The organism is Amycolatopsis sp. WAC 04169, assembly GCF_003947535.1.
GTDB lineage: Bacteria > Actinomycetota > Actinomycetes > Mycobacteriales > Pseudonocardiaceae > Amycolatopsis > Amycolatopsis keratiniphila.
Map to the genome: position 1 here is coordinate 167737 of NZ_QHJI01000001.1, position 458273 is coordinate 626009.

429 protein-coding genes and 5 tRNA genes (1 of these 434 running past the window's edge) are annotated in these 458273 nt (G+C 68.6%); 251 read left to right on the plus strand and 183 right to left on the minus strand.

Annotation, left to right across the window (positions count from 1 at the left end; translation table 11 throughout):
• From clpB to DMC61_RS00845, 3 genes are all read right to left on the minus strand, one after another.
• A protein-coding gene (gene clpB / locus DMC61_RS00835; protein WP_016338138.1) for an ATP-dependent chaperone ClpB crosses the window boundary here: on the minus strand, positions 1-820 show its beginning. The gene continues 1778 nt to the left of window position 1, outside the view; the window shows 820 of its 2598 coding nt (coding positions 1-820); it begins with the start codon at positions 818-820; the stop codon falls past the left edge of the window.
• An 87-nt stretch (positions 821-907) separates the two neighbouring features.
• On the minus strand, positions 908-2092 hold the full coding sequence (locus DMC61_RS00840; RefSeq protein WP_125686050.1) for an MFS transporter: 1185 nt from the start codon (positions 2090-2092) through the stop codon (positions 908-910).
• A gap of 75 nt (positions 2093-2167) precedes the next feature.
• Complete coding sequence (locus DMC61_RS00845; RefSeq protein ID WP_016338140.1) at positions 2168-2632, minus strand: MarR family winged helix-turn-helix transcriptional regulator; 465 nt, start codon at positions 2630-2632, stop codon at positions 2168-2170.
• A gap of 271 nt (positions 2633-2903) precedes the next feature.
• Between DMC61_RS00845 and DMC61_RS00850 the strand changes: the two genes are divergently transcribed.
• From DMC61_RS00850 to DMC61_RS00865, 4 genes are all read left to right on the plus strand, one after another.
• Positions 2904-4109 carry a globin domain-containing protein gene (locus tag DMC61_RS00850; RefSeq protein ID WP_016338141.1) on the plus strand — a complete coding sequence of 402 codons (1206 nt, stop codon included), beginning with the start codon at positions 2904-2906 and terminating at the stop codon, positions 4107-4109.
• 231 nt (positions 4110-4340) lie between these two features.
• Complete coding sequence (locus DMC61_RS00855) at positions 4341-5549, plus strand: globin domain-containing protein (RefSeq protein WP_370456380.1); 1209 nt, start codon at positions 4341-4343, stop codon at positions 5547-5549.
• Positions 5550-5708: 159 nt separating this feature from the next.
• Positions 5709-6461 (plus strand): lytic polysaccharide monooxygenase, encoded by a 753-nt coding sequence (locus DMC61_RS00860; RefSeq protein WP_125686052.1) that lies wholly within the window; start codon positions 5709-5711, stop codon positions 6459-6461.
• A complete protein-coding gene (locus tag DMC61_RS00865) occupies positions 6458-7054 on the plus strand; it encodes a DUF305 domain-containing protein (protein WP_125686054.1) in 597 nt (198 codons plus the stop codon). The genes DMC61_RS00860 and DMC61_RS00865 overlap by 4 nt, the downstream gene beginning before the upstream one ends.
• 49 nt (positions 7055-7103) lie before the next feature.
• Here DMC61_RS00865 and DMC61_RS00870 read toward each other — a convergent pair whose 3' ends face one another.
• From DMC61_RS00870 to DMC61_RS00900, 7 genes are all read right to left on the minus strand, one after another.
• Positions 7104-7532, minus strand: coding sequence for a heat shock protein transcriptional repressor HspR (locus DMC61_RS00870; protein WP_125687058.1), 429 nt, complete (start codon positions 7530-7532; stop codon positions 7104-7106).
• Positions 7533-7537: 5 nt separating this feature from the next.
• Positions 7538-8710: a molecular chaperone DnaJ gene (gene dnaJ, locus DMC61_RS00875; RefSeq protein ID WP_016338146.1), complete on the minus strand. Its 1173-nt coding sequence runs from the start codon at positions 8708-8710 to the stop codon at positions 7538-7540.
• Positions 8711-8743: 33 nt separating this feature from the next.
• Complete coding sequence (gene grpE / locus DMC61_RS00880) at positions 8744-9481, minus strand: nucleotide exchange factor GrpE (protein ID WP_016338147.1); 738 nt, start codon at positions 9479-9481, stop codon at positions 8744-8746.
• Entirely contained in the window at positions 9478-11349 is a 1872-nt protein-coding gene (gene dnaK / locus DMC61_RS00885) for a molecular chaperone DnaK (RefSeq protein ID WP_016338148.1), read from the minus strand. Before dnaK ends, grpE (DMC61_RS00880) begins: the two co-directional genes overlap by 4 nt.
• A gap of 166 nt (positions 11350-11515) precedes the next feature.
• Positions 11516-12922: an alpha/beta hydrolase gene (locus DMC61_RS00890; RefSeq protein ID WP_125686056.1), complete on the minus strand. Its 1407-nt coding sequence runs from the start codon at positions 12920-12922 to the stop codon at positions 11516-11518.
• Positions 12919-13590: a DUF4097 family beta strand repeat-containing protein gene (locus DMC61_RS00895; RefSeq protein WP_125686058.1), complete on the minus strand. Its 672-nt coding sequence runs from the start codon at positions 13588-13590 to the stop codon at positions 12919-12921. The genes DMC61_RS00890 and DMC61_RS00895 overlap by 4 nt, the downstream gene beginning before the upstream one ends.
• 27 nt (positions 13591-13617) lie before the next feature.
• The gene (locus DMC61_RS00900) at positions 13618-14385 is read right to left on the minus strand and encodes a DUF4097 family beta strand repeat-containing protein (RefSeq protein ID WP_125686060.1); all 768 of its coding nucleotides are present in this window, start codon (positions 14383-14385) and stop codon (positions 13618-13620) included.
• Between the two features lie 161 nt (positions 14386-14546).
• Here DMC61_RS00900 and DMC61_RS00905 point away from each other — a divergent pair, with 161 nt between their 5' ends.
• Positions 14547-15086 (plus strand): YbhB/YbcL family Raf kinase inhibitor-like protein, encoded by a 540-nt coding sequence (locus DMC61_RS00905; RefSeq protein WP_125686062.1) that lies wholly within the window; start codon positions 14547-14549, stop codon positions 15084-15086.
• Between the two features lie 539 nt (positions 15087-15625).
• Here the strand turns inward: DMC61_RS00905 and DMC61_RS00910 are convergent.
• From DMC61_RS00910 to DMC61_RS00920, 3 genes are read right to left on the minus strand one after another with little or no spacing between them, the layout of a single operon-like run.
• Positions 15626-16060 (minus strand): GNAT family N-acetyltransferase, encoded by a 435-nt coding sequence (locus DMC61_RS00910; protein WP_125686064.1) that lies wholly within the window; start codon positions 16058-16060, stop codon positions 15626-15628.
• 22 nt (positions 16061-16082) lie between these two features.
• Entirely contained in the window at positions 16083-16643 is a 561-nt protein-coding gene (locus DMC61_RS00915) for a TetR/AcrR family transcriptional regulator (protein ID WP_016338154.1), read from the minus strand.
• A complete protein-coding gene (locus DMC61_RS00920) occupies positions 16644-16970 on the minus strand; it encodes a multidrug efflux SMR transporter (RefSeq protein WP_125686066.1) in 327 nt (108 codons plus the stop codon).
• A gap of 153 nt (positions 16971-17123) precedes the next feature.
• Between DMC61_RS00920 and DMC61_RS00925 the strand changes: the two genes are divergently transcribed.
• The 3 genes from DMC61_RS00925 to DMC61_RS00935 all read left to right on the plus strand — a co-directional run bounded on the left by DMC61_RS00925 (position 17124) and on the right by DMC61_RS00935 (position 21100).
• Positions 17124-19418 carry a (Fe-S)-binding protein gene (locus DMC61_RS00925; RefSeq protein ID WP_125686068.1) on the plus strand — a complete coding sequence of 765 codons (2295 nt, stop codon included), beginning with the start codon at positions 17124-17126 and terminating at the stop codon, positions 19416-19418.
• A 266-nt stretch (positions 19419-19684) separates the two neighbouring features.
• On the plus strand, positions 19685-20086 hold the full coding sequence (locus tag DMC61_RS00930) for a DUF742 domain-containing protein (protein ID WP_228688270.1): 402 nt from the start codon (positions 19685-19687) through the stop codon (positions 20084-20086).
• 30 nt (positions 20087-20116) lie between these two features.
• Positions 20117-21100, plus strand: a complete 984-nt coding sequence (locus tag DMC61_RS00935; RefSeq protein ID WP_125686072.1) for a cation diffusion facilitator family transporter — start codon at positions 20117-20119, stop codon at positions 21098-21100.
• On the opposite strand, the gene DMC61_RS00940 is transcribed toward DMC61_RS00935, so the two are convergent.
• A complete protein-coding gene (locus DMC61_RS00940) occupies positions 21094-21786 on the minus strand; it encodes a CAP domain-containing protein (RefSeq protein ID WP_125687060.1) in 693 nt (230 codons plus the stop codon). The two genes, DMC61_RS00935 and DMC61_RS00940, sit on opposite strands and share 7 nt — an antisense overlap.
• A gap of 121 nt (positions 21787-21907) precedes the next feature.
• Entirely contained in the window at positions 21908-22366 is a 459-nt protein-coding gene (locus DMC61_RS00945) for a MarR family winged helix-turn-helix transcriptional regulator (RefSeq protein ID WP_125686074.1), read from the minus strand.
• 73 nt (positions 22367-22439) lie between these two features.
• Here DMC61_RS00945 and DMC61_RS00950 point away from each other — a divergent pair, with 73 nt between their 5' ends.
• Positions 22440-23627 (plus strand): NAD(P)/FAD-dependent oxidoreductase, encoded by a 1188-nt coding sequence (locus DMC61_RS00950; RefSeq protein WP_125686076.1) that lies wholly within the window; start codon positions 22440-22442, stop codon positions 23625-23627.
• On the opposite strand, the gene dcd is transcribed toward DMC61_RS00950, so the two are convergent.
• Both dcd and DMC61_RS00960 read right to left on the minus strand, forming a co-directional pair.
• Positions 23624-24205: a dCTP deaminase gene (gene dcd / locus DMC61_RS00955; RefSeq protein WP_016338162.1), complete on the minus strand. Its 582-nt coding sequence runs from the start codon at positions 24203-24205 to the stop codon at positions 23624-23626. The genes DMC61_RS00950 and dcd overlap by 4 nt on opposite strands.
• Positions 24206-24218: 13 nt before the next feature.
• Positions 24219-25421 (minus strand): oxygenase MpaB family protein, encoded by a 1203-nt coding sequence (locus DMC61_RS00960; RefSeq protein ID WP_125686078.1) that lies wholly within the window; start codon positions 25419-25421, stop codon positions 24219-24221.
• Positions 25422-25531: 110 nt separating this feature from the next.
• Between DMC61_RS00960 and DMC61_RS00965 the strand changes: the two genes are divergently transcribed.
• The 5 genes from DMC61_RS00965 (at position 25532) to DMC61_RS00985 (ending at position 27794) form a co-directional block, all read left to right on the plus strand.
• A tRNA-Gly gene (locus tag DMC61_RS00965) sits at positions 25532-25602 on the plus strand.
• Between the two features lie 65 nt (positions 25603-25667).
• Positions 25668-26327, plus strand: a complete 660-nt coding sequence (locus tag DMC61_RS00970) for a YdcF family protein (RefSeq protein WP_125686080.1) — start codon at positions 25668-25670, stop codon at positions 26325-26327.
• A 65-nt stretch (positions 26328-26392) separates the two neighbouring features.
• On the plus strand, positions 26393-26908 hold the full coding sequence (locus tag DMC61_RS00975) for a hypothetical protein (protein ID WP_233594670.1): 516 nt from the start codon (positions 26393-26395) through the stop codon (positions 26906-26908).
• Positions 26909-26935: 27 nt separating this feature from the next.
• Positions 26936-27424 carry a GNAT family N-acetyltransferase gene (locus DMC61_RS00980; RefSeq protein WP_125686082.1) on the plus strand — a complete coding sequence of 163 codons (489 nt, stop codon included), beginning with the start codon at positions 26936-26938 and terminating at the stop codon, positions 27422-27424.
• Positions 27425-27428: 4 nt separating this feature from the next.
• The gene (locus DMC61_RS00985) at positions 27429-27794 is read left to right on the plus strand and encodes a hypothetical protein (RefSeq protein WP_125686084.1); all 366 of its coding nucleotides are present in this window, start codon (positions 27429-27431) and stop codon (positions 27792-27794) included.
• On the opposite strand, the gene DMC61_RS00990 is transcribed toward DMC61_RS00985, so the two are convergent.
• Entirely contained in the window at positions 27791-28444 is a 654-nt protein-coding gene (locus DMC61_RS00990; RefSeq protein ID WP_016338168.1) for a hypothetical protein, read from the minus strand. The genes DMC61_RS00985 and DMC61_RS00990 overlap by 4 nt on opposite strands.
• A gap of 85 nt (positions 28445-28529) precedes the next feature.
• The gene (locus DMC61_RS00995; RefSeq protein WP_016338169.1) at positions 28530-28931 is read right to left on the minus strand and encodes a DUF4279 domain-containing protein; all 402 of its coding nucleotides are present in this window, start codon (positions 28929-28931) and stop codon (positions 28530-28532) included.
• Positions 28932-28967: 36 nt separating this feature from the next.
• Here DMC61_RS00995 and DMC61_RS01000 point away from each other — a divergent pair, with 36 nt between their 5' ends.
• Both DMC61_RS01000 and DMC61_RS01005 read left to right on the plus strand, forming a co-directional pair.
• The gene (locus tag DMC61_RS01000; RefSeq protein WP_125686086.1) at positions 28968-29360 is read left to right on the plus strand and encodes a pyridoxamine 5'-phosphate oxidase family protein; all 393 of its coding nucleotides are present in this window, start codon (positions 28968-28970) and stop codon (positions 29358-29360) included.
• A gap of 34 nt (positions 29361-29394) precedes the next feature.
• A complete protein-coding gene (locus DMC61_RS01005; protein ID WP_125686088.1) occupies positions 29395-29922 on the plus strand; it encodes a GNAT family N-acetyltransferase in 528 nt (175 codons plus the stop codon).
• Here DMC61_RS01005 and DMC61_RS01010 read toward each other — a convergent pair.
• The 4 genes from DMC61_RS01010 to DMC61_RS01025 all read right to left on the minus strand — a co-directional run bounded on the left by DMC61_RS01010 (position 29919) and on the right by DMC61_RS01025 (position 33421).
• Complete coding sequence (locus DMC61_RS01010) at positions 29919-30257, minus strand: MmcQ/YjbR family DNA-binding protein (RefSeq protein ID WP_043849259.1); 339 nt, start codon at positions 30255-30257, stop codon at positions 29919-29921. The genes DMC61_RS01005 and DMC61_RS01010 overlap by 4 nt on opposite strands.
• A gap of 109 nt (positions 30258-30366) precedes the next feature.
• On the minus strand, positions 30367-32052 hold the full coding sequence (locus DMC61_RS01015; protein WP_125687064.1) for a bifunctional UDP-sugar hydrolase/5'-nucleotidase: 1686 nt from the start codon (positions 32050-32052) through the stop codon (positions 30367-30369).
• Between the two features lie 77 nt (positions 32053-32129).
• Positions 32130-32918: an alpha/beta fold hydrolase gene (locus tag DMC61_RS01020; protein WP_125686090.1), complete on the minus strand. Its 789-nt coding sequence runs from the start codon at positions 32916-32918 to the stop codon at positions 32130-32132.
• Positions 32919-32932: 14 nt separating this feature from the next.
• Entirely contained in the window at positions 32933-33421 is a 489-nt protein-coding gene (locus DMC61_RS01025; RefSeq protein ID WP_125686092.1) for a GNAT family N-acetyltransferase, read from the minus strand.
• Between the two features lie 150 nt (positions 33422-33571).
• Between DMC61_RS01025 and DMC61_RS01030 the strand changes: the two genes are divergently transcribed.
• Positions 33572-34219: a VanZ family protein gene (locus tag DMC61_RS01030; RefSeq protein ID WP_125686094.1), complete on the plus strand. Its 648-nt coding sequence runs from the start codon at positions 33572-33574 to the stop codon at positions 34217-34219.
• Here DMC61_RS01030 and DMC61_RS41320 read toward each other — a convergent pair.
• Positions 34160-34336, minus strand: a complete 177-nt coding sequence (locus DMC61_RS41320) for a hypothetical protein (protein ID WP_167337785.1) — start codon at positions 34334-34336, stop codon at positions 34160-34162. The genes DMC61_RS01030 and DMC61_RS41320 overlap by 60 nt on opposite strands.
• Before the next feature lie 97 nt (positions 34337-34433).
• On the minus strand, positions 34434-35087 hold the full coding sequence (locus tag DMC61_RS01035; RefSeq protein WP_125686095.1) for a bifunctional 2-polyprenyl-6-hydroxyphenol methylase/3-demethylubiquinol 3-O-methyltransferase UbiG: 654 nt from the start codon (positions 35085-35087) through the stop codon (positions 34434-34436).
• A gap of 28 nt (positions 35088-35115) precedes the next feature.
• On the opposite strand from DMC61_RS01035, the gene mug reads away from it, so the two are divergent.
• From mug to DMC61_RS01065, 6 genes are all read left to right on the plus strand, one after another.
• Positions 35116-35667: a G/U mismatch-specific DNA glycosylase gene (gene mug / locus DMC61_RS01040; RefSeq protein WP_125686097.1), complete on the plus strand. Its 552-nt coding sequence runs from the start codon at positions 35116-35118 to the stop codon at positions 35665-35667.
• Positions 35668-35949: 282 nt separating this feature from the next.
• Positions 35950-36750 carry a response regulator transcription factor gene (locus tag DMC61_RS01045; RefSeq protein ID WP_125686099.1) on the plus strand — a complete coding sequence of 267 codons (801 nt, stop codon included), beginning with the start codon at positions 35950-35952 and terminating at the stop codon, positions 36748-36750.
• A 148-nt stretch (positions 36751-36898) separates the two neighbouring features.
• On the plus strand, positions 36899-38743 hold the full coding sequence (locus tag DMC61_RS01050; protein ID WP_125686101.1) for an acyl-CoA dehydrogenase: 1845 nt from the start codon (positions 36899-36901) through the stop codon (positions 38741-38743).
• Between the two features lie 124 nt (positions 38744-38867).
• Positions 38868-39143, plus strand: a complete 276-nt coding sequence (locus tag DMC61_RS01055) for a GlsB/YeaQ/YmgE family stress response membrane protein (protein WP_016338181.1) — start codon at positions 38868-38870, stop codon at positions 39141-39143.
• Positions 39144-39216: 73 nt separating this feature from the next.
• Positions 39217-39510, plus strand: a complete 294-nt coding sequence (locus DMC61_RS01060; RefSeq protein ID WP_016338182.1) for a GlsB/YeaQ/YmgE family stress response membrane protein — start codon at positions 39217-39219, stop codon at positions 39508-39510.
• Positions 39511-39532: 22 nt separating this feature from the next.
• Positions 39533-40108: a leucine-rich repeat domain-containing protein gene (locus DMC61_RS01065; RefSeq protein ID WP_125686103.1), complete on the plus strand. Its 576-nt coding sequence runs from the start codon at positions 39533-39535 to the stop codon at positions 40106-40108.
• A gap of 178 nt (positions 40109-40286) precedes the next feature.
• On the opposite strand, the gene DMC61_RS01070 is transcribed toward DMC61_RS01065, so the two are convergent.
• The 3 genes from DMC61_RS01070 to DMC61_RS01080 are packed head-to-tail and all read right to left on the minus strand — an operon-like array spanning position 40287 to position 44304.
• A complete protein-coding gene (locus DMC61_RS01070) occupies positions 40287-42134 on the minus strand; it encodes a VanW family protein (protein WP_125686105.1) in 1848 nt (615 codons plus the stop codon).
• Between the two features lie 27 nt (positions 42135-42161).
• Positions 42162-42455 carry a co-chaperone GroES gene (locus DMC61_RS01075; RefSeq protein WP_007032412.1) on the minus strand — a complete coding sequence of 98 codons (294 nt, stop codon included), beginning with the start codon at positions 42453-42455 and terminating at the stop codon, positions 42162-42164.
• A gap of 40 nt (positions 42456-42495) precedes the next feature.
• Positions 42496-44304, minus strand: a complete 1809-nt coding sequence (locus tag DMC61_RS01080) for an NHL domain-containing thioredoxin family protein (RefSeq protein WP_125687066.1) — start codon at positions 44302-44304, stop codon at positions 42496-42498.
• Between the two features lie 179 nt (positions 44305-44483).
• On the opposite strand from DMC61_RS01080, the gene DMC61_RS01085 reads away from it, so the two are divergent.
• Positions 44484-45053, plus strand: a complete 570-nt coding sequence (locus tag DMC61_RS01085) for a hypothetical protein (RefSeq protein WP_125686107.1) — start codon at positions 44484-44486, stop codon at positions 45051-45053.
• 141 nt (positions 45054-45194) lie between these two features.
• Here DMC61_RS01085 and DMC61_RS01090 read toward each other — a convergent pair whose 3' ends face one another.
• Both DMC61_RS01090 and DMC61_RS01095 read right to left on the minus strand, forming a co-directional pair.
• Positions 45195-45656, minus strand: coding sequence for an SRPBCC family protein (locus tag DMC61_RS01090; protein ID WP_125686109.1), 462 nt, complete (start codon positions 45654-45656; stop codon positions 45195-45197).
• A 35-nt stretch (positions 45657-45691) separates the two neighbouring features.
• A complete protein-coding gene (locus tag DMC61_RS01095; protein ID WP_125686110.1) occupies positions 45692-48037 on the minus strand; it encodes an oxidoreductase in 2346 nt (781 codons plus the stop codon).
• Between the two features lie 276 nt (positions 48038-48313).
• On the opposite strand from DMC61_RS01095, the gene DMC61_RS01100 reads away from it, so the two are divergent.
• From DMC61_RS01100 to DMC61_RS01120, 5 genes are all read left to right on the plus strand, one after another.
• On the plus strand, positions 48314-48985 hold the full coding sequence (locus DMC61_RS01100; protein ID WP_233594671.1) for a DUF3558 domain-containing protein: 672 nt from the start codon (positions 48314-48316) through the stop codon (positions 48983-48985).
• 367 nt (positions 48986-49352) lie between these two features.
• On the plus strand, positions 49353-49856 hold the full coding sequence (locus DMC61_RS01105) for a hypothetical protein (RefSeq protein ID WP_125686112.1): 504 nt from the start codon (positions 49353-49355) through the stop codon (positions 49854-49856).
• Between the two features lie 15 nt (positions 49857-49871).
• Entirely contained in the window at positions 49872-50471 is a 600-nt protein-coding gene (locus DMC61_RS01110; RefSeq protein ID WP_125686115.1) for a DUF3558 domain-containing protein, read from the plus strand.
• The gene (locus tag DMC61_RS01115) at positions 50468-51679 is read left to right on the plus strand and encodes a hypothetical protein (RefSeq protein ID WP_125686117.1); all 1212 of its coding nucleotides are present in this window, start codon (positions 50468-50470) and stop codon (positions 51677-51679) included. Before DMC61_RS01110 ends, DMC61_RS01115 begins: the two co-directional genes overlap by 4 nt.
• Before the next feature lies 1 nt (position 51680).
• On the plus strand, positions 51681-52424 hold the full coding sequence (locus DMC61_RS01120; RefSeq protein WP_016338196.1) for an ESX secretion-associated protein EspG: 744 nt from the start codon (positions 51681-51683) through the stop codon (positions 52422-52424).
• Here DMC61_RS01120 and DMC61_RS01125 read toward each other — a convergent pair.
• The 4 genes from DMC61_RS01125 to DMC61_RS01140 all read right to left on the minus strand — a co-directional run bounded on the left by DMC61_RS01125 (position 52421) and on the right by DMC61_RS01140 (position 55351).
• On the minus strand, positions 52421-53176 hold the full coding sequence (locus DMC61_RS01125; protein ID WP_125686119.1) for an amino acid ABC transporter ATP-binding protein: 756 nt from the start codon (positions 53174-53176) through the stop codon (positions 52421-52423). The genes DMC61_RS01120 and DMC61_RS01125 overlap by 4 nt on opposite strands.
• On the minus strand, positions 53173-53976 hold the full coding sequence (locus DMC61_RS01130) for an amino acid ABC transporter permease (RefSeq protein ID WP_016338198.1): 804 nt from the start codon (positions 53974-53976) through the stop codon (positions 53173-53175). Before DMC61_RS01130 ends, DMC61_RS01125 begins: the two co-directional genes overlap by 4 nt.
• Before the next feature lie 70 nt (positions 53977-54046).
• Complete coding sequence (locus DMC61_RS01135; RefSeq protein WP_125686122.1) at positions 54047-54859, minus strand: basic amino acid ABC transporter substrate-binding protein; 813 nt, start codon at positions 54857-54859, stop codon at positions 54047-54049.
• A gap of 216 nt (positions 54860-55075) precedes the next feature.
• The gene (locus DMC61_RS01140) at positions 55076-55351 is read right to left on the minus strand and encodes a hypothetical protein (protein WP_125686124.1); all 276 of its coding nucleotides are present in this window, start codon (positions 55349-55351) and stop codon (positions 55076-55078) included.
• A 231-nt stretch (positions 55352-55582) separates the two neighbouring features.
• On the opposite strand from DMC61_RS01140, the gene DMC61_RS01145 reads away from it, so the two are divergent.
• Genes DMC61_RS01145 through DMC61_RS01155 form a run of 3 tightly spaced genes read left to right on the plus strand, consistent with a single transcriptional unit; the run spans position 55583 to position 59033 of the window.
• Complete coding sequence (locus tag DMC61_RS01145; RefSeq protein WP_016338201.1) at positions 55583-57235, plus strand: circularly permuted type 2 ATP-grasp protein; 1653 nt, start codon at positions 55583-55585, stop codon at positions 57233-57235.
• 11 nt (positions 57236-57246) lie between these two features.
• Positions 57247-58194 carry an alpha-E domain-containing protein gene (locus DMC61_RS01150; protein WP_016338202.1) on the plus strand — a complete coding sequence of 316 codons (948 nt, stop codon included), beginning with the start codon at positions 57247-57249 and terminating at the stop codon, positions 58192-58194.
• Positions 58191-59033, plus strand: a complete 843-nt coding sequence (locus DMC61_RS01155; RefSeq protein ID WP_125686126.1) for a transglutaminase family protein — start codon at positions 58191-58193, stop codon at positions 59031-59033. The genes DMC61_RS01150 and DMC61_RS01155 overlap by 4 nt, the downstream gene beginning before the upstream one ends.
• Here DMC61_RS01155 and DMC61_RS01160 read toward each other — a convergent pair.
• Together DMC61_RS01160 and DMC61_RS01165 are read right to left on the minus strand one after the other, a co-directional pair.
• On the minus strand, positions 59030-60034 hold the full coding sequence (locus tag DMC61_RS01160) for an iron chelate uptake ABC transporter family permease subunit (RefSeq protein ID WP_125686128.1): 1005 nt from the start codon (positions 60032-60034) through the stop codon (positions 59030-59032). The genes DMC61_RS01155 and DMC61_RS01160 overlap by 4 nt on opposite strands.
• On the minus strand, positions 60031-61014 hold the full coding sequence (locus tag DMC61_RS01165) for an iron ABC transporter permease (RefSeq protein ID WP_125686130.1): 984 nt from the start codon (positions 61012-61014) through the stop codon (positions 60031-60033). The genes DMC61_RS01160 and DMC61_RS01165 overlap by 4 nt, the downstream gene beginning before the upstream one ends.
• Positions 61015-61128: 114 nt before the next feature.
• On the opposite strand from DMC61_RS01165, the gene DMC61_RS01170 reads away from it, so the two are divergent.
• Positions 61129-62127, plus strand: a complete 999-nt coding sequence (locus DMC61_RS01170) for an ABC transporter substrate-binding protein (RefSeq protein WP_125686132.1) — start codon at positions 61129-61131, stop codon at positions 62125-62127.
• On the opposite strand, the gene DMC61_RS01175 is transcribed toward DMC61_RS01170, so the two are convergent.
• Together DMC61_RS01175 and DMC61_RS01180 are read right to left on the minus strand one after the other, a co-directional pair.
• On the minus strand, positions 62124-62981 hold the full coding sequence (locus DMC61_RS01175) for an alpha/beta fold hydrolase (protein WP_125686134.1): 858 nt from the start codon (positions 62979-62981) through the stop codon (positions 62124-62126). The two genes, DMC61_RS01170 and DMC61_RS01175, sit on opposite strands and share 4 nt — an antisense overlap.
• 84 nt (positions 62982-63065) lie before the next feature.
• Entirely contained in the window at positions 63066-64478 is a 1413-nt protein-coding gene (locus DMC61_RS01180; protein WP_199749864.1) for a M20/M25/M40 family metallo-hydrolase, read from the minus strand.
• Positions 64479-64851: 373 nt separating this feature from the next.
• Here DMC61_RS01180 and pdhA point away from each other — a divergent pair, with 373 nt between their 5' ends.
• The 10 genes from pdhA to DMC61_RS01230 all read left to right on the plus strand — a co-directional run bounded on the left by pdhA (position 64852) and on the right by DMC61_RS01230 (position 75962).
• Entirely contained in the window at positions 64852-66057 is a 1206-nt protein-coding gene (pdhA, locus tag DMC61_RS01185; RefSeq protein ID WP_016338209.1) for a pyruvate dehydrogenase (acetyl-transferring) E1 component subunit alpha, read from the plus strand.
• Between the two features lies 1 nt (position 66058).
• A complete protein-coding gene (locus tag DMC61_RS01190; protein WP_125687070.1) occupies positions 66059-67051 on the plus strand; it encodes an alpha-ketoacid dehydrogenase subunit beta in 993 nt (330 codons plus the stop codon).
• Positions 67052-67067: 16 nt separating this feature from the next.
• Positions 67068-68396 (plus strand): dihydrolipoamide acetyltransferase family protein, encoded by a 1329-nt coding sequence (locus DMC61_RS01195; RefSeq protein ID WP_125686138.1) that lies wholly within the window; start codon positions 67068-67070, stop codon positions 68394-68396.
• A gap of 183 nt (positions 68397-68579) precedes the next feature.
• Positions 68580-70124: a hypothetical protein gene (locus DMC61_RS01200; protein WP_125686140.1), complete on the plus strand. Its 1545-nt coding sequence runs from the start codon at positions 68580-68582 to the stop codon at positions 70122-70124.
• A 21-nt stretch (positions 70125-70145) separates the two neighbouring features.
• A complete protein-coding gene (locus DMC61_RS01205; RefSeq protein WP_125686142.1) occupies positions 70146-70421 on the plus strand; it encodes a hypothetical protein in 276 nt (91 codons plus the stop codon).
• Positions 70422-70573: 152 nt separating this feature from the next.
• Entirely contained in the window at positions 70574-71143 is a 570-nt protein-coding gene (locus DMC61_RS01210) for a TetR/AcrR family transcriptional regulator (RefSeq protein WP_063274058.1), read from the plus strand.
• Positions 71144-71169: 26 nt separating this feature from the next.
• Positions 71170-73113, plus strand: a complete 1944-nt coding sequence (locus tag DMC61_RS01215; RefSeq protein WP_125687072.1) for an ABC transporter ATP-binding protein — start codon at positions 71170-71172, stop codon at positions 73111-73113.
• A 2-nt stretch (positions 73114-73115) separates the two neighbouring features.
• On the plus strand, positions 73116-73616 hold the full coding sequence (locus DMC61_RS01220; RefSeq protein ID WP_125686144.1) for a DNA topology modulation protein FlaR: 501 nt from the start codon (positions 73116-73118) through the stop codon (positions 73614-73616).
• A gap of 44 nt (positions 73617-73660) precedes the next feature.
• The gene (locus tag DMC61_RS01225; protein WP_125686146.1) at positions 73661-74143 is read left to right on the plus strand and encodes an FxsA family protein; all 483 of its coding nucleotides are present in this window, start codon (positions 73661-73663) and stop codon (positions 74141-74143) included.
• A 76-nt stretch (positions 74144-74219) separates the two neighbouring features.
• The gene (locus DMC61_RS01230; protein WP_125686147.1) at positions 74220-75962 is read left to right on the plus strand and encodes an ATP-binding protein; all 1743 of its coding nucleotides are present in this window, start codon (positions 74220-74222) and stop codon (positions 75960-75962) included.
• Here DMC61_RS01230 and DMC61_RS01235 read toward each other — a convergent pair.
• Positions 75959-76549, minus strand: coding sequence for an SCP2 sterol-binding domain-containing protein (locus DMC61_RS01235; RefSeq protein WP_072029446.1), 591 nt, complete (start codon positions 76547-76549; stop codon positions 75959-75961). The genes DMC61_RS01230 and DMC61_RS01235 overlap by 4 nt on opposite strands.
• Before the next feature lie 86 nt (positions 76550-76635).
• Positions 76636-77271 carry an SCP2 sterol-binding domain-containing protein gene (locus tag DMC61_RS01240; RefSeq protein WP_125686149.1) on the minus strand — a complete coding sequence of 212 codons (636 nt, stop codon included), beginning with the start codon at positions 77269-77271 and terminating at the stop codon, positions 76636-76638.
• 128 nt (positions 77272-77399) lie between these two features.
• Here DMC61_RS01240 and DMC61_RS01245 point away from each other — a divergent pair, with 128 nt between their 5' ends.
• Positions 77400-78065 carry a TetR/AcrR family transcriptional regulator gene (locus tag DMC61_RS01245; protein WP_016338219.1) on the plus strand — a complete coding sequence of 222 codons (666 nt, stop codon included), beginning with the start codon at positions 77400-77402 and terminating at the stop codon, positions 78063-78065.
• Here DMC61_RS01245 and DMC61_RS01250 read toward each other — a convergent pair.
• Together DMC61_RS01250 and DMC61_RS01255 are read right to left on the minus strand one after the other, a co-directional pair.
• Positions 78048-78893: a MaoC/PaaZ C-terminal domain-containing protein gene (locus DMC61_RS01250; RefSeq protein ID WP_125686151.1), complete on the minus strand. Its 846-nt coding sequence runs from the start codon at positions 78891-78893 to the stop codon at positions 78048-78050. The genes DMC61_RS01245 and DMC61_RS01250 overlap by 18 nt on opposite strands.
• 2 nt (positions 78894-78895) lie before the next feature.
• A complete protein-coding gene (locus DMC61_RS01255; RefSeq protein ID WP_125686153.1) occupies positions 78896-80230 on the minus strand; it encodes a 3-oxoacyl-ACP reductase in 1335 nt (444 codons plus the stop codon).
• Positions 80231-80322: 92 nt separating this feature from the next.
• Here DMC61_RS01255 and DMC61_RS01260 point away from each other — a divergent pair, with 92 nt between their 5' ends.
• The 4 genes from DMC61_RS01260 (at position 80323) to DMC61_RS01275 (ending at position 83906) form a co-directional block, all read left to right on the plus strand.
• Positions 80323-81612, plus strand: a complete 1290-nt coding sequence (locus tag DMC61_RS01260; RefSeq protein WP_125686154.1) for an acetyl-CoA C-acetyltransferase — start codon at positions 80323-80325, stop codon at positions 81610-81612.
• A gap of 70 nt (positions 81613-81682) precedes the next feature.
• Complete coding sequence (locus tag DMC61_RS01265; protein WP_016338223.1) at positions 81683-82636, plus strand: daunorubicin resistance protein DrrA family ABC transporter ATP-binding protein; 954 nt, start codon at positions 81683-81685, stop codon at positions 82634-82636.
• Positions 82633-83436 carry an ABC transporter permease gene (locus DMC61_RS01270; protein ID WP_125686155.1) on the plus strand — a complete coding sequence of 268 codons (804 nt, stop codon included), beginning with the start codon at positions 82633-82635 and terminating at the stop codon, positions 83434-83436. The genes DMC61_RS01265 and DMC61_RS01270 overlap by 4 nt, the downstream gene beginning before the upstream one ends.
• Before the next feature lie 98 nt (positions 83437-83534).
• On the plus strand, positions 83535-83906 hold the full coding sequence (locus DMC61_RS01275; protein WP_125686156.1) for a YciI family protein: 372 nt from the start codon (positions 83535-83537) through the stop codon (positions 83904-83906).
• A 57-nt stretch (positions 83907-83963) separates the two neighbouring features.
• Here the strand turns inward: DMC61_RS01275 and DMC61_RS01280 are convergent, their stop codons facing one another.
• Together DMC61_RS01280 and DMC61_RS01285 are read right to left on the minus strand one after the other, a co-directional pair.
• Positions 83964-84470 carry a DoxX family membrane protein gene (locus tag DMC61_RS01280; protein ID WP_125686158.1) on the minus strand — a complete coding sequence of 169 codons (507 nt, stop codon included), beginning with the start codon at positions 84468-84470 and terminating at the stop codon, positions 83964-83966.
• Between the two features lie 129 nt (positions 84471-84599).
• Entirely contained in the window at positions 84600-85631 is a 1032-nt protein-coding gene (locus tag DMC61_RS01285; protein ID WP_125686161.1) for a glycerophosphodiester phosphodiesterase family protein, read from the minus strand.
• Positions 85632-85702: 71 nt separating this feature from the next.
• On the opposite strand from DMC61_RS01285, the gene DMC61_RS01290 reads away from it, so the two are divergent.
• The 8 genes from DMC61_RS01290 to DMC61_RS01320 all read left to right on the plus strand — a co-directional run bounded on the left by DMC61_RS01290 (position 85703) and on the right by DMC61_RS01320 (position 92167).
• A complete protein-coding gene (locus tag DMC61_RS01290) occupies positions 85703-86464 on the plus strand; it encodes a MerR family transcriptional regulator (RefSeq protein WP_125686163.1) in 762 nt (253 codons plus the stop codon).
• A gap of 112 nt (positions 86465-86576) precedes the next feature.
• On the plus strand, positions 86577-87767 hold the full coding sequence (locus DMC61_RS01295; protein WP_007032375.1) for an ATP-binding protein: 1191 nt from the start codon (positions 86577-86579) through the stop codon (positions 87765-87767).
• Positions 87768-88022: 255 nt separating this feature from the next.
• Positions 88023-88172 carry a hypothetical protein gene (locus DMC61_RS41325; protein WP_007032374.1) on the plus strand — a complete coding sequence of 50 codons (150 nt, stop codon included), beginning with the start codon at positions 88023-88025 and terminating at the stop codon, positions 88170-88172.
• A gap of 234 nt (positions 88173-88406) precedes the next feature.
• Complete coding sequence (locus tag DMC61_RS01300) at positions 88407-89330, plus strand: helix-turn-helix domain-containing GNAT family N-acetyltransferase (RefSeq protein ID WP_125686165.1); 924 nt, start codon at positions 88407-88409, stop codon at positions 89328-89330.
• Between the two features lies 1 nt (position 89331).
• Entirely contained in the window at positions 89332-89607 is a 276-nt protein-coding gene (locus DMC61_RS01305; RefSeq protein WP_125686167.1) for a hypothetical protein, read from the plus strand.
• Positions 89608-89665: 58 nt separating this feature from the next.
• Positions 89666-90022, plus strand: coding sequence for a YciI family protein (locus DMC61_RS01310; protein WP_016338231.1), 357 nt, complete (start codon positions 89666-89668; stop codon positions 90020-90022).
• Positions 90023-90029: 7 nt separating this feature from the next.
• Entirely contained in the window at positions 90030-91244 is a 1215-nt protein-coding gene (locus tag DMC61_RS01315) for an RNA polymerase sigma factor (RefSeq protein ID WP_125686169.1), read from the plus strand.
• 296 nt (positions 91245-91540) lie between these two features.
• Complete coding sequence (locus tag DMC61_RS01320; RefSeq protein WP_072029439.1) at positions 91541-92167, plus strand: hypothetical protein; 627 nt, start codon at positions 91541-91543, stop codon at positions 92165-92167.
• Here DMC61_RS01320 and mctP read toward each other — a convergent pair.
• On the minus strand, positions 92164-93807 hold the full coding sequence (mctP, locus tag DMC61_RS01325) for a monocarboxylate uptake permease MctP (RefSeq protein ID WP_125686171.1): 1644 nt from the start codon (positions 93805-93807) through the stop codon (positions 92164-92166). The two genes, DMC61_RS01320 and mctP, sit on opposite strands and share 4 nt — an antisense overlap.
• Entirely contained in the window at positions 93804-94082 is a 279-nt protein-coding gene (locus tag DMC61_RS01330) for a DUF3311 domain-containing protein (RefSeq protein WP_037334291.1), read from the minus strand. The genes mctP and DMC61_RS01330 overlap by 4 nt, the downstream gene beginning before the upstream one ends.
• Before the next feature lie 204 nt (positions 94083-94286).
• On the opposite strand from DMC61_RS01330, the gene DMC61_RS01335 reads away from it, so the two are divergent.
• Both DMC61_RS01335 and DMC61_RS01340 read left to right on the plus strand, forming a co-directional pair.
• On the plus strand, positions 94287-95903 hold the full coding sequence (locus DMC61_RS01335) for an alpha/beta hydrolase (RefSeq protein WP_125686173.1): 1617 nt from the start codon (positions 94287-94289) through the stop codon (positions 95901-95903).
• Between the two features lie 301 nt (positions 95904-96204).
• Entirely contained in the window at positions 96205-96480 is a 276-nt protein-coding gene (locus tag DMC61_RS01340; RefSeq protein WP_016338237.1) for a helix-turn-helix domain-containing protein, read from the plus strand.
• On the opposite strand, the gene DMC61_RS01345 is transcribed toward DMC61_RS01340, so the two are convergent.
• The 11 genes from DMC61_RS01345 to DMC61_RS01395 form a co-directional block, all read right to left on the minus strand.
• The gene (locus DMC61_RS01345) at positions 96477-97052 is read right to left on the minus strand and encodes an EndoU domain-containing protein (protein ID WP_125686175.1); all 576 of its coding nucleotides are present in this window, start codon (positions 97050-97052) and stop codon (positions 96477-96479) included. The two genes, DMC61_RS01340 and DMC61_RS01345, sit on opposite strands and share 4 nt — an antisense overlap.
• Before the next feature lie 75 nt (positions 97053-97127).
• Positions 97128-98375 carry a DUF6297 family protein gene (locus tag DMC61_RS01350; protein WP_125686178.1) on the minus strand — a complete coding sequence of 416 codons (1248 nt, stop codon included), beginning with the start codon at positions 98373-98375 and terminating at the stop codon, positions 97128-97130.
• Positions 98369-98974, minus strand: coding sequence for an ABC transporter ATP-binding protein (locus DMC61_RS01355; protein ID WP_016338240.1), 606 nt, complete (start codon positions 98972-98974; stop codon positions 98369-98371). The genes DMC61_RS01350 and DMC61_RS01355 overlap by 7 nt, the downstream gene beginning before the upstream one ends.
• The gene (locus DMC61_RS01360; protein WP_125686180.1) at positions 98971-99843 is read right to left on the minus strand and encodes an LLM class F420-dependent oxidoreductase; all 873 of its coding nucleotides are present in this window, start codon (positions 99841-99843) and stop codon (positions 98971-98973) included. The genes DMC61_RS01355 and DMC61_RS01360 overlap by 4 nt, the downstream gene beginning before the upstream one ends.
• 85 nt (positions 99844-99928) lie before the next feature.
• Positions 99929-101752: a phosphoenolpyruvate carboxykinase (GTP) gene (locus DMC61_RS01365; protein ID WP_125686182.1), complete on the minus strand. Its 1824-nt coding sequence runs from the start codon at positions 101750-101752 to the stop codon at positions 99929-99931.
• Positions 101753-102146: 394 nt separating this feature from the next.
• Positions 102147-102878 (minus strand): hypothetical protein, encoded by a 732-nt coding sequence (locus DMC61_RS01370; protein ID WP_125686184.1) that lies wholly within the window; start codon positions 102876-102878, stop codon positions 102147-102149.
• A gap of 91 nt (positions 102879-102969) precedes the next feature.
• A complete protein-coding gene (locus DMC61_RS01375) occupies positions 102970-104805 on the minus strand; it encodes a dynamin family protein (protein ID WP_125686186.1) in 1836 nt (611 codons plus the stop codon).
• A complete protein-coding gene (gene grpE / locus DMC61_RS01380) occupies positions 104802-105287 on the minus strand; it encodes a nucleotide exchange factor GrpE (RefSeq protein WP_016338245.1) in 486 nt (161 codons plus the stop codon). Before grpE (DMC61_RS01380) ends, DMC61_RS01375 begins: the two co-directional genes overlap by 4 nt.
• A 38-nt stretch (positions 105288-105325) precedes the next feature.
• Entirely contained in the window at positions 105326-105982 is a 657-nt protein-coding gene (locus DMC61_RS01385) for a TetR/AcrR family transcriptional regulator (RefSeq protein WP_125686188.1), read from the minus strand.
• A complete protein-coding gene (locus DMC61_RS01390; RefSeq protein WP_063274085.1) occupies positions 105979-106458 on the minus strand; it encodes a hypothetical protein in 480 nt (159 codons plus the stop codon). The genes DMC61_RS01385 and DMC61_RS01390 overlap by 4 nt, the downstream gene beginning before the upstream one ends.
• Before the next feature lie 111 nt (positions 106459-106569).
• Positions 106570-108093 (minus strand): dynamin family protein, encoded by a 1524-nt coding sequence (locus DMC61_RS01395; RefSeq protein WP_123799217.1) that lies wholly within the window; start codon positions 108091-108093, stop codon positions 106570-106572.
• Positions 108094-108302: 209 nt separating this feature from the next.
• On the opposite strand from DMC61_RS01395, the gene DMC61_RS01400 reads away from it, so the two are divergent.
• The 3 genes from DMC61_RS01400 (at position 108303) to DMC61_RS01410 (ending at position 111050) form a co-directional block, all read left to right on the plus strand.
• The gene (locus DMC61_RS01400; protein ID WP_125687074.1) at positions 108303-109490 is read left to right on the plus strand and encodes a sensor histidine kinase; all 1188 of its coding nucleotides are present in this window, start codon (positions 108303-108305) and stop codon (positions 109488-109490) included.
• Entirely contained in the window at positions 109487-110143 is a 657-nt protein-coding gene (locus tag DMC61_RS01405; protein ID WP_005167029.1) for a response regulator transcription factor, read from the plus strand. The genes DMC61_RS01400 and DMC61_RS01405 overlap by 4 nt, the downstream gene beginning before the upstream one ends.
• Positions 110144-110636: 493 nt before the next feature.
• On the plus strand, positions 110637-111050 hold the full coding sequence (locus tag DMC61_RS01410; protein WP_125686190.1) for a VOC family protein: 414 nt from the start codon (positions 110637-110639) through the stop codon (positions 111048-111050).
• Positions 111051-111068: 18 nt separating this feature from the next.
• On the opposite strand, the gene DMC61_RS01415 is transcribed toward DMC61_RS01410, so the two are convergent.
• Positions 111069-111980, minus strand: coding sequence for an SDR family NAD(P)-dependent oxidoreductase (locus DMC61_RS01415; RefSeq protein ID WP_125686192.1), 912 nt, complete (start codon positions 111978-111980; stop codon positions 111069-111071).
• Positions 111981-112559: a TetR/AcrR family transcriptional regulator gene (locus DMC61_RS01420; RefSeq protein ID WP_125686194.1), complete on the minus strand. Its 579-nt coding sequence runs from the start codon at positions 112557-112559 to the stop codon at positions 111981-111983. It abuts the gene before it with no gap.
• A gap of 190 nt (positions 112560-112749) precedes the next feature.
• Between DMC61_RS01420 and DMC61_RS01425 the strand changes: the two genes are divergently transcribed.
• The 6 genes from DMC61_RS01425 to trmB all read left to right on the plus strand — a co-directional run bounded on the left by DMC61_RS01425 (position 112750) and on the right by trmB (position 117706).
• Positions 112750-113688 carry an ABC transporter ATP-binding protein gene (locus tag DMC61_RS01425; protein WP_125686197.1) on the plus strand — a complete coding sequence of 313 codons (939 nt, stop codon included), beginning with the start codon at positions 112750-112752 and terminating at the stop codon, positions 113686-113688.
• Positions 113689-113716: 28 nt separating this feature from the next.
• Positions 113717-114445 (plus strand): ABC transporter permease, encoded by a 729-nt coding sequence (locus DMC61_RS01430; protein WP_125686200.1) that lies wholly within the window; start codon positions 113717-113719, stop codon positions 114443-114445.
• A gap of 151 nt (positions 114446-114596) precedes the next feature.
• On the plus strand, positions 114597-115517 hold the full coding sequence (locus tag DMC61_RS01435; RefSeq protein WP_016338256.1) for an ABC transporter ATP-binding protein: 921 nt from the start codon (positions 114597-114599) through the stop codon (positions 115515-115517).
• On the plus strand, positions 115514-116266 hold the full coding sequence (locus tag DMC61_RS01440) for an ABC transporter permease (RefSeq protein WP_016338257.1): 753 nt from the start codon (positions 115514-115516) through the stop codon (positions 116264-116266). Before DMC61_RS01435 ends, DMC61_RS01440 begins: the two co-directional genes overlap by 4 nt.
• A gap of 160 nt (positions 116267-116426) precedes the next feature.
• A complete protein-coding gene (locus DMC61_RS01445; RefSeq protein ID WP_016338258.1) occupies positions 116427-116978 on the plus strand; it encodes a hypothetical protein in 552 nt (183 codons plus the stop codon).
• A 44-nt stretch (positions 116979-117022) separates the two neighbouring features.
• Positions 117023-117706, plus strand: a complete 684-nt coding sequence (gene trmB, locus DMC61_RS01450) for a tRNA (guanosine(46)-N7)-methyltransferase TrmB (protein ID WP_233594693.1) — start codon at positions 117023-117025, stop codon at positions 117704-117706.
• 222 nt (positions 117707-117928) lie between these two features.
• On the opposite strand, the gene DMC61_RS01455 is transcribed toward trmB, so the two are convergent.
• Positions 117929-120178, minus strand: coding sequence for an FtsX-like permease family protein (locus tag DMC61_RS01455; RefSeq protein WP_125686204.1), 2250 nt, complete (start codon positions 120176-120178; stop codon positions 117929-117931).
• A complete protein-coding gene (locus DMC61_RS01460; protein WP_016338261.1) occupies positions 120178-120873 on the minus strand; it encodes an ABC transporter ATP-binding protein in 696 nt (231 codons plus the stop codon). The genes DMC61_RS01455 and DMC61_RS01460 overlap by 1 nt, the downstream gene beginning before the upstream one ends.
• Positions 120874-121054: 181 nt before the next feature.
• Between DMC61_RS01460 and DMC61_RS01465 the strand changes: the two genes are divergently transcribed.
• The 3 genes from DMC61_RS01465 (at position 121055) to DMC61_RS01475 (ending at position 124945) form a co-directional block, all read left to right on the plus strand.
• On the plus strand, positions 121055-122830 hold the full coding sequence (locus DMC61_RS01465; protein WP_125686206.1) for a sensor histidine kinase: 1776 nt from the start codon (positions 121055-121057) through the stop codon (positions 122828-122830).
• Positions 122827-123477: a response regulator transcription factor gene (locus DMC61_RS01470; RefSeq protein WP_007032342.1), complete on the plus strand. Its 651-nt coding sequence runs from the start codon at positions 122827-122829 to the stop codon at positions 123475-123477. The genes DMC61_RS01465 and DMC61_RS01470 overlap by 4 nt, the downstream gene beginning before the upstream one ends.
• Before the next feature lie 160 nt (positions 123478-123637).
• Positions 123638-124945: an amidohydrolase family protein gene (locus DMC61_RS01475; protein WP_125686208.1), complete on the plus strand. Its 1308-nt coding sequence runs from the start codon at positions 123638-123640 to the stop codon at positions 124943-124945.
• 409 nt (positions 124946-125354) lie between these two features.
• Here DMC61_RS01475 and DMC61_RS01480 read toward each other — a convergent pair whose 3' ends face one another.
• From DMC61_RS01480 to DMC61_RS01515, 8 genes are all read right to left on the minus strand, one after another.
• A complete protein-coding gene (locus DMC61_RS01480) occupies positions 125355-126041 on the minus strand; it encodes an SDR family oxidoreductase (protein WP_125686210.1) in 687 nt (228 codons plus the stop codon).
• A gap of 95 nt (positions 126042-126136) precedes the next feature.
• Positions 126137-127864: a hypothetical protein gene (locus DMC61_RS01485; RefSeq protein WP_125686212.1), complete on the minus strand. Its 1728-nt coding sequence runs from the start codon at positions 127862-127864 to the stop codon at positions 126137-126139.
• 53 nt (positions 127865-127917) lie between these two features.
• Positions 127918-128535, minus strand: coding sequence for a class I SAM-dependent methyltransferase (locus DMC61_RS01490; RefSeq protein ID WP_125686214.1), 618 nt, complete (start codon positions 128533-128535; stop codon positions 127918-127920).
• A 32-nt stretch (positions 128536-128567) separates the two neighbouring features.
• Complete coding sequence (locus tag DMC61_RS01495; protein ID WP_125687076.1) at positions 128568-130163, minus strand: SdrD B-like domain-containing protein; 1596 nt, start codon at positions 130161-130163, stop codon at positions 128568-128570.
• Between the two features lie 127 nt (positions 130164-130290).
• Positions 130291-132402, minus strand: coding sequence for a PhoX family phosphatase (locus DMC61_RS01500; protein ID WP_125686216.1), 2112 nt, complete (start codon positions 132400-132402; stop codon positions 130291-130293).
• Positions 132403-132581: 179 nt separating this feature from the next.
• Complete coding sequence (locus DMC61_RS01505) at positions 132582-134624, minus strand: PhoX family phosphatase (RefSeq protein ID WP_125686218.1); 2043 nt, start codon at positions 134622-134624, stop codon at positions 132582-132584.
• A 98-nt stretch (positions 134625-134722) separates the two neighbouring features.
• Entirely contained in the window at positions 134723-135940 is a 1218-nt protein-coding gene (locus DMC61_RS01510) for an MFS transporter (RefSeq protein WP_125686220.1), read from the minus strand.
• Positions 135930-136388, minus strand: coding sequence for a MarR family winged helix-turn-helix transcriptional regulator (locus DMC61_RS01515; protein ID WP_125686222.1), 459 nt, complete (start codon positions 136386-136388; stop codon positions 135930-135932). The genes DMC61_RS01510 and DMC61_RS01515 overlap by 11 nt, the downstream gene beginning before the upstream one ends.
• A 77-nt stretch (positions 136389-136465) precedes the next feature.
• On the opposite strand from DMC61_RS01515, the gene DMC61_RS01520 reads away from it, so the two are divergent.
• The gene (locus DMC61_RS01520) at positions 136466-137101 is read left to right on the plus strand and encodes an HAD family phosphatase (protein WP_125686224.1); all 636 of its coding nucleotides are present in this window, start codon (positions 136466-136468) and stop codon (positions 137099-137101) included.
• Between the two features lie 91 nt (positions 137102-137192).
• Here DMC61_RS01520 and DMC61_RS01525 read toward each other — a convergent pair whose 3' ends face one another.
• Together DMC61_RS01525 and DMC61_RS01530 are read right to left on the minus strand one after the other, a co-directional pair.
• Positions 137193-138275 (minus strand): inositol-3-phosphate synthase, encoded by a 1083-nt coding sequence (locus DMC61_RS01525; RefSeq protein WP_016338274.1) that lies wholly within the window; start codon positions 138273-138275, stop codon positions 137193-137195.
• Positions 138276-138338: 63 nt separating this feature from the next.
• Positions 138339-138884 (minus strand): PadR family transcriptional regulator, encoded by a 546-nt coding sequence (locus DMC61_RS01530; RefSeq protein ID WP_005168208.1) that lies wholly within the window; start codon positions 138882-138884, stop codon positions 138339-138341.
• 247 nt (positions 138885-139131) lie between these two features.
• On the opposite strand from DMC61_RS01530, the gene DMC61_RS01535 reads away from it, so the two are divergent.
• The 3 genes from DMC61_RS01535 (at position 139132) to DMC61_RS01545 (ending at position 145083) form a co-directional block, all read left to right on the plus strand.
• Positions 139132-139545 carry a DUF5318 domain-containing protein gene (locus DMC61_RS01535; RefSeq protein ID WP_043848473.1) on the plus strand — a complete coding sequence of 138 codons (414 nt, stop codon included), beginning with the start codon at positions 139132-139134 and terminating at the stop codon, positions 139543-139545.
• 487 nt (positions 139546-140032) lie between these two features.
• On the plus strand, positions 140033-142411 hold the full coding sequence (locus DMC61_RS01540) for a transglycosylase domain-containing protein (protein WP_125687078.1): 2379 nt from the start codon (positions 140033-140035) through the stop codon (positions 142409-142411).
• 161 nt (positions 142412-142572) lie between these two features.
• Positions 142573-145083, plus strand: a complete 2511-nt coding sequence (locus DMC61_RS01545) for a transglycosylase domain-containing protein (protein ID WP_016338277.1) — start codon at positions 142573-142575, stop codon at positions 145081-145083.
• On the opposite strand, the gene DMC61_RS01550 is transcribed toward DMC61_RS01545, so the two are convergent.
• A complete protein-coding gene (locus DMC61_RS01550) occupies positions 145084-146133 on the minus strand; it encodes a Gfo/Idh/MocA family oxidoreductase (protein ID WP_125686226.1) in 1050 nt (349 codons plus the stop codon).
• Between the two features lie 55 nt (positions 146134-146188).
• Between DMC61_RS01550 and DMC61_RS01555 the strand changes: the two genes are divergently transcribed.
• Both DMC61_RS01555 and DMC61_RS01560 read left to right on the plus strand, forming a co-directional pair.
• A complete protein-coding gene (locus DMC61_RS01555; RefSeq protein ID WP_125686228.1) occupies positions 146189-147271 on the plus strand; it encodes an ROK family transcriptional regulator in 1083 nt (360 codons plus the stop codon).
• Between the two features lie 17 nt (positions 147272-147288).
• Positions 147289-148836: a glycosyltransferase family 87 protein gene (locus tag DMC61_RS01560; protein WP_125686229.1), complete on the plus strand. Its 1548-nt coding sequence runs from the start codon at positions 147289-147291 to the stop codon at positions 148834-148836.
• On the opposite strand, the gene DMC61_RS01565 is transcribed toward DMC61_RS01560, so the two are convergent.
• The 3 genes from DMC61_RS01565 to DMC61_RS01575 form a co-directional block, all read right to left on the minus strand.
• On the minus strand, positions 148793-149128 hold the full coding sequence (locus DMC61_RS01565; RefSeq protein WP_125686231.1) for a hypothetical protein: 336 nt from the start codon (positions 149126-149128) through the stop codon (positions 148793-148795). The two genes, DMC61_RS01560 and DMC61_RS01565, sit on opposite strands and share 44 nt — an antisense overlap.
• 44 nt (positions 149129-149172) lie before the next feature.
• Entirely contained in the window at positions 149173-149682 is a 510-nt protein-coding gene (locus tag DMC61_RS01570) for a hypothetical protein (protein ID WP_016338283.1), read from the minus strand.
• Positions 149683-149788: 106 nt separating this feature from the next.
• On the minus strand, positions 149789-150568 hold the full coding sequence (locus DMC61_RS01575; protein ID WP_016338284.1) for a deoxyribonuclease IV: 780 nt from the start codon (positions 150566-150568) through the stop codon (positions 149789-149791).
• Between the two features lie 119 nt (positions 150569-150687).
• On the opposite strand from DMC61_RS01575, the gene DMC61_RS01580 reads away from it, so the two are divergent.
• The 20 genes from DMC61_RS01580 (at position 150688) to DMC61_RS01675 (ending at position 172083) form a co-directional block, all read left to right on the plus strand.
• The gene (locus DMC61_RS01580; protein ID WP_125686233.1) at positions 150688-151491 is read left to right on the plus strand and encodes a hypothetical protein; all 804 of its coding nucleotides are present in this window, start codon (positions 150688-150690) and stop codon (positions 151489-151491) included.
• Between the two features lie 123 nt (positions 151492-151614).
• Positions 151615-152505 (plus strand): hypothetical protein, encoded by an 891-nt coding sequence (locus tag DMC61_RS01585; RefSeq protein WP_125686235.1) that lies wholly within the window; start codon positions 151615-151617, stop codon positions 152503-152505.
• 101 nt (positions 152506-152606) lie between these two features.
• Positions 152607-153491 carry a hypothetical protein gene (locus DMC61_RS01590; RefSeq protein ID WP_125686237.1) on the plus strand — a complete coding sequence of 295 codons (885 nt, stop codon included), beginning with the start codon at positions 152607-152609 and terminating at the stop codon, positions 153489-153491.
• Positions 153492-153569: 78 nt separating this feature from the next.
• Positions 153570-153890, plus strand: a complete 321-nt coding sequence (rpsF, locus tag DMC61_RS01595; protein ID WP_016338288.1) for a 30S ribosomal protein S6 — start codon at positions 153570-153572, stop codon at positions 153888-153890.
• A gap of 17 nt (positions 153891-153907) precedes the next feature.
• On the plus strand, positions 153908-154408 hold the full coding sequence (locus DMC61_RS01600) for a single-stranded DNA-binding protein (RefSeq protein WP_125686239.1): 501 nt from the start codon (positions 153908-153910) through the stop codon (positions 154406-154408).
• A gap of 77 nt (positions 154409-154485) precedes the next feature.
• Positions 154486-154734 (plus strand): 30S ribosomal protein S18, encoded by a 249-nt coding sequence (rpsR, locus tag DMC61_RS01605; protein WP_005168122.1) that lies wholly within the window; start codon positions 154486-154488, stop codon positions 154732-154734.
• A 12-nt stretch (positions 154735-154746) separates the two neighbouring features.
• Complete coding sequence (gene rplI / locus DMC61_RS01610; protein WP_005168124.1) at positions 154747-155202, plus strand: 50S ribosomal protein L9; 456 nt, start codon at positions 154747-154749, stop codon at positions 155200-155202.
• A gap of 155 nt (positions 155203-155357) precedes the next feature.
• On the plus strand, positions 155358-155762 hold the full coding sequence (locus tag DMC61_RS01615) for a hypothetical protein (protein ID WP_063274122.1): 405 nt from the start codon (positions 155358-155360) through the stop codon (positions 155760-155762).
• Positions 155762-156361, plus strand: coding sequence for a DUF3558 domain-containing protein (locus DMC61_RS01620; protein ID WP_016338291.1), 600 nt, complete (start codon positions 155762-155764; stop codon positions 156359-156361). Before DMC61_RS01615 ends, DMC61_RS01620 begins: the two co-directional genes overlap by 1 nt.
• Before the next feature lie 3 nt (positions 156362-156364).
• Positions 156365-157708, plus strand: a complete 1344-nt coding sequence (locus DMC61_RS01625; RefSeq protein ID WP_125686241.1) for a PPE domain-containing protein — start codon at positions 156365-156367, stop codon at positions 157706-157708.
• Positions 157709-157978: 270 nt separating this feature from the next.
• Positions 157979-158776, plus strand: coding sequence for an ESX secretion-associated protein EspG (locus tag DMC61_RS01630; protein ID WP_125686243.1), 798 nt, complete (start codon positions 157979-157981; stop codon positions 158774-158776).
• Between the two features lie 475 nt (positions 158777-159251).
• On the plus strand, positions 159252-161867 hold the full coding sequence (dnaB, locus tag DMC61_RS01635) for a replicative DNA helicase (RefSeq protein ID WP_199749890.1): 2616 nt from the start codon (positions 159252-159254) through the stop codon (positions 161865-161867).
• Positions 161868-162090: 223 nt separating this feature from the next.
• Complete coding sequence (locus DMC61_RS01640; RefSeq protein ID WP_125686245.1) at positions 162091-162669, plus strand: SLATT domain-containing protein; 579 nt, start codon at positions 162091-162093, stop codon at positions 162667-162669.
• Positions 162666-163958 (plus strand): nucleotidyltransferase, encoded by a 1293-nt coding sequence (locus DMC61_RS01645; RefSeq protein ID WP_125686247.1) that lies wholly within the window; start codon positions 162666-162668, stop codon positions 163956-163958. The genes DMC61_RS01640 and DMC61_RS01645 overlap by 4 nt, the downstream gene beginning before the upstream one ends.
• A gap of 274 nt (positions 163959-164232) precedes the next feature.
• Positions 164233-164991 (plus strand): TnsA-like heteromeric transposase endonuclease subunit, encoded by a 759-nt coding sequence (locus tag DMC61_RS01650; protein ID WP_199749865.1) that lies wholly within the window; start codon positions 164233-164235, stop codon positions 164989-164991.
• Positions 164988-167138: a Mu transposase C-terminal domain-containing protein gene (locus DMC61_RS01655; RefSeq protein ID WP_125686249.1), complete on the plus strand. Its 2151-nt coding sequence runs from the start codon at positions 164988-164990 to the stop codon at positions 167136-167138. Before DMC61_RS01650 ends, DMC61_RS01655 begins: the two co-directional genes overlap by 4 nt.
• Positions 167138-168295: an AAA family ATPase gene (locus DMC61_RS01660; protein ID WP_125686251.1), complete on the plus strand. Its 1158-nt coding sequence runs from the start codon at positions 167138-167140 to the stop codon at positions 168293-168295. The genes DMC61_RS01655 and DMC61_RS01660 overlap by 1 nt, the downstream gene beginning before the upstream one ends.
• On the plus strand, positions 168292-170673 hold the full coding sequence (locus DMC61_RS01665; RefSeq protein WP_125686252.1) for a TniQ family protein: 2382 nt from the start codon (positions 168292-168294) through the stop codon (positions 170671-170673). Before DMC61_RS01660 ends, DMC61_RS01665 begins: the two co-directional genes overlap by 4 nt.
• A gap of 132 nt (positions 170674-170805) precedes the next feature.
• Positions 170806-171396: a hypothetical protein gene (locus tag DMC61_RS01670; protein ID WP_125686254.1), complete on the plus strand. Its 591-nt coding sequence runs from the start codon at positions 170806-170808 to the stop codon at positions 171394-171396.
• A 225-nt stretch (positions 171397-171621) separates the two neighbouring features.
• Complete coding sequence (locus tag DMC61_RS01675) at positions 171622-172083, plus strand: NUDIX domain-containing protein (protein WP_199749866.1); 462 nt, start codon at positions 171622-171624, stop codon at positions 172081-172083.
• Here DMC61_RS01675 and DMC61_RS01680 read toward each other — a convergent pair.
• A complete protein-coding gene (locus DMC61_RS01680) occupies positions 172080-172859 on the minus strand; it encodes an alpha/beta fold hydrolase (protein WP_125686258.1) in 780 nt (259 codons plus the stop codon). The two genes, DMC61_RS01675 and DMC61_RS01680, sit on opposite strands and share 4 nt — an antisense overlap.
• A 183-nt stretch (positions 172860-173042) precedes the next feature.
• Entirely contained in the window at positions 173043-174185 is a 1143-nt protein-coding gene (locus DMC61_RS01685) for an NAD(P)/FAD-dependent oxidoreductase (RefSeq protein WP_125686260.1), read from the minus strand.
• Positions 174186-174255: 70 nt separating this feature from the next.
• Between DMC61_RS01685 and DMC61_RS01690 the strand changes: the two genes are divergently transcribed.
• Positions 174256-174936, plus strand: coding sequence for a TetR/AcrR family transcriptional regulator (locus DMC61_RS01690; RefSeq protein ID WP_125686262.1), 681 nt, complete (start codon positions 174256-174258; stop codon positions 174934-174936).
• Here the strand turns inward: DMC61_RS01690 and DMC61_RS01695 are convergent.
• Entirely contained in the window at positions 174928-175809 is an 882-nt protein-coding gene (locus DMC61_RS01695; RefSeq protein ID WP_125686264.1) for an aminoglycoside phosphotransferase family protein, read from the minus strand. The genes DMC61_RS01690 and DMC61_RS01695 overlap by 9 nt on opposite strands.
• Positions 175810-175874: 65 nt before the next feature.
• On the opposite strand from DMC61_RS01695, the gene DMC61_RS01700 reads away from it, so the two are divergent.
• Positions 175875-177050 (plus strand): serine hydrolase, encoded by a 1176-nt coding sequence (locus DMC61_RS01700; RefSeq protein WP_125686266.1) that lies wholly within the window; start codon positions 175875-175877, stop codon positions 177048-177050.
• A 4-nt stretch (positions 177051-177054) separates the two neighbouring features.
• Here the strand turns inward: DMC61_RS01700 and DMC61_RS01705 are convergent, their stop codons facing one another.
• The gene (locus tag DMC61_RS01705; RefSeq protein WP_125686268.1) at positions 177055-178008 is read right to left on the minus strand and encodes a YafY family protein; all 954 of its coding nucleotides are present in this window, start codon (positions 178006-178008) and stop codon (positions 177055-177057) included.
• Positions 178009-178094: 86 nt separating this feature from the next.
• Here DMC61_RS01705 and DMC61_RS01710 point away from each other — a divergent pair, with 86 nt between their 5' ends.
• Positions 178095-178466 carry a VOC family protein gene (locus DMC61_RS01710; protein ID WP_125686270.1) on the plus strand — a complete coding sequence of 124 codons (372 nt, stop codon included), beginning with the start codon at positions 178095-178097 and terminating at the stop codon, positions 178464-178466.
• Here the strand turns inward: DMC61_RS01710 and DMC61_RS01715 are convergent.
• On the minus strand, positions 178442-178903 hold the full coding sequence (locus tag DMC61_RS01715; protein ID WP_125686272.1) for a MarR family winged helix-turn-helix transcriptional regulator: 462 nt from the start codon (positions 178901-178903) through the stop codon (positions 178442-178444). The two genes, DMC61_RS01710 and DMC61_RS01715, sit on opposite strands and share 25 nt — an antisense overlap.
• Before the next feature lie 62 nt (positions 178904-178965).
• Between DMC61_RS01715 and DMC61_RS01720 the strand changes: the two genes are divergently transcribed.
• Complete coding sequence (locus DMC61_RS01720) at positions 178966-179130, plus strand: hypothetical protein (protein ID WP_370456381.1); 165 nt, start codon at positions 178966-178968, stop codon at positions 179128-179130.
• A gap of 60 nt (positions 179131-179190) precedes the next feature.
• Positions 179191-179961 carry a dioxygenase gene (locus DMC61_RS01725; protein WP_125686274.1) on the plus strand — a complete coding sequence of 257 codons (771 nt, stop codon included), beginning with the start codon at positions 179191-179193 and terminating at the stop codon, positions 179959-179961.
• Here the strand turns inward: DMC61_RS01725 and DMC61_RS01730 are convergent.
• Entirely contained in the window at positions 179958-181124 is a 1167-nt protein-coding gene (locus tag DMC61_RS01730) for an MFS transporter (protein WP_125686276.1), read from the minus strand. The genes DMC61_RS01725 and DMC61_RS01730 overlap by 4 nt on opposite strands.
• Positions 181125-181214: 90 nt before the next feature.
• Here DMC61_RS01730 and DMC61_RS01735 point away from each other — a divergent pair, with 90 nt between their 5' ends.
• Positions 181215-182405 (plus strand): ROK family transcriptional regulator, encoded by a 1191-nt coding sequence (locus DMC61_RS01735; RefSeq protein WP_125686278.1) that lies wholly within the window; start codon positions 181215-181217, stop codon positions 182403-182405.
• 74 nt (positions 182406-182479) lie between these two features.
• Here DMC61_RS01735 and DMC61_RS01740 read toward each other — a convergent pair whose 3' ends face one another.
• Positions 182480-185695, minus strand: coding sequence for a PE-PGRS family protein (locus tag DMC61_RS01740; protein ID WP_125686280.1), 3216 nt, complete (start codon positions 185693-185695; stop codon positions 182480-182482).
• 194 nt (positions 185696-185889) lie between these two features.
• Positions 185890-186897, minus strand: coding sequence for a hypothetical protein (locus DMC61_RS01745; protein ID WP_125686281.1), 1008 nt, complete (start codon positions 186895-186897; stop codon positions 185890-185892).
• Positions 186898-187168: 271 nt separating this feature from the next.
• Here DMC61_RS01745 and DMC61_RS01750 point away from each other — a divergent pair, with 271 nt between their 5' ends.
• The 3 genes from DMC61_RS01750 to DMC61_RS01760 are packed head-to-tail and all read left to right on the plus strand — an operon-like array spanning position 187169 to position 190184.
• Positions 187169-188365, plus strand: coding sequence for an AI-2E family transporter (locus tag DMC61_RS01750; RefSeq protein WP_016338309.1), 1197 nt, complete (start codon positions 187169-187171; stop codon positions 188363-188365).
• Positions 188362-189528: a MacS family sensor histidine kinase gene (gene macS, locus DMC61_RS01755; protein ID WP_125686283.1), complete on the plus strand. Its 1167-nt coding sequence runs from the start codon at positions 188362-188364 to the stop codon at positions 189526-189528. Before DMC61_RS01750 ends, macS begins: the two co-directional genes overlap by 4 nt.
• Complete coding sequence (locus DMC61_RS01760) at positions 189525-190184, plus strand: response regulator transcription factor (RefSeq protein ID WP_016338311.1); 660 nt, start codon at positions 189525-189527, stop codon at positions 190182-190184. The genes macS and DMC61_RS01760 overlap by 4 nt, the downstream gene beginning before the upstream one ends.
• Before the next feature lies 1 nt (position 190185).
• Here the strand turns inward: DMC61_RS01760 and DMC61_RS01765 are convergent, their stop codons facing one another.
• The gene (locus tag DMC61_RS01765) at positions 190186-191217 is read right to left on the minus strand and encodes a hypothetical protein (protein ID WP_233594674.1); all 1032 of its coding nucleotides are present in this window, start codon (positions 191215-191217) and stop codon (positions 190186-190188) included.
• A gap of 84 nt (positions 191218-191301) precedes the next feature.
• Between DMC61_RS01765 and DMC61_RS01770 the strand changes: the two genes are divergently transcribed.
• Entirely contained in the window at positions 191302-191961 is a 660-nt protein-coding gene (locus tag DMC61_RS01770) for a DUF1707 domain-containing protein (RefSeq protein ID WP_016338313.1), read from the plus strand.
• Here DMC61_RS01770 and DMC61_RS01775 read toward each other — a convergent pair.
• The 8 genes from DMC61_RS01775 to DMC61_RS01810 all read right to left on the minus strand — a co-directional run bounded on the left by DMC61_RS01775 (position 191958) and on the right by DMC61_RS01810 (position 201249).
• Positions 191958-193376: an MFS transporter gene (locus DMC61_RS01775; RefSeq protein WP_125686285.1), complete on the minus strand. Its 1419-nt coding sequence runs from the start codon at positions 193374-193376 to the stop codon at positions 191958-191960. The two genes, DMC61_RS01770 and DMC61_RS01775, sit on opposite strands and share 4 nt — an antisense overlap.
• A gap of 104 nt (positions 193377-193480) precedes the next feature.
• Positions 193481-195115, minus strand: coding sequence for a phosphoenolpyruvate--protein phosphotransferase (ptsP, locus tag DMC61_RS01780; protein ID WP_125686287.1), 1635 nt, complete (start codon positions 195113-195115; stop codon positions 193481-193483).
• Positions 195116-195183: 68 nt separating this feature from the next.
• Positions 195184-196044, minus strand: coding sequence for a ribokinase (locus DMC61_RS01785; protein ID WP_125686289.1), 861 nt, complete (start codon positions 196042-196044; stop codon positions 195184-195186).
• Positions 196045-196366: 322 nt separating this feature from the next.
• Entirely contained in the window at positions 196367-197647 is a 1281-nt protein-coding gene (locus tag DMC61_RS01790; protein WP_125686291.1) for a DUF6346 domain-containing protein, read from the minus strand.
• Positions 197598-199196: a DUF6346 domain-containing protein gene (locus DMC61_RS01795; RefSeq protein WP_125686293.1), complete on the minus strand. Its 1599-nt coding sequence runs from the start codon at positions 199194-199196 to the stop codon at positions 197598-197600. Before DMC61_RS01795 ends, DMC61_RS01790 begins: the two co-directional genes overlap by 50 nt.
• Positions 199197-199225: 29 nt before the next feature.
• Entirely contained in the window at positions 199226-200356 is a 1131-nt protein-coding gene (locus tag DMC61_RS01800) for a WXG100 family type VII secretion target (protein ID WP_125686295.1), read from the minus strand.
• 8 nt (positions 200357-200364) lie between these two features.
• Entirely contained in the window at positions 200365-200673 is a 309-nt protein-coding gene (locus DMC61_RS01805; RefSeq protein ID WP_072029390.1) for a type VII secretion target, read from the minus strand.
• Positions 200674-200700: 27 nt separating this feature from the next.
• A complete protein-coding gene (locus DMC61_RS01810) occupies positions 200701-201249 on the minus strand; it encodes a YbaB/EbfC family nucleoid-associated protein (protein ID WP_125686297.1) in 549 nt (182 codons plus the stop codon).
• 191 nt (positions 201250-201440) lie between these two features.
• On the opposite strand from DMC61_RS01810, the gene DMC61_RS01815 reads away from it, so the two are divergent.
• Both DMC61_RS01815 and DMC61_RS01820 read left to right on the plus strand, forming a co-directional pair.
• Positions 201441-201836, plus strand: coding sequence for a hypothetical protein (locus tag DMC61_RS01815; RefSeq protein ID WP_125686298.1), 396 nt, complete (start codon positions 201441-201443; stop codon positions 201834-201836).
• 17 nt (positions 201837-201853) lie between these two features.
• Positions 201854-202573 (plus strand): TetR/AcrR family transcriptional regulator, encoded by a 720-nt coding sequence (locus tag DMC61_RS01820; protein ID WP_016338322.1) that lies wholly within the window; start codon positions 201854-201856, stop codon positions 202571-202573.
• Here DMC61_RS01820 and DMC61_RS01825 read toward each other — a convergent pair whose 3' ends face one another.
• From DMC61_RS01825 to DMC61_RS01835, 3 genes are all read right to left on the minus strand, one after another.
• Complete coding sequence (locus DMC61_RS01825) at positions 202574-203311, minus strand: SDR family oxidoreductase (protein ID WP_125686300.1); 738 nt, start codon at positions 203309-203311, stop codon at positions 202574-202576.
• A gap of 89 nt (positions 203312-203400) precedes the next feature.
• On the minus strand, positions 203401-206247 hold the full coding sequence (leuS, locus tag DMC61_RS01830) for a leucine--tRNA ligase (RefSeq protein WP_125686302.1): 2847 nt from the start codon (positions 206245-206247) through the stop codon (positions 203401-203403).
• A 170-nt stretch (positions 206248-206417) separates the two neighbouring features.
• Entirely contained in the window at positions 206418-207569 is a 1152-nt protein-coding gene (locus DMC61_RS01835; protein ID WP_125686304.1) for an esterase-like activity of phytase family protein, read from the minus strand.
• Between the two features lie 65 nt (positions 207570-207634).
• On the opposite strand from DMC61_RS01835, the gene DMC61_RS01840 reads away from it, so the two are divergent.
• Both DMC61_RS01840 and DMC61_RS01845 read left to right on the plus strand, forming a co-directional pair.
• On the plus strand, positions 207635-208057 hold the full coding sequence (locus DMC61_RS01840) for an SdpI family protein (protein ID WP_016338326.1): 423 nt from the start codon (positions 207635-207637) through the stop codon (positions 208055-208057).
• A 69-nt stretch (positions 208058-208126) separates the two neighbouring features.
• A complete protein-coding gene (locus DMC61_RS01845) occupies positions 208127-208558 on the plus strand; it encodes a hypothetical protein (protein WP_125686306.1) in 432 nt (143 codons plus the stop codon).
• 16 nt (positions 208559-208574) lie between these two features.
• Here DMC61_RS01845 and DMC61_RS01850 read toward each other — a convergent pair whose 3' ends face one another.
• On the minus strand, positions 208575-209156 hold the full coding sequence (locus DMC61_RS01850) for a YqgE/AlgH family protein (protein ID WP_199749868.1): 582 nt from the start codon (positions 209154-209156) through the stop codon (positions 208575-208577).
• Between the two features lie 209 nt (positions 209157-209365).
• Between DMC61_RS01850 and DMC61_RS01855 the strand changes: the two genes are divergently transcribed.
• The 10 genes from DMC61_RS01855 (at position 209366) to DMC61_RS01900 (ending at position 228100) form a co-directional block, all read left to right on the plus strand.
• The gene (locus tag DMC61_RS01855) at positions 209366-210628 is read left to right on the plus strand and encodes an MFS transporter (RefSeq protein ID WP_125686308.1); all 1263 of its coding nucleotides are present in this window, start codon (positions 209366-209368) and stop codon (positions 210626-210628) included.
• A gap of 83 nt (positions 210629-210711) precedes the next feature.
• Positions 210712-211317 carry a YbaB/EbfC family nucleoid-associated protein gene (locus tag DMC61_RS01860; protein ID WP_063274157.1) on the plus strand — a complete coding sequence of 202 codons (606 nt, stop codon included), beginning with the start codon at positions 210712-210714 and terminating at the stop codon, positions 211315-211317.
• The gene (locus tag DMC61_RS01865) at positions 211317-211646 is read left to right on the plus strand and encodes a WXG100 family type VII secretion target (protein WP_016338330.1); all 330 of its coding nucleotides are present in this window, start codon (positions 211317-211319) and stop codon (positions 211644-211646) included. Before DMC61_RS01860 ends, DMC61_RS01865 begins: the two co-directional genes overlap by 1 nt.
• Before the next feature lie 10 nt (positions 211647-211656).
• Positions 211657-218844: a toxin glutamine deamidase domain-containing protein gene (locus DMC61_RS01870; RefSeq protein ID WP_125687088.1), complete on the plus strand. Its 7188-nt coding sequence runs from the start codon at positions 211657-211659 to the stop codon at positions 218842-218844.
• Entirely contained in the window at positions 218841-219287 is a 447-nt protein-coding gene (locus DMC61_RS01875) for a hypothetical protein (RefSeq protein ID WP_125686310.1), read from the plus strand. Before DMC61_RS01870 ends, DMC61_RS01875 begins: the two co-directional genes overlap by 4 nt.
• Positions 219288-219292: 5 nt before the next feature.
• The gene (locus DMC61_RS01880; RefSeq protein WP_125686312.1) at positions 219293-220762 is read left to right on the plus strand and encodes a TNT domain-containing protein; all 1470 of its coding nucleotides are present in this window, start codon (positions 219293-219295) and stop codon (positions 220760-220762) included.
• Positions 220763-223009, plus strand: a complete 2247-nt coding sequence (locus DMC61_RS01885; protein ID WP_125686314.1) for an ADP-ribosylglycohydrolase family protein — start codon at positions 220763-220765, stop codon at positions 223007-223009. It abuts the gene before it with no gap.
• 16 nt (positions 223010-223025) lie between these two features.
• Positions 223026-225041 (plus strand): YrhB domain-containing protein, encoded by a 2016-nt coding sequence (locus tag DMC61_RS01890; protein ID WP_125686316.1) that lies wholly within the window; start codon positions 223026-223028, stop codon positions 225039-225041.
• Positions 225042-225045: 4 nt separating this feature from the next.
• Positions 225046-226134: an ADP-ribosylglycohydrolase family protein gene (locus tag DMC61_RS01895; protein ID WP_125686318.1), complete on the plus strand. Its 1089-nt coding sequence runs from the start codon at positions 225046-225048 to the stop codon at positions 226132-226134.
• Positions 226135-226174: 40 nt separating this feature from the next.
• On the plus strand, positions 226175-228100 hold the full coding sequence (locus DMC61_RS01900) for a TNT domain-containing protein (protein WP_125686320.1): 1926 nt from the start codon (positions 226175-226177) through the stop codon (positions 228098-228100).
• 60 nt (positions 228101-228160) lie between these two features.
• Here the strand turns inward: DMC61_RS01900 and DMC61_RS01905 are convergent, their stop codons facing one another.
• The 4 genes from DMC61_RS01905 to DMC61_RS01920 form a co-directional block, all read right to left on the minus strand.
• Positions 228161-229147, minus strand: a complete 987-nt coding sequence (locus tag DMC61_RS01905) for an LLM class flavin-dependent oxidoreductase (RefSeq protein WP_125686322.1) — start codon at positions 229145-229147, stop codon at positions 228161-228163.
• Positions 229148-229166: 19 nt separating this feature from the next.
• On the minus strand, positions 229167-230018 hold the full coding sequence (locus tag DMC61_RS01910) for a class I SAM-dependent methyltransferase (RefSeq protein WP_125686324.1): 852 nt from the start codon (positions 230016-230018) through the stop codon (positions 229167-229169).
• Positions 230019-230034: 16 nt separating this feature from the next.
• The gene (locus DMC61_RS01915) at positions 230035-231342 is read right to left on the minus strand and encodes a sensor histidine kinase (protein WP_125686327.1); all 1308 of its coding nucleotides are present in this window, start codon (positions 231340-231342) and stop codon (positions 230035-230037) included.
• A 79-nt stretch (positions 231343-231421) separates the two neighbouring features.
• Positions 231422-232840, minus strand: coding sequence for a CCA tRNA nucleotidyltransferase (locus DMC61_RS01920; protein ID WP_125686329.1), 1419 nt, complete (start codon positions 232838-232840; stop codon positions 231422-231424).
• Positions 232841-232987: 147 nt separating this feature from the next.
• On the opposite strand from DMC61_RS01920, the gene DMC61_RS01925 reads away from it, so the two are divergent.
• The 10 genes from DMC61_RS01925 (at position 232988) to DMC61_RS01970 (ending at position 244133) form a co-directional block, all read left to right on the plus strand.
• Positions 232988-233512 (plus strand): NUDIX hydrolase, encoded by a 525-nt coding sequence (locus DMC61_RS01925; RefSeq protein ID WP_016338342.1) that lies wholly within the window; start codon positions 232988-232990, stop codon positions 233510-233512.
• The gene (locus tag DMC61_RS01930; protein WP_125686331.1) at positions 233509-235650 is read left to right on the plus strand and encodes a DUF6049 family protein; all 2142 of its coding nucleotides are present in this window, start codon (positions 233509-233511) and stop codon (positions 235648-235650) included. Before DMC61_RS01925 ends, DMC61_RS01930 begins: the two co-directional genes overlap by 4 nt.
• Positions 235651-235749: 99 nt before the next feature.
• Positions 235750-235983: a hypothetical protein gene (locus DMC61_RS01935; protein ID WP_125686333.1), complete on the plus strand. Its 234-nt coding sequence runs from the start codon at positions 235750-235752 to the stop codon at positions 235981-235983.
• Between the two features lie 83 nt (positions 235984-236066).
• On the plus strand, positions 236067-238007 hold the full coding sequence (gene murJ, locus DMC61_RS01940; RefSeq protein ID WP_016338344.1) for a murein biosynthesis integral membrane protein MurJ: 1941 nt from the start codon (positions 236067-236069) through the stop codon (positions 238005-238007).
• 120 nt (positions 238008-238127) lie between these two features.
• Positions 238128-239684, plus strand: a complete 1557-nt coding sequence (locus tag DMC61_RS01945; protein WP_199749892.1) for a protein kinase family protein — start codon at positions 238128-238130, stop codon at positions 239682-239684.
• 31 nt (positions 239685-239715) lie between these two features.
• Positions 239716-240375 carry an RNA polymerase sigma factor SigM gene (sigM, locus tag DMC61_RS01950; RefSeq protein WP_037333997.1) on the plus strand — a complete coding sequence of 220 codons (660 nt, stop codon included), beginning with the start codon at positions 239716-239718 and terminating at the stop codon, positions 240373-240375.
• Positions 240372-241160, plus strand: a complete 789-nt coding sequence (locus DMC61_RS01955; RefSeq protein ID WP_016338347.1) for a hypothetical protein — start codon at positions 240372-240374, stop codon at positions 241158-241160. The genes sigM and DMC61_RS01955 overlap by 4 nt, the downstream gene beginning before the upstream one ends.
• 215 nt (positions 241161-241375) lie before the next feature.
• Complete coding sequence (trxB, locus tag DMC61_RS01960; protein ID WP_063274173.1) at positions 241376-242371, plus strand: thioredoxin-disulfide reductase; 996 nt, start codon at positions 241376-241378, stop codon at positions 242369-242371.
• 38 nt (positions 242372-242409) lie between these two features.
• The gene (gene trxA / locus DMC61_RS01965; RefSeq protein ID WP_007032253.1) at positions 242410-242733 is read left to right on the plus strand and encodes a thioredoxin; all 324 of its coding nucleotides are present in this window, start codon (positions 242410-242412) and stop codon (positions 242731-242733) included.
• 251 nt (positions 242734-242984) lie between these two features.
• On the plus strand, positions 242985-244133 hold the full coding sequence (locus DMC61_RS01970) for an N-acetylmuramoyl-L-alanine amidase (RefSeq protein ID WP_125686337.1): 1149 nt from the start codon (positions 242985-242987) through the stop codon (positions 244131-244133).
• A gap of 287 nt (positions 244134-244420) precedes the next feature.
• Here the strand turns inward: DMC61_RS01970 and DMC61_RS01975 are convergent, their stop codons facing one another.
• Positions 244421-245065 carry an N-acetyltransferase gene (locus DMC61_RS01975; RefSeq protein WP_093937688.1) on the minus strand — a complete coding sequence of 215 codons (645 nt, stop codon included), beginning with the start codon at positions 245063-245065 and terminating at the stop codon, positions 244421-244423.
• Positions 245066-245259: 194 nt separating this feature from the next.
• On the opposite strand from DMC61_RS01975, the gene DMC61_RS01980 reads away from it, so the two are divergent.
• Both DMC61_RS01980 and DMC61_RS01985 read left to right on the plus strand, forming a co-directional pair.
• On the plus strand, positions 245260-246579 hold the full coding sequence (locus tag DMC61_RS01980; RefSeq protein ID WP_043849273.1) for a PLP-dependent aminotransferase family protein: 1320 nt from the start codon (positions 245260-245262) through the stop codon (positions 246577-246579).
• 35 nt (positions 246580-246614) lie between these two features.
• Positions 246615-247565: a D-alanine--D-alanine ligase gene (locus DMC61_RS01985; protein WP_125686339.1), complete on the plus strand. Its 951-nt coding sequence runs from the start codon at positions 246615-246617 to the stop codon at positions 247563-247565.
• Positions 247566-247703: 138 nt separating this feature from the next.
• On the opposite strand, the gene DMC61_RS01990 is transcribed toward DMC61_RS01985, so the two are convergent.
• From DMC61_RS01990 to rpmH, 9 genes are all read right to left on the minus strand, one after another.
• Positions 247704-248375, minus strand: a complete 672-nt coding sequence (locus tag DMC61_RS01990) for an HAD family phosphatase (protein WP_125686341.1) — start codon at positions 248373-248375, stop codon at positions 247704-247706.
• Between the two features lie 85 nt (positions 248376-248460).
• A complete protein-coding gene (locus DMC61_RS01995; protein ID WP_125686343.1) occupies positions 248461-249477 on the minus strand; it encodes a ParB/RepB/Spo0J family partition protein in 1017 nt (338 codons plus the stop codon).
• The gene (locus tag DMC61_RS02000; RefSeq protein ID WP_016338354.1) at positions 249474-250403 is read right to left on the minus strand and encodes a ParA family protein; all 930 of its coding nucleotides are present in this window, start codon (positions 250401-250403) and stop codon (positions 249474-249476) included. The genes DMC61_RS01995 and DMC61_RS02000 overlap by 4 nt, the downstream gene beginning before the upstream one ends.
• A gap of 64 nt (positions 250404-250467) precedes the next feature.
• Entirely contained in the window at positions 250468-251145 is a 678-nt protein-coding gene (gene rsmG, locus DMC61_RS02005) for a 16S rRNA (guanine(527)-N(7))-methyltransferase RsmG (protein WP_125686346.1), read from the minus strand.
• Between the two features lie 210 nt (positions 251146-251355).
• On the minus strand, positions 251356-251913 hold the full coding sequence (locus tag DMC61_RS02010; protein ID WP_125686348.1) for a R3H domain-containing nucleic acid-binding protein: 558 nt from the start codon (positions 251911-251913) through the stop codon (positions 251356-251358).
• Between the two features lie 29 nt (positions 251914-251942).
• A complete protein-coding gene (yidC, locus tag DMC61_RS02015; RefSeq protein WP_125686350.1) occupies positions 251943-253046 on the minus strand; it encodes a membrane protein insertase YidC in 1104 nt (367 codons plus the stop codon).
• Positions 253047-253050: 4 nt separating this feature from the next.
• Positions 253051-253356, minus strand: coding sequence for a membrane protein insertion efficiency factor YidD (gene yidD, locus DMC61_RS02020; protein ID WP_016338357.1), 306 nt, complete (start codon positions 253354-253356; stop codon positions 253051-253053).
• 4 nt (positions 253357-253360) lie between these two features.
• Positions 253361-253744 (minus strand): ribonuclease P protein component, encoded by a 384-nt coding sequence (gene rnpA, locus DMC61_RS02025; protein ID WP_037333978.1) that lies wholly within the window; start codon positions 253742-253744, stop codon positions 253361-253363.
• Between the two features lie 23 nt (positions 253745-253767).
• Complete coding sequence (gene rpmH, locus DMC61_RS02030; protein WP_005154511.1) at positions 253768-253911, minus strand: 50S ribosomal protein L34; 144 nt, start codon at positions 253909-253911, stop codon at positions 253768-253770.
• Between the two features lie 602 nt (positions 253912-254513).
• Between rpmH and dnaA the strand changes: the two genes are divergently transcribed.
• The 13 genes from dnaA to DMC61_RS02095 all read left to right on the plus strand — a co-directional run bounded on the left by dnaA (position 254514) and on the right by DMC61_RS02095 (position 269192).
• Entirely contained in the window at positions 254514-256148 is a 1635-nt protein-coding gene (dnaA, locus tag DMC61_RS02035; RefSeq protein WP_038507005.1) for a chromosomal replication initiator protein DnaA, read from the plus strand.
• A 900-nt stretch (positions 256149-257048) separates the two neighbouring features.
• Positions 257049-258182, plus strand: coding sequence for a DNA polymerase III subunit beta (gene dnaN / locus DMC61_RS02040; protein WP_016330460.1), 1134 nt, complete (start codon positions 257049-257051; stop codon positions 258180-258182).
• Positions 258183-258219: 37 nt separating this feature from the next.
• A complete protein-coding gene (gnd, locus tag DMC61_RS02045) occupies positions 258220-259110 on the plus strand; it encodes a phosphogluconate dehydrogenase (NAD(+)-dependent, decarboxylating) (RefSeq protein WP_016330461.1) in 891 nt (296 codons plus the stop codon).
• A gap of 9 nt (positions 259111-259119) precedes the next feature.
• Positions 259120-260274 (plus strand): DNA replication/repair protein RecF, encoded by a 1155-nt coding sequence (gene recF / locus DMC61_RS02050; protein ID WP_016330462.1) that lies wholly within the window; start codon positions 259120-259122, stop codon positions 260272-260274.
• A 274-nt stretch (positions 260275-260548) separates the two neighbouring features.
• Positions 260549-261040, plus strand: coding sequence for a DciA family protein (locus DMC61_RS02055; protein ID WP_043848481.1), 492 nt, complete (start codon positions 260549-260551; stop codon positions 261038-261040).
• Positions 261041-261246: 206 nt separating this feature from the next.
• On the plus strand, positions 261247-263214 hold the full coding sequence (gene gyrB / locus DMC61_RS02060; RefSeq protein WP_125686353.1) for a DNA topoisomerase (ATP-hydrolyzing) subunit B: 1968 nt from the start codon (positions 261247-261249) through the stop codon (positions 263212-263214).
• Between the two features lie 52 nt (positions 263215-263266).
• Positions 263267-265792, plus strand: coding sequence for a DNA gyrase subunit A (gene gyrA / locus DMC61_RS02065; RefSeq protein ID WP_016330465.1), 2526 nt, complete (start codon positions 263267-263269; stop codon positions 265790-265792).
• A 36-nt stretch (positions 265793-265828) separates the two neighbouring features.
• Positions 265829-266515 carry a DUF3566 domain-containing protein gene (locus tag DMC61_RS02070; protein ID WP_125686355.1) on the plus strand — a complete coding sequence of 229 codons (687 nt, stop codon included), beginning with the start codon at positions 265829-265831 and terminating at the stop codon, positions 266513-266515.
• Positions 266516-266562: 47 nt separating this feature from the next.
• A tRNA-Ile gene (locus DMC61_RS02075) sits at positions 266563-266636 on the plus strand.
• A 254-nt stretch (positions 266637-266890) separates the two neighbouring features.
• Entirely contained in the window at positions 266891-267079 is a 189-nt protein-coding gene (locus DMC61_RS02080) for a DLW-39 family protein (RefSeq protein ID WP_034321928.1), read from the plus strand.
• Positions 267080-267116: 37 nt separating this feature from the next.
• Positions 267117-267189 (plus strand) — tRNA-Ala (locus DMC61_RS02085).
• 65 nt (positions 267190-267254) lie between these two features.
• Entirely contained in the window at positions 267255-267485 is a 231-nt protein-coding gene (locus DMC61_RS02090; RefSeq protein WP_125686357.1) for a hypothetical protein, read from the plus strand.
• A 240-nt stretch (positions 267486-267725) separates the two neighbouring features.
• Positions 267726-269192 carry a DHA2 family efflux MFS transporter permease subunit gene (locus DMC61_RS02095; protein WP_125686359.1) on the plus strand — a complete coding sequence of 489 codons (1467 nt, stop codon included), beginning with the start codon at positions 267726-267728 and terminating at the stop codon, positions 269190-269192.
• Here DMC61_RS02095 and DMC61_RS02100 read toward each other — a convergent pair.
• From DMC61_RS02100 to DMC61_RS02125, 6 genes are all read right to left on the minus strand, one after another.
• On the minus strand, positions 269107-269505 hold the full coding sequence (locus DMC61_RS02100; RefSeq protein WP_063276701.1) for a MerR family transcriptional regulator: 399 nt from the start codon (positions 269503-269505) through the stop codon (positions 269107-269109). The genes DMC61_RS02095 and DMC61_RS02100 overlap by 86 nt on opposite strands.
• A 19-nt stretch (positions 269506-269524) precedes the next feature.
• Positions 269525-270457: an alpha/beta hydrolase gene (locus DMC61_RS02105; protein ID WP_125686360.1), complete on the minus strand. Its 933-nt coding sequence runs from the start codon at positions 270455-270457 to the stop codon at positions 269525-269527.
• A gap of 64 nt (positions 270458-270521) precedes the next feature.
• Positions 270522-271181 carry a response regulator transcription factor gene (locus tag DMC61_RS02110; protein WP_125686362.1) on the minus strand — a complete coding sequence of 220 codons (660 nt, stop codon included), beginning with the start codon at positions 271179-271181 and terminating at the stop codon, positions 270522-270524.
• The gene (locus tag DMC61_RS02115; RefSeq protein WP_125686364.1) at positions 271172-272236 is read right to left on the minus strand and encodes a sensor histidine kinase; all 1065 of its coding nucleotides are present in this window, start codon (positions 272234-272236) and stop codon (positions 271172-271174) included. Before DMC61_RS02115 ends, DMC61_RS02110 begins: the two co-directional genes overlap by 10 nt.
• Positions 272237-272296: 60 nt before the next feature.
• Positions 272297-273148 carry an ADP-ribosylglycohydrolase family protein gene (locus DMC61_RS02120; RefSeq protein ID WP_125686365.1) on the minus strand — a complete coding sequence of 284 codons (852 nt, stop codon included), beginning with the start codon at positions 273146-273148 and terminating at the stop codon, positions 272297-272299.
• A gap of 10 nt (positions 273149-273158) precedes the next feature.
• Positions 273159-274157: an AraC family transcriptional regulator gene (locus DMC61_RS02125; RefSeq protein ID WP_125686367.1), complete on the minus strand. Its 999-nt coding sequence runs from the start codon at positions 274155-274157 to the stop codon at positions 273159-273161.
• A gap of 53 nt (positions 274158-274210) precedes the next feature.
• On the opposite strand from DMC61_RS02125, the gene DMC61_RS02130 reads away from it, so the two are divergent.
• Complete coding sequence (locus DMC61_RS02130) at positions 274211-275404, plus strand: DNA glycosylase AlkZ-like family protein (RefSeq protein WP_125686369.1); 1194 nt, start codon at positions 274211-274213, stop codon at positions 275402-275404.
• On the opposite strand, the gene DMC61_RS02135 is transcribed toward DMC61_RS02130, so the two are convergent.
• The 3 genes from DMC61_RS02135 to DMC61_RS02145 all read right to left on the minus strand — a co-directional run bounded on the left by DMC61_RS02135 (position 275385) and on the right by DMC61_RS02145 (position 278117).
• The gene (locus DMC61_RS02135) at positions 275385-276662 is read right to left on the minus strand and encodes a M14 family metallopeptidase (RefSeq protein WP_125686371.1); all 1278 of its coding nucleotides are present in this window, start codon (positions 276660-276662) and stop codon (positions 275385-275387) included. The two genes, DMC61_RS02130 and DMC61_RS02135, sit on opposite strands and share 20 nt — an antisense overlap.
• 94 nt (positions 276663-276756) lie before the next feature.
• Positions 276757-277398, minus strand: a complete 642-nt coding sequence (locus tag DMC61_RS02140; protein WP_125686373.1) for a pyridoxal 5'-phosphate synthase — start codon at positions 277396-277398, stop codon at positions 276757-276759.
• The gene (locus tag DMC61_RS02145; RefSeq protein WP_016330478.1) at positions 277398-278117 is read right to left on the minus strand and encodes a hypothetical protein; all 720 of its coding nucleotides are present in this window, start codon (positions 278115-278117) and stop codon (positions 277398-277400) included. The genes DMC61_RS02140 and DMC61_RS02145 overlap by 1 nt, the downstream gene beginning before the upstream one ends.
• Before the next feature lie 73 nt (positions 278118-278190).
• Here DMC61_RS02145 and DMC61_RS02150 point away from each other — a divergent pair, with 73 nt between their 5' ends.
• Complete coding sequence (locus tag DMC61_RS02150; protein WP_016330479.1) at positions 278191-278715, plus strand: DUF2020 domain-containing protein; 525 nt, start codon at positions 278191-278193, stop codon at positions 278713-278715.
• Between the two features lie 167 nt (positions 278716-278882).
• Positions 278883-279335, plus strand: coding sequence for a hypothetical protein (locus tag DMC61_RS02155; RefSeq protein WP_016330480.1), 453 nt, complete (start codon positions 278883-278885; stop codon positions 279333-279335).
• Positions 279336-279417: 82 nt separating this feature from the next.
• On the opposite strand, the gene DMC61_RS02160 is transcribed toward DMC61_RS02155, so the two are convergent.
• On the minus strand, positions 279418-280005 hold the full coding sequence (locus tag DMC61_RS02160) for a TetR/AcrR family transcriptional regulator (protein WP_125686375.1): 588 nt from the start codon (positions 280003-280005) through the stop codon (positions 279418-279420).
• Between the two features lie 79 nt (positions 280006-280084).
• Here DMC61_RS02160 and DMC61_RS02165 point away from each other — a divergent pair, with 79 nt between their 5' ends.
• On the plus strand, positions 280085-280480 hold the full coding sequence (locus DMC61_RS02165; protein WP_016330482.1) for a nuclear transport factor 2 family protein: 396 nt from the start codon (positions 280085-280087) through the stop codon (positions 280478-280480).
• Positions 280481-280547: 67 nt separating this feature from the next.
• Here the strand turns inward: DMC61_RS02165 and DMC61_RS02170 are convergent, their stop codons facing one another.
• Positions 280548-281258 (minus strand): hypothetical protein, encoded by a 711-nt coding sequence (locus DMC61_RS02170; RefSeq protein ID WP_199749869.1) that lies wholly within the window; start codon positions 281256-281258, stop codon positions 280548-280550.
• Positions 281259-281347: 89 nt separating this feature from the next.
• Between DMC61_RS02170 and DMC61_RS02175 the strand changes: the two genes are divergently transcribed.
• From DMC61_RS02175 to DMC61_RS02185, 3 genes are all read left to right on the plus strand, one after another.
• Positions 281348-281902: a peptidylprolyl isomerase gene (locus DMC61_RS02175; RefSeq protein WP_199749870.1), complete on the plus strand. Its 555-nt coding sequence runs from the start codon at positions 281348-281350 to the stop codon at positions 281900-281902.
• A 43-nt stretch (positions 281903-281945) separates the two neighbouring features.
• Positions 281946-282908, plus strand: coding sequence for a rhomboid family intramembrane serine protease (locus tag DMC61_RS02180; RefSeq protein ID WP_125686377.1), 963 nt, complete (start codon positions 281946-281948; stop codon positions 282906-282908).
• A 100-nt stretch (positions 282909-283008) separates the two neighbouring features.
• Positions 283009-283497, plus strand: coding sequence for a hypothetical protein (locus tag DMC61_RS02185; protein ID WP_125686379.1), 489 nt, complete (start codon positions 283009-283011; stop codon positions 283495-283497).
• Here the strand turns inward: DMC61_RS02185 and DMC61_RS02190 are convergent.
• Together DMC61_RS02190 and crgA are read right to left on the minus strand one after the other, a co-directional pair.
• Positions 283482-283859 carry a PH domain-containing protein gene (locus DMC61_RS02190; RefSeq protein WP_016330487.1) on the minus strand — a complete coding sequence of 126 codons (378 nt, stop codon included), beginning with the start codon at positions 283857-283859 and terminating at the stop codon, positions 283482-283484. The genes DMC61_RS02185 and DMC61_RS02190 overlap by 16 nt on opposite strands.
• 118 nt (positions 283860-283977) lie before the next feature.
• Positions 283978-284244 (minus strand): cell division protein CrgA, encoded by a 267-nt coding sequence (gene crgA / locus DMC61_RS02195; protein ID WP_034322048.1) that lies wholly within the window; start codon positions 284242-284244, stop codon positions 283978-283980.
• 415 nt (positions 284245-284659) lie between these two features.
• On the opposite strand from crgA, the gene DMC61_RS02200 reads away from it, so the two are divergent.
• From DMC61_RS02200 to DMC61_RS02210, 3 genes are read left to right on the plus strand one after another with little or no spacing between them, the layout of a single operon-like run.
• Positions 284660-285556, plus strand: coding sequence for a class E sortase (locus DMC61_RS02200; protein ID WP_016330489.1), 897 nt, complete (start codon positions 284660-284662; stop codon positions 285554-285556).
• A complete protein-coding gene (locus tag DMC61_RS02205) occupies positions 285556-285711 on the plus strand; it encodes a hypothetical protein (protein WP_005161850.1) in 156 nt (51 codons plus the stop codon). Before DMC61_RS02200 ends, DMC61_RS02205 begins: the two co-directional genes overlap by 1 nt.
• Complete coding sequence (locus DMC61_RS02210) at positions 285684-286685, plus strand: LLM class flavin-dependent oxidoreductase (protein ID WP_125686380.1); 1002 nt, start codon at positions 285684-285686, stop codon at positions 286683-286685. The genes DMC61_RS02205 and DMC61_RS02210 overlap by 28 nt, the downstream gene beginning before the upstream one ends.
• Before the next feature lie 3 nt (positions 286686-286688).
• Here the strand turns inward: DMC61_RS02210 and DMC61_RS02215 are convergent, their stop codons facing one another.
• The 3 genes from DMC61_RS02215 to DMC61_RS02225 all read right to left on the minus strand — a co-directional run bounded on the left by DMC61_RS02215 (position 286689) and on the right by DMC61_RS02225 (position 288652).
• Entirely contained in the window at positions 286689-287081 is a 393-nt protein-coding gene (locus DMC61_RS02215; RefSeq protein WP_005161845.1) for an SCO5389 family protein, read from the minus strand.
• 110 nt (positions 287082-287191) lie between these two features.
• Positions 287192-287926, minus strand: coding sequence for an ABC transporter permease (locus tag DMC61_RS02220; protein WP_125686382.1), 735 nt, complete (start codon positions 287924-287926; stop codon positions 287192-287194).
• 15 nt (positions 287927-287941) lie between these two features.
• On the minus strand, positions 287942-288652 hold the full coding sequence (locus tag DMC61_RS02225) for an ABC transporter ATP-binding protein (RefSeq protein ID WP_125686384.1): 711 nt from the start codon (positions 288650-288652) through the stop codon (positions 287942-287944).
• Positions 288653-288785: 133 nt separating this feature from the next.
• Here DMC61_RS02225 and DMC61_RS02230 point away from each other — a divergent pair, with 133 nt between their 5' ends.
• Both DMC61_RS02230 and DMC61_RS02235 read left to right on the plus strand, forming a co-directional pair.
• Entirely contained in the window at positions 288786-290561 is a 1776-nt protein-coding gene (locus DMC61_RS02230; protein WP_125686385.1) for a sensor histidine kinase, read from the plus strand.
• Positions 290501-291157, plus strand: a complete 657-nt coding sequence (locus tag DMC61_RS02235) for a response regulator transcription factor (protein ID WP_125686387.1) — start codon at positions 290501-290503, stop codon at positions 291155-291157. Before DMC61_RS02230 ends, DMC61_RS02235 begins: the two co-directional genes overlap by 61 nt.
• A 54-nt stretch (positions 291158-291211) precedes the next feature.
• On the opposite strand, the gene DMC61_RS02240 is transcribed toward DMC61_RS02235, so the two are convergent.
• Entirely contained in the window at positions 291212-292531 is a 1320-nt protein-coding gene (locus tag DMC61_RS02240) for an FAD-dependent oxidoreductase (RefSeq protein ID WP_125687095.1), read from the minus strand.
• A gap of 111 nt (positions 292532-292642) precedes the next feature.
• Between DMC61_RS02240 and DMC61_RS02245 the strand changes: the two genes are divergently transcribed.
• Genes DMC61_RS02245 through DMC61_RS02260 form a run of 4 tightly spaced genes read left to right on the plus strand, consistent with a single transcriptional unit; the run spans position 292643 to position 295264 of the window.
• Positions 292643-293287 (plus strand): aminodeoxychorismate/anthranilate synthase component II, encoded by a 645-nt coding sequence (locus DMC61_RS02245; RefSeq protein ID WP_125686389.1) that lies wholly within the window; start codon positions 292643-292645, stop codon positions 293285-293287.
• The gene (locus tag DMC61_RS02250) at positions 293284-294090 is read left to right on the plus strand and encodes an ATP-binding cassette domain-containing protein (protein ID WP_125686391.1); all 807 of its coding nucleotides are present in this window, start codon (positions 293284-293286) and stop codon (positions 294088-294090) included. Before DMC61_RS02245 ends, DMC61_RS02250 begins: the two co-directional genes overlap by 4 nt.
• Positions 294078-294722 carry a hypothetical protein gene (locus DMC61_RS02255; protein ID WP_125686393.1) on the plus strand — a complete coding sequence of 215 codons (645 nt, stop codon included), beginning with the start codon at positions 294078-294080 and terminating at the stop codon, positions 294720-294722. The genes DMC61_RS02250 and DMC61_RS02255 overlap by 13 nt, the downstream gene beginning before the upstream one ends.
• Positions 294722-295264 carry an AAA family ATPase gene (locus tag DMC61_RS02260; RefSeq protein WP_125686395.1) on the plus strand — a complete coding sequence of 181 codons (543 nt, stop codon included), beginning with the start codon at positions 294722-294724 and terminating at the stop codon, positions 295262-295264. Before DMC61_RS02255 ends, DMC61_RS02260 begins: the two co-directional genes overlap by 1 nt.
• A 533-nt stretch (positions 295265-295797) precedes the next feature.
• Here DMC61_RS02260 and pknB read toward each other — a convergent pair.
• From pknB to DMC61_RS02295, 7 genes are all read right to left on the minus strand, one after another.
• Positions 295798-297756 (minus strand): Stk1 family PASTA domain-containing Ser/Thr kinase, encoded by a 1959-nt coding sequence (gene pknB / locus DMC61_RS02265; protein ID WP_125686397.1) that lies wholly within the window; start codon positions 297754-297756, stop codon positions 295798-295800.
• Positions 297753-299060, minus strand: coding sequence for a protein kinase (locus DMC61_RS02270; protein WP_125686399.1), 1308 nt, complete (start codon positions 299058-299060; stop codon positions 297753-297755). Before DMC61_RS02270 ends, pknB begins: the two co-directional genes overlap by 4 nt.
• 3 nt (positions 299061-299063) lie before the next feature.
• Positions 299064-300527, minus strand: coding sequence for a penicillin-binding protein 2 (locus tag DMC61_RS02275; protein ID WP_016330502.1), 1464 nt, complete (start codon positions 300525-300527; stop codon positions 299064-299066).
• Positions 300524-302002, minus strand: a complete 1479-nt coding sequence (locus tag DMC61_RS02280) for an FtsW/RodA/SpoVE family cell cycle protein (protein ID WP_016330503.1) — start codon at positions 302000-302002, stop codon at positions 300524-300526. Before DMC61_RS02280 ends, DMC61_RS02275 begins: the two co-directional genes overlap by 4 nt.
• Positions 302002-303399, minus strand: a complete 1398-nt coding sequence (locus tag DMC61_RS02285) for a PP2C family serine/threonine-protein phosphatase (protein ID WP_016330504.1) — start codon at positions 303397-303399, stop codon at positions 302002-302004. Before DMC61_RS02285 ends, DMC61_RS02280 begins: the two co-directional genes overlap by 1 nt.
• Positions 303396-303863 carry an FHA domain-containing protein gene (locus DMC61_RS02290; protein ID WP_007030429.1) on the minus strand — a complete coding sequence of 156 codons (468 nt, stop codon included), beginning with the start codon at positions 303861-303863 and terminating at the stop codon, positions 303396-303398. The genes DMC61_RS02285 and DMC61_RS02290 overlap by 4 nt, the downstream gene beginning before the upstream one ends.
• Before the next feature lie 160 nt (positions 303864-304023).
• Positions 304024-305280, minus strand: coding sequence for a DUF3662 and FHA domain-containing protein (locus tag DMC61_RS02295; RefSeq protein ID WP_125686401.1), 1257 nt, complete (start codon positions 305278-305280; stop codon positions 304024-304026).
• Positions 305281-305410: 130 nt separating this feature from the next.
• Between DMC61_RS02295 and DMC61_RS02300 the strand changes: the two genes are divergently transcribed.
• Positions 305411-305493, plus strand: a tRNA-Leu gene (locus DMC61_RS02300).
• A gap of 142 nt (positions 305494-305635) precedes the next feature.
• Here DMC61_RS02300 and DMC61_RS02305 read toward each other — a convergent pair.
• Positions 305636-306076 carry an SRPBCC family protein gene (locus tag DMC61_RS02305; protein WP_125686403.1) on the minus strand — a complete coding sequence of 147 codons (441 nt, stop codon included), beginning with the start codon at positions 306074-306076 and terminating at the stop codon, positions 305636-305638.
• A gap of 57 nt (positions 306077-306133) precedes the next feature.
• Entirely contained in the window at positions 306134-306508 is a 375-nt protein-coding gene (locus tag DMC61_RS02310) for an FKBP-type peptidyl-prolyl cis-trans isomerase (RefSeq protein WP_125686405.1), read from the minus strand.
• A 141-nt stretch (positions 306509-306649) separates the two neighbouring features.
• Here DMC61_RS02310 and DMC61_RS02315 point away from each other — a divergent pair, with 141 nt between their 5' ends.
• The 5 genes from DMC61_RS02315 to DMC61_RS02335 all read left to right on the plus strand — a co-directional run bounded on the left by DMC61_RS02315 (position 306650) and on the right by DMC61_RS02335 (position 313014).
• The gene (locus tag DMC61_RS02315; RefSeq protein WP_233594675.1) at positions 306650-309886 is read left to right on the plus strand and encodes a penicillin acylase family protein; all 3237 of its coding nucleotides are present in this window, start codon (positions 306650-306652) and stop codon (positions 309884-309886) included.
• Between the two features lie 25 nt (positions 309887-309911).
• Positions 309912-310952, plus strand: a complete 1041-nt coding sequence (locus tag DMC61_RS02320) for a PLP-dependent aspartate aminotransferase family protein (RefSeq protein WP_125686407.1) — start codon at positions 309912-309914, stop codon at positions 310950-310952.
• Between the two features lie 9 nt (positions 310953-310961).
• Positions 310962-311294 (plus strand): hypothetical protein, encoded by a 333-nt coding sequence (locus DMC61_RS02325; protein ID WP_125686409.1) that lies wholly within the window; start codon positions 310962-310964, stop codon positions 311292-311294.
• Between the two features lie 448 nt (positions 311295-311742).
• Positions 311743-312408, plus strand: coding sequence for a hypothetical protein (locus DMC61_RS02330; protein ID WP_125686411.1), 666 nt, complete (start codon positions 311743-311745; stop codon positions 312406-312408).
• A 3-nt stretch (positions 312409-312411) separates the two neighbouring features.
• Positions 312412-313014 carry a class F sortase gene (locus DMC61_RS02335; protein ID WP_125686413.1) on the plus strand — a complete coding sequence of 201 codons (603 nt, stop codon included), beginning with the start codon at positions 312412-312414 and terminating at the stop codon, positions 313012-313014.
• A 72-nt stretch (positions 313015-313086) separates the two neighbouring features.
• On the opposite strand, the gene DMC61_RS02340 is transcribed toward DMC61_RS02335, so the two are convergent.
• Together DMC61_RS02340 and DMC61_RS02345 are read right to left on the minus strand one after the other, a co-directional pair.
• Positions 313087-314142 (minus strand): patatin-like phospholipase family protein, encoded by a 1056-nt coding sequence (locus DMC61_RS02340; RefSeq protein WP_125686415.1) that lies wholly within the window; start codon positions 314140-314142, stop codon positions 313087-313089.
• A gap of 21 nt (positions 314143-314163) precedes the next feature.
• Positions 314164-314907, minus strand: coding sequence for a FadR/GntR family transcriptional regulator (locus tag DMC61_RS02345; RefSeq protein ID WP_125686417.1), 744 nt, complete (start codon positions 314905-314907; stop codon positions 314164-314166).
• A 60-nt stretch (positions 314908-314967) separates the two neighbouring features.
• On the opposite strand from DMC61_RS02345, the gene DMC61_RS02350 reads away from it, so the two are divergent.
• From DMC61_RS02350 to DMC61_RS02385, 8 genes are read left to right on the plus strand one after another with little or no spacing between them, the layout of a single operon-like run.
• Positions 314968-316458, plus strand: coding sequence for an ABC transporter substrate-binding protein (locus DMC61_RS02350; RefSeq protein WP_125686419.1), 1491 nt, complete (start codon positions 314968-314970; stop codon positions 316456-316458).
• Entirely contained in the window at positions 316455-317399 is a 945-nt protein-coding gene (locus tag DMC61_RS02355) for an ABC transporter permease (RefSeq protein ID WP_125686421.1), read from the plus strand. The genes DMC61_RS02350 and DMC61_RS02355 overlap by 4 nt, the downstream gene beginning before the upstream one ends.
• The gene (locus DMC61_RS02360; RefSeq protein ID WP_199749871.1) at positions 317399-318211 is read left to right on the plus strand and encodes an ABC transporter permease; all 813 of its coding nucleotides are present in this window, start codon (positions 317399-317401) and stop codon (positions 318209-318211) included. Before DMC61_RS02355 ends, DMC61_RS02360 begins: the two co-directional genes overlap by 1 nt.
• A 5-nt stretch (positions 318212-318216) precedes the next feature.
• Positions 318217-318954 (plus strand): ABC transporter ATP-binding protein, encoded by a 738-nt coding sequence (locus tag DMC61_RS02365; RefSeq protein WP_125686423.1) that lies wholly within the window; start codon positions 318217-318219, stop codon positions 318952-318954.
• Complete coding sequence (locus DMC61_RS02370) at positions 318951-319721, plus strand: ABC transporter ATP-binding protein (protein WP_199749872.1); 771 nt, start codon at positions 318951-318953, stop codon at positions 319719-319721. The genes DMC61_RS02365 and DMC61_RS02370 overlap by 4 nt, the downstream gene beginning before the upstream one ends.
• Complete coding sequence (locus DMC61_RS02375) at positions 319714-321135, plus strand: aldehyde dehydrogenase family protein (RefSeq protein ID WP_125686425.1); 1422 nt, start codon at positions 319714-319716, stop codon at positions 321133-321135. Before DMC61_RS02370 ends, DMC61_RS02375 begins: the two co-directional genes overlap by 8 nt.
• Positions 321132-321890 carry an SDR family NAD(P)-dependent oxidoreductase gene (locus DMC61_RS02380; RefSeq protein WP_125686427.1) on the plus strand — a complete coding sequence of 253 codons (759 nt, stop codon included), beginning with the start codon at positions 321132-321134 and terminating at the stop codon, positions 321888-321890. Before DMC61_RS02375 ends, DMC61_RS02380 begins: the two co-directional genes overlap by 4 nt.
• A 12-nt stretch (positions 321891-321902) precedes the next feature.
• Positions 321903-323282 carry an amidase gene (locus tag DMC61_RS02385; RefSeq protein ID WP_125686429.1) on the plus strand — a complete coding sequence of 460 codons (1380 nt, stop codon included), beginning with the start codon at positions 321903-321905 and terminating at the stop codon, positions 323280-323282.
• A gap of 229 nt (positions 323283-323511) precedes the next feature.
• On the opposite strand, the gene DMC61_RS02390 is transcribed toward DMC61_RS02385, so the two are convergent.
• Together DMC61_RS02390 and DMC61_RS02395 are read right to left on the minus strand one after the other, a co-directional pair.
• On the minus strand, positions 323512-324366 hold the full coding sequence (locus DMC61_RS02390; RefSeq protein ID WP_125686431.1) for a CoA ester lyase: 855 nt from the start codon (positions 324364-324366) through the stop codon (positions 323512-323514).
• The gene (locus tag DMC61_RS02395; RefSeq protein ID WP_016330523.1) at positions 324366-325433 is read right to left on the minus strand and encodes a CoA ester lyase; all 1068 of its coding nucleotides are present in this window, start codon (positions 325431-325433) and stop codon (positions 324366-324368) included. Before DMC61_RS02395 ends, DMC61_RS02390 begins: the two co-directional genes overlap by 1 nt.
• A 118-nt stretch (positions 325434-325551) precedes the next feature.
• Here DMC61_RS02395 and DMC61_RS02400 point away from each other — a divergent pair, with 118 nt between their 5' ends.
• The 5 genes from DMC61_RS02400 to DMC61_RS02420 all read left to right on the plus strand — a co-directional run bounded on the left by DMC61_RS02400 (position 325552) and on the right by DMC61_RS02420 (position 332658).
• A complete protein-coding gene (locus tag DMC61_RS02400) occupies positions 325552-327762 on the plus strand; it encodes a protein kinase (RefSeq protein WP_125686433.1) in 2211 nt (736 codons plus the stop codon).
• Positions 327753-330020, plus strand: coding sequence for a serine/threonine-protein kinase (locus tag DMC61_RS02405; RefSeq protein WP_125686435.1), 2268 nt, complete (start codon positions 327753-327755; stop codon positions 330018-330020). The genes DMC61_RS02400 and DMC61_RS02405 overlap by 10 nt, the downstream gene beginning before the upstream one ends.
• Before the next feature lie 319 nt (positions 330021-330339).
• Positions 330340-330990, plus strand: a complete 651-nt coding sequence (locus DMC61_RS02410) for a hypothetical protein (RefSeq protein WP_016330526.1) — start codon at positions 330340-330342, stop codon at positions 330988-330990.
• 19 nt (positions 330991-331009) lie between these two features.
• Positions 331010-331660: an SDR family oxidoreductase gene (locus DMC61_RS02415; protein WP_125686437.1), complete on the plus strand. Its 651-nt coding sequence runs from the start codon at positions 331010-331012 to the stop codon at positions 331658-331660.
• A gap of 50 nt (positions 331661-331710) precedes the next feature.
• Positions 331711-332658, plus strand: coding sequence for a ribose-phosphate pyrophosphokinase (locus DMC61_RS02420; RefSeq protein WP_016330528.1), 948 nt, complete (start codon positions 331711-331713; stop codon positions 332656-332658).
• Here the strand turns inward: DMC61_RS02420 and DMC61_RS02425 are convergent.
• On the minus strand, positions 332655-333959 hold the full coding sequence (locus tag DMC61_RS02425; protein ID WP_125686439.1) for a D-arabinono-1,4-lactone oxidase: 1305 nt from the start codon (positions 333957-333959) through the stop codon (positions 332655-332657). The genes DMC61_RS02420 and DMC61_RS02425 overlap by 4 nt on opposite strands.
• Positions 333960-334048: 89 nt before the next feature.
• Between DMC61_RS02425 and DMC61_RS02430 the strand changes: the two genes are divergently transcribed.
• A complete protein-coding gene (locus DMC61_RS02430) occupies positions 334049-335233 on the plus strand; it encodes an amino acid deaminase/aldolase (protein ID WP_125686441.1) in 1185 nt (394 codons plus the stop codon).
• Between the two features lie 391 nt (positions 335234-335624).
• On the opposite strand, the gene DMC61_RS02435 is transcribed toward DMC61_RS02430, so the two are convergent.
• Entirely contained in the window at positions 335625-336269 is a 645-nt protein-coding gene (locus DMC61_RS02435; RefSeq protein ID WP_016330531.1) for a TetR/AcrR family transcriptional regulator, read from the minus strand.
• A 126-nt stretch (positions 336270-336395) separates the two neighbouring features.
• Here DMC61_RS02435 and DMC61_RS02440 point away from each other — a divergent pair, with 126 nt between their 5' ends.
• A complete protein-coding gene (locus DMC61_RS02440; protein WP_125686443.1) occupies positions 336396-337718 on the plus strand; it encodes a GH1 family beta-glucosidase in 1323 nt (440 codons plus the stop codon).
• Positions 337711-338967, plus strand: a complete 1257-nt coding sequence (locus DMC61_RS02445; protein WP_125686445.1) for an MFS transporter — start codon at positions 337711-337713, stop codon at positions 338965-338967. The genes DMC61_RS02440 and DMC61_RS02445 overlap by 8 nt, the downstream gene beginning before the upstream one ends.
• A 312-nt stretch (positions 338968-339279) precedes the next feature.
• Here the strand turns inward: DMC61_RS02445 and DMC61_RS02450 are convergent, their stop codons facing one another.
• Together DMC61_RS02450 and DMC61_RS02455 are read right to left on the minus strand one after the other, a co-directional pair.
• Positions 339280-339693: a hypothetical protein gene (locus DMC61_RS02450; RefSeq protein ID WP_125686447.1), complete on the minus strand. Its 414-nt coding sequence runs from the start codon at positions 339691-339693 to the stop codon at positions 339280-339282.
• Between the two features lie 13 nt (positions 339694-339706).
• On the minus strand, positions 339707-340081 hold the full coding sequence (locus tag DMC61_RS02455) for a hypothetical protein (protein WP_016330535.1): 375 nt from the start codon (positions 340079-340081) through the stop codon (positions 339707-339709).
• A gap of 423 nt (positions 340082-340504) precedes the next feature.
• Between DMC61_RS02455 and DMC61_RS02460 the strand changes: the two genes are divergently transcribed.
• Together DMC61_RS02460 and DMC61_RS02465 are read left to right on the plus strand one after the other, a co-directional pair.
• Positions 340505-341812: a helix-turn-helix transcriptional regulator gene (locus tag DMC61_RS02460; RefSeq protein WP_228708403.1), complete on the plus strand. Its 1308-nt coding sequence runs from the start codon at positions 340505-340507 to the stop codon at positions 341810-341812.
• Positions 341772-342710, plus strand: coding sequence for a phosphotransferase family protein (locus tag DMC61_RS02465; protein ID WP_016330537.1), 939 nt, complete (start codon positions 341772-341774; stop codon positions 342708-342710). The genes DMC61_RS02460 and DMC61_RS02465 overlap by 41 nt, the downstream gene beginning before the upstream one ends.
• A gap of 212 nt (positions 342711-342922) precedes the next feature.
• Here DMC61_RS02465 and DMC61_RS02470 read toward each other — a convergent pair whose 3' ends face one another.
• The 5 genes from DMC61_RS02470 to DMC61_RS02490 all read right to left on the minus strand — a co-directional run bounded on the left by DMC61_RS02470 (position 342923) and on the right by DMC61_RS02490 (position 348068).
• On the minus strand, positions 342923-344914 hold the full coding sequence (locus tag DMC61_RS02470; protein WP_233594676.1) for a tetratricopeptide repeat protein: 1992 nt from the start codon (positions 344912-344914) through the stop codon (positions 342923-342925).
• 230 nt (positions 344915-345144) lie between these two features.
• Positions 345145-346176 (minus strand): copper resistance D family protein, encoded by a 1032-nt coding sequence (locus tag DMC61_RS02475; protein WP_125686453.1) that lies wholly within the window; start codon positions 346174-346176, stop codon positions 345145-345147.
• Positions 346173-346736 carry a copper resistance CopC family protein gene (locus DMC61_RS02480; protein ID WP_063276757.1) on the minus strand — a complete coding sequence of 188 codons (564 nt, stop codon included), beginning with the start codon at positions 346734-346736 and terminating at the stop codon, positions 346173-346175. Before DMC61_RS02480 ends, DMC61_RS02475 begins: the two co-directional genes overlap by 4 nt.
• Positions 346737-347507, minus strand: a complete 771-nt coding sequence (locus DMC61_RS02485) for a YcnI family protein (protein ID WP_125686455.1) — start codon at positions 347505-347507, stop codon at positions 346737-346739.
• Between the two features lie 69 nt (positions 347508-347576).
• On the minus strand, positions 347577-348068 hold the full coding sequence (locus DMC61_RS02490) for a hypothetical protein (RefSeq protein ID WP_125686457.1): 492 nt from the start codon (positions 348066-348068) through the stop codon (positions 347577-347579).
• Positions 348069-348359: 291 nt separating this feature from the next.
• Between DMC61_RS02490 and DMC61_RS02495 the strand changes: the two genes are divergently transcribed.
• The 4 genes from DMC61_RS02495 to DMC61_RS02510 are packed head-to-tail and all read left to right on the plus strand — an operon-like array spanning position 348360 to position 351912.
• A complete protein-coding gene (locus DMC61_RS02495) occupies positions 348360-349007 on the plus strand; it encodes an ABC transporter permease (protein ID WP_125687103.1) in 648 nt (215 codons plus the stop codon).
• On the plus strand, positions 348994-350178 hold the full coding sequence (locus tag DMC61_RS02500; RefSeq protein ID WP_370456382.1) for an ABC transporter ATP-binding protein: 1185 nt from the start codon (positions 348994-348996) through the stop codon (positions 350176-350178). The genes DMC61_RS02495 and DMC61_RS02500 overlap by 14 nt, the downstream gene beginning before the upstream one ends.
• Entirely contained in the window at positions 350175-350951 is a 777-nt protein-coding gene (locus DMC61_RS02505; RefSeq protein WP_125686461.1) for an ABC transporter permease, read from the plus strand. The genes DMC61_RS02500 and DMC61_RS02505 overlap by 4 nt, the downstream gene beginning before the upstream one ends.
• A gap of 1 nt (position 350952) precedes the next feature.
• Positions 350953-351912, plus strand: coding sequence for a glycine betaine ABC transporter substrate-binding protein (locus tag DMC61_RS02510; protein WP_125686463.1), 960 nt, complete (start codon positions 350953-350955; stop codon positions 351910-351912).
• Between the two features lie 75 nt (positions 351913-351987).
• On the opposite strand, the gene DMC61_RS02515 is transcribed toward DMC61_RS02510, so the two are convergent.
• Entirely contained in the window at positions 351988-352452 is a 465-nt protein-coding gene (locus tag DMC61_RS02515) for a DUF6474 family protein (protein WP_016330546.1), read from the minus strand.
• A 54-nt stretch (positions 352453-352506) separates the two neighbouring features.
• Here DMC61_RS02515 and DMC61_RS02520 point away from each other — a divergent pair, with 54 nt between their 5' ends.
• From DMC61_RS02520 to DMC61_RS02530, 3 genes are all read left to right on the plus strand, one after another.
• A complete protein-coding gene (locus DMC61_RS02520; protein ID WP_370456385.1) occupies positions 352507-354189 on the plus strand; it encodes a TM0106 family RecB-like putative nuclease in 1683 nt (560 codons plus the stop codon).
• A 79-nt stretch (positions 354190-354268) separates the two neighbouring features.
• Positions 354269-354877, plus strand: coding sequence for a PadR family transcriptional regulator (locus DMC61_RS02525; protein WP_125686466.1), 609 nt, complete (start codon positions 354269-354271; stop codon positions 354875-354877).
• A 117-nt stretch (positions 354878-354994) separates the two neighbouring features.
• Positions 354995-355669 carry a class I SAM-dependent methyltransferase gene (locus DMC61_RS02530; RefSeq protein ID WP_125686468.1) on the plus strand — a complete coding sequence of 225 codons (675 nt, stop codon included), beginning with the start codon at positions 354995-354997 and terminating at the stop codon, positions 355667-355669.
• A gap of 70 nt (positions 355670-355739) precedes the next feature.
• Here the strand turns inward: DMC61_RS02530 and DMC61_RS02535 are convergent, their stop codons facing one another.
• Positions 355740-356498: an SDR family NAD(P)-dependent oxidoreductase gene (locus tag DMC61_RS02535; RefSeq protein ID WP_016330550.1), complete on the minus strand. Its 759-nt coding sequence runs from the start codon at positions 356496-356498 to the stop codon at positions 355740-355742.
• A gap of 158 nt (positions 356499-356656) precedes the next feature.
• Between DMC61_RS02535 and DMC61_RS02540 the strand changes: the two genes are divergently transcribed.
• Complete coding sequence (locus tag DMC61_RS02540) at positions 356657-357967, plus strand: UDP-glucose/GDP-mannose dehydrogenase family protein (protein ID WP_081809617.1); 1311 nt, start codon at positions 356657-356659, stop codon at positions 357965-357967.
• A gap of 66 nt (positions 357968-358033) precedes the next feature.
• Here DMC61_RS02540 and DMC61_RS02545 read toward each other — a convergent pair whose 3' ends face one another.
• Complete coding sequence (locus DMC61_RS02545) at positions 358034-358612, minus strand: TetR/AcrR family transcriptional regulator (RefSeq protein WP_125686470.1); 579 nt, start codon at positions 358610-358612, stop codon at positions 358034-358036.
• 113 nt (positions 358613-358725) lie between these two features.
• Here DMC61_RS02545 and DMC61_RS02550 point away from each other — a divergent pair, with 113 nt between their 5' ends.
• Genes DMC61_RS02550 through DMC61_RS02560 form a run of 3 tightly spaced genes read left to right on the plus strand, consistent with a single transcriptional unit; the run spans position 358726 to position 362135 of the window.
• Complete coding sequence (locus DMC61_RS02550; protein WP_125686472.1) at positions 358726-359919, plus strand: FAD-dependent monooxygenase; 1194 nt, start codon at positions 358726-358728, stop codon at positions 359917-359919.
• Positions 359920-359931: 12 nt separating this feature from the next.
• Positions 359932-360339, plus strand: a complete 408-nt coding sequence (locus DMC61_RS02555) for a hypothetical protein (protein ID WP_233594696.1) — start codon at positions 359932-359934, stop codon at positions 360337-360339.
• Positions 360340-360371: 32 nt separating this feature from the next.
• A complete protein-coding gene (locus DMC61_RS02560) occupies positions 360372-362135 on the plus strand; it encodes a gamma-glutamyltransferase family protein (RefSeq protein WP_125686476.1) in 1764 nt (587 codons plus the stop codon).
• A 185-nt stretch (positions 362136-362320) separates the two neighbouring features.
• Here DMC61_RS02560 and DMC61_RS02565 read toward each other — a convergent pair whose 3' ends face one another.
• The 3 genes from DMC61_RS02565 to DMC61_RS02575 are packed head-to-tail and all read right to left on the minus strand — an operon-like array spanning position 362321 to position 365188.
• Entirely contained in the window at positions 362321-363193 is an 873-nt protein-coding gene (locus tag DMC61_RS02565) for a VOC family protein (protein ID WP_125686478.1), read from the minus strand.
• Complete coding sequence (locus tag DMC61_RS02570) at positions 363186-363704, minus strand: RNA polymerase sigma factor (protein WP_125686480.1); 519 nt, start codon at positions 363702-363704, stop codon at positions 363186-363188. Before DMC61_RS02570 ends, DMC61_RS02565 begins: the two co-directional genes overlap by 8 nt.
• 53 nt (positions 363705-363757) lie before the next feature.
• Positions 363758-365188, minus strand: a complete 1431-nt coding sequence (locus DMC61_RS02575) for an MFS transporter (protein WP_125686482.1) — start codon at positions 365186-365188, stop codon at positions 363758-363760.
• Positions 365189-365296: 108 nt separating this feature from the next.
• Between DMC61_RS02575 and DMC61_RS02580 the strand changes: the two genes are divergently transcribed.
• Entirely contained in the window at positions 365297-366130 is an 834-nt protein-coding gene (locus DMC61_RS02580; RefSeq protein WP_125686484.1) for a helix-turn-helix transcriptional regulator, read from the plus strand.
• A gap of 63 nt (positions 366131-366193) precedes the next feature.
• Positions 366194-367051, plus strand: a complete 858-nt coding sequence (locus tag DMC61_RS02585; protein WP_233594677.1) for a hypothetical protein — start codon at positions 366194-366196, stop codon at positions 367049-367051.
• Here DMC61_RS02585 and DMC61_RS02590 read toward each other — a convergent pair.
• Positions 367025-367582, minus strand: a complete 558-nt coding sequence (locus DMC61_RS02590) for a PIN domain-containing protein (RefSeq protein ID WP_125686486.1) — start codon at positions 367580-367582, stop codon at positions 367025-367027. The genes DMC61_RS02585 and DMC61_RS02590 overlap by 27 nt on opposite strands.
• Positions 367583-367584: 2 nt before the next feature.
• Positions 367585-368070: a helix-turn-helix domain-containing protein gene (locus DMC61_RS02595; RefSeq protein WP_125686488.1), complete on the minus strand. Its 486-nt coding sequence runs from the start codon at positions 368068-368070 to the stop codon at positions 367585-367587.
• Between the two features lie 139 nt (positions 368071-368209).
• Between DMC61_RS02595 and DMC61_RS02600 the strand changes: the two genes are divergently transcribed.
• From DMC61_RS02600 to DMC61_RS02610, 3 genes are all read left to right on the plus strand, one after another.
• Entirely contained in the window at positions 368210-369334 is a 1125-nt protein-coding gene (locus DMC61_RS02600; RefSeq protein WP_125686490.1) for a sensor histidine kinase, read from the plus strand.
• Entirely contained in the window at positions 369331-369999 is a 669-nt protein-coding gene (locus tag DMC61_RS02605; protein WP_125686492.1) for a response regulator transcription factor, read from the plus strand. Before DMC61_RS02600 ends, DMC61_RS02605 begins: the two co-directional genes overlap by 4 nt.
• A gap of 544 nt (positions 370000-370543) precedes the next feature.
• Positions 370544-371266, plus strand: coding sequence for a Crp/Fnr family transcriptional regulator (locus DMC61_RS02610; RefSeq protein WP_125686494.1), 723 nt, complete (start codon positions 370544-370546; stop codon positions 371264-371266).
• Between the two features lie 348 nt (positions 371267-371614).
• Here DMC61_RS02610 and DMC61_RS02615 read toward each other — a convergent pair whose 3' ends face one another.
• The 6 genes from DMC61_RS02615 to DMC61_RS02640 all read right to left on the minus strand — a co-directional run bounded on the left by DMC61_RS02615 (position 371615) and on the right by DMC61_RS02640 (position 379752).
• Entirely contained in the window at positions 371615-373384 is a 1770-nt protein-coding gene (locus tag DMC61_RS02615) for a glycosyltransferase (protein ID WP_125686496.1), read from the minus strand.
• Positions 373381-373920, minus strand: coding sequence for a hypothetical protein (locus tag DMC61_RS02620; protein WP_233594678.1), 540 nt, complete (start codon positions 373918-373920; stop codon positions 373381-373383). Before DMC61_RS02620 ends, DMC61_RS02615 begins: the two co-directional genes overlap by 4 nt.
• The gene (locus DMC61_RS02625; RefSeq protein WP_125686500.1) at positions 373913-375814 is read right to left on the minus strand and encodes a glycosyltransferase family 4 protein; all 1902 of its coding nucleotides are present in this window, start codon (positions 375812-375814) and stop codon (positions 373913-373915) included. The genes DMC61_RS02620 and DMC61_RS02625 overlap by 8 nt, the downstream gene beginning before the upstream one ends.
• The gene (locus DMC61_RS02630) at positions 375811-377154 is read right to left on the minus strand and encodes a methyltransferase (RefSeq protein ID WP_125686502.1); all 1344 of its coding nucleotides are present in this window, start codon (positions 377152-377154) and stop codon (positions 375811-375813) included. The genes DMC61_RS02625 and DMC61_RS02630 overlap by 4 nt, the downstream gene beginning before the upstream one ends.
• Positions 377155-377157: 3 nt before the next feature.
• Positions 377158-378483, minus strand: coding sequence for a flagellar basal body-associated protein FliL (locus tag DMC61_RS02635; RefSeq protein ID WP_125686504.1), 1326 nt, complete (start codon positions 378481-378483; stop codon positions 377158-377160).
• A 144-nt stretch (positions 378484-378627) separates the two neighbouring features.
• Entirely contained in the window at positions 378628-379752 is a 1125-nt protein-coding gene (locus DMC61_RS02640; protein ID WP_125686506.1) for a hypothetical protein, read from the minus strand.
• A gap of 192 nt (positions 379753-379944) precedes the next feature.
• Here DMC61_RS02640 and DMC61_RS02645 point away from each other — a divergent pair, with 192 nt between their 5' ends.
• The 10 genes from DMC61_RS02645 to DMC61_RS02695 all read left to right on the plus strand — a co-directional run bounded on the left by DMC61_RS02645 (position 379945) and on the right by DMC61_RS02695 (position 396715).
• Positions 379945-380286: a type II toxin-antitoxin system RelE/ParE family toxin gene (locus tag DMC61_RS02645; RefSeq protein WP_125686508.1), complete on the plus strand. Its 342-nt coding sequence runs from the start codon at positions 379945-379947 to the stop codon at positions 380284-380286.
• 17 nt (positions 380287-380303) lie between these two features.
• Complete coding sequence (locus DMC61_RS02650) at positions 380304-380603, plus strand: helix-turn-helix transcriptional regulator (RefSeq protein ID WP_125686510.1); 300 nt, start codon at positions 380304-380306, stop codon at positions 380601-380603.
• 69 nt (positions 380604-380672) lie between these two features.
• Entirely contained in the window at positions 380673-381179 is a 507-nt protein-coding gene (locus DMC61_RS02655; RefSeq protein WP_125686512.1) for a hypothetical protein, read from the plus strand.
• Between the two features lie 75 nt (positions 381180-381254).
• Positions 381255-381863: a hypothetical protein gene (locus tag DMC61_RS02660; RefSeq protein ID WP_007030508.1), complete on the plus strand. Its 609-nt coding sequence runs from the start codon at positions 381255-381257 to the stop codon at positions 381861-381863.
• Between the two features lie 187 nt (positions 381864-382050).
• Entirely contained in the window at positions 382051-382590 is a 540-nt protein-coding gene (locus tag DMC61_RS02665) for a DUF2716 domain-containing protein (RefSeq protein WP_037333725.1), read from the plus strand.
• Positions 382591-382628: 38 nt separating this feature from the next.
• Complete coding sequence (locus DMC61_RS02670) at positions 382629-383030, plus strand: immunity 7 family protein (protein ID WP_125686514.1); 402 nt, start codon at positions 382629-382631, stop codon at positions 383028-383030.
• Positions 383031-383210: 180 nt separating this feature from the next.
• Positions 383211-387341 carry a LamG domain-containing protein gene (locus tag DMC61_RS02675; RefSeq protein WP_125686516.1) on the plus strand — a complete coding sequence of 1377 codons (4131 nt, stop codon included), beginning with the start codon at positions 383211-383213 and terminating at the stop codon, positions 387339-387341.
• A 51-nt stretch (positions 387342-387392) separates the two neighbouring features.
• On the plus strand, positions 387393-394265 hold the full coding sequence (locus DMC61_RS02680; RefSeq protein WP_125686518.1) for an RHS repeat-associated core domain-containing protein: 6873 nt from the start codon (positions 387393-387395) through the stop codon (positions 394263-394265).
• A 24-nt stretch (positions 394266-394289) separates the two neighbouring features.
• The gene (locus tag DMC61_RS42085) at positions 394290-394739 is read left to right on the plus strand and encodes an Imm26 family immunity protein (RefSeq protein ID WP_125686520.1); all 450 of its coding nucleotides are present in this window, start codon (positions 394290-394292) and stop codon (positions 394737-394739) included.
• A gap of 233 nt (positions 394740-394972) precedes the next feature.
• Positions 394973-396715 (plus strand): glycosyltransferase family 39 protein, encoded by a 1743-nt coding sequence (locus DMC61_RS02695; RefSeq protein ID WP_233594679.1) that lies wholly within the window; start codon positions 394973-394975, stop codon positions 396713-396715.
• Positions 396716-396964: 249 nt separating this feature from the next.
• Here the strand turns inward: DMC61_RS02695 and DMC61_RS02700 are convergent.
• Positions 396965-397037: transfer RNA gene (locus DMC61_RS02700), tRNA-Gly, on the minus strand.
• A 197-nt stretch (positions 397038-397234) separates the two neighbouring features.
• On the opposite strand from DMC61_RS02700, the gene DMC61_RS02705 reads away from it, so the two are divergent.
• The 3 genes from DMC61_RS02705 (at position 397235) to DMC61_RS02715 (ending at position 400218) form a co-directional block, all read left to right on the plus strand.
• A complete protein-coding gene (locus tag DMC61_RS02705) occupies positions 397235-398776 on the plus strand; it encodes a sigma-70 family RNA polymerase sigma factor (RefSeq protein ID WP_125686523.1) in 1542 nt (513 codons plus the stop codon).
• 105 nt (positions 398777-398881) lie between these two features.
• Positions 398882-399322: a DUF983 domain-containing protein gene (locus DMC61_RS02710; RefSeq protein WP_125686525.1), complete on the plus strand. Its 441-nt coding sequence runs from the start codon at positions 398882-398884 to the stop codon at positions 399320-399322.
• Positions 399323-399354: 32 nt separating this feature from the next.
• Complete coding sequence (locus tag DMC61_RS02715) at positions 399355-400218, plus strand: Fpg/Nei family DNA glycosylase (RefSeq protein WP_016330579.1); 864 nt, start codon at positions 399355-399357, stop codon at positions 400216-400218.
• Here DMC61_RS02715 and DMC61_RS02720 read toward each other — a convergent pair whose 3' ends face one another.
• Complete coding sequence (locus tag DMC61_RS02720) at positions 400219-401334, minus strand: serine hydrolase (protein WP_125686527.1); 1116 nt, start codon at positions 401332-401334, stop codon at positions 400219-400221. It lies immediately after the preceding gene.
• A gap of 169 nt (positions 401335-401503) precedes the next feature.
• Here DMC61_RS02720 and DMC61_RS02725 point away from each other — a divergent pair, with 169 nt between their 5' ends.
• The 13 genes from DMC61_RS02725 to DMC61_RS02785 all read left to right on the plus strand — a co-directional run bounded on the left by DMC61_RS02725 (position 401504) and on the right by DMC61_RS02785 (position 413387).
• Entirely contained in the window at positions 401504-402799 is a 1296-nt protein-coding gene (locus DMC61_RS02725; protein ID WP_016330581.1) for a histidine kinase, read from the plus strand.
• Between the two features lie 19 nt (positions 402800-402818).
• Positions 402819-403664, plus strand: a complete 846-nt coding sequence (locus tag DMC61_RS02730) for a S49 family peptidase (RefSeq protein ID WP_125686529.1) — start codon at positions 402819-402821, stop codon at positions 403662-403664.
• A 186-nt stretch (positions 403665-403850) separates the two neighbouring features.
• Positions 403851-405209 (plus strand): carbohydrate-binding protein, encoded by a 1359-nt coding sequence (locus DMC61_RS02735; RefSeq protein ID WP_125686531.1) that lies wholly within the window; start codon positions 403851-403853, stop codon positions 405207-405209.
• 144 nt (positions 405210-405353) lie between these two features.
• Complete coding sequence (locus DMC61_RS02740; protein ID WP_043848496.1) at positions 405354-406190, plus strand: LytTR family DNA-binding domain-containing protein; 837 nt, start codon at positions 405354-405356, stop codon at positions 406188-406190.
• Positions 406187-406711, plus strand: coding sequence for a hypothetical protein (locus tag DMC61_RS02745; RefSeq protein WP_125686532.1), 525 nt, complete (start codon positions 406187-406189; stop codon positions 406709-406711). Before DMC61_RS02740 ends, DMC61_RS02745 begins: the two co-directional genes overlap by 4 nt.
• 159 nt (positions 406712-406870) lie before the next feature.
• Positions 406871-408661 (plus strand): cation acetate symporter, encoded by a 1791-nt coding sequence (locus DMC61_RS02750; RefSeq protein WP_016330586.1) that lies wholly within the window; start codon positions 406871-406873, stop codon positions 408659-408661.
• Positions 408662-408803: 142 nt separating this feature from the next.
• Positions 408804-409148 (plus strand): DUF485 domain-containing protein, encoded by a 345-nt coding sequence (locus DMC61_RS02755; protein ID WP_043848497.1) that lies wholly within the window; start codon positions 408804-408806, stop codon positions 409146-409148.
• Positions 409145-410776: a cation acetate symporter gene (locus DMC61_RS02760; RefSeq protein WP_125686534.1), complete on the plus strand. Its 1632-nt coding sequence runs from the start codon at positions 409145-409147 to the stop codon at positions 410774-410776. The genes DMC61_RS02755 and DMC61_RS02760 overlap by 4 nt, the downstream gene beginning before the upstream one ends.
• Positions 410777-410823: 47 nt before the next feature.
• Complete coding sequence (locus DMC61_RS02765) at positions 410824-411174, plus strand: rhodanese-like domain-containing protein (protein WP_007030524.1); 351 nt, start codon at positions 410824-410826, stop codon at positions 411172-411174.
• A gap of 35 nt (positions 411175-411209) precedes the next feature.
• The gene (locus tag DMC61_RS02770) at positions 411210-412136 is read left to right on the plus strand and encodes a DUF4328 domain-containing protein (RefSeq protein WP_125686536.1); all 927 of its coding nucleotides are present in this window, start codon (positions 411210-411212) and stop codon (positions 412134-412136) included.
• Between the two features lie 75 nt (positions 412137-412211).
• The gene (locus DMC61_RS02775; RefSeq protein ID WP_125686538.1) at positions 412212-412511 is read left to right on the plus strand and encodes a hypothetical protein; all 300 of its coding nucleotides are present in this window, start codon (positions 412212-412214) and stop codon (positions 412509-412511) included.
• Between the two features lie 27 nt (positions 412512-412538).
• Positions 412539-412964 (plus strand): type II toxin-antitoxin system VapC family toxin, encoded by a 426-nt coding sequence (locus tag DMC61_RS02780; protein WP_072029300.1) that lies wholly within the window; start codon positions 412539-412541, stop codon positions 412962-412964.
• A gap of 114 nt (positions 412965-413078) precedes the next feature.
• Complete coding sequence (locus DMC61_RS02785; RefSeq protein ID WP_125686542.1) at positions 413079-413387, plus strand: antibiotic biosynthesis monooxygenase; 309 nt, start codon at positions 413079-413081, stop codon at positions 413385-413387.
• Here the strand turns inward: DMC61_RS02785 and DMC61_RS02790 are convergent.
• Both DMC61_RS02790 and DMC61_RS02795 read right to left on the minus strand, forming a co-directional pair.
• Positions 413384-414553: a cytochrome P450 gene (locus DMC61_RS02790; protein WP_125686544.1), complete on the minus strand. Its 1170-nt coding sequence runs from the start codon at positions 414551-414553 to the stop codon at positions 413384-413386. The two genes, DMC61_RS02785 and DMC61_RS02790, sit on opposite strands and share 4 nt — an antisense overlap.
• Positions 414554-414602: 49 nt before the next feature.
• Positions 414603-414815: a hypothetical protein gene (locus DMC61_RS02795; protein WP_125686546.1), complete on the minus strand. Its 213-nt coding sequence runs from the start codon at positions 414813-414815 to the stop codon at positions 414603-414605.
• 289 nt (positions 414816-415104) lie between these two features.
• Here DMC61_RS02795 and DMC61_RS02800 point away from each other — a divergent pair, with 289 nt between their 5' ends.
• From DMC61_RS02800 to DMC61_RS02815, 4 genes are all read left to right on the plus strand, one after another.
• Positions 415105-415986, plus strand: a complete 882-nt coding sequence (locus tag DMC61_RS02800; RefSeq protein WP_016330593.1) for a DUF5926 family protein — start codon at positions 415105-415107, stop codon at positions 415984-415986.
• A gap of 73 nt (positions 415987-416059) precedes the next feature.
• A complete protein-coding gene (locus DMC61_RS02805) occupies positions 416060-416413 on the plus strand; it encodes a DUF952 domain-containing protein (RefSeq protein WP_125686548.1) in 354 nt (117 codons plus the stop codon).
• Positions 416414-416597: 184 nt separating this feature from the next.
• Positions 416598-417110, plus strand: coding sequence for a SigE family RNA polymerase sigma factor (locus tag DMC61_RS02810; protein WP_125687109.1), 513 nt, complete (start codon positions 416598-416600; stop codon positions 417108-417110).
• The gene (locus DMC61_RS02815) at positions 417107-417952 is read left to right on the plus strand and encodes a hypothetical protein (RefSeq protein WP_125686549.1); all 846 of its coding nucleotides are present in this window, start codon (positions 417107-417109) and stop codon (positions 417950-417952) included. Before DMC61_RS02810 ends, DMC61_RS02815 begins: the two co-directional genes overlap by 4 nt.
• Before the next feature lie 67 nt (positions 417953-418019).
• Here DMC61_RS02815 and DMC61_RS02820 read toward each other — a convergent pair whose 3' ends face one another.
• The 3 genes from DMC61_RS02820 to DMC61_RS02830 all read right to left on the minus strand — a co-directional run bounded on the left by DMC61_RS02820 (position 418020) and on the right by DMC61_RS02830 (position 420808).
• A complete protein-coding gene (locus DMC61_RS02820) occupies positions 418020-418574 on the minus strand; it encodes a ferritin (protein WP_125686551.1) in 555 nt (184 codons plus the stop codon).
• A 157-nt stretch (positions 418575-418731) separates the two neighbouring features.
• Entirely contained in the window at positions 418732-419943 is a 1212-nt protein-coding gene (locus tag DMC61_RS02825) for an arginine deiminase (RefSeq protein WP_125686553.1), read from the minus strand.
• Between the two features lie 67 nt (positions 419944-420010).
• Positions 420011-420808 carry a CPBP family intramembrane glutamic endopeptidase gene (locus DMC61_RS02830; RefSeq protein WP_063275958.1) on the minus strand — a complete coding sequence of 266 codons (798 nt, stop codon included), beginning with the start codon at positions 420806-420808 and terminating at the stop codon, positions 420011-420013.
• Between the two features lie 23 nt (positions 420809-420831).
• Between DMC61_RS02830 and DMC61_RS02835 the strand changes: the two genes are divergently transcribed.
• The gene (locus DMC61_RS02835; RefSeq protein WP_072029294.1) at positions 420832-421293 is read left to right on the plus strand and encodes a PPOX class F420-dependent oxidoreductase; all 462 of its coding nucleotides are present in this window, start codon (positions 420832-420834) and stop codon (positions 421291-421293) included.
• Here the strand turns inward: DMC61_RS02835 and DMC61_RS02840 are convergent.
• Positions 421290-422081 (minus strand): DUF2470 domain-containing protein, encoded by a 792-nt coding sequence (locus DMC61_RS02840; RefSeq protein ID WP_063275960.1) that lies wholly within the window; start codon positions 422079-422081, stop codon positions 421290-421292. The genes DMC61_RS02835 and DMC61_RS02840 overlap by 4 nt on opposite strands.
• Positions 422082-422175: 94 nt before the next feature.
• On the opposite strand from DMC61_RS02840, the gene DMC61_RS02845 reads away from it, so the two are divergent.
• Positions 422176-423183: a hypothetical protein gene (locus DMC61_RS02845; protein WP_125686555.1), complete on the plus strand. Its 1008-nt coding sequence runs from the start codon at positions 422176-422178 to the stop codon at positions 423181-423183.
• 78 nt (positions 423184-423261) lie between these two features.
• Entirely contained in the window at positions 423262-424293 is a 1032-nt protein-coding gene (locus tag DMC61_RS02850) for a hypothetical protein (protein WP_125686557.1), read from the plus strand.
• Here DMC61_RS02850 and DMC61_RS02855 read toward each other — a convergent pair.
• The 3 genes from DMC61_RS02855 to DMC61_RS02865 form a co-directional block, all read right to left on the minus strand.
• Positions 424286-425026, minus strand: coding sequence for a hypothetical protein (locus DMC61_RS02855; RefSeq protein WP_125686559.1), 741 nt, complete (start codon positions 425024-425026; stop codon positions 424286-424288). The two genes, DMC61_RS02850 and DMC61_RS02855, sit on opposite strands and share 8 nt — an antisense overlap.
• 11 nt (positions 425027-425037) lie before the next feature.
• Positions 425038-426855: a substrate-binding and VWA domain-containing protein gene (locus tag DMC61_RS02860; RefSeq protein ID WP_125686561.1), complete on the minus strand. Its 1818-nt coding sequence runs from the start codon at positions 426853-426855 to the stop codon at positions 425038-425040.
• Between the two features lie 160 nt (positions 426856-427015).
• Positions 427016-428191, minus strand: a complete 1176-nt coding sequence (locus DMC61_RS02865; protein WP_037333634.1) for a homogentisate 1,2-dioxygenase — start codon at positions 428189-428191, stop codon at positions 427016-427018.
• 85 nt (positions 428192-428276) lie between these two features.
• On the opposite strand from DMC61_RS02865, the gene DMC61_RS02870 reads away from it, so the two are divergent.
• Positions 428277-429131, plus strand: a complete 855-nt coding sequence (locus DMC61_RS02870; protein ID WP_007030543.1) for a hypothetical protein — start codon at positions 428277-428279, stop codon at positions 429129-429131.
• Entirely contained in the window at positions 429128-429769 is a 642-nt protein-coding gene (locus tag DMC61_RS02875) for an IclR family transcriptional regulator (RefSeq protein WP_125686563.1), read from the plus strand. Before DMC61_RS02870 ends, DMC61_RS02875 begins: the two co-directional genes overlap by 4 nt.
• A gap of 4 nt (positions 429770-429773) precedes the next feature.
• Here DMC61_RS02875 and DMC61_RS02880 read toward each other — a convergent pair whose 3' ends face one another.
• Together DMC61_RS02880 and DMC61_RS02885 are read right to left on the minus strand one after the other, a co-directional pair.
• Entirely contained in the window at positions 429774-430436 is a 663-nt protein-coding gene (locus tag DMC61_RS02880; RefSeq protein WP_016330608.1) for a DUF998 domain-containing protein, read from the minus strand.
• A gap of 88 nt (positions 430437-430524) precedes the next feature.
• Complete coding sequence (locus DMC61_RS02885) at positions 430525-431112, minus strand: TMEM165/GDT1 family protein (protein ID WP_125687111.1); 588 nt, start codon at positions 431110-431112, stop codon at positions 430525-430527.
• Between the two features lie 188 nt (positions 431113-431300).
• Here DMC61_RS02885 and DMC61_RS02890 point away from each other — a divergent pair, with 188 nt between their 5' ends.
• From DMC61_RS02890 to DMC61_RS02935, 10 genes are all read left to right on the plus strand, one after another.
• Positions 431301-432254: a S41 family peptidase gene (locus tag DMC61_RS02890; protein WP_125686565.1), complete on the plus strand. Its 954-nt coding sequence runs from the start codon at positions 431301-431303 to the stop codon at positions 432252-432254.
• Between the two features lie 81 nt (positions 432255-432335).
• The gene (locus DMC61_RS02895; protein WP_125686567.1) at positions 432336-433847 is read left to right on the plus strand and encodes a cytochrome ubiquinol oxidase subunit I; all 1512 of its coding nucleotides are present in this window, start codon (positions 432336-432338) and stop codon (positions 433845-433847) included.
• Positions 433848-434174: 327 nt separating this feature from the next.
• The gene (cydB, locus tag DMC61_RS02900; protein ID WP_125686569.1) at positions 434175-435182 is read left to right on the plus strand and encodes a cytochrome d ubiquinol oxidase subunit II; all 1008 of its coding nucleotides are present in this window, start codon (positions 434175-434177) and stop codon (positions 435180-435182) included.
• A complete protein-coding gene (cydC, locus tag DMC61_RS02905; RefSeq protein WP_125686571.1) occupies positions 435179-438430 on the plus strand; it encodes a thiol reductant ABC exporter subunit CydC in 3252 nt (1083 codons plus the stop codon). Before cydB ends, cydC begins: the two co-directional genes overlap by 4 nt.
• A gap of 14 nt (positions 438431-438444) precedes the next feature.
• Entirely contained in the window at positions 438445-439581 is a 1137-nt protein-coding gene (locus tag DMC61_RS02910) for a GAF domain-containing sensor histidine kinase (RefSeq protein WP_043847838.1), read from the plus strand.
• An 83-nt stretch (positions 439582-439664) separates the two neighbouring features.
• Entirely contained in the window at positions 439665-440282 is a 618-nt protein-coding gene (locus DMC61_RS02915) for an excalibur calcium-binding domain-containing protein (RefSeq protein ID WP_125686573.1), read from the plus strand.
• A complete protein-coding gene (locus tag DMC61_RS02920) occupies positions 440279-440899 on the plus strand; it encodes a class F sortase (protein WP_125686575.1) in 621 nt (206 codons plus the stop codon). The genes DMC61_RS02915 and DMC61_RS02920 overlap by 4 nt, the downstream gene beginning before the upstream one ends.
• Positions 440900-440908: 9 nt before the next feature.
• Entirely contained in the window at positions 440909-441517 is a 609-nt protein-coding gene (locus DMC61_RS02925) for a histidine phosphatase family protein (RefSeq protein ID WP_125686577.1), read from the plus strand.
• Between the two features lie 42 nt (positions 441518-441559).
• Positions 441560-442810 carry an HAD family hydrolase gene (locus tag DMC61_RS02930; protein WP_125686579.1) on the plus strand — a complete coding sequence of 417 codons (1251 nt, stop codon included), beginning with the start codon at positions 441560-441562 and terminating at the stop codon, positions 442808-442810.
• A gap of 73 nt (positions 442811-442883) precedes the next feature.
• Positions 442884-445103: a hypothetical protein gene (locus tag DMC61_RS02935; protein WP_125686581.1), complete on the plus strand. Its 2220-nt coding sequence runs from the start codon at positions 442884-442886 to the stop codon at positions 445101-445103.
• On the opposite strand, the gene DMC61_RS02940 is transcribed toward DMC61_RS02935, so the two are convergent.
• The 4 genes from DMC61_RS02940 to DMC61_RS02955 form a co-directional block, all read right to left on the minus strand.
• Positions 445093-446676 (minus strand): hypothetical protein, encoded by a 1584-nt coding sequence (locus DMC61_RS02940; RefSeq protein ID WP_125686583.1) that lies wholly within the window; start codon positions 446674-446676, stop codon positions 445093-445095. The two genes, DMC61_RS02935 and DMC61_RS02940, sit on opposite strands and share 11 nt — an antisense overlap.
• Before the next feature lie 68 nt (positions 446677-446744).
• Positions 446745-447371, minus strand: coding sequence for a response regulator transcription factor (locus tag DMC61_RS02945; RefSeq protein ID WP_016330621.1), 627 nt, complete (start codon positions 447369-447371; stop codon positions 446745-446747).
• Between the two features lie 9 nt (positions 447372-447380).
• Positions 447381-449903: a M14 family zinc carboxypeptidase gene (locus DMC61_RS02950; protein WP_125686585.1), complete on the minus strand. Its 2523-nt coding sequence runs from the start codon at positions 449901-449903 to the stop codon at positions 447381-447383.
• 68 nt (positions 449904-449971) lie between these two features.
• Positions 449972-450289: a nucleotide pyrophosphohydrolase gene (locus tag DMC61_RS02955; protein ID WP_125686587.1), complete on the minus strand. Its 318-nt coding sequence runs from the start codon at positions 450287-450289 to the stop codon at positions 449972-449974.
• Positions 450290-450439: 150 nt separating this feature from the next.
• Here DMC61_RS02955 and DMC61_RS02960 point away from each other — a divergent pair, with 150 nt between their 5' ends.
• From DMC61_RS02960 to DMC61_RS02970, 3 genes are all read left to right on the plus strand, one after another.
• Entirely contained in the window at positions 450440-451333 is an 894-nt protein-coding gene (locus DMC61_RS02960; protein ID WP_125686589.1) for a nitrate- and nitrite sensing domain-containing protein, read from the plus strand.
• On the plus strand, positions 451330-452637 hold the full coding sequence (locus DMC61_RS02965) for a hypothetical protein (protein ID WP_125686591.1): 1308 nt from the start codon (positions 451330-451332) through the stop codon (positions 452635-452637). The genes DMC61_RS02960 and DMC61_RS02965 overlap by 4 nt, the downstream gene beginning before the upstream one ends.
• Positions 452638-452813: 176 nt before the next feature.
• Positions 452814-454367 (plus strand): DUF1841 family protein, encoded by a 1554-nt coding sequence (locus DMC61_RS02970; RefSeq protein ID WP_125686593.1) that lies wholly within the window; start codon positions 452814-452816, stop codon positions 454365-454367.
• 11 nt (positions 454368-454378) lie between these two features.
• Here the strand turns inward: DMC61_RS02970 and DMC61_RS41330 are convergent, their stop codons facing one another.
• From DMC61_RS41330 to DMC61_RS02980, 3 genes are all read right to left on the minus strand, one after another.
• Entirely contained in the window at positions 454379-454549 is a 171-nt protein-coding gene (locus DMC61_RS41330) for a hypothetical protein (protein ID WP_167337755.1), read from the minus strand.
• Between the two features lie 255 nt (positions 454550-454804).
• Positions 454805-455737 (minus strand): type I pantothenate kinase, encoded by a 933-nt coding sequence (gene coaA, locus DMC61_RS02975; RefSeq protein ID WP_016330627.1) that lies wholly within the window; start codon positions 455735-455737, stop codon positions 454805-454807.
• A gap of 158 nt (positions 455738-455895) precedes the next feature.
• Positions 455896-456537: a macro domain-containing protein gene (locus DMC61_RS02980; protein WP_063275911.1), complete on the minus strand. Its 642-nt coding sequence runs from the start codon at positions 456535-456537 to the stop codon at positions 455896-455898.
• Positions 456538-456634: 97 nt separating this feature from the next.
• Here DMC61_RS02980 and pheA point away from each other — a divergent pair, with 97 nt between their 5' ends.
• Both pheA and DMC61_RS02990 read left to right on the plus strand, forming a co-directional pair.
• Positions 456635-457543, plus strand: coding sequence for a prephenate dehydratase (pheA, locus tag DMC61_RS02985; RefSeq protein WP_125686595.1), 909 nt, complete (start codon positions 456635-456637; stop codon positions 457541-457543).
• Positions 457540-458160, plus strand: coding sequence for a histidine phosphatase family protein (locus DMC61_RS02990; protein ID WP_125686596.1), 621 nt, complete (start codon positions 457540-457542; stop codon positions 458158-458160). The genes pheA and DMC61_RS02990 overlap by 4 nt, the downstream gene beginning before the upstream one ends.
• Positions 458161-458273 lie beyond the last annotated feature (113 nt).

Consider the following 458273-nt stretch of genomic DNA (forward strand, 5'->3'; position numbering starts at 1 on the left):
CCTCGCCCGCGGAGTCGGTGATCTCCTTGAGCACGGCCTTCAGCCGCTCTTCGAACTCGCCGCGGAACTTGGCGCCCGCGACCATCGAGCCGAGGTCCAGCGCCACCACGCGCTTGCCGCGCAGCGACTCCGGCACGTCACCGGCGACGATGCGCTGGGCGAGCCCTTCGACGATGGCCGTCTTGCCGACGCCCGGCTCGCCGATCAGCACCGGGTTGTTCTTGGTGCGGCGCGAGAGCACCTGCACCACGCGGCGGATCTCGGTGTCGCGGCCGATCACCGGGTCCAGCTCGCCGGCACGGGCGCGCTCGGTCAGGTCGACGCCGTACTTCTCCAGCGCTTTGAACGTGCTTTCGGGATCCGCGCTGGTGATCCGCGCGGAGCCGCGCACCTTGGCGAACGCGTCGCGCAGCGCGTCCGGGGTGGCGCCGTGCCGTTTGAGCAGCTCGGCCACCGGCCCGCCTTCGGTGGCGAGGCCGACGAGGAGGTGCTCCGTCGAGACGTACTCGTCGCCGAGCTCGGTCGCGAGCTTCTGCGCGTGCGTCAGCGCCTTGACGGCGTTCGTGTCGAACTGCGGGCTCGACACGGTGGCGCCGGTCGCCGACGGCAACGCCGCGATCAGCGGCTCCAGCTCCTTGTGCACCTGCGCCGGATCGGCCCCGACCGCGGTCAGCAGCGGTGCGGTGAGCCCCTCACCCTGCGCCAGCAGGGCGCCGAGCAGGTGCGCGGCCGCCACGTGCGGGTTCCCCGCCATCGTGGCCGCCTGCGCCGCCGACGAGATCGCCTGCTGGGTCTTCGTGGTCGGGTTGAAAGCGTCCATCCCTCACCTCGTACTAGGTCCTGCCAAATCCTGTCGACAGGTACAACGTCAGAAAAGTTGAGTCTGTTCCGCTCAACTTGAGAAAGTTCAGCGCCCGGTCGGCGAGACGGCCTCCGCGGGCAGGCGCGGACCCACCCGGCCGAGGCCGACGACGGCCGTGCAGGCGCACGCGGCCACGAGCACCCACGGGATCCAGACTGCCACGGAGAACAGCGCGACGACGGCCGGAGCGATCACCGCGGCGAGCGTGAACGCGTATTGGAAGGCCGCCAGATACCGGCCTCGCGCCTCCGGTGGCGCCGCCGCTTCGGCGAGCGCCCCGGAGCGCGGACCGAAGGCGAGATCGCCCGCGGCCAGCACGAGGGTCGCGCCGAGCAGGTAAACCGGCTGGAACACCTTCGGCACGAAGACCACCATCAGGCAAGCCAGGCACCACACCGCGAACAACGCCGAACCCACGCGCATCGCGGCGATCCGGGTCAGCTTCCTGGTCAGCCGCAGCCCGACGACTCCACCCAGACTGGTGACGACGGTGAGCAGCGCGATGATCGCCCCGGGAAGCCATCGAGGCCCATGCAATGCGTTGAAGATGTACACCGGCATCCCGATGAGGAAGAAGTCCATCGTGAGCGCGAAGAGGCCGCTGAACACGATGAGCGCCAGGTACGGGCGGTTCCGCCAGACCCGCGCGGACGCCGAGCACCGCGGCAGGTGCCGGGGGACCGGCGTGACGAGTGTCGCGAGGATCGCCGCGGCGATGACGAAGGTCGCGACGTCCAGCATCACGACGACATAGAGGCCTTCGCGCCCCACCCACACGAGCAGCCCCGCCGCCGCGAGCCCGCCCAGCCCGAAGCCCGCGGAGCGGACCATCGCGGCTTCGGCGAACGGCCGGTCCTTCGGTCCTTCTCCGGCGACGTCGGCGATGAGCGAGAACTGCGAGCTGTAGAACAGCTGCTGCCCGGCCGCGAGCATGACGGACGCCCCGACGACCCCGGCGAATCCTTCGGCCAGCAGGAAAGCGCTCACGCCGGCGGCTTGCAGGACGTGGGAGCAGATCATCACCGTCCGCGGGCCGATCAGGTCGACGAGCCGTCCGGCGAACGCCGGGACGAGCAGGCCCGCCAGTGCACCGAGAGTGACCGCACTCCCCGCCTGAGCGAGGGGAAGACCCACCACACGGATGACGAAGACCAGCCCGAGCGGGAGGAACAGTCCCGAGCCGAAGTTGTCGATTCCCAAGGCGACCAGCAATGCGACCCGGTTACGCACTGATACGACGCTACCGGCGTCACGGCGCTACGAAAGGTCCGTTCAGTCAAGACCGGCGGGTAGCAACGGCCCCGGTCAGACGTCACAGGTCCGCACGGACAGGGCGGCGCGGACATCGGCGTTCATCTCCGCCAGGCGCGTGGTCAGTTCGAGCACCTTTTCGTCGTCCCAGTCACCGAGCGCGCGCTCCATGAACTCCAGATAACCGGCCCGCCGACGCCCCAGCTCCGCACGCCCGCGCTCGGAGATGCTGATGATCGACGCGCGGCCGTCTTCGGGGGCGGGACGGCGGTCGACCATGCCCGCCGCGGACAGCTGGGAGATTTGACGACTTACGACCGAAAGGTCCACAAAGCGTCGTTTGGCCAATTCGGACGGCCGCGCCTCACCGTGCTTCGCGAGATCCGACAGCAGCATCGCAGCCGCCGGATGCAGCCCGGGGTCGTCCTGCCACGCCTGCATTATCCAGGCGTGCTGCAGCTGGGAGGCGGCCTTCAGCTCACGCATCAGCTCGACCCTGGCGTCGTCCGCGGAGCTCATCGGTCCCTCCTGGCTACTTGTACAGTACAACTTTATTCGGCGACACTTGCGTAAGACAACTATTTACCTCGTGAGATCGCCCACTGCCGACCGGTTTCGAGTACACCCGTCCGGAGCAACGATGCGGGCAAAAGGTCTCTCGGCGGCTAGTCTCGCGAACGAGCCGGAATTCAGCCGACCGGCCCGACAGCCACTGACCGGAGAGGTGAATGATCCGTGAATTCTTCTCCAGTGGACCCTCGTTCGTGAACCTGGGGAACTGTCTTCCGGTATGCGCTTCCCGATCAGCGACTCCCAGCCCGTGACGGCCGACGCGGTCAGCCCGGTCCCGCGGTCTTCGGCGCCGCGCGAAGCCCCGCCCGCGGTCACCGCGATGGTGCGGCTCATCCGGGACACCTGGGCGAAGTCCGAACCCTTCATCCCGGAGATCTCCCAGTTCTTCTACGGGATGCTGTTCACCCTCGCGCCCGCCACCCGCGACTTCTTCCCGATCAACATGGAGGTCCAGCGCGGCAGGCTGGTCCGCGCGCTGGTCCACATCGTGCAGATGGTCGACCGGCCGGACGACCTCGTCCCGTTCCTGACCCAGCTCGGCCGCGACCACCGCAAGTTCGGCGTCATCCCGCGGCACTACGAGGCCGTCGGCACCGCACTGCTCGCCTCGCTCAAGAACCACCTCGGTCCGGACTGGACACCCGAGGTCGAACGGGCCTGGGCGGAGGCCTTCACCATCGTCGCCCGCGCGATGCAGGAGGCCGCCGCGGCCGACGTCAACCCGGCGTCGTGGTCGGCGACCGTCCTCGAACACCGGCGGCTCACCTGGGATCTCGCCCTGGTCCGCGTCCAGCCCGAATTCCCGGTGCCGTACCAGCCCGGTCAGTACATGAGCGTCGAAGTACCGCAGCGGCCGAGGCTCTGGCGCTACCTTTCGCCGGCGAACGCGCCGCGCGAGGACGGCGGCATCGAGTTCCACGTGCGCGCGGTCGACGGCGGATGGGTGTCGCGCGCCATCGTGAGCCACACGCAGCCCGGCGACGTCTGGCGGCTCGGGCCGCCGCTCGGCAGGCTTTCGGTCGACCGCACCGACGGCCGCGGTGTCCTGATGATCGCGGGCGGCACCGGCATCGCGCCGCTGCGCGCCATTCTGGACGACCTCGCGCAGTGGGGCGAGAACCCGAAGGTCCAGTTGTTCTACGGCGGACCGTCGCGTGAGGACCTCTACGACCTCGACGAGTTGCGTGCCCTCGCGGCCACGAACCCGTGGCTCACCGTGACCCCGGTGGTCGAGCGCGGCGAAGAAGCCCCCGGCTGCGTCCAGGGCACGCTCGCGGAAGCCGTTACGCAGCAAGGGTCCTGGCCGGGGCACCGGATCCTCGTCGCCGGTTCGCCCGCGATGATCCGGGCGACAGTGTCCCGGATGCTGGTCGCGGGCAGCGCGCTCGACCAGATCGCGTACGACCCCTTCACCATCGACTAGCGAATTCGATTCCCGGAAAGCCACCCGATCGGCCGATCACGCTTTCCTTTACTTAGTGCCAGACGGGGTTGACGGCGCGTATATCGTTTGCTCCGATCGAGCGGGAAACAAACATTATCGGGCCCTTTCGCGACTTTCGGGCATACAGTCGGGAACCCTCGGGGGAACACGAGCACGATGACATCGGGTCTGGAGAATATGCCCGATCCAACTGGAGAAAATCGTTCACCCATGACTGCCGAAACAGTGAAATACGAGCATCCACCCGGTTCGTCCAGATCTTCACCGATCGCCGTCCCGCCTTTGATCGAGACGCCGACGGCGGACAAGTCCGTGCAGCTGGCCAAGCTCATCAGGGAGAGTTTCGCCGCCGTCGAAACGAAGTCCGAGGAGTTGTCCCAATACTTCTACGGGGCGCTCTTCGCCGTTTCGCCCGACGCCAGGGCGCTGTTCCCGATCAACATGGCGACGCAGCGAAATCGTTTGCTGCGCGCCCTCGTCTACGTCGTGCAGATGGTGGACCGGCCCGACGAACTGGCCACGTTCCTCGGCCAGCTCGGCCGGGACCACCGGAAGTTCGACGTCCTCGGCCGCCATTACGACGCCGTCGGCGTCGCGCTGATCGCCGCGTTGAAGAGATTCTTGAAGGACGACTGGACTCCCGAGGTGGAGGACGCCTGGGTCACCGCGTACGGCGTCATTTCGAAGAGCATGCGCGAGGCCGCCGGCAAGGAGACCGGGCCGGCGTGGTGGAAGGCGACCGTCATCGAACACCGCGTCGTGTCCCGCGACGTCGCCATCGTCAAGGTGCGCACCGATCAGCCGCTCCCGTACCGGGCCGGTGGCTACGTCAGCGTCGAGGTTCCGCAACGGCCGCGGATGTGGCGGTACTTCTCACCCGCCACCGCCCCGCACGACGACGGGACGATGGAGTTCCACGTGCACGCCGTGCGCGGCGGCTGGGTCTCGCGCGCGATCGTCCACCACACCCGGTTCGGCGACGTCTGGCGCCTCGGCCCGTCGCTCGGCGCGCTTTCGGTGAACCACACGGAGAGCCGTCCCCTGCTGATGATCGGCGGTGGCACCGGCGTCGCGCCGCTGCTCGCCCTGCTCGACGACATGTCGCGCTGGAAGAACAACCCGCCGGTGCACCTGTTCTTCGGCGGCCGCCGTCCGGAAGACCTCTACGCCCTCGACCAGCTCCGCGGGCTCGCCGTCACCTGCCCTTGGCTGACGGTGACACCGGTGACCGAGGAAGGCGCCATCACCGGCGGCGACCGCGGCACGCTGGCCACGGCGGTCACCCAGCGCGGGGCGTGGAAGGAGCGCGACGTGTACGTCGCCGGGTCACCGTCGATGATCCGGGCGACGATCGCGAAACTGCTCGCCGCGGGCACGGACCTGGGGCGGATCAAATACGACCCCTTCACCCTGGACTGAGCCGATGCTTCGTTCGTATTAGGCCGATCGGCTGTTCCACCTGGGCTCGACGCAGCAGTAGGTCAGTGAATCATTGACCACGGTCACCGGCGGATTTATGGTCTAGACCACATTGCTCCCCGTCGCGGGAACACCGTCGTTCCATCCCCAGGAGCCGGCATGACCGTCAAACGCAAGCTCGTGGCAGCCGCCGCCGGTGCGATCCTCGCCCCGATCGCCATCGTCGCCATCCCGCAGGTGGCCAGCGCCCACGGCTATGTGCTGTCCCCGCCCAGCCGCCAGGCGAACTGCGCCCAAGGCAAGGTTTCCGGCTGCGGTGCCATCGTCTACGAACCGCAGAGCGTCGAAGGCCCCAAGGGGCTCCGCAGCTGCAACGGCGGTCTTCCCGGATTCGCCGAGCTCAACGACGAGTCGAAGCCGTGGCCCGCCGCGTCGGTCGGCAACAGCGTGACCTTCAACTGGAAGTTCACCGCCTACCACCGGACCACGAACTACGAGTACTACATCGGCGGCACCAAGATCGCCGACATCAGCGGGAACAACTCCGCGCCGAAGGACCCGACGTCGCACACGGTGAGCCTGAACGGCTTCAGCGGCCGCCAGAAGGTGCTCGCCATCTGGAACATCGCGGACACGCCGATGGCCTTCTACAGCTGCATCGACCTGCAGATCGGCGGCGGCAACCCGCCCACCACCAGCAATCCGCCGACCACGAGCAACCCGCCCACGACGTCGAACCCGCCGACCAGCACCAGCAACCCGCCCACCGGCGGCACCTGGGCGGCCGGAACGTCCTACGCGGTCGGCAGCACGGTGACCTACGGCGGCGTGACCTACCGGTGCCAGATGGCGCATACCGCGATCCAAGGCTGGGAACCGCCGAACACGCCCGCCCTTTGGACGCGGCAGTGAAGCTGGCCCTCGTTCTCGTCGCCGGTCTCGTGGCCCTCGCGGGCTGCGGGGCCGGCGACGGCTCACCCACCAGCGCCGGTGCCCCGATCTCCCCCGTCCCCCAGTCGGCCGGGGCGTCCGCGGAGTACAACGACGCCGACGTGATGTTCCTGCAGATGATGATCGCCCACAACAACCAGGGCGTGGAGATCGTCAAGCTGGTCAAGGCCAAGCAGGGGCAGAAGCAGGAGCTGACGAATCTCGCCGCCGCCATCGAGGCGACGCAGCAGACCGAGACCACCGACATGCGGAACTGGCTGAAGGCCTGGGGCAAACCCGAGACGGGCTCGGCGGATCCGCACGCGCATCACCACCACGGTGGCGACGGGCTCACCGACAAGGGACTCCTCGAAGCACTGTCCAAAAAGGATGGTGCGGAGTTCAGCCTGGACTTCGCGGACATCTTCGTGGCGCACCAGCACAACGGGGTGGCGCTGGCGAGGACCGAGCTGAAGGACGGGAAGAACCCCGAAGCGAAGGCGCTGGCCCAGCGGATCCAGGACTCGCGCACCGGCGAGGTCCAGCAGATCCGGTCCCTGGTGCCCGGCCAGTGACGCAGTTAGTCCTCTAAATGCCGGGCTGACGCCCGGAGCATTTAGAGGACTAAGTGCGTTTTTTGGGCTTCCAGACCACGAGTGCCGTCTGCTGCCGCAGGGGAACGAGATCCTTGCGGTAGGAGGCGTGCACGGCCGCGGCCGTCTGTTCGGCGGCGAGGTACGCCGCGGTGAGCTCCTCGGTCAGTTCGGCGATACGCGAGCGAAGCGCGTCGACCTGGTTCTCCAGCTCGATGATCCGCTTGATGCCGGCGAGATTGACACCGTCCTCTTGGGACAGTCGCTGCACTTCGCGCAGCAACGCGATGTCCCGCATCGAGTAACGGCGTCCACCGCCGGACGTTCGGCCCGGCGACACGAGACCCTGGCGGTCGTAGGACCGCAGGGTCTGCGCGTGCAGGCCGGAAAGCTGCGCCGCCACCGAAATGACGAACACCGGGGTGTCCTCGTCCGCACCGTGCGGCAGCCCGCCGAACATCGTGCTCACCTGCCTTCGAGAAGTTCGGTGATCTCCGGTCGCGGATCGTGGTCGGCCATGGCCTCCGCGTAGGCCTCCAGCGCCTCACGGGCCTTGTCGTCCAATTTGGCCGGGATGGCCGCCTGCAGGGTGACCAGCAGATCGCCCTGCGAGCCGTCACGTTTCGCGATTCCCTTGCCGCGCACACGAAGCACGCGACCGCTCGCCGTACCCTGCGGCACCTTCAGCGAGACCTTGCCCTCGAGCGTCGGCACGGTGATCGTGCCGCCGAGGGCCAGTTCCGCGAAGGACACCGGCACGGTGATAGTCAGGTCGAGGTCCTTGCGCCCGAACAACGCGTGCGGAGCGACGTGCACCCGGACGTACAGATCGCCAGGCTGCGCGCCGCCACGGCCCGGTTCGCCCTGGCCCGCCAGCCGGATCCGCTGGTCGTCGGCGACGCCCGGCGGGATCCGCACGGTGAGGGTGCGGGTGCGGGTGCTGATGCCCTCGCCCGCGCATTCCGGGCACGGGTCGTCGATGATCTTGCCGCGGCCGCGGCAGTCGCGGCACGGCTCGGAGAACGCGAACGCGCCCTGGCTGCGGCTGACCAGCCCGCTGCCCTGGCAAGTCGCACACGTCCTCGGAGAGGTCCCCGGCTTCGCGCCGTTGCCACCGCAGGTGGAACAGGTCGCCGGGCTCGACAGCCGCAGCGGCAGGGTCGCGCCCTTGACCGCCTCGGCGAAGTCGATCCGGACGTCGGTCTCCACGTCGGCACCGCGTTGCGGCCGGTTCGCCGTGGCACCGGCCGCGGCGCCGCGGCGGCCGAAGAGGCCACCGAGGATGTCGCCGAGACCGCCGAAACCGCCCTGCTGCTGACCCGCCTGGCCGAAGATGTCGCCGACGTCGAACCCGCCGCCGGCACCCCCGCCCGGGAAGCCGAAGCCACCGGGACCGCCGGAGCCGAAGAGGCGGCGAGCCTCGTCGTACTCTTTGCGCTTGGACGTGTCGGACAGCACGCCGTACGCCTCGGAGACCGCCTTGAACTTCTTCTCGGCCTCCGCGTTGCCCGCGTTGGCGTCGGGGTGGTTCTCCTTGGCCAGCTTGCGGTAGGCCTTCTTGATCTCGTCCGCGGTGGCGTCGGAGGAGACGCCCAGTTCACGGTAGAAGTCCTTACCGATCCATTCCCGTGCACTCACCGAACGTCTCCTCCTTTCACGCCGTATCGCCGATCAGCGGTTGTTCTCATCGAAAAGTTCGCCCTCGAGCGGCAGTTCGCCGCCCACCGGCGGGTCCACCGGGGCGCCACCCGGCTCGTGGTCGGTGACCCCGACCATCGCCGGACGCAGCACGCGCTCGCCGAAGCGGTAACCGCGGCGCATGACCATGGTGACCGTCGGTCCGGTGACGTCCGGAGACGTGCTGTGCTGCACGGCCTCGTGCACGCTCGGGTCGAAGGGCTCGCCCTCGGCGCCGAACGCTTCGAGGCCCGACCGCTGCAGGCTCCCGACCAGCTTCTCGCCGACCGCCTTGAAGGCACCGGTCAGATCGCCGTGCTGCTCCGCGCGCTCGAGGTCGTCGAGCAGCGGAAGCAGGTCGCCGACGACCGACGCCTTCGCGCCGACGACGACCTGCTCGCGGTCGCGGTCCACGCGCTTGCGGTAGTTGGCGTACTCCGCCTGGAGGCGCTGGAGGTCTGCGGTGCGTTCCGCCAGCTCCTTCTCCAGACCGGTGGCCACCGACACGGAGTCGTCCACAATGGACTCCCCGAGGCCGGGGCCCGCGTGTGCCGCGGGCTCCGGTTCGACGGTGTCTTCGGCCGGAGCGGCGTGCTTCGGACCATCCTGGGTTTCGGCGGCCGGGGCGGCCGAGCGGACCTCACCGGTCAGCGGGTCGATCCGCCTACGGTCCCGCACGACCACCGGTTCCTCCGGGCCCCGGCCCTCGGTTTCGTCGTAGCGTCCCGTCACTTCTTGTCCTTCTCGTCCTCTTCGACGATCTCGGCGTCGACGACGTCGTCTGCCTTGGCCTGCGAACCGGTGCCCGCGCCCGCCGCACCGGCGGCGCCTTCACCGGCGGCACCTTCGGCGCCCGGGGTGGCGTTGGCGTAGAGCGCGGTGCCCAGCTCCTGCGAAGCGGTGTTCAGCTTCTCGATGGACTCGCGGATCTTCGCCGAGTCGGTGCCCTTGAGCGCCTCGTTGGCCTCGTCGATCGCGGACTTCACCTTGCCCTTGAGCTCGTCGGGCAGCTTGTCCTCGTTGTCCTTGACGAACTTCTCGGTCTGGTAGACCAGCGTCTCCGCCTGGTTGCGGGTCTCCGCCTCCTCGCGGCGCTGCTTGTCCTCCTCGGCGTGCGCCTCGGCGTCCTTGACCATGCGCTCGATGTCGTCCTTCGGCAGCGCGGAGCCACCGGTGATCGTCATCGACTGCTCCTTGTTCGTGCCCAGGTCCTTCGCGAGGACGTGCACGATGCCGTTGGCGTCGATGTCGAAGGTGACCTCGATCTGCGGCACGCCACGCGGGGCGGGCGGGAGACCGGTCAGCTCGAACATGCCGAGCTTCTTGTTGTGCGCGGCGATCTCGCGCTCACCCTGGAACACCTGGATCTGCACCGACGGCTGGTTGTCGTCCGCGGTGGAGAAGATCTCCGAACGCTTGGTCGGGATCGTGGTGTTGCGCTCGATGAGCTTGGTGAACACGCCGCCCTTGGTCTCGATGCCCAGCGAAAGCGGGGTCACGTCGAGCAGCAGGACGTCCTTGACCTCGCCCTTGAGCACACCGGCCTGCAGCGCCGCGCCGACCGCGACGACCTCATCCGGGTTCACGCCCTTGTTCGGCTCGCGGCCGCCGGTCAGCTCCTTGACCAGCTCGGACACGGCCGGCATGCGGGTGGAACCACCCACGAGCACGACGTGGTCGATGTCGCCGACGGCGACACCCGCGTCACGGATGACGTTGTTGAACGGCTTGCGGGTGCGCTCGAGCAGGTCCGAGGTGATCTTCTGGAACTCGGCGCGGGAGAGCTGCTCGTCGAGGAACAGCGGGTTCTTGTCCGCGTCCACGGTGATGTACGGCAGGTTGATGCTGGCCGAGTTCGAGCTGGACAGCTCGATCTTCGCCTTCTCGGCGGCCTCACGGATGCGCTGGAGCGCCATCTTGTCCTTGGTGAGGTCGATGCCGTTGGACGACTTGAACTTGTCGACCAGCCAGGTGACGATCCGCTCGTCCCAGTCGTCACCGCCGAGGTGGTTGTCACCGGAGGTGGCGCGGACCTCGACGACACCCTCGCCGATCTCCAGCAGCGAGACGTCGAACGTACCGCCACCGAGGTCGAAGACCAGGATGGTCTGTTCCTTCTCGCCCTTGTCGAGGCCGTACGCCAGCGCCGCCGCGGTGGGCTCGTTGACGATGCGGAGCACGTTCAGGCCGGCGATCTGCCCGGCTTCCTTCGTGGCCTGCCGCTGCGCGTCCTCGAAGTACGCGGGGACGGTGATGACCGCGTCGGTGATGGTCTCGCCCAGGTACGCCTCGGCGTCGCGCTTGAGCTTCATCAGCACGCGGGCGCTGATCTCCTGCGAGGTGTAGGCCTTGCCGTCGATCTCGGTCTTCCAGTCGGTACCGATGTGCCGCTTGACCGACCGGATGGTCCGGTCGACGTTCGTCACGGCCTGGTTCTTCGCCGGCTGACCGGTCAGCACTTCGCCGTTCTTGGCGAAGGCGACGATGGACGGGGTGGTGCGTGAACCTTCCGAGTTGGCGATGACCGTCGGCTCGCCGCCCTCAAGGACAGCGACGACCGAGTTGGTCGTGCCGAGGTCGATGCCGACCGCTCGCGCCATGGTGTGATCCTCCTGCTAGTTCGTGACCTGCACGTTCTCGCCCACCTTGAGCGGGCTCAACGCAAGTTGTATCGGGATGGTGGGGCTTCCGTCAAGCCGGACTTGAGTCACCCTCACTCAACCTTGTACCCGGCTCAACGTGCGGCGCGGTCGTCTTGTTCCCGGGCTACCGGCAGACCGTGCCCGGAGCGGGTGTGGCGCCGCTCACCAGGTACTTCGTCTCTTCCGTGCGCACGCAGGCCGAGTTCAGCAGGCCCGTGTGCCCGTACCCGGCGTCGACGAGCAACGTCGAATTCTCGATGTTCCTCGCGAGCCCCTTCGCCCAAACGAGCGGCGTCGCCGGATCGCGTTCACCGCCGACCACGAGGATCGGCGCGGCGCCGGTCACCTTCTGCGGTCGCGGCAGATAGGCGGACGGCACTGGCCAGCCCGCGCAGCCGCTCGCCATGTCCCAGAACTCCGAGTACCGCCAGCCGTGCGGCGAGAGCGCCTTCACCAGCCCCTGCATCGCCCTCATGTCGGCGTAGGAGGTGAACGGCGAGCCGAAGTCGTGACAGCCGATCGAGCGATACGCGCCGTAGGACGGGTCGAGCTGGGAGTACGGCAGCAACCCGTCCGCGTTACCCGCCGTCGCGGCGTCGATCGCCTTCGCCAGGCCGGGCCAGAACGCGGGCAGGATGAGGTTGCCGTAGACCCCGGCCGCCATCTCCTCGGCGGTCACGTTCCGCCCGAGCTGCTTCGACGGCACGCCACCGGGCGTCCGCATCAAGGCGTCGTAGGTGGCGAGGACGTCCTTGCCGCGAAGCACACAGTCGGCCGACGTCGTGCACCACTTCGCGAAGTCCTTGAGCGCGCCTTCGGTCGCGACGGCTTCTTCGAGGACCGCCTGCCTGGTCGGCCGCGAGTGGTCGATGGCGCCGTCGAGCACCATCGTCCGGATGCGGTCCGGGTACTTCTCCGCGTACACGGCGCCGAGTTCGGAACCGTAGGAGACGCCGAGCCAGTTCACCTTCGGCTCGCCGAGAGCGGCCCGGATCGCCTCGATGTCGTCCGCGGCGTGCCAAGTGTCCACAGAGGACAATGTGCGCCCGGTACGCTTCAGGCATTCCTCGCCCGACGCGCGGTTGTGCGCGAGGAGCCTGTCGTAATCGGCGCGGCTCCGCGGGAACCGGCTGACCGCCGGATCGTGCAGATCCGGCCCGCAGGTGATCGCGGGCGTGCTTTCGCCGACACCGCGCGGATCGAATCCGATGACGTCGAACCGCTGCCGCACTTCGGCCATTTCCGGCTTGTCCAGCGCGAAACCGCGGCCGCCGTACTTGAGCACGGTGACCCCGGCGCCACCGGGACCGCCCGGATTCGTCAGCAGCGAACCGATGCGGCGGGCGGGATCGGTCGCGGGCAGTTTCGCCAGCGCGATCGAAAATCCACCGCTCACGCGGAGGTTCGCGCATTCCAGCGTCGGCGCGTACTCGGTCGCGCACGGCTTCCAGTCGATCCCGGACGCGGCGGACGCCGCCGGCGCGGTGAGCGGAAGCAGGGTCAGCGCGGCGACGGCGGCGACGGTCTTCATGCGGGCTTCACCGTGATCGAGCCGGTGCCTGCCTGGAGGTCCAGGAGGTTCGCCGAAGCCTGGTCCTGCCGGACGCCGCCGGTCTCGACCTTGCCGACCTCCGCCTTCGCGCGGACCTGGTACGCGCCGTCGGGAACGGTGACGACGACCTTGCCGACCTCCGCGTTCGCGGTGACCGCGCCCGGCTTCGCGAGCCCGATTTCGATGTCGCCGGTGCCGGTACGCAGGTTGACCGGCCCGGAACTGCTCAGCACCTTCAAATCGCCGACGTCGCCCTTGAGGTCGACCGAGGCGGCGCGGGCGAGCGTGATCTTGCCGGTGCCGATGGACCCGGAAATCGCCAGTTCGCGCGGCACCACGACGTCGTAATCCACGCCGCACTGCTGGCAGCCGCCGAGGACCAGCGTGCCGTTCTCGACGCTGTGCGTCTTTCCGGGATTCTTGCCGGTGTATGTCACTTCGCGGCGAAGTGAGACGGGCGCGCCGTCCTCGACCCGGAGCGTGACCCCGCCGACCGGGACGTCCACCCGGATCGAGGTGATCTGCTCGGTGACGGGCGCGCCGTCACTCAGTTTCTGCTGGAATTCCCCTGTGCAGCCGACGATCCCGAAGGCGGTCAGCGCGCCGAGAGCGAGCGCGCCGAGGACGCGCTTCTCCTTGTTCCCCATGAGAAAGTATTCCCCCGATGAATTCGGTCAGGCCGCTTGGACCTTGACGCTTCCGCTGTCGGTGTTGAGATCGAGCTTGTGCTGTGCCGAACCGGACTGGTTCACGTCGATGTCGCGGTTCCCGCTGCCGGAGCCGCCGGTGACGTTGTACTCACCGGGCGGGACGGTGACTTCGACCGAACCGCTGTCGGTCTGCGCGGTGACGTCCGCGCCCTTGAGCAGTTCGAGTTCGATGCGGCCGCTGTCGGTGCGGGCCTCGACGTTGCCGCCGAGCCGTTCCCCCTTGATGGCACCGGAAGCCGCCTGCACGGTGACGGCCTGGCCGATGTTCGCCAATTCGACGCGGCCGGCGTCGGACCGCACCTTGACGGTGCCCGGCACGTCGGCGACGGACACGGCCCCGGAATCGACCATGACGTCCACAGTGGACACTCCGGCGACGTCGAGCGCTCCCGAGTTCAGCTTGCCCGAGACGGGGACACCGGCCGGGACCACCACGTCGTAGCCGACCTCGCAGGCGGTGCCGCACCCGGCCAGGATCAGCGTGTCGCCTTCCACGCGGAACGCGTCGCCCGGCTTGTTCCAGCGGTACTGGAACTCCTGGTGGATCCGGACCGGCCCTTCGCCGGCGCGGATCTTGACCCGGCCCTCGTCGTTGTCGATCCGCACGCTGCGGATCGGCTGGGTCACCTCCGAGGTGGCCTCCGCGCCGGACGGCCACCACCAGCCGAGGCCGGTGAGGACACCGACGCCGATCAACGCGATGCCTCCGATCGCGAGGAGTGGGCGCGCCATGGTCTTGAGTCCCTCCAGAGCAGGTTTTCGTGTAGCTCGACGCTAAGGGCAACGCGACGGGTTGGACATAGGGGTAACCCCCGGATTCGTCCCTGAACCCGCGCCGGGGTCCTCGGGGTCATAACCTGACTTCGTCATCTGTTCAACGACCAGGAGGACGCATGCCGCAGGCACCCGATCCGTACGACTTCCTGCCCGATCTGCCTGCCTTCACCCTGAGCAGCACCGACATCGAGGAGGGCGGCTTCCTGCCGACGCCGCAGCTCTCCGGGATCTTCGGCGCGGGCGGCGAGGACCGTTCCCCGCAGCTGTCCTGGGAGGGTTTCCCCGCGGAGACCAAGAGTTTCGCGGTCACCTGCTACGACCCCGACGCCCCGACGGCGAGCGGGTTCTGGCACTGGGCGGTGTTCGACATCCCCGCGTCGGTGACCGCACTGGCCGCGAACGCCGGCGACGAGGCGGGCTCCGGTCTGCCGGAGGGCGCTGTCACCCTGAAGGGGGACGGTGGCGTGAAGCAGTTCCTCGGCGCCGCCCCGCCGCCCGGACACGGGCCGCACCGGTACATCTTCACGGTGCACGCCGTCGACGTCGAAAAACTGGACGTCGGCGAGGACGCTACGCCGGCTTTCCTCGGCTTCAACCTCTTCGGTCACGCGATCGCCCGGGCGTCGCTGACGGCCCTGCACGAGAACAAGGGCTGACCGGTACAGGTGGTCGTGAGTGGCGTTTCGGGTTAGAACCCGAAACGCCACTCACGACCACTGGCTTGGGCACCCCAGTACATGAAGGCCCCTTTCCTTGCGCCTGGCGCGAGGAAAGGGGCCTTCATGTACTGGGGGAAGGAGTTTCCTCGGCTGAGCCGAGTGATGCGGGCCTTCACGCGCCGCCGTGGTGATTGCTGTGGTTGCCGGTGCAGGTGAGCTGCAGGTGGTGATCTCTGAGGGTACTGAAGGCCTCCTTCACTACCCTCAGGGTAGGCAAGGAGGCCTTCACGGACCCGGCCCGTGATCAGCGGCGGAACTCGCGTGGCCGAAGGCGGAACTCGCGTGATCAGAGGCAGAACACCCCGAGTGCGGCCTCCAATCACGCGAGTCACGTCTCTGATCACGCCGCGCCTGTGTGCCCAGTCCGTGAAGGCCTCCTTGAGGGACCCTGGGTCCCTCAAGGAGGCCTTCACGGACTTCGGACCAGTAGGTACATAGGACAGGTGGGTGCTGGCCGAAACGCCACTCACGACCCGCTACGCCTGCCCGTTCGCCCGGCCCCGCTCCATGTACTGCCCCTCGGGCGGGTCGCCGAAGCCGAACTGCCGGTACAGCCCGTGCGCGTCGGCGGTGTGCAGCATCCACCGGAACTCCGCGCCCGGCCCGTTGTCGATCATCTCCCGGACGAGTTCCTTGCCGAGCCCCGCGCCGCGTGCCTCGTCGACGACGAAGACGTCCGCGAGATACGCGCTGCCGATGGTGTCCGAGAACGCCCTCGCGAAGCCGACCAGACGACCGCTCGAAGCCTCGTACGCGCCCACGACGCGCCAAGCGTTCCTGAAGACCTTCTCGACCTGCTCGCGGTCTCGCCACTTGCCCCAGTAGACGCCGGTGGACAGGTGCTTCCACACCACGTCGAGGTCCACCCGTGCCGAGTCGTCATCCAGTTCGTACTCGCCGACGATCCTCATGAGCCGAACGCTACCCAGCAGGTCAACGAGGTTTCAGCAGATAGTCCACCACCGGCCGCAGCTCCTCCGCGGACGGCGGCTCGTCGTCGATCAGGCCCTGGATCAGCAGGCCGTCGATCCCGGCGAGGAACACCCGGAACGCGACCTCGTCGTCGTGCCGGACCATCGAGGTGAGCACGTCCAGCCAGCGCCGGGCGGCGGGCCGCAGCTCGGGTTTGCGCGCGGCCAGCAGGTACAGCTCGTACTCCGCCATCGTCCGCCCGCGGCGCGGGCCCAGCGCCTCCGCGAGCAGCCCGGCGACCTCTTCCGCGCCGCGGCTGCCGCGCGAGCGGGCGCGGTCGATCATCCAGTAGACCTCGGTCGCCATATCCCGCGCGCACGAGATGAGGGTGGCGATCAGCAGATCGTCGAGGCTCGAGAAGTGATAGGTCGTCGAAGCCGTCGGCACGCCCGCCTCGGCGGCGACCGTCCGATGGGTGACGCCCGCGACGCCGTCCCGTTCGATCACCCGCAACGCGGCCGCGATGATCTCCTCGCGCCGCTTCTCACCCCTGGCCTTGCGGCCGTCGACCTGGATCTTCACTTAGTGCGCGCTCCCTGCCTCGATCAACACGACGCCGCCGACCACCAGTACCAGACCGGCGATCACGGAGAGGTTGACCGGCTCCTTGAAGAACACCATCCCGACGGCCGCCACCAGCGCGACCCCGGCCGCGGCCCAGATCGCGTACGCGACGCTCACCGGCACACCCGCCTTCAGTACATACGCGAGCGCGACGAACGCGACGGCGTATCCGACGACCACGACGATCGACGGCCCCACCTTGCTGAGGCCCTCGGAAAGTTTCAACGACACGGTCGCGGATACCTCAGCGGCGATGGCCAAAGCCAGAAGGAGATACGCACCCATGTCACAAAAACTACCTGGACGATCGTCTTAAAACAAAGAGAGGCGTACACCACATCGGTGGGACTTGGGCGCGGTCAGTGGGTTACCCATCAGTAAGAAGCATTAGTCTGCCCCCACCACCACACGCTTCACTCGGACGAAAGGCACCCGAAGATGGGCGCTGTACAGCTGACGCTCGGCGGGATCTCGGTCCTGCTCGGCGTCGTCGCCTGGGGAATGTTCTTCGCGACCATCGCCCGCTTCGTGCGGGTGATCCGGCTCGGTCAGCCGGACTCGACCCGCAACGGCCCGTTCGTGCCGCGTATGAAGACCCTGATCAAGGAATTCGCCGCGCACACCCGGATGAACAAGATCCGCAGCGTCGGCGCCGCGCACTGGCTCGTCATGTGGGGCTTCCTGCTCGGGTCGCTCGCCCTGTTCGAGGCATACGGCGAAGTCTTCGTCCCCACCTGGGGCTGGCCCATCCTCGACGACTGGTCGCTGTTCCAGCTGCTCATGGAGGTGCTCGGGGTCGGCACCATCGTCGGCGCCCTGGTGCTGATCGGGATCCGCCAGAAGAACCACCCGCGCCGCGCCGACCGCCAGTCCCGCTTCCAGGGCTCCAACTTCAAGTGGGCGTACTTCATCGAGGCCGTCGTGCTCATCGAGGGCATCGGCATCATCGGCGTCCGCGCCGCGAAGTCCGCGATGAACGTCCACGAAACCCCGATCTGGGCGGCGTTCGTCTCGCACCCGATCGGTGAGCTGCTGCCGGCCAGCCCGAACCTGGTCTCGGTGTTCGCCTTCGTCAAGCTGATGAGTGCCACGATCTGGCTGTTCGTCATCGCCCGCACGATGACCATGGGCATCGCCTGGCACCGCTTCAGCGCGTTCTTCAACATCTACTTCAAGCGCGAGGACGACGGCGGCGTCGCGCTGGGCGCGCTCAAGCCGATGATGAGCAACGGCAAGGTGCTCGACCTCGAAGAGGCGGACCCGGACGAGGACACCTTCGGCGTCGGCAAGATCGAGGACTTCAGCTGGAAGGGCTGGCTGGACTTCTCCACCTGCACCGAATGCGGCCGCTGCCAGTCGCAGTGCCCCGCGTGGAACACCGGTAAGCCGCTTTCGCCGAAGCTCGTCATCACGCAGCTTCGCGACCACGCGTACGCGAAGGCGCCGTACCTGCTCGCGGGCGGCAAGCGCGACATGGCCGGCGACGAGATCGGCCTGTCCGGCGACAACATGTACGCGGGTATCGACGTCCTCGCGATCGCGGAGTCGCAGAAGGCGCTCGTCGGCGACGACGGCGGCGTCATCGACCCCGAGGTGCTGTGGTCCTGCACCTCCTGCGGCGCTTGCGTCGAACAGTGCCCGGTGGACATCGAGCACGTCGACCACATCGTCGACATGCGCCGTTACCAGGTGATGATCGAGTCCGCGTTCCCCAGCGAGCTCAACGGGATGTTCAAGAACCTGGAGAACAAGGGCAACCCGTGGGGCCAGAACGCCAAGGACCGGCTCGCCTGGACCGAGGACCTGGACTTCGAGGTGCCGGTGTTCGACGGCGACCTCGGCGACACCGAGTACCTCTTCTGGGTCGGCTGCGCCGGCGCGTTCGAGGACCGCGCGAAGAAGACCACGCGGGCCGTCGCGGAGCTGCTGCACATCGCGGGCGTCAAGTACACCGTGCTCGGCTCGGAGGAGTCCTGCACCGGTGACCCGGCCCGCCGCGCGGGCAACGAGTTCCTGTTCCAGATGCTGGCGCAGCAGAACGTCGAGATCCTGAACTCGGTGTTCGAGGGCCGCGAACGCAAGGCGCGCAAGGTGGTCGTCACCTGTGCCCACTGCTTCAACACCCTCGCGAACGAGTACCCGGAGCTGGGCGGCCAGTTCGACGTCGTGCACCACACGCAGCTGCTCAACCGCCTGGTGCGGGAGAAGCACCTGACCCCGGTGGCCCCGGTCGCCGAGGACGTCACCTACCACGACCCGTGCTACCTGGGCCGTCACAACAAGGTCTACGACGCTCCCCGTGAGCTCGTCGGCGCTTCGGGCGCGCAGCTGCGCGAGATGCCGCGGCACGGCGACCGCTCGATGTGCTGTGGCGCCGGTGGCGCGCGGATGTGGATGGAAGAGAAGATCGGCAAGCGGATCAACGTCGAGCGCGTCGACGAAGCGCTCGGCACCGCCCCCTCGAAGATCGCGACCGGTTGCCCGTTCTGCCGCGTGATGCTCACCGACGGCGTCACCGCGCGCCAGAGCGACGGGCAGGCGAGCGAGAAGGTCGAGGTCGTCGACGTCGCCCAGCTGCTGCTGACCGCCGTCAAGCGGAAGCCGGAGCCGCAACTGGTGCCGGCGGGAGCGCCCTCTTTGGACACGGTCTCGGACGCCGAACTCGACGGAAAGGCCGACGTGCCGACCGACGAAACGGCCACCGGAACCCCGCTGCCCGAGGAAGACAAGTAGAACGTCACACCCGGAGGGGACATTCTCTCGCACATAATGCGAGAGAATGTTCCCTCTTGTTTTATCCGGACGCGGCCATTTCGTTCCATTACCCGTTCGGCGGTACACCGTGGCGATAGGCTGCAGCGGATCCGGAAAAAAGGGGCGAGGAATCAATGGGCAACCGTCACGAACTCCGCTCGGCAAGGGAGCACCGGCTCGCCACACCGGGATCGCCGGCCGTTCGCCCGCCCGCCAGGATCCCCTCGTCCGCGGCCTTCGCCAGGATGGCTCAGGAAGCGACCATCCCCAGCATCCCGGCCGCCCGGCGGCCGCCGCGACAGGAGCGGAAACGCACGCGCGTCCGCCCGTACGTCCGCACGGGCGGGCGCACCCAGTCCAAGCGGAACTTCGCGATCGAAGCGATGATTTCCGTCCGGAACGACGCACCGTGGACCGCGCCGGGATTCAGCGTCGAATTCCATTCCGTGAGAGCACTGTGCCGCCGTCCCACTTCTGTCGCCGAAGTGGCCGCTTCCTTATGTGTTCCACTCGGCGTTGCAAAGGTCCTTTTGGGTGATATGGCCGAACTCGGTTTGGTCACCGTTCATGAAACACAGGCTGAATTCGACGGCCATCCGGCACTCGCCTTGATGGAACGTGTCCTGCAGGGATTGCGTCGCCTGTGAGATCGGCTCACCCGCACTACGCTACGCGAGGTGAGTGAAGAATCCGGTGGCGAAAGCACCCTGACCGTGGTGCTGGCGGGTGGGGTCAACCTCGCCATCGCCGTGCTGAAACTGATCGCCGGGATCGTCACCGGCTCCGGCGCGATGCTGTCGGAAGCCGCGCATTCGGTGGCCGACACGATCACCGAGGTGCTCCTGCTGACCGCGCTGAAACGGTCGGACCGCCCCGCCGACCGCGTCCATCCCTTCGGCTACGGCAAGGAGCGGTACTTCTGGTCGCTGCTCGCGGCGGTGTCGATCTTCGCCTCCGGCGCGATGTTCGCGCTCTACGAAGGCTTCTCGACGGTTTTCGGCGAGGAGACCGAGCAGACCGATCCGATCGTCGGCTACATCGTCCTCGCGATCGCGTTCGCCCTCGAATCCGTCTCGTGGTTCCAGGCCGTGCGGCAGGTGCGCCGCGACGCCGCCGCCTCCGGCCAGAAGGTCTCGGTCTACCTGCGGATGATCGACGACCCGGCGCCGAAGACCGTGCTGTTCGAAGACTCGGCCGCACTGATCGGCCTGCTGCTCGCGTTCGCCGGGATCGGGCTGCACCAGCTCACCGGCTCGCATGTCTGGGACGGCGCGGCGTCGATCGCGATCGGGGTCCTGCTGGCGCTGGTCGCCTACGTGCTGGGGCGGACCAACCGCGGCCTGCTGATCGGCAGGCAGGCGGATCCCAAGCTGGTGCGCGAGGTGCGGGACCACCTGCGGAACGCGCCGGAGATCGAGGCCGTCGTCGACCTGCAGACCATGTTGATGGGCACCGATCAGGTGCTCGTGTGCACCCGCGTCGACTTCGACGATTCACTCGGCGCGGCGGAGGTCGAACGCGCCTGCGTCCGGCTGGCGACCGAGCTGACCGGGTCCTTCGGCGACGTCACCGAGGTGTTCATCGAACCGGTCCCCCGCACGGACGCCGAGCTGCGCGCGGCCGTGCTGGCCCGCTACGGCGATTGGGGCAAGGGTCAGTAGCCGAAGTTCTGCGTCCAGTACATACCCTTGGTGTTGACGCCGACACCGATCTTCTTCAGCTTGCAGTTCAGGATGTTCGCGCGGTGGCCCTCGGAGTTCATCCAGGCGTCCATCACCTTGGCGGCGCTCGACTGGCCCTTGGCGATGTTCTCGGCGCCGGGCTTGTCGTAGCCGGCGGCCCGGATGCGCTGGTCGAACGTGACGCCTTCCGGCGTGGTGTGCGAGAAGTAATTCCGCGCGGACATGTCGTCGCTGTGGCCCTGCGCGGCGGCGGCGAGACGCGACTCGTTGCTCACCGGCGAGCAGCCCGCGTCGGCGCGCTCGGCGTTGACGAGGTCGATGACCTGCCCGGCGAGCGAGCTGTCCTGCGATCGGGGCGGTTCCGGCGCCTTGCTCGGTGTGGGCTTGGGCGCCTCGGAAGACTGGGCGGGCGGCTCGGCCGGGGCGGAGGACGAGCTGGGCGGAGCGGAGGACGACGTGGGAGCCGCCGAGGACGACGTCGGAGCGGTTGAGCCGGGCGCGGAGCCCTCCGGCGCCGGAGCGGACGTCTGACCGAAGTAGGCGGGCGGCTTCGCGAGGGCGTCGCCGGGTCTGCCCTTGGTGTCGGGGACGCTGAGCGAGAGATTGCTCAGCGCGGTGCCTTGGAACCGATCGGTCACCATCAGGTAGCTCGCACTGGCGATCACCCCGCCCAGCAAGACACTGAGCGTGACAAGCAGTAACCGGCTTCGTGTTCTATTGGGGGACACGGGGCCGAAAACTATCACGAACTGGTTACGGCAATACCCCCGAAAGTAGTAATACCGGTCAGCGGCCGAGGCGGCCCGTGGAGTCGTGCGTGATCGCCGTCGCGTCGGCGAGGAACCGGATCACGGTCTCCAGCTCCCCGTCCGTGTAGTTCTCGCAGGCCTCGCGGACCGACTTCACCAGGTGATCCCACAGCGGCGCGACGGCGTTCATCCTGCCCGCGTCGATCTCGATCAGGACCTTTCGCCGATCTTCGGGATGCGGCTTCCGGGCGACGATCCCCTTGCCTTCGAGCCTGTCGATGAGCGCGGTGATCGACGCCGGCGCGAGCCCCGACAGCTGCGAGAGGGCCTTCGGCGTCTGCGGTCCGAAGCGGGCGAGGTAGTCGGTCACCTTGCTTTCGACGGCCGAAAGGCCGCTCAGCTCGGCGATGGCCGCGTGGAACATGACCGTCTCCGTCGACAGCGCGCGGGATCCGTTGAGGATCCGCTCGACCAGCTCCGCTCGCTCGCTTGACACGTCGGCCAGCCTAGCGGAGTCTTTAGTTCGATAGAACGAATTAGTTTCTAAGAGATTCGATGGGGTGAACGACATGGCGAAGGCACTGATCGCCGGCGGGGGTATCGCGGGCACGATCACGGCGATCGCACTGCACGAGACGGGTCATGAGCCGGTGATCCACGAGGCGTACGACCGGACCGCCGAAGGAGTGGGCGCGTTCCTGACCCTGGCGGTGAACGGCCTCGACGCACTGGGCCCGTTAGGACTGAAAGGCCTGGTCAAGGGCTTGGGATTCGACACGCCGCGGATCAAGATGCAGCTCGGCGACGGGCGCGAGCTGGCGGATTTGGCGCTCGGCGGGCAGCTCGAGGACGGCACCGTGAGCCAGACGGTGCTGCGCTCCGAGCTGTACATCGGCCTCCGCGACGAAGCCGTCAGACGCGGCATCGAGATCCGCTATGGCAAGCGTTTGGCCGACGCACGCGAGACCGGCGACGGCGTCCTCGCGACCTTCGAGGACGGCTCGTCGGCCGAAGGCGACCTGCTGATCGGCGCGGACGGGCTCCGCTCGAGGGTGCGGACGATCATCGACCCGAAGGCGCCGTCACCGCGCTACGTGCCGCTGCTGAACACGGGCGGGCTGGCCGAAGGCGTGCGCCTGGACGACGAACCCGGCGTCATGCACATGACGTTCGGCAAGCGGCTGTTCTTCTCCCACGTCGTCCACCCGGACGGGCGTGTCTGGTGGTTCGCGAACGTCCCCCGGAAGCGTGAGCCGTCTCCGGCCGACCTCGCCGTGACGACCACCTGGCGAGAGGACCTGATCCGGGGGCTGGCGGTGGACCGCACCCCGGCCGTCGAGATCGTGCGCGCGACGCGCGAGATCTACCGGCCGTGGGCGACGTACGACTTCCCGAGCGTGCCGACGTGGCGGACGGACCGGATGGTCATCATCGGCGACGCCGCGCACGCGACCTCACCCGCGGCCGGGCAAGGCGCCGCGATGGCCATCGAGGACGCCGTCACGCTGGCGCGATGCCTGCGTGACGTGCCCTCGATCCCGAAGGCGCTCGCCGTCTACGAAGGACTGCGGCGCGAGCGCGTCGAGGCCGTCGTCGAGCGCGGCAAGCGCAACGGCGACGACAAGGCGGCCGGGCCAGTCGGGCGGGTGATCCGGGACTTCTTCCTCACGCGGGCGTTCAGGAACCTGCCGAAGGAGGATCCGAACGCCTTCATGTGGCGGCACCGGATCGACTGGGATGCCCCGGTCGCTTCTTAGCGCCAGGTGTCGACGCGGTGGAAGTTCTTGTACGCGCGGCTCGGGGTCGGGCCCCGCTGCCCCTGGTACCGCGAACCGGCCTCGTTCGAGCCGTACGGGAACTCCGCCGCGCTGGACAGGCGGAAGATGCAGAGCTGGCCGATCTTCATGCCCGGCCAAAGCGTGATCGGCAGGTTGGCGACGTTCGACAGCTCCAGCGTGATGTGGCCGGAGAAGCCGGGGTCGATGAAGCCCGCGGTGGAGTGCGTCAGCAGGCCGAGGCGGCCGAGGGAGGACTTGCCCTCCAGGCGGCCGGCGAGGTCGTCGGCGAGCGTGACGGTCTCGTAGGTGGAGCCGAGGACGAACTCGCCGGGGTGGAGGACGAAGGGGTCCTCGCCCTCCTTCTCGACCAGCGAAGTCAGCTCGTCCTGCTGCAGCTGCGGGTCGATATGCGTGTACTTGCTGTTGTCGAACACGCGGAAGAAGCGGTCGAGTCGCACGTCGATGCTCGACGGCTGGACCATCGTCGGGTCGAACGGGTCGACGCCGAGGCGGCCGGCGTCGAGCTCTTTACGGAGGTCACGGTCGCTGAGGAGCACGCGATCAGCGTAGTCAAGCGGCCTTCATGTGCCTGCCGTAGGTCGGGTCGAGCCCGAACACCTTGGTGACCTGGCGTAGGTAGTGACCACGGCCGGCGGCCCCGATCAGCTCCTGGAGGGCCGTCGCGCCGGGCACCACCCGCCGGACCGTCTCGGCGGCGAAGTTGACTCCGGCCGCCGCGACCACGGCCGCCTGGGCGATCGGATCGTCGGGCAGTTCGAGGAAGTCGGCGTTGATCTTGCCGAGCAGGAGCCTGCTGATCGCCCCGTGCCCCGCGACCGACACGTGCGCGAGGACCTTGCCGAGCGCGCCGCGGCCGTCGCCGATCCCGGCGTGGGCCTTCATGAGCGCCGCGGCGAGCCGCTTGGAATCGTCGTCGGGGATGAACTCGGTGCTCGCGAGCAGCCACAGCAGCCGCCAGGCGTCGTCCTCGCCGGCGGGCAAGAGCTCCTCGTCGACGCCCATCAGCCAGCCGACATAGCGCCAAAGGTGCAGGATGTCGGCGCGCTCGCGGGCGCTGTAGCGGAGTCCGAGCAGCTGGGTGCCGAAGACGTAGACGAGCGAGAAGAGCAGGAGCGTGCCCGCGGTCTGGACCTGGTTGACCGGCCTGTCCCAAGCCGCGTAATCCCAGTCCTTGCGGCGGTTCATCGCCGCGCGGACGTGGGCGTGCACGATCCGCACCCGCAACGCGGACTCGTACCCGCGCCCGCCGGGCACCAGCGCGCCCGGTGTCGTCACGTGGATCCACCACGTCGCCGTCTCGACGAGCCGTCGTGCCGCCTTGTACTCGATCTCGCCAGTGCCGACGAGCGACTTCGTGGCGCGCGAAGCGAGATAGCCGCCCATCAACGAGACGTCGCCGAGCGGGAAGAGCCCGAGCAACCCGGCACGCGTGATCGCCCGCGCTCCGCGGTCAAGGCGGTCCGGGTCGACCCAGTACGGCGTCGCCTCGACGTTGCGAAAGAAGGCTTCGAGCTCCTCCGGCGGATTCTCGACACTGTCGATGCCTTGCCGCAGCGCCTGTTCGAACTCGGGCCGGCTCTCACGCAGCAACGGCACCAGCACGTCGGCCGCCGGATCCTCCCGCTGCGCGAACCGCCGCAACCGCGCCACCTGGCGCTCGTCACCCCTGATGTCGCCCTCGATGAACAACCTCGACGCGACCCGGAACCCGCCTTGACGGAACATTTCGGGATCAGGCAGCCGCTCGCCCATCCGGATCACCTCCGAGGTAGACAACAAGTGTTGTCACTTTCGGCGGCGACGTCAAGATGGGCGGGGTCTTGGCAGGAGGAGATCCGGGCCATGTATGCTGGCCGAGCACTGCGGATGTAGTTCAATGGTAGAACATCAGCTTCCCAAGCTGAATACGCGGGTTCGATTCCCGTCATCCGCTCAGATGCGAAAGCCCCAGGTCAGTGGATGTCCACTTAGGACCTGGGGCTTTCGCTTTGGAGTCCCATGACCTTGCCGGATGATCTCCGCCACGACGTCCGGACGCTCTGGGACTACCACGACATGCGCCACGAGCTCCGGCCCGCCGACGTCGGGATCGGACTCGGCAGCCACGACCTCGGCGTCGCCGCCTGCGCCGCGGAGCTGTTCCACGCCGGAATGTTCCCGCGCATCGTCTTCACCGGAGCCAACGCGCCGACCACCGTCGAACGCTTCCCGCGCGGAGAGGCGGTGCACTACCGCGAACACGCGCTTGAGCTGGGCGTACCCGATGACTCCATGCTGGTCGAGCCCGAGGCACGGAACACAGGTGACAACATCGCGTTCACCCGGAAGCTGCTGGAGTCACGCGGCATCGAGGTGGGGTCGGTCATCCTCATCTCTCGGCCGTACCAGCAGCGGCGGGCCTACGCGACCTGCAAGAAGCTGTGGCCGGAGGTCGATGTCATCTGCGCTTCCCGGCCGTTGCCGCTGGACGACTACGTCGAGAGCATCGGCGACGCGGACCGGGTGATCAACATGCTTGTCGGTGATACACAACGGATCACCGTCTATGCCGAGCGTGGTTTCGCTGTCCAGCAGGACATGCCGAGCGGAGTCGCCGAGGCTTACGACCGCTTGGTCCAGGCTGGCTTCAGAAAACGCCTTTTGCCTCAAGACTGGTGACGACCTGAGCCGAAGCCGGGGACTCGTCCCCGTGCCCCGCGGTTACCTTCTGCACCGTGCGGAAAATGTCGAGCGACGGTACGGCCGCAGCCTTGCTGACCGTGCTGGCCGGGTCGCTGATTCTTCCGCTCCTCCTGGTCGGCGGGATCTTCCTCATCGTCGGCTTGAACACGGGCAGCACCCCGGGGCCGTACACCGTCGTTTTCGCCAGGGCGGGTGACGAATGCGGGGCGACAGGCCAGTATCTCGACGCGTCCACCGGGGAACCGCTCAGGTGCATGGGTCCGGGAGTGCTGCGGGACGCCTCGCTCGAATTCCCTGGTTTCTCCCGCGAGCAGAACGACGAGGTTCGCCGCTGGCTGGCGACGTTGGCGGAAGACGGCGAGCTGAGCGTCTTCGACCATCGTTCGGTCCAGGCGAAGATCGACGGGATCGCGGCCGGGTTGCCGCCGGGGGTCCGCGTCGAGCCGGAATCCGGCTCGACGCGGATCTGGATCGGCTCGGGACTGACGATCGCCGGCCTGCTCCTGCTTTCCGGCTTCGCCTGGCGGTGGCGGCGGAACCGCCGGGCCGGTTATTGACTTCCCAACGTCGTTACCGTGCCAGGTATGGAAATCCGGGAGTTCAGCGAAGACGACTGGGCGCAGGTCTGGCCGATCATGCGCGAAGTCGTGCGGGCGGCGGACACGTACACCTACGACCCCAACCTCACCGAGGACGACGCCCGCGGCTCATGGGTCGAGACGCCGCCGGGCCGGACGGTGGTCGCGGTCGAGGACGGCCGCGTGCTCGGCACGGCCAAGATGGGCCCGAACCGCGGCGGGCCCGGGTCCCATGTGGCGACGGCCAGTTTCATGGTGGACAAGGAACTTCGCGGCAAGGGCATCGGTGGTGCGCTGTGCGCGAATGCCTTGGACTGGGCCAGGAAACAGGGTTTCGCCGGTATGCAGTTCAACGCGGTGGCCGAGTCGAACGCGGCCGGGATCCGGGTCTACGAACGGCTCGGCTTCGAGATCGTCGGGACGGTGCCGGGCGCGTTCCAGCACCCGACGCTGGGGCGCATCGGGTTGCACGTCATGTACTGCGACTTCGGCTGAAACCGTGAACGGGACGATCAAGAGACATGCCGTCACAGCCGTCGTCGCCGTGCCGGCGGTCGCGATCACGGCGACCTGGCTGCTGAACCGCGACGTCCGGCCGACCACCGTCGAAGGCTGGGCATGGCCGAACGCGGCCGGGAACACGATCTGGCTGACCGAGTCATCCGAGGGCGGCTCGAACGGCGACGGCTTCATTCTGTCGGGCGCTCGATGGGCCGGCCCCGACAACGTTTGGCGTGATGGCTCGTCGGGACCGACGTGCGTCGGCACGGACACCACGGTCGCGACCCATGTCCAACTCGGTGTGGTCGACGTCCGCACCGACGGGATGTCCTGGCGGCACGCCGTGTGGCTGCGCTGCCTCTAGCCTTCGACGAGTTCCCACGGGGCGTCGGCGCTCGGCCGGTCGTACACCTGGCCGGGCGCGGCGCTCAGCACGAGGGCGACGTCCGGGTACAGCGTGACGGCGTGTTCCATCTCGAGGGCTTCGACCTCGAAGTCCTCGCTCTCCGGGACCTGGAAGCCGACGAGCAGCCAGCTTCCGTCGGCCTCGCGGACGACCTGGCGCACGGCGCGCACCGGGGCGGCGGGGTCGGTGGAGATCTCGGCGAGTTCGGTGCTCACCTGGACTTCCTCCAGCGGCGAGCCGGGATGCGTCCACGCGGCGAGGCGGGCGGCGCGCACCAGGAGGTCTTCTTCGTCGTCGTCCGAGTCGGCGACCGAGCTCAGCAGCCAGGTGCGCCGCTCCGGATCCCAGTCGGCGGCCATACCGGTGGGGAGGCCTGCCAGCGCGGCGATCTCCGGGATGAGCTCCACCGCCTCCCGCAGGGGCAGCGCGCCGAACGCGTCCTTGTTCTCCTCCATGTCCTCGGAGAACTCGTTGCCGTCGCTGATGAACCAGTCGCCGTCGTCGTCCAGGACGACGAACGCGAGGTTCGACGGGTCGTCCACCAGCGACCGGGAGATGATCACCGGCGACTCGGGATCCTGACTCAGCGGCCAGTTCTCGCTCGACATGCTGGGCTCCCAACGGGGTTGTCCGGCTGTGGGGCACCATCCCACCATCTCCGGCGTTCCCGTCGCGCACCGGACCGGCGGAAGCTCATTCGCTGAGGTCGTACTCGTCGACGTCGAGCGCGGCCGCCGCTTCGGTGAGGAACGCGATCACGGCGGGCGAGAGGTGCCAGCCGAATTCCTCGCCGCCGTCACGGTGATGGAAGTAGCGCACCACCTGCAGTACCGCGCTCACGCCTTCGTCCACCAGCCGCCGGATTTCCGGGCGGACGGGGGCGAGCCTGCCGATCACGCTCTCGATCTGGTCGTCGACCGGTTCCGAGCCGCGATGCGTCACCTTCCAGGCGTGCATCCGCGGCAATCGGTGTTCGGCGGACCGCGAACCCAGTACCAGGACCTCGTCGGGCTCCATGCCGAGCCGCGCGGTGATCTCCCCGGCGGACACGGTTTCGCTCTTCAAGGCGAAGTAGCAGTACTGGTGGACCTTCATACGCCCGGCACCCTAGCTTTCGGGCAGGCTGACCAGGTGGAACGTGATCAATCGCTTATCGAACGGCTCGCCCGGGAGCGCAATGTCTGGTTGTGCACGCTCCGCCGGGACGGATCTCCGCACGTCACGCCGGTGTGGTTCGTCTACCTCGACGACGTCTTCTGGATCGGGAGCGGCGAACGGAACGTGAAGGTGCGCAACATCGACGGCGATCCGCGCGTCAGCATCGCGCTTGAGGACGGCGACGCTCCCGCTGTCGCCGAAGGTCTGGCGCGCGTTCATCGAGGGGCTCTGCGCGAGGACGTCCTCGCTGCGCTGGCGGCGAAGTACGACGGCTGGGCGGCCGGGGTGGAGATCGCCCCGTTCGGCGCAAGGGTGCTGTTGGAAGTCCCCGTTAAGCGGTGGCTACTCGAAGGTGTCGCCCAATAGTCTGGAAAGTCCGATACCGATCTTGGGATGGACGATGCTGACCGGTGAACTGATCCGCTTGCGCCCGCTCGAACCCGAGGACGCGGACACGCTGTGGCGCTGGCACAACGACCCGGAGGTCACGCGCTGGATGCCCGCGGACCACCCGGAATCCCTCGCCCAGATCCGCGAACGCTTCACCCACCGGAAACCCAACAGCTTCAGCCAGGTGGACTTCGCGATCGAGAGCCTCGCCGTCGGCACCTTGATCGGCACCTGCACCCTGCGCGACGCCACCCCGGAGCAGGGGCGCGCGGAACTCGACATCTACCTCGGCGAGAAGGACCACTGGGGCGGCGGTTACGGCACCGACGCCATGCGCACGCTCTGCCGCTACGGCTTCGACATGATGCGGCTGCACATGATCGCGCTGTGGGTCGTGGTCGACAACGAGGCCGCGATCCACATCTACAAGAAGCTCGGGTTCCAGGTGGACGGCAGGCATCGGCAGTCGTTCCGCGGCCAGAACGGCCAGTGGCACGACGAGTACCTGATGAGCCTGCTCGAAGGGGAACTCCGCTAGTCGTTCAGTCCTTTCGTGAGCCTGGCGGGTGCCTTCATCCGCCAGGCCTCCTCGATGAGTTCGCTCAACTGCGCCTTCTCCACCTTCTCGAGGTCGACGAGGATCGCGCCGTAGCCGTCGTAATGCGGCGTGGTGAAGTACGCGGGGTCGCCGGAAGCCAGCAGGGCCTCCTTCTCCGCGTGCTCGCACAGCAGCATCAGCCCGCCCTCGGCCTCGGTGCGCAGCCGGGCGAAGCTCTTGCCCGCGACCTTGAGCGACGGCGTGCGGTACGACGTGGACTCCTCGACCTCCGGCAACCTGCCCGCCAGAGCCACGACTTCTTCCCAGGTCGTCATGGCGGACATTGTGCCCTGGGTCACTGACAAAACCACCCCCCTCATGTCATGAAAGGGCCGTTCAGGACGAAAAACGTCAGGAACGACCCTTTCATGACACTCGCGGAAGCTACGGCAGGGCGGTGATCCGGTCCGCGGGCGGCGGAGCGATGCCCGGGTGCGCCCCGAAGTACGCGATCAGCGCGTCCAGGTCCACCGGACCACCCGACAGGTTGGTCCCCTTCGTGAACTCGGTGAAGCCGTCCCCGCCGGCGGCGAGGAAGTTGTTCACCGAAACGCGGTACGACGCCGCCGGGTCGATCGGCGCACCGTCGAGCGTCAGGTTCGAGACGCGCGAGCCCTGAGCCGCCGACGCCGAATACGTGTACTTCAGCGACTTCGAGATCTGCAGCATCCGCACGACCCCGTTGGCCTGCCACTGCTGTTCGAGCACGCTCTTCAGGTTCGCCCCGGTGAGCGTGATCGTCTGCATGATGTTCGCGAACGGCTGCACGGCGAACGCCTCGCCGTAGGTCACGACACCGTTGCCTTCGCCGGCGGGCGACGACAAGTGGGTGAAGTCCGTGCGGATCCCGCCCGGGTTCGTCATGGCGATCTGCGCGCCGTTCGACTTCGTGGCTTCGAGCTGGGCATCGGCGATGACGTCACCCAGCGGGGACTCACCGGAGGCCGCGCCCTTGGCGGTCAGGTCCGCGGTGATGGTGCCGACGGCCTTGTTCGCGATCGGCGCGGCCTTGGTCTTGGCCTCGTCGATCAGCTTCAGCACGTCGGCGTCCGGCGTGACGTCGCGGGTGACGATCTGGTTGTGCGCCTTGGTCTCGCCGCGGACGACATCGAGGGTGCGGCGGTCGATCTTCAGGTCGACGACCGACAGCAGACGGCCGAACGACGCGCCCTGGATCACCGGGCGCGGTTTACCCTCGGGGTCGTTGATCACGCAGTTGTACTGCTGGTGGCTGTGCCCGGTGAAGATGGCGTCCACTTTGGACGTCACCTGCCGCGCGATCGCGGTCGCCGCACCCGGCTTGACCTTGCACTCGTCAGGACCGGCGGTTTCGGAGTTGTCGCCCTGGTGCAGCAATACGACCTGCGCCTTGACGCCGAACATGTCGAGCAGCTTCGCGGTGCGGTCGATGGCCTGGACCTCTTCGCCGAACTTGAGGCCCTTGATCGCCTCAGGGGTGACGACCTGCGGCAGATCCTTCAGCGTCGCACCGATGACGCCGATCGGGACGCCGCCGGAGACCTCGATGCTGAACGGCAGCAACGCCGGGACACCGTTCTCGTAGTACACATTGGCCCCGAGGAACGGGAATTTCGCGCCCTTGAAGGATTCGCGGAACTGGCAGCCGTCGGTGGGGTGGCAGCCGCCGTGCTGCATCCGGCGGAGCTCCTTGAGGCCCTCGTCGAATTCGTGGTTGCCCACCACGGAAGCCTCGACGCCGAGCCGGTTCAGCAGCTCGACCGTCGGCTCGTCGTGGAACAGCGCCGAGATCACCGGCGACGCGCCGATGCTGTCACCGGCCGACAGGACGACCGAGTTACGCACTTCGCCGCGAAGCTTCTTCAGGTGCGTCGCGAGGTAGGCGGCGCCGCCCGCGTTGACGGTCTTCCCGTCGGGCAGCGTGACGCGACCACTCGAACCGGACGGCGGTTCGAGGTTGCCGTGCAGGTCGTTGAACGTGATCAGCCGGACGTCGGTGGTCGCCGACGCGGCGGACGCGGGCGCGGCGACGGCGGCCAGCGCGGTCAGCGCGGCACCGGCGACGACGGCCAGCCGGGTGGAGAGCTTCATTGTTGGGCGCACGGCGGAGGAGTCTGCCTTGCGGGTTTGACCTCCACCAGAGGAAAAAGGAGGACGATAGGCAACCGTCACATGGCGCGTGAACTGCCGTCGAGCAGTACCCGCGCGACCAGCTCCGGCTCGTCGTTCATCGGCACGTGCCCGCATCCGCGCAGCACCAGCAGCTCGGCCTCCGGCGCGATCCGGCGCAGTTCGGCGGCCTTCGGGCGGGCGAGGATACGGTCGCGTTCCGCCCACGCGATGGTCACCGGCACGTCCCGGACGACGCCTTCGAACCGGAATCCGCCGCGGGCCTGCTCCAGCGTCGGCCGGAAGCCGGGGCAGCCCGCGAGCGCGCGCATGTCCTCCATGACGACCTGCGTGGTGAGCCGGTCCGGGCGGCCGACGATCATCCCGGTGAGCATCGACCGGCCCGCCGGGGTCGCGGCCAGCCGCCTCGCGGTGCGTTCGGGGATCCGCTCGGCGAGCAGGCGATGGGTGCGCAACATGCTCAGCGCGTACCGCTGCTGCCGGGGTGTCCACAGTCCCGCCGGGGACAACGCCGTCACGCTGCGGACCAGGCCCGCCTCCCCGAGGGCGAGCGAGAGCAGCCCGCCGAGCGAGTTGCCCGCGACGTGCGGTTTGCCGAGGCCGAGGTCGTCGAAGAACTTCCCGAACATCTCGACGGCGGCTTCGACGCCGTAGCCGCCGGAGTGCGGCGCCGATTCGCCGAAACCGGGCAGGTCGACGGTGATCACGTCCCGGTGCGGGGTGAGCAGGCCGAGTACGGGCGACCAGGCCTGACGGCGATGGCCGACCCCGTGGATCAGCACCAAGGGTTCGCCCGTGCCGGCGCGGTCGAAGACGACGTTGTCCATCCCGCGAGGTTAAGCTATTTACTGCTACCGGCGGTAACAGGTAAATAAAGACGTTCGCGCCGACGGGTGACGTCGTTCGGCATCGGTTCCAGTTCACCCGTCGCGATGAAGCCCAGCTTCAGGTACAGCCGCCGCGCCCGGTCGTTGTCCTCCGCGACGTGCAGCCACACCTCGTGCGCGCCGTCGTCTTCGGCGGCCGACCGCACCTCGCCCATCAGCCTGGTGCCCAGCCCGCGGCCCCGGGCTTCGGGCGCGACCCACATCGAGTAGACGATCCAGCCGTCGTCCCGCGCCCGGCCGGCGACGAGACCGACCGGACGCCCGTCGTCGAAGGCGGCGAACCAGACGTCGCCCTCCAGCTTCGCGAGCCATTCCTCATCCGATTGCGCGCTTTCGGCCGCGGCGATCGAGCCGTAGTTCTCGGGGGTGTCCGTCAGGGCACGCAGGCGGACCTCGCGGAAGACGTCGAGGTCCGAGGGGACGAGCCGTCGAACGAGCAACATCCGGGCAGAATCCCACGTCGGCGGGCTGATCGCGGAACGAATATCGCCGATCGGCCAAGATCGGGGTCGGCCACTCGGCCGATCCGGCGCCGACCGCCGCGGCCCTTCGACCGAAGTGGCGGGCCCCTCGTGATCCATAACGTCATGGTCATGACGAACGCACAGGTCACCGCCCTGCAGTACGGCTTGATCGGCTTCTTCGCGCTCTGGGCGACGGTGCTGATCCCGCAGCTGATCGTGCTGCACGCGCGGCACGGCCGAGTGCGGCTTCGTCCCGTCCTGACCATGGCCGCCGTGCTGCTCTACGGGACCATGACGCTGGCCGTGACCTTCCTGCCGCTGCCCGGCCCGGGTGTCAAACGGCTGAGCCAGACCGTGCAGCTGAACCCGTTCCAGTGGGTCGCCGACATCCACACCGAACTGCTCAAGCACGGGCTGCCGATGGCCGACTGGTTCACCACGCAGACCTTCCAGCAGGCCACCATGAACGTACTGCTGTTCGTCCCGCTCGGGTTCTTCGCCAGGACGCTCTGGAAGCGCGGCCTCGTCGGCACGACGCTGATCGGCTTCGCCGCTTCGCTGCTGATCGAGGTCACGCAGCTGACCGCGAACTTCGGCACCGCGCCCTACGTCTACCGGATCTTCGACGTCGACGACCTGCTCAACAACACCGGTGGCGCGTTGCTCGGGTGGATCGCCGGGGCGCTGCTGCTCAGCCTCGTGCGGAAGCCCGTCCCCTCAACGGTCGAGCTTCAGCTTCCGCGCCGCGAGCGGGTCGACCTCGCCCAGATCCGCTAGCCTCGCCTGCCGTCGCTGGGCCGCGCGCCGCGCGGCCCGCCGGTCTTCCGCGATCACCAGCACGGTGGCCACCACGAAGATCAACGCGACCACGCCGAGGATGAGCGAGAGCTGCAAAACCCCTCCTCGAAGACGACCTTGTGTGCGAGATCACAAACAGTACGCACATCGTGCTGAGTTGACCACCCCTTGAGACGAAAGTGGGTGTCCCAGGTCACTCGGGATTCGCGGAGAACCACGTCCGGTCTTCGGTGTGCCAGCGTTCGAAGATCAGGCCTGCGCTGGTCAGGGCGGCTTTCAGGGCTGGCGGATCCAGCCGTCGGCAGGTGAAGGCCTGGCTCCACCATCGGTTGCCCGCCGTGTAGCGCACGACGGCCGACAGCAGGTTTCCGTCACGGGAGACCCGGCCGAGCCGGACGTCGACCTCGCCGAGCGCGCCACCTTGACCGTCGCGGGCCGAGTCGAACCACTCCGGCGGATGCCATTCGACGAGCACCCGCCCGCCGGGCGCCACATGCGCGCGGGCGGTGGCCAGGAAGGCCGCCCGATCGGCTTCCGAGGCGGTGTTGACCAGGTGGCTGCCGAGCAGCACCACGTCGAAGACCCGGCCGAGCCGCAGGTCTTCGATCTTCGAGCACACCGTCTCGGCGCGGACGTGGGCGAGCATCTCCGGCGAGTCGTCCACCGCGACCACCCGATGCCCCAGCTCCACCAGCGCGTGGGTGACCCGCCCGGCTCCGCAGCCGAGCTCCAGGATCGAAGCCCCCGCGGGGGCCGCCGCGTGCACGATGCCCGGCTCGTCGCCGGGCGGCAACAGCCGGTACACCTCCACCGAACAGCCGTCCGCGGTGAACGCCCCCTGCTCCATACCCGCAAGCGTGCCGGAAACTGGCCAGGTGAGGACCAAACCGACCAAGGAAGAGCTGGCCGCCGCCTACGGCAAGACCATCGACGACGTGATCGCGCCCGATCTGGACGTGTTGTTCTGCGGGATCAACCCCGGCCTCTACTCGGGCGCCCTCGGTCTGCACTTCGCCCGGCCGGGGAACCGGTTCTGGCCAGCGCTGTACCGCGGCGGCTTCACTCCGCGCCTGCTCGACCCGAGCGAGCAGGACGAACTGCTCGCCCTCGGTCTCGGCATCACGAACGTCGTCGCGCGGACGACGGCGCGGGCCGACGAGCTGACGCCGGACGAGTTCCGGGAAGGCGGCCGCCTGCTCACGGCGAGGGTCGCCGAATTCCGGCCACGCTGGCTCGCGGTGGTCGGGATCACGGCCTACCGGACGGCGTTCGGCCTGCCGAAGGCGAAGATCGGCCCGCAAGACACCGAGATCGGCGGAGCGCGGGTGTGGGTGCTGCCGAATCCGAGCGGGCTCAACGCGCATTGGACTCCCGCGGCGCTCGGGGACGAGTTCGGGCGCCTCCGCGCCGAAGTCCACTCTGAGTAGTGAACAGGTCAGGATCTCCCGCCGGCGCGCTCATTCGAGCAAGAGATCCACAACCAGCCGATACGCAGAGTTTGCTGCGACGAGGCGATACATCTATGAGGGGGATATCGCGTCACGTGCCCCGACCTACTGACTCGTAATAGTTACGAGGTGTCATCTCTGTCCGGTCCCGCAGGGGGGACCGGTTGGCGAGGGTGACCACGCCGGGGGGCAGTGGTCACCGAATGGACTTCCGAGTCCTCTCGTCCGGAGATGGCGGGCACGAAAACGGAGGGGTCCGTGATGCGAAGCATCGAGCCGAACCGAACGCAGGCCGGCAGGCCTGGCGGACTGTCGCCAGGCGGCCGCGGACTCGGCGTGGCCGCCGTCGATCCGATCCCGATCTTCTGCGAGGGATTGAGCTCGCTGGTCCACCGCACGCCGGGGCTGACGTGGCTCGGCCACGCGGCGAGCCATCACGCCGCGCTCCAGCTGTGCGAACAGCTCAAACCGGACGTCATCGTGCTGGATTCGGCGCTCGACCCGAACTGCCATCTGTCCCGGCTGCTCAGCGGCGGCGACCCGGCGCTGGTCATCATCACGATGATCAGGGACACCAACCGCACCCAGCAGTACCTCGCCGCGGCGATCGCGGCGGGAGTGCACGCGATCGTGCCGCGGGCGACCGACGGGCGGCATCTCGCCGAGGCGATCCGGCGCGCGCACAGCGACCGCCGCTACATCGACCCGACGCTGGCCGCGCTGACGGCACGGCCGAAGCGTCAGCCCGTGCTCCCGAAGCCCGGCGACGCCCCCAAACCGGCGGCCGCGCGCGGCCTGATGCCGCTGTCCCGCCGCGAGTACCAGGTCCTGCAGCTGGTGGCCGAGGGGCTGGAGAACTCCGGGATCGCGAAGATCCTGTTCCTGTCCGTCGAAACCGTGCGAACGCACGTCAAGAGCATCCTGCGCAAGCTTTCGGCCCGCGACCGCACACACGCGGTGACGATCGCGTTCCGCTCCGGCATCCTGGTGGCGAATCCCGACGACACGCACACCCCGGTCGAACCGGCCGCCGCCGCTTCGATCGCGCCGTCACCCCGCTGAACCAGCACCTAGACCCCCAAATTGCTGATTTCCACATCACAACAGTGGCCATTCACTTGCCGCCGGTTACCCACAGGTAATATCCTGATGTTACCGGCGAGTAGGGACGTGTGCCCGGCCGGGGAGCCGAACACATTGGAGTGACGAAATGGGCCACTACAAGAGCAACGTCCGAGACCTGGAGTTCAACCTCTTCGAGGTCCTCGGCGTGCAGGACCGCCTCGGCAAGGGTGTCCTCGCGGAATCCGACGAGGAGACCGCCCGCGGCGTGCTGACCGAGCTGAACAAGCTCGCTTCCGGTCCCCTCGCCGACTCGTACGCCGACGCGGACCGCAACCCGCCGGTGTACGACCCGAAGACCTTCTCGGTGAAGATCCCCGAGTCGTTCAAGAAGAGCTACCAGGCGCTGATGGACGGCGAATGGTGGCGGCTGGGCCTGCCGAACGAGCTGGGCGGCTTCGGCCTGCCCCCGACCGTGCAGTGGGCCGCGGCCGAGCTGATCCTCGGTGCCAACGCGCCGCTGTTCATGTACATGGCGGGCCCGAACTTCGCCGGCATCGTCGACAAGAACGGCACCGACGAGCAGAAGCGCTGGGCGCAGATCATGATCGACCGCGGCTGGGGCGCCACCATGGTGCTCACCGAGCCCGACGCCGGTTCCGACGTCGGCGCCGGCCGCGCCAAGGCCGTCAAGCAGGAGGACGGCTCCTGGCACATCGACGGCGTGAAGCGGTTCATCACCTCGGCCGAGAACGACATGGTCGAGAACATCATGCACCTGGTGCTGGCCCGCCCCGAGGGCCCCGGCATCGAGACCAAGCCCGGCACCAAGGGCCTTTCGCTGTTCCTCGTGCCGAAGTTCCACTTCGACGGCGAGACCGGTGAGCTGGGCGAGCGCAACGGCGCCTTCGTCACCAACGTCGAGCACAAGATGGGCATCAAGGCCTCCACCACCTGCGAGCTGACCTTCGGCCAGCACGGCACCCCCGCCAAGGGCTGGCTGCTCGGCGAGGTGCACGACGGCATCGCGCAGATGTTCCAGGTCATCGAGTACGCCCGCATGATGGTCGGCACGAAGGCCATCGCGACGCTGTCGACCGGCTACCTCAACGCGCTCGAGTACGCCAAGGAGCGCGTCCAGGGCGCGGACCTGCCGAACATGCTGAACAAGGCGGCGCCGCGCGTCACCATCACCCACCACCCGGACGTCCGCCGCTCGCTGATGCTGCAGAAGGCGTACGCCGAGGGCCTGCGCGCGGTGTACCTCTACACCGCGACCTTCCAGGACCAGGTGTGGACCGGCGAGGGCGACGAGGCCTCGCAGAAGATCGCGCACGGCGTCAACGACCTGCTGCTGCCGATCGTCAAGGGTGTCGGCTCCGAGCGCGCGACCGAGCAGCTCGTGCAGTCGCTGCAGACCCTCGGCGGGTCGGGCTTCCTGCAGGACTACCCGATCGAGCAGTACATCCGTGACGCGAAGATCGACTCGCTGTACGAAGGCACCACGGCCATCCAGTCGCTGGACTTCTTCTTCCGCAAGATCGTCCGCGACAAGGGCGCTTCGCTGGCCTACGTCGCCGGCGAGATCACGAAGACCATCGAGTCGGAGATCGGCAACGGGCGGCTCAAGAACGAGCGCGGTCTGCTCAAGCAGGCGCTCGAGGACACCCAGGGCATGCTCGGCTCGCTGATCGGCTACCTGACCTCGTCGCAGGAAGACCCGCAGAACATCAACAAGGTCGGCCAGCACACGGTCCGCCTGCTGATGTCGGTCGGCGACCTGCTCATCGGCTGGCAGCTCATCAAGCACGCCGAGGTCGCCATCGGCAAGCTCGACTCGGGCGCGTCGGCGAAGGACGTCCCGTTCTACGAGGGCAAGCTCGCCGTGGCGTCGTTCTTCGCGAAGAACGTGCTGCCGGAGCTGACTTCGCGCCGCGCGATCGTCGAGGCCGCGGACAACAGCCTCATGGAGATCTCCGAAGCCGCGTTCTAAACGGTTTCGTGACGAAGAGCCCTCTCCGGCCCGGAGGGGGCTCTTCGTGGTTTCGAGGGGGATCTCCGGGGGAATTTCCGTGCTGAGTCCGCCCGTTGGCGGAGCCCTCGGCAAAGGAGTCTCAATGACAGTCACCGGCATCATCACGGCGATCGTGGTCGGTTTGATCCTCGGGGTGCTCGGCAGGTTCTTCGCCCCCGGCAAGCAGTCCATCCCGATCTGGCTGACCATCGTCGTCGGTATCGTCGCCGCCTTCATCGGCACCGCGATCGCCCGCGGGCTCGGCTACGCGGACACGAAGGGCTTCGACTGGCTCGAACTCATCACCCAGATCGTCATCGCCGGTATCGGGGTCACGCTGGCCGCGAACCTCTACGGACGCCGCAGCGTCACCCGGTAAGGGGGCTTGAGGCGCGACGAGCCGGTTTCGGTGTCACCGTGGGTTCACTCGATTCTCCAGCGAAGGAGGAACCATGTTGGGTGGCCTTTGGGGCATCATCACCACGATCGTGGTCGGGCTGATCCTCGGTGTCATCGGCCGGATGCTGGCGTCCGGCGATCAGAAGATCCCGATGTGGCTGACGATCGTGGTCGGCATCATCGCCGCGTTCATCGGCAACTGGCTGGCCGGGGTGTTCGGGGTCCGTGACACCCCCGGCATCGACTGGATCCGGCACGCCTTCCAGGTCGGCGCGGCCGTCGTCGGCGTGATCGCCGCGGCCGCGATCTACGCCAAGGTCAAGGGCGGGCATCGCGCCGCGACCTGACCCAGGACTACGGTCGGCCCCTGTGACCACTCGACTCGAACTCGGTGGCCAGGGGCTGACCTCCCTGTCCGGCATCCCCCTCCCGGCGACGCTGGAGTACCTGGATCTGTACGACAACCGGCTGACGTCCGTTCCCGACGAGCTGTGGTCGCTTTCCGGACTCCGCGTGCTGAATCTGGCCACCAACCGGCTGACCGAGTTCCCCGCCGCGCTGTGCTCGCTCGGACGGCTGAAATACCTGGGGTGCACGGACAACCGCATCCCCACCCTTCCCGAAGATCTCTCCGGGCTGGCTTCGCTGCGCGAATTCCGCTTGTACGGCAACGGGTTGACCGGGATCCCGGAATCGATGGGGACGCTTTCCGCGCTACGCGAGCTGCATCTGCGGAAGAACCTGCTGACCTCCTTGCCGTCCTCCATCGGCGATCTGAGCGAGCTGCGCCAGCTGGACCTGCGGGAGAACCGGCTCACCTCGCTGCCGGAGTCCATCACCCGGCTGTCCAAATTGGACAAACTGGATCTGCGGTGGAACAAGGAACTGCGCGAGCCTCCGTGGCTCGCGGACTTCGAGGCGCGGGGCTGCATGGTGCTGCGGTGAAGCTCAGGCCCGTTGGCGGAGCTGAGGACGTACTCCGAAAGTGGCCGAACGCGTGAACCCGCCCTGGCCGAAGGCCCCGCTATCGCGGTGGCAGGGCGCCTGATCCGCCGTCGTGACGGGAAAGACCAGGCGGCGCCCTGCCGACGTCGATCGCGGAAGCGGGTTCACCTACAGGCACTCAGGCGCAGATGATCGCGGCCCTCGGTGAATAGGTCGCGTTGCGGGTCTCCCGGCGGACCTCCGTACCGGTGACGACGTCGACGAGCACGCGGGTGTCCGAGGTGCTGAACCCGGCCGCGCCGGGGTCCGGGACGCAGCCGGGCCCCGAGCCCATCTGCACCGGCTGGGGGACGTACGAATGCCGCTCACCGGCGACGCTCTGCACCGAAAACCGTTTCGTACCCCAGATCCGCACCGTCACCGAGCCGTCGGCGGGGATCGCCTGGATCGCGATCCCGGTCGGGGCGTCGTTGACGATCTGCAGGTCGACCGGCGTTCCGTCGGTGTTGATCGCCTTGGCGTCGCGCCCGACCGGATACCGGTCCAGGTAGTTGTCGTGCTCCAGGTGACCACCGTCGGCGAGGCCCGCCAGGTACGCGGCGTTGAAGAGCGTCGTCGCGAACTGTGAGACACCGCCGCCGACCACGACCGGCCCGGTGCCGTCCTCGTTCACCGGGGCGGGCACGTAGCCCGCGTCCGCCGTCCTCGGCCCGGACCGCGCGCCGAGGCTGAACCGCTCGTTCGGCTTCACGATGGTGCCGGAGACCCTGGCGGCCAGCGCCTGCACGTTCGTCATCGCCGGCCCGCTCAACCCCGACGTGGTGAACTCGCCGATGACCTCGTTGATGCCGAGGACGTTCGCCGCCTCGGTGCTGACGGCGGGGCTGCTGGCGTCGTAGACCGCCTTCAGCTCCCGCTCTTCGCTCTTGGCGAGCGTCGAGGTCAGCGACGAGAACGTGAGGTCCCAGTTGACCTTCCTCGCGTCCTTCGACGGCTGGACGGCCGGTCTGTCGCCGACGAAGACGATCTGCGCGTCGGCGCCGTCGGTCTCGGTCTCCTTGAGCTGCGGCTGCGCCACCGCCCGCAGTTTGCCCTGGTCGATCCGCACTTCGAGGTTGCCGTCGTCGCGCGCGGCGAACTGGAAGGAGCCCGCGATCACGTCCGGTTTCAGCGTCGCGTCCTTGCCCTCGCCGCGGATGAGCAGCGGCTTCGCGACCGCCGGGACGACGATCTTGACGAGCGCCGCGTGCACTCCCGGCGAAGTCGCCTTCACGGGCGCGACGTTCACCTTGAACTCGACGCCGTTGTCGCTCAGCCAGCCGTCGGTGACCGCGGTGACCGCCTCCTTGAGGTCGGTGAGCGTCTGCCCGTTCCGCGGCTCGACCGCGGCCGGGACGACCCCGCCGTCGGTGCCCGCGACCGGCTGGAAGGTGATGTTCCCTTCGACCGGCGGGCGGTTCAGCTTCGTGGCGGCGAGGTCCGAGACGGCTTTTTCGAGCTTCGGCGCGTCGGTCCAGGTGACGACGCCGACCTCACGGCTGGTGAAGAACGACATCAGCCGCGTGTACGGGCTCAGCGGCTGATGGCCGGCGCGGCCCAGTGTCTGCGGCCAGTCCAGGCCGAGCCCGGACGACGTCGGGTACAGCACCGTGCGGACGTCTCCCGCCCGTACCCGGACCGGCTCGATCAGCCTGGGCTCCAGCTCACGGCGGAGCTTCGACTCGGCCTCCTTGTGCGTGAGACCGCCGACGTCGATCCCGGCGACCGTGACGCCGCGCGGGACGTCCCCGGCGCTGACGATCAGATCGACCGCGTACAGGAGCACGAACAGGCCCATGAGCACGCCGGTGAGCATCAGGGCCTTGCCGAGTCCCCTGCGGAACTTCGACGCGGGCGTCGGCGGCGGATGCACCACCCTGTCGCCCTCGAAGAGCTCGTCTACCAGGCCCTCATCGGTTTCGGGCGCCGAGAGGAGGTCTTCGGTGAACAGGTCGGAGCCCGGCTCGTCACGGTCTTCGCGCACCACCCCTCACCGCCCCTCCCGTGGCTCGAGTTACAGGTACAACCCCGTGCCGTGTTCGGTCCGTTCGGTCGCCACGGCGTGGATGTCGCGTTCCCGCATCACCAGGTGCCCCTCGCCCTGGATCTCGACCTCGTGCTGGTCGTCCGGGTTGAACAGCACGCGATCGCCGGTCTTGACGTTCCGCACACTGTTGCCCACGCCCAGTACATCACCCCACGCGAGCCGCCGCGCCACCTGCGCGGTGGCGGGGATGACGATGCCGCCGGAACTTCGGCGCTCCCCGTCCTCGGGGGACAGCTTCACGAGCACCCGGTCCTGCAGCATCTGAATCTCGAGTTTCGGCCGATCTGACACGCCTACGACTCTACTTACCCGGGTCGCCCGCCATGACCAGGCTCAGCACGCTTTCTCCGCCGGTTTCGAACCGCACCGGCACGCCCCAGTCCTGGCGGGTGATGCGGCAGGCGGGATGCTCGCCGCCGTCGTCACAGCTCGCCGCCTGCGCGACGACCTGCAGCACCCCTCCGGTGACGCCCTCGGCGAAGCGGAGCTTGCGGAACAGGTCGGTGCCCACCCCGGCGCCGTCGGCGAGCAGTTCCGGCGGCGACGCGCTGATCTCCAGCCGCGTCGACGGGCCGAAGCGGTCGTCGAGCTTCTCGCCGGGCGGCGGGGTGAAGACGACGGAGAACTCCAGCTCACCCGGCGCCAGCACGGTCGGCGGACGACGGACCGCGTGCGCGTCGCCCGCGACGGCCTGCTCCCCGAGCGGCACCGGCCCGATCCGGCCGCCCGCCGACTCGACGACCAGCAGTTCGCCGTCGTGCACCAGCAGCCCGGACGGCTCCGCGAGCCCGGTCGCGAGCGTGGTGACCTGGCGGGTGAGCGGGTCGTAGCGGCGGACGGCGCCGTTGTAGGTGTCGGCGATCGCGACGGTGTCGCCGGGCAGCACGGCGAGGCCGAGCGGATGCTGCAGGAGGGCCTTGTCGGCGGGTCCGTCGACGTGGCCGAAGGAGAACAGGTCGACGCCGACCGCGGTGTGCACGGTGAACGTCTCGCCCTCGGGCTGGATCCAGCGCAGCGCCGACGTCTCCGCGTCCGCGAGCCACAGCTTCTGCCCGTCGGGCGCCAGGCCGGACGTCTGCGCGAAGAACGCTTCGTGGACGTCGCCGTCACGCAGCCCTTCGACGGTCGTGCCGGCGAAGCGGCGGATGGTGCCCGAGACCGGCTCGAACACGCTCAGCGTGTGGTTGCCCGCCATGGCGACCACGACGCCGCCCGCGGGGCCCCACCAGGCGACGTCCCAGGGGCTGGTGAGGTCGATGTCGAGCGCCTTGCCGGTGTCGACGCCGTCGCGCCACTGGCGGCCGGTGCCGGCGACGGTGGAGACCTCGCCGGTGATCAGGTCGATACCGCGCAGCCGGTGACCGGCCGTGTCGGCGACGACGGCGTGATAGCCCGCGCGCTCGGCGACCTCGTACGGCAACAGGGTGATCCCGGACGGCTCGGTGAAGCTCGCCAGGTCGAAGGGCCCGTCCTGCGCGCCTCGCTCACCGCTGCCGAAGCGGCGGATGACGGTCTCGCCGTCGGAGGCGAACTCGACGATGGAGTGGTTGCCGGTGTCGGCGACCAGGATGCGGCCTTCGGCGGTGGTGACGGCCTTGCTCGGGAAGCGCAGCTCGGTCGGCTGCTCCTCGACCGGGACGTACGGGCTGCCGCCGCGGCGGAGCGTGCCCTTGGCCTCGTGGGTCGCGACGAGGTCGGCGATCACCCGGCGCAGCGCCTCGGCGTGCCCCTCGCCGGCGGCGACGTGGACGACGTAACCCTCGGGGTCGACGACGACCAGCGTCGGCCACGCCTTGACCGCGTATTGCGACCAGGTGGTCATCTTCGGGTCGTTGAGGACCGGGTGGTGCACGTCGTAACGCCGCACGGCGGCCTCGATCGCGGCCGCCTCGCCCTCGTGCAGGAACTTGGGCGAATGCACGCCGATGGTCACCAGGACGTCGGCGAACTCGGCCTCCAGCGGGCGCAGCTCGTCCAGCACGTGCAGGCAGTTGATGCAGCCGCTGGTCCAGAAGTCCAGCAGGACGACGCGGCCGCGCAGCCCGGCGAGCGTGATCCGCTCGCCGCCGGTGTTGAGCCACCCGTCACCGGCGAGCTCGGGCGCGCGCACGCGGGACTGCGTTCGTGGGGAAGTCACGACATGAGTGAACTACACGCTCGGCCGTGCTGTTCCGAGGTCCAGGCGTTGAGAGGGCGAGCTCACCCCTCGGGAGGATGCCCATGTGGGTGATGAGGGAGGGGTGTTAAAAGGGAAGGCGCCTTCGCGTCGTGCAATTTAGGCTCGAACACATGTCCACTGTTGAGCACGCCTTCACCATCGAGGAGGCACACGACCTCCAGGCGAGCTTGGCCGAACCCGTGCGTCCCGGGTTGAGCGAGGCCGAGCTCGACGACGTCGAAGCCCGCTTCGGCTTCCGGTTCGCCGCCGACCACCGGACGTTCCTGTCCGCCGGGGTGCCGATCGGCGACCGCTGGCCGGACTGGCGCTGCGGCAACCCCGATCAACTGCGAAAACGCCTGGACTGGCCGGTCGACGGGGTGCTTTACGACGTCGAACACAACGGCTTCTGGCTGCCGGACTGGGGCATGCGCCCGATCGACCTCGCCGACGCGCTTGCGCGGGCCCGATCGCATCTGGCGCTCGCCCCGCAGCTGGTGCCCGTCTGCGGGCACCGGTATCTGCCCGGGATCGCCGGGAGCACGGGATATCCGGTGCTGTCGGTGTATCAGACCGACATCGTTTACTACGGCTATGACCTGCGGGGATACCTGCGGCACGATTTCTGCGGCCAGCCGCTGGGTCCGCCTCCGGAGGGCGGGCCGCGGCACGTCGAGTTCTGGTCGCGGTTCGTCGAATGAACGGTCCGTTCATGACTTGAGTTTTCGGGTTGGGACCGCTACATGTGGTGCGGTTGGACGTGGAGCATCACCACATGTGCCCCAGGTGGCAGCAAAGGTCCCTTGCTCTTTTCGGTGATCCGCGACCCGCCGTGGTATGGGTCAGGATTCGGCGGCGGCCTTCAGCCGGGCCAGCGTCGCGGCGATGTTCGCCCGGTTGGCGTCGTCCCGCTTCCACACCCCGGTGAACAGCGACGTCGGCCCGCGAAGCCAGCCCGGCCGCCGGTCCCACGTGCTCTCGACGGCCACGCACCCGTCGCCCGAGGCCTCGATGTCGTACTGCCAGCGCGCGACAGGAAGGCCGGCGAAAGTGGTCACCTCGAACGCGAACCGCTTGCCCTCGTCGGCGTCCGTGATCGTCGAGAGCGTGCTCCAGCGACGGAACCCACGGCGGTTTCGGCCGCGGAACTTGGCGCCGACGGCGGCCTCCGCGGCACCGACCCAGCGGTGCCCCTCGTACTCCTCGGCCATGCCCGCGAGCGCACCCGGGTCGCTGACCAGGGAATACACCTTCTCGGGCGGGGCGGCGATCGCGATCTTTCCGGTGGCGCTGGGCTCCGTCATGACTTACCTCCGTACTGAGGGTATGTGAAATACCCTCAGTTGTCGCGGCGGAGCATACGACTGATCCCGGCCGCGACCGTCGTCGCCAGCACCCAGCCCGACGCGGTGAACCCGGCGGCGACCCAGTTGTCCATGCCGTGCATGTACCAGCGTGACTTGTTGCCGAAGTCGACGATCGGGACCAGCAGGTCGATCGTGTAGAGCACCGGATTCCATTGCAGCCCGGTGTCGTCCTGGTTGACCAGGCAGCGCGGCCCGCTCACGGTGAGATTGGGTTTGGTGATGCAGTCGTCGACCCCGAACCCGAACCACAGACTGCCCAGCACGAGCAGCGTCAGCAGCCAGCCGAGCGCACGCACCGGACGGAAGCCGTAGCCGACCATCGACCGCTGCAACCAGCTCCACACGTGTACGCCGGGCCCGAAGAACTTGAAGCCCTTCGCGAGCGCCTCATATCGGAACTGCTGTTTCTTCAGCAGCACCGTGGAGGCGTGCTCTTCATTACCGGACGCGCGCAGCGTCGCCGCCAGCTGGTCGTAGGGGCCGGGCCGGTAACCGTCCATCGCTTTGCGCAGCAAGGCGATCCGATGGTCGATCGCCCGATCGTCGTCGAGCGCGATGTCCTCCTGCAGTGCGTCGTAACGGAAATCCTCCAGCTCGATCCCCGTCGCCGACGCCCAGAACGCCTCGTTGTCGCCCAGCGTCCCGCAATGCGCCCGGCGCAGCACGATCCGGCCGTCCGGTGGAACGGCCGGCGTGAGCAGGAATTCGTCGGCCGACACGTCACTGCCGTCGAGCGCGATCCCGTGCTGCGGCAGGGAACCGAGCCGCGCGCCGCGGAAGTCGACGCGGCGGGCGATCTGCGCGCCGTCGAGGTTGACCCCGCCCTGCGCGACGAACGGGCGTTCCTTGTTCTCGGTGAGGATCAGATCCCGGCCGATCCGCGCGGTGCGGACGTCCAGCGAGTAGCTGGTCCGCGTGCGCGCACCGGGCTCGGTCAGGCTCGTGCCGAAGAGGTTCACGCTGCCGCCGATCTCCGCACCCTGCAGCCGCAAGGTGCCCTGGACGGTCGCGTCCGTGAGCTGGAAGTTGCCCGCGATCTTCGCGCGCCGCGCGGAAAAGACGTCGCGGCGCGGGTGCAGGAACATCGAGTTCCACGCCAGCACGTTGCCACCGACGGTGATGTCGGCCATGCGCAGCTGCCCGGACGGCACCCGCAGGCTCGTCGCCTCGAGATCGCCTCCGATGGTCGTCCCGTCGAGGTGGATGGCGCGGTCGTAGTAGGGAATGCTCTGCCCGCGGACGACCTGGACCTCGGCGCCGGCCAACCGCAGCGAACCGCCGATGCGGGCGTTGACCATCCGCAGCGTCCCGGTGGCCTGCATGCCGTCGCTCAGCTCGAGGTTTCCGTTGACCGTCGAACGATCCGCGACCAACGCCGGCCGCGGATCGATGTACGGATCGTTCGACTTCCACGCGTCGACGACGATCGGCCCGGACTGGTTCACCGAGAGCTTGGCCTCGCGCAAGATGATGTCACTGTCCACAGTGGCGCTCGGCAGGTACATGATCCCACTGGCGGAGAAGCGTTTCCTCTGCGCGGCGGGCCCGTAGTTGTCCACCTCGCACAGCAGGCTGCCGCCGATGTGGATGCCGTTGCCGTTGAGCGCGAAGCCGTCCCGGTTGTTCAGCGTCGCGCCGGAGAAGTTGACGTTACCGCCTGCCCGCATACCCGGGATGCGGACTTCTCCGTTGGCCACCAACCGATACGCCAGCAGCGCGCCGACGATGTTGACCCGGTCGGCCTGGATCGCCTTGCCGCGCGGATGAGTGATCACCGTACGCGTCAGCACGACCGAACCCTCGATGACCGCGTCGGTGAGATTGACCGCCGCGTTGGGCATCCCGCGCTCGCGATCGTCGCCGCGCTGGACCGTGGTCTCCTCGATCTCGTGCTCGGCGTCGACGTGCACGACACTGCGGATGAGGCGGACGTCGTTGCGGGTGCGGAGATTGCGCGCCTTGAGCCCGGGCAGCCAGCACTTGCGGAACACGAGCCCGAGCAGATGCGCCTCGCGGACGTCCGGCGGGTGCTCGAACCGGCACCGCTCGAAGCGGAACAGATACTTGATGTCGGCGGCCCGCAGATCGAGCGTCCCGGTGATGTACGCGTCCTCGACCTGCACGATCGGCGCGTTGGTCGCCTGGCGGCGCCACCGGAGCAGCCCCGTCGTCCCCGGCTTCATCAGCTCGGACGCCGGGACCTCGTACCGCTTGTCGGGGTTCGGGTCGAACGGGTCGAGCGGCGGCAGGGACGTGTCGCCGTTCTGGTCACCTTCCCCCGGATCCCGCGGCCCGTTGTTGCGCCGAAAACCCGGCATCGTTTCGCTTCCCTCCCCCGTCGTTCCTCGGCCCCAAGCGAAGCCGATCACGCACGGGGTTCGCAAGTGGCCCGGGACAGTAGACCGGAACATGCCACGGAATCGCGACGGCAGAACGGCCGCCTCGGGTGCTGGAACAGGTCGTTTGCGTCCGCGGCGGTGATCTTGACCGGATTCGCCGCCGGGGCGGCGGCTCGCTGCTACGGTCACTCACCGGAGTCAGTGGTGGACTACGGGTAGGTCGCGCCCTTCGCGGCCCGTGCGGGGAGGCACGACATGACCAAGCCGGAACACGGCCCTCATGGGCGATCGACGCTTTCCGTCCCGCCGGAAAGGCGGCACTGGATGCGGGTACAACTCGTCTCCGTTCTCGCTGTGGCCGCCCTGCTGGCGGTCGGTTGCAGCACGAAGACCAGCGGCACGGCCGAGCCGTCGACACCCCTGCCTGATGCCACAGACCTGCCGCGGGCAGGAGCCCCCAAAGTGACGGCTCCGCTGAAGACCGAACAGCTCACGAACGACCCCTGTGGCGCCGCCACCGACGCCGACATCGAGGGCATCGCCGGAAAGCTGAAAGGATCGAAGGTGGAGCAGATCGGCGGTGGTCCGACCTGCTCGTGGGTCCTCGCAGACCTCGCCGGCTCGATCAACGGCGGCCTGAACGTCAGCCAACCCGATGGTTTGAGCCATCTCTACGCTCTCAAGCGGCAGGGCAGCGGCGTCACAACGTTCAAGCCCCTGCCCGATATCGCCGGCTACCCGGCCGTCGTCTTCGCGAACGGCGGTGAAGGCGCCGGCAATTGCAACCTGGCGGTGGGCGTTCGCGACGACATGATGTACACCGTCGTCACCGCTCTGTTCGACAACAGTCCTGGCTACAACGATCCCTGTGGTTCAAGCGTCAGGGTCGCAGAGTTGGCGATCCAGCACTTGAAGGCGGCCCAGTGACCCGCCACAGCTGGTAGCGCTCCTCTGAACCGAATGCCAACCCTGAACACGATGGAACGGTTCGACGCAACGCGAACAGTATGCCTCGCGCCGCGGCCACGACTTCCAAAGTCATCCACGAAGACATGGACCGGCCCGCCAGTCGAAGTACAAACCAGACGCAGACAGTCCGGCGGAGGCGACTTCGCCCTTGAACGGACAAAACCGCCTTTCCGCGCAGGCTGGGTCGGTCATTCCCACCTTTCGATGGTGATCTTCCGCGATTGTGCTGATCAACGGTTTACCTGCTGCTATCGTCACCGATTGGAGTCGGTAGAGAACTACGGGTAGGTCGCGCCCCATCGCGGCCCGTGCGGGGAGGCACGACATGACGAGACCGGGAAGCGGCCCTCAAGGGGTCTATGACCAGATCAACGGGCCGGGGCCGCAGGCGCCGCCGCCGAACTCGGGGTTGATTCAGGGCGCTGCCGCAGCGCCCCCTCCCCCTCCGCCACCGAATTACGGCGAGCTGGGCAGCGGACAGGCGAAGGCCGACTTCGCGGCCGCCTCGGCGAATGGCGGCTGGGAGTTCGACCCCGCCGCAATGGACGCCGTGATCAAGCAGCTCCAGGACTGTATCGAACGCGACTTCAGCCGTGCGCGGGCGGAGGCGAACAACCTCACCGGCATCGACGCTATGGGCGCCGAGGTCGCAAGTGACGGTTATGTAGCCAAAGCCAACGAGTCCGGCGCGGCCTACCAGTCATTTCTCAATGGAGCTGCCGCCTACACGCAGGCGTACATGCAGACGCTGGTAGACATCAGGACGGCCTACCAGAACCAAGACCAGGCCGCACTCGACGCGATCCGCTCCATCGGAAAGGCCCTCTGAATGCGCTCCCGGTCGATGACCGTCCTTGCCGTCGCCGCTTCTGTCGCTCTGATCGCCGGATGCAACGGCGAGAACCCCGGCAAGCCCTCTACAGGTCAGCCCGCGTCTTCTCCTGCGGGCTCCGGCCTTCCTCGAGCAGGTGCACCCAAGGTAGCGACGCCTCTGAAGACAACGGCTCTGGAAACGAACGCATGCGATGCGGCGAGCGAGTCGGAAGTCAACAGTACCGGTGTCACTCTCAAGACAGCCGAACCGCAAGATATCGCGGGCGGCAAGGGGTGTTTGTGGATCTTCACGAACACTTCGGGAACAGTCACCGGAAATCTCAACGTCAGCCAGCCGGACGGGCTGAGCCACTTGTACGCGCTCAAAGCCCAGGGCAGCGGGGTGACGACATTTCAGCCAGTGGCGGACATCGCCGGTTACCCCGCGGTTGTCTACGCCAACGGCGGGGAAGGCCCCGGCGTGTGCACCCTGGCGATCGGTGTTCGCGACGACATGATGTACGTCTTGACCACACAGCTTTTCAGTGGCAGCCCAAAATACAACGATGCTTGCGGGCTCCTCACGAAGTTCGGCGAATTCGCCGTCCAGCATCTGAAGGCGGCCCAATGACGTACAGCGGCTGGGAGATATTCGAGAAGCTCAACGCCAACCCCAACACGACCAAGCGACTCGACGCCGCCCAGGTGTCATCGCACAAGCTCCTGGTCATCCATCAGGAAATGAGCCAGACGCTGGAGAAAAGCCAGACCGCGCTCAGCACGTTCTGGAAGGGCAAGGCCGCCGACTCCGGGACAGCAGGCCTCGCCCCGCTCATCGCGACCTCCAAGATCGCCGGCGAGAACATGGACCGCGCCCGCCAGTCGATGTACGACCAGAACGCCTCCTTCCACTACACGCGTGGCAATGTCCGCCCGGTCGAGAAGGAGCGCGCGGGGGACAGCGGGCCCGAGGACATCCTGTCCATCGGCGCGAGTGACGACGAGATCGCCGCGGCGAAGTTCGACGCGGACACCAAGCACAACGTCGAGATCTACGAGCCGTATTACCAAAGCACCCAGCCGCGGCAGCAATCGCTCGCGCCGGTCTATCCGGCCGCGCATGATCCGAACGTGTCGCCCGCGCCGATCACGCCGGATCCGATCGATCCCGGGCAGACCAAGGTCAGCGGGTTCAGCGGTGGACCCGGCGACTCCGGGCGGCACAGCGGTCCGAGTGGGTACACCGGTGGGCCGAGTTCGTACAGCGCGCCTCCCGGGGCTGAGGGGTATCAGGCGCCGAGGCCGCCGCAGGTTCCGCCGGCGCCGAGGGTGCCGCAGATGCCGCGGCCACTCCCGTCTCCGCGGCCGAACGACCAGACCGACCTTTCCCGGGCGAACGACCGGATCCAAGCGAAGCCGATCGACTATCGCCAACCCAACTTCGGGCCCGGCGGGCCGGGCACCGGCGGACCCGGTGGCGGCAACGGATTCGGACCGGGATCGGGCGGCGGCTTCGGACCTGGTTTCGGGCCCGGCGGCGGGTTCGGGCCGGGTGGATCGACGGGCGGGCCGGGGAGCATGGGGCCCGGTCGCGGCGTCGGCGCCGCCATGCCCGGTGAAAGCGCGATGCGCGGTACACCTGCAGGCGGCCCCGCGGCGGCGGGGCGGCCCGGCGCGCCGGGTATGGGCGGCGGCGGGATGGGCGCCGGGGCTGGCAAGGGCAAGGGCGGCGAGGACGAGGAGCACCAGCGCAAGATCACGCTGCAGGAAGAGGACGGCGACTCCCTCTTCGGCGGGTACGACGGTGACAAACCGGTTCCGCCGGTGATCGGCGCGTGACGTGCTGCAGAAACCCGTCGAGCTGACGCTCCAGACCTACGAAACCCTGCTGGACCAACACAATCTCGGCGACATCCATCCGACGCTCGTCCGCGGCGCGCAGTGGTATCTGCCCGAGGAACGGCGCGAGCTCGCCGCCACCGCACAGTCCGAATTGGACAGACAAGGACTGCTGAGGCGCGGCAGGATCGACGACGAATTCCTCGACACGTTGCGTTTCCTGCAGCGGCCGGCGGTGGAGTACTACTCGTGGGTGAAGTCCGAGGGGCGTGAACGGACGGTTCGCGCCGCGGGAAGTGGCCGGGAAGCGGTCAACGTCGTTTTGGTCGACAAGGTCGTCTATCTGACACCGACGCGGCCGGACACGCTGGCGCAGGACTTCACCGGTCTGCTCCCCGAGGCGCCCGCCGCGCGCACGCCGTCCTTGAACTGCTCGGAAGCCGATCTCCAGGTCCTGATGAAGGGCGAGATGCTCACCGGCACCGGCCCGAGCATCCGCGACGCCAAGAAGATCCTCCAGTGGATCCGGTCGCCGCACACCTTCTTCGGACGGCTTTACGTCGCCATCCGTGACGGTGGCGGCAACCGGAAACGCGTCGAAAGGCCGCCGGGCTGGATGGACACCGAACACGGCCGCGTCGTGTTCGGCCCGGACGCCAAGGGCTGGGTGAGCCTCATGGGCGCCGGGCCGCACGAAATCGTCGCGAAGGTCGTCCAGCTGGAGTCGCAGCTTCGCGGGCGTTAGCCCTGGTGGTTCGGGTTCAGGACCCGCGAGAGGAACGTCTTCGTGCGCTCCTCCTGCGGGTCCCCGATCACCTGGTCCGGCGAGCCCTGCTCGACGACGACGCCGCCGTCCATGAACAGCACGATGTCGGCCACTTCACGCGCGAACTGCATCTCGTGCGTGACGACGAGCATCGTCATGCCCTCCTGCGCGAGTTGCCGCATGACCGCGAGGACGTCGCCGACGAGTTCGGGGTCCAGCGCGGACGTCGGCTCGTCGAACAGCATGACGTCCGGGTTCATCGACAGCGCCCTCGCGATCGCGACGCGCTGCTGCTGACCGCCGGAAAGCTGCGTCGGCAGCGAAGACTCCTTCTCCGCCAGCCCGACCTTCGCGAGGTTTTCCCGCGCGACGCGCTCCGCCTCTTCCTTGCCGCGCTTCAGCACCTTGCGCTGAGCGACGGTGAGGTTGTCGAGCACGCTCAGGTGCGAGAAGAGGTTGAACGACTGGAAGACCATGCCGATCTTCGTGCGGGCGCCGTCGATGTCGACGTCCGGGTCGGTGATCTCGCTGCCGTTGACCACGATCTTGCCCTGCTGCGGCTCTTCGAGGAGGTTGACGCAGCGCAACAACGTCGACTTGCCGGAACCCGACGGGCCGATGATGCAGACGACCTGGCCGCGCTGGACCTCCAGGTCGATGCCCTTGAGCACCTCGAGCTCGCCGAACGCCTTGTGCAGTCCCGAAACTTCGACGATCGTCTGGGTGCTCATACCGTTCCTCCGCCGGGCACTCCGGCTCCGTATTTCTTCTCTAGCCGCTGCTGCAGGATCGACAGCGGAATGGTGATGACGAGGTAGCACAGACCGGCGACGACGATCGGGGTCAGGCCCTTCGCCTCCAGCAGCGCCTGACGGCTGAACTGCGCGAGTTCCTGCTGCGCCGGCGTGGTGCCGAGCAGGAACGCCAGCGAAGAGTCCTTCGTCAGCATGATCAGCTCGTTGGCCAGCGGCGGCAGGATGATCCGGAACGCCTGCGGGATCACGACGGTGATCATCGTGCGGGCGGGCGACATACCGAGCGAACGCGCGGCCTCGACCTGCCCGCGCGGCACCGCCTGGATACCGGCACGGATGGTTTCCGCCATGTAGGCCGACGACACGATGCCCAGCGCAAGCATGATCGCGACGTTGCGCGGCAACGTGGTGTCGAACGCGGTCGGCACGCCGATGCCGACGGCGAGGAAGATCAGCAGCGCGGGCAGGCCGCGGAAGAACTCGATGTACCCGCGCGCGAACCAGCGGTACGGGCCGACCGAGGAAAGTCTCATCAAGGCGAGCAGCAGGCCCAGCCCGAGGCCGAGCGCGAAACCCAGCGCGGTGAAGACGATGGTGTTCTTCAGTGCGACGGTGATGACGTCCGGGAACTGCTTGGCGGCGACTTCGAGATCGAAGAACGCCTTGCCGATCCTGCTCCAGTCTGCCAGCAGCGCGAGCACGATGACGATCACCAGCAGCAGGACGTACTGCCCGGTCCGGAAGGCCGAACGGCGCTGGCGGCGGCTCAAAGCCATTTCTCTCCTCAAACAGGTGGCGACAAGCCTGTGGCCGGTGCGCTCGGCACCGGCCACAGGGCGGCTTCGACTAGTTCGACGCAGCTCCGGGCTGCCAGGTCGGCGCCTTGCCGAACCACTTCTGGTAGATCTGCGCGTAGGAGCCGTCCGCCGCGGCGGCCTTGAGCACCTCGTTGATCTTGCCGAGGAGGGCGGTGTTGCCCTTCTTCACGCCGATGCCGTAGAACTCGTTCGTCTTGAACTCGGTGACGACCGTCGTGTCCGGGTTCGTCTTCGCGAAGTCGTAGAGCACGCCGTTGTCGTTGACGCCCGCGTCGACCGTGCCGTTCTTGACGGCCTGCTCCAGCAGCGCGAGATCGTCGAAGGTGACGATCTCGGCGCCGGCGGCCTTCTCCTTGGCGTAGTCGGCGCCGGTGGTGGCCGACTGGACACCGATCTTCTTGCCCGCGACGTTGGAGAGGTCCTTGATCGGCGAACCGGTCTTGACCAGCAGCGCCTGGGTCGCCTCGAAGTACGGGTCGGAGAAGTCGAACTTCTCCTTGCGCTTGTCGGTGATCGTCATGCCCGCGGCGGCGAGGTCACACTGTCCGGTGTTCATCGCTTCGCCGGACTCGATGGTCTCGAAGGCGATGTCGACGATGCTCTGCTCGACACCCAGCTTCTTGCCGACCAGGTCGACCAGGTCGACGTCGAAGCCGACGATCTTGTCGCCCTGCTTGACCTGGAAGGGCTGGTAGGGCAGGTGCGTGCAGGTGGTGACCTTGCCGGACGCGACGAGCTGGACGCCGCCGGCCGCGGTTCCGCCTTCCTCGCCGCACGCGGACAGCGCACCCGCGGCCAGGGCGAGCGCCGGGATCAGGGCGAGCGCTTTGAATCGAGCCACGTCGTCACTCCTTGTAGTTCCCATGTGTCGAGAGCACGCATATTGCCACTCATCCGGCGGCAAGCACAGCACCGAGACGTTACAGCGCTGTTTCCAGCGAAGATCGTCTCGACGACGGGATGGAGCGGACCGCGGTCCCAGCGGGTCCCGACAGGGACGCGACCGGCCCGGCACGGGAAACACGGTGGGGCGCCGAAGCGCCCCACCGCCGCCTTATTACTTGGGCCAGTAATCGAACACGTAGCCGTTGTAGCAGATACCCGCACAACTCGGGTCGACAGGGAAGTACTGGAGCGGACCGACGTTGTAATAACGGGCGAAGTCGCTCCGCTCACGGACACAGCTATTGTAGTTGTGACCGCACCAACGACTCTTGACATCCGCCACGCCGACACTGGACGACGGCGCCGCGACACCGTCCTGAGCAGCCATGGCGACACCTGGAACGGCCAACGCCGCCACCGCGGCACCGGCCACGACGAACGTCTTCACAAAATTCTTCACAATTCCCCTTGAAAATTGCATGTGAAATTCAGAGCCTGCTTATCCAGCAGGTAAATACGCGAGTTAACGAGTTCTACACATGGCGAAAACGCCGAACAGAATCCAACCTTCCCCAGTCAGGTTTGAATACGTGCGGCGAGGCTAGCATCAGGCTGATCATTCCAACAAGCCAACCCGGGTATCTCGCGCCGGACGGGGTCCATGGGTCACGATGACCCCATGAACAACAACTCGGCGCCCCGGCTCCCACCCGCGGGCCGCCGCCCCCGGACGACGACGTCGGCCCGGCGCGCGGCGAAACCCGGGGCGCAGTTCGACGGCTATCTCTCGCCGTCCCGGCCGCACGCGGGCGCGTACGACGAGATGTTCACCGCCGACGGCACGGTCCGCCAGCCGTACCGCGCGCTGTACGAATCGATCTCCGCGCTGACGTCGGCGGACCTCTCGTCCCGGTCAGCGGCGATCGACCGGGCCATGGTGGACCAGGGCATCACGTTCTCGCTGTCCGGCCAGGAACGCCCGTTCCCGCTCGACCTGGTGCCACGCGTGATCACCACCGCCGAGTGGAGCAAACTCGAACGCGGTGTGGCGCAACGGGTCCGCGCGCTCGAAGCCTTTCTCGCCGACGTGTACGGCGACCGCCAGATCCTGCGTGACGGCGTGCTTCCGCGACGGCTGATCACCTCGTGCGAGCACTTCCAGCGCGAGGCGTTCGGGATCAACCCGCCCAACGGTGTCCGCATCCATGTGTCCGGTGTGGACCTGGTGCGCGACGAGGAGGGCACCTTCCGGGTACTGGAGGACAATCTCCGCAACCCGTCCGGCGTGTCGTACGTGATGGAGAACCGCCGCACGATGGCGCGCGTGTTCCCGGACCTGTTCGCCCAGCACCGGGTGCGCCCGGTCGGCGATTACGCTTCGCATCTCTTGCGTGCGCTCCGGGCGGCGGCCGCGGCGAACGTCGCCGACCCGATGGTCGTCGTGCTCACCCCCGGCGTGCACAACTCAGCGTATTTCGAGCATTCGCTGCTGGCCCGCCTCATGGGGGTCGAGCTGGTCGAAGGCCGCGACATGTTCTGCCGGGACAACGTCGTGTACCTGCGCACCACCGAGGGCGAGCAGCAGGTCGACGTCATCTACCGGCGGATCGACGACGAGTTCCTCGATCCGGTGCACTACCGGCCGGATTCCGTGCTCGGCGTGGCCGGCATCCTCAACGCGGCGCGCGCGGGCAACGTGGTGATCGCGAACGCGGTGGGCAACGGCGTCGGTGACGACAAGCTCGTCTACACCTACGTGCCCGAGATGGTGAAGTACTACCTCAACGAGAAGCCGCTGCTGCCCAACGTGGACACCTTCCGGTGCTGGCTGCCGGACGAGTTCGACCACGTCATGCAGCATATGGACGAGCTGGTGATCAAGCCGGTCGAAGGCTCGGGCGGATACGGCATCGTGTTCGGCCCGGAGGCGACGCAGGCCGAGCTGACCGCGCTGAAGCGCAAGGTCCGCGCGAACAAACGCGGCTGGATCGCCCAGCCGGTGGTCCAGCTGTCCACCGTTCCGTCCAAAGTGGATGACAGACTGGCGCCGCGGCACGTCGATCTGCGGCCGTTCGCGGTCAACGACGGCAAGGAGATCTTCGTCCTGCCGGGCGGGCTGACGCGGGTCGCGCTCCCGGAGGGGAGCCTGGTCGTCAACTCGTCGCAGGGCGGTGGCTCCAAGGACACCTGGGTGCTGGCGCCGCGATCTTCGACGGCGGAGCGCGAGCTGGAGCGGCCCGCGCTCGGCGCACTGTCCCAAGTGGACGGTCTGGTCGCCGAACAGGGCCCGGAGCTGACCACCACCCAGCAACAGCAGCAGCAACAGGCATAAGGGAGGTTGATGTGCTCGCCCGCAACGCGGAATCGCTGTACTGGATCGGCCGATACGTCGAACGCGCCGATGACACCTCCCGGATCCTCAACGTCTCCGTGCATCAGCTGCTCGAAGACGCGAGCGTCGACCCGGACCACGCGAGCCGCCAGCTGCTCGCCGTCCTCGGCATCAGCCCGGAGGGCATGGACACCCTCGACGTGTGGAAGCTGACCGAGCTGGTCGCCTACGCCAAGGACAATCCGGCGTCGATCGTCGGCTCGATCAATTCCGCCCGCGAGAACACGCGCGGCGCCCGCGAGGTCGTCTCGACCGAGCTGTGGGAATGCCTGAACGCGACGTGGAACGCGGTGCCGGACAGGCAGCGGTACGCGCGCCGCGCCGGGCCGCACGCGTTCCTCTCCTTCGTGGAGGAGCGCGCGGCGATGTTCGCCGGGCTCGCCGATTCGACGATGAGCCGCGACGACGGCTGGCTGTTCATGGTGCTCGGCCGCTCGGTCGAACGCGCCGACATGGTGGTGCGGCTGCTGCTCTCGCGAGTGCAGGACAGCGCGTCGTCACCCGGCTGGATCACCGTGCTCCGTTCGGCGGGCGCGCAGGACACGTACCTGCGGACCTATCGCGGCGCGCTCGACGCCGCCCGGGTCGTGCAGTTCCTGTTGCGGGACACGCTCTTCCCGCGTTCGGTGTTCCACGCGCTGCGGCAGGCAGAAGAATGCCTGGAGCGGCTCGACCCCGGCGTCAACTCGCGTGCCAACGAGAAGTCCGAGGCGCTGCGGCAGCTCGGCCGCGCGCGCAGCGAGCTGGAGTTCCTGCGGCCGTCGGATCTGCTGGAGGATCTGCCGAAACGGCTCGGCGCCCTGCAGACCTCGATCAAGGACATCGGCGACGCGGTTTCGGTGCAGTACTTCCATTCGTCGCCTTGGGTGGCTTGGAGCGGTGCGGAGGTTTCGCTGTGACCTGGCAGCTTCGGGTGGCCCACCGGACCGGGTACCGGTACGCGACGCCGGCCACGCAGTCGTACAACGAGGCGCGGCTGACCCCGCGCTCCGACCGGCGGCAGACCACGGTCGTGAACCGGGTCGAGACGACGCCGGCGACCCGTGCTTACCGGTACACGGATTACTGGGGCACCGTCGTGACGTCGTTCGACCTTCACGCGCCGCACACCGAGTTCACCGTGCTCGCGACGTCGGTGGTCGAGACCGCCGACGAAGGCGAGCCGGTCCGTTCGGCGATGTGGAAGGACCTGCGCAGTGACACCGTGGTCGACCATCGCACCGAATATCTGACGCCGACGCCGTACACGCCCCGCGATCCGGAGCTGACGAAGGTCGCGCGCGAACTGCGCAAGGGGCTCGACCCGGCGGAGGCCGTGCTCGCGGTCTGCGAATGGGTCAACCAGCAGCTCAAGTACCAGCCGGGGACGACCGGCGTGCACAGCACGGCGACCGACGCGTGGCGTGCGCGCGAAGGGGTTTGCCAGGACTTCGCGCATGTCACGCTGGTGATGCTGCGCGCGATCGGCGTCCCCGCGCGCTACGTCTCCGGGTATCTGCACACGAAACCGGAGGCGAAGCTCGGCGAGACGGTCGAAGGCGAAAGCCACGCCTGGGTCGACGTCTGGACCGGCGGCTGGTGGGCCTACGACCCGACGAACGCGATCCCGGTCGGACCGCGGCACGTCTGGGTCGCGTACGGCCGGGACTACGCCGACGTGCCGCCGCTCAAGGGCATCTTCACCGGTGGCGGCCAGTCCACTTTGGACGTCTCGGTGCAGCTGACCCGGCTGACCTAGGCCCGTCGCCTGAGCAACAGCCAGAGCAGGTACGCGCCGCCGAGGGCCGCCGCCACGACTCCCGCGGGCAGCAGCGACGACTCCAGCAGACGCTGTCCGAGGTAGTCGGCCGTGACGACCAGCGTCGCCCCGACGAAGACCGAGGCGAGCAGGTTGGGCCCCGGCAGGCGCGTCATCCGGCGCGCGAGCTGGGGCGCGGCGAGCGCGATGAACGGCAGCGGTCCGGTCGCGGCGGTGGCGGCGGCGACCAGCGCGACCGCGACCAGCACCAAGGTCAGCCGCACGCGGTGGACGTCGACGCCGATACCGGTGGCGGTGTCGTCGCCCATCTCCAGCATGCGCAGCGCGCGGCCGTTGGCGAACACGACCGGGGCGAGCACCGCCACCGCGACGGCCAGGGGCACGAAGAAGCTCCAGTCGCGGCCGGAAAGGTCGCCGACCAGCCAGCCGACGGCCTGCGATGCGGCTTCGAGGTTCGCCTTCACCAGCAGGTACGAGTTCACCCCGACCAGTACCGCGCTGATCGCGATCCCGAGCAGCACCAGCCGCGAGCTCAGCAGGCCGTGCGGCGCGCACAACGCCATCACGACCAGCGCGGTCAGCAGCCCACCCACCAGCGCGCCGACCGAGACGAGCCCCGGGCCGGAGCCGAAGAGCAGCAGGGCCACGATGCCGCCGGTCGCCGAACCGGTCGTGAAGCCGATGATGTCCGGGCTGCCGAGCGGATTCCGGGTGATCGTCTGGAAGACCGCCCCGGCCAACGCCAGCGCGACCCCGACGAGGATCGCGACCAGCACGCGCGGAAGCCGTCCCATGACGACCAGGTACTGCGCCTTCGTCCCTTGACCGACCAGGGTGGCGAGCACTTCGCCGGGGCTCATCTCGTAGTCGCCGGTGCCGACGGAAAGCACGACGAGCGTCAGCGTCACCAGGGCCAGCGCGGCGACGACGAGTACCGATCGTCTGTCCAAACCGGACTCACGACGGACGGGCGCGGTCATCGGCGCACCGCCTTCAGGCGCCGGGCCACGATCACGAACGCGATCCCGCCGACGACGTCGGTCATCACGCCGACCTGGATCTCGCCCGGCGAGCCGAGCAGGCGGCCGAGGACGTCGCAGCCGAGCAGCAGCACCGGCCCGAGCAACGCCGAAATCAGCATCACCCAGCGCTCGTCCTGGCCGATCAGCGTCCGGACGACGTGCGGGATCATCAGGCCGACGAAGGCGATCGGCCCGCAGCGCGAGGTCGCCGACGCCGAAAGCAGGCCGACGGCGACCATCCCGGCGACGCGGACGAGCGCCGGGTTCGCGCCGAGGCCGCGGGCCGTGTCCTCGCCCAGCGCCAGCGCGTTCAGCGCGCGGGCCAGCACGATCGCGATCACGACACCCGCGACGAAGAACGGCAGCAAGACCGAGAGCTGATCCAGGTTCCGGTTCACCAGCGAACCCACCAGCCAGAACCGCATGGCCTGCAGGTTGTGCGTGTTGACCAGCTGCATGCCCTGGTTGATCCCGACGAACACCGCCTGGATGGCGACACCGGCCAGCACCAGCCTCAGCGGGCTCGTCGCACCGCGTGTCCCGCCGATCACCGAGACCAGCGCGGTTCCCGCGAGCGCCCCGGCGAAGGCGAACCAGACGTACTCGCCCGGCGAAGTCACCGAGAACAGCGTCGAGCCGAGCACGATCGCGACGGCGGCGCCGTGGTTGATGCCGAGCAAGCCGGGTTCCGCGACCGGGTTGCGGGTGATCGCCTGCATGAGCGAGCCGGCCAGCGCGAGCGCCATCCCGACCAGGACGCCGAGCACCGTGCGGGGCAGGCGATCGTCGCGGACGACGACGTCGTTGTAGCTCCCGTCGTAGGCGAAGAGCGCGTGGAGGACTTCGCCGAGCGAGAGGCGGTTCGAGCCGAAGCCGATCGACAGGAGGATGACCGCGACGAGCGCTGCCAGAGACCCCGCGAGGACCAGCGTTCTCACGGAAACGCTGGTCCTCATGGTTGTGCCGCGCTCCGTGACCTGGACCATGGCGTCCACGATAAGGGAAGGCTAGCCTAACGACGAAATCCGGTACGACGGCGAAAGAAGATCTCCATGCACCTCTCCCGACGCGGCTTTCTCGCCGGCACCGCGGCGCTCGGCGCCACCGGCCTCCTGACCGCCTGCGGCTATCAGGAAGAGACGCCCACGCAGGGAGCGGGCGCGACCTGGTCGTTCACCGACGACCGCGGCCGGAAACTCGAAGGCGAACGGCCGACGCGGATCGTCGCGCAGGTGACCGCGGCGGCGGCGCTGTGGGACCTCGGCGTGAAGTCGGTCGGGATCTTCGGCCCCTCGAAGTTCGCCGACGGCAAACCGGATCCGCAGGCGGGCGGCGTCGACCTGAACGCGGTGACCTCGCTCGGGAACGTGTGGAACGAGTTCAACTTCGACAAGTTCGTCTCGTTGAATCCGCAGCTGCTGGTCAGCGTGATGTACCTCAAGGACCAGATGTGGTACGTCCCGGACACGCAGACGGAGAAGATCGACAAGGCCGCGCCGAGCGTCGGCGTCCGGCTGCAGGACATCTCGATGCCCGAAGGGATCGCGAAGTTCATCGCGCTCGCGAAGGCGCTCGGCGCCGACACCGAGACCCCGGCGATCAAGGCCGCGAAGCAGGAGTACGAGAAGGCCGACGCCGCGCTCGCCGAAGCGGCGAAGAAGGCCGCCGGGCTGAAGATCCTCCTCGTGTCCGCGCAGAAGGACGCCGTCTACGTCTCGAACGCGCCGAAGTTCGCGACCTCGAAGCACTACCAGAGCAAGGGGCTGAACTTCGTCACTCCGGAGGCGCCGGACGAGAGCCAGGGCGGCTACTACCAGCAGATCAGCTGGGAGAACATCGGCAAGTACCCGGCCGACGTGATCATGTACGACAACCGCGGCGGTTCGCTGTCGCTCGGCCCGGACGGACTCGGCGGCGTGCCGACCTGGGCCCAGCTGCCCGCGGTGAAGGCCGGGAAGCTGATCCCGTGGAACAACGAAACTCCGTTCTCGTATCAGCGTTTCACGCCGCAGCTGACGGAACTGACCGCGGCGCTGAACAAGTTCGCCTAGGCCAGGAACTCGCGTAACGCCGCCGCGAGGTCGGCCGGGTTTTCCTCGGCCACGTGGTGCCCGGACTCGATGGCGAAGCCGCGGACGTCGTCGGCCCATTCGCGCCACACCGCGATCGGGTCGCCGTAAAGCTCGGCCATGTCGTCGCGGCTGGACCACAGCATGAGGACGGGACAGGCAAGCTTCCGCCCGGCCGCCTTGTCGGCGTCGTCGGCTTCGCGGTCGGGCCCGAGGCCGGCGCGGTAGTCCTCGAGCATCGCGTGGACCGTCTCGGGATCATGGATCGCGCGCAGGAAGTCGGCGTGGTTCTCGGCGCCCATGGCTTCGGGATCTCCGCCGTACCAGGCGTCCGGGTCGGCGTTGATCACCCGCTCGGCGGGTTTCGCGAGCTGGCCGAAGAAGAACCAGTGCCACCATTTCCGCGCGAAGCCCGCGTCTGCCCGCGCGAGCGCCTCACCGATCGGAACGCCGTCGAGGATGACCAGCTTGGTGACCGCTTCGGGGTGGTCCATGGCCAGCCGGTGCGCCACGTAACTGCCTCGATCGTGGCCGGCGACGGCGAACCGCTCGTGGCCGAGATGCCGCATGAGCGCGACGATATGCCTGGCCATGGCGCGTTTCGAGTGCGCCGAGTGGTCTTCGGCGGTCTCGGGTTTCGAGGACTGGCCGTAGCCGGGGAGATCAGGGCAGACGACGGTGAACGCGTCCACGAGCCGGGGCGCGACGTCGTACCAGGTGGTGTGGGTGCGGGGATGTCCGTGCAGGAGGACGAGCGGCGGCCCCGATCCGCCGTGGCGGACCCTGAGGGTCACTTCGCCGGTGTCGACGTTTTCGAGCTCGAAACCCTCGAACATGATCCTCCCGCGCGTGCGATGAAAGGTCCTTTCCTGGCAAATTTTGCTAGGAAAGGACCTTTCATTGCAGCGTGAGCCGGGAGATCAGCTCCGCGCGTGCGCGTCCAGGATGTGCGCGACCGCCTCGGTGACCCGCTGCGCGAAGTCGATGTTCAGCCACTCGTCCGGCACGTGGATGTTCGAGTCCGGCCCGCAGGCGCCGGTGACCACGAACTGCGCGTCCGGGTACTTCTCGCCGAGCAGCCCCATGAACGGGATCGACCCGCCCATGCCGAAGCTCTTGTGCGGCTCGCCGAAGACCTCGCCGCTGACGTGGTGCAGCACCTCGTCGAGCCACGGCGCGGTGTCCGGAGCGTTCCAGCCGTTCTCGGCCTGGAAGTCGCCGAGCTCCACCGAAGCGTCGTACGGTACGTCGGTGGTGAGCACGCGGCGGACCGCCTCCATCGCGGCCTGCGCGTTGGCAGTCGGCGGCAGGCGGAAGCTCAGGGTGAGCGTGGTGCTGTCGCGCAGCACGTTGCCCGCGTCGGCCGGGAGCGGGAAGCCCTCCGCGCCGATCACCGACAGCGTCGGCCGCCACGAGTTGTTGAGCAGCAGCTCCAGATCGTCGTCGGACACCGTCCGGCCGACCACTGGGAAGAGCGTCTTCGCCGCACCGGGCGCGATCTCGACGACACCGCGAGCGTCCTCGACGCGGTTCTCCGGGATGTCGACGCTCAGCTCGGCGAGCTTGATCTCGCCGGTTTCGGCGTTCTCGATCCGGTCGAGCAGGACACGCAGGACGCGGAACGAGCTCGCCACGATGCCGCTGGCCATGCCGGAGTGCTGCGCGGACTCGAGCACCTTCACGGTGACGTTGACGTGCAGCATGCCGCGCAGGCTGGTGGTCAGCCACAGGCGCTTGTAGTCGGTGCCGCCCGCGTCGAGGCAGACGACCAGCGAGACCGCGCCGAGCTTTTCCTTCAGGTGCTCGACATAGGCGGGCAGATCCGGGCTGCCGGATTCCTCACCGGTCTCCAGCAGCACGACCGCGCGGGAGTGCTCGCCACCGGCGGCGCGCACGGCCTCGATCGCCGTCGTCGCCGCGTAACCGGAATAGCCGTCGTCGACCGCGCCGCGGCCGTACAGCCTGCCGTCGCGGATCACCGGCGTCCACGGGTCGAGCCCCTCGGACCAGCCGCCGACCGGGGGCTGCTTGTCGAGGTGCCCGTACATCAGCACGGTGCCCTTGTCGGCGGCTTCGGACGTCGCCGGGATGTCGACGACCAGCAGCGGGCTGCGGCCTTCGAGCTCCACGACCTCGAGCGTCGCGCCGGGGATCTCCCGCGCGGCGATCCAGGAGCGGACGTGCTCGACGGCGGCGGCGAGATGGCCGGTCTTCGCCCACTCGGCGTCGAACGCCGGCGACAAGGCGGGGATCGCCACCAGGCCGGACAGGCTGGGAAGGACGTCGTTCGTCCAGTTCGAAACCACGGTTTCGCGTACGGATTTCTGCTCCACGTCCGCCATCCTGCCACGGGTGCCGGGAAGTGGGATGGATCACAGTGGCGGGCACGGATCGTCATCGCCCGCGCCGGACAGGACACCCGTCCGGGTGCGTCGTCCGCTGGTCGGCTCGCGGGTGAATGCCCTACTTTCGGCGGCCCCACACTCGGGCTTCCTAGCATTTTCCCTGATCAGGCACCCTTTCTCAGCAACAAATCAGCATCCGCCACTGACCAAAACGGCATCCGGCATGCCAGGATGTCCGCACGAACCGTCAACGCCGACGGTGACCCAGCGCTTCAGATCCGACGCGCTGGTCCCCGCCGGCGCAGTCACTGTGGCCGCCACAAGTGGCCGCCAGAGGCGCCGACATCAAGGAGAGCAGCGCATGCCGTCCGAACACTGGACGCACCCGGAGCCTGGAGATGGTCCCGCCGCCGTAGCGGCGCAGCCTTCCCCCGAACAGGTGATCGCCGGTTTGCGAGCAACGAGCGAAGGTGGCGCTGAGCTGACTCAGCTGCTCACCCCCGAAGGCGAACGGGTCGCCTCGCCGCAATTCGACCGCTACGTCGACGACATCGACGCCGAGGCCCTCAAGGGCCTGTATCGCGACATGGTCCTGGTCCGCCGCGCGGACCGCGAGGCCAACGCGATGCAGCGCCAGGGCCAGCTCGGCATCTGGGTGCCGCTGCTCGGGCAGGAGGCCGCTCAGATCGGCTCCGGCCGCGCGCTGCGGAAGGGGGACATGGCGTTCCCCAGCTACCGCGAGCACGGTGTCGCCTACACCCGCGGCGTCGACCTCAAAGAGGTGCTCGGCATCTTCCGCTGCACCGACCACAGCGGCTGGGACTACAAGGCCCACGGCTTCCACCCGTACACCATCGTGATCGGCAACCAGGTGCTCAACGCCGCCGGTTACGCGATGGGCCAGAAGTTCGAAGGCAAGGTCGGCGACGACGACAGCGAAGCGACCATCTGTTACTTCGGTGACGGAGCGACTTCGCAGGGCGACGTGCACGAAGGCTTCGTCTGGGCCGCCGTCTACGACGCGCCGCTCGTGTTCTTCTGCCAGAACAACCAGTGGGCGATCTCGGAGCCCACCGAGCGCCAGTCGCGCCTGCCGCTGTACCAGCGCGCCCGCGGCTACGGCTTCCCCGGCATCCGCGTGGACGGCAACGACGTCCTCGCCTGCCTCGCGGTCTCCCGCTGGGCGCTGGAGGAGTGCCGCCACGGCAACGGCCCGGTGCTGATCGAGGCGTTCACCTACCGGATGGACGCGCACACCACCACCGACGACCCCACCCGCTACCGGCTCTCCGACGAGCTGGAGGAGTGGAAGCTGAAGGACCCGATCGAGCGCGTCCGGGCGTACCTCGCCCGCGGTGGCGGCGCCGACCAGGCGTTCTTCGACCAGGTGCAGGCCGATTCGGACGCATTCGCTGCCGAGCTGCGCGACTACTGCTTCAACATGCCGGAACCGCCACCGGACCGGATCTTCTCCAACGTGTACGCGGAGTCCACGCCGCTGCTGGACAAGCAGCGCGAAGAGTTCCTGTCCTACATGGACGGTTTCGTCGGGGCGGGTGAGCACTGAAATGGCCGACCTCCAGAAACTCACCATCGGCAAGGCCCTCAACCTCGGCCTCCGTCGCGCCATGGAAGAGGACCCGAAGGTCCTGATCATGGGTGAAGACGTCGGCAAGCTCGGCGGCGTCTTCCGCATCACCGACGGTCTGCAGAAGGACTTCGGCGAGCAGCGCGTGCTGGACACGCCGCTCGCGGAATCGGGCATTATCGGCACCGCGGTCGGCCTCGCCGTCCGCGGTTTCCGCCCGGTGTGCGAAATCCAGTTCGAAGGCTTCATCTTCCCCGGCTTCGACCAGATCTCCAGCCAGGTCGCGAAGCTGCACTACCGGACGCAGGGCAAGATCAAGATGCCCATCGTCATCCGGGTGCCGTTCGGTGGCGGCATCGGCGCGGTCGAGCACCACTCGGAGTCGCCGGAGTCGCTGTTCGCGCACATCCCCGGCCTGAAGGTCGTTTCGGTTTCGAACGCCGTCGACGCCTACTGGGGCATCCAGCAGGCGATCAAATCCGACGACCCGATCCTGTTCTTCGAGCCGAAGAAGCTGTACCACTCGGGCGCGATGAAGTCCGAGGTCGACACGGAGGCCACGCCGGACCAGCTGTTCAAGTCCCGCGTGGTCCGCGAAGGCACCACGGCCACCGTCGTCGCGTACGGTCCGTCGGTGAAGGTCGCGCTCGACGCGGCGACCGCCGCCGAGGAGGAGGGCAAGTCGCTGGAGGTCATCGACCTGCGGACGCTGTCCCCGCTCGACCTGGAGCCGGTGTTCGAGTCGGTGCGCAAGACCGGACGGCTCATCGCGCTGAGCGAGGCGCCGTCGGAATCGTCGCTGACCTCGGAGATCGCCGCGCGCGTGCAGCAGGAATGCTTCTACTCGCTGGAAGCCCCCGTGCTGCGGGTGACCGGATTCGACACGCCGTACCCGCCGGCCAAGCTCGAGGAGCACTACCTCCCCGACCTGGACCGGGTGCTGCACACCGTCGACCGTTCGCTCGCCTGGTAAGGGGGAAATCGCCGAAATGCCCGAGTACAAACAATTCCCCCTGGCCGACACGGCGGAGGGGCTGACCGAGGCCGACATCATCGCCTGGCAGGTCAAGCCGGGTGACACCGTGACGGTGAACCAGATCGTCGTCGAGGTCGAGACCGCGAAGGCCGCCGTCGAACTGCCCATCCCGTGGGCGGGCGTGATCACCGAACTGCTCGTCGAGCCGGGCCAGACGGTGGAGGTCGGCGCGCCGATCCTCACCATCGACGTCGACCCCGGCGGTAAGGCGGCCCCGGCACCCACGGCCGCGCCCGCGGCTGAAGAGCCGGCGGAAGAGGAGATGAAGCCGCTGGTCGGCTACGGCTCCAAGGCCGTCGTCACGCAGCGCCGGGCGCGGAAGGGCGCGGCTCCCGCCCCTGCCTCCGCTCCGGTGGCTGTGGCGCCCGAGCCCGCTTCGGCTTCGAAACCGAAGGGCGGGTACGTGCCGCTGGCGAAGCCGCCGGTGCGCAAGCTCGCCAAGGACCTCGGCGTCGATCTGCACGCGCTCACCGGCACCGCCGACGGCGGCGTCATCACGCGTGACGACGTGCAGGCGGCCGCCAACGGTTCCGCTGCACCGGCCGCCGCTGTGTCCACTGTAGACAGTGGCTACGACCCGGCGACCCGGGAACGCCGGGTGCCGATCAAGGGTGTCCGCAAGGCCACCGCCGCCGCGATGGTGCAGAGCGCCTACACCGCCCCGCATGTCACGGAGTTCCTGACCATCGACGTCACGCCGATGATGGAATTCCGGGAGAAGCTGAAGAAGTCACGCGAGTTCGCCGGGGTCAAGGTCACCCCGCTGACCTTCGCGGCGAAGGCCGTCTGCCTGGCGGCCAAGCGCACTCCGGACGTCAACGCGGTGTGGGACGAGGCGGCGCAGGAGATCGTCTACAAGGACTACGTGCACCTCGGGATCGCCGCGGCCACCCCGCGCGGGCTCGTCGTGCCCAAGGTCCGTGACGCGGATTCGATGTCCCTCAAGGAACTCGCGATCGCGCTCACCGAGCTGACCGACGTCGCCCGCGAGGGCAAGACCACCCCGGCGGCCATGCTCGGCGGCACGATCACCATCACCAACGTCGGCGTCTTCGGCGTCGACACCGGTACGCCGATCATCAACCCCGGCGAGTCCGCGATCCTGTGCCTCGGCGCGATCAAGGACACCCCGTGGGTGGTCGACGGCGAGATCAAGGTGCGCAAGGTGCTCCAGCTTTCGCTGAGCTTCGACCACCGCGTGGTCGACGGGCAGCAGGGCTCGGAGTTCCTGGCCGACGTCGGCGCGCTGCTGGCCGACCCGGCGGTCGCGATCACCTACTGAGTTCGGCGCGAAGGACGCTTTCGCCGCATGCGATGCGGGGAAAGCGTCCTTCGCTGCGTCTGACGCGAGTTTTTCCCTGACAACTGCGAGTTAACGGCGCGATCACGTCGCGTAACAGAGTTGTCCGAGCCCTCGACACCAAAGCCAGGAATGCGGAAAGACGCAGGCCGGGGAGGGCTTGAAATGACCGACGATGCGTTGATCAAGAAGATCGCCAAGGCGTACTCCACGGCGCTGGCACTTCGCCTGGTTCAAGGCGAAGAGGGCCCGTTCGCACGCGTCATCGAGCATGTCGAAATCGACCATGGGGAATGCAGGCGAAGACTCGTCCTGGATTGGCATCTGCCGACATTGGCCGAAGCCCTTCCGGATCACGAGAAGGCCGACGACCCCGACTTCGTCAAGGCGTTCAACGAAGCCAACCCCGTCCTGGTCGTGCCGATCCACGTCATGCGCCGCGGCAGGCTCATGACGGACTTCACCGTGGAAGATCCAAAAGGGGAACATCTCTACGTTTGCGGGCGCACGGAGTGGGGAGAACGGACGACCTGGCTCCTCAAAGTCCTTTGGGCACTTGTCGACATCGCCCCCAACGGACTCGGCGACTACCAGCGAAATCGGATCGAGCAGGCGAAACGCCAGTACCTGTCCTTGCCGACGGAGAGCAAACGCGAAGCGACGAAGAATGCCAAGAAGTCCATTCGGAGACTGCGGGAAGCGAGCAAGTCGGGGCTCCTCCTTCATCCCGGGACTCTGGAGCGGATCGAAGTGCTCGGCCGCTACGTCGCGACCCGTCACCTGTCGTGGGTTCACCTGACGAGGCGCCCCGGGCAAACCGTGCGCTTGACGCTGTCCTATCGGACCCGCTTCGCCGCGGAATACCCACCCACTCCCTCCAAAGGGAGTTTGTTGCGTGGCCGCAGGCTCTTCCAACGAGCGGTCGAATGGGCTCGTCGCGCGGTCGGCCAGGAACCCTTCAGATTCTGGGTACCGCTGTCGATGCACAGCTTCTGCCGCAGCTATCACTTCACGATGCCCTCGCCGACCGGCACCTACTTCAAAGAACAGAGATTCGTCCTTCAAAACACCCTTCGAAAACCGCAGAAGGATCAAGAAAGGGCGCTCGACAAGTTCTGCGCCGAGAACGACGCACAGACACTCGGAGACAAGGACGCCGGCGGACCGGTCGCGCACCTCTACGGACGCAATCTCCGAGAAGCCGCGACAAGTGATCATCTTCTCTACGCGTATGCCTACGTCCGCGAGCGGCCACCGGGAACGACGGCGGCCGCGACCTGGCTATGCTTCTTCTCCGCAGCCTTCCTGTGGTTTTTCTGGAGCACATGGGACGAGCTCGTGACGGCGACCACCGCTGGAACCAACATCACCGCTCTTTTCGTCGCCCTGCCTGGCTTCGCCTCGATCTGGTTCTCCAAGGCGTTCCAGCAGGAAATTCGATCACGGATTCCACTAGTGAACCGTTTCGGCCTGCTCCTGGTCGGCCTCTCGACCTTCTACACGCTGGTGAGCACGATGATCAACCGTGCGGTGAGCGAGACCGCGATCGGCTGGCCGGCGTTTCTTGCCGACAGTTTTTCACAAGAAGGCGTACTGGTCTTCACGATCTCGCTCTCCACCATGACCGTCTTCCTGTTCGGCCGAAGGGTGCTGTTCCATAAGTGCTATCAACGTCTGCAGAATGCCGTGGTCAAACGCTACATGAGTTAGTCTGAGCGAAAGGGTGGCTCAATGTCTGGAGTGCTCGAGATGGACTTCATGAATCCAAGCCGCGAAGAGTTGACGGGCCGCTCTGACGACACGGACGGAGAGTCCTTCCGCAAGGAAGCACTCAAGGTCCTCGCCGGCGACGACCACCGTGATCGCGCCATGTTCTCCGGCGTGACCGACCAACCGGTCATCGTCGCGGCCGACATCGCGTCGTGCGCGACCCTGCCCGACCTCATCCCCACTGCCTGGCGACCTCATCTCACCAAGCTGATCATGCACGCTGTCGAGGACGACTGACCGACTCGTCCGCTCGCCTCAGACGGCAGCCGAACCCGCGCGACGCCACGGTGGCTCCTGCCGACGACGATCTTATTCAGTTGACGGAGTGAGCGCTCACTCCGCAAACTGGAGTCATGACAGAAACCACCACCCGGCGGAGAGCGCCGGGAATGAGTGCCGACGAGCGGCGCCGGATGATCGTCCAGTCCGTGCTGCCCTTGCTGGTGGAACACGGCACCGGTGTCACGTCGAGCCAGATCGCGCGCGCCGCGGGCATCGGCGAAGGCACCGTCTTCCGCGTGTTCAAGGACAAGGACGAACTGTTCGCCACCTGCTTCGCCGAAGCGCTGAAGCCCGACCAGGTCCTCGACGCGATCGCGGTCATCGACCTCGACCAGACCCTCGACGACAGGCTCATCGAGGCGGCCGACGCGCTCAGCGCGCACCTCCAGCGTATGGGCGCGCTCATGGCGGTCATGCACGGCTCCGGCAGGCGGCTGGAGCATCGCCATGACGACCGCCGGGACCGGCGGAAAGAGTCGATGAGCGCGATGCGCGACGCCATGGCCGAGCTGTTCGAACCGGAGAAGGACCGGCTCCGCCTGCCGCCGTCGCAGTCCGCGGCGCTCTTCCTGTCGCTGCTGTTCAGCGGCCGGATCCGGTTCAGCGAGACCGGTGACGAGCCCACCACGATGGAGCTCGTCGACGTGTTCCTCAACGGCGCCTTGGCGGCCGCATGATCGGCCCGCCCGGTGGGGGAGGCGGCCTGGAACTGTTCATGGCGCGTGGCGGCAGGCGCCGTCGTCCGCCGTCGACGGTGCCCGACAGCGGGCTGACCGGCCCGGTCGACATTCCGGAGCCCGAACCCGAAGCCGTTCCGAAAGACCTCAAGTCCCGGCTCAACCGCATGTGGGTCAACGTCGCGGGTACGGTCCGCGGCTTGCCGAAGGTCGCGAAGCTGACCTGGCAGGCGAGCCCGGTGCTGACCATCGTGATCACCCTGGTGACGCTGCTTTCCGGCCTCCTCCCGACGGCGACCGCGTACATCGCGAAGCTGCTGATCGATTCGGTGGTCGCGGCGATCCAGGGGCACGGGACGAAGAGCGCGATCGTCGGTGTCGCCCTCTTCCAGTTCGGCATCCTCGTGCTCACCGCGGTTTCGCAGGCGCTGACCACCTATGGCCAGTCGCTGCTGCAGGAACGGATGACGCTGACCATCCGCCATCAGGTGATGGATCACGCGAGCGCGCTGCATCTCTCGTATTTCGAGGGTTCCGCGTCCTACGACATGTTGCGTCAGGCCTCGCAGGAGGCGCCGACCCGGCCGCTGTCGATGATGAACTCGGCGTTGGGCCTGATCCGGACGGTGATCACGTTCGGCAGCATGATCGCCCTGCTGGTCTCGATCAGCCCGCTGCTGGCGCTCGTCGCGCTGGTGGCGCCGATCCCCGCGTTCATCTCGCAGTCGAAGTACGGCGCCCGCGCGTTCTGGCTGACGTTGATGATGTCGCCGCTGAAACGGCGGATGGACTACCTGAACTCCTTGGTCACCACCGACACGTATGCCAAGGAGACCAAGCTCTTCGGCCTCGGCCCGTACTTCGTCGACCGTTTCCAGCGGCTCGGGCAGGTCTTCTACGACCGTCAGCGGACACTGACCCGCAAGCGCAGCGTCAGCTCGACATCGTGGGGCCTGCTCAGTACGGCCGCCGGATCCGCGATCGCGCTGTACATCGCGCTGGAGGCCGTCGGCGGCAGGCTCACCCTCGGCGACCTCGCGCTGTACACGGCGGCCGCGGCGTCGGTGCAGACGTCCGTGCAGGGTCTGTTCACCGCGTTTTCCGGGATGTACGAGAACAATCTCTATCTCGACACGCTGTATCGCTTCCTCGGGACGAAACCGGAGATCGTCGCGCCGTCGGAGCCGCGACCGCTTCCGTCCACTGTGGAGGGACACATCCGATTCGAGGAGGTGTCCTTCACCTATCCCGGTGCGCCGGAACCCGCCCTCGACGGCGTGAGCTTCGAGATCCGGCCGGGTGAGACGGTCGCCGTCGTCGGCCGCAACGGGGCCGGGAAGTCGACGCTGTTCAAACTGCTGTGCCGGTTGTACGACCCGACGGGCGGGCGGATCCTGCTCGACGACGTCGACATCCGCGAGTACGACCCGGTGGAATTGCGGCGGCAGATCAGTGCGATGTTCCAGGATTACGTGACCTACCAGGGCACCGCGGCCGAGAACATCGGGCTCGGCGACCTGACGCACCTCGTCGACCGGGAACGGATCGAGACGTCGGCGAAACGCGCCGGCGCCGACGAGCGGATCGAGCGTCTGCCCAGCGGCTACGACACGCCGCTCGGCCGCTGGTTCGACCAGGGTGTCAGCCTCTCCGGTGGCGAATGGCAGAAGATCGCGCTGGCCAGGGCGTTCCTGCGGGAGGCGCCGATCCTGATCCTCGACGAACCGACCTCCGCGCTGGACGCCCAGGCCGAGCACGACCTCTTCTCGCGGCTGCGGGAGCTTTCGGAGGGGCGCACGACGCTGTACATCTCGCACCGGTTCTCCACCGTGCGGCAGGCGGAGCGGATCCTGTTGCTGGAGCACGGAAAGGTCGCCGAATACGGGACACACGACGAGCTGATGGCGGCGGAGGCGGGCTACGCCGAACTGTTCACGTTGCAGGCCGCCGCGTACCTCGACGAGGCCTGACCGTGCGGCGGATCATGGTCGTCGGCTGCAGCGGCGCCGGGAAGTCGACGTTCTCGCGACGGCTCGGCGCCGCGCTCGGCCTGCCGGTCACCCACCTCGACCGGCTCTACTGGCGGCCGGGGTGGACACCGGCGCCGGATGCCGAGTTCCACGCCGCGCAACAGGAGGTCATCGCGTCCGACGCCTGGGTGATCGACGGCAACTACGGGGCGTCGATACATCTCCGCCTCCCGAGAGCGGACACCATCGTCTTCCTCGATTACCCGCGCCGCGTCTGCCTACGGCGAGTGCTGGTTCGGAGCCTGCGCGAGTACGGGCAGGACAAGCAGGCTCCCGGCTGCCCCGAAAGGCTGGATCCGGAGTTCTATTCCTACGTCTGGCGCTGGCCGAAGCACTACCGGGAGCGGACCGTGCGAAGGCTGGCGGAGCAAGGGGCGCACGCTCGGCGAGTCGTGCTGACCAGGCCACGCGAGGCGGAGGAGTTCCTTCGCCGGATCGGCTGACCGGGGGTTGGGAGCAAAACGGGCAACCCGTACGTTGTCCAGGTATGGCTGTCGCGTTCCTGCTCTATGTCGTCGCCGAGATCGCCGCCGTGTGGGCGGTGGGCTCGGCCGTTGGCGTCCTCGGCACGATCGCGCTGCTCTTCGCCGGCGCGTTCGTCGGCTCCTGGCTCGCGCGCCGTGAAGGTGGCCGCGCCTTCCGTGCGTTCGCCGAGTCCGCGCGGCTCGGCCGTCCGGCCGACGCGGAGAAGGAACTCACCGACGGGATGCTGATCGGGCTCGGCGGCCTGCTGATCCTGCTGCCCGGTTTCGTCAGCGACGTCATCGGCCTGCTGTTCATCCTGCCGCCGACGCGGAGTGTCGCGCGCAAGGTGTGGCAGAAGCGGATGCAGCGCCGGGCGGTCAAGTTCGCGAACCGCGCCCGCGGGCCGGTGATGGTCGTGGACAGCGAGGTCGTCATGGACACGCCGCCCGCGGAGGCCGCCAAGAAGCAGCCGCCGGTGATCGAAGGCCGCATCGTCGAGGGCTAGACGCCGCTCGACTTCGCCACTAGCTTCGCCACTACACTGCTAGTGGCGAAGCTAGTGGCGAAGCTAGGACGGCGACATGCTCCACGAAGAACTCATCGAGATCATCGCGAATCTCCGCGTACTAGGCGGTGATCATGCGTTCGTGGAGGCAAAACGCGCAGAGACGAAGCTGCCCAAGAGCGTCCGCGAGACACTCTCCGCCTTCGCCAACACCAACGGCGGCGTACTGATCCTCGGCCTCGACGAAACCCAGGGGTTCGAAGCGACCGGCGTCCGAGATGCGGCGAAGCTGGAGGCCGATCTGGCCGCGATGTGTTCGGAGAACCTGGAGCCCCCTCTCCGACCGCTGATCGGGACGCACCGCTTCGAAGACGCTGATCTGGTGGTGGCCGAGATCGCCGAACTGCCCGCCGGCAGCAAACCCGCGTACAACCGCGGCACCGGCATGACACAGGGCAGCTTCATCAGGGTCGCCGATGGAGACCGGAAACTGAGTCCCTACGAGGTCCAGTTGATGCTGGCGAACCGCGGTCAACCCCGAGACGACGAGCAGCCCGTCCCCGGCACCACGGTCGCGAACCTCGACGGAGCCCTGACCGGTATCTTCCTGAGCCGCCTCCGCCGTCACCGCGGCAGGGCCTTCGCGAACCTCGACGACACCTCGGCGTTGCGTCGCGCGAAGATCCTCGTCGGAGACGAGCTGTCCTTGGCCGGGCTCCTCTCGTTGGGCGAATATCCGCAGGAGTTCTTCCCTCAGCTCATGCTGACCTTCGTCCACTACCCGACCAAGTCGGGACCAGACCCTCGAAGTGGCACGAGGTTCATCGACAACATCGCGGCAGAAGGACCGATCCCGGCGATCGTCGACGAAGCCCTTGTCGCTCTTCGCCGCAACATGAAACGTCGATCCACGATTCGTGGCGCGGGGCGAGCCGAGACTTGGGAGTATCCCGAAACGGCTCTACGCGAGGCAGTGGTGAACGCCTTGGTCCATCGCGACTACTCCGGCCCGTCGCAGGGAACTCAAGTGCAGGTCGAGATGTATCCCGACCGCCTCGTCATTCGCAATCCCGGAGGCCTCTACGGGTCGGTTCGCGAGGAAAATCTCGGCGTGGAAGGCACCTCCTCGGCTCGCAACGCGACCTTGCTGAAGGTCCTGGAAGACACGCCACTACCCGGCTCGGACCGTCCGATCTGCGAAAATCGCGGCTCCGGAATTCCGGCGATGCTGGCCGCCATGCGAGACGCCAAGCTCAGTCCACCACGGTTCGCCGACGACATCTCCACTTTCTCGGCCACGTTCCCCAATCACACACTGATGGGAGACGGCGCCGTCCAGTGGATCGCGTCACTTCACGAACATGGACTGACCGACAGTCAATGCCATGGTCTTGCGATGTTGTTCCACGGCGAAACGCTCAACAATCAGGCTTACCGCAACGCGAACGACCTGGACTCCCGTGTCGCTACCGAAGAACTCGGCGATCTGGTCGCCCGCGGCCTGCTCGTCCCTGCCGGCGGGCGGCGGTACGCGCACTACACGCTCGCCGACGACGTTGTTCCAGCGTCTGTCGATGGCCCGGTCCGGGAACAACGCCGTGCCGATCGCCGTGAGGAGATTCTTTCGGCGCTGGACGAAAAGGAAGCGAGCCGTGCCGATTTGGTCGCGAAGACAGGGCTTCCTGACCGGACAGTGTCCCGGTGGATCGGCGTTCTTCTTCGCCAAGGCCTGATCGAGGCGACAGAGAAGAATCTGCGCAGTCCGAACGTCCGCTACCGCCGGACACGGCAGCGGACTCTCGACGAAACAACTGGCTAAGCACCGCTCGGCTTCGGGATGTCGAAGTACCCGCTGAACCGCACCGCGGGCGCGTACTCACCCTTCACCTTCACCTTGCCCGTCACGAACATCGCCGCCACCGCCGCGTTGCCGGTCGCCATCCGGATGAAGTCGTCGACGGAAAGGGTGATGGTGGTGTCCGGAGTGCGCGCGAGATCCGTGCTCGAAACGCAGACACCGTCTTCGATGACCGTTTGAAAACGATCGAAACCGTCTTCTCCGTCACCATCGGTGAAACGCCATGCGACGACGAAGTCGACATGTCGCGCGCGTTCGGGAACGAAATGATCCGACATTCTGCGGAAAATCTCGTCGAGGAACGCCGAACGCAGTTCCGGGTGATCGGCGATCGCCTTGAGCTGCTCCCGTGACGCCCGTTGCACGACGTCGACCAGCACCTCGGTCTCCAGTGAGCTCAACTCGATGCCCGCACCGGTTTCGCCCAGCATGTGCAGGGTTTCCAGCACCTGCGTGAACTGCCCGGGGCTCAGTTTGGCGAGCTCGAGCTTCTCCGCGAACGCGTTGACGACGTGCTCGCCACCGGTGCGCGTCTTGTGCAGCCGCAACGGACGGGAAAGGCGTACCTTGTCCCGCCAGCGCCGGTTCGGGGAATTTCGGGGCACGGCACGGAAGTGTATCTGCTCGGCCGGGTTCAGGACGGCTTCGGCAGGTCGAAGAAACCGATCAAGCCGGCCGCGAATGCCAGGTCACCTTTTACTTTGATCTTTCCGGTGACGAATAGCACAGCCGGTGTCGCCTGATGGGTGATGAGCCGGAAGAAATCGACGGGCGCGATCGTGATCGTCACCCTCGGCTTCTCCCTCATGTCGCGGCTGACCGTGCACTCGCCGTGCGAGATCACCGTCTCGTAGCGGTCGTAACCGCCGTCGCCGGTGCCGCCGGAAAGCCGCCAGTGGACGACGGCGTGCAGCGTCTTCGCGCGGTCCTGCCGGATGTGGGCGCCCATGCGGTCGAAGATCTCGCGCAGCACGCGCTCCCGGAGCGGCCGTTCGGCGACGACGCTCTCGAGTTGCGTGCGCGAGGCGCGCGCGACGAGGTTCGCGAACCGGACGGGGTCGACCTTGCGGAGGTCGAACGCGGGCGCGGACTCCGCTAGCCGTCCCAGCGCGGTGAGCAGCCGCCGGACGTCGTCCTTGCCGAGGTCCTTCGGGTCGATGGCGCCCGCGACCTCGTTGACGTCGAGAGAGTGCGCTTCGGCCGAATCCGGCTCGATCCGTTCCAGCGCGTCGACCAGCGCGCGGCCGGTCAGCCCCACGATCTCGGTCATCTTCCCTCCAGTTCCACCTACCAAGGCGTAAGGCTACCCGCCAGTAGGTAGGCGGGCAAGCGTGCCGAAATCACCCACGACGGTGGTAGCCCGGTAGCGTCTTACGCGAACTAATGGGAGGTCCTGAGTTGTCCGAGGAAGTGCCGCGTCCCGCCGAACGCGCCAAAAGGCTGCCGAGAGCGGTGCGGGAACGCCAGATCCTGGACGCAGCGGTCTCGGTGTTCTCGCGCTACGGCTATCACTCCGCGTCGATGGACGAGATCTCCGAGGTCGCCGGCGTGTCCAAGCCGATGATCTACACCTACCTCGGCTCCAAGGAAGACCTCTTCGGCGCGTGCATCCGCCGCGAAGCCACCCGCCTGCTGGAGGCGGTGCAGGACGGGATCAAACCCGATCTGCCGCCCGACATGCAGCTTTGGCACGGCCTGCGCGCGTTCTACCGCTTCGTCGCCGACTACCGCGAGTCCTGGACCGTGCTGCACCGCCAGGCCATGACCGTCGGCGGCACCTTCGCCGCGGAGATCACCGACATGCGCACCCGCGCGATCGAACTGGTCGCCGCGCTGGTCGTCTCCGCCGGCACCCGCAAGGGCCTCGGCGAGCAGGCCGAGTTCTCCGGTGCCGGGCTGTCCGCCGCGCTGGTCGGGGCGGCCGAGTCGCTGGCCGACTGGGCGCTCGACCACCCCGATGTCTCCGACGGCGTACTCGCCTCGTGGCTGATGAACCTGGTCTGGCTCGGGTTCAACGACCTGGTCGAAGGCGAGATCTGGAAGCCGTCAGAGAGCGACGACTGAGCCCTCCAGGTGCGGCTTCGGCTTGCGCGCGTTCCACAGCTCGAACGCCCAGCCATCGCCTTCACTCCACGTGGTGAACGCGGCCTTGGCGGGCAGCAGGACCGGCTGCTTGAACTTGACGTCGACGGTGAACGCCTCCGGCAGCCTGCCTTCGAACGCCGCGAGCGCGTGCGCCTTCGTCCACATGCCGTGCGCGATCGCGGACGGGAAGCCGAACGCCTTCGCGGTGATCGGGTGCAGGTGGATGGGGTTGCGGTCGCCGGAGACCTCGGCGTAGCGGCGGCCGATGTCGCCGGGCACGTGCCAGATCGCGTTGGCCGTCGGCTGGGAGAGCTGGCCGCGCGAGGTCTTCTCGCCGCTGCCGCCGCCGCGGCGCAGATACGTGCTGACGTCCGTCCACACAGGACTGTCGTTCACGAGCAGCTCGCTGACGACGTCGAACTGCTTGCCCTTCTCGTGCGGGCGCAGATCCTCGGCGCGCACGCGCAGGGTGAACGACTCGTCGAGCCGCAGCTGCCGGTGCTGGGTGATCCGGTTCGCGACGTGCACCATGCCCAGCAACGGGAACGGGAAGTCGGCCTCGGTCATCAGCGCCATCTGCAGCGGGAACGCGAGGATGTGCGGATACGTCGCCGGGAGCACGTCGTCGAGCCGGAATCCGCACACCTGGTTGTACGCGGCGAGGTGGGCCGGGTCGACGACGACGCCCTCGCGGACGAATTCGGTCGACGGCAGCGTGTTCCCGCCGCTTTTGCGCAGCGAGCCGAGCAACGCCTTGGGGTACAACGAAGACAGGCTCGGCGACTCGCGGAGTTCCTTGACCGCCATGTTCACGCCCCCAGCAGTGCCTGGCCGCAGACGCGGACCACGTTGCCGTTGACCGCGGCCGAAGCCGGGTTCGCGTACCAGGCGATCGTCTCGGCGACGTCGACCGGGAGCCCGCCCTGGCCGAGGCTGGACAGCCGCCGCCCGGCCTCGCGGATGAACAGCGGGACGGCGGCGGTCATCTTGGTCTCGATGAAGCCGGGCGCGACGGCGTTGATCGTCCCGCCGTACTCGGCGAGCTTCGGCGCGCCGACGTTCACCATGCCGATGACGCCCGCCTTGCTGGTGGCGTAGTTGGTCTGGCCGACGTTGCCCGCGATGCCGGCGATCGAGGAGACGCCGATGATGCGGCCGTTCTCGCGCAGCACCTTGTCCGTGAGCAGCTTCTCGTTCACCGCGAGCTGCGAGGCGAGGTTGACCGCGATGACCGAGTCCCAGCCGCCTTCGGTCATGTTGCCCAGCGTCTTGTCGCGCGTGATGCCCGCGTTGTGCACGACGATGTCGACGCCGCCGTGGCGGGTGACGAGGTACTCGGCGAGCTTCTCGGGCGCGTCGGCGGCCGTGATGTCCATCTGCAGCGCCGAGCCGCCGACCTTGTTGGCCACCTTCGACAGGTCCGCGCCCTGGGCGGGGATGTCGAGCGCGACGACGTGGGCGCCGTCGCGGCCGAGTACTTCGGCGATGGCGGCGCCGATACCGCGGGAGGCGCCGGTGACCAGGGCGACCTTGCCTTCGAGGGGCTTCGTCCAGTCGGCTGGCGCGGAGGCGGTCTTGGTCTCGGTGCCGACGCGGATGACCTGGGCGTCGACGAAGGCGGACTTCGACGAGAGCAGGAAGCGGAGCGTGGACTCAGTGGCCTCTTCGGCTCCTTCGGCGACGTACACGAGCTGAGCGGTCGCGCCGCGCTTCAGCTCCTTACCGACGGAACGGACGAAGCCTTCGAGCGCGCGCTGGGCGATCCGCTCGTTGCCTTCGGCCAGCTCCGGCGGCGTCCCGAGGACGACGACGCGGCCCGACGGCCCGACGCTCCGGATCACCGGGTGGAAGAAGTTGTAGACCTCGCGAAGCTGCTTCGGGTCCTTCACGCCTGTCGCGTCGAAGACGAGCGCGGCGTGCCTGTCCGTCGCGGCCGAGACGACCTCGATACCCGCGCGGTGCAGCTGCGCCTCGATCACCTTTTCGAGACGGCCGCCCGGCGCGGCACCCAGAAGTGCGGGACCCTCGAGAGCGGGCTGGCCGGGCTTGTACCGGCGGAGCGTCGCGGGGTTCGGCAGGCCGAGCTTCGGCACCACGAATTTCCCCACCGGGGATTTCGTGAACTGCTGGTACCTGTCAGCCATTACGTGCCTCCCGTGCAGTTTGCGTCACGTCGCAGTCTAACCTACTCGCTAGTAGGTTACAGTGTGAGAGAGCCTACGGAGGAGTGGAAAAAATGGCCACGAAAAGGACGGCACCCGTGCGCAAGGTCGCGATCATCGGCGGTAACCGGATCCCCTTCGCCCGCTCGAACGGTCCGTACGCGAAAGCGTCGAACCAGGACATGTTCACGGCCGCCCTCGACGGCCTGGTCAGCCGCTTCTCCCTGCAGGACGAGGTGATCGGCGAGGTCGCCGCCGGGGCGGTGCTCAAGCACGCCCGCGACTTCAACCTCGCCCGCGAAAGCGTCCTCGGCAGCAGGCTGAACCCCGCCACCCCGGCCTCCGACGTGCAGATGGCCTGCGGCACCGGCCTCCAGGCGATCATCAACGTCGCCAACAAGATCGCCCTCGGCCAGATCGACTCGGCCATCGCGGGCGGCGTCGACACCACGTCCGACGCGCCGCTGGCGGTCAACGACGACCTGCGCCAGATCCTCGTGCAGCTCAACGCCGCGAAGACGCTCCCCGATCGGTTGAAGCTCGCCGCGAAGCTGCGCCCCGGCCACATCGTCCCCGAGATCCCGCGCAACTCCGAGCCGCGCACGGGCCTGTCCATGGGCGAGCACGCCGCGCTGACGGCGAAGGTCTGGGAGATCACGCGCGAGGCGCAGGACGAACTCGCCGCCACCAGCCACCAGCGGCTCGGCGCCGCGTACGAGAAGGGTTTCTTCGACGACCTGGTGACGCCGTACCTGAAGCTGGCGCGCGACCAGAACCTGCGGCCGGACTCCAGCGTCGAGAAGCTCGCGAAGCTGAAGCCCGCCTTCGGTGGCCCTGACGGCACGATGACCGCGGGCAACTCGACGCCGCTGTCCGACGGCGCGTCGACGGTCCTGCTCGCGACCGAGCAGTGGGCGAAGGCGCGGAAACTGCCGGTGCTGGCGTACCTGACGTTCTCGCAGACCGCGGCCGTCGACTACGTCCACGGCGACGAAGGCCTGCTGATGGCGCCCGCGTACGCCGTCCCGCAGATGCTCACGCGCGCCGGTCTCACCCTGCAGGACTTCGACTTCTACGAGATCCACGAGGCCTTCGCCTCACAGGTGCTCGCCACCCTCAAGGCGTGGGAGGACCCCCAATTCGCGAAGTCGAAGCTGGGCCTCGACGAGCCGCTCGGCTCCATCGATCGGGCGAAGCTGAACGTCAACGGCTCGTCGCTGGCGGCCGGGCACCCGTTCGCCGCGACCGGTGGCCGTATCGTCGCCACCCTCGCGAAGCTGTTGAGCGAGAAGGGATCCAGCCGCGGGCTCATCTCGATCTGCGCCGCGGGCGGCCAGGGCGTCACCGCGATCCTCGAGAAGTAGACCGTTCGCCCGGAGCGGATCCGGGAAAAACCCCGGTGCCTTTGTCGGTGCCGGGGTCTAGGTTGGCCGCATGTTCGCGGTTCAGGCGAAAGCGCTGGTCAAAACCTATGGGTCCACCCGGGCGCTCGACGGGGTCGATCTGTCGATCCCGACGGGCAAGGTGCTGGGCCTGCTGGGGCCGAACGGCGCCGGCAAAACGACGACGGTCCGCATCCTGACCACGCTGCTCCGCCCGGATTCGGGCGAGGCGGAGGTGGCCGGGCACGACGTGCTGGCCCAGCCCGACGCCGTCCGGCGGTCGATCGGGCTGTCCGGGCAGTACGCCGCCGTGGACGAGAACCTCACGGGCTTCGAGAACCTGTACATGGTCGGCAGGCTGTACGGGAGCAAGAAGGCCGCGGCGAAGTCGCGGGCGCGTGAGCTGCTCGCCCGGTTCCGGCTGGAGGACGCGGCGGATCGTCCCGCCAAGACGTATTCCGGCGGGATGCGGCGGCGGCTCGATCTGGCGGGCGCGCTGGTCGCCGAGCCGACCGTGGTGATCCTCGACGAGCCGACCACCGGGCTCGATCCGCGCGGCCGGATCGACACCTGGGAGGTCATCAAGGAACTCGTCGCCGACGGCACCACCGTGCTGCTGACCACGCAGTACCTGGAGGAGGCCGATCAGCTCGCCGACTCGATCGTGGTGATCGACAAGGGGAAGGTCATCGCGCGCGGCACCGCCGACGAGCTCAAGCAGGAGATCGGCGGCGAGCGGCTGGAGCTCGTCGTGGCGAACACGAGCGACCTCGCCATGACCACGCAGGTGCTCACCGAGGTCGGGTCGGGCACGCCGTCGGTCGACGAGCACACCCGCAAGGTCGACGTCCTGGTCGAGGGCGGGCCGAAGGCGCTGATCGAAGCTTTGCGGCGGCTGGACGCGCAAGGTGTCGCCGTCCAGGACGTCGCGCTGCACCGGCCGACGCTCGACGACGTCTTCCTTTCGCTGACAGGGCACGCCACGGACGAGGGGGAAAAGAAGTGAGCGCGGTCACGAAGGCCTTTTCCGACGGTGGCGTGATCACCTGGCGGAACCTGAAGAACGTCCAGCGCAACCCGGACTGGCTGATGGCGGCGACGCTGCAGCCGATCATGTTCGTGCTGCTGTTCGCGTACGTCTTCGGCGACGCGATCGGTGGGGAGGCCGGCGGGCTCGCGTACCGGGAGTTCCTGATCGCCGGCATCTTCGCGCAGACGGTCGCGTTCAACTCGGCGTTCACCGTGATCGGGTTCGCGAACGACCTGCAGAAGGGCATCATCGACCGGTTCCGTTCGCTGCCGATCTCGCGGCTCGCGGTGATCTTCGGCCGGACGACGTCCGACCTGGTGATCAGCGTGGTCGCGCTGGTCGTCATGTCGCTGTGCGGGCTGCTGGTCGGCTGGCGGATCCGCGGCAGCTTCCTCGACGCCGTGCTCGGTTACCTGGTGATGCTGATGTTCGCCTGGGCGCTGTCCTGGGTCGGCGCCTGGATCGGGCTCGTCGCGCGCAGTGTCGAGGTGGCGCAGAGCGCCGGGCTGATGTGGATGTTCCCGTTGAGCTTCATCTCGACGGCGTTCGTCCCGGCGGACAAGCTGCCGGGCGTGCTGAAGACGATCGCCGACTGGAACCCGTTCACCGCGGTGATCAACTCGGCCCGTGACCTGTTCGGGAACCGCTTCGGCGCACCTCCGACGGGCTGGCCCGCCGAGAACGCCTCGCTGTACGCGATCCTGTGCTGCATCGCCATCATCGCGATCTTCGCGCCGCTCGCGACGGCCCAGTACAAGAAGGTCGCGAGCCGCTAGAAAAACTTCTGTACAGAATGTCGAACCGCCGTCGAGCCGCTCGACGCGTCGGTGAAGGCGGGGTAGAAACAGCCCCGCCAAGACACTGAGGAGCGACGATGCGGTTTCTGATGATGCACCGGCTGGACGAGAGCGCCCCGGAGGCCTGGAACCCCAGCAAGGAGTTCATCGAGAAGATGGGCGCCTTCATCGAGGACTCGTTCGAGAAGGGCATCCTCATCACGGCGGAGGGCGTGCACCCCTCCGAGCGGGGCGCGAGGGTCCGCAAGGCGCGCGGCGGCAAGATCACCGCGACCGACGGCCCGTTCACCGAGGCCAAGGAGGTCATCGGCGGGTTCGCGCTGATCAACGCCAAGGACCTGGCGGAGGCCGTCGCGTTCGCGGAGACCTACGCGGAGCTGTTCGAGGAGATCGAGGTCGAGGTCCGCACCGTCGTCGAGGCGGAGGACATCGAGGCCTTCACCTCATGACCCCACGCGTTTAGTCCTCTGGATGCGAGGCGCATTCAGAGGACTAAACGCGGGTCGTCACTTCGTGATGGCCTTCTCGGCCTTCTTCGCCAGCTTCTCGGCGCGCTTCTCCGTCTTGGCGGCGGCCCGCTTGGCGCGCCAGCCGAGCGACGGCTTGCCCGCGGTGTCGGCGGCGGCCAGCAGCAGGCCACCGGCGAGGCCGGCGTTCTTGATGAACTGGATCTGCTGCTGCTGACGCTCGGCCGGTTCCTTGATCTCCCAGAACCGGTGCGCGGCCAGCGTGGTCGGGACCAGGCTGCCGAGCAACAGCAGTGAGGCCAGGCGCGGCGCCTTGCCCGCGGCGACCGCGACCCCGGCGCCGACCTTCACCGCGGCGTCGATCCGGACGAGGGTGGCGGGGTCGCGCGGCACCGACTCCGGCACCACGCCCTCCAGCTTGTCGAAGGACTCGGTGAGGAACGGCTCCACGGCTTTGGCGTGCCCCTGGGTGTCCTTCAGCGCGCCGATCCCGCCGGAGATGAAGATCGCGGCGAGGAGCGGACGTGCGACGCGACGGAGAATCACGGTCGTAACCTTTCTGATCCGGACCCGGGAAACAAACCTAACCCCAGTCTTCCCGCCCGCCACCGCGCCGAACCGCGCTAACGGTGTATCCCGGAATATTTCTGTGACGCTAGAAAGCGCTAGATTTCCCTAGCGGGCCCGATACGCCTTCGGCAGCTTGAAGCCGCGCTCGGCCGCGACCTGCCGCAGCCGGTCCGGGTAGTCGGTGATGATGCCGTCGACGCCGTCGTCGATGAGCTTGTGCATGGTCGCCGGGTCGTTCATCGTCCAGGGCACGACCTTGATCCCTGCCCGGTGCGCCTCGGCGACCAGGGCTTTCGTGGTGAACGGCCGGTAGTCGGGGTCGCCGATTTTGCCGCCCTGCGGGTTGCCGTGCACCGGCGAGAGCGCCTTCGCACCGAACGATTTCACCGCGCGGACGGGGCTGCCGCCGAAGTCGTCGATGTCCAGCCCGCCGAGCCACGGCGATTTGCCCGGCTGCCCGACCTGCAGGAACTCGGGCTGGGTGAGCGCGACCGTCGGGATCCACGGTGCGACCTCGCGGAACCGCATCAGCGCGCCCCAGTCGAAACTCTGGATCGAGACGTTGTGCGCGAACCCGCCGCGCACGATCTCGCGCACCGCCCGCTGGACGAACTGCTCACGGGGCGCCGTCTCGTGCGGCGCGGCGGCCTCGACCTTGGTCTCGATGTTGAACTTGATCCCCCACGCGTGGTGGTCCCTGGCCAGCTGGAAGAGCTCGGCGAGCGTCGGCATCTTGGCGCCGGGGGAGAGTGTCTGGCCGGGATGGGCGGGCTGGCGGATCAAACCGCAGTCCAGCGTGCGGACCTGCGCGAACGTCAGGTCCTTCACGTACTTGCCGACGTACGGGTACGCCGGGTCGCCGGGCGTCGCGGGCGCGGTGTCGCGGCACTTCGCGGGCGTCGTCTTGCGGTCGTGGGTGATCACCTCGCGACCGTCCTTGGTGATCTGGATGTCGAGTTCGAGCGTGGTCACCCCCAGCTCCATCGCCTTGCCGAAGGACGCGAGCGTGCTCTCGACCGTGAGGCCGAGCCCGCCGCGGTGGGCCTGGATGTCGAAGGCGCGACGCGGCTGCGCGTCGGCGACCCCGGCCGTCGTCAAGGTCAGCGCAGCGGCCATGACCAGCGCGAATGTCTTCATCCGTGAACCATGCCACGGTCGGGTGAACTTCGATTGACTTTGACGCAACGTCAACCTCTACCTTCGTGGACATGCCGAACGAGACGGAGTGGTCGATCCAGGACATCGCCCGCTCGGCCGGGACCACGAGCCGCACGCTGCGCCACTACGGCGACATCGGACTGCTCGAACCGAGCCGGGTGGGGAACAACGGATACCGCTACTACGACCAGGACGCGCTGGTGCGGCTGCAACGGATCCTGCTGCTTCGCGAACTCGGGCTGAGCCTGCCCGCGATCGGCGAAGTCCTTGAAGGGGAGCAGGACACGACAGCGGCGCTTCGCACCCACCTGAAATGGCTGGAGCAGGAGCGACAGCGACTCGGACGGCAGATCGAATCGGTCAAAACGACCTTGAAGAAGACAGAGAGAGGTGAACAACTGATGGCAACGGAAGTGTTCGACGGCTTCGACCACACGAAGTACGAGAAGGAGGTCACCGAACGCTGGGGCGCCGACGCCTACAAGCAGGGTGACCGGTGGTGGAAGTCGCTGAGCGCCGAGGACAAGAAGGCGCACCAGCAGGAACAGAAGGACATCGCGGCCGCGTTCGGCGAGGCCCGCGCGCAGGGCCTGCCCGCCGACGGTGACGAGGCCCAAGCGATCACTCGGCGGCTGTACGAGTGGCTTCGGCCGGCCGTGCGTGCCGTGTCGAAGGGCTACTTCGCCGGTCTCGGGCAGCTGTACGTCGACGACCCGCGCTACGGGCAGTACGACGAAAAGCACGGCGCGGGTACCGCGGAATACATCCGTGACGCGATGAAGATCTACGCGGAACGCAACCTGAGTGAGTAAGAACGAGGGACGGGGCTGCAGACCCGTCCACTCGGAGTAACCCGCCGCGACACGCCTATCCCTCTATGGCGGAATATCGGACCGACGCTAGAAACGCCGATAGCGTGTGAGAGTGGATCCCATCCGCAACCCCTTCGCCCCGGGTGCCGGCCAACGGCCGCCCGAGCTGGCAGGTCGCGTCCGCGAGCTCCAGGCCTTCGAGGTCGTGCTCGAACGGGTCGCGCGGGGGAGACCCGAACGCAGCCTGATGCTGACCGGCCTGCGTGGCGTGGGAAAGACCGTATTGCTGGGCGAGCTGCGCTCCAGGGCCATCAAGCACGGCTGGGGCGCGGGCAAGATCGAAGCCCGCCCGGACACCGAACTTCGGCGGCCGCTGTCGGCCGCACTGCACCGCGCGATCCGCGACCTCGCCGTACGCCATCGCGCGCCGGACCGGGTCGAGCAGGTGCTCGGCGTGCTCAAGGCGTTCGCGCTGCGCGCCAACAAACCGGACGCGAAGCTCCGCGACCGCTGGCAACCGGGCATCGACGTGCCCGCCGCACAGGGCCGCGCCGATTCCGGCGACATCGAGATCGACCTGGTCGAGCTGTTCACCGAGGTCGCGGAGCTGGCGGCCGACGTCGGTACCGGGGTCGCGCTCCTGATCGACGAGATCCAGGATCTGCTGCCGGAGGACGTTTCCGCGCTCTGCGCCGCCTGCCACGAACTCTCGCAGTCCGGGGCGCCGCTGGTCGTGGTCGGCGCGGGACTGCCGCATGTGCCCGCCGTCCTTTCGGCGTCGAAGTCGTACTCGGAACGCCTCTTCCGCTACGCGCGCATCGACCGGCTGGAGCGCGAAGACGCCGACCTCGCGGTGATGGCGCCGATCGAACGTGAGGACGCGGGCATCGAACCGGAGGCGCTGGACGCCCTGTTCGACGCGTCCGGCGGCTATCCGTACTTCATCCAGGCCTACGGCAAAGCCGCCTGGGACGCCGCGCCGGCGGACCCCATCACCGTGAAGGACGTCCAGGTCGCCGCCCCGGAGGCCGAGTCCGAGCTCGCGGTCGGCTTCTTCGGCTCCCGCTACGAACGCGCGACGCCCGCGGAACGCGAGTACCTGCTCGCGATGGCGGAGCTGACGCAGGGCCGGGACGAGTCCGCCGGGACCGCCGACGTGGCCGTCTACCTGGGGCGGAAGCCTTCCTCGCTGTCGCCTGCGCGGGACAGCCTGATGAAGAAGGGCCTGGTGTACTCCGCCGAGCGCGGGCACATCGCCTTCACCGTCCCGCACTTCGGCCACTACCTGCTCGGCCGGGACTAAGCCTCTCTCAGGCTTTATAGCTTCAGCTCTAGAAAACGGTAGAGACTCCTACTGTCCCTTTGCCGCGCCGTCGGCGTTATCAAGAAGTGACCGGCGCCACCAAATCTCTCCGGTTTTACGCTCATGTTGCCGATGATTCATCGGCAGGTGTGCCAAGTCACCGGATAATCGTTGGCTTCCTTGTGAAAAAGGGTGCATACTAGGAGCACAGCCACGAAGACGCAAGACCTACTCCCAAGGGGATGACAAAAACCGATGAACAACATCGCCGCCAAGCTCCGTGCCCGTCGCGCCGAGGCTCGCACTCGCCGGGCGCTGAACCGGGCGATCGACACCGCGGCCACCGCGACCGTTCGTCAGGAGCTCATCGCTATCTCCCAGGCGCGTCACACGCACATGCGCTGACCCGACAACAACCGTTGTAGGTGTCGCCCGTTCGAGTGACCTACGACACATAGTGCGTGAGGTGTAACGCCGCGGAACGCGGCGTCGATACCCACTACGACCCCGTGATGCTGGCGGACCCCCGACCTGGCAGCATCACGGGGTTTCCATATGTCCGGACCCGAAAGATTTCTTGCCTTCACCGCTTCGCGGAGTAACACTTGACTTCGTCAACGAATCTGTTGAGGTGGTCAAATGAATCGATCCGCAGACCGGGTGGCGACCGTCCGGGCCTTCAACCGCCTGTACACCGGCGTGATCGGCGTCCTCGACGAAGGGCCGGCCGATGCCGAGTACTCCCTGAGCGAAGCCAGGGTCATCTTCGAACTCGCGCAGCAGGATCAGACGCAGGTCACCGATCTGCGCAAACGTCTCGACCTCGACGCCGGGTACGCGAGCAGGCTGCTCGTGAGGCTCGAGGGGCGCGGCCTGCTCACCCGTGAACGCAGCGACGAGGACGCCCGCCGTCAGATCGTCCGGCTGACCGAGAACGGCCGCAAGGCCTTCGCCGTCCTCGACGAACGGTCGGTGGGCAGGATCGGCACACTCCTCGGCCGGTTCGGGGACGACGAGCAGCGACGGCTGCTCGGTGCCATGGACACGATCACCTCGCTGGTCGGCGAGCGCGCCGCGGATCCCACGCTGGTCCTGCGCCCGCCCCGGCCGGGTGACTTCGGCTGGGTGGTCCACCGCCACGGCGCCCTCTACTCCCGCGAGTACGGCTGGGACGAACGCTTCGAAGCACTCGTCGCCCGCGTCGTCGCGGAGTACGTCGACAGGCGCGGTGATCCGCGCCAAGCGGGCTGGATCGCCGAACTCGACGGCGAGCGCGTCGGCAGCATCTTCTGCATGCCCGCCGAAGACGGCGTCACCGCGAAGCTGCGGATGTTGCTCCTCGAACCGGCCGCACGAGGGCGGGGTGTCGGGAAACGCCTGGTCACCGAATGCGTCGAGTTCGCGAGGGCGGCGGGCTACCCGGCGATGGAGCTCTGGACGGTCTCGTTGCTGGAGGCGGCGCGGGCGATCTACCGGAAGGCCGGCTTTCAGCTGGTCAGCGAAGAGACGATCACGGGCTTCGGTTACGAGCTGACCGGGCAGACCTGGCGGCTGGAGCTGTGACGTGTTCGTCGTCTACTGCCCCGTCTGCGATCGGCGGTCCGTGGTCGGGATCGGCTCGATCGATTTCGTCGACGACCTGACCCCGGGCATGATCTCCGTTTCCGGCCGCTGCCCGGACGGCCACTACGCCGTCCTGCTGACCGGGAAGTCCTTCGCAGCCGACGAGCCCTGTGTGCGCGAAGTCCAGCAGGTGTTGAAACGCCGTCGCCGCCGGACCAGGCTTAGTGCCTGGTTCGCGCGGCAGCGTGAACTGCACGACCGGCTCTTCCGTTATTGATGTCGATTCGCCGGGGGCTCGTTCGTCTAGGGGCCATCGATTCCCCAAGGAGGACACCATGCCCAACTACGTCGGTTTCCTGCGGTCCCAGTCGGATTCGCATGATCACCTCGGCCCCGACGAGGCACAACGCGTGCTCGAGAGCTACATCGCCTGGGCGGACGAACGCACGAAGGAAGGCCGTTTCGTCGGCGGTGGCGGGCTGTCGAGGGGCGGCCGGGTGCTGCGCGGTTCCGGCGGCGAGGTCGGCGCGACCGACGGGCCGCACACCGAAGCCACCGAGATCGTCGGCGGCTATCAGGTGATCGAGGCCGTGGACCTCGACCAGGCGGAGAAGATCTTCGCGACGCATCCGCATCTGAGGTTCGGGCCGATCGAGGTGCGCAAGATCGGCGAACGCGGTTGTGAGGACTGAGGCCGTCATGAGCCGCCCGGCCGGCGTGGTGGAGCACCTGTTCCGGCACAGTGCCGGGCGGATCGTCGCCACGCTGGCCAGGGCGCTCGGCCCCGAACGCCTGGACCTGGCCGAGGAGGCCGTCGCCGACGCGCTGGAACAGGCGCTGCGGACCTGGCCGCAAAGCGGGGTGCCGGACAATCCGCGCGGCTGGCTGTTCCGGGCCGCGCGGAACCGGGCGATGGACGTCGTGCGGCGCGAGCAGACCTTGCGCGCGCTGCTGCCGCGGCTCGTGGAGCTGAACGGCCACGAAGCCGACGAGCGTACGGACGACGAGCTCGTGTTGATGTTGCTGTGCTGCCATCCCGCACTGCCGAAGGTCTCGCAGGTGGCGCTGACGCTGAAGACCGTCGGCGGGCTCGGGGTGAACGAGATCGCGGCGGCCCTGCTGACGAAACCGGCGACCGTGGCGCAGCGGCTCGTGCGGGCGAAAAAATGGCTGCGGGAGTCGGGAAAGTCTCTCACCCTGCCAGGTCCGGACGCGCTTGAGTCCAGAGTGGACAGTGTGCTGGCCGTGCTCTATCTGCTGTTCAACGAGGGCTATGACGCGACCACCGGCGAGGTCGCGGTGCGCGGCGAACTGTGCGGCGAGGCGATCCGGCTGGGGCGGCTGCTGCTGGCCGAGCCGAAGACGGATCTGCCGAGGGTGCGGGCGCTGGTCGCGCTGATGCTGTTGCAGGGGAGCAGGCTGCCCGCGCGGGTCGACCGGGACGGTGACCTGCTGCTGATCGAGGAGCAGGACCGCGACCGCTGGGATCACGCGATGATCGCCGAGGGGACGCGGCTGTTCGAGCGGGCGTGCACCGGGCCGGAGATGTCGGCGTATCACGTCGAAGCGGCGATCGCGCTGTGCCACGGCACGGCTTCGTCGCCGGACTGGCGCCGGATCGTCGGCCTGTACGACGACCTGCTGGCGCTGCGGCCGTCGCCGGTGGCGCGGCTGAACCGCGCGATCGCGCTTTCGATGGTGGACGGTGCGGCGGCCGGGATCGCCGAACTCGAAGCCGTCGAGGCCGACCTGCCGGACTACACGCTGCTGCCCGCCGTCCTCGGCGCGCTGTGGCTGCGGGCCGGCGACCCCGGGCGGGCCGCCGAGCACTACCGGCGAGCGCTCGCGCTGCCCTGCTCGGAACCGCAGCGGCGTTTCCTCACCCGGCGCCTGGCGGCCTGCTCACCCGATTGACCAGGCCTTTTTCGCTTCCCCGCGCGTACCCCACCCCCCACCGCTCCCAGGGGGGCGCGCCCCGCACCAGCGTATCGGGAGGGGGTGACGCGGGGTGGGGTCCGGCGGTCCAGGGGGCCGAGTTGTCCACAACGGCGGGTGGGTGTGGACAACTCGGGGTGGGTGTCTCGAAGGGGGCCTTTGGGACGTTGAGCGTCTCAAAGGGGCCCTTCAGGACTCGGAGATCCGGCGGGTGACACGTCGGCGTCCAGCGCGGAAGACACCCCCAGTTCACGTGGGCACGGTTACCTGGGCGAGTGAACTGGACGGCGTACGTCGACGGCTATTGCGAACGCCTCGCCCCCGGTCTCTGGGGCGAGCCGCTCAACAGTCTCAGCAATCTCGCGTTCCTGATCGCGGCGATCGCGGTCTGGCGGCAGCCGAGGGGCCGCGTCTTCGCCGTCCTCATCGGACTGGTGTTCCTCGGCAGCACAGCCTTCCACCTGCTCGCCACCCGCTGGTCCGCGGCCGCCGACACCGCCTTCATCCTGGTGTTCGTCCTGTACTACGCCGCCGTGTTCCCGCATCTGTTCTTCGGCGTCCGCCGCGGGCTGTCGTGGCTCGGCATCCCCGTGTTCCTCGCCTTCACCGCCGTCGTCGCGTCGCTGGGCGGCGGGCTGTACCTCTCGGCCTTGCTCGGGCTCGTGATCTTCGCGATCGTCCTCAGGGGCGAACACCGCCGCAGGTTCGCCCTCGCCGCGGGCGTTTTCGGGGTGTCCCTGTCGTTCCGCACGGCCGACCACACGGTCTGCGGGAGCTTCCCCGCCGGAACGCACTTCCTCTGGCATCTGCTGAACGGCCTCACCCTCTACCTGGCGGCGACCGCGGCCACGAAAAGGGCCGCGTCCCGGCAGGACGCGGCCCCTTCGATCAGCGGTGACTAGTGGACGCCGATTTCGCGGAGATCCTTGTCGTGCTCGTCGGCGTGGTAGTCCGCGGCATCGGTGTCGTCCGTGCCGTTGAAGACCTTCAGCTGCCGCGCGATCACCGTGAAGATCACGGCGACCAGCAGGTTCGCGATCAGCGCCACGAACCCGACGTAGATCTGCAGCTGCGAGCCGCTGAGCGGGTGCCAGCCGAAGATCGACAGGTCCCCGAGCTTCAGCGCCGAGCCACCGAAATGCGCCTTGCCGGTCGCCGGGTTCGGGATGTTGTAGAGCATGATCATGCCCCACCCGATGCCGACCACCCAGCCGGCGATCAGGCCCCAGCGATGGAACCACCGCGTGTAGAGCGAGATCGCCACCGCCGGCAACGTCTGCAGGATCAGCACACCGCCGATGAGCTGCAGGTCGATCGAGAACTGCGGATCGATGAACAGGATGAACGCCACCGCGCCGAACTTCACGATCAGCGAAGCGAGCTTGGCCTGCTTCGCCTCCTGGCCCGGCGTCGCGTCCTTCTTGATGTACTCCTTGTAGATGTTGCGGGTCCACAGGTTGGCCGCCGCGATCGACATGATCGCCGCGGGCACCAGCGCGCCGATGCCGATCGCGGCGAACGCGATCCCGGCGAACCACGACGAGAACTGCGAGTCGAACAGCACCGGGACCACGGTGTTCGTGTCGGGCTTGCCGGTGGCGTTGTTGGTGATCGGCTTGACCGAGGCGCTGATCGCGACGTAGCCGAGCAGCGCCAGCAGGCCCAGGACCAGCGAATACGCCGGAAGCGCGACCATGTTCCGCTTGATCACGCTGCGGCCGCGCGAGGCGAGCACGCTGGTGAGCGAGTGCGGGTACAGGAACAGCGCGAGCGCCGAACCGAGCGCCAGCGTGGCGTACTGCAACTGGTTGTTGGTGTTGAGCAGGATGCCGTCCGCCGGCGACGGCGTCTTGTCGAACTTCGCGTCGGCCGCGTCGAAGATCGCCGACCAGCCGCCGAGCTTCGAGGGCAGGTAGATGATCGCGACGATGATCACCAGGTAGATCAGGATGTCCTTGACGAACGCGATCAGCGCGGGCGCGCGAAGGCCCGACTGGTAGGTGTAGACCGCCAGGATGATGAAGGCGACCAGCAGCGGCAGGTGGCCGACGATGCCGGAGCCGTTGATGCCCATGGTCCGCAGGACCGCCTCGAGGCCGACGAGCTGCAGCGCGATGTACGGCATCGTCGCGACGATGCCGGTGATCGCGATCAGCAGCGCCAGCGTCGGCGAACCGAACCGGCCGCGGACGAAGTCGGCGGGCGTGACGTAACCGCGGACGCGCGAGACCGACCACATGCGCAGCGCCGGCATCAACACGATCGGGTAGACGATGATCGTGTACGGCAGCGCGAACAGGCCCATCGCGCCGGCACTGAACATCAATGCCGGGACGGCCACGAACGTGTAAGCCGTGTAGAGGTCACCGCCGAGCAGGAACCAGGTGATCCACGAGCCGAACTTGCGGCCGCCGAGACCCCATTCGTCCAGGTGGTCGAGGGTGTTGCCGGCCTTCCAGCGCGACGCGACGAAGCCGAGCACGGTGACCACCGCGAAGAGGATCGTGAAGATGATCAGCTCTGGCCATTGGATGTTGGTCACTTCACATCCCCCTCGTCGAGCTCGTCCACGGACAGCCGGTCGGGACGCTCACTGGTCGGCTTGTCCTTGGTCATCACGTAGACGATCCAGGTGCACAGGACGCCGACCGCCACGAACACGAATTGGAACCAGTAGAAGAACGGCATCCCGAACAGCCGGGGACCGTCCGAATTGAACAAGGACGTGATCAGCACCAGCAACGGGATGATCAACAGGAGGTTCCAGGGGCTGAACTGAAAACCCCTCACCTTCCCGTCTGCCTTACCTGACGCCATCGGACCTCACCTAACGTTCCCGTACCCCCGGATCGACCCGATGACCCTAGAACCTCTCACCCGCCCGGGTCACGCGTGCCGGATATCGATTTGATCAGCGACACCTCATACGACGAAGGGCGGTTGCCGTCGGAGTCCCCGGCGGATATCAATAGCCGCAAGTCGCGAACAGGAACTTCGCACGCAACATCAAAGGGGCATCGGATGAAGAAACTCCGCTATGCGGTGGTGATCCCGGCTGTCGCCGGCACCATGCTGGCCGGGTTCACGCCTGCGTTCGCAGGTCCGGAGGCTGCCGGGCAGCAGCCGCTGAACTCCACCAACATTCCGGCGAAGTACGCGGACCAGAAGCTGGACTGGCACAAGTGCACCGCCAGTGAGCTGCCGTCCGCGCCGCCTCCGGGGGCCGAGAACATCGAGTGTGCGACCTACCGCGCGCCGCGTAACTGGTACAAGACGAACGAGGCCATCGACCTGACGATCGCCGTCAGCCGCCTCGCCGCCACCAGCGGCAAAGCGACGGCCAGTGTCATCACGAACCCGGGTGGCCCCGGCGCTCCGGGCCGTAACTTCCCGGCCCGTCTGCGTAACCAGACGAAGCTGCGCGCGAACCAGGAGATCATCGGTCTCGACCCGCGCGGCACCGGCAAGAGCACCAACATCACCTGCGGCAACGCGATCGGCACCGGCTCCGACCTGGACCCGCGCGACCGCAGCCGGGCGAACCTCAACCTGATCCTGGACGCCACCAAGTACGCGGCGGACTCGTGCCAGGTGAAGTCCGGCGAGCTGGGCCCGCTCATCAACACCGCCCAGACCATCCGCGACATCGACCTGCTGCGTGTCCTCCTGGGCCGCGACAAGATCAACTGGGTCGGCTACTCGGCGGGCACCTGGATGGGCGCGCACTACGCGCAGCAGTTCCCCACCCGGACCGGCCGCTTCCTGCTCGACTCCTCGACCGAGTTCACCACCACCTGGCAGAACTCGTTCGACGGGCAGCCGCTCGGCTTCGAGCGCCGCTGGCGTCAGGACTTCCTGCCGTGGATGGGCAAGTACGACAAGCTCTACGGCTTCGGCAAGACCGGTGAGGCCGCCCGCCAGACGTACGAGAAGGTCCGCTTCGCGCTGACCCAGAACCCGGTGGAGGTGGACGGCGTCCCGGTTTCGGCCAACGCCCTCGACTCGACCATCGCGTCGTACCTCTACTCGAAGCGCAACTTCCCGGCGCTGGCCGACTACCTGGTCAACCTGAAGACGCTGACCGAGGGCACCTCGACGCAGCAGCAGAAGTCGTCGGCCGCGAAGAAGGTCAAGGCCGAGACGGTCGACGGTGACGGCGTCATCGGCCCGCAGCCGCTGTTCGTCCCGACCGACGGCGACTCGTACAACGCCAGCTTCTGGACCATCCCCTGCAACGAGGGCCCGTGGTACGGCAACCGGAACAGCGTCATCCGCCAGTCGCAGAAGCTGATCGACCGTGATCTGCCGCTGCTCGGCGCGGGCTGGCTGATCCAGCCGTGCATCTTCTGGAAGAACAAGCCGGTCGACCTGCCGAAGCTCGACGGCCGCGGCGTCCCGCCGGTGCTGATCGTCCAGTCGGTGAACGACCCGGCGACCCCGATCGAGGGCGCGACCCGTGCGCACCGCGCGTTCGCCGGTTCGCGGATGATCACCGTGACCGGTGAAGGCGACCACGGTATCTACGCCGGCGGCAACGCGGGTGTGGACAAGGTCGTGGAGGACTTCCTCGTCGACGGCAAGGTGCCGAACGACCAGAGCCTCCCCGGACTCCCACTTCCGGTGCCCGCGGGCGCCTGAAGCCACTAGGGATTGTGGCCCCGTCGAGTTTCGGCTCGGCGGGGCCCTTTTCTTGGGTTTGTCCACGACCTGTGCACAGAGTTGTCCACAGGCTGGGGGTAACTCGGTGGGACAACTCCACGGGCGGTGGTGGCGACCGGGTCTAGTAGGCCGAATCTCGTGTGACTGGGTGGACGACACGCGTGATCGGACGGACGTCACCCGTGATTGAACGGACGACACGCGTGACTGGAGGGACGACACGCGTGATTGGAGGCGCAACTCGCGGGTGCCCGGGCTGACCGGTATTAGTATTGGGCTCATGGTGCGAGTGCCGTTGACGGACGAGGAACGCGAGCGCGGCGAGCGGCTGGGGCTGGCGCTTCGGGACGCGCGCGCGGCGTCGTCGCGGAGCATGGTCGAGGTCGCGGCGGAGGCCGGGATCTCGGTGGAGACGCTCCGGAAGATCGAGACCGGGCGGATCCCGACGCCCGCCTTCTTCACGGTGATGGCGATCGCGGACGCCGTCGCGCTGCCGCTGGACGCGCTGCGTTCGGCCGCCGAGGGCGGAGCCGAAGAGGTCGCCGAGGCGAGTTAGGGGCGCAGGACGGCCAGGGCGTGTGCCCGGTCGTTCAGGTAGAGGAAGCCGTCGATCGGCAGGTCGAAGCTGTTCAGCAGGCTGTCCAAGGTGGCGTATTCGTCCACGCCGAGGTGCAGGTTCTCGTGCATCGCGTGCGCGACGAGGACGTCGGCCAATTCTTCCCACTCGCCCGACCAGTGCAGCGTGCGGTAGAAGGCCAGGAGGTCCGGCGCGATCCGGTCGCCGATCTGGTCGAGCAGGCTGTCGCCGAAGAAGCTGATCCGGCCGGCGGCGAGGTCGGCGACGGTCGGGTTCGCCGGGTCGGCGGCGGTGTCGGGGTTGCGGACCACGCCGGGGCCCGCCACCGGATAGCCCGTCTTGACGTGGCCGTTGTCTTCGACCAGCACGATCAGGTGCACGCCGTACCGTTCGCCGGCGCAGCGCCAGCGGCCGTTGTGGAGTCTGAGGCGGGGTTCGCTCGGATCGTTCGCGACGTCCTTGATCACCGCGATGATCTGCTCGTCGGTCCAGCCCGCGGGGAACTCGCTGGTCGCCCGCCGCCCCTTTCCCGGTGCGTGCCCGCCGCCCATCGTGCTCCTTTCGTCGCATCGAGGGTAACCCGCGTTCGGAGTATCCGGATGATCCGAACGCGGGAACGGGTGACCTCAGGCGATCACGCTGAGCAAGGCGGTGCCGACGACGAGCACGTCGACCCCGCGCAAGGCCTGCAGCCCGGCCGCCCCGCCGCTGACGTCGTAGTTCATCGGCGGCCGGGTCGCCGTCCGCAACGCGGCGAAGACCGCGAGCGGGATCGCGAGCCACACCGGCCAGGCCGGTGCCACCCCGAGGAGCAGGGTCACCAGGCCGAGCAGGATTCCCCAGGCGAGCCCGAGCAGCGCGATCACCAGGCCGTTGACCAGCCGCAACTCCCAGTCGGACGCGCCGAGCCACCGCCTGCGGCCGGGGTTGCGCCACAGTTCGCCGAGCCCGCCGACGAACGGCACGATCGCCGCGTACGCGCCGAGCGTGAACAGCGCCGCCGCGGGGATCGCCGGGAAGGCCAGGTGCGCGATGCCCACCAGGCACGCGATCACCACGCTCGCCGCCGCGTAGCGCGCCCGGCCGAGCACCCCGGCCCAGGCGAGCCGCAGCGTCATCGGACGCCGGAGCGACAGCCACGGCACCGGCTTCGACTCCGGGATCAGCAGCATGGGGTCCATGAAGATCGCGGCCATCGCCCGCAGGAGCCGCGCGTTCCAGCCGTCGACGAGTTCCTGACGGCCGACCCCGGACATCGGCTCGCCGCCGAAGGCCACCGCGACCGCCACCACGAACAGGGCACCGGCCAGCACCTCGACGGCGACCGGGCCCAGGCCCGCGGCCGCGAACGCCAGGCCGGCGACCGCCAGTACGACCGGCGCGAGCGTTTCCCCGCGGATCGCCGTCCGCCGCGCGGTGACGGCGGCCAGGATCGCGCCGGAGGCGGTCAACGCCGACATCGCGATCCACACGTCCTTCGACCCGCCGCCGATCGCGGTGACCAGCGCGCCCGTGTAGCCGACCACCAGGACCAGCCCGGCCCAGAGCGTCCACATCCGCTTGACCACGACGCGACGCCTGTCGACGCGGGCGAAGTCCATCCACGTCAGGGCCGCCGGTTCGGCCCAGACGAAGCCGCGGCGCAGCAGGCCGCGCCAGAACATCGCGCACAGCACGATCAACAACCCGAAGACCGCCGGAAAGTCCACAACGGACTGTCCAAAGAGGAAATCGCGGAGCTTCGGCAGGTTCTGGAAGGCGGTGAACAGCGCGCCGAAACCGAACAGTGCCAGGAAGGTCTGGTAGTCACCGTTGAGCAGTCCGCCGAAGCGCTGTCGTCCCGGGACGTGTGTGGGTGCTTTCGTGGTCACCACAACTCAAGGGTGGAGTCGGCCGCTTCGAGCAGCGGCGGATGGTGCGTGGCCACGACGACGGCGGCTCCGGCGGAGGTCGAGCGCTTGATCAACGACGTCAGCCATTCCTTCCCGGCGACGTCGAGCGCCCGCTCCGGCTCGTCGAGCAGGAGGACGTCGTGCGGTCGCGCCGTCGCGCCGAGGAGCAGCAGCCGGCGGCGTTGCCCGGCCGAGAACTTGCCCGCGGTGACCTTCGCCCGCTCGGCGAGTCCGGCGTCCGCGAGGAGCGCGTCGTGATCACCGAGATCGGCGCCGAACGAACCCTCCAGCAGTTCGAGATGCTGGAGCGGGGTCAGCTCGGCGAAGAAATCGGAGTCGTCGAACAGGACGGAAACCTTGCGGCGGAAGGAAACATCGCGTTCGTCGGGTTTCCCGCCCGCGACGACGACCCGGCCGCGCTGCGGCGTCTGCGTTCCGTACAGGCACCGCAGCAGGGTCGATTTCCCGACCCCGTTGGGGCCGACGATGACCGCGCATTCGCCCGCCTCGACCTCGAAGTCGAGGCCGTCGAACAACCAGTGCTCCCCGGCCTGGACGCCGAGCCCGCGTACGTCGATCATTGGCCGCGCAAGGATTCGATCACCGGCGCGAGCGCCTCCATGTTGTGCTCCAGCACGGTGAAGTAGGTGAAACCGAAGCGTTCGCGATGCGCCAGGATCTGTTCGGCGATCTGCTCGTGGGTGCCGACCAGGGCCGTCGGCAGTTCGGCGAGCTGGTCGACGGTGAGCTTCCCGTCGAGCAGCTCTCGCAGGCTTTCCAATCCCTGTCGCCGATCTTCGACCACGGCGACGAAATGCGAGAGGATGTTGAATTCGACGGTGCGGCCGTTCAGCTTCCCGCGGACGAAGTTCACCCGCTCTTCGATTCCGGCCGCGTCGTCGACGGCGAGCGCGCCCCCGTCGGGAACGGCCGCCGTGCCGGTGAAGCCGATGATGTCGGCGTGTTCGGCGGCGAGGTTGAGGAGCCTGTCGCCACGGCCGGCGATCATCAGCGGCGGGCCCGGTTTCTGCACCGTCGGCGGTTTGTGGTTTTCGTCGGCATAGAGCCTTTTCAGCACTTTGATGGTGTTTTCGAGATGGTCCACGCGTTTGCCCGCACGCGGGAACTCCATTCCCGCCGCTTCGAATTCGGCCTTCACGTAACCGGCCCCCAGGCCGAGCTCCAGCCTGCCTTCGGTGAACTGGTCCGTGCCGGTGACGTCGCGGGCCAGCAGCACCGGGTTGTAGAAGGCGGTGTTGATGACGAAGGTGTTGAGCCGAGGGCGCTCCGTCACCTCGGCGGCGAGCACGAGGGCCGGGAACGGCGGTGCCATGCCGAGATGGTCGGCCGCACCGATCACGTCGAAGCCGAGATCCTCGGCCTTGCGGCACTTTTCGACCCACGCGGCACGGCTTTCCGGGACGACCATGTTGACGCCGAATTCGACCATGCCGCCACGGTACCGAGCGCGCAAGAAGAAGGCCTCATCCTCGGGACTGACTCCGAGGATGAGGCCTTCTCCGGCGTTCGGGCGATCAGCCGAGGCGCTGCTTGAGCGCGTCCAGCTCGTCACGCAGCGACGACGGGACCTTGTCGCCGATCTTCTCGAACCACTCCTCGATGAGCGGCAGTTCCTGGCGCCACTCCTCGGCGGAGACGTCCAGCGCGGCCTGGATGTCGGCCAGCGGCTCCTTGAGGCCCTCGGTGTCGAGGTCCTCGGCGTTCGGCACGAAGCCGACCGGGGTCTCGTTCGCGTTGCCCTTGCCCTCGACGCGCTCGATGACCCACTTCAGGATCCGCGAGTTCTCGCCGAAGCCCGGCCACAGGAAGCGGCCGTCGTCGCCACGGCGGAACCAGTTGACGTAGAAGATCTTCGGCAGCTTGTCCGCGTCGGCGTTCTTGCCGAGGTCCAGCCAGTGCTTGAAGTAGTCACCGGCGTGGTAGCCGAGGAACGGCAGCATGGCCATCGGGTCGCGGCGCACGTTGCCGACCGCGCCGGCGGCGGCCGCGGTGGTCTCCGACGACATGGTGGCGCCCATGAACACGCCGTGCTGCCAGTCGCGGGCCTCGTTCACCAGCGGGACCGTGGTCTTGCGGCGGCCGCCGAAGAGGATCGCCGAGATCGGCACGCCCTTCGGGTCGTCCCACTCCGGCGCGAGGATCGGGCACTGCGACATCGGGGTGCAGTAGCGCGAGTTCGGGTGCGCGGCCTTCTCTTCCGACTCCGGCGTCCAGTCCTGCTTCTTCCAGGAGGTGGCGTGCTCGGGCTTGTCGCCCATGCCCTCCCACCAGACGTCGCCGTCGTCGGTGAGCGCGACGTTCGTGTAGACCGTGTTGCCCTTTTCGATGGTGCGCATCGCGTTGGGGTTGGTGTGCCAGTCGGTGCCCGGCGCGACGCCGAAGAAGCCGAACTCGGGGTTCACCGCGTACAGGCGGCCGTCCTCGCCGAACCGCATCCACGCGATGTCGTCACCGAGGGTCTCGGCGCGCCAGCCGGGGATGGTCGGCTGCAGCATGGCGAGGTTGGTCTTGCCGCAGGCGCTCGGGAACGCCGCCGCGACGTAGTGGACCTTGTCCTCGGGCGAGATCAGCTTGAGGATCAGCATGTGCTCGGCCAGCCAGCCCTCGTCGCGGGCGATGACCGAGCCGATGCGCAGCGAGTAGCACTTCTTGCCGAGCAGCGAGTTGCCGCCGTAGCCGGAGCCGTAGCTCCAGATCTCGCGGGTCTCGGGGAAGTGCGAGATGTACTTGGTGGTGTTGCACGGCCACGAGACGTCCTCCTGGCCCGGCTCCAGCGGCGCGCCGACGGAGTGCAGGGCGGGGACGAACTCGCGCTCGGTGCCGTCCTCGGTGACGAACTTGTCCAGCGCGGCCTTGCCGGCGCGGGTCATCACGCGCATGGAGGCGACGACGTAGGCGAAGTCGGTGATCTCGATGCCGAGCTTGGGGTCGTCGGCGCCCAGGGGGCCCATGCAGAAGGGGATGACGTACATCGTGCGACCGCGCATGCATCCGCGGTACAGCTCGGTCATCGTGGCCTTCATCTCGGCCGGGTCCATCCAGTTGTTGGTGGGACCGGCGTCCTCTTCCTTCTCGGAACAGATGAAGGTGCGCTCTTCGACGCGGGCGACGTCATTCGGGTCGGAAGCCGCCCAGTACGAGTTGGGCTTCGCGTCGAGCTGCACGAACGTGCCGGCGGAGACCAGCTCGGCGTTGATCCGGGCGGCCTCTTCGTCGGACCCGTCGACCCACACCACGCGGTCCGGAGTGGTCAGTTCGGCGACCTCCCGGACCCAGGACAGCACGCCACTGTGCGTCGTCGGCGCATTTTCCAGTCCGGGGATGGCGACTGCGGTCATCTCTACTCCTGACTTCCGACGGCAGAAGCCCACACCGGGAACGACGCTGTTCCGATGCGGGCTTCGATGCCGGCGACCGAATGGCTTCGCACACCGGCGGGAAGACCGGCGTGCGGGTTTTGGGATTCCCCGAGAGTAGCCGGATGACCGGCAGGTAACCGAGAGCTGACCTGTCGGTTCTCTCACAAGAACGATAAGGGAATCGATTCAGTATCACCGGAATGGGCCATACGCAAAAATTCTTCCGGTGATCGATCGCACAGCCCTCGGACGAATCGGACATGAGAAAACCCGGCACGAGGTCTCGTGCCGGGTTGCCCTGTGACCAGGATTACATTTGTCGCCCGTAAAATGGACTAAACCATTCTTATATTGGTCCAGGCCATTTCAGGATTCAGTTCGGGCTGATCCACTGACCGGTGGCGGAATCGATCTTCGCCACTCCTTCGAGTGTTTCGGTGCCCTCGCCACCCCACGCGGCGTCGCCCGCCGGGTCGGCTGCCGTGTCGCCTTCGGTCGCCGGAGCGCTCGTGAAGGCCGAGTCGATGTCGTTGCTGACCAGGCCGCTGCCGACCTCGGTCCACTGGCCGGGGCCGGTGTGCTCGTAGGTCTTGGAGTTGCCGGAGGCGTCGGTCTCCACCGCGATGTCGGCGCTGCCGTCGCCGTCCTTGTCGGTGAAGGCGATCGTGCGGCCGTCCTCGGTGTGGACGATGGCGGTGTCCGGGGTCCCGTCGTTGTTGGTGTCGACGGTCGGCGGGCCGACCTCGACGTCGCCGCTGGGCATGTCGGCGTGCATGGTGCCGCTGGTACCCGCGTCGGAACCGTCGTCGTTGCCGCCGCCACCCGCTTCGACCCAGGAGCCGGACGCCTCGTCGTAGACGGCTTCCTGGACGACCTTGCCGTTCTCGTCGAGCACCGCGTACTGGTCGGCCTCGCCGTCACCGTCGCTGTCGACGAACGCCTGGCCGGTGCCGTCCTCGTGCTGGATGACCGCGGCGTCGTTCACGCCGTCCTTGTCGAGGTCGTAGTTGAGCTCGGCCTGGTACTCCTCGCCGTCGACGTGGACGGTGACCGCTTCGGTGGAGCCCGATTCGGTGTCCGTGCCGCCGCTCTCGTCGACCCACATGGGATAACCCCCTCGTTGACCTGCTGGTGTGTCGAAGCTTAAGACTCACCGTAAGCCGGTTCGGTTCCGGTCCACAACAGGACCACCCTGGTCAGGCGTCGCGCAGTGACCGAATGCGACCGAGCAGTGCCTCAGCGCGGTCCCGGCCGTCCGAGACGTCCTTCAGGCGCTTCGCGACGACCGAGATCTTCTTCGCCCGTTCCTGCGCGCCCATCTTGATCGTCTTGTCGACTTCCTTCAGCTCCGCCTCGATCGCGTCGATGCGGCGGCCGAGGGCTTCGTCGAGCGCCATCGAGAGCTGCTGTTCGGCTTCGATCAGCTGTTCCGCGACGAGCTGGTCCAACGTGGATCGCGCGTCGGCGATCGCCTCGACCAGCCATTGCTTCATATGCTGCTTGTCCGACGCGTGTTTGCGCGTCCGCGCCATCCACCAGCCGGCACCGAGCCCGATGACGATCGTGGCGGGCAGGATCACCGGGTTCAGGATCGCGACGCCCGCCAGCGGCAGCGCGGCGACCTTCCCGGCGCCGAGACCGCCGGAAACCCCCATGAAGATGAGCAGTTTGTCCTCGGCCGTCGGCGGCTTCTTGTCCGGCGGGCGCAGCACGACCGGCGGGCCGCCCGCCCTGGCGAACTGGCCGCGGATGATGTCGAGCTCCTCGGCCGAGAACAGCTCCGAAAGCGCGACGTTGGTGACCTGGTTGAGCCGCTGGGAGAGCAGCATCGAGATCCGCTGCGACGTCGTCTGCAGCGCGATGTCGACCTGCTGGGGCAGCGCGGCGAGCTCGTCCCGTTTCGCGCCGTCGATCCGCTGGCGGAAGTGGGTCGACGCGTCGCGCATCTGCCTGCTGGTCTCGTGCCCGACCTCGACACGGGTCCGCTGGATCTCCGCGCGAAGTTTCAGCTGCCAGCCGCGGGTCGAAGACCGGCGTTCGGTGGTCAGATCGTCCCGGCGCTGGCGCAGCTGCTCCGCTTCGGCCTCACCTGCGGACAGCGCGCGGCTTTCCGCCTGGAGTTTCGCCTTGAGTTCGCCGAGCGCGCTCGACAGCGCCCGCAAGGTGTTGGCCTCGCCCAGCATCGCCGAGCGGCCGACCAGCATCTCCTGCAACGCGCCCTGCAGCGCGGCGATACCCGCCTTCTCGCGCAGCATCATGGCCATCTGCTCGTTCGGGGCCTTGGCCGCCGTCTCGAACATGCGCGCGGACACCGGGTGGAACACCGCGTCGGCGAACCGGGGGGCGTGCTCGGCGAGCAGCCGCCGGTCGGCTTCGAGCACCTCGCGCCAGCCGCGGAACTGGTCGGTCTTGGTCAGCGCGAACAGCACGGTCTCGACGCGTTCACCCATGTCTTGCAGGAACTGGAGCTCCTGCGCGGTGAACGGTGAGGATGAGTCGACGACGAACAGCAGCGCGGTGGCGCCCGCGGCGGCCTCCTTCGCCAGCTCGCCGTGCATCGAATCGAGCCCGCCGACGCCCGGGGTATCCACAATGGACACCCGCTCGAGCAGCGGGACCGGGCCGGAGACCTCTACGTACCGCGGCGGGATCTGCCCTTCCGGCAGTTCGTGCGCGGCCGAAACCCAGTGGATCAGGTCGTTCAGGTTGATCGGCACCGGCGCCAGCTGGCCCGGATAACAGGCCTGCGCGGACCACTGCTCGGCGTGCTCGAAGACGAGATACGTCGCCGTGGCGACGTCGGCGTCCACAGGGGACAGTCCCGGCATGGACAGGAGCGCGTTCACGAGCGAGCTCTTGCCGCGGTTGGTCTCGCCGACCACCACGACCGACGGCTTCTTCGGCCGCGCCTTCCGGATGTCTTCGACCCATTTCGCGGCCTGGGGATCGGCTTCGCGGACGACGGTGAGCAGCTGTTCGCGAGTGCTCTTCACGACCGCGGGCAGATTGGCCGCCGCGCTCGGAGCGGTCACTGTGCCTTCTTCGCGTAGACGATGACGATCGGCGCGCGCAGCACCCGGTCGTGATCGGCGAAACCGACGACCTCGGTCTCCGCGACGAGCCCTTCGAGTGCCGGATCCTCGGTCGCGACCGCGCCGCCCGCCTCGTGCACGGCGGGGTCGAACCGCTCGCCGTCCGGACGCAGGGCACGGACGCCGATCGCGGCGAGACCGTGTTCGAGCCGCTCGACGACACCGCCGCTGCGGGCGCGATCGAGGGCGTACAGGCACATCTGGATCAGTGCCTGCCTGTCGGCGAGAGCCTGTTCGAGGTCGGCCGGACCCGTGGTCGTGGACTCCACATCGGGTTTCGACGCGGCTTCGACCTCCGTGGTTCCCTCGGATCGCGAAGTCTCGCCGTCCGCTTCGGCGATGATCGCCGCCGAGATCTGGCCGGTCGGCACATCGTCCGGATTTTCCTCGTCGACCGCCTTCTTGCGCAGCCAGGCACCCACCGATTCGACCCCCGTAACTGATGTCCCGGGCTTACCGATCAGCCCGGGGAGATTCCACCAGTGTCGGCCACCCGCCCGGCGGCCGGGGCCGGAATCGCCAGAACGGGACGAAGGAATCTGGCGATCAGCTCCTTCATCACCGCGAGTTCCGCCGCCGGATCGAGGTCCGGCTCCAGAATCACGCGGGAAAGCGGCGCGTCGACCAACGCGACGAGCCAGCTGGCCACCGTCCGCGGGGGCAACCCGGGGTCGATCCGGCCCGCGTCCACCGCCCGCGTCACGAGGCGGGTGAGCCCGTCGCGCAGGGCGCGGTCGTTGCCCTGGATGAGCCGGGCGAGGTCGGCGTCGCGGGAGCACTGCGCGGCGACCTCGAGGACGAGCTTGGCCGCGACCGGGCGCAGGAGCTGTTCGGACACCTGGACGACGACGTGGAGGACCGACTCCCACGGATCCTCGATCTCCCCGGCCGCCGCGAGCAGCGCCGTGGTCTCGTCGGCGTCCTGCTCGAAGATGCCGACGAACACCGCGCGTTTGTTCGGGAAGTAGTGGAACAGGCTGCCGGTGCTGATGCCCGCCGCGCGGCAGATCTCCGCCGTCGTGGTCTTCTCGAAGCCCTTCATCGCGAAACAACCGGCGGCGGCCTCGAGAATGGCGCGGCGTTTGGCCTCGTGCTTGGCGGGATCGACCGTCCTCATTTCACCGCCGGCGGCTCGTCGAGCCATGGATAGCCGTGGTCGAGGAAGGCCTTGGCGACGGCTTTGCGGTCGACGTCGCCCTTCTGCCGCACCAGCTCCCGGCCGTCGGCGGCGAGGAGGACGAGTTCCTTGCCGTCGAGGAAGACGGCTTCCAGCTCGGCCTCGTACGCGCGGCTGCGGCCCTTGGTGGTGAGCGTGATGCGGGCCGGCGTCACCTTGACGATCAGCCGCTCGTGCGCCCAGACCGCGGCGAACAGCAGGCCGAGGACCAGGCCCACGCCGATGCCGACGACCGTGCCCCAGGGCTGGGGGATCTCCGAGACGAGCTGGAACGGGCCTTTGAACGGGATCCAGCTCAGGGACGCCACCCAGCCCGAGATCGACTGGAGGAACCAGCCGAGGGCCGCCCCCGCCAGCGGGCAGCCGATCCAGGAGGCCGTGCGCAGCCACTGGGGCTCGTCGACGATCGTTTCCATGCGGTCATTATTAGACCGAGCGCTCGGTTTATCAATCCGGCCCGCATTTAGTCCTCTGGATGCGGTCGTTGCGCGTGCAAGGACCGCATCCAGAGGACTAAATGCGGGAGGTCAGTCGCGGATCTGCTGCCAGATGAGGAAGTAGGCCCGGTGCACGACGTGCGCGACGCGGCTCTGGGCGGGCGTCGCGCCGAAGGACGCGAAGGAACGCCACCAGCCGGCGCGTTCGAGGGCGTGGGCGGCGAGCTCGGCGCGGGGAGCGCCCGGCTTGCCGAGCTGGGCGCCGATGTCGGCGTTGCTCCCGACCCGCAGCACCTCCTCGGACAGGTCCTCGGGCATGTCGACCGCGCCGGACGCGACCAGCGTGAGCGCTTCGAGCAGCCGCAGCTGATGCGCCTCGGGCTTGGCGAGCAGGACCTCGATCGCGTCGTGGACGCGCTGCCGCTCGGCCGGATCGCCGGACGCGTGGGCCAGCGCGGTGACCGAAGCCAGCGCGGCGGCGGCCTTGATGCCATCGGCGCGGGCGGCGAAGACGATGCTCAGCCGCTGGCGGACGGCTTCGAGCCCGGAGGCGTCGAGCAGCTTCCGCCGCAGCGAGCCCGCGGTGATCTCGGGTTCCTTGCGGATCGCCTCGACGGCGTACCGGATGCCGAACAGGTCCAGTTTCTCCAGCAGCCGCAGCCGGGTGCCCGCCGCGACGTCGCATTCCCAGCTGGTGAAGATATCCGCCGAGATCAGCATGGTCTCGAGGATGTCGTCGTCCATCTCGGCCAGCTGGCGCAGCGCCTCGGCGTCGGGGGAGGTGAACCCGCCGGACTCGGCCGACTCCGCGATCAGCCCGATCACCGGCAGCACGTCCGCGACGCGGGGCTTCAGCGTCGAGGCCTGCTTCTCCGACAGCAGCGTCGCGGCCTTCCACACGTCGCCGCCCGAGCCTTCGACCGACTCCGGCGCGATGGTGTCCGCCTTGTTGAGCACCGCGATCGCGTTGACCGGGCCCGCGTCGCGGCTCGCGGTCGCGGCGGTGAACGCGGCCAGCGCCTGCTGGTCGTCGGCGCGCACGCCCTGCGTGACCACGTAGAGCACGGCCTCGGCGCCCGCGACGGCGTTGCGTGAGGTGTCGTCCAGCTCGTCGGAGCCTTCTTCCTCCTCGTCGTCATCGTCGGGCTTGCGGTGCTTCGCCGCGCCCAGCAGCTCCTCGGTCCGCGACACCGAAGCGGCGTCGAGCGAGCCGAGGCCCGGGGTGTCGATGACGGTCATGCCCTGCAAGACCGCGTTGGTGAGGTACGCCTCGATATGCGAGACCTGGTCGATGTCGATGCCCAGCTCGGCCGGGATCATCCCGTCGGCGGAGAAGGGCAGCACCTGTTTGCGGCCGTCGTTGAAGACGATCTCGACGCGGTCGACCGTGCCGTACTGGAACCGGGTGACCAGCCGGGTGCACTCGCCGACGTCGGTCGGCGCGACCCGGCGCCCGATCAGGGCGTTGACCAGGGTGGACTTCCCCGATTTGATCCGGCCCGCGACGGCGACCTGCAGCGGACCGCCCAGCCTGCGCAGCACTTCGGCGAAGCCCGCCGCGGTCCGCGCGGACACCTGGGGCTGGAGGCGATGGCACAGATTCGCCACCGACATCGACAACGGACCGGCGAGACGGCCCTGCTCCGTCGCTGAGGTCACGGCGCCCACCCCTCCCAGTCGTCGAGCACGCCGAGGAGAATCGTGCCATGCCGCTCATCCTCGGGTCGCACCGAAGGTGGTACCGGCGACCGACGCGCGAACGGCATCGCCCGACATAGTGTTACCAGGTGCGACGGTTAAGCCTCTGGATGCGTGCCCACCCCATGGCCGGGGACAGCTTCATCGCCGTCGCCCTGCTGCTCACGGACCTGCTGTTCTTCGTGGCGGCGGCCGAGACGCCCGAAGTCCCGATGCCGCCCTGGTACGTGGCCCTGCCGCTGGACATCGCGATGGTCGCCCCGCTGGTCTTCCGGCGGAAGGCGACGCTGTGGTCGGCGTATCTCCTGCTGCTGATCGGCATCCCGCACAGCGCGCTGGAGCTGGGCGCGGCCAGCGCGTTCGCGATGATGATCAGCATCTACTCGGTGCTGGTGTACGTCGGGCGCAAACAGGGGCTGCTGTACCTGCTGGCGACCGTCGTCGTCTCGGGGCTCCAGCTGTGGATCGACACACCGGAGGACGTGTGGATCCTGGCGATCATCGCCCTTTTCTCCACCGCGCTGTGCTGGACGCTCGGTGAGTTCGCCGGCGCGAGGCGCGCCTATCACGAGGAGGTGGAAGCCAGGTTGCATCTGCTTGAGACGGAACGGGACCAGGCGACCAGGATCGCCGTCGGCGAGGAGCGCGGACGCATCGCCCGTGAGCTGCACGACGTCGTCGCGCACGCGGTGAGCGTGATGGTCGTGCAGGCCGACGGCGCGTCCTACGCGGTCGACGGGAATCCCGAGATGGCGAAACGGGCCCTGCAGACGATTTCGGAGACCGGCCGCGGCGCGCTCGCCGAACTGCGGCGCCTGCTGGACGTGCTCCGCAGCGACGGCGACGACGAGCCGCGTGTGCCGCAGCCGGACGCGACCGCGCTGACCGACCTGGCGGACCGGATCCGCCAGGCGGGGGTGCCGGTGACGCTGGCGATCGGGCCGGAAGCGCTGGCCGGGCTGCCCGCCGGTGTCTCCCTCGGCGTGTACCGGATCGTGCAGGAATCACTGACGAACACGCTGAAACACGCCGGTCAGGGCGCGCAGGCCGAGGTGGTGGTGCGCCGCGAGGCCGACGTGATCGACGTCAAGGTCACCGACGACGGCGCCGGCCGCGCGAAACAGCTGGTGCCCGTGGCGACGAAGGCGGCGGCGCACACCGCGCCGCCGCGGAAGCTCACCGTCCCCGGTGGGAACGGATTGATCGGAATGAGGGAACGGGCGAACGTCTTCGGCGGCACGCTGGAGGTCGGCCCCGCTCCCGGTGGAGGGTGGCAGGTGCACGCGAGGCTCCCGGTTAGGTTGGCGACGTGATACGGGTGGTGGTCGTCGACGACCAGGAATTGATGCGCGTCGGGTTCCGGATGGTCCTGGGCGCGCAGGCCGACATCGATGTCGTCGGTGAGGCGGGTGACGGCGCGCAGGCCATCCGGCTGGCCGAGGAACTGCGGCCCGACGTCGTGCTGATGGACGTCCGGATGCCGGTGCTGGACGGGGTCGAGGCGACGAAGCGGATCGTCGAGGCCGGGACGGCGCGAGTGCTCGTGATGACGACGTTCGATCTGGACGAGTACGTCTATTCGGCGTTGCAGGGCGGGGCCAGCGGGTTCCTGCTGAAGGACACGCAGCCGGATCACCTGGTGTCGGCGTTGCGGGCGGTCGCTTCGGGCGACGCCGTGGTCTCGCCGTCGGTGACCAGGCGGCTGCTCGACCGGTTCGTCGGCGGCGGCGGGAAACCGATGCGCGACGCGGCCGAGCTGGACGTCCTCACCGAACGGGAGCGGGAGGTGCTCGTGCTGATCGCGAAGGGCCTCTCGAACCTGGAGATCGCCGAGACGCTGTTCCTGTCCGAGGCGACGGTGAAGACGCACGTCGGGCGGATCCTGTCGAAGCTGGACCTGCGCGACCGGGTGCAGGCCGTGGTACTCGCCTACGAGACCGGGCTGGCACGTCCCGGGGTCACCTGAGCCTTACTGCGCCACTGTCACACTCGCTCGCTCATGTAAGTACATGAAGGCCCCCTTCCTTGCGCCTGGCGCAAGGAAGGGGGCCTTCATGTACTTGGGGAAGGTGTGAAGGTCGAGTTTCCTCGGCTGAGCCGAGGGAAGGGGGCCTTCACGCGCACCTGCTGTGACTGGTGGTGTCGCAGAGCAAGTCTCGCCACTCACGAGTCCCTTCGGAAACCGGATCACGCGTGCTTGGAGGCGTAACTCGCGTGATCGGAGGCGTAACTCGCGTGCTTGGAGGCGGAACACACAGTGCGGAGCTTGCTCGGGCGTGTTCCGTCTCCAATCACGCGTGAGCGGCCCTCAATCACGCGTGATCGGCCTTCAATCACGCGTGATCGGCGTTCGATCACGCGAGTTCGGCGTTCGATCACGCGAGTTCGGAAAAGTGATCATTCGGTGAGCACTTTGCGGTGGATCCTTGTTCTCAGAGCCACTACCTGAGGAGAAGGAAATGCTGCGAGGTCTCACCACCACCACGTTCTACGCCGACGACCTGACCGCCGCGATCGAGTGGTACTCCGGCCTCTTCGGCCTCGACCCGTACTTCGTCCGCAACGGTCCCGACGGCACGCCGGCGTACGCCGAGTTCCGGATCGGCGACTACCAGCACGAGTTCGGCCTGGTCCGCGGCGACTTCCGGCCGCCGTCGGCCCAGCCCGGTCCCGGCGGGGCCATCGCGAACTGGGCCGTCGACAACGTCGAGGACGCCTTCGCGAAGCTGTTGGAGAAGGGCGCGAAGGAGTACGAGCCGATCATCGAGCGCGGGCCGGGCTTCGTGACCGCGGCCGTCGTCGACCCGTTCGGCAACGTCCTCGGCGTCATGTTCAACCAGCACTACCTGGACGTGCTGGCCGGGAAGAAGTAGCCCCCGGCCAGCACGGACTCAGCGGTACAGCGAGTGATCCGCCGTCGCCGGGTCCTTGCCCGTGTCCCGGACTTCGGCCATCCACTTGCCGAAGTCGGGACGCGAGCCGTCGACGTCGGTGAGGCCGTACTCGTTCATCAACGTCCACGACGCCAGCGTCTTGCCCGCGAACCGCGAGACCTCCGGGTCGGTCGCCAGCTTCGCGACACCGCGCCCGAGCAGCGCCGGGGTCTCCGAGATCGCGAAATCGACCGGCGCGGCCTTGCCGACCGCGTCACGCCACGTCTCCTCGGTGACCTTGAAGTAGTCGAGCATGGCTTCCGAACGCAGGAAGCCCGGTGTGACGGTCATGCCGACGCAGCCGTACTTCTTCAGCTCGGCGCCGAGCGCCCTGCCGATCGCGCGGATCCCGCATTTCGCGAGGAAATACGGGATCCCCGCGCCGACGTACTCGTCGTGGTCGCCGTCGGTGACCTCGAGGACGAGCCCGCCCTCCCGCTTCACCACCAGCGGGAGCAGCCGGTGCAGCGCGATCAGATGCGTGTCGATCGCGTTGTGCACCAGCGTGAGCGCGTCGTCGAGGCTGGAGTCCCAGTACGCGCCCTCGAAATCCGCGAACTGGTCGCCGCCCCAGACGTCGTCGACCAGGACGTCGATCCGGCCGTCCACTTCGGACTCGATCCGCGCCTTCAGCGCGTCCACATCGGACACGACGGTGAAGTCGGTCCGGACGGGGATCCCCCGGCCGCCCGCCGCGTCGACGAGCTCAGCGGTGTCTTCGATCGTCTCCGAACGCTTCATCGGGGACTGCTGCTCCCGCGTCGTGCGGCCGGTGACGAACACCGTCCAGCCGAGCCTGCCCAGTTCCACCGCGATCGCCCGGCCACATCCCCGCGTCGCCCCCGTGACCACGGCCACTTTCCGGTCCATTCAGGACACTCCCTTCCACGCGGTCAGCACCGCGTCCACGTCTTGCCCCAACCGTTCGGCGATCCGGCCCTTCGGCCGGATCGACCAGTCCAGCGCGGCCCCGTTCGCCACCCCCAGCAGCACTCGCGCGGCGCGGACGACACCGGGCGCGCCCGGCAGGTCACGCGTCGCGACGCGCACCAGCTTGCGCAATTCCGCTTCCACGGCGGTGAAATGTTCACCGAGCAGCGCACGCAGCCCCGGATCGCCGATGTCCACCCCCAGCTGCCCGAGATGGTTCGCCGCGGTCTGCGCGTCGCCAAGACCCTCGTAGACCACGACGACCGCCGCCCGTAGCGCTTCCACGGGATCGGCCAGCTCACCGCATTCCCGCATCGCTTCCACGACGGAGCGCGTGTTCTCCCGGCTCAACGCCAGCAGGAGACCGTTCTTCGAACCGAACCGCTGGGCGACGGTGCCGACCGCCACCCCGGCCTCGGCCGCCACCTGGGCCAGCGTGAAACCCGGCCCGACCATGCCGATCACGGCTCCCGCCGCGGTGAGCAGTCGTTCGTCCGTGATGCTCCGGGGCCTCGCCATGCGATTATTGAACCACGGTTCATTAACCCTGGCGAATCAGGGTCACTCTCAGGGGTATCACCGATCGCGTACGCCGCCGGAAGACGGCAAGCTACGTCTCAGGTCGGGTATCAGGTTGGCACCTCAGGATGACGCGCTCGGCCACCCACATGGACGACGATTGTTCTCGCAGTCGCCGAGGGGAGCAGACATGATCGAGGCAGCGGGCCTCACCAAGCGGTACGGCAAGACACTGGCGGTGAACGACCTGTCCTTCTCCGTCGCGGCGGGTGAGGTCACCGGGTTCCTCGGCCCCAACGGGGCGGGCAAGTCCACGACCATGCGGATGATCCTCGGCCTGGACAACCCGACCGCGGGCCAGGTGCGCATCGGCGGCAAGCTCTACCGCGACCTCAAGGAACCGCTGCGGACCGTCGGCGCACTGCTGGACGCCAAATGGGTGCACCCCAACCGGTCGGCGCGGGCGCATCTGCGGTGGATGGCGAAGTCCAACAAGATCGCGGAAAGCCGGGTCGACGAGGTGCTCGAGATCGTCGGGCTCACCAGCGTCGCCGGAAAGCGCGCCGGCGGTTTCTCCCTCGGCATGTCGCAGCGACTGGGGATCGCGGCGGCACTGCTGGGCGACCCGGAGGTCCTTCTCTTCGACGAGCCCGTCAACGGCCTCGACCCCGAAGGCATCCTCTGGATCCGGAAGTTCATGCACCGGCTGGCCGACGAAGGCCGCACGGTATTCGTTTCCTCGCACCTGCTTTCGGAGATGGCGCTGACCGCGAGCCATCTGGTCGTGATCGGCAAGGGGCGGCTGATCTCCCAGTCCTCCACCGAGGACTTCGTGGCGCGGGCCGCCGAGAACACGGTCAAGGTCCGGTCGCCGCAGCTGCCCGCGTTGCGCTCCGCGCTGACGCAGGCGAGCGCCCAGGTCACCGACGCAGGCCACGCGCTCGTGGTGTCCGGTTTGGACAGTGACAAGATCGGCGAGATCGCCGCGGCCAACCAGATCGTGCTGCACGAGCTCAGCCCGCAGACCGGCTCCCTGGAGCAGGCCTTCATGCAGATCACCGGCGATTCGGTCGAGTACCACACCGGTCTCGAAGCCGAAGCCGCCGAAGTGGTCACCGCCGCCCAGTAGCCAGCCACTCTTCGAGGAAAGAAAAGCCATGACTCTGCTCGCCGTGGAACGCATCAAGCTGTTCACCACCCGCTCACCCTGGTGGTGCGCGCTGGCCGCACTCGCGGTCGTGATCGGCTTCGCCGCCATCATCTCGGGTGCCGCGCCCGACGGGGAACTCACCGACGTCAGCCTCACCCAGTTCGGTTACGGCTTCGGCATGGCCGTGATCATGGTGCTCGCCGCGCTTTCGGTGACCACCGAATACCGCTTCAGCACCATCCGGACCACCTTCCAGGCCGTGCCGAACCGCACTTCGGCGCTGCTGGCCAAGACCGGCGTGGTCGCGATGCTGTCGCTCGTGATCGGCGAGGTCGCCGCGTTCGGCGCCTGGGGCCTCGCTTCGGTCATGCGGCCGGAAGACCTCATGCTGAACACCACCGCGGAGTGGATCAGTGTCGCCGGGGTGGGCGTGGTGTTCGCCCTCGCCTCGGTGATCGCGATCGCCGTCGGCATCCTGATCCGGCACAGCGCCGGCGCCATCTCGCTCGTGCTGATCTACGCCCTCGCGGTGGAGAACCTGATCCAGCTCATCCCGAAGATCGGCAAGGACATCTACGACTGGATGCCGTTCCACGTCGCCGACCGGTTCCTCACCGGGGGCCCCGCCGCGGCGGACGCTCCGTTGAGCCAGGCCGGCTCGCTGGCCTACTTCGCCGGTTTCGCGCTGGTGCTGCTGGTCATCTCGCTGGTCGTCGCGAACAAGCGCGACGCGTAAGGACTTCCACAGGGGAGAAGGCCGGACGTCCCACTCGGGGGAGCGAGACGTCCGGACGGGGAGAAAAAGGGGAACAAGGACCGGGCCGCCTATCGGGGGGCAGCCCGGTCCTTTCCCGCGTAATGTCGGAATCCACCTGGAGGGAGGGCTGATGATCGAAGCCACCGGACTCACGAAACGCTACGGCGACAAGCTCGCCGTCGACGACCTTTCCTTCACCGCCGAAGCAGGACGGGTGACCGGGTTCCTCGGCCCCAACGGAGCGGGGAAGTCCACCACCATGCGGATGATGCTGGGGCTCGACAACCCCACGTCGGGCACGGTGACGATCGACGGCAAGGCCTATCGCGAACTGCATGATCCACTTCGGACGGTCGGCGGCATGATCGACGCCACCTGGCGGCATCCGGGCCGCACCGCCCGCGAGCACCTCCGGTGGGTCGCCGCGACCAACGGCCTGCCGGACAAGCGCGTCGACGAGGTGCTCCGGCTGGTCGGGCTGGAGCCGGTCGCCCGCAAACGGGCCGGGCAGTTCTCGCTCGGGATGTCGCAGCGGCTCGGGATCGCCACGGCACTGCTCGGCGACCCCCGGGTGCTGCTGTTCGACGAGCCGGTGAACGGGCTCGACCCCGAGGGCATCGTCTGGATCAGGAAGCTGATGCACGCGCTCGCCGCCGAGGGGCGCACCGTGTTCGTGTCCAGCCACCTGCTGCCGGAGATGGCGCAGACCGCGCAGGACCTCGTCGTGATCGGGCGCGGGAAGCTGATCTACCAGGGCACGATGGAAGACTTCGTCGGCCGCGCGAAGGGTCTCGGCGTGCGGGTCCGCAGCCCGCATCTGGCCGAGCTGCGGAAGGCGCTGACCGAGAAGGGCGCCGAATTCCGCGAGGAGGACGGCGCGCTCGTCGTGTCCGAAATGGACAGCGACCACATCGGCGAACTCGCGTTCGCCGCGGGCGCGACCCTCCACGAGCTGAAGCCGCTCACCGGCTCGCTCGAACAGGCGTACATGCAACTCACCGCCGAGGCCGTCGAGTACGGCGCCGGCCAGGTCCCGGAGGTCGTCGGATGACCGCGGCGAACATGCTGCGCGCGGAGCGGATCAAACTGCTGAGCACCCGCATGCCCTGGTGGTGCGCGGCCATCGCGGTCGTGATCGCGCTCGCCTACACCGCGCTCTTCTTCGGTTTCGTCCCGCTCGAAGGCCAGACGGGCGTCAACTCGACGCAGGTCGCCAGCGCGCTGGGCCGCACCGTGGTGCTGGTACTCGCCATCCTGGCGGCGGCGACGGAGTTCAACTGGGGCACGATGAAGCTCACCTTCCAGGCGGTGCCCTCGCGCGTGCCCGCCTTGCTGGCGAAGGGCGCCGTCGTCGGGGTGTTCTCGGGGCTGATCGGCCTGCTGGTGGGCTTCGGCTCGTGGGCGATCGCGTACTTGATCAAACCGGCCGCCGACCTGGGCCTGGCTTCGGGCGCCGACTGGCGCGCGGTGGCGGGCCAGGGCCTGACCTTCTTCCTGACCGGCCTGCTCGGCGTCGGCCTCGGGCTGCTGTTCCGCAGCCCCGCGTTCGCGCTCGGGTTCGCGCTGGCCTGGACTCAGCTGCTCGAAGGACTCGTCATGCTGATCCCGAAAGTGGGCGACGACATCTACCAGTGGATGCCGTTCTTCGCGGCGAATCAGTTTTCGGGGCCGGATCTGACGGTTTCGATGTTGAAACTCGAACCGCCGTTGGGGCCGTGGGGCTATTTGGCTTATTTCGGTGCGATCTGCGTGATTGTTTATGCGGCCGGACTGATGATCACCCATCGAAGGGATGCGTGAGCTTTTACCGCGGCCAAAGGAGTTAAGTCCACGTTAAGAGCCTGTGGCTTCTCTCACAGGAAGCGGACATACTGTTCCTGACCGGGCGATGCTCGGGATGAGCCCCTTTTTCGGCTCTCGGCCCCGGAGGTGATCCTTGACGGTGGATTCCGGTCAGGGAGTGGAACGCACGATCCCGCAAGCCCGCACGGAAAGTATGCAGCCCCGGCTCGAGCCCATGCTCGACCTCGAATGGTCACAGGCGATCGAACTCCCTCGCACGGTGGCGTCCGCGACCCGGCCGTCGGATATCCGCCGCGCCTGGGTGCATCGCGCTCCCGAAGATCTCGTCGTCGCGTTGTACCGCGCGTCGAGCGGAATGCACGGCGAAATTCCCGCGCCTTGGTGGCTTCGCGCCGTCGTGGAAGGACGACTCGAATCGCGGGAGCTCGGTTTCCGCATCGAAGATCGCATCGCCGGCCTGCTCGGCAGGCGGCCCGGTTGGGAATTCGTGCCGTGGGCCGCGGACGGCGAATCCGGCTACTGGGAGTTCATGCCTTCCGAACGCGGCGCGTCGGGGCATTCGATCCCGACCACGGTGCTGAACACGAGCCGCCACGACGGCTGGATCGACGTTCTTCCCGCGCATTCCAGCCCGACACCCGCCCCGATCGCGGTCGGCGGATTCGCCGGGCTGCGCTCGCGGCTGGGGGAGTTCGAAGCCGTCCGGTAACCGCCGCGTTTAATGGGCTGGTGGAAAACGAGGACCAGCCACGGATGCGCAGCGTGGTCAGCTATGTCAAACGCGGCGGCCGGATGACCGTCGGGCAGCAGCGCGCCTGGAACGAACTCTGGCCGTCACTCGGCCGCACCGTCGGCGAACTGCCCGAAGGACCGGTGGACTTCGACGACTGGTTCGGCAGGCGCGCCCCGGTGATGGTGGAGATCGGTTCGGGCATGGGCGAGACCACGTCCCAGCTCGCCGCCGCCGCGCCGGAACTCAACTACGTCGCGGTCGAGGTGTACGACCCGGGGCTCGGCCAGCTGATGCTGCGTGCCGAGAAGCTCGGGGTGGAGAACCTGCGGCTGATGCACGGTGACGCCGTCGTGCTGCTGACCTCGCACCTGGAGCCGGGCTCGCTGTCCGGCGTCCGGCTGTTCTTCCCGGACCCGTGGCCGAAGAAGCGGCACCACAAGCGGCGGATAGTGCAGCCCGAGTTCGTCGCGCTGGTGGCTTCGCGGCTCGCGCCGGGCGGGACCTTCCACATGGCGACCGACTGGGAGAACTACGCCGAGCAGATGATGGAGGTCTGCTCGGCCGAGCCGCTCCTGCGCAACCGTCACGCCGGCGAGCCCGGCGGCTGGGCGCCGCGGCCGGAGTGGCGGCCGATCACGAAGTTCGAGAACCGCGCCGACGTCGAGGGCCGGATTTCGCACGACCTGATCTTCGAGCGGGTCTGAGCACACAGAAAGGGCCGGTCAGGACGTCCCCACGTCCCTGACCGGCCCTTTCTTCACACCCCCGCACCTTGGAACGCCCCCTGCGCGTCCCCGGTGCCCGTTCGTCCCTCCCCCGACAGAGAGACGACCGGGCACCCGGCCTCGTGGGTGTGATCACCACCGACTCCACCCACGAGACCTGCCCGCCCGGGCGCCATGACGCCATTCGGGCGAACCTTTTTCCTACTCGTCGGCCAGGGGCTCCGACTGCACCCGCTTGAGCGCCGGGGTCGAGACGGATGCCCCGAGCAACGCCACCCCGATTCCCAGCACCACGGGCGCCAGCAGCCAGGGGCTCAGCACGACCGCGTCCTTCTCGACCAGGCTGTAGAGCCCCATGCCGACGCCGAGCCCGACCGCACCCGCGCCGAGGGTGGCCACCATCGCGGGCAGGGCCGCTTCCATCCGCAACGCCCTCGCCAGCACCCGGACCGGTGTCCCGGCCGCGATGAGCGCCCCGAAGGTGCGGCGGCGGTCCATCACCGAACCGGCGGTCGCCACGGCCGCGCTGCAGCCGGCGAGCACCCCGGCGGCGATCAGGCCGATGACGGTGACCCGGCGCAGGTCGCCGAGCTCCTGCTGCTGACCGATCAGGTGCAGGCCGCGGCTGCCGACCTCCTGGCCGGGAGCGGCGCCGACCAGGGCGGTCCGCACGGTCTCGGCGTTCTGCGGGGTCGTCGGCACGATCACGTCGAAGCGCTCCGGTGTGACACCCGCGGGCACCAGGGCCGGGTCGATGACGATCGTGCTGGAGGTGTCCTCGTCACCCTGCGGGAAGAGGTGCACGGGAGCCTTCGGATCCAGCGGCGGACCGGCCTTGTCGTACTCCGACAGCACGCGGTACTCCGCCGGGTTGATGGCGTACCTGCTGTAGATCGCGGGCCCCGGCTGGCAGGAGCCGCCGAGATTCACCCGCAGGAGTTTCGAGGCGTCCTCGCAGGTCATCACGAAGGCCCGGTTCAGATTCTGTGAGCGGGTGCCCGGCTCGCCGGTGGACAGGTAGACCTGCCCGACCGAGACGGCCTTCTCGGTGATGCCGTAGCGGGCGAGGGACGCGTTGGTCTGGTCGGCGACCTGCCGCGCCTGGGCCGCGTCGGACTGGGCGTAGAGGACGTTGTCCTTGAAGGTCCGGCCGCCGCCCGCCATCGACTCGAACGAGGGCAGCAGGGTGAGCGCCATCGAGCCGGTGAAGACGGCGAGCACGACACCCGCGGTGGCGCGGTAGGCGCTCTTCGGGTCGTCGCGGAGCCTGCGTCCGGCCAGCAGCGACGCCGGTTTGCGCCAGATGCGGACGAACGTGCCACCGACCGCCGAGGTGACCCAGGGTCCGATGATCGCGGCCGAGCCGACCAGCAGGAACAGGCCGAGCATCACCATCGGCAGGCTGGCGTTGTCCTGCGTGACCGCGAAGAGGAAGAACGCGCCGGCCACCGGGACCGCGAGCAGCCGCCACCAGTGCAGCGGCTTGCGAGCGTGCGCCGAAGCGGCGAACAGCGGCGTCTTCAGCACCCGGCGGATGCCGAGGACGCCGGCGAAGACGACCAGCAGCGGGATCGCGACGGCGACCGCGATGGTCGAGCCGACCGACAGGCTGAAGTCCGACGCGAGCCAGGTGCCGCCGCCCCACGGGACGAACGTCGAGAGCCCTTGCAGCGCGGGCGCCACGAGGATGCCGAGCAGCGCGCCGACGGTGGCGGACAACGCCGTCTCGGCGGCGACGATCTTCGTCACCTGGCCCGGGGTCGCCCCCGCCAGTCGCAGCGCGGCCATCCGCAGCTCACGCCGGGCGGCGGTGAGCCTGGCCGAAGACGCGACGAGCACCAGGCTCGGCACGAGCAGGACGATCACGCCGACCCAGGCGAGCAGTTCGAGCAGCGGATCGGGCTTCGCCTGCTTGTTGGGGAAGCCGTCCGCCGCGAGCGCCGTCTGCGGCATCGACTCCGGGGTGTGGCCGACGACGGCGACCAGCTGCTCCGGGTACATCAGGGATTCGGGTCCGAGCGCGTCGACGAGTTTGCCGAACCGGTCGCCGAGCTGCTCCTTCGGCGCGGACTGGATCAGTTTCCCGAGTTCGGGGGAAACGATCGACTCGCCGGGGCCGGGCAGCCTCGGGATGCCGGGCGGCAGGCTGAGCATCGGTGAGGTGCCGGTCAGGGCGATGTCGACACGGATGATCTCGCGGTCGCCCGAGTAGTCCTTGTTGGACGCCATCAGCAGCGGCGCCGGACGCTGGCTCTCCCCGGATTGGGAGTAGTAGCTGCCGATGTCCTGCCAGATCGCCCGCTGGGAACGGGCCTGCGTGGCACCGGGAAGAGAGGCGAGCAGGAGCACCAGACTGGTCGCGACGGCGACCCCGACCGCGGTGAGGATGGCCGACGTGCGGGTCCGGCGGTCGACCCGGAGCACCCGCATGGCCAGCTGGAAGCTGTTCATCAGGCGGCCAGCCTCGTCGCGATCAGGCCGTCCCGGATGGAGACGGTGCGGGGCATGGCTTCGGCGAGCTCGCGGTCGTGGGTCACCACGATCACCGCGGCGCCGCTGTCGGCGGCCGCGGCGAGCAGCGCGTCCATGGTGGCGCGGCCGGTGCGGGTGTCGAGCGCGCCGGTCGGCTCGTCGGCGAAGATCACCTTCGGCCGGTGCGTCAGCGCGCGGGCGATCGCGACGCGTTGCGCCTCACCGCCGGAAAGCTCGCCGGGGCGGCGCTTCTCCTTGCCCGCGAGGCCGAGCTTCGCCAGCCATTCGCGGCCGGCTTCGATGGATTCCTTGCGGCCCTTGCCACCCAGCAGCGACGGCAGCGCGACGTTTTCCTCGGCGCTCAGTTCGGCGACGAGCATCCCGGACTGGAACACGAAGCCGAACTCGGTGCGCCGCAGTTCGCTGCGCTTGCGCTCGTTGAGCTGGTCGACGCGCTGGCCGGCCAGGAAGATCTGCCCGGAGTCGGCGCGGAGGATCCCGGCGAGCACGTGCAGCAGGGAGGTCTTGCCCGAGCCGGAGGGCCCGACGATGGCGACCGCGTCACCCGCCTGGATGTCGATGTCGATCCCGGCCAGCGCGTGCTGTGTGCCGTACCGCTTCACCAGCCCGCGGCCCGAAAGCACCGGCTGCCCTGTCCACTGTGGATCCACCACCGTGATTCTCCCTAGTCAGTCACTGTGTGTTCTGCTTCGGGGAAGAGCTTCGCGGTGAACCGCCTGTGTCCACTTCGGGCAGACGGCCAGTGCTGATCACCCGCGCATCGGCCGATCGGCCGACCCGGCTCGGGCCGGTCGGCCAAGGTGCGGACGGCGGCCGATCCTCTACCGTCACGGTGTGACAGCAGGTCCGGCCCAGAACAAGTTCCCCGCGCGGGTGAGTGCGCTCGCGCGACGTATCGGTATGCCCGCCGTCGTCCTGCTGGCCGCGCTCGTGTTCGACCTGGTCTTCGTGACCGACGCGGCTTTCGACGACACGGGCCCGCGCGGCATCGATCTCCTGCTGTTCCCCGGCATTTTCGCGATGGTGTTCTGCGCGCTCTGGGCGCAGAAACGGGCCGCCGTCGCCGCCGTCGCGGCCTCGGTCGTGCTGGTGGCGTACACGCTGGTCGTCCGGTACTTCAACATCCCGACCTATTCGAGCGTGCTCGCGCATCTGTCCATCACCGAGGTGGTGGCGGGGGTCGAGATCCTGTTCTACGCCGCGCGCCGGACGCGGCCGGGAGTCGCCTTCGCCGTGATCTCCGGTCTGGTGCTGGCCACGTTGACCGCGGTGTCCGGCCGGTACTACTACGGCAGCGAATCGAACGGCACCATGGCGCAGGCGATGCTGTTCGGCGGCATCCTGCTGGGCGGCACGCTGCTCTTCGCGATCCCCGGGCGCGACCGCGCGGCGCATCCGAAACGCTACGAGAAGCTGCAGAAGCTCAACAAGCTGGTGATGGGCCAGTGGCCGCTCATCGGGCTGCTGGGTGTGGCGCTGATCCTCGAGTTCGGCTTCACCTACGAGAGCGGGGCGCACGGCTTCCCGATCCTGGTCTGCTCGATCGTCGCGGCGATCATCGCCGTCGCCGCGCCGCGGCGGCCCGCCGACGCGATGGTCGCGCTCACCGCGGTCATGCTGCTTTCGGCGCTGGTGACGCCGTTCCTCCGGCTCCGCTACGAATACACCACGCCCGGTGGGGTGCCGGGGACGCAGATCGTCGCGGGGATGGGGCTGGTCGTCACCCTGGTCCGGGCGGTCGGGCTGAGCAAGGCCGTGTCCCGGATCGTGGGGCTTTCGGCCGTGGTCGCCGTGGCCTCGATCCTCAACACCAAACGGCCGGGTCCCAAGCTGATGACCGACCCGGACGAGATCGCCGGTCTCGCCGTGGCCGCGGTGCTGTTGCTCGGCATCTCGGTGGCGGTCGGCCTGGCGTTGCGTTCGCGGGATTCGGAACGCACGCAGGTCATCCAGTCGGCGATCACCGACGCGCAGACGTCGGAACGGATGGCGCTGGCGCGGGAACTGCACGACGTCGTCGCCCACCATGTCACCGGGATCGTCGTGCAGGCGCAGGCGGCGAAGATGATGGGCGAGAAGAATCCGCAGGTCGCGGTCGAGGCGATGGGCCGGATCGAGGACGCCGGGGTGGAGGCGCTGGCGGCGATGCGGCGGCTCGTGCGGAGTATGCGCGGCGACGCCCCGGCCGGGAGCAGCGAGTTCAGCGAACAGGCCACCACCGATCTCGCCGCCGACCTGCGGACGCTGATCGAACGGTCGAACCACGGCGTGAAGACGTCGATGAAGCTCGAACTGCCGTCGAACGTGCCGCACGAGGTCGGGCGGTCGGCGTTGCGGCTGGTGCAGGAGTCGCTGACGAACGTCGGCAAGCACGCGTCTGGGGCGAAGGAGGCGCTGGTCATCGCCGAGGTGACCGGGAACGAACTGCACCTCCAGGTGACCGATGACGGACAGGAGCCCCAGCGGCGTCCGGCGGGCGGGTCGGGCGGCTACGGTCTGATCGGCATGCGCGAACGGGTCGCCCTGCTGCACGGCCGGCTCTCCGCCGGACGGGCGCCGGGCGGCGGATGGCGCGTCGAAGCGTGGCTACCACTTGAAGGAGAAGAGTGATCCGGGTATTGATCGCCGACGACCAGGACATGGTGCGGATCGGCTTCCGGATGATCCTGGACGCGCAGGACGACATCGAGGTGGTCGCCGATGTGGCGGACGGCGTCTCGGCGGTCGCGAAGGCGCGCGAACTGCGGCCGGACGTCTGCCTGCTGGACATCCGTATGCCCGGCATCGACGGGCTCGAGGTCACCAAGCAGCTGGCGGGCCCGGACGTCACCGATCCGCTGAAGGTGGTGGTGGTCACGACGTTCGACCTCGACGAATACGTGCACACCGCGCTGCGGAACGGTGCGAGCGGCTTTCTGTTGAAGGACGCCGGGCCGGCGCTGCTGATCGAAGCCGTGCGCGCGGCGGCGCGTGGGGACGCGCTGGTCTCGCCGCAGATCACCGTCCGGCTGCTGAAGCATTTCGACGGCGGGGCGGTGAAGCGCGACGTCAGCCCGCCTTCGGAGCCGCTGACCGCGCGGGAGCTGGACGTCGTGAAGGCGGCCGCGAAGGGGCTGACGAACACCGAGATCGGGGCGGAGCTGTTCCTGTCGCTGTCGACGGTGAAGACGCATTTGGCCTCTGTGCAGGGGAAGGTCGGGGCGCGGAACCGGGTGGAGATCGCGGCGTGGGCGTGGCGGAGCGGAGTGGTGGACTGAGCGGCGCGAGAGGCTTTTTTTGAAGTCGCGCCTTTTGGCCGAAGGCCCCGGTATCTCGGCGGCAGGACGCCGAGATGGCGACAGTGCCGTTCACGCGCAAGCCGCATCCTGGCGACGAGATGGCGGTCGGCGCGATAAATGGCACCCGTAAGCTCGGTTCATGCAACGCCGTTTCCACGCTCCCGTCGTTCTCCCCGCCGACCCCGCCTGCTCGTTGCTGCGTGACGCCGTGGTCGACGTGGACGAGGCGGGGCGTATCGCCCATGTCGGTCCCGCTTCCGAGGCGCCCGGAACGTCCGCTCCCGTGACCCGGTTGAGCGGCATCCTCCTGCCCGGTCTGGTCAACGCGCACGCGCACAGCCCGATGACGCTGCTGCGCGGGATGGGCGGCGACCTGCCGTTGCTGCCGTGGCTGACCGAGATCATCTGGCCGACCGAAGCGAAGCTGAAGCCGGCCGACATCCGCACCGGCATGCTGCTGGGCTCGGTCGAAATGCTGCGGCACGGTGTCACGACCAGCGCGGAGATGTACTTCGAAGGCGAGCAGCTCGCCGACGCGGTGCTGACCACCGGTGGCCGCGTGGTGCTGGGTCCGCCGATCATGGAGCTGCCCGGGATGGACTGGCGCGCGATGCTGAAGAGCATCGAGCGTTGGATCGACACCGACGGCCTGCGGTTCGGGCCTGGCGAGCGGATCGAGGTCGGCTACGGGCCGCACTCGGCGTACATGCTGAACGAGGAGGCGCTGCGGGCGACCGCGGAATCGGCGGCCGAGCGGGGCGCGCTGGTGCAGATCCACGTGGCCGAGGCGGCGCTCGAAGACGTCAAGCAGCGTGAAGCGCACGGCTCGGTGCCCGCGCTGCTGGAGAAGGTCGGGATGCTGCGGGGCCGGACGCTGGCCGCGCACGCCATCCACCTGTCCGACGAGGACATCGCGCTGTTCGCCGCGCATGGTGTCGGCATGGCGCACTGCCCGGGCTCGAATGCGAAGCTCGCTTCGGGCATCGCGCGCGTGACGGAGCTGCGGAAGGCGGGCGTCGCCATCGGGCTCGGCACGGACGGCCCGGCGTCGAACGACGACATCGACCTGTGGGAGGAACTGCAGCTCTCGGCGATGTTCGCGCGCCTCGCGACCGGCGACTCGACCGTGCTGACCGCGGCCGACGCGTTCCTGCTCGGCACCCGCGGCGGCGCGGACGCGCTGGGCCGGACCGACATCGGCGCGCTGGAAACCGGCCGGTGGGCGGACATGGTGCACGTCGACCTCGACGACCCGGCCTTCGCGGCAGGCATCGACGTGCCGGACGTACAGCTGCTCTCGAACCTGGTGTGGGCCGCGGGCTCACGCCGCGTGCGCGACGTGTGGGTGGCGGGCGAACAGGTCGTCGGCGACGGCGAATCCCTGCGGGTGGACCGCGCCCAGGTGCAGGCCGAAGTCGCCGACACCTCCGCACGCCTTCGCTCTTAACTCACCTACCCAGCCCCCCACCCGTCCCAGGGGGCGGCCCCGAAGCCAGTCTATCGGGGGTCGGGGGCGGGGCCTGCGGAAAAGTGCTGCTGAGGTGCTAGTTGTCCACAATGGGGCGGGGCTGTGGACAACTGGAGCTGGGCTCGGGCGCGCTGGGCGGGGAACCGATGGGCAAACGTGGTGCGGCTCGGGCGCGCAACTCCGGGCGTGGCCGCGCTGAGGCGTGGGGCTTGGGCGCAACTGCGGCTCGTGCGCCCAATGTGGCATTGGGGACGTTGAGTGGCCCTAATGCCACATTGGGGGCGCACCGCGGGCTGGCGGCGGGCGATTTCAAGGTTCCCAATGTCGCATTTGGGTCGCTGAGCGTCTCAAATGCGACATTGGGAACACGCGAGCGAGCGAAGCCGCGTCAGACCAGGCCCCGCGGCCGAAGGGTCACCTCGGTCGGGTGCGCGTCTCCGGTCGCGGAGACCGCGGCGAGGACGGCGGCCGCGACGGATTCGGGGCGCAGGAAGCGTTCCGGCTCGTACGCGCGGCCTTCGTCGGCGATGATCGCCTGCTGCATTTCTGTATCCGTGCGGCCGGGGTAGATCGACGTCACCCGAAGCGTGGACTCCTCCTCCCGCAGCGAGTCGGCGAAGGCGCGGACGGCGAATTTGCTCGCGGCGTACGGGCCCCAGCCCGGGCGGGCGTTCTGCCCGGCGCCCGAGTTGATCACGACGACGTGCCCCTTCGAAGCACGCAGCGCGGGCAGCAGGCGCCTGGTCAGCGTGACCACCCCGAGCACGTTGACCTCGAAGTTCGCCCGCCAGTCGGCGTCGGTCGCGGTCTCGACCGTGCCGAGCCGCGCCACGCCCGCCGAGTGCACCAGCACGTCCAGCTCGCCGAATTCGGCCGTCGCCGTTTCCAGTGCCTCGTCGTCGGTGAGGTCGATCGGCCACGGCCGGGCGTCGGGCAGCGTGCCCGCGAGCTCCGCGAGCGCGTCGGCGTCGCGACCGCCGAGCAGCAGCCGGTGGGTCGGAGCGAGCGCGCGGGCGACCGCGGCACCGATGCCGCGGGTTGCGCCGGTGACCAGAGCCAGGGGGAGATCAGCCATGGTCGCCACGCTAGTACGGCGGTCTCGCGTGATCGAAAGCGTGTCTCGCGTAATTGGGAAGCGATCTCGCGTGATTGGAGGCGTAACTCGCGTGATCAGGGGGCGCACACGACGGGAGGGGTCGCCACCCGCGGGAATCCCACGGAGCCCCGCGTGAACGAACCGGCGAAGTTGTCCGCGAAGCGGGCGGCGGTGAGCGGGTCGCGTACCGAAGCGTCGATCGCGCGAAGGGCCGGGCAGTCCAGGGCGGCTCGGGCGGCGGCGACGTCCTCGGCGCGGGCCGGGCCGCCCTCGGCGATCGGGAGGCGGGCGGAGTTCGCCAGTTCCCAGACCGGAGGCAGCCATTTCTGGTGACCGGGGCGGCCGTTGGGGAGCGAAGTCGAATGCGCGGCGAACGGGTTGGCGAGGCCGTAGCCGTCGCGCAGCCGCATGTCGAGCGGGATCAGCAGGCCGAGGGCGCCCATGCTGTCCGCCGCGACGGTCACGTACGGCCGGTCCGTCGGGTACGCGTACCAGCGCCTGGTCGCGTAGTCCTGGACCAGCACCGCCGGACCGGTCACGCCGTGGATGGCGTCCAGCGTCGACGGCATCAGCGGGTGGTCGGCGTAGTCGCCGGCCAGGACCGGGTGTTCGTGCCCGGTCGACCGCGACCAGAACGCTCGCTCGTCCGTGACGCCGACGGCGCGCGGAGAAGCCGACGACTCCGGACGGAGCGACGCGGCGGCCACGAACGCCCAGACCCCGACGACGACCAGGAACGCCACGGTCAGTCTCGTCACCGGCAAGGCCAGCACGGGCAACAGCAGGCAGAACAGCGCCGGGAGCAGCATGCGGCCGTGCATGAAATCCCCGCCGACGCGGATCACGTACCCCGCGAGCAGCACCGCACCGACGAGCGGGACCGCGGTGAGCACCACGAACGTCTTGTCCACAGTGGACGAGATCGTGACGGCCGCGATGGCGAGCACCAGCAACGGCAGCCACAGCCAGTACGGCTGGACGAGATCGACCAGATAGGCCCAGCCGCGGGCCCAGTTCACCTCCGACGCTTCCTTGACCAGGGCGGTGTTCGGCGTCAGCAGACCGTAGTAGCCCATGCGGAAGACCTGATAAGCCAGCGGGAGCGCGCCCGCCACGGCCAGCAGGCCCAGCGCGCGACGACGTCCCGGTCGCACCAGAACGAGCAACGCCACCAAGGCGACGACGCTGAACAGCGCGAGATCCGGCCGCACCAACGGCCCGAGCCCGGCGACCACCGCGACCGGCCAGATCCGCAAATAGTCCATTGTGGACGAACGGCGGACGAGCAGCCACCAGGTGCCGCCCAGCCACAACGTGATCAGGCCGGTTTCCAGCCCGGACGTCGCGAAGTCGCGGAACGGCGGCAGCGCGCAGACCACCAGCGCCCCGGCGGGCGCGAGCCCGTGGAACGCCAGCGGCTGGTAGAGCCGCCGGGCGCCGTCCAGGCCGAGGAACAGCCCGGCGACCGAGAAGACCAGCCCGGTGACCACGGAGATCCACTCCAGCGGCACTCCGGGAAGCAGCCCGAGCACGCTCAGCACCGCCGTCCACAAAGGACTGGTGTTCGTCTCGACGCGTTCGCCGATGTTGAACACCGGCCCGTTGCCGGCGAGAATCTGGCGGACCGTCCGCAGCACGATCAGCCCGTCGTCGCTCATCCAGCGCCGGCGCCAGGCCAGGTCGGCGTAGACCATCAGCACCAGGCCGAACCCGAACCACGTCCAGGTCGACGGCCGGCGGAACCAGGCGCGCGAAGGCCAGTCGGGCGCACTCTCACCCGTGGTCGTGTTCGTCTGCGTCATGGCCCCGCCCGGCTCGGTTGCGTGCGCAGGAGATCAGGTCCGCGGGCCGCGCGTCAAACCGCGCGGGCGGACAGACAGGCTTGTGGCCATTTCCTCCCTTCCATGATCAGCCGCGCGGTGACCTCGAAGCCGGCCTCGCCCAGCTGGTCGGCGATGCGGCCGGGATCCAGCAGGTATGCGTCGTAGCTGACGGGGTGGCCGTACGCCGTTTCCGGGCTCAGCCGCTCGTCGCCGACGTGGAATCCGACCAGCAACCGACCTCCGGGCGCGAGCGTGCGGCGGAACCCCGCGAACACCTCGGGGAGCACCTCCGGCGGCAGATGGAAGATCGACCACCAGGCGACGAGACCGCCCAACGAGCCGTCGCGGAAATCCAAGGCCGTCATCGAGCCGACGGTAAATCGCTGGTCGGGATACTGACGACGGGCCACCTCGATCATTTTCGGCGACAAGTCGACACCCGAGACGTCGAGGCCGAGCGACGCCAGGTGGGCGGTGACGTGCCCGGGACCGCAGCCGACGTCGGCGACCGGCCCGCGTACCTGCTCGGCGAACGCGGCCAGCATCGCGCGGCTGATCGGCTCCTGGTCGAAGCGCGGGCCGATCAGCGCGGCGTAGTCCTCGGCGACCGTGTCGTAGGACTCGCGAGTGGCGTCGAGATGTGAGGTCACGGTGGGCGACGCTAGCGGCACCCACCGACAATTCACGGTTCGAGCAGCCCGGCGTCCCTGGTCAGATCCTCCGGCGCCGCCACCGAGGTCACCGGCGTGCACCCGGTCGTGGGGTCCGCCGCCGAATCCGTGCCGTTGTGGTGCGCGGCGCCGGATCGGGTCAGCTGCCGCGAGCCGACGTCGAAGCACACCTGGTACGACCCCGGAGCCAGCCGCTCGAAGGCGTATCGGCCGTCCGGCCCGGTGACGGCCGAGCCGACCTCCTTGCCCGACGCGTCCTTCAAAGTCACCTTCACTTCCGGGACGCCGAGTTCGTCGCGGCTCTGGAGGCCGTCCTTGTCCTTGTCCAGCCACACGAAGTCGCCCAGCCTGCTCGTCGGCGCGTTCAACCCGGCCGCGAGCGTCAGGTCGATCCGTTTACGAGGGCCGACGGTGGTGGTCGCGGTGCAGCCGGTCGCCGGGTCGGCGTCCGAATCCTTCGTGTCGTCGCCCGCGTCCTTGGCCGTGTACGTGAACGGAAGCCCGGCGATGTCGAAGCAGACCTGGTAGATGCCGTCCTTCAGCTTGGTGAAGCGGTACTTGCCGCCGGCGTCCGTGGTGATCGTCCCGAGCGCCTTACCCGACGCGTCCTTCAACGTCACCTTCACGCCCTGAACGCCCGGCTCCCCGGCGTCCTGCAGGCCGTTCCGGTCGACGTCGTCCCAGACGAACTCGCCGATCTCGTCGATCGCGGGCGGCGGGGTGACCTTGATGGTCGTGGTCGCGGTCTTCTTCGGCAGGGTGCCGCTGGAGACGGTCACCGTGCTGACGTGGCCGTTGTCCGCTTCGGTGACGTTCTTGTGGTCGCAGGTGACGGTCGCGGACTTGCCGCTTTCGAGGCTCGCGATCGGCGTCGGCTTCGCGTCGCAGTACGGATCTTCGACCTTGATGCCGGTCAGCGTCGTGGTGCCGTCGTTGGTGACGGTGAACCGGTAGTTCGCGGTGCTGCCCGCCTCGATGGTGGCCGTGGCGCCCCAGGCGCCGCTCGCCGGATCGCGCACCTCCGCCTTCGCCGAGAACGACGCGACCTGCAGGTGGACGCAGTCCCACATGACCCAGTTGCGGTCGGTGGCGGCGAAGAACTTCACGGAGCCGGCCGACGGTGGGGCGGTGGACGGCGGGAAGTCCTGCCGCGCCAGCGCGCCGTCGCTTTCCACGGCGTGCGTGACCTTGAGCTTGTTCTCCAGGACGACCTTGCCGGACCCGTCGTAGAACCGCAGGCCCGTTTCTTGGACGGCGTCCGTGCGCTGGACGTTCGTGCCGGTCCAGTCGGTCAGCGTGTAGACGGCGCCGGGCACGAACTTCAGCGCCGCGTAGGCGGTGCTGACCATCTTGTCCGGGGTCGCGATCAGGGCGTACCTGCCGCCGTCGGGCTGGTATCCGCTCGCCGTCGACAGCCGGGGTTGCTTGCTCCGCGGCGTTCCGGGTGGCACCGGGGCGGCCGGGCTGAACGTGTACCCGGCGGGCGGGCTGCCCTGCTCGACGCTCGGATTCGGCGCGGCACCGCCGGTGCAGCCGGACGGGACCGTCGTCGCCTGCGCGTAGGAAGGGACGAAGCCGAAGACGAGCGCGCCCGCCGTCATGAACACCAGTGCCCTTTTCACAGGGCTGAAGCTAATGAGCGCGGCAGGCTTCCGTCATCACCGAACGGTGTCGTCCGGCGCCCCGATCAGGGAGAACAAGTCTCGCCGAGAGTGATCGGGGCGCCGGAAGCGACTACTTGACGCCGATGCGGCCGACCTGGCCCCAGCGACCCTTCTTCCACACCGACACGATCGACGGCCGCGGCTGGGTGGTTCCGCCGTCGGGCCAGTGCGAGGCCGGGGTTCCGGAGTTGGGCGCGTCCTCACCGGGGTGCTGCACGGCGATGAGCACCAGGTGGTCGGTCACCACCGGGCCGCAGCATTCCGCACCGACCGGCACCGACAGGAACTGCTTGACGTGCCCGCGTTCCGGACCGTCGACCGGCACGGAGAACAGGCCGTCGTTGGCGCCGAGCGCGTTGCCGTCGGTGGAGATCCACAGGTTGCCGTGCCGGTCGAACGCGACGTTGTCCGGGCAGGAGATCGGGCTGACCTGATCCTTCGGGAAGCCGCCGAAGTAGGTGTCCGCCGTCTTCGGGTCACCGCAGACCAGCAGGAGCCGCCAGGAGAACTTCGTCGACGCCGCGTCGCCGCCGTTCTCCTCCCATTCCAGGACGTGGCCGTTGCGGTTGTTCGGCCGCGGGTTCGCCTCGTCGACGTTCGCCTTGCCGGCGGGGCCGCGCTGGCTGTTGTTGGTCAGCGCGGCGTAGATCCGGCCGTTGACCGGGTTCGGCTCGATGTCCTCGGGCCGGTCCATCTTGGTCGGCTGGACCTTGTCCGCCGCCTCGCGGGTGAAGACGTAGACCTCTTCGGCGGTCATACCGTCCACAAAGGACTTGTTGCCCGACGCCAGCGGGATCCACTCGCCGACACCGTCGAATTCGCCGTCCGAGGGCAGTTTCCCGGTGCCGTCGATCTCGGAAGCCGGGCTGTCGCCGGTGAAGCGGGCGACGTACAGGGTGCCGTCGTCGAGCAGCGCCGAGTTGTGGCGGCGCGCGTGCGCGCTCTTGCCCGGCTTGTACTTGCCCTTGGAGACGAACTTGTAGATGTACTCGAAGCGCTCGTCGTCACCCGAGTAGACGGCGACGCGGCCGTCCTTGGTGATCTTGATGTTCGCGGCCTCGTGCTTGAACCGGCCGAGCGCGGTGTGCTTGATCGGCGCCGAGTTCGGGTCGTTCGGGTCGATCTCGACGACCCAGCCGAAGCGGTTGGCCTCGTTGGGCTCCTGCGCGAGGTCCCAGCGCTTGTCGAACCGCTCCCACTTACGGGTGCTGGCGGTGCCGGAGAAGCCGTACCGCTTCAGCCGCGCGGCGGCGACCGGGTCGGTGACGCTCGCCGCGTTGGCGAAGTACTGGTTGACGTTCTCCTCGCCGGAAAGCACGGTGCCCCAAGGGGTCACGCCACCGGCGCAGTTGTTCTGCGTGCCGAAGACCTTGCGGCCGGTCGGGTCCGCGGAGGTCTTGAGGTACTTCGAACCGGCGGCCGGGCCGCGCACCTCGAAGGCGGTGTTCAGCGTGATGCGCCGGTTGAACGGGCTCGGCGTCACGCGCAGGGCGCCACCGATCGGGTCACGGAAAGCCTGGACGACCGAAAGACCGTGCGCGGCCCACGCGATCTTGACCTGCTCCTCGGTCGGGTTCGCCGGGTCGTACTGGTCGACCGGGAACATGTGGACCTCGGTGGTGTACTCGTGGTTCACCACCAGCAGGTTGCGGATGCCCAGCGGATCCTGCGGGATCAGGCCGACGAAGTCGCAGTTGTAGCCGAACTGCTTCGCCTGCGCGGCCGCGGTCTGCTTGTGGAAGTCGAACTTCGGGGCGCCGAATTCGACGGCGTCGCCCCAGCGGATGACGACGCGCTGTTCGTAGCCCTCGGGGATGGTGACCGCGTCGAGCTTGTTCGGCGGCACCGCTTCGAAGTCGGTGCCCGGCACCGGACGCCCGGGGCGGCCCGGTTTGCCGTGACCGGCGGCGGCGGCGCTGGATACGTCAGCCGGGGTCTCGGCGGCGGCCGTGCCGGACAGCGCGGCGAAACCACCGGCGGCCGCGGCCATCACGGCGCCGGCCTTCAGCGCGCCACGACGGGACAGCATGTTCTTGACGACGTCGCCGAAGTACTCGTTGTCCGACGTGTTCGGCTCGGGGTGGGCGCACGCGTTGCCGCAGCGGTACTCGCAGGTGACCGCGGAGCGGCCACCGGGGTGGGAGGTGATCAACGGCAGGAGCCGCTGAGGCTCGAAGGACACAGGGCCTCCATGGTCGCGGTGGGTACACGTAGTCCAGTCGGGGGAACGCCGTGACGTTAAGCGACCAAAACGATCCAGCTCTGGCCAGAAGATGAACAGCGCGCGAACGAGCGATGGCGCGCTGCCGGACCCGGCAGCGCGCCATCGACCAAAAGTACTGCTAGATGGTTGCTTTTAGACTAGGAACCGATGTCTTCCAGGCCATGCCTGCCCGGTTTCCACACCGCCACCACGGAGGGGCGAGGCTGGGTTTCCCCACCGTCCGGCCAATGGGAGGCCGGTTTGTCGGCGTTCGCGCCGTCCACTTCACCCGGATGCTGGACACACACCGTGACGATCTTCCGCTCGACGATCGGCCCGCAGGTCTCCGCGCCGCGGGGCACGGTGAGGAACAGCTTCAGCTCGCCGCGGTTGCGGCCCTCCAGCGGCACGGAGTAGAGGCCGTCGTTGATGCCGAGCGCGCCCGCCGAGTCGGTGGAGATCCAGAGGTTGCCGTGCCGGTCGAAGGCCACGTTGTCGGGGCTGGAGATCGGCGAGACCTGGTCCTTGGGGAAGCCGGCGAAGTAGGTGTCCGGTGAGGCCGGGTCGCCGCACACCAGGAAGAGCCGCCAGCTGAAGGTCAGCGCGAGCGCGTCCCCGCGGCGCTCTTCGAGTTCCAGCACCTGGCCGTGCTTGTTGTTCAGCCGCGGGTTGGGCTCGGTGGCGCCTTCCTTGCCGGGGTTGCCGCGCTCGACGTTGTTGCTCAGCGCGCAGTAGATCCGGCCGGTGTACGGATGGGCCTGGATGTCCTCCGGGCGGTCCATCTTGGTGGCACCGACCCGGTCGGCCGCCTCGCGGGTGAAGACGTACACCTCTTCGGCGGTCATTCCGTCCACAAAGGACTTCTTTCCGGACGCCAGCGGGATCCATTCGCCGCCGCCGTCGAATTCGCCGTCACCGGGCAGTTTCCCGGTGCCGTCGATCTCGGCGACCGGGCTGTCGCCGGTGAACCGGCCGACGTAGAGCGTGCCGTCGTCGAGCAGGGTCATGTTGTGGCGCCGGGCATGCGCGCTGTTCCCCGGCTTCATCCGGCCCTTCGAGATGAACTTGTAGATGTACTCGAAGCGTTCGTCGTCGCCGGAGTAGGCGACCACGCGGCCGTCCTTGGCGACGCGGATGTTCGCCGTCTCGTGTTTGAACCGCCCGAGATGCGTGTGCTTGACCGGGGTGCTGTCGGGATCGTTCGGGTCCAGTTCGATCACCCAGCCGAAGCGGTGGGCTTCGTTCGGCTCCCTGGCGATGTCCCAGCGCGCGTCGAACCGCTCCCACTTGCGGGTGGTCGCGGTGCCCTTGATGCCGTACCGCGCGTAGCGCTTGCGCTTCACGGGGTCGGTCACCGTTTCGGCGTTCCCGAAGTACTGGTTGATGTTCTCCTCGCCGGACAGGATCGTGCCCCACGGCGTGACGCCGCCCGCGCAGTTGTTCATCGTGCCCAGCACCACCGTGCCGGTGGGGTCGGCGGCGGTCTTGAGCAGGTCGCTGCCCGCGGCGGGCCCGGTCACCTTGAACGGCGTGTGCAGCGTGATCCGCCGGTTGTAGCGGGACATCTTCGGCCGCAGGTGCCCGGTGTCGCGTCCGCGCGACACCTGGACGACGGTCAGCCCGTGGGCCGCCCACGCGATCTTGACCTGCTCCTCGGTCGGGTTGTCCTTGTCGTAACCGCGGAACATGAACTCTTCCGAGGTGTACTCGTGGTTCGTGACCAGGAGCGAAGTGAGGCCCCAGTGGTCTAGCGGCAGCAGCGCGGCGAAGTCGCAGTTGTAGCCGAACTGCTTCGCCTGCGCCTCGGCGGTCTGGTGGTCGAAGTCGAACTCCGGCGCGCCGGGCAGCACCGCGTCACCCCAGCGGATCACGATGCCCTGCTCGTAGCCCTCGGGCACCACGACGGCGTCGAGCGTGTTCGGCTGAACCCGCTGGTAGTCGGTGCCGGGTGGCGGTTTCGGGCGCCCCTCGGGAGCAGCATACGCCGGTGCCGCGAGCGCGAGCGGCGTCCCGGCGGCCAGTGCGACGACGGCCGTCGCCTTCAGCGCGCCTCGGCGGCTCACCGCGCCGAGCACGTCGGCGAAGGTGGGATTGTCCGAGGTGTTCGGCGCGTCGTGGAAGCACGCGTCGCCACAGCGATAGGTACAGGTCACTGATGCCCGGCTTGGTGAGTGGCCGGCCAGCAACGGAAGGAACTTCACGCGGACCTCCGGTCAGGCAGTTCGGGAGGTCGACGCTAAGGCACCGGACCAACGAGAGGAAACCCCTCGTTGGTCCGGTGTTCACCCGTTGTTCCGATTTACATCTCTTCGCCGACGAGGACCGCTTCGGCCGGGATGGTGTGCGGGTCGGCGGTCTTCTCGCGGATCGTCAGCAGGGCACCGGCGAGCACGCACAGGATCGCGGCGATCACGAACGGCGCCTGCTTCGCGCCGAACCACTCGGCCAGGTGACCGACGACGGTCGCGGCGACCGCGCCGCCGAGCCAGCGGCAGAAGTTGTACCCGGCGCTCGCGACCGGACGCGGGGCGCCGCTGATCGACATGGCCGTGCCGGTGAACAGCGTGTTGAGCAGGCCGGACACCAGACCGGACAGGATGATGCCGACCACCAGCACCGGCTTGCTCGGGATCGCCATGATCAGCAGCAGCACGGCGTAGCCGAACACGGCGACCACGGTCGCGTGCCGCTCACCGAGCTTCGCGGCGAGTTTCGGCGCCAGCACCACTCCCGCGACGGCGACCGAAAGGCCCCAGCCGCAGAAGATCAGGCCGACGGCGACGGCGCTCCACTCCAGCACGAACGGCGACCAGGCCAGCACCACGAAGAACGCGGCCGTGTACAGCGCGGAACCGATCGAGGTGCGCAGCAGCCCGCCGTGCTTGAGCGCGCGGAACGGGTCGAGCAGGCGGATCTTCGGCCGCTTCTCCTTCGCGTCGGCGGTCAGGAAGATCGAGCAGAGCACGAGACCGCACAGCATCAGCACAGAAGTGCCGAGGAACGGGCCACGCCAGGAGATGCTTCCGAGCAGGGCGCCCAGCAGCGGGCCGACCGCGAGGCCGACCCCGAGCGCGGCTTCGTACAGCAGGATCGCGCCCGCCTGGCCGCCGGTCGCGGCGCCGACGATCACCGAAAGCGCGGTCGCGATGAAGAAGGCGTTGCCGAGGCCCCAGACCGCGCGCAGCCCGATGAGCTGCTCGATCGACCCGGACGCGGCGCACAGCGCGGTGGCGACGACGACCAGCGTCAGCCCGACGACCACGGTCCGCTTGGCCCCGAACCGGGCGGTCATCGCGCCGGTCACCAGCATGGCGACCGCCTGGACGCCGAGGTAGCTGGAGAACAGCAGGGTCACTTCGGACGGCGTCGCCTTCAGGCCTTCCGCGATCGACAGCAGGATCGGGTCGACCAGCCCGATGCCCATGAACGCGATGACCGCGGCGAACGCGGTGATCCATACCTGTTTGGGCTGCCCCTTGACGGCGTCCAACAGGCTCGAGTGGGGCTCAGCGCTCATCGCGGATCAGTTCCTCCTTCTTGTCTTCGTGCAGCAACCTGGTGAGGGCGGGAAGCGCGGCTTCGATCGCGACGCGGTCGGTCTCGTCGAGTTCGAGGAGCCGCTCACGCAGGAACTCCTCCCTCGCGACGATCAACCGGCGATGGAAGCGCTGCCCGACCTCGGTGACCTCGACGAGAACGGCGCGGCCGTCGGCGGGATCGCGGCGGCGGCTGACCAGGCCCAGCCGTTCGAGACGGCGGACGACGTCGGTCATCGTCGGCATCCGGACCCGCTCCAGCTCGGCGAGCGTGCTCATCCGCCGCGGACCGCCGTTGAGCAGCTCCGACAGCACCGAACCCTGCGTGAGGGTGAGCTGCACCCGCGGGGTCTCCCGGCGGACGAGGTAGTACAGCCGGAACACCAGCGGACGGAGCCGGTGGGCGAGCTCGGCGACTTTCGTGGTCACTTAGCCATGCTAACTAAAATTACTGAGCATGGCTAAGTAATCTGCCGCACAGGTTTCCAGCGCCTAGGGTTGAAGGTGTGGAAGCGGTGATCTTCGATCTCGACGGTGTCCTGGTGGATTCGGAAAAGATGTGGGACGAGGTCCGCCGGGCGGTCGTCCACGAGTTCCACGGCACCTGGCGGGAGGAATCGACCAGGGCCATGCAGGGGATGAGCACCCCGGAATGGGCCGCCTACCTGGCGCACGACCTCGGCGTTCAGCTCCGGCCCGCGGACGTGGCGCAGGTGGTGATCGACCGGATGGCGCGGCGGTACGCGGAGAAGCCGCCGATCATCCCGGGCGCGCCGGGTGTCGTCCGCGAGGTCGCGAAGCACTGGCCGGTGGCGATCGCGAGCTCGTCGCCGCCGCTGCTGATCAAGGCGTTCCTGGACATCACGCGGCTGCCGGTGCCGACGGCGGTGTCGTCGGAGCAGGTCGGCGCGGGGAAGCCGGCGCCCGACGTGTATCTGAAGGCGGCCGAGCTGCTGGGCGCGGAGCCGAAGAACTGTGCGGCCGTGGAGGACACCACGAACGGGCTGCGCGCGGCGCTGGCGGCGGGGATGACGGTGTACGCGGTGCCGAATCCGCATTTCCCGCCGGATCCGGCGGTGCTGGAGCAGACGACGGTGGTCCCGGTGATCACGGACCTGCCGTCGGCGCTTCAGGGGGACTGAAGCGCCTTAAGCGGCCCCTCGAATGCAAGGAACGGTCCTTTCCTTGCAAAATTTGCGAGGAAAGGACCGTTCCTAGCGCGCTACGGGAGGGTCACGCCTCGCCGGCGATGAACTTCTCCACCGCGTCGCGGGCGGTCGCGTCGTCGTACTGCTCCGGCGGCGACTTCATGAAGTACGAGGAAGCCGAGAGGATCGGGCCGCCGATGCCGCGGTCCTTCGCGATCTTCGCGGCGCGCACGGCGTCGATGATGATGCCCGCCGAGTTCGGCGAGTCCCACACCTCGAGCTTGTACTCCAGGTTCAGCGGCACGTCGCCGAAGGCGCGGCCTTCGAGCCGGACGTAGGCCCACTTGCGGTCGTCGAGCCACTGCACGTAGTCGGACGGCCCGATGTGGACGTTGCCCTTGCCGAGCTCGCGGTCTACCTGCGAGGTGACCGACTGGGTCTTCGAGATCTTCTTCGACTCGAGCCGCTCCAGCTCCTTCATGTTCAGGAAGTCCATGTTCCCGCCCACGTTGAGCTGCATCGTCCGGTCGAGCTGGACGCCGCGGTCTTCGAACAGCTTCGCCAGCACGCGGTGCGTGATGGTGGCCCCGACCTGGGACTTGATGTCGTCACCGACGATCGGGACGCCGGCCGCGCGGAACTTCTCCGCCCACTCCGGGTCGGAGGCGATGAACACCGGCAGCGCGTTGACGAACGCCACACCGGCGTCGATGCACGCCTGCGCGTAGAACTTGTCGGCCTCTTCGGAACCCACCGGCAGGTAGGAGACGAGCACGTCGACCTCGGCCTCGCGCAGTGCGGCGACGACGTCGACGGGGGTCTCGTCGGACTCCTCGATGGTCTCGCGGTAGAAGCGGCCGAGACCGTCGTAGGTGTGACCGCGCTGCACGGTGACACCCAGCGGCGGCACGTCCGCGATCTTGATCGTGTTGTTCTCCGAGGCGAAGATCGCCTCGGACAGGTCACGGCTGACCTTCTTGGCGTCCACGTCGAACGCGGCGACGAACTCGATGTCGCGGACGTGGTACTCGCCGAACACGACGTGCATCAACCCGGGCACGCGGGTGCCGGCATCCGCGTCGCGGTAGTACTGAACGCCCTGGACCAGCGAGGCCGCACAGTTGCCGACGCCCACGATGGCCACCCGAACGCGGCGGTTCTCGCCCATGCCGGTTTCTCCTTCATTAGTCCAACAGTTGTAGGTAATGCGCAGCCGGGACCGCGGAGCGCCTCAGGTCTCCGGTCCTCGCTGCTCGGCCTGTTCGTGCGCGATCAGCTCGTTGAGCCAGCGCACCTCCCGCTCACTGGACTCCAGCCCGAGCCGGTGCAGCTCACGGGTGTAGCGGTCGATCTTCTCCTCGGCCCGCGCCATTGCCGTCCGAAGTCCTTCTCGGCGTTCCTCGACCCGACGACGACGGCCTTCCAGGATTCGCATCCTGACGTCGGCCGGTGTCCTCGAAAAGAACGCCAGGTGGACGCCGAAGCCTTCGTCGTCCCACGTCTGCGGCCCGGCGTCGCCGAGCAGTTCGGCGAACCGTTCCTTGCCCTCGGCGGTGAGCTTGTACACCCGCTTGCCCCGGCGTGCCCACGCCCGGTCTTCCACCTCTTCGAGCTCCTCGACGAGGTAACCGGCGCGAAGCAACCGGCGCAAGGTCGGGTACAGCGAGCCGTACGAGAACGTCCGGAACATCCCGAGCGTCTCATGCAAACGTTTGCGCAGCACATAACCGTGCATGGGGGTCTCGTGCAGCAGCCCCAAGATCGCGAGCTCCAGCACACCGCACCCCCTTCCGGGAACAAACCGCGACCGGTCGCGTTGGCCACCGTGACCGGCTCGGTCAACCTACCGGCCCACTATATCGCGCCGATACATCGAAGTGGCGTAGCTAACCCGATCGTGGCCCGGTCGATCCGGACGAAATTCACCGGAGAGTTATCGAATCGTCGGCGTGTCCGACCGTGCGCGGACCGTCTCCCCGAGAACGGGGCGTGGACCACACAGCAAGAGCCCGTACTCTGTTGGCGTGCGAAACCAGCGGCAGGTCGTGGACTACGCCTTACAGCGGCGCGCGCTGCTCAAGGGCGTCCACTCCGGACGGGTCGGCACATACGACGTCTGCGACGCGGGCCCGTACCTCCTGCGGGCCGCGAAATTCCACGGCCGACCAGGCGAGCAGGACTGCCCGGTCTGTCATCGGGAGGAACTGACCCTGGTGTCCTGGGTGTACGGCGACGAGCTCAAGCACGCCGCCGGATCGGCCAAGACGCCGGAGGAACTGATGCGGATGGACGGGCTCTTCGCGGAGTTCACCGTCTACGAAGTCGAGGTCTGCCGGAGCTGTCACTGGAACCACCTGGTGCGGTCCTACGTCCTCGGAACAGGAGAACCGGGAACCACCCGGCCACGGACCCGGTCGCAGAGGACAGCGGGTCAGTGACAGGTATCGAAAACGCAGTTGACCACAGAGCGGCGTCCCCCGAAGCGCCGGTCTGGGAGGCCCATTCGTGAACGACGACCGCAAGCGCTCCTGGCCTGGCCAGGAGCCTGATGCACCTCGCCGTGCCCAATGGCCGGGCGAAGCCGATGATCCGGGCTGGCCGAGCGAAGAACCGCCGCGCCGCCCGCAGCGCCGGACACCCCCGAACGGCACCCCCCGCTCGGCCCCGCCCCGGTCCGCGAACGATCCGCAGTGGCCGGGCGGCGACGCCGGCGGCCCGGAGTGGCCCTCCGACAACGAACCCCGCCGTCCCGCGGCCCCGCGCCGCGCCAACGGCATGCCCCCACGCAGGCAGGGGCCCCCGCCGCCGGGAGGACGGGGCCCCGCCGGTGACCAGCGGTCCCGCCAGGGTGCCGCCGGGCACCGCCCGCCGCCGCCCCCGCCCGGCAACCGACGTCCTCCGGCACCGGCCGACCAGGCGACCGCGATGGTCCGGCCGGTCGAGCCGGAGCCGTACGAGCGCGAGCCCGAGCTCATCACGCATCACGCGCACAACGGCACCGAAGACCCGTACGGCTACGACCCGTACGACGACCGCTATGACGATCGTCACGAAAGCACCGCCCTCGGCGCCGAGGGCGAAGACGCGTACGACGAGCCGTCCGAAGACGAAGAGGACGGCAAGAAGAAGGTCCTGACGCCGAAGCAGCGCAAGAAGCGCCGCTGGCGGATCGTCCGCCGGGTCCTCTACGCGATGTTCGGCCTCTTCGTCGTGGTGCCCGCGATCGCGTTCGTCATCACCTACTTCCTGGTGGACGTCCCGTCGCAGGAAAGCGTCGCGAGCCTGCAGAGCCAGCCGATCACGCTGATGTACGCCGACGGCAGCCCGATGGGCAAGATCGCACCCGCCAGCGGCGGAAGCCGGTACCTGCTGCAGCCGGGCGAGGTCCCGGACGTGGTCAAGAAGGCCGTGTACGCGGCCGAGGACTCGTCGTTCGAGACCAACTCCGGTTTCGACGTCGGCGGCATCCTGCGCGCGGTCTACAACAACGTCACCGGCGGCCAGGGCGGCGGTTCGACGATCTCCCAGCAATACATCAAGAAGGCCACGGCCAACGAGGCGCCGACGCTCACGCGTAAATGGACCGAGCTGGCGAAATCCTTCAAGATGAACAACCAGATGTCCAAAGAGGAGATCATCACCGCCTACCTCAACACCATCTACTTCGGTCGCGGGGCGAACGGCATCGAAGCGGCCGCGCAGGCCTACTTCAAGAAGCCGGCCAAGGAGCTCAACGCGTCCGAGGCGGCCCTGCTCGCCGGTCTGATCCAGGGCCCGAGCCGGTCGGAGAACGAGGCTTACGCCACCAGGCGGTGGACCTTCGTGATGGACCAGATGGTGGCGAACAAGTGGCTCGACCCGGGTGCGCGCGCCACCGCCACGTTCCCGAAGCCGATCCCGAAGGCGCAGGCGAAGGCCGACGACGCCGGCACGCTGAGCCTGCACATCCGCAACCGGGTGATCGACGAACTCGAGGCCCGCGGCTACGACCAGGACCGGCTGCACCAGGGTGGCTACAAGATCACCACGACGATCGACCCCAAGGCGCAGAAGATGGCCGAGGAGTCCGTCGCCGAGGGGATGAAGGGCCAGACGGACGAGAACATCCTGAACGCGCTGGTCGCGATCGACCCCAAGACCGGCGGTGTGGTCGCGTACTGGGGCGGCCCCGACTGGACGAAGAACGCGCAGGGCCAGGACGTCCAGGCCATCGACTGGGCGAACGTGCCGCACAACCCCGGTTCGGCGTTCAAGGCCTTCGACCTGACCGCCTTCCTCAAGATGGGCAAGGGTCTCGGCGAGACCTTCGACGGCTCCAACAACCGGAAGTTCGACGGCCGCACGATCCGGAACGCGGGCGAGAGCTCCAACTGCGGGCCGCAATGCACGGTCGCCGAGGCGATGAAGGTCTCCGCGAACACCGTGTTCTACGACATGGTCCGCAACGAGACGAAGATCGACCCGGTGGCGAAGGCCGCGAAGGAAGCCGGCGTGATGGTGGAGGCCGACGGCGGCAAGGCGAAGCTGAGCCCCGACATCAACATCGCGCTCGGCGGTGGTGGCACGGTCACCACCGCGGAGGACATGGCGGCCGGCTTCGCCACCTTCGCCGGTGAAGGCGTCCGGCAGAAGCAGCACTTCGTCGCGAAGCTGACCAACTCCCAGGACGAGGTCGAGTTCGACGAGACGGCCCCCAAGGGCGCTCCCGCCTTCAGCGACGACGCCGCCAAGAGCAAGCAGATCGCCGGCAACGTCACCGACGCGCTCGAAGAGGTCATCCCGTACTCGAAGCTCAAGTGCCCGAAGGGGCACGAATGCGCGGGCAAGACCGGGACCCAGCAGTACGACTTCAAGGACAGCGACCCGGCGAGCTATCGCGATCGCAACGCCCAGACCTGGATGGTCGGCTACACGCCGAGCATCTCGACCGCGGTGTGGGTCGGCGGCGACGGCAACAAGCCGCTGCACGACAAGAACAACAAGCCGGTCTACGGCCGGACCATCGCCGGCCCGATCTGGGAAGACTTCATGTCCCGGTACATGACCGGCAAGCCGTCGGAGAAGTTCGAGAGCGTCAAGCCGATCGGCAAGGACGCGCGCTACGTGCCGACGACCACGGCACAGAAGCCGCCGGAGACGTCGACGCCGCCCGAGACGCCGACGACCACCCCGACGCCGTCGACTCCCACCGAGCCGACCGAGCCGACGGACACCGGCAAGCCGACGAAGCCGACCAAGCCGAGCTGGACGAGGCCGGGACCGGGGACTTCGGATCCGTTGTTCCCGAACGGCGAAGATCCGTGACGGTCGGGCTGAGCACGTGACGAAAGGTGTGCCGGGCGAGTGCCCGGCACACCTTTTTTCGTCGCATCGGTGAACCTGAACCGTTCCGGCACGTCTTTACTAGAAGGAGACCTGCGACCGCAGGACCGCGCTCACCCACGGAAGGTTCGGAGGACGTCCCAGTGAACGACGATCCCCACGGCGGATGGCCAGGTCAGGACCCTGACCCCGCCCGTCGTCCGCAACGCCCGGCCGGACCGCCCCGTCGTCCCGCCGGTCCGCCCCCGGGATACGGGCAGCGGCCGGGACCCGGTCCCCAGGGGCAGGCGCCGTGGCAGCGCCAGGGTCCGTCCCAGCAGCAGCCGCCCCCGCGCCGTCCGCAGCGGCCGCCGGTCGCGCCGCAGCACGAGCCGGACCTCATCACGCATCACGAGCACAACGGCACCACCGATCGCGGGTACGAAGAGCCGTACGAGGACGAGCAGTACGGCCCGGAGACCGACGAGAACGGGAAGCCGATCCTCACCCCGGCCCAGCGCAAGAAGCGCCGGTGGAGACGGATCCGGCGGGTGCTGCTCGCGCTGTTCTGCCTGTTCGTCGTCATCCCGGCGATCGCGTTCGTGATCACCTACTTCGCCGTCGACGTGCCGTCGCCGCAGTCCGTCGCGGCCACGCAGGGCCAGGCGGTGACGTACTACTACGCCGACAACACCGAGATGGGCAAGGACGTCCCCAAGGGCGGCAACCGGCAGATCCTGACGCCGGAGCAGATCCCGGACATCGTCAAGAAGGCCGTGATCGCCACCGAGGACGCCTCCTTCGAGACGAACTCCGGCTTCGACATCGGCGGCATCCTGCGCGCGGTCTACAACCAGGTGACCGCGGGCAAGGGCGGTGGTTCGACCATCTCCCAGCAGTACATCAAGGTCGCCAGCGGGGACGACGAATCGTCGCTCGCGCGTAAATGGACCGAGCTCGCCAAGTCCTTCAAGATGAACCAGACGTACGAGAAGAAGGACATCATCACGGCGTACCTGAACATCATCTACTTCGGGCGCGGTGCGTACGGCATCGAGTCGGCCGCGCAGGCGTTCTTCGGCAAGCCCGCCGGCGAGCTCAACGCCTCCGAGGCGGCGCTGCTCGCGGGCCTCATCCAGCAGCCGGGCCGCTCGGAAAACCCGAAGGTGGCGAACGAACGCTGGACCGTCGCGCTGAACCGGATGGTGCAGAACGGTTTCCTCTCCGCCGCCGACCGCGCGAACCTGCAGTTCCCGACGCCGATCCCGCAGGAGGACAAGCAGCAGGCCGGCGTGGTCAACCCGTTCATCCGCGACAAGGTCAAGGAAGAGCTCGCCGCGAACGGCATCACCGACGACGTCTACTACCGGGGTGGCTACAAGGTCTACACGACCATCGACCCGAAGGCGCAGGCCGCGGCCGAGCAGGCGGTGGCCGACGGGATGAAGGGCCAGACCGACGAGAACCTGCTCAACGCACTCGTCGCGATCGATCCCAAAACCGGTGGCGTGAAGGCGTACTACGGTGGCCCGACCATCGTGAAGGGGCCCAACGGCAAGGACCAAAAGGGCCGTGACTGGGCGAACACGCCGCAGAACCCCGGGTCGTCGATGAAGCCGTTCGACCTCACCGCGTACATGCAGCTCGGCAAGGGCGGCATCAACTCGACGTTCGACGGCTCCAACAACCGGCAGTTCGGGAAGCAGACGATCCGGAACGCCGGTCCCGGCAGCACCTGTTCGCAGCAGTGCACGGTGTCCGAGGCGATGCAGCGGTCGGCAAACACGGTGTTCTACGACATGGTCGTGAACGTGACCAAACCCGGGCCCGTGGCACAGGCGGCCAAGGACGCCGGGGTGAAACCCGCCCCCGACGGCAGCTCCGAACTGTTCGCCGACAACAACATCGCGCTCGGCGGCGGCAAGACGGTCATCACCCCGGAGGACATGGCCGCCGCGTACGCCACCTTCGCGGGGGAAGGACAGCGGCGGGACAAGCACTTCGTCGTCAAGGTGACCAACTCGCAGGACGAGGCCGCGTACTCCGCTCCGGAAGAGGCGAAGCCCGCGTTCGCCGACGACGCCGACAAGAGCAAGCAGATCGCCGGCAACGTCACCGAGTCGCTCAAGGGTGTCGTCCCGTTCTCGAAGCTCAAGTGCCCCAACAACCACGAGTGCGCCGGAAAGACCGGGACCCAGCAGCACACCTACCGGCCGGGCGAGCCCGCGTCGGCGAAGGACGCCAACTCGCAGACCTGGATGGTCGGCTACACGCCGTCGATCTCGGCCGCGGTGTGGGTCGGTGGCGACGGTGACAAGGCGCTGAAGGGCAAGAACGGCAAGTCGATCTTCGGTTCGACGATCGCCGGGCCGATCTGGCAGAAGTTCCTTTCCCTGTACCTGAACGGGAAACCGGCGGAGCGCTTCGGCAAGGTCAAGATCATCGGCGGGGACGACAACAACACCGTCCCGTCGACGCAGACCCCGCCGGACGACGACGAGGGCTCGACCGAGACCGGCACGCCGTCGACGGGTCCGTCGACCGGATCTTCGTCTTCGCGGAACGAAGAGGATCCGCCTTCGAGCTCGAAGAACCCGCCTTCGTCCAGTGAGAACAACGAAGAGGGCGGCAACGGAGGCCCGCCGGGCCGGGGCGGCAGAGGCGATACCGAATAGCTAGAGGGTGACGACGCGCCGTTCGGCACCCGCGAGGTGAGCGGCTTCGATGACCCGGAGCGTCTCGACGGCGGAGGCGGGATCGACGGGGAAGCCGCCCTTGCCGAGCAGCGCGTCGCGCACCTGCGCGTAGAAGTCCTCGTAGCGGCCGACCTCGGTGGGCACGGTCTCGACGTCTTCGTTCACGCCGAGCACGCCGGTGTCCGACTCCGGTTCGACGCCCCAGCCGGGGTCGCCGGGCCGCAGGCCGTCCTTGATCTGCGGTTCCTGGACGTCGAGGCCGTACTTCGTGAAGGTCGCCTTGTCGCCGAGCACGCGGAATCGCGGGTTCCGGGTGCCCGCGAGCGCGGACGCCCAGAGGTGCGAACGCACGCCGTTGGTGTGCCGAAGGGCGACGAAGGCGTCGTCGTCGACCGACACCCCGGCGCGGCGCCTGTCGACCTCCGCGTAGACCTCGGAGACCGGGCCGAACAGCTGCAGCGCCTGGTCGACGATGTGCGCGCCGAGGTCGTAGAGGAGCCCGCCCGCCTCGGCGGGGTCGCCGAACTCGCGCCAGTTGTCCCGCGGCTTCGGCACCCAGCGGTCGTAGCGTGACTCGAAGCGGAAGACGTCGCCGAGGCGTCCGGTTTCGAGGACCTTCCGGACGGTGAGGAAGTCCGAGTCGAACCGGCGGTTCTGGAACACCGTCAGCCCGACGCCCTTGGCCTTCGCGGCTTCGACGACCTTCGACGCTTCGGCCGCCGTCGGCGCGAAGGGCTTGTCGACGACGACGGGCAGACCCGCCTCGATCGCCCGGAGCGCGAGCGGAACGTGGGTGCGGTTCGGCGTGCTGACGACGACCAGGTCCAGCTCGCCGGCCTTCGCGAACAACGCGTCCGCGTCGGGCAGCACGTCGGCGGCCGGGTAGTCGGCGCGCGCCTGCGCGGCCCGGTCCGGGTTCGAGGTGACGATGGCGGCCGGGGTCAGCCCCGGTGTCGCGTCGACCAGCGGCGCGTGGAAGACGCGTCCGCCGGTGCCGTATCCGAAGATCCCCACTCGCAAGTCAGCCATGACCCCATTAAACAACAGTGTTGCGTAATCAGCCAGTCATGGCAGGATGCGCGCTATGCCGGAGACCGGGGTCAATCTGCGCGGCCTGCGCCAGCACAATCGGACACTGCTGCTCACGCATATCCTGCGCGCGGGCGGTCTCAGCCGCGTCGAACTCGCCGAGCGCACCCGGCTCACCCAGCAGGCCGTCTCGAAGATCGTCCCCGAACTGCTCGAAGCCGGCCTGCTGGACGAAGAACGCCAGCCCGCGACCGGTGTCGGCAAGCCACGCACCCTGCTGCGCGTCCGCGCGGACGCCCGGCACGCGCTCGGCGCCCAGCTCGACCGGGACTCCTTCCGGGTGGTCATGACCGACCTGACCGGCAAGATCGTCGCGTCGCGCGGCGGCCCGCTGAACCCGGGCTTCACCCCCGCCGAGGCCGTCTCCGCCCTAGGCGAAGCGGCCGAAGCGCTGCTCGACGGCGTCGAGGGTGTCCTCGGCCTCGGCGTCGGCAGTGTCGGCCCGCTCGATCACCACGAAGGAGTGGTCCGGGACGCCACGAACATGCCGGGCTGGCACGACGTGCCCCTGCGCGACCTGCTCGCGAAACGCACCGGGCTGCCCGTGCGGCTCGACAAGAACACCAACGCCGCCGCCTTCGCCCAGCACTGGCCGGAAGGCGACCAGGCCGCGACCGCCGTCGTGCTCGTCGGGACCGGGATCGGCGTCGGGTTGCTGATCGACGGCAGGCTGTACCGAGGGCCGCGGACCAACGCCGGCGAGTTCGGGCACACGACGCTCGCCTTCGACGGACCGCGCTGCGCGTGCGGCCGCCGCGGCTGCGTGGAGGTGCTGCACAACGCGGCGGCGACCACGGAGGAGGCGGCGGGATTGCTGGCGATCGGGCTCGCCGACCTCGTCCAGGTGCTCGACCTCGAACGTGTCGTGCTCACCGGCCGTTCGGTCCGCGCGGCGCCCGAGGTGTACCGCGACACCGTCGCCGCGCGCCTGCGCGAGCTCCTGCCTTTGCCGCACTGGCAACGGATCCAGGTCGATCTCGACGAGATGGGCGACGACGTCGTGGCGTTCGGCGCGGCGGCGGAGGTGCTGGCCGGGTTCTACGAGAGCGGCGACATCACCGGGTGGTCACCCGGATAGGCGCTAACATCCGCCACGTGCCCGACCAGACGCCCCAGCCCGAGGCTCCGCTCTCCCTCACCCCCGGCGAGCGGGTCATCCCGAGCTGGAACGAACCGCTCGTGGCCGCGGCGACCCGGCCGATCGGCGGCCCGCTCGGCGAGCACGCGGCCGTGGGGCGGCACTGGTTCTGGTCACCGCAGCGGGTCGGGCTGCTGCTGGCCTGCCTCGCGCTGGTGCTCTCGTGGTTCGGCAAGGCGTCGTGCATCCAGCAGTACACCGACGACTCCGGCACCCACCAGCTCGACTGGCGGGCGGGCCGCCCGTTCGTCGCGATGTGTTACTCGGACATCGTCCCGCTCTACAGCTCCGAGCGGCTGAACGATCCGGACACGTTCCCGTACGTGACTTCGTGGACCGAAAACGAAGGAACGGCGAAGGAGACCACGCGGTACATGGAGTACCCGGTGGCGACCGGGCTGTTCCAGTGGATCAACGCGAAGCTCACCGAAGCCTGGCTCTCGGTCGCGGAAGCGGGCTGGCTGCCCGGCGCGCTCCCGGTGGCCGTGTACTTCAACATCTCGGCGCTGTGGCTCGCGCTGGCCTGGCTCGTGACGGTGTGGGCGACCGGCCGATCACTGAAACGCCGCCCGTGGGACGCCGCGCTGGTCGCGATCTCGCCGCTGGTGCTGGTGCACGTCTTCACCAACTTCGACGCCATCGCGACCGCGTTCACCGCGACCGCGCTGCTCGCGTGGGCGCGGCGGCGGCCCGAGGTCGCGGGATTCCTGCTCGGGCTCGGCGCGGCGGCGAAGCTGTATCCGCTGCTCCTGCTGATCCCGTTGCTCTTCCTGTGCCTGCGTGCGGGCAAGGTCAAACAGTGGGCGCTCACCGCCGGGCTCGCGGTGGCGACGTTCGTCGTGGTCAACGTCCCGTTCGCGCTCGCCGCGCCGACCGGCTGGTGGGAGTTCTTCCGGCTCAACACGGTGCGCCCGATGGACCCGGACTCGCTCTACAACGTGATCTCCCACCTTTCCGGCTGGACCGGATTCGACGGGAAGCTCGCCACGGGCGAGACACCGGTCGTGCTCAACGCCGTCGTCGCGGTGCTTTTCCTCGCCGCCTGCGCCGGCATCGGCTACGTCGCGCTGAAGGCGCCGCGCCGTCCGCGGCTCGGCCAGCTCGCCTTCCTCGTGGTGGCCGCGTTCCTGCTGACCAACAAGGTGTGGAGCCCGCAGTACTCGCTGTGGCTGGTCCCGCTGGCGGTGCTCGCGATCCCGCGCTGGCGGCTGCTGCTCGGCTGGATGGTCCTCGACGCGCTGGTCTGGGCGCCGCGGATGATGTACTACCTCGGCGTCGACAACAAAGGCCTGCCGCAGGACTGGTTCCTTGGCGCCGTCGTGATCCGCGATCTGGCGGTGATCGGCCTTTGCGCGCTGGTGATCCGCGACGTCTACCAGCCGCGCAAAGACCCGGTCCGCCTCGCCGACGACGACGATCCGATCGGCGGATTCCTCGACGGCGCCCCCGACCTGCGCGCGGTCAAGCCCGCTTCAACACCTCAGGTCCAGGACGTTCGAGCCTGATGTGCTTGCCGAAGTCCTCGGCGCCGAAGTCTTCGATCCGCACGACGACGGCTTCGGGCGAGGTCTCGACGAGCCTGCAGGCGAACCAGCCTTCGCCGTGCCTGACCGACCAGCGCTCGGCGAGGATCGCCAGGCCCTCCGCCTCCAGCAACGCGACGGAGTCGTCGAAGGCGGCGGGCCCGCCGAGCGGGTAGCCGAAAACGGTCAGTGCCTGCCAACGGGTTTCCGGCGCGGGGACGACGTAGCCGACGTGCTCGCCGTCCTCCGCCCGGTACACGGTCCGATTCTTCATGCGGCACAGGTTCGACCCTCCCGCCGCGTGAGGGTCAAGCCGATTCAACGCACGAGGTAGCCGCCCGTGCTCGTTTCGAAGAACGGCACCGGGCCGGTGCAGGGCAGGACGTCCTGTTCGAAACCGCCGTACCCCCAGCTCCAGCCGATCCGGTCGTGGCCGCGCGGCACGTCCCGCACCGAGAAACCGACGCGGCGGCCGACCACGTTCACCGGGAAGGCGGGGATGTCGGCGCGTTCGATCACACCGGTCAGGACGGCGAGGTCGCCATCACGCGAGACGCAGTCGACCTTGCCCTCGAAATCGGCGACGAGCTTGCCGTCCTTCGTCAGGTGATTCACGTGGAACCGGCCGGAAGACTTCCCGGGTTCCCCGAAAGCGGCGAAGTCGAATCGGACCGGCTCGCCTTCGTAAGCGGGGAACGTCAGCGGCCCGCCCGCCGACCCGATGACCGCGGACCCCGCCGCCTGTGTCGCCGTCGCCTGTGTCGCCCCCAGCGTTCCCGCGGCGACGGCGAGCACTGCGACGGCGGCGATCTTGGCCTTGAGCTTCATGGCTTTCCCTCCAGTACCGGGTGTGTCCCGGCTGGAATCGAGCCTTCCTCGATCGGCGCGCCCGGCCCTCCCGCTGGAGAGGGAACGGCCTCCCGCGCGAGTAGCCCTAGGCGGACGCGACGCGCTCCCGGACGAAGGCGATGTCCGCCGCCTGCCCGTCCGACGGGGTCTCGACGACCACCGGAGCGCCCGCTTCGGCCGCGACCGCGGCCAGCACCTCGGGATCGATCGTGCCGTCGCCGCCGACCACGTTGGCGTGCCGGTCCCGCGTGGAACCGAACTCGTCGCGCGAGTTGTTGAGGTGCACCAGGTCGATCCGGCCCGTGATGGCCTTGACCTTCTTGACCGCCTCGGTCAGATCCCAGCCCGCCGCGTACGCGTGGCAGGTGTCGAAACAGAAACCCGCGCCGAATTCGCCGACCTTGTCCCAGAGCCGGGCGATCGTGTCGAGGTCGCGGGTCATCGCGTTGTCGCCGCCCGCGGTGTTCTCGATCAGGATCGGCACGGCGAAGCCGCCCTTTTCCTGTTCCCGCTCGAAAAGCTTGCGCCAGTTGACGAGGCCCTCTTCGACGTCTTCCCCGGAACCGACGTGGCCGCCGTGCACGACGAGCCCTTTCGCGCCGATCGCGGCGGCACCGTTCGCGTGCTGCGTGACATTCTTCCGCGACGGGATGCGGATGCGGTTGTTCATCGACGCCACATTGATCAGGTACGGCGAGTGGATGAACACCTCGACCGGCGATTCCTTGATCGCTTCGCCGTGCGGGTGGGGTTTGGGAGCCTTCCAGCCCTGCGGGTCGGAAAGGAAGAACTGGAGGACCTCGGCTTCGCGTTCGGCGACCGCGGAGAGGGGATCGTCGTCGCGGACATGGGCACCGATTTTCATGCTGGCAACTTACCCTCGCGGGTTTTTCGCCGTCGCGGACCGGATGGTCACGCTCGTGGGGTAGCGTGAGCGCGTTCCGTTAAACCGCGTGGGTCTTTGAGGGGCGGAGGACGAACTCGATGGGGAAGACTGCCGGGCGGATCACGGCTTGGGGATTCGCGCTTTCGGTCACGGCCGGACTCGCGTTCCCGATGACCGCGACGGCCGCCGAGGAACCGAGCCCGACCCTTTCCGGTGATTGCGCGTCGACGCTGCAGAACGGGAAGTCGGCCGACGGTCTCGTTCTCGACGCGGGTGCCCCGCTCGGTTCGTCCGAAGCGCTGACGGTCGGCCTCGATTCGAAGGCCAAGACCGCCGAGGGCCGGAAGCCCCTGCTTTCGCTGCCGGTCGGCGATCTGGTCAAGACGACCGGTCTCACCGACAACGCGGCAGGCGACCTCGTCGCGCAGGGTGTCTGCAAACCGGCGCAGGGCGCGGTGAACGCGGTCGGGAACCTGACCCAAGGCGTCGTCGAGGAGATCCCGGGTGTCCCGGAGATCCCGCCCGGCCCGAACCCGCCCCAGCCGGAGCCGCCCAAGCCCGAGCCCCCGAAGCCGGGGCCGGGGCAGCCCGGTGGTCCGGGCAGCGAACTCCCGGTCGAGACCGCCCCGGGTTCCTCCACCGGCATCGGCGGCGACTCGATCGCCGGCCTGATCAGCAACGCGGCGCTGCTGCCCGGCAGCTTCGTCCAGGCGCCGGTGATCACCGAGATCATCCCCGGCGAGGTGCCGCCGCCCACCGTCGACGAGAAGGACACCGGCAACGCGCAGGCCGTCCAGGCGCCGGTCGCCCCGGCCAAGCTGCCGCTGCTGCTGGCGGTGCTGGCGCTGGCCGTCGTCGCCGCGGCTCTGGTCCGCGCCTGGCTGCGGGGCAAGCCCGCCTGATTTCACCGTCAGTGACGCCCGCTTCCACTCGAATGCCTGACCTCTTCGAGTGAGCGGGCGTTACTTGTCTCCATTAGCGTCGTTGTCCGGGTAGGTGACCCCGACGACGGAGGAGTCGAAGGCATGCGCGAACGGACACGGAGGGCGACGGCCCTGGGTGCGTCGGCCTTCATTCTCGCGGGCTCGGCCGCCCTCGCCATGCCCGGCACGGCCGCCGCCGCGGAGACCAAGACCGCCACCTGCGGCGGCTCGGTGACCGCGAAGACCGGCGACACGATCCTCGGCAAGACCCCGTTGCTCGGCATCCCGCTCAACCTCGGCCAGGCCGGACCGGTGTCGGGGGTGCTCACGGGGACGATCAACGCGCTGCTCGGCACGGTCTGCAAGGTGACGGTGACCGTGGTGAACACCGTCGTCGCGCCGGTCCCGGTCGTCGGCGCACCCGCCGCGGAAGCGCTGAACGGCGCCGTCAGCGGCACCCACGAAGCCCTGACCGGTGGTGGCGCCAAGCCCGCTCCCGGAACCCAGCCCCAGCCGGGGAAGCCCGCTCCCGGAACACCCGGCAGCGGCGGTCCGCAGACCGGCGGACCGGGTGCTCCCGCGCAGGGCGGCGCCCCGGCGGGCGGCATCCCCGCGGCGAACAGCCCGCTCCTGCCCGGCACCTTCACCCCGAACTTCGGCGGCCTGCCGTGGGGCATCAGCACGGGCTACGCCCCGATGCGCGACTACAGCTCCATCCCGATGGCGACGGCCGGTCTCTTCAGCCCGTCGCCCGGCCTCCGGTACGGCGGCCAGATCCCGGGTTACGCGCCCCAGTTCGGCATCGAGACCGAGAACCAGCCCGGGAACCCGGACGTCCAGAACGCGGGACAGGCCGAAGCGCTACCGAGTGTGAGCGACGGATTCACTCAGGACGGGAAACTGCCGCTGCTGATCGCCGTTTTGGCACTCTCCGGAGTCAGCGCGGGCCTCGTGCGCACCTGGGTCCTCCGCCGAATGGCCGCTACAAGTTAGTCCTACCGCCTAGTATCTTTCTGATCACTCCCTCGTTATCCCCGTTGCAGTGATTCCTCATGCACTGCTTCATGCCCCCACCGACCCGGAGGATCGCGCCCGTGCGGAAGACCACCATCTGGCAGACCACCCGCAAGGCGCTCACCGTCACCGCACTCGCGACCATGGTCACCGGTGGCGCGCTCCTGACGGCCGGGACCGCCTCGGCGGCCACCACGCTGGCGAACGCGTGCAGCGGCACCGTGAACGGCGGGATGGGCGACACCGTCGCGATCACCGGCACCTCGGTCAAGGAACTGGTGCGGGCGGGCGCGCGGGAAGCGGGCACGCTGGCGCTGTACGACGTCGCCGCGAACGACATCGCGAAGGTCAACACCATCAACGTCGGCGCGGTCCCGAACGCCGCGGGCGGTTCGGTCGACGGCAAGGCGATCGGCGCGGCCGTGCGCCAGGCGGTCAAAGACACCAAGTCCTGGGGCCTCGGGCTGAACCCCGAAAAGACGCTGAACTCCATCGAGCACAAGGTCGCCGGCAGCTGCGGGCTGACCACGGTCGCCACGAACTACGTCGCGCCCACCCTGCCGGCGCCGGGCACCACCGCCCCGCAGCAGGGCGGCAACGGCGGCGGCACCCACGGCCTCCCGTCCTCGCCGGGCCTGCTGCCCGGCGGCAGCAACAACGGCACCGGCTACGCCCCGCCGCGCGACTACGGCAACCTGCCGGTCGCGCAGCCGGGTGTCGCGGTGGCGCCGGGCGTGCGCTACCCGGCCAACAGCCCGCTCCCCGGCGAGGGTGCCCCGCAGTACGGCACCGAGGGCCAGGCGGGGCAGGGTCCCGACGTCCGCAACGCGGGCAACGCCGAAGCGCTCGCGACCGACGGCATGCCCGGCGGCGACGTCCAGCTGCCGATGCTGCTCGCGGTGCTCGTGCTCGCCGGCGTGACCGCCGCGCTGGTCCGCACCTGGGTCCTGCGCCGCGTCTCCTGACCGCCAGGTACGCTTACCTGGACAAACCCTCCTGCCACGGACAGTCCGTGGCCGCGAGCCCATAGGAGGTGAGTGGTTGTGTCACGCCATTACGAGGTAATGGTCATCCTGGACCCCACGCTCGACGAGCGTACGGTGGCCCCGACCCTGGACAACTTCCTCAACGTGATCCGCACTTCGGGCGGAAGCGTCGAGAAGGTCGACGTCTGGGGCCGTCGCCGGCTGTCCTACGAGATCAAGAAGCACGCCGAGGGCATCTACGCGCTCCTCGACCTGAACTCGACTTCGGAAGCGGTCAAGGAGCTGGACCGTCAGCTCTCGCTGCAGGAGACCGTGCTCCGCACCAAGGTCATGCGCCGCGAGATCAAGCGCGCCGCGACCGCCGCCGCCAAGGCCTGAGCCGAAGGACTTTCCCGATGGCTGGAGACACCGTCATCACGGTGATCGGCAACCTCACGTCCGACCCGGAGCTTCGCTTCACCCCTTCCGGTGCGGCGGTCGCGAACTTCACCGTCGCGTCCACCCCGCGCACGCTGGACCGTCAGTCCGGTGAGTGGAAGGACGGCGAGGCCCTGTTCCTGCGCTGCAACATCTGGCGTCAGGCGGCCGAGAACGTCGCCGAGTCGCTGACGCGTGGCGCGCGAGTCGTCGTGCAGGGGCGCCTCAAGCAGCGGTCCTTCGAGACCAAGGAAGGCGAGAAGCGCACCGTCGTCGACCTCGAGGTCGACGAGATCGGCCCGTCGCTGCGCTACGCCACCGCCAAGGTGAACAAGGTCAGCCGTGGCACCGGTGGCGGTGGCGGCGGCTTCGGTGGTGGCGGCGGTGGCCAGAGCGCCCCGCCCGCCGACGACCCGTGGGGTTCCGCCCCGCCCGCCGGTGGCGGTGGCGGCGGTTTCTCCGACGAGCCGCCCTTCTGATCCGGCGTCCACCGCGGGCGAATAGCTCCGCGAGACGCCTCGAGACAACCACTACGTAGAAATTCAGGAGTAATACCGTGGCCAAGCCACCCATCCGCAAGCCCAAGAAGAAGGTCTGCGTGTTCTGCAAGGCCGAGAAGAAGGGCCGCCCGGAGAACATCGACTACAAGGACACCAACCTGCTTCGGAAGTACATCTCCGACCGCGGGAAGATCCGTGCCCGCCGGGTGACCGGCAACTGCAGCCAGCACCAGCGTGACATCGCCATCGCGGTCAAGAACTCACGCGAAATGGCGCTGCTGCCCTACACCTCGACCGCGCGCTAAGGAGGCACGTCAATGGCGAAGATCATTCTCACCACCGACGTCGCCAACCTCGGTGGGCCCGGCGACATCGTCGAGGTCAAGGACGGCTACGCACGCAACTACCTGCTCCCCCGCGGCTACGCCATCGTGGCCACCAAGGGCGCGGAGAAGAACGTGCGCACGATCAAGCGGGCGCAGGAGAGCCGTCGCATCCGCGACCTCGACCACGCCAAGGAGATCAAGGCGACCCTGGAGGGCCTCGGCGCCATCCAGCTGAGCGGCAAGGCGGCCGAGGGCTCGAAGAAGCTCTTCGGTTCGATCACCACCGCCGAGATCGTGGACGCGATCAAGGCCGCGGGCGGCCCGCTGCTCGACAAGCGCGTCATCGAGCTGAAGGACCACATCAAGACCGTGGGCAAGCACTCGGTCGGCGCCCGTCTGCACCCCGACGTCCGCGTCGACGTGCGGCTCGAGGTCAAGGCCAAGTAACACCGCTTCGGCACAGGGCGGGACGTCTCCATTCCGGAGGTGTCCCGCCCTTTGTTTTACGGGGAACCGCACCCCATCAGGCCACGTCTTAAGCTTGACTGGGGATCGAGGCATTATCGAGACTCGACGTCGAGGCACGGGGAGATCTGGACGCAATGGCTTACGACAGCAACGCCGAGCAGAACCGGCAGGAGAAGGTTTCGGTGTCCGCACCGGCCAACCCGGACAAGCCGGCGTCGGGCGGAGGCGGCGGCGGGTTCACCTTCGACAAGGACAAGATCGACGGCATCATCAAGAAGTGGACGGACCTGCAGGCCGAGCTCAAGCGGGACTACGCCGACGCGAACCTGATGGCGAACGTCAAGGCGCCCGGCAAGGAGTTCGCGAGCGGGGACTGGGAGAAGCTCGCCAACCCGTCGGGCAAGGCGTTCCTGGAGCAGAACCAGAAGATGCAGGACTACGTCAAGAACTACATCGACCAGCTGACCGCCGCGAAGCAGAAGATCGCCACGAACGAGGCCGAAACGCAGGCTTCGCTCAACAAGCACAAGGCCGTGTGATGCGACGTTCCCTCGTTCTCCTCCTGGCCGCGGGCGCGCTGGTCGCCGGCTGTTCCGGCACCAAGAACGGCACCGCCTCGTCGGAGCCTTCCTACACGACCGGGGCCGGCGCCTCGAGCGAGTCGAGCGGCTCGTCCGGCTCCGCGCCCAAGGTGTCGAACCCGCTGAAGACCTCGTCGATCGAGAGCGACGCCTGCGCCGCGCTTTCCGCGGCGAAGCGGACCGAACTCGGTCTCGGCGAAGGCGAGCGGCGGACCACGAGCGCCGGACCGGGCTGCTCGATCTTCGCCGCCGACGACAAGCTGAACCAGATCGAGATCAGCCCGGTGCTCGCGAACAAGAACGGCCTGAGCGACGTCTACGACACGAAGGCCAACAACGAGTACTTCGAGCCGACCGAGGTCGCGGGCTACCCGGCGGTGTACGCCGCGTCGCTCGACCACCGCAAGAACGGCAAATGCGGTCTTTTCGTCGGCGTGACCGACCAGCTCTCCGTGAACATCCTGGTGCAGTACGACAACGGACCCGGCGCGAGTGATCCGTGCCCGGTCGCGCTCAAAGTGGGGGAAGCGATGATCGAGACGTTGAAGGAGGGCTGACACGTGTTCCTGCTGCCGATCATCGCCGGGTATTCGGCCTACAACCTGGCGACCACGAAATCCGGCGACTTCGAAGCGTCCGGCGGCGATCGCAAGATCGACTGCTACAACATCTGGGAGAAGATCGTCACCGGTCCGGGTACCGGGTCGATCCAGGAGGGCCAGGCCGCGGCGACCCGGCTCAAGGCCGGCTACCAGGACAGGCTGACCACCATCGACAACCTGTCGAAGGAGATGGACGCCGCCTGGACCGGTAAGAGCGCCGAAGCCGCGCAGCAGTCGGGCGCGCATCCGCTGCGGGCGTGGATGGAGGACTCCGGCAAGAAGCTGGTGGACTCCGACAAGTACCTCGGCGAGCAGAACACCGCCTTCACCACGGTGAAGGCGAAGGTGCAGCAGGTCCCGAAGGAACCGCCGAAGAACAACCTGCTCAACTCCATCACCCCGTGGACCACCGACACCGACCGCGCGATCCGGGACTACAACCAAAAGGGTCAAGCGAATGTCGACGCGTTCAACGAGTACTTCAAGGCCAGCTCCGAGAACGGCAAGAAGCTGCCCACCTACAGCAAAATGGAGGGGCAGAACACCAACGTCGACGTCAACGGCGGCGGCGGAAACGGCAAGGACAAGGACGGCAACGGGAACGGCCAGGGCGACCGGAACGGGCACAACGGGATGCCGGGCATCTCGACGCCACCCGGTTCGATGCCGAGCATCCCCGGTTCGGGCACGCCGAACATCCCCGGTTCGAACATGCCGGGTATCGGCACGCCCGGCTCGAACCTTCCGGGCAGCAACCTGCCGGGGTCGAACCTTCCCGGATCGAACCTCCCGGGTTCGAACCTGCCCGGCGGGCAGTACAACCCGAACATCCCCGGCAGCAACTACAAGCCGCCGTCCTGGGACGACGGGACGAACGCGTCCGGCTACACCCCGCCGAAGATCCCCGGCGCCGGTGGCTTCGGCCCGGGTGGCGGCGGAGGCGGCGGTGGCGGTGGCTTCGGCGGCACCGACATCCCCGGCGCGGGCGGCTTCGGCCCGGACGGCGGCTTCGGTCCCGGTGGCGGCTTCGGTCCCGGTGGCGGAAGTGGCGCGGCCCTGCCCGGCAACGCGGGTGCGATGGGCGGCGGCGCCGGCATGGGCGGCGGCGCCGGTGGCGCCGGATCCGGAGCGGGCCGCGGCGCGGGCGGAATGATGGGCGGCATGGGCGGTATGGGAGCCGGTGGCGCCCGCGGGAAGGGCGGCGAAGACGAGGAGCGCAGCGCCAAATTCCTCGTCGGCGACGACCCCAACGAGATCTTCGGAACCGACGAACTCACCGCACCGCCGGTGATCGGCGAATAAGTGTCGGGGCGGAGCCGGCGCTATGGCGGAATACGGCACAGAATTGAACCCGCCTCGGCCGCAGGCCCCGCTATCGCGGTGGCAGGGCGCCTGCACCGCGGAAGGCGACTGGGAGTGCCAACGCGCGCCCTGCCGACGTCGATCGCGGTCGCGGGTTCACCGACGAAGGACTAGCTATCACGAGCAGGCCGGGCGCGTGCCAAGATTGGGGCCGCGCCCGGCTTGTCTTGTTCCGGGCTGGACGAACAGAACGACTAGGGGGCAGTTCCGGTGCTGGACAAACAGGTCACGATCACGACCGGCACCCTCATCACGCTGATCCGCCGCCGAGGCGGCGAACCGCACACGATCCTGTCGGAGACGCCGACCTGGTACGACGAGGACGCGCAGCGGGCCGAGGACGAGCGGACCAACGAGGAACTGGCGAGCCAGGGCCTCTTCGGCGCACGAGGACTGCACCCCGGTTTCAAGGCGACGCTCGAAGCGATCGCCAGGCCGGCGCTGGAGTACTACGGCTGGGTCGACGGCGGGTTCGAGGGCAAGGCGCTGAGCTTCAGCCTGCTCGCGGGAAGCGCCGGCGGCGAGGGTTTCGTGCTAGCCCGGCACAGCGAGCACGACGGTGTCGCGCTGGCCTCCGTGCGGCCCGAAGAGCTGCTCACCGAATTCCTCGACCAGATCCCGAAGCTCGCGCCGGGACGCGGCCGTCCGCTCGCCGTCCCGAAGAGTCAGGTCGAGGCTCCGCGTTCGTCGTCGACAGCGCAGGACGAGGGCTTCGAGGTGCTTCGCAGCGGGCGGCAGAGCACCGGGAGCCAGGAGGCCGACGAGCTTCGCCGCATCCTCGCGCTACGCCGTTTGGGGAGTGGAAGCCTCTACGTCGCGGCCCGCGGCCGGAGCGGCGCGCGGCAGCGGATCGAACGCCCGGTGAACTACATCGATACGACCGAGGGCCGGTGGCTGACCGAAGAGGTACCGGGAAGTGGCGAGCCGAGGATCGCCTTCACACCCGCCGACCAGCAGGTTCTCGCGGAACGACTACGGAGCGCACAGGGCAGGTTGTTCGCGTCCTGACTTCCGGCCCGTTCAGCCCGGCGGGTCACCCTTCTACCCTCCGTAGCATTCATCCACAGGGCACCCCTGTGCGCCCGCGTGCGACACGCCGAACGACGAGTTTTGCCCGACACGCCGTCGCGAGGTGAATAAAGTTCTCCACAGTCTCTCCACAGGGGCTGACCAGCGCTTTTGTCAGACCATCCCAGCGTTGCCCACAAGTTGTACACAGGGTTTCGGCCACCTGTGAAGGGATGCCCGCAGTCATCCCCAGGTTGTCCACAGGGCGGTCCCCAGGCGAAATTGCGCTCGTCCTTTCGGGGGGCCTAGCGTGCCCGCCGGGCCGGTACACACCGTGGTGGTCAACCGGCCGGGGAGGGGAAGACAGGGGAGGGCCCGAAGCCGCGGGAGGGGCGGACGGGCACGGGCGGATCGACCGGGGAAGTTCTGGCATAATCGAACGCGTGTTCGATGTCTTGAGGAGGTGGCAGCAGCGGTGGCGCTGACCGACGACCGCAATCCGATGTACGCGGAGTCCGACCCGGGTCCCAGCGACCCCGGTCCGCGTGGCGGCGAGTACGACCGCCAGCCTCCGCAGGACATCGCGGCCGAGCAATCCGTGCTCGGCGGCATGCTGCTGTCGAAGGACGCCGTCGCCGACGTCATCGAAGCCCTCGGCCCCGACGACTTCTACCGCCCGGCCCACCAAGCGATCTACGACGTCATCCTCGACCTCTACGGCCGAGGCGAACCCGCCGACCCGATCACCGTCTCCGCCGAGCTGGAACGCCGAGGCGAGCTGGGCCGCGTCGGCGGCGCCCCCTATCTGCACACCCTGATCGCGACGGTGCCGACGGCGGCGAACGCCGGGTACTACGCCGAGATCGTCTCCGAGAAGGCGGTGCTGCGGCGCCTGGTCGAGGCGGGCACCCGGATCGTGCAGTACGGCTACGGCGCGGCCGCGGCCGACGGCGCCAACATCGACGAGGTCGTCGACCGCGCGCAGGCCGCGATCTACGACGTCACCGAGCGGCGCACCAGCGAGGACTACGTCGCGCTGGAAGAGCTGCTCCAGCCGACCATGGACGAGATCGACGCGATCGCGTCGCGCGGCGGCCAGTCGCAGGGCATCCCGACCGGATTCGCCGACTTCGACGATCTGACCAACGGCCTGCACCCCGGTCAGATGATCATCGTCGCGGCCCGGCCCGGTGTCGGCAAGGCGCTCGCCCTGGACACCCCACTGGCCACTCCCGACGGCTGGACGACCATGGGCGAGGTCCAGCCCGGCGACAGGCTGATCGGCGCGAACGGCCGCCCCACGACCGTGGTCGCGGCGACCGAGGTCATGGAGGGCCGTCCCTGCTACGAAGTCGAGTTCTCGGACGGCACGGTGCTCCTCGCGGACGCCGAACACCAGTGGCTGACCGACACGAGGTCGTCCCGCCGCTCAGGTCGGTCAGCCCCGGAGGTGCGCACGACGGAGGAGCTGGCGGCCACGCTGCGCTGCCGAACAGCGGACGGACGTGCCAACCACTCCATCGCGACCACGGCTCCGCTGCAACTGCCTGAACGCGAACTGCCGCTTCACCCTTACGCGCTCGGCGCCTGGCTCGGCGACGGCCATTCGGCGAGCGCACGCTTCACGACGGCGGACCCGGAGATCATCTGCTACCTGGAAGGGGAAGCCGGTCTCCTGGTGGAACGCCACGCCGAGCTGTCGTACACCCTGCGGCTGGTTCCGCCGGACCCGGTGGAATACCGCCGTTGCGAGGTATGCGGCGAACCGTTCCTTCCCCAGACCTCCCAGGTGCGGACATGCGGCCGTTCCTGCGGCGGCAAGGTGCGTTTACAGAGCCCCCCGGTGCCCGCGCCGACCTGCCCCGACTGCGGACGCCCGTCGTCGGGTATGCGACTTTGCCAGGCCTGCCGCAACGAACACGGCAGTGTGCAGGCGATTCTCCGCACGTTGGGTGTGCTGGGGAACAAGCACATCCCGGTGGAGTATCTGCGGGCATCCGTCGAGCAACGCCGCGCGCTGCTGGCCGGCCTGCTCGACACCGACGGCACCGTCACCCATTCCGGCGCGGTTCAGTTCGCCGTGACGAGCAAGGTGCTCGCCGAGCAGACCCGGGAACTGATCGTCAGCCTCGGGTACCGCTGCGCGTTCACGACCAAGAGGGTCAAGGGGCGCAGCGAAGAGACCTCGACGGCGTACATCCTCGGCTTCACCACCCAGGACCGGGTGTTCTGGTTGCAGCGGAAACATCTGGAGCAGAAGGAGCGGCTCACCAACGTCCGCGTCCGGCCCCACCTCCGCTACGTCGTGGACGTCCGCCCCGTGGCGTCCGTCCCGGTGCGGTGTGTGGAGGTCGACGCTCCGGACCACCTGTACCTCGCCGGGCGATCGATGGTCCCGACCCACAACTCGACGCTGGGACTCGACTTCGCGCGTTCGGCGTCCATCAAACACGGTCTGACCAGCGTCATCTTCTCGCTGGAAATGAGCAGGACCGAGATCGTCATGCGCATGCTCTCGGCCGAAGCTCGGATCCGCCTGGCGGATATGCGCGGTGGTAAGATGTCCGACGACGACTGGACCCGGCTCGCGCGCCGGATGAGCGAGGTCTCCGAGGCACCGCTGTTCGTCGACGACTCGCCGAACATGACGATGATGGAGATCCGCGCGAAGGCCCGGCGGCTCAAACAGCGCAACGACCTCAAACTCGTCGTCCTCGACTATCTCCAGCTGATGACCTCGGGTAAGCGCGTCGAGTCGCGGCAGCAGGAGGTCTCGGAGTTCTCGCGGCAGATGAAGCTGCTGGCGAAGGAGATCGAGGTCCCGGTGATCGCGATCAGCCAGCTGAACCGTGGTCCCGAGCAGCGGACCGACAAACGCCCGATGCTGTCCGACCTCCGTGAGTCCGGCTCGCTGGAGCAGGACGCCGACCTCGTCATCCTGGTCAACCGCCCCGACGCCTGGGAGCGCGACGACCCGCGGGCGGGCGAGGCGGATCTGATCATCGCGAAGCACCGTGCCGGGCCGACGGCGACGATCACCGTGGCGCACCAGCTGCACTACAGCCGCTTCGTCGACCTGTCACACGACTAGGGGCGGGACTGTAGGTTCTCAAATTTGACTTCATTTTCTCAAAGCCGACTTCATCTGCACTTCATAAATGAAGTGACATTGAGACTAGAAGGAGCCCCCATGCCCGTTCCGAACCCTTCTGGCCCCATCTTCGACATCTACAGCGGCTCCATCACCACCGGCAAGACCACCTCTTGGTCGAGTACGCAGCGGGGGAGAAGTGGCGATAGAGCCAGCAGCTAAGGTGGAGCGAGAGGATTACCTGCTCGCGCAGGTCCGCGAGGCGTTCGGCCGGGTGGTCTACAGCCACAAGACCCACGAGAAGCAAGCGGACATCTGCTTCAGGCGACACCGGTGGCAACAGGGTGTGCTGGTTGCTTTCACGGCTGTAAGCACCGGCACGTTCCTCGCGTCCGTGCTCGGCGTGCTGGGCAACCAGGTCCTGACAAGCCTCGCGACCTCGTTCATCGCCCTCGTCGTCAGCGCACTGAGCCTCGCCTCCAAGAGCTTCAAGTTTAGTGAGGAGTCTGAGGCCCACCGCAAAATCGCCTCACGGCTGTGGGACGTACGCGAGTCGTACCTGTCGCTGATCGCCGACCTGATGTCCGGTGCGACGGCGCCTGCGGATGCTCGTGTGCGCCGCGACGAGCTCCAGGAGGCCACGCGTGCGGCTTACGCCGACGCGCCCCGGACCACGTCCAAGGCTTACGGCCGGGCGCAGAACGGGCTTAAGAACAACGAGGAGCTGACCTTCACCTCCCGCGAGATCGACCTGTTCCTCCCAGAGGCGCTTCGTCTCAATGAAGGTGAGGCGGGACGATGAAGGTAGACGAGATCTTTGATGCCCTGCTCGAGAACCTGAAAGTCGGCGATGCCAGCACCACCGTCGCCGCACGCCGCGACGAGATCACGAAGGCGTTGAACAAGGACTTCCGGTCGGTCGAGGGCTCAACGGCGAATCGGCTCATGGTCGGCTCCTACGGCCGGCACACTGCGATCCGCGGCATCTCGGACCTGGACATGATCTACATCCTCCCGACCAACCTGCGCTCGAACTACAGCAGCGAGACGGGACCGCGGAGGATGCTCAACCGTGTTCGGGACGATCTGACCGCGCGGTACCCGAACACCAACATACGCGTCGACCAGTGCGTCGTGCGCGTGCAGTTCACGAGCAACAAGTTCAAGTTCGAGGTGCAGCCGGCGTTCGAGAACAGCGATGGCAGCTTCGACTACCCCGACACGAAGGCCGAGGGCTGGAAGGTCACTAAGCCGCGCAAGGAGATCGCTGCAACGAAGGACTGCAACGACCGTACATCGACGAACATGCGCCACCTCGCTCGGATGGCCCGGGCGTGGAAGAACGCGAACGGCGTGGCAATGGGCGGCCTGCTCATCGACACGCTCGTCTACCGGTTCTTCTCTGCCACGTCCGAGTATGACGACAAGGGGAGCCTCTGGTTCGACTTCATGGCCAGGGACTTCTTCGAGTTCCTCATGAATGAGCCGGACCAGGACTACTACCTCGCGTTGGGAAGCAACCAGCGGGTCAGCGTGAAGAAGCGGTTCCAGCCGAAGGCGAAGAAGGCGTACAACCGCTGCCTCGATGCCATCGCCAACACGGGAAAAGCCTCCGCGAACAAGAAATGGCGCGAGGTGTTCGGGTCGGCGGTTCCGCTGGAGGTCACCAAGTCCGCCCGCTCGTTCAAGGACACCGAGGAGTTCATCGAGAGCCGGTACCCCGTCGACATTGGCGAGTCGGTCGCGATCGACTGCAAGGTCACGCAGAACGGATGGCGACCGGCATCACTCCGGGAGATGCTCAAGAGCAAGACCTTGCTGCTCCCGAACAAGGAGCTCGACTTCACCATCACCGAGTGCAGCGTCTCGTACCCGTACGAAGTGAAGTGGAAGGTGCTGAACCGCGGAGACGAGGCCGAGCGTCGGAACAACATCCGCGGAGAGATCGACTCGCCCAACAGTGCCGGCAACGCTCGGCACGAGCAGACCAGCTTCCGTGGCGAGCACATCGTCGAGTGCTACATCATCAAGGACGGGATCGTGGTCGCACGGGACGCCATCGACGTACCGATCAGCACCAACGCCGCTTAGGCGACCTGGCGCCGACGTCGCCAACACCAAACCTGCGCTAGCCACTACCGACGCCGCGGCCACCGGCCGCCATGACCTGCACTGCCCACCTCATCCATCGTCGCAGCCCCGAACAAGCCCGGGGCCTGTCGTTCGGCTGTATGGGTGGATTCAATGTGGGCTATACGGGTGTTCGTCCCCGACACACCGGCACAACTCGGCTCCGATACGCGGGCAGGTGCGAGGGTGCCTCCGCCCACGGCTGCGTGTGGTCGTGTCGATGGGACGGAGGAGCATGGCTGTCGCCGCAGAAATCCCGACTTCGATGACGGTCAGCTACCGGTGCGCGAACTCGGTGTCCGGCAAGACATCGGAGGCCACGCCGGAGAGAACCGAACCATGGACATTGGTCGGCCTGGACTCGGTGATTTCGGCATCGCCGTGGCGGACCTTCCGCTGGTACAGGGGCCAGCGGCACTATTCGGGTAGCTTCTGGTCGGCGACCGAACGCGATCTGGTGATCTATGAGTCTCGGCTGGAGTTGGCGCGGTTGCTGTTCGCGGACTTCGACAGGTCCGTGCAGCGCATCCTGGCCCAGCCATTCCTGCTGCGCGCCGAAGTCGCCGGGGCGCCGCGTAAGCATGTCCCGGACTACCTGCTGTTGACCAGCACCGGGCCGGTAGTGGTCGATGTGAAGCCGCAGTCGCGCGTTACGAAGCCGGACAACATGTTCGTCTTCGGCTGGACCCGGCAGGCGGTGGAATCACGTGGCTGGCGGTATGAGGTGTGGAGCGAGCCACCGCACGCGGAACTGGAGAACCTGCGATTCCTGGCCGGGTATCGACGGGATTGGTTGTTCGATCACGAGCTTCTCGCTGAACTCCGCGCTGCGGATCTCGACGGCACCACGTTGACAGCGGCGTGCCAGTCACTCCCGGATCAACCGAGAGCGATAGTGCGATCCGCCGTCCTGCATCTGCTTTGGCAACAGCACTTCACCGCCGACCTGACCCACCCGTTGAGCGGCAACCACGTGCTGAGGAAGGCGGCGTGAGCAACGCGGCGGTACGCGTGGGCGTCGGCACGCGCTTCTCCTACGACGGCGAGGTTGTCGAGGTGGCCGAGCTGCTTGCAACCACGGCTGGCAACGAAGTCGTGCTCAAGAACGTCGCCAGCCAGCGGATCATCCGAGTGTCCGTGCGGGAGCTGCTGACCTCAGACCGTGCTCGGATCATCCCGGCAGGCCCCGGGCCTTCCGCCGACGACCCGCAGGAGTTGGCGAGCGTGCTGCTGGCCGAGCTGACCGATACCGAGCGACAGCAACTACGGGAACGGGCCGCACACGTCCGTGAGGTCTTAACCGGGTACCGCTTGGGCATGGCCGAGCTTGCCGCAGAGGGCGAACCCCGCCCGGAGTTCGAGCCAAGCCTGCCGTTGACGACCCGATACCGGGCCAAGGCAGCAGAACTGAACGTCACCATGCGAACCGTCCAGCAGTGGGTGTCCGACTTTCACGGCAACGGCGAGGCCGGCCTGCTCCCCAAGAAGGATCTCACGAGAAACAGCGCAGCGGGCCGCGTTGACCAGCGGTGGGTGGACATCGCATTGGAGGTGATGGTCGAGCACACCGCCGAATCGAAGCCGTCCCGGACGATGGTGATCGACCGGACCAACGCCCGGGTCGTCGTGCGGTTCGGGCCCGATGTGGTGAAACTGCCGAGCCGGGCGACGGCGTTTCGGGTGTTGGAGGAGTTGGAACGGCGGCATCCGACCTTCCGGCTGAGCACGAAGCGGAACCGGGATATCGCCGACCGCTCGGATGAGGCGTATGGCAAGCTGCGGCCGACCCGGCCCGGTGAATACGTGCTGATGGACACCACCCGGTTGGACGTGTTCGCGTTGGACCCGGTCACGTTGCGATGGATCAACTCCGAACTGACCGTCGCGATGGACTGGTACGACCGGTGCATCGTGGGACTGCGGCTCACACCCGTGTCGACCAAGTCGGTGGACGCGGCCTCGGTGCTCTATCAGGCGTTTCGGCCGCCTCCGACCGGGCGGGACTGGCCCGCTCACGCGGTCTGGCCAGAACACGGCATCCCCCGGTCGGTGCTGTTGGACACCACCGCGATCGAGCGGCCTGGTGTCTCATCGCCTGCTGTGGTGCCGGAGACGATCGTGGTCGACCACGGCAAGATCTACGTGTCCGAGCATTTGACCAGCGTGTGCTGCCGGATGGGGATCTCGATCCAGCCAGCGCGATTGCGGACGGGTCGCGACAAAGGCCCTGTGGAGCGATTTTTCCGCACCCTGCGCGAGGCTCTGTTGCAGGCTCTGCCTGGTTACAAGGGACCGGATGTCCACTCGCGCGGCCTGAGCCCCGAGGGCGACGCGTTCTTCTTTCTCGACGAGTTGGAAGCGATCATTCGCGAATGGGTTTCGACGGTCTATCACCACAAGCCGCACACCAGCCTCGTTGATCCGCACCTGCCGAAGCTGCGCATGTCCCCGGCCACGATGTTCGAACACGGCATCGCCCGAGCCGGTTACATCGAAGTCCCCCGCGACCCGGACCTGGGCTACGAGTTCCTCAAGACCGAGTGGCGCACGATCCAGCACTACGGGGTCGAGATCGACGGCCGCCGCTACAACGGCTCGATCCTCAAGGGCAAGGACAACCAGACCAGCCCCTACACCGGGAAGGCCAGAGGACGCTGGCCGATTCAGGTCAATCCCGATGACATCACCCGTGTCTACTTCCGGGACCACGAGACCCACAAATGGCACACGCTGAGGTGGGAGCATGCCCCGTCACTGGAGATGCCGCTGAGCGGGGACGCTCTGCAATTCGCGCGCAAGCTGGCTGCGGCCAAATACACCTACCCCGACGACAAGATCGCGGTCGCTGACCTGTTCGAGCGGTGGAACGTCGGGCTGGGCCAGACGCTGCCAGAACGGCGGATGGCGCTGCGGCTGTCCCGCGAGCGGGCCACGATCGACCTCCCCGAGGACATACCCGAACAGACCGTGTCGACGTTGCCGTCGGTGGCCCGCGTGCTCGCGGCCACCCCGACCGCAGGCGACGCGGCGCCGGACACCGTTGATGAACCGGTGGCGGAAATGGGCGATGACGACGCCGACGACCTCGAAGCGCTAGATACCGAGGACGACTTCTACGCCGACGCGCTGGAGGACGTGTAATGACGACCCGTCAACTACCCGCGTCGGGCGAAGACAAGGCTGCGGACGGCCACGCGCGGCTGGACAACCTAACTCTGGCACGTAAGGAAGGCTGGCGCAGCTTCGTCACCACACCGACCCGCCCCCAGCCTGAGCCGTTGACCAGCACGAACCTGCGGCAGCTCAGCACGGCTGCGTTGGCCGACTACAACAAGCAGCGGCGTATCTGGCACGCCAACCTGGGGCCGATCAAGACCCCTCAATTGGCTGAGTTGCACGAGGACTTGTGGGACATCGTCGACAGCAACGCCCAGGACGGAGACAAGGCCAAAGGCGCGATTGCGATCGACGCGTTTCCCGGGTTGGGCAAGACGACCGCCGTGTTGGCGTTCGCCAAAAAGTTCCACCGTCGAGAGGTCGCCGACGAAGGCGAGTACACCGCCGCAGGCCATGAGCGGTGGCCAGTCTGCCGGGTCGGGTTGACCGGCAACACCGGGATGAAGGACTTCAATCGCGCCATGCTGGGGTTCTTCGCCCACCCTGGTACCGCGTCCGGCACCACTGCGGACTTCGCTCGTCGAGCTCTTGACTGCATGGTCTCGTGCGAAGTCCGTTTGCTGATCGTCGATGACCTGCACTTCCTGAAGTGGCGAACCAAGAACGGGGTGGAGGTCTCCAACCATTTCAAGTACATCGCCAATGAGTTCCCAGTGACGATGTTGTTTATCGGCGTTGGTTTGGAGGCGCGTGGCTTGTTCGCCGAAGGCGATTCGTATGCCGATGCTGTACTGGCGCAGACCGGCCGGCGGACCACGCGATTGGACGTACAGCCGTTCGCGGTCGATACCGAGACTGGTCGTCGGCAGTGGCGCCAACTGCTCCTTGCCTTAGAACAACGCCTAGTGCTGGCCGCAAAGTCACCGGGGATGTTGTCCGATGATCTGTCGGACTACCTGTTCTCTCGTAGCACTGGACATATCGGCTCGTTGATGACTTTGATCAACCGTGGTTGTCAGCGCGCTGTCCGAACCAAGACCGAACGCCTCAGTCAGGACCTGCTCAACGAGGTAAAGACCGATGCTGCCGCGGAAGCCGCTCGTCGCGAGCTGGAGACCGCCATAGACGCCCGTCGGATCACCACCGTCCCCGCTCGGGCTACCCCCGGCCGCGCCGGATGAACAGGCCACGCACGCTGCCGATCCGCGTCGCCCCCCTGCCCGGGGAGGCCCTGGATTCCTGGTTCACTGCCATCGCGCACCGCCTACACACTCCGCTAGGAGGCTTGCTGCCTCAATTGGGCCTCGGGCATCGCTCTCCAGAAATGCAAGTGAGCGCCCAAGACCTGCAGAAGGACTGGACGACGCTCCTTTTCCCAGCGGAACTCGCTGCGGTGTCCGCCGCAACGGGCGAATCAGAGAACAAGATCGAGGCAATGACGTTGCACCGCTTTGGCGGCGCGGTCGTCATCGACACCGCTCAAAGGAAAGTGAACCATTGGCTTCTGTGGGGACGCCAGAGAGGATCGCGGTTCTGCCCGGAATGCCTCGCGCACGCCGGCGGACGCTGGCAACTCTCCTGGCGGCTCGGTTGGTCTTTCGCCTGCATCCTCCACCGTCGGCTTCTGGTCGATGTATGCCCAGACTGCCGCAGAGTCCTACGCCGCCATCCCTTGTGGGCTCAGCCGCAGCCGGGCCACTGCGTCGAACCAGCTGAACCGGATGCGACCGGCCGTGACCCAGCCCGTTGCGGCGCTGACCTATCGACTGCACGCTCAGTGCAGTTCCGCGCGGATCACCCCGTGATTCAAGCTCAACAGGTCATCCTCGATCTCATCGAGCAGAGCGAGGGCACATTCGGCGTGTACGCCAGCAACCCGATCTCCGCATCGACGGCGCTGGCCGATCTGCGCGCCATCGGCGGCCGCGTCCTCAGCTATGCCAGATACACAGATCTTAAGAGGTTTCCCGAAGACCTGATGGCTGCCTATTACCGGGAGAACCCCTACCCACCTGGGACCGCGTCTCGCCGTGGCTTCATGGCACCGGCAGGCGCCGCAACCGCAGCCGTCGGAGCCACCGCCTCGGTGATGATCCTAGCCTGCGACACCGTGCCCGCCGCAGGCGAATCGTTACGCTGGCTGGTCGAACGGTTGCGCGACGACAGGCTCACGGCGACGCCGACTAGTATGGCCAGTTGGGGGCGTGGCACCAGCACAACCCTGAGAGCGGTGCAGATTTCTGCGATTGATCCGCTGCTCAAGCCGAGCGACCAATTGCGGTACTGGGTCGCCGCCAAGAACCCGGTTCGCGGATTCGCTGATCCACGCTCGCGTTCTCGGCGAAGCCGCGTTCCGGCGATGTTCTGGACCGCGTACGCCCTACGGCTACGACCAGATCTTCGCCTGTCCCTTCGCGCACTACGGCCAGCGTTGTCTGCTGCGCTCCTCCTCCCCGGCACTCGATACAGCCTGCACGACGCCTCGGAACTCCTCCGCGATGTACCCGATGCTCATGACGCCTCACGGATCCTCCAAAGGCTTCGCTCACATCCCTGCTGGCGAGACATCCTCAGCGCCTTGACCCGGCTCGCCGATCATTTGGATTCCGAAGGCAGCCCGATCGACTACCACCGCCGGCGGAGACTTAACTACAGCGACCTGCTCCCCGACAGCCGATGGCATGACATCTGCCGGAACACCGGATTCCCACCCGGGCGGAGTCGCGTCCAGCTCGCGCGATGCCTTCTGTTCGAGAAGATCAGTACGCTGCCAGTGAACCGTGCGCCAGCCTCATTTGCTGTCAGCACGTCCTATGCGCGTGATCGACTGCTGAACTTTGGAAGCCATATCACTCTGGAGGTCGCGCAGCACCTGGCCGAAGCCGCGCAAGACTTCCTTGCCCGCCATCGCATCAAGGGCGAGCCCGTGGACTGGCAGCCGCCGGCCGACCTCTTCGACGGTCTCGCCCTCCCCGGGCACGATCCAGACCTGATCGACATTCCAGCCCTGCATGACCTTGTCCGGCGTCGACACGGCTCCTTGAGTGACACCGCCGATCGTCTCGGAACCACCCTCGACATGGTCCGGCACCTACTGGACAACCATCCAGCCCCCACCGGCAGATTAACTGAGGCACGAGGCCGCGCAACTGGTCAGCAACGGTACGCAGCCCGCACCGCGCTGCCGAAAGAACTGCTCACTCAACTCTACGTAGAAGAGCATCGCACTCTGCGTGCCATCGGTGAGCGTGTCGGCGTCAGTCGCCAGACCATCACCAGACTGCTCGACGAATACGATATCGAGCGCGCACCACAGCGGAGGCCATCGAAAGCGATCGGCCACGAATGGCTCCATGAGCAGTACGTCAACCAGCGACGTACACTTCCGGAACTCGCGAGGGAGACCGGGATGAGCACCGCCAGCATGAACCGTTGGGCCAAGACCCACAACATTCCCCTCCGGCCCCGCGGCGGCGCGAGCCACCGGCGGTCATCCAGCCAATCCGAGCCTGGACCATGCCAGCGAGAAGCCGAAGCCAGCCAAGACGATTCGATCTGATCCATCGCTTGAGCCTGTCGAACGTGCGACTTGGCAAATACCAAGTTGACCGCAGACGTCTAGCCAACTGTGCACGTTCCCCCACAAAGAAGTCCGGGACATACGGCGGTAGCGCTGGATAGATTGCCAACTATGCCCTCTGGTCAGGTCTCGGTCTGGGTACCGATTGTCGTTGGAATTATTGGCCTGGTCGGCGTCGTCGCCGGCCAGTTGATCAACAGTCGTCGGGAAGACCGGCGGTGGCAGCGGGAAGCGGCCAGGGAGGAGCTGCGGCATCAGCGGGAGCGCGATCGCGTGGCCGCCGACCGCGCCCACGCGATCGCGCTGCATTGGTCGCAGGAGCGGAAGGACACCTACACCGGCCTGCTCAAAGAGTCCGACGAGTACCTGGGCACCTTGCTGAAGTATGTGGAGGCATTGGAGCGCAAGGAACCGACCGACGAGTTCGAGGCATATATGAGCCAGCGTCGCCAAGCTGCCGCGTCGTGCAGGGCGTCCGTCGACATCCTGGCATCGCCCCGAATCCGGGCAGTCACCGATGACCTGATGAGGGCGACGCTCGGCGCGCACATCAGCATCAGCACCGACGGGGTTGACAGACCCTCTCGGTCAATGGCCATGCGCAAGGCCGAGCGGGCTAAGGACACGTTCCTGCAGGAAGTTCGCGCGGAGCTCGGCGTGGACAATCCATCAGTAGACACTGTCTTGCCAGACCCGCTGTGATATCAGCCTGGCGGCCGGAACAGCCTGCAGCTGTCGGGTCGACCAGCGATATCGACTCAGCCAACTGGGGATCAACGCGATCCTGCACTGCCACCCCGAAGAAATGCCACGACACTGAGACTGATCTTGATGAAGCCGCCGTGAGACAACCAGCAAAACCGCAGGTCGCAGAAGATCAACATGTCAGGCGCGGTGGGACCCTACAGGGACCCGGACAATCCTCGGGTGCACAACGAGCCACCAAGGATCCGGGTAGCCGCCTACGTCCTCCGCTACAAGGCAGGCCTGCAACTCCTGGTCTTCGAGCACCAAGGCATGCCCGAAGCCGGCACGCAGGTCCCTGCCGGCGGGGTTCGCCCGGGTGAGCCCCTCGGCCAGGCTGCCCGGCGAGAAGTCCTCGAGGAAACCGGACTGACCGAAACGGTCGTCGTCGGCTCGCTGACCACCGAGGGCAAGGCACACCCGCATGACGGCCGACCGCGACGCACCACCTACTTCCAGCTGCGCGCGCCGGCGACCGGCCCGGACAGCTGGTGCCACCGCGTCGGCGGCGACGGGAGCGACGCGGGCCTGGTTTTCGAGTGCAGGTTCCAGCCGCTGCCCCTGCACGGCCCGCTCGCCGACCGGCAGGACGCGTGGCTCGGGTTGATCAGCCCGGAATTGGCCACACGTGCGGAAAGGGGCTAAAGCAAGAACTCGAAGACGTCCTTGGTGAAGCGCCGATCGCTCATCACGGTGTGGTGCCGCCGTCCCGGGTAGACCTTGAGATCGCCGCGGCGCGTCTTGTCGGCCACCCGCTCGGCGAGTTCGAGCGGGTAGAGGGCGTCCAGTGAGCCGGCGATCATCAAGGTGGGCGCGGTGATCTCGCCGAGCCGGTCTTCGATGTCGAAGGCGTCTTCCGCCCGCAGCATGGCCACCATGCCGTTCGGGTCCGCCGGGCGGCCGGAGGTCAGTGCCAGCAGCCCGGCCAGCAGAGCCCGCCCTGGCCGGGTTTCCGCGACCGTGGGCGCCAGCGCCATGGCCGCCGCCCGGTGCCGTCCGGCGGCCAGGAGGTCCGCGTATGCGCGCTGGACGCGGCGGCCGGTCGAGCCGAGCCGGGTGCCCGCGGCCCCGACCACCAGCCGTCGCACCAGGCCGGGGTGGTCGGCGGCGAACTGCAGCGCCAGGCAACCGGCCGTGGACACGCCGAGCACGTCGACCGGGCGGTCGAACCGTTCCCGCAGCTCTTCGGCGTGGTGGGCGGCGAGATCGGCCATGGTGACGCCGGGTTCGAGGCCCGGCCTCCTGCCGACCGTCAGCACGGTGAACCGCGCGGCCAGCGGTTTGAGGGACCGCACCTCCGCCCAGCGGGCGACGCCGGTGGGGTTGGCCGAGTCGGGCAGCACCGTCCGGAAAACCACGAGCGGGCTTCCCGTGCCGAACTCGAAGTACGGGGCGCCCCCGGCCAGTACACCTTCGCGCATGGTCACTCCTTGATCAGTCCCGCCGCGACGATGTCGATGAGCCGGTCGAGTACGGCGGGTAGCGCTGCTCGGCGCTGGCCATCTCCTCGGGATGGGTGCTCAGCCGGTGGTAGAGCGGGTTCTCCGCAGGCCCTGCGTGGCGAACGGGCTCGGCATCTCGGCTCCTGCGGGCTATGAACGAAATCAGTTTTCGTTCTTAGCACCTTGGTCTCGATCTTGCTGGAAGAACGCGAGCATTTTCCGGGAAGCGTCCGGTGCCGTCAGGAGTTCGTGGACCCGCTCGGACATCCGGGCGGCGGCGCTCGTGCGGTCGAACATCTCGCGTTCGTACTCCTTGACGGCGGCGGGGAAGTCGTCCGGCCGCCCGGCCAGCGCGAGCCCGAGCAGGGCGCCGTCGAGTAGGGCCATGTTGGCGCCTTCGCCCACCGCCGGCATCAGATGCGCGGCATCGCCGATCAAGGTGACGTCCGGCGCCGATGGCCAGGTCAGGCCCACCGGGAGGGCGGCGACCGACCGCGGCACGACCACGTCGTCGCAGGCCTCGATCAGTGAAATGAACCGCGCGTCCCAGCCGTCGAGCCGCCCGATCAGCCACTTCCGGGCGGCGGCCGGATCGTCGAGCGGCATCCCGCTGGTGGCGAACCAGTCCTCGGCGGTGTTGTAGAAGCTGAGGCCGACGCGAACGGTGCCGTCGCCGTTGCGCTGCGCCGCGAGGGATTTCCCGTCGCCGAGCACCCAGTAGGTGCCGCGCCCGACCATCGCCGCGAGGCCGGGATGGGTGCGGTCGATGTCGGGGATGCGGAGTTCCACCAGGTTGTGGCCGAGATGCGCCGGACGGGCGTCGGTGAGCAAGGCACGCACGCGCGAGTTGGCGCCATCGGCACCGACCAGGAGGTCGTACGTCGCGCTGCGCCCATTCGCGAAGCGCAAGACGCCGTCACCGGCGGATTCGAACGCGTGCCCCCAACGCACCGTGTGCTCGGGGAGCGAATCCAGCAGCAGGTCACGCAGATCGGCCCGGTCGACCTCGGGGCGCTCGAAAGGCGCGTCGTCCGGCGTGTCCTCCTGCAGCAGCAGGGTGCCGTCCGGTTCCAGAAGCCGCATGTCCTGGCCTTCGCCGCGGGCGATGGCGGAGAACCGGTCGCTCAGGCCCGCTTCGCGCAGCGCCCGCTGCCCGGTGTCGGCATGGATGTCGAGCATGCCGCCCTGGCCGCGGGCGTCGCGTGACGACTCCCGCTCGTACACGACGGCCTCGACGCCGTGGACGTGCAGGACGCGGGCGAGGGCCAGGCCGCCGAGGCCCGCTCCGACGATGGCGATGGGCATGGTTCACACCTCTCGATACAGTGTATTGGTCAATACACTGTATCGATCGATGCGTTGTATTGTCACCGCCATGGTGGTGTGGGAGCGGCCGGAGCCGCCGGAACGGCCCGCTCTGGCCCCGTTGAGCCGGGAGCTGATCGTGGGGGCGGCGATCCGGCTCGCCGACGCGGACGGCCTGGACGCGGTGTCCCTGCGCAAGATCGCGACCGCACTGGACGTCGGCCCGATGCGGCTGTACGGCTACATCGAGAACAAGGAGGAGCTGCTCGACCTGATGGTCGACGCCGCCCACGCCGAGATCCGACCTACCGGGGCCGGCTGGCGGGAGGTGCTGCGGTCGCTCGCCGACGCGATGCGCCGCGCCGTCCACCGGCACGAATGGCTCGCCGACCTCCTGGGCGGCAGGCCCCAGCTGGGCCCGCACGCGCTGGCCACCGCCGAGGCCGTGATGGCGGCGCTGGGCGACGTCGGCGTGGATTCCGCGATGCCGGTGGTCTCGGCGGTCAACGCGTACACGATCGGCGCGGTCCGCCGGGAGATCGCCGAACGACGCGCGGAACGGGCCACCGGGCTGGACGAGCAGCGGTGGCAGGCCACGCTCGGGCCCTATCTGACGCGCGCGTTCGCCGGCGGCAATCTCCCCGCGCTGGCCACGGTCGTCCGCGACGCCGTCCACCTCGACGCCGACGAGACCTTCCGGATGGGCCTCGATTTCCTCCTCGACGGCATCGAGGCCCGCGTCTCAGGCTGACGCGCGTTCGAGGGCGGCCCTGGCTGCCGGCTCCCAGGTCGGCTTTCCGCCGGGGCGACCGAGCCTGCCGTTGCGACCGATGCCGATCAGGTGCAGCGCGCGCAGGACCGCCCAGCCACGGGCCCGCGCGATGGTGGCCTCGTCCGCGACCGCGTAGGCGTCGAAGAACCGGCTCGCCGTGCCTTCGGGCAGCAGGAGCCAAGCAGCCGACAGGTCGGTCGCGGGATCGCCCGCGCACAGGTCGCCGAAATCGATCACCCCGGCGAGTGTTCCGTCCCGCACGATCACGTTCGCGGCATGAAGGTCGCCGTGCAGCCAGATCGGCGACCCGTCCCACGCGGGCGCCGCGAGGGCCTTGTCCCAGATCTCCCGTGCGGAGTCGGTGTTCGCGTCACCCTCGATGAACTCCAGCCCCTGGTCGAAACCGTCGCGCAGTTCGGCGAGCGGGATGCCGCGCGTCGGGCTGACCGGGGCATCCGCGGGTGCCTCCTGATGCAGTGCCGCGAGAAAGCCCGCGAGTGTCCCGGCGGCATCCGGACGGGTGATCGGCGCACGATCCGAAGGCTCGCCCTCGACCCAGCGCGTGACCGTCCAGGTGTGCTCGAACAGGGCCGAAGGCTCGCCGATCCGGACCGGTACGGGAGTGGGCAGCGGCAGGCGCCCGGCCAGCACGGGAAGCCATTTCTGCTCGCCGCGCAACAACTCCGGCGCGCGGTCGGTGCGTGGCAGGCGCACGGCCAGCTCCGGTCCGAGCCGCCACTGCTGGTTGTCCCAGCCGCCTTCGACGTCGCGGAGTTCGAGCTCCGCGAGATCCGGATGCTGTTCCCGCAGCAGGGCGCGCACCAAGTCCTGCTCGAACCTGAATTCGTCCATGATCGAGACTCCCATGTCAGCGCCGTGACCGTCCCGTGTCAGCGCGGCCCGCGAACGTGGTCGCCATGACCAAGACACTGAAGACCTTCCGCCGCATCGGTCTCACCGCGTTGGCCGCCGCGCTGCTGGCGGGCGTCACCGCGCCCGTCGCCTCCGCCGGCCAGGACCGCCCGGAACTGCGGCAGGCAGCCCAGGAATTCGTCGACGCGGGCTTCGGCGGGATGCAGCTGCGCGTCCGTGACGAGCGGGGCGAGTGGACCGGCAGCGCCGGGGTGCGCGAGCTGGGCGGGACCGCGAAGCCGCCGGCCAACGGCCACTTCCGCGTCGGCAGCACGACGAAGAACTTCACCGCGACGCTGGTGCTGCAACTGGTGGCCGAGGGCCGGATCGGCCTCGACACCCCGGTCGCCGGTCTCCTCCCGCGGTTCGGGCTCGACCCGCGGATCACCGTGCGGATGCTGCTGCAGCACACCAGCGGGCTGTTCAACCACACCGGCCAGTACCACCCGGACGGCACGGTCACGCCGGGGATCCCGTGGGCCGGACAGGAATGGGTGGACAAGCGTTTCCACACCTACCAGCCGGAGGAGCTGGTGCGGCTGGCCGTGTCCAAGCCCGCGGTGTTCGCACCGGGAGCGGGCTGGAGCTACTCCAACACCAACTACGTGGTGGCCAGGCTGCTGGTCGAGAAGCTCACCGGCCGTCCCTTCGCCGACGAGCTGGACCGGCGGATCCTGCGGCCGCTCAAGCTGCGTGACACCGTTTCGCCGGGGGCGTGGGCCGGGATGCCCAAGCCGTACGCCCACGCCTACTACCGCTACGAAGACGCCGGCCAGTGGAAGACGATCGACGTCACCCACCAGAACCCGTCGTGGATCTCCAGCGCGGGCGACATGATCTCGACGACCAAGGATCTCCAGACGTACTTCTCCGCCCTGCAGAGCGGAAAGCTCCTCCCGCCCCGGCTGCTGGCCGAGATGCGCGAGACGCACCCCGGCAGCGAAAGCCTTTACGGTTTCTACGGTCTCGGGCAGTTCACCCAGGACTTGGGTCCGGGCTGCGGCACCGTCCTCAACCACAACGGCGGCGTCAACGGCTACGGCTCGCTGATGTACAGCTCGCCCGACGGCAGCAAGACGCTGACCGCGTCGATCACCGGCGGGGACTCCGCGAAGGACCCGCTGCCGTCGTATCCGGCGGCGCTGGACAAGCTCGTCCGGACGGTGTTCTGCGGCAAGTGAGCGGTCAGCGCGCCCGCTCGGCCAGCCGGGCCGCCAGCGCGCCGACCAGACCGCGGAGCTCGGCCGGCCGTTCGATGTCGAACGGCCGGTCGAGCGCGGCGAGCAGCGGCGGGATCCAGTCCAGCCGCTGCGACCGGATGCGGGCACGCACCCGGTCGCCGTCGGTTTCGAGGGTGGCCACCGACGGCGGGAAGACGGCGCGGATCTCCTCAGGCGTCGCCTGGATCCGCACGGAGACGTCGTGCCGGTACGGCGTCTCGGCCAGCGCGGTCAGCACCCGCTCGGCCGGATCGAAACCGTCCGGCGCCTCGAAGGTCCCGGCCCGCGTCTCGGCCGACCGGATCCGGTCGACACGGAAGGTGCGCGCCTCGCCGCTGGCCGAGTCGAAGCCGGTCAGATACCACCGCCCGGAGTGCGCCACGACGCCGTAGGGATGGACGACGCGTTCGCTCGCACCGCCGTGACCGGCGAGATACGCGAGCCCGACCGGCCGCCGGTCCCGCGCCGCCTCCGCGACGGTGAGCAGGACTTCGGCCTCGGCCGACAGGGCTTTCCGGGCCGGAGCGGTGAAGTCGGCGGTCTCCAGCAGCGCGGCCAACCGGCGGCCCAGCGCTTCGGGAAGCACCCGCCGGACCTTCGCGACCGCGCTCTCGACGGCCGCGGCCGACGTGGTGATCAGTCCCGCCCGCCGTCCCGCGACCAGGCCGAGCAGGACGGCCAGCGCCTCCTCGTCGGTGAGCGTCAGCGGCGGCATCCGGTAGCCGGGGGCCAGCCGGTAGCCGCCGTACCGGCCGCGCACCGAGCGGACCGGGATGTCCAGGTCGACGAGGTGTTCGGCGTAGCGGCGGACGGTGCGCTCGTCCACATCCAGCCGCTCGGCGAGCTCCGCGACGGTGCGGGTGCCGCCGCTCTGCAGGATCTCCAGCAGGGCGAGCACACGGGCGATGGGCCTGGTCACAGGCCGGAGAATACCGGGCGGATTCTGCCCGGTATTGCTCCTAGCGTGGCCGGTGTCCCGCTTTCCGGCACCCGAAAGGATCCATCGTGCAGTTCGTTTCCGTCCGTGTGATCACCCACGACGTCGCCCGCCTCGCCGGTTTCTACGAGCAGGCGACCGGCCTCGACGCGCGGTGGCGCTCCGAGCAGTTCGCCGAACTCGTCGGCCCGTCGTGCACCTTGGCGATCGGCAGCGCCGAGACGATGCGGTTGTTCGGCGCGGGCGCCGCCGTGCCCGAAGCGAACCGGACCGCGATCCTCGAATTCCGCGTCGAGGACGTCGACCGCGAGTACGAACGACTGGCGGATCTGGCCGAGATCGTGCAGGAGCCGACCACGATGCCGTGGGGCAACCGGTCGCTGCTGTTCCGCGACCCCGACGGCAACCTGGTCAACTACTTCACGCCGAACGCCTCGTAGTTCCGGACGAACGCCGTCAGCAGCCGCGCGAAGTCGCGACGGTCGTCGTCCGGCCAGTCCGCCATCGCCTCGGCGAACACCGAGCGGCGGAATTCGTGCATCCGCGTCACTTCGGCGCGCCCCGTTTCGGTGAGCACGAGCACGGCGCGGCGGCCGCCGCGCTGACCGGCTTCGCGCCGGAGGAAACCACCCTCGACCGCGCGGGCGACCAGGCGGCTCGCCCGCGGCTGGTCGATGGTCAACGCCGCCGCGAGGCTGGTGACGGTGCCCGGTTCGCCGCTCTCTTCGGCCGCTTCGACGGCATCGAGGAGCCCCTGTATCGCCTGGTCCGGCATCGTTTCGGCGCGGTCGCGGGCGAGTTTCGACAGCGATCGCCTCGCCTGGCTTCGCCGGATGGCGATCATCGCGCGTTCCACGTCGGCCACGGCGTCCGTCATTGCCCGTCCTCACCAAGTGCATGCATTTTTACATGTAGTTGTCGTCTGCCTGAGGAGTATCCATGAAGCCCATCGGATTCTGGTTCGCCCACCTTCACCAGGCCCTCGAATCTTCACTGGACCGCGTCCTCGCCGCCGAGTCACTGACCCGGCGCCACTGGCAGGTCCTGAACACGGGAGGGTCGCTCGACGAGGTACGCATGGCGGCGAACCTCGCCCGGGAATAAGGCGGAGGCCGTTGGCGTCGTCTATCCTGGTAGTTGAAAGTTCAAACACCTGGAGCTGACATGACGCCGGTGCTCTATCTCAGCCACGGCGCGCCGCCGCTCGCCGACGACGCCACCTGGACCAGCCAGCTCGCCGGCTGGTCGGCGGACCTCGAGAAGCCGAAGGCGATCCTCGTCGTCTCGGCGCACTGGGAAGAGGCGCCGCTGACCCTCGGCGCCACCACCACGGTGCCGCTGGTCTACGACTTCTGGGGCTTCCCGGATCGCTACTACCAGGTGGAATACGCCGCGCCCGGCGCTCCCGCACTGGCGGACAAGGTGCGCAAACTCCTGCGCTCGTCCCAGACTCCGGTCCACGACGCGCCCGACCGCGGCCTCGATCACGGCGCGTACGTCCCGCTCGTGGAGATGTACCCCGACGCCGACATCCCGGTGCTGCAGGTGTCGATGCCGTCGCTGGACCCGCGGGAGCTGTTCGACCTCGGCCGGAAGCTCGCGCCGTTGCGCGACGAAGGCGTGCTGATCATCGGCAGCGGCTTCTTCACCCACAACCTGAGCGCGCTGCGCGAGACCGACGGCACCGACGGCGCCCCGCCGTCGTGGTCGAGCGAATTCGACCACTGGGGTGCGGAAACCCTGCGCGAGGGCGACCTCGACGCGTTGCTGGACTTCCAGCACAAGGCCCCCGCCGCGGCCATCGCGCACCCCAGGATCGAACACTTCGCGCCGCTGTTCGTCTCGCTCGGCGCGAGCTCTTCGGAAGGAAAAGGCGAGACCGTGATCGACGGTTACTGGCACGGCCTCGCCAAGCGTTCCCTCCAGTTCGGCTAGCGGGAGCGCAGGACGCCGGCGCCCGCCACCAAACCGAGCGCCAGCAGCGTGACCACCGCGAAGGAGATCGTCAGCGACGTCAGATCGGCGATCCCGCCGATGAGCGACGGCGCGACGAGACCCGACGAATAGGTGATGGTCGCGACGCCCGCGATCGACTGGCTCGGCGTCGGCCCGCTGCGTCCTGCCGCCGCGAAGGCGAGCGGGACGACGACGGAGACGCCGAGCCCGATCAGGGCGAAACCGGCCATCGCCATCACCGGATGGACGGCGAAGACGACCAGGAGACCACCCGCGGTCGCGAACACCCCGCCCGCGCGGACGGTGTTGACCGAGCCGAACCGCCGCACCAGCGCGTCACCCGAGAGGCGCGCGACCGCCATCGTGCAGGTGAACGCGGTGGTCGACGCGGCCGCGATCCCCGGCGAGGTGCCGAGCACGTCACGCAGGTAGACGGCGGACCAGTCGAGGCTCGCCCCCTCGGCGAAGACGGCGCAGAACGCGACGGCACCGATGATGACGGCCGATTTCGGCGGCAACGCGAACCTCGGCGGCGGGTTCTCGTCCGGCGCGCTCCGGACGTCGAAAACGCCCTGACAGATGAGCACGCCGGCGACGGTGAGCACGGCCGACGCGATCACGAAGTGGATCCGGGCGTCCAATCCGGCGTGCGCGGCGAGCGTGCCCGCGGCGGAGCCGACGAGCGCGCCCGTGGTCCACATGCCGTGCAGCCCCGACATGACCGACTTGCCCATCTTCTCCTCGACGTCGACGCCGAGGGCGTTCATCAGCACGTCCGACGTGCCCGCCGCGGTGCCCATGACGAACAGCGCGAGACACAGGGTGACGAGGTTTCCCGCCAGGGACGGGAGGATCAGCGCCAGCGTCCAGTAAGCGAGCAGCAGCCGGAGCCCAAGCCTGCCGCCGAGCCGGTGCCCGATCCGCGCGGCGAGCGGCATGGTGAGCGAGGCACCGATGGCGGGGAAGGCGAGCGCGAGGCCGAGCTGGCCCGCGCTGATCCCCGCGTGTTCCTGGATCCAGGGGATCCGGGTGGCGAAACTGCCGGTCACCGCGCCGTGCACGGCGAAGACGGCGGCGATGGCGACCCGCGCCTGCCGTACCCGCCGCGTCGGCCCGCCGACGGTTTCCATTGTGTTGGTCACTGGGCCCCCAAGGTCCATGAGACGACTCGACGGCGTCAGCGTAAACTATCAGGAAGGGAACCTGATAATTAATTCTGGGAGGATCTGCCGGTGAGTGTCATCCGGACGCCGTCCGCCTCCCCGAGCACGGCGCGCGCCATCAACGACCGCCTCGCCCTCGACCTGCTCCACCGCGAGGGCTCGCTGACGGCCGCCCAGCTCAAGACGTTGACCGGGCTTTCCCGGCCGACGGTCGCGGACCTCGTCGAGCGCCTGCAGGACGCGGGCCTGATCGAAATCGTCGGCGAGGCGGGCGCGGACCGCCGGGGCCCGAACGCGAAGCTGTACGGCATCGTCGCCGAACGCGCGTACCTCGCCGGGCTCGACGTCCGCACCCACGGCATCGCCGTTTCGGTCGCCGACCTGCTGGGCCGGACCCGCGCGGAGGCGTCGCTGCCGTTCGACCTGGACGTCGACACCGACGAGGCCGTGGAGCGGGCGATCGCCCTGCTGAAGACCACCACCGCCGAAGCGGGCGCGTCCGCGTTGCACACGATCGCCGTCGGCGCGCCCGGCCTGGTCGACCCGGCGACCGGCGGGCTGCGGCACGCCGGGGGATTGCCCGCGTGGCACGGGAAACTCGTCGACGAACTCCGGCGGCGGCTGGGTGTCCCGGTGTTGCTGGAGAACGAGGTCAACCTCGCGGCCGCCGCCGAACAGCGCCTCGGCGCCGCCCGCGACCGGGACACCTTCGTCCTGCTGTGGCTGGGCTTCGGGGTCGGCGCGGCCGTCGTCCTCGATGGTTCGCTGCGGCGGGGCGCGTCGGGCGGCGCGGGCGAGATCGGGTTCCTGCCGATGCTGGGCCCCGGTCGGCTCCCGACCGCGACCGACTGCGACGGCGGCTTCCACACGCTGGCGGGCAGCGCCGCGCTCTGCGAACTGGCCCGCGCGCACGGCATCCCGGCGTCGCCGGCGGACGCCGCGGCCGCGGCCGAAGCGGCCATCGGGTACGCGATCGACTCGAACGCCGAGGACTTCCTGGAGATCGTCGCGGAGCGGATCGCGATCGGCGCCGCCGCGGTCACCGCGGTACTGGACCCGGGCTGTCTCGTCCTCGGCGGGGAGATCGGGCGGGCCGGCGGCGACGCGCTGGCGGCACGGGTGAGCCGGCGGCTCTCGGAGATCTCACCGCTGCGGACCGAGGTGCGGGCGGGGACCGTCGGCGGGGGCGCGGTGCTCGAAGGCGCGGTGCTGACCGCGATGGGCGCCGCGCAGGACGCGCTTTTCACCCCGAGGGGCTGAACACGCAAAGCGGGCCCGGGAGTGTCTCCCGGGCCCGCTTCGGTTCATTCAGTGGCGCTAGCCGACTGGCAGGTTCACATGGTGTGGAACTTCTTGCCGGTCAGGGTGCCGATGAAGCGCTGGAACATGCTCAGCGGCGACGAGTCGACGCCCGCCAGAGCCGGGACCTGCGCGGTCGGCATCGCCGGGGTGCTGTTCACCGCGGGCAGGGTGCCCGTGGTGGGCAGCTGCACCGGCAGCGCACCGGCGGTGGGCAGCGCACCCGCGGTGGGCAGGTTGCCCGCGGCCGGGAGCTGCACCGGCAGCTTGCCCGTGGTGGGCAGGCCGCTGGTCAGCGCCGGGAGGGTCGGCAGCTGCGCGACCTTGGGGGCGTCCGCACGAGCGGCGTCACCGGGCAGACCCGGGGTCTTCGGCAGGGCCGGGACACCGGGCAGGGCCGGGGTGCCGGGCAGCTCGGGCAGGTCCGACTTCGGCAGCTGGGCCGGGATGGTCTGCAGCTGCTTCAGCGCGGTCAGGCCGGCCACCTGCACCGGGAGGGTCGCCACCTGGGGACCGTCGGCGCGGGCGCCACCGATCGCCGGGGTGGTCGGCAGGGCGCCGGCACCGTTCAGCGACGGCACCGCGGGGGCACCGAACGGCAGCGCGGGCAGCGCGTCGATCGGCATCTCCGAACCGACCGAGTCGGTGAAGGCGCGGGTGAACTCCTCCTCGTTGATCACGGTGGAGTCGGTCGAGTTCTCGTCCGCGATCGCCAGGATCGGGATCTCGAGCTCGTTCAGCGGGATCACGAAGACCAGCGGGTGGTGGAAGTTGAAGCCCGAGAGGGCCGATCCGCTGCCGTCGGTGATGCTGTCGCCACCGGCCTGGCCGGTGATCATGCTGTCGGCTTCGGTCTCGGACACGGCACCCGCCACCGCGATGGCGTTGCCGAACACCTCGGGGTCGACCGCGGCCGGGATGTCGAGGATGTTGCCCGAGAGCGATCCGTCGAGACCGGAGGTCTCCACGTCGCCACCCGAAAGGGCGTCGACGGTGTTGGCACCCTCGGCGTCGGCCAGGCCGGCCGCCGCGACCGCGTCGTGGGTGACCGGCACGATCGGCAGCGCCTGCGCGCCGATGATGTTGCCCGAAACCGCGCCCTCGTCACCGGTGGTGGTGGCGTCGCCGCCCGCCTCCGAAAGGACGTCGCTGACGCTGTCGCCCTCGGCGATGCCCGCGCCGGCGATGCCGTGCCCGGTCACCGGGACCGCGCCACCGATCGGCGTCTGGACGATGTTGCCCGCCAGCGCGCCTTCTTCACCGTTCGCGGTGGCGTCGCCGCCCGCGTTCGAGTCGGTGAGGTTGGTGCCCGTGCCCGAGGCGATCCCGCCGAGCACCGCGGCGAAGTTGTGCGCCTGGACCGGCAGGGAGACCGGGCCGTAGACCAGGTTGCCCGAGCCCGCGCCACCGTCACCGGTCGCGTGGACGTCGCCACCCGCGTTGGAGGTGGTGTCACCGTCGGCGCCGCCGTGGCCCTGGCCGATGAACGCGCCACCGATCCCGAACGCCTGCACCGGCAGCGAAACCGGCACGGTGCCCAGGTTGGAGCTGAGGAAGCCGTTGTCGTCGGCGGTGTTCCCGCCGCCGCCACCGGAGACGACCTTGGTCTCCTCGGCCGAGGCGGTGCTCTGCCCGATGAACGAGCCACCGACGCCGAAGACCTCGGCCGGAACGGCGGCCGGGACCTGGACGATGTTGCCCGAGCCGGACGAGTCGTTGCCCGTGGTGCCGTCGTACGCACCCGCGGTCACGGTCTTCGTCTCGGACGCCTCGGCGGTCGCCTGTCCGATGTGCGAGCCGGCGACGCCGAACACCTCGGGGGCCAGCGCGGCCTGGGTGTTGACGACGTTGCCCGCCAGGGTGGAGTCGTCACCCGTGGTGTGGGTGCCGTTCCCGGCGTTCGCGTCGACGGTGTTCTCGCACGAAGCGACGTTGGCGCTGCCGATGTAGGTGCCCGCGATGCAGGTCACCTCGACGGGAGCGGCCACGGCCGGGTCGACGATGTTGCCGCCACCCGCGGAGCCTTCGCCCTCGCTGCTGATGAACCCACCGGCGTCGACGGTGCTGGACTGGCTGGTCCCGCCTTCCGTGCCGGTGTTCGCGAGGCCGATCCAGCTGGCGGCCACGCCGCCGACGTTCGCGACGTCCGCGGTCTGCGGCACGATCGCGTTACCCGCGACGGCCGAGTCCTCGCCGGAGGTCTGCACGTAGCTGGGGACGTTGCTCCAGCCGGGGGTGGTGTCACCGGCGGTGGCGTCCGCGGAGGAGCTGCTGTTGGAGTTCGCGAGCGAGCCCCACGCGGCGGCCGCGTTGTCGTTCACCTTCACCGGGAGGGCGATCGGCACCGCGCCGACGTTGCCGCCGAGGGCGGAGTCGTCACCGTCGGTCTCGATCCAGCCGCCGGAGGTGGCTTCGGTCTCGGCCTCGTAGCCGGAGCTGTTGGCGTTGCCGATGATCCAGGAGGCGGCGTTGCCGGTGACCTGGACCGGGGTGGCGAACTGGCCGGCCACCACGTTGCCGGACAGGGCGGAGCCCTCGCCGTCGGTGGTGATGTTGCCGGTCTCGGTGGTGCTCTGGCTGGCGGAACCGCCGACCACGCGGCCGGTGCCGCCGGCGAGCCCGCCGCCGTTGCCGGCGATCTGCACGGGCAGCGCCCAGTCGAGGGACACGACGTTCCCGGCGAGGCTGGAGTCCTCACCGGTGGTCTCGATGTCCTGGTTGTGCGCCCAGGTCTGGTCGTGCGTGCCACCCTCGACCTCGGCGTCGCCGATCACGCCGATGGCGTTGTCGACGATCTGGATCGGGACGACGACGTCACCGACGACCTTGTTGCCCTTGAGGATGTCGTCCGTGGTGGTGAACCCACCGCCGGTCGGGCCGCCGGTGATCTGGCGGGCCGAGTCCTTCGCGGCCAGCGGGGCCGGGACCGCGGTGTTCTTGCCGGAGAGGCCTCCGGCAATGCCGTCGGTGCTGCCGCCGGGCGACGAAGCCGAGTCCAGCGCGTCCGAGACGGGCTTGGTGACGGCCTTGGTGCTGATCTCACCCTTGTAGCCGGGGAGGTCGGCCTGGCCGAGGGGCGTGCCAACGGCGTTGTTGTCGATCTCGACCGGAACGGTGACGTTCGCGTCGAGCGGGGAGGCCGGGGTGTCGGGGTTGACCTGTTCGTCAGCCGAAGCGATGCCGGTACCCAGCATCAACAGCCCACCCGTGACCAACGCGGTCTGGAGTCCGCGCTTTGCCCAGGATTGCATGGGGTTGTTCTCCTTCATTTCGGGTTCCCTTTCGGGTCTGAGGAGGTGCCTTCGAACAGGCACCAGAGGGGGGTGGAGCGAGTGCGGGCGCGACAAAGCGCACCGCCGTTTCGCGGGGGATCAGGAGCGGACGCGAAGCCAAGCCCGGAATCGGGAGGCGTGAGGCGCGTCGGCTACCCCGCGGAGGGAGGTGTTCAGTCGGGAGTGACGCCGGGCTGCGAGCCCGGGGTGAGCGGCATGTACCGCGTGCCTGCCAGCGCGTAGCCGGTCAGGGAACGCTCGACGGCGGCGGCGACCCAGGCGGGAACGCCGTGGGTCAGGCCGTCGAGGTGACCACCGGGGGCGGAGCCGCCGGGGACAGTCGGGAAGGAAGGCGCGGCGGGAAGCGGCGCCGGGGTGATCGGACGCGGGAGGTCACCACGGTGACCGTCACGCGACGGGACGTCCTCGACCTGGTCGAAGGCATCGTGCGACTGCACGAAGGCCGGCATCGGGAGGACGGTCTCGGCGGAAGCCGGGAACTGCGTCGTCGCCAGCTGCGCGAAGTCGGTGACCTGCTCGCCGGCACCGGCGGTGTCCAGCGGGGAGCCGGGGTTCACCGGGGAGTCGCCGACCGGGAGTTCCGGGACGAGGGTGCCGTGTCCGTTCGGGTCCAGGAGGTCCCAGACGTCGCGGCCGAAGTCGGGCGACGGGGCGAAGGTCTCGTCCAGCACCTGACGGGTGTCCTGCGGCTTGCGGACGATGTGCTCGACGGCGCCGAGGGTCCGCTTGACCGGGGTGACCACCGAGTTGTCGGCGAAGTCGGTGACCGCGTCGCTGACGCGGGTGGAGACCTCGTGCCGGTCGGCGCGGAGGTCGCCGCAGTGGCGCTTCGCGGGAGCGGACGCGTTCTCGCCCGGCATCGACCACGTGGTGGCGTCCTGGTGGGCTTCGCCGCACATCGCTCCGGCGACGTCGCCGGCGAACTTCGAGGCGCCACCGGAAACATCGGTCAGACCGGCCGCGGTGGCGTCGGTGACCGGGGTGACGCTGGTTTCGGGAGCGGAGACCACCGGGGCGATGTCCGCGGAGGCGGAAGCCCCGGAAACGGCCCACGCCGCGGCGGAACCGGCGACGGCACCACCGAGCACGAACAGCGCACGCGAAGCGAGACGGCCGAAGCGCACAGCGCCCCGCCTCTCGTTCTTCGCCGCGTTCGTCACTCGGTCTCCTGTCGCTTCGGTTCGTGGTTGCGGGACCGAGGTAAGCAAAGTGCGGAAGGCTTGCGCGAGTTTGAAAGGCCTTGATGGCACGATCGTGTGAAGAACACACGGTGTAGCCCGAAATCACGATCGGTGATCAAGCCTGGCGGAGCCCGGTTACTCCGGAGTCGATCGACGGGCGATGTGTCAAGCGTCGCATCGGGCGAATTCGCCTCTCGCGCGTTGCCCTGAATGTTCAAGAAACGTCGCCTCGGACCGATACGGTGTCCGCGTGAGCGAGCCCCAGCGCAAACAGCCGGAATTCGACCCGGCGAACCCGTTCCTCTCGGAGTCCACCGAAGACGTCACCAACCTCGTGCCCCGCGGCCTGCGGATCGGCGCGGCGTTGTCGTGGCGCTTCATCGTGGTGATCGCCGCGCTCTACGTCATCGTGTTCCTCATCGGCTATCTGTCGGTGGTCGTGATCCCGTTGTCGATCGCGCTGCTGCTCGCCGCGCTGCTCGCGCCGGCGGTCTCCAAGCTGACGGCGCTGAGATTCCCGCGCGGGCTGGCGGCCGGGATAGTGCTGATCGCGGGCCTCGCCGTGCTCGGCGGGCTGCTGACGTTCGTCGTCGCGCAGTTCTCCTCCGGCCTGCCCGAGCTGCAGAAGCAGCTGACGGAGAGCCTCAACCAGATCAAGGTCTGGCTCATCGACGGGCCGCTGCACCTGCGCCAGGAGCAGATCCAGGAGTTCATCAACCAGGCGATCAGCTTCCTGCAGAACAACCAGGCGTCGATCACCACCACCGCGCTCACCACCGCGGGCACGGTCGGCGAGATCGTCACCGGTTTCATCCTGACGCTGTTCATCCTCATCTTCTTCCTCTCCGGCGGCGACCAGATCTGGAAGTTCCTGGTCCGCGGTGTGCCGGGCCGCGTGCGGAACCGCGTCGACGTCGCCGGGCGGCGTGGCTTCGCGTCGCTGGTCAGCTACGTGCGCGCGACCGCGGCGGTGGCCGTGGTCGACGCGGTCGGTATCGGCATCGGCCTGGCGATCGTCGGCGTGCCGCTGGTGATCCCGCTGGCGACGCTGGTGTTCCTCGGCGCCTTCATCCCGATCATCGGCGCGGTGATCGCGGGCGCGGTCGCGGTGCTGATCGCGCTGGTGACGAAGGGCGTCGTCGGCGCGCTGATCGTGCTGGCCATCGTCATCGGCGTCATGCAGCTGGAGAGCCACGTGCTGCAGCCGATCCTGCTCGGCCGCGCGGTGAAGCTGCACCCGCTCGCCGTGGTGCTCGCGATCACCGCCGGTCTCGTCGCCGCCGGGATCGCCGGCGCGCTGCTGTCGGTGCCGCTGCTCGCGGTGCTCAACGCCGGTATCCGGTCGCTGCTGCACGAACGCGATCCCGATCCGGCCGAGATCGACGTCCTGCGGGATCAGGCGGCACAGCCGAACGATCCCGGGGAAGAGTCCGAAGCCAAGTCATGACCGAGCCCCCGCTCTGGCGCGCCGTCTCGGCGCTCGGCACGCGGGACCCGGCCACCCCGCTGTGGCGCGGGGTGATCGTGCTTCGCGTGACGACGCTGCTCTTCGCACTCGGCTCGTTCATCGTCCATTACGACGGCTACGCGAATAAGTGGCTCGCGTGGACGTCGTTCGGCGTGATGACGCTGTGGACGGTGCTGAGCAGCGTGTTCTACGCGCGGCCGTCGAGCCGCTGGCCGTGGCTGGTCGGCGTCGATCTCGCGCTGACCGTCGCCCTCATGTTCACCTCGGCGTGGATCCTGACCACCGCGCAGTTCGACGCCAACACCCCGCTCATCACGACGGTGTGGGCGGCGGTCCCGCCCGCGGCCGCCGGGACGCGGTTCGGCGCGCTCGGCGGGGTGCTGGCCGGGCTGGTCGTCTCGGTGGTCACCGGGCTGGTGCGCTGGCGGTTCGACGTCGACGTCGCGAGGGACGGTTTCCTGCTCACCGCGAGCGGGTTCGTGATCGGGCTCGCCGCGACCATGGCCCGCCGGTCGGCCGACGCGCTGACCAGGGCGTTGCGCATGGAGGCCGCGACGGCCGAACGGGAGCGGCTCGCCCGCTCGATCCACGACAGCGTCCTCCAGGTGCTCGCGCGCGTGCGCAAACGCGGCGCCGAATTCGGCGGGGAGGCCGCCGAACTGGCGAAACTGGCCGGTGAGCAGGAGATCGCGCTGCGCGCGCTGGTCACCACCGAGCCGACGCATCCGAGCGAGAATGGCACCACCGACCTCCGGTCCGCGTTGCAGCTGCTCGCGACGCCGTCCGTGCAGGTCTCGACGCCCGCGGGCGAAGTTCAGCTGCCTGAGCACGTGACCGCGGAGCTGGTGGCCGTGGCGCGCGAGGCGTTGTCGAACGTCGAGAAGCACGCGGGTGAGGACGCGCATGCCTGGGTGCTGCTGGAGGACCTGGGCACCGAGGTCGTGGTCAGCGTCCGTGACGACGGTCCGGGAATCGCGCCCGGTGTCCTGGAACGCGCGGCGGCCGAGGGACATCTAGGTATCGCGGAGTCCATCAAGGGACGGGTGCGGGATCTGGGCGGGAGCGTCGCCCTGGACACCGCGCCCGGCCAGGGCACGGAATGGGAAGTCAAGGTTCCAGTGGCGGCGAGGGGGAAGCGATGACCGAAGCGCCTCAGGTCTCGGTGATGGTGGTCGACGACCATCCGATGTGGCGGGACGGCGTCGCGCGCGACCTGGCCGAGCACGGGTTCGACGTGAAGGCCACCGCGCCGGACGCGCCCGCCGCGGTGCGGATCGCGCGGACGGTCCGGCCGGACGTCGTGCTGATGGACCTCAACCTCGGCGAGACGTCGGGGGTCGACGCCACCCGCGAGATCACCGCGGAACTGCCGTCGACGAAGGTGCTCGTGCTGTCCGCGAGCGGCGAGCACAGCGACGTCCTCGAGGCGGTCAAGGCCGGAGCGTCGGGGTACCTGGTGAAATCGGCATCGGCGAGCGAACTGGTGGACGCGGTCAAGCGCACCGCGGCCGGCGACCCGGTGTTCACCGCCGGACTGGCCGGGCTCGTCCTCGGCGAATACCGCCGCATGGCCGACGCGCCGGACGACGGGCCCGCGCCGCCGCGGCTGACCGAACGCGAGACCGACGTCCTGCGGCTGGTCGCAAAGGGGATGACTGCGCGGCAGATCGCCGAGAAGCTCGTGCTCTCGCATCGGACGGTGGAGAACCACGTCCAGTCGACGCTGCGGAAACTCCAGCTGCACAACCGCGTCGAACTCGCCCGCTACGCCATCGAGCACGGGTTGGACGAGGAATAGCTCACCCCTGGCCGATCGTCACGACCGAGCGGTTCCGCTCGGCGGGCAACGCCGTTTTGACGACCGTCCACTGTGGCCGGTCGAGCCGCCAGCTCGCGACGACGTCCGTGGCGAGCACCAGGCTGTCGTCCTCCGTCCACTCGACCGCGGCCCGCTTGAGTTCGGTGGCGATCGGGGTCGAGGGCGCGTGTGTCCAGGTCAGCGTGTCGAGGGCGAGCACCCAGACGTCGGCGGTCTGCGTGGCCGTCCCGGCCCAGGCCGGGTCGCCGAACAGCACGGCGACCTTGTAGCCGTCGCGGCTCGGCACGACGGGTCCCGGTTTGCCGTTGGCCACCGGCCGCTTGACCGGCGTGCGCTGGTTGTTCCGCAGGTCGAGCACGGAGAACTCGGTCAGCTCGGCCAGCAGCATCCGATCCTTGGTGATCGCCAGCACCCGGGGGAACTGGTGCACGGCGCGGCCGGTGGCGGGGTCGATCAGCACGTCCTCGGCGGTCGCCGTCCCGGTGTTCACCGTGATCAGCAGGCCCTGCGGCACCTCCTGGCGCACCGCCATCGTGCAGCTCGCCGGACGGCCGCGCCCGCGCTCGACGCCGAGCAAGGAGACGTATTGGAGGCGGCAGAGGTCGTCGCCGTCGTCGCGGATCAGCCAGACACCGCTCTCGTCGGCGGCCGGGGCGACACTGCGGGCCTTGCCGAGTTTCCACGGCTGGTTCTTGGAATCGCCGTAGACGAGCACCTCGGACGGCTCCAGGCACGACGGCCCGCAGCGGCCTGCCGACAGCACGACCGGGAACTTGCCGACCCGGATGACGTCGTTGACGCGGTCACCGGCAGGGGCGCCGGGCAGCGGGGTGGTGGCGCCGGTGGCGGGATCGAGTATCGACGGCGGCGAGGTCGCCATGACGAGCCGGAACCCGCTGTAGTCCACCGGGACGCCTTCGAGCTTCGACGCCGGCGGGGCCGTCGGCACCGGGGCGGCTTCCGGCGGGTTCGCTTCGACAGTGCATCCGGTCAGCAGCAGGACAGCCGCCACCAGGGCGGCACAGGGGAGAAATGCGGGTCTGTTCAGGGTATTTCCCCGATCTCGCGCGTGAGAATCGGTTCTACCATTCCTGGCATGGGCGAGGAAGAGCAGCCGGCGACCGAAACCAAGCCGTTGACCGGACGGGACATCCGAGTCTCCGACGCGGAGCGCGAGCACGTCGTCGAGGTCCTGCAGAAGGCGATCGGCCTCGGGATGCTGAACCTCGACGAGTTCACCGAACGGACCGACCGCGCCCTCGCCTCGAAGACCCGCGGTGAGCTGAACGCGGTGCTCACCGATCTGCCCGGCCTGGTGCATCCCGAAGCCGGGATGGTGCGGCAGCAGCAGAACCCGTGGGCGCCGCCTCAGCAGCAGCCCGCCTACGCCTCGACGTCCGGTGTCATGGAGCTCAACGGCAAGTACTCGGCGTTGCAGCGCAACGGGAACTGGCTCGTCCCCGAGTCGATGGTGATCCGGAACAAGTACGGCGCCACGAAACTGGACTTCTCCCAGGCCGAGATCCGGTATCCCGTGGTGCACATCGAGTTGCAGGCCAAATGGGGGCCGGTGGAGATCACCATCCCCGAGGACGGCGCCGTCGACACGAACTCGATCACCGACATCAAGTTCGGCAACCTCGACGACCGGACGCGCTCGAACGGCCGCCCCGGCACGCCCCGGTTCGTCATCACCGGGCGCGTGCACGGGGGGTCGCTGATCATCAAGTACCCGCGGCGGGGCTTCTTCGGTTAGGCGCCGACCGGGCGCACGTGGCGCAGGTGGCGGAGCACGAAGTACGCGACCGCGGCCAGCACCAGCGCGGCCAGCCCGGACACCGCGTGCATCCCGCTGGCGAACGCGTCGTGCGCCGGAACGGCGTCGGCGAGCCGGGACCGGGTGACCGCGTTGCCCAGCGTCCCGACGGTCGCGATACCCAGCGCGTAGCCGAATTCGTTGCCGGTCTGGGAAAGCGAGGCCGCCGAACCGGCCTTCTCCGGCGGCACGGAGCCGACGACCAGATCCGTGCCCAGGGTGATCAGCGGGCCGCCGCACAGGCAGGTGATGGCGAAGGCGATCGACGGGATCACCGGACCGGCTCCGGGCTCGACCTGCGTCAGCAGCAGGAACCCCGCGATCGCACCGGCCAGCCCGGTGGCGATCAAGGTCGCGGGGCGGACGCGACGGGCGAGGATCGGGGCGGCCAGGAAGCTGACGGTCGAGGCCAGCATGCCGGGAAGCAGCGCCAGCGCGGCACCGACGGGGGAAAGCTCCAGCACGATCTGGAAGAACTGCGCGACGAAGAGCATGGTCGTGCCGCCCAGCATGGAGAACGCGCACATCCCGCCCAACGCCGTCGAGAACGCCCGGCCGCGGAACAGCGTCAGGTCGATCAGCGGGTCCTGAAGGGTCCGCTGGCGCCGCACGAACACCACGCCGAAGCCGAGACCGATCAGGAGCGCGGCCACCGGGACCACGTGCACACCCTCGCGGGCGAGTTCCTTGATGCCGTAGACCGCGGGAAGGATCGTGACCAGTGAAAGCGCGACGCTCACGAGGTCGAGACGGCCGGCGTTCTCGTTGCGGTACTCGGGCAGGAGCTTCGGGCCGACGACGAGCAGCAGGACCATCGCGGGGACGCCGAGCAGGAACACCGAACCCCACCAGAAGTGCTCCAGCAGCACGCCGCCGACCATCGGCCCCACGATCGCGCCGACGGTGAAGCAGCCCGCCCAGATGCCGATCGCGAGCGAACGCTGACGGCTGTCGGAGAACAGGTTGCTGATCAGGGCGAGCGTCGACGGCGCCAGCGTCGCACCGGCGATCCCGAGGAGCGCTCGGGCGGCGATGAGCATCAGCGCGCTGGTCGAGAACGCGGCCAGCACGGAGGCCAGCCCGAACGCCGTGGCGCCGATGAGCAGCAGTTTCCGGCGGCCGATGCGGTCGCCGAGGGTGCCCATGGTGACCATGAACCCGGCGATCATGAAGCCGTAGACGTCCATGATCCACAGCTGCTGGGTGCCGTCGGCGCCGAGGCTCTGGCTGAGCTTCGGCAGCGCGAGGATCAGCACGAAGACGTCGAGGGAGACCAGGAAGGTGGGCAGGGCCAGCACGGCCAGCCCGACCCATTCCCGGCGTCCGGCCCGCGTCGGGGTCATGGTGGTCGTCATGGTCCGGTCCTTTCGTCGCTTCGGTGTCTTCACCTAGGCGTCGAAGTGGTGGACCGGATTTCGACATGCCCCCGGATCTTTGTTCGGGGAGCGGGGGACCTTTGCTACCGCTTGGCGGCGGCCTGCCTCGCCGCGACCGGATCCGACGTGGCCAGAACCGCGTCGGCCAGTGCCTCGCATTCGGCCAGCGTCGTGGCCGCCAGGCTCGCGCCGACCGCGCGCACGGCGGGCGCGTTCATCGAGAGGCTGGTCAGGCCGAGCCCGGCCAGCACCAGCGCGAGCCGCGGGTCGGCGGCGGCCTCGCCGCAGACTCCGGCGGGCTTGCCGGTGTCCTTCGCGGCCTGGCCGATGACCTTGAGCAGGCGCAGCAGACCGGGCTGCCACGGATCGTTGAGCTTGGCGACCGCCCCGAGCTGGCGATCCGCGGCGAAGGTGTACTGCGCGAGGTCGTTGGTGCCGACGGAGACGAAGTCGACCGCGTCGAGGATCTCGCGGGCGGTCAGCGCGGCGGCCGGGATCTCGATCATCACACCCGCGCGGGCGATTCCGGCGGCGCGGACGCGCTCGGCGAACCAGGCGGCCTCGGCGGCGGTGGCGACCATCGGGGCCATCACCGAGACCTCGGCGCCGGAGTCCTGCGCGGCACCCGCGATGGCCTCGAGCTGGCGGTCGAGGATCTCGGGACGGTCGAAAGCGACGCGAAGGCCGCGTACGCCCAAGGCCGGGTTGGGCTCGTCCTCGGGCTCCAGGAAGGCAAGGGGTTTGTCCGCGCCCGCGTCGAGGGTGCGGACGATGACCGGCTTGCCGCGGAACGGCGTGAGCACGGCGGTGTAGGCCTTGCGCTGCTCTTCGACGCTCGGCTCGGAAGAGGCGTCGAGGTAGCAGAACTCGGTGCGGAAGAGGCCGACGCCCTCCGCGCCCGCCTCCGCGGCGGCCTGGGCGTCGGTGGCGGAACCGACGTTGCCGAGCACCTTCACGCGGTGGCCATCGGAGGTCGCGCCGGTGCCGTCCCACTCGATCGCGCCGGTCTTGGCGGCCGTGACGACCTCGGCGTCCGGGTCCGCGACCTCGACGACGCCGGTGTCACCGTCCACCGCAAGCGCTTGCGCGTCGAGCGCGAGGAGCCCGCGGACCGCGACGACGGCGGGAATGCCGAGCGCGCGGGCGAGGATCGCGGTGTGGCTGGTGGGGCCGCCCTCTTCGGTGACGAGCGCGAGCACCTTGTCCGGGTCGAGGCCCGCGGTGTCGGCGGGCGCGAGGTCGCGGGCGACGAGCACGCTCGGTGAGTCGAGGTCGGGAACGCCAGGAGGCGCGATGCCGAGCAGTTCGGCGATGAGCCTGTCGCGCACGTCGAGGACGTCGCGGGCCCGCTCGGCCATGTAGCCGCCGGCGGCCGCGAGCGCGTCGGCGAACTTCCCCGCCGCCTGGTGCACCGCGCGCGGCGCGGGCAGGTTCTGCTCCTTGACCAGCTGCTCCGCCGAGGAGACGAGCGCCGGGTCGGCCGCCATCGCCGCGGTGGTGATGAGGATCGTCGCGGCCTCACCGGTCGCCGTCTCGGCGAGCTTCTCGAGCCTGCCCGCCACGATCTGCGCGGCCGGGGCGATCCGCGCGGCCTCGGCGGCGGGATCGGCCGGTGCCGGCGTGCTCGCGGGTTCACCGAGCGGCTCGGCGACCCGGACGACAGGACCGCTCGCGCGGCCGGGACTGACGGCGACCCCGGACAGTGACTCAGACGGCATGGTCTAGACCATATCTCATAGGCGGCGTGAGCTGGCTCATAGTCATCAGCAGAACACAGAAGAAGACATCATTCCAGTTCGGACGCCGTCGGATACGAAGGCTGCGCACCTTGGCGGGTCACCGTGATCGCCGCCACCTTCACCGCCTTGCGCGCCGCATCGGCGAGCTCCTCGCCCTTCGCGAGCGCAGTGGCGAGCGCCCCCGCGAAAGCGTCACCGGCGCCCGTCGTGTCGACGGCCTCGACCTTCGGCGACGGCACCTCCGTCACCCCGTCGGCCGTCACCACCGCCGCCCCCTTCGCGCCGAGCGTCACGACAGCGGCCTTCGGACCGAGATCGAGCAGCTTGGGGAACTCCGCCTCGCCACCGAGCAGGAACGCGGCCTCGTGCTCGTTTACCAGAAGGACGTCGAGCCCCTGCAAGGTTTTCGCCGAAAGCTCGGCGGCCGGGGACAGGTTCAGCAACGTCTTCACGCCTGTTTCGACGGCCTTCGCGACGGCGTGCTCGACGGTTTCGAGCGGGATCTCCAGCGACAGCACCACGATCTCGGCGCCGTCGAGGTCGACGTCCTCGGGCCGCAAGGCGGAATTGGCGCCGGGCGAGACGAGGATCGAGTTCTCGCCGTCCGGCGTGACCGTGATGTACGCGATCCCCGTCGGGCGCTCGCTCGTGCGCAGCGAACCCGTGTCCACCCCGGACTCGGTGAGCGACCGCTTGAGCAACTCGCCGTACGGGTCGTCGCCGACCGCGCCGAGCAACGCGACGTCCGCCCCGAGCCGGGCCGCGGCGACCGCGGTGTTGGCGCCCTTGCCACCCGGCGACAAGATCGTGTCGCCACCGAGTACGGTTTCGCCACCACCAGGTCGCCGATCGACCGGGACGACGAGATCGGCATTGGCGGACCCGATGACCAGCACCTGAGAAGTCATGGAAGAGACCATGCCATGACCAGCAGTTGTCCGGTCGAGACCCTTCTCCAGGCGAAGATGTGAAGAACTTTGTAACTTTCTCGGCGCGTAGTGCGACAATCAGGCGAGCAGCGGAACGCCGTCACTCTTTCGGGGGATAACCTTCCCCCGGACGTCACTTCGGCGATCACGCCCGCTCTTGAGATGCGTTGCCGCGTCCAAGCGGTGACGTTGCCCCGATCCCGGCTTCCGTCGGGAAGAGGGCATCGGGTCGCCGGCGTCGATCACGTAGCCCCCCGAGTGATCGGCGCCGGCGGCGCCCCGGCTTCACGGGCCGCCGCACTTAGGACGAGACCGTGTTCTGCGGGATTCCCCGATACTCGCTCAGCCTGTCCGGCCGGATCATCGTCATCGCGGTCCGGATCTCGGCGAACGCGGCGTCGCTGAACGCCTCCGGAATCCGGTAGCCGTTCACGACCGGCGGAAGTGGGCGGCCGTCGAGGTTCGCCCCGATCTCCCAAAGTCCTTTCAGCATTCGATGGCGTTTCGCGAAGTCTTCCTCGAAGGGGAAGAAGTCGATCATCCGCAAGACGTGTTTGCCATCGGTGACGGTGGTCAGCCGCAGCTCGCGGAGCTCGTCCCAGCTCACCTCGAAGGTCGCCTTGTCGCGACGGAACCAGCGGATTCCTTCGCCCGAAACAGTGAACGTGGTGCACCAGGTTGCCTTTTTCCATCGCGCGGGGGTGCAGAACCAAAGCCATCCAGGAGAGAAGAGCCCGATTGCCGCGATCGTCAGGGTCGCTTCACGGAGCTCCGTTCCGCGGCCCGCGCTGAAACCCACGATCCCGGAGATGACGGCGACGACGAGGATCACCCCGCAAATGCGCCAGAACTTCGCTGACGACCAGTCGTTGGGCGTGACCGTCCTCGACGCCGTCGCGGGAAGTCCGGTAGGGGCCGCCACCCCACCCAGCGGACGAACTGACGAGAGAGAAAACGAGTTCGTCACGGGTGGTTCAGTGTCAGGTTTGCGGAAACGCTTGTTCCGTCGCCAATAGGCGAACAGAGCCAATCCCACGAACCCACCGACGCCAGGTGCGATGCTCCACCACGGAACATCGCTTTTGAAGTCCCGTGCGTAGTACTTGCCGAGCTCTTTGACTCGGACGGGTTGCCCTATGTCGGCCGGGGTCAACTCGTCCGGGTACGAGCGCGCGGTCACGACTTCTTGCCTGGAACCCGCCGAATAGGGGCGAACCTCGATGTCGCAAACCCAGTAGTAGCCGATCCCGGCGATGCTCAGCGGGCCTATCTCCTCGCAAGACTTCGCCGTCGCCACGTCGACGAACTCGCTCGTTCCCTCCTCGCCGTGGGACACGATCCCGCGGCCGAGCAGAGTCCAGCAGATCAGCGCATAGAGGAACACACCGACTGCGACACCGGCCACCTTCCAAGGGGATTTGCGCGTGACTGTGGGAACCGCTTCGTACCCGGTCAGCAGAAGCCCGTTGCTCACTGGATCGACCCGGCCATTCCGATCGTACGGCGGAAGTTCTCTTCGACCTCGAACCGCCTCACGAACGGTTCCCCGACGCCGCCGTCTCCACCGGTCGTGGCTGGACAAGATCAACGAGGCGTTTCGCGGCGGCTGCGCCCACCCGCTCCGCGAGCACATACTCGTCGCCCTCGCTCGGCACGACGTGAACGCTGTAATACCAACGGCCGTTTCCAGGGGGATCAGGCTTCACCACGATGTTGTCGATGTCCGCATAGAGGACTTCCACTTTGGGTTGATCCCTGTGCTGCCAGCTCAAGGAGTCTTTTCGAAGCACGAAGGTCCCGCGGTCACCGCGATACAGGGAAGCAGCGAGATAGACGAGCACGACGGCCGTGATGACGAACCGGTCCATCGCCACCTGGCCGGACGCGGCCGTCACCAATGACCAGGTCAGCAGAGCCATTCCCAGCAGCAACGCCATCAGCCGGATGAACGAGGGGCGGCTCGCCGAGATTCGCCGCTCCGCCGAAACTCCCGAAGTGGCGTTCTTCAGCCTGACGACCGTGCTCTTGCTCGGCCTGAGCAGGCCGAGCCCGCCCCGGCTCACCTCTCTCGTCGGCCAACGCGTCAAACCCGGTTTGAAGTTCTCGACCACGGCTGACAGACGCTCGGCTTCCCGAAGCGACAGCAACGGCGTGAGGCGGTACCCGTGGTCGGACCGCGTGCGGAAAGGTTCGGCCAGCCCTTCTTCCGCCTTTTCGTCCGTGAGGACGAGATGAACCTCGACCAGGTCGCCAGGACGTTCCACGAAGATGAAGCGCTTGATCTTCGACCAGTGGATTCGACGCGGTGTCCCGTCACGTGCGGTCTGTTCGAACCCTCGCTGAGTCAACCGTGCCGGAATCAGCGGCGCTCCTGACGCGACACGAAGCCGGCGCCGCGCCGAGGGGATCACCACGAGCAACCCGACACCCGGCACCACGAACGGAAGCGCGACCAGGTAGGTGGCTATGTCATCGGGCCTCAGCCGCGCTGTCGCCACGATCATGGTCGCCGTCACAACCAGGAATCCGATCCCTGTCGCGGCAAAGAAGGCGAAGGCGGCGACTACCCCGGTTCGATCTCCTCCATCGGGCACCGGCAGCTTCAAATCGATTGGGAGATCGAGTGAGTCCGGCTCGTCCGGAGCTCGTGTCGTACTGTCGCGACGCCTCAACGAGGGAACCAGCCACCGGAGGAAAATCCTCGGGCCTACGGCGTACCCGATGAATCCCAGCGCCCCCGCTGCGATCGGGCCTACCGCGGCAAGGAAGTTGTAGGGATGTGGCACGTTCCGCTGCCAGTCGTGACTGGCATAGTCGACGAACACCGGTCTTCCCAGGTCGGCCGGCGTCAGCTCGTCAGGACCGAACTCGACCCGCACCACCGGCCTGTTCGGGCTCGTCCGCACCTCGGCGACGCATTTCCAGTAGTAGCCCGCTCCTCGAAGCGACAGCGGACCGTGTTCGGCACAATCGATGACACTCGCGGTGCCTTCGGCTCCCGTCAGGTCGGAGCCGGAAACGGAAGCCGGAACGCCGGCGATCCGGAACAACGTCAGCATGCCGATGACGAACAAGGCCAGCAGAGTCCACGCGGCGACACTGATGGCCGCGGCTTTCACAACCGTCTTCATGACTGTCCTTCGACGACAGAACTCTGAGGTCAGCCTTCGAGCGAACCTGAAATCCGCTGGCCTCCCGCGTGATCGAAAACCGGCTGTACCGTCGACTCGGCGGGCCGGTCGCCGACTACGCCATCCTTCTTGTCGTCGTCTCCTGAAACCAGCTTTTGGCCCAGTTCGCCGGCTTTCTTACCGGCCTCCTTCAGGACTTCCTTGGTGACGGCGTCGGGAACCTTCTTGACGGCGTCCGACACCTCCTTGCCGAAATCGTCGGCGATGTCCTTCGCGCCGACTTTGGCGTATGCGCCCAGGTTCGCGATGTCGTCACCCAACGTCTTGGCCAGACCAGAGACATCGTTCCCGAAGTTTTTGGCGATGTCCTTGACGTTCACGCCCTGGAGAAGCCGCTTCGCCTCTCCGAACATCGCACCCAGCTTCTTGATGAGCCCTGATGCGTTTCCGAAGGCCTTGGTCAATTGCTTGACCTTGTCCATGATCTTGGTCGCCCAACGGATCGCCATGGGAACTCCCTCGGCGGCCAGCCCGGCCGGCATCGCGGGACCTGGGTAGCGGCAGACGATCCAGATCAGCTTCCAGACACACTCGGAGATCAGGTCACGTACCAGGCTGCGGACCACAGCGAGAATCGACTTGCACATCGCGATCATGACCGAGATGCCCTGGGCCCCGGTGGCGACCGATTCGTAGAGGTCCGCGCGATCGTTCGCGAACGCCCGGTAGGCGTCCGCGGCGGTCCCGGTCCAGGTGGCCGAGTCCCTGGCGACGTCTTGACGCAGTTCATCAGCGACTTTCGAAAGCTCGTCGCCGATGTTCCCCCAGGTACCACCCAGGTTCTCCAGCGCGACCTGGTCACCTGTCAGCCAGTCCAGTGGCTCCCGCAGGAAGCTGACATGCTCGATGACCCATCCGATACCCGCTTTGGCCAGAGCACCGAGCGGGTCGGACATATCGGAGGCAAAGGAGACGCCACCGATCGCCAGATTGGCCAGCCCCTCACCCCAGTCCCCAGAAGAGAACTTGAGCAGGGCGTCGCCGAAATCTTGCACCAGGCCGGCGCCCTCAAGCGGGCTTTCCTTCGCCGCGCCGTCCGTGGCGACCAGCCGATTCGGCGCCTTCGGGGCGGGGTTCGTGGCAACAGGATTCTCAGTCATGGCCGGCCCTATACCTTGAAGAGTTTCTTGTACTCGTCCTCGGTGATTTCCTTCCGCTGCTGCCACACCCTGACCCGGTCGGCGTGGTCGTCAGCGCTCGTCGCGGCCGTTCTGACGGCGTCCTCCGCGACGGATTGCGCCATTGAAAAGGAAATGGCGAGCGACATACCGATGATTCCGAACGCCTCGGGGTGCATCGTCTGCTCGGCGGCGTTCAAGGCCGTATTGATCCGCCCCGTGAGCGCGTCGAGTTTCCCCCGATGCGTCTCCAGCGCGGACGGATCGACGTCGAATCCTGGCCCGGTCGAACCGGTCATCGTGTTTTCCCTCCCTCAAGAACCCGCTCAGCGCAGGAAGTCGCCGCCGGTGAAGTAGTCGTCCTCGTGGTCCGTCTGCTGCCGGCGCGCGGCTCGCGGCGGCGCGGGCGGGGACGGGGGTGCAGGCGGCTTCGGGGCGGGAGGGGGCGGAGGCGCGTCGAGTTCGTCTTCGGCGACGAAGCGGTCGTCCTCGTCCGCCTCCTGGTGACCGCCCTCGACGTAGCCCGTCGGTTCGGGTTCCGGGTACTCGTTGTGCAGCTGATTGACCAGCTCGTTCATCGTTTCGGTGCCCGCGATGGACGGCACGCCGGTCTGCATCGCGCCCGCGAGTTTGCTCTGCGCGCTCTGGACGACGCGGAGGATCTCCTGCGCGAGCGCCGGGTTGTCCCGCACGGACGGGCCGATTTCCAGGCCCACCAGGTTCCCCGCGTGGTTGACCTTGACCGAGATCTGGCCGTCTTTGCTGCGTTCGGACACCGAAACGCTTTCGATCTCGGTGCGCATCTGATTCGCCTTCCGCTGGGCGTCGGCCAGCTTGGCCTCGAAATCAGCGAAGAGCTGCTCAGGGTTCGACACGCGAACCTCCCCTGTTCACGTCGTAGCCGTTCGGCGACCGAGTGTGGCATACGCGTCTGACATCGGGGAACGTTTGGCGGACATCCGCACTCCGGTCGTGTGGATCACCACAGGCGACTTCCGGTTTTCCCTACCGGATCCGACGGCTTACCCCATGTTCCCGCAGGTCAGCGGCCCGTAGCGTGCCGGATATGACGATTTCGGACTGGAAACGCGCGGTTTACGCGCTTCTCGCGCTTCCGGGGTATTTCGGTGGTGCGAAGGTCCAGCGTGGACTGACGCGGCGCTGGCTCGGAGGGCACGAGAGTGGGGCGCGGCCGCGGTACGTGGCGGCCTTCGGTCCGAGCGCGGTCGCGTTCCTGCTCGCTTTACTTCTGTTCTATCTCGTCGGGCGCATCGCGACCTACGGGCTCTTCTGGACCGGGAGCGACCCTGAGGGCACGTGGGGCGGGCCGACGCTGGCGGGGGCGTGGATCGTGCACTTCCTCATCGCGGCCGGGATGGCCGTGCCGATCTTCCTGGCCCTCCGTCCGCTCACCAGGCTCCAGGCCCGCCTTCTGGGTTCTTCCCCGGCAAGGGCGCACTGACCACCTAGAATGCCCGGATGACGAACACCGGCCGCAGGGGTCGCGAGCGGGCCGCGACCGATCAGGACATCCGCCGGACGGCGCGGGCGCTCCTGGTCGAGCAGGGGCCGGAGGCCGTGACCCTGCGGGCGATCGCGCGCGAGCTCGGCATCACGGCGCCGGCGTTGTACCGCTACTACGGGTCCCGCGACGATCTGGTCGAGCATCTGCGCGCGGACGTCGTGGCGGATCTGGCGGCCGGGCTCGCCGAGGACATCGCGCAGCTGCCGGACGAGGGGGCGCTGCAGCTTTTCGCCATCTGCAAGGGATTCCGGCGCTGGGCGCTCGCGCACACCAAGGAGTTCACGCTGGTCTTCGCGTCGCCGGCGGGCGACGACACGTTGAGCAGGCTGGGCGAGCCGTTCGGGCGGATCTTCCTGGCGGCGGCGGGGCGGGTGCTCGCGATGCACGATCTGGTGACGCCGTCGAACGACGTGGTCCCGGCCGAGCTGCGCGACGATCTCACGTCGTTCCAAGAAGAACTGCTCGCCGTGCTGAAGGAGTCCGGGGCGACGTTCCCGCTCGAAAAGCTCGACCTCGGCGTGACGTACCTGATGATCCAGTTCTGGGCCCGGCTCTACGGGCACGTCACGCTCGAGGTCTTCGGCAACTATCCGATCCCGTTCTCGAAACCGGACGTCCTCTTCGACGCGATGCTGGCCGATCTCGCGCGCGAGATCGGCCTGTCCACCGAGTAGCTACGCCGCGTGCCCGCCGTCGACCGAGACGGTCGAGCCGGTCACGTACTTGCTTTCCGGCCGTGCCAGGAACGACACGGTGGCGGCGACCTCCGACGGCGAGCCGTAGCGGTCGAACGCCGTCAGGCTCCGCTGGTCGGCGGCGTAGGGGCCGTCGGCCGGGTTCATGTCGGTGTCGGTCGGGCCGGGGTGGACGATGTTCACCGTGATGCCGCGCGGCCCCAGTTCCCTGGCCAGGCCCTTGGTCATACCCAGCAGCGCGGTCTTGCTCACCGCGTACAGCGACATCCCGGGGCCGGGCACCCGGTCCGAGACGCAGCTGCCGATGCTGATCACGCGACCGCCTTCGCCGAGGTGCCGGGCCGCGGCCTGGGTGGCCACGTAGACACCGCGGACGTTGACCGCGAGCACGCGGTCGATGTCCTCCAGGCTCGTCTGGTCGAGCGGGCCGACGAAGCCGACGCCCCCGTTGTTGACCAGCACGTCGAGCCTGCCGAATTCGGCGACCGCGGTGTCGACCGCGGAGACCACGGCCGCGGCGTCGGCGCTGTCGGCCTGGATGGCCAGCGCGCGGCGGCCGAGCGCCTTGATCTTGTCCATGACACCGGCCGCGAGTTCGGCGTTGTTCTGGTAGGTGAGCGCGACGTCGGCGCCGTCCTCGGCGAGCCGGATCGCCGTGGCGGCACCGATCCCGCGGCTGCCGCCGGTCACCAAAGCCACCTTGCCGTCGAGGGTCATGCGGTGTTCTCCGTTCGATTTCGTTGTCCTTGAACAACTCCATCGAATCGCCTCATGACCCTCGACGCTGGCGCGAATCGGCCACGGCGTTACAGCACGATGTTGACCAATCGCCCTGGCACGACGATCACCTTGCGCGGGGTGCCGTCGCCGACCAGCGCGGCGACCTTCTCGTCGGCCAGCGCGGCCGCCTGCACCGCGTCCTTGCCCGCGTCCGCGGGCACGGTGACGCGGGAGCGCACCTTGCCGTTGACCTGGATCGGGTACTCCACCGAATCCTCGACCAGGTACTTCTCGTCGACGACCGGGAACGGCCCGTGCACCAGGGAATCCGCGTGGCCCAGGCGCTTCCACAGCTCCTCGGCCAGGTGCGGGGCCAGCGGCGCCAGCATCAGCACCAGCGGCTCCACCAGCTCGCGCGGAGTCGCCTCGGCACCGCCGTAGACCTTGGTGACGTGGTTGTTCAGCTCGATCAGCTTCGCGCCGGCCGTGTTGAACCGCAGCTCCGCGTAGTCCTCGCGGACCCCGGCGATCGCCTTGTGCAACTGCTTGCGGTCGGCGTCCGTGGCGTCCACTGTGGACACACGCAGCTCGCCGGTCTCTTCGTTGACGACCAAGCGCCACAGGCGCTGCAGGAAGCGCTGCGCGCCGACGACGTCCTTGGTCGCCCACGGCCGCGAGACGTCCAGCGGGCCCATCGACATCTCGTAGAAGCGGAAGGTGTCGGCACCGTAGTCGGCGGCCATCTGGTCAGGAGTCACGACATTCTTCAGGCTCTTGCCCATCTTGCCGTATTCCTGGTTGACCTCTTCGTCGCCGAAGAAGAACTTGCCGTCCCGCTCCACGACCTGGTCGGCCTGGACGTGCACACCTCGGGCATCAGTGTACGCGTACGCCTGCACGTAGCCCTGGTTGAACAGCTTCCGGTACGGCTCCTTGGACGACACGTGGCCCAGGTCGAACAGCACCTTGTGCCAGAACCGCGAGTACAGCAGGTGCAGCACCGCGTGCTCGACACCGCCGACGTACAGGTCCGTGCCGCCGGGGTCGTCGACGCCGTGCTCGGCGGGCCGGGGCCCGACCCAGTACGCCTCGTTCTCCGGCGCGACGAACACGTCCTGGTTGGTCGGGTCCAGGTACCGCAGCTGGTACCAGCAGGAACCCGCCCAGTTCGGCATGGTGTTGATGTCACGGCGGTAGGTCTTCTTGCCCTCGCCCAGGTCCAGTTCGACCTCGACCCAGTCGGTGGCGCGCGCCAGCGGCGAGGACGGCGTGCTGTCCTTGTCCTCCGGGTCGAACGTCACGGGCGAGTAGTCGGCGACCTCGGGCAGCTCGACCGGCAGCATGCTTTCCGGCAGCGCGTGGACGTGGCCGTCCTCGTCGTAGACCACCGGGAACGGCTCGCCCCAGTAGCGCTGACGCGAGAACAGCCAGTCGCGCAGCTTGTACTGGACGGTGCCGCGGCCGTGCTCGTTCTCCTCCAGCCAGCCGATCATCGTCTTCTTGGCCTCGTCGACGCCCATGCCATCCAGGAAGCCCGAGTTGATCGCGGGCCCGTCTCCGGTGAACGCCTTGCCGTCGAAGCCTTCCGTCGGCTGGACCGTGCGGATGATCTCCAGGCCGAACTTCTCGGCGAACTCCCAGTCGCGCGTGTCCTGGCCGGGGACGGCCATGATCGCGCCGGTGCCGTAGCCCATCAGCACGTAGTCGGCGACGAAGACCGGGATCTCCTTGCCGTCGGCCGGATTCACCGCGTAGGAGCCGGTGAAGACGCCGGTCTTCTCCTTGTTCTCCTGACGGTCCAATTCGGACTTCCGCGAAGCGGCGGCGCGGTACTCGGCGATCGCTTCGGCCGGGGTGGCGGCGCCACCGGTCCAGCTCGCGTCGACGCCTTCCGGCCACGTGGCGGCGGTCAGCTCGTCGACCAGCGGATGCTCGGGCGCGACCACCAGGTACGTGGCGCCGAACAGGGTGTCCGGACGGGTCGTGAAGACCTCGATCTTCTTGTCTCCGGACTCGAACGACACCCGCGCACCGTGCGAACGGCCGATCCAGTTGCGCTGCATGGACTTGACCTTCTCGGGCCAGTCCAGCAGGTCCAGGTCGTCGACCAGACGATCGGCGTACGCGGTGATGCGCATCATCCACTGACGCAGATTGCGCCGGAACACCGGGAAGTTGCCGCGTTCACTGCGGCCGTCGGCGGTGACCTCTTCGTTCGACAGCACCGTGCCCAGCCCGGGGCACCAGTTCACCGGCGCCTCGGAGAAGTAGACCAGCCGGTGCGTGTCGATGATCTCCAGCTGCTCGGCGCGGGTCAGCTCACACCAGTTGCGGCCGTCAGGCGTCCGGCGCTTGTCCTGCGCGTACTCGGTCTCCAGCTCGACGATCGGCCGGGCCTTGCCCGCCTTCTCGTCGTACCAGGAGTTGAAGATCTGCAGGAAGATCCACTGGGTCCACTTGTAGTACTCCGGATCGATCGTCGAAATCCGGCGACGCTCGTCGTGACCCAGGCCCAGGCGCCGGATCTGGCGCAGGTAGGTCTCCATGTTCTCTTCGGTCGTCTTGCGCGGGTGCTGCCCGGTCTGCACCGCGTACTGCTCGGCGGGCAGCCCGAAGGCGTCGAAGCCCATCGTGTGCAGCACGTTGCGGCCGATCATGCGGTGGTACCGCGCGAAGACGTCGGTCGCGATGAAGCCCAGCGGGTGCCCGACGTGCAGGCCGGAGCCCGACGGGTACGGGAACATGTCCTGGACGAACAGCTTGTCCGACGGGACCTCACCGTCCTCGTCCGCGAGCGGGCCCACCGGGTTCGGTGCGTGGTAAGTGCCGTGGTCGGACCAGTAGTCCTGCCAACGCTGCTCGATCTGGCCCGCCAGCTCCGCGGTGTAGCGGTGCTGAGGGGCCGCGTCGGCGCCTTCGCTCGCCTGGTTCATCGCCGAAATCCTCCGTGCTCATCCACGTCAAGCCACTCCAGAAACAACTCGACCCCTCAGCCCGGAGGGCATGAGGGGTCGCCGCGCTGGTCCCGGCCGTTCGACCGAGTTCAGCGCGGCAGGCTAAGGAGCAGCCGAGCCGTGTTCATGGGTCCAGTTTAACGCCCAGGTCAAAGGCGTTCCGAGGGGACCGCCAGAGCGATGAACTGGGTCACCTGGGTCGCGGAGAAGTTGTTGTCGCTGACCAGGACCAGGCTGCGCTCCCCGTTCGGGAGGCGCGGGCCCCAGGTCATGCCCTCGACGTTGTCCACCGTGGACAGCTTGAAGTCCGCGAGGTCGGCGAGAAGGCGCTTCTTGACCGGCTTGACCTTCTTCGCGTCGGCGAGGGAGGGCGTGTTCAGGATGTCGGTGGCGCCCTTGGTGTCGATTTCGTAGATGCGGATCTTGTTGCCGACACCGGTGACGAACGACCGCTCCATCACCAGGTAGCGCGTCGGATCGGCCTGGTCGACGGCCAGCAGCGCCGAGACGCCGGTGGTCGCGAACGCGCCGGGCGGGTTCGGCGACGCGAAGACCTTCTCCTGCGGGTACGCGTACTGCGCGAGGACCGGCCCGAACCGCGACTGGACGGTGATGCGCGAAAGGGCACCCGACGTGGTGTTCGCCTCCGGGCCGTCCTGGAGCAGCGGACCCTCGACCGAGCTGGCGACCAGCGATCCGAAGCCCGCGAAGGTGAGGCCTTCGAGGGCGAGGTTCTGCCGCGGCCCCGCCGTCTCGGCCATCTTCTCGTTGGCGGGAATCGGCAGGTCACGGACATAGGAGCCGTCGCGCTCCGCCTCGCGGATCGACGGGTCGATCCGCGCCGCGGCCGACCGCTCGCCCTCCTGCGACCAGACGTACCGGCCGGTCCAGGGGTCGACGCGCAGCTCTTCGGGGTCGATGGTCTGCATGTTCGGCGGCAGCGCGGGGTCGTTCTTCGCGAGCGGCGGATACGGCGTGCCGTCGGGACGCAGGAGCGGCTTGGTGCCGGTGAAGGTCACCGGGCCGAGGCCCTTGGCGTCGACGGAGAACTTCGCCGTGTAGAAGCGCGCCGGGTTGAGGGCGGAGCGGTCGTCGCAGATCAGCGCGTACTCGCCGGTGCGGGGGTCGTAGTCGATGCTGGACAGGCCGCCGACGACGGTGCCCTCGTAGGGCAGGGCGTTCGGGACGATCTGTTCCCCGATCAGGCGAAGCGGACGGTGACCCGCTTCGGCGGCCGGTGCGGCCATCAGGGTGAGGGGGACGGCCCCGATCAGGGCTGCGGAGAGAGCTCGGCGTGACATGGCCTGTAGCACAGTCGATCAGGGTATCCGGCAGGTTGCCGGGACGTCACGCTTATCCTCGTGGAGTGTTCGTCATAGCGCTGGTCCCGATCGTGCTGGGTGTCCTCGTCGGCTGGGGTGGGTTCCTCGGCCTGCGTGAGAAGCTGCCGCGTGACCGCGGCGCCGGCGTGCGCACCGCCGCCACGATGCGCAGCGAAGACGCCTTCCGGCTCGGCAACAAGGTCGCCGGGGTCCCGACGCTGGCAGGCGGCGTGATCGCCGTGCTCGCGGGGATCGCCGCGCTGGTCATGCCGACGACCTTCGGGCTGCTGCTGGCCTCGTTCGTGGGTGTGGTCGGGCTGGTCGCCCTGGTCGCGGCCGGGGGAGTGCTCGGCAACCGCGCCGCCGCGACGGTGCCGGAGCCCGAACCGGAGCGGCCCGCCGGCTGCAGTGGCTGCGCCTGTGGCACCTGCGGTGTCTTCAAGAAGGCCGACACCGCCACCGCCTAGGCGCAATTCGCCGATCAGAAGGTGTGACTGACCGCTCGGATTGTCGGAGCGGTCTGGTAGATCATGGCCATGTTCCGCGACTTCAACTTCAAGCTGCTGGTCATCGACAAGCTCATGTACCAGGACAAGCTCATCGAGCCCCGTTTCCAGATCGCCGACGTCCTCCACGCCAAGGGCGCCACCGGCGATCTGTGGGAGTACCTGTGCGAGCAGGACCTGCTGAACACCGTCCTCGATGAAGCCCGCCAGTACTTCACCGACTTGGAGCTCACTCCTGACCAACTGGCCACCGTGGACGAACTGGTCACTGACGGCGGCTTGGACATCTACCACCAGTGCTCGCCGTTCTGGGACGGCGAGGACGACCTCTTCGACCTCACCTCACTGGACGACCTCGCCCTGCTACCCAATCTCCGCGTGATCCACGACATCGCTGGGGCCATCATGGCCGTCCCCGGCGCAGAGGACACGCTCAAGGCTCGCGGAATCGCAGTGCGTTGAGCCCTTCTCATCCCGCCTAGTTGCGCTGGAGGTCTCCCGGATGGGTGGCCAGCAGCGCCAGCGGGATGCCCTGGCGCCGCAGCACCTGGCCCCACAGGTCGTGGTGCGGCGAGGCGAGGACGTCGCTGGGCAGCGCCGGGACGATCACCCAGTCGTCGCGTTCGATCTCGTTCGCCAGCTGCCCGGAATCCCAGCCCGCGTAGCCGGCGAACACCCGCACGCCGCGGACCTTCGGCACCAGGATCTCGGGATCGGTGTCGAGGTCGGCCAGCGCGACCGGGCCGCGGACGGCGATCACGCCGGGCACGCTCGAGGCCGTCTCGCCGGTCCGCAGCGCGGCCAGGCACAACGCCGTCTTCTTCTCGACCGGGCCGCCGACGAACACCGACTGCGGCTCGGCGACGTGCCCGCCCCAGTTCGGGAGCACGTCGTACACCGGCACGTCACTCGGCCGGTTGAGCACGACGCCGAGCGTTCCCTCGTCCCGGTGATCGATGACGAACACGACGGTTCGCCGGAAGTTGGGATCGAACATCGTGGGGGCGGCGACCAGGAGCGTTCCCGGTTCGACCTCGGCGTCCGCTGGCACGTCCGCCATGATCCCACTTCGAGCGGGGACAAATCGTCCGGCTCTGGGAACAACAGCATCACGAGCACCGTTGGACACAACGGTCGGTGCGCTTTCCGTGTCCCCCGGGCTCACTGAAGAACCGCCTTTGTGGAATACCGTCCGGCTGGAGCCACACTGCGCATAGCCGCCGAGAGGCGACCTCAAAGCGCATCGGCCACCTTCAATAGGCTGGTGCCGTGACGACCACCGCCACGGCGCCCACCAGGGCGTTCGTCCGCGACCGTGACTTCCTCCGACTGCTGTTCACGCGGTTCTCCGCGCACTGGGGCAACGGCATGTACCAGGCCGGGCTGGCCGGTGCCGTCCTCTTCAACCCCGAACGCGCCGCCGACGCGCTCGCCATGGCGGGCGGGTTCGCGGCGCTGCTGCTGCCGTATTCGATCGTCGGCCCGTTCGCGGGCGCGCTGCTCGACCGCTGGGATCGCCGGAAGGTCTTGATCTTCGCGAGCCTGCTGCGGTCGGCCACCATCCTCGCGACGGCCGTCGCCGTGGGCACGGGCGTGGCCGGGATCGGGCTGTTCTCCCTCGCCTTGGCTTCCGAAGGCATCTCGCGGTTCATCGGCTCGGGTCTGTCCGCGTCGCTTCCGCATGTCGTGGAAGAGAAGTCCGTGGTGGCCGCGAACGCCTTCGCGGCCACTTGGGGTTCGGTGCTCGCCGTCGTCGGCGGAGGCTGCGCGATCGGCCTCCGGGCGCTGACCGGCGCGGACGACGCCGGTTCCGCGTGGGTCACCGCCGTCGCCGCGCTGGGAGGGCTCGGCGCAGCCGTCCTCGCCGCCGGATTCGCGCGCGGACTGCTCGGGCCGTCGACGGTCGACGAGCCGTCGAACCCGGCCCTCGCCGTCGCCCGCGGCCTCGCCGACGGCGCGAAGGCGGCCTGGCGCACGCCCAGCGTCACGGCCGGGTTCGTCGCGCTGTTCGCCCATCGCGCGTCGTACGGCATCTCGCTGCTGGTGACCGTGCTGCTGATGCGCAACCACTTCGCCGCCGGGATGACGGGGCTGGGCCAGATGGCGGCGTTCGCCGGTGCCGGGATCCTCGTCGCCGGATTGCTGACCGCCCGGCTGATCAAGCGGTTCGGCAGGGTCCGCGTCGTGGTGGGGGCGCTGGTGCTGGCGGCGGTCGCGCAGTCCGCGCTCGGCCTGCCGATGGCGATCCCCACCGCGTTGCTCGCGGCGTTCCTGGTGACCGGTGCCGGGCAGGTGCTGAAACTGTCCGTCGATTCCTCGGTGCAGCTCGACGTCGCCGACGAAACGAGGGGACGGGTCTTCGCGCTCTACGACACGCTTTTCAACATCACGCAGGTCGTCGCGGTCTCGCTGGCCGCGACGGTGATCCCGGCCGACGGCCGCTCGCCGGGGTTGCTCGTCACGGCGACCGTCCTCTACCTGGCGGGAGCGGCCTGCCATCTGCTCGCCGTGCGAAAACACCAGATCCGGTGATATGACGCGGGCGTTGGCATTAGGGTGACGCTTACCGACACCGGGTGGCGTATGCCCGGGATCCAGCACCAGCGGGGGCTCAAGTGACGACGGCCGGCGACGACAGCGCACGCCTCGAGGCGCGCAATGCCGCCATGAAGGACCAGGTCGACACGCTGCTCGAACAGTTCGAGCGCCAGACGGCCCAGCTCCGGGACGCGCAGGAAGCCGCTTCGCAGACGTCGGCGACGGTGGTCTCGCAGGACGGCCTCGTCCGCGCCACCATCGACGCGACCGGCACCCTGGCCAAACTCGAGATCCAGCCGAACGCCTTCGAGCGCACCAACCCCGCGCAGCTGGCCAACACCGTGCTGACGCTGGTCCGCCAGGGATCACTGCAGGTCAAGCAGCAGGTCGCCGAGCTGATGGCCCCGATCACCGAAGGGCTGCCGGACCTCTCGGACCTCATCGAAGGCGCGCCTTCACTGCAAGGGCTGATGCCGGCGATCCCGGATTTCCTCGCGGCCGAAGAGGAAGAGGCACCGGCGAAGTCCGACGAAGACTTCGACGCCCCGCTGATGATCAAGGAGGACGCACCGCCGCCTCCGCCGCCTGCCCCGCCGACACCGAAACCGGTTCCGAAACGGGTGCGACAGCAGGACGACGATGAGGAAGAGCCGCCCTCGAGCTGGCTGACCAGGGGAGTCTGATGCCGAACGGTGGGGGTGGCGCCGGGTTCACCGCGGACCCGGACGCGGTGAAGTCGGCCGCGGCCAAACTGGGAATCGCCGCGGACCAGCTGGACGAGGCCGGCAAGGAACTGCTGGCCGCGATGAATTCGCTCGGCGCGTGCTGGGGCAACGACGACGCGGGCAAGGAGTTCGCGAAGGACTACGAGCCGGGCGCGCAGGGCTCGTCCGAGGGATTCGCGAACGTCGTCGAGGCGCTGCGGGGGATGCAGCACAACGTCGAACGGTCGATGACCGCGTTCACGAACGCCGAGGAAGAGATCAAGTCGACGCTGGACAAGAAGGTCTAGCGCCGTGGGTATGGAGATGCCCGACGCGGTCAAGTGGCTCTTGCCGATCGTCGTCGGGGAAAGCTGGCCCGAAGGCGACGAGGACAAGCTCCGCGAACTGCGCGACGCCTGGCACAACGCCTCGAAGGCGATCCAGCCGATCGCCGACACCGCGACCAAGGGCGCCACCGAGGTCCTCGGCGGCTGGAGCGGTCAGGGCGCGGAAAAGTTCGCCGAGGCCTGGAAGAAGTTCGTCGAGGGCGACGAGGCGTACTTCAAGTCGCTCGCCGATTCCTCGAAGGCGCTGGGCGACTCGTGCAACGCGACCGCGCTGGACGTCGAGTACACGAAGTACATGATCATCATCTCGCTGGTGATCCTCGCCGCGCAGATCGTCGCGATGATCGCGGCCGCGGCGGTGACGTTCGGTGGTTCGACGGCCGGGATCGCGCCGGCGCAGATCGCCACCCGCATGACCGTCCAGATGATCTTCCGCCAGCTGATGCAGAAGCTCGCGCAGGAAGGCTTCAAGAAGGTCGCGAAGGAACTCCTGGAGAAACTTCTCAAGGAGGGCCTGAAGAAGATCGGCAAGGAAGTCCTGCAGAACACGGCGATGAACCTCGCCATGGACGCGGGGATCCAGGGCCTGCAGATGGCCAAGGGCGACCGCGACAGCTGGGATTTCAGCAAGACCAAGGATTCCGCGATCAGCGGCGCCGTCGACGGTGTGGTGGGCGCGGGTAGCAGCAGTATCGGCAAGGGCGCCACCAAGGGACTTTCCGACAGCGTCGGCGGCCAGATCGTCGACAGCGCGGCGCGGGGTGCCGTGCGCGGCGCGGCCGAGGGTGTCGCCAGCACGGTCGGGCAGGCCGCCGTCACCGGTGACCTGGACAAGCTTTCGGCCAAGGACGTGCTGATGGGCGCGTCCGGCGGGGCGGTCGGCGGCGGTGTCGACGGGGCGAAGAGCCAGATCGGCGACATCAAGGCCGCGAACACGCCCGGCGACTCGGGTCCTTCCACGCCGGATGTGGATACCGGGGATGCGGGGACGGGTTCGCGTACTCCGGGTTCTTCGGACTCGCGCTCCTCCTCGGACTCGGGTTCTTCCTCGGACTCGCGCTCCTCCTCGGACTCTGGCTCTTCGTCGGATTCAGGTTCTTCTTCGGACTCTGGCTCTTCTTCGGACTCCGGCTCTTCGTCAGACTCCGGCTCTTCCTCGGACTCGCGCTCCTCCTCGGACTCGCGCTCCTCCTCGGATTCGGGCACTTCGTCGGAACCGCGTTCTTCTTCGGATTCCGGTTCCTCTTCGCGGTCGGACTCTTCGCCGGATCCGGCGCCACGGTCCACTACGGACGGTCAGGCGGCTTCGAGCCGCGGTTCGGACGGCTCCGCCGACCCGCAGCCGCGTTCCGAAAGCGGCCCGCAGCGGACGGCGGACAGCGACCGGGTCAGCCAGTCGTCGATGCAGGCTCCGGAACGCCCGGCCGACGCCCCGGCGAACACCGGGGACGGTCAGCGTGCGGCGCAGCCCCATCAGAACGCTCCGGCGGCCGCCGCCGACAACGGATCCGGTCAGCAGCAGCAAGCCGCGGCGGGTAATCAGCAGCAGGCACCCGCCGCCCAGTCCCAGGCGCCGGCTTCGGGTCCCGCGCCGAGTCCTTCGCAATCCAGCGCGATGCCGCCCGCCGCTTCCTCGGGCGCGCCGTCGAGTTCCGGCGGTTACGGCATGGCGTCCGGCTCGTCCGCTCCGTCGGGTGGCTACGGCATGGCGCCCGGCGGCAACCCGCCGGGCAATGGGCCCACGCCAGGTGGTTTCCCGCCCGGCGGACACGATCCGTCCCGGCCTCCCCGGCCGAACGACGGCGTCCAGGCCGCGGGTTTCGCGAGCAACGGCGGACCGCAGCAGCCGCGGTTCGACCAGCCGCCCGCGCCGATGCCTTTCCAGGGCCAGCAGCCGATGCAGCCGCCGCCTCCGGGTGGCTTCGCGCCGCCTCCGCCGCCTCCTCCCGGTGGTGGCCCCATGCCACCGCGAGGACCGCAGGGACAGCCAGGGCCGATGGGCCCCCGTCCGCCGCAGCAGCATCCCGGTCAGGGTGGATATCCGCAGGACCGCGGGCCGCGCCAGCGTCCTCAGCAACCGCCGCAGCCCCCTGGTCCGCCGCGGCCGCCTCAGGGTTACCAGGGCAGGCCCGGACCTGGTCCGGGCCCGAACGGCGGGGTTCCGCCGCGCCCGCAGACACCTCCGCCCGGTCCGCCTCCGGGCAACCGCGGTCCGGCGGGTCATCCGCCGCCCCCGCCGCGGCCCCAGCATCCGGGCAACGGTCCGTTCCCCGGCAACCGCGGCCCCGTGCCGCCGCCACCCGGTCACCAGTCCGGGCATCACCCCGGCCGTCCGGGGCATCCGGGACAGCAGCCCGGCAGGCCGATGCCGCCCGGTGCCGAGCCGCCGCGTTTCGGTGGTCCGCAGCGTCCGCCGCAGGTGCCGGCACCGCGTCCTGGCCACGACCCGAACGCGGGACCCCAGCAGCCGCAGCGTCCGCCGCAGCAGCAGCCGCCGGTGCGGCCGGTGGAGCACGCGCCACGGCAGGTGCCTCAGGACCACGGCGCGAACGCGCCCAAGGACACCGAGCTCCCGAAGGACACCCAGGCGCCGAAGGACGTCGAGGCCCCCAAGGACACGGAAGTCCCCAAGGACACCGAGACGCCGAAGGACGTCGAGGCACCGAAGGACACCGACGCGCCCCAGGACGTCACGCCGACCATCGACGAGCCGTACCTGACCGACCCGGACTTCCACACGGACGATCCCGCCGCTTACCGCGCGCTCGCCGAGACGCAGATCGACAAGCGCGGTTTCGATAAGGACACCGGGGAAGCGCGGAGCGAACAGGTCCGCCGCGAAGGGCTTGCCAAACGCGACGCCCACGAAGACCCGGCCGTCAGGCAGATGTCGGATCAGGGCGCGTACGCGGTGCACAGCTACACGCGCACCGACATGGCCGAGCGGATCACGCACGCCCAGCGCCACGGCGGCCCGGAGCTGGACGCGCTCCGGCCGCATATCGAGGCGATCACCTCGGGCCTCAACGAGATGCCCGCCTACGAGGGCCTCGTCTCGCGGCGGGTGAACTTCAACGGCAACGAAAGCGCGATCCGGGCCTTCCTCGAAGCGCACACCGAGGGCAAGGTCATCGTCGACCCGCAGATGCTGAGCACGTCGCGGGTCACGCCCGAGCATCCGCACAGCAACTTCCCCGGCGAAGTCGAGATGCGCATCCAGTCGAAGACCGGACGCCACATCGAAGATCTCGCGTCCAAAAAGGACGAACGCGAAGTGCTGATGAAGTCGGCGACGCAGCTGCGCGTCACCGACGTCAAGATGGGCCCTGGGCATCCCGACCACCCGGCGTACAAGAAGCGGCTGGACGACGGTTCGCCGAACGACCTGCCGAAGTGGATCGTCGAATGCGAAGAGGTCGTCAAGGGCGACGACGGCCACCTGACCGCGGAGCAGGTGGAGCAGAAGGTCGCGGAACGGCGTGAGTACAACAACGCCGTGCAGGAGCGGCTGGCGCAGGAGGCCGCCGACCAGGAAGCCCAGCTGCGCCGCGACCACCCGGAGCTCTTCCAGGGCCAGGGTCTCGCCGGGCTCGAAACCAAACTGGCCGACGGCAAGGGTGGCTGGGTCGACGCCACCGACGCCCCGGCCCGGGAGACCCCGAAGCCGCCGAGGGAGCACGCTCCCGACGGTGGCTGGTCCGAGCTGGCGAAGCCGCTCGAAGAGGGTGGGACGCCGGTCATCCACGCCGGTTCGACCGAGACGCCGCACCAGCAGGTCCGGCTGGTCATGGACGAGCTTCCCGCGATCGGCGAGGCCAACACCCGCAACTACTACGCGCCCGAATCGTGGAAGGACGGCTACCAGACGAACTCGGCCGAGGCACTGGTCGCGTTCGAGAACCGGATGAACGGTGGCGACGCCGTCGCCGGGCCGTCGACGGCCGGTTCGCCGCTGCAGCACGTCAGCGACCGGCTCGGCGGGCAGTGGTCGGATCGGAACGGTTTCGCCGACATCGCCCGTGAGGTGGGCGAACGTCCGGTCGGCGCGCGGACCGCGGTGGCGTTCGAGCATCACGCCCCCGCCGATCCGAACGCGCCGGAGGGCTCGCCGCGGTCGAAGGACCGGATCGAGACGCGCATCGTCGCCGCGGTGAACACGCCGCACGGCGTGGTCTTCGCCGACCCGATGACCGGTCGGCTCGCGACGCTGCCCGACGATCCGACCTCGATCAAGGCGATGCCGATGGGCGGCGGCGACGCTCCGCACGTCCACTCGCCGGAAGCACCGGAAACGAGGCACACCGAAGCCGAAACCCCGGTCCAGGAGCAGGCGCCCAAGACCGAACTCGACATCGCCGAGCGGCTCAAGGGCCCGGAAGAAACGCCGAAGCGACTCGACGAGAGCTATCTGGGCGACGAGAACTTCCGTGGCACGCCTGAGGATCACAAGAGCCTCCGTGACCGCTACGACAGCGCCGAACTCGCCGAGCAGGCCCGCGAAAAGGCGCTGAAGCGTCTTGAAGCCAGCCCGCTGAAGGACCGCGTCTCGCCCGAAGCCGCCGAAGCGATCTACTCGTACTCGCGCGAACACGCGTACGCGATCAACGAGGCGAACCGTCGCGGCGAGTCGCACCCTGATTTCGAAAACGCCCAGCGCAGCACCCGGGCGATCGTCGGCGCGCTCAACGAGCTGCCGGACTTCCACGGCGAGGCCATCCGCGGCATCGACACCAAGGGCGACATGCAGGCCGCCGCGATCATGGCGGCGCACTACGAGCCGGGGCAGACCGTCCCCGAGCCGACGATGACCAGCTCCACGATCAAGACGTCGCCGGACACGAAGTCGAAGTTCGGCCAGGACGTCGAGATCCACATCGTCTCGAAGACGGGCAAGGACGTCTCGTCGCTCGCCGAGAACCCCGGCGAGAACGAGGCCATCAACAAGCCGGCCACGCAGCTTTACGTGCACAGCAAGGAGTTCAAGACTCCGCCGCTGGTCGACCGGCCGAAGTGGGTCATCCACGCCGAAGAGGTCACTCCCGGCGACCCGCGCTACCTCGACCCCGAGACCGCCAAGCAGAAGATGGACGAGCGGCGGGCCCGGCACGCCGCGGAGGCGCCGGAACTCGCGCGTCTCGCCCAGGCGCAGTCGATGGCGCGCCGCGGCGGCTTCGACGAGCCGCAGACTCCGCACGTCACCACGGAGAACCCGGCGCAGCACAGCGTCGCGGACGCCGACAAGGGACCCGAGTACGGCGAACAGCCCGCTCAGGACCATTCCGCCACCGACGACACGGCCGAGCTGCCGGTCCCGGAGCGGGACTACTCGTCGATGGCGGTCGCGACCAACCCGCCGAGCGAACCGGCGATCCACGCCGGTTCGGCGAGCCCCGAACAGCAGGCCGCGTACATCGCCGACCGGCACCCGCGGCTCGGCGAGGTCAACCCGCACTTCAACGATCCCGACGCGCTCGCGAACGGCTACCGCTCCAACTGCACCCGCACGCCGGGTGCGTACATGGACCGGCTGAACGGCATCGACTCGACCGCCGACCCGCTGCTCGTGCACGAGATGGACAGCCGCGGCACGCTGGAGCACGTCGAAGAGCGGTTCGGCGGGCAGTTCTCCGACCGCGCCGACTACGACACCGTGATCCGCGAGATGCGCGGCATGCCGACCGATCACCACGCGGTCGTCGCGGTGAAGTACCTCGACGAGAACGGCGTCGAGCGCGGCCACGTCGCGATGGTGGCGAACACGCGTGACGGCGTCGCGTTCATCGACCCGCAGTCGGGTGCGCTGATGAACCTGCCGCATCCGCCGCTGAGCATGAAGCTGATGCACGTCGGTGTCCCGGAGGGCCCGGCCGCGCAGCACACCGACGGCCACACCACGCAGACGGAGACCTCGTCGACGCGGCCCGTCGACCCGCGGATCGCGTTCGCGCGGCCGGATCAGCCGGCGGTGGACCCGCGGATCGCGTTCGCCAGGGACGACGCGCCCGACGTGCAGCCGTCGCGGATCGGGCCGGACGGCCGTCCGATCGTGACGCCGCCGCGCGACGCGGGCTACGGCATGGCGTCCGACGAGCAACCCCGGGCCGACGCCGAACGGTTCCTGAACGATCCCGAGGTCGCGGCCGCGGTGGACGGACTCGACCCGGACAAGAAGCGGGCTGTCCACGAGGACGAAAACGGGGTCAAGCACGACGTCGGGCCGATGCGGGACTTCATCCGCGAACACCTGCCCGCGCATCTGGAACTCGTCCGGCTGATGGAGCACCCGGACAACGCGTACCTGCGGGCTTCGCTGCTGAACAACCCGATGACGATCGGCAGCCTGCTGCTGCACCCGGAAGCCATCCCGATCCTCGAAGACGCCCTGCGTGACGTCGAGGAACGCGGCTACCAGATGATCGACGAGGTCCGTGAGGACGGTCCGGGCGACACCCCGCTGACGCAGGAGCAGCGGGACCTCGCGAACGCGGCGGCGGATATCGCCGCCGACGTGGAGCCGGGCGATCAGTACCACGCCGGCTTCGATCGCGCGGACAAGGGCGATACCGCGAAGATCCAGGAATTCCTCGACGCCGAGCGGGCGGCGTGGCCGCGGAACCAGGGCGATCTCAACCGGATCGCCGAACGGATCGCGGAGGAGAACAACGGCGACGCGTCGGGCAGGCCCGGTCCGAAGGACGACGACCGCGCGAAGGCGAAGATCGCGGGCTACGACGGCGACGCGTCGAAACTCACCGACCTGGTGGGCGTGAAGATCCAGTTCGACACGCTGGCCGACGTCTACAACGCGCTGAACGCGGTGATGGCCGATCCGGACCTCCGGATCGTCAGCTTCGATGACCGGTTCGCGAATCCGCAGGACAGCGGGTACCGCGATCTGCAGATGAACGTCCGGCTGCCGAACGGGCACGTCGCCGAACTGCGGCTGCATCTGCGGCATATCGACACCGTCTCGGCCTACGAACACGCCTTGTACGAGGTCCGTCGCGACTTCCCGACGTACAACCGGACACTGGACGCGGACAACAAGAAGCGGTTGTCCCCGGAGCAGGCCCTGCTGGAAGCGGCGCTGATGGACCGGGTCCGGGAGAAGTTCATGGCCGGTCTCCGCAAGGGCCTGCCGCCGGAGGAGAACACGTGATCCAGACACCGTCCTTCTACACGTACTTCGGGAAGACGTACCGCGTCGAGTCGACTCCCGACGGTGGCCTGACGGGTTACCTCCTCAACCTGAGCTCCGGCGAGTTCGACGAAAAGCCGGAGCACGTGCGCGAGGTCCTGCGGGCGATGGCGAGTTCGGACATCAGCAAGGTGCCCGAGGAGAAGTTCGTCCAGGAGACCGAACGAGCCCGCGCGTACGAACTCAAGGGCGACGGTCCGATCTTCGCGCTGTACGAGACCATCGACGGCCTCTACCAGCAGGCCAAGAGCGAGAACCGGCGCGTGGAACCGCAGGAATCGGCGTTGATCAAGGCGCTGCGCAAGCGCACCTTCAAGATGTGGGAGGACGAGCTGGCCCGGCGCGCCGCCGGTGAGCCGCCGTCGTTCCGCGCGGAGCCGCGTTTCCCGAACCGGGCGCGATGATTCACGTGGAACAACTCACTCCGGAACAACAGCGCGGGCTGCTGGTCCAGATCGGCAGGCTCATCCTGGCGGGGATCACCGACCCCGCCCATGCCGCGGTCGCCGATTTCCGGCAGGCCGGGGAGCACACCGAACTCGAGGGCCACAACCTCGCGCCCGCGCCCGAGCTGAACGAGCTCTTCGGCAGGCTCCGGACCGGGATGTACGCCACCGGCCGGGGGACGTGGCTCCAGTCGCGGTTCACGCTGAAACCCGACGGCACCTTCGACTTCGACTTCACCCTCGACGACGAGCCGTCGTGGACCGAGACACCGCCGTCTTCGGCGTACCCGGACGAACTCGCCGCGTTCCCGCGCGAGGACGAGCACGTCCCGGACTGGTGGCGGCTGCGCGCGCAGCTGCCGTTGCGCGTCGAGTTCCGGCACGCCCGGATCGTCGACTCGTACACCGAGGGCGAGCCGCCGGTGGTGGACAGACCGGAGCTCGACGAGTCCGAGGCGCCGCTGGTCGCGCAGTACCTCGAACGTGAACCGGCGATCCTGTCCGGCAGCGGCCTCGGCAAGGACATCTTCGATCCGGAGGCCGACGGCGACGTCCCGGAGAGCTACCACACCGACGGCACCTGGATCTGGCACGCGTCCGTGCCGCACTACCTGCGGAAATACGGGATCCCGCCGGAGCCGGAGCTGGTCGAGCACATCCGCGGCCAGCGGTTCCAGCCACCGTACGTCGAGCATCTGGTGCGGCGGACCGCGGAAGCGGATCTGCTCGGCAAGCCGAGGCCGAGACCGGGCCGCTCGGACGTCAAGAAGACCGAGGGCGACATCGCCGCGGAGCGGGAGACGTCGCCCAATCCGGAACTGACCGACGAAGAACTCCTGGTCGTGCTGGTCAGCAGGCTCGGCGAACACGCCGTCTGGCCGGAGGCCTACCGCATCGGCGACCGCGCGGACGGCGCCTGGTGCCTCAACTTCACCGAGAAGGGCTGGGAGGTCGCGGCCTACTCGGATGGCGCCGCGGTTTCACCGAAGTATTTCGACAAGCTCGAAGACGCATCGCATCAGCTACTCGGCGCGGTTCTGCTGCATCCGGCGCGGATGACCGCCGGACACGAGACGCCACTGGAGACGGCGAAGGAACTCGCCGACTGGCCGGTGCAGGCGGCGCCGGGTGAGCCTCCCCTCACCTTGCTCCGCAACAAGCGCGTCAGCCGGATGGTCGCCGGTACGGTCGTACTGCGGTTCGGCGAGGAAACCGGCAATCTGGTTCACCACGGAGGGGTACGGTTCGCCACGACGTCCCTGCCGCTGGAACGGGAGCGTGTCGGTGGGACCTACCGGCTGCGACGCCCGCTCCACGTGATCATCGGTGTCACCGTCCCTTGGGCGAACATGCCCGGTGGGGCGGTGGCCTACGTGCTCCCGAGGACCATCGCCGAGCACGTGTCCGACGGCAGCCTGGAGAGGATCGAGTAGGTGGAATCGGCGGAAGCGGTAGCCAAGGTCGAAGAGTGGCTGCGCGCGGTCCACGGTCCGGACGTGTCCGAACCGGGCGGCGCCGGCCTGCGCGTGAACCACGAGAAGGTCCTGCGCATCCCTGAGGGCTGGTCTGTCCCCTACAACACGATCGCCTTCCTCGACGAGGGTCATGCCGAGAAGGAGATCTTCCCGCCGCCGTCGGTGATCGTGCGCGAGCCCGACGGCGAGCTGCGCCAGGCGCATCCGCAGCCCGGCGGGCTCAGCGTCCCGGTCGCGTTCCCCGGCCAGGAGGCCTGGCGCGAGGTCGTCGACCCCGAGTACGCGAAGTCCGGTCTCGGTGACCTCGGCGTCCCGCCTGCGGTGGTCGCGGGCTGGGTCAAGGTCAACGCGGAAGGCGTGCAGACCGGGGAGGAACGGGAGAACCCCGAGTACAAGGCCGGTCCGGTCCGCCGCGGCTACCCGAAGCCGGAGAACAAGCTCGAAACGCTGCTGTCGTTCGCCAGTGTCGGCTGGCTGACCAGGGAACAGCTGCTCATCGGCCTGCTGCGCTGCGAGGTCTACGTCCCGCTCGACCTGGCGTCGGGCAAGACGGAGCGGTTCTACTTCAACGAGGAACGCGCCGAGCTGCGCGTGTTCAGCTCCACCAGGAACCTCCCGTCCCGCGAACACGGGTACTGGAAGGTCGACATCGCCACGCTCGCCGGGTACGAGAGCCCGCCGAACCTCGTGATCAACGGCGGTCCCGCGACGTTCGAGGACGTCAGCGGCGCCGAGCTCGCCGAGACCGCGCAGCGGTTCCCCCGCCGGGGCCCGGGGGTCGACGTCAACGAACGCTGCCCGGAAGCGGAACCGGAGCTGGAGACCCTCGCGGCCGAAACCGCCGCGAAGATGGGTCTGTCCGAGCCGGTGAAGCCGCCACTGGCCGCGGCCGAGCGGGCACGCCGCCGTGGGTTCGAGCTGAGTGCCGAGGAATGCCAGAAGACCGTCCTCGGCCAGTCCTGGCTTGCCCGGCTCAAACAGCCGGAACCACCCCGCGCCCGGCCGAACGACCTTCGTGCGAACGGGCTGGCGCCGGGCTACGACAACGAAGGCCAGATCCAGCCGCGTCTGGACACCTTCGGCAAGTACTTCGACCGAGACCGCTCCAGCTCGCGCTACGGCTGGCAGCGCGTCACGGGCGCGTACGTGGGCTTCGCGCTCGGTGAGGCGCTCGGGGCGGCTGTCGACCGCATGCGGCTCGACGAAATCCACAACACCTACGGCCCCGAGGGCGTCTCCGACCTGACGGTCGCCTTCGACCTGCCCGGTCGCGTCGGGCCGCTCACCCAGCGGCTGCTGTTCTACACCGAGGCCGTGATCCGCAGCCCGCATCGCGAGCAGCCGGAGAACCGCGACGCCGAGAAGGCGCTCGGCACGGTCGCCCGCAACTCGCTGATGCGCTGGCTGCACACGCAGGGCGCGCCGCTGGACAACGCGGACGGCTGGCTCGTGAAGGTGCCGGAACTCCGTGTCCGCCGCACCCCCGACGACGCCGAGCTGAACGCCTACCACGCGCTGGCGACCGTCTCGCCGACGGCGATGCCGATGAGCGGGCCGGACGCGCTGGTCGCGGCGCTGCCGGCGGCGATGACCGCGGCCGGGCCGGGGAGCGCGATGAGCGGCGGCGTCCGGCAGGCGGTGCGCGACCTAGTCGCGGTCACGCATCCCGGCGAGGTCGACGTCGAAGCGGCGACCTACCTGACCTGGCTGTTCGAACCCGCGCTGACCTCGGAGGCGTTCAGCTACCCGATCTGGAACACCTCCCGCGAGATCTTCAGCGACCAGAACCCGCACCAGCGCGGCCCGGTCTGGGCGGATCTCAAGGCGATGGTCGCGGAATCGGTGCCGTTCTTCGGCAAGCACGGCCTGCCCGACCTGCGGGTCCCGGAGCTGATCGGCGACGGCAAGAGCACGCTTTCGGTGCTGGGCCGCGCGTTCGCGGCGCTGTCCGGCTTCGAGAACTACCCGGAGCAGGCGCTGCTGCGGGCGGTCAACCACTCGGGCCGCAGCGCGATCACCGGCGCCATCGCCGGCGCGCTGCTCGGCGCCCGCACCGGTATCCCCGGGTTGCCGCAGAAGTGGGTCGAGCAGCTGGAACTGCGTTACCTGCTGGAGAACATCGCCACGGACGCGTTCTGGCACTTCGACCGCCATTCGGCGCTGCACGAGGTCGACGGCTGGTCCCAGCGGTATCCCCGCTGGTGAAACTGGAATGGGGACGATGAACGAAGAGGAAGCCGTCAGCCGCGTCGAGGAGTGGCTGACGGACCGAGGCGGGGAGGGCACCGGCGCGTTGCGGGTCCGCCGCGATTACGTCGTGCGCGCGACCGACGGCTGGAACGTCACGTACAACACCGTCGGCTGGCTCGACGGCACCGACCCCGGCGCGGGCCTGTTCCCCAGCCCGGTCGCCTTCGTCCCGGACGACGGCGGCGAGATCCGCCTCGACCTGGAGCTGATGGCCGTTTCGGCGGCGGGCGACGATCCGGACGCGTTCACCCGATGGGCGGAGGTCGTCGATCCCGAGTTCGATCCGGCCGCGGTCCCCGGCCTGCCCGTGCCGAAGGCGGCGATCCTGCGCTGGGAGCAGCACACGCTCCTCGGGGAGCCGACCGGCGCGGTCCGCGCGAACCCCGACCACCGGCCCGGGCCGCGGTTCGCCGGCCGCCCGGCACCGGAAAGCCCCGTCGAGACGCTTCTCGGCTACCTCCGCGTCGAGTGGATCACGCCGGAGGAGTTCGTCCACTGGATGCTCGACCTCGAAGTGCTGGCCCCGGCGAAGGACGGCCACCTTCAGGTCCGCGACTTCGGTGACGCGGGCGTGCGCTTCGTCGTGTACACCTCCGAGGCCCAGGTCCCGTCCGAATACACGGTGTGGCAGCGGATCCAGCCCCGCGTGCTCCTGCGCCGGGGCAAGGACAACCCCGGCGTCGGTCTGCTGGTCAACCCCGGGCGCCCGGAGACGTTCAACGTCTACCCGGAGACGCTGCGGCAGGTCGCCGACCTCGAACTCCCGGCCGGTACCGAGCGGCCCGAGTCCGTCGGGCGTCCCGCCTACTTCAGCGGGGAGTACGACACTCCGGCCGTCGCGAACCTGCGGAGCCTCGTCGACCAGGCGCGGGACAACGGCTACCCGCTGAGCAGCGAAGAGCTCACCCTCTTCACGCAGGCCTCGACGCTGTCGTTCGAGCGCTCGCGAGCGAAGTACGACGGCCGTCCGCTGCCCGAACTGCCCGAAGACCTGTTCGCGAACGGGCTGGTCACGCACTTTTACGACGACGGCGAGCCGCGTCCGAGCGCCTGGACGTTCGGGAAGTTCTACGACCCGACGCTCCCTGTCGGCAGCTTCGCGTACCCGCGGCTTCTCGGCGCGTACGTCGGCTTCGCGCTCGGAGACGCACTCGGCTCGGGCGCGGATCCTGCCGACGGCCTGCCGCTCGGCGGCCTGACCCGGCAGCTGCTGTTCCACACCGAATCGGTGATCCGCGGCCTGGACCCAACGCCGGACAAGCCCGAGATCCCGGCTTCGCTGCCCGCGGGCGGACGGCCGGACGGCTGGGTCGCCAAGGCCACCGCGGCCGCCGGACCGGCACCCGCCGAGTTCTCGGCCATGCTGGCGACCGCGCTCGCCGCGACGGTGACCGGTGGCGTGCAGGGGCCCGCCGACAGCACCTTCTACGCGATGAAGGTGGTCCGCGAACTGGTCGGTTCCGCGGCCGGTCACGAGGTCGTCCACGGCGCCGAACTGCTGGTGAACGTGTTCCGTGCCCAGCTCGCGGCCCAGAACGGCGAACCGGCGGTCGCGAACTTCCTCGAAGGCTTCGACGAGTACAGCGGCGAGGTCGGCGAGCTGGTCAAGACCGTGCTCGACCTCCGCAACGACATCGGCGGAGACGACATCGAGCAGTTCGACAGCATCGGCGACGGCCGGACGCCGCTTTCGGTGCTCGGCCGGGCCCTGTTCGCCGCCGCCAAGCGCGGTTACGACCCCGAAGCGGCGCTGGCGCTGGCCGCTCGCGGCGGCTCGGTGACGGCCGCGCTGACCGGCGCGATGGTGGGCGCGAGGCTCACCGTGCCCGGCCTGCCGGAGGCCTGGCTCGCCGCGTACCCCGGCCTCGGCGTCATCGACAATCTGGCGGGCGACGCCTATTACTACTTCAACCGCTTCGGCCTGCCCCGCGAGCCCGAAGAGCAGCGGCGCTGGGAAGCGAAGCGGTATCCACGAGGAGATCAGTAGAGCAATGCGCGAGTGGCTTCAACATCCGGCGACCAGGTCGCGGCTGCGCGGCAGCCTGTTCGCCGGGGCGATCGCCGACGAGCTCGGCGCGAAGACCGAGTTCGACTCGATCGACCGCATCCGCGAGATCGCCGGCCCCGCCGGGATCACCGACCTCATCCCCGCGTACGGCGGCGTCGGGCGGATCACCGACGACACCCAGATGACGCTCTTCACCCTCGAAGGCCTGATCCGGGCCCACCACGGGACCGTGCCGGTCGAGCAGTCGCTCCAGCTGGCCTACCAGCGCTGGCTGCACACCCAGGGCGTCTCGTGGGAGCGGGCCCGCGGCCCGCAGGACACGAGCGCGGAACCGGACGGCTGGCTGATCACGAACCGCGAGCTGTTCAGCCGTCGCGCGCCCGGGCTCACCTGCTTCAGCGAGCTGGAGGCGTACGGCAGGACGGGTGTGCGCGCCGGCATGGACAAACCGGTGAACAACTCGAAGGGCTGCGGCGGGATCATGCGCGCGGCACCGGTCGCGCTGTGGTCGGACGACCTCGCCGAGGTGTTCCGGCTCGGCGCCGAGAGCGCGGCGCTGACCCACGGTCACCCGAGCGGGTATCTCTCGTCAGGTGCCTTCGCGGTGATCGTGCGCGAGCTGCTGCTCGGGAAACCGCTGCTCGACGCCGTCGCGACCGCCCGTGCCGAGTTGGAGAAGTACCAGGGTCACGAGGAGCAGAGCGTCGCACTCGACCAGGCACTCGCCCTGTCGCGGGAAGGCGCCCCGACGCCGGAGAAGCTCGAAACCCTCGGCCAGGGGAACATCGGCGAAACCGCGCTTTCGATGTCCGTCTACGTCGCGCTGACCACCACGGACGCGAACGCCGCGCTGCTCGCGTCGGTGAACCACAGCGGCGACAGCGACTCGACCGGGTCGATCTGCGGAAACCTCGTTGGCGCGATGTACGGCGAGGAAGCGCTCAACACCGACTGGCTCGCGAAGCTGGAACTGGCCGAGGTCATCGGCGGGCTGGCGGACGACGCGCTCGCGGAGTTCGGCGGGAGCGCACCGGGTGACGACCGGTGGTACGCCCGCTATCCGGCCCACTAGATTTACCTCCGGTTTGGGGTACTTGGGGAGGGGACACATAGTGCGTTACCGGGTTCAAGCGGCGGAGCGGCCGGATGGCCTGTACGCCGTCTGGGGGGACACCGTCTTCGCGGCCCAGCGGTCGACCGAAGACGGCACGCTGCTGCTCATCGCGCCGCCGGGGGAAGCGGCGCCCGAGGGCTTCGACCGCGACTGGAACGGCCGTCCGGCCAGGGTCGTGCTGAACGGCGAGGCGGGAGCGACCTTCAGCCTCCAGTCGTACGGCCGGTTCGACGACGAGCACTTCCAGATCGCGCCGAGCACCGGCGGCGGCGACCTGACGTTGCGCTGGGCCGGCGAGGACGCGGCCCGCGCGGCCGAACTGGGCCTGACGGACTTCTCGACCACGGCCGCGCCGACGCGGCTGACGGCCTTGTGGCAGACCAGGCACGACTTCGTCGAGACGCCGGAAGCCCGGCTTCAGCCGGGTACGGGCGATCAGGGTGCGCTGCTGCGCGCCATCGGCCGGACGCTGCTGCGGGTGCTGCCGCCGGGCTGGCAGCGGGTCGGCGCCCAGTTCCGGCAGGTCGGCGACTACTCCGAACTCGAGGTCCGCTCGGTCGGCGACGAGGGCAACGGCCCGGTGTCGGTGTCGATCGCGGCACCGCCGGAGCTCGGCTCGCTGTTCGCGCGGCTGCGCGCGGCGATGCACCAGCCCGAGACCGGCACCTGGTTCCAGGGCACGTTCACGCTCGACTCGGAGTCGCACTTCGACTTCGACTTCGACGCCGACCAGGAACCGACGTGGCGGCTCGCGCCGAACGAAGGCGGGAAGCCGTCTCCGCGCGCGTACGCGACCGAGCTCGCGATCTTCCCGCGCGACCAGAAGCACGTCCCGGCCTGGCTTTCGGCCAAGGCGGGCCTGCCGCTCGACATCGTGTTCCGGCACGCGCAGGTCGTCGACGCGCACAACGAGGGCGAACGACCGGTGGTCAACCGGCCGCCGGTGCCGCCGGACATGATGCGCGGCGTCCTCGACTACCTCTTCCGCTCGCCGGTGGCGCTGACCCGGCCGGGCCCGCAGCCCGACATCTTCACCCCGAACGGCCCGCCGGACGTGCCGAACGCCTTCCACACCGACGGCGTCTGGATCTGGCCCGCGGCCGTCCCGCACTACCTGCGGAAGTACGGGGTGCCGCCGGAGCCCGAGCTGGTCGAGCACATCCGGGCCGCCGGTTTCCGGCCGCCGCTGATCGGCGAGCTGGTGCGGGCGACCGCCGAAGCGGAGATCGTCGGCAAGCCCCGGCCGCCGCAGACCGCCGCGGACCTGCCGGACGAAAGCGCCCGCACCCGGGTCGAACGCGACGGCGAACCGTCCCGCGACATCCGGGCCGTCGAGGTGCTGGACGTCCTGTACCAGCGGCTGGCCGAGCACGGCGTGGCGCCGACGTCGTACCGGATCGGCGCGAACGCGGTACCGGAGCCGGGGCTCTGGACCTTGCGCCGCACCGAAAGCGGCTGGGAGGTGTCCCGTCCGCCGACCGACGAGCCGGTGGCGTTCGCCAAACTCGAAGAGGCGGCGCGGTTCTTCCTCGGCACCCTGCTGCTGTATCCGGCACGGGCCGCGGCGGGCGCGAGCGAGGAGGCCGACAACCCGGCCGACTGGCCGATCCTGCCGCTGCGGGGCGAGCCGCCGCTGAACTTCTTCCGGCGCAAGCGGATCGTCGTCCTCCCGGCGGGCACCACGGTGCAGCGGTTCGGGAACGAGACCGGCAACCTCGTGCACGCCGAATCGGCGCGGTTCATCGAGACGTCGCTGGCCGCCGACCGCGAACGGGAGCGCCGTCTCTACCGCGTCCTGCGGCCGCTGCGCGTGGTCACCGGCATCACCGCGCCGTGGAACGGGACGCCGGGCGGGGCCGTGGCCTACGTGCTGCCCCGGCCGATCGCCCAGCATCTCGAAACCGGCGCGCTCTCCCGCGTCTGACCACCCGCATTTCGTCCTCTGAATGCGATTGATCGCATTCAGAGGACGAAATGCAGGGCGCTAGAAGGCTTTCGCGACCAGCTCGTAGGACCGGGCCCGCGCGGCCGCGTCGTACACCGGTGCCGTCAGCATCAGCTCGTCGGCACCGGTGGCCGCGGCGAGGTCCTTCAGCGACCGCACCACCTTCTCCGGTCCGCCGTGTGCCTGCGCGGCGGTGAACTGCGCGATCAGCTCCTTCGACTCCGGCGTGAACTCGTGCGCGGCGGCCTGCTCACTGGTCGGGAAGGCGAGGTCGCCACCCTCGCCGTTGAGCAGGTACGACTTGATCACCGCGCACGGCCCGGCGACGTAGGCCGCTTCGGCGTCCGTGTCCGCGCAGATGGTCTCGACGCAAAGGATCACGTACGGCTCTTCGCGCCACCGGGAAGGCTTGAAGTTCTCGCGATACGCCTGCAACACCTCGGCCGTGTTCTGCGGCCGGATGTGGTGCGCGACCGCGATCGGCAGGCCGAGCTCCGCGGCGAGACGGGCACCGGCCGCACTCGAGCACAACAGCCACGGCTCCGGCGTCGGCACCTCGCCGGGCAGCACCCGGATCCCGGTCTCCCCGGCCAGATGACGCAGCAATTCGGTGACGTCGGCGCGGTATTCGTCGTCCGTCGCCGGATCCGCGCCCCGCCGCAGCGCCCGGATGATCTTCTCGTCGAAGGTGCCGGGACCGCGCCCGACGCCGAGGTCGATCCGGCCGGGATGCAGCGCCGAAAGCGTCGCGAACTGCTCGGCGACCGCCAGCGGGGCGTGGTTCGGCGCCATCACCCCGCCGGAGCCGACCCGGATCGACGACGTCACCGCCGCCAGATGCGCGGCCAGCACCGGCGGCGACGCCGTGGCGATGGCGGGCGAACCGTGGTGCTCCGCGATCCAGACGCGGTGGTACCCCAGTTCCTCCAGTTTCGTGGTGACGGTGGCTGTCGAAGCGAGTACTTCGGTGGCCGCGCGGCCGTCCTCGACGATGGCGAGTTCGAGCGCGGAAAGCGGGATCCCCATGCCCCCAACGTAGCCAAACTCAGGACGCGGTGATCAGCACCGCGGGCGACCACCAGTAGTCCGCGAGCGGCTCGATCCGGATGCCGGTGAAGCCCGCTTCCTTCAGCTGCGAAGCCCAATCGGTGGCGGGCTGTTCCCAGTTCGTCCGGCCCGTCCCGGGTTCGACCAGGCCGAGCAGGACCGGCAGCAGGAACCCCTGCGCCACCAGCGACGCGTCCTTGCCGTACTCCGCGATCCCGCGTTCGTAGCGCGTGACCAGGGAAAGCAGGTACTCGGCGGAGTCTTCGTCGTACTCGGGCACGTCGAACTCGGCCAGCACCAGACAGGAGGTGCGGGGCCGGAGCGCCCGCAGGACCCGGGTGCGTTCCTCGGTCGGGATCGACTGGAGCGCGAAGGTGGACTGCGTCAGCTGCCACTGCTGGTCGTCGTCGCGGTCGAGGAACTCCTGCGCGGTGGCCTCCCAGGTGTGCAGCCCGCGGGTGCCGTCGAGGTGCTTGCGGGTTTCCGCGAGCAGCGCGCCCGACGGTTCGACGAGATCGATCCGGCCAGGCTGCCGGTCCGCCTGTTCGAGGGCCGGGACGACGGCGAGCCCGTCTCCACAGCCGAGGTCGAGCAGCGAACCGACGGTGCCGTAGCGCCGGGCGAGCATGGCGCTGAGCTGCCGGTAGAGCTTGACGTTCCCGCCCCCGCGGATGAACGCCGTGAACGCGGCGGGCCGGTCGTAGACCGCGCCACCGCCGCCCTCGGTCAGGTATCGGTGCAGTTCGATGCCGAGCGTGGATCCGGCCCGCTCGGCGAGGTCCGCTGCCTTGGCCCGGTCACCGTCGCGGTACGCGGTGAGCGCTTCGGCCAGGACGTCCGTTTTCTTCATGTTCTCCTGTTTACCGTCAGAAAGGCACCCAAAGGGTGACTCTGGTGCCATTGCCCGGAGCCGACTCCACCCGCGCGGTCCCGCCGACCTCGTTCAGGCGGGCGGTGATGGACTCGCTGATCCCGAAACCGGCGGGCCGGGTGTCGAGGCTGAACCCGGCGCCGTGATCACGCGTGATCACCGCGACGCCGCCTTCCTGCTCCTCGACCCGCACCACGACCTTGTCCGTCCCGGCGTGCTTGAGCGTGTTGCGCAGCGACTCGCGGACGGCGTCGCGGATGGCGATCTGCCGCACCTCGGAAAGCGTGTCGTCGTCGAGCTCGGCGATCACGAGCTGGGCACGCAGCCCGTCCCGCGCCATCTCCGCGGCCAGCGACGCGAGCTTCTCGCCCAGCGGCCGCGACCCGGCCTCCGAGCGCTCCGAAGCCTCGTTCTCGATCGTCCGCCGCAGCTCCATCGACTGCGCCCGCGCCAGCCGCTGCACCTCGGCGAGCCGCGCGGCCGGATCGCCCTTGTTGGCCAGCGCGATCGCTTCGAGGGTCTGCAGCACGGAGTCGTGCAGCATCCGATGCTGGCGGGCGCGTTCGGCGATCCGGCCGTTGCGGATGCCGTACGCGAGGGCGAGCCGGGTGCCGAGCCCGATCAGGACGAGGGCGCCGCTCGCCGTGAAGAGGACACCGAGGATCGCCGGGAAGGTGGCCATGGCGTCGCCGGGCGCGGCGTGACCGGTGCCGAACACCGACGCCAGCATCCGCACCGGGAAGCTGACGACGGCGAGCGCCGCGGCGGCGGGCATGCCCAGCGCCAGCGCCAGCAGCGCGACCTCGCCGAGCAGGTGTTTTCCGGGCACCGCCATGGCCTCAGTGAAGACCGAAGCCGGCACCAGCGCGCCGACGGCCAGCGGCGCGAGCAGGGTGAACACGAGGTCGATCGCGAGCAGCCGGGCGGCGTGTTGCGGACGGAACGGCGCCGAGCGCAGCATCCACCGGATCCCGTACAGCGAGAGCCCGACCGAGCCGAGCGCCACCAGCCCGACCGGGCCGATCCCGATCATGCCGTGCGTGGAGACGTAGACGCCGAACGCGCCGGGCACCGCGAAAAGCCGGTAGACCAGCGGGACGAGGGCGACGTAGCGGGCGGCCCTGAGCAGCAGGTTGTCGCGATGAGCCGTGTCGATGGGGCCGGACATGTGCTGGATCCGCCGCAGCGCGCGCATCGGTGTCGGGTCACCGACCTCGTCCGACAGCTCGCTCGTCGCCGTCGCCAGCGCGGGCGCGCCACGGCGCAGCAAAGTCACCAGGAAACTGGGCGGCCGCTTCGCCATGGATTTTCCCCCTGCCCGGAGCACCGGCAGGAGTATCTCCGGTTACGCCGTGTGGATCCAGAGACCAACGGGGTTTATCTCAGCCTATGCCGTTCTCGGCGGCCCACTTCTTCAATTCGGCCACCGCCTCGTCGTGCTCCAGCGGACCGCGGTCGAGCCGCAGTTCCTTCAGGTGCTTCCATGCCTTGCCGACGTCCGGCCCCGGCTTGAGGTCGAGGATCCGCATGATCTCCTCGCCGTTGAGGTCCGGCCGGACCCGGTCGAGGTCCTCCTGGGCCTGGATCGCCGCGATCCGCCGCTCGAGGTCGTCGTAGGTCGCCTGCAGCGCGGCCGCCTTCTTGCGGTTGCGCGTGGTGCAGTCGGCGCGCACGAGCTTGTGCAGCCGGGGCAGCAGGTCGCCGGCGTCGGTGACGTAGCGCCGCACCGCCGAATCCGTCCATTCGCCCTTGCCATAGCCGTGGAACCGCAGGTGCAGGAACACGAGCTGGCTGACGTCCTGGACGATCTCCTTCGAGAACTTCAGCGCCCGCAAACGCTTGCGCGCCATCTTCGCGCCGACGACCTCGTGGTGGTGGAAGCTGACGCCGCCACCGGGCTGAAACTCGCGCGTGGCGGGCTTGCCGATGTCGTGCAGGAGCGCCGCGAGCCGCAGGATCAGATCCGGCTCGGAGGTCGGTTCGTGCGACTTCTCCAGGTCGATCGCCTGCGCGAGCACGGTCAGCGAGTGCTGGTAGACGTCCTTGTGCTGGTGGTGCTCGTCGATCGCCAGCCGCATCCCCGGCACCTCGGGGAGCACGCGATCGGCGAGCCGGGTGTCCACCAGCAGCTCGATCCCGGGCCGGGGGTCGTCCGCGAGCAGCAGCTTCGACAGCTCGGTCTGGACGCGCTCGGCGGTGATCCGGTCGATCTCCTCGGCCATCGACGACATCGCGTCGACCACGCGCGGCGCCGCGGTGAACCCGAGCTGCGCGGAGAACCGCGCGGCCCGCAGCATGCGCAGCGGATCGTCGGCGAAGGACTCCTGCGGGGTCGCGGGTGTGTCGAGCACCTTGTCCTGCAGCGCCTGGAGCCCGTCGTACGGGTCGACGAAGGTCTTGTTCGCCAGGTCGATCGCCATCGCGTTGACCGTGAAGTCGCGGCGGAGCAGGTCGCCCTCGATGCTGTCGCCGAAGGTGACCTCGGGGTTGCGGCCGACGCGGTCGTAGCTGTCGGCGCGGAACGTGGTGATCTCCAGGGTCATGCCCTGTTTGGTCACGCCGACGGTGCCGAACGCGATGCCGACGTCCCACACCGCGTCGCCCCAGGCGCTGACGATCTTGAGCACCTGGTCCGGGCGGGCGTCGGTGGTGAAGTCGAGGTCGCTCGACAGCCTGCGGAGCATCATGTCGCGGACGCTGCCGCCGACCAGGTACAGGCTGTGCCCCGCCTTCGCGAAGAGCTTCGCGAGCTCGTCCGCCAGCGGGGAGATGCGCATCAGCTCCGTCACAGCGTTCTGCATCGCAGTGCTCTTCCCCGCAATCGCCTGCCCGGCGACCACCTTGTTCACGACAATCCCACCACGATTTGGATGTACTACTACGGCCCGGCCCAACACGGGCACGGTGAGCCAGCGTACCCGTACCGCCGTTTGCTCTAGCATCGCAGCATGTCTGGATCAGCCGGCCGCTCCGGCGCTTCGAAGCCGGGCCGCCGGCGGAGGCGCAGGCGGGGGCGGCGGCTGACCACGGTCGACGAAACCTCGGCCGGCGGACTCGTCGTCGACGCCGAACGGGCGAACGCCGCGCTGATCGGGCGGCTCGACCGGCACGGCAGACTGCTGTGGTCGCTGCCCAAGGGCCACATCGAGGACGGTGAGACGCATGCGCAGACGGCGGTGCGCGAGGTGAAGGAGGAGACCGGCATCTCGGCGCGCGTCCTGCAGCCCCTCGGCACCATCGACTACTGGTTCGTGGCCGAGCGACGGCGCGTGCACAAGACGGTGCACCATTTCATCCTGGAATCCACCGGCGGCGAACTTTCGGACGAGGATGTCGAGGTGACCGAGGTCGCCTGGGTGCCGCTCGCCGACCTGGAGACCAAACTCGCCTACTCCGACGAGCGCAAGCTGGTCCGGAAGGCCAAAGAACTCTTCGCGCAGCAACAGCACACCGCCGAGGGAGCACCTGAGTGAAGCGGCTTGCCGCCACTGTCCTGTCGATCCTGTTCCTGGCCCTGGCCGCCTCGCCCGTCGCGGTCGCGCAGGCACAGGAACAGCCCCGGCTGCGCGTGGACCTCGACCAGCTGAACCCCCGTGTGATCACCACGACCTCGGCTTCGCTCACGGTGAGCGGCCGCGTCACGAACATCGGCGACCGGCGGATCAGCAAACTGGGCGTCCGGCTGCAACTGGGCACCAGGCTGCAGAACGAACAGCAAATCGGCGACGTCCTCGCCGGTGACAAGTTCAAGGACCTCGGTGCGACCGAGTTCGTCGACCTCGAACCGGACGAACTGGAGCCGGGGCAGAGCGCCGCGCTGAACCTGTCCGTCCCGCTCGGTCAGTCGTCGAAACTGCAGTTCCCGAAGCCCGGCGTGTATCCGCTGCTGGTCAACGTCAACGGCACCCCGGATTTCGGCGGGCCGGAACGGCTGGCGGCGGTCACCTTGCTGATGCCGGTGCTCGGCCTCCCCGGCAAGGCTCCCGCGTCACGTCCCACGTCGGCACCGTCCACGAGCCTGCTGTGGCCGATCGCGAACAGCACCGTGCACGTCGTCTCGTCCCCGCTCGGCGGCCCGCTGACCCTGGCGGACGAGCGGCTCGCCGGTGAACTGGCCGCCGGTGGACGGCTCGACTCGCTGGTCGAGGCGGCGCGAGCGGCCGAGGCCGACACGAAGGTCTCGTCGTCGTTGTGCCTGGCCATCGACCCCGATCTGGTCGCGACGGTCGACGGGATGAGCCGCGGCTACCAGGTCGCGGGCGGCGCCCCCGGCAAGGGCGTCGAGACCGCGAAGAACTGGCTCGGCAGGCTGAAGGCGCTGGTCGCGGGCCGGTGCGTGGTCACCCTCCCGTTCGCCGACGCCGACCTCACCGCGCTGACGAAAGTCCGCGCGGGCGACGCCACCGACACCGCGCTCATGGCGAGCGCGCTGGGCGGTGCCGGGACGATCAAGAACCTGCTCGGCATCCAGCCGCAGGACGGCGTGCTCTGGCCCGGTGGCTCCCTCGACTCGCAGACCGTCGAAGCGATCGGCAAAGCGGGCGTCAAAACCGTGCTGACCGATTCGGGCAAGCTCCAGTCCGGTTCACCGCTTTCGGGCGGGGTGTCGATCGAGGGCACGGACCTGCGCGCGCAGCCGATCGACGCGCTGATCTCGTCCGCGCTGAACGGCTCGGGCTCCACGCAGGACGGGCTCGGCGCCATCGCCTTCCGGGCGGGGCTCGGCGGGCAGACCGAGGGACCGGCGCGCTCGCGGCTGCTGATCGCGCCGCCGCGGCACTGGGCCGCGAGCGGCATGGAACTCACCACGTTCCTGGAGCGGATGGGCGACTTCTACACCGCCGGCCTGATCAAGGCGGCGCCGTTGCCCGAACTGCTCGGCGACAGCCCGTCCGGGACGGCGTCGGTCAACTACGACCCGCAGGATCTGACGGTCGCGACCAGCGGTGAGGTCACCGCGAAGATGTCGCAGATCGACAACGAGACGCTGGGCCTGTCGTCGGCGATGACGATGGATGCCACCAAACGAGTGAATCCGGCCGACGTGATCGCCCCGGTCCGGCTCGCCCTCATCCGGGCCGCGTCGACCTCGTGGCGCGGCGCGGACGCCTCGATCGTCACCGGTAACGCGCGCGGCGACCTCGAAGCGATCCGCAGCCAGGTCACCGTGGAACGGCCGAAGCAGACCATCGCGCTGGCCTCCGGCGCGTCACCCCTGCCCGCGTACATCACCAACGGCCTTCCGGTCGGCATCAACGTCCGCACCGTGCTCAAGAACAACGTGGGCCTGCGCCCCACCGAAGCGGTCCCGGAGCGCACCGTCCCGGCGAACGGCGCCATCAACCAGCTGCTCCCGGTCGAAGCGCTGCGCGCCGGCCGGTTCAGCGTCGACGTGGCGCTGACCACGCCCGACGGCACCCCGCTCGGTTCCGACGCGCGGTTCGAGCTGACCTCCACGGAGTACGGCGCGATCACCATCATCATCACCATCACCGCGGCGGGTGCGCTGCTGCTCCTGTCGTCCCGGCGGATCTACCGGAGGATCAAGGACTCGCGGGCCGATCGGACGAACGAAACCGCCCCACGTGTGACCGAGGACGCACAGGTTTAAGTGTTTCCGGCCGTTCCCGATTACCCTGGGTCGAACGATGCCGCCGGGCATCACGTAGTCGAGCACCGAGGATTGGGCGCACGTTGGAAAGAGAGCCGGGTGTACCGCCCGAGCGTGCAGGCCGTCCCCGGCGCGAAGGTACTCCGCCGCCGCCCCGTCGCACCGAAGGGCAGCCACGCCGTCCGGAGCGTCGCCAGCCGCCCCCGCAGCAGCCTCCGCCCGAACGCGGTGAGCGGCCGCGGCGGGCCGTGCCGCCGCCTCCCCAGCAGCCCCCGCCGGACGGGCGCCGCCAGCGGGTGGCGGGCCGTCCCGACGACGAAACGCGACGGCTGAGGCCGCCCCAGAACCCGCCGCCGCCACCGCGGAAAATGCCCCCTGGGCAGGGGACGCCGCCTCCGCCGACCCGTCGTCAGCCGGTGCCGCCCCCGCAGGGGCCGCCGCTGCCGCAGCCGTCGCAGAACCAGGCGCCGCGCCGTCCGACGGCTCCTCAGGCCCTCAACCAGACACCGCCCCCGCCGCATCGCGGGCGCCGCCAGCCGCCACCGGTCCGCCCGTGGCAGGTCGACCGGCGCGACGAAGCCGACGCGACGCGGTTCATCCCGCGCACCCCCGGCGTCCCGATGGGCTCGCGCTGGCCGGTCGCGGACCCCGACGTCCTCCGCCCGTACGACCAGCTCGCGACGCAGGTCATGCCGGCGATCAAGGACGCGCCGCTGGTCAAACCGCGGCCGGGGGACACCGGCGAACAGGATGTCGCCGCCCCGGCGAAGGCGCCGTCGATCGCGAAGTCGAGCGGCCGGATGGCGATCGCCTCGCTGATCAGCCGCATCACCGGCTTCGCGTGGAAGCTGCTGCTGGTCGCGGCCATCGGCGCCCAGGTGGAGAACGACTCGTTCAACGTCGCCAACACCATGCCGAACATCATCTTCGAGCTGCTGATGGGCGGCGTGCTGTCCAGCCTGGTGGTCCCGCTGCTCGTGCGGTCGCAGGACGACAAGGACGGCGGCGAGGCCTACACCCAGCGGCTGGTCACCGTGGCGGGCACGCTGCTCGTCGTCGGGACGACGATCGCCGTGTTCGCGGCACCGTTGATCACCAAGCTCTACGTCGACGACAAGGGCCAGGCGAATCCCGAGCTGGTCACCGCCTTCGCGTACCTGTTGCTGCCGCAGATCTTCTTCTACGGCGTGTTCGCCCTGCTCTCGGCGGTGCTGAACGCGAAGAACATCTTCGGCCCGACGGCGTGGGCGCCGGTGATCAACAACCTCGTCGTGATCTTCACGATCCTCGTCGTGTGGATCATGCCGGGGAACATCTCCACCGATCCGGTGTCGATCACCGACCCGAAGCTGCTGACCCTGGGCATCGGCGTGACCTCGGGCATCGTGGCGCAGTCGGTGCTGCTGATCCCGCCGCTGCTGCGGTCCGGGTTCAAGTTCAAATGGCGCTGGGGCATCGACAAGCGCATGAAGGAGTTCGGCGGGCTGGCGCTGTGGACCGTCGGCTACGTCGCGGTCAGCCAGGTCGGCTACACGATCACCACCCGGGTGCTGACCAGCGGTTCGCAGGGCGGTGTGACCGCGTACAGCAACGCGTGGCTGCTCTTCCAGCTGCCGTACGGCGTCATCGGGGTGTCGCTGCTGACCGCGATCATGCCGCGGATGAGCCGCGCGGCCGCCGACGGCGACCACAAGAAGCTGATCGGCGACCTCTCCTACGCGTCACGGATCTCGACGGTGATGCTCGTGCCGATCTCCGCGGTGATGACCGTGGTGGGCGGTTCGGTCGGTATCGCCCTGTTCACCCTCGGCAAGGGCACGGTCGAGGACGCGTCGCGCATGGGCGAGGCGCTGGCCATCTCCGCGTTCGCGCTGCTGCCGTACGCGCTGGTCATGCTCCAGATGCGGGTGTTCTACGCGATGAAGGACGCGCGGACACCGGTGCTGATCATGATCGTGATGACCGTGGTCAAGGTGCCGCTGCTGTACCTGTGCCCGGCACTGCTGTCACCGGACAACATCGTGCTCGGCGTGATGATGGTCAACGGCCTCACGTTCGTCGTCGGCGCGATCCTCGGCCAGGTCTGGCTGTGGGTGACCCTCGGAAACCTCCGGAGCAAGCGAGTTCTCGGGGTGATCCTCTTCACGGTCGTCGCGAGTGTGCTCGGGGTCGGCGCGGCGTGGCTCGCCGGGCAGATCGTGCCTGACTCGTTCGGGCCTACTTTCCATGCCTGGGTGAAACTTCTCCTGCAGACGGTGGTCGGGATCGCGGTGTCGTTCGGCGTGCTCATCGCCCTGAAGGTCGAGGAATTGAAGCCCGCCACGGCGAGGATCACCCGGTTGATCAAGCGCGGATAACGATTCACGTACGGATGGCGCGCGTTCACGGGTCGTATTCTGGGTACCCTCGGGGCGGGAGCTACGCGGGAGAGTGCGGTGGATACGAGACGGAGCGAACAGGCAGGGGAGGCGAGCCAGGTGGGCATCCGGGCCCAAGGCGGGTCGCTGGCCCCTGGCCGGGTCGTCGGTGACGGCCGGTATCGCCTGCTCGCACAGTTCGGGGTGGACGAGCGGGCGGCCGCGCATCTTTGGCGCGCCCGCGACGGGCAGCTGAAGCGGGATGTCGCGCTGACGCTGCTGGTCGGCGACCCCGCGGACGCGGAAGCCGCCCGGCTCGCGCGCCGGACGCTGGAGCGTGCGGCGCACGCCTCGAAGTTCGGCCACGGCGGGGTCGCGCGCGTTCTCGACGTGCTCAGTCTCGGCAGCGGCGTCACCTCGAGCGAAGGTCTGCTCGGTGTCGTCGTGGCGGAATGGACCAAGGGCAGCGACCTGGTCGACCTCGTGGCGCAGCGCCCGGTGGCGCCCGCCGCGGCGGCCCGGATGGTGCAGGCGCTGGCGGAAGCCGTCGACCACGCCCATCAGAACGGCCTCGTCCTCGGCCTCGACCACCCGCAGCGTCTGCGGCTCACCCCGGACGGCGCGCTGAAGCTCGCCTTCCCGGGCCCGTTGCCCGAAGCGACCCTTCGCGACGACGTCAAAGCCCTCGGCGCCGTCCTGTACCTGCTGCTGACCGGCCGTTGGGCGCTTCCCGGCGGTCCGGCCGCGATCCCGGCGGCGCCCCACGCGCCCACCGGCCGTGTCATCCCGCCGCGTTCGCTGGTCCCGACGGTGCCGGTCGAGCTGTCCTCGCTCGCCGTCCGCACCATCGAGGACGGCGGCCACGGCGGCATCCGCACCAGCGCGGCGATCCTGCGCGTGCTGGACCAGGTCGCCGAAGCCGAGGAACGCACCCAGCTGATCAAGGCCGTCGGCGAGGAAGAGGCCGTCGCCGAATCGGACGGCACGGTCTGGACGACGAAGAAGCCGGTCAAGGACGTCGCGCGGCGCAAGAAGCTGGCGTTCGGCGTGACCGTGCTGGTCGTCGCGACCGTGGTCATCCTCGCCTGGGGCGGGATGATTCTGATCAACCTGTTCCAGGGCGAATCGAAGTCCAGCGGCCCGAAGATCAACGTCGCCGCGTCGTCGTCACAGGTCGCGCCACCCCCGGGTGAACAGCCGCCGCCCGCGCAGAAGCCGCCGGCACCCGCCGTGGGTGCCGCGGTGAAGCCGTCGGCCGTGGCCGTCTACAACCCGGGCAGCAAGGGCGACAGCCCCGGCAAGGCCAGGAACGCCACCGACGGCGACTCGGTCACCTCGTGGAAGACCGACCAGTACGACAAGCAGTTCCCCGTGCTCAAGGACGGCGTCGGGCTGGTCGTGACCTTCAAGGACCCGATCAACCTCAGCCAGGTCAAGATCGACGCGGCGAGCGCCGGTTCGAAGGTCGAGATCCGCTCCGCCGACAAGAAGAACCCGAAACTCGACGAGACGAAGGTCGTCGGGAGCGGGGACCTCGCGGCGGGCGAGTCGACCATCGCTTTGCAGCAGCCCCAGCAGGGTCAGTACTTCATCATCTGGATCACTCAGCTGGGTGAAGATGACGGAGGAAAGTTCGTCACCGAACTCAAAGAGCTGACCTTCCTGCCTGCGGGGTGACGTCAGACACCGGGTCAGTAGGCTCTCCCGGGTGACAGCTGCAGCTCCCACGGACGCGGATCTCATAGCGGCGCATGCCGCTGGAGATCCGCACGCGTTCAGTGAACTGGTCCAGCGACATCGAGACCGCATGTGGGCGGTGGCCCTGCGCACCTTGCGGGATCCGGAAGAAGCCGCGGACGCCCTGCAGGACGCCTTCATCTCCGCGTTCCGAGCAGCGGGCAACTTCAGAGCGGAATCGCAGGTCACGACGTGGTTGCACCGTATCGTCGTGAACGCGTGCCTCGACCGCATCCGGCGGGGCAAGGCCAGACCGACCGTCCCGCTGCCCGAGACCGGGCAGTTCAACGAGCCCGCCTCGCCGCGCGACTCGATGTCCGAGCGCGAGACGAGCCTGGTCGTCAAGGAAGCCCTCGACCAGCTCCCCGAAGAGCAACGTGCCCCGATCGTGTTGGTCGACGTCGAGGGATACTCCGTCGCCGAGACGGCGAAGATGCTCGGCATCGCCGAGGGCACGGTCAAGAGCCGGTGTGCCCGAGGTCGCGGAAAGCTCGCGAAGGTTCTCGGACATCTACGGAACCCCGATGCTATTGCGAACGTCCCAACTCACGAAAGCAAACGAGAGCGCGCTACCCCGCAACGGGGTGCCAGGCGTCCTCAGGGCACGCCGGGTGACGGGGAGGGACGATGACAGACGAGAGCAGGGGGATCGGTGGGACCGTCGGTCCGCCGTGGTCTGTCGATGTGCTCGCCGACCTGCACGCAGGTGTGCTGGACGAGCGTGAGGCGGCCGAACTCTGGCCGTTGGTGAACGCCGACCCCGAGGCACTGGCGATCATCGAAGCACTGGAAGCGACCACGGCCGACCTCGCGGAGCTCGCGAACGAGCCGGTCGCTCCGATGCCTGCCGAGTACGCGGCACGGATCGATGCCGCACTGGCCGCCGAAATGCGGGCGACGCCTGCGTTTCAAGGCGCACCTGAAAGGCGGCAGGAGCAGGTCGCCCCGGTGGTGGACCTCGCGGCCGCACGGCGGCGGCGGAACAAACGGATCGGCTGGGGCGCCGGGATAGCGACGGTGGCCGCGGCGGCCATCGCCGCCGTGGCAATCGTCGTCCCGACCACCCGGGAGCCGGATTCGGGCGGTATCGCCCAGCCCGCGCCTTCGGCTCCTTCCGGACCTTCGGTCGGCGGAGACGGCGGAGGGGCCGAAGCCCTCGTCGGCAAGGCGATCGGCGTCCGCGACTTCGGCTCGCTGAAGACCGAAGAGCGTCTCGACGCCTGCGTCGCCGCGGCCGGCATGGACGCCGACGTGCGGCCGGAGGGCATCCGTCCGGTGAACGTGGCGGGCAAGGACGGCGTGATGGTGATCTACACCACAGGCAAACTCGCCCAGTTCCGCATCGTCGCCTTCGGTGCCGACTGCGGCCCGGGCAACCCGTCGGTCCTCTTCGACAAAATCATCGGAGCGAAGTAACCGGCCGAAACCTCATTGGTCCCCCGCTCCCCACCAGCCCCATTTCCGGGGGAGCGGGGGACCTTTGCTACCATGCTAGTTTTCCTAGCGGCGCTAGAGGTCGGATCTCCGCCGTGGCGCAAGGCGGGAGAAAGTAGCGCCGGTCACCACGGGAACACCGGCCCTTACGATCGTGTTGAGCCTGGTGAACAGGTCACTACGAGCGGAGGTCACGGGTGGCTGCCGAGGAGATCAGGAACCTGATCATTGTGGGATCGGGTCCTGCGGGATACACCGCCGCTGTCTACGCGGCACGAGCGCAGCTCGAACCGCTGGTGTTCGAGGGCACTCAGTTCGGCGGTGCGCTGATGACGACGACGGAGGTCGAGAACTTCCCCGGCTTCCGCGAAGGCATCCAGGGTCCCGACCTCATGGAAGAGATGCGTGAGCAGGCGAAGCGTTTCGGCGCCGACCTGCGCCAGGAGGACGTCGAGTCCGTCGAGCTGACCGGTGACGTCAAGTACGTCGTCGCGAACGGCAAGCGCTACGCGGCCCGCGCGGTCGTGCTCTCGATGGGCGCCGCCGCCCGCTATCTGAACGTGCCCGGCGAGCAGGAGCTGCTCGGCCGCGGTGTTTCGGCCTGCGCCACCTGCGACGGCTTCTTCTTCCGCGACCACGACATCGTGGTCGCCGGCGGCGGCGACTCCGCGATGGAGGAGGCGACCTTCCTGACGAAGTTCGCCAAGTCCGTCACGATCGTCCACCGCCGCGAGGAGTTCCGCGCCTCCAAGATCATGCTGGAGCGCGCCCGCGAGAACGAGAAGATCAAGTGGGCGCTCAACAAGCAGATCACCGGGGTCGAGGGTGAAGGCAAGGTCGAGGGCCTGACGCTCAAGGACACGGTGACCGGCGAGGAGTCCAAGCTCGACGTGACCGGGTTCTTCGTGGCGATCGGGCACGACCCGCGCAGCGAACTGGTGCGCGGTCAGGTCGACCTCGACGAGGACGGCTACGTGCTGACCCAGGGCCGGACCTCGTACACGAACCTCCCCGGTGTCTTCGCGGCCGGCGACCTGGTCGACCGCACGTACCGGCAGGCGATCACCGCTGCGGGCTCGGGCTGCGCGGCCGCCATCGATGCAGAACGATGGCTGGCGGAGCACGCCGGGGTCGAGGCCGCCCAGGAGACGCCCGAGCTGGTCGGCGGCGGCTACGGCGCCACCACCAACTGACTTTTCCCAGCCCGTTCACCACCCCAGAAGGAGACACCATGGCCAACACCGTGACGGTGACCGACAAGACGTTCGTCGACGACGTGCTGACGAGCGAGAAGCCCGTCCTGGTCGACTTCTGGGCGACCTGGTGCGGCCCGTGCAAGATGGTCGCCCCGGTGCTCGAGGAGATCGCGGCGGAAAACGGCGAGAAGCTGACCATCGCGAAGCTCGACATCGATGCGAACCCGAACACTGCGCGTGACTACCAGGTGATGTCGATCCCGACGCTGATCCTGTTCCAGGGCGGCAAGCCGGTGAAGCAGATCGTCGGCGCCAAGCCGAAGGCCGCGTTGCTCTCGGACCTCGCCGACGTCCTCTGATCTCGCGTTTCACCTGCCGAAACCCGGGGCCTGCCCAGGCTCCGGGTTTCGGCTTTCGCCGGAATGGGTAAAACTCCCTGTTACGGGAACGCCTGGACGAGTTCCACGAACGGCGACTTGACGCACCGACCGGGCCTCCGCGCTCACCGAGAGTTCACAGGGCACAATAGAGCACCGGGGTTCGCCCCGCAGGGTTTTCATAGTCGTGCATCGAGCTCGATCGGTGCCCCAAAGGGAAGAGCGAGGAGTGCATGCGGGTACTCCGCCGCGGTGACGCCGGACCGGACGTCGCCGAGATCAGGTCCACGCTGGCGGCGATGGAGCTGCTCCCGCCGGTGACCGAATCCGGGGAGTACGAGGTCTTCGACACGGCGATGGAACATGCCGTTCGAGCGTTCCAGCAGCGCCGTGGGCTCATCACCGACGGTCTGGTGGGCCCGGCGACCTATCAGGCGCTTCGCGGCGCGGGCTTCCATCTGGGCAGCCGTCCGCTGACCTACATGTTCTCCGCCCCCATGCAGGGTGACGACGTCTTCGCGCTCCAGGAGCGGCTGACCGAACTCGGTTTCGACGCCGGCCGCCCGGACGGGCATTTCGGCCCGCAGACCGAACGCGCGCTCAAGACCTTCCAGCGCGACATGCGCCTGGTCGCCGACGGTATGTGCGGCCCGGCCACCATCCGTGAGCTGCACCGGCTCTCCTCGCCGCGTGCCCGCGGCGGCCGCCCCGTTTTCCTGCGTGAGCAGGAGCAGGTGCGGCAGGCGGGCCCCCGGCTGCGCGGCAAGCGCATCGTGATCGACCCCGGCCACGGCGGCGAGGACCTCGGCGTCGTCGCCGGCGGCCTGCGTGAGGCGGACATCGCCTGGGACCTGGCGCGGCGGCTCGAAGGCCGGATGCAGGCGACCGGCATGGAGGCGCTGATCTCGCGCGGCCCGAACCAGAGCCCGAGCGAGGGCGACCGGGCGAAGTTCGCGAACGAGGCGGGCGCCGACCTGTTCCTTTCGCTGCACAACGACAAGAACCCCTCGCCCAAGGCGCAGGGGGTCGCGAGCTTCCACTTCGGCACCGGCAACGGCACCACGTCGACCGTCGGCGAGCTGCTGGCGGGCTTCATCCAGCGTGAGCTGGCCGCCCGCACCGGCATGCTCGACTGCCGCACGCACTACAAGACCTGGGAGATCTTCACCCGCACCCGCTGCCCGGCGGTGCGGATCGAGATCGGCTACCTGACCAACCCGGAAGACAGCCGCAAACTGGCGGACCCGTCTTTCCGCGACGTCGTCGCCGAAGGCATCCTGGTCGCCGTGAAGCGGCTGTATCTGCTCGGCGAAGGGGACCAGCCGACCGGCACGTTCACCTTCGCGGACGTCCTGGCCCACGAACTCGCCAAAGCGGAGTAGCCAGTCCTCCACACCCGCACGCGGGCGCACATCCCTCTGCCGAAGCCCTCGGCACAACCGGTTGTGTGCCCCCTCGGCCGAGCACGCCACCCCTAGATCCACCCGGCGCGCAGCCCCCGCCCTTCCCGGGGGGCGTCCCCAGGTCCAGCCTACCCATCCACAGATTTTCCACCGCTCCTATCAGCGATCTGTGGATAACTCGGCGGGTTACCCACAGCTGTCCCCAGGCCGGGGGATGGCTGCTGCGCGCGCTCGAAAACTCTGCTAAATGGCGCCGACGGAGAAGGTCAGGCGCGGCCCAGGCTCGGCTCGGCCGTCGTGATGGAGACCTGGCCGAGCAGCCGCTCGAGGGCCGCCTCCACGTCTTCCTTCCACGAAATCGCCGACCGCAGTTCCAGTCGCAGCCGCGGCCACCGCGGATGCGGCCGCACGGTCTTGAACCCGACGCTCTGCAGGAACGCGGCGGGCAGCACACAGCTGTGCCCGCCGTCCGGATCGGTCTCTTCGGGCTTGGCATCCCCGAACGCTTCGATCGCGCGGACACCGCGTTTGGTCAGATCCTTCGCGACGGCCTGCACCAGCATCCGGCCGAGTCCGCCACCCTGGAATTCGGGAAGCACCTGGAAGGCGGTCAGCAGGACCGCGTCCGGGCCGGGAGGCGAAGTCGGGAAGGCCAGCGAGCGCGGCACGGCGTTCGGCGGCGCGTAGAGCACGAAACCGACGGGCAAGGTGTCGCTGTAGACGATCCGGCCGCAGGAACCCCACTCCAGCAGCACGCTGGAGACCCAGGCTTCCTTTTCGACCTCGGTCGCGCCGTATTCCTCGGCCTGCGCCTTCATATGCGGCGCCAGCTCCCAGTACACGCAGCGGCGGCAGCTCTTGGGCAGGTGCTCGAGGTTGTCCAGGGTTACGCCCACGACGCGACGCGACACAGACAAACCTCCCTGAATGACGACACCCGACGCAGCCTTGTCCCGAGCAGGGCTTACCGAAGGGGTCCAACCCGAGGATAGGCCGATGTGATGAACACCGGAAGGCCAGGGCCCCTAGAGGGAGGGTGGTTACACTCGATGGAACTACCAGTCGGTAGCGACTATGTCCACTTCGAAGCCGGGTGAAGCGCCTGATGACCGAGAATCGCCCTGTCCGGCCGGAGCCCGGCCGCCACAACCTCGACCCTCACCTCGACCGCTACGCCGCGCGTACGGCCGGGATGACTGCTTCCGAGATCAGGGCGTTGTTCGCGGTGGCCAGCCGCCCCGAAGTGGTATCGCTCGCCGGCGGGATGCCGAACCTCGCAGCCCTCCCGCTGGACACGCTGTCCGCGCAGGTCGGCGAGCTCATCGCCGAGGACGGCCTGGTCGCGCTCCAGTACGGCTCGGCGCACGGCGTCCCCGCCCTGCGTGAGCAGATCTGCGAAATCATGGCCCTCGAGGGCATCAAGGCCCACCCGGACGACGTCGTCGTGACGGTCGGCTCCCAGATGGGGCTCGACATGGTCACCCGGCTGTTCTGCGATCCGGGCGACGTCATCATCGCCGAGGGCCCGTCGTACGTCGGCGCGCTCGGCTCCTTCGCCGCGTACCAGGCGGATGTCGTCCACGTCGCGATGGACGACCACGGCCTGGTCCCCGAGGGACTGCGCGCCGCGCTCGCGGAGACGCGGAAAGCGGGCCGCCGGGTCAAGTTCCTCTACACGATCCCGAACTTCCACAACCCAGGCGGCGTCACGCTGGCCGTCGAGCGGCGCGCGGAGATCGTGGAGATCTGCCGCGAGAACGACATCCTCATCGTCGAGGACAACCCGTACGGTCTGCTCGGCTTCAGCGGTCAGACGTACCCGGCGCTCCGCTCGATCGACCCCGACAACGTCGTTTACCTGGGCTCTTTTTCGAAGACGTTCGCCTCGGGCCTGCGGGTCGGCTGGGTGCTCGCACCCCACGCCGTCCGGGAGAAGCTCGTGCTCGCGGCCGAGTCCGCGACGCTTTGTCCGCCGACGCTAAACCAGTTGATCGTGTCGCGATACCTCTCGACGCACGACTGGATGGGTCAGATCAAGACTTTCCGCGAAAACTACCGGGAGCGCCGGGACGCGATCCTGTCCGCACTCGAACAGCACATGCCCGCCGGTTGCAGCTGGACCAAACCCGATGGCGGTTTCTACGTCTGGATGACCGTCCCCGAAGGCGTGGACACGAAGGCGATGCTGCCAAGGGCCGTCACGGCCCGGGTCGCGTACGCCTCCGGAACCGGTTTCTACGCCGACGGTTTCGGCAGCAGACAGCTTCGTCTTTCCTACTGCTACCCGACACCCGAACGGATCCGCGAAGGCGTCCGGCGGCTCGCCGCGGTGCTCGAGTCCGAAATGGACTTGGCGCGTACCTTCGGTAACGCGAGCCCACGCTCGATTTCGGGGCCGCAGAACCCCTCTCCGGACACGGTCTGATCGACCGGACGTCCCCAAAGTACAAAGGAGTCCCGGTGGTCGACCGCACCGTTGCCGTACTCGCAGGCGGCCTTTCCCACGAACGCGACGTCTCCCTCCGCTCCGGACGCCGGCTCTCGGTCGCGTTGCGGGCGGAAGGTCTCATCGTCGAGGAATGGGACACCGACGCGGGTCTGCTCGAACGTCTTCGCTCACAGCGGCCCGACGCGGCCATCGTCGCCCTTCACGGTGGTGAAGGGGAGAACGGTGCGGTGCAGACGATCCTGGAGATGCTCGACGTGCCTTACGTCGGCACCAGTTCGCGGGGCTGCCGGCGCGCGTGGGACAAGCCGACGGCCAAGGCGCTCGTCGCCGACGCGGGCTTCACCACGCCGGACTGGGTCGTGCTGCCGCACAGCACCTTCCGCGAGCTCGGCGCGCAAGCCGTGCTGGACTCGATGGTCGACACGTTGGGGCTGCCCATGATCCTTAAGCCCGACCAGGGTGGATCGGCGCTGGGCGCCCAGGTCGTCAAGGACGCCGCGGAAATGCCCGGCGCAATGGTCGGCTGCTTCGCCTACGGCGACACCGTCCTCGCCGAGAAGTTCGTTTCCGGCGTCGAGGTGGCCGTGACGGTCATCGAAGGCGAAGAGGGACCTGAGGCCCTGCCGGCGGTCGAAATCGTGCCTGAGAGCGGCGTGTACGACTACACCGCCCGCTACACCGCCGGGCTGACCGATTTCTTCACCCCCGCGCGGATCCCCGACGACGCCGCGAAGGCGGTCGGCGAGCTGGCCGTCGCCGTGCACCGGCAACTCGGGCTTCGCGACATCTCCCGCACCGACGCGGTGATCACCGAAGACGGCACGGTCCACTTCCTCGCGGTGAACCCCTCGCCGGGTCTCACCGAGACGTCGATCGTGCCGGTGGCGATCGAGGCGGCCGGCTCCACCCTCGGCTCGGTCTTCGCCGACCTCGTCGGACGGGCGATTTCCCGCAAGAGCTGAATCGGATTCGCGGAAGGGGACTTGCCCGGCGTGGGCGAGTCCCCTTTTTCTATCGCCGGGCCACGACGACGATCTCCCCGGTGAAGTTCCCTCGTTCATCGCGGGTCGGACTTTAGAAGCGGACGAAGGGGAGGCCGGTCATCGCCGGGGCCATCCACGCACCCACGACAACAGCTCTTCGTCGCGCAGGGAGTCGATCACGACATCGGCGGGGAAGTCCTGGTGCTTCAACGTGGGCACCCCGATGACGGGCACGCCGGCCGCTCGCGCCGATCGGAGGCCGGTCATGGAGTCCTCGAACGCCAGTGCGTCGGCAGGCTCGACGTTGAGGAGGGCGCAAGCGGTCAAGTACATCACCGGATCCGGCTTCGGCGCGGTCACCTCGTCGGCGGCCAGTTTCACGGGAAACATTTCCGCGAGGCCGCCGCGAGCGAGTGCGGCGTCCAGCAGAGCTCGGGGCGAGTTGCTCGCGACGGCGACCGGTACGGCGGCGGCGGTCAGTACGACCAACTCACGCGCGCCGGGCATCGCCTCCGCCTTCGCGGTGACGACCTCGGTCACCAACCTCAGCAACTCGTCCGCGATCTCGGCGCCGGCATCCGGTTCCCCGAACGCCTCCGCCATCGCGTCGGCGGCGGCCGGGAGCGACTTGCCGATCACCAACGCCTTCTCGTCCGTGCCGAAGGGGAGCCCGCGCCGATCGAACAGTTCGGTCTCGGCGACGGACCAACACGGCTCGGTGTCCATGAGCAATCCGTCGCAGTCGAAGACGACCGCGCGCGGATTTCGACCGCCGAAAAGCGTCTTCACCCTTGCCCCCAGTTCAAGCACGTAGCGTTATCGAACCATCAGCACTCAGCTATCGTCACCGTGACAAAACGACCCGGGGTGATCCCTAATCGGTTTCCGGTGTCTGATTTGCCTGATTTTGATCCATGAGCGCCACGATGCGTTCAAGATCGTCAACAGAGCCGAATTCGAGCGTGATCCGCCCCTTGCGACGACCCAAGTCGACCTTCACGCGGGTGTCGAACCGGTCCGAAAGACGGTTCGCCAGTTCCTGGAGGCCGGGCGCCTGGATCGGCTTGCGGGGAGCGGGCTTCGGCTTGGCCGGCTTTTCGCTCTTTTTGAGCGTGACGGCTTCCTCGGTCGCGCGGACCGACATGCCCTCCGCGACGATCCGCGCGGCGAGCTCTTCCTGACTGTCGGCGTCCTCGAGAGACAGCAGCGCTCGCGCGTGGCCCGCCGAAAGCACCCCGGCCGCGACCCGTCGCTGGACCGCGAGAGGGAGTTTGAGCAAGCGGATCGTGTTCGTGATGACCGGGCGGCTGCGCCCGATCCGGCTCGCCAGCTCCTCGTGCGTGACCGCGAATTCGTCGAGCAGTTGCTGATACGCGGCCGCCTCTTCGAGCGGGTTGAGCTGAACGCGGTGGATGTTCTCCAGCAGCGCGTCGCGCAGCATCGCCTCGTCGGCGGTCTGGCGGACGATCGCCGGGATCGCCTCCAGCTCCGCCAGCTGCGAGGCACGCAGCCGCCGCTCGCCCATGACGAGCTCATACTCGTCGTTGCCGAGCTCGCGGACCACGATGGGCTGCATGAGCCCGAACTCGCGGATCGAGTGCTCCAGCTCGTTGAGCGCGTCCTCGTCGAAGACCTGCCGCGGCTGCTTCGGGTTCGGCTTGATCTGGCTGACCGGCACCTCGCGGTAGACCGCGCCGGCGACCGTTCCGCCGTGCGAACCGGCCGCGCCGTTGGCCGCGAACCAGCCCTTGTCCTCCGGCCCCGCGGGCTTGCTCGGGGGAGCGGCGGGGACGGGGGAGCCGTTCTCGGCCGGAGCCGCGGAACCCGGCGGCGGACCGGTGGGGATCAGGGCGGCGAGCCCGCGCCCGAGCCCCCCTCTGCGCTCGCTCATGCCGTACCGCTCCTTTCCTTCATCTCCACTCCGCGCTGGGCGATCTCCTTCGCCGCGTCCACGTAGCTCATCGCGCCCCGCGAACCCGGGTCGTACGCGAGGACGGTCTGCCCGTATCCGGGCGCTTCGGAGACCTTCACACTGCGCGGGATCACCGTCTTGAGAACAGTGTCCCCGAAGTGGTTCCGGACCTCGTTCGTCACCTGATCGGCCAGCTTCGTCCGGCCGTCGTACATGGTGAGCAGAATCGTGGAGACGCTGAGTTCGCGGTTCAGGTGCGCCTGAACGAGCTCGATGTTGCTCAGCAACTGCCCCAGACCTTCGAGCGCGTAGTACTCGCACTGGATCGGGATCAGCACCTCCTGCGCGGCGACCATCGCGTTGACGGTCAGCAGACCGAGCGACGGCGGGCAGTCGATGAAGACGTAGTCGACGCCGATCTCGTCGAGGATCTCGGACGAAAGCGCCTCCTTGAGCCGCATCTCGCGGGACGCCATGGAGACGAGTTCGATCTCGGCACCGGCGAGGTCGATGGTCGCGGGCACGCAGTAGAGGTTGGGCGACTGCTCGCTCTGCGCCGCCGCCTCGGCCAGCGACACCTCACCGATCAGCACCTCGTAGATCGACGGCGTGCCGGATCGGTGGTCGATGTCGAGCGCGGTGCTCGCGTTGCCCTGAGGGTCCAGGTCGATCACGAGCGTCTTGAGCCCGTGGACGGCGAGGGCGGCGGCGAGGTTCACCGTGCTCGTCGTCTTGCCGACGCCGCCCTTCTGGTTGGCGACCGTCAGCACTCGCCGGCGGTTCGGCCGGGGGAGCGCACCCTCCTTGGGGTGCAGCACGCTGGCGGCGCGGACGGCTTCTTCGGCGATGGGCGTCCAGCCGAGTTCCTGGCCGGCGCTCGCAGGGTCGGACGGCGGGGGAGTCACCGGTCTCGAGCCTCCTCTGTAGTGGACGTGAGAGTCGTTCTGCGTTGTTTCACGTGGAACCGGTCTAGCTACGCCTGCGCGATCGAGACGGTTTCGGGGGCAGACGGTGGATCACGACGACCGTGCTCGGAACCTCGAGCACCTTGATGCCGCACTCGAAGACTTCCGGTTCGCCGCCGCCGGCCTTCCGGACGTCGGCGCGATCGCGTTCGATTTCCTCTCCAGCGCTCGCTCCTTTGAGGGCGACCAGAGCGCCTTGGGAACGCACGAGCGGGAGGCACCAGTTCGCGAGCCGGGCCAAGGGAGCGACCGCCCGGGCGGTGACGACATCCGCGCCACCGAGCTCCTCACGTACCTGCCGCTCTTCCGCGCGCCCGCGGACAACGGTGATGGGGAGTTCCAGCTTCTCGGCAACCTCGGCCAGCCAGTCGACCCGGCGAGCCATCGGTTCGAGCAGAACGATATCGAGGTCCGGTCGGCTGATCGCGAGCGGTACACCCGGCAGCCCCGCACCCGAGCCGACGTCGACCACGCGGGCGCCATCCGGGATCCGCTCACCGATCACGGCGGAGTTGAGGACGTGCCGCTCCCACAAGCGATCGACCTCACGGGGGCCGATGAGCCCGCGCTCGACGCCATGCCGTTCCAGGAGTTCGACGTAGCCGGCGGCTTGCTCGACGCGGTCTCCGAATACTTCCGACGCCGCATTCCGTACCGATGCGGCGACCCCGTCCAAGCCCACTCTCGCTCCTCAACCCTCGACGCCGTTTCACGTGAAACGCGCTCCACTGATTGTCCATGACGCCGACTGCAAAGCGGGGAGACAGTCCGAAGTTGTGGACAACTCCACTCGGCTTCCCCCGTTTCACGTGAAACCCCACGGCTGTAATTCACCCCGGACACAAGAAGCGGCCCGCCGGATGACCGGCGGGCCGCTTCGTTCGAGTAACCGTCAGGCGGGGAAGATGACGACCCGGCGCTTCGGGTCCTCTCCTTCGCTCTCGCTCTTGACGCCGTCGACGGCGGCGACCGCGTCGTGCACGACCTTCCGCTCGAACGGGCTCATCGGCTGAAGCCGGACACGCTCGCCGGACGAGACGACCGTCTCCGCGGTCGAGCGGCCGAGCTCACGGAGTTCCTCGCGGCGGTCCGCGCGCCAGCCCGCGATGTCCAGCATCAGCCGGCTCCGCGAACCGGTCTCCTGCTGCACCGCCAGCCGGGTCAGCTCCTGCAGCGCCTCGAGGACGGTGCCGCGGGGACCGACGAGCTTCTCCAGGTCCTCGCCGCCGTCGATGCTGACGATCGCGCGGCCCGCTTCGACATCGAGGTCGATGTCGCCGTCATAGTCCAAAAGGTCGAGCAGCCGCTCGAGGTAGTCACCGGCGATGTCGCCCTCCTTCACGAGGACGTCGTCGTCGACACCTCCCTTGCGAGCGGTCTCTTCAGCGGCGCCCTCAACGTCGGCCGCGCTGTTCTCCTCGGCGTCGATCGTGTCGATCGTCTCCGCCATTACTGGTCTCCTCTCCGGCCCGGTCGGCGTCAGCGACGCTTCCGGCCCGATTTCTTAGTCGAGTCCGAGATGAGACCGGGCACGTCCGCACCGTTCTCCTTCGAGCCGTTCGTCGACGACTCGGCTGTTGCGTCGTTGGCGTCCTTCTTCTCCGCGGCGGACGATCCGGTCTGGGCGAAGCCGTGCGGCGAGCCCGCCTTCTTGACCTGACCACCGGAGGACGGCTTGTTCTTCTTCTGCTGGACCGGCTTCTGACCGGGGCGCGGCGCGGTCGGCTTCTGGCCGGGCTTCGGGCCGAGGTTGGAGCGCTTCTCCTTCTCGGCGGCCTTGCGGGCCTCTTCTTCCTTGTCGATCTTCGTGTAGACGAGACGCTGCTGCATCAGGGTCCAGCCGTTGTTGGCGAGCCAGTAGATGAGCAGACCGATCGGGAAGAGGGCACCGAAGATGAGGACACCGAGCGGGAAGATGTACATCGTCAGCTTGTTCATCATCGCGGTCTGCGGCGTGGCCGACTCGGGGTTCTGGCGCTGGACCGAGTGACGCGCGGTGAGGTGCGTGGCGATGCTGGCGACGATCATCAGCGGGATCGCGACCGGGGCGACACCCCAGTGGAAGCCGGTCGCCGCGTTGCCGCCGCTGACCATGTCGACACCGGTGTAGATGGCGTCACCGAGGTTGGTGCCGAACAGCTTCGCGTGAACGTACGACTCGACGCCCGCCTTGTCGAAGAAGTAGTTCTCGGTCTTCTCGCCGCCGTACGGGTTGATGGTGAACATCCGCAGGACGTGGTTCAGACCGATGAAGACCGGGATCTGAAGCAGCATCGGCAGGCAGCTGCCCAGCGGGTTGACGCCGTGCTCCTTTTGGAGCTTCTGCATCTCCATCGCCTGGCGCTGCCGATCGTTCGCGTACTTCTTCTGGATCTTCTTCATTTCCGGCGCGAAGTCCTGCATCTTCTTCATCGACCGGACCTGGTTCACGAACGGCTTGAACATGATGCCGCGGACCGTGAACGTGAGGAAGATGATCGCGAGGACCCAGGAGAACGCGTTCGCCTCGCCGAACACGAACCCGAAGACCTTGTGCCAACACCACAAGATGAAGGACACAGGGTAGTAGATGAAGTCGAGCACTGAGCTACTCCTCGATCGGTGTTTCAGGTCGGCGATGGCGCCACGAGAACGTCTCGGGTACCGGGTCGCGGCCGGGCATGGTCCACGGGCCACAGCGCAGCAGACGCCGGACCGCGAGATAGGTGCCGCGGCCGGCGCCGTGCCGGGTCAGTGCCTCGACGGCGTACGCGCTACAGCTCGGGTAGAACCGGCACGCCGGAGGAAGGAAAGGCGAGATCGCCTTGCGGTACAGCTTGATGGGCAGGAGCAGCACCCATGCCACCGGGCCTGGGCGGGCGTCTTCGGTGGTCTCGTTCTCGGTGGCTCGCATGCCGTTACACCGCTGATCCGTGGTCGGGGGGTCGCGTCTGGCGGGACAGCCCGAGACGCCGCAACGACGCGTCGAGATCCGAGCCGAGTTCCGCGCTGGACGCGTCCGCGGCCGGAGGTAGTGCCCGTATCACCAACGAGCTGCCCGGCGGCAGTGTTCCGATCCTGGCGGAAACGAGGTGCCTCAACCGGCGGGTGACCCGGTGGCGGACCACCGAATTGCCCACGGCCTTGCTCACCACAAAACCCGCCCGCGCCGCTTCGGCGGCATCGGGCGGGTCCGTGGTCAACGCATGGACGACGAGGCGGCGCCTGCCTGCCTTGGCCCCACGCCGCATCACGGCACGGAAATCCTCACTGCGCCGCAACCTCGCGGCGGCCGGCAGCACGACGTCCCTCGACGACGGCCGGATCAGGCGGACAGCGCGCCGCGGCCCTTGCGACGACGAGCCGCCAGGATGGCCCGGCCGGCGCGGGTCCGCATGCGCAGCCGGAATCCGTGGACCCGGGCGCGGCGGCGGTTGTTCGGCTGGAAGGTGCGCTTACCCTTGCTCACGACTAACTTCTCCTGTTTCTCGGCCGCCGGGAACGGTTCGACCCGTTCCTGGCGTGTCGTGCTGACGCACGGCAGTCTCTGGTGTCTCCTACCAACGTGTGGCCTCGTCACGTCGAGCGACGACAACGTGGGCACGCGAAACGCCCCCGCTGTATACGGGAGACCTTACGAGGGTACGCACCCACCGCCCGGGCCCGGCAGGCACCCCCTCGACCACGGACCGCGACCGTACGTGGAGAGTGATCACCGGCGACGCGAGGGCATCGAATGGCAACACGCCGTACACCGTGAAATGCTTGCGCGCGAGGACGCCTTGTGGCAACGAGCGGGGCTTGTTAGCGTGCCCCTCCCGGGTTTTCGCCGAGGTGGAACGGTGCAGGCGCCCGGGTGTCCTTGGGGATGTGGAGGCGTCCCGTCGGCATACGACGATCCCGCAGGTGGCGTCACCGCGGGCCGCCGTACATTAGTGCACAGCTGTGGACAACTATGTGGATATTTGCTGTGCGCACGAGCCGACCGGGCCATGATGACGCTCGACCCGGCGTTCGGGCCGCTGAGTGATCTCGCCGCAGCGCACCGACGAGGGGAGGGGAGTCAGGCAGGTGTCCGATCACCAGCACAATCTTGGCGTCATCTGGGAACAGGTCGTGCGCGAGCTGTCCGATGGCACCCTCTCCCCGCAGCAGCGCGCCTGGATGCGGGTGACCCGGCCGATCGGCCTGCTCGACGGCACCGCGCTCCTCGCCGCCCCCAGTGACTTCGCCAAGGAAGCGATCGAACGCGCCCTGCGCGGCGCGATCACCGAAGCCCTCTCGCGACGGCTCGGCCGCGCGGTCTCGCTCGCGGTGAAGGTCGACAGCACCGAGCCCCACACTTCGATGCCCCCGCCCTCGCCAGGGCCTCGCTACGAACCGACGTCACCCAGCCGGGTGGAAAACGGGTCCGGCCCGGTGTCGGGTACTCCTCCGCTGCCCGAGGGTGACGGCATGCTGTCCCCGACCAGGCCCCGGCCCGAGCCTCCGAAGCCGAGGCCGCCGCGGCAGCAGCCGGTGGACAACAGCCTCAACGATGGCGATGACAGCGATGAAGAAGTCGACGAAGAGGGCGAGGCCCTCGCCGCCGTGACCGAGATCTGGCCGACGTTCTCCGGTCAGCCGATCGCGGGCCAGCCCTACACCGCGCCGGCGCAGCCGCAGACGTCGAAGACGAAGCTCAACGAGAAGTACACGTTCGACACCTTCGTCATCGGTGCGTCGAACCGTTTCGCGCACGCGGCCGCGGTCGCCGTCGCCGAAGCACCGGCGCGCGCGTACAACCCGTTGTTCATCTGGGGAGAGTCCGGGCTCGGGAAGACCCACCTGCTGCACGCCGTCGGGCACTACGCCCAGCGGCTGTTCCCCGGTATGCGCGTGCGGTACGTGTCGACCGAAGAGTTCACCAACGACTTCATCAACTCGCTGCGCGACGACCGCAAGGTCGCGTTCCAGCGCCGCTACCGCGACATCGACATCCTGCTCGTCGACGACATCCAGTTCCTGGAAGGCAAAGAAGGTACGCAGGAAGAGTTCTTCCACACCTTCAACACCCTCCACAACGCGAACAAGCAGATCGTCGTCTCCTCCGACCGCCCGCCGAAGCGCCTCGAAACACTGGAAGACCGGCTTCGCACGCGGTTCGAGTGGGGCCTCATCACCGACATCCAGCCGCCGGAACTCGAAACGCGTATCGCGATCCTTCGCAAGAAGGCGGCGCAGGACCGGCTCGCGGTTCCCGGCGAGGTCCTGGAGTTCATCGCTTCGCGCGTCGAGGCGAACATCCGGGAACTCGAAGGCGCGCTCATCCGCGTCACCGCCTTCGCGTCGCTGAACCAGCAGCCGGTCGACGTTGCCCTCGCCGAGATCGTGCTCCGGGACCTCATCCCGGATTCGCACGCGCCGGAGATCACCGCGCCGACCATCATGGGCGTCACGTCCGAGTTCTTCGATGTGACCCTCGACGATCTCTGCGGCCCCGGCAAGACGAAGGCGCTCGCGACCGCACGCCAGATCGCGATGTACCTCTGCCGCGAACTGACCGACATGTCGCTCCCGAAGATCGGGCAGACCTTCGGCGGCCGCGACCACACCACCGTCATGCACGCGGACAAGAAGATCCGCAAGGAGATGGCCGAACGACGGCGCATCTACGACCAGGTCCAGGAGCTGACCTCCAGGATCAAACAGCGCGCCCGCCAGTAATCCTCTGGTACACAACGCCTTTCAGGGGCTCTCACCGTCCAGGTGGGAGCCCCTTCTTCGTGTCCACATAGGCCTGAAACGCGTGTAGAGCCGCGAAGCACGGGTACATGAGAAGAAGCGGCGAAGGCCGCGAAGGAGGCGAAGCGCGCTTCAGTCCCCTTCGCATTTTTCCTTGTGTACAAAGGAATCCACATGCTGTGGGCAGCTTGTGCACAACTCCCGCGGGCCGGAGAGCTGCGGCGACCGGGATTCCGTCCACATCGCGCTCACAGGCAATCCACAGCATTTCCACACCAAGATCCACACGCTGTCCCCAGGTTGCCCACATCTTGTGCACAAGGGTGATGCAGGCTGCACAGATCACTCTCCCGAGCGATTCCGGTCACGAACGCCGCCCACAACCCTGGGTACAAACCGCCCCGCGACTGGGGATAACCGTGGGGACAACTGTGGATGACTGTGGACAGATCGAGCGCCGCCCGAATCCATCCACGGACGTCCCCAGCTGTCCACCGTCCGTACACACCCGGAGTCCACAGGGTCGGAGGCGGCCGGACCTGCGCGAACGAGCCTTGTCCACACAATCCACAACACCTATTACTACTGCTGTCTTTTCTTCTTCTCTAGAAGAGAACAAAACAAAAACAGGCGAAGGACGAAGTTGGGGACAGCTCCAGAGCCGTGTCGTCTTGTCGACAAAAGCAAGGGGAGGCCGAGGTGACGCGGACCCCGGGGACGGCCTAACGTGGGTCCCTGCACCTGGTCTGCGTGTCGACGTGCGTTCGCGTCCTCGCACGGACCGAACACACCTGCGAGGCACCTGGCCATCGCGCTCTCCGGCCGAGGTGACCCGTTGAGCTTTCGAGCCGTCAGGGGCTCGGCTGTCGAAAGGAAGCGCGCATGAAGATCCGCGTCGAGCGTGACGGGCTGGCCGACGCCGTCGCGTGGGTGGCGAGAAGCCTCCCGTCGCGGCCTCCGGTCCCGGTTCTGGGCGGTGTCCTGCTCGATGCGGGATCCGACGGGACGAGTGACGCCCTCACCGTCTCCGGATTCGACTACGAGGTCTCCGCCACGGTCGGCGTCCCGGCCACCATCGCCGACGGCGGCCGCCTCCTGGTCTCCGGCCGTCTGCTGGCCGACATCACCAAGTCACTGCCCGCGCAGCCCGTCGAGATCTCCGTCGACGGCGCCCGCGCGACCATCACCTGCGGGTCCGCGCGCTTCTCCCTGCCGACCATGCCGGTCGAGGACTACCCGCAGCTCCCGTCCCAGCCCGCCTTCGCCGGCGAGCTCACCGGTGACGCGTTCGGCCAGGCGGTCACCCAGGTCGTCGTCGCCGCGGGCAAGGACGACACCCTCCCGATGCTGACCGGTATGCGCCTGGAGATCTCCGGCTCCTCGCTGACCCTGGTCGCCACCGACCGCTTCCGGCTCGCCATGCGCGAGTTCACCTGGGAGCCGGCCGAGGGGCTGTCCGACGCCGCCGTGCTCGTCCCGGCGCGCACGCTCGCCGAGGCCGCGAAGACGCTCGGCGCCAGCGGCTCGAAGATCCGCCTCGCGCTCGCCAGCGGTGAAGGCCTTCTCGGTCTCTCCGGTTCCGGTCGCTACACCACGACCCGCCTCCTCGACGCGGAGTTCCCGCCGTACCGGCAGCTGCTGCCGGCGCAGCACACGTCGCGCGCGGTCATCGAGGTCTCCGCGCTCGCCGAGTCCATCAAGCGTGTTTCGCTGGTCGCCGAGCGTGGCACCCAGGTGCGGCTGGAGTTCAACGACGGTTCGCTGCGGCTTTCCGCCGGTGGCGACGACGAGGGTTCGGCCGAAGAAGAGCTTCAGGTCGACTACGAGGGTGAGCCGGTGACCATCGCGTTCAACCCGGGTTACCTCGTCGACGGGCTCGGCGCGCTGAACGCGAACCGGGCGGAACTGACGTTCACCACCCCGAACCGGCCGGCGCTGATCAAGCCCGCCGACGAGGAGGGCAACGTCGTCCCCGGCTACCTGTACCTCCTGATGCCGGTTCGCCTCCCGGGCTGACCGGCCTCCACTTCTGTTCGCACCAAAGGGGATCTTCATGGCTCAGCTGGGACTCATCGGCCTCGGCAAAATGGGGTTCAACATGCGTGAGCGGCTGCGCGCGGCCGGTCACGAGGTGGTCGGCTACGACCGCAACCCCGACGTCACCGACTCCACCTCACTCGAGGACATGGTGTCCAAACTGGACGGTCCGCGGATCGTCTGGATCATGGTGCCCGCCGGTGAGCCGACGCGTCAGACCGTCGCGGAGCTCGGCAACCTGCTGTCCGAGGGCGACCTCGTGATCGACGGCGGCAACTCGAAGTACACCGACGACCGGATCAACGCGGATCTGCTCGCCGCGAAGAAGATCGGTTACCTCGACTGCGGGGTTTCCGGTGGCGTGTGGGGCAAGGACAACGGCTACGGCCTGATGGTCGGCGGCGCGGCTTCGGACGTCGAGAAGGCCATGCCGATCTTCGACGCGCTTCGCCCCGAAGGCCCGCGTGACGAGGGCTTCTCGCACGCCGGCGCCGTCGGCTCCGGTCACTACGCGAAGATGATCCACAACGGCATCGAGTACGGCATGATGCAGGCCTTCGCCGAAGGTTTCGAGCTGCTCGAAGCCGCGAAGGTCGTCGAGAACGTGCCCGCGGTGATCAAGGGCTGGCAGCGGGGGACCGTCGTCCGCTCGTGGCTGCTCGACCTGCTCGTCCGCGCGCTCGACGAGGACCCGGAGCTGGACGACCTCGAGGGCTACGTCGAGGATTCCGGCGAAGGCCGGTGGACGCTGGAAGAGGCGATCAACAACGCGGTCCCGGCGCCGGTCATCTCGGCCGCGCTGTTCGCACGGTTCGCCTCGCGCCAGGAGGACTCCGCCGCCATGCGGGCCGTCGCCGCGCTGCGCAACCAGTTCGGCGGGCACTCGGTCAAGAAGGCCGGCGACTAGGCGAGCGGGTTGTATTTAAGACATCTGCAGGTCACCGACTTCCGGTCCTGGCCACAAGCCGATCTCGCGCTCGAACCCGGCCCGACCGTCCTCGTCGGACAGAACGGCCGCGGCAAGACGAACCTCCTGGAGGCGATCGGCTACATCGCGACCCTGGGCTCGCACCGCGTCGCGACCGACGCGCCGTTGGTGCGGCACGGGTGCGAACGCGCGCTGATCAGGGTCGCGGTGGTCAACGAGGACCGCGAGCTGACGGTCGAGCTGGAGATCACGCCCGGCAAGGCGAACCGCGCGCGGGTCAACCGCGGCGCGGTCGGCAAGCCCCGCGACGTGCTCGGGATCCTGCGCACGGTGCTGTTCTCCCCGGAGGACCTGGCACTCGTGCGCGGGGATCCCGGGGAGCGCCGCCGCTTCATGGACGAGCTCCTCGTGCTGCGCGCTCCCCGGTACGCCGGGGTCCGCGCCGATTACGAGAAGGTGCTGAAGCAGCGGAACGCCCTGCTCAAGACGGCGGGTAAGCGGCGCACGGGGCGCGAAGACCCGTACGCGTTGTCGACGCTCGACGTCTGGGACGACCACTTGTCGGTGGCGGGGGCCGCGTTGCTGGCGGCCAGGCTCAACCTGATCGCCGACCTCGCGCCGTACGCGGCCTCCGCGTACATGGGGGTCGCGCCGGACTCGAGACCGGCGAAGATCGCGTACAAGTCGAGCCTGGGCGAAGCGATGCCAGAGGGCTACGGCACTCCGGACGGACCTCGCGCCGACCAAGCGGTCCTCAAGGAAGTGCTGGTCGAGGCCCTGAAACGGTCGCGGAACCTGGAGCTCGAACGCGGGGTGAGCATGGTCGGCCCGCATCGGGACGAGCTCGATCTCATCCTCGGCGAAGCGCCTGCGAAGGGCTACGCGAGCCATGGGGAGTCCTGGTCGTTCGCCCTCGCGTTGCGTCTGGGAAGCTACGAGCTCCTGCGTGGCGAGGCCGGGGAACCGGTGCTTCTGCTGGATGATGTGTTCGCCGAGCTGGACCGGCGTCGCCGGGCCCGGCTGGCGGAGGTGGCGGCAGGCGCCGAGCAGGTGCTGGTGACCGCCGCCGTGGACGAGGACGTGCCCGCCGAACTGGCTGGACACCGCTTCCTCGTGGCCGATGGTGAGATCAACCGAGGGTGAGTCCGCGCGGCGGACACCCCGGGTGATCGGCGCCACAGCAGTTGCCCACCGATCTGGGGACAAACCTGTGGACAGTGTGGATAACACCGTGAACGCGTTATCGCCCCGCGTGACCAAGGGGCCTGATAAGCGGCTTGACACCCCTCACCCGGGTGGTAACCCGAGTGAGGGAGCCTTGTTCGATACGCGGAGTGATCGCCCCTCGGTATCGAACGGCTCAACCGATACCGAAAGCAAAGAGCCGACTACGGGTCGTGATCTCGCTCGTGCGGCTCTGGACGCCGCGAAGGCCAAAGCGAAGGCCCGCGGGGTTGAACCGGGTGTGCGCCGCGGCCGTATCACCGGAGGGGGAGCCGCTTCGGTCGGCCAAAGCCCGCGACGTCGTCGCTGGTCAGGGCCGGGCGCCGACGCCCGCGACCCGCAACCGCTCGGCAGGCTCGCCTCCAGGATCGCGGTCGACCGCGGCTGGAACACGCGGCTGGCCAACGGTCAGGTCTTCGGAAGCTGGACGCGCCTGGTGGGTGAAGAGGTCGCCGAACACGCTCAGCCGGTGGCCTTGAAGGACGGCGAGCTGACCGTCCGCGCGAGTTCGACGGCGTGGGCGACGCAGCTTCGCCTGCTTCAGGGGCAGCTGCTGGCGAAGATCGCCAAAGGCGTCGGGAACGGCGTGGTGAAGAAGATGCGGATCCAGGGGCCGACGGCGCCGAGTTGGCGGAAAGGGCCGCGGCACGTCCCGGGACGCGGCCCGCGTGACACGTACGGCTGACCCGAGTTGCGCTTCGCCGCGACAGTGCCCATTAAAGCGCCTAGAACGCGCCCAGAGTGCTTCGCCAACGTCAAGACTCTTCTTCGAACGAATTAGCTCGCCTGTGAGCAAATCAGGGGTGTCCTTGCCGCATGTCTGCGAACGCGGCCAAGTACACTGGAGATGAGCGAGCGTCCGCTCGGGCGAGACGAGGAGAATCAACGCCTGTGACCGAGAACAAGAGCGAGTACAACGCGTCGTCGATCACGGTGCTCGAAGGCCTCGAAGCCGTCCGCAAGCGTCCCGGTATGTACATCGGTTCCACCGGTGAACGCGGCCTCCACCACCTCGTCCAGGAGGTGGTCGACAACTCCGTCGACGAGGCGATGGCCGGCTACGCGACCAAGGTCGAGGTTACCTTGCTGGCCGACGGCGGGGTGCGCGTCGTCGACGACGGCCGCGGCATCCCGGTCGACATCCACCCCAAGGAGCAGAAGCCGACCCTGGAGGTCGTGCTCACCGTGCTCCACGCGGGCGGCAAGTTCGACAGCGACTCCTACGCGGTCTCCGGTGGTCTGCACGGCGTCGGCGTTTCCGTGGTGAACGCGCTCTCGACCAAGCTGATCGCCGAGGTCAAACGCGGCGGGCACAGCTGGCGGCAGGTGTACACCGACCAGATCCCCGGCGAGCTGGAAGACCTCGGCCCGGCCGAGGACACCGGCACCACGATCACCTTCTGGGCCGACGGCGACATCTTCGAGACCACGACGTACAACTTCGAGACGATCTCCCGGCGTCTTCAGGAGATGGCCTTCCTCAACAAGGGCCTGACCCTTTCGCTGCGCGACGAGCGCGTCGCCGACGAAGAGACCGAAGCGGACGCTTCCGGCCAGGCGGCGCGGGTCAAGGAGAAGACCTACTGCTACCCGGGCGGTCTCGAAGACTTCGTCAAGCACATCAACGGCAGCAAGGACCCGATCCACCAGTCCGTGATCTCCTTCGAGGCCAAGGGAACCGGCCTCGAGGTCGAGGTCGCCATGCAGTGGAACAACGGCTTCACGCCGTCGGTGTACACCTTCGCCAACACGATCAACACGCACGAGGGCGGTACGCACGAAGAAGGCTTCCGCGCCGCGCTCACCCGTGTCGTCAACGCGTACGCGCGCGAGAAGAAGCTGCTCAAGGAGAAGGACGCCAACCTCTCCGGTGACGACGTGCGTGAGGGTCTCGCCGCGATCGTCTCGATCAAGCTCTCCGAGCCGCAGTTCGAAGGCCAGACCAAGACCAAGCTGGGCAACAGCGAGGCCAAGACGTTCGTGCAGCAGACCTCGAACGAATGGCTGGCCGACTGGTTCGAGCGCAACCCGACCGAGGCGAAGACGATCATCAACAAGTCGATCTCCTCGGCGCAGGCGCGGATGGCCGCCCGCAAGGCGCGCGACCTGGTCCGCCGCAAGGGCGCGCTGGAGATCGGCGGGCTGCCCGGCAAGCTCAAGGACTGCCGCTCGACCAACCCGTCGGAATGCGAGCTCTACATCGTCGAGGGTGACTCGGCGGGCGGTTCGGCCAAGGAAGGCCGCGACTCGATGTACCAGGCGATCCTGCCGATCCGGGGCAAGATCATCAACGTCGAGAAGGCCCGGATCGACCGCGTCCTCAAGAACACCGAGGTCCAGTCGCTGATCACCGCGCTCGGCACCGGTATCCACGAAGAGTTCGACATCGAGAAGCTGCGCTACCACAAGATCGTGCTGATGGCCGACGCCGACGTCGACGGCCAGCACATCACCACGCTGCTGCTCACCTTCCTGTTCCGGTTCATGCCCCCGCTGATCGAGCACGGGCACGTGTTCCTCTCGCGCCCGCCGCTGTACAAGATCAAGTGGCCGCGGCAGGACCCGGAATACGCGTACTCCGACAGGGAACGCGACGCCGTCATCCAGGCGGGTGTCGAGGCCGGCCGGAAGCTGCCGAAGGACGACGCGATCCAGCGCTACAAGGGTCTCGGCGAGATGAACGCGGAAGAGCTGTGGGAGACCACGATGGACCCGGCGAACCGGCTGCTCGGCCAGGTCACCCTGGACGACGCCGCGCAGGCCGACGACCTGTTCTCGGTCCTGATGGGCGAGGACGTCGAGGCGCGCCGTTCCTTCATCACGCGTAACGCCAAGGACGTGCGCTTCCTGGACGTGTAGACGTCCCCGTTCCTCTTTGTCCCTTTAGGACTGCTCCCACGAGAAGGACCTCATGACGGAAACCTTGCCGCCGGCTCCGGACCACGACCGGATCGAACCGGTCGACATCCAGCAGGAGATGCAGCGCTCCTACATCGACTACGCGATGAGCGTCATCGTGTCGCGGGCGCTGCCGGACGTGCGGGACGGCCTCAAGCCGGTGCACCGCCGCGTGCTGTACTCGATGTTCGACTCCGGCTTCCGCCCCGACCGCGGGTACAACAAGTGCTCCCGCGTCGTCGGCGACGTGATGGGCAACTACCACCCGCACGGTGACTCCGCGATCTACGACGCGCTGGTGCGGCTCGCGCAGCCGTGGTCGCTGCGGTACCCGCTGATCGACGGCCAGGGCAACTTCGGTTCGTCGGGCAACGACCCCGCCGCCGCCATGCGGTACACCGAGTCCCGGCTGGCGCCTCTCGCGATGCACATGCTGCAGGACATCGAAGAAGAGACCGTCGACTTCTCCGACAACTACGACGGCCGCACCCAGGAACCCGACGTCCTGCCGTCGCGGTTCCCGAACCTGCTGGTCAACGGTGGTTCCGGGATCGCGGTCGGGATGGCGACCAACATCCCGCCGCACAACCTGCGCGAGGTCGCCGACGGCGTCAAATGGGCGCTGGAGAACTACGAGGCCAGCGACGACGAGCTGCTCGCCGCGCTGCTGGTCCGGATCAAGGGGCCGGACTTCCCGACCAAGGCGATGATCCTCGGCAACTCCGGCATCGAGGACGCGTACCGCACCGGCCGCGGCTCCGTGCGCATGCGCGCGGTGGTCGAGGTCGAAGAGGACGCCAAGGGCCGCACGATCCTGGTCGTGTCCGAGCTGCCGTACCAGGTCAACCCGGACAACCTGGTGGAGAACATCGCGAACCTGGTCCGCGACGGCAAGCTCACCGGCATCTCCGACATCGCCGACGAGTCCAACAGCCGCAGCGGCATGCGGATCGTCGTCACGATCAAACGTGACGCGGTCGCCAAGGTCGTGCTGAACAACCTGTACAAGCACACCCAGCTGCAGCAGAACTTCGGTGTCAACATGCTGGCCCTGGTCGACGGCGTGCCCCGCACGCTGCGCCTGGACCAGATGATCCGGCACTACGTGAAGCACCAGATCGACGTCATCGTCCGCCGGACCCGGTTCCGGCTGCGCAAGGCCGAGGAACGCGCCCACATCCTGCGCGGTCTGGTCAAGGCGCTGGACATGCTCGACGAGGTCATCGCCCTCATCCGGCGCTCGCCCTCGGCCGAAGAGGCCCGGCCCGCGCTGATGAGCCTGCTCGACGTCGACGAGATCCAGGCGACCGCGATCCTCGACATGCAGCTCCGCCGCCTCGCGGCACTGGAGCGGCAGCGGATCATCGACACCCTGGCCGAGATCGAACTCGAGATCGCCGACCTCAAGGACATCCTCGAGAAGCCCGAGCGGCAGCGCGCGATCATCGCCGAGGAGCTCCAGGAGATCGTCGACAAGTACGGCGACGACCGGCGCACCAAGATCATCCCGTTCGACGGCGAGGTCTCGGTCGAAGACCTCATCGCGGTCGAGGACGTGGTCGTCACGATCACCCGCACGGGTTACGCCAAGCGAACGAAAACCGATCTGTACCGCTCGCAGAAACGCGGCGGCAAGGGCGTCCAGGGCGCGACCCTCAAACAGGACGACATCGTCCAGCACTTCTTCGTCTGCTCGACGCACGACTGGATCCTGTTCTTCACGAACAAGGGCCGCGTGTACCGGGCGAAGGCGTACGACCTGCCCGAGGCCAACCGCAACGCGCGCGGCCAGCACGTCGCGAACCTGCTCGCGTTCCAGCCCGACGAGCAGATCGCCCAGGTCATCGAGATCCCGAACTACGAGGTCGCCCCGTACCTCGTGCTCGCGACCCGCCGCGGCCTGGTGAAGAAGACCAAGCTCACCGACTTCGACTCCAACCGCGCCGGCGGCCTCATCGCCGTCAACCTGCGCGAAGGTGACGAGCTGGTCGGCGCGGTCCTCGCGGCCGCCGAGGACGACCTGCTGCTGGTGTCCGCGGAAGGCCAGTCGATCCGCTTCCACGCCACCGACGAAGCCCTGCGCCCGATGGGCCGCGCGACGTCCGGTGTGCTCGGCATGCGGTTCAACGACGGCGACGAACTGCTCGGCATCAACGTCGTCCAGCCGGACAAGTTCCTCCTCGTCGCCACCGGCGGCGGCTACGCCAAGCGGACCCCGACCGAGGACTACCCGGTCCAGGGCCGCGGCGGCAAGGGTGTGCTCACCATTCAGTACGACCAGAAACGTGGCAGGCTGGTGGGCGCGGTCATCGTCGACGCCGAAGACGAGCTTTACGCGATCACCTCCAGCGGCGGGGTGATCCGGACTTCGGCCGGGCAGGTGCGCAAGGCGGGCAGGCAGACGAAGGGAGTGCGGCTGATGAATCTCGACGAAGGAACCACTCTTCTCGCGGTCGCACGCAACGCGGACGAGCCCTCAGACGTCGCCACTGCAGGTAGTACTGAAGGAGAAGAAACCCCGGCGTCGGAGCAGGAGTAGACGACGCCCCACGTACTGGGTAAGGACTGACACCTCGTGACACCATCCGAGAAGCCCGAAGCAGGCGGCGCGCAGGCGGGTTCTTCGAGCCCGCCCTGGCAGCGTGACAGCGGCGCCGAGGAACCCGAAGGCTCCAGCGAGCAGACGGTCTCGGTGTCTTCGGTCGCCACCGAAGACGTGGCCCACTCGGACCCGAAGCGGGACACGACCACCGTGACCGACTATCACGGGGTCAGCGGCACAGCCGCGAAGAGGCTCTTCGGCGACAGCGGAGAGGGCGACCCCGCCCCCTCCGCCATCCCGTCGGCCTCCCGCACCCGTGCCGCCCCCACCGCGCTCCGCCGCCCCGGCCGCGGACCGCGTCGCGCCAGCCTGCAGATCAAACGCTTCGACCCCTGGTCGGTGCTGAAACTGTCCCTCGTCCTCGGCGTCGCGCTGTTCTTCGTGTGGCTCGTCGCCGTCGGCGTCCTCTACACCGTCCTCGACGGCATGGGCGTCTGGGACAAACTCAACGGGACCTACTCGTCGCTCGTCGGCGGCGAAGGGGCCGACGCGCCGGCCGACCCGTTGATCAGCGCCGGCCGCGTCTTCGGGATCGCGGCCATCCTCGGCGCCATCAACATCGTGCTGATCTCGGCGCTGGCCACCGTCAGCGCCTTCATCTACAACGTCTCCGCCGACCTCGCCGGAGGCCTGGAAGTGACCCTTTCCGAACGAGAGTGACCCGGTTGCAGGGCGCCGAAAGGCGTCCTGTAATCTTCTCCTCGTTCGGGCCCATAGCTCAGGCGGTTAGAGCGCTTCGCTGATAACGAAGAGGTCCCAGGTTCAAGTCCTGGTGGGCCCACCCGGTTGGCCCGGTTGTATCTGCAAAATGCGCAGATGCAACCGGGTGTTTTTCGTTTTGGGGGTCGAACCCCCAAGCCCCCGCCAGGGAGGGCTTCGCCCCCCTGGACCCCCCAAGCGTTGGGGCGCGTGGTCGTTGTGGGTTCCGGTGGTCTTCGGTTCCACGTGGAACGTTGGGTTGGGGGCGTCCGGCGAACGGCGTGCAGTAGCATCGGTGGGGAAGTGGAGCAACTCGGCGGAAAGAGGGGGCTTCTGATGAAGAAGCTGTTGGCACTCGCGGTCATCGCGGGCGGCGTGCTGTTCGTGATCAAGCGCAACAAGGCCGCCAAGGCCGAGGCCGACCTCTGGCGTGAGGCCACCGCTCCCACCGAGCGTCCGCTGGGATCCGCTTCCACCAACGGAAGCGCCCCGGCGAAGGCCGCGGACGCGTCCCGCAACAACTGATTTCGGCGCGGGCGGTTATCATGATCGCCTGCGACCCGGGGCTGTAGCTCAATTGGTAGAGCACTGCCTTTGCAAGGCAGGGGTCAGGGGTTCGATTCCCCTCAGCTCCACTCCGGACAACGACAAGGCCACCCGTACCGCGGGTGGCCTTCTCGTTTTCCGTCAGAATGCGCGCATGGGTGTCCTCTTCGACTACTTCGCCGCGCCGGACAACGACACCGCGGCCGCCACGATCGACCTCGTCGGAGGCCCGTCCGAGGCCTCCTTGCCGACCGTCCAGCTCAAGGGTGTCGATCCGTTCGTGCAGCTGGGCACGGCGGAGTCCCTGCTCACCGGTGTCGACTACGACACCGTCATCGCCCGCGACCTCGCCCCGGTCGCCGTGGCCGACGCGGCGCGCGTCTGATCGTCCCGCTGACCTGGCCACCCTGCTGACCGACCTCGCGGAACTAGCCCGTGGCGCCAAGACCCGGGGCGATCGTCTCTACTGCTGGGTCTGCGTCTGATCGGTGACGTTCGTCACCGAGAACGTGGTGCTCAAAGACCTTTCGGAGGAACCGCCCGGGCTTGCCCTCAAGCGTGCTTCAGCGGGCACGCTGGCCCGGCGGCGGAAGATCATCCGCCGCCGGAGGCGGAGGGTGACGATATGAAACGTGAAGGCGTCGTGCTCGCGTTGGCCTGTGCAGGATCCTTCGTGGTGATCCTCGACGCGACGATCGTTTCCGTCGCCCTGCCGTCGATCCGGTTCGGTCTCGGGTTTTCGGCGGGCGCGCTGGCCTGGGTGGTGAACGCGTACACCCTCGCCTTCGCCGGTTTCCTGTTGCTGGGCGGCCGGTTGTGCGACGAATTCGGCGTCCGGCGGATCTTCGTGCTCGGGATGAGCCTGTTCACCGTCGCGCGGCTCGCCGCCGGGCTGGCCGATTCCCCGGAAACGCTGCTCGTCGCCCGCACGGTGCAAGGGTTCGGCGGCGCGCTGCTGATGCCGGTGACGCTTTCCTTGCTGACCACGACGTTCACCGAACCCGCCCGCCGTGCGCGGGCCTTGGGCACCTGGAGTGCGGTGGGTGCGGCCGGTGCTGCGGCGGGGCCGGTGATCGGTGGCCTGCTGACCCAGTGGGCGGGCTGGCGCTGGGTGTTCTTCGTCAGCGTTCCGATCGGTGTGGTGGCCGTCGTCGCCGCCGGAGTGGTGCTGCCACTGCGAGACCCAAGCCGTCCTCGCGGCAGGCTGGACGTGCTCGGCGCGGTGCTGTCGGCGACGGGACTCGTCGGTGTGGTCTACGCGGTGATGCGTTCGTCCGCCGACGGCTGGGGCAGCGCGGCCGTGCTGCTTCCGTTGTCCGGCGGGCTCGTCCTGCTCGCCGTTTTCCTGGTGCACCAGCACAGGTGGGCCGGCGAACCACTGGTCGCGCTCGGGATCTTCCGGCTGCGCTCGGTCAGCAGCGGGAACGTGGTGATCTTCTTGCTGGGCCTGGGTTTTCTCGCCAGCCCGATCCTGCTTTCGCTGTACCTGCAGGATGTCCACGGCTACTCGCCGATGCGGGCCGGGCTGGCCTACCTGCCGGTGGGGGTGGCGATGTTCGCCGGCGCACGGACCGCGGGCGGGCTGTCGGTGCGGATCGGGCCCCGGCGTGCGGCGGCGTTGTACTGCGCGATCGGCGCGGTGGGTTTCGCCGGGATCGCGGTGCTGGCCGGTGCGCACGCTTCCTACGTCGTTTCCGTGCTGGTGCCGGGAATGGTGTTCGGATTCGGGACGGCGGCGGCCTTCACGCCGATCACCGTGGCCGCCACCAGCGGGGTGCCGGAACGGCAGAACGGCCTGGCCGCCGGCCTGCTGAACACGGTCCGGCAGACCAGCGGCGCGCTCGGGCTCGCCGTGTTGACCGCGCTCGCGGCGGCGGTGACCGCGGGTTCGCCGTCCGGCCTGCCGAAAGGGGAGGCGCTGGTGCACGGCTACACCGCCGCGTTCCTCGCCTCCGCCGCCTGCCTCGCGGCCGCCGCGGTGGTCGCGGCGCTGGCGATGCCGGGGCTCAGCTCGCCGCGGCGTGGGCGGGCAGGTCGACCCGGTCGCGGAACCACGGGCAGTCCTCAAGGTTCCCCTCGCGGCGGCAGGTGAGCAGTTCGACCAGGTAGTCGTGCGCGGTGTCGAGCCGCGCACGCTCCTGCTCGATCTCGGCGAGCCGCCCGGTCACCACTTCCCGCCAGCGGTGCTGTTCGGCGAGCAGTTCGGTGATCCTGGCCAGGCCGAGCCCGCCGACCTGCCGCCAGTGCTTGATCAGCGCGATGCGGTACAGCTGATCGTCGTCGTAGTACCGCTGCCCCGAGCGGCGGCGGGCGGTGATCAGCCCGCGGCGCTCCCAGTAGTGCAGGGTCGAGATCGCCAGCCCGAAATGGTCGGCGGCCTCGCGAACCGGCGTCAAGGAATCCATGCGGCCAGTCTAGGTTAGGTTACCCTAACTTTCGAGCCAGCCAGGCGAAGGTCCACCGGTAGAAGCTCCGCGCGGCGAGGCTGGTGTTGATCGAATGGCCGCTGCCCCGCACGATCTCGTCGGCACCGCAGTCGCCGCTTCCGCAGACCAGGGTGTCGTGCTCGCCCAGGACGTACGCCGTCGGGACCTTCGGTGCCGATCGTTTCGCCGCGCCGGGACCCACCGAACGGAGTTCCGCCGACGCCAACGTGTCCTTGAGTGCCTCTTCGACGGTGATGATCGCCGGGTCGTAGGTGCCGGGGTGATGGAAGGTCTGGGCACGAGTGCCGGGCCGGGTCGTCAAATAGCCGCGGGCCCAAGGCTTCCCGGCGAACTTCGGGTCCAGTTCGGCGGGATGGAACGGCGACGCGGCCGCGGCTCGGGCGCCGGGCCGGTCACGCGGGATGCCGCTGATGATGACGGCGTCGACGCCGCCTCGCTCGGCGGCTCTTTCCGCGACGAGACCACCCATCGAATGTCCATTGAGGACGATGGTGCGGAACCGCGGGCGCAGCTGCCGGACGACCTGATGCACGGCCTCGCCGCCGGCCTCGAAGTCGAGGGTCTCCGGATCCGGGCGGCTGCTGCGGCCGTAGCCGAGCCTGTCGAGGTTGAGCGTCGCGTAGCCCGCGCGGGTCGCACTGTCCACATAGGAGTATCGACGCGGCTGGTACGGCCAGTCCCAGTACGAGCGGTCGTAGGTCCCGCCGTGCAGCAGGATCTGCACCGGGGTGCGGGCGGTGAGCCGGCCCCTGGAACAGAGTTCTCCTGCGATGGTCTGGTGTTCGCCGTTCACCTGCACCGAAAAGCGTTGTTCGGCGCAGCGGGACGGGCGTTCCGCGGCGACGGCGGTCGTGACTCCGGGCAAGGTGAGGAGCGCGGTGAGCAGAGCGGCTTTCACGGTGAATTTCATGGCGGAAGCGTCGCTCGGCGGACGGGGTCGCGTCGTCGTGCCGCCGTGGAGATCGACGGCTACGTCAGGCGCGCACCAACCCGCTCCGGTAGGCGAACACCACCAGCTGAGCGCGATCGCGGGCGTGCACCTTGCTCATCGCGCGGCTGACATGCGTCCGCACCGTGGCCGCGCTGATGAAGAACTCCCGCGCGATCTCTTCGTTCGACATCCCCTGCGCGACCCGTTGCACGACTTCGTGCTCCCGTTCGGTGAACGCCGAACCGTCCGAACGGGGCAGCGAAGCCGACGGCCGTGCGGTGAATTCCGCGATCAGGCGCCGGGTGACGCTCGGGGAGAGGAGCGCGTCACCCGCGGCGACCACGCTGACGGCTTGGAGGAGATCCGCGGGCGCGGTGTGCTTGAGCAGGAACCCGCTGGCACCCGCGCGTAAGGCGTCGAAGACGTATTCGTCCAGGTCGAAGGTGGTCAGCATGACGACACGAACCTCGGAAAGCCGCTCGTCCGCCACGATGCGGCGGGTGGCCTCGATGCCGTCGAGGCCGGGCATCCGGACGTCCATCAGCACCACGTCGGGCACGGTCTCCGCGACGACGGCCACCGCCGCCTCGCCGTCGTCCGCCTCACCCACCACAGTGATCCCGGCTTCCGCCCGGAGTAACGCCGCGAAACCGGACCGCACCAGTAGCTGATCGTCGGCGAGTACCACCCTGATCACGGCCATCGCGCGCTCACCCGGAACCTCCCGTCCTCGCGTTCCGCGGTCAGTGTGCCGCCGGTCGCCCTGGCCCGTTCACCCATTCCCCTGATCCCGGCACCGGGAACGTCCGGACCAGGCGTGCGGACGTCGTTGACCACGTCGAGCCGCAGGCCGTTCTCGTCCACCCGCACGGTCACCCCGACGGGGGAAGCGCCGTGCTTCGCGGCGTTCGTGAGCGATTCCTGGACGATCCGGTACACCGCGCCGCCGACCGGCTGACCGATCCCGGGAGCGTCGAGGTCCAGCGTGACGGCCAGCTCGGCACGATCCATCGAAGCGACCAGCTCCGGAATGTCCGCGACACCCGGCGACGGCCGCAACGGGGCGGAGTCGTCACGCAACAGCCGCACCATGGCGTTCAGTTCGTCCAGGATCGTGCCGCTGACCGTGCGGACGACTTCGAGCGCTTCCTTCGCCACTTCCGGATGATCGTCGATGACGTGCCGGGCCATCCCGGACTGGACGTTGATCACCGCCATCGCGTGGCCGACGCTGTCGTGCAGATCCTGGGCGATGCGCAGCCGTTCGCCGAGGACGCGATCGCGTTCCGCCCGTTCGGCGGCCGCGGTCCGCTCACGACGTCCTCGAAGCGCGTCGGCCGCGAAGACCGCGACGCCGGCCCAGCCGACGAAGACCAGATCGAGGACGCCTGCCCCGCCGGTGGCCACGTTCGTGCCGACGACCGTCGCCGCCATACCGGCCGCGACGGCGTACGCGAGCCGTCGCGGGCGCAGGAGTCCGAGCGCGAACAACGGCACGAGACCGGCGAACAGCACCGGACCGTCGGGATAGCCGAACCCCAGGTAGAGCAGGAGCGCAAACGCTTCCGTCCCCGCTGCCGTCACCGGCATCCGCCAGACGGCGGTCAGGGCGAGACAAGCGAGCGCGACGATCGCGAACCCGAAGGCGCCGACCGGACGTTCCCCGTGTTCGGGCTCCAGGTTCGCCGTGCCGACCACGAGCAACGCGCTCACCGCGAGCCAAGCGGCGACGGCACCACCTCTGATCAGCCACCTCACCGGCTCAGTCTGCCGAAGTCGGCCGCCCTACGCGTCCGCGTTGCGTGGAGTCCGCCTACGTCAGATGTGCAGCAGCCGATCGTCGAGCGCCGCCAGATGGTCGCGGCCGAACTCGCCGTTCTCCAGATCGCGCCACAGCACCGGCGGCAGATCCTGCGCCACCTCGGGCGAGCGTGAGGCGGCGGCCAGCGCGATCGTCGCGACGGTGTCGACGTCGCCGGTGAGCGCGACGGCGGAGTGGAGCATCCGGGCGAGTCCTCCGCCGCCGGTCAACACGGTCAGCGCGGCGCGCACGCTCATCCAGCCCTGCGGCCCGACCTTGCCCGACCACGGCAGCGCCCAGCCGCCGTGCCCGACGTCCTCGGGAAGGATGCCGTCGATCCACCTCGCGATCTCGGAAAGCGGGCCGAGCCGATGGTGGCAGTAGTGCACGGCCAGCGCGGCCGCCTGCGCCGCGGCGATCCCGGCCGGGGTGTCGTGGGTGATCCTGGCCTGCAGTTTCGCGTGATAGAGCACGTCGTCGACGGTCGGCAGGATCCCGATCGGCCCGGCGCGCATGGCGGCGCCGCTCTTGTCGCTCTGCGGCCGGAGCCGCCGCAGCAGCTCTTCGCCGTCGCGGACTTCGCTGAGCAGCTGATGGAACCGCGGCGCGTAGCCGTCGTGCGGGTCGCGGTGATACGCCCGCACGAACTGTTCGGCGAGCAGCAGCGGCGTCCACCGCAGTCCCGAGACGAGCACTTCGGCGATCGCGATCGTCATCTGCGTGTCGTCGGTGTAGCGGCCGGCCGGGGCACCGGGCTGACCGTGATGCGGCACGTAGCCGGTCAGGTTGTTGTGTTCCGCGACGAAGCTCGGGTACGCGTGCTCGAAGGCGCCTCCGTACGCGTCGCCGATGGCCAGCTCGACCAGCATCCGGACTCCTTCAGGCGGTGAAGCGTGCCGTTTCCGAGGGAAGTTTGCCGTAGGTGTCGCGGTAGAAACCGGAAAACCGGCCGAGATGCGTGAAGCCCCACCGCAGCGCGGCGTCGGTGACGGTGCCTTCGGCGCGCCCTTGCGCGATCGCGAGCAGGTCCTGGTGCACGTGGTCGAGCCGCACCCGGCGCAGGTACTCCATCGGCGTCAGGCCCAGATCCGTGCGGAACGCCTGCTGCAGCGCGCGCACGCTGACCCGCGCGGCCATCGCGAGTTCGCCGATCGACACCGGTTCGGCGGCGTGCTCCTCGCAGTAGGTCATCGCCCGGCGCACCGCCGTCGACCTCGGCCGATGCCGTTCCGCGGCGAGATCGCCGGACAGCGAATGCGGCTGACTGTCGAGCAGCCCGTGCAGCAGCAGCTTCTCGAAATGCGCGGCGGCCAGCGGCGACCGGTCGAACATCCCCGACGCGGCGGTCTCGCTGAAGGTGTGGAGCAGGGTGAGCCATTGGTCCATGTCCGGCGCGATCACCGGATCGAACCGCAGGGTCGACGTCGGCGCCTCGCCGAGCCGCTCGTGCATCGTGTCCGTCACCAGCTGCCTGCCCAAGCGGAGCAGGAGGATGTCGGGATGGTCGTACCTGGTCTGGAACCGGGTGCCCGGACCGGTCACGACGTGCCGCGCCGGCACGATCTCGCCGTCGATCTTGACCTGGCTCTGGCCGTTGAGGGTCACGACGACGGTGTACGCGTCCAGGGTCTCTTCGCCCTGGAGGACGACGTCGGAGTCCAGCGTCAGCTCGTAGACCGACAGGCCGTTCGGGTCGATTCCGGTCACGCGGAGGCCGCTGAGCTGGGAGATGTCGAAGAACCCGGTGGGCGCCGGGGTGTGCAGCTTGACCGTGTCCGGGGCGAGGAACGCCTGGAAGGTGTGCTCGAGTTCGTCGAAGTCGTCGCCGGTGACCACCGTCGACGCGATCGGGGAGCCTTCCGAGAACCGCTTGCGCACCTGCCGATCCTGCCAGGCTGCGAGGGGTCACCGGGTGCCAATACGGTGGAAACATGGCGACCGGCAAGCTGCGCGCGTGGTGGGCACATCGGCAGGGACTCGACGGATCGTCGCACGGGGCGTCGGCGGCCGAGGTGCTGGAACGGACCGGCTGGATGCGCTCGGTCGGCGGGTCGGCGCCCTATCTCGGGCTGTTCGCCAGGGCGGGCCTCGACCGCGAGACGGTGGACGCGGACGTCGCCCGGCTGGCCATCCATGAGCTGCCTTCGGCGCGCGGCTGCACTTACGTCCTGCCGTCGGCGGATTTCGAACTCGGCCTGACCGTCGGGGCCGCCGCGCCCGCCGGTGAACTCGCGGCCGCGGAGAAGTACCTCGGCGTCACGCAGGCCGAGATCGAGCAGCTGTGCGTCACCGTCGCCGACCTGCTCGACGCGTCGGACGAGCCGCTCGGCCCGCCCGCGATCAAGGACGCCGCCGGGGCCGCGGTGCGGAACCTGGGGGAGGCGGGCCGCAAACGCGGCACCACCACGACGTTGCCGCTCGCGCTCGGCCTGCTCCAGGCACGCGGCGACATCCGCCGGGTCCCGGTCGACGGACGGCTGGACCGGCAGCGCTACGGCTACGTCCGCTGGACGCCGTCCCCGCGCGGCGGACTGTCCGATATGGACACCGCGCGGACCGAACTCGCCCGGCGGTACTTCTCGTGGGCGGCCCCGGCGTCGCTCAGGCACTTCCGCTGGTTCTCCGGGTTCACCGCCGCGAGCGCGAAGAAGATCGCGGAAGAGCTGGAACTGGTGCCGCTCGACGGCACCGATCTCTTGCTGCCCAAGGAACTCGTGGACGAGTTCGCCGCGTTCACCGTGCCGTCGGAGCCGTCGTACGCGCTGCTCGCCGGGATCGACGGCATCCATCTTCTGCACCGCGAGATGTCGCGGCTGCTCGCCGACGCCGACGTCGAACGCCCGGTGCCCGGCGGCCGGGCGGGGGAGACGCTGGGCGGGCAGGCCGATCCGCCGAGCCACGTGATCGTCGACAGGGGCCGCATCGCCGGCTTGTGGGAGTTCGACACCGAGGCCGGGAAGATCGTCCACAGGTTCTTCGGCGACGAGGACGCCGCGTTGCGCGAGACGATCGCCAGGACCGAGGAATTCGTCCGTGACCAACTGGGCGACGCCCGGAGCTTCAGCTTGGATTCGCCGAAGAGCCGGGCGTCGCGAGTGGCCGATCTCAGGCTTTCGCCTCGTTGATGATGATGTCGACGGCCTTGTCGTTGCGGGCGGTCTGCTCCGGGATCACCGAAGCGGGCGGGTAGAAGCCGTCGATCCCGCCGTCCTTCGGGTACATCTCGAAGGTGTAGCTGAGGATCTTGTGCTTGCCCCACGCCCAGTCGTTGACGTCGCCGTCGGTGACGTACAGATCGCTGGACTGCTCCGGCGTGTAGCCGTTGGTGGCGGCCATCTGCTTGCCGACGTCGGCGAAGCGCTTCGCTTCCGCGTCGCTCAGACCGGTGTCGGTGTCCGCCTTCGTGTAGCCGTACGGCCAGAGCACCAGTTCCGAGAAGGTGTGGAAGTCGATGTGCGTCTTGATCTGCTGCGCGCCGCCGACCACACGGGAGTCGACGAAGTCCGCGACCGCCTTGGTCTCGGGCTCGGAGAACGCCGACGGACCGTGGTAGTCCTCGGCGGACGGGCTGTTGCTCGACCCGCCGCAGCAGTTCCACTTGTAGTCCCAGTTGCGGTTCGGGTCGGTGCCGACCGCGCTGCTGCCCGGCACGGGTTTCCGCGTCTTGCGCCAGCCCTGGTACTCGCCGCCGGTGATGTCGTACTCGGAGCCGTCCGGATTGACGTTCGGGATCACGTAGATCTCGTGCTCGTCGACCATCTTCTTGATGGCCGGGTCGCTCGCGTAGCCGCTGGTGAACCGCTGCACGATCCGCAGGCACATCTCGGTGGTGAGGTGTTCACGCGCGTGCTGGTTGCAGGTGAACAGGACCTCGGGCTCGTTCTCGTCCGTGCCCGCGTTGTCACTGATCTTCAGCAGGTTCAGCTCGCGGCCTTCGTAGGACTTGCCGACGCTCGACAGCGTCGCGATGTCGCTGTGGTCCTTCGCGGCCTTCTGCAGCTCCGTGGTCGTTTCGGCGTAGGTGTGATACGCCTCGTCGCCCGGCGGGAAGTCACCCGCGACGGCCGCGGTCCCCGCCCGATCGCTCCGCTGTTTCAGCATGCCGTCGAAGTCGCCGAGCGGCTTCAGGCCGAAGCCGTTCGCGCGCAGGGCCGCGGCCTGCCCCGGCGTGGCGACGACGGTCAGCGCGCCGCCGCGCGAGCCCGCGACGTCGACACCGGTGCGGGCGACCTCGGTGCGCTTGTCGGGGGTGGACGCGCCCTCCACCGAATACAGCCCTCTCGCCGGGTCGCCGGTCTGGGCGCTCGCGACGGGCGTCGTGACGGCCAGCAGGGCGAGCCCTGTGGCGGCCAAGGCGCCCCCGATGCGACGGCGTGTGGACATTTCGCCTCCGAACGATCTGGGGACAAGGTGGCGTTCACCGTCGCCGAAGTGAATCATCCACGACAACCCGACGATCGTCGTTCCCAGTTACCGTTTACGGCCAGAGGCGTTCTTTGCGCCAGCTTTCGTCCGCGCGCCGGTAGCGGAGCCGCCGGTGCCGCCGGTCGTGGCTCGCCTGCCAGAACTCCACTTCGGACGGCGTCACCAGGTAGCGGGTCCAGGTTTCCGGTGCCACACCGGGATTCTCCTCGACCCACCGCTCCGCTTCCGCGGCCGCGCGGTCGAGATCGGCCGGATCGTCGAGCACCTGGGACTGCCTGCCGATGAACGCCTCCACCCGGGACGCCGGCGGCCTGGCGGTGAAATCGGCCGCGGACACCTCGGGATCGGCGACCGAGACCGGGCCGCGCAGCCGGACCTGACGGCCTCGTCCCGGCCAGAAGAACGTCAGCGCGGCGAACGGATTCTTCGCCAGCTGCACACCTTTCGGGCTTTCGGAGCTCGTCGCGACCGCCCAGGTGTCCCCGTCGACGTCCTTGAGGATCACGACGCGCGCGTCCGGCACCCCATCAGCGTCCACTGTGGACAGAGTGACGGCGTGCGGCGCCAGGACGTGTTCCCCCGCCTCGTCGAGCCATTCCAGGAAGAGCTCGCGCGGGGTCGCGGGGGTGGCCTCGGTGTCGAACTCCGGGAGTTCTTCGGGGAACGAAGGCCAGCCGCGCAACGTGCGGTCCATCAGTATCCCGGCGGGCGCTGCGGCGGATAACCGGGCGCGGGCGGCGGATAGTGCGGCGGATGCTGACCCGGCGGCGGACCCTGCGCGGGCGGCGGCCCGACCGGATACTGCGGCGGCGGTGGCTGCTGCGGTTGCCAGCCGGGCGGTGGCTGCTGGCCGGGCGGCGGGCCGGGCGGTCCCGGCGGCATCGGCGGCTGCTGTCCCTGCGACTGCGCCCACTGCACCTGCTGATAGACCTCGGCGGGCTGCGGGAAACAGAACGTCAGCTTCGCGTTGACCGAACCCTGTACCGCCGCGCCCCACAGCTTCCCGCCGACGAACGCGTACATCTGCGCCGCCGAAACGTCGACGGCCACCATGCGTGTCTCGCCGCCGAACTGGTTGCCGGATTTCGCCGACGCGGCCTGTGCGGCGTCCGGGTACACCCGGTCACCGATCAGCCCGGCGATCACCACCGAAGCGGCCGTCCAACCGACCGTGCCCATCACGTTCGCTCGCGCGTGCTGCGTCGCCAGCCCGGTGAAGTCGTACAACGCGGGCGCCGTCACCTCCGGGATGGCCGCGGCGACGACGCAGTAGTTCATCGTCGACATCATCACGGACTCGGTGAACAGGCCCACGACAGCGGCGCTCGGGCCGATCTGGACCGTGTTCAGCCTGCCTCCGCTGCGCTGGATGCGCTCTGCCACCGCACCCAGGTACTGCTCCTTGCTGAGCACTGACCCTCCCGAAGACTCCTCGCGCAGCGCCATCGTCGCACGAAAACGGCGATCTGCTTCACTGGACGCCACTATGCGACGTCTTCTGATCTTGCCGCTCGTCGTGCCGCTGCTGGCGGCCTGCGGGCCGACGGAACAGCCGCCGCCCGCGGCGAGTTCGCCCGCGCCGTCGAGTACCGCGGCGCCCAGCATCCCGCCCGCTCCGGAGCCCACCGGCAAGGGCCCGTGCCCGTACCTGGGCAACGAGTTCGTCTCGGACGCCAACGGGCAGAAGGTCTCCAAGGTCAAGACGTCGGCCGATCAACCGCATCCGACCTGTTTCTTCTACGCGCTCAGCGGGAAACTGCAGCTCACCGTGCGCGTGTACGTCGGGGAACCCGCCGTGGCCAAGGCGCTGGTGGATCAGGCGGCGCCCATCGACACCTCCAACCCGGCCGACGAACCGGCGGGCTGGAAGGGCGGCTACCAGCCTTCCGGCGAAGGCGCCGTTTACGCCGTCGCGAAGGGTGGAAACGCGGTAGTCGTGACCACCAACCAGAAGCAGAGCATCAAGGCACGTACGGTGGCGAAGGAGGCTATCGGTGAGCTGAAGCTCTAGGTAGTGGTATCCACACGTCAGAGTGAAGTTGATCTTGTACTACCCTGTGCCGCACGCGCGAGGTTTCGCGGGACCAGCGCGACGCCAGATCCGGCGGAGGCCGCCTTGCGGTGTGGCTCGGCGGCACAAAAGATCATTTCTCCCCATAAGACAAAAGGACAGGTTTCGTGGCTGACACCCTCAAGGAAATCTTGCTCGACTCCAGCCGTCGCCCGGCGGTCGTGAGCGACTTCGAAGGCCTCGTCGACGCCGAGGTCTCGGACAAGGGCGGCGTTTCGGGTGCCGTCGTGAAGACCGGCTTCGCCGCCGTCAAGAAGATCAAGCCGGGCATCATCCCCGCCGCCGTCGACACCCTGCTCGACGACTTCACCGTCGCCCTCGAGCCGTTCTACGGTGACTACAAGGCCAAGGGCGGCAACGACTTCGGTGCCTACCTGGTCGGCCGCAGCGACGAGGCCTCGGACGCGCTCCTGTCGGTCACCGACTCGCGCGCCGAGAAGAGCAGCCGCGACAGCATCAAGAAGGTGTACTCGAAGCTTCGCCCGAACGGCAAGAAGAACGTCGAGGAGGCCCTGCCCCGCCTCGGCCAGCTGATCGACAAGCACGCTGCGTCTGCCTGATCGCGCTTGACGTAAACGCGCCAAGGGGCGTCGTTCGCTTTCAACGTTTCCGTTGAGAGCGGAGGGCGCCCCTTCGTCATGTTCACGGTGTCGCGCCGAATACCCGGAGCAGACTCGTGTGCAAGGCGTCCGCCGCCTCGTCGGCGGACATCCGGCCGGCGTCGGCCTCCTCGCCGGACGCGTGCCCGAGTTTCACCGTGACCGCCACCAGCCAGCCCGTCGGCAGCCGGTCGTCGAACTCGCCCGACGCCTTGCCCCGCCGGATGACGCGTTCGAGCCGCTCGGCGACCGGTGAATGGCGTCGCTCATCGGCGTCCGGGCTCGCGGGCAGGGAAGTGATCTTCCGGAGCAGAGCGGGGTACCGCCCGGACGTGCGGCGTCCGGCTTCGATCAGCCGCACCAGCGCCTCGGCGGCCGGGCCGTCGTCGAGGTCCGCGGCGTCCATCGCGGCGACGGCCTCCTCGGTGATGCGGTCGAGTACCGCGGCCAGGAGTTCCCCGCGTGACGGGAAATGGGCGTAGACCGTCTGACGGGTCACGCCCGCGGCGGTGGCGATGGCTTCGACCCCGGCGTCGGGATCGGCGCCGAGGGTCCGGAGCGCCGCGTCCAGGATCGAGGCCCGGCTGCGCTGTGCGTCGGAGCGCTGGTTCCGCGCCGAGGATCGAGGCATCTCTTACACCTTGTCAGAATTAATGGGCCATGGATATCTTACAGCTTGTAAGAGATATTTCGTGAGGCTGGGAGTAACCATGGCGCCCTTCCACGGCACGGACCCGAAGAAGTTCATCGCGGATTTCCACCTGTCCTTCCACGACGACCTGCTGAACAGCGACGAAGACGCGGGCGTGATCGTCGACCGCTATCACACGCCGGACATCGTGCAGATCGCCGACGGCCACCGGATGGACCGGGACAACCTCATCGCGCACACCCGCCCGGTCCGCAAGAACCGGCCCACCGCGCGCTGGGAGGTGCACGAAGCGGTGGCGGCCGGAGACCGGATCGCCGCCCGGAGCACCTTGTACGTGACGAACCGCAAGAGGGATCTCACGATGGAGGTGTACTTCTTCGGCGAGTTCACCCCCGACGGCCGGATGCGCCGCGGGCACACGCTCACCCGCACCCTTCCCGTCACCGAGACGTGAAAGGGCCGCCCGGGACCGAAAAGTGGTCCTGGGCGGCCCTTCGCGACAAGCAGAAGAGGGTGAGGCGTCAGTTCTTCTTGTCGGCGGAACCCGCGTTCGAAGCCTGGTGCCCGTTCTTCGGGGCCGTCGGCTTGGCCGCACCCGAATTGCCGGAGGCGGGCTTCGCCGGAGCGGCGGGCTGAGCCGGCTGTGCCGGTTTCGGCGCGGCCGCGGCCGGAGCGGCGGGCTTGGCGGGAGGAGCGGGCGGGGCCTTCGGCGGCGCGGGCGCGACCGGCGGCTCCTGCTTGGAACGCAGCGCGTAGGCGGCACCGGCGCCGACGACCGCGATACCGATCACCCACGGCCAGCGACGACGCTTGCGCGTCCCCTTCGCGGCGGTCTTCGCCTCGATGAGCGCGGCCTTGAAGTCCTTCTTCGCCGCCTTGAAATCCTTCTTGCCCCGGCGCTTGGACTCACCGGCGGACTTCGCGGCCAGGATGGCGGCCTTGCGTGCCTTGCGGCCCGGCTTCCGCATCTCGGAAAGCCTGGCCAGCGCCTCCTTACGAGCCGCCTTCGAGCTCCGCTTGAGCTCCTTACGGGTCAGTTCCGTCTTCTTCGCGAGCTTCTTGCGCGCGCGACGGCTGGTCTTAGCGATCTCACCGGCGCTCTCGGAGAGCTTCTGCTCGGCTACCTCGACGGCGTGGGCGGTGGCTTCCTTACCCGCCTCGACAGCACGTTTGCGCAGGCCGAGCGCGCCGGCCTTCGCCGACTCGCTCACCGAATCTGCGGCCCGGGTCATGGCCTTCACCTCATCAATCGTTTTGATTCTGCTTCGTTGCTTGTAACCTATCGTGCCCCTTTTCCCCAGATCTTGCCGCAGATGGCACGATGAAGCTCGTGACTGAAAGCAAGGGATCCCCCGTTGGTGGCGCGCTGAAGGCCACTCTGCACACCAACCAGGGTGACATCAACCTGAACCTGTTCCCCGACCACGCGCCGAAGACGGTCGCGAACTTCGTCGGGCTCGCCGAGGGCACCAAGGAGTACACCCAGCCCAACGCGCAGGGCGCGAACTCGGGCCCGTTCTACGACGGGTCGATCTTCCACCGCGTCATCGACGGCTTCATGCTGCAGGGCGGCGACCCGACCGGCACCGGCCGCGGCGGCCCCGGCTACAAGTTCGGCGACGAGTTCCACCCGGAGCTCCAGTTCTCCAAGCCGTACCTGCTGGCCATGGCCAACGCCGGACCCGGCACCAACGGCTCGCAGTTCTTCATCACCGTCGCGCCGACGACGCACCTGAACTTCAAGCACACCATCTTCGGCGAGGTCGCGGACCAGGCTTCCCGCGACGTCGTCGACGCGATCGGCCGCACGGCGACCGGTCCGGCCGACCGTCCGCTGCAGGACATCGTCATCGAGAAGGTCAGCATCAGCCGCTGATCGCACAGCCGGTCACTGGGGATTTCGGTAGGTTGGTGGCATCGTGAGCCAACCACCGAATCCCCAGTACCAGCAGGCCGCCATGCCCGGTTGCTGGTGGCACCCGAACCGGCCGACCGGGCTGAGCTGTTCACGCTGCGAGCGTCCGGCCTGCCCGGATTGCCTGCGCGAAGCCGCCGTCGGCTTCCAGTGCACGGATTGCGTCCAGGCAGGCCGTCAGCAGGATCGCGTCCAGCAGAAGCAGTATCGCGACGCCGGCTACGGCTCACGCACCCTCGCGGGCGCTCAGCCCGCCCGTACGGCTGTCGTGACGCCGGTCCTCCTGGCGCTCAACGTCCTCATCTTCTTCATCACGGTCGCCCAGTCCGGCAGCCTCGCGAACAACAACTTCTCCGAGCTGTTCCAGTACGGCCAGCTGTGGAATCCCGCGACGCTGGCGGGCGACGAATGGTGGCGGATCCTCACCTCGGGCTTCCTGCAGTACGGCCTGCTGCACATCGCGAGCAACGCGTTCTCGCTGTGGTTCGTCGGCCGCCCGCTGGAGACCGCGCTCGGCCGCGTCCCGTTCACGGCGCTCTACTTCGTCTCGCTGCTCGGCGGCTCGGTCGCGAACCTGGTCTTCAGCGACCTCGACGCCGTCCCGGTGGTCGGCGCGTCCGGCGCCATCTTCGGGCTCATCGGCGCGTACACGGTCATCGTCATCAAGCTGCGGCTCAATCCGACGTGGTTGCTGGTGATCCTCGGCCTGAACGTCTTCATCACCTTCCAGGTGCCCGGCATCTCCATCCTCGGGCACGCCGGCGGGTTCGTCGCGGGGCTCCTGACCACCTTCGCGCTGCTGTACGCGCCGGACAAGAACCGGCTGACATGGCAGCTCGGCGGGATCGCGATCGTCGTGGTGGCGATGATCGGGCTCGTCGTCTGGAAGGACTCGCAGACGATTTCCGCGTCCTGCGAGCTCGCCACCAGCCGGGGCGTGCCCTCCTACGCCTGCTACCCGGAGTAGCCGAGCTTCCCCCGAGTGGGTCACCCGAAAACCCGGTGGAGACGCAGCCGGGCTGGGTACCTTCGAGTTGATCATGTGCATCGTCAACTTGGGGGTTGAGATGAAGATCCGGAAAGCAGCAGCTCTCGCCGCCGTCGCCGCGCTGGCAACGGCTCTGGCACCGTCGGCCGCACAGGCCGGGCAAGCCGCCGAGACCTGTCAGACCTACACGAAACGCTATTTCCTCGGCTCGGGCAGCACCATCACGCTCCGTGTCGCTTACGTGGATTCGGCGTTGAAAATCTGCTTCGGAGATCCCGGTGTCACGTCCTCGACGGCCACGCAGACCGTCGGCACGACGGGGCCGGGCGCGGCCACCGGCTGGGAGATCACGGCGGGCCCGGCGGTGGTGGAAGACCAGCGGCCCCGGCACGTCAAGGCGAAGTTCAGCGGGTCCCTGCGGAACTGCGTCGTCAAGATCAACCCGATCTGCTCGCCGGCCTCGCCGTACGAGATCTTCGGGGAATACGCGCCGCCCGCGGTCGGCCCGGCCGTCCCGGGCTGGTCACACGGCCCGAACGGCGACGTGCACTACTACGACAACGCCTGACCCTTGAGGGTGGTGAGGACCTCCAGCACGTCGCGGGGGTCCTCACCGAGGTCGATCCGGCCGAACACCAGCAGGTGGTCGCCGGATTCGACCTCGAGGGTCAGGCTGTCCCGGCCGAGCCGGCGCGTGGTGCGCAGCCGGAGCCGGGCTTCGCTCCAGGAGTAGCGGTGCGCACCGCCCACGGTCCTGGCCAGTAATCCGCCGGGGCCCGCCGCCAGCCGGGGACGGAGCAGGGTGCCGTGCAGCGCGAGCGCGCCCACGGACAGCATCGCGACCCCGGTCAGGACGGTGCCGCCGACGTCGCCGCCGATGGCCAGCCACAGCACGCCTGCCAGCAGCAACAGGGTGAGCACCCAGGCCACTACCACAACGTTCCGCTGCGGCGCCCACGAGGTGGGGTAGTTATCCACAGGGGTTATCCACACTGGGGATGAGTCACACCGGTGTAATTCGGCGTCAAGCCGCCATCCGGGGTAATGCTCACCGCCACCGCATCGTCATGAGCAGCCCGGCGATCATCAGCACGAAACCGATGGCGAAGTTCGTGTTGCCCAGATCCGCCATGAAGGGGATCTTGTCGCCCGCGATGTAGTTGACGACCAGCCACATCAGGCCGATCAGCATGAGGCCGAACATCACGATCTTGTAGAACAGGTTCGACGGGCCCGCGGCCTTGACCTTCACCGGCGTGCGGCGATCGGTCGGCGGGGTGTACGCCGTCTTCTTGCGGACCTTGGACTTCGGCATCGTGTTCCTCGCGTACTGTTCGGCTTCCCTGGTGGCGATGACCCGCTTTCGGGTGCGCAACCAGCGCCACGTGCACACGTTAACGTAAACGAGCGCCGCTGGGCACCGTCCGGGACCGGTCGATTTCCCGCACTGTGACAATGGTGTCACAGACGGTTCGGCAGCGGTTTGGTTCGAGACTGAGGAGCTTTGCGTGGCTGAGCGGGAAGAGCCGGGCGGGGACCGTCGGCGGTACTCCGAACGACCACCCGGCGGAGGCCGTCCGGCCCCCCGGCGTAGACCGGACGACGCAATCCCGCCGCGGCGCGGCCCGGGAGAGGCGCCCACACCCCGCCGGAGGCCGCCGGACGGCAGGTCCTACGAAGGTCCGCCGCCGCGCCGACGGAGCGACGCGCCGCCGCCGCGCCGGCGTCCCATGCCGCCGCCCGGGTCGACCGAAGAGACCGTCGTCTTCGAACCGGTCGGCGGTGGTACCGCGACCGAGGAACGTCCGCCGCCGCGCGAACTGGGCAAGGGCGGCGTCGCCATCCGGACCGTGGGCGAGCTCCTCATCACCGCCGGCCTGGTGGTGCTGCTGTTCATGGTCTACGAGGTCTACGTGACCGACCTCTTCTCCGCGGGCAAACAGTCCGAGGCCAGTTCCGAGCTGGACGGCGAATGGGGCAAGGACCGGCAGTTGCATCCGGACCTGGTCGACGGGAAGGCGTTCGCCAGGATCCACATCCCGGTGTTCGGCGCCGACTTCAACTTCACCATCCAGGAAGGCACCACCGAGGCCGCGCTCGAAGTGGGCCCCGGTCACTACAAGGGCACCGCGCTGCCGGGCGAGCCCGGGAACTTCGCCATCGCCGGACACCGGGTCGGCAAGGGCGCGCCGTTCAACGATCTGGACAACCTCAGCTCGTGCGACCAGATCATCATCGAGACGCAGACCGACTTCTACATCTACAAGGTGCTGCCGTATAAGGACGAGGTCGAAGGCTGGGCGGCGGGCAAGGGCGCGCAGCCGAAGTGCAAGAACGTCGGGACGCTGCGCAACCCGAACGCCGCCGACGGCGGCCCCTACGGTGAGACCAACGGCCGCCGTATCGTGTTCCCGACCAAGGGCGACACGGTGAACCCGGTGCCGTACAAGGACCCGGAGATCCTGCCGAAGGCCGATCAGGTCTCGCTGCTCACGCTGACGACCTGTCACCCGAAGTTCTCGGCGAAGGAACGGCTCATCATCCACGCGGTGCTGGCCCAGCAGGTGCCGAAGAACCAGGTCGGCTCCTACGCCGAACTCCTGCCCAAGATCTCGGAGGCGCGCTGATGTACGGCTGGATCTGGCGCAAGCTGCCGGGCCCCTTCGCGGTGAAGCTGGCGACGGCGGTCGTGCTGGCGCTCGGGATCGTGGCGCTGCTGATGTTCGTCGTCTTCCCGTGGCTCGAACCGCGGTTGTGGTTCAACGAAGTGAGCGTCCAATAGTCGCGCGGTTCGGCGTCTTCCTCGTCTCGGGACGGTTTCCCGGGCAGGAGGACGCCGATGTGCTGCGCCGGTCGGTCGACGCCGCCATCGCGGCCGAGCGGGCCGGGTTCGACGACGTGTGGTTCGCCGAGCACCACTTCATGCCGTACGGCGTCTGCCCGTCCGCGATCACCCTCGCCGCGCATGTGCTCGGCCGCACCGAGCGGATCGCCGTCGGCACCGCGGTGAGCGTGCTGTCCGTCGCGCATCCGGTGGCGCTCGCCGAACAGTGGTCGCTGCTCGACGCCGTTTCCGGCGGACGGCTGCGGATCGGCGTCGGCCGCGGTGGGCCGTGGCAGGACCTCGAGGTGTTCGGCACCGGCGCTTCCCGCTACGAAACGGGGTTCGAGGAGAGTCTCGACCTGATGCTCGCGGCGATGACGTCGGAGACGGTCTCGGCCGACGGCGATCACTTCAAGTTCCGCGAGGTGCCGATGGTGCCGCGGCCGGAACGCGCCCCGCGGCCAGTCGTGGCCTGCGGCGATGCCCGTTCGCGGGCGGTGCGGCTCGCCGCCGATCGTGGGCTGCCGATGCTGCTCGGCCTGCACACCGACGACGACGGCAAGATCGAAACCCTTGCCGCGTACGGGGAATCCGCCGCCGAGCACGTGTCGACGGTGATGTGCCAGGTCGGGGACGACGCGCTGGACGTCGTCCGGTCGGCGTTGCCGGGTTCCCTGAAAGAGGGATTCGCCGGGCACGTGTACCTCGACGGCAAACGGGGCCTGGACAAGGATCCGGTGTCCTACACCGACAAACTGTGCGAGATGCACCCGATCGGCGGAGTGGAGTACTGCGTCGACAGGCTGGGAACGAGCATCCGGCGTACCGGGGTCTCCCACGTGATCATGATGGTGGAAGCGTCCGGTACGCCGGAGGGAACGCTCGAGAACATTGCGCGGATCGGGGAAGAAGTGCTACCCGCGCTGCGCTAGGTCTCAGCAGTCGCGCAGTTCCGGGCTTTGGTTCAGCAGCTGGCCGCGGACTGAGACGAACGCGCGGTAGCGGTCACTGTCCACTTGGGACTTCTTGAACACGGCGACGCGGTGGCAGTTCTGGAACGCCAGCTTCACGCCGAAGTGCCGTTCCAGGCCGCCGCGGATGGCGTCCGAGGCCAGCGCCCGCAGCAGCTGGCCGCGTTCGGCCTCGCTCGGCGGCGGCGTCTCGTTGTCGGCGAATCCGTCGGCCGCGCCCTCGGCCTCCGCGATGACACCGGTGATCACGGTCCAGGCGTAGGGCAGGGACTCCCGGACGCAGGCGACGAATTCGGCGTCGGAGACCTCCCCGCGCTCGGCCTTCTCCAGCAGCGCGGGCGATACATCCAGAGACATCGAACCTCCGAGAGAGACACGGTGAACGTGGGCCGTCTTCCTGACTACCCACCCGCGGCTCAAGCCACAAGAGAAAACGATCATCATCACCACTTTGGCGGAAGCCGTCGTCACTCCCAGCGAAAGAGCTTCGCCGCCACGACACAACTGCCCACCGCGAAAGCCGCCAACACGGCGAGTTGCAGCGGCTGGGCGCCGGTGCCGGTCCAGGCGTCTTCGAGGGCTTTGACGCCCGGCGGGATGTACGCGCCGATGTCGCGGATGGCCTCCGGCAGCAACGGGCGCGGCAGGTAGACGCCGCCGAGGAACATGATCGGGAGGTAGGCGATCAGCGCGAGCCCGTTCGCCGCGCGGCTGGTCTTGGCGACCGAGGCGGCGATCAGGCCGAGCCCGAAGATCGCGGTCGTGCCGAGGACGAACGTCAGCAGGAAGCCGAGCGGATGCCGCGGGGTGGGGACGTCGAAGACGACGCCCGCGGTCACGAGAAGGAGGCCGACCCCGCCGATCGTCACGATGACGTTGATGATCAGCTGCGCCACCAGGAGCTGGGCGGGGTGCACCGGAGTGGTGGCGAAGCGGCGAAGGATGCCTTGTTCGCGGTACGTCGCGATGATCCCGGGGATCGATTGCAGGCCCATCATGGCGATGGTGAGCACGACCATCGACGGCACCCAGGCGTCGAGGAAACGCATACCCGACGCCGTTTCGCTCTCCGCGCGAATCCCGGGGATCACCCCGAGCACGGCCGTGATGACCGTCGGCAGGACGAGCCCGCCGATGACGAAGCCGGGCGTGCGGAGGGCGAGTTTCGTTTCGGTGACGGTGATCTTGGCGAGTGTGTTCATTGTTGGTCTCCTGGCTCAGTCGCGGCCGGTCAGGGTCACGAAGGCTTCGTCCAAAGTGGATTTACCGGCGCGGTCGCGGAGCTCGCCGGGGGTGCCGGTGGCGACCACGCGCCCGGCGTCGAAGATCGCGAGACGGTCGCAAAGGCGTTCGGCCTCGTCCATGAAATGCGTGACGAGCAGGACGGTGACCCCGGTGTCGCGCACGGCCTCGACGAGCTTCCAGGTGTCGCGGCGGGCGTGCGGGTCCAGTCCGGTGGTCAGCTCGTCGAGGACGGCGACCTCGGGGCGGCCGACCAGCGCGAGCGCGATCGAGACGCGCTGCTGCTGCCCGCCGGAGAGCTTGCCGAAGTACTTGTCCCGTTGTTCGGTGAGACCGAGCTTCGCGAGCAGGTCACCGGTGTCGGCGGGGTTCGCGTAGAAGGAGGCGTAGAGGTCGAGCGCCTCGTGGACCTTGATCTTGTCCGGCAGGCGGCTCTCCTGGAGCTGCGAGCCGAGGCGCTGCCGCAGGGCGGCGTGGTCCTTGCCGGGGTCGAGGCCGAGGACCGACATGGTGCCGGAGTCCGGCGTGCGCAGTCCCTGGAGGCATTCGACCGTGGTGGTCTTGCCGGCGCCGTTGGTCCCGAGGATCCCGAAGATCTCGCCCTGTTCCACGTGGAACGAAACGTCGTCGACCGCGACGTGCTCCCCGTACGTCTTGCGGAGGTTGGTGACTTCGATGAGTGGCATGCGAAAAACGTTATGGCGCAACGGACTTGGCCAGAATGGCGCTGAACCCACAGGTGGGGTGGGGCTGGACCCACCCTGATCGGGGGCCTGTGGTCACTGTGCCGGGCCGGGGCGGTGGGGAAGACTTCGTCGCATGTTCCGCACCTACCTCACCTCCGTGCGCCGGGGCTTCGTGCTCGCGGCCTTGGCGCTGGTGAGCTGGCTGGACCTGCTGCTCGAACTGGTGGGTTTCTGCCTGCTCTGTCTCGGCCTGGTCTTCGCCTACACGCTCGCGCTCGAAGGGACGCGTCCGCGTGCCGCGCTCACCCGGCGGCTGGCCGGACGCTGGTGCGGTGTCGACGTCGAGCCGCCCTACCGGCCGGCGCCGCCCGAGCCGGAACGCGAGCGCGACGGCTGGTACCGCGACGGGAACAGCCTGTTCAAGCGGTCGTGGTTCATCAAGTGGACCAAACGGTTCGAATGGATCTCCGACGATCCGGCGACCGGACGCGACCTCGGCTGGCAGCTGTGGAATCCGCTCGCGGGCCTGCTGCTGATCCCCGCGGTCCTGCTGGCCGGGCCGCGCGCCCTCCGCCTGTACGGGAAGTGGACGCGCTGGTGGCTCGGCCCCCGCCCGGGCCGCACGGGGGACGGCTGGCTCAAGACCAGGCTGAAGGCGCTGGGCTTCCAGCTGGGCCTGCTCGCGCTTTCGGCCGCACAGCTCGGGATGGCGATCCCGACGTTGCTCGCCCTGATCTGGCCGGCGCCGCTGTTCCCGGCGATGGTCGTCGCCGGGCGTTCGGTGACCGACACCCTGCGCCGCGAGGCCAAGAACTGGACCGGTGTGCGGATCGACCGGCCGTATCTGCCGGAGCCGCCGTTCCCCGTGCCGCGGGCGGACGGGATGTACCGGCACGGACGGCAGTTGTACGACACCCCGTGGTGGCCGGCGAGGCTGGCGCGTTTGCGCTGGGCGATGGTCGACCGTGCGACTTGGCGCGATCTGGCAGCCGCGGTGGTCAACTCCGCGGTGCTGCTGGTGCTGGCCGTGCCGACGGTGGCGTTGGTGTCCCTCGGCCTTTGGGGTGTGGTGGCGCTGTGGATCTGGCGGCCGTTCGGGCAAGCGCTCGCGCTGACTCCCGTCGCCGTGGCGGCGGTCGTCGCCGGACTGGCCGCGACGCCGTGGCTTGCCCGTCTGGGAGCGCGCTTCGCGAAGGTGCTTCTCGGTCCGACAGAGGCTTCGCGGCTCGGGCAGCGTGTCGAACGGCTGAAGCAGACGCGGACCGACGCGTCGGTCGCGCAAGCCGCCGAGCTGCGGCGTATCGAGCGGGATCTGCACGACGGGGTCCAGTCGCGGCTGGTCGCGATGGGGATGAAGCTGGGCGCGGTCGAAGCGCTGATCGACAGCGACCCGGCCGCGGCGAAACGGCTGGCCGCCGAGCTGCGGCAGACGTCGTCCGAGACGCTGACCGAGTTGCGGCTGCTGGTGCGCGGGATTCACCCGCCGGTGTTGTCTGAGCGCGGGCTCGGCGACGCCGTGCGCGCGATGGCGCTCGACAGCCCGCTGCGGGCTTCGGTGAACGGCACCCTGCCCCGGCTGGAGCCGCCAGCGGAGGCGTGTGCGTATTTCGCGGTCAGCGAGTTGCTGGGCAACGCCGCCAAACACGGCGAGGCGCGGCGAGTGTCGATCGAACTGGGCTACGACGACGGTCTGCTGCGGATCGAGGTGACCGACGACGGGAAGGGCGGTGCGAACGCGGCCCGGGGGAGCGGGATTCGCGGGATCGAACGCAGACTCGGCGCCTTCGACGGTACTTTTGCTCTGACCAGCCCGCTCGGCGGGCCGACGAAGGCGATCATGGAGATCCCGTGCCAGCTCGACCCCGATGCGTCGTCGCCGAAGACCAATACCTCCTCCGAGACGGCCTGACGCATTTGCTGACCGCGCACGGTTTCGACGTCGTCGAGGCGGTGGGCACCGGGCCGGAACTGGAGCGGGCGCTGCGCACGCACCGGCCCGACGTTTCGGTCGTCGACGTCCGGATGCCGCCGACGCTCACCGACGAAGGACTCCAGGTCTCGCTGGCCGTCCGGCGCGACATCCCCGGGCTGCCGATTCTCGTTCTGTCGCAACATGTCGAGCAGCTCTACGCGCGGGAACTCCTCGCCGACGGGGCAGGCGCGATCGGATACCTGTTGAAGGACCGGGTCTTCAACGCGGACCAGTTCATCGACGCGGTGCGGCGAGTGGCGGGCGGCGGCACCGCGATGGACCCCGAGGTGATCGCGAAACTGGTTGCGGGCAACGCTTCCGACCCCCTGTCCGCGCTGACCCCGCGCGAACGCGAGGTGCTCGGACTGATGGCCGAAGGCTGTTCCAACGCCGCCATCGCTTCGCGGCTGCACTTCAGCGAAGGGGCGGTGGGGAAGCACACCGCGAACATCTTCGCGAAGCTCGGCATCGTCGCCTCGGACGACACGAACCGCCGCGTTCTCGCGGTCCTGACTTACCTCGGCTCCGCGTGAAGGCCCCCTTCCCTCGACTGAGCCGAGGGAAGGGGGCCTTCACGCGCAGATGGTTCAGCCTCGCGAGATGCGGGTCATTTCGTCGCGCTCCACGACCTTGACGCGCTCCCGGCCGTGCGGGACGCCCAGCGACTTCTCGTGGGCGTCGAGCTTGCCCCAGCCTTCCCAGGTGGTGAAGGGAACGCCGCGTTCGGTCAGGAAGCCGAGGATCGCGTCGGGGTCCTCGACGGCCGGGGCCGTGAGGTTGCCGGCGTCGGCCAGCAGGCTCGCGATGGTTTCGGCCGCGTCGCCCTTGGTGTGGCCGATGAGGCCGACCGGCCCGCGCTTGATCCAGCCGGTCACGTAGACGCCCGGCACCTGCTCCTCGTCGATGTCCAGCACCCGGCCCGCCTGGTTCGGCACGGTCCCGGTGGTGTGGTCGAACGGGATCTCCGGCAGATGCGACGACAGGTAGCCCACCGCGCGGTAGACGGCCTGGACGTCCCAGTCGTGGAACTCGCCGGTGCCGCGCACGTTGCCGTCACCGGTCAGTTCGGTGCGCTCGGTCCGCAGGCCGGTCACCTTGCCGTCTTCGCCGACGATCTCGCACGGCGAGTGCAGGAAGTGCAGGTGCAGCCGCTTCGGCCGGTCGCCCTGGTCGCGGATCGCCCACTCCTGCAGCGTCTTCACGACCATGTCGATCTGCTTCGACGCCCGCAGCGCGGCGATGCTGCCTTCGTCGAACTCGATGTCTTCGGGGTAGACGATGACCTCGACGTTCGGCGAGTGGTCCAGCTCGCGCAGCTCCAGCGGCGTGAACTTCGCCTGAGCCGGGCCGCGGCGGCCGAACACGTGCACGTCGGTGACCGGGCTGGCCTTCAGGCCCTGGTAGACGTTGTCCGGGATGTCGGTGCTGAGCAGCTCGTCGGCGGTCTTCGCGAGGATTCGCGCCACGTCGAGCGCCACGTTCCCGACGCCGAGGACCGCGACCGAGGTCGCGTTCAGCGGCCAGGTGCGCGGCACGTCCGGGTGCCCGTCGTACCAGGAGACGAAGTCGGCGGCGCCGTAGCTGCCGTCGAGGTCGATCCCGGGGATGTCGAGCGCGCGGTCGGCCATGGCGCCGGTCGAGAAAATCACCGCGTCGTAGAACTGGCGCAGGTCGTCGAGCTTCAGGTCGGTCCCGTAGTCGACGTTGCCCAGCAGCCGGATGTTCGGCTTGTCGAGGACCTTGTGCAGGGCGGTGACGATGCCCTTGATCCGGGGGTGGTCGGGCGCGACGCCGTACCGGATCAGCCCGAACGGCGCCGGCATGCGCTCGAACAGGTCGATCGTCACGTCGGCGTCGGACTTGTCGAGGATGTCGGCGGCGTAGATGCCGGCCGGACCGGCACCCACGATGGCTACACGAAGAGAACGGCTCACTCCTACCACGGTAAGTTAGGTAGCCCTAACAATCATTGTGATCTGGCGTACGGTCCACCTGGTGGGAGCCGCTAAGCTGGCTTCATGCGCGTGCTCGTCGTCGACAACTACGACAGTTTTGTCTACAACCTGGTCCAGTACCTGGCCCAGCTCGGCGCCGACTGCACCGTCTGGCGCAACGACGTCGTGGACATCGACAAGCTCGGCGAGTTCGACGCGGTCCTCGTCTCTCCCGGCCCCGGAACCCCGGAACGCGCTGGTCAGAGCATGGACGTCATCCGCAAATGCGCCGAGGAACGCATCCCGATGCTCGGTGTCTGCCTCGGCCACCAGGCGCTCGGCGTGGTCTTCGGCGCCACCGTCGACCGCGCCCCGGAACTGCTGCACGGCAAGACCAGTCAAGTCCACCATTCGGGCGACGGAGTGCTCGCCGGGCTCCCTGCGGAATTCACCGCCACGCGGTATCACTCGCTGACCGTTTTGCCGGAAACCATCGACGAGACCGTGTTCGAAATCACAGGCCGCACCGAGTCCGGTGTCGTGATGGGCATGCGGCACCGTGAGCTGCCGCTCGAAGGCGTCCAGTTCCACCCCGAATCCGTGCTCACCCAGGGCGGTCACCGGATGCTGGCGAACTGGATGGCGTCCGCCGGACACCCGGTGCCCGACGCCACGGTCAACGAACTCGAACAGGCGACCCGTGCGCTGCAGAAGGCCGCTGCTGCGTGACCTCGCTGATCCGGCTCGAAGGAGTCGGTAAGCGCTACGGCCGCGGTGAACCCGTGCTCGCCGACGTCGACCTCGACGTCCAGGCGGGCCGAGTGATCGGCGTCCTCGGCTCGAACGGCTCGGGGAAGTCGACGCTGCTCAGGATCCTCGCGGCACTTTCCCGTGAGACTTCGGGAACCGTCGTGGGCGATCCGCGCGTCGGCTACCTCCCGGACCGCTTTCCGGCGGGACAGCGGATGAGTGCCAGGGCGTACCTGCGGCATATGGCCCGCATCGACGGCCATGTCGACTTGTCGGTGATCGATCCCCTGCTGGACCGGCTGGCGCTGGTCGGCGGCCCGGACGCGCCCCTGCGGACCCTGTCGAAGGGCAACGCCCAGAAGGTCGGCCTCGCCCAGGCGGTCCTCGCCGAGCCGGACCTGCTGATCCTCGACGAGCCCTGGTCCGGTCTCGACGTCGAAGCCCACACCGTGCTCGGAGAACTCGTCGCCGAGACCAAGGAGCGGGGCGCGAGCGTGGTCTTCACCGACCACCGGGCCTCTGTCGTGCACGCCCACGCCGACGACGTCTACCGGATCGACGACGGCGTCCTGACCCGTGTCGAAACAAGAGTCGAAAACGCGACAAGGATCGTGCTTCACGGACTCGGCGGCGATTGGTCGTCGGAACCCGGCGTGAGCCACGTCGTGGCCGAGGACGGGAAGGTCGTCCTGACGGTCGAAGCCGGGCACGCCGACGCGGTCCTGCTCCGCGCGCTCAACCGCGGCTTTTCGGTCCGGGAGGTGGCGCCGTGCTCGCCATGACCCGCTACTACCTCGCGCTGCTCGGCCATTCCCAGCGCTACCTGCCCGCGATCCTCGCCTATATCGCGGTGAACACCGTGCTCTACACGGATCCGAAGTCGCCGCTGCTGCCGCAGTACGGAATCAGCGCGGGCTCGCTCCTCGTCGTGTCGTGCTGGCTGACCATCGCGATGCTCGACGTCGAAGACCCGGTCCAGCGGCTGGTGACCTTCAGCCACGCACGACGCTGGCGGTCGGTCCTCGGCGGCGCCACGCTGGCCGTCTTCGGCTGCGCGGTCGTGCTGATCCTCGTGACGGTGCTGTGGTCGGGGCTCCGGACCGGCGGCTTCACGATCGGCACCTTCGCGCTGGGAGCCTCGGCGCACACGCTGTGCGCGCTGTTCGGGATCGCGATCGGCCTGCCCTGTTCGCGGCTGCTGGTGCCGCGGGTCGGCTGGTCCGTCCTGGCCGCGATCTTCGCCCTCGCGGCGGTGCTCCTGGTGAAGTGGCTGCCGCTGGCCAATCCGCTGCTGCGCGCCTTGGCGTCGCAACAACCACTGACCGGCCCGTTCATCGTGGCCGTCGTGGCGTCGGTCTCCGCCTTGCTGCTGAGCGCGACGGCCGTCGGGTATCTGCTCCGGCGCAACGCCTGATGCCGCGGCTCATCGTGCTCAACGGCCCGCCCGCCTGCGGGAAGTCGACCCTCGCCCGGTTGTACGCCGAAGACCATCCGCTGACGCTGAACCTCGACATCGACCGGCTCCGCGGCCTGCTCGGCGCCTGGCGCGAGAACGCCGCGAAAGCCGGGACGCTCGCCCGCGACCTCGCCGTGAGCGCCGCTCGCACCCAGCTGCTCGCGGGCCACGACGTGATCGTCCCGCAGTTCCTCGGCCGCGCCGATCTCCTCGAACGCCTCGAAACGCTCGCCGTCGAAACGGCCGCGGAATTCCACGAGATCGTCCTCCTCGACACCAAGGACAACGTGCTCCGGCGGTTCGCCGAGCGCACGCGCGCGGCGGCGGAGCCCGAACACGTCGAGGCGCACGAGATGCTGGGCGGGCCCGAACGGCTGGCGGAGATGTACGACCGGCTCGTGGCGCTCATCGCGACGCGGCCGAAAGCGGTCGTGGTGCGGACCAGCGCCGGGCGGATTCAGCAGGCTTACCAGGGACTGCTCGACAGCTTGACGCTCTGATCGATGCCTATCCAGGGGGTCGTGAGTGGCGAGGACGGTTCTATTGAGAGGTAAGTCAAATATGGCGTGTGGAGTTGGTGGTGGGAGCATGCTCGCCATAAAGGCCTGGCGCGCGCCCTTGACTGTCCACAAGGGACGCTGTTCGAGCGAAAATGCCCGATTTGGCCACTTTGCGCGAGGGTCGTGAGTGATTTGGGTGGTTCTAACCCTCATTATCACTCACGACCCCGTCCAGAAACGGACATAAAGGTATCAAATGGATGCCGGTTCGACGCGATATGTCCCTTGTGGACACTCGGGATCAGGTCTGTCTGCATCGCCAGTCCGGACTCACGTCGCATGGGCTTTCAATCCCGTCTGAAGCTGGCGAAGAACGTCTAGTGGCACGCCACTTTTGACTTGCCCCTCAATAACCCTCTTTTCACTCACGACCCTCGTGAAACCGGGTGAATCGGTCACCATTTCCCGAAGGGGCAGGACATGAAAAGGGCCCCGCACGAAACCGTGCGGGGCCCTCCTCACTCAGCTCTGGATCACGGAGGCGGGAAGAGCCGCGAGCTCGACGACGTCGGCGTCTCGTCGCTTTCGACGATGAACAGCGTGATCGGCGCGTTCTTCGCGATCTTCGAACCGGCCTGCGGGTTGGTCTTGCTGACCTTGCCCGCCAGATCCTTGTCACCGTTCTTGTCGGCCTGCGTGTCCAGGGTTCCGTTCCAGCCCAGCTGCTGCAGCTGCCGCGTCGCCTGCTCCTCGGTCATGCCCTTCAGGATCGGCATCTCGAAGGTCTCCTGGTTGCCGTTCGACACCGACAGCTTGACCACACTGCCGACGGCCAGCTTGCCGCCGTTCGGGGTCTGGTCGATCACGGTGCCCTTGGGCTGGTCGGAGTCCACATTGGTGACCTGCGGGGTGAACCCGGCCGCCTTCAACCCGGCTTCGGCCTCGGCCTGGGTCTTGCCCTTGTAGTTCGGGACCGTCTTCAGTTCCTTGGACTTGCCGACCGTGATGTCGACCTTCGAACCCTGATCGACCTCGGCCTGCGCGCTCGGGTTCTGCGACATGACCTTGCCCGCTTGGTTCGTGTCCTCGGTCTCTTCCTCGGTGGTCGCACCGAGCTTCAGACCGGCTTCGGTCAGCGCCGTGGTGGCCTCGGAGACGCTCTTGCCCTTGAGGTCCGGCGTCTTGACCTTGCCCGGCTTCGAGCCGACGGTCAGCGTGATCTTGTCCGAGGTCGGTACCACCTGACCCTCGGCGGGGTTGATGCTGATGACCTTGTCGATCTGGTTCTCGTCACACGAGGGCTGGCCGTTCACGGACTCGCCGGTGCAAGTGATCTTCTTGGTCTCGAGTGAGGTGAAGCCGGCGCCGCGCAGCGTGTCCTTCGCCGAAACCTCGGACTGCCCGACCACCTTCGGAATCGTCTTGCTCTCCGCACCGGCACCCTGGAACGCGCCCATCAGCCACATGATCAGCAGCACGATGGCGGCCAGCGAGACCACGAGACCGGCGATGAGCCACGCCCGGCGCTTCTTCTTCGCGGCCGGGTCCTCTTCGTCTTCCTCGTACTGGTCGTAGCGCGGCGGCACCCGGCGGTCGGAGTCCATGACCTGGGTGCGCTCGTCCTCCGACATCACCATCGGCGCGGCGGGCCGCTGACCGGACAGCGTCCGGACCAGGTCGGAACGCATCTCCGCGGACGACTGGTACCGGTTCGCCGGGCCCTTCGCGAGCGCCTTGAGCACGACGGCGTCGAGCTCGGGCGCCACGGCCGGGTTCACCGACGACGGCGGGTTCGGGTCTTCCCGGACGTGCTGGTACGCCACCGCCACGGGCGAGTCGCCGGTGAAGGGCGGCTCGCCGGTGATGAGTTCGTACAGCACGCAGCCGGCGGCGTAGACGTCGGAACGCGCGTCGACGGACTCACCGCGGGCCTGCTCCGGCGACAGGTACTGCGCCGTGCCGATCACCGCGGCGGTCTGCGTCATCGCGGACTGCCCGTCGTGCATGGCGCGCGCGATGCCGAAGTCCATCACCTTGACGGCGCCGTTCTTCGTGATCATCACGTTCGCCGGCTTGACGTCGCGGTGCACGATGCCGTGCCGGTGCGAGAAGTCCAGTGCCGCGCAGACGTCGGCCATGACCTCCATGGCCCGCTTCTGCGACATCGGGCCTTCGGTCTTCACGATGTCGCGAAGAGTCCGTCCTTCGACGTACTCCATCACGATGTAGGGCAGCGGGCCGAACTCGGTGTTCGTCTCGCCGGTGTCGTAGACGGCGACGATCGCCGGGTGGTTCAGTGCCGCCGCGTTCTGTGCCTCGCGACGGAAACGTTCTTGGAACTGGGGATCCCGCGCCAGGTCGGCACGCAGGATCTTGATCGCCACCTCCCGGCCCAGGCGCACGTCGTGGCCGTGGTGGACCTCGGACATGCCTCCGTAGCCGAGCGTCTCGCCCAGCTCGTAGCGGTTGCTGAGCAGTCTTGGTGTGCTCATCTCTGCGTGCCGTTCCATTCCGTCCAAGGTTTGCTGCTCATCATTCCTGGATTCGCCTGTCCGGCCGGCTCCTCGGTGCCGCCCTCCGTCGGTGCCGCGGGGTATGCGGACGTCGGCGGAGGACCTTCGGACTTCTTACCCGGAGCCGGCGCGTGTTCACTCGTTTCCACGCCGCCCGACTGCGGTCCGTTGCCCGAACCGACCAGTCTCACGATGAGGAAGGCTCCTGCCACCAGTACTGCGATCAGGATCACCGCGAGCAGCAGCCACCAGCCCCATTGTGGCCGTCTGCCGGGCAGACGGCGGACCGCCATCGGCGGCGGACCGGTGACCGGGTGCATCGCCGGATGCGACGCCGGTCCTACGGCCACCATCGGGTTCGGCGGGGAGTGCGGGCCGGGCGGCACCTGCTGCGGCAGCACGGGCTGGCCGGCCGAGTAGGCCACGTTCACCAGCCCGGACGGCGTCGGCAGGGGCAGACCGGCACGGACCGCGGCGACGGCGGCGGCGAACTCGCCGCCGCTGTTGTACCGCTGTCTCGGATCCTTGACCAGGGTCGCTTCGATCACCGCGCGGGCGCCCGGCGGCACGTCCGGCGGCAGCGGCGGCGGGAGGTCGCGGATGTGCATCATCGCGACCGTCACCGCGTTCTCCGAAAGGAACGGCCGGTGCCCGGTGAGGCATTCGTAGCCGCACACGGCCAGCGAGTAGACGTCGCTCGCCGGTTCGGCGTTGTGCCCGAGCGCCTGCTCGGGGGCGATGTAGTGGGCGGTGCCCATCACCATGCCGGACCTGGTCACCGGGGCGGCGTCGGCGGCCTTCGCGACCCCGAAGTCGGTGATCTTCACCTGTCCCGCCGGGGTCACCATGATGTTGCCCGGTTTGACGTCGCGGTGCACAAGACCCGTTTCGTGCGCGGCCTGCAGCGCGTTACCGGCCTGCTCCAGGATGTCCAGGGTGCGCTCGGCGTTCAGCCGTCCTTCGCGGGTGATGATCGCGGCCAGCGGATCGCCTTCGACCAGCTCCATCACCAGATACGCGATCGACAGCTCGTCCGCGACCGTCTCGCCGTAGTCGTGCACCGCGGCGATGCCGGGGTGGTTCAGCGACGCGGTCATCCGCGCCTCGGTCCGGAACCGGTGCAGGAACTCGGCGTCGCCGGACAGCTCCGCCTTGAGGATCTTGATCGCGACCGTCCGGTCCAGCCGCGTGTCACTGGCCTGCCAGACCTCGCCCATCCCGCCGACGGCGATCCGGTTCGTCAGCTTGTACCGGTCGGCCAGCAGCTGACCCGAGGACAGCATCCGCTATCCACCCCCGAGCATGGCGTTGACGGCGGCGCGGCCGATCTCCGCGGCCACGGTGCCACCGGTCGCTTCGAGCCCGCGGTTACCCCCGGACTCGACGATCACCGAGACGGCGATCTTCGGGTCCATCGCCGGCGCGAACCCGGTGTACCAGGCGTGCGGCGGGGTGTTCTTCGGGTCGTTGCCGTGCTCGGCGGTGCCGGTCTTGGAGGCGATCTGGATGTCGCCTCGTTTGCCCGCGCCCTTCGTGTTCTCCTCCGACGCCAGCATCATGTCGCGCAGGATCGCGGCGTTCGCGCTGGACATCGCGGCGTCACCGGTCAGCTCGGCCGGCTTGTAGTCCTCGATGGTCGACAGGTTCGGCGCCAGCAGCGCCTGCACCAGCTGCGGTTTCATCGCCATCCCGTTGTTGGCGATGGTCGCCGAAAGCAGCGCGTCCTGGATCGGGGTCAGCCGCACGTCGCGCTGCCCGATGGCGCTCTGGAACAGCGCCGCCTTCGACTCGAGGGGCCCGAGGGAGGAGGCGGCGACGCGCATCGGCACGGTCAAATCCTCGCCGACACCGAAGTTCTTCGCCGTCGCGTTCAGCTTGTCCTTGCCGAGTTCGCCGGCGAGCTCGGCGAACGGCACGTTGCAGGAGTACCGCAGCGCTTCCTTCAGCGTGCTGCCCTTGCAGGCCGCGCCGCCGTAGTTCTCCAGCGTCGTCTGCGTGCCGGGGAGCTTGACGTTGGGCGCGGTGTTGACCGGCATGTCCGCCGTCTTGCCGTTCTCCAGCGCGGCCGCGGTCACCAGCAGCTTGGCCGTCGAACCCGGCGGGTAGGTCTCCGAGATCGCGCGGTTCAGCATCGGCTTCTTCGGGTCGTCGCGCCACTGGCCCCAGGCCGCGATCTGCTCCTTGCCGACATGCGAGGCGAGTTTGTTCGGGTCGTACGACGGCGTCGAGACCATCGCCAGGATGCGCCCGGTCTTCGGCTCGATCGCGACCACCGAGCCGGTGTAACCCTTCTGCGTCATCAGGTCGTACGCGGCCTTCTGCACGGCCGGGTTGATCGTCAGCCGCACGTTCCCGCCGCGCGGGTCGCGGCCGGTGACCATGTCAGACAGGCGCCGCACGAACAGCCGCGGATCCGAGCCGTTGAGCACGTCGTCCTCGGACCGCTCCAGGCCGCCCGAGCCGTAGTTGATCGAGTAGTAGCCGGTGACCGGCGCGTACATCGGGCCGTCGGCGTAGGTCCGGATGAACTTGTACTTGTCGTTCGAGGGTTCGACCTTCGCGAGCGCCGTGCCGTCCGGCGTCACGATCAGGCCGCGCTGGCGGGAGTACTCGTCGTAGAGCACCCGCAGGTTGCGCGAGTCCGTGCGGTAGTCGTCGGCCTTGACCACCTGGATGTAGGTGGCGTTGGCGAGCAGGAGCACCACCATGACGAGCATGGCGATGCCGACCTTGCGGAGCGGGGTGTTCACGAGGCGCTCCCCTCACCGTTCGCGGGCGGCCGCTGCACCATCACCGTGTGGGCTTCGGCGAGCGGTGCCTGGGGCTGCTGCGGCTTCGGCCGCACCGCGGGTTTGCGGGCGGCGTCGGAGATTCGGAGCAGGAGGGCCACCAGGATGTAGTTCGCGAGCAGGGAAGAGCCGCCGCGCGAGAGGAACGGGGCGGTGATCCCGGTGTTCGGGATCAGGTTCGTGACGCCGCCGACGACGACGAAGATCTGCATGACCATGGCGAACGAGAGGCCGCCGCCGAGGAGTTTGCCGAAGGTGTCGCGGACCGCGAGGGCGCTGCGCATCCCGCGTGTCGCCAGGATCAGGTACAGCATCAACATCGCGGCGAGGCCGATGAAGCCGAGCTCCTCGCCGATCGCGGTGGTGATGAAGTCCGTCTTGGCCTCGGGGACCATGTCCGGCCGTCCGGCGCCGAGCCCGGTGCCGCCGACCCCGCCGGTGCCGAGCCCGAACAGCCCCTGCGCGACCTGGTAGCCGCCGCCCGCGTCGTCGTAGGTGGCGAGCGGGTCGATCCAGTTGCGGACGCGCTGCTGGACGTGCGTGAACAGGTTGTAGGCGATGATCGCGCCGGCGGCGAAGAAGCCGACGCCCAGCACCACCCAGATGATCCGCTCGGTCGCGACGTACAACATCATCAGCGTCACGCCGAAGAACAGCAGCGACGTCCCGAGGTCCTTCTCGAACACCAGCACGCCGAGGCAGGCGGCCGCCGCGATCAGGATCGGGCCGAGGTCACGGGCGCGCGGCAGCTCGACGCCGACGATCTTCTTGCCCGCGACCATGAACAGGTCCCGTTTCGTCACCAGGAACGAAGCGAAGAAGATCATCAGCAGGATCTTCGCGAACTCGCCGGGCTGGATCGAGAAGAACGGCAGCTTGATCCAGACCTTCGCGCCGTTGACCTCGGAAAGGCTCGACGGCAGCACCGCGGGCAGCGCGAGCGCCACGATGCCGACCAGACCGCAGGTGTAGCCGTAGCGGGTCAGCGTGCGGTGGTCGCTGATCACGACCAGCACCACCACGAACAACACCAGCGAGATCGCCGTGAACAGCACCTGCTTGGTGACGTCCGGCGTGTACTCCTTGCCCTGCTGCACCGCGCGTTCCGCGAGCGCCAGGTCGATCCGGTGGATCATCACCAGGCCGAGCCCGTTCAGGAGCGCGACGCACGGCAGGATCACCGGGTCCGCGTACGGCGCCCAGCGGCGGACCGCCAGATGCGCCGCCGTCAGCACCCCGAGGTACGACAGCCCCAGCCAGATGATCGAGCTGGTGAGCTCCTGCTCCTGGTTCGCCTCCACCAGCACGAGTGCGACGGTGACGATGAACGTCGCGAACGCCAGGAGGACGAGTTCGGTCCCGCGCCGCTTGGGCAGCTCGCGCGGAGGGTTCGTGGCGAACTGGGCCGAAGCCGGATCGGCGAGCGGCGTGCTCATCAGTTACCGCCCCCTGGTGCTGCCGTGGCCGGCGTCGAGCAGTCCCTCCCCGCTGGCTGGTTCGCCGAACTCGGCGAGGCGGGGGTAGAAGGGGCTGCCGCCGACGACGACACCGGAGGCGGTGACGAAGCGGAAGGCGGCGTGGAAGTCGAGCTGGTGTTGGGCTTGCAGTCGGCCAGCTGCTTGTGCGGCCGCAGGAAGTCGTCGATGTACTTGCGGGCGTCGTCGAGGTTGTCCTTCTTGACGCCGTTCTTCACCGCGATCCGCGCGTCCTCCTGCAACGCGGGCACCAGCAGTTTGTCGGTGCACAGCCCGCCCGGCGGGCACGAGCCCTGCTCGTAGGCGTGCAGGTCGATGCCGAGGATGCTGCCGGGGACGCCGCGGTAGATCACGACCTCCTCGCCGGGCCCCTCGCCGACGTAGTACTGGCTCAGCACGAAATACCGCGTGGCGATCGCCGCCGCGGCCAGCACGATCAGGACGACCACCGCTCCCGCCAGCCAGCGAAATCGCCTCCGGCGCTTGACCTTGGGGTCCTCCTGCTGGGGCTGGACCTCCGGCCGCGGCTGCGGCGCGGGCTGGGTCAGCGCACGGGCGCGGGCGGCGGGGGAGTCGCCCTGGTGGAATTCGTCGCTGCCGTCCCCGGCGGCGCCGCCCACGATGGGCGCGTCCTCGCCGAAGTCGACGTCGACGACGTCGGCGATGATCACCGTGACGTTGTCCGTGCCGCCGCCCTTGAGCGCCAGCTCGATCATCCGGTCCGCACAGGCCTGCGGATCCGGGATCTGGATCGCCTCGGACAGCGTCTCGTCGCTGACCATGCCGGACAGGCCGTCCGAGCAGATCAGGTACCGGTCACCGGCGCGGGCCTCGCGCACGGTCAGGCTCGGCTCGACCTCGTGCCCGGTCAGCGCCTTCAGCAGCAGCGACCGCTGCGGGTGCACCGCGGCCTCTTCCGGCGTGATCCGGCCCTGTTCGAGAAGTTCGTTGACGAAGCTGTCGTCCCGCGTGATCTGCGAGAACTGACCGCCGCGCATCAGATACGCCCGCGAGTCGCCGACGTGCACGACACCCATCCGCGAACCGGCGAACAGCACGGCGGTCAGGGTGGTGCCCATCCCGTCGAGGTCCGGGTCCTGCTGGACGAGCTCGGCGATGGCGGCGTTGCCGTTCTGGACGGCCTCTCTCAGCTGAGCGAGGAGATCGTCGCTGGGATCGTCGTCGTCGAGGGGCGCGAGTGAGGCGATGACGACCTTGCTGGCCACCTCACCCGCGGCGTGCCCACCCATGCCGTCGGCGAGGGCGAGCAGGCGGGGACCTGCGTACACGGAGTCCTGGTTGCTGGAACGCACCAGGCCCCGGTCGCTGCGAGCCGCGTAGCGGAGGACGAGAGTCATGGGCGAAGCTCGATCACCGTTTTGCCGATCCGGATGGGGACTCCGAGCGGGACCCGGAGGGGTGCCGTGACCTTAGCCCGGTCGAGGTACGTCCCGTTCGTCGAACCCAGATCTTCCACGTACCAATCCTCCCCGCGCAGGGCGATCCGGGCGTGCCGGGTCGACGCGTAGTCGTCGTCCAGCACCAGAGTCGAGTCGTCGGCGCGGCCGATCAGGATCGGCCTGCCGTCCAAGGCGATCCTGGTTCCCGCCAGCGCACCATGGGTCACGAGCAGCTGCTGCGGCGACTTCCCGCCGCGCGGCTTCTTGTTTTCCTTCTTCTTGCGGCCGAACGTCGGGACGGCCACTCGCAGCCCGGAGGCCGCGTACAGATCCGAACGGACGACACGCAACGCGGCGAACACGAAGAGCCAGAGCAGCACGAGAAAGCCCACCCTGGTGAGTTGAACGACCAGCTCTGGCACTTGTTGTGTCCGCTCCCGTTTCTCCTGTACGCCGCGGAGAGCCCGTGCCGTCCGGGATGGTCGGCTCCGAACGGCCTTGCTCTCCGCGTACGACCCCCGGTGCCGATCCACCACAGGTCCCGCACCGCAATTCTGCGATACCCCCTCCGGACGCCGCCGGTCAGCCCTGCGTACGGAACACGAGAGACGAGTGGCCGACGCGGATCACGTCGCCGTCGGCCAGCTGCCAGGTCTGCACCGGCGTGCCGTTGACGGTCGTGCCGTTCGTCGAACCGATGTCCGCGAGCGTCGCGCTCTGGCCGTCCCAGGTGATCTCCAGGTGACGGCGCGAGACGCCGGTGTCCGGGAGCCGGAAGTCGGCGTCCTGGCCGCGGCCCACGACGTTCCCGCCCTGCTTGAGCGAGTACGAGCGGTTCGACCCGTCGTCCAGCTGGAGGCTCGCGGTGAGCTGACGGCCCGCCGCCGGCTGGCCGCCGTAGCCGCCGCCCTGCGCGTACGGGTCCGCGGCGGGCTGGCCGTACTGCTGCTGCTGGCCGCCGCCGTACTGGTCGTAGCCACCACCCTGCTGCTGGCCGCCGTACTGGTCGTACCCCGGCTGCTGTGCGCCGCCGCCGTAACCCTGGTCGTAGCCGCCCTGCTGCTGGCCGCCGTACTGGTCATAGCCGGGCTGCTGTGCGCCGCCGCCATAGCCCTGGTCGTAGCCGGGCTGTTGCTGGCCGCCGCCGTACTGGTCGTACCCGGGCTGCTGACCGCCATAGCCCTGGTCGTAGCCGCCTTGCTGCTGGCCGCCGTACTGGTCGTAGCCGGGCTGCTGTGCGCCGCCGCCGTAACCCTGGTCGTAGCCGCCCTGCTGCTGGCCGCCATAACCCTGGTCGTACCCGGGCTGCTGCTGGCCAGCCTGCTGTCCGTAGCCGTACTGGCCCTGCTGGCCGTACGGGTCACCCTGGTCGTATTGGCCGTAGCCGGGGGGCTGGCTCATTGCTGGGTCTCCTGCGTTGCTGGGTCGTGCCGACCGTGACGAACCTTCGGCGCCGTGGGGCTTGACGTCGGGATCGACGGACGAACGGGTCTTGAACTGTCCAGTATGCAGCGCCTCGTTGCGCTCGAGCGAAACTACGACGTCACCATAGGTGTCCCATCCGTGCTCGGCGAGGTGTTCCTTGACCGCCTCCGCCAACACCGAGGTGACCCGCCGTTCGTCTCCGGCCATCCGCTCGTGATCAGCCTGCCCCAACGACACGATGTAGTGGTTGGGAGCGAGCTGTCGACCACCGGCCAGCTCACGAACGTTCTCCTCGCTCTCGCGCTCGAGCGCCACCGCCACTTCCTGCGTGACGACGTTGCCACCGAACATGCGCGCGAAGGTATTGCCCACGAGGTTCTCGAGCCGTCTGTCAAACCGTTCGACGCGGCCCACCGGGCAACCCTCCTCACACGTGTGCTTCCCCGTCGATCCTATCCGGGTACGGCCAGTCGGACACGGCCCCCGGTGAAACCCGTGAAAACGGCCTGCTACGCTTTGCGAGCTGTCAGAGAACGAAGCACTCGGGCGAGTGGCGGAATGGCAGACGCGCACGGTTCAGGTCCGTGTGTCCGAAAGGACGTGAGGGTTCAACTCCCTCCTCGCCCACTCTTGGTTGAAGGCCCCTTCGCTAGCGCGACGGGGCCTTCTTTCATGTGGTCGTCGCTCGTCGGTTCCCGGGGGGCCGAGCCCCCCGGACCCCCGCGGTGCGGTCGGTGGCGGTTGGTGGGGTGGATGGGTCTAGGCCGCTCTAGGGGCGCTCTAGCAGGGCTTTCAGGGTCTGTAGGTCGGTGGTGTTGGCTTTGCGCATCTTGGTGGTCAGGAGGGGCGCGGCCAGTTTGGTGAAGCCGGTGGGGGTGCCTCGGTTGCGGAGGGTCATGCGGGTTCGGCCGCCCTCGACGGTGGCCCAGGTGTAGGTGGTCTCCATCGGGAACGGGCCTTGGGCGGTGCGCATGGTGAGGCGTTCGCCGGGCACGTGGTCGGTGACCTCGTAGGTGTAGGCGAGGCGGCGGCCCAGGAACTCGGCCACGAAGGCGATCTTCGAACCCACGGCGAGCGGTGGTGGCGTTCGCCACTCCACCGACTTGATGTTCGCGTACCAGCTCGGCGCCTTCGACGGATCGGCCGCGTAGGCCGCGACTTCGTCACGAGGCGCGTCGATGACGATCTCGGTGCGCACGTCGACGCTCATCACAGCACCGTAGACCGGAAAAAGGCCCGGCGGAGAAGCTCCGCCGGGCCGGGTGAATCAGCTGACGCCGATGAGGTCGACGACGAAGATCAGGGTCTCGTTCGGCTTGATGACGCCGCCGGCGCCACGTTCGCCGTAGGCCAGATGCGGCGGGATGACCAGCTTGCGGCGGCCGCCGACCTTCATCCCGGCCACGCCCTGGTCCCAGCCGGGGATGACCTGCCCCTTGCCGAGGCCGAAGCGCAGCGGTTCGCCGCGGTCCCACGAGGCGTCGAACTGGTCGCCGGTCGAGTGCGAGACGCCGACGTAGTGCACCGAGACGGTGTCGCCGGCCTTCGCCTCCTGGCCATCGCCGACGGTGATGTCGGACTTCTCCAGGTCGGACGGCGCGGGGCCCTCCGGGCGGTCGATCTGGGGCTTCTGCAAAGACATGTCCATAAGCTACCTGCGCAGGTAGCGGGTCCGCAGGGCGAGTGTTCCGCCGAACGGTGGCAAGAACGCGAATAGTCTTCACAAATTTGGATACCCGTGGGTAGTGTGCGCCTCGTCACTCTCCGACGACGGAGGTCTTTCATGCGACGAGGCATACGGGTCTTGACGACGCTGGCGGGGCTGACGCTGGTGGCGGGCACCGTTCCGGCACTGCAGGCGAACGCCGCGGAAGTGCCACGGAACTCGGTGGTGGCGGCCGCGCTCGACGACTACTGCGGCGGCCAGTGCGGTGACATCCTCCCGCCCGGCACCAAGGGGAACGCCACGCTCGCCGAGATCCTGGCGCACAAGGCGTTCGGCACCCGGCCAGCGCATTCGGCCGATCAGCTCGGCAAATACGCCTCGCTCGCCGACGGCTACAAGACACTGACCACCGACAAGATCAACCAGTTCTTCAACGACGCCTCGTTCGGGGTTCCGTCCGGGCAGGTCGAGAGCACGATCAAACCGCGCTCGGACGTGACGATCACCCGCGACAAGGCGACCGGTGTGCCCCGGATCGTCGGCACCACCCGGCCGGGCACGATGTACGGCGCCGGATACGCCGCCGCGCAGGACCGCCTGTGGCTGATGGACATCATGCGCCGCGTCGGCCGCGGCCAGCTGACCTCGTTCGCCGGTGGCGCGCAGGGCAACCGCGAACTCGAACAGAGCTTCTTCTCCTCGGCGCCGTACACCGAGCAGGAACTCCAGAAGCAGATCGACAACGCCGCGGCCAGTGGTCCGCGCGGCGCGCAGGGCAAGGCCGACGCCGAGGCCTACGTGCAAGGCGTCAACAAGTACATCTCCGACGCGCACGGCGGCCGCTACTTCCCCGGCGAGTACGTGCTCACCGGGCACGTCGACGCGATCACGAACGCCGGGACCATCGAGCCGTTCAAGCTCACCGATCTCGTCGTGCTCGCCGCCGTCGTCGGGGCGCAGTTCGGTGCCGGCGGTGGCGGCGAGGTGCAGAACGCCATCGCGAAGATGGCGATGCAGGAGAAGTACGGCCTCGAACAAGGCGACAAGGTCTGGCGGAGCCTGCGGTCCGAGGATGATCCCGAGACCGTCAAGACCCTCCACAATGGACAGACGTTCGACTACGGCAAGGCGCCGTCGAACCCGCAGGGCGCGGCGATGCCGGACAAGGGTTCGGTCACCGGGCAGCAGCTGGTCTTCGACCCGACCGGTTCCGCCGGCACGGCGACGCCCGCCAAGGTGGACGTTCCGGCGCCCGAGGACCAGAAGGCCGTCCGCGGCATCTTCGACGACGGTGTCCTGCCGGGGAACCTGCTGTCGGAGAAGCACGGCATGTCCAACGCGCTGGTGGTGTCCGGCGCCAAGACCGCGAGCGGTCACCCGGTCGCCGTCTTCGGCCCGCAGGCCGGCTACTTCGCGCCACAACTGCTGATGCTGCAGGAGATCCAGGGCCCGGGTATCAGCGCTCGCGGCGCCTCGTTCGCGGGGATCAGCATGTACGTGCTCCTCGGCCGCGGCAAGGATTACTCGTGGAGCGCGACTTCGGCGTCGCAGGACATCATCGACACCTACGCCGTCGAACTGTGCGAGCAGAACGGCTCCGCCCCGACGAAGAACTCCAACTTCTACCGCTTCCGCGGCCAGTGCCTGCCTTTCGAGATCGTCGAACGCAAGAACGCGTGGAAGCCCACGGTCGCCGACGGGACGGCCGAAGGTTCGTACACGTTGCGCAGCTTCCGCACCAAGTACGGGCCGGTGACGAGCCGGGCGCTGGTCAATGGGAAGCCGGTGGCGTACGCGTCGCTGCGGTCGACGTTCCAGCACGAGATCGACACCATCATCGGCTTCCAGAAGTTCAACGACCCGGACGCGATCAAGTCCGCGCAGGACTTCCAGGCCGCGGCGGCCGACGTCAACCAGACCTACAACTGGTTCTACGCCGATTCGCGTGACGTCGCGTACTTCAACTCCGGCTCGAATCCTGTCCGCAATCCGAACGTCGACCCGGCCATGCCGGTGAAGGCCGACGCCGGATTCGACTGGCAGGGCTGGAATCCCGACGGCAACCTCGCGAACTACACGCCGTCTTCGCAGCATCCGCAGTCGATCAACCAGGACTACTACATCAGCTGGAACAACGCGCAGGCCAGCGGTTACGCGGCCAGCGGCGCGGACAAGAGTTCCGTGCACCGCGGCGATCTGATCGACGCGCGGGTCAAGAAGATGGTCTCCAGTGGCACCAAGGTGACGCGGGTGAACCTCACGCAGGCCATGGAGGAGGCGGCGCTGGCCGACCTCCGCGCGGAGAAGGTGCTGCCGGAACTGTTCAAGGTGATCGACAAGGCGCCGGTGACCGGCCCCGCCGCGGACGCGGTGGCGAAGCTCAAGACCTGGCTCGCCGCGGGCGGTCTGCGCTCGGAGACCGCGCCGGGCAGCAAGGCCTACGCCAACGCCGACGCGATCCGCATCATGGACGCCTGGTGGCCGCTGCTGGTCAACGCCCAGTTCAAACCCGGTATGGGTGACGCCGCCTACGGCGCCATGGTCGGCGTGCTGAAGATCAACGAGTCACCTTCGGGCTGGCAGAACGAGGTTCCCGGCAAGCACGTCGGCCAGGGGCACGCCGGTTCGTCGTACCAGTCCGGCTGGTGGGGCTACGTGCACAAGGACATCCGTTCGGTCCTCGGGCAGAACGTGGCCGGCCCGCTCGCCGTGAAGTACTGCGGTGGCGGCGACGTCACCGCCTGCCGTCAGGTGCTGCTCGACTCGCTGACACAGGCGGCCGCGCAGCCCGCGAACACCGTGTACCCCGGCGACGGCGACTGCGCCGCGGGCGACCAGTGGTGCGCCGACACGATCATCCACCGCGCGCTCGGCGGCATCACGCAGGACAAGATGAGCACCCAGAACCGGCCCACCTTCCAGCAGGTCGTGGAATTCCCGGCGAAACGCGGCGACAACATCGCCAACGTCGCCACCGGCCGTTCGGTGAGCGCGAGCAGCCACGAGACCGGCTGGTACAACTCGCCGCCGTCCAACGCGATCGACGTCGACCTGTCGACCCGCTGGGCCAGCGACTGGAGTGACAACCAGTCGATCACCGTCGATCTCGGTTCGGTGCAGCGCGTCTCCCGCGTGGTCCTGCAATGGGAATCCGCGTACGGGAAGGCGTACAAGGTGCAGGTCTCGTCCGACGGCACGAACTGGCGGGACGCGGCGTCCATAGTGGACGGAAACGGCGGAACGGACAACGTCGCCTTCGAGGCGGTGGACGGGCGCTATGTCCGGATGGCCGGTGTCCAGCGCGGGACGAAATACGGCTACTCCCTTTACGAGTTCGAGGTGTACGCCCACTGACGAGGGCACGGTTTACGGTGGCGGGGTGGACACGAACGACTGGTCACCCCGCACCCTCGCCGTCGCCGCCGGACGCCCGGAAGGGCCCGGCGAGCCGCTGAACGTGCCGATCGTCGCGGCGAGCACCTTCGACGCCGGCGCCGACCGCGCGTACTCGCGGCAGGACGGCACCCCGACCTGGGAGGCCCTCGAAGCCGCGATCGGCGCGCTCGAAGGCGGGCACGCCACGGCGTTCGCGTCGGGGATCGCGACGCTCAGCGCGGTCGTCGACACCCTGCCGGTCGGGGCGAAGGTCTGTGTCCCGACGTTCTCCTACGCCGGGTCTCGCGGACTGCTCGCGCACGCGCACGGCACCGGCCGCCTGGTGGTGACCGAGATCGAGCCGGAGGACACGGCCGCCTGGGTCGCCGCCGCGGACGCCGACCTGCTCTGGCTCGAATCGCCGACCAACCCGACGCTCGACGTCATCGACATCGAGACGATCGCCGCCGCGGCGAACGGCCTGGTCGCGGTGGACAACACGTTCGCCACCCCGCTCGGTCAGCGGCCGCTGGAGCTCGGCGCCGACATCGTCGTGCACAGCGCGACGAAACTCATCGGCGGCCACAGCGACCTTCTGCTCGGCCTCACCATCGCGGCCGACGAAGGCGTCGCGAAAGCCTTGCGCGACGCGCGCACCAGGCTGGGGTCGACACCGGGAGCACTCGAAGCGTGGCTGGCCCTGCGCGGGCTGCGGACCCTGCCGGTGCGGCTGGCCGAGCAGACCCGCACGGCGAAGCTGCTGGCGACGCGGCTGCTCGACCACCCCGCGATCACCCGGGTGCGCTATCCCGGCTCCGGCACGATGATCGCGTTCGAACTCCCGGACGCCGAGACCGCGGACAAGGTCATCGGGTCGTTGCGGCTGATCCGCGCCGCCACCAGCCTCGGCGGGGTGGAGAGCCTGGTCGAGCGACGGGCCTGGATGGCGGGCGACGCCCACGTGCCCGCGGGGCTCGTCCGGTTCAGCGTCGGTCTCGAAGATCCGGAAGATCTCTGGACCGATCTGGCCTCCGCACTCGGCTAGCTTGGGCACGTGGACGAGACGAAACCGCCTCGGCGGCTCGGGCAATGGCTGTGGGGCCTGTTCTGGCTCCTGGTGCTGGGCTTCGCCGCGATCATCGCGGCGGGCCTGCTGGCCGAACTCGCGGCGACGTCCTGCCCGAGTGACGGGGTCTGGGCCTGCGACGCGGAGAACCGGACCCTCGCCACCTTCATCCCCGGGATCGGGTTCGGCCTCGGCCTCCTGCTCGCGGGGGTGGGCGGCGTCCGTGCGGTGCGGAAGCGGACGTCGCCGAAGCCCTGGCTGTTCGCCGGGGGCCTCGTCGGCGTGCTGTCGTTCGCCGTGGCCCTGTTCCTGGTGTTCTGATCGTGACCTTCAGGTTGCCCGGCACCGGCATTCACGTCCGGATGGGCAATAGTTCACGAACGGATACTCCGAAGGTGTGGTTCGACCGGTGACAACGGTCCGAGTAATCACTGTGCGGAATGAAGTCGCCCAGGAAAACGGGCCTTTTCCCGCCGGGTCGCGGAAGCGGAAAAAATACTTCCGCAAGGCCGTCGTTCCGGCCCTCCGGGTGTTAACATTCCTTCGTCGCCGCAAGTTTCCCCACCGTGGAGCGACTTTCGGGGCCTTGTATCGGCCCTGATCCCGGTGGTGTTACCGGTTTTCCCAGTGGCTCTTGTCACCCTCTTTTCACTACGTCGGACGATGCTTTTCGGGCAGTATCACGCTGTCACCCGATCGTGGGAATCCCCAGGGTGGTCGCACGGTGGGAGTCACCGTGTGTTGCGATGCTTTTCACTGGGAGATCATTTTGAAGAAGACGTTGGGCCGCTTCGCGGGCGCGATGCTGGCCGGCGCCGTCATCTCGCTGGCCGTGACCCCGGCCGCGCTGGCGCAGGACGAAACGACGACCACGCCCCCCGCGCCGACGAGCGAAACGCCCACCACGGCGCCTTCGCCTTCGTGGACCGGCGGCAAGGTGACGTCGGCTCCGCCGGAGTCGAGCGCCCCGGCCTCGTCGTCCTCGCAGCAGCCGACGCAGACCAGCAGCGGCAAGCCGACTTCCGGCAAGCCGTCGCCGACCTCCACCTCGGAGAAGCCCACCACCCCGCCGGAGGAGCCCTACGTCGACAACATCGGCGCGGGCTACATCGGCGACAACGGGGTCGGTGCGCTGGTCATCGCCTGCGAGCCGGGCGAGCCGTCGAACGTTTCGGCGCCGGACTTCGACATCCTGTACAGCAACCAGGCCGAGGACGACGGCCGCTACTGGGTCTACATCGTGAAGGTCAAGAAGTCCTTCAAGGGCAACTCCAGCACCTTCACCTGGACCTGTGACGGCAAGCCGGGCAAGGCCGACATCGAGTTCGAGGCGCCCATCGGCGGCGGCGCGGCCACCCCGGGCAAGCCGGAGAAGCAGGTCAAGTACGCCCCCAAGGGCGGCATCGAGACCGGTTTCGGCGCCACCGCGGCCTGATCGATGTCGACGAAGTTCCTGAGGCGGGGTGGCCGCGCGGTCGCGGCCACCCTCGTTCTTGCCCTCGCCTTGACCGGCTGCGGTTCCGGGGAACCGGCGCCCGCGGCACAGCAGGCCCCGGCGGAATCGACCGTCCCGGTCACGAAGCCGTTCGACGGCGTCCGGCCGACGAACGTCAAGATCCCCAAGATCGGCGCGGAGTCGAATCTGATCGCGGTCGCGATCAACAAGGACGGCAAGATGGCCGTCCCTTCGGCGAAGAAGCCGATGCAGGCCGCGTGGTACCAGCTTTCGCCGGTGCCCGGCGACGTCGGTCCGGCGATCCTGCTCGGCCACGTCGACGGCAACAAGCAGCCGGGCATCTTCTACAAGCTCAAGGACGTCAACCCGGGTGACGAGGTGCTCGTCGACCGCAGTGACGGGAAGAGCCTGAAGTTCGTGGTCGAGAAGAAGGACCAGGTGCCCAAGGACCAGTTCCCCGAGGAAGCGGTCTACGGCAACACGGACAAGCCGCAGCTGCGGCTGATCACCTGTGGCGGTGTCTTCGACAAGGAAGAGCACAGCTACAAGGACAACGTCATCGTCTACGCGAACCTCGTCTCCTGACGAGCGCCATGAACGGTCCGTTCCTTGCAAATTTCGCAAGGAACGGACCGTTCATTGCATTCGGGGAAGCGCTCAACCCACCCCGGCGCCCGGGAACGGGAACCCGTCAGGAGCGGCCGCCTCGGTGTCGACCCACTTCCGCATCCCCGCGTCACAGGCCGCGTAACCCCAGTTGATCAACCGCTCCTGCAGCACTTCCGGCAGTTTCGTCAGGCGCGTCGGGGTTTCCGCCAGCACGTGCGTGCGCTCGGCGGGCGCCGCCAGCGAGTCTTCGAGCTGGAAGTTCGCGAGATCGACGTAAGACCCCCAGTAGGCGCCGGCGAAATCCTTCTCCACGTAGGACTTCAGCAGCGCGCCACGGCGCAGCTCGCGTACCTGGTTGTCGATCACGTCGAGGACGCGCAGCAACTGCCGTCCCCAGTCGCGTTTGACATTGCGCGTGACCTTCATCCGCTTGCCCGCGTCGCTCACCAGCACGGTCGCGTGCCCTTCGACCGGGTCCAGGCCGAGGTTGTCGTAGACGCCGGCGTCGCTCAGCACGATCTTGCGTTTCCGCTCGGCGGAATGCGGATCCTGGATCACCACGGGCGAAAGCATCGGCGGGAACGCCGAAGACGCGGCCACCGCGGTCGCGAGCGGGATGTTCCCGTGCGGGCCGTTCTGCCGGAAGAACCACCACAGCGCACCGTCTTGGAGGTTCGTCGCGGTGAAGACGAACTGCGGCCCCGTCGGGTCGATGTCCTTCAAGCAGCAGTCACCGAACAGGTGTTTCGCGTACACCCGCGCGAGCTCTTCGCCGGCACTCCGCCACGGAACGGCCATGGCCAGCAGGGTGACCGGGATGTCGAGCCGTTTGCGGGCCAGGTCCCGGATCGGCGCGACCACCTTGTCGGAGAAGTTGTCCGCGACACCGTTTTCGAACTTCAGCTCCGCCCAGGCGTGTGCGAGCACGCCGGCCGCGATCGAGCCGCCCGAAACGCTGGAGAACGTCGAGATCTTCGACAGCCAGCCGAGTTCGTTGAGCCGCCACAGGGCTCCGGTGTGAAACAACATCGCGCGGTAGCCGCCGCCGGAAAGCGCGAGACCGACACCTTGCCGGGTGGCCGAAGCTTTGTTGGTATCCCCCACCTGAGTGAGTGTAGGGGTGGGTCAAGTGAGCAGCGGCTGCAAAAGACGTCGTTGCTCTTCGGGGACGTACTCGGCGTAGTTGTCGTACAGCGCCTGCTTCGCCAGCCGCGAAGCGCGCTCGCCGTCGGAGTCGCGGATCGCGCCCAGCACCTCTTCGTGATGCGTCAGCCAGCTGCGCATCAACGCCGTCCGGTCGTCGGCGTGCTCCAGTTTGTCCTCGATGAGTTCCAGTACGACGCCGCGGACGACCTCGCCGCTGATCACCAGCAGCGGATTCCCGGTCGCGCGGGCGATGGCCTCGTGGAACGCGACGTCCGCGTGCGAGAACTCCGCGAATCCCTTCGAGACGCCCTCGCGCATCGCCTCCAGCGCGGTGTCCAGTTCGGCGAGATGCTCCTCCGTCCTGAGCTGCGCGGCGAGCAGATGTGCGGAACCGTCGAGCACCATGCGGAATTGCAGGAGTTCGGACAACCCGAGATGGTCGGCCCGCGCGAGCCGGTGCATCGACCGGTGCAACGCGGCGGGGGAGGCGGCCAGCACCTCGGGACCGCGTGGATCTCCGGGCCGCGAGCGGATCATTTCCGCTGCTTGCAGCACACGCAGCGCCTCGCGCACGGTCGAGCGGCCGACGTCGAACTGGACCATCAGCTCGCGTTCGCTCGGCAGCCGGTCACCCGGTTTGATGCGGCCGCTGAACACGGCTTCCTCGATCTGTTCGACGACACGTTGGTACGCGCGGACAGGGGCGACCGGCTCGAATTCCATCTTGACCCTGCCGTCTCGTCTGGTTTACTGGTCCGACCAGTCTACCGGTCAGGGGGCAGGATGAAAGCCCGGATTCACGCGGCAGTGGTTGCGTTGCTGCTGGTGGCGTCCGGCTGCTCCGCCGGCTCGAGTGCCACGGTGGCCAAGGATCCCGGCACGCTCGCCATCGGTTACACCGCCGAACCCGCGAACTTCGACTTCACCCGGACGGACGGCGCCGCCATCCCGCAGGCCTTGCTCTACAACGTCTACGAGGGGCTGGTGAAGCTCGACGCGAACGCGAAGATCGTGCCGCTGCTGGCTGAATCGTGGACGGTGTCGGAAGACCGCAAGACCTACGATTTCAAGCTCCGGAAGAACGCGAAGTTCAGCAACGGGGCGCCGTTCACCGCCGAGGACGTCAAGTTCTCGCTGATGCGCGTGAAGACCGACTGGACCGTGTCGATCAAGTCCACAATGGACGTTGTCGACCGGGTCGACGTGGTGGCGCCGGACCACGCGCGGGTCGTGCTCACGAAACCCAGCAACGGCTGGCTGTTCAGCCTCACCAGCCGCCTCGGCGCGATGTTCAGCCCGACGGGGGTCGCGGATCTGGCGAACAAACCGGTCGGCACCGGGCCGTACACGGTGTCTTCGCGACGCCGTGGCGACTCCATCGTGCTCAAGCAGAATCCCGCGTACTGGGGTGCGAAACCGGCCTACTCCACGGTGGTCCTCAAGTACATCAAGGATCCGACGGCGCTCAACAACGCCTTGCTGAGCAACGGGATCGACGTCATCTCCGCGATCACCGTGCCGGATTCGATCCCGCAGTTCCAGAGCGACGACCGGTTCACCGTCGTCGAAGGCACCACCAACAGCGAGGTCACGCTCGCGTTCAACAACGCGCGCCCGCCGCTGAACGACGTCCGGGTGCGGCGAGCGCTGTCGTACGCGATCGACCGGAAAGCGTTGCTGGACACGGCCTGGGCCGGCCGAGGCACGCTCATCGGCAGCATGGTCCCGCCGACGGACCCCTGGTACGAAGACCTGTCGAACGCGTATCCGTTCGATCCCGCGAAGGCCAAAGCGCTGCTCGCCGAAGCGGGCCAACCGAATCCGTCACTGCGGCTGCGGATCCCGAACCTGCCGTACGCGGTTTCGGCCGCGCAGGTGGTGTCCTCGCAACTGGCCGACGTCGGGGTCACGGTGACGATCGAGCCGCTGGACTTTCCGGCGGTGTGGCTCAAGCAGGTCTTCACCGACCACGACTACGACCTGTCGATCATCCAGCACGTCGAGGCGCGCGACATCGTCACCTTCGGCAGGCCGAAGTACTACTGGGGTTACGACGGCAAGCCCGTCCAGCAGAACCTGGCGAAGGCCGACGCCGGAACGCCCCAGGAGCAGATCGACGCGATGCGCCAGGTCGCGCGGCGGCTGTCCGAGGACGCCGCCGCGGACTGGCTCTTCCTGTTCCCCAACGTGATCGTGGCGAAGAACAAGGTGACCGGGTTCGTCCGCAACCAGGTCAGCGAGTCCTTCGATCTCACGGGATTGGCGCCGCGATGACGGTCAAGATCGTGCGCCGCGTGGCGATCCTGGTGGCCAGTGTGCTGGTCGCGTCCATCGTGGTGTTCCTGTTCATGGCCGTGCTGCCGGGCGATCCGGCGCAGGTCGCGCTCGGCGTCAACGCGACGCCGGAACTGATCGCGAAGACGCGCGCCGAATTCGGCATCGACAGGCCGCTCGTGACGCAGTACTTCGACTGGATCGGCGGTGTCCTGCAAGGCGACTTCGGCCGCTCGTACGTCACCCGCGAGGAGATCGGCCCGGCGCTGACCGACCGCCTCGGCGTCACGTTGTGGCTGGTCGGGGCCGGGATGCTGGTGGCGTTGCTGATCGCCGTCCCGGCCGGGACGTTCGCCGCGGTGCGGCACCGGAAGGCCGACGGCACCGCGCTCTCCGGGCTGTCGCAGATCGGCGTCGCGATCCCCGCGTTCCTCGCCGGCATCATCCTGGTGCAGATCTTCGCGGTGCAGTTGCGCTGGCTGCCCTCCGGCGGCTGGACACCGCCGGTGCAGGATCCGGGCGAATTCCTCCGCGGTCTGGTCCTCCCCGCGCTGTCGCTGGGGCTCGTGCAGGGCGCGGTGCTCACGCGCTATGTCCGGTCGGCCGTGCTCGACACGCTCGGACAGGATTACCTGCGCACGGCGCGTTCCAAGGGGCTGCGGCCGTTCCAAGCCTTGTTCCGCCACGGGCTGCGCAACGCCGCCGTGCCGGTGGTGACGGTGCTCGGGCTGCAACTTTCGACGCTGCTGATCGGCGCCGTCGTCGTCGAGCGCGTGTTCGTCCTGCCGGGGCTGGGCAGCATGCTGCTCGACTCGGTGGCATCGCGGGACCTGTTGTCCGTGCAGGGGATCGTGCTGGTCCTGGTGGTCGGCGTGCTGCTGGTGAACTTCGTAGTCGACGTCCTGTACACGGTGCTCGACCCGAGATTGCGGGGTTCCTGATGCGTAACCGCAGTCTCCTCGTCGGCGGTGTCCTGGTCGCGTTGATCGTGCTCGCCGCGCTGCTTTCGTTCGTGTGGACGCCGTTCGACCCGGTGAAGGTCGACGCGGCCAGCCGGCTGCACGATTTCAGCGGCTCGAACCCGCTCGGCACCGACAGCTTCGGCCGCGACGTGCTCAGCCAGATCATGGTCGGCGCGCGGACGACGCTGTACGTCGGCGTGGTCGCGGTCGGGATCGCCGCGCTGATCGGGACGCCGCTCGGGATCCTCGCCGGGATGTCGTCGCGGTGGCTCGGCGAATTCGTCATGCGGGTCAACGATCTCGTGCTCGCGTTCCCCGCGTTGCTGCTGGCGATCATGTTCGGCGCGGTGTTCGGGGCGGACACGCTGACCGCGATGGTGGCGATCGGCATCGCGACCATCCCGTCGTTCGCGCGGATCGCGCGTTCGGGCACGTTGCAGGTGATGAGCAGCGAGTTCGTGCTGGCCGCGCGGTCGGCGGGCCGGTCACGGCTGAACATCGCGGCGCGGCATGTGCTGCCGAACATCTCCGGGCTGCTGATCGTGCAGGCGTCGGTGTCGTTCGCGATCGCCGTGCTCGCGGAAGCGGCGTTGTCGTTCCTCGGCTTCGGCACGCGGCCGCCGACCCCGTCGTGGGGCCGGATGCTGCAGGAATCCCAGGTGTTCCTGACCCTGCACCCTCGGCTCGCGCTCGTGCCCGGGGTCGCGATCGCCATCGCCGTCCTCGGGTTCAACCTGCTCGGCGACGGCCTCCGCGATCGCCTCGACCCCCGATTGGCGGCGCGGCTATGACCGCTATGACACTGCAGGTAGACGGTCTCGGCATCGGCGGCCTGGTTCGCGACGTCTCGTTCGGCATCGCGCGCGGTGAGCGGGTCGGGCTGATCGGCGAGTCGGGTTCCGGGAAGTCGTTGACGGCGTTGTCGATCATGGGGCTGCTGCCCGAAGAGCTCGCCGCCTCCGGCTCGGTGAAACTCGACGGCCGCGAGCTGCTGGGCGCGTCGGAGAAGGAGCTGTCGCGGTTGCGCGGCAACGAACTCTCGATGGTGTTCCAGGAACCGATGACCGCGTTGAACCCGGCGATGCGGGTCGGCGCGCAGGTCGCCGAGCCGATGCGGATCCATCGCAAGGGCGGGAAGGACCCCGAGGCCTTGCTGGCTTCCGTCGGCTTGCCCGGCGTCGCTCGCGCGTATCCGCATCAACTGTCCGGCGGGCAGCGGCAACGGGTCGTCCTCGCGATCGCGCTGGCCAACGACCCGAAGCTGCTGATCTGCGACGAGCCGACGACGGCTTTGGACGTCACCGTGCAGGCGCAGATCCTGGAGCTGATCCTCGACGGCGTCCGCGAACGGGAGTGCGCGCTGCTGTTCATCACGCACGATCTCGCCGTCGTGGCGTCGGTGTGCGAGCGGGTGCTGGTGATGCTGGACGGCGAGATCGTCGAAGCCGGCACCACCCGCGACGTCCTCACCGCGCCGCAGCACGAGTACACGAAGAAGCTGTTGGCCGCTTCGGATCTGGAGGCGAGCCGATGATGATCTCGGTGCGGGACCTCGAACGCCGCTACACGCGTCGCGATGTGCATGCGTTGCGTGGTGTCTCCTTCGATGTCGAAGCAGGTCAACGGTTCGGCATCGTCGGCGAATCGGGCTCGGGAAAGTCCACTTTGGTCAGATTGCTGGCCGCGCTCGACAAGCCGACGGCGGGCAGCGTCTCGTTCCAGGGCAAACGCGTCGACACGTTGCCGGAGCGCAAACTCGGCTTCCTGCGGTCGGAACTGCAGATCGTCTTCCAGGATCCGATGGGCTCGCTCGACCCTCGGATGCGGGTGCGCGACATCATCTCCGAACCGTTGGGCCGCCGGGATCCCGCGCGGGTTTCGGAGCTGCTGAAGGCCGTCGGTCTGCCCGAGGACGCCGCCGGCCGCTATCCCCACCAGTTCTCCGGCGGGCAACGGCAGCGCATCTCGATCGCCCGGGCACTCGCGCCGAATCCGCGCGTCCTCATCGCGGACGAGCCGGTGAGCGCGCTCGACGTCTCGGTGCGGAAGCAGATCCTCGACCTGCTCGCGTCGCTGGTCGAGCTGTATTCGCTGACGCTGATCTTCGTCTCGCACGATCTCGGCGTGGTGCGGCACGTCTGCGACCGGGTCGCGGTGATGCGGCGCGGGGAGATCGTCGAGATGGGCGACGTCGACCAGGTCTACGACGCGCCGGAACACGAGTACACCAGGGAACTGCTGGCGGCCGCGCCGAATCTGCGGGCCGAGCTGGCGCGGCTTCGGGGAGGGGACGATGGCTGAATACCCGGAGGGACTGCCGATCGGTGACGGCTGGGTGTCCACTATGGACGACTTGCCGGTGAACTTCCCTTACGACGGGAGCGAGATCGGCCGGGCGCCGGTCGGGACGCCGGAGCTGGCCACGCGGGCGATCGACGAGGCGGTCGCGGTGTTCAAGCAGGTCGCGGCCCTGCCGTCGCGGACCCGGCGGTCGCTCCTGAACGACGTCGCCGCGGCTCTGGAAGCGCGGCGCTCCGACTTCGAGCAGCTTCTGGTGCTGGAGACCGGAAAGCCGCTGGTCGATTGCCGCGTCGAGGTCGCGCGCACGATCGTCACCTGGCAGGCCGCCGCCGAGGAGGTCTCGCGGCTGCACGGCGAGACCGTCCCGCTCGACCTGCTGCCGTCCGGTGACGGGCTGGTCGGCTTCTGGAAACGCAAGCCGATCGGGGTGGTGGTCGGCATCGCCGGATTCAACTACCCGCTGCTCCTGGCGTCGCACAAGATCGCGCCCGCCATCGCCGCCGGCTGCCCGGTGGTGGTGAAACCCGCGCCGCAGACGCCGCTGGCGACGTTGTGGCTGGTGCATCTGGTGCGCTCGCTGACCGACCTGCCCGCGATGGTCCAGCTGGTCACCGGGGACGCGGCCGTCGGCTCGGCGCTGGTCACGGATCGGCGCGTCGGCGCGGTGTCGTTCACCGGATCCGCGCTGGTCGGGCACCGGATCGCGCGCGACGCCGCACCCACGAAGACGTTGCTGGAGCTGGGTTCCAACGCGGCACTGGTGGTCGCGGAGGACGCGGATCTCGACGCGGCCGCGGACGCCGTGCTGCGCGGCGGGTTCTACGCGTCCGGGCAGGCCTGCATTTCGGTGCAGCGGGTGCTGGTCGTGGACGCCGTCGCCGAGGAGTTCACCGAGCGGGTGCTCGCGCGGCTCGGCGAGGTCGTCACCGGTGATCCCCGCGATGAGAAGACGCGGGTTTCGGCACTGATCGATCCGGGGTCCACGAGGCGCGTCCAGGAGTGGGTCGACAAAGCGACTTCGGCCGGTGCGCGGCTGGTCGGAGGCGGTGTCGAGGGCACGGTGATCCGGCCGACCGTGCTGCTCGACGTGCCCGACGGCCTCGAATGCTGGGACGAGGAGATCTTCGGCCCCGTGGTCTGTATCCGCACCGTGTCCTCTGTGGATGAAGCGTTCGATGCGGTCAACGCGTCGCGCTACGGGCTGCACGCCTCGGTGTTCAGCACGTCGCTGAAGACGGCGTTCCGCGCGCTCGACGAGCTCGAAGTCGGCGGTGTGGTGGTCAACGAGGTGCCCGGGTTCCGGTCCGACACCATGCCGTACGGCGGTGTGAAGGATTCCGGGATCGGGCGGGAAGGGCCGCGGTTCGCGGTCGAAGAACTGACCGTGACGAGAATGGCGGTGCTGCGCCCGTGACGTATGAAAACCTGTTCCGGCTCGACGGGAAGCGAGCCGTCGTCCTCGGCGGTGGCAGCGGGATCGGCCGCGAAGCCGCCAAGGCGCTGGCCGCGCACGGCGCCGAGGTGATCGTCGCGGACCGTGATGTCGCCGCCGCCAAGGAAACCGGTGTTGGCGAGGCGTACGAGGTCGACCTGCTCTCCGACGGTGCGGCCGCGCGGGCGGCCGCGGAACTCGGCGAGATCGACGTCGTCGTGCTGACCGCCGCCACCAACGTGCGCAAACGGCTGCTGGAGTACACGCGCGAGGAATTCGACCGGGTGCTCGCGCTGAACCTCGGCGCGACCTTCGAGGTCGTCCGCGCGTTCGGCGCCGGGATGGTCGAGCGCGGACGGGGGAGCATCGTCGGGTTCTCGTCGATCCGCGGCACCACCGTCGAGCCCGGCCAAGGCCCGTACGCGGCGACGAAAGCCGGGCTCGTGCAGCTGTTCCGCACAGCCGCGGCGGAGTTCGGCCCGGCGGGGGTGCGGGTCAACGCGATCGCGCCCGGCGTCGTCGAAACCCCGCTGACGGCGCAGATCAAGGCGAATCCGGCCTGGTACGACGCGTACGCGACCAAGGGCGCGCTCGGCCGATGGGCGCGCCCGGACGAGCTCGCGGGCGCCGTCGTGTACCTGGCGTCGGACGCGTCGTCGTTCGTCACCGGCTCCGTGCTGGCGGTGGACGGCGGCTGGACCGCGGTCGACGGCCGCTTCGAACCGCCCGCGACGTAAAGGAGTGTTGCCGTGCCGGAGTTGCCCGATCTGACCGCCGTCGAGCTGGTCGCCCAGTACCGCGCCGGGACGCTGTCGCCGGTCGAGGTCACCGAAGCCGTCCTCGCCCGCGTCGAGGCGCGCGAGCCCGAACTGCACGCGCTCTACGCGTACGACCCGAGCAGCGCGCGCGAAGACGCGAAGGCGTCCGAAAGCCGATGGCACGCCGGGGAGCCGCTCGGCCCGATCGACGGTGTTCCGTTGACGCTGAAGGAGAACATCGCGACCCGGGGCACGCCGGTCCCGCTCGGCACAGCTGCTTCTTCGCTGGAACCGGCTTCGGCCGACGCGCCCGCCGCCGCTCGCGTGCGCGAGTCCGGCGGGGTCCTGCTGGGCAAGACGACCATGCCGGACTACGGGATGCTGACGTCCGGGCTGTCGAGTTTCCACACCGCGTCACGGAATCCGTGGGACACCACGCGCACGCCCGGTGGTTCCAGCGCCGGTGCCGGTTCGGCGGCCGCGGCGGGCTACGGCCCGCTGCACGTCGGCACCGACATCGGCGGCTCGATCCGGCTGCCCGCCGGTTGGTGCGGCCTGGTCGGGCTGAAGCCGAGCTTCGGCCGGGTGCCGGTGGATCCGCCGTTCCTCGGCCGCGTCGCCGGGCCGATGACGCGGACCGTGGCCGACACCGCGCTGCTGATGAGCGTTCTGTCCGGTGTGGACGGTCGCGATCACCTTTCGCTGCCTGCGTCCTCTGTGGACTGGGCGGCGCTGTCTTGCGAGATCGAGGGCCTGCGGATCGGGCTGCATCTCGATCCCGGCGTCGGGCTTCCCGTGCTGCCGGAGACGATCGCCGCCGTCACCGAAGCCGCGCGTGTCTTCGAGGCGGCCGGTGCCGTCGTCGAGCCGGTTTCGCCGTTCCTGCGCCGGGAAATGCTCGACGGACTCGATACCTTCTGGCGCGTCCGTGCCTGGTCGGACATGTCGGCCCTGCCCGAAGACCGCCGCGCGAAGGTGCTGCCGTACATCGCCGACTGGGCCGCCGGCGGTGCCGACGTCACCGGTGTCGACGCCTACCGCGGCTTCGCACAGATCGACGCCATCGCCGTCGCGACCCTCCGCGCGACCGAGCGTTTCGACGTCGTCCTGTCCCCGACCTGCCCGGTCTCGGCCCCGCCCGCCGACTGGCCCTCGCCGACCAACGACCCGCGCCGCCCGTTCGAGCACATCGCGTTCACCGTGCCGTACAACATGTCCGGCCAGCCCGCGGTCTCGATCAACTGCGGCTACACGAGCGACGACCAGCCCATCGGCCTGCAGATCAGCGGACGCCGCTTCGCCGACCTCGACGTCCTTCGCGCCGCTGCCGCCTACGAAACCCTTCGCCCCACTCCGCGCCCCTGGCCCTGACGCATTTCGTCCTCTAAATGCGGTCGTTCGCGTCGCCAACTACCGCATTCAGAGGACGAAACGCGTGTCGTTCGGCCGCAGAAAGATCAGAGCCCCGGTGACATGACCAGCAGGTCAGGGGCCATCCGGGGCTATCGTCGACCAGCTTAGCGCGGGCTGAAGGACGCTTTCCCCGCATACGACGCGGCTAAAGGGCCCTTCGCCGCATCTCATGCGGGTATGGCGCCCTTCAGCCGCCGATCGCCTCGGCCAGCGCCAGGATCCGCCGCGCGTTCTCCACGTGCAGGTTTTCGATCATCCGCCCGTCCACGGTCACGACACCCTGCCCGGCCGCCTGCGCCTCCTCGAACGCCGCGATGATCTTGCGCGACCGCGTGATCTCCTCCGCGGAAGGCGCGAAGATCCGGTTGCACGGCTCCAGCTGCGCCGGGTGGATCAGCGTCTTGCCGTCGAAGCCGAACTGACGCCCCTGCACGCATTCCGCCTCGAAGCCTTCGAGGTCCTTCACGTCGTTGTAGACGCCGTCGAGGATGGCCTTGCCGGTGGCGCGCGCGGCCAGCAGCGCGAGGGAAAGCCCGCCCAGCAGCGGCGCGCGGCCCGGGACGAACTCGGCGTGCAGTTCCTTCGCCAGGTCGTTCGTGCCCATGACCAGCACGGTCAGCCGCTCGGACGCCGCGGCGATCTCCTCGGCGTGCAGCATCGCGACCGGGGTTTCGACCATCGCCCAGATCTTCGTGTGGTCCGGCGCGCCGCCGAGTTCCAGCGCGCGCTCGATGTTGTGCACTTCGGCGGCCGAGTTCACCTTCGGCACCACGATCGCGGCCGGGCCCGCCTGCGCGGCGGCGCGGAGGTCGGCGTCGTGCCATTCGGTGTCGAGGCCGTTGACGCGGATGGTCACCTCGCGCGAGCCGTACTCCTTCGACGAAGCGGCGGCGCAAACGCGTTCACGTGCGGCTTCCTTCGCGTCGGGCGCGACGGCGTCTTCGAGGTCGAGGATGAGACCGTCCGCGTCCAGCGTCTTGGCCTTTTCCAGCGCTCTCTCGTTCGCGCCGGGCATGTAGAGGACGGAACGCCGGGGGTTCATCAGGAAGCCTCCTTCGTGGCCGCGTCGTACGCGGCGGCGAGTTCAGGATCGTCGGCGGCGAGCGCGTCCGCGAGTTCGGCGACCACCCGGCACTGCTTGACCGAGGCGTCGTCCTGCATCTTGCCGTCGATCATCACCGCACCGGTGCCATCACCCATCTCGGCGATCACGCGCCGTGCCCAGGCGACGTCCTCGGGCGAGGGCGAGAACACCTTCTTGGCGATGTCGATCTGCACCGGATGCAGGCTCCAGGCGCCCACACAGCCGAGCAGGAACGCGTTGCGGAACTGGTCCTCGCAGGCCACGACGTCGCGGATGTCGCCGAACGGCCCGTAGTACGGCAGGATCCCGTTCGCCGCGCAGGCGTCGACCATCCGCGCGACGGTGTAGTGCCACAGATCCTGCTGATACGTCGTGCGTCCCTCGTTCAGGTCCTCGCCCGTCGGGTCCGTGCGCACGAGGTAACCGGGGTGCCCGCCACCCACCCGGGTGGTCTTCATCCGCCGGCTCGCGGCGAGGTCGGCCGGGCCGAGCGAGATGCCCTGCATCCGGGGGCTCGCGCCGGCGATCTCCTCGACGTTCGCGACGCCGCTGGCGGTCTCCAGGATCGCGTGCACCAGCAGCGGCTTCGTCAGCCCGGCCCGCGCTTCGAGCTGCGCGAGCAGCCTGTCGACGTAATGGATGTCCTGCGCGCCTTCGACCTTCGGCACCATGATCACGTCGAGCTTGTCGCCGATCTCGGTGACCAGCGTGATCAGGTCGTCGAGCACCCAAGGCGAGTCGAGGCTGTTGACGCGCGTCCACAGCTGCGTCTTGCCGAAGTCGGTCGACTTCGCGATGGAGACGAGCCCGTTCCGCGCGGCCTCCTTGCGGTCGGCGCGCACGGCGTCCTCGAGGTTGCCGAGCAGGACGTCGACCTTCTTGGCGATGTCCGGGACCTTGGCGGCCATCTTCTCGTTGCTGGGATCGAAGAAATGGATCATCCGCGAAGGAGGCACGGGGATCTGGCGGAGCGGTTCCGGCGCCCCCACCGCGAGCGGGGCGAAGAAATCCTTCGGCGAACGCATCGTTCCTCCATCGCTACGGGCTAAGTGACCGACGGGTAACCCTAAACCCGGAAGGCGGGGAACCGCTGCGGCGCAGCTCACCTCCAAGGGGGCACGATCGGGAATCGCGGAGGAATCTGTGGACGACTGGGCCTTGCCGGGTTTCACCGAGCTGGGGTCGCTGGGCGAGGGTGGGTTCGGGCGGGTCGTGCTGGCCCGGCACGACGAATCCGCGCAGGTCGTGGCCATCAAATACCTGTATGCGAGGTTCGCCGCCGACCCGCGGCGCCTGGCCGAGTTCCGCCATGAGGCGCAGATCCTGAGCCGCGTTTCGGGGCCGCACATCGCCCGGCTGCACCAGTTCGTGGAGACCCCGCAAGGGGCCGCGATCATCATGGAAGCCGTTCACGGAATCTCCCTGAAAGAGATCCTCGGCCGCCAGGAGAAGCTCGAACCCGAAGCCGCGCTGGCCATCCTCAAGGGCTCGCTGCTCGGTCTCGCCGGCGCGCACGCCGCGGGCACCGTCCACCGCGACTACAAACCGGCCAACGTCCTGGTCACCCGTGAGGGGCAGAGCAAGCTCGTCGACTTCGGCATCGCCGTGCTCGCCGGGCAGACCGGGGTCGCCGCGGGCACTCCCGCGTACATGGCGCCCGAACAGTGGGCAGGCGGCGTCGCCACCCCCGCGACCGACGTCTACGCCGCGACCTGCGTGTTCTTCCAGTGCGTCGCCGGCCACCGGCCGTACGAGGCCGAGCAGACCGAAGTGCTCCGCACGCTGCACGAATACGCGCCGATCCCGTTCGGCGAGGTGCCCGAACCGGTCCGCGACCTCATCGCGCGCGGCATGGCGAAGGACGTCGCCCACCGGCCGTCGGGCGCGGCCGAGTTCGTCGCGGAGCTGGAGGCGTGCGCCAGGAAGGCGTACGGCGACGACTGGGAGCGCAACGGCTGGCACTGGCTCGCCAAGGGCGCCGGCGTCCTGGTCGCCTTGTCCCCGCTGGCCCTGCTCGGCGCCGGGACCGCCGCCGCGCCGGTCCTCGCGGGCGGCGGGGTCGCGGCCACCGCCGGCGGCGGGATCGCGCTCGGCCTCAAGATCACCGCCGCGGTCGCCGCCGCCACCGCGGTCGCCGCCGGGACGGTCGTGGTGGTCGGCACGAACAGCGAAGACGAAGCACCGCCACGGACGGCGACCGTCGCCGCGATGAAGGTCGACCTCCTCACCCGCACCGAGAAGCTCGACGGCTTCGACTTCAACGGGAAGTACGTCCGGATCAGCGGGCTGAAGGACAAGGCGGTCGAGGAGCGGGTCAACAAGGCGCTGATGGCGCCGATCGACGACTGGCTCACCAGCGTCTGGCCGCCGGGGAGCCCGCCGGAAAAGGAGCCCGACGGCGACATCCCGCATATGTCCACCACCGCCGAGGTCCTGCGCCAGGACGACAAGCTGATCTCCGTCGTCTACGAACGTTCGGTCGAGACGGTCCAGCTCGGGAACCGTGGCGCCTACGCCGTCCGGGCCCTCGTGATCGACCTGTCCGACGGCGACGTGATCCCGACCGCGGGCCTGTTCGACAACGTCGACGGCAACGCCGAGCGGATGCGGATGGTGGAAGACCGGCTGTACGCCTCGGCCAAACCGGGCGAGTGCCTCGCCACGCCGCCGTCGGAACCGGAACACCTTCCCGCGGGAGCGATGTCGGATCGGTACACCCAGGACGGGGCGATCGTGCAGGCGGCGCCCGCGGCGAACGGGATGGAGTTCCGCGTCGCGGCCTACGCGCTCGGGTACCCGATGGTCTGCAATCCGACGACCGTCACCGTGCCCTATGAACGGCTGCGCGGCCTGCTGAGTCCCGCGGTCGCGCATCTGCTCGGCGGCACGCAGGGCGAACGGACCAAAGAGGACAACGTCGGCGCTTTCACCATCACCACACCGGAAAGCTGGCGCCTGCTTTCCGGCGAACCCATCGAGCGCTACCTGGTGACCGCCGACCAGTGCACGCAGCCGTTCCATTGCGCGGGCGTCGTCTTCAGCGACAACTCGCGGGTCGATCCGGCCACCCCGCCCTATGAACCGGGCAAGCCGTACAACCGATCCACCGGCCCGCGTCCATGTCACTCGCTCGGGGCACCAGGGGAGACACAGGGGTCGCCCGTCCTCCAGACGAAGGAACTTCGTTCGATCGGGACGAAGAAGGCGGCCTACGAAGAGTGGCGGCTCACGTGTTCTGGCGGCGGTAGCGTCACTCAGCGGGTCTGGTTCCTGCCGAAAACGCAGCTCGTGATCGTGGACGAGTGGAACACTCCAGGCCTCGACAAGATCCTGGAAGAGGCGAAGTGGAACTAAGCGACGAGTGGAGACTGCCCGGCTTCACGGAGCTGGAGCAGCTGGGCACCGGCACCTTCGGCCGCGTGGTGCTCGCGCGCCAGGACAACACCGGCCACGTCGTCGCGATCAAATACCTCTTCTCCCGCTTCGCCGCCGAGCCCGCCTATCTCGACGCGTTCCGCCAAGAAGCCCTGGCGCTGCACCGCGTGACGAGCCCGCACGTCGTGAAGCTGTACGAGTTCTTCGAGACGCCGCAGGGCGCGGCGATCGTCATGGAGGCGATCAACGGCGTCTCTCTGCGTTCCGTGCTCCAGGCCGAAGGCGCTCTCGAACCCGAAGCCGCCCTCGCCGTCCTGAAGGGATCGCTGCTCGGGCTGGCCGCGGCGCACTCCGCCAACGTCGTCCACCGGGACTACAAACCGGCCAACGTCCTCGTCGCAGACACGGGCGAGAGCAAGCTGGTCGACTTCGGCACGGCCGTCCTGGCGGGTGAACGCGGCCCGTCCGTCGGCACGCCCGCGTACATGGCGCCCGAGCAGTGGTCCGGCGGGCAGGCCACTCCCGCGACCGACGTCTACGCCGCGACCTGCGTGTTCTTCCAATGCGTCGCCGGCCACCGGCCGTATGAGGCCGAAGAGACCGAAGTGCTGCGCACGCTGCACGAACACGCACCCATCCCGTTCGGCGAAGTCCCCCAGCCGGTGCACGAGATCGTCGCCCTCGGGATGGCGAAGGACCCGTCGAAACGACCGGTCGACGCGCTCGCGTTCGTCAGCGAACTGGAACGCGTCGCCCGCGCGGGGTACGGCGACGAATGGGAACGCAAGGGCTGGTCGCGGCTGGCGAAGGCGGCGGGTGTGCTCGCCGCGGCGACGCCGTTGGTCCTGCTCAGCGCCGGTACCGCGGCCGCTCCCGGCGTCGCCGCCGCCGGGCCGGGTGCGGCGGCCGCGTCGACCGGCGGGATCGCGGTCGGGCTGAAGATCACCGCCGGCGTCATCGCGGCGACGGCCGCCGTTGTCGGCTCGGTGGTCGTCTTCTCCGACGCGAGCACTCCACCGCCTTCGCCGCCGACCACACAACAGGCCGTCGCGCTCAAGGTCGCGATGAAGACCGAGTCGGGGACGGTGCCCGGCACGACCCTCGCCTACACCGGCCAACGTCCGGAAGTGACCGGTTCGTCCGATCAAGCCTGGCTCAAGCGGGTCAACGACGCGCTGACCGCGCCGATCGACGCCTGGAACCGCAAAACCGGCCCCGGCGCCGCCAAGCTGGAGCCGGAACGCGGCCCGTACGCGCTGACCACGAAGGCCGACATCCGCACGGAGAACGAGCGGTACCTCTCGGTGCGCTACACCCACGACCTCACCAACAAACCCCACTCGACCTGGGGAAACGGGCGCGCCGCGGTGACCATCGACCTGAAGGAGGGCAAGGCGCTCACGCCCGCCGAACTGTTCGCCCCCGGGAAGTTCACCGACGAGGGCCTCCGGGAATTGACCGAGATCCTCTGGCCCGACAAGGAGCAGTGCGGCCCTCCGAGCACCATTTTCCCGTACCGGCCGCTCCGGGCGGCCGACCTCACCGGAGACCCGAAGGTGTGGCTCGCGTTCGCGCCGACCGCCCTCGAGGTCACGGCCAACATGACCGACCTGGGCTTCACCACTGCCTGCAGCGTCCAAGACCACACACTGCCCTACGACAAAGTGCGCGGACTGCTGAACCCCGCCCTTGTCGACGGCGTGACCAGCGGAAAGGTGGTCAAAGGCACGTCGTCCGCGCCGCCCGCGCAGGGCGTCACCGACGTCTCGGCCGGAGCGCTCACCCTGCATCTGCCGCAGGACTGGTCCGTGGTCTCGCAGGGGCTGGAGAAGGTACTCGTCGCGCCGGGCTGCCCGGATCCCAAGAAGTACTTCAACTGCAAGTACGTCCTTGTCACCGACAACACCCAGCGGTCCGCCGAGCAGCCGCCGTACCGGCCGGGGGAGTTCTACCGGCGCAGCGCGGGCGGACGGGCCTGCAACGCGGCCGGGCGGAAGGACCTCCGCCAAGAGGGTGACGCCACGCGGACGGCTTCCGCCACCGCACCGGTCGGCGGGGCGACGGCGACCTACGAGGAGTGGACGATCCAGTGTGTTCCTCGTGGACAGACGGGCGGAAGCGGCGAGACGAGCGTGACCCAGCGGATCTGGTTCCTTGCGGACAGGCAAATCGTGGTGATGGACGAGTGGCGGACGCCGGGCGTCGAAGAACTCCTTCGTACCGCGACGATCTCCTGACCGACCTGCGAAAGTCCAAAGTGGAATGAGTATTCATTGGGCCGAATGGCCTAATGTCTCGTTTCGTTCCCCGTGACCGTTCGGAGACACCGGGTAACACCACTTACCTCCCTGCTCACTCGGTTGGCGGCACGGTCGGACTGAAGTCGAATGACCGCCTACCGACCGGTCACCGATGACAAAGTGCCGCCGATCGCAGCCACTCCCGTTGTCCGGCGCCGCCGCCTCTCCGCCCTGTTAGACAGGTCATGTGCCGCTTCCACCGAGGTGGCACGGGGATGACGAGCCCTAGGGAAACCAGGTTCGAAGGAGGCGGAACGTGGCGGCTACACCGAACATGGAGAGCTCGACGGTCGCCGGTGGCGCGAAGCGCAGCCGGTCACTGCCGAGCCGGGTGGTGCCGCCGATCGAACTGCCCGCGAGCGTCGGGGAGCTTTCGCGCAAGGCGGCGGCCCTGCTCGGCTGGAACGGCATCGTCTTGCCGGAGACCACCGTGCTCGGCCGCAAGATCTGCGTGGTCGCCCGGCTCCGTACCGACGTGCACGCGGAGCGCATCGCGATGGGCATGGGTCCCGTCGTCGATCGCGCCACCGTCGACACCTGGACATGGCCAGAGCTGGCCGCGACCGCACCCGCGCCGGCCGCCGAGATCATCGGCGTCCTCGCGGTCGCCCGGCACTGGCGCACCGCGATGGCCTCCGCGGTTCCGTTCGCACGTTACGGCGAGGCCGCGATGGTTCTCCCATCGCCTGCCGTACTGACGGAAGACTACGTCGGCAACTGCCTGCCGCGTGCCCGCGCCTACGGGCTCGGCATCGTCACCGCCGACCCCAACGCGGTGGCCGACCTCGACCTCGAGGGCCACAGCGAGCGCATGATCCTCGACGAGGACCCGGTCTCGCGTCTGGTCAACGAGATCGTCTACGAGCAGCTGCTCCGCGAAACCGAGCTCCCTGCCGAAGTGGACTGAACGCGCTAACGTCGGGTCCATGCGAGTCGTCATTGCGGGTGGACACGGACAGATCGCGCTGAAGCTGGAGAAACTGCTCTCCGCACGCGGTGATCAGGCGGTGGGGATCGTGCGCAACCCCGGCCACGTCGCCGATCTCGAAGCCGCCGGCGCCGAAGCGGTCGTCCTCGATCTGGAAAAGTCCGATGTGGACAGCGTCGCCAAGGTGCTCGACGGCGCCGACGTCGCGCTCTTCGCGGCGGGCGCCGGGCCGGGCAGCGGTACGGCTCGCAAGGACACTGTGGACAGGGCGGCCGCCGAACTCTTCGCGGCCGCCTCGGAGCGGGCGGGCGTCCGGCGGCACATCCAGGTCGGCTCCATGGGGGCGGACAAATGGGAGACCGCGGACGTCTCCGACGAGTTCCGCATCTACCTCAAGGCCAAGAAGGCGGCCGAAGACGATCTGCGCGCCCGCGATCTCGACTGGACGATCCTCCGGCCGGGACAGCTCACCAACGACGAGGGCACCGGCGAGATCTTGATCGCCGAGTCCACCGGCCGCGGACCCATTCCCCGGCAGGACGTCGCCGCGATCCTCGTCGCGCTGCTCGACAGTCCGTCGACGGCGGGACGCGTCCTCGAAGCGATCTCGGGTGATACTGCTATCTCTCAGGCCGTTTCCGCTCTGTGAAACTCTAGTGTGTGGACGTAATCCGTCTTTTGAATGAACGGAGAAGGTCCTTGCGCGAGGACATCGCGGTCTTCAGTGGCAGCGCACATCCCGAGCTCGCCGAAGAGATCTGCGCCCATCTCGGCGTTCCCCTGCATCCGGTGAAGGTGCAGCGGTTCGCCAACGACTGTCTCGAAGTCCAGCTCGAAGCGAACTGCCGCGAGCGCGACGTCTTCCTGATCCAGCCGTTGGTGCGGCCGGTGCAGGAACATCTCGTCGAACTGCTGCTGATGCTGGACGCCGCCCGGGGCGCTTCGGCGAAGCGGATCACCGTCGTCATGCCGCACTATTCGTACGCCCGGTCGGACAAGAAGGACGCGCCGCGGATCTCGATCGGCGGCCGTCTCGTCGCCGATCTGATGGCCACCGCCGGCGCCGACCGGGTGCTCGCGATGACGCTGCATTCGCCGCAGGTGCACGGGTTCTTCAGCGTCCCGGTCGATCACCTGCACGCGTTGCAGGAACTGGCGAAGCACTTCCGCCAGTACGACCTGTCCGCGACCACCGTGGTCTCGCCGGATCTCGGCAACGCCAAGGAGGCCGCGCATTTCGCCCGGCTGCTCGGCGTCCAGGTCGCGGCGGGCGCGAAGCAGCGCTTCGCCGACGACAGGGTCGAGATCAGCTCGGTGATCGGCGAGATCACCGGCCGTGACGTGATCGTCCTCGACGACGAGATCGCCAAGGGCAGCACGGTGATCGAACTGCTCAACAAGCTGCGGGAACTGAAGCCGCGCTCGATCCGCGTCGCCTGCACGCACGGCCTCTTCTCCAGCGGCGCGCTCGATCGGATCGGCAGCCAGCCCGACGTGCTGGAGGTCGTCTGCACGAACACGGTACCCATCCCGCCGGAGGAGCAGAGCCCGAAGCTGCGGGTCCTGTCGATCGCGCCCGCGCTGGCGGAGGCGATGCGCCGGATCCACAACGGGGAATCGGTCAGCGCGTTGTTCGAAACCGCCTAAACGGTGCCGAGGACCCGGTCGAGGTACGTGTTCGTGAAGACCCCGGCCGGGTCCACCTCCTTGCGGACCCGCAGGAAGTCGTCGAAGCGCGGGTACCGCGAGCGCAGCGTCGCGGCGTCGAGGTCGTGCATCTTGCCCCAGTGCGGGCGGCCGCCGACCTCGCCGACGATCGAAGCGAACCCGGCGAAGTACTCGCGGTAGGGCATGCCGACGAACTGGTGGATCGCGATGTAGGCCGAGTCGCGGCCGTTCGCGGTCGAAAGCCAGATGTCGTCCGCCGCGGCGACGCGCACCTCGACCGGGAACGCGACCGGGTTCTCCAGCTTCGGGACGAACGCGCGGAGTTCGGAGAAGACGTCGTGCAGCGATTCGCGGGGGATCGCGAACTCCGACTCGACGAACCGCACACCGCGATGGGTCACGAAGACGCGATGCGACGTGTCGCTGTACTCGCGGGCGGAGAGGATGTTGGAGGCGAACCGGCCGAGCGGCTGCACGAGTTTCGGCACCGCGCGGCCGAGACGGCACAGGCCGCCGAACGCGACGTTCTCCGTGACCTCGTAGTCGACGAACTCCTTCAGCCTGCTCAGCGGCCGGTGTTCGCTGCCCGCCGGCAGCCGGTTGTTGCGCTTGACCAGTGCGTTCTTGCCGTAAGGGAACCAGTAGAACTCGAAGTGGTCGTTCTCGTCGGCGAACTGGTCGAAGCCTTCGAGGACCTGTTCGAGTGGTTCCGGCCGCTCCTGGGCGGAGAGCAGGAACGACGGTTCACACTGCAGGGTGACCGTGCTGATGACGCCGAGCGCGCCCAGCCCGACCCGCGCCGCGGCGAAGAGATCGGGGCGTTCGTCCGCCGAACAGGTGACCACGGTGCCGTCGGCGAGGACGAGTTCGAGCGCGGCGATCTGGGTGGCGATCCCGCCGAGCCGGGCGCCGGTGCCGTGGGTGCCGGTGGAGATCGCGCCCGCGACGGTCTGCGCGTCGATGTCGCCGAGGTTGGTCATCGCCAGGCCCAGCGCGTCGAGTTCGGCGTTGAGCTGCTTGAGCGTGGTGCCCGAACGGACCGTGACCAGGCCTTTCGCGACGTCGGCCGAGGCGATCCCGGTCCAGCCGGCGAGGTCCATGGCGTCCGAGTTCGCGGCGGCGATCGCGGTGAACGAGTGACCGCTGCCGAGCGGGCGCAGGCGCCGTCCGTCCGCAGCGGACCGGCCGATCGCCTCGGCGATCGCGCCCGTGTCCCGCGGCCGATGCACACGCAGCGGCGACGCCGTCGCGGTGCCGGCCCAGTTGCTCCACCGTGTCATGCGCCCACCTATTCCGAGAGGCTGTGAGTGCCGAAACAGTAAGTGAATAGTATTCGCGTTTCAAGCCCTTCTGTCGTACCTTAGTTCGGGTGACCAGTGCGACGGTGTACGACTTGGCGACGAAGGACCTGGATCCTCCGTTCGCGATTGTCGACTTGGATGCGTTCGACGCGAACGGCGCCGACCTGCTGCGGCGGGCCGCCGGGAAACCGATCCGCGTGGTCAGCAAATCCGTGCGCTGCCGGTATCTGCTCGAACGGGTCCTCGCGAGGCCCGGCTTCGAAGGTCTCATGTGCTACTCGCTCGCCGAAGCCGTCTGGCACGTCGAGCAGGAGACGTCCGAAGACATCGTGGTCGCGTACCCGACCGCCGATCACGGCGCGCTGCGGCGGCTGGCGGCGAACGACCGGGCGCGGGCGGCGATCTCGATCATGGTCGACTCGCCCGAACACCTCGACCTGGTCGATGCCGCGCTGGGGCAGGGACATCCCGAAATCCGGGTCTGCCTGGAACTCGACGCTTCGTGGCGGCCGCTGCCCGGCGTGCACATCGGCACCCGGCGCTCGCCGGTGTTCAGCCCGCGCCAAGCCGCGGATCTGGCGCGGACCATCTTGTCCCGCAAGGGTTTCCGGCTCGTCGGGATGATGGCGTACGAAGGCCAGATCGCCGGGCTCGGCGACGCGGCCGGCAGCGGGGCCAAGAACTCCGTCATCGGCTGGATGCAGCGAAAGTCCATTGTGGAAATCGCGAAACGCCGCGCGGCCGCGGTTCGCGCCGTCCGGGCGCTCGCGGATCTGGAGTTCGTCAACGGCGGCGGCAGCGGCAGCGTCGAATCGACCGGCGCCGAAGCGGCCGTCACCGAAATCGCGGCCGGCTCGGGCCTGATCGGGCCGACGCTCTTCGACGGCTACGCGCACTTCTCGCCGCGCCCGGCCGCGATGTTCGCGCTGCCCGTCGTCCGGCGCCCCGCACCGAAGGTCGCGACGCTCTTCTCCGGCGGCTACATCGCTTCAGGCCCCGCGGAGTCTTCGCGGCTCCCGACGCCCTATCTGCCCGAAGGTCTCTCGCTACTCGGCTTCGAAGGCGCCGGCGAAGTCCAAACCCCCGTGTCCGGCGAAGCCGCCCGGCACCTGCGGCTCGGCGACCGCGTCTGGCTGCGCCACGCGAAGGCCGGCGAACTCGCCGAACGCTTCACGCACTACCACGTCGTCGTCGGCGACCGCGTCGACCGGACCGTCCCCACCTACCGCGGCGAGTCCCAAAACTTCGGCTGACCCCGCGACCCCACCCCCCACCCATCCCTGGGGGGCGCGCCCCGCACCAGCGTATCGGGAGGGGGCGACGGGGGACGGGGTTCGCAGGGGTGAGGGGCGAGGTTGTCCACAACTGTGGGTGGGTGTGGACAACTTATGTGGACAACCGGGTAATGCCAGGTCAATGAGCATGTGGGCGTGGTTGCTGGGAATCGTGTGACTGGTGGGGCGGCCGGTTCGGGCGCCGGTGGACACGAATGGAGCAAGGCATCCTTGGGGACGTCCAACGTCTCGAAGGAGGTCCGGGCAGCGCTTCGGGAGTCCACAGTGGACGGACATGGGCTGAAGGCGTCCTTCGCCGCATCGCATGCGGCGAAAGCGTCCTTCAGCCCCCGAGGCCGAGCAGTGATCCTCAGGCCTCCCCGAACTTGCTCGCCAAGTAACCCTTCACCACCGACTTCGCCTCCGCCACGATCCGCTCGTCCCCTCGCGGGTCCCGTCGGAAAGCCAGCTTCAGCAGCGCGTCGGCGGTCTCGTTCGCGATCGTCAGCGCGAACCGGATGTCGTCCGGCGGCGACTGGATCCGCGCCGAAAGCACATCGGTGAGCGCGTCGACGATCACCGCGTTGTTGTCGCGAGTCTCGTCGAGTAGCTGCCTGTCCACGACGTCACCGAAGTGCACCTTCGAGAAGCCGGGGACTTCGCGGTGCATCGCGAGGTAGATGTCGAGGATCGAGTCCACGACGTCCCACCAGTGCTCGGGCGCGAGCTCGTTCAGGGTTTCCGACACCGAGGCGACGAACCGTTCGAGGTTCCGCTGCGTCAGCGCCTGCACCACGGCCCGCTTGTCGGGGAAGAACTGGTACAGCGAACCGACGGCCACCCCGGCGCGCTTCGCGATCAGCGTGGTCGTCAACGCGTCGTAACCGAGTTCGTCGATCAGCTGGGCGCTGGCGTCGAGCATCTGCTCCACCCGCTTGGCGCTGCGCTGCTGAACGGGCTGCCGCCGGAGCGGAGTCGTCTCCGCTTGCGGTTTCGCGGCCTGGATGTCGGACACTCGGGCTCCTCCTTCGCTGATCTGCGACTTTATCGTGCCGACAGGGTTCCCCCCGGTCGAGTGAAGGCATAGTATCTGAGAACTTTTCATGTTCGGCCGAGTCTGAAGAGGAAAGGTGCGTAGCCGGTGGAGAATCCGACCTTCCCGTCCGAATTCCTGTGGGGTGTATCGACCTCCGCCTTCCAGATCGAGGGGGCGACCGGTGAAGGCGGCCGGGGACAGTCCATTTGGGACACGTTCACCGAAACGGAGGGAAAGATCGCGCGGGCTGAGCACGCCAAGGTAGCGGCCGATCACTTCCACCGCTACTCCGAGGACATCGCGCTCATGGCCGGACTCGGCGTCGGCGCCTACCGCATGTCCTTCGCCTGGCCCCGGATCCAGCCCGACGGCGAAGGCAAGCCCAACGCCGAAGGCCTTGCCTTCTATGACAAATTGCTCGACGAAGTCTGCGCAGCCGGCATCGCGCCTGCCGGGACGCTCTTCCATTGGGACCTCCCGCAGGCGCTCGAAGACAAGGGCGGCTGGCTCTCCCGTGATACCGCCGAACGGTTCGGCGAGTACGCCGCCATCGTGGGCGAACGGTTCTCCGATCGGGTGAAAATGTGGATCCCGCTCAACGAGCCCATGGTCATGTCGATCTTCGGCTACGCGATCGGCGAGTACGCGCCTGGCAAGACCCTCCTGCTCGACGCCCTGCCCACCGCGCACTACCAGAATCTCGCGCACGGTCTCGCGGTCCAGGCGCTGCGCGCGGCCGGTGCCCGCAGCGTCGGCACGGCCAACAATCATTCGCCGATCTGGCCCGCCACCGATTCTCCGGAAGACAAGGCCGCCGGTGAATGGATCGACGCCCTCATCAATCGCACTTACGCGGATCCGGTGCTGCTCGGCCGATATCCCGAACAAGTCGTCGCGCATCTCCCGGCGGGTTTCGCCGACGATCTGCCGACCATCGCGCAGCCCCTCGACTTCTACGGGGTGAATTACTACGAGCCGCAGGGTGTCGCCGCGCCCGGCGAAGGCAATCCGCTGCCCTTCGAGCTTCGCGCGATCGAGGGCTATCCCATGACCACCAACGATTCGCCGATCGTCCCGCACGGGCTGCGCGATCTGCTCGTCGGCTTCCACGAGCGCTACCGCGAGCACCTCCCGCCCGTCTACATCACCGAAAACGGCTGCAGTTTCGACGACGTCGTCGCCGAAGACGGCCACGTCCACGACCAGGAACGCATCGACTTCCTCCACAGCCACCTGGTCGCCGTGCGCGAAGCGATGGACGCCGGCGTCGACGTCCGCGGGTACTTCGTCTGGTCCCTGATGGACAACTTCGAATGGTCGAAGGGCTACCAGCCGCGCTTCGGCCTGGTGCACATCGATTACGAGACGCAGAAGCGCACGCCGAAGGATTCCTTCGGCTGGTACCGGGAACTGATCCGCCATGAGTGAGGTCCGGGACCTGCCCGAAGCGCTCGCCGAACCGGTCGCCAGGGTCCGCGCCGGATGGATGAGCCTGCTGTTCTTCGCGAACATCGCGCTCTGGCTGGGAATCTACGCGCCCATCCAGGTCCTTCTGCCCAAACAAGCCGAACTGTTGGACGCCGCCGGCAAGGAAGCCGTGTTCAGCTTGGTCACCGGCATCGGCGCGCTCGTGGCGCTGATCGCCAACCCGGCCGTCGGACTGCTGTCCGACCGGACCTGTTCCGCTCGCGGCCGTCGTCATCCGTGGACGGCGGCCGGCGCCGCGGTCGCCGCCGCCGGGCTGCTCGTCCTCGCGTTCGCCCCGAACGTCGCGGTCATGGTGCTCGGCTGGTGCCTGGTCCAGGCGGGACTGAACGGGATGCTCGCCATGCTGGTGTCGGCCATCGCCGACCGGGTGCCCGTACCCCAGCGCGCTCAGGTCGGCGGGCTGGTCGGCATCGCCCAGATGCTCGGGACCGTGCTCGGCGCGGTGGTGGTCGTGGTGATGCTCGACCTCGCCGGACTCCCGCTGGGATACGCGGTGTGCGCGGCCGTCGTGCTGGCGGGCGCGGCGGCGTTCGTCCTGCGCACACCGGACGCGCGGCTGCCGGTCGCGTTCCGGCCGTCCGCCCGCCTCCGGGACGTGCTCGCGAATCTGTGGATCTCCCCGCGCAGGCATCCGGATTTCGCGTGGGCGTGGGGCTGCCACTTCATGATCAACCTCGGCAACGCCTTCGGGACGCTGTACCTGTTGTTCTTCCTCAAGGACGCGGTGCACTACGAAGACCCGGACACCGGACTGCTGATCATGATGGGGCTCTACGGCGCCGCGCTCGTCGTCGGCGCGCTCATCGCCGGCCACTTCTCCGACAAATCGGGACGCCGCAAGCCTTACGTGCTCGCCGCGTCGGCGGTGATGGCCGTCGCCGCGGGGCTGCTGGTCGTCTGGCAGAACTGGACGGCCGCGCTCGCGGCGTCACCGTTGCTGGGAGTCGGTTTCGGCGCGTACATGGCCGTCGCGCTGGCGATGCTCACCCAGGTGCTGCCCACCGCGCAGGACCGGGCGAAGGACCTCGGGGTCATCAACATCGCGAACTCGCTGCCGCAGGTGGTGGCGCCGATGCTGACCGCGCCGATTTTGGCTTACCTGGGCGGATATCCGAGCCTCTTCGCGGCTTCGGCGCTGTCCACCGTCATCGCCGCGGTGCTGGTCACGCGGGTGAAGGGCGTCAGCTGAAAAGTTGGAGACCGCGGACCGGTGCCGGTCGGGGGAGGGGAGTGCAACGGCACCGGCCCGCGGGGTTCGGGGGATGGCAGCGCGCTCCGGGGCAGGTATCGCGCTGCGTTTGTGATCATCAACCTAGCGACCGATTACTGCCTTCGCTAGGTGTTCTGCCGATAATTTTCGATTAATCGCGGTGGGGACCGGAGTGATTACCGAGAGCGGTTCGTCGCGTTCGGGGGTACGCGCGAACCGCCGCCGGCGAAGGCGAGATCATGGCGTGGTTGCCGAGGGGGCTGCTCGGACCGCCGGTCACTCGCCTGGCTTTCAAGCTGTAATGGGACGACGGGGGTTGACCAGCGCGTGCCTGCCGGTGGTTTCGGCCGGGCTCACTCCGCGGCTCTGCCCCGGGACGCGGCGGCGGCTGTCGTGCCGGTGGTCCTGGGTGGCCGCGATCTGCTGCGGGGCGAGGCCGCCGGCGACCAGGTGCTCGTGCGCGACCTGCCATACCGAGCAGGGGGCCTTGCACTTGTGCCAGCGGGTCGAGCAGGTGGGGCAGTCCCCGCGCTCGTCGGGCTCGTGCGCTTGGAGCATCGCGCGCCAGCCTTCGGCGAGCCGGGGGAGCTCCGAGCGGGCGACCGAGACGAGCGACTGCGCGTCGGCCCGGTTCGCGAGATCGGAGAGCATGTCGAGGCGTTCCCAAACCGCGTTGCGGAGGACTTGCCCTAGGACCTGATCCACGGAGAACTCACCGTTACCTTTCCGCCATTTTGGCGGCTTCGTTGAGCGCTGCCCTGAGCTGTCCGAGCTGGCCGGACGTCAGGCGCGCGGTCTCTCCTGGCGGCGAGACGAGAACCACCTGGTTGTCTTCGACGAACACGGTGACGGCGCGTTCACGGCTGATGAGATCGCCGCACTGCACCCGCCAGACCAGTTGCCCGCCTTCGTAACGGCGCACACTCGCGGTACGGGGGTCGACCGGGGCGGAAGGGGAGACCGGACGGTTCGCGCCGGGGGCGACGGCGACCGTCTGCTGACCGGCGGGGCCGGCCGCACGCAGGTGGCGCGTGGCCATACCGGGCCGTCCCGCGGTGATGGAGCCTGTTGCGATCGAGTCCACGAACTCCACTGGCTCTTCTCCGCTCTCTCGTTCCACGTCGTCTTCGTATCCGCGTGTCCGCACCTGTAGGGGGTTCGGAGACTTGGTAGCTCTCCGTGATCGCGGCCGGTGGCCGGTCGGTCACGGAGATCTGACAACTACAGTGATGTGAAACCGAGTGCGATAGAAGGTCGAACCGCCGTCATAGCGGTGACCGGACGAGGTTTCACGGTAAGCGGTCAAACGACTTCTGCCGGGCCGATCACGACGGGCGATCCGGTGTTTCGCACGGTTGAATAGGTGTGCCTACGCTGTTTCTCGACCCCAACGGAACTGTGAGGGGGCGCAATGGACGCCAGTATCGGTGGCGGCGCTGTCGCCGGCTCGGACGCTGCAAGCGGTTCGGGTCGCCAGAGTCACCCCGTGCCACCGGATGCCTGGGAGCAGCCGGAGATGCGAGCCGCACTGGCCGCCCGGGAGATCTCCTCGGTGTACCGGCTGTTGCGCAAGCACGGTGTTTCGCAGCGTCAGATCGCCGCGATGACCGGCCAGTCGCAGTCCGAGGTGTCCGAGATCCTCAAGGGTCGCCAGGTGATGGCGTACGACGTGCTCACCCGCATCGCTGACGGCCTTGGTGTCCCCAGGGGATACATGGGTCTCGCCTATGACGAGGCGACAGCGATAAAGGTCGTCGGTGCTGCCGACGGCCAGCAGGCGGAGGAGGACGAGTCCGTGAAGCGACGGAGGTTCCTCGCGCACGCCGCCCAGGTCACGATGGGTGCGGCGGTGTTCGGTCCGGAATCGGGTACGTGGTCGGCGGGGCCCGCGAAGACGCCCGCCCCCGGGCGGATCGGCATGACCGACGTCCGCCAGGTGGAAGCCGCGACCAGAGCGCTCCGGTCCCTCGACTACCAGTACGGCGGCGGTTTCTGCCGCGACGCAGTGGTCGCGCAGCTGTCCTGGGGACAGCAGATGCTCGAGTCCAGCGGCACCGAGATGGTCAAGAACCGCCTGTACGTCGCCCTCGCCGACCTGCACAGCCTGGCAGGCTGGACGTCCTTCGACACCGGCCTCATGGATTCCGCCCGCGGACATTTCGCGAACGCGCTCGACCTGGCCAAACAGGGCGACAACCACCCGCTGGTCGCCAACGTCCTCTACCGGATGGGCCGCGTGTACCTGCACCAGGACGCGCCCAACGACGCGCTGAAACTGTTCCAGCTCGGCCAGATCGCCGCTCAGGAATCGGGCTCCGAGCTGGCGGTCGCCGTGCTCTGCGCCAACGAGGCCTGGGCCTACGCGATGATGGGCAACGAGGAACAGGCCGTGAAGCTGCTCGGCCGGAGCAAGGACGAGTTCGCCCGCGCCAACCTGGCCGAGGCCGAATCCTGGGTCAAGTTCTTCACCGAGACCGACGTCTACGCCATGATCGGCACCGTGCACACCGTGCTCGCGTCGAAGAACGCCGAGCACACCAAGTACGCGATCCCGGCGCTGACCAAGGCCGTCGAGTCCTACACCGACGACATGGCCCGCAGCAAGACGTTCATGCTCAGCGCCCTGGCCACGAACCACCTGCTCGAAGGCGATCTCGACCACGGCGCCAAGGTGGGTTCGAAGGCCGTCGACTGTGCCGAGGGCATCAAGTCCGAGCGGGTGAAGGACCGGATGCGGCCACTGCAGGTCGAGGCGGAGCGCCGCCGGAACAACGCGGACGCCCGTGACCTCGCCGACCGCCTCAACTCCTTCTACGCCGCCTGAGCCGACCGGACCGGGCGGCCGGTTCACGCCCGGCATCCTGCGCGATGCCCTCGGGCGGACGTGCGATCTGCTGGGCGTCGACCCCGAAGGCGCCCGCCTGCTGAGATTCACCAACAACGCCGTCTACGAGCTGGCGAGCGCGCCGTTCGTCGTCCGGATCGTCGGCTCCACCCGCCTGCGGCATCGCGTCGGCACGGTCGTGCGGGTCGCGCGGCACTTCGAACGGCACGCGGTGCCTGCCATCCGCCTCGTTCCCGGCCTCGACCAGCCGCTGCCGGTCGGCGAACATCTCGTGACGGTCTGGTGGAAGGTGCCCGAGACCGGCCGGAAGGCGAAGTCGGCCGACCTCGCCGGGCTGCTGCGCCAGGTCCACGCGCTGCCGCCGCCCGAGGGGCTCGCCGAATGGGCGCCGCTCGCCGCGGTCCGCGCCCGCGTTTCGGACGCGGAAGAGCTGGACGAGGGCGACCGGCGGTTCCTGCTCGAACGCTGCGCCGAGGTCGAAGCCGCGCTCGCGGACCTCGACTTCCCCCTGCCCAGGGGCCTCGTCCACGGCGACGCGCACACCGGGAACGTGATCCCCGGGCCGGACGGGCCGGTGCTGTGCGATTTCGATTCGTCCTGTGTCGGGCCGCCGGAATGGGATCTGACGCCGCTCGCCGTCGGCCATGAACGGTTCGGTGATCCCCCGGCCCGCTATCGCGTGTTCGCGCAGCGGTACGGATTCGACGTGACGACGTGGTCCGGCTTCTCGGTACTGCGCGCGATCCGTGAACTGAAGCTCACGACGAGTGTGCTCCCCATTCTCCGGAGTCATCCCAGCGTGCGGGATGAGCTGCGAAAACGATTGAACGATCTTCGGAACGGACGCACCGGCGCACGCTGGAACCGGTATCGGTGACTCACCCGGGAAAGGCATCTGCACGTGCATTCGCCGACGGCGAATGACCGTTCGTCGCTTGTCCGAATTCGCCGATCAAACGGTGACGAATTCGCCCGGGCTAATCACTTCTCCCGGCCTAATGCTCCCCCGAATGTGCAACTTGCAGCTACGCTGAGTCATTCACATCGGCGCGTTCACTCGGTCGCCGGGCACCGATCGGTGCGTTGGGGTCAGAGCTGTTCCAGTCGTGTGCGCAGAGCGTCAGCCTCCGGGCGGCCGAGGCCGACGAGGATGGGCAACGCCCGGTCGTAGTACCGCCGCGCCTCGTCGGTGTCGCCTTCCGCCTCGGCGACCTCGCCGAAGGCGGCCAGGGCCCTGGCCACCTCGAACCTCGACCCGCTGGCCTCCATGGTGGCCAGCGACGCTTCGAGTTGGGTCCGGGCGGCCGCGAGATCCCCGGTCGCGGTGAGGGCGCGGCCGAGTTCGGTGCGGGCGCGGGCCACGTTGTAGGGGTCGGCGGACAGCACTTCGCGAGCGCGGGTGAGGTGCTCGATCGCGGGTTCCGGCCGTCCGGCCTTGAGCTGCGTCGAGCCGAGGTTGATCAGCGCGAGCCCGATGTCGTGCGTGCGGTCCTGGCCTTCGCTCAGGCGATGGTCTTCGGTGAACCACCGCACCGCGTCGTTAAGCCTGCCCTGTGCCAGCGCGACCAGGCCGAGCCCTTCCACCGACCGGATCTCGACGACCTCGTTGCCCGCCTTCCGCGCCGCTTCGCGTCCGGCCTCGTAGTGCGAGACGGCTTCGTCGTACCAGCCCGTGCCGCGGCAGGCGGCGCCGGCGCGGTTGTGCATCAACGCCTCCGCCGACGCGTTGCCCCACGCCCGCGCGCAGCGCACGCCGGCCTGGCTCACCTCCAGGAAGTCCGGATAGTGCTTGCGCAGCAGGAAGAGCGGCCACATCGCGGCGGCGAGCTGCCAGCCCAGTTCGGGCAGCTGCCAGGTTTCAGCGGTCTTGACGGCGGCGATGAGGTTCTCGCGTTCGAGTTCGAGCCAGGCGAGTTCCTCGTCGGACGACGCGAACGACGTCGGCGACGGTGGCCGGTACTCGTAGCGGTACGGGATCGGGTCCTGGTCGGGCACCGTCATGACGGTGGTCTTCGACGCGGTGAAGAGGTACCACTCGAGCATGCGGCGCACCGCGATGTCGCGGTCGTACTCGTTGCCCGCCGTCTTCTCCTTGGCGTGCAGGCGCGCGAGGTCGTGGAAGGTGTACCGGTCGTCGCCGCGGTCGATCAGCAGCCCGACGTCGACGAGCTGGTCCAGCAGGTCTTCGGCGACCTCCTCGCGGACGGCGATCGACGCGGCCGCCACGCCGACTCCGAAGTCGGGGCCTGGATGGAGCCCGAGCGCCGCGTACAGCGCGGCCGCGTCCGAGGGAAGCTCGTCATAGGAGAGGTTGAAGCTGGCTTCCACCGATTGCGCCTCTTTCGTCGACAGCGTGGCCAGTCGACGATATTCCTTCCCCAGTTCGGTGGCGATCTTCTCCAGCGACATCTTCGGCCGTCCGGCCAGCTTCGCGCTGACCGTGGTGAGGGCGATCGGCAGACCGCCGCACAGCTCGGCGATGTCCCGCGCTTGCGCGGCTTCGGCGTCGACGCGGCCCGCGCCGACCGCGCGACTCAGCAGCTCAGCGCTGTGTGCGGAACCGAACGGGGCCAACTCGACCAGCCGCGCGCGATGTTCGGTCTGGAGCCTGCCCAGACGGCGTCGCGAAGTCACGATCACAAGGCTTCCCACGCCGGCGGGCAGCAGCGGAAGCACCTGTTCGGTCGATCCGGCGTTGTCGAGCAGTACGAGCAACGGCCGTTCGGCGGTCGTCGTGCGGTACAGCGCGGTGAGCTCCTCGACGTCCGAGGGCAGCCCTTCCGGCGGAACACCCAGCGCGCGAAGGAACCGGCCGAGCGCTTCGCTCACCGAGAGCGGGCCGTTGGTGCTGAACCCGCCGAGATCCGCCCAGAGGTGCCCGTCCGGGAAGCGTTCTCCGAGCTGACGGCCCCACGCGGTGGCCAGCGCGGTCTTCCCGATCCCGCCCTGGCCGCTGATCAGCTGCACGGCGGGCCCATCGGTGTCGTGCTGGGCCAGCAGTTTCTCCAGCAGCGCGAGTTCGGCGGTGCGGTTGGTGAAATGCGCGGGCGCGGGCGGGAGCTGGCGCGGGCCCGAACTCACCTGCCTGGTGAGCCTGACCGCCGATCGCTGCCGCGGTACCTGTGGCGTGCTGACTTCACTTTCACCCGGCAACGGGCCGCCCATCAACCATCCCCTCTTCGGGTTAACCCCAGCGAACGCGTAGAGCATTCCGGTGGAGCCCGGCGGAGGACAGCGAAACCGCCCAAATGCGGCCGTATGGAGCAAAGTGTGTAACAGCTCGCGAGCGACGCGCTTCTGACACAGGACGACTAGGTCGTCGGGACGACCGGGGCTCGCGTGAGGACGACGGCGAAGCCGAACGCGAGCCCCATCACCGTCAGCTCCAGCGTCGCCCACGCGGCCAGCGCCGTGCGGTTGTGCCGGACGATCTGCGGCATCAGCTTCCAGCGCGTGTACGCGCCGAGGCCCGCGATCACCCCGGTGCACAACAGCTTCAACAGCACCAGTTGCCCATACGGCGTGGTGAAGACGCCTTCCCAGAACCCGAGCGACGGGTTGAGCGAGATCTCGATCAGCCCGTTGAACAACCCCGTCGCCGCACCGAGGATCAGGCACAGCGTCGCCAGCTTCGAGAACCGCGGCAGCGCGTGCGCCAGCAGTGTCCGGTTCCCGACGAGCAGCACCGCCATCGCGCCGAGCCCGCCGGTCCAGGCGACGGCGCTCATCACGTGCAGTTCCATCGAGATCATCGTGTAGTCGTGGTAGTTCCAGTTCGACGCGTGCCCGGTGACCGGCAGCGGCAGCAGCGCGAACAGCCCCAGCCCCACCCGGACCTCGGCGGGCACCTTCTCGCCGTGCTTCAGCGCGAGAATCCCGAGCCCCGCGTGCAGCAGGGCCAGGACGGCGACGATCAGCAGCGCCTTCCCGGCGCCGACGTCGGCGATGTAGCTCCCGACGTCCGAAATCGACAGCGTGCTGGAACCCGGCCGGTATTCGGCGGTCTGCAGGATCAGCGCGACGAGCGCGGTGGTCGCCCAGACCAGCGCGGCCGCGACGCCCGCGGGCCGCGCGATCCGCATGATCGGCTCGGAAAGCTTCGGCCGGTCGTAGCCGACCAGTACCGAGAGCAGTGCCAGCCCGATCGTCGCGACCGCCGAGATGTCCAGCAGCACCCGCACGATCGGGATCGAGACCGAGACCACCTCGCTGACCTGCGCGACCCCGGGCACCGGGGCGGTGGCCGTCAGCGCGACACCGATCAGGGCGCCGACGATGCCCGCCGTCACCACGCAGAACAGGACGGCGACGCGGGCGCGTGAGGTGGTCTCGGCTTGGGTCATGACCCGCTCTTCTCCTTGTCACCGGCGCCGGTGCGCAGTGCGACGGTCAGTCCGACGGCGAGCAGTACGACGGCGCCCGCGATCCACACCCAGATCGGCACGCCGGACGAGCCTTCGCCGCCGGTCGCCGGGGTGGTCTCGGCCTGGCCCGCGTTGCTGCGCGCGGCGTCGGCGCTCGCCGGGGTCCCGGTGCCCGCGGCGGTGAGGGTGAACGGCACCTCGCCGGTCACGGCGTGCCCGTCCGCGGACAGGATCCGGTAGCCGATCTTGTACTCGCCCGCCGGGCCGAGCGGCCGCAGCGGCACGGTCACGACGCTGTCGCGGACCTCGACCTGGCCTTCGGCCCACTGGCCGCCGCCCGGTCCGATGACCGCGATCTGGTTGACGTTCGCGTTCTGGACGTACTGGTCGAACGTGAGCGTGATCTTCGCGGGCCCGGCGGCGATCGAAGCGCCCTTCGCCGGGTCGGAGGAGATCAGGACGTTGTGTGCCAGCGCCGGGGTGGCCGTGGCGAGCCACGCCACCCCGGTGATCGCCAGCGCGACGATCGCTTTACGCATCTACTTTCCTTCGGTGTCGCTCTTGCCGGAGACGGCGGTGGCGCGGCGGGCGCGCAGGGTGGCGCCGGCGCCGACGCCGAGGCCGAGCGCGCCGACGACCAGGCCGGCGCCGCCGAGCCAGCGGGCGGTGTTGTCGGACGACGAAGAAGCGGCGTGAGACTCCTCGGACGCCTTCGCGTCGGTGCCGTGGCCGCCACCGTGCCCGTCAGCGGTCTTCTCGGCGAGCTTCACCGTCGGCGCGGGGTGCTCCGGCTCTTCGCCGGAGGCCGGGGTCGGCTGGTTCCACTCGACGACCTTGCCGTTCTCGTAGGTCTGCGTGGCCGGGAACTCGATCGAGTCGACGTTGGTCGGGAACTGGCCCGCGCTGATCTGGAACTCCTGGAACTCGGTCGATCCGGCGGCGATCTTGGTGCCGGGTTCGGCGGTCCAGGAGACCTTGGAGACGGCCTCGGTGATCTGCGTGCCGGACGCGGTGGTCACCGGGGCGGGCAGCTTGGCCTTGACGACCTCGGCCTTCCAGCCGGGAAGCGGCTTGGCCCGCACGGAGCTGAGCGCGTACTCGGGCTTGACGGTGATCTCGACCTTGATGGTGCCGGCGTCCTTCTCCTCGTTGGGGACGCGGAAGAAGATCGAGCCGTAGCCGCCCTTCGACGGCTGGGGGCCGTAGACGTTGGCGGTGACGTGGGCCGAGGCGACCCCGGCGGACAGCAGGCCGGCGATGCCGACGGTGGCGGCCAGGAAACCGGCGCGCTTGAAGACGTGCTTGGACACGAAAACTCCTGAACGTGACTGGGACGGCGGGCTCGGGGGCCTCGCCGGATTACGGGGGATGTCGTGGGTTCAGGAGAACAGCGGCGGGCCGCGCCTGCCGTGGACGCGGCGGAGGTCCACCCGGACGAGGTGACCGGGGCCGGCCGGACGGGCGAGCACCGGGGCCGCGACCGCGGCGGGCACCGGGAGCGCGTTGAGGATGAAGGGGACCAGCGCGCGCAGGCAGGAGAGGACGCCGAGCAGCAGTCCGTCGGCCTTGGCCAGCAGCAACGCGGTGATCAGCGTGGCGACGACGTGCGCGACGGTCATCGCGAGGCCGCCCGAGACGGAAGCCGGTTCGTCGTGCACCGGTCCGTGCGTGCTCAGCGAGCTGAGCACGAGGTGCATCACGACCTGACCGGCGCCGAGGTCGACGATGGTGGCCAGCGGTCCGCGCGCCTTCGCGGCGAGCGCGGCGGCGTTCCAGCCGATCAGCACGGTGAGCAACACCGTCATCGCCGTATCGGGGAGGTCGCCGTCCCCGATCATGTGAGCGGTCACGGCCAGCGCCGCGGAACTCACGCCGAGCAATCCACCACGCACAACGCGTAACGCGCTTCGGTGATGGCTGCCTTTACTCACGGGTGAAGGGTATTCGACGCACGTCCGGGTGGTCGATCTCCTCCCGGCTGGTGAGCAGCGGGAAAGACGGCGTGTGCGTTTGCCCGATCAGGCCGGATCGGGCAGGTTGGCGGGATAAAAGGCGGTAAACAGGGGTTTGACCGCGAGCGTTTTGGGTAGTCAGGCTCCCGATACAGCTACTCCGAATGGGTGAGGAGGCTCACCCAGAGGCGGCGGGAGAACCAGCACGCGATGAACCTCTTCGAGTACATCTCGGATCGGTGGGACAGACTCGCCCTCCAAGGGCTCCTCCATGTCAGCGCGGTCGTGCAGTGCACGATCCTGGCCGCCGTCCTCGGTGTGGTGATCGGCGTCGCCGTCTACCGCAGCCCGATCGGGTCGGCCGTCGCCACGGCGCTGGCGAGCACGATCCTCACCGTCCCCTCCTTCGCCCTCCTGGGGCTGCTCATCCCGGTGTTCGGCCTCGGCGCGAACACCACCGTCATCGCGCTCGTGCTCTACGCGCTGCTGCCGATCGTGCGGAACACGATCGTCGGGCTGAGCGGCGTGGATCCGGCGGTCAGCGACGCGGCGCGCGGCATCGGCATGAGCCGGTTCGGCGTGCTGACCAGGGTGGAGCTGCGGCTCGCCTGGCCCGCGATCCTCGCCGGCATGCGGGTCGCGACGCAGATGCTCATGGGCATCGCGGTCATCGCGGCCTACGCGAAGGGCCCGGGCCTCGGCTCCGAGGTCTTCTCCGGCCTCACCAACGCGGGGAGCACGAACTCCCTCAACCAGGCACTGACCGGGACGCTCGGCGTGGTCGTCCTCGCACTGGTCCTCGACGCCGTTTATGTCCTCGTCAACCGTTTGACCGTCTCTAGGGGTGTCCGTGGCTGAGTCTCCTGAAACCGTATCCGGCGTCGAGATCGAGCTGGAGAACGTCACGAAGCGCTACCCCGGCACCCGTGAGCCCGCGGTCGACGACTTCTCGATGGTGGTGCCCGCGGGCAAGATCGTGGTCTTCGTCGGCCCGTCCGGCTGCGGCAAGACCACGACCATGCGCATGATCAACCGGCTGATCGAGCCGACGTCGGGCCGCATCACCATCGGCGGCGACGACGCGCTCAAGCTCGACGTCGACACCCTGCGCCGTCGCATCGGCTACGCGATCCAGCAGGCCGGGCTCTTCCCGCATTTCACCGTCGCGCAGAACATCGCCGTGGTGCCCGGGCTGCTCGGCTGGGACAAGAAGAAGGTCGACGACCGGGTCGAGGAGATGATGGACCTGGTCGGGCTGGACCCGGCCGATTTCCGCGACCGGTTCCCGCGTCAGCTGTCCGGTGGCCAGCAGCAACGCGTCGGCGTCGCGCGGGCGCTCGCGGCGGATCCGCCGGTGCTGCTGATGGACGAGCCGTTCGGCGCGGTCGACCCGATCACCCGCGGCAACCTGCAGGACGAACTGCTGCGGCTCCAGACCGACCTGAAGAAGACGATCGTCTTCGTCACCCACGACTTCGACGAGGCCGTGAAGCTCGGCGACAAGATCGCGGTGCTCGGCAACCAGTCGCGGATCCTGCAGTACGACACCCCGGACGCGATCCTCGCGAACCCGGCCGACGACACGGTCGCCGGTTTCGTCGGCGCCGGTGCCTCGCTGAAACAGCTGACGCTGCTGCGGGTCCGCGACGTCGAGCTGAAGCAGGACGCGCTCACGGCGACGGTGAGCGAATCGCCGTCCGAGGTGCGCGAGAAGCTGATCCAGCAGCGCAAACATTTCGTGCTGGTGCTCGACCAGCGGCGCCGTCCGATGCGGTGGGTGCACGTCCGCGAGCTGACCAAGGCGACGTCGCTGTCCACCGCGGGCAAACCGCTGCGCGACTCCGTCAGCCTCCAGTCGACGCTGCAGGACGCGCTCGAAGCCATGCTCGCCGAGGGCGGCAGCGTCCCGGTGACCGGCGCCCGCGGCGAATACGCCGGGACGATCGAGCTCGACACCGTCATCGCGACGATCCAGCAGCTGCGCGAGGAGCACTCCGACGACAGCCCGGCGGAAGGTGTGACCGCATGACGGCCGTCGATACCGGGTTCTCCACCGAGTCCTCGTCGAGAGGCGCCGAACGGGTCCGCCTGTTCGCCCAGCCCGCCGCGGTGCTGCTGATCGTCGCCGGGGTGCTGATCTGGGTGTTCAGCAGCGACCTGAGCGCGACGGAGAAGGAGACCCTCAACGCCGCCGGGCTGTTCGCCGCGCTGCGCGACCATCTCAAGATGACCGTCGTGGTCACCGCGATCGTGGTCGCCGTCGCGGTGCCGCTCGGCGTGCTCGTCACGCGGCCGTGGGCGAAATGGGCGGCGCCGGTCTTCCTGGCGGTCGCGAACATCGGCCAGGCCGCGCCCGCGCTGGGCGTGCTGGTGCTGTGGTTCATCGTCACCGGCGCCACCGGCGGGCTGTGGGTCGCCGCGCTGCCGCTGGCGTTCTATTCGCTGCTTCCGGTGCTGCGGAACACGATGGTCGGCCTGCAGCAGGTCGACCCGTCGCTGATCGACGCCGGCCGCGGGATCGGCATGTCGGCCTCCGGGGTGCTGTGGCGGGTCGAGTTCCCGCTGGCCATCCCGCTGATCCTGGCCGGCCTGCGGACCTCGCTGGTGCTGGCCGTCGGCACGGCGACCTTCGGCATGTTCGTCAACGCCGGGGGTTTCGGCCTGCTGATCGACACCGGCTACAAGCTCAACCTGACGAAGGTGCTGATCACCGGCTCGGTGCTCGCCGTCGCGCTGGCGCTGCTGGTGGACTGGCTCGGCGCGGTGGCGGAACAGTTCTTCGGACCGAAGGGACTGCGCTGACATGCGAATCAAAGCGATACTCGGCGCGATCCTGTTGTGCGGCACGCTTTCCGCGTGCGGGCTGGAGGTCAACACCGCGCTGCCGTACAAGATCGAACCCGGTTCCATCAAGCCCATCGAATCGCTCAAGGGCGTCAAGGTGACGGTGGGCTCGAAGGACTTCACCGAGAACATCATCCTGGGCTACATGGCCGAGATGGCGCTTTCCGCGGCGGGCGCGGACGTCGTCGACCTGACCGACATCAAGGGCTCGAACTCGTCGCGGCAGGCGCTGCTCGCCGGCCAGACCGACGTCACCTGGGAGTACACCGGCACCGGCTGGATCAACTACCAGGGCAACGAACTCCCCGTCCCCGGCGGGGAACAGGCCCAGTACGAAGCCACGAAGGCGGCCGACGAGGCGAAGTTCGGCGTCACCTGGCTGAACTACTCGCCGCTCAACGACCAGTACGCCTTCGCGGTCACCGAGGCCTACGGCGCGGCGAACAACCTGAAGACGACGTCGGACCTGGCGGAGTTCCTGAAGCGGAAACCGGACCAGAACGTGTTCTGCCTGGAGACCGAATTCACCAGCCGCCAGGACGGTTTCCCCGCCGCCGTGCGGGCGTACGGGTTCCAGAACCCGGTGATCAAGAACTTCGGCATCGGCACGATCTACTCGGCCGTGGCGAGCGGGACCTGCCCGATCGGCGAGATCTTCACGACCGACGGCCGGATCGCCGGGCTGAACCTCCGCGTCCTCGAAGACGACAAGAAGGCGTTCCCGCAGTACAACGCCGTGCCGACGCTGCGGACGGAATTCCTGAACCAGCACCCGGAACTGCGCGGACCGCTGGAAACCGTCGCCGCCGCCCTCGACAACAAGCAGATGATCGAGCTGTGCAAGCAGGTCGACGTCGACGGACGGGACCAAGGCGAAGTCGCCTACGAATGGATGAAGAAGAAGGGTTTCATCGCCTAGCCCCGGATATGTCATGAAAGGGCCGTTCAGGACGAAATATGTCCTGAACGGCCCTTTCATGACATCCGGTGAGGCTCAGATCCCCAGCCGGTGCAGCAGCTTCCCCTCGAGCTGGTCCAGCTCCCCGGCCACTGCCCGGTGCGCCGCCTTCCGCCGCGCGGCCGGCATCCGCTCCGAAGCGCGGACGGTCGCCGAAAGCTGCTCCAGCGTCCCCTGGGTGTCCTTCGCGAAGGCCACGTCGGCGTCTGTCGCCTTCGCGGACTTCTTCAGCTCCGCGAGCCCCTGCGTCAGCCCCGCGATCCGCGCGTGCAACGCCGCACCGCGTCCGCTGAACTCGCCGAGCTGGTCGACCGCGACGCCGAGCTTCTTCGCTTGATAACGGTCGTATAGCTCTCGAGCGGCGCCCGCCGCCCGAACGGCGTACGGCGCGATCACCGGCAGTACGGCCGGTCCGACCACTTTGGCCACCGCGACGGCGTTCTTCGCCTTCTTCGGGGTAAACCTGCCTTCGCCCTCGACGGCTTTGGCCTTGCGCGCCATGGCACCTCCCACGCTGTGTCACGGTCGAACTTACTGGTCCCCGATGTGGCGGGCATGTCGGCTTGCCGGTGGCCTTCTAGAGTGTTGTCCGTGAGTAACGAGGTGCTACTGGACGCGGGAGCGGTGAGCCGCTGCCGGCGTCGCGTGCACCTGGAACACGACCCGGCGATGCGCGAGGTCCCGCTCGCCCCGCCCGACCCGGCCGCGCAGCAGCGGATCGCCGACGCGTCGGCGCATCGCGACGCGATCGTGCAGCGGCTCATGGACGCGACCGGCCCCGAGGCGACCTGGGTCAAGATCCCCCGCGACCTCCCGGCCGCCGAGCGCGTGCAGCTCACCGAAGAGGCCTTCGCCGCCGAAGCGCGCTACATCTGGGGCGCGCTGCTCCCGGTGGATCGCGCCGGTCACCGGCGTGGCGGCTCCGAGCTCCTCGTCAACACCGGTGACGGCTACGTGCCGGTACTGGTCGTGCGGCACCGCATCACCGATCGCGGCGCGGGCGCGCCGACCACCGTGATGACCGACCTCGACCCGGCGAACCGGCTGCCCGACCCGGCGCGAAAGGTCCGCTCGCAGCCGCGGGACCAGATGCGGCTCGCGCACCTCTATCGGATGCTCGAAGCGCTCGGAAAGCACGAAGGGCACCGCGCCGTCGGCGGTGTCATCGGGCTCGACGCGGACGTCGTCGTCTGGCACGACCTGTCCGCGGCCACCTGGCCTGGCGGCCGAAGCGCGCTGACGGAGTACCAGAGCCGCTTCGCCGACAGGCTCGCCATCGCGACCGCCGCCGCCGAAGGGGAAGAACCGCTCGCCGAGCCTTCTCGCGTCCTCGAATGCCGGCGCTGCCCCTGGTGGCCGACGTGCGAGGTCGTGCTCACCGAAACCCGCGACGTCAGCCTGGTCGTCCGCGGCGAGGACGCGATGGAGCTGCGCCGCGCCGGGGTGTCCACAGTGGACAAGCTGGCCGCGCTCGACCCGGCCGACGAGCCCCCGCCGATGAACTGGACCGGCGGCACCTTCGCCGACTCGATCATCCTGGCGCGCGCCTGGCTCGCCGATCTCACGATGGTGCGCAAGGTCGACCGCGTCGAGGTCCCGCGCGGCGACGTCGAGGTCGACGTCGATATGGAGAGCTTCGGTGATTCCGGCGCGTACCTGTGGGGTTCGCTGCTGACCGGCGCCGACATCGGGATGGAGCAGGGCTATCGGGCGTTCGCGACCTGGGAGCCGCTGCCGACCGCCGACGAGGCCCGATCGTTCGCGGAGTTCTGGGCCTGGTTCACCGAAGTCCGCGAGCGCACGCTCGCCGCGGGCCTGACCTTCCGCGCCTACTGCTACAACGCGCTCGCCGAGAACCGCTGGCTCTTCGGCTCCGCGAGCCGGTTCGGCGAATACCCCGGTGTCCCCAAGAAGGCCGAGATCGCGTCCTTTGTGGACTCCGAAGAATGGATCGACCTCTTCCGCAGCGTCACCGACCAGTTCCTGTGCTCGCACGGCAAGGGACTCAAGGTCATCGCCCCGGTCGCCGGGTTCGCGTGGCGCGATCCGGAAGCGGGCGGCGAGGCGTCGATGAGGTGGTACCGCGACGCCGTCGGCATGGACGGCGGTGTCCCCGACGACGTCCAGCGGGAGCGTCTCCTGCGCTACAACGAGGACGACGTCCTGGCCACGCACGCGTTGCGGAACTGGATGACCGACCACGCGCAGACGTCCGTGCCGTACATGAACGACCTCTGATCCCGGCTCTTACCGAGCTTGCGATCATTCACGCCCCTGTGGATACTCGTTGACGAGTACTCGCCTACGAGGAGGCGCGGTGAAGCGGCGTAAGGTCGGGAATCTGCTGGCGCTGGCGATCCTGTCCACGCTGAACGAGCGGCCGATGCATCCGTACGAAATGGCGTCGGTCCTGAAGAGCCGCGGCAAGGACCGCGACATGGGGATCAAATGGGGGTCCTTCTACACAGTCGTCGGCAACCTGCGGAAACACGGCCTCATCGAGGCCGCGGAGAGCGGCCGCGACGGCGCCCGCCCCGAGCGCACGGTGTACCGGATCACCAAGGCCGGCCGTGACGAAATGCTCGACTGGCTGCGTGAGCTCCTCGCCGAGCTCGCGCCGGAGGAGCCGAAGTTCGTCGCCGGGCTGTCGGTGATGGGGTGGCTCGGCCCGGACGAGGTGGTCGCCCTGCTCCGCACCCGCCTGGCGGCGCTGGACGAGGACATCGCCTCGACGCGAGCGGAGCTGGCGCGGCTCATCGAAGAGATCCCGCGGCTGGTGCTGCTCGAAACCGAGTACCACCTGGCGATCCGGGTCGCCGAGGCCGAGTGGGTCCGCTCGATCCTCGGGGAACTGACTTCCGGCTCGATGCCGGGGCTCGCGCAGTGGCGGGCCTTGGTGGCGGAAAGGGGGAGTACCCGCAGTTGAAAGAGCCCCGGCGAGGTGTTGCAGCACCCCGCCGGGGCGACGATCCCGCAACCGGAACCCGGCCACGAGACGGCACTTCGAGGATAACCGGGCTCCGGGCGAACAACCTGGAGAGACATGTCGAACATCAAGGACAGGAAACGGTTCAAGATCGTGCCGGAGATGGGCGGCGCGCTGGCGCGGAACTACGCCCGGCAGCGCGGCACCGGACCGCAGATCGAAAACTGGCGGCGGCAGGCGCGCGAACTCACCGCGGACCTGCCGGAAGGCGCGAAGATCCTCGAGGTCGCCTTCGGCCCCGGCTACTTCGCCGTCGAACTCGCGCGGCTCGGGTTCTCCGTCACCGGCCTCGACGTCGCGCCGACGTTCGTCGAGATCGCGAGCGAATACGCGCGGACCGAAGGCGTCGAGGTCTCGTTCCGCGAGGGCGATGTCGCGGCGATGCCGTTCGGCGACGAGTCGTTCGACTTCGTCGTGTGCCAGGCGGCGTTCAAGAACTTCGTGTGGCCGGTGAAGGCACTCGACGAGATGTACCGGGTGCTGCGCCCGGGCGGTACGGCCGTGGTGCAGGACATGAACCGGGACTCGACCGACGGCGACATCGTGCGCGAGGTGGAGAGCATGCGGCTCGGCAAACTGGCCGCTTTGGCGACCCGGCAGACGCTCGGCCAGCTGCGGCGGCGGGCGTACACGCCGGTCGACTTCGGCGGGCTGGTCGCCGAAACCGCGTTCCGGACGGGTGAGATCACGACGTCGGGCATCAGCCTGGACGTCCGCCTCAGCCGCCTCTGAGATGCAATGAACGGTCCGTTCCTTGCAAATTTCGCAAGGAACGGACCGTTCCTCTCACGCGGGGGCAGGCTCAGCGAGGGGCCATGCGCAGCGAGCCGTCCATCCGGATGACCTCGCCGTTCAGGTAGTCGTGGTCGATCAGCGACAGCGCGAGCTGCGCGTACTCGTCCGGCCGCGCGAGCCGCTTCGGGAACGGCACGCCCTCGGCCAGCGAAGCGCGGAACTCCTCGCTCACCGTCGCCAGCATCGGGGTGTCGACGATGCCCGGCGCGATGGTCAGCACGCGGATCCCGTGCGAGGCGAGGTCGCGCGCGGCGGGCAGGGTCATCCCGACGATGCCGCCCTTGGACGACGAGTACGCGACCTGCCCGATCTGGCCGTCGAAGGCGGCGACCGACGCGGTGTTGATGATGACGCCGCGCGCGTTGTCGGCCAGCGGCTCGGTCTTGGCGATGGCCTCGGAGGCCAGCGTCAGCACGTTGAAGGAGCCGATCAGGTTGATCTGGACGACCTTCGCGTACAGGGCGAGGTCGTGCGGGCCCTTCTTCGAAAGGATCCGCGCGGACGGGCCGATCCCGGCGCAGTTCACCACGGTCCGCAGCGGCACCCCGGACTCGGCCGCGGTCGCGACGGCGGCGCGCACCTGCTCCGGGTCGGTCACGTCCGCCTCGACGTAGGTGATGCCCTCGACCTGCTCGGCGTTCGCGATGGCACCGGCGAGGTCCAGCGCGAAGACCCGCGCGCCCTTCGCGGCGAGCGCCTTCGCGGTCGCGCCGCCGAGCCCGGACGCGCCACCCGTGACGAGCGCCGCGGTATCGGTGATCTGCATGTTCTCCCTTTCGTCGGCAACCGTTCATAGGTTAACGCTCGTTCGCATCGGGCCCGGGTGGGATGGCTCACTACGGGGCGAAGCATGTCGTGAGGAGTATTCGGGCCTGAAGCATTCCGTTCGCTCGGAGGTCAACTCCGGCTGTCACCTTCAGCAGCATGAGCGCTGCTCGGATCGTGGTGGTGGGGACCGGTTACGTCGGATTGACCACGGGGGCCTGTCTGGCCGGCCTGGGGCATCGAGTCACTTGCGTCGATGTCGACCAGGCGAAGGTCGCAAGGCTTTCCGCCGGACGGGTGGACATCCTGGAGCCGGGATTGTCCGAGCTGGTGTCGAGGGGGCTGACCAGCGGAAGACTCGAGTTCGTGGTCGGCGCGCGCGAAGCCGTTCGCGACGCCGAGGCCGTTTTCCTTTGTGTGCCAACACCGATGGGGGCGGGCGGCTCGGCGGACCTGCGGGCCGTCGAAGCCGTGACCGCCGAGATCGGCGACGTCATCCCGCCGGGATGCGCGCTGATCACCAAATCGACCGTTCCGGTGGGCACGTCGAAGCGCATCCAGGCGATGCTCGGCCGCACGGACGTGCCGGTGGTGTCGAACCCCGAGTTCCTGCGTGAGGGCACCGCGGTCGAGGACTTCCTCGGCCCCGACCGGATCGTCGTCGGCTCGGACGACGTCGCGGCCGCCCGCTGGGTCGGCGATCTCTACGCCGACCTCGCCGCCCCGGTCGTCGTCGCCGACGCGGCCAGCGCGGAACTGGTGAAGTACGCGGCGAACTGCTTCCTCGCGATGAAACTGTCCTATGTGAACTCGATCGCCGAACTGTGCGAACGCCTCGGCGCGGACATCGACCTCGTCACCGAGGGCATGGGCTACGACCGGCGCATCGGCCGCTCGTTCCTCAAACCCGGCCCCGGCTGGGGCGGCTCGTGCCTGCCGAAGGACACCAGCGCGCTGGTGAAGGTCGCCGAGTCGGTGCAGTACGACTTCACGCTGCTCACCTCGGCGATCGAAGAGAACATCGCGCAGCGGGACCGCGTCGTCGCGAAGATCGCCGGCGCCGTCGGCGGCACGCTGGCCGGTTCGCGGATCGGTGTCCTCGGGCTGGCGTTCAAAGCCGGGACGAACGACCTGCGCGACTCGCCCGCCCTCGCGGTCGCTTCCGTGCTGGGCGCGCTCGGCGCGGAACTGACCGCGTACGACCCCGCCGTCGGCGGGCACATCGACGGCATGACCGTGGTCGACGACCCGTACCAGGTCGCGAAGGCCGCCGACGCCGTCGTCGTGCTGACGGAATGGGACGAGTTCAAACGGCTCGACTGGACCTACATGGCCGAGCAGATGGACGGCGATTCGGTCGTCGACACGCGCAATCTCCTCGACCCGCACCAGATCCTGGACGCCGGCCTGTCGTGGCAGGGCGTCGGGCGGCCGCGGGCGGCGCTGCGGCGGAAGGTCGCCGTCTCCTGACCCACCTGCCTCCCGCGGGTGTCATGAAAGGGTCGTTCAGGACATTTCCCGTCCTGAACGACCCTTTCATGACACTAGGGAGACGAGCTTCATCAGCCCGTCCACGACCTCCTCGGCCGTCGGACCGTTCTCCGGGTCGAGCATGTGCTGCAGCATCACGCCCGAGTTCAGGGCCGTGGCGACCGCGCCGACCCGGCGTTCGTCCGCCTCGGTGAGGGTGTCCTCGTCGATCCCGAGAATGCCCGCCGCCATCCCCCGGCGGCCTTCACGCTGCGCGGCGGCGAGCTGTTTGCGCAACTCAGGGTGATGTTCGGACTGTACGAACGCCTCGATCGAGGCGATCCACAGCTGCCGGTTGCGCCCGTACGAGTCGATCATCGCGCGCCAGGAAGCGGCGTACTGCTCGGACGGTGACGCGTCGGGGTCGACGGCGCCCCGCATCTCGATCTGGATCTCCCTGCCCCAGTCGTCCATCGCCTGCGAGAACGCCGTCAGCAGCAGGGCTTCGCGCGATCCGAAGTGGTAGCCGATCGCCGCGTGGCTGACTCCCGCGGCCGTCGCGATGTCCCGCACGGTCGTGCGTGACCAGCCTTTTTCCTTCAAACACTGGATGGCGCCCGCCATCAGGTCCTCGCGATTACCCATGCCCGAGATTCTAGACCACGCGGTTTATCCAGTTGGTTTAACCAAGTGGATTGACCAAGCGTGCAAATCTGCCGTACGGTCGCTCTCATCACCACGAACCCAGGGAGCAAGCCATGACGACCACCGTTCTGATCTCCGGCGCCGGCATCGCGGGTCCGGCCCTCGCCTTCTGGCTGCGGAAGCGCGGTTTCGCGCCGACCGTCGTCGAACGCGCCCCGGCCCTGCGTGAAGGCGGCAGCGCGGTCGACTTCCGCGGCGAGCAGATGACGCTGCTGAAGCGCATGGGGATCCTCGAGGACATCCGCGCGAAGGAAACCGCGATGGGCGCGCAGGTCATCGTCGACCCGCGGGGCAAGAAGGTCGCCCAGATGCCGTCGGTCTTCTTCAGCGGCGAAGTCGAGATCGAGCGCGGAGATCTGACGCGCATCCTCTACGGCCACACGAAAGACGACGTCGAGTACGTCTTCGGCGACTGGATCACCGGGCTGGACGAGCGCTCGGACGGTGTCGACGTCACCTTCGCCCACGGAGAACCGCGCAGATTCGACCTGGTCGTCGGCGCGGACGGGCTGCACTCGGGTGTGCGGCGGCTGACGTTCGGCGAAGAAGAGCTGTTCCGCACCGATCTCGGCTTCCACACCGCGGGCTTCAACGCGCCCAATCACCTGGATCTGGACCACCTCGGCCAGATCTGCAGCGTCCCCGGCCGGACGGTCATGGTCGCCAGCGGCCGCGATCGCTCGGCGCTCAACGTCAGTTTCGTCTTCGCGTCAGGGGAATTGGAGGTCAACCGACGCGACGTCGAAGCGCAGAAGAAGGCCCTCGCCGAGCGCTACGCCGACTTCGGCTGGGAAGTCCCGACGCTGATGGAGAGCCTCCGCGATACCGACACGCTGTACTTCGATTCGCTCAGCCAGATCCATCTCGACAAGTGGTCGCGGGGCCGGGTCGTGCTGCTCGGTGACGCCGCCTGGTGCGCGGGGCCGGGCGGTTCGGGAACCGGCCTCGCGATGATGGGCGCGTACGTCCTGGCGGGGGAGCTCGCCGCCGCGCACGGAGACCACGAAGTCGCCTTCGCCCGTTACGAAGAGAAGCTGCGTGGTCCGGTCAAGGTCTCGCAGAAGCAGGCGGCGGGCATCGGCACCTTCCTCGCGCCGAAGACGCGGTTCATGGTCGGTTACCGGAACTTCCTGTACCGGATCCTGGGTTCGCGGCCGATGGCCAAGGTGTTCACGTGGATCACGTCGCGGGCGGCGAACGCGGCGACGCTGGAAAACTATGACGCTCCGGTGGCCGCCCGGCGATAGTTTCGGTGGGTGATGGAGGCGAAGGAGTTCCGTAAGGTCTGTTACGAGGCCGCCCGGCGAACGCGTGGCCAGGTCGTCCGATTCGTGCCGGGTGACGTGGCACGGAACTTCCAAACCGGCGAGATCGCCTATGACCATCGAACCGTCGCGGTGTTGTGGACACAGGACTGGGACGAGGGCGGAAGGCGGGAGATCTTCGGCATCGCGGACACGCACATCGGCTTCGGAACGATCAGCTTCGTCGACGAGCCGGGATTGCTGGCTGTTCTGCGAGAGCTTCTTCCCGAGCACCGGTTGTACTCCCGGGCCGAGCTCGAGGCGCCGATCGACATCACGGCACCGCGCTGGAAGAACCACTACGACGTCCAGCACTGGCGGCCCGACTTCCTCGGTGAGGTGCTCTTCAGCTGCTGGGACTGAAAAAGTAGTTAGCAAAGCGTAGTATCACCGTCGTGTTCACGACCAGGCCGGAACTGGCCGGCACCCACGGCATGGTGGCATCGACGCACTGGCTGGCCTCGGCCACCGGCATGGCGGTGCTCGAAAACGGCGGCAACGCCTTCGACGCGGCGGTGGCCGCCGGGTTCGTCCTGCAGGTCGCCGAGCCGCATCTGTGCGGCCCGGCGGGTCAGGTACCCGGCATCTTCGTCACCGCCGCGGATCGGACTCCGCGTGCTCTCGCAGGTCAGGGGGTCTCGCCCGCGGCCGCGACGCCGGAGTACTTCGCCGACCTCGGGCTCGACCTGATCCCCGGCAGCGGCCTGCTCCCCGCGACCGTCCCGGGCGCGTGGGACGGCTGGCTGTTGCTCCTGCGGGATCACGGCACGAAGTCGTTGCGCGATGTCCTCGGCTACGCGATTTCCTACGCCCGTAACGGAATTCCCCTGGTCAGCCGGGTCGGTGACACGATCCGCGCGGTCCAGGAACTTTTCACCGAGCATTGGCCGACGTCCGCGGCGCTCTGGTTGCCGGACGGCAAGCCCGCCGAGGGGTTGCATCGCAATCCGGCGCTCGCGGACACGTGGGAGCGGCTGCTCACCGAGGCCGAGGCGGTCAGTGGCCGCGAGGCCCAGATCGACGCCGGGCGCCGCGCGTGGTCACAAGGCTTCGTCGCCGAGGCGATCGAGGCGTTCAGCCGCAAGGCTTTCCGTGACGACTCCGGCCGCGATCACGCCGGTCTCCTCACCGGCGAGGACATCGCCGGTTGGGAAGCGACATACGAGGACGCGCTGCAGGTCGACTTCGGCGACTGGGGCCTGGTGAAGATGGGCGCCTGGACACAAGGTCCGGCACTGCTGCAGCAGGCGCGGCTGCTGGACGGCCTGCGCGACAAACTGTCCTATGTGGACGGAATCCCGACCGAACGCACGGTGCACTTGGCCGTCGAGGCGGCGAAGCTGGCTTTCGCGGACCGTGAGGCTTGGTATGGCGACTCGCCCGAGGTGCCGATCGACCTGCTGATCTCCCGCGAGTACGCGGATGCCCGCCGGGCCTTGATCACCGACGAGGCGTCCGCCGAACTCCGGCCCGGCGGTCCCTCGCCGAAGCTGCCCGCGATCCTCGAAAGGTTGCGCGGACTGGAATCCGGTTCCGGTGCGACGGGGGAGCCGACGGTCGGGCCGCTGGGCGAGACCCGCGGCGACACCGTGCACATCGACGTCGTCGACGCGGCCGGGAACATGATCTCGGTGACGCCGTCGGGTGGCTGGCTTCAGTCGAGCCCGACGATCCCGGAACTCGGGTTCTGCCTCGATTCGCGGGGGCAGATGTTCTGGCTGGAGCAGGGTTTGCCGAACTCGCTCGCGCCGCGCAAACGGCCGCGGATCACGCTTTCGCCGTCGATGGGCCTGCGGGACGGCGAGCCGGTGCTCGCGTTCGGCACTCCGGGTGGCGACCAGCAGGACCAGTGGCAGCTGTGTTTCTGGCTGGCGCACACGCTCGGCGGGCTGAACCTGCAGGAGTCGATCGATTCGCCGGCGTGGCACACCACCGCGTTCCCGAGCTCGTTCTATCCGCGTTCGTGGACGCCGCGGGAAATGGTGGTCGAGTCGCGGCTTGGTAAGTCCACAATGGACGCTCTTGCCGAGCGTGGGCACGCCGTCGTCGACGCCGGTCCTTGGGCGCTCGGGCGGCTTTCGGCCGTTTCTCGTTCCGGTGGCGTGCTTCGCGCCGCCGCCAACGCGCGCGGTATGCAGGGCTACGCCGCAGGCCGCTGACTCTCTTGCCGTGAAGGCCTCCTTCCCTACTTTCAGGGTAGGGAAGGAGGCCTTCACGGCAAGCGGTTGTCCACAACGGTTCCCGCCTGTGGACAACCCGGCTCACGTCCGCCTCCCCGCCCCCATCGGCGATAGACTGGCTTCGGGGTCGCCCCCCTGGGAGTGGTGGGGGGTGGGGTGGTGACTTAAGAGCGCGGCTGTTCCCAGAGCCAGAATTCGATGCCCTGGTTGTCCACGCATTCGGCGCTCAAACCGTAGGGCTGCTGTTCGGTTTCGCCTGCCTGGCCGCCCTGGGCCCGGACACGGTCGAGGGCGGCGGCGAGGTCGTCGACGGCGTACATGAGTTTCCAGCCCACCTGCCGTCCTGGGCCGCCCCAGAGCCCGCCCTGCAGGCCGGAGCCTTCGACGCCCCAGCCGCCCTCGACCGTCCCGGGCGAGAACTGCCAGCCCAGAACGGCGCCGTAGAACGCCTTCGCGCGTTCGTCGTCCGGGACCTGGAAGGTGAAGTAGCCCGCTTCGCCGTGCCGGATCGGCGTAGCCGCGGAAGCGGGTCGAGGCGCCGCTTGCGCGACGAGCCACCGCTGGCCGTACGGGTCCTTGATTTCCCCGCTCAGCCCGTGGCCCTCGTCCGCGACGGGACGTCGCAGCTCTCCGCCCAGCTCCACGGCCCGCGCGGCCGAAGCGTGCGCGTCCGCGACCTCGACCCGGATCAGCGGGCCACCGGAGGGCGCCACGACGATGCCCAGCTCGGGGAACTCCTCGGCGAACATCAGCACGCTGTCCCCGATGGCCAGTTCCGCGTGCCCGACCCGGCCGTCCTCCATCACGATCGGATCGGACCGCCGCCGCGCCCCGAACACCTCGACATAGAAATCGAGCGCGGCGCGGGCATCCGTCACCACGAGGTACGGCGTCAACGAGCGGACTTCGGCATCGACTGTCATCTCGGCTCCGTTCAGGACGGCGCGACGAAGGTTGTCGCGCAGTTCGGCGGCGAAGAGCGGGTCAGGCTCGACAGGCTGCGAGGGCGTGCGAAGCGCGTCGAACGGATCAGGCATCGCGACCCTCCTTTTCCTGATAAGCACGCCGGAACGCGGCACGGGCCCGCACGAGCAACGCCTCCGTGGCGTGCACCGTGCGCTCGAGATGCTCGGCGACCTCCGGGACCGGAAGGCCATCGACGTAGCGAAGCGTCAACGCGGCTTGATGATGCGCTCCGAGCGACGCGAGCACCTCGCGCGCCAGCAGCGCGTCCAGCCGTTCGTCCCACGGATCGGTGTACTCCTCCTCGTGGACGAGCCGCAGCCCGCGTTCCTCGCGTTCCTTGCGCCGCCAGTGATCGGCGAGTTTGTGCCGGGCGACGCCGATCAGCCACCCGGTGCTCACCGGCGGGGCGAGTTCCTTGCGACAGGACCTCACCGCGCCGAGGAAAGTCTCCGACGTCAGCTCCTCAGCGAGGGTGCGATCACCGCACCGGGACAGCAGGTACCCGTAGACCTCCGGCAACGCCGTCTCGTACAGCGACAGCAGCGCGAAGGCCGGGTCCCGATGCACCCGTGGTTCCGTCACATCCCCATCGTCGCTCGGGGAGCCACAACTCCGACGGGTGAAATCGAACTTTCTCAGGCCCGCGGATCCGGTAGGCGCCGCGCCACCGTGATCACACCGACCGTCAGCACCGCCTGAATGCCGATGACCAGCGCGAACGCGCCCTTCATCCCGAGCGGCCCGGCACCGGCGGACGCGAACAAAGTCCCCAGCGTCGCCACGCCCAGCGCCATCGCGGCCTGCTGCGACGTCGTCAGCATCCCGCTGCCGACCCCGGCGATCTCCGGCGGCACCTTCGACAACACGATCCGGAACACCGTCGTCATCGCCAGTCCCTGGCCGAGACCGCACAGCAGCATCCCCGGCACGAAATCGAGCACTCCGAGATCCGGCCATTCCAGCAGCACGGTGCCGATCAGTGTAAGCAGCCCGAGCAGCTGCACCGAAAGACCGGCGGCCACCACCCGCTGGCCGAACCGCGTCACCAGACGGCTGCTGACCAGGCACATCGCGAAGAACGCGAGTGAAAGCGGCGCCGTCACCAGGCCGGAACCGAACGGCCCCAGGTGCAGACCGTCCTGCAGCGTCACCGCGAACACGAACATGAACGCGCTGAACCCGATGAAGAACGGCACCCCGACCAGCAGGCCTTGGCGCACACTCGGCATCCGCATCACCGACGGCGGCAGCAGCGGGACACCGCCCCGGCGTTCCATCCGCCGCTCGACGTGGACGAACCCGGCCGCGGCGAACGGGAACACCATCAGCAACGCGATCGTCCACAGTGGCCAGCCCTGCACCGGTCCTTCCGCCAGCGGGAGCAGCAGCGACACCAGCGCGATCGCCAGGAAGAAGGTGCCGGGACGGTCGATGCCGATCGGGTTCCGCGAACGGCTCTCCGGGATCAGCCGCCGCGCGACCACCAGACCGACGACGCCGACGGGCACGTTGACCAGGAAGATCGGCCGCCAGCCGGTACCCCAGAGATCGGCGGCGACCAGCGCGCCGCCGAGGAACTGCCCCAGCACCATCGAAAGCCCTGCTGTGGCGCCGTAGAGCCCCAGGGCCTTGGAGCGGCGTTCGCCCGTGGTCGTCGCCTGGATGATCGACAGCACCTGCGGCAGCATCAGCGCCGCGGCCGCCCCCTGCGCGGCCCGTGCCGGCACCAGCGTCAACGCCGTCGGCGCGATCCCGCAGAGCAGGGAGGTGAACGTGAACGCGGCCAGCCCGATCAGGAACAGCTTGCGGCGGCCGAAGGCGTCACCGAGCCGTCCGCCGACGACGAGCAGGACGGCGTAGGCGATCCCGTAGGCCGCGACCACCAGTTCCAAGGTGGCCGACGAGGTGCGGAGGTCCGAACCGATCGCGGGCAGGGCGATGTTGACGATGAAGAAGTCGATGAGCGGAAGTGCCGCCCCCAGCAGCACGGTGACCAGGCCCGCCGACGTCAGGGCCGGGCCGGCGGTGACGCGCGCGGGCGTCGCCGGTACTTGCGTCGAAGTCATGAGTACCACGATCAGCCGATCGCGACCCTGGTACCAGGAGTGTGTTTATCCTGGTACCGCCACTACCTGGTAACCGGCTTCGAGCTTTGCGAACCTGATGAGGTGACCATGACCGTCGATTCGCGAGTGGCCGAGGTGCGGCGGCACGAGCTGGCCGCGTTCCTGCGCAGCCGCCGCGAGCGCATCACCCCGGACCAGGTCGGCCTGCCGATCAGCGGCAGGCGCCGCACGCCCGGACTGCGCCGCGAGGAGGTCGCGCAGCTGGCCGGGGTCGGGGTCACCTGGTACACGTGGCTCGAACAGGGCCGCGACATCAACGCCTCCGAGCAGGTGCTCGACGCGATCTCCCGCACCCTGCGGCTCGACCCGCACGAGCACACGCACCTCTTCACCCTCGCCGGCGCACCCGAGCCGCCGCTGGAGAAGGACTGCAAGCTCCTCAGCCAGAACATTCACCGGATGATGGACAAGCTGGAGCCGTTCCCGGTCTGCGTGCGCAACGCGCGATGCGACATCCTCGCCTACAACCGCGCTTACGACTGGCTGATGGGCGGCCTCGACGACATCCCGTTCGAAGAGCGCAACACGCTGATCCAGTGCCTGACCAATCCCGAGTGGCGCCGCAGGCTGCCGGACTGGGAGCTCAACCTGCCCCGGGTGGTCGCCGGCTTCCGCGCCGCGATGGCCGAGCACATCGCCGAGCCGGCGTGGAAGAACCTGGTCAAACGCCTGCGGCAGGAGTCCGAGCTCTTCGAACGGATGTGGAAGGAGCACGACGTCTCCACCGAACGGATCGTGCTCAAGCGATACCTGCACCCGGACGTCGGCCTGTTGCGGTTCGAGTTCTCGTACCTGTACCTCGGGCGGCGTTCCGAGATCTCCCTGGCGACGCTCACCCCGGCCGACGAAGAGACCGCGGCGAAGCTGCCCAGCTCCTTCTGAAGGGGGAGGCGGACCAGGCTAGCGAGGGAGCCTTTCCGCGGCGTGAACGCCGACGCTGAGTGCATGACCGTAGCGATGGCTCCACCCAAGATCTCCAGCGCTCGCCTGATCGTCTGCTACGCGGCGATCCTCGGCACGCTCCCGTACCTGACGTTGAAGGCGTCCTGGGTGACCGGAGGCAGCCTCGGCCTCCGTGATCCGTCCTTTGTGGACTCGGACCTGATGGTGTTCGCGAATCTGGTCACCGGCGGCATGGACGTCGTCGCGGTGATCCTCGCGCTGGCGTTCACCTACTCCTGGGGTCGGCGGATCCCCGCGCCGCTCGTGCTGTTCCCGATCTGGATCGGCACCGGACTGCTCGCCCCGATCGTGCTGGACATCCCGGTGATCGCCGCCGACCTGACGACCACGCAATCGGCCGATCTGCCGCTGGAGAACTGGGTCTGGGCCGTCGTCTACGGCGGCTTCGCCTGGCAGGGGATCATGCTGCTGACCGCGTTCGTGCTCTACGCCCGCGACCGCTGGTGGTTCGTCGTCACCGGCACCGTGAAGCCGGGGACCATCGGTGCGGCGGGCGTGCTCGGCATCGTGACCGCACTCGTCTGCGCGGCCTTCCACACGATCTGGGCGTTCGGTCCCGGTGGTGTCGCCGCTCGAGGGCAGGACATCGTGATCGCGGTGCTCGCCGTCCTCGCGGCTCTGGCGCTGGCGAACGTTTCGCGAGGGCGGTTCTGGCCGCGGCTGGTGCTGGTGTGGACGGGCGCCGGGACGATGGCGGGCACCGGGGCGTGGGGCCTGTTCGCCGCGTTCACCATGGGATCCGCCGATCGCGCGGCGGTGCTGGCCGTACAGGTGGCCGGCGGGGCGCTGATGATGGTCTCGGTCCTGCGGCGGCTACCCGCGGTCGAGCAGGCGACGTGATTCCTTGCTGAAGGCGGGAACCGTTCTCTCGAATCTTTCGAGGAATTCGCTCAAGGTTTCCGGCGGCCGCTCGAGCGCGCAGACCTGTTCGCGCAGGCAGCGAAGTGTGGCCGCTGGATGCAGATCGAGTTGATCGAGAAGGAAATCATCCGGATGCACGGCCTCGAGTTGGTGGGGTTCGAGGGCCGAGGCCGGAAAGTCCTTGAGATTCGCTGTCACGATGACGGCGGCGTTCGCACGGACCGCGGCCGCTAGGACGTGCCTGTCCTTCGGATGGTTGGTCATGGTCGGAATCAGCGGCTCGTAGCCGGTGACCTCGGAATCCGGGAAGGCTGAGCGCATTCCGGTCAACCGCCGCTTCGCCTGCTGCGGCTCCAGACCGAAATGCCCGACGAGATTCCGCTCGACCTCGTCGAGCACCTCGCCCGACCATAGAGCGCGATAGGTGCCGGCCTCCGCCAGCCGCAGCAACAGATCCGTCAACCGGATCGGAATGAGCACGCAAGCATCGAGGAAGGCGGGAAACGGCACGGCTAGCGAGTCTGGACGAACCCGTCGACGATGTCATCGCTGCCGTCCCGGCTCGCCGAAGCTGTCAGCTCATCGAGAATTCCTTGCCGTTCCGCACGGGAACGCGCCCGGTAGTCGAGCAAGTCACTGAGAAGGACCCGCCGGTGACGTCCCGGTTTCTCGAACGGGATCTCACCGGATTCCAGAAGCTTGACCAGCGTCGGCCGGGAGACGTTGAGCATGTCGGCCGCCTGCTGCGTGGTCAGGACGGCGTTCAGCGGCGCGATGTTGATGGCGAAGCCCTGGGACATCGCCTTCACGACGTCCCGAAGCACGTCGTAGACCTGCCCAGGAAGTGGCACCTCGCTGCCGTCCGGGCCCACCAATTTCGCCTGATGCGCCGGCGAGGTCGCGATCATGAACTCGTCGAGCCGCCGGAGCTCCCGGCGGGCGTCCGGTTCGGTGGCGGATGGCGGGAGAACGGTGTGCTGTTCGATCGTCGATGTCATGGCGCCTCCTCGGGTACCACCACGTTAATCGAAAAAAACGAAAGACGCATCCTTGGTCGGCGGCTACCGCACGCGGCGTAGCCCGGAAGCCGCTTTTCAACGGACGCGACCCGTCCCCGCCCCGGGTAGCTTTCGTCCTGTGTTGCTGAAGGAACGGTATCCGTGGAGCCCCTGGGTGGGCCGCGTCTTGCGCGTGGTGTTGCCGCTGGGGTTCGTCCTCGGCGCCACGAGCGGCGCCTCGCGCTGGCAGCCGGACGCGCCGCAGCTGACCTCGTCCGGGGTGCTCTGGCTGGTCGCCACCGCGGTGCCGCTGCTGATCGTCCACCGCTTCCCGATGACGATCTTCCTGCTCACCTCCGCGTCGACACTCGGCTACTACATGTCCGGCAACCCGGGCGGGCCGGCGATCGTGCTCCCGACCATCGCGCTCTTCCTGCTCACCAAGATCCGCGGGCCGCTCGTCGCGGGCGGCACCGGCGGAGCGCTCTTGGCGGTGGCGGGGATCGTGTTGTTCGTCCGGCACGGATTCGCCGGCTTCGACTTGCGGGCCGGGCTGGGCCTGGTCTGGGTGATCGCGGTCGTCGGGGTCGGGACGGCGGTGCGCAACGGGATGGCCGCCGCGCGGGCCCGCCGCGAGCAGGCCGACGAGCACCGGCACCGGATGGCCGAGCAGGAGCGGCTCACCATCGCCCGCGAGGTGCACGACGTCGTCGCGCACAGTCTCGCGATGATCAACGTGCAGGCCGGGGTCGCCGCGCATGTCGCCGACAGGCGGCCTGAGCAGGCGAAAGAGGCGTTGCTGAACATCAAGGAAGCGAGCGCTTCGGCGCTGAAGGACCTTCGCGCGACGTTGGCCGTGTTGCGTTCCGGGGAGGACAAGGCACCCGCGCCGAGCCTCGCCCAGGCCGACGAGCTGTTCGAGCACGCCCGCGCCGCCGGGCTGGAGGTCCGCGTCGACGGCGAGCCGGGGGAGCTGCCCGCTCCGGTCGACGGCGCCGCGTACCGGATCCTGCAGGAATCGCTGACCAACGTGGTCCGCCACGCGAACCAGGCGCGGGGTGTCGACGTCAGGTTCGAGCGGAAAACCGGTGCGCTGACACTGCTCGTCCGCGACGATGGCCGTGGCGCCGTCGAACCCGCGCCCGGGCACGGCCTGCGCGGGATGTCCGAACGGGCGGCCGCGCTGGGCGGCGCGCTCACGACGTCCGTGGTGGACGGCGGTTTCCAGGTTCGCGTGGACCTGCCCATCAAGGGGGAAGAATGACGATCCGGGTGGTTCTCGCCGACGACCAGGTGCTGGTCCGCGCCGGTTTCCGGGTATTGCTGGAGACCGAAGACGGCTTCGAGGTCTGTGCCGAGGCGGGCGACGGCGAGCAGGCGGTCGCGGCCGCCGTCGAGCATCGGCCGGACATCGTCGTGATGGACATCCGGATGCCCGGCGTCGACGGGCTCGAAGCGACGCGGCGGATCACCGCGAATCCCGAACTGGCCGGGGTGAAGGTCCTGGTCCTGACCACTTTCGACGTCGACGAGTATGTCTACGAGGCGTTGCGCGCCGGCGCGAGCGGGTTCCTGCTGAAGGACACCGACCCGGTGGAGCTGCTGCGGGCGCTGAAGGTGGTGGCCGCGGGCGAGGCGCTGCTGGCGCCGACCGTGACCCGCCGGCTGATCGCGGAGTTCGTCGACCGGCCGGAGAACCGGCGCATCGACGTGAGCGCCGTCCGCGAGATCACCGACCGCGAACGCGAGGTCCTCGGCCTGGTCGCCGGCGGCATGTCGAACGACGAGATCGCGGCGCAGCTGGTGATCTCGACGGCCACCGCCCGCACGCACGTCAGCCGCATCATGACCAAGATCGGCGCGCGCGACCGGGCGCAACTGGTGGTGCTCGCCTACGAATCGGGACTCGTGAGCCCGCGCCGGGATTGAGATTCCCCCAAAAAGCTGAGATTGCCGAAAAACCTGCGGCGGTGACGGGGAGTCGTCGAGGGCGCCATGACTTCGACTCTCCGTTAAGTCGCTGCCGGTCGGGACCTGACTTAGGTCGTGCATCTGCACGTGCACCGATGCCATCCGCGCCTCTTTTTCATCTCCACCAGGGTTCCGGTGGGATGCCGATCGCTGATCCGGAATCAGACAGCTGTACGGCTAACCCTGATTTCCTGACGAATCCAGCGGTATCGCGCCGGATTTCGCGCTCGTGATCGAGTACGGTGCGTGATCTTTTCGCGGGCCGTCGACCGGGCCGTCAGTCACTTTCCGTCGCGAAATCGCTCCCTGGACGGGTTTCGCTCGCTCCGTGTTGCTTTGTCGCAATGGCGCTGAGCATTAGTCTCCGGCTGAACGGCAAGGCGGTTTTCACCTACCCGACGTGATTCTCACCCGGCCGGGCAAGAAATCGATTCACCTTTTTCTCTCACTGGGAGTCACCATTGACGGCAAAGACATCCGATCCGCTTCCGGTGGTCGGCTGATGGGCGGGGACTTCCTGGCCGCGGTCACCGAACGGCAGCGCCGTCGGCTGCTCGACCTCGGCAAACACGTGGATCACGCGGCGGGCACGACGCTGCTCAACCAGGGTGACCCGGCGCCGCCGGTGCTGATCCCGCGGTCCGGCTACGTGAAGGCGCTGCGTGCGGCACAGGGCGGCTCGCCGCCGACGATCGTGGACCTGTTCGGCGCCGGTGACGTGCTCGGCGTCGAGGACTGCCTGGCCGGACGGCCGAGCCACCTCTCGTACATCGCCACGAAACCGGTTCGCGCGCTGGAGATCCCGCGGTACGCCTTCCAGGGCTTTCTCGACGACGATCACGAGGTGATGGCCCTGATCACCGCACACCTGGCCGTGCGGCTGCGGCTGCGGAACGTCGCGCTGGGGTTCGCGACGGCCAAGGTCCGGAGCAGGCTGACCGCGTTCCTGACCAGGATGCAGGCGCTCTACGGGGTTCCCGGTGAAAACGGCGTCGTCATCGACATCGGGTTGAACCACGCGGACATCGCCTCCGCGATCGGCGCTTCGCCCGCCTCGGTCAACGCCGAGATGGCGAAGCTCAAGAACGAGGGGTATTTGAGCACCGGATACAAGACGATCCACCTGAAGAAACGCCTTCGTGAGGACGGCCCGCCGCTCACTCCGGTCCCGTCCGCGCGGCGGCGGATCCCCCAGCTGCGGATACCGCGGATCGCGATGGGGTGAACGGGGCCTTCCCGCGTGATCCGCGAGGAAAGCCCCGTCCATTTCCTCCCTGCGCCGCGGGGTGCGCAAGATCAGGTCAACTGCGCCTCAGCTGAAGCGCGAGCCGTATGACGAACACGACGGCCAGCGCGGCGACCAGGGCGATTTCCCAGGCCATGGCTGCTCCTTCCCGCCGGCATCCGAACTCGTCAGATGCTCTGCCCATAAGGCGCATCAGCGGGGGAGGACGTTCACCGACACGGCCCAACTCACACTTTCGGACCAACGCCACGCCCACTACCCGTGCAATGAAAGTGTCTTTCCTTGCCAAATTTGCAAGGAAAGACACTTTCATTGCACGCGGGGCACCTACAGAGCGCTTCCGACGGCAGCCCACACCCGATGCGGATCGAGGTCCATCGGCCGCGAATCCGGATCCGGCCGCAGCCGCCGCAGCAGCACCTGCTGCACCAGCGTCGTCGGCCGGGCCGCCGCGGCCACCCGCCGCCAGAACAGGTGATCCTCCAGGCCTTCGAACAGCACCTCGGTGTTCCACCCGCCGAACTCGTCGACCAGCGACCGCCGCACCAGATAGCCGCTGCCCAGATACGGCAGGGTCCGCAGCCGCCGCTCCTCCGGCGGCAGGGCGCCGACCAGGCCGTCCACCGGATCCGCGACCGGGCAGTGCACGACGTCGGCATCCTCCGAAACGGCCAGCAGCCGCTCCAGCAGGAACTCCGAAGCCCGCATCCCGCCGTCGAGCACCAGCAGCCACGACGCCGTCGAGCGCTCCAGCAGCGAATTCCGGGTGAGCCCGCGGCCGAGCGGGGTGTCGTGCAGCAGCACGTCGTACGGGCGCGGCCGCGGCCACGGGTGCACGCCGTCCTCGCCGACCAGCACCTTCCGCGGGGTCACGCTGCCCGTGAGCAGGTCGTTCGCGAGATCGTCCGGATCGACCTCGCCGGTGCGGCGCACGATCAGCACGTCGACGTCGGCGGTGCCCGCCATCGAAGCCGCCGCCGGCTCCCAGCTTCGCGTGGCGACCCGCCGGGCCCCGGCCGCGCGCTGCGCGATCCGTGCCGACAACGCCGTCCCGCGTGCCGAGGCCGGTCCGGCGGCGGACCGGTCACCCGCGAACCGCGCGTCGAACGACGGGGTGTCGATCGCCAGCGCGTCCTCCGGGTTCCGCAGGCTCGTCGCCAGCGCCCGCGCCGGGGCGATGTCCGCGGCGGGCGCCGAACCCAGCGAGGACGCCAGTTCGATCAGCCGCCGCGCGGACGCCGTCATGTCCAGCGACTTCACGAAGCCGTAGGCGGCCGAACGCAGATGCCGTTCCCGTTCCGGCTCGTCGGCGAGCGCGGCGACGACCGAGCCCAGCGCCTCCGGCCGCGCGAGGACCAGATGCTCGCCGGGGACCAGCGGTTCGACGTCGACGGAGGTCTCGCTGACCACCACGCAGCCGTTGGTCATCGCTTCGAGCGTGCGCACCCACTCCAGGGTCTGCTTCCGCTCACGGTGCAGGTTCAGCAGGAACCGCGACCGCGCGAGGTGCTCGAACTTCGCCTTGCCCGGCAGGAAATCGACGCGGGCGGCGGTCATCGGCTCGTGCGGCGGGGTCAGCAGCCGCGTCCGCAGGCCGGCGAGGTCCCGCGCGTACGAGCCGAGCAGCACCGAACGGCGCCGTTCGGCCGTGCCGAGGTAGGTGACGTCGAGGTCGCGCGGGCTGTCGAGGTCTCCGCCCCACAGATCCCACAGCGGGCTGTAGCCGAGCTGGAAATGCTCGACGGTGATCCCGCGCCGCCGCAGTTCGGCGGTCGAATCGGTGTTGATGTCGACGGCGCCGCCCAGGATGGACAGCAGTTCGGCGTTGCGCTCGAAGGTCGCCGTCCCGGGGTGCTCCACGCAGAACCCGATGGTGCGGCGGCATTGCGCCGCGGTCGGGAAGTCGGCGTCCGGGACGGTCACGAAGTACTCGTGGGGGACCACGACGTACACCGTGTCGCCGTCGGCCTCGGGATAGGTGCCGATCGCGGTCCTGGCCTTGCCGCCCGCCGTGCGCACGGCGTCGGCGACCACCTCCAGGAGCTCCTCCATGAAGGCGGAACCGCCCTCGGCGGAGACGAAGCAGAGTTCGGTCACGGCCGGTCCATCTTCTTCCGCACGACACGCAGCGGAGCGGTGACCCGCCAGCTGACGGTGCGGCGCGTGGCGTCGAGTTCCCTGGCCATCTCGGCGGCGAGCCGTTCGGCGTTGAGCAGCCGCTGCCGGTCGGCCGACGGTTCCCCGCCGGGCAGGACGTCCGAGTCGACGACGCCGGCCGACACGACGAGCTCGGCGTCGAGCAGCGCGAGCCGCAGCTTGTCCCGCTCCTCGCGGCAGGTCTTCAGCTCCGCGCGCAGCGAGTCACGCTGCTGGTGGGCGAGGAGGACCTCGGCCTCCAGCGCCTGAAGACGCGCCTTGGCGACGTCGAGCTCTTCCTGCTGCGAGGCGAGCCTCTGGTTCACGGCGGCGGACTCGCCTTCGTCCGGCGCGGCGGCGGTGGCCTCGCGCAGTTCGTGCTCGGTTTCGGCCAGCTTCGCCTTCAGCCGGTCCTGCTCGGCGGTGAAGACCTGCCGCTCGGCCCGGAGCCGGGTCAGCTCGGCCTGGACACGGCCGGGAATGTCGGTGTCAGACATGAACGCCCCCACTCAGTTCGGTCAGGATTTCGGAGTACTCGCGCGCGTAGCCCGCCGGGTCGAGCCACGGCAGCAGCTTCTCGTGCGCGGCCTTGGCCATCTCGCGGCGGCGCGTGGCCGACGTGCCCAGCGCGCGCAGCAACGCCGCGGTCAGCGCGTCGACGTCGTTGGTCTCGAACAGCCAGCCCGTCTCGCCGTCGACGATCATCTCCCGCGCGCCGAACACGTCGGTCGCCGCGACCGGGACGCCACAGCAGACGGCTTCGAGGATCGAGCGCGGCAGCGACTCGATGTCGGAGCTGTTCACGAAGATGTCGGCGGCCTGCAGCCAGCGCAGCGGATCCGGCTGGATCGGCACCAGGCTGACGGATTTCTCCAGGCCCGCGCGTTTGACCGACTCCTCCATCGCCAGCCCGTACGGCGACGGGTGCAGGCCGACGATGGACAGCTTCGCCTCGGGATGGATCTTGTGGATCCGCTCCATCGCCGAGATCAGCGGCGCCTGCCCCTTGCGGGATTCCGCGATGCCGATGTTCACCAGCACGATGTCGTCCGGCGAGTAGCCGAGCATGTTGCGCGCCTGCTGCCGCGTCTCCGACCGCGTCCTGCCGCCGAACTTGTGCATCGGCGTGCCGTAGCGGACGGTGCGGCAGCGCTCCGGCTTGCTGTACGGCAGGAACATCTCGCGCGTGGCGTCCGCGACGAACAGCAGCTTGTCGACCTCGGCGAGGGTGCTTACCCAGCGCTGCCAGACCGCGGCGGGCGGTTTCACCGGGCCCCAGTTCTGGTAGGCGAACGCGGGCAACGAAAAGCTCTCGTGGATGACCCACGCCGTCGGCATCCCGGCACGCTTCGCCGCGTCAGCGCCGACGAAGCCGCCGAGAGTGTTGACGAGCGCGACGCCCGCTCCGGAGCACTTCGCGAAGCGCGCCAGCTCGGCGACATGTCCTTCATACGCGGGAACCGTCTGGTTCCGGTAGTGCGTCGTGACGTGCACGGGGATGCCGAGTTCGTGGCAGTCCGCACGCAGCGGGCCGTCGGTTTCGCTGACCAGGCTGACCTGCCAGCCGTGGTCGGTCACCATCCGGCTCAGCAGTTCCTGCAGCCACAGCTGCCCGCCGCCGACGCCGAGGCTGTGCGTGAACACCAGCACGTGCTTCGGGTCGGTCGGGATGTTCACCCGCGCCATCGCGCGGGCGGTGTCGCCCGCCAGCTCGTCGGCGAGTTCGGCGTCGTCCAGGTCCGCGACGGGGTTGCGAAGCGTGAAGGTGCGCTTCGCCGACACGAACTCGCCGACGCCCTCGGTGCGGTACCGGACGCGAAGCGACAGCGTCCGCTCTTCGCCGTACGGGAGGTCGATGGGCACCCAGGCCTCGAAGCCGCTCACAGCGGCATCGTCGAATCCCGGGAACTCCTTGGGCACGTCCTTGCGCGGCAGCCGGGTGCGCGCGCTGACTGTGCCGCCGCCCTCGACCATGACCTCGATCAGGTTGGGTGCCCGCCCTTGCAGCAAGGCCCAGCCCGTCACGTAGACGACGTGCCCTTCGGAGACCTTGCCCTGCTTCGGCGCTTCGAGTTCGCCCAGCCACAGCGGTTCTTCACCCGGCAGCGTTCCGACGTGGACGGTCGCCTGGTTCAGCACGCGCTCGTCCGGACCGGTGACGACGACGTCCTGGACGCCCGCGGGCACGAAGGTGGCCGGGACCGCTCGCCAGCCGAAGGTGCCTTCGGGTGCGCCTGGGCACGGCTCGGGGAACAGGTTCGCCTCGACGTCCGCGATGGTCACGGACATCTCGCCGATCCGGCTGATCCCGGTCGTCCAGCCCCGGAGTTCGAACAGGTGCCCGACCGGCCGGTCCGGCGTCAGAATGCCGGCGGTATGCAGGCTCGTCATCGCTTCGCTACCTCGTCTTCGTTCGCCGCCACACCGGCGCCGACCTTCGTAGAACCGTACTCGTGGACGGTCCGCGCCAGGCGCGTTCGCCAAATCCCGGCGATCGCCGCGCGTACTTCGTCCGTGCCGTGCGCGGTGCCGCACGAGCCGATCGTGGAGAAGGCCACTTCGCGCTCCAGCGCACCGTCCACAAAGGAGGGATGGAGGCCGATCAGCACGCCGAGCCAGCCCGCCAGGTCGCGCATCGAGCCGTCGCCCGCCGCCGCGGACCAGCCCGCGCCGGTCAGCTTGTCGGCCAGCACCAGCACCCCGCGCTCGATCACTTCGGACACCCCGGCGCCCGCGTGCCGCCATTCGAGGTCGATCGGGCGCAGCACCTGGCCGTCGACGAGGACGTTGTGCGGCAGCAGATCCCACAGGGCCTCGACCCCGCGATCGGCCTCCGCGCGGACGAGATCCCGCCAGCCGGTGAGCAGTTCCGCGACCCGCTCGGGCTCGTCGAGCAGGACTTCGACCATCGTCGGGGCGTCGTACACCTTGTCCGTGCACGGTCCGACCGAGATCCCGGCCACCGGCGGCGACGGCACCAGCGGCACACGGCGGACTTCGGCACCTTCTCCGGTGCGCACGACATCGGCACGAGTACACGCGAACGCGGCGCGCTCGGCGGTGTTGAAGTAGGTCGCGAGCCGGAACGCGGGCCAGAGCGCGGCGGCGCCGGGACCGCAGAGCAGGGCGAGGCCGTTCGCGGGACCACCGGTGATCGCCGCGGACAGCCGCGGCAGTTCGGTGTCGATCCGCTCGCTCCGGACCGCGCGGGCGACCTCGTGCCCGGGGGAGCAGAGCAACTCACGCTGGACTTCGAGGCCCGCCGCTGCGAGCGTCCCGGTGACAGCGCGGGAAGACGTCAGCACCACGACGGCGCCCATCGGCGCCAACCGCTCGCGAACCGACTCCAGCAAGCCCCGCGTCGCGTACGGCTGCTGGATCACGACGAGGTCGTAACCGGCGGAGGGCGGCCGGTCGTGCACCTCGACCGTGTCGAGGTCACGGGTGCGGAACCGCACCGCGGCGGCGCGGACCCGGTCGGCCTCGACGGCGTGCACCGTCGCCGAGACCTCACCCAGATACCTGGTCAGACCCCCGAAACCGGCGCCGACCTCCAGCACCTTCGCCGCCTTCGGCAGCACGAGCGCCCGGAGGACGTTCGCGGCGCCGTGGTCGAGCGGGACACGCTCGGCGGCGTCCCAGCCGGCGAAGTGCAGCTCGTCGGACAGGGAACCGGTGTCCTCGGCCAGGGAGAGCAGGGTGGTGAGCAGCCGTGCCGTCTCCGAGGTCATCTTTCAGCTGGTGACGGAGTAGTTTTCCAGCGTCTTCTTCACCGCACGCTGGTACGTGCCGCTCAACGCCTTCTCGCCCTCTTCCCCGCCGAGCGGGTTCTGCAGGATGTCGACGCGGACGATGTTGTTGCCACTGATCCACGTGCCGCGGTAGGTGCCCTTGTCGCCGTCGATCTTCTTCTGGAAGTTCAGCTTCGGCGGCATGCCCGGCAGCGGCTCGGTGATCTGCACGAACCCGTTGCTCGTCTGGTACTGACGCAGCTGCTTGACCAGGTCGCCGGCGGCACCGGGGCTGGTCAGCGGGATGACCGTGATCGAGATCTTCGCAGGCTGCGGGCCGGTCTCGTCCGGCTGCTTCTGCGAGCCGCGGTACGCGACCTGCTTCACGCCGGCGGCGATGACCAGGTCCGCCTCGCCCTTCTCCAGCCCGGCGATCTCGGCGAGCTGGGCCGCGGGGATCGCGCCGCTCTTCGAGTCCTCTTCACCGGACTGCTCCGGGATCTTCTCGAACAGCAGCTCTTCGGGCGTCTTCGGCTTGGTCGACGACGGCGGGGGAGCCTGCGGCTGGGGCGACTGCGGCGCGGCCGTCGGGTCCGGTGGGGTGTCACCGCCGCCGGAGAAGGCGAAGTAGCCGCCGACACCCAGACCGGCGAGGACCAGGACGGCGACGATCGCGATGATCGCGATCTTGCCGCCCTTGCCCTTGGGCTTGTCCTCGAACAGCTCGGGACCCTGCTTGACCCACTCCGTGCTGCCGACTGGCGAGATCGGCGGGAAATCCGAGCCACCCCACGGCGGGCTGGCGTCGTTGTCGGTCCAGCCCTGCTGCTGCGGCGGCTGTTGCTGCTGGTAGCCCTGGTGCTGCTGCGGGAAGCCGCCCGCGGGCGAGGCCTGGCCCTGCTGGGGGAAGCCACCGGCGGGGGACGCCTGACCCTGCTGAGGGAAACCGCCCGGCGGCGACGCCACCGGCGGCACGACCTGGGTGCGGTTCGGATCCGCCTGCTGTTGCTGCCAGTTCGGCACGACCTGGGTGCGCTCGCCCTCGCCGCCCTGCGGCTGGTTCACCGGCGCGATGATCTGCGTCGAGTCGGCGCTGGGCTGGCCGGGCTGCTGCTGCGGCGCCTGCTGCTGTTGCGGAGCGGGCGGCTGCTGCTGGAACGGCTGCTGCGGCTGCTGGCCGGGCTGCTGGACCTGTTGCTGGGCGGGGTCGCCGTATGCGACGGCCGACGACAGCACCTGGTCACGGCGGAGCCGGTAATCGTCCGCGGAGAGCCGTCCAGATGCGAGCTCTTCGTCCAGATTGCGCAGCTCTTCCTGCCAGGACACCACCGGCCCCCTTATCCGAATTTCCGGCGGGAGGAATGCTCCCGGCCGTCGCGATACCACCACTGCGGTGACCTCGCACATTCTGCACTGCCCGGAGTCGATGCGCCCTCGCGGGTCGAATCGTGATCTCCCTGCGACCTGCGCTTCTCAGCCCGCCGGCAGAACGGCGTCCAACGAGGTCAGCGTCTGCTCCAGACGGGTGTCGAGCGCCTGCGGGTCGCCGCCGAGCGGCTGCGAGACCCAGGTCGTCACGGCCATCGTCCCGGAGACGTACCCGATGCCGCTGAGCTGGCCGTTCTTGTTCGCGCCGACGAGGGCGAGCCGATCGCCGACGCGCTGCTCGCGCAGCCCGGCGTTGATCGAGTTCTCCCGGAAGTACTTCACGATCGCGGCCGCGTCCTTCGCGTCGTTGGCCGGGATCACCAGGACGAGGTAGCTGTTCGTCCCCTCGTTCGACCCCTTGTAGGTGACAGACGCGACATTCTTCGACGTGAGGTAGTCGCCTGCGGCCTTCGAGTAGAAGTTGAGCTCCACGCCCTTCGCGACCGACATCGTCGAGTTGTCCTTCGACGGTGTCCCCGGCAGCGCGGGCAGCCGGTCTTCCAGCGGAGTCTGGGCACTGTCGGGCCGGCCTGAGGGAGTGAGGTCGGCCGGTGGCTGGGCCACGCTCGGCTGCTCGGCGACGTTCGAGGGCTGCGACGAGCCCAGCCACAGCGTCCCGCCGATGATCAACGCCAGTACGACCAGCACGCCGGCACCGATGAACAGCCAGGTCGGCTTGCGTTTCCCGACGACCGCGTAGTCCTCTGTGGGCGCGTAGTGGCGCGGGCTGGGCTCAGGAGCCAGCGGCGGAAGCGGCCGGTTCGGCACGGGGGCCGACGGCCTGCCTTTGACCGGCGGCGGCTCGGCGCGCAGATAGACCGTCGGATTGATGTCGGCGGGCGAAGGCGCGGTGGTCTTGTGGTCCGCGATCCGCGGGATGGCGGCCTTCTTCTCGGGTTCCTCGACAGCCGGCGGCGGCGTGTACACCGGCTGGGTCTGCTGGTACGGCTGCTGGACCGTGACCGCGGGCGGCTCGACCGGGCGCGCGGCGGGGTTGGTGCTGTGCCACGTCCCGCCAGGGCGCCGCAGCGGCGAGGGCACCGGCGACGGCATCGTCCCGCCGGAGGCCTCCGCCAAAAGCTCGTCGCGCTTCCTGCGGTGCTCGGCGTGCCCGATGCGACCCGAGGCCAGCTCGACGTCCAGCTGTCGAAGCTCGTCTTGCCAGCTCATTTAGCCCCCTGCCGCCGGGTGTGGGCAGCCAGTCTTGCATGCACCCTTATGGGTGGTTGATGTGGTCTTTCCTCATTCTTGCGTCCACTCACGACCTGGTCCAGCACTGATCTCCGAGTGCGCTCGCGGCCTTGCCGGATCGCAAACGGATCGCCCAAAAGTGGACCTACCTGGCTTTATAGCATCAAAGCTATGACTTGGGGTACCGTGGAATTGGAGCCGGAGGTTCGTGACTGGCTGGAGAGTTTGTCCACGGCGCACTTCGCGACAGTGGCCTTCTACGTGGATCTGCTCGCGGAGCAGGGCCCGTTGCTCGGCGAGCCGTACACGCGGCAGCTCGACGGCAAGTTGCGGGAGTTGCGGTTTCATCTGGACGGAGAAGCCGTGCGGATCACGTACTGGATCGCGTCCGGCCGGCGGATCGTGTTGCTGACCGAGTTCCGGAAAACGCGCATGCGTGAAGAACGTGAGGTACGACGGGCGCGGAAGGCGATGTGGCGATGCGTCGCCCGGGAGCACACTGCCGATGAGTGAGGAAAGGAGTGAGATCGATGGCTGAGCGGAACGACTGGCGGAGGCTTCGCGAGCGGCGGATGGCGGAGCCCGGCGCCGCTGACGCGTACGAGGCCGCAAAGCTGGCTTATGTCCTGGGTAAGACGGTGCGTGAAATGCGTGAGGGACGTGGCTGGTCCCAGGCGACGCTCGCCACCAAGGCGGGGATGACGCAGTCCGCCGTCGCGCGGTTCGAGGCGGGCGGAACGGTTCCGACCATTCCGGTGCTGGAGCGACTGGCGCATGCGCTTGAAGCCGATCTCGATATTCGAATCACTCCGCGGCTCTCCACGGTGTGACCCTCTTTCGGCTGGTCAGCCGCCGCTGGCTGCTCCCGGCGGTACGGTGGCGGACGTGGGAAGCATCCGGTGACGGAAATCGACGCGTGTCGTGGCGCGTTGCGCGAGCTGGCCATCGGCAGGCTCGCCGGACGTGACGTCCGCACCTCCCACCTGGTCGAGGCCGGTCTGGACGCGATCGTCGCCGGACTCGACACCCCGTCCCTCGCCTTGCTGGCCGGGCTCGAATCCTCCACGGAAACCGCCGTCGACAAGGCATTCGATCAGGTCGTCGACGAACTGGGCCTCGAACTGCCGGCCGATCCGACGGCCGCCCGCTGGCTGCTGATCCACGGCTGGCTCACCGCGATGGTCCAGGGGCGGCTCTCGCCCGCTGCCGGCGGCGCCCTCGTCAGCGAGGTCGGCGAGCTGCTCGGGTCGCCCCAGGCGTTGCGCGGGATCACGCGCTGGTCGGCGATGCTCGAACACTGGATCCCGACCGACCTCACCCCGAGGGACGTCTGCGAGGTGCCGATCCTCGAGGAGTCGGCGGAGCTGCTCGAAGGACCTTGGCCTCCTTCGCCGCGTCACCCGTAAAGCCCCGTTTTCTGTCGTACATGTGTTCTAAAATGGTCGTTGTACAGCAGGAACAGCGGCGAAAGGCAGACACGGATGGCCTACATCACCCTGCCCACGTTCGTGGGGTACAGCACGAGCTCGGGTCCCTCGCGTTCCTCGTTCGTCCGGCGCTGGCGCCGTCAGTACGAGGACCCGGCCCGGGGCGGGTTCAACTTCTACCTCCGCGCCGCGAACGCGATCCGTGCTGGACGGATCTCCGGGCGGGATCGCGAGGTGCTGCGGGCACTGGTCGAGAACGCGGACGAGCGCACGCGGCCGCACTACACCGAGATCGCGAACGGCTGGCTGCGCTACGTCGGGCGGCGTGACCTGCGGCTGGCCGAGGTCGGCCGGTCACGATGGCGGCTCGGCTCGCTCGAAGTGGGCATCAATCCGCATCTCGGCCTGCGCAAGGGCGACGGCCCCGTCTACGTGACCTGGCTCTACTTCAAGGAGGAGCCGTTGAGCCGGGACGCGGCGCAGATGGTGCTGTGGCTGCTCGAACAGACCATGGACGAGTTGCGCCCGGGCGGGCGTCCGCTGGTCGTCGACGTCCGGCGTTCGAAGGAGTTCGCGTTGTCGCCGCGTGATCGCGACAAGGTGCGGCCATGGGTGCGGAGTGAGGCCTCGGCCTTCATGAGTCTTTGGGAGGCGGCCGCGTGATCGATCGACGGCGAGCCCGCGTTCGGTGGGCTCGCCGTTCACACACTGTCATTCTCACGGTTCCGGCGGCGGCGCAAGACACCTGATCAGGTGACAGTTTCACGGAGAATGCCCACGAGCTGGACAACTTGGTCCCCGAACACGAAGCTTTCCCAGTCTTAATCGGCCGAACCACCGAGGGTCGCTCGTGAACAACGCTTGGGAAGCCATCTCCAGGGTCGCAGATGAGCCCGCCTGGTACTGGGTCTACGACAAGCTCGCGTTCTGGCCGAGCACCTACGCGCACGCCTGGCCGGGTTTCCGCGAACCCGCCCCGTCCGTCGCGTGGGATCTCGCGCCCGGCGGCCTCGACCGCGCGTCGGCCGAATTCCGGGTCGGCCCGTACGCCGTCGAGCAGAACGACGTCGCCCGCGTCGCCCTCTCGGCGCTCAAGGACTGCGTCGCCGAGGACGAGTGGGTCTGGGTGCTGCACTGGCAGCACCAGTCGTACCGCTTCTACCCACATCGGCACGCCGCGCTCGACCCGTGGCCGGTCCCGGTGTTCCCGCGCACGGACTACCACATGTTCCTGGCGAACGACTTCCGCTTCGGCACGCTCGGGCACCCCTGGGAACGGACCCTGTGCGTCTACGGCGAGAAGCTCGTGCCCGCCTTCGAAAAGCACGGCGAACAGGTTTTCAAGAACGCGCTGCGGCGCAACGGGGCACCGGCCGCGATGGCGGGCTGACCACCGTCCGGCGGGCGGACCTGCCTAAACTCAGGCGGGTGTTCGAATACCACGGGTGGGTGACCATCCAAGCGAGCCCTTCCGGTGACGACGACGCCGCGCTGCTCGAGCGCATCGTCGAGCGGGTGCACCGCGCCGTCCGCGACTTCGCCGACGGCGACCTGCTCGATCTACGCTGGGCGGCCGGGGTGCCGGTGCTGCACCTGGGCGGCATGGACAAACACGGCACGGCGATCGCGCCCGAGCTGGTGGACCTGTTCACCCGCGTCGGCGACCTCGCACCCGGCTCCTACGGTCTCCTGCACGTCTGGGACGACCAGGATCCCGAGTGCGACAACGAATTCAAGGTGTACCGGATGGCCCGCGGCCTGGTCACCGAACGCGGCGACGAGCACCTGTCCCCGGTCGCGCCGACCGTGATGGACGGCTACGAGATCTGAGCCGCCTGCCAGCGGTTTCGTGAGTGATCGAATTAGGCTGTTCGGCTGCTTCCCCGGCCTGTCCCGATAGGACAGAGTTCATCTGGGCGCGGGTGGCAAATCCCCGCGGAACGAGGGGGATTCGCCGTGAGATCGTCGTGCCTGAGATCGCGTCTCGGTGTCGTCGTCGTGGTGTTGGCCGTGGCTTTCGGGTTATTCCCGGCCACGGCTTTCGCATATCCGGGGGTCGCCGCGGTCCCCGCGGCGTCGGTGGTGCCAGATTCCGCTCCCGACACCGCGGCCGCGACGCAATTCGCCAAGCAGGGCCGGAAGAAGGTCCGGATCGACGACTTGACCACCGAACGTTCGGAATCCTTCGCGAACCCGGACGGCTCCGTGACCTTGACGCAGAACACCCGGCCGGTCCGGGTTCCTCGTGACGGTGGCTGGATCCCGGCTGACTCGACGCTGAGCTCTGGGCCGAGCGGGTTGTCGCCGAAGGCCGCGATGGCCGATATCTCCCTTTCCGCAGGTCGTCGCGGGGATGTTCAGACCGCGGGAACCGCGCCTCTGCTGCAGTTGAGCGCCAAGGGCACGTCGGTAGGGCTCGACTGGCCAGGAGTGCTTCCTCAACCGGTCGTTTCGGGCGCCACCGCCACCTATCCCGAGGTGCTTCCCGGCGTCGACCTCAAGGTCGAGGTGGATGTGGACAAGGTCCACGAGGTCGTCGTGATCAAGACGCCGGAGGCGGCGAAGCACCCGGCCATCGCGAAGATCAAGCTGGGCGTGCCGGTGAAGAACGGCAAGCTCACGAAGGACGACGACGGCACTCTCCGGGTCAAGGACGCCAAGGGGGCCGATGTCTTCCTGGCCAGGGCGCCCTTGATGTGGGACTCGTCGGGTGCGGAGCCGGACGTGACGGATTTCGTCCGCGGCCCGGCAGCCGGTGGGCGTCAGGCCAAGGTGCCGACCGAGATCTCGGGTAAGTCGCTGCTCCTCACACCCGACGCGGACCTGCTCGCGAACGCCGCGTACCCGGTCTATGTCGACCCCACTTGGCAGACGAACTATTGCTCCAACTGCGGCCGGAACCACTATCTGGTCCAGTACGCCTGCGGTGCTTCGAAGACGCCGGGTGACGCGGTGTGGGACTCGGCCGACCAGCTCAGGGCCGGGTACGTCTACGACTCCACCTCTAGCTGCGCGGGGAACCTCGTCACCGCGCGTTCGTTCGTGGAGATGAACCTCGGAGGTTTGGGCGGAAAGCTGATTTACGACGCTTCGCTCACCCTGGCGGTGAACAACTCGAAGTCCTGTGCGGGTTCCAACAACGTCATGTTGACGAATCCGATCACTCCGGGTCTGAAGTTCGGGAGCGGCCCCGCTTTGTGGGCGGGCTTCGGAACCGTGAGCGGCTGCCCCACCAATGTCGGCTTCAACGTGACCCCGACCATCAAGCAGCTGGTGGAAGCCGGGGGGCCGACGTTCACTTTCGGTATCGTCTCGCCCAACGAGAACGACCAGAACACTTGGAAGAGATACTCCCCCCAGGTCGGGTTCTCGGTCACCTACAACTCGAGCCCGAAAGCGCCGTCGAACCTCGCCATCGTCAATGGGACTTCGACATATCCGTGTGGCCCGCCCGCACCAGGCAAGCCATGGACTCGCCCGGTACTCGGTCGCACCAGCACGGGCTACGTGGTCAAGGCGAACGTCCAGGATCCGGACGGCGGCATGCTTTACGCCGGGTTCCGCGTCTACAAGGGCTGGGTCAGCACCGGGAACTACGCGTGGGACGGTCGTGAGGCAGGGGTCGACAACGTACTGAGTGACGCCAATGTGGCCAACCGCAACGCGCAGGCCACATTGTTCAAGGATTCGATGCCCGCGGACGGGAACTACTCGTTCGACGCCCACGTCACCGATGGCCGCGAGACCAGCTGGGCGGCCCAGTGTGAGGTCGAAGTGCAGCTGTCCGCTCCGACCGCGCCGTCGGTGTCGTCCCAGACGTATCCGAGCGGCACCTTCGGCGGTGGTCCGGGCAGGGCTGGTGACTTCACCTTCACGGTGGCGAACACTCCGACTTCGGTCGGAAGCTACGTGTGGAAGCTCGACAACACCGCACCGCCCACCTGCAACGACACTGAGCCCGGAACCGTGAAGCCCGCCGCGTACAGCGGGCCTGCCACCGTCGCCATCGCACCGCCGACCAAGGGCACGCATGTCCTCAGCGTCTGGTCGTGCAACCGCGCGAAGACACCGTCGACCAGGACCGACTACAACTTCAGCGTGCGGGACGTGACGGCTCCTCTCGCGTCATGGCAGTTCGAAGGAAACGGCGCTTCTCAAGCGACCGGTCTGCGGTACGTCGGTGAAGGCAAGGGAACGTTCGCCGAAGGGAAGATCGGAGAAGGCGCGGTTCTGTCGGGTCAGGCAGGTGACTATTTCGCGACCGGTGCACGAGTGCTAGACACGACGAAGTCCTTCTCGGTTTCCGCGTGGGTGAATCCGACCGGGTTGACCAGCAGACGAGTCGTGCTGTCCCAGGACGGCGCTCAAAGCAGCGGTTTCGCCTTGCAGTATCACGAATCCGGGAAATGGGCGTTCAGCGTCGCCGATTCTGCACAGAGTTCGGCCTTCTCCACGGCTGCCGCGGCTGAAGGAGCGTGGACACATCTGACCGGTGTGTACGACGCTGCCGCGAAAACGGCGACGCTCTATGTCAATGGACAGCCACAGGCCACGGTCACCGCCACTGGCGTGGGCGGAGCGGGACCGTTGGTCGCGGGCGGCGGGAAGTCCGGCGGGGTACGGACCTATCTGTACTCCGGAAAGATCGATGAGACCGCGGTCTTCGACCGGGCATTGAACGCGACGGAAGTCGCTACGCTGCACGGCAACAACGGCGTTCCGACCGGTCTGTCGGCCATCCGTGAGTACGCGCTCGAGAGCAACACGGTGGACGCGACCGGAAATGACGGTGCACTCACTTTCGCTCCAGGTTCGGGATTCGCGACCGGCTACAGCGACTCCGCCGGGCAGTCCGCGACCGAGAGCAAGGTCGGGCAATCGTCCGGACAGGCTTTCGTCAGCGACGGACCCGGATACGGGTATACGAAGACGCCGGTGATCGACACCGCGCAGAGTTTCACCGTCTCGGCATGGGTGAAGTTGTCCGACACCAACGGTTACTACTTCGTGGCCGGGCAGGACGGCATCCGCTCCAGTGCCTTCCAGTTGCGCTACTCCCAGGACGCGAACCGGTGGCTCATGGGGCTTTCGACCGCCGACGACGATGCGGATGGTACTCGATGGGCATCTTCTACCAGCATCCCGCAGGCGGGTGTCTGGACACATCTGACCGGCGTCTACGACTCTTCCGCGGCCAAAGTGCTGATCTACGTGAACGGTGTTCTCGAAGGTCAGACAGCCATTCCCGCAGGGACCACCTGGACCGCGACCGGTGGCTTCGCCGTCGGACAGGTGCGGTGGCGTGGCGAGCCGGCGCCCCACTTCAAGGGCAGCATCGACCAGGTGCAGGTCTGGGACCGCGCGCTACCCGCCGCTGAGACCGCCGGCCTCGCCAACACCGCTGTGCTACGGGCGAACTACCAGCTCGACGGCAACACCATCGACGGCGTCACTGGCGCTGCCGGTGTCGTCTCGGGCGGTGCCGCCATGGTGAACGACAACGGCGTCAACGTCGCGAAGTTCGACAAGTCCTGGAGTGGGGAGATCGAGAGTCCCCGTCCGCCCGCGCTTCGCGCCGACCGGAGTTTCACCGTGGAAGCCTGGGTGAGGCACAAGTGGTCTCCGGAGGACGTCCAAGACGCCAAGCTACGCAGCCCTTCGAACAGCGTGGGTGGGGACGACGCCACTCGAGCTGCCGTCGGGCTGAACGACCCGAAGTTCTCGCCCTTCCTCCTGGGATACAGGCCGTCCAAGGACGCGGCGGGCAACTGGTACGGGAAGTGGAGCTGGTTGACGAGTTCGCCGTCGGCCGTCGACGGGCAGCCGACTCCGGCGGTCGATGTCACGTCGGAAAGCATCGACGAGAACACCTGGACGCACTTGACCGGAACCTACGATGCGGTCTCCGATGTCGCGTGCCTCTACGCGGAGACCGACGAGAGGCAGTTCCAGCCCGTATGCCAGGCCGGTGTCGCAGGCTGGAGTGGCAACAGTGATATCGCGAGCTTGTTCATCGGCCGAGGTGTGTGGACTGGCCTCAAGTCCGATTACTGGTACGGCGATGTCCGCGGCGTTCGCGTCTACACCGGCGTGCTGGACGCGCAGCGGATCGCCGCGGACATGATCCTCGACCACCCCTGACTTCTCTCCGGCTAGGCAGGCGCTCCATCCGAACCCTGGGCAGGCTTCGTCATGCGTAAAGAAACTCGCTGGACCCGCATCGGCCGGTTCTCCCGTGTCACCTCCTTGGCGGTGACCGCGATCATGCTCGCGTCCGGTGGCGCTGCCATCGCACTCGAGAACAAGGGGAACGCGCCGGGCTGGTCGCTCGGGCCCGGCCAGAAAGACCAAAGCGTCCCGGTCACACCTCTCGTCGCTCCGCCCTCGCCGTCACCGGTGTTGCCCGAGGCGAAGGTGACTCCACCGGTCTGGCCGGGAGCGACGGAAGCCGAGGTCGAACTGCGGGCCGGTGCACGCGACGGTCGTCAGCCGCAGGGGCTGGGAGTCCAGGACGCCGCGAGCGGCACCCCGGTCAAGGTCGGCTGGAGTCGGGCGAAGGACACCGCCGCCAGGAAGGCGGGGCCCGCCCCGAAGGTCCGAGTACGTGTCGCGGACCAGAAGACAAGCGAAGCGCTCGGGCTTCGCGGCGTGGTGCTCTCCGTGACCGACACGGGTGTGGGCGCCGACCCGGTGAACGTCGCGGTGGATTACCAGGCGTTCGGCAGTGCCTACGGCGGTGGCTGGGCCGATCGGCTGCAGTTGGTGGAACTGCCTGGCTGTGCGTTGGTGACGCCGGCCAAAGCCGAGTGCCGGACCAAGACGCCGGTGCCCGGAACGGTGAACAACGGGAAGGCGCGGCAGGTCTCGGCGGATGTCGCGTTCGCCGGCACGGCGCCACGGGTCTTCGCGGTGACGGCCGCGACGAGCGGCTCCGCCGGAAACGTGTCGGCCCAGCCGTTGTCCGCTGCCGGATCGTGGTCCAGCGGTGGGTCCTCCGGAAGCTTCTCCTACAACTACCCGTTCGCGGTCCCTGCCGCTCCGAGTGGTGCGGTGCCGAGCCTCGCGCTCTCGTACTCGTCCAGTGGCGTCGACGGGTTGACCTCCGCGACGAACAACCAGGCGTCCTGGGTCGGTGACGGGTGGGATTTCACCCCGGGCGGTTACGTCGTCCGCAACTACCTGCCATGCAGTGAGGACCTCGGCGGCAACAACGGACAGACCAAGACCGGTGACCAGTGCTGGGGGATCGACAACGCGACCCTCGTCCTCGGCGGCAAGTCGACGGAACTGATCAAACTCGCCGGGACGAATCAGTGGCGGCCGAAGAACGACGACGGTTCCAAGATCGAGCTGCTCGGCGGTGCCGCCAACAACGCCCAGGACGGCCAGCACTGGAAGGTCACCACCGGCGACGGAACCCAGTACTTCCTGGGACTGAACCACCCGCCCGGGTGGTCTGCCGGCAAACCCGAGACCCAGTCCACCTGGACGGTCCCGGTGTTCGGCAACAACGACGGCGAGGCCTGCTACAAGCCGAACAACTTCGCCGGCTCGTCCTGCCGGCAACCTTGGCGCTGGAACCTCGACTACGTGGTGGATCCCCACGGGAACGCCAGCACGTACTACTACCAGCCGGAGATCAACTACTACGGGCTCAACCAGAACGTCACGACCGCCGGAACCGAGTACACGGCGGGTGGGTATCCCCTGCGGATCGAATACGGCCTGCGGCTGAAGGACGGCAGTGTCTACGGCTCCGCACCCACGAATCAGGTCGTATTCGAAACCGCGGAGCGCTGCCTCCCTTCCGGAGCGGTGACCTGTGCTCCTGAGCAGCTGAACTCCACGACAGCCTCGTCCTGGCCAGACGTTCCCTCCGAACAGATCTGCGCCAAGGACAAACCGTGTGACTACGGTTCACCCGCCTTCTTCACCCGCAAACGGCTGACCACGGTCCGGACGCAGTACAACAACGCGGGCACCCAGACCGACGTCGACGTCTGGAACCTGGCCCACACCTTCCCCGGCACCGGAGACGCCTCCCCGTCCGCGTTGTGGCTCTCCTCGGTCACCCACACCGGGAAGGGTGGCGTCGGGAGCATCACCCGCCCCGCCACCACGTTCGGCGGGTTCATGTTCGCGAACCGGGTCGACACGGCCAACGACCAGTACTCCCCGATCACCCGGTACCGGATCAACGAGATCCGGACCGAGACCGGTGGGCGGATCGGTGTCGCCTACTCCGGCCCTGACTGTGTCGCCGGGACACGCATGCCCGCGTCGCCCGAGACCGACACGATGCGGTGTTACGCGTCCTTCTGGAGCCCGCCGTCGGCGAAGGACCCGGTCCTCGACTGGTTCCACAAGTACGTCGTCACGGATATTTCCGAAGAAGACCTGACCGCCGGCGGAGTCGCGGTCAAGACCCACTACGACTACCTCGGTGACGCGGCCTGGCACTACGACGAGGGTCAATTCACGCCGAAGGAGCGGAAGACCTGGAGCCAATGGCGTGGCTACGGCGTCGTGCGGACGTCCATCGGCCACCCGTCCGCCATCCAGACGGTGACGGAGTCGTTGTATCTGCGGGGGATGGACGGTGACCACCTGCCGAACGGCGGCAAACGTTCGGTCTCCGTCGAGGATTCGGAAAAGGGAACGATCGTCGATCAGGATCCCTTGCAGGGGTTCCTCCGCGAGTCCAGGACCTATCTGCCGGGTACGACGACCGTGGACAACGCGGCCATCAACGACCCCTGGGTGCGCGGTCCGACGGCGACCAGTGCGGACGGCCTGCTCAAAGCACATTCAGTGGACACCGCGGCCGTACGCGGCCGCACTCTGCTCTCCGACGGCAAGACCTACCGCCGCAACCAGGTGAACAAGAAGTTCAATGACAACGGTCTCGTCATCGAGCAAGAGGATCTCGGCGACACCGGCGTCACCACGGACGACACCTGCACCAAGACGACCTACGTCCCGAACACCGCAACGGGGATGTTCGACAAGTCGAGTGAAGTCGTGATGTTCGCCGGGCTCTGTTCCGGCACGGCGACGGCGTCCACGGTCATCACCAACGTCAAGGTCTCCTACGACAAGCAGGCGTTCGGTTCTCCGCCGGCGGCGGGTGACATCACGCGTACCGAAACGCTGAGCGCGTGGGACGCCACGGGCAAGAAGTTCGTGACGACCGCGACGAACGAGTACGACGCCTACGGCCGTGAGACGCTGTCGACCGACGTGGCGGGAGCGGTGACGAAGACCGCGTATACGCACAGCGCCGGAGGACAGGTCGCCGAAGTCGCCGTGACGAACCCGCTCGGCTGGGTCTCGACGACCACCAAGGAACCGGCGCGCGGGAACCCGGTCTTCTCGGTCGATGTGAACAAGGTCCGCACCGACATCACCTACGACGCCTTGGGGCGCAAGACAGCGGTCTGGAATCCCGGGCGTAGCAAGCTTGATGGCGACAAGGCGACGGCGACCTTCGAGTACACCGACGCGTCGACATCACCGACCGCCGTCCCCACGACGGTGGCGACGAAAGCCTTACAGGACAACGGCCTGTACACGACGTCATACGCGATCTACGACGGCCTTGGGCGGACCAGGCAAGCGCAGTCCGCGGCGTCCGGTGGCGGCCGGATCATCAGCGACACCGTCTACGACTCACGCGGTCTCCCGTTCAAGTCGAACAACGGCTACTTCAACGACGCTTCCGGGCCCGTGCCGAAGCTGGTGACCGTCGCGGACAACACCGTGCTGAACCAGACCGTGACGGAGTACGACAGCCGTGCCCGCGCGACGGCGTCGATCCTGATGTCGAAGGGCGTCAAGCAGTGGCAGACCTCGACGATCTACGGCGGCGACCGGGTCACGACCATCCCGCCGCGGGGCGCGTCGCCGCAGACCGTGGTGACCGACGTACACGGGCAGACCGTCCAGCGATTGCTTCACACGGACGGCTACACCCCGGGAGCGGCCAACCCGGCCGATGTCACGAGCTATACCTACAACGCCGCCGGCGCCATGACGTCGATGACCGACCCCGCCGGCAACGTCTGGTCGACGGGCTACGACATGCGCGGCCGGAAGATCTGGCAGTCCGACCCCGATGCGGGAAAGTCGACCTACACCTACGACGACGGCGGGCAGCTGACGTCGACCACCGACTCCCGCGGCAAGACCGTCGCCTATACCTACGACAAACTCGGGCGTAAGACCCAGGTCAACGCGGACTCGGCCACCGGCACCAAATTGGCGAGCTGGAACTACGACACGGTTCCCAACGGGATCGGCCTGCCCGCTTCGTCGACCCGGTGGGTGGGCGCGGACGCGTACGTCACCCGGGTGGTGGCGTATGACAAGTACGGCAGGCCGACCAAGAAGGCGGTCGATGTTCCCGCCGTCGAAAAGGGTTTGGCCGGGACCTACGAGTTCAGCACCGCCTACACGGCCACAGGCGCTATCGCGTCCACAGTGAGCCCGAAGGCCGGAAACCTGCCGCTCGAACACGTCCGGCACACCTACAACGAGCTCGGACTGCCGTCGACGACGTACGCGATCGACGCCTTGGGCACGACCACGAACCTGGTCTCGAAGACGGACTACACCTCCTTCAACGAGATGTCCCGTATGCAGTTCGACGGGGAGAAGTCCACCGCGAACGTCGGCGTGACCCAGACCTACGACGAGATCACCCGGCGTCCGCAGACGACCACCGTCAACCGGGCGACGCAGGTCGGATCGCAGCTGACCAACCGGACCTACGGTTATGACCCGGCGGGCAACGTCACGAAGATCTCCGACACCCCTTCAGGTGCGCCGGCCGACACCCAGTGTTTCGAGTACGACTACCAGCGGCGGCTTACCGAGGCCTGGACTCCGTCTTCGGGAGACTGCGCGACGGCCAAGTCGCCGTCCGCGCTCGGTGGCGCCGCGCCGTACTGGAAGTCGTACTCCTTCGACAAGACTGGGAACCGCACGAAGGAGGTCGACCACAAGCCGACCGGTGACGTGACCAGCACCTCCACCTATCCAGCGGCCGGGCCGAGCGCGGTCAAGCCGCACGCCCTGCAGAAGGTGGACACGAGCGGCCCCAACGGAACTTCGACGAGCGGCTACACCTACGACGAAGCCGGTTCGATGCTGACGCGGAACGTCGGCGGTGACACCCAGACCTTCAGCTACGACCACGAGGGACGAACCGCCGGGGTCACGTCGCCGACGGGGGAGAGCAAGTACCTGTACGACGCCGACGGCAACCGGCTCGTCACCCGCGCGCCGACCGGCACCACGTTGTCGATCGGCGATCTCGAGCTGGTCGTCACCACCGGCACGACCGGTGTCTCCGCGACCCGTTTCTACCAGCACGGCGGGGTCCAGGTCGCGGTGCGAGTCGGTGGCTCCGCCCTCAAGTGGATGCTCGGTGATCTTCACGGAACGAACGGCCTGGCCATCACCGCGGGGACGCTCACACCTACTCAGCGCTACATGGATCCGTTCGGCAATCCACGTGGCCCAGCCCCGTCCACCTGGCCGGACAAGCACGGTTTCGTCGGCGGCTATCAGGACGCGACCGGCTTGACCCATCTGGGTGCACGCGAGTACGACCCGGCGATCGGACGGTTCACCAAGACCGACCCGGTGCTGGACCCGGCGGTGCCGCAGCTGTGGAACCCGTACTCCTACGCGAACAACTCGCCGGTGACCATGACGGACCCGTCCGGCATGTCGGCCTGCTTCCACATGGGCGAGGACGGCCTGTTCTGCCGCGAAGGCACCGAGCAAGCTGACTACTGCAATGCCAAGACCAGCAAGAGCTGCACTGTCATGGCGAGCTCACCGTCTTCCCCGCAGGGGCAGCGCTACGCGGCCGAACAGCGTGAGAAGGCCAAACGGGGCTACAACGAAAAGTCCTATAAAGAAGCGCAAGCCGTCGTGAAGAAGTCCAAATGGGACGTCTTCATAGACGCGGCCGGTGAGCTGATCAAGAGTCTCATCGGCTGGGACGACATCATGGGCTGCATCGAGGGCTCAGTCGGCTCGTGCATCAGTACCCTCCTCAACTTCATCCCCTGGGGCAAGATCCTGAAGGTCGGCGAGATCGTCGCCAGCTTCTGGAAGGGCGCGCGGGCTCTAGCGACCTTCGGCCGTGAGGTGGAGAAGGCCCAAAAGGTCATCGCCGACACTGAGCGCATCCTGGCCGACGCCGAGATGGCGGCGAACGCGGTCCAAGTAGTGGTCGCCGTCAGCGAAGGTGAGGGCGTCGTCGGCGCGGCGGCCGCGGCCATGGGTGGTGCTGCCGCAGCGAGTGACTCCGGCTGCAACAGCTTCGTCCCCGGTACCCAAGTCTTGATGTCGGACGGCACGACGAAGCCGATCGAGGAAGTGAAGCTTGACGATCGGGTGCAGGCCACCGACCCCGAGACGGGTGAGACCACGGCTCGGAAGGTCGTCGCCACGATCATCGGCGAGGGGCAGAAGCATCTGGTCGAGATCAGCGTCGCCGACGGGGCGCCGATCGTGGCCACGGACGGACACCCGTTCTGGGTCCCTGACCTACGGGAGTGGGTCCCTGCCGACCAGCTGACGGTCGGAAGCTGGCTACAGACCAGCAGCGGTATTTGGGTGCAGGTCATCGCGCTTCGCACCTTTGACGCCGTTGCTCGTGTCAACAACCTCACGGTCGACGACCTCCACACGTACTATGTGGTGGCGGGGCAGACCTCGGCCCTGGTCCACAACTGTGGAGGAGAGCCCAAGCCCCGAGGTGGGGTCTATACGCTCCGGGATGTGGATGACAAGGTCGTCAGAACTGGGCGAACAAATGACTTGAATCGGAGAGAACGTGAGCACGCCCGCAGGGATGCCACTGCTGACTACAGGTTCCAAGTCGAATACCGCACAGACGTCTACGGGGAGCAGCGCGGTTTGGAACAAATCGTCTGGATGCTCAACGGGCGTCCAACGTTGCCTGGCGTGAGGCCGACGGCTGGAGTCAACGTGAGGAATCGGAATTACAACAAGTACATGGATGCTGCTGGGCGATTCTTCGCCAAATGATTTCCAGGGCAAAGGTGGTTAAACGTGGCTCGAAAGTTGCCGTATTCTACGGGGGATATCTTCGCGGTTCCTCTTCGTGATCACGGGTACGCGCTTGGTGTGGTGGCCAGGGCAGACGGCAAAGGGATCGTGCTCGGCTACTTCTTCGGTCCGCGGGCGGAGTCCATCGAAGGCCTGCCGGAGGTGCGTTCATTTGACATCGATTCGGCAATCAAGGTTTGCCGGTGCGGAGACCTTGGGCTTATTCGAGAAAATTGGCCACTCATAGGGCGGGTGGAATCATGGGATCCTGGCCAATGGAATGTCCCTGACTTTTGCAGGGATGGAGATATCCGTGTCGTTTACGACGGTGATTCGCTTGAGGTTTCCCGGGAGGAGCGGCTTGATCCACGCGAGTGTCGGCGGCTTCCGCAAGACGGCCTCGAAGGGGCAGGCTTTGTAGAGCTTAAGCTCACTCGTCTACTTGCTGTGTAAATCGCCACGGGTGGCTGTGTCAGATCTAATCTGGCACGGCCTATCCTTCTTCTCTGGATTTGCAAAGGCCTCGCCGAGAAAAGTTCGCGGCAAGCGCATCCGTGACCGGCAGGACGAGAACACCGTCGTCAGCAGAGTCGACCAAGCCCGCGTCGACAAGCTCCTGTCCGAGCACGACCCGTTCAAAACGCCCGCGATCTAGCCGCGCCGAGGCCACGGCTAGATTCTCGGGCATGCTCTTGACCAGGGGGATTCGCCGCGTCCAGGTGAACACATGGGTCCTGCTCGGCGTGGCGATCGCCTGGTTGCTCGTCAACTTCCGATGGATCGTCCTGTATCGCGACGGCCAGGTGTTCGACATCGACGAGGCCGGCTACTTCGGCATGGCGTTGAACAATCACGGCGCGGCGCTCCGGGACGGTGCCGGCGGCTGGATCGAAGCCGTCGAGTCCTCGGGTATCCAAGCGCCGCTGCTGCCCGCGCTGACTTCGCTGCACTTCTTCGCGACCGGGACCGGGACGGTGGCCGCCTTCCTCGTCCCGCTGGTGGCCGGGGTGGCGTTGATCCTGCTCACGCACGCCGTGGCGAACAGGGTGGCGGGCCGCCCGTTCGCCTGGATCGCCACGGCACTGATCGCCACCGCGCCCGGCGTGCTCTTCGAGGCCCGCGCCTATCACTTCGCGCTGCCCGCGGCGGTCATGACCACGGCCGCCGTCTACTGCCTGATCCGTTCCGAAGGGCTGACGAAACTGCGGTTCGTCGTGCTCTTCGGGGTCTTCGTCGGGCTGATGCCGCTGTCGAGGACGATGGCCATCGCCTTCGTACCGGCATTGGTGCTGGCCGCGTTGATCCAGGCGGCGGTGCCGCAGGACCGGATGAAGCGGCTGAAGCACTTCACTCTCGCGGCGCTCGTGGCCGTCGGCGTCGCGGCGATCTGGCTGGTGCCCAACGGTGCCCGGGTCTTCGAGTACCTGACCGGCTTCGGCTACGGGAAGCAGTCGGTGGAGTTCGGCCAGGAAGCGGGGGTGTTCAACCCGGCGGCCTGGGTAGCGCGGCTACGGCTGTTGATCTCCGACCACGGGTTACCGCTCGCGCTGTTGCTGTGCGCGGGGCTTGTCGCCGCGGTCGTCGTGGCGATCGTCAAGATCCGGACCGGTCCGGCGAAGGACGTCCTCCGCTCGATGGTGGCATCGGCGCTGTTTCCGTCGGCGTTGCTCGTCGCGGAAGGCGGGCTGGCGGTGCTGACGTCCAAGAACACGGGTACCGCCTTCTTCCTCCCGTTGATCCCGTCCATGGCGATCCTGGCGCTCTGGGGGTTGTACCGGGCACACCGATCGCTTCGGCGGGCCTTGCCGTTCGCGGTCGCGGTGGTAGGGCTGCTGGGGCTGGTACCGATGGTGGATCTGCGCCTGCCGACCGCCCAGCCGTGGGAAATGGATCTGCCGGTGCTGGGCTCGTCCAAGGTCACCGATGGGCGCGGCGTTCCGCAGGTCTACGTCGACCCGGGTGGTCAGGTCGTCGAGCCGCTGAGTGCGGAGACGGCGCGGGAGTGGCGGGCCGCGTCGGAATGGGCTGTCGGCCAGGTGGAAGAGCAGCACGCGCTGGGCGGGGCGACCGCGTTCGGGTTCCGTGACCGGCTCTTCAACACCAACACCGTGCAGCTGGAGATGCTGCGGAAGTTCGGCTACGGCGTGGCGTTGCCGCAGGTCGATCCGACCGCGAACGGGAACACCGGGCCGGACTATCTGCGCTGGCTGACGTCTTATGCGGGCAGCCTCGGCGGGGACGCGAGCAAGACGTGCCTGCTGTTCACCGCGACCGGAACGGTGGACGAGTACGAACCGAAGGTGGATCCGCCGTCCATGGTTTCCACCGCGAAGGCCGCGGGCTTCACGCCGGTCACGACACGGCCCCTACCGAACGGTCGGCTGGTGACCTTGTGGAAGCGCCCGCAGCCCACTTGCGTGCCCTCCTGAAGCACGAAGGGCGCACCGGTTTCCCGGTGCGCCCTCGTCCCACATATGCACAAATCCGAATTACTACAGTCGTGTGACCCCGCTCACCGAACCTGTAGCACTTAGTAACCGAAAAGACCAACGCCCCCAAGAACCGACTCGCCAACGCGAGCTACAAGGAACGTGGGGGTCCGGGGGCTCGGGCCCCCGAAAATTATGGTGAGCAGGCCATGGTCCAGGCGTTCCCTGGACACACTGCGCCCGCGTGCGAGCGGATGACGGGATTCGAACCCGCGACCCTCACCTTGGCAAGGTGATGCGCTACCAGCTGCGCTACATCCGCATGTCTTGCTCTGCTCCGGCACTCGTTTGAAGCAGTGGAACAACCATACACCGACCGTCTGTAGCGGTTTGCACCCACCCCTACAGGTGCTTCGGCGTCACACCTGGCGTACAAGGGGTGACGACGGCTGCATACCTCCGTATGGTGTCCCCATTCGACCGAATGGTGAGTCCTTCGGGGAGGAGGTGCCTGGCCGGATGACCGAGCAGGGCACGGTGCCGCTTCAGGCGGCCTCGGAATCCGACGAGCAGGCATTGCTCCAGCGTCTCCGTGACGGGGAGGACGCTGCCTTCGGGGAGCTTTTCGAACTTCACGCCGCCGCCGTGCGGCGGTTGGCCCGCAGTCTGGCCGCCGATCGGTCGGAGGCGGAGGACATCACCGCCGAGACCTTCTTCCGGGTGCTTCAGGCGTTGCGCCGGGGCGCCGGGCCGCGTGACTACGTCCGCGCCTATCTGCTGACGGTGGCTCGCCGGGTCTCGTGGGAGTGGCACGGCGCGCGTCGTGACGTGCCGGTGAGCGACGACGAGCTGACCTTCCGGGCCGGGGCGGGTGCGGACACGCATGCCCGCACGGCCGAACATTCGCTGATCACGACCGCTTTCACGAGTTTGCCGGAGCGCTGGCGTTCGGTCTTGTGGCAGACCGAGGTCGAAGGCGAGCAGCCGTCGATGGTCGCGCCGCATTTCGGGTTGAGCGCGAACGCGACGGCGGCACTGGCCCGCCGCGCCCGGCAGGGGCTGCGGGCGGCGTATCTGCAGGCGCATCTGTCGGTGAACCGCGGGCCCGATTCGTGCCGTGCGGTGGTGGAGAAGCTGGGCGGGTTCACCGCGGGCAGCGTGACCGGGGCCGAGGCCCGCCGGATCAAGACCCATCTGATCGCCTGCCAATCTTGCCGGGCCACCCACGACGAGCTGCGTGACGTCTGCTCCTCGCTGCGGGCGCACGCCGGTGTCGTGGCGTTGCTGGTGCCGGCCGCCGCCGGGGCGCACGCGAGCGGGGCGCTGTCCGGGCTCGCCGCATCGGTCAAGGGACTTCTGCTCGGGTCGAAGGTGAAGGTCGGCCTGGCGGTGGCGTCGACGGCCGCCGCCGGTGCGGTCGGGATCGTTGCCGGTCCGGCCGTGTTCGGCACCGACGTCACTCACACGGTGGGCCTCTCCGGGGGTGGGCTGCCGGAGCTGGCGCTGCTGCCCGCGCAGGTCGCGCCGCCGGCCCATGCGCAGCCGGTTGAGCTCCCGCCGCAGCGGATCGCGCAGGACCAGCTGCACGGCAAGGGTGCGCAGCCCGCCGTGACCGGACGAGGCCCCGGCGCCGAGCTCGGGGCGTCCGACATGCCGAGCCTGCCGAGCGTGGGCACCCCGAGGAAGGAACTCGGCGGCGGAGACGTCGCACCTCCACCGGAGGAGCAGAATCCGACGCAGGAGGAGACCTCCCCGCGTAACGAGGTCCCGGATCCGGGCACGGGCTCCAACCAGACCACCTCGAAGCGGGACGACATCCCACCGCCCGAGGAATCGTTCAGGCCCACCGAGGAGTCGCTGAGCCCGACCACGACGACTTCGCGGGACTCGACCGAGCAGTCGACCACGCCGGACTCGACGACTTACCCGGAAGGGTCTTCTTCGACGGAGACCGGGACCCCCGAAAGCGCGACCGGCGACACCTCGGCGGACGAGCCGAGCCCGGTGAAACCGACTTCCCACTATCCGGAACCGGGTGTCGACTACCCGACGTGCCCATAACGCCCGAGCGGGCATATCGCCTTCGAACTCTCGCGAATCCGGCTCCCGTCACGGTACGGTGGAGCTCGCTCACGACGAGCGAGCGGCCGCGCGGGAGGCGACTGAATGAACCGGCTGGTGCACGGCGAGGACGGCCGTGACTGGGTGGTCCGAGCCCAGATGGAATGGCGTGCTCCCGCGACAGCGGACGATTTCGAGCACGATGTGGCGGGCAGCTACGGCCCGGGTATCGCGATGATCGCCGTGACGGCGCTGCTCGCGATCGTGCTCATCATGTGGACCCCGGCCGACGTCATGATCCCGTCGTGGGTTCCGTTGGCGCTCTTGCTGATCGCGCTGTTCTTCCCACTGCGGTGGATCCTGCGCCGTCCGTGGACCGTGGTCGCCGAGACCGAGGGCGATCTCGCGGGCGACAGGCCGTCGGAGCGCTGGGTGGGCACCATCCGCGGCATGTTCACCGTGCGCGGCGAGGTCTCGAAGATCAGCAAGACCATCCAGAAGCACTCGCTGCCGGATTTCGACGGCCCGTTGCACCCGGTGGAGTAGTCGCGGCGGCCTGAACGCGCGAGACTGGGGCCATGCCCGAGCTACCCGAGGTCGAAGCGCTCGCTCACCACCTGCGTGAACACGCGGTGGGCAAGACGGTCTTCCGTGTCGACGTGTCGTCCCTCAGCGTGCTGAAGACGGCGACACCGCCGTGGACCGAGCTGCACGGCCGCGAGGTCACCGGGGCGGGCCGGTTCGGCAAACATCTGGATCTCGTCGCCGGCGATCTCCATCTGGTCGTCCACCTGGCGAGGGCGGGCTGGCTGCGCTGGTCCGACGCGTTGTCGCCGACGCCGCTGAAACCCGGCAAGGGGCCGATCTCGCTGCGCGTCCACCTCGACGCGGCCGCCGGGCCGGGCTTCGATCTCACGGAGGCCGGGACGAAGAAGGGCCTGGCGGTCTGGATCGTGCGTGATCCGGAGAAGGAGGTCGCGAGCATCGCGCGGCTCGGGCCGGACGCGCTTTCGCTCGACCGCACGCAGCTCGAGAAGTTGTTCACCGGACGCACCGAACGGTTGAAGACGGCGCTGACCGATCAGTCGCTGATCGCCGGGATCGGCAACGCCTACTCCGACGAGATCATGCACATGGCGAAGCTTTCCCCCTACGCCACAACCGGAAAGCTGTCCGAGGCGGCGCTCGACGGGCTTTCGGAGGCGATCCGCGAGGTGCTGACCAGCGCCGTGACGCGTTCGGTCGGCCAGTCCGCGGCCCGGCTCAAGGGCGAGAAGCGGTCCGGGCTGCGGGTGCATGCGCGCACCGGGCTCCCCTGTCCGGTCTGTGGCGACACGATCCGCGAGATCTCGTTCGCGGACAAGTCGTTCCAGTACTGCCCGACCTGCCAGACCGGCGGGAAACCCCTCGCGGACCGGCGGATGTCGCGCTTGCTGAAGTGATCAGCAGAGGGCGGCCATCACCGCGTCCATCGTCGGTTTCGGCACCCGCTGCCCACCGTGTATTTCCGCGGCGAGGTCGTACACGTTCAGAGCGAGTACGAGCTGCTTCGAGCCGTCCTCGGTGCTCATCGAGACGCTGTGGAACCCCGGCCCCGCGCCGGTGTTGCCCCAGACCGTTTTCATGCCACCACTGCAAGGCAGGTTCAGGGTCTCGATGCCGCCGCCGTACGCCCCGAACTCGCTGTACGGCACGAGCCGCTTGAGCTCGGCCTGTTGCGCGGGCGCCAGAAGCCGTCCCGCCAGCAACGCGCGATGGAACCGCGCGAGGTCGTCGACGGTCGACACCATCGCGCCCGCGGTCCAGTCGTACGAAGGGCTGAACACGGTCATGTCCTGCCCGCCCATGTCGTACCCGTGCAGATGCGGACCTCGCAGGAACGGCGACCACAGCGGGAAATACGTCCGGCCGAGTTCGAGCGGACCGAGGATCCGCCGCTGGATCTCCTCGCGGACGTCGTTGCGGGTGACCCTCTCGATCACCTTGCCCAGCAACAGATATCCGGTGTTCGAGTAGCCCACGCCGCTGCCCGGCGAGAACGAGGGTCGGTCGACGAGAGACCGCCGGATCACCTCCGACGGCGTGATGATGTGCGCCCGGTTCCCCTGGACGAGATACGGGTCGAAGAAGTGCGGATCCAGCGGGTCGTGCACGCCGGACGTGTGGTTCAGCAGCATGCGCAGCGTGATCTTTTCCGGTTCGTAGCCCGGTCCTCGTACGACACCGGGCAGCCGTCGCTCGATCGGATCGTCGAGTGACAGCTTCCCTTCGCCCGCCAGCTGCAGGACCACGGTGGCGGCGAACGCCTTGGTGTTGCTGGCGATCCGGAACCGGTGGTGCGGCCCCGCGGCTTCGCGCGTGGCCTGGTTCGCGTATCCGGCGCCGAAGCGCGAGACCGCCTCACCGTTCCTGACCTGGGCGACCGCTCCCGGAAATCCCCCTTCGCCGACCAGAGCGCCGACAGCCGCGCGCACCGGGTCATCGGCCGCGGCCGCCGTCCCGCTCCCCAGCAGGACCCCCGCCAGCACCCCCGCCGCGAGTTTCCCCGATACGCGCATTGTGTTCCTCCCCCGGAAGCGATTGCCTGCGCACAGTCTTTCCCGTGCGACGGGGAGTGACCATGGGGGCTACGCCCGGGTCTTGGGTAGGGTCGGCCCCACCCTCAGTTGTCACAACTCAACGGAAAGTGGGGAGCAGACCTTGCACCCGGTTGGTCGAGCGCAGAGCATGGACGCCGTGTCCGGGCTCGAAATCGCGCAGATCATCCCTTGGGGTGTGGCGCTGTTGCTCGCGATCCTCGTCGTCGTCCTGCTGATCAAGCTGAGGCGCCCCGCGAGCATCGTGGAGAACGCGGTGCTGCAGGCCGTCCACCGGATGTCGAAGGCGACACCGGATCTCCGCGAGGGCCTCGACGAGCAGGTCGCCGACAAGATCACCAGCCAGCTGCTGGAGATGCTCGACTGCGTCGCCGTCGGCATCACCGACAGCGAAGGCACCCTGCTGTCCTGGGACGGCGAGGCCAACGACCACTACGTCGACCTCGTCGACGCCATCGGCAACGCGATCCGCAAGCACCGCCGCGAGGTCGTCGCGCACGACAAGATGCCGTGCAACCACCGCGGCACCTGCCGGATGCGGACGGCGGTGATCGTGCCGCTGATCGTCGAGGGCGAGACGGAGGCCGCGCTGATCGTCGTCGGGCGCACGCGCGGGCGGCTGGTGCAGATGGCCGACGCGGTCGCCCAGTTCGTCTGCACCCAGTTCGAGCTGGCGCGCCTGGACGAATCGAAGAACCAGCTCCAGCAGGCGGAGATCAAGGCGTTGCGCGCGCAGATCTCGCCGCACTTCGTCTACAACGCGCTCAACACCATCTCGTCGCTGATCCGGACGGACCCGGAGGAAGCGCGAGAGCTGCTTCAGGACTTCGCGGACTTCACGCGCTACTCGTTCCGGACGTCGGGCATGTTCACGTCGCTCGCCGAGGAACTGCGCAACATCGACCGGTACCTGACCATCGAGAACGCCCGCTTCGGCGGACGGCTCGAAGTGCGGATGAAGATCGCGCCCGAGGTGCTCTCGGTGGTCGTGCCGTTCCTGATCATCCAGCCGCTGGTGGAGAACGCCGTCAAACACGGCCTCGCGTCGAAGCCGTCCGGCGGGTGCGTCACGGTGATCGCCGAGGACTACGGCGCCGAAGCGCTGATCAGCGTCGAAGACGACGGCATCGGCATGGAGCCCGCCAAGCTCGCCGACCTCCGCAGCCAGCACCGCACGGGCGCGCACGTCGGCCTCGGCAACATCAACCAGCGGATGCAGCAGGTGTTCGGCCGCGACTACGCGCTCATGGTCGAGACGGCGCCCGGCGCCGGCATGAAGGTGACCCTGCGGGTGCCGAAGTTCATGCCCGGCGTGCGGCCGAACCTGCCGGACTTCTCCGCCGACAGTGCCACCGTCCCGCCGCAGGGCGGCCCGAACGAGGCCAGCGGGGTGAGTGGTTCGCGCAGCGGCGTGCTGCCGTCGTGAACGTCGGTAACCTGGCGGTATGAGCGTTGCGGACAAGCTGACCTCCCGTCTCCCGATGATCGGCGAGCGGGGTGAGCGCAAGGACGTCGTCGCGGTGGTCAAGCTGCACGGGGTGATCACGCCGACCCCGTCACCCCTGGCCAGGGGGTCGATCAACCTCGCCGCCGTCGAATCCGCGCTGACCCGCGCGTTCGCGCACGAGCGGCTGAAGGCCGTCGCGCTGCAGATCAACTCGCCGGGCGGCGCGCCGACGCAGTCCGGCCTGGTCGCCGAGCGGATCCGCCAGCTCGCCGACGAGAAGAAGGTGCCCGTCCTGGCCTTCGCCGAGGACGTCGCCGCGTCCGGCGGCTACTGGCTGGCCTGCGCGGCCGACGAGATCTACGCGCACCGGACGTCGATGGTCGGCTCGATCGGCGTGATCAGCGGCGGGTTCGGGTTCACCGGACTGCTGGAGCGGTTCGGCATCGAGCGGCGGCTGCACACCGCGGGGGCGAACAAGTCCCGGCTCGACCCGTTCAGCCCGGAGAAGCCGGAAGACGTCGAGTGGCTGAAGAAGATGCACGGCCAGCTCCACGAACTGTTCGTCGACTGGGTCACCGAGCGCCGGGGCGACCGGCTGTCCGGCTCCGAGGACCTCTTCACCGGTGACGTCTGGCTGGGTGCCCGCGCGGTCGAACTCGGCCTGATCGACGGCGTCGGCAGCCTCCGCCAGGTGATCGGCGAGCGGTACCCGGACGCCGAGATCTCGGTCGCCGAGCCGAAGAAGCCGCTGCTGGCGCGGCTCGGCATCGGCGCGCCCGCCGCGGCGAGCGCGTTGCTGGACGCCGTCCAGTCCAAGGCCGCCTGGAGCCGCTTCGGCCTCTGACCCGCGCGCTATGAACGGTCCGTTCCTTGCAAATTTCGCAAGGAACGGACCGTTCATTGCATTCGGGGGCGGAGTGGATTCACCCGAACGGTGGTAGGCGTAAGTGGTTCAGACCAGGTCTCATATCGGACATACCGCTTTGTTGTGAACGGCAACAAACCTCGACAGTGTTGACGAGGAGGTCCCATGTCCGTAAATCGTTCCCGTTGGAAGGTCGCGCTGACCGGCGCGGCTTTGCTCACGGTGCCGCTGGCCTTGCCCGCAACCGCCGCCGTCCCGCCGCCCCCGGCCGGCTGGACCACCGTGTTCACCGACGACTTCACCGGCGCCGCGGGTTCGCTCCCGTCGAGCGCGAACTGGATCATCGACACCGGCCACGCGTACCCCGGCGGCCCGGCGAACTGGGGCACCGGCGAGATCCAGAACTACACGGCGAACCCCGCCAACCTGGCCCAGGACGGTTCCGGGAACCTGCGGATCACCCCGTTGCGCGACGGTGCGGGCAACTGGACCTCGGCGCGGATCGAAACGCAGCGCACGAACTTCAAACCGCCCGCGGGCGGCGCGCTGCGGATCGAGGGCCGGATCCAGATGCCGGACGTCACCGGCGCCGCGGCACTCGGCTACTGGCCCGCGTTCTGGGCGCTGGGTTCGCCGTATCGCGGCAACTACTGGAATTGGCCCGCCGTCGGCGAGTTCGACATCATGGAGAACGTCAACGGGATCAACACGGTCTGGGGCGTGCTGCACTGCGGCGTCAACCCCGGCGGCCCGTGCAACGAGACCACCGGCCTGGTCGGCAGCCGCACGTGCCCCGGCGCGAGCTGCCAGAGCGCGTTCCACACCTACACCTTCGAATGGGACACGAGCGTCAGCCCCAACGTGTTCCGCTGGCTGGTGGACGGGCAGCAGTTCCATTCGGTCAGCCAGAACCAGGTCGACGCCACGACCTGGGCCAACATGACGAACCACGCGGGCTACTTCGTGCTGCTGAACGTCGCGATCGGCGGCGCGTTCCCGAACAACAACTCCGGCACCACGACGCCGGGGCCGGGGATCGTGCCGGGGCGTCCGATGCTCGTCGACTACGTCACCGTCCTGACCCGAGGCGGCGGCACGGGAAGCCCCGGCGGCGGCAGCGCGTACGGCACGATCCAGGCGGAGTCGTACGGCCAGGCGGCGGGCATCGCCAAACAGGCCACCTCGGATTCCGGCGGTGGTCAGAGCATCGGCCCGGCGGGCAATGGTGACTGGGCGTTGTACCCGGGCGTCGACTTCGGCACGCAGACCGGCAGGCAGTTCCAGGCGCGCGTCGCGTCCGGAGCGGCGAGCGGGGTGAGCGGTCTCGTCGAAGTCCGGCTCGACAGCCGGTCGAACCCGCCCGTCGGCAGCTTCGCCGTCGCGAACACCGGCGGCTGGCAAAGCTGGCGGACCATCCCGGCGAATATCGGCGGCGTCACCGGGAAACACGACGTCTACCTGACCTTCACCAGCGGCCAGCCCGCGGATTTCGTGAGCGTCAACTGGTTCACCTTCACTCCGTGAAGGGATAGGTGTGGCACGGCGAGGCGGTTCGTGTCACCGGAAAAGATGACGGCACCGGCCACCCCAGGCGCGGGGGTGCCGGTGCCGTCCTTTTCGTTCGACTTTCGTGAAGCGGGCTGGACAAGGAACCCGGCAATGGGCAGGATGCGTCTCACTGTGAGTGCTCACGATGACACCCGGAAGCTCATCGTCCTGGCGGTGGACGATGAGCCCAAAGGGCTAGACGAACTCGTCCACTGTCTCCGGAACAGCCCGCACGTCGCCCTGGTCTACCCGGCGATCGACGCTTCGGAGGCGCTGCGCCTGCTGTCCGCGGACGATCCGAGGCTGGCCGATCGCAAGGCCCGCGGCTTGCCGATCGTGGACGCGGTGTTCGCCGACATCGACATGCCCGGGCTGTCCGGGATGGAGATGTCGCGGGTGTTCGCCGCGCTGCGCCCGTCGCCGGCGCTGGTCTTCGTGACGGGGCACGCGGAAGAGGCGGTCAACGCCTTCGACCTCGGCGCGCTCGACTACGTGCTCAAGCCGTACCAGCAGGATCGTCTCGACCGCGCGATCACCCGCGTGATGGACAAACTCGCCGCCAACGCCGCGCCGAAGTTCGGCCACGAAGGCGGCCTCGGGCAGGTCAAGAACGACGACGAGGTCATCCCCGTCGAGCTGGCGGGCACCACGAAGCTCATCCCGCGCTCTTCGGTCCGCTGGGTCGAGGCACAGGGCGACTACGCCCGGCTGTTCACCACCGACGGCAGCCACCTGGTCCGCATCCCGCTCGCCCAGCTCGAAGAACGCTGGGAGAAGGCGGGTTTCGTCCGCATCCACCGGTCGTTCCTGGTCTCGCTGCCGCTCATCACCGAACTGCGCATGGGCCAGGGCGGCTACCAGGTCGTGATCGGTAACGAGGAGAAGGTGCTGCCGGTCAGCCGCCGCCACACGCGCGCCCTCAAGGACAGGCTGGTCGGCGCCAACCGGTCGACGTGACCGACGACTACTACCGCCGCGTCAACGGCGTCCGCGAACCGGATCCGACGCTCGGCAAGGGCAGGACCAGGAAACCTGCGGCGCCCGAAGGGGCCGCCGTCGAGCCCGTGCCGGGCGCGCCGACCGGTCCGAGGCACGAACAGGCCAAACCCGAACATCACGCGAAACCCAAGCGGCAGCGGGTGATCCTCGCCGATCCGCGGCAGGCCACCAGCACCCTGCGGGCCAGGGTCGAACTCGAAGAGCAGACCAGCTGGGGCAAGCTCCTGGTCAAGGATCTGGTGAAGATCCAGCTGCGGACGGCCTCCTGGCTGGCGCTGCTGGTGATGGTCACGCTGTGTTCGCTTCCGGTGCTCTTCTATCTCATCCCGTCCTTCGGGCGGGTGGTCGTCGTGGGCATCCCGCTGCCGTGGTTGATCCTCGGTGTGGCGCCTTTCCCGTTCCTGTTCGGGATCGGCCTCTGGTACAACCGGCTCGCCGAACGTCATGAACGCGACTTCGTCGACATGATCGAGAATTGATTGCGGAGCTGCACATAGAGGAGGACCCATGATCGCGCGCCCTCTTGTGGCCGAAGGCCACGGAAACGCGGTGGCAGGGCGCCTTGATGACTCCGTGCCCGACCTGCTTTCGCCGCGCCCTGGCAGCGCGTTTCCGTCAGCGCGCGATTAAATGACACCGTGCAGCTGAACTCTTGGGCCATCGCCGGCATCGTGCTGGTAGCGGTCCTGACCTTCTATCTGGGACACCGCTCCTCGAGGTCGGCCGTCAGCACGCACGATTTCCTCGTCGCCCGGCGCACCGTGCGCTCCCGGCGCAACGCCGCCGCGATCTCCGGTGAGTATCTGTCCGCCGCGTCGTTCATGGGCGTCGCCGGCATCGTGCTCAAGGACGGCGCCGACGCGCTGTGGTTCCCGATCGGTTTCACCGCGGGCTATCTCGCGCTGATGCTGTTCGTCGCCGCGCCGCTGCGCCGGTCCGGCGCGTACACGCTGCCGGACTTCGTCGAGATGCGGCTGGGTTCGACGATGCTGCGCCGGGTCTCGACGGCGTTCGTGGTGTTCATCGGGATCCTCTACATGGTCCCGCAGTTGCAGGGCGCCGGCCTGACCCTCTCGACGATTTTGCCGGTGCCGGTGTGGGCCGGAGCGCTCCTGGTCACCTTCGTGGTCGGGTTCAACGTGATCGCGGGCGGGATGCGCGCGATCACCGTCGTCCAGGCCTTCCAGTACTGGCTGAAACTGTTCGCCATCGCGTTGCCGACGTTCATCCTGTGCATCGTCTTCCTCAGCTCCGGCGGGCAGGGCAGCGTGCGGCCGCTGGGGCAGCCCGCGCCGCCGACCTTTCCCGAGAACACCACGGTTTCGGTGCAGGCCGACGTCACGCTGAAGGTCACCTCGGTGACCGTGCTCGAGGCCTACGGTGAGGTGGAAGGCGCGCGCGCCAACGGTTTCGCGGTGTGGGCGCCGGAGGCCGGGCACAAGGTCGCCAAGGGCACGACGCTGAAGTTCACCGCGGGCACCCCGGTGCCGGTGGTCAGCGATGCCCCCACGTCGAACGGGGATTGGCTGCGGCCGGGTTCCGGTGGTCTCACCGATCTGCTGCAGGTCTATTCGCTGATCCTCGCGACGTTCCTCGGCACCATGGGCCTGCCGCACGTCCTGGTCCGCTTCTACACCAACCCCGACGGCAAGGCCGCGCGCCGCACGACGGTGCACGTCCTGCTGCTGCTCGGCCTGTTCTACCTGTTCCCGACGCTGCTGGGCGCGCTGTCGCGGATGTACGTCCCGGAACTGCTGGTGACCGGGAAGACCGACGCCGCCGTCCTGCTGCTGCCGTCCGCGGTCCTTCCCGGACTCTGGGGGCAGATCCTGGGCGCGGTGACCGCTGCCGGTGCTTTCGCGGCGTTCCTGTCCAGCTCGTCCGGGCTGTTGGTGAGTGTCGCCGGGGTCGTCTCCACCGACGTCCTGCCCGGCCGCGTCCGCGATTTCCGGGTGGCGACGGCGATCGTGGCGCTGATCCCGTTCGCGCTGGCGGTGCTGCTGCCGTCGGAGGATCTGTCGCTTTCGGTCGGGATGTCGTTCGCGCTGGCCGCGTCGACGTTCAGCCCGCTGCTGCTGCTCGGGGTCTGGTGGCGCAAGCTCAGCTGGCCCGGCGCGCTGGCCGGGATGCTCGTCGGCGGCGGACTCGTGCTGACCGCGCTGGTGGTCAACATCGTCAGCAAGTACTCCGGCGGCTGGGCGCCGTGGTTCTCGAACCAGCCCGCGCTGATCACCGTCCCGGCCGCCTTCCTGACCACCTACGTGGTGAGCCGCGCGACCGGATACGGGCGGCCGGACGACGTCCACGGCGTGATGCTGCGGCTGCACGCGCCCGATCCGCTCGGGTTCATGCGTGATCGTGCGGTCGCCCGGTTCGGGCAGGCCGAAGAGAAGACCCGGACCACCGGTAAAGGCCGTCACCGGAAGTAAAAATCACCCTTTCGAGTCGCGGGCCTCTACGCAGAGTCGTACCGTTCACTCAAATGGATTGCTCCTCTGAGGCCCTATGAGGGGCATGATCTTTCGTGACAACGAAGTCATCGAATGGGTCGCGGCAGGTGGGAGGTCCGACATGAGCGAGGCCGATCAAGACCTCGGTTCCGAACCGGAATCCGACTGGGAAAAGGTGCAGGCGAGTCCGGAATTCGCCGAGCTGCGACGACGGCTCCGGGTATTCGTTTTCCCGGTGTCGGCCCTGTTCCTCCTCTGGTATCTGCTGTACGTGCTCCTCGCCGACTACGCGACCGGGTTCATGAGCACCAAGCTCTTCGGCAACATCACCGTCGGCCTGGTCTTCGGCCTGCTGCAGTTCGTGTCCACCTTCGTGATCACCGGCCTTTATGTCCGGTACGCGAACCGGAAGCTCGATCCGCTCGCGGACAAGATCAGGCATGAGGTCGAAGGGACCGAACGGTGAATACGCTGGCAGCGGGCGTACAGGGGAGCAATCCGGCGCTCAACATCACCATTTTCGCGATCTTCGTCGCGATCACGATGGTGATCGTTTTCCGGGCGAGCCGGAATACGAAGACCGCGTCCGACTACTACGCCGCCGGGCGCGCGTTCACCGGCCCGCAGAACGGGATCGCGATCTCGGGCGACTATCTTTCCGCGGCGTCGTTCCTGGGTATCGCCGGTGCGATCGCGATCAACGGCTACGACGGTTTCCTCTATTCGATCGGATTCCTCGTCGCGTGGCTGGTGGCGTTGCTGCTGGTCGCGGAACTGCTGCGCAACACCGGCAAGTTCACCATGGGCGACGTGCTGGCCTTCCGGATGAAGCAGCGCCCGGTCCGCGCGGCGGCCGCGATCTCCACGCTCGCCGTCTCGTTCTTCTACCTGCTCGCGCAGATGGCGGGGGCGGGCGGCCTGGTGAACCTGCTGCTCGGCATCGAGGGGAACCTCGGCCAGGACCTGGTGATCGCCGTCGTCGGCGTGATCATGATCCTGTACGTGCTGATCGGCGGGATGAAGGGCACCACCTGGGTCCAGATCATCAAGGCCGTGCTGCTCATCGCGGGTACGTTCGCGATGACGCTGTGGGTGCTCGGGAAGTACGGCTTCAACCTGTCCAGCCTGTTCCAGGCCGCGGTCGACAAGGGCGGCCAGACCGGGGAGGCGCTGCTCGGCCCGGGCAAGCAATACGGCAAGACCGGCACGACGAAGCTCGACTTCCTGTCGCTGGGCATCGCGCTGGTGCTCGGTACCGCGGGCCTGCCGCACGTGCTCATGCGCTTCTACACCGTGCCGACGGCGAAGGACGCGCGCCGTTCGGTGGTGTGGGCGATCGCGCTGATCGGCATCTTCTACCTGTTCACGCTGGTGCTCGGCTACGGCGCGGGCGCGCTCGTCGGCCCGGACGTGATCGCGAAGGCGCCGGGGACGACCAACTCGGCGGCACCGCTGCTGGCACTCGAACTCGGCGGCCCGGTGCTGCTCGGATTCATCGCGGCGGTGGCGTTCGCGACGATCCTCGCCGTGGTCGCGGGGCTGACGATCACCGCGTCGGCGTCGTTCGCGCACGACGTGTACGCCAACGTGATCAAGAAGGGCAAGACCGACCCGGACAGCGAGGTCCGCGTCGCGCGGATCACCGCGCTGGTGATCGGGGCGGTCGCGATCGTCGGCGGGATCCTCGCGAAGAACCAGAACGTGGCGTTCCTGGTGGCGCTCGCGTTCGCGGTGGCGGCGTCGGCGAATCTGCCGACCATCCTGTACTCGCTGTTCTGGAAGCGGTTCAACACCCAGGGCGCGCTGTGGAGCATTTACGGCGGTCTCGCGGTCTGCGTGCTGCTGATCGTGTTCTCGCCGGCGGTGTCGGGGAAGCCTGTCGATCCGAAGACCGGGAAGAGCGCGTCGATGATCCAAGGCGTTGATTTCCACTGGTTCCCGCTGGACAACCCGGGCATCGTCTCGATCCCGGTCGCGTTCTTCCTCGGCTGGCTCGGGACCGTGCTGTCCAAGGACCACAACCAGAAGAAGTACGCCGAGATGGAGGTCCGCTCGCTCACCGGCGCCGGGGCGGAAAAGGCCGTCCGGCACTGAGTGCCTCTTCACGCGCGCGCAACGGGACGGGATGCGAGGATGGCAGGGTGGTGAGCCCTGCTGACATCCCGACCGTCGCCGTCCGTGATCTGCCGAAGGACGGCGTCGCGCTGCTCGACGTCCGCGAGGACGACGAGTGGGCCGCCGGGCACGCCCCTGGCGCCAAGCACATCCCGATGGGTGAACTGCCCGCGCGGGTCGGCGAACTCGACGACCTGCCCGACGACCAGCCGGTCTACGTGATCTGCCGCAGCGGCGGCCGGTCCGCGCGCGCCGCCGCGTGGCTCAACGCGAGCGGCTGGGACGCGGTGAACGTCGCCGGCGGGATGGGCTCCTGGAAGCAGGAGGGGCGCCCGATGGTCGGCGACCATCCCGGCGTCGAGCCCGAAGTGCTGTAACCGTGCAGCCAGGCCACTACCCGCCGCGAGCACCGATGCCGCCCGTGCGCCCCGCGCCGATGCGGCAGCCGGTGCGCCATCGCGTCCGCTGGGTCGCTTCGCCGCCGCCCGGCGCGCTGCCGCAGCGTCGCAAGCCCGTGGCCGAGCGCTACTCCGGCCCGCCGTCCTACCCGGTCCCGCCGAGGTGGGGCTTCCCGAACCTGGTCTGGCGCCGTCCGACCGCCGTTCCCGGGACGGCGTCCGGCGAGGTCACCGCGGGGGAGCGGCTGCGGGTGATCACACGCAGCCTGCTGCCGGTGCTGTGGACCTTCGCCGCCCTCGCTGTCATCGCCTCGGCGGCGGAGATCTGGCGCTACGTCCTGCTGGTGCAGAGCCGCGACTCCGCGTTGTCGACGTCCGTCGTCTCGATCTCCGACACCTTCGTGATCACCGCCGGCCTGCTCACGACGATCCTTTCGCTGCTGCCGGCCGGGCTCACCGTGTGGTGGCTGCTCGTGGCCAGGCACGCCGCCGCGGACTTCTCCGGCGAGACGCCGCCCAGGCGGCAACGGCACGTGCTGGCTTTCGTGCTGGTGCCGGTGGTGAACCTGATCATGGTGCTGCCGGTCGTCGCCGAACTCGAACACGCCGTCCTGCGCCGGACGCGGGAAACCCGGCCGAAGCCGTCGCGGCTCGTGCTGATCTGGTGGGGCGTCTGGGCGCTCAACTGGCTGCTGCTCACGCTGGTCATCGTCTGGCGATTCCGTGACGGCGTCCAGGCGCTGGCGGACGGGGTCGTGCTGGTCGCGCTGACCGACCTGGCCGCGGCCGGGCTGGCGGTGGTGACGGCGCTGCTCGTGAAGCGCATGTCCGGGCTGCTGGCTCCGGTCGAGGAGAAGCGCCTTCGGCTGCTTCGCGTGCTGAAGGTGGATGGGGTTCCGGAGCCGGAACGGCGGGAGCGTCCCGCTTCGGCCGTGCGCTGACGCAACTTTTTCACTAAACGTTGAATGCGGATCCATGTACTCCGCTGATGGTGGATCAGTCTGTAACATGGCGGTATGAGCGAGCAGCAGAAATACGACCTGCCGGCAGGGGAAGCCGGTCGGGTGCGGTCTGCTGCCAGCGGCCTCTACAAATCTTCCGCCGCGAGGGCGAAGAAGGTGAAGCAGCCTGTGGTGGGGCGAGTTTCACCTGCTGTGAAAACGGGGCTCGCCGGGCATGGGATCCGTCGGCCCGAGCCGACCCCGGACGAGCCGTCGAAGCCGTATTCCTTGCCCTCCTTCTTGGGCATCTTCGATCTTCCCGCTGACGCGTCCGAGACAGTGAAGGCCGTGGTGCGTGGCCGGGACGTCGCCTGAGTTCGCGACGGGAACAAGCGAAGATCGATGGCGCGTCCGATCGTGGTGGACGCTGGTCCGCTCATAGCCATGGCCAGCCGGAAAGATGATCACCACCAGGCTGTGGTCGAGTGGCTCGCGACCGCGGCCACTCGTGATCTGCTGGTGCCCTCGCTCGTGCTGACCGAGGTGTGCCACTACATCGAGAAGTACCTCGGTGGCGAGGCCGAGGCGGCGTTCATCGAAGGACTCATACGTTCGCCCCAGTTCGCGATCTACCACCCCATGGACGACGATTTCCGACGGATGGCCGTGCTGATGCGCCAGTACTCGGATTGGCCCCTCGGCCTGGCGGACGCGGCCGTCGTGGCCACGGCGGAACGGGTGAGGACGGTCGAGGTGGCCACTGTGGATCGCCGGCATTTCGAGCACCTCAAGCCGGTGCATGTTTCGCACTTCACGCTTTATCCCTGACAAAGCGCGCTGACCTGCGGAAAGAGAGCAAGGGACCTTTGCTACCACCCGCCGGAGCCGGGTGAGCCAGGTCACCGTTGACCTCCAGCTCGCTGGAGGTTCGAGACTGTGATCATGAGCGACGACGGTGTCACCTTCATCAACGTTTTCGAGATCCCCGCCGACCGCGTCGACGAGTTCGTCGAGACGTGGCGAGAGCGGGCGAAGCTGATGCGAGACGCGCCCGGTTTCCGTGATGCCAAGCTCCACCGGGCGCTGCTGCCGGACTCGCGCTTCCAGCTCGTCAACGTCACGCACTACGACAGCCGCGAAGCGTGGGAGGCGGCCGGGAAGAACCAGGTCTTCACGGCGTCGACCGAGCGGGCCGCGGAGATCGCCACGCCCAACGCCGCGCTCTACGAGGTCGTCGTCGAGTATCCCTAGGCCGTGGTCACCCGAAGCGAGCGCAGGCCCCGGATCACGAACTCCGGCCGCCGCTCCGGGGTCTCGGCGAGCTCCAAGCCCGGCAGCTTCGACGCCAGGGAGGACAGCGCGGCCGCGATCTCCACCCGCGCGAGCGGGGCGCCGACGCAGTAGTGGATGCCCATGCCGAAGCCGAGGTGCGCGTTCGGCGTGCGGCCGATGTCGAGCGTGTCCGGCCGGTCGAACACCTTCGGGTCCCGCGCGGCGGCGCCGAGGAGCGCGCCGATCTTCTCGCCCTCGGCGACCCGGAATCCGGCGATCTCGACGTCGGTGGTCGCCGTCCGCTCGAAGAGCTGCAGTGGCGCGTCGAAGCGGATCAGCTCCTCGACGCACGGGTCCAGGAGATCCGGGGAAGCGACGAGCCGCTCCCACTGGTCGCGGTGGGTCAGCAGCGCGTTGACGCCGTTCCCGATGACGTTCACCGTCGCCTCGTGTCCGGCCATCAGGAGCAGGACCGCGGTCGCGACCAGTTCGTCCTCGGTCAGTTCACTGCGCAGAAGGTCGCTGACGATGTCTTCGCCGGGCGAATTCGCGCGCTGCTTCGCGACGTCACGCAGGTAGTCGACGAACTCCGCGGCCGCGGCTTCGGCGGCGTCGCGTTTGTCCTCGGCGAGCCCGTACTCGTACATCTTCACGATGTGGTTCGACCACGTGACCATGCTCGGTCCCTTGTCGACCGGGACGCCGAGCAGTTCCGCGATGACCGCGACCGGCAGCGGCTGTGCGAGGTGCGCCAGCAGATCGGCCGAGCCGGTTTCGGCGATCTCGGCGGCGAGTCCGTCGACCATGCCGTCCGCGAGTTCGGCGACCATCGGCCGCAACCGCTGGACGTGCCCGCGCCCGAACGCGCCCGCGATCACCCGCCGCAGCCGCGTGTGGGCGGGCGGCTCGTTCTCCAGCAGCGAGTTGCGGTGCAGGAGGTTGAACGACGCGAACCGCTCCACCGGCAGCGCGTCCTGCCAGATCCGGCCGAGCCCGCGATGCCGCAGGACGGCGGCCGACGCCGCGTGCGACACCGCCACGGCGATGCCGAGGCCGTCGTGCCGGTGGACTTCGCCGTGTTCGCGGAGGTCGGCGAAGGACGGGTACGGATTCGCGAGGAAGGCCGGGTCGGCGAGGTCGAACACCCGCCGACTGTAACCCGCGCCGGGGTGGCCGCCCCGGCGCGGCAGGGAGCTACAGATGCAGCCAAAGCCCCAGGTGCAGGTGCAGCCCGTGATGGTGATGGCCGTGGTGATGGCCGACGCACAGCAGCAGGCAATGTCGCGCCTGGTCGGCTCTGTCGGACTGCGGCGCGGCCGAAGCCGTGCCCGCCGCGGGCCCGGCCAGCATCAGACCGAGTGCCACGGGAAACGCGGCCAGCGCTGCCCGGCGCTTCGAGGTGCTCATCTGTGATCCCTTCTCCGCACTACGGCACCGGATGGCGCCGTGATCGAGTATTCGGTGCGGTGCGGGGAAAACGGCAGGCTGATCACCCGCGATTAGATCGTCCGGCTGATGACAACCGTTTTCAGTCACGTTTCCGTGGTACCCGGATGGCCGCTGAAACCCGCCGATCCGGTCGATCCGGTGGGCGGCCGGGTGTCGTGCGCGCCGTCTTCGTCACCAACCCCGGGGGCCTTACGAGGCGCGGGCCTTCCCGCGATAGCGTTCCGAACCGAGCTTTGAGGAGGCTGACGTGGGCAAGGGTTCGCGCAAGAAGGGTCCCAAGACGACCTCGGACCGCAAGCCGAAGGTGCGCGACGTCTTCGTCGGCCAGCCCTTCGAGGGGCTCGCGGCGGAGACCGAACTGATCGCGCTGCGCGAGTTCGTCCCGTCGGCGACGGCGGCGCTCACGCTGGGTTCCGGCGAGAAGGTCACCCTCGGCACGGTGCTGCCGATGGCGGCGGCCGCGTTCGTCCGGTCCGACGGCGAGCGCTACATCGGGATGCAGGTGCAGACCCGGTCCTCGGACATCAGCCGCGACCTCGGCCGCGCGCTCAAGTGGGTGCTGGAGGCCAAGGAGGGTGACGTGCTGTCCGTGCCGGACACCACGACGCCGCCCACCGCCGACGAGAAGGCCCGCCTGCAGGACCTGCTCGACACGGACGTCGAACTCGACGTCACGCTTTACAACGACTTCGCCTGGTGGCTGCCCGAGGACGCCGACGCGAGCGGAGACGTCGCGCTGTCCCTCGAGCGCGCGAACGCGGCGATCATGCCGACCGAACGCCTCGGCGCGGGCGCGTACTGGGTGCTCGCCGGCGAGAAGGCGCACCTGCGCTGGGTCCGCCCCGAGCCGGAGAACCTGCTGCTGCAAGCGCTTGCGCGGCTGTCCGCGGCCGGTGAGCTCGGGCTCGGCGAGGGCTCGCGCTACGCCGGTTCGTTCCGCGCGCACGGGCTGCTCGTCCCGGTGTGGGACCTCGACCCCGAGGCCCACGCCCGCGAGTGGGCCGACGCGAAGGACCAGCTCGGCACCCGGCTCGAGGCCGCGCTGAAGTCCCTCGACACCGAGCCGCTCAACGCCGCCGAGCGCCGCTCGCGCGACGGTCTGATCGGCCGCCAGCTCACCATCCGCTGATCCCTTTCCCGCGCGTTTCGTCCTCTGGATGCGGGCTCCGCATCCAGAGGACGAAATGCGCGAGGATGGCCGCGTGATCCTTCATATCTGCGGCCAGGACGAGTGGGCGGCGGTGCCCGAAGGCGGCGTCTACACCGCCGCGTCGCTCGATTCCGACGGCTTCATCCACTGCTCGGACCCGGGAACGGCGCATATCCCGGCCAACGCCGTCTTCCCCGGCCGCACCGATCTGGTGCTGCTGGAGATCGACCCGGCGCTCGTCGGCGCGCCCGTCGTCTGGGAGGACGGGGACCCGCCGCATCCGGCCGGTATCCAGTTCCCCCACGTGTACGGGCCGATACCCCGTAACGCCGTGGTGGCCGTTCACGAATTCCCTGTTCAGGGGGACGGTTCGTTCAGAATTCCCGCCTCCGTGTCGAGGCGTTGAGCAGACGTCCCTCGAATTGGTTCGCGGCTGGAGACAACCTGTGGGGGCGGTCATGCGTTTCGGGAGAGGTGGGCCAGGCGGACCTGGCCGGGTGACCCCGGGAGGAGGCGATACGGTGACCGCTGCCGCGACGGTCATACCGGGGACGGACGTCTGGGAGGCCGGCGAGAGCCGGAGGAGTGACGTGCCCGGTGAGCTCACCGACTTCGGCGACTTCGTCCGGGCCGGCCTTCCGGGCCTGCTGAGGTACGGGCACGCCCTCACCGGGAACCCGCACGACGCCGCCGACCTGGTCCAGACCGTGCTGGAGAAGATCGGCTCCCGCTGGTCGTACGTCCAGCACAAGACCGGCGACCCGATGGCCTACATCCGCCGCTCGATGGCGAACGCGCATATCAGCCGCTGGCGCCGGACCAAACGCGAGAGCCTCGTCGCCGACCTGCCGGACGTCCAGCCGTACAGTCCGCCCGATCCGTTCGAGCACGAGCCGTTGTGGCAGGCGTTACGCGCGTTGCCGCCGAGGCAACGAGCGGTGATGGTCCTGCGTTACTACGAGGGGCTGTCCGAAGCGGAGATCGCGGATTCGCTCGGGGTCAGCCAGGGCACCGTCAAAAGCCAGGCGAGCAAGGCGATCGCGTCGCTGCGGACGAAGCTCGCGTTGGCCGAGCCCAAGGACGAAGGGAGGGAAGCGGGATGAACATGTCCGACGAGGACGTGCGGCAGCAACTGCGTGAGCTGTTCTCCGACGAGCGGCTGGGCGCGGGGTCCACGCTGAATCCCGAGACGATCGTCGCGGGCGCCCGCCGTCGCCGTCGCCGTCGTCAGCTGATGCAGACGACGAGCGGGATGGCCGCCGCGGTGGTCCTGCTGGGCGGTGGGCTCACCGTCTTCACGATCCACGACAAGGACAACGGCGCGGCCTTCCCCGGCGGCGACCAGCTCACCATGGGCGCGGCGTCGTCGAGCGCGGCGCAGCCGGTACCGGGAAGTCCGGCGCCGCCTGCCTCCGCGCCGGTGGAAACGCCGAACTCGACGACCGGGCCACCGCCGTCGACAGCCCCCGATGGGCCGGCGAAACCGCCGAAGAGCACTCCGGCCACGAAGCCGCCCACGCAGGGCAAGGTGACCACTGGCGCGCTGCTGACCTCCGTCGGCTTCGGCAAGCTCCGGCTCGGGATGAGCGAGTCCGAGGCGGAGGCCACCGCCGGCCCGCTGCGGGCGAAAGAGGTCCGGGGCTCCTGCACCTACGGCCAGGCGGACGAGGGGGCGGCCGTTCCGCTGTCGACGTCGGTGTCGTTGACCGAGGGCGACGGGATCACCGTCATCAACCCGAAGGGTACGGTGCACACCCCGGAGGGGATCGGCGTCGGTTCGACCGAGGCCGACATCCTGGCCGCCTATCCCGGCAGCACCAAGGACGGCAGCTCGTACGTCGCGCCGGTCAGCGCGGTGAGCGCGTACCGGATCTCCGTGGCCGACGACGGATCGGCCGTCGGCATCCTGCTGACCAGCATCAACCAGGACTGTCGGCTCAGCTGACGAAACGAAGAAAACCCGGGCTTCTCCAAGGGGGAGAGCCCGGGTTTTCCCGTGGTGGGAGCGTTGGTCAGAGTGCGCCGCCCGCGACCGGGGGCATCCCCGAGTCGGCGCCGCCGTCACCGACGGACTCGCGGTGCAGGTGGTTCTCCACCTCGAACAGGTTCCCGTCGGCGCGTTTGACGATGTTGAGCAGGGTGGACATCTGGGAGATCTCCTCGACCTGCTCCTTGAGGAACCACTGCGTGAACTGCTCGCCGATGTAGTCCTCTTCGGCGCGCGCGGCCTTGGCGAGCTGCTGGATGTCGGTCGCGACGTCCTTCTCCTGCTGCAGCGCGAGCTCGATGAGCTCACGGACGTCGGAGAAGTCGTTGCGCACCTCGCCGGTGCCGGGGATCTCCACGTGGTGGTCGGTGTCCAGCATGTACTGGACCAGCGCCATCGCGTGGTTCCGCTCCTCGACGGACTGCTTGTAGAAGTGCTTCGCGAGCTGCGGCAGGTCCTCGGCGTCGAACCAGACCGCCAGCGCGATGTACTGCTGGGAGGCGTTGAACTCGTTGTGGATCTGCGCCTGCAGCAGTTCGTAGAACTTCGAGCGCGGTTGCTTCTTCTTGGTGAGGGCCATGTGTTCGACGATACGTCATTCCCCTATTCGATTTCCACTTTTCTCTGGTGATGTACCCCCTATTAGGTTACCATTACCGATAATAGGTCCACCTCAATTAAGTAAGCCTTCCCTAATCAATGGAAATCAATTAGGGAAGGCTTACTTAATTTCTGTTTCAGATGCTTTCGCGTCGGATCGGGCACGACATGCAGCGCGGGCCCCCGCGTCCGGAGCCCAGCTCGGAGCCGGTGATGGCCAGTACCTCGATACCGGCTTCCTCCAGGCGCGCGTTGGTTTCCACATTACGTTCGTACCCGACGACGACGCCGGGCGCGAGGGCGAGGGTGTTGTTCCCGTCGTCCCATTGCTCGCGTTCGGCGGTGACCGGATCGAGGCCGGTGTCGATGACGCGAAGCCGCTCGATTCCCATTGCCTCGGCGGCCGCGGTGAGGAATGGGGCCGGGCCTTCCACCTTCACCGAACCGTCGTCGGTCGGCCGCATGGTGAATGCGGTCAGCGAATCACGGGAAAGCGGATACATGACGACGGCGTCGGCCGCGACCATCGTGCAGACGGTGTCCAGATGCATGGTCGCGCGGGTCTGCTGGATCGGGACGGCGAGCACGGTGTGCGCGATCCCGTCGGCGAACACCGACCGGGCGAGGGATTCCGCGCCGGCCGCGGTCGTCCGCTCGCCGACGCCGATGGCGAGGACGCCCGGCGAGAGCAGCATGACGTCGCCGCCCTCGATCGGCGCCGAATGCGCGCCGTACGCGCGGGACGCGTGCCGGAACCACGGGTGATAGGCGTAGATGAGGTCCAGTACGGCGGTCTCGCGGACGCGCGCGGGCATGGTGAGCGAGGAGACCGCGACCCGGTCGCCGATCCACGCGGACGAGTCACGGGTGAACAGCAGGTTCGGCAGCGGATCGACGGCGAAGTCGTTCGGGTGGTTCATCAGCCGCACCAGCGAGGCGCCCTCGGCGGCGGGCAGTTCCTCGAAGGTCATGCCGGCCATCAGGACCTCGGCCAGCGTCGCCGGGGCCGCGCTCGACAGGTGGGAGCGGAGCGAATCGGCCAGGTCGGGCCCGAGCCGCCGCTCGTCGACGGCCGCGTGCACGCCCGCCGCGTGGGCGCGGGTGTCCGAGAGCGCCGCGCGCAGCGCGTCGGCCAGCAGCAGCACCTCGACACCGCGGCCGCGCAGCACCTCGGCGAACGCGTCGTGCTCCTCCTGCGCGCGGTCCACCCACGGGATGGAATCGAACAGGAGCTGGTCGTTGTTGCGAGGCGTGAGCCTTTTGAGCTCGTTGCCGGGCCTGTGCAGCAGCACCGCGCGCAGGGGGCCGACTTCGCTGTCAACTCGGGGTGGAGTCGTCTCGTCAATCACCCTGTTCAGAGTATGCGGAGCGAAGCTCCTCCGTTGAGGGTGGCGGCGGGGGCATGGATGGACCTAGCTAGGGAAGCCAGGAAACTCGCCCTTTGAGCAGCGCGTATCCGACGAAGGAAACGAAATCCAGCGCGGTGTGCGCGGCGATCAGCGGCCACAGCCGGTTCGTCTTCTGCCACAGCCTGCCGAACACCAGGCCCATCACCACATTGCCGACGAAACCGCCGAAACCCTGATACAGGTGATACGACCCGCGAAGTACCGAAGACGCGACCAGCGCGGTGTTCTCCCGCCAGCCGAGCTGTCGCAGCCTGGTCAGCAGATACGCGACGACGAGCACCTCTTCGGCGAACGCGTTTCCGAAGGCCGACAACGTCAGCGTGATCGGACGCCACCACGTCTCGCCCAAAGTGGACGGTTGCACCGACAGGCTGAACCCGAGGCTGTAGGAGAGGAAATACAGTCCCAGCCCCGGAATCCCGATCACCGCGGCGAGCAGGAGCCCGTGGACGACGTCGCGGCCGGGACGCCGTTTGTCGAGCCCGATCTCCGCCAGCTTCATCCCGCCGCGCCACAACAGGTACAGCCCGAGCGCACCCCAGCCGACCAGCTGGCCGGCGCTCAGGAGCTGCTTGAGCAGGTCGACCAGGCTCAGGGTCGCTTGGGGGACGTTCAGCTGGGCCTGTTGCTGCGCCAGCGGCACCGGCTGCAGCAGCGAGTCCACAAGGGACAGCAGGCTGCGCAGCCCGGACAGGCCAAGGGTGATACCGAAGACGACGACCAGTTCGATGACGATCGCGCGGCGGCGCGCCGGATCTTCCACGAATTCCGGCAGCGCCGGGCGTTCGGGACGCAGCCAGCTCATCGGCCGCACGTTACCGTCGGGGCATGGCAAGGAGTATCGCGACCAACGAAACCGTCGACCGGGCCGCGCTCGTCGACTTCCTGTCCACCCGTCACCGCGCCATTCTGATGACCACCAAGGCGGACGGTGGGCCCCAGCTTTCGCCGGTGACCTGCGGAGTCGACGCGGAAGGCCGCTTGGTCATCTCCACCTATCCGAAGCGCGCGAAGGTCGTCAACATCCGGCGCGAGCCGAAGGTGTCCGCCTGTGTCCTTTCCGACGAGTGGAACGACCGGTGGGTGCAGCTGAACGGCACCGCCGAGGTGCTCGACCTCCCCGACTCGGTCGAGCCGCTGGTCGACTACTTCCGCGCGATCTCCGGTGAGCATCCCGACTGGGACGAATACCGCGAAGCGATGGTGAAGCAGGGCAAGAGCATCATCCGCGTCACCATCGAATCGTGGGGCCCGATCGCCAAGGGCGGATTCCCGGCGGAACTCGCCTAACCCTGCGGGAAGTACGGGCAGCCGACCAGACGGCGGATCTCGCCGCTCAACTGCTGCGGCCCTTCGACCGGCCGCGAGAACGCGAGCCGGACGTCGTGGTCGCCGGAGTCGGCCTCGACGCGCAGCCGCAGGCCGTAACGGTCCAGCCCCAACGGCCGGATCCAGCCGCCGCGCAGTTCGGCGGGTACGTGCTTGGCGAGCTGCTGGACGACGTCGGCGTGGTCGGTCTCCAGATGCCGCAGCCACGCGGCCTCGTAGTCGTGGAACGGGTCCGGCGGCGCGGCGCTGAACATATGCGGCCGGAGCGAATGCGTGCCCTCGGCGTCCGCGAGCACCAGAGACGCCGGGGTCAGCCGCAGCAGCGTCAGGCCGTGCCCGACGTCCAGCAGCCGCTCGTCCGGGCGGGTTTCGGCGATGGAGACCGCGCGGGCCCGTGCCGACACCTCGGAAAGCGGCCGGAGCCAGCCCGTGATCCACAGCAGCCCGCGGATGGGCTCACGCAGGTCGACCGGCGCCTGATCGGTCAGTTCGACCATCACCGCGAGCTCGCCGCGCTGTGCCTCGTGCGCGCGTTTCACCAGGTGGTGCTCGTCCGGCAGCAGGATGCTGACGCTGCCGCTCGTGTGCACGTGGTGCAACTCCGGAATGACACGGCCGCACTGTCCCGGCAGGTCACGCTGCTCGGCGGTCGGCATCAGCGTCGCCGGCCCGTTGCGGGTGGCGATCGTCTTCGCGCGTTCCGCGGGGTTCGGCGCCGGCGGGCGGCGGATGGACGTCGGTGTGGTCACGGCTCACCTCCTACTTAGGTGAGCCTAACCTGATCTGGCCGCCGAGTGGAAGTAGCCTGGATCACGTCTCACCGCACGCGTATACGTTCACCTGGTGGAAGACCACAGGATCCGGGTGCTCGAACCACCCGAAGGGGTTCCGGCGAAGAACATGCCGGTCCTGACGGCCCTTCTCGACCGCAACACCGTGACCACCGGGACGACCGCTGTCGCGACCGGACTGCTTGTGGTGCTGGGTGCCGTGCTCGCGGTTTCGGGGGGCTACGGGGTCGCCGTGCCCTCGGCCCTCCTTGTCCTCATGACACCGGCTTCGCTCATCTTCGGCTCCTCCGCCCTTGCCGGATCCTCGTCGATGCGGAAGCTGGCCGGCAAACCGTTCCGCCTGGTGAGCGGGCTGGACGGCGCCCTCGTCGCCGGTTCGCGGGTGAGCGTTCCCCTGGACGGGCGGTGGCTCGTCGTGCGATTTCCCGCCCCGCTCCGCACGCAACTCGCGGCCCAGCGGAGGCTCTGGGTGCTCGGACGGTTCGTCGTGCTGCCCGGTGTCGTCGTCCCGCGTCGCGGCGCTGTCCGCGACAAGCCGGTGAAGGGCTCGGTCCCGTTCGCCTTCGAACCGGTGTCGCCGGGCCGCATGCTCGCGACGCAGCGGCGGCTGCTGTCCGCGTACTACTTCCTCGGTGCGGTGATTTCGCTCGTCGCGAGCGCGTTCGGCTTCTGGGTGGAGGCGGACCTTCCGCAGCGGGACAGCGCCGTGGTGAAGACCGCGGGATTCTTCAGTTACGGCTTCGCGGTGGGTGCCGTCGGGCTCGCGATCGTCGGCGTGGTGCTGCTCAGGAAGCTGCCCGAGCCGCGGTGGACCGAACTCGCCGTCGTATCCGGGCCGGCGTCGGTCAACCTCTTCGGCATGGTCACGTGCAAGGGCCGGACCGTCCTGCCCGGCGGTCGCGAGGTCACCGTCACCGCGGGCGGTTCGGATCCGTCGCTGGCCGCCAACATCGCCGCGACCGGACGGCTGTGGGTGCTCGGCGAACCGGCGGCCGGGAAGACGGCACAGGCCGGAGTGCCGGGGTACGCGGTTTTCGGGCCGGTCAGATTCGGGCGGTAACGCGCCCCGATCCCCACGCGATCCACAGGCGGGGATCAGGGGGAGAAAATGCACGATTCGTCAGTTTCGCGTGTCCGTGTGCTCGAACCGCTTCGCGATCAGCCGGCGGTCGCGATGCCGGTCTTCGGGTCCTTGGTGGGAGCCATGCGCGGGGCTCGTGCCTTGTGGATCGTCGTGCCCTTGGCCGTCCTAGGAGTCCCCGCCGCCTACCTGAGCGGACGTCTCGGTGTCGTCCCGGTGGCGGTGTTCGTCGCTCTCGCGGTACCGGCGGTGTGCTGGGGGCTTCGGCGGTCGATCCCGTGGAAGGCGTTCGCCGAACTGGCGCGCGAGGCGCCGTTCCGCGAACTGTCCTTGCCGCCGGAAGGCCTTTTCGCCGACGGGACGAAGGTCCACTTCCGGCTTCCCGACGCGGATGCCGCTTGGGCCGAGACCCGGCTGCCGAAAGCCGCCCGGCTTCAGCTCCAGGCGCAGCGGCGGGTGTGGCTTCTCGGACCGGACAAGAAGGGGCGCCGGTTCCTGCAGTTGCCGGGAGTGCTCTGGCCGCACCGGATGAAGGTGGTGCCGGACGTTCCCGGTGGCGCGGTGCGCCAGGGCCCGGTCGAGCAGCGGGTCGTCCCACCCGAAGAGGACAGGGTCCTGATCGCGCATCGGCAACGGATCGTCCGCTGGATCCGCGCCCTGTTCGCGGCGGCGGTACTCGTCTTCATCGCGCTCGCGGTGGCCCAGGTCGCCGCGGTCGTCGAGGACGTGACCAGGGTCGGCTCGGGAATCGCCGTCCTGACGATCCATTCGATCGTGTTCCTGGTCTGGGGTACCGAGGCGGTCAAGGGGATGCTGAGACCGCTGCCGCGGGGGAAATGGACGGAGCTGGTCGCCGTTCCCCACCGGCCGCCGCAGATCGGCGGCACGGGCTTGGCGACGCTGGCCTGCCGGGTCCAGTGGCCCAACGGCTGGTGGAGTGATCTCTTCCTGTCCAAGGTGGACCCGGCGCTCGCCGCGGACATCTTCGTCACCCAGCGGATCTGGATCCTCGGGGAACCGTTCCGCGGTGCCACCACGTTCGCCGGCGTCCCCGGCCACGCCGTCCTCGGCCGGGTCAGATTCAACTGAGCGAGCGCCGCGTCGCCTCCTCGGTCTCCACGACACCCCGCCGGATCCCTTCCAGCTGCTCGCTCAACTCGCCGATCGTGGTGGTGTCGAGCAGGGAACCGCCGGTGGCGGCCGAAAGTTCGGCCGCCCTGGCGACCAGGCCGTCGAGGCCGAGCGCGCCGGAGCGCAGCTGTGCCAGCAGTTTCCGCTGCGCGCTCGAAAGCCGGGTGTGCACGTCTTCCTGAGCCTGCACCGATTCGAGTGACTGGTTCAGGTCGCCGCGGATGTCGTCGTCGGCGGTCTTCAATTCCTTGCGCAGCCGCGCTTTCTCGGCCGACACCGCGCCGAGGTCGACGCGCGCCAAGGCCTTCCCGGTGGCGGACGTGCGCGCGGCCAGCCGCCGGAGGGTGTCGACGGTTTCCTGCACCACCGGCTCCATCGCGGCCACCCGATCCGCGAGCGGGCCGGTGCCGAGCGAAGCGGAGATCGAGCGGAAGCCGTCGGCCGCGGCTTCCGCGCGCCGCACCCAGCCCGCCTCGGGTGAGCCGGGCTCGACGTCGGGAAGCGGCCGTTCTTCGGCCTCCGGCAACGGTTTGGGCCGGGTGGCGGCGGCGACCCCGGCCCGGGCGGCGAGCACGGTCACGCCGACGCCGAGCGCGGCGAGCACCGGCAGCTGCACGGCCCAGGCCGCCCCCGCCGACGTCGCCGCGAGGAGCAGTCCCCACGGTTCGGCGAGTTCACGGACGAAGCGCATATCCGAGGATCTCAGAAATTCGAGATCACGGCGGTGAAGACCTGATCGATCGAGTCCGGTTTGGACGAGTCGTACCCGACGCCCTGGGTGGTCTCGGCGATCTCCTTGAGCACGTTCAGATCCGCGTCCGAGCCGTAGGCGATGGTGAACAGCCGCACCGCCTCGCCACCGCCCTCGGTCCGCAACTGCCCGGTCAGGTTCGGCAGATCGATCCCGCCCGGATCCTCGTTCCGGCCGTCGGTGAGCACGACGACCGCGTTGATCGCGTTCGGATCCAGCCGCTGTTTCATGAACTGGTAGGCCGCCAGCGACGAGTCGTAGAGCCCCGTCCCGTTCTGCGGGGTCAGCCCGTTCAGCCGCGACGCCAGCTCCTGCCTGCCCGGCTCACCGCCGATCGGCGACACCGGCCGGAGTTCGACGTAGTCCTTGTCGCCGTCCAGTTTCGTCGAGAACATCCACAGTCCGACCTTGTCGGCGTCGCTGAACTGCGGCAACGACGCCACGGCGGCCTGCTTCGCGAGATCCATCTTGTTCTTGCCGGTCCCGCTGACGCCGTCGCCCATCGATCCGGAGACGTCGACGACCAGCAGCACGTTCGCCTTCTTCCGCAGGTCCTTCCACGACTTCAGCACCTCGGTCAGCACCGGCGGGCTCGGCGGGCGGATCAGGTTGAGCTTCGAGTCCGGCTCGGCGCCGTTCTCCTTCGTGGTCTGAGATCCGGGCTTCCCGTCGAACGTGCGGAAGCCGATGTCGCTGAACTTCTGCTGCGCTTCCGCGCCGCGCAGATGCGCGAGGAAGTCCGCCGCGACCTGCTTGCGGATGTCGTCGGTCCAGTTCAGCACGGTGAACGGATGATCGGAGTTGAGCGTGCCGTCGCTCGGGTAGATCCCGACGAGCGGCACCTTCGGCGGCGCGTGCTGACCGCGTTTCGCCGGATCGTTCGTCGGATTGCCCTGGTTGTACCCGACGAGCGAGTTCTCCTCGACCGTCACCGCCGAGATGTACGACATCGCGGCGCCGCGGTCGTCGGCCTTCTGCAGATTCGTCAGGAACGTCAGCGTGTTGTCGCCGTAGTGGACGATGGCCTGCTCGACGTTCTGCACGAACGTCCGAGCTTCGGGCTTCGCGAGCGCGTTGGCGGTGAGGTCCGAAGACGTGCCCGTCGCCGCGTAATAGGCGCCGATGGTGGCGTTCAGGCCGGAGGTCGAGATGTTCGGATTCGTCTTGCCCAGCCGGAACTTCCCCCATTCCGGATGGCCGTATTTCGCCCAGCCCTGCGGATCCGTGGCCAGCGCGGCGAGATCCTTCCAGCCGATGCCCTTGCCCGGCCAGCCGAGCGCTTCGGCCATCGGCTTCGGCATCGCGACGACCAGCGGCGCGTTCGCGACGGACTCGGGCTCGCCCTCCGGTACCAGCGCGGGGTGATCGGAGCCGGTGAGGTTCTGGCGCAACAGGTTCACCCAGCCGGACGCGGCAGGCGTCCAGACGTCCGGCCGCGGGCCGTCCACCGCCTCGTTCCAGCCGCGGGACAGCGCCTGCATCGCGGTGCCGGACGATTTCGACTGCACGAGCACGTCGACACAGCGCCCGGCCACCGTGCGGCCGCTGTACCCCTTGGCGATTTCGGCGACCACGCCCGCCTTTTCCGGCGAAGACGACACCTGAAGCTTGACCGCGTCGCCCGTCGTGCACTTCGCTTCCACGGCCTCCTCGCCGGAGTCGCTCGTGAGCGCGCGCAACCCGATGATCAGGCCGATGGCGACCACCGCCGCGGCCACGAACGCCAGGACCTTGCGGCCGCCGCGGGACTGCTGAGGATTCACGACCATGGAGAACCTCCGCCGGTGGGGACACCGATTATCCGGAGGTTTCGCCTTGTCAGGCTTGGCGTTGCCGAACCGTTGCGGCCGTGGCGGTACTTATCCCGCCACGGCCGCATTTAGTCCTCTGAATGCGTGGGCACGCATTCAGAGGACTAAATGCATGTCATCAGGCGCCGGGGCCCCGGCCGGACCAGGTCCACGCATAGCCGTGATCCTCCGACGCGTCGGCCGCTTCGCCGAGATCCAACGGCGCGAAGGTGTCCACCATGACCGCGGTCTCGTCGAAGAACTGCGCGCCGATCGACGCCTCGGCCGCCCCGGGCTGCGGCCCGTGCGTGAAACCGGACGGGTGCAGCGAAAGCGAACCGACCTCGATCCCGGAACCCTTGCGCGCCTCGTAGTTCCCGCGGACGTAGAACATCAGCTCGTCCGAGTCGACGTTCGCGTGGTTGTACGGCACCGGGATCGACTCGGGGTGGTAGTCGACCTTGCGCGGGCAGAACGAGCAGACCACGAAGTTCGGGCCCTCGAAGGTCTGGTGCACGGGCGGCGGCTGGTGCACGCGGCCGGTGATGGGCTCGAAGTCGTCGATGTTGAACACCCACGGGTACAGGCAGCCGTCCCAGCCGACGACGTCGAACGGGTGGGTCGCGTAGGTGTAGCGCGTCAGCCCCGCGCGGTGCCGCACGAGGACCTCGACGTCGGTGCCGTCGACGACCAGCGGCTCGGACGGTCCGCGGATGTCGCGCTCGCAGTACGGCGAGTGCTCCAGGAACTGGCCCTTCGCCGACAGGTACCGCTTCGGCGGGCCGATGTGGCCGCGCGCCTCGATGGTCAGCAGCTTGACCCCGTCGTCGCCGTGCGGAAGCACGCGATAGGTGCACGACGTCGGGATGACGAGATAGTCGCCGTCGCCGACCTCCAGCGAGCCGTAGATCGTCTCGACGGTCGCGCCGCCACCCTGGACGTAGAACAGCTCGTCGCCGGCCGCGTTGCGGTACAGCGGCGAAGGTTTGGTCGCGTGGACGAAGCCGATGGTGACGTCGGCGTTGCCGAACAGCCGCCGCCGGTCGGTGACCGCGTCGGCGTCGCCGAACTTGAGGTCGTGGGTCTTGAAGGCGCGGGGTTTGAGCGGGTGGTTCGGGGTGATCGGCCCGCGCTCGTCCTCGATCGCGACGGCGTCGACGATCGCGGTGGGCAGGCCGCGGTGGTAGAGCAGTGCCGAGTCCGCCGAGAAGCCCTCGACACCCATCAGTTCCTCGGCGTACAGGCCCCCGTCGGGCTTGCGGAACGCCGTGTGGCGCTTGTGCGGGATCTCGCCTACCTGCCGGTAGTAAGGCATCGGAATCTCCCCGGAACGTGTCCGTTGTGCGAACGATTTTGTCCTGATGTCGTACGCTACTAGCGTGTCAGTCGTGTCAAGCGCTGTGGAACTCACGCCACCCGGCCCCCGAGGAATCCCTCCCCTGTTCGCGCGGCTCGTCGACGACTCGGCGTTGTTCCCGCCCGGTGAGGCGTCCATGCCCGAAGCGCTGCGTGCGCACTTCGCGTCGAGGGCCGGTGAGCACTCCGGCGTCCTCGGTGTGTTCCTGTGCCAGGCGTCGCGGCTGCCCGAGCTCATCACCGAACTCATCAAGATCAAACCCAAGGAACCGCTGCCGCTGTCGCTGATCATCGACACCGGCCTCGGCGGGGTCCCGAAGGCGATCTCGATCGTCGAATCGCGCAGCGAGATCCTCAGCCTGCGCATGGTGGAGATGCCGGCGCCGTCGGACGTCGACGAGGTCTGGCTGGAGCGCGTCTCCGAGTTCGTGCCCGAGGACGTCATCCGCGTGGTCGAGCCGCGGCGCGGCGTCGGCTGGCTCGACGGCGTGCGGAAGGTGATCGAGCACGGCAGCTGGCCGAAGATCCGCTGCGGCGGCAAGGCGGGTGAGAACTTCCCCAGCGTCGACGAGGTCGCCGACTTCCTCGCCGTGGTCAGCGGCTCGACCGGGGCCTCGTTCAAGGCGACGAACAGCCTGCACCGCGCCGTCCGGCACACCGAGGAGTCGAGCGGCTTCACCCACCACGGGTTCCTGAACCTGATCGTGGCTTCCGCGCGCTGCCTCTCCGGTGGCGACGTGCGCGCCGCCCTCGAATCGACCGACGGCGCCGCGCTGGCCGCCGAGGCCAAGGGGATGTCGGAGCCCGCCGCGAAGGCGGTTCGGGGGCTCTTCGCGTCCTACGCGGCGGCCTCGTTCGACGAGCCGGTCGCCGACCTCGGGGAACTCGGGTTGTTGTGACTCGTGAAGGGTCGCTGACCCTGGACAGAGGGCTCGCGCTGCTGCAAGCGGTCGCGGACGCCGGTGGCGAGGCGGCGACGATCTCCGAACTCGCCGTCGCCATCGGCGCGAGCCGGGCCGCCGTCTACCGGCTGCTCGTCCCGCTGTCCGAACGCGGCCTGGTGTGGCGCGACGGCAACAAGGTGCGGCTGGGCGTCGGCCTGCTCCGGCTCGCCGGGCAGGTCCTCCCACAGCTGCGCGAGGCCGCGCGGCCGGTGCTGCGCGAGCTGGCGGAGAAGGTCGGCGCCACGGCGCACCTGTCGGTCGCGCAGGGGGACCAGGCGCAGGCCGTCGCCGTCGTCGAACCGTCGTGGACGAGCTTCCACGTCGCCTACCGCGTCGGCACCCGGCATCCGCTGTCCGCCGGCGCGGCGGGCAAGGCGATGACGCTGCGTCCTGGCGGCGGCGAAGGCTGGGTCACCTCGTCGGGTGAGCTGGAGGCGGGCGCCTCCGGGGTCGCCGCACCCGTGCGCGGAGTGCCCGGATTGAAGGCCAGCGTCGGCGTCGTGTCCCTCGAGCCGCTCGATGCCTCCGTGGTGGGGCCCGCGGTCGTCGCGGCCGCCGTGCTGCTGGCCGAGGTGCTGAAACAGCCCGAATAGGGCGTCAGCGGTGGCTGAGCAGCGGGCGCACCATCGTCGCCAGCAGCGTGAGGTCGACCGCGAACAGCAGCCGCTCGAACAGGCCGAGCGTGACCTCCTGGTGTGACGGACCGGTGAGCATCGTCCAGACGAAGCCGCCGAGCACGATCACCACCGCGGCGAAGCTGGCCACCGAAAGCCGCCGGATCGTCGTGCGGCGCGGCTCCCACGGGCAGCGCGCGCGGCCGGGGCGGGTCAGCACCCAGGCGGCGGCGGGCAGCGCGAGGAAGGCCGCCAGCGCGGCGTAGTTGTGGATCTGGCCTGCCAGTGACCGGGCCTGGCCTTCGGGGTCGACGGGGACGAGCGCGAGGACGAACAACCCGGCGCACCACACGCCGAGCAGGACGAGGACGGACTCGTAGCCCTTGCGGTGCGCCTTCGCGATCCCGCCGAGCAGGGCGAGCGAACCGAACCCCAGCGCCAAGCACATCGCGCCGAACAACGGGGCGGCCGTCGAACCGGGCGAAAGGTAGCCGTAGACGTACTCGGACAGCGTCTGCCAGATCGGGCTCACCTGGCTCGACAGCCTCAGGTGCAGATCGATCGAGATGGCGACGGCGACGGCCATGCCGAAGACCGCGAGCCTGCCGTGCACAGGGGAGACGGCGAGTGTCTTCGGCGAGGTCACGACCGGTTTCTCCAGGCACGTCGGGGCGGGTGTTCACCTTTTCGTTCCCGAAAGGTTACCCGGCGAACCTGTGAAAACCCCGTGCGCCTCAGAAGACGAGCTGGGCCAGCGCGAACAGGGAGAACCCGGCGAAGACGAAGCCCGCGACGCGCTGGATGAGCTTCGGGCGGATCCGGCTGCGGACCTTCGCGCCGATGAAGACGGCCAGACCGGCGACGGCGACCAGGGCGACGAAGGAGCCGAGGCCGACCGCGAACGGGTTGCCGAAGCGAGCCGTGAGGCTGGCCGTCGCGAGCTGGGACGCGTCGCCCCACTCGGCGGCGAAGAGCACGCCGAACGACGTCAGCGCGGAGCGGAGGAAGGTCGCCGGGCCGGGGCCGGAACGCGAGGCGTCCTCTCCGCCGTCCTTGGCGGGACTGAACCCTTCGCGAAGAAGCATGTACGCGCCGACGCCGAACATTGCGGCGACGATCGCGGTCACCAGCGCCTCCGGCAGCAAAGTGAGCACACTGCCGAACGTGGCGGCGATCGCGGATTGCACGGCGAATGCGGCGGTGACCCCGACGAATACCGGCCACGCGCGGAAACGAGTGGTGAGAACCAAAGTGGCGACAAGGGTCTTATCCGGCAGCTCCACGGCCAGTACCAGGCCGAACGCGCTGATCAGCGCCAGCATCGAGCTAGACATGATGGTTCTTCACCCCTTTCACTGCAACGATAAAGGGGCGATTCAGAGAAAGGCAAGCTGATGGCTTTTCCGAATCGGTCGGCATGTGCGGGCGAATTGTATTCCTCGGCCGGACGGAATTGAGTTTTCGGCAAACCGAATTCTTTTTTCAGGCTTCGCTGGTAGCGTCGCCGGCCATGGACGAGAGAGCGCGGATCGAAGACGTATGCAGGCGCCTGCGGGACCACTACGTGTTCCCCGACGTCGCCGAGAAGCTGACGGTGTTCCTACGGGCGAGGCTGAGCGACGGCGTGTACGCGGGGCTCGACGATCAGGCGTTCGCCGTCGCGGTCACCGAAGACCTGCAGTCGGTCAACGGGGACAAGCATCTGCGGCTGCGGTACCACGTCGACCCGCTGCCCGAGGTCGACGGTGAGTCGTACGACCCAGAAGAATTCCGGCGTGAGGCCGAGCTGAACTGCCATGGCATCGCGTCGGCGCGGCGGCTGGCCGGGAACGTCGGCTACCTGGAGACCAAGCTGTTCTACGGGCCGGACATCGCGGGCGAGGCCCTCGCCGCGGCGATGACGCTGCTCGCGACCACCGACGCGCTGCTCATCGACGTCCGGGAGAACCGGGGCGGCGACCCGTCCGCGGTCGCGCTGCTGATCAGCTACCTCGTCGACGAGCCCGTCCACTTCAACAGCATCTATCTGCGCGACAGCGACGTGACCAACCAGTTCTGGACGCAGCCGTACGTGCCGGGCCGCAAGTTCGGCCCGGACAAGCCGGTGTGGGTGCTGACCGGGCCGACGACGTTCTCCGGTGCCGAGGACCTGAGCTACTCGCTACAGCAACTGGGGCGGGCGAAGACGGTGGGCGCGGTCACCGGCGGCGGGGCGAATCCGCGGAAGCAGTACAAAGTGGACACCCATCTGGATGTCACCGTCCCGGGTGGACGCGCCGTGAACCCGGTCACGGGGACCAACTGGGAAGGCGTCGGCGTCCAGCCCGACATCGCCGTCGATGTCGAGGACGCTTTCGACACTGCGTACGCGTTGGCGCTGGCCCACGTGCTGACACTGGGGGACACGGGTTTGCGGCGGCAGGTCGCCGATGAGGCGCGTCTCACGCTCGCGAGCCTCGGCTGACCAGGGCGCGGGACCTACGTCCCGGCGAGATCGGGACCACTTGAACTGGCGGGCTCATCGGGCGTTGAGCAGGCTTGAGGCGTGGAGGTTCTCGATCTCGCTCGGTGGCAGTTCGGCATAACCACCGTCTATCACTTCCTGATGGTCCCGCTGACCATCGGGCTTTCGGTCCTGGTCGCCGGGATGCAGACGGCGTGGGTCCGCACGGGTGATCAGCGGTACCTGAAGATGACCAAGTTCTGGGGGAAACTCCTGCTGGTCAACTTCGCGATGGGCGTGGTCACCGGCATCGTGCAGGAGTTCCAGTTCGGGATGAACTGGAGCGCGTACTCGCGGTTCGTCGGTGACGTGTTCGGCGCGCCGCTGGCGATGGAAGGGCTCGTCGCGTTCTTCGTCGAGTCGACCTTCCTGGGGCTGTGGATCTTCGGCTGGGACAAGCTGCCGAAGAAGGTCCACCTGGCGTGCGCGTGGGCGTATTCGCTGGCGACCGTCGCGTCCGCGTACTTCATCCTGGCGGCGAACTCGTGGATGCAGCATCCGGTCGGGGTCGAGTTCGTCGACGGGAAGCCGACGATGAACTCGATCTGGGCGGTGCTGACGAACAACACCGCGCTGGCCGCGATCCCGCACACGCTCGCGGGCGCCTTCTCGGTGGCGGCGGCGTTCCTGGTCGGCGTGGCCGGCTGGCAGCTGTGGCGCAAGCGTTCGGAGGACGACGAGCACCGCGCGGTGTGGCGTTCGTCGTTGCGTCTCGGCGGCTGGACCGGCGTGGTGGCGTTCGCGGTGCTGGCGATCACCGGCGACCTGCAGGGCAAGCTGATGTTCGAGCAGCAGCCGATGAAGATGGCTTCGGCGGAAGCGTTGTGTCACACGGAGAAACCGGCGAGTTTCTCGATCATCGCGATCGGCGACGTGCGCAACGCGAACTGCGAGGACGTCAAGACCTTCACCGTGCCCGCGCTGCTTTCGTTCCTGGCGCACAACGACTTCTCGACCGAGGTCAAGGGCGTGGAGAACCTGATCACCGAGTATCAGGCGAAGTACGGCACGCACTACCCGGACGACCCGCAGCTCGGCTCGCTCGCGGGCAAGCCGATCGACTACGTGCCGAGCCTGCCGGTGACCTACTGGGGCTTCCGCGCGATGATCGGCTTCGGCGCGATCTCGGCCGGGATCGGGGTGCTCGCGCTCTGGCTGACCCGGCGCGGGCGGATCCCCGGGCAACGCTGGTTCCCATGGCTCGTGCTCGGCGGGATCGCGACGCCGTTCATCGGCAACAGCGCCGGCTGGATCTTCACCGAGATGGGCCGTCAGCCGTTCGTGGTGGTGCCGAACCCGACCGGTGTCGACGGGGTGTGGATGTTCACGGCACAGGCCGTCTCGAAGTTGTCCACAGGCGAAGTGTGGACTTCGCTGATCGCTCTGACGACCGTCTACGCGGTGCTCGGCGTGGTCGAGGTCTACCTGATGCGCAAGTACGTCCGGGGCGGCGTCGACGCCGTCATGCCACCGAAGAAACCGGCCCCGACCAGCAAGAACGGCGACTCGGAAGGCGGTGACGGCGATGACGACGCGCTGGCCTTCGCCTACTGATCGCCTCTTGACCTCACGTACCCAGCCCCCCGCCCTTCCCGGGGGACGGCCCCGCACCCAGCGTATCGGGGGTATCGCTCAGGCGGGTTACCCACAGCCGATCTGTGGACAACTTGCGCGGTTGTGGATAACTCAGGGCGACCGGGGGACGGAGAGCGTCGCGAAAGCCACTTTCGCGACGCTTGATGTCCCGAAAGTGGCTTTCGCGACATGCCGCGCGGCGTCCACAGGGCACGCGACCCGGCGGCGGGGTGAAGGGGCCCTTCACCGCATCGCATGCGGGCAAAGCGTCCTTCAGCTCCCGGAAGCCAGGAAAGTGAGCATCCGATGACCCTCGAAACGATCTGGTTCTGCGTCATCGCCCTGTTCTGGCTCGGCTACCTCTTCCTCGAAGGTTTCGACTTCGGCGTCGGCATGCTCATGCCGGTCCTCGCGAAGGACAACACCGAGCGCCGCGTCATGGTCAACACGATCGGCCCGGTCTGGGACGGCAACGAGGTCTGGCTGATCGTCGCCGGCGGCGCGATGTTCGCCGCGTTCCCCGGCTGGTACGCGTCGCTGTTCTCGGCCGCGTATCTCCCGCTCCTGGTGGTCCTGCTCGCCCTCATCGGCCGCGGCGTCGCGTTCGAGTACCGCGGCAAGGTCGACTCCGACCGCTGGCGCCGCAACTGGGACCGCGTCATCGGCATCGGCTCCTGGATCCCGCCGTTCGGCGTCGGCCTCCTGCTCGCCACCACCGTCCTCGGGCTCCCGCTCGACGCCGACGGCAATCGCGTCGGCGGCCCGTTCGCCGCCCTCAGCCTCGAAACGCTGCTCGGCGCGATCGCGGTCGTCGGGTTCTCGCTGGTGCACGGCGCCGCGTTCCTCGCCCTCAAGACCGAAGGCGACCTCCGGCACCGCGCGCGGAACCTCGCCACGCGCCTGCTCCCGGTCGCCCTGCTGCCGTTGCTCGCGTTCCTCATCGTCGTGCAACTGCGTTCGGGCGACCTGTGGACGCTGTTCCTCATCGGCGTCGCGGTCATCGCCGCGGTCCTCGCGTGGTTCAAGATTCGCATGGGCCGCGAAGGCCAGGCGTTCGCCGCGCTCGGCGGGGTCATCGCGGCTTCCGCCGTCGCGATCTTCGTCGCGCTGTACCCGAACGTCCTGCCGTCCACATTGGACGCCGCGAACACGTTGACGATCGCGGGTGAGGCGTCGAGCCCGTACACGCTGACCGTGATGACCTGGGTCGCGCTGTTCGGCGCCCCGGCCGTCCTGATCTACCAGGGCTGGACGTACTGGGTGTTCCGCAAGCGCATCGGCACCCGGCACATCCCACCGGTGCACGCACCATGACCGAACTTCCCGGCCGCGACACCCTTTCCGCCACGGAGTCCACAATGGACCCAGCGCGACCGGGGAAGGGTCCGCTCGGCGCGCTGGCTCCACTTTCGAGTGCGGCGCGCCGAGCGTTGATCCTCAGTGGAATCCTTTCCTTCATCAACGCGCTTCTGCTGGTGGGACAGGCGTTCCTGCTGGCCGACGTCCTCTCCGCGGTCGTCCGCGGAACACCGGGGGACCGCACCGCCCAGCTGGCCGTGCTGCTCGCGCTCGTCGCAGGGCGCGCGCTGACCGGCTGGGCGGTGCGGATCGTTTCCGTTCGCGCGGCCGCCCGGGCGAAGGAGGAGCTGCGCGCCAAAGCCCTCGACCACGCCTTGAAACTCGGCCCGGAATGGATCGCGCGCCGCGGCCACGGCGAGCTGACGTCGTTGACCACCAAGGGACTCGACGCCCTCGACGCCTATTTCACCCAGTACCTTCCGGCTCTGGTGACCGCCGCGATCGTGCCGTTCGCCGCCGGCGTCGCGATCCTGTTCGCCGACTGGCCGTCGGCCCTGCTCGTCGCGATCACCGTGCCGCTGGTGCCGCTGTTCGCCATTCTGATCGGCAAGCACACCGCCGAACGGGTCGCCGAAGCCGCAGACGCCGAACAACGGCTGTCCGGGCATCTGCTGGAACTCGTCCGCGCGCTGCCGATCCTCAGCGCGTTTCGCCGCGCCGGGGCACAGGCCGAGACGGTCCGGAAGATCTCCGAACGCCATCGCCGCACCACACTCAAGACGCTGAAGGTCGCGTTCGCGTCGGCGTTCGCGCTCGAACTCATCGCGACGCTTTCGGTCGCGCTGGTCGCGGTCGTCATCGGCGTCCGGCTCGTCTCCGGCGACCTGTCGCTCGCCATCGGGCTCGGCGTGCTGATCCTCGTACCGGAGTGCTACCAGCCGCTGCGGGCGGTCGGCGCCGCGTTCCACGCCAGCGAAGACGGTGTCGAGGCCGTGCGCCGGGTCGCGGACGTGCTCGCGGAACCCTTGCCGCCCAACGGCTCCGCGACTCCGGCCAAGGGCGAGATCCACGTCGGGGGACTGCGCGTCACCAGGCGCGGCGGATTCGCGCCCGACGGTGAGACGTTCAGCGTCCGGCCCGGCGAGATCACCTGGCTGCGCGCGCCCAGCGGCGGCGGCAAGTCGACGACGCTCGCCACGCTGCTCGGTTTCGTGCAGGCGCACGACGGGACGATCACCGTCGGCGGCACCGATCTCGCCGACGCCGACCTGGAGCGCTGGCGTGAGAACGTCGCCTGGGTGCCGCAGTCGCCGGTGTTCGGCGGGGGCACGGTCCTCGACGAGGTCGGTGCGGAGGACATCCTCGGCGAACTCGGGCTGACCGGACTCGCCGACCGGCCGGTTTCGAAGCTGTCGCAGGGACAACGCCAGCGTGTCGCGGTGGCGCGGGCGCTGGTGCGGGTCCGGTCGGGCGCGTGGCTGCTGTTGCTCGACGAACCCACCGCGCACCTCGACGAGGTCAACGCCGCGCGCGTCATGGCCGCCGTCCGCGCGGCCGTCGACAACGGCGCCGCCGCGATCATCGCCGCCCACGAACGCGGTTCCGGTGTCGACATGTCGACCACGAGTGGAGTTGAAACCAGCACCGCCGCGGAAACCCGCGAAGTCCGGCCGCTGCCTTGGCGCGAACTGCTACACCCGAGGTTCTTCGGCGGTGCGTTGCTCGGTGCCGCCGCATTGCTCGCCGGGGTCGCGCTGACCGCGCTCTCGGGCTGGCTGATCGCCAAGGCTTCCCAGCAGCCGCCGATCCTGACCTTGACGGTGCTGATCGTCGGCGTGCGCACGTTCGGCCTCGGCCGCGCGGGCCTGCGTTACCTCGAACGGCTGGTCACGCACGACGCCGCGTTCCGGATCGCCGGAACCCTGCGTGTCCGGCTGTGGGAGTCGTTGGTGCGGCTCGGCCCGGCACGGGCACTTCGAGCGGGTGAAGAGCAGCGTCGGCTGGTCGGCGACACCGACACCGTGCGTGACCTGCTTCCGCGCGTGATCACTCCGCTGATCTTGGTCGCACTGGTGGCCGCCGGCGCGGTCGCGGTCCAAGCCGCGGTGCTGCCCGAAGCCGGGCTCGCGCTGGCGGTGGCCGTGCTGGTGAGCGCGTTCGCGCCGCTACTCGCGCTCCGGGCGGAGCGCCGCGCGACCAGTGCGCTGGCCGCCGGACGGCGTTCGGTGTCGGCGCAGGTGCTGAGCCTCTTCGAGGCCGCCGCCGAACTGATCGCGTACGGGGCCGACAAAGACCGTCGTCGACGAATCGCCACGACCGACGCCGCGCTGACCGCCGAAGCCCGGCGACAGGCCTTCGGCGCGGGTGCGGCCGACGCCCTGATCATCCTGGCGACGGGGGCCGCCACCGTCGTGAGCACCGGGTTCGCCGTGAGCGCCGTCGCCGCCGGCGCGCTGAACCCGGTGCTCGCGCCCGTGGTCGCCCTGGTGCCGCTCGCGCTGGCGGAGGTCCTCTCCCTTCTTCCGCCCGCCGCGCAGCACTGGGACACCCTGCGCCAGGCCCGTCTGCGCCTCGCCGCGTGCAATGAACGGTCCGTTCCTTGCAAAATTCGCAAGGAAAGCCCCGTTCCTGGCACCGGCGGGGTGCGGATCCGGAACGCCGACCTCGGCTGGCCCGGCACCGAGCACCCCGTCCTCACCGGCGTCGACCTCGACATCGCGCCCGGCACGCACGTCGCCGTCGTCGGCCCGAGCGGCGCCGGGAAGTCGACGCTCGTCGCGGCCCTGCTCGGCTTCCTCCAGCCGAGCAAGGGCGACGTCGCGACTCCCGAGAACGTCGCCTGGGCGCCGCAGGAACCGATGCTCGTTTCGACCACGGTCGCCGAGAACCTGCGCCTCGCCAAACCGACGGCGTCCGAGGCCGACCTGCGAAAAGCCTTGTACGAGGCCGTTCTCGAAGACGTCGAGCTCACCACGATGCTGGACAGTGCCGGGGCCGGTCTTTCGGGCGGGCAGGCGCAGCGGGTCGCGCTGGCGCGGGCCGTGCTCGGTGCCGAGCAGGCCGATCTCGTCCTGCTCGACGAGCCCACCGCCCACCTCGACGAGCCGACCGCGCGCACCCTCCGCGAACGGCTCGGCGAGGCGCTCGCCGGGAAGACCGTCGTCCACGTCACGCACCACGCCGCCGAGGCCGAAGAAGCGGACGTGATCCTGGAGGTCCGAGAGGGCCGCGTCACAGCGCGCGCCTTGGCCGGAGCCGACTAATGTCGATAGCGCTCATGGATCCCACGCTTGCCGCGCGCGCACTGTCCGCCGCCACCGAGATCACCGGCACCGCCCTGTCCGGTGACGACCCGGGTGACGTGCTGGAGACCGTGGTCGCCCGCGCCGTCGAACTGGCCGAGGCCGACCTCGGTCTCGTCATGGTGCGCGCGGACGACGGCCAGGTGGTCGCCGAGGCCGCGCACGGGGCCACCACCCAAGGCCTGCGCGGGCTGGCCTTTTCCGCCGATTCCGCCGCCGGACAGGTCGCCCGCGGCGGTGGGCCGGTGGTCAGCGAGGACTTCACCGTCGATCCGCGCACGGCGCCGTTCGTGCCGCCGGAACTCCAGGGTTTCGGGCCGTTCGCCGCTTCGGCGTTCGGTGCGGGCGGGCGTGTCCTCGGCGCGCTCACCGTGTACCGCCGCCACGGCGGGGAACCGTTCTCCGCCAGCACGGTCGAGGTGCTCACCGCGTTCGCCGCGCAGGCGGGCGTGGTGCTCGCGCTGGCGGAGGGCGCCAACGCGCGGCACCGCGTGACCCTCTACCAAGAGCGTGAACGCATCGCGCGCGAACTGCACGACGTCATCGTGCAGCGCCTCTACGGCGCCGGGATGCAGCTCGACCGCGTCCGCAAGAACATGCGGAAACGCTTCGCGCAGGCCGACGGCGCGCGGCTGTCCGAGGCGATCGACCAGCTCGACCAGACCATCGAAGAGATCCGCGGCACCGTGCGCGCCCTGCGCAGCCCGGAACCCGCGAATCAGGCCGTCACCGCCACCGACCTCGCCGAGTCCGCGCGGGGCGAGGTGCGTATCGCGGGCGAACTCCTCGGCTACCCGCCGACCCTCGAACTGTCGGGCGAACTCGCCGACATCCCCGCCGAACAGGCGGACCACATCCGTGCCGCCCTGCGCGAAGCACTGTCCAATGTGGTCAGACACTCCGGGGCGAGCGAGACCCGCGTGACGCTCAGCCGCGACGCGGAAGGCGTCAAACTCCGCGTGCGGGACAACGGATCCGGGGTCCCGCAGGGAGTCGCCAAACGCGGTCTCCGTCATCTCGCCGAACGCGCGACGACGTCGGGCGGGCGTTTTTCGATCAATTCTTCCCCGAGTCTGGGGACTTTGGTCGCTTTCGACGTTCCGCTCGACTGAACCGTGTAACGGCTGGGGCCGGGGCGCGACTCTATGTGCATCGAACGCGCCCCGAGCGCGGATTCCCAGCGAAAGGACTCCCTATGTCCTCGATTCGTCGCGCCCTCGGCACGGCCGTCATCCTTGCCGGATTCTCCTTGTTCGGCCCCGCTTCCGTCGCGTTCGCGCTGGCCGAAGCGCCCGCGATCGCCGACCTGGACTGCGGTGACTTCAAATATCAGGAAGAAGCGCAGGCCGAACTCGAGAAAGATCGTTCCGATCCGCACGGGCTCGATCGCGACAAAGACGGAATAGCCTGTGAAGATCTCCCGAAGCGCGGAGCGCCGGCGACCACGACGAGCGTGCCCACCCTTCCCCCGATCACCACGGAAACGCGGGCGCCGCAGTCCAAGGACAAGGATTGCGCCGATTTCCCCTCGCAGGCCGCCGCGCAGGCCGAGCTCAAGAAGAACCCGCGAGACCCGCACAAGCTCGACGGTGATCACGACGGATACGCCTGCGAAACCCGGTTCGGTGAACCCGCGAAATCCGGTCAGGTGAAGGTGAAGCCCGTCGGTGGCGTCGCGACCGGTGGCGGGGAGGTCGCCGAAAGCAACGGTGGGTTCCTTGAGGTCACCGCGGTCGCGCTGACCGGCGCCGCGTTGCTGACCGTGTCGGCCGCGGGCGCGTCCCTGGTCCTTCGGCGGCGTGCGGAGCGATGATCCGGCCTTTCTGGCGGCGATGGCCGGTTCCGCTGGTCGTCGGCACGCTCATCGGGGTGGTGCTCGCGGCCGCGCTGACCGCGTGCGCCGCCCCTCCGTCGGGCAAGGTCGCGTCGCCGGCGCCGCCTTCCTCGGTGTCTTCCGTCGCGGAGGCGCCTCCGCTGGCGCCCGCGAAACCGGCCAGGCTCGAGATCCCGGCGATCGGCGTCCGCACCGGCGAGATCATCGACCTCGGCCTGGCCGGTGACGGCACCCTGGAGGTGCCGCACGACGCGATCACCACCGGCTGGTTCACCGGCGGCCCGGCGCCGGGCGAGATCGGGCCCGCCGTCCTCGCCGGGCACGTCGACTACAAGAAGGTCCCCGGCGTCTTCGTCCGGCTCAAGGAACTGAAGGCGGGCGACGAGGCACTCGTCCACCGCGAGGACGGGATCACCGCGGTGTTCACCGTGTACGCCGTCGAGCGGCATCCGAAGGCGTCCTTCCCCACGGAGAAGGTCTACGGCGACACGACCGGGCCCGAACTGCGCCTGATCACCTGCGGCGGGGATTTCGACTCGTCGACCGGCAACTATCTGGACAACGTCGTCGCCTTCGCGAAACTGACGCGCGTTTAGATTCTCCGGATGCGCACCGTCTACGTCGTCACGCATCCGGAGGCCACGCACCACGTCGATCGCCTGGTGGGTGGGTGGTACGACTCCGAACTCACCGCCGAGGGCGAACGCGCGGCCGCCGCCGTCGCCGAGTCGCTGCGCGCGAAGGTGCCGGACGAGATGGAGCTCTACGCCTCGGATCTGCGCCGCACCGCGCGGACCGCGGAACTGATCGGCGAACGCCTCGGCGTGACCCCCGTCCTGGACCGGCGGCTGCGCGAGAAGTCGTACGGGGAAGCCGGCGGAAAACCGCAGGCATGGCTGGACAGCCGGTTCGTCCCGCCTCCCGCCGTGGGCGAGCGGCTGGGACACGACGAAGGAATCCCCGGCGCCGAAACGAAAGGCGCGATGGCGGCGAGGGTCTACTCGGCCATGGAGTCGATCCTGGAAAGCCCATGCGAGCACCAGATCGTCGTCACGCACGGTGGCGCGCTCACCTTCGTGATCGCCGCGTGGATCCGGATGCCGCTCGAAGCGGCCGGGTACGTCGACTTCCGCGGGTCACCCGGCAGCGTCACCATGCTGCGTGAGGACGACTACTTCCACAACCGGCAGGTCGTGATGCTCGCCGGGAAATGAAAGGATCTCCCCGGACCATCGAAGACCATGTGGGGAGATGACATGCCGAGGTTCCTGCGAGCCGTGGCCCTTGCCGCCGCCGTGGCGGTCGTACCGGTGACCGTGCCCGGCACGGCCACGGCATCGATCGCGCCGCGCTGTCCACAGCTGCGGTTGGCGGACCACTGGTACGGCGACAACGCGGCGAAGATCCAGCAGGTCATCTGCGGTAAGAAGCACGGCGAGCGGCCCGTCGCGGTGTTCGATTGGGACAACACGGTCATCAAGAACGACATCTCCGACCAGACCGTCTTCTGGATGATCCGGCACGACAAGGTCCTCCAGCCGCGAAACAAGGACTGGCGCACGACCAGCCGCTACATGACCGACGCGGGGGCGAACGCGCTGAGCAGGGCGTGCGGCACCGCGACCCCGGCCGGAAAGCCGCTCCCCACCAGCAAGAACGTCGCCTGCGCCGACGAGCTCCTCTCGGTGCGGAAGAGCGCGAAGACGACCACCGGCGAAGAGGTCTTCGCCGGGAACAACCGGCGGTACATGGAGGCGGCCTACGCCTGGGTCGCGCAGATCAACGCCGGATACCGCCCGGACGAGGTCCGCGCGATCGCCCGGCAGGCCAGGGCCGCGGCGTTGCTGGCGCCGGTCGGGGCGACCCAGAAGGTCGGTTCGAGCACCCAGATCGCGTGGATCCGGTACTACCCGGAGATCAAGGACCTGATCGCGACGCTGAACAAAGCGGGCTTCTCGACCTGGGTCGTTTCCGCCTCACCCAAGGAATTCGCGGACGTCTGGGGCACCGCCGTCGGCATCCCGCCGAGCCGCACGCTCGGGATCTACTCGCAGACCACGAACGGCCGGATCAACGGACACCTCGAAGGCTGCGGCGGGCACGCCGACGGCGCCGACGAGATCATGACCTACATCGACGGCAAACGGTGCTACATCAACGAACGCATTCTCGGGATCCGCGGCGCGAAGGCGATGGAACCGGCACCGGCGGGCAAACGGCAGGTGCTCGCCGGCGGCGACGCGACCACCGACGTCACGATGCTGCGCGACGCCACCGGAGTCCGCGTCACGCTCAACCGCAACAAGGACGAGCTGATGTGCCGCGCCTACGACAACGCGGACGGGAAGTGGGCGGTGAACCCGATGTTCATCGAGCCCTTCCCGGCGCTCAGCCGCACCTATCCGTGCTCGACGACGGCGTACGAAAACGCCGACGGCACACACGGTCCGGTGCTGCGCGACGACGGCACGGTCATCCCGGATCAGCGGGACACCGTTCATCCCTGAGCGGGTTCACGGTGAGTGACGTGCATGATCCGCGCTGCTAGCGTGTCGGATACAGCTGTGAGGGGGTTTACAGGTGACCGATCCGTTTCAGGCGGAGCTCGTCAAACAGGCCGTCGCGCTGGTGTTCACCGGTGGGGGCAAGGTCGCCGAGTACCTCTGGAAGAAGCTTTCGGGGCGGCGGGACGAGAAACGCCTGCGTTCCGACCCGGCCGCGCTGGAGGCCGCGGTTCGCCGCCTGGCCGCGGAGGATCCCGCCGTGGCGGGGGAATTGCGCGAACTGGTCGGAAGCATGCTCGCGATGGGTCACGACCGGCCGCGGATCGTGCCCCGGTCACCGAATCTGTTCGACCGCGTCGGCGCTCAGGCTCAGCTGGGCGGCACAGGTGTCGTGGTGCTCTCCGGCCCGTCCGGGGTGGGCAAGACGACGCTCGCCGAGCACTACGGGACGCGCTCCGGCGGGGCGTATCCCGATGGCGCGCTGCTGATCGACCTCGCGGACCATCGCGACGGCCCGGGCGCGCCGTTGAGGATCAGCCAGGTGCGGGAGGCCGTACTCCAGGCGTTGGGCGTGGAGCCGAAACTCATCACGCCCGGTGCCGGGGAACTGAAAACCCAGTACAACGACGTCCTCGGGCCGTTGCGCCTGCTTCTGGTCTTCGACTCGGTCGAGAACGTCCGCGATCTCCAGGCGCTGGTGCCTCCGGCGCCGATGAGCTTGGTGCTCGCGTTGACCGAAGGGCCGTCCGACGAGCTCGTGACGCAGTATCCCCGGCATGTCCCCCTCAGCAGGCTCGAAGAGGGCGCGGATCGGATGCTTTTCGAAGCCATCGCGGGGACCGACCTGCTCGCCGCCGATCCCGAAGGCGCGCTCGAAGTCCTCGTCGAATGTGACCGTTTCCCGGCGACGGTGGTCGCCGCCGCGATCGCGGCGAGGCAGCGGGCGGCACTGGCGGCTCGGCCGCTCAAGCTCCTCGCGAAGGAACTGAGCAGCGGGCGCGCACTCGGCCCCGTGAGTGCCGCCTTCGACCGGGTTCTCGCCGCGCTCCCGCCGCGGGAACGGGAGCTTTGCCTGGCGCTGAGCGGAATTCCGGGCCCGAGCTTCACGTACGAGGCGGCAGCGGCCGTCGCCGATTGCGAACCGTTCGAGGTCCTCGACGCGCTGGTGCATCTCCAGTCGGTCTTCTTCGTGACCGAGGAGCCCGGCAAGCGCCTGCGGCTGACCAAACAGGCGAGGCAGGCGCTCACTCGCGCGGGTCACGAGCCGGACGGCGAGGGATTCCCGCGGCTGGTGCGTTTCCACCGCACCCGGGCGGTGCAGGCGGATCACTGGAAAATGGGCGACCGGCGGCTGAGGCTGTACGACCAGACGTTGCCGGAGGGCACCCGGCCCTTGGACCTTGCCCCTGGGCAGGACGCGATCGATCTTCTGGTCGCCGAGATCCCGACGTACCGTGCGCTGGCGAAACCGGCCCACGACGCCGGGCTCCATCGCGAGCTGACGCAGCTCTGCGGCGCCCTGGAAATCGTCGGGCTGCACCGGGGACACCTGCGCGAACTCGCGGAGATCAACGAGCAGGGGATAGCGAGCGCGGAAGCCCTCGGCGACGTCCCGCTCCAGTTGAGGGTCATCGCACAGCAGGCACGGCTGTACTCGTTGCTCCAGGAGTTCCCGCGGGCGGAGAAGGAACTCGGCAAGCTGGGAGAGCTGCTGCGACGGCTCGAGTCACCCGAGACCGAAACGAATCGGCAGCTTCGGGCGTCGCTTTGGGAGTTCCGCGGGCTCTTCCACCGGGAACGAGGCCAGTACACCGAGGCGTCGGCGTGTTTCTTCGAGGCGCTGAAGATCAGCCGGACGTTGGGCGGGCTTCCCTTCCGAGGGCAAGGGCTGCACGCGAGGATGCTCGCCAACGTCCAGGTGCTGCTCGGGGACCTCGCCGGAGCGTTCCGGTTGCTGGAAGAAGCCGAGGCGAACACGGACCCCGGCAACAAACGTGACCTCGCCCAGGTGTGGCTGGTGCGGGCGAAGGCGCTGAGCCGCTCGGGGACGGCGGAGGCCGCGCGGCAGGCGCTCGATCTGGTGCCGGAAGTCTGGCGCATGGTGGCTCCGACGGGGAGCGATCAGTACGACCTGGAGATCGCCGAGGCGCTCGGGGACGCCGCTTGGGCAGGCGGGGACTTCGGCAAGGCACGCGAATACTGGTCCGGCGTCTGGCAGCGGTTGCAAGCGGTCAAGCACCCGCGTGCGGACGCGGTGCACGCCAAGATCTACACCGAGCCGCCGCTCATCCGGTGAGCACCGAGGCGACGACGTTCCGGACGTGGTGGCCCTCCCGCACGCGGAACGACCCGGTCGCCGGGAGGTTTCGGTTCCTGCGCCAGTAATAGGCGGAAATCGCGGCCAGCGGCTCACCTCGCGTGGTGAGTTCGACGACCGGTTCCCCGGCACTCCAGAGCAGACACCGCTCCGCGCCGATCCCGGCGATGAGCCCGGCATCGGGACGGCGATGGGTGATTTCCCTTGCCCAGCCGTCGAATTCCGCGTCCTCACCGGTGAACTCGCAGTAGACCACGGCGGCACCTTCGAGTTCGTCCAAAGTGGACAGCTCCTCGTGGGCGACGACATGGCGATCGAGGGAGCCGGACCGTCCGGTCTGTTCGGTGGGGAACCGGGAGACCGTCAGATGGTCCACGTGCTGCCGAACCTCGACGGAGAACGTCGCGGGCTCCGTGACGTCCGGCACCGGATCGGGAACGGGGAGGAAGACCGCCCGGGTGTCCGGCTCCGTGAGCCGCATCAGTTCGTAGAGAACGGGACGAAGGAGCTCCGCGCACTTGCCGGAGAACTCGACCGCCTGCGCCGCGACCTCGGTGAGCGGTCCCGCGGCGCACGCCTGGTCGACCTGTTCGCGTAGATCGCGTTCCTGGCCGAGCCGCGGGGCCCTGGCGAGTAGTTCCGCGAGCGGGGAGTCCGGCACCACGGTGGCGGGTTCCCGGCTGCCGATCAGCACCGGGATCCGCGCGGCGGCCGCGTACAGCGCGATCGAGCCGCCGTCCGAGATCAGGCAATCCGCGGAAACGACGGTCGCCTGCCAGCCGCGTTGGGGCGGGATCACGGCGAGCCCCGCTCGCCGGGCCCGCGAGAGCCACGCGCGCAGCTGCCACGGACTGTGCGCGGCCCAGGCGCCCGGATGCGCGATGAGGCTGAACTTGTACTCGTCGACGGGGAGTTCGGTGAGCAGCCGTGCGGGCAGGCCAGGATCGGTGCCCAGCAGGGAATCGGGCCCCCAGGTGGAGGCCAGCACGACATGCTTGCGGTCACGGACGTCGAGCAGGCGCCGGTAGCGGGCCGCGCGGTTGAGACTGGCGAGCATCCGGTCGTGACAGGGGTCGCCGACCACGACGGCGTGCGGTTCGGCTTGGGGACAGTTCCGCCGGAGATAACGCAGCTGATTGCTGTGCGAAAGGCCGATCCGGCTGGGGACGACGTGACCGTCGCGGACCAGCCGCGCCGGGTTCAGACCGGAAATGACCGTCTGGTGCGGGTAGTGCTTCTGGTGCCCGATGCCGTGCGGCACGAGCAGGACGGGCGCGTTCACCCGGTGGAGTTCGTCGTTCTCGCTGGCGGCGATCGCCAGGTCGAACCGGGTCTCGACGGCCTGCTCCCAGGAGATGACCTTCGCGTCCAGCGAGGCGAGGAACTCACCGACCCCGGAGGACAGGATCGCCGGCTCGCGCTCGTTGTGGTGAACACGATCTGGACCCGCGGATCGTCCTTCAGCAGCGACACGACGTCGAGCAGCCGGGTCAGGGTGGTGACGGTGCGGACGACGACCAGGACACGGTGGGAGAACCGGACCGTGAGCCACTGGTCGAACTCGGGATCGACCGGGACCTTCGCCCAAAACGACGGGGGGGGGGGAACCTTTTTCGCGCACTACCTGTCCCGGCGCGCGATCCACGCCGCGGCCTGCGTGCGGCGCTGCATGCCCAGCTTCGCGAGCACGGACGTCACGTAGTTCTTCACCGTCTTCTCGGCGAGGAACAGGCGCTCCGCGATCTCGCGGTTGGACATTCCTTGCCCGATCAGGTCCAGCACCTCACGCTCGCGTTCGGTGAGCGAGCCGAGTTCGTCCTCGGGCGGATGCCGCAGCTTGTCGAGCACGCGCGCCGTCGACAGCGGGTCGAGCAGCGACCGGCCCGCCGCGACCTCGCGGACCGCGTTGACGACGTCCTGGCCGCGGACCTGTTTCAGCAGGTACCCGGCCGCGCCGGCCATGATCGCGCCGACCATGGCCTCCTCGTCGTCGAACGCGGTCAGCATCAGGCACTGCGGCGGGTTCGGCTTCGAGCGCAGCTCGCGGCAGAGCGCGATGCCGTCGCCGTCGCCGAGCCGCACGTCGACCACGGCGACGTCCGGCTCGACGTGCATCGCCACGGCGAGCGCCTCGTCCACCCCGCTCGCCTCGGCGACCACCTCGATGTCGGGCTCGTCGGTGAGGAGGTCACGCAGACCGCGCCGCACCACCTCGTGGTCGTCGATGAGCAGCACCTGGATCGGCATACCCCCACGTTACTTCGAGGCCGCCCAGTAAACCGCCTTGGCCACCTGCGAGTACAAGCCCTTCGGGTGATCGCGGAACAGCGGTTCGGTGCCGAACAGCACCGCCCGCCCGCCGAGCCCCGTGGTCCCGGACACGACGGCCGCCTGGCCCGCCGCCTCCAATGGCCCGCCGGTCCCGTCGTCCCGGGTGCGCCAATGCCCCGCGACCAGGGGATTCCCGTTCGCGTAGCGCTGCTCGACGGTGACCGAGGAACCGAGATCGGTGAACCAGAACGGCCCGTAGACGAACGAGTCCGGCAGCGCGCCGGCACCCACCGGGCCGGTCCCGTTGACGACCGAAACGACGCCGTTCCCGTCCTCCCAGCCCGCCACCGGACGAGCTTCGAGAAGCCCCGCGTCGGTGTTGAACCGCGCGCCCGTGGCACCGCGGGTGACGACGCCGCCGCGAGCGAGGAAGGCGCGCAAAGCGTCCTTCGCGGCCGGAGTGAGGTCGGTGTACCGCAGTCCCGATGAGACGAACAGCAGGTCCACCCTGGACCAGTCGAAGCCCGCGTTGAGCACCGCCGCCGACACCGGCCGCACGTCGAAGCCCATGTCCCGCAGCGCTTTCAGCTCGTCCGCCCCGACGGCGGCCGCGATCGTCTTGCGGCTCAGCGGGGTCGCCGTCCCGCGTGCCTCGGTGAACCGGACGCCGTAGCGGTCCGCCACCTCGGCGGCGGCCGGGCGGGCCGACGCGGGGACGACGATCGTGCCGTCGTCCGTGCGGCCGAGGGCGAGGCCCCGGTTCAGCAGGTCGTTGACGGCACTGACGTCCTTGGCATCGACCAGCTTCAGCGCGAGGTCCCGGCCGGGAGCGGCGTCGACGCCGCCGGTCGGCGACGCCGCGACGACGTCGTGCGCACGGACGTCGAGCCTGCCCTGCTTCACGATGTCGACCGACGCGCCCCAGAGCAGGCGATGGCTCCAGCCGGAGATGTCGTACATGACCGGCACCTTCGCCGAGATGTCGCTGCCCTGCTCCAGCATCACGTTCGCCAGCCCGCGTTTCGGCTGGTGCATGTCGACCAGGTACGAACCGGCCGGGTAGCGGCGGCCCGCCAGCGAGAACGGGCGATCGGCCTGCCGGACCCGGACGTCGTTGGCCACCAGATGGTCGACCAGCCGGGAAGCGGCGACGGCCGAACGCTGGTCCGCCCCGGCGGGGATGACGTACGCCCGCGGGAACTCCGTGCGGTAGCGGTCTTCCGGCCCGAAGCCGGGCACGAACCCGTCGGGGATCTCGCGCTGCGCTTCACCGGCCGTGCCGCGGCGGAACATCTCGATCTGGTTCGCGATGAGCTCGCCGCGGTTGCGGTCGACGTAGCCCAGCGTGCTGCCGATGGTGGCCTCGACGACCTCGGTGTTGATCACCGCGCGCCGCTGGAGTTCCGCCACCGGCTGGTTTTCGTAGTCCGCGTTGTTCACTCGCATCGGGATTTCGATCGTGAATGACACCGCGCCGTGGTACATCGCGTACTGGGCGGTGTAGATCGGCGCCCAGCCGTCCCAGCTGCCGGGGTCGTAGTCGCGGAACGGGATCTCCGGCTTCGCCGTCTCCGGGCGTCCGAGCGCCTTGACCGCCTGCTCCATGCCGAGCCCGTTGGCGTATCCGTGCTTGATGTAGAGGTCGAAGTCGTAGTTCTGGCCGTGCGGCGGCGTGGTCGGCTCGATCAGCGTGTTCGCGACGTAGCCGTGTTCGTCCAGCATCATCAGCGGCTGCTTGCCGATCGCGATCCCGCGCATGGCCCGCACCTCCGGCTGCGACGCGGTGACGAAATCGCGGTTGGGGTCGAAACCCTGCGACGTCTGCCGCGTGCCGGCGACGCGGCCGTCCGGATTGGCCGTGACGTTGAAGTAGAAGCGGTTCCGCTTCAGCAGTTCGACGGTCTTGGGGTCGTTCGACGTCGCCAGCTTCTCGATGACGCGGAGCGCGCCGTCGGTGCCTTCCCATTCGTTGCCGTGGATGTTGTTGTTGATCCACACCGGCGCCTTGTAACCGTGGCGCAGGAACGGGTCGCGCGCGGCCCGCGCCGGATCGTTCTCGATCAGCGACCGCCAGGCGTCCTGCCGTCGCGTCTCGGACCGGCTCTCCGGCGCGGTCAGCGTCACCAGGTAGAGGTCGCGGCCCAGCCCGGACTGCCCGGCGATCTCGACCGAGATCCGGTCACTGCGCGCCTGCAACGCGTTCAGCTTCGGCGCGATCGCGTGATACGGCGCCAGCCCGAGCTTGATCGACTTGTCGGCCGTGTTCTCCGGATACACGCGCAGCTTCGTCTTGCGCGGATACCCCGAATGGTCACCCGCGACGTTCTCGCCCGCCGCGGCCCGCGCGACGCTCATCGGCGGGTCGGTCGCGGCCACCTCGTTGCGCTCCGGCCCGTTGCCGGGATCGCGATGCGGCGCCGTCGGCGGCGGCGCCGCGTACGCCGGCGCGGCGACCGCGCTCAGTGACAGCATCAGGGCCAGGAACACGGTGCGAGCCGAACGCGACAAGGGCCACCTCCAGGGACGTCGGCACAGTGTTTCCGCCGAACGAACGCCCCACAAGACCCGAAAGGCGGCTAACCGGGCGCCGGGAACCGGTGCTCGTTCCGATCGATCTTGGCGTTGGCCGCCTCGATCAGGTCCACTCCGAGGCTGTTCGCCAGCTGGAGGAGATACAGCGTGACGTCGGCGATCTCGTCGACGACGTTGTGCGCCAACTCGGGATCGGAGCGCCACTTCGCCGATTCCTCCGGGGTGAGCCACTGGAACAGCGAAGTCAGCTCGCCGACTTCGCCGGCCAGCGCCATGACCAGGTTCTTCGGGGTGTGGAACGGTTCCCAGGCCCGTGCCGCGGCGAAGTCGCGGAGGCGCTGGTTGAGGTCGTCGAGAGTCACGTGCCGTGCCTACCAGATCGTCACGGTGCGCTAACGGCCGTATGGCGGACGAGCGTTGACGTGCAATTTGCAACTTGCATAGCGTCGCTGGGCGTCGGGGAACGATCCGGAAGGAAAGTCTTGACGTACCAGCGAAGCCTTCGCTCTCGCATGCTCTCCATCGCGTTCGTGCCGAGCGCGGCCTTGGTGCTCGTCGCGTTGTTCATCGGCGGATTCCTCGTCCAGCAGGCCATCCAGGACCGCGACGACGCCGAGAGCGGGGCGATCACCCTGGCCGAAGCGAGCCGGGGGATCGCGTCGCTGCAGCGGGAGCGGGCGGTCGCGTTGCGGGCGCCGGGCAGCCGCTCTGCCACGTACACCGCGTACGCCGACCGCATCGACACTTCGCTTTCCTCCTTGCGCGAGGTCGCGCGGGCCGCGCCGGACGCCGAAGTCGGCTTTCAGCAGACGATCGCCGTCGAACTGCTCACCGCCGTCGAAGGCATGGACCGCAGCGATTCGCTCGCGGTCGCCGGGATCGACGACGAGGGACGGCGCGACTACGCCGCGGCCGTGGGCGCTTACCGGTCCAGGCTCGACGCCGTCGCCGGAAAGCTGACGGAAAGTAGCCAACGGACCTACCGCGAACTCGTCGGGAGCGTGGACTGGAGCCGGTTCGGCGCGGTCGAAACCGCGTTGAGCGCGGCCACGCCACCGCTCGTCGGCCAGGACGCCTGGCGTGTCGCGGCCGGCGTCGTCGGCCGGACCCTCGGCGATCTCGCCGCACGCCAGATCGAATACTCGGCGCAGCTCGCGATCGACGGCGGACGCCGGGTGCTGAGCGGCGCCCTCGCCGCCGCCGCGGCGATTTCGCTGCTCGCGGTGGTGGTGATGGCGATCGTCATGCAGCTGGCCAAGCGGCTCCCCATCCCGGTCATCCGCTGTCCGTCCCGGCTCGACGCGGTGCCACTGACCTGGTCACACCTGGTGAGCGATTACGCCGAAAAGAGCACGCTGTTGGCCCACACGAGTCGGCGAAGCGGTCGGGCAGACTTGTCCGGGTGAGTTCCCCGACGGATCTGCGCCCCTACCTGCGTACTTTGGACGCGGAAACGCTGGCGGACCTGCTGCACGCCCAGGCCGAGCGTGACCCTGAGTTACGGCAGGCTCTGGAGAACCGTTTCGCCACCCAGGGGAGTGACGTCGCCGAGGCGCACCGCCTCCTCGACACCGCCGTGCTGGCGGGCAACGTCGAATACGCCGCGAAGGTCGGCTCCGTCCTCGACACGCTTCAGCGGCTTCTCGACGCCGGCAGCCGGGCCGACCTCGCACCGCTCGCCCGCCGGACCGTGGACGACATCAGCGAGATGCTGGAGCAGATCGACGACACCTCGGGCGAGGTCGCGGACCGGCTGGACCGGGCCGTCGAGCTGTACGCGCGGGCCTGTGTGGCCCGCCCGCCGGATCCCGAAAGCCTGGCCGCCTGGATCCTCGAAGTCGAGTTCGACGGACCCGGCTGGCCCGCCATCGAGCTGGCCGACTTCGCCTCCGCCTTGGGGGAAAAGGGGATCGCGCGGATCCAGTCCACTGTGGACAAGGTGCTGGCGGAGCAGCCGTCCGGGGCGAAACGCGAGACGGCCGAGCGGCTGCGCGAGGAGCTGGCGGAGGTGTCCGGCGACGTCGACGCGCTCGTCGCGATCCTCGCCGCCAAACCGCCGCGGGTGGACGTCAGCCTCAAGATCGTGCGCGTCCTGCGCGCGGCGGGACGGCACAGCGAGGCCATCGCGCACGCGGCCCGGGCACTCACCCACGACAAGAAGGAAGAAGCGCCTCAGGCGGAAAAAGATCCTTTGTCGCGTAAGGAGTTCGACGAGAATCCCACCGCCGCCACCTACCTCGCCCTGCGCGAGGAGTCGCTGGAAACGGGGCGATGGGTCGCCCAGCGGAAGACCGCGCTGGCCCGTCTGCGTGAACTCGCCGCCGGGAGCACCCCGGCGGCCGACGAACTCGTCCGTGCGTTGCTCGGCGAAGATCGTGCCGATGAAGCATGGCGGGCGGCGGTGCGGTTCGCGGCCTCTTTGCCGGTGCGTGTCGAACTCGCGGACGTGCGTTCCGCCGCCCATCCGGCCGAAACCATTCCCGTGTACCGGGACCATGTCGAAGAATTGATCACGCGGAAAGACCCGAACTCCTACCGCGAGGCCGCCCGGCAACTGCGCAAACTGCGCACGGTGCACAAAAAGGCCGGTATGGCCGAAGAATTCAGCTCGTACCTCGGCACATTGGTGGAAATACACAAACGCAAGACCCGGCTGATCGCCGAGGTCAAGGCGGCGAGAATCGCGATTCCCAAACCGGTCGGCGCGTAACCGCGGCCGTCGGCCGTCGTTATTCGGGTGAACCGAGGAAACCCGGCGAAGAAGGTCGAAGTCGCGGTGGTCCTGTAACCGGTTTCCGCCCGCGTCCTCCCCGCGGACGGGACCCGTGTTCCGCGCCCGGGACCACCGCGACGAGCCCGATCGGGTCCGCGTGAAAACATGTCGCCATGAGTCCGGTCAGCCGTGCCCGCAAGAAGGCAGCCCAGCCCTCCACCCCGAGTGTGACGGGCCTCTTCAAGGACGTCCTCCGGGACTTCTCGACCCTTGGCGCCGAACCCGAGGTGCTCGACGTCGAGCTGCTGACGTCCGAGGTGCTCGGCCAGTGGTGGGACATCGAGGTCGAGGAGGACGAGACGCCGCTGGGCCTGGAGCTCATCGCGTTCGCCGAGCGGAAGATCACCCCCGCCGCGGCCGCGCTGCTCGCCGGATTGCGCGTCTTCGCCGAGACCGAGGAGGAGCGCGAGGCGGCCGCTTCGGCGCTCGCCACCGTGCTGGGCCGCGGGATCCCGGAGCCGGAGTGGGCCGGGGACCTCGCCGCGGTGACCGTGGGGGACTGCTGGCGGACCGGCGACGTCTTCGGTGACGAGTCCTCCCTGCTCTGCGTCTTCTCCCGCGGCGGTGTCGAGCACGGTCTGCTCGCGCTGGTCGACTTCACCGAGGGCGGCCGGATCCGCGACGTCGTCGTGGTCGACAAGCCGCAGGACGTACTGGCCGAGATGCGCCAGCAGGCCGCCGACGACCCGGACCTGGTCACGCTGGAGCGCGTGCTGCCCGAGCGCGCGCACCAGCTGCTCGCGGACGGCCTCGCCGCGACGGACGTCGTCGAAGAACCCGACGTCAGCGAGGATTACGCGCGGTTCCACGCGCTCGCGCTGGCCTGGATCCGAGCGATGCCCGCGCCGGAACCGTCGCCCGAGATCTCCGAATGGCCCGAGCAGGTCCGCGAAGAGGTCGTCGCCGACTTCATCGGCGCCGGACTCGTGGAGGACACGGACGCGACGCGGTTCTACGCGCGCCTGCTCGTCGACTACGGCTGCGAGACCGAGCCGGGCAGCCCGCTGCGGGTCGGGCCCGAGAAGCTCGCCCGGTTCCTCGAGTCGCTGCTGGACGGCGAGTTCGAGGTCGACGAGGCCTACGAGGACGCGCTGGAGCCCGCCCTGCTCGGCTGGGTCACCTGGGCCGCCGACCGCGCCGGGCTGCCCGAGGCCGCGCGGGTGGCGCTGCTGGAGAGCGCGACCGAGTTCCTTGAGGAGTTCGCGCAGGACGAGGACTCGGCGCTGGACGTCTACTTCGACGGCTCGGAAGGCATCGAGGACCCGGCGGAACTCGCGGACGCGCTGGCGCGCCGGATGTTCGCCGTCCCGACGGTCTACGCGGAGATCGGCGACGAGGAGCTGGAACTCGAGCCCGCCGACCCCGAGCAGCGCCGCCTGCTGGTGATCGGCGAGCACCCCGAGTACCACGAGGCGCTGGCCGAGGAGACCTTCGACGGCGAGCCGAGGATGCGGCTCGCGCTCAAGACCACGATCGTCGACCAGCTCTGGGACGACGAGCCCGCCGAGGTCTGGCAGGCCGTGCGGCGGCTGAGCGAGACCGGGCAGGAGCGTGAGGAGATCTTCGACCGCCTCATCGAAGCGCTGTCCGCCCAGCTCACCGAAGCGGGCGAACACGAGATGGACTACGACGTCGACGACTACCGGAAGGCGCTCGACGAACTCTGAGCGCCGGAGGCTCAGCTCAGCGGAGCCGCGGGGGAGCCCTTGGTCTCGGCGACTTGGGGCTTCTTCCGGCGCCGGTCCCCTCGGGCGTCGTCGAAGTCGACGACGAAGGCGCCGGCGGCCATGGCCACCAGGAGTGCGAGTCCGAGAATCGAGCCGACCCAGGTCAGGATGAGCGAGAACATCGTGACCCTCCTCCCTGCTCAAGGCCCTTTCGAGACCTTTCGTTCCCCTGACACAAGGGTCGCTGTGGGGGGCGGTAGCCGGTATCGGCCAACCGGTTACACGTACTGAGCGTGGATCGGCCGATCGGCCGAGGAAACCCGCTCCATGACAGCGGTGCGCGACGAGAGGGCGTCAACAGCTCGCTGGTGGTGCGAAGGCTCCTGCTTGTGAGGGAACGGCGGGACCCGCGATCGTGCGGTTACGGGGTGTGTCGATCAGAGCTTGCGCAGCCGGACCCGGTTGATCGTGTGGTCGGCGTCCTTGCGGAGCACGAGCGTCGCCCGCGGCCGTGTCGGTTTGATGTTCTCCATCAGGTTCGGCTCGTTGATCGTGTGCCACAGGTGGCGCGCCTCGGCCCGGGCTTCGTCGTCCGGAAGGCCGGCGAAGTGGTGGAAGTGCGACGCGGGATCCGCGAAGGCGGTGTGCCGCAGCTTGAGGAAGCGCTCGATGTACCAGCGTTCGATGTCGCTCGTCGGCGCGTCGACGTAGATCGAGAAGTCGAACAGATCGGAGACGGTGAGCCGGGGGCCCGGCTGGAGGACGTTCAGCCCTTCGAGGATCAGGATGTCGGGCTGCTGAACGACCTGTTCCTCGTCTGGAAGGATGTCGTAGGCGAGGTGCGAGTACACCGGCGCGCTGACCCGTTCGGCCCCGGACTTCACCTCGGTGACGAACCGCAGCAGCGCCCGCCGGTCGTAGCTCTCCGGGAAGCCCTTGCGGTGCATGATCCCGCGCCGGACGAGTTCGGCACGCGGGTAGAGGAACCCGTCGGTGGTGACCAGGTCGACCCTGGGGTGATCCGGCCAGCGGGCGAGCAGCGTGCGCAGGATGCGGGCGGTGGTCGACTTGCCGACGGCGACGCTCCCGGCGATGCCGATGATGTAGGGCACCTTGGTGCCCCGGCTGTCCTCACCGAGGAAGGTGGTGGTGGCTTCGTACAACCGCTGCCGGGCGGCGACCTGGAGATTGATCAGCCGGGAGAGCGGGAGGTAGACCTCGGCGACCTCGGTCAGGTCGACCTGTTCACCGAGACCGCGTAGCCGCAGCAGTTCCGCGGCGGTCAGCGGCAGGGGAGTCGACCTGCGCAACTCGCGCCACTGCTCACGGTGCAGCTCGACGTAGGGACTGAGCTCACGGACCCGCGGCATCGCACACTCCTCGCCCGTCGCCTGCGCTGGCGCCGTACAAAAACCGTGTTGACGAGTTCTCGGCGGGTGAACGTGCCTCGAACCGGATGAAGCCGCTTTAACGGTAGGGCTTACGGCTCGTGAACGCGCCGCGATGTGATGTAGCCCGCTTCGGGGCGCTACCGTCCGTTACGAGGACGGCCGGGCGTGAAGACCTCGTCCCAGGCCGCGGCGACCTGCCGGGCGCAGGAGGCGGGGGCGACCCCGCCGACGCCGGTACCGAGCCCCGGCATCGCGATCGTGTGCACGAGATCACGGACGCGGCCCTGGTCGAGACGGCCGTCGCGCCACTGCTGGAACACCGCGCGGGCGGCGAGGTACGGGTGCACGGTGTCGCGCGGGAGGCGTTCGCCGGGTTCCCGCATCGTCGGCGCGCTGATCAGCCAGGCGGGCTCCGCCTCGCCGGTCGGCACGATCACCGCTTCGCCGATCGGCAGCTCGCCGCCGTGGTAGGCGAGGACCGCGCTGCGGACGTTCTGCTCGACGCCGGGGTACGCGCGGGCGTAGACGGCGTCGATGCCGCCACGCATCCAGCCGTAGGAGTTCGCGGGACTGACGACGGCCTGCGCGACGACGTCGAGCACGGAGCCGCGGTGCACGAAGACCCGGCCGTCCACGGTGTCCGCGACGGTCGTCCAGGCTTCGGCGAGCAGGTCATCGACGGCGCACAGCACCAGCTCCGGAGTGGGATGGTCCGGCACGGGAGCGAAAGAGGAGCCGCCATCCTGGTGGCCGGTGTGCGTGCCCGGTTCGGCGGTCACGCCCTAAGCATGGCAAAAAAAGCCACCCGGCGTAACCGGTGCGCGTACCGGCTGTCCGAGTGAAAGTCGCCACCCGCGCCGTGCGTAATCTGGCGGGGTGTCACGGATCGCCTACTTCGGCCCCCAGGGAACCTTCACCGAACAGGCCGCGCGCCGGCTCGCCTCCGGTGAGGAGCTGATCCCCGCGGAGACCATCCCGGCGGCACTGGCCGCGGTGCGCTCGGGCGCGGCCGGCGCGGCCTGTGTCCCGATCGAGAACTCGGTGGAGGGCGCGGTCACCGCCACCCTGGACAGCCTGAGCGAGGCCGAGCCGCTGGTCGCGGTGGCGGAGGTGCTGCTGCCCGTCCACTTCAGCGTGCTGACCCGGCCGGGGACGACCGAGATCCGCACCGTGGCGAGCCATCCGCACGCGCTCGCGCAGGTCCGTCACTGGGTCGAGGCGAACCTGCCCGGCGCGCATCCGGTCGCGACGTCGTCCACGGCGGCGGCCGCGGTCGCCCGGCCCGGGGGCGAGTTCGACGCGGCCGTGACCGCGCCGGTCGCGGTCGAGCACTATCCGCTGGAGGTGCGGGCCACCGAGGTCGCCGACGTCCGCGACGCCAAGACCCGGTTCCTGCTGGTCCGCGCCCCCGGAGAGCTGCCGGAACCGACCGGGGCCGACCGCACGTCGATCGTCGCCGCCGCCACGAACCGGACCGGCGCCCTCGCGGAGCTGCTCACCGAACTGGCGGTCCGCGGGATCAACCTGACCAAACTGGACGCGCGCCCGACCAGGAACAACTTCGGCGAGTACCGCTTCTTCATCGACTTCGAGGGGCACGTGGCCGAGCCCCGGATCGGCGACGCGCTGGCCGCGTTGCGCCGCCGGTGCCGCAACGTGCGGTTCCTCGGCTCCCACCCGCGCGCGGACAACGGCACGACCGAGATCGAGCCGGGCGCCGCCAACGAGGATTTCACCGACGCGATCGACTGGGTCCAGTCGGTACGGAAGGGAGCACAGGCGTGAAACTTCTCCTCGTCCGCCACGGCCAGACCGACGGCAACGTGCGCGGCGCGCTCGACACCGCGCTGCCGGGGCCGCCGCTCACCGAGCTGGGCCGCGAGCAGGCGCGGGACCTCGCGACGCGGCTGCACGGCGAGCCGATCGTCGCCGTCTACGCCTCGCAGGCGATCCGCGCCCAGCAGACCGCCGCGCCGCTGGCCGCCAAGCTCGGCCTCGACGTCCAGGTCCTCGACGGCGTGCACGAGGTCGCCGCGGGCGACCTCGAAGGCAAGACGGACAAGGACTCGATCACCACGTACATGAGCGTCGTGCGCAGGTGGACGCTCGGCGAACTCGACCCGCCGATCCCCGGCGGCGAGACCGGCGCGCAGGTCCGCGCCCGGCTGCTCGACGCGGTCACCCGGCTGCGCGCCAAGCACGAGCAGGCCGACCCCGACGGCACGGTGGTGCTGGTGAGCCACGGCGGCGCGATCCGGCTGGGCGGCGAATGGCTCGCCGGGAACGTGACCGCCGAGATCGCCAACCAGGGCCTCATCCCGAACACCGGCATCGTCGAACTCGTCGGGACCGCCGCCGGCTGGACCTGTCTCACCTGGGCGGAAACCTCCGTCGAACCCTGACCAGGGACCGCCGGTCCCGGGGCGAAAGCGTCCTTCACCGCGTCTCGTGCGGGTATGGCTCCTTTCAGCCCGTTTGCCTCCACCCCCACCGGGGAACACAGCACACAAGATCT

Excerpts from the sequence above, each read along its gene's own strand:
- DMC61_RS00845 (WP_016338140.1), bottom strand. The coding sequence starts at position 2,632 with ATGAGCTCCGCGGACGACGCCAGGGTCGAGCTGATGCGTGAGCTGAAG.
- DMC61_RS00850 (WP_016338141.1), top strand. The coding sequence starts at position 2,904 with ATGCGCTTCCCGATCAGCGACTCCCAGCCCGTGACGGCCGACGCGGTC.
- DMC61_RS00855 (WP_370456380.1), top strand. The coding sequence starts at position 4,341 with ATGACTGCCGAAACAGTGAAATACGAGCATCCACCCGGTTCGTCCAGA.
- DMC61_RS00860 (WP_125686052.1), top strand. The coding sequence starts at position 5,709 with ATGACCGTCAAACGCAAGCTCGTGGCAGCCGCCGCCGGTGCGATCCTC.
- DMC61_RS00870 (WP_125687058.1), bottom strand. The coding sequence starts at position 7,532 with ATGTTCGGCGGGCTGCCGCACGGTGCGGACGAGGACACCCCGGTGTTC.
- dnaK (WP_016338148.1), bottom strand. The coding sequence starts at position 11,349 with ATGGCGCGAGCGGTCGGCATCGACCTCGGCACGACCAACTCGGTCGTC.
- DMC61_RS00890 (WP_125686056.1), bottom strand. The coding sequence starts at position 12,922 with ATGAAGACCGTCGCCGCCGTCGCCGCGCTGACCCTGCTTCCGCTCACC.
- DMC61_RS00895 (WP_125686058.1), bottom strand. The coding sequence starts at position 13,590 with ATGGGGAACAAGGAGAAGCGCGTCCTCGGCGCGCTCGCTCTCGGCGCG.
- DMC61_RS00900 (WP_125686060.1), bottom strand. The coding sequence starts at position 14,385 with ATGGCGCGCCCACTCCTCGCGATCGGAGGCATCGCGTTGATCGGCGTC.
- DMC61_RS00905 (WP_125686062.1), top strand. The coding sequence starts at position 14,547 with ATGCCGCAGGCACCCGATCCGTACGACTTCCTGCCCGATCTGCCTGCC.
- DMC61_RS00910 (WP_125686064.1), bottom strand. The coding sequence starts at position 16,060 with ATGAGGATCGTCGGCGAGTACGAACTGGATGACGACTCGGCACGGGTG.
- DMC61_RS00920 (WP_125686066.1), bottom strand. The coding sequence starts at position 16,970 with ATGGGTGCGTATCTCCTTCTGGCTTTGGCCATCGCCGCTGAGGTATCC.
- DMC61_RS00925 (WP_125686068.1), top strand. The coding sequence starts at position 17,124 with ATGGGCGCTGTACAGCTGACGCTCGGCGGGATCTCGGTCCTGCTCGGC.
- DMC61_RS00930 (WP_228688270.1), top strand. The coding sequence starts at position 19,685 with ATGGCTCAGGAAGCGACCATCCCCAGCATCCCGGCCGCCCGGCGGCCG.
- DMC61_RS00950 (WP_125686076.1), top strand. The coding sequence starts at position 22,440 with ATGGCGAAGGCACTGATCGCCGGCGGGGGTATCGCGGGCACGATCACG.
- DMC61_RS00960 (WP_125686078.1), bottom strand. The coding sequence starts at position 25,421 with ATGGGCGAGCGGCTGCCTGATCCCGAAATGTTCCGTCAAGGCGGGTTC.
- DMC61_RS00970 (WP_125686080.1), top strand. The coding sequence starts at position 25,668 with ATGACCTTGCCGGATGATCTCCGCCACGACGTCCGGACGCTCTGGGAC.
- DMC61_RS00975 (WP_233594670.1), top strand. The coding sequence starts at position 26,393 with ATGTCGAGCGACGGTACGGCCGCAGCCTTGCTGACCGTGCTGGCCGGG.
- DMC61_RS00980 (WP_125686082.1), top strand. The coding sequence starts at position 26,936 with ATGGAAATCCGGGAGTTCAGCGAAGACGACTGGGCGCAGGTCTGGCCG.
- DMC61_RS00990 (WP_016338168.1), bottom strand. The coding sequence starts at position 28,444 with ATGTCGAGCGAGAACTGGCCGCTGAGTCAGGATCCCGAGTCGCCGGTG.
- DMC61_RS00995 (WP_016338169.1), bottom strand. The coding sequence starts at position 28,931 with ATGAAGGTCCACCAGTACTGCTACTTCGCCTTGAAGAGCGAAACCGTG.
- DMC61_RS01005 (WP_125686088.1), top strand. The coding sequence starts at position 29,395 with ATGCTGACCGGTGAACTGATCCGCTTGCGCCCGCTCGAACCCGAGGAC.
- DMC61_RS01010 (WP_043849259.1), bottom strand. The coding sequence starts at position 30,257 with ATGACGACCTGGGAAGAAGTCGTGGCTCTGGCGGGCAGGTTGCCGGAG.
- DMC61_RS01015 (WP_125687064.1), bottom strand. The coding sequence starts at position 32,052 with ATGAAGCTCTCCACCCGGCTGGCCGTCGTCGCCGGTGCCGCGCTGACC.
- DMC61_RS01020 (WP_125686090.1), bottom strand. The coding sequence starts at position 32,918 with ATGGACAACGTCGTCTTCGACCGCGCCGGCACGGGCGAACCCTTGGTG.
- DMC61_RS01025 (WP_125686092.1), bottom strand. The coding sequence starts at position 33,421 with ATGTTGCTCGTTCGACGGCTCGTCCCCTCGGACCTCGACGTCTTCCGC.
- DMC61_RS01030 (WP_125686094.1), top strand. The coding sequence starts at position 33,572 with ATGACGAACGCACAGGTCACCGCCCTGCAGTACGGCTTGATCGGCTTC.
- DMC61_RS01035 (WP_125686095.1), bottom strand. The coding sequence starts at position 35,087 with ATGGAGCAGGGGGCGTTCACCGCGGACGGCTGTTCGGTGGAGGTGTAC.
- DMC61_RS01045 (WP_125686099.1), top strand. The coding sequence starts at position 35,950 with ATGCGAAGCATCGAGCCGAACCGAACGCAGGCCGGCAGGCCTGGCGGA.
- DMC61_RS01050 (WP_125686101.1), top strand. The coding sequence starts at position 36,899 with ATGGGCCACTACAAGAGCAACGTCCGAGACCTGGAGTTCAACCTCTTC.
- DMC61_RS01055 (WP_016338181.1), top strand. The coding sequence starts at position 38,868 with ATGACAGTCACCGGCATCATCACGGCGATCGTGGTCGGTTTGATCCTC.
- DMC61_RS01060 (WP_016338182.1), top strand. The coding sequence starts at position 39,217 with ATGTTGGGTGGCCTTTGGGGCATCATCACCACGATCGTGGTCGGGCTG.
- DMC61_RS01075 (WP_007032412.1), bottom strand. The coding sequence starts at position 42,455 with ATGCTGCAGGACCGGGTGCTCGTGAAGCTGTCCCCCGAGGACGGGGAG.
- DMC61_RS01085 (WP_125686107.1), top strand. The coding sequence starts at position 44,484 with ATGTCCACTGTTGAGCACGCCTTCACCATCGAGGAGGCACACGACCTC.
- DMC61_RS01090 (WP_125686109.1), bottom strand. The coding sequence starts at position 45,656 with ATGACGGAGCCCAGCGCCACCGGAAAGATCGCGATCGCCGCCCCGCCC.
- DMC61_RS01095 (WP_125686110.1), bottom strand. The coding sequence starts at position 48,037 with ATGCCGGGTTTTCGGCGCAACAACGGGCCGCGGGATCCGGGGGAAGGT.
- DMC61_RS01100 (WP_233594671.1), top strand. The coding sequence starts at position 48,314 with ATGACCAAGCCGGAACACGGCCCTCATGGGCGATCGACGCTTTCCGTC.
- DMC61_RS01105 (WP_125686112.1), top strand. The coding sequence starts at position 49,353 with ATGACGAGACCGGGAAGCGGCCCTCAAGGGGTCTATGACCAGATCAAC.
- DMC61_RS01110 (WP_125686115.1), top strand. The coding sequence starts at position 49,872 with ATGACCGTCCTTGCCGTCGCCGCTTCTGTCGCTCTGATCGCCGGATGC.
- DMC61_RS01115 (WP_125686117.1), top strand. The coding sequence starts at position 50,468 with ATGACGTACAGCGGCTGGGAGATATTCGAGAAGCTCAACGCCAACCCC.
- DMC61_RS01125 (WP_125686119.1), bottom strand. The coding sequence starts at position 53,176 with ATGAGCACCCAGACGATCGTCGAAGTTTCGGGACTGCACAAGGCGTTC.
- DMC61_RS01130 (WP_016338198.1), bottom strand. The coding sequence starts at position 53,976 with ATGGCTTTGAGCCGCCGCCAGCGCCGTTCGGCCTTCCGGACCGGGCAG.
- DMC61_RS01145 (WP_016338201.1), top strand. The coding sequence starts at position 55,583 with ATGAACAACAACTCGGCGCCCCGGCTCCCACCCGCGGGCCGCCGCCCC.
- DMC61_RS01160 (WP_125686128.1), bottom strand. The coding sequence starts at position 60,034 with ATGACCGCGCCCGTCCGTCGTGAGTCCGGTTTGGACAGACGATCGGTA.
- DMC61_RS01170 (WP_125686132.1), top strand. The coding sequence starts at position 61,129 with ATGCACCTCTCCCGACGCGGCTTTCTCGCCGGCACCGCGGCGCTCGGC.
- DMC61_RS01175 (WP_125686134.1), bottom strand. The coding sequence starts at position 62,981 with ATGTTCGAGGGTTTCGAGCTCGAAAACGTCGACACCGGCGAAGTGACC.
- pdhA (WP_016338209.1), top strand. The coding sequence starts at position 64,852 with ATGCCGTCCGAACACTGGACGCACCCGGAGCCTGGAGATGGTCCCGCC.
- DMC61_RS01190 (WP_125687070.1), top strand. The coding sequence starts at position 66,059 with ATGGCCGACCTCCAGAAACTCACCATCGGCAAGGCCCTCAACCTCGGC.
- DMC61_RS01195 (WP_125686138.1), top strand. The coding sequence starts at position 67,068 with ATGCCCGAGTACAAACAATTCCCCCTGGCCGACACGGCGGAGGGGCTG.
- DMC61_RS01200 (WP_125686140.1), top strand. The coding sequence starts at position 68,580 with ATGACCGACGATGCGTTGATCAAGAAGATCGCCAAGGCGTACTCCACG.
- DMC61_RS01205 (WP_125686142.1), top strand. The coding sequence starts at position 70,146 with ATGTCTGGAGTGCTCGAGATGGACTTCATGAATCCAAGCCGCGAAGAG.
- DMC61_RS01210 (WP_063274058.1), top strand. The coding sequence starts at position 70,574 with ATGAGTGCCGACGAGCGGCGCCGGATGATCGTCCAGTCCGTGCTGCCC.
- DMC61_RS01225 (WP_125686146.1), top strand. The coding sequence starts at position 73,661 with ATGGCTGTCGCGTTCCTGCTCTATGTCGTCGCCGAGATCGCCGCCGTG.
- DMC61_RS01230 (WP_125686147.1), top strand. The coding sequence starts at position 74,220 with ATGCTCCACGAAGAACTCATCGAGATCATCGCGAATCTCCGCGTACTA.
- DMC61_RS01240 (WP_125686149.1), bottom strand. The coding sequence starts at position 77,271 with ATGACCGAGATCGTGGGGCTGACCGGCCGCGCGCTGGTCGACGCGCTG.
- DMC61_RS01250 (WP_125686151.1), bottom strand. The coding sequence starts at position 78,893 with ATGGCGGTCAAGGAACTCCGCGAGTCGCCGAGCCTGTCTTCGTTGTAC.
- DMC61_RS01255 (WP_125686153.1), bottom strand. The coding sequence starts at position 80,230 with ATGGCTGACAGGTACCAGCAGTTCACGAAATCCCCGGTGGGGAAATTC.
- DMC61_RS01260 (WP_125686154.1), top strand. The coding sequence starts at position 80,323 with ATGGCCACGAAAAGGACGGCACCCGTGCGCAAGGTCGCGATCATCGGC.
- DMC61_RS01265 (WP_016338223.1), top strand. The coding sequence starts at position 81,683 with ATGTTCGCGGTTCAGGCGAAAGCGCTGGTCAAAACCTATGGGTCCACC.
- DMC61_RS01275 (WP_125686156.1), top strand. The coding sequence starts at position 83,535 with ATGCGGTTTCTGATGATGCACCGGCTGGACGAGAGCGCCCCGGAGGCC.
- DMC61_RS01285 (WP_125686161.1), bottom strand. The coding sequence starts at position 85,631 with ATGAAGACATTCGCGCTGGTCATGGCCGCTGCGCTGACCTTGACGACG.
- DMC61_RS01290 (WP_125686163.1), top strand. The coding sequence starts at position 85,703 with ATGCCGAACGAGACGGAGTGGTCGATCCAGGACATCGCCCGCTCGGCC.
- DMC61_RS41325 (WP_007032374.1), top strand. The coding sequence starts at position 88,023 with ATGAACAACATCGCCGCCAAGCTCCGTGCCCGTCGCGCCGAGGCTCGC.
- DMC61_RS01300 (WP_125686165.1), top strand. The coding sequence starts at position 88,407 with ATGAATCGATCCGCAGACCGGGTGGCGACCGTCCGGGCCTTCAACCGC.
- DMC61_RS01310 (WP_016338231.1), top strand. The coding sequence starts at position 89,666 with ATGCCCAACTACGTCGGTTTCCTGCGGTCCCAGTCGGATTCGCATGAT.
- DMC61_RS01315 (WP_125686169.1), top strand. The coding sequence starts at position 90,030 with ATGAGCCGCCCGGCCGGCGTGGTGGAGCACCTGTTCCGGCACAGTGCC.
- DMC61_RS01330 (WP_037334291.1), bottom strand. The coding sequence starts at position 94,082 with ATGGCGTCAGGTAAGGCAGACGGGAAGGTGAGGGGTTTTCAGTTCAGC.
- DMC61_RS01335 (WP_125686173.1), top strand. The coding sequence starts at position 94,287 with ATGAAGAAACTCCGCTATGCGGTGGTGATCCCGGCTGTCGCCGGCACC.
- DMC61_RS01340 (WP_016338237.1), top strand. The coding sequence starts at position 96,205 with ATGGTGCGAGTGCCGTTGACGGACGAGGAACGCGAGCGCGGCGAGCGG.
- DMC61_RS01345 (WP_125686175.1), bottom strand. The coding sequence starts at position 97,052 with ATGGGCGGCGGGCACGCACCGGGAAAGGGGCGGCGGGCGACCAGCGAG.
- DMC61_RS01355 (WP_016338240.1), bottom strand. The coding sequence starts at position 98,974 with ATGATCGACGTACGCGGGCTCGGCGTCCAGGCCGGGGAGCACTGGTTG.
- DMC61_RS01360 (WP_125686180.1), bottom strand. The coding sequence starts at position 99,843 with ATGGTCGAATTCGGCGTCAACATGGTCGTCCCGGAAAGCCGTGCCGCG.
- DMC61_RS01365 (WP_125686182.1), bottom strand. The coding sequence starts at position 101,752 with ATGACCGCAGTCGCCATCCCCGGACTGGAAAATGCGCCGACGACGCAC.
- DMC61_RS01370 (WP_125686184.1), bottom strand. The coding sequence starts at position 102,878 with ATGTGGGTCGACGAGAGCGGCGGCACGGACACCGAATCGGGCTCCACC.
- DMC61_RS01385 (WP_125686188.1), bottom strand. The coding sequence starts at position 105,982 with ATGAGGACGGTCGATCCCGCCAAGCACGAGGCCAAACGCCGCGCCATT.
- DMC61_RS01390 (WP_063274085.1), bottom strand. The coding sequence starts at position 106,458 with ATGGAAACGATCGTCGACGAGCCCCAGTGGCTGCGCACGGCCTCCTGG.
- DMC61_RS01395 (WP_123799217.1), bottom strand. The coding sequence starts at position 108,093 with ATGTCGGTGGCGAATCTGTGCCATCGCCTCCAGCCCCAGGTGTCCGCG.
- DMC61_RS01400 (WP_125687074.1), top strand. The coding sequence starts at position 108,303 with ATGGCCGGGGACAGCTTCATCGCCGTCGCCCTGCTGCTCACGGACCTG.
- DMC61_RS01410 (WP_125686190.1), top strand. The coding sequence starts at position 110,637 with ATGCTGCGAGGTCTCACCACCACCACGTTCTACGCCGACGACCTGACC.
- DMC61_RS01415 (WP_125686192.1), bottom strand. The coding sequence starts at position 111,980 with ATGGACCGGAAAGTGGCCGTGGTCACGGGGGCGACGCGGGGATGTGGC.
- DMC61_RS01420 (WP_125686194.1), bottom strand. The coding sequence starts at position 112,559 with ATGGCGAGGCCCCGGAGCATCACGGACGAACGACTGCTCACCGCGGCG.
- DMC61_RS01425 (WP_125686197.1), top strand. The coding sequence starts at position 112,750 with ATGATCGAGGCAGCGGGCCTCACCAAGCGGTACGGCAAGACACTGGCG.
- DMC61_RS01430 (WP_125686200.1), top strand. The coding sequence starts at position 113,717 with ATGACTCTGCTCGCCGTGGAACGCATCAAGCTGTTCACCACCCGCTCA.
- DMC61_RS01435 (WP_016338256.1), top strand. The coding sequence starts at position 114,597 with ATGATCGAAGCCACCGGACTCACGAAACGCTACGGCGACAAGCTCGCC.
- DMC61_RS01440 (WP_016338257.1), top strand. The coding sequence starts at position 115,514 with ATGACCGCGGCGAACATGCTGCGCGCGGAGCGGATCAAACTGCTGAGC.
- trmB (WP_233594693.1), top strand. The coding sequence starts at position 117,023 with ATGCGCAGCGTGGTCAGCTATGTCAAACGCGGCGGCCGGATGACCGTC.
- DMC61_RS01455 (WP_125686204.1), bottom strand. The coding sequence starts at position 120,178 with ATGAACAGCTTCCAGCTGGCCATGCGGGTGCTCCGGGTCGACCGCCGG.
- DMC61_RS01475 (WP_125686208.1), top strand. The coding sequence starts at position 123,638 with ATGCAACGCCGTTTCCACGCTCCCGTCGTTCTCCCCGCCGACCCCGCC.
- DMC61_RS01480 (WP_125686210.1), bottom strand. The coding sequence starts at position 126,041 with ATGGCTGATCTCCCCCTGGCTCTGGTCACCGGCGCAACCCGCGGCATC.
- DMC61_RS01485 (WP_125686212.1), bottom strand. The coding sequence starts at position 127,864 with ATGACGCAGACGAACACGACCACGGGTGAGAGTGCGCCCGACTGGCCT.
- DMC61_RS01510 (WP_125686220.1), bottom strand. The coding sequence starts at position 135,940 with ATGAGCGCTGAGCCCCACTCGAGCCTGTTGGACGCCGTCAAGGGGCAG.
- DMC61_RS01525 (WP_016338274.1), bottom strand. The coding sequence starts at position 138,275 with ATGGGCGAGAACCGCCGCGTTCGGGTGGCCATCGTGGGCGTCGGCAAC.
- DMC61_RS01540 (WP_125687078.1), top strand. The coding sequence starts at position 140,033 with ATGGTCCGGCCGGTCGAGCCGGAGCCGTACGAGCGCGAGCCCGAGCTC.
- DMC61_RS01550 (WP_125686226.1), bottom strand. The coding sequence starts at position 146,133 with ATGGCTGACTTGCGAGTGGGGATCTTCGGATACGGCACCGGCGGACGC.
- DMC61_RS01555 (WP_125686228.1), top strand. The coding sequence starts at position 146,189 with ATGCCGGAGACCGGGGTCAATCTGCGCGGCCTGCGCCAGCACAATCGG.
- DMC61_RS01565 (WP_125686231.1), bottom strand. The coding sequence starts at position 149,128 with ATGAAGAATCGGACCGTGTACCGGGCGGAGGACGGCGAGCACGTCGGC.
- DMC61_RS01570 (WP_016338283.1), bottom strand. The coding sequence starts at position 149,682 with ATGAAGCTCAAGGCCAAGATCGCCGCCGTCGCAGTGCTCGCCGTCGCC.
- DMC61_RS01575 (WP_016338284.1), bottom strand. The coding sequence starts at position 150,568 with ATGAAAATCGGTGCCCATGTCCGCGACGACGATCCCCTCTCCGCGGTC.
- DMC61_RS01580 (WP_125686233.1), top strand. The coding sequence starts at position 150,688 with ATGGGGAAGACTGCCGGGCGGATCACGGCTTGGGGATTCGCGCTTTCG.
- DMC61_RS01585 (WP_125686235.1), top strand. The coding sequence starts at position 151,615 with ATGCGCGAACGGACACGGAGGGCGACGGCCCTGGGTGCGTCGGCCTTC.
- DMC61_RS01600 (WP_125686239.1), top strand. The coding sequence starts at position 153,908 with ATGGCTGGAGACACCGTCATCACGGTGATCGGCAACCTCACGTCCGAC.
- rplI (WP_005168124.1), top strand. The coding sequence starts at position 154,747 with ATGGCGAAGATCATTCTCACCACCGACGTCGCCAACCTCGGTGGGCCC.
- DMC61_RS01615 (WP_063274122.1), top strand. The coding sequence starts at position 155,358 with ATGGCTTACGACAGCAACGCCGAGCAGAACCGGCAGGAGAAGGTTTCG.
- DMC61_RS01620 (WP_016338291.1), top strand. The coding sequence starts at position 155,762 with ATGCGACGTTCCCTCGTTCTCCTCCTGGCCGCGGGCGCGCTGGTCGCC.
- DMC61_RS01645 (WP_125686247.1), top strand. The coding sequence starts at position 162,666 with ATGAAGGTAGACGAGATCTTTGATGCCCTGCTCGAGAACCTGAAAGTC.
- DMC61_RS01650 (WP_199749865.1), top strand. The coding sequence starts at position 164,233 with ATGGCTGTCGCCGCAGAAATCCCGACTTCGATGACGGTCAGCTACCGG.
- DMC61_RS01660 (WP_125686251.1), top strand. The coding sequence starts at position 167,138 with ATGACGACCCGTCAACTACCCGCGTCGGGCGAAGACAAGGCTGCGGAC.
- DMC61_RS01665 (WP_125686252.1), top strand. The coding sequence starts at position 168,292 with ATGAACAGGCCACGCACGCTGCCGATCCGCGTCGCCCCCCTGCCCGGG.
- DMC61_RS01670 (WP_125686254.1), top strand. The coding sequence starts at position 170,806 with ATGCCCTCTGGTCAGGTCTCGGTCTGGGTACCGATTGTCGTTGGAATT.
- DMC61_RS01680 (WP_125686258.1), bottom strand. The coding sequence starts at position 172,859 with ATGCGCGAAGGTGTACTGGCCGGGGGCGCCCCGTACTTCGAGTTCGGC.
- DMC61_RS01685 (WP_125686260.1), bottom strand. The coding sequence starts at position 174,185 with ATGCCCATCGCCATCGTCGGAGCGGGCCTCGGCGGCCTGGCCCTCGCC.
- DMC61_RS01690 (WP_125686262.1), top strand. The coding sequence starts at position 174,256 with ATGGTGGTGTGGGAGCGGCCGGAGCCGCCGGAACGGCCCGCTCTGGCC.
- DMC61_RS01695 (WP_125686264.1), bottom strand. The coding sequence starts at position 175,809 with ATGGACGAATTCAGGTTCGAGCAGGACTTGGTGCGCGCCCTGCTGCGG.
- DMC61_RS01700 (WP_125686266.1), top strand. The coding sequence starts at position 175,875 with ATGACCAAGACACTGAAGACCTTCCGCCGCATCGGTCTCACCGCGTTG.
- DMC61_RS01715 (WP_125686272.1), bottom strand. The coding sequence starts at position 178,903 with ATGACGGACGCCGTGGCCGACGTGGAACGCGCGATGATCGCCATCCGG.
- DMC61_RS01720 (WP_370456381.1), top strand. The coding sequence starts at position 178,966 with ATGAAGCCCATCGGATTCTGGTTCGCCCACCTTCACCAGGCCCTCGAA.
- DMC61_RS01725 (WP_125686274.1), top strand. The coding sequence starts at position 179,191 with ATGACGCCGGTGCTCTATCTCAGCCACGGCGCGCCGCCGCTCGCCGAC.
- DMC61_RS01740 (WP_125686280.1), bottom strand. The coding sequence starts at position 185,695 with ATGCAATCCTGGGCAAAGCGCGGACTCCAGACCGCGTTGGTCACGGGT.
- macS (WP_125686283.1), top strand. The coding sequence starts at position 188,362 with ATGACCGAGCCCCCGCTCTGGCGCGCCGTCTCGGCGCTCGGCACGCGG.
- DMC61_RS01760 (WP_016338311.1), top strand. The coding sequence starts at position 189,525 with ATGACCGAAGCGCCTCAGGTCTCGGTGATGGTGGTCGACGACCATCCG.
- DMC61_RS01770 (WP_016338313.1), top strand. The coding sequence starts at position 191,302 with ATGGGCGAGGAAGAGCAGCCGGCGACCGAAACCAAGCCGTTGACCGGA.
- DMC61_RS01775 (WP_125686285.1), bottom strand. The coding sequence starts at position 193,376 with ATGACGACCACCATGACCCCGACGCGGGCCGGACGCCGGGAATGGGTC.
- ptsP (WP_125686287.1), bottom strand. The coding sequence starts at position 195,115 with ATGCCGTCTGAGTCACTGTCCGGGGTCGCCGTCAGTCCCGGCCGCGCG.
- DMC61_RS01785 (WP_125686289.1), bottom strand. The coding sequence starts at position 196,044 with ATGACTTCTCAGGTGCTGGTCATCGGGTCCGCCAATGCCGATCTCGTC.
- DMC61_RS01795 (WP_125686293.1), bottom strand. The coding sequence starts at position 199,196 with ATGAAGACGGTTGTGAAAGCCGCGGCCATCAGTGTCGCCGCGTGGACT.
- DMC61_RS01800 (WP_125686295.1), bottom strand. The coding sequence starts at position 200,356 with ATGACTGAGAATCCTGTTGCCACGAACCCCGCCCCGAAGGCGCCGAAT.
- DMC61_RS01805 (WP_072029390.1), bottom strand. The coding sequence starts at position 200,673 with ATGACCGGTTCGACCGGGCCAGGATTCGACGTCGATCCGTCCGCGCTG.
- DMC61_RS01815 (WP_125686298.1), top strand. The coding sequence starts at position 201,441 with ATGACGATTTCGGACTGGAAACGCGCGGTTTACGCGCTTCTCGCGCTT.
- DMC61_RS01820 (WP_016338322.1), top strand. The coding sequence starts at position 201,854 with ATGACGAACACCGGCCGCAGGGGTCGCGAGCGGGCCGCGACCGATCAG.
- DMC61_RS01825 (WP_125686300.1), bottom strand. The coding sequence starts at position 203,311 with ATGACCCTCGACGGCAAGGTGGCTTTGGTGACCGGCGGCAGCCGCGGG.
- leuS (WP_125686302.1), bottom strand. The coding sequence starts at position 206,247 with ATGAACCAGGCGAGCGAAGGCGCCGACGCGGCCCCTCAGCACCGCTAC.
- DMC61_RS01835 (WP_125686304.1), bottom strand. The coding sequence starts at position 207,569 with ATGTCACGCCGAGCTCTCTCCGCAGCCCTGATCGGGGCCGTCCCCCTC.
- DMC61_RS01845 (WP_125686306.1), top strand. The coding sequence starts at position 208,127 with ATGTTCCGCGACTTCAACTTCAAGCTGCTGGTCATCGACAAGCTCATG.
- DMC61_RS01850 (WP_199749868.1), bottom strand. The coding sequence starts at position 209,156 with ATGGCGGACGTGCCAGCGGACGCCGAGGTCGAACCGGGAACGCTCCTG.
- DMC61_RS01865 (WP_016338330.1), top strand. The coding sequence starts at position 211,317 with ATGCCGAACGGTGGGGGTGGCGCCGGGTTCACCGCGGACCCGGACGCG.
- DMC61_RS01870 (WP_125687088.1), top strand. The coding sequence starts at position 211,657 with ATGGAGATGCCCGACGCGGTCAAGTGGCTCTTGCCGATCGTCGTCGGG.
- DMC61_RS01890 (WP_125686316.1), top strand. The coding sequence starts at position 223,026 with ATGAACGAAGAGGAAGCCGTCAGCCGCGTCGAGGAGTGGCTGACGGAC.
- DMC61_RS01895 (WP_125686318.1), top strand. The coding sequence starts at position 225,046 with ATGCGCGAGTGGCTTCAACATCCGGCGACCAGGTCGCGGCTGCGCGGC.
- DMC61_RS01905 (WP_125686322.1), bottom strand. The coding sequence starts at position 229,147 with ATGGGGATCCCGCTTTCCGCGCTCGAACTCGCCATCGTCGAGGACGGC.
- DMC61_RS01910 (WP_125686324.1), bottom strand. The coding sequence starts at position 230,018 with ATGAAGAAAACGGACGTCCTGGCCGAAGCGCTCACCGCGTACCGCGAC.
- DMC61_RS01915 (WP_125686327.1), bottom strand. The coding sequence starts at position 231,342 with ATGGCGAAGCGGCCGCCCAGTTTCCTGGTGACTTTGCTGCGCCGTGGC.
- DMC61_RS01920 (WP_125686329.1), bottom strand. The coding sequence starts at position 232,840 with ATGCAGAACGCTGTGACGGAGCTGATGCGCATCTCCCCGCTGGCGGAC.
- DMC61_RS01925 (WP_016338342.1), top strand. The coding sequence starts at position 232,988 with ATGTCTGGATCAGCCGGCCGCTCCGGCGCTTCGAAGCCGGGCCGCCGG.
- DMC61_RS01955 (WP_016338347.1), top strand. The coding sequence starts at position 240,372 with ATGACAGACGAGAGCAGGGGGATCGGTGGGACCGTCGGTCCGCCGTGG.
- trxA (WP_007032253.1), top strand. The coding sequence starts at position 242,410 with ATGGCCAACACCGTGACGGTGACCGACAAGACGTTCGTCGACGACGTG.
- DMC61_RS01970 (WP_125686337.1), top strand. The coding sequence starts at position 242,985 with ATGCGGGTACTCCGCCGCGGTGACGCCGGACCGGACGTCGCCGAGATC.
- DMC61_RS01980 (WP_043849273.1), top strand. The coding sequence starts at position 245,260 with ATGACCGAGAATCGCCCTGTCCGGCCGGAGCCCGGCCGCCACAACCTC.
- DMC61_RS01995 (WP_125686343.1), bottom strand. The coding sequence starts at position 249,477 with ATGAGCGAGCGCAGAGGGGGGCTCGGGCGCGGGCTCGCCGCCCTGATC.
- DMC61_RS02010 (WP_125686348.1), bottom strand. The coding sequence starts at position 251,913 with ATGGCGGAGACGATCGACACGATCGACGCCGAGGAGAACAGCGCGGCC.
- yidD (WP_016338357.1), bottom strand. The coding sequence starts at position 253,356 with ATGCGAGCCACCGAGAACGAGACCACCGAAGACGCCCGCCCAGGCCCG.
- dnaN (WP_016330460.1), top strand. The coding sequence starts at position 257,049 with ATGAAGATCCGCGTCGAGCGTGACGGGCTGGCCGACGCCGTCGCGTGG.
- gnd (WP_016330461.1), top strand. The coding sequence starts at position 258,220 with ATGGCTCAGCTGGGACTCATCGGCCTCGGCAAAATGGGGTTCAACATG.
- gyrA (WP_016330465.1), top strand. The coding sequence starts at position 263,267 with ATGACGGAAACCTTGCCGCCGGCTCCGGACCACGACCGGATCGAACCG.
- DMC61_RS02080 (WP_034321928.1), top strand. The coding sequence starts at position 266,891 with ATGAAGAAGCTGTTGGCACTCGCGGTCATCGCGGGCGGCGTGCTGTTC.
- DMC61_RS02090 (WP_125686357.1), top strand. The coding sequence starts at position 267,255 with ATGGGTGTCCTCTTCGACTACTTCGCCGCGCCGGACAACGACACCGCG.
- DMC61_RS02095 (WP_125686359.1), top strand. The coding sequence starts at position 267,726 with ATGAAACGTGAAGGCGTCGTGCTCGCGTTGGCCTGTGCAGGATCCTTC.
- DMC61_RS02100 (WP_063276701.1), bottom strand. The coding sequence starts at position 269,505 with ATGGATTCCTTGACGCCGGTTCGCGAGGCCGCCGACCATTTCGGGCTG.
- DMC61_RS02105 (WP_125686360.1), bottom strand. The coding sequence starts at position 270,457 with ATGAAATTCACCGTGAAAGCCGCTCTGCTCACCGCGCTCCTCACCTTG.
- DMC61_RS02110 (WP_125686362.1), bottom strand. The coding sequence starts at position 271,181 with ATGGCCGTGATCAGGGTGGTACTCGCCGACGATCAGCTACTGGTGCGG.
- DMC61_RS02120 (WP_125686365.1), bottom strand. The coding sequence starts at position 273,148 with ATGCTGGTCGAGCTGGCCATCGGCGACGCGTACGGAGGCGCCTTCGAG.
- DMC61_RS02130 (WP_125686369.1), top strand. The coding sequence starts at position 274,211 with ATGGCGACCGGCAAGCTGCGCGCGTGGTGGGCACATCGGCAGGGACTC.
- DMC61_RS02135 (WP_125686371.1), bottom strand. The coding sequence starts at position 276,662 with ATGTCCACACGCCGTCGCATCGGGGGCGCCTTGGCCGCCACAGGGCTC.
- DMC61_RS02140 (WP_125686373.1), bottom strand. The coding sequence starts at position 277,398 with ATGGACCGCACGTTGCGCGGCTGGCCTTCGTTCCCCGAAGAACTCCCG.
- DMC61_RS02150 (WP_016330479.1), top strand. The coding sequence starts at position 278,191 with ATGCGACGTCTTCTGATCTTGCCGCTCGTCGTGCCGCTGCTGGCGGCC.
- DMC61_RS02160 (WP_125686375.1), bottom strand. The coding sequence starts at position 280,005 with ATGCCTCGATCCTCGGCGCGGAACCAGCGCTCCGACGCACAGCGCAGC.
- DMC61_RS02165 (WP_016330482.1), top strand. The coding sequence starts at position 280,085 with ATGGCGCCCTTCCACGGCACGGACCCGAAGAAGTTCATCGCGGATTTC.
- DMC61_RS02170 (WP_199749869.1), bottom strand. The coding sequence starts at position 281,258 with ATGACCCGGGCCGCAGATTCGGTGAGCGAGTCGGCGAAGGCCGGCGCG.
- DMC61_RS02175 (WP_199749870.1), top strand. The coding sequence starts at position 281,348 with ATGAAGCTCGTGACTGAAAGCAAGGGATCCCCCGTTGGTGGCGCGCTG.
- DMC61_RS02185 (WP_125686379.1), top strand. The coding sequence starts at position 283,009 with ATGAAGATCCGGAAAGCAGCAGCTCTCGCCGCCGTCGCCGCGCTGGCA.
- crgA (WP_034322048.1), bottom strand. The coding sequence starts at position 284,244 with ATGCCGAAGTCCAAGGTCCGCAAGAAGACGGCGTACACCCCGCCGACC.
- DMC61_RS02200 (WP_016330489.1), top strand. The coding sequence starts at position 284,660 with ATGCCGCCGCCCGGGTCGACCGAAGAGACCGTCGTCTTCGAACCGGTC.
- DMC61_RS02205 (WP_005161850.1), top strand. The coding sequence starts at position 285,556 with ATGTACGGCTGGATCTGGCGCAAGCTGCCGGGCCCCTTCGCGGTGAAG.
- DMC61_RS02215 (WP_005161845.1), bottom strand. The coding sequence starts at position 287,081 with ATGTCTCTGGATGTATCGCCCGCGCTGCTGGAGAAGGCCGAGCGCGGG.
- DMC61_RS02220 (WP_125686382.1), bottom strand. The coding sequence starts at position 287,926 with ATGAACACACTCGCCAAGATCACCGTCACCGAAACGAAACTCGCCCTC.
- DMC61_RS02225 (WP_125686384.1), bottom strand. The coding sequence starts at position 288,652 with ATGCCACTCATCGAAGTCACCAACCTCCGCAAGACGTACGGGGAGCAC.
- DMC61_RS02230 (WP_125686385.1), top strand. The coding sequence starts at position 288,786 with ATGTTCCGCACCTACCTCACCTCCGTGCGCCGGGGCTTCGTGCTCGCG.
- DMC61_RS02245 (WP_125686389.1), top strand. The coding sequence starts at position 292,643 with ATGCGCGTGCTCGTCGTCGACAACTACGACAGTTTTGTCTACAACCTG.
- DMC61_RS02260 (WP_125686395.1), top strand. The coding sequence starts at position 294,722 with ATGCCGCGGCTCATCGTGCTCAACGGCCCGCCCGCCTGCGGGAAGTCG.
- pknB (WP_125686397.1), bottom strand. The coding sequence starts at position 297,756 with ATGAGCACACCAAGACTGCTCAGCAACCGCTACGAGCTGGGCGAGACG.
- DMC61_RS02270 (WP_125686399.1), bottom strand. The coding sequence starts at position 299,060 with ATGCTGTCCTCGGGTCAGCTGCTGGCCGACCGGTACAAGCTGACGAAC.
- DMC61_RS02280 (WP_016330503.1), bottom strand. The coding sequence starts at position 302,002 with ATGAGCACGCCGCTCGCCGATCCGGCTTCGGCCCAGTTCGCCACGAAC.
- DMC61_RS02285 (WP_016330504.1), bottom strand. The coding sequence starts at position 303,399 with ATGACTCTCGTCCTCCGCTACGCGGCTCGCAGCGACCGGGGCCTGGTG.
- DMC61_RS02305 (WP_125686403.1), bottom strand. The coding sequence starts at position 306,076 with ATGAGCGTCGACGTGCGCACCGAGATCGTCATCGACGCGCCTCGTGAC.
- DMC61_RS02310 (WP_125686405.1), bottom strand. The coding sequence starts at position 306,508 with ATGTCTTTGCAGAAGCCCCAGATCGACCGCCCGGAGGGCCCCGCGCCG.
- DMC61_RS02315 (WP_233594675.1), top strand. The coding sequence starts at position 306,650 with ATGCGACGAGGCATACGGGTCTTGACGACGCTGGCGGGGCTGACGCTG.
- DMC61_RS02335 (WP_125686413.1), top strand. The coding sequence starts at position 312,412 with ATGTCGACGAAGTTCCTGAGGCGGGGTGGCCGCGCGGTCGCGGCCACC.
- DMC61_RS02345 (WP_125686417.1), bottom strand. The coding sequence starts at position 314,907 with ATGGAATTCGAGCCGGTCGCCCCTGTCCGCGCGTACCAACGTGTCGTC.
- DMC61_RS02350 (WP_125686419.1), top strand. The coding sequence starts at position 314,968 with ATGAAAGCCCGGATTCACGCGGCAGTGGTTGCGTTGCTGCTGGTGGCG.
- DMC61_RS02355 (WP_125686421.1), top strand. The coding sequence starts at position 316,455 with ATGACGGTCAAGATCGTGCGCCGCGTGGCGATCCTGGTGGCCAGTGTG.
- DMC61_RS02360 (WP_199749871.1), top strand. The coding sequence starts at position 317,399 with ATGCGTAACCGCAGTCTCCTCGTCGGCGGTGTCCTGGTCGCGTTGATC.
- DMC61_RS02365 (WP_125686423.1), top strand. The coding sequence starts at position 318,217 with ATGACACTGCAGGTAGACGGTCTCGGCATCGGCGGCCTGGTTCGCGAC.
- DMC61_RS02370 (WP_199749872.1), top strand. The coding sequence starts at position 318,951 with ATGATGATCTCGGTGCGGGACCTCGAACGCCGCTACACGCGTCGCGAT.
- DMC61_RS02375 (WP_125686425.1), top strand. The coding sequence starts at position 319,714 with ATGGCTGAATACCCGGAGGGACTGCCGATCGGTGACGGCTGGGTGTCC.
- DMC61_RS02390 (WP_125686431.1), bottom strand. The coding sequence starts at position 324,366 with ATGAACCCCCGGCGTTCCGTCCTCTACATGCCCGGCGCGAACGAGAGA.
- DMC61_RS02395 (WP_016330523.1), bottom strand. The coding sequence starts at position 325,433 with ATGCGTTCGCCGAAGGATTTCTTCGCCCCGCTCGCGGTGGGGGCGCCG.
- DMC61_RS02415 (WP_125686437.1), top strand. The coding sequence starts at position 331,010 with ATGCGAGTCGTCATTGCGGGTGGACACGGACAGATCGCGCTGAAGCTG.
- DMC61_RS02425 (WP_125686439.1), bottom strand. The coding sequence starts at position 333,959 with ATGACACGGTGGAGCAACTGGGCCGGCACCGCGACGGCGTCGCCGCTG.
- DMC61_RS02445 (WP_125686445.1), top strand. The coding sequence starts at position 337,711 with ATGAGTGAGGTCCGGGACCTGCCCGAAGCGCTCGCCGAACCGGTCGCC.
- DMC61_RS02460 (WP_228708403.1), top strand. The coding sequence starts at position 340,505 with ATGCGAGCCGCACTGGCCGCCCGGGAGATCTCCTCGGTGTACCGGCTG.
- DMC61_RS02475 (WP_125686453.1), bottom strand. The coding sequence starts at position 346,176 with ATGACCCAAGCCGAGACCACCTCACGCGCCCGCGTCGCCGTCCTGTTC.
- DMC61_RS02480 (WP_063276757.1), bottom strand. The coding sequence starts at position 346,736 with ATGCGTAAAGCGATCGTCGCGCTGGCGATCACCGGGGTGGCGTGGCTC.
- DMC61_RS02495 (WP_125687103.1), top strand. The coding sequence starts at position 348,360 with ATGAACCTCTTCGAGTACATCTCGGATCGGTGGGACAGACTCGCCCTC.
- DMC61_RS02505 (WP_125686461.1), top strand. The coding sequence starts at position 350,175 with ATGACGGCCGTCGATACCGGGTTCTCCACCGAGTCCTCGTCGAGAGGC.
- DMC61_RS02510 (WP_125686463.1), top strand. The coding sequence starts at position 350,953 with ATGCGAATCAAAGCGATACTCGGCGCGATCCTGTTGTGCGGCACGCTT.
- DMC61_RS02515 (WP_016330546.1), bottom strand. The coding sequence starts at position 352,452 with ATGGCGCGCAAGGCCAAAGCCGTCGAGGGCGAAGGCAGGTTTACCCCG.
- DMC61_RS02520 (WP_370456385.1), top strand. The coding sequence starts at position 352,507 with ATGTCGGCTTGCCGGTGGCCTTCTAGAGTGTTGTCCGTGAGTAACGAG.
- DMC61_RS02530 (WP_125686468.1), top strand. The coding sequence starts at position 354,995 with ATGTCGAACATCAAGGACAGGAAACGGTTCAAGATCGTGCCGGAGATG.
- DMC61_RS02535 (WP_016330550.1), bottom strand. The coding sequence starts at position 356,498 with ATGCAGATCACCGATACCGCGGCGCTCGTCACGGGTGGCGCGTCCGGG.
- DMC61_RS02540 (WP_081809617.1), top strand. The coding sequence starts at position 356,657 with ATGAGCGCTGCTCGGATCGTGGTGGTGGGGACCGGTTACGTCGGATTG.
- DMC61_RS02545 (WP_125686470.1), bottom strand. The coding sequence starts at position 358,612 with ATGGGTAATCGCGAGGACCTGATGGCGGGCGCCATCCAGTGTTTGAAG.
- DMC61_RS02550 (WP_125686472.1), top strand. The coding sequence starts at position 358,726 with ATGACGACCACCGTTCTGATCTCCGGCGCCGGCATCGCGGGTCCGGCC.
- DMC61_RS02555 (WP_233594696.1), top strand. The coding sequence starts at position 359,932 with ATGGAGGCGAAGGAGTTCCGTAAGGTCTGTTACGAGGCCGCCCGGCGA.
- DMC61_RS02565 (WP_125686478.1), bottom strand. The coding sequence starts at position 363,193 with ATGCCTGATCCGTTCGACGCGCTTCGCACGCCCTCGCAGCCTGTCGAG.
- DMC61_RS02575 (WP_125686482.1), bottom strand. The coding sequence starts at position 365,188 with ATGACTTCGACGCAAGTACCGGCGACGCCCGCGCGCGTCACCGCCGGC.
- DMC61_RS02580 (WP_125686484.1), top strand. The coding sequence starts at position 365,297 with ATGACCGTCGATTCGCGAGTGGCCGAGGTGCGGCGGCACGAGCTGGCC.
- DMC61_RS02585 (WP_233594677.1), top strand. The coding sequence starts at position 366,194 with ATGACCGTAGCGATGGCTCCACCCAAGATCTCCAGCGCTCGCCTGATC.
- DMC61_RS02595 (WP_125686488.1), bottom strand. The coding sequence starts at position 368,070 with ATGACATCGACGATCGAACAGCACACCGTTCTCCCGCCATCCGCCACC.
- DMC61_RS02605 (WP_125686492.1), top strand. The coding sequence starts at position 369,331 with ATGACGATCCGGGTGGTTCTCGCCGACGACCAGGTGCTGGTCCGCGCC.
- DMC61_RS02610 (WP_125686494.1), top strand. The coding sequence starts at position 370,544 with ATGGGCGGGGACTTCCTGGCCGCGGTCACCGAACGGCAGCGCCGTCGG.
- DMC61_RS02620 (WP_233594678.1), bottom strand. The coding sequence starts at position 373,920 with ATGTCTGACACCGACATTCCCGGCCGTGTCCAGGCCGAGCTGACCCGG.
- DMC61_RS02625 (WP_125686500.1), bottom strand. The coding sequence starts at position 375,814 with ATGACGAGCCTGCATACCGCCGGCATTCTGACGCCGGACCGGCCGGTC.
- DMC61_RS02630 (WP_125686502.1), bottom strand. The coding sequence starts at position 377,154 with ATGACCTCGGAGACGGCACGGCTGCTCACCACCCTGCTCTCCCTGGCC.
- DMC61_RS02640 (WP_125686506.1), bottom strand. The coding sequence starts at position 379,752 with ATGAGCTGGCAAGACGAGCTTCGACAGCTGGACGTCGAGCTGGCCTCG.
- DMC61_RS02645 (WP_125686508.1), top strand. The coding sequence starts at position 379,945 with ATGACTTGGGGTACCGTGGAATTGGAGCCGGAGGTTCGTGACTGGCTG.
- DMC61_RS02650 (WP_125686510.1), top strand. The coding sequence starts at position 380,304 with ATGGCTGAGCGGAACGACTGGCGGAGGCTTCGCGAGCGGCGGATGGCG.
- DMC61_RS02660 (WP_007030508.1), top strand. The coding sequence starts at position 381,255 with ATGGCCTACATCACCCTGCCCACGTTCGTGGGGTACAGCACGAGCTCG.
- DMC61_RS02680 (WP_125686518.1), top strand. The coding sequence starts at position 387,393 with ATGCGTAAAGAAACTCGCTGGACCCGCATCGGCCGGTTCTCCCGTGTC.
- DMC61_RS02695 (WP_233594679.1), top strand. The coding sequence starts at position 394,973 with ATGCTCTTGACCAGGGGGATTCGCCGCGTCCAGGTGAACACATGGGTC.
- DMC61_RS02705 (WP_125686523.1), top strand. The coding sequence starts at position 397,235 with ATGACCGAGCAGGGCACGGTGCCGCTTCAGGCGGCCTCGGAATCCGAC.
- DMC61_RS02710 (WP_125686525.1), top strand. The coding sequence starts at position 398,882 with ATGAACCGGCTGGTGCACGGCGAGGACGGCCGTGACTGGGTGGTCCGA.
- DMC61_RS02715 (WP_016330579.1), top strand. The coding sequence starts at position 399,355 with ATGCCCGAGCTACCCGAGGTCGAAGCGCTCGCTCACCACCTGCGTGAA.
- DMC61_RS02720 (WP_125686527.1), bottom strand. The coding sequence starts at position 401,334 with ATGCGCGTATCGGGGAAACTCGCGGCGGGGGTGCTGGCGGGGGTCCTG.
- DMC61_RS02725 (WP_016330581.1), top strand. The coding sequence starts at position 401,504 with ATGGACGCCGTGTCCGGGCTCGAAATCGCGCAGATCATCCCTTGGGGT.
- DMC61_RS02730 (WP_125686529.1), top strand. The coding sequence starts at position 402,819 with ATGAGCGTTGCGGACAAGCTGACCTCCCGTCTCCCGATGATCGGCGAG.
- DMC61_RS02735 (WP_125686531.1), top strand. The coding sequence starts at position 403,851 with ATGTCCGTAAATCGTTCCCGTTGGAAGGTCGCGCTGACCGGCGCGGCT.
- DMC61_RS02740 (WP_043848496.1), top strand. The coding sequence starts at position 405,354 with ATGCGTCTCACTGTGAGTGCTCACGATGACACCCGGAAGCTCATCGTC.
- DMC61_RS02755 (WP_043848497.1), top strand. The coding sequence starts at position 408,804 with ATGAGCGAGGCCGATCAAGACCTCGGTTCCGAACCGGAATCCGACTGG.
- DMC61_RS02770 (WP_125686536.1), top strand. The coding sequence starts at position 411,210 with ATGCCGCCCGTGCGCCCCGCGCCGATGCGGCAGCCGGTGCGCCATCGC.
- DMC61_RS02775 (WP_125686538.1), top strand. The coding sequence starts at position 412,212 with ATGAGCGAGCAGCAGAAATACGACCTGCCGGCAGGGGAAGCCGGTCGG.
- DMC61_RS02780 (WP_072029300.1), top strand. The coding sequence starts at position 412,539 with ATGGCGCGTCCGATCGTGGTGGACGCTGGTCCGCTCATAGCCATGGCC.
- DMC61_RS02785 (WP_125686542.1), top strand. The coding sequence starts at position 413,079 with ATGAGCGACGACGGTGTCACCTTCATCAACGTTTTCGAGATCCCCGCC.
- DMC61_RS02795 (WP_125686546.1), bottom strand. The coding sequence starts at position 414,815 with ATGAGCACCTCGAAGCGCCGGGCAGCGCTGGCCGCGTTTCCCGTGGCA.
- DMC61_RS02815 (WP_125686549.1), top strand. The coding sequence starts at position 417,107 with ATGAACATGTCCGACGAGGACGTGCGGCAGCAACTGCGTGAGCTGTTC.
- DMC61_RS02820 (WP_125686551.1), bottom strand. The coding sequence starts at position 418,574 with ATGGCCCTCACCAAGAAGAAGCAACCGCGCTCGAAGTTCTACGAACTG.
- DMC61_RS02830 (WP_063275958.1), bottom strand. The coding sequence starts at position 420,808 with ATGAGCTGGCTGCGTCCCGAACGCCCGGCGCTGCCGGAATTCGTGGAA.
- DMC61_RS02835 (WP_072029294.1), top strand. The coding sequence starts at position 420,832 with ATGGCAAGGAGTATCGCGACCAACGAAACCGTCGACCGGGCCGCGCTC.
- DMC61_RS02855 (WP_125686559.1), bottom strand. The coding sequence starts at position 425,026 with ATGCGCTTCGTCCGTGAACTCGCCGAACCGTGGGGACTGCTCCTCGCG.
- DMC61_RS02860 (WP_125686561.1), bottom strand. The coding sequence starts at position 426,855 with ATGGTCGTGAATCCTCAGCAGTCCCGCGGCGGCCGCAAGGTCCTGGCG.
- DMC61_RS02865 (WP_037333634.1), bottom strand. The coding sequence starts at position 428,191 with ATGCCTTACTACCGGCAGGTAGGCGAGATCCCGCACAAGCGCCACACG.
- DMC61_RS02885 (WP_125687111.1), bottom strand. The coding sequence starts at position 431,112 with ATGCTGGCGCTGATCAGCGCGTTCGGCCTGGTACTGGCCGTGGAGCTG.
- DMC61_RS02890 (WP_125686565.1), top strand. The coding sequence starts at position 431,301 with ATGGACGAGAGAGCGCGGATCGAAGACGTATGCAGGCGCCTGCGGGAC.
- cydB (WP_125686569.1), top strand. The coding sequence starts at position 434,175 with ATGACCCTCGAAACGATCTGGTTCTGCGTCATCGCCCTGTTCTGGCTC.
- cydC (WP_125686571.1), top strand. The coding sequence starts at position 435,179 with ATGACCGAACTTCCCGGCCGCGACACCCTTTCCGCCACGGAGTCCACA.
- DMC61_RS02910 (WP_043847838.1), top strand. The coding sequence starts at position 438,445 with ATGGATCCCACGCTTGCCGCGCGCGCACTGTCCGCCGCCACCGAGATC.
- DMC61_RS02915 (WP_125686573.1), top strand. The coding sequence starts at position 439,665 with ATGTCCTCGATTCGTCGCGCCCTCGGCACGGCCGTCATCCTTGCCGGA.
- DMC61_RS02920 (WP_125686575.1), top strand. The coding sequence starts at position 440,279 with ATGATCCGGCCTTTCTGGCGGCGATGGCCGGTTCCGCTGGTCGTCGGC.
- DMC61_RS02925 (WP_125686577.1), top strand. The coding sequence starts at position 440,909 with ATGCGCACCGTCTACGTCGTCACGCATCCGGAGGCCACGCACCACGTC.
- DMC61_RS02930 (WP_125686579.1), top strand. The coding sequence starts at position 441,560 with ATGCCGAGGTTCCTGCGAGCCGTGGCCCTTGCCGCCGCCGTGGCGGTC.
- DMC61_RS02945 (WP_016330621.1), bottom strand. The coding sequence starts at position 447,371 with ATGCCGATCCAGGTGCTGCTCATCGACGACCACGAGGTGGTGCGGCGC.
- DMC61_RS02960 (WP_125686589.1), top strand. The coding sequence starts at position 450,440 with ATGCTCTCCATCGCGTTCGTGCCGAGCGCGGCCTTGGTGCTCGTCGCG.
- DMC61_RS02970 (WP_125686593.1), top strand. The coding sequence starts at position 452,814 with ATGAGTCCGGTCAGCCGTGCCCGCAAGAAGGCAGCCCAGCCCTCCACC.
- DMC61_RS41330 (WP_167337755.1), bottom strand. The coding sequence starts at position 454,549 with ATGTTCTCGCTCATCCTGACCTGGGTCGGCTCGATTCTCGGACTCGCA.
- coaA (WP_016330627.1), bottom strand. The coding sequence starts at position 455,737 with ATGCCGCGGGTCCGTGAGCTCAGTCCCTACGTCGAGCTGCACCGTGAG.